The 461,373-nt window shown below is 50.9% G+C and carries 382 protein-coding genes, 7 tRNA genes, 3 rRNA genes, 1 pseudogene and 1 riboswitch (1 of these 394 cut by a window edge); of the genes and pseudogenes, 196 read left to right on the forward strand and 197 right to left on the reverse strand.

All coding sequences use genetic code 11. The features are described from left to right. Together acs and H6585_12320 are read right to left on the reverse strand one after the other, a co-directional pair. A protein-coding gene (gene acs, locus H6585_12315; GenBank protein ID MCB9449115.1) for an acetate--CoA ligase crosses the window boundary here: on the reverse strand, positions 1–951 show its 5' portion. Its footprint begins 963 nt before the window's first position; only the first 951 of its 1,914 coding nucleotides appear in the window; it begins with the start codon at positions 949–951; its stop codon lies beyond the left edge, outside the window. A 45-nt stretch (positions 952–996) separates the two neighbouring features. Next, on the reverse strand, positions 997–1,965 hold the full coding sequence (locus H6585_12320; GenBank protein ID MCB9449116.1) for a deoxyhypusine synthase family protein: 969 nt from the start codon (positions 1,963–1,965) through the stop codon (positions 997–999). Between the two features lie 174 nt (positions 1,966–2,139). Here H6585_12320 and H6585_12325 point away from each other — a divergent pair, with 174 nt between their 5' ends. The 4 genes and pseudogenes from H6585_12325 (at position 2,140) to H6585_12340 (ending at position 8,261) form a co-directional block, all read left to right on the forward strand. After that, positions 2,140–3,597, forward strand: a complete 1,458-nt coding sequence (locus H6585_12325; protein ID MCB9449117.1) for a hypothetical protein — start codon at positions 2,140–2,142, stop codon at positions 3,595–3,597. Positions 3,598–4,322: 725 nt separating this feature from the next. Beyond that, on the forward strand, positions 4,323–4,649 hold the full coding sequence (locus tag H6585_12330) for a SprB repeat-containing protein (GenBank protein ID MCB9449118.1): 327 nt from the start codon (positions 4,323–4,325) through the stop codon (positions 4,647–4,649). 105 nt (positions 4,650–4,754) lie between these two features. Next, positions 4,755–4,850 (forward strand): annotated as a pseudogene (locus tag H6585_12335) (SprB repeat-containing protein). Then, the gene (locus H6585_12340; protein MCB9449119.1) at positions 4,833–8,261 is read left to right on the forward strand and encodes a gliding motility-associated C-terminal domain-containing protein; all 3,429 of its coding nucleotides are present in this window, start codon (positions 4,833–4,835) and stop codon (positions 8,259–8,261) included. The pseudogene H6585_12335 and the gene H6585_12340 overlap by 18 nt, the downstream one beginning before the upstream one ends. Here the strand turns inward: H6585_12340 and H6585_12345 are convergent. Further along, positions 8,248–8,916 (reverse strand): hypothetical protein, encoded by a 669-nt coding sequence (locus tag H6585_12345; protein MCB9449120.1) that lies wholly within the window; start codon positions 8,914–8,916, stop codon positions 8,248–8,250. The two genes, H6585_12340 and H6585_12345, sit on opposite strands and share 14 nt — an antisense overlap. 103 nt (positions 8,917–9,019) lie before the next feature. Here H6585_12345 and H6585_12350 point away from each other — a divergent pair, with 103 nt between their 5' ends. After that, on the forward strand, positions 9,020–10,066 hold the full coding sequence (locus H6585_12350) for a hypothetical protein (GenBank protein MCB9449121.1): 1,047 nt from the start codon (positions 9,020–9,022) through the stop codon (positions 10,064–10,066). On the opposite strand, the gene H6585_12355 is transcribed toward H6585_12350, so the two are convergent. Then, entirely contained in the window at positions 10,067–10,543 is a 477-nt protein-coding gene (locus H6585_12355; GenBank protein ID MCB9449122.1) for a hypothetical protein, read from the reverse strand. It abuts the gene before it with no gap. Between the two features lie 98 nt (positions 10,544–10,641). On the opposite strand from H6585_12355, the gene H6585_12360 reads away from it, so the two are divergent. The 7 genes from H6585_12360 to H6585_12390 all read left to right on the forward strand — a co-directional run bounded on the left by H6585_12360 (position 10,642) and on the right by H6585_12390 (position 18,325). Next, the gene (locus H6585_12360) at positions 10,642–10,968 is read left to right on the forward strand and encodes a hypothetical protein (protein ID MCB9449123.1); all 327 of its coding nucleotides are present in this window, start codon (positions 10,642–10,644) and stop codon (positions 10,966–10,968) included. Between the two features lie 156 nt (positions 10,969–11,124). Continuing rightward, positions 11,125–12,135 carry a T9SS type A sorting domain-containing protein gene (locus tag H6585_12365; protein ID MCB9449124.1) on the forward strand — a complete coding sequence of 337 codons (1,011 nt, stop codon included), beginning with the start codon at positions 11,125–11,127 and terminating at the stop codon, positions 12,133–12,135. Between the two features lie 236 nt (positions 12,136–12,371). Beyond that, positions 12,372–13,121 carry a hypothetical protein gene (locus H6585_12370; GenBank protein MCB9449125.1) on the forward strand — a complete coding sequence of 250 codons (750 nt, stop codon included), beginning with the start codon at positions 12,372–12,374 and terminating at the stop codon, positions 13,119–13,121. A gap of 124 nt (positions 13,122–13,245) precedes the next feature. After that, a complete protein-coding gene (locus H6585_12375; protein ID MCB9449126.1) occupies positions 13,246–13,659 on the forward strand; it encodes an EVE domain-containing protein in 414 nt (137 codons plus the stop codon). 125 nt (positions 13,660–13,784) lie between these two features. After that, positions 13,785–16,922, forward strand: a complete 3,138-nt coding sequence (locus tag H6585_12380) for an ATP-binding cassette domain-containing protein (protein ID MCB9449127.1) — start codon at positions 13,785–13,787, stop codon at positions 16,920–16,922. Between the two features lie 45 nt (positions 16,923–16,967). Next, positions 16,968–17,888: a hypothetical protein gene (locus H6585_12385; protein MCB9449128.1), complete on the forward strand. Its 921-nt coding sequence runs from the start codon at positions 16,968–16,970 to the stop codon at positions 17,886–17,888. Continuing rightward, positions 17,885–18,325, forward strand: coding sequence for a hypothetical protein (locus H6585_12390; protein ID MCB9449129.1), 441 nt, complete (start codon positions 17,885–17,887; stop codon positions 18,323–18,325). The genes H6585_12385 and H6585_12390 overlap by 4 nt, the downstream gene beginning before the upstream one ends. Positions 18,326–18,371: 46 nt before the next feature. Here the strand turns inward: H6585_12390 and H6585_12395 are convergent, their stop codons facing one another. The 7 genes from H6585_12395 to H6585_12425 all read right to left on the reverse strand — a co-directional run bounded on the left by H6585_12395 (position 18,372) and on the right by H6585_12425 (position 28,557). Beyond that, complete coding sequence (locus tag H6585_12395) at positions 18,372–18,989, reverse strand: hypothetical protein (GenBank protein MCB9449130.1); 618 nt, start codon at positions 18,987–18,989, stop codon at positions 18,372–18,374. Between the two features lie 80 nt (positions 18,990–19,069). Beyond that, positions 19,070–22,414, reverse strand: a complete 3,345-nt coding sequence (secA, locus tag H6585_12400) for a preprotein translocase subunit SecA (protein MCB9449131.1) — start codon at positions 22,412–22,414, stop codon at positions 19,070–19,072. A 277-nt stretch (positions 22,415–22,691) separates the two neighbouring features. After that, positions 22,692–22,913, reverse strand: coding sequence for a DUF2795 domain-containing protein (locus H6585_12405; GenBank protein MCB9449132.1), 222 nt, complete (start codon positions 22,911–22,913; stop codon positions 22,692–22,694). 185 nt (positions 22,914–23,098) lie between these two features. Continuing rightward, on the reverse strand, positions 23,099–23,647 hold the full coding sequence (locus tag H6585_12410; GenBank protein ID MCB9449133.1) for a cob(I)yrinic acid a,c-diamide adenosyltransferase: 549 nt from the start codon (positions 23,645–23,647) through the stop codon (positions 23,099–23,101). Beyond that, entirely contained in the window at positions 23,644–24,366 is a 723-nt protein-coding gene (locus H6585_12415) for an ABC transporter ATP-binding protein (GenBank protein MCB9449134.1), read from the reverse strand. Before H6585_12415 ends, H6585_12410 begins: the two co-directional genes overlap by 4 nt. 63 nt (positions 24,367–24,429) lie before the next feature. Further along, the gene (locus tag H6585_12420) at positions 24,430–25,140 is read right to left on the reverse strand and encodes a class I SAM-dependent methyltransferase (GenBank protein ID MCB9449135.1); all 711 of its coding nucleotides are present in this window, start codon (positions 25,138–25,140) and stop codon (positions 24,430–24,432) included. A 105-nt stretch (positions 25,141–25,245) separates the two neighbouring features. Beyond that, entirely contained in the window at positions 25,246–28,557 is a 3,312-nt protein-coding gene (locus H6585_12425) for a hypothetical protein (GenBank protein MCB9449136.1), read from the reverse strand. 77 nt (positions 28,558–28,634) lie between these two features. On the opposite strand from H6585_12425, the gene H6585_12430 reads away from it, so the two are divergent. Together H6585_12430 and hemL are read left to right on the forward strand one after the other, a co-directional pair. Next, positions 28,635–29,291, forward strand: a complete 657-nt coding sequence (locus tag H6585_12430; protein ID MCB9449137.1) for an MBL fold metallo-hydrolase — start codon at positions 28,635–28,637, stop codon at positions 29,289–29,291. Between the two features lie 23 nt (positions 29,292–29,314). Beyond that, on the forward strand, positions 29,315–30,679 hold the full coding sequence (hemL, locus tag H6585_12435) for a glutamate-1-semialdehyde 2,1-aminomutase (GenBank protein ID MCB9449138.1): 1,365 nt from the start codon (positions 29,315–29,317) through the stop codon (positions 30,677–30,679). Here hemL and H6585_12440 read toward each other — a convergent pair. Then, positions 30,658–31,515, reverse strand: coding sequence for a hypothetical protein (locus H6585_12440; GenBank protein ID MCB9449139.1), 858 nt, complete (start codon positions 31,513–31,515; stop codon positions 30,658–30,660). The genes hemL and H6585_12440 overlap by 22 nt on opposite strands. An 8-nt stretch (positions 31,516–31,523) precedes the next feature. Then, on the reverse strand, positions 31,524–32,114 hold the full coding sequence (locus tag H6585_12445; protein MCB9449140.1) for a hypothetical protein: 591 nt from the start codon (positions 32,112–32,114) through the stop codon (positions 31,524–31,526). A gap of 194 nt (positions 32,115–32,308) precedes the next feature. Between H6585_12445 and gcvP the strand changes: the two genes are divergently transcribed. Further along, positions 32,309–35,185: an aminomethyl-transferring glycine dehydrogenase gene (gene gcvP, locus H6585_12450; GenBank protein MCB9449141.1), complete on the forward strand. Its 2,877-nt coding sequence runs from the start codon at positions 32,309–32,311 to the stop codon at positions 35,183–35,185. A 125-nt stretch (positions 35,186–35,310) separates the two neighbouring features. Beyond that, complete coding sequence (locus H6585_12455) at positions 35,311–37,215, forward strand: T9SS type A sorting domain-containing protein (GenBank protein ID MCB9449142.1); 1,905 nt, start codon at positions 35,311–35,313, stop codon at positions 37,213–37,215. A gap of 83 nt (positions 37,216–37,298) precedes the next feature. On the opposite strand, the gene H6585_12460 is transcribed toward H6585_12455, so the two are convergent. Next, a complete protein-coding gene (locus H6585_12460) occupies positions 37,299–38,048 on the reverse strand; it encodes an ATP-binding cassette domain-containing protein (protein ID MCB9449143.1) in 750 nt (249 codons plus the stop codon). Further along, on the reverse strand, positions 38,045–38,785 hold the full coding sequence (locus H6585_12465; protein MCB9449144.1) for an ABC transporter permease: 741 nt from the start codon (positions 38,783–38,785) through the stop codon (positions 38,045–38,047). Before H6585_12465 ends, H6585_12460 begins: the two co-directional genes overlap by 4 nt. A gap of 408 nt (positions 38,786–39,193) precedes the next feature. On the opposite strand from H6585_12465, the gene H6585_12470 reads away from it, so the two are divergent. The 5 genes from H6585_12470 (at position 39,194) to H6585_12490 (ending at position 44,555) form a co-directional block, all read left to right on the forward strand. Next, entirely contained in the window at positions 39,194–39,451 is a 258-nt protein-coding gene (locus tag H6585_12470) for a ferrous iron transport protein A (protein ID MCB9449145.1), read from the forward strand. Next, positions 39,448–41,466, forward strand: coding sequence for a ferrous iron transport protein B (gene feoB, locus H6585_12475; protein ID MCB9449146.1), 2,019 nt, complete (start codon positions 39,448–39,450; stop codon positions 41,464–41,466). Before H6585_12470 ends, feoB begins: the two co-directional genes overlap by 4 nt. 17 nt (positions 41,467–41,483) lie before the next feature. Next, a complete protein-coding gene (locus H6585_12480) occupies positions 41,484–42,101 on the forward strand; it encodes a sprT domain-containing protein (protein ID MCB9449147.1) in 618 nt (205 codons plus the stop codon). Positions 42,102–42,219: 118 nt separating this feature from the next. Next, complete coding sequence (locus H6585_12485; protein ID MCB9449148.1) at positions 42,220–43,464, forward strand: pyridoxal phosphate-dependent aminotransferase; 1,245 nt, start codon at positions 42,220–42,222, stop codon at positions 43,462–43,464. After that, positions 43,464–44,555, forward strand: coding sequence for an NTP transferase domain-containing protein (locus tag H6585_12490; protein ID MCB9449149.1), 1,092 nt, complete (start codon positions 43,464–43,466; stop codon positions 44,553–44,555). The genes H6585_12485 and H6585_12490 overlap by 1 nt, the downstream gene beginning before the upstream one ends. Positions 44,556–44,591: 36 nt before the next feature. Here H6585_12490 and fumC read toward each other — a convergent pair whose 3' ends face one another. The 4 genes from fumC to H6585_12510 form a co-directional block, all read right to left on the reverse strand. Beyond that, the gene (gene fumC / locus H6585_12495; GenBank protein MCB9449150.1) at positions 44,592–45,983 is read right to left on the reverse strand and encodes a class II fumarate hydratase; all 1,392 of its coding nucleotides are present in this window, start codon (positions 45,981–45,983) and stop codon (positions 44,592–44,594) included. Between the two features lie 22 nt (positions 45,984–46,005). Further along, positions 46,006–46,344 (reverse strand): arsenate reductase (glutaredoxin), encoded by a 339-nt coding sequence (arsC, locus tag H6585_12500; GenBank protein MCB9449151.1) that lies wholly within the window; start codon positions 46,342–46,344, stop codon positions 46,006–46,008. Between the two features lie 21 nt (positions 46,345–46,365). Then, a protein-coding gene (gene prfB, locus H6585_12505) for a peptide chain release factor 2 (protein MCB9449152.1) occupies positions 46,366–47,455 on the reverse strand; the annotation gives its coding sequence in 2 pieces (ribosomal slippage) (positions 46,366–47,391 and positions 47,393–47,455; 1,089 coding nt in all). 44 nt (positions 47,456–47,499) lie between these two features. Next, positions 47,500–47,961, reverse strand: coding sequence for a RecX family transcriptional regulator (locus H6585_12510; GenBank protein MCB9449153.1), 462 nt, complete (start codon positions 47,959–47,961; stop codon positions 47,500–47,502). An 838-nt stretch (positions 47,962–48,799) separates the two neighbouring features. Between H6585_12510 and H6585_12515 the strand changes: the two genes are divergently transcribed. The 5 genes from H6585_12515 to H6585_12535 all read left to right on the forward strand — a co-directional run bounded on the left by H6585_12515 (position 48,800) and on the right by H6585_12535 (position 66,086). Next, positions 48,800–53,341 (forward strand): T9SS type A sorting domain-containing protein, encoded by a 4,542-nt coding sequence (locus H6585_12515; GenBank protein MCB9449154.1) that lies wholly within the window; start codon positions 48,800–48,802, stop codon positions 53,339–53,341. Between the two features lie 597 nt (positions 53,342–53,938). Then, positions 53,939–58,507 (forward strand): T9SS type A sorting domain-containing protein, encoded by a 4,569-nt coding sequence (locus H6585_12520; GenBank protein ID MCB9449155.1) that lies wholly within the window; start codon positions 53,939–53,941, stop codon positions 58,505–58,507. Positions 58,508–59,104: 597 nt separating this feature from the next. Next, a complete protein-coding gene (locus tag H6585_12525) occupies positions 59,105–63,673 on the forward strand; it encodes a T9SS type A sorting domain-containing protein (GenBank protein ID MCB9449156.1) in 4,569 nt (1,522 codons plus the stop codon). 159 nt (positions 63,674–63,832) lie between these two features. After that, entirely contained in the window at positions 63,833–65,737 is a 1,905-nt protein-coding gene (locus tag H6585_12530) for a cytochrome C peroxidase (protein MCB9449157.1), read from the forward strand. Further along, positions 65,724–66,086 carry a hypothetical protein gene (locus tag H6585_12535; GenBank protein MCB9449158.1) on the forward strand — a complete coding sequence of 121 codons (363 nt, stop codon included), beginning with the start codon at positions 65,724–65,726 and terminating at the stop codon, positions 66,084–66,086. The genes H6585_12530 and H6585_12535 overlap by 14 nt, the downstream gene beginning before the upstream one ends. Positions 66,087–66,330: 244 nt before the next feature. Here H6585_12535 and H6585_12540 read toward each other — a convergent pair whose 3' ends face one another. Beyond that, positions 66,331–66,636: a GIY-YIG nuclease family protein gene (locus H6585_12540; protein ID MCB9449159.1), complete on the reverse strand. Its 306-nt coding sequence runs from the start codon at positions 66,634–66,636 to the stop codon at positions 66,331–66,333. A gap of 175 nt (positions 66,637–66,811) precedes the next feature. Further along, positions 66,812–66,884: transfer RNA gene (locus H6585_12545), tRNA-Phe, on the reverse strand. Positions 66,885–66,960: 76 nt separating this feature from the next. Between H6585_12545 and H6585_12550 the strand changes: the two genes are divergently transcribed. From H6585_12550 to H6585_12575, 6 genes are all read left to right on the forward strand, one after another. Continuing rightward, positions 66,961–67,692: a type III pantothenate kinase gene (locus H6585_12550; GenBank protein MCB9449160.1), complete on the forward strand. Its 732-nt coding sequence runs from the start codon at positions 66,961–66,963 to the stop codon at positions 67,690–67,692. Further along, on the forward strand, positions 67,673–68,980 hold the full coding sequence (locus H6585_12555; GenBank protein ID MCB9449161.1) for a hypothetical protein: 1,308 nt from the start codon (positions 67,673–67,675) through the stop codon (positions 68,978–68,980). Before H6585_12550 ends, H6585_12555 begins: the two co-directional genes overlap by 20 nt. 1 nt (position 68,981) lies before the next feature. After that, positions 68,982–70,307, forward strand: a complete 1,326-nt coding sequence (locus H6585_12560; protein ID MCB9449162.1) for a hypothetical protein — start codon at positions 68,982–68,984, stop codon at positions 70,305–70,307. An 86-nt stretch (positions 70,308–70,393) separates the two neighbouring features. Further along, complete coding sequence (lptC, locus tag H6585_12565) at positions 70,394–70,897, forward strand: LPS export ABC transporter periplasmic protein LptC (protein ID MCB9449163.1); 504 nt, start codon at positions 70,394–70,396, stop codon at positions 70,895–70,897. Between the two features lie 222 nt (positions 70,898–71,119). Then, on the forward strand, positions 71,120–72,373 hold the full coding sequence (locus H6585_12570) for an HlyC/CorC family transporter (protein MCB9449164.1): 1,254 nt from the start codon (positions 71,120–71,122) through the stop codon (positions 72,371–72,373). A gap of 84 nt (positions 72,374–72,457) precedes the next feature. Beyond that, positions 72,458–74,566, forward strand: a complete 2,109-nt coding sequence (locus tag H6585_12575; GenBank protein MCB9449165.1) for a SurA N-terminal domain-containing protein — start codon at positions 72,458–72,460, stop codon at positions 74,564–74,566. 145 nt (positions 74,567–74,711) lie between these two features. Here H6585_12575 and rodA read toward each other — a convergent pair whose 3' ends face one another. The 6 genes from rodA to purH all read right to left on the reverse strand — a co-directional run bounded on the left by rodA (position 74,712) and on the right by purH (position 81,820). Further along, a complete protein-coding gene (gene rodA / locus H6585_12580) occupies positions 74,712–75,974 on the reverse strand; it encodes a rod shape-determining protein RodA (GenBank protein MCB9449166.1) in 1,263 nt (420 codons plus the stop codon). Further along, complete coding sequence (gene mrdA / locus H6585_12585; protein MCB9449167.1) at positions 75,974–77,782, reverse strand: penicillin-binding protein 2; 1,809 nt, start codon at positions 77,780–77,782, stop codon at positions 75,974–75,976. The genes rodA and mrdA overlap by 1 nt, the downstream gene beginning before the upstream one ends. Then, positions 77,779–78,291 carry a rod shape-determining protein MreD gene (gene mreD / locus H6585_12590; protein ID MCB9449168.1) on the reverse strand — a complete coding sequence of 171 codons (513 nt, stop codon included), beginning with the start codon at positions 78,289–78,291 and terminating at the stop codon, positions 77,779–77,781. The genes mrdA and mreD overlap by 4 nt, the downstream gene beginning before the upstream one ends. Beyond that, positions 78,275–79,117, reverse strand: a complete 843-nt coding sequence (gene mreC, locus H6585_12595) for a rod shape-determining protein MreC (protein MCB9449169.1) — start codon at positions 79,115–79,117, stop codon at positions 78,275–78,277. The genes mreD and mreC overlap by 17 nt, the downstream gene beginning before the upstream one ends. A gap of 27 nt (positions 79,118–79,144) precedes the next feature. Beyond that, entirely contained in the window at positions 79,145–80,167 is a 1,023-nt protein-coding gene (locus tag H6585_12600) for a rod shape-determining protein (GenBank protein MCB9449170.1), read from the reverse strand. Positions 80,168–80,296: 129 nt separating this feature from the next. Then, entirely contained in the window at positions 80,297–81,820 is a 1,524-nt protein-coding gene (gene purH, locus H6585_12605; GenBank protein MCB9449171.1) for a bifunctional phosphoribosylaminoimidazolecarboxamide formyltransferase/IMP cyclohydrolase, read from the reverse strand. Positions 81,821–81,946: 126 nt separating this feature from the next. Between purH and H6585_12610 the strand changes: the two genes are divergently transcribed. Continuing rightward, positions 81,947–83,188 carry an ABC transporter permease gene (locus H6585_12610; GenBank protein MCB9449172.1) on the forward strand — a complete coding sequence of 414 codons (1,242 nt, stop codon included), beginning with the start codon at positions 81,947–81,949 and terminating at the stop codon, positions 83,186–83,188. Positions 83,189–83,258: 70 nt separating this feature from the next. Here the strand turns inward: H6585_12610 and mfd are convergent, their stop codons facing one another. Both mfd and fbp read right to left on the reverse strand, forming a co-directional pair. After that, positions 83,259–86,681 carry a transcription-repair coupling factor gene (gene mfd, locus H6585_12615; protein MCB9449173.1) on the reverse strand — a complete coding sequence of 1,141 codons (3,423 nt, stop codon included), beginning with the start codon at positions 86,679–86,681 and terminating at the stop codon, positions 83,259–83,261. Positions 86,682–86,723: 42 nt separating this feature from the next. After that, positions 86,724–87,758, reverse strand: coding sequence for a class 1 fructose-bisphosphatase (gene fbp, locus H6585_12620; GenBank protein MCB9449174.1), 1,035 nt, complete (start codon positions 87,756–87,758; stop codon positions 86,724–86,726). Positions 87,759–87,852: 94 nt separating this feature from the next. Between fbp and H6585_12625 the strand changes: the two genes are divergently transcribed. The 4 genes from H6585_12625 to H6585_12640 all read left to right on the forward strand — a co-directional run bounded on the left by H6585_12625 (position 87,853) and on the right by H6585_12640 (position 90,613). Beyond that, positions 87,853–88,338 carry a GNAT family N-acetyltransferase gene (locus H6585_12625; GenBank protein MCB9449175.1) on the forward strand — a complete coding sequence of 162 codons (486 nt, stop codon included), beginning with the start codon at positions 87,853–87,855 and terminating at the stop codon, positions 88,336–88,338. Between the two features lie 25 nt (positions 88,339–88,363). Next, positions 88,364–89,644: an aspartate kinase gene (locus H6585_12630; GenBank protein ID MCB9449176.1), complete on the forward strand. Its 1,281-nt coding sequence runs from the start codon at positions 88,364–88,366 to the stop codon at positions 89,642–89,644. A 379-nt stretch (positions 89,645–90,023) separates the two neighbouring features. Continuing rightward, the gene (locus H6585_12635) at positions 90,024–90,308 is read left to right on the forward strand and encodes a type II toxin-antitoxin system RelE/ParE family toxin (GenBank protein ID MCB9449177.1); all 285 of its coding nucleotides are present in this window, start codon (positions 90,024–90,026) and stop codon (positions 90,306–90,308) included. 5 nt (positions 90,309–90,313) lie between these two features. Next, complete coding sequence (locus H6585_12640; protein ID MCB9449178.1) at positions 90,314–90,613, forward strand: HigA family addiction module antidote protein; 300 nt, start codon at positions 90,314–90,316, stop codon at positions 90,611–90,613. A gap of 345 nt (positions 90,614–90,958) precedes the next feature. Here H6585_12640 and H6585_12645 read toward each other — a convergent pair whose 3' ends face one another. The 3 genes from H6585_12645 to rsmA are packed head-to-tail and all read right to left on the reverse strand — an operon-like array spanning position 90,959 to position 94,052. After that, complete coding sequence (locus H6585_12645; protein MCB9449179.1) at positions 90,959–91,894, reverse strand: hydroxyacid dehydrogenase; 936 nt, start codon at positions 91,892–91,894, stop codon at positions 90,959–90,961. A 14-nt stretch (positions 91,895–91,908) separates the two neighbouring features. After that, on the reverse strand, positions 91,909–93,264 hold the full coding sequence (gene mgtE / locus H6585_12650; protein ID MCB9449180.1) for a magnesium transporter: 1,356 nt from the start codon (positions 93,262–93,264) through the stop codon (positions 91,909–91,911). Between the two features lie 20 nt (positions 93,265–93,284). Continuing rightward, entirely contained in the window at positions 93,285–94,052 is a 768-nt protein-coding gene (gene rsmA / locus H6585_12655) for a ribosomal RNA small subunit methyltransferase A (GenBank protein MCB9449181.1), read from the reverse strand. A 116-nt stretch (positions 94,053–94,168) separates the two neighbouring features. On the opposite strand from rsmA, the gene H6585_12660 reads away from it, so the two are divergent. Both H6585_12660 and H6585_12665 read left to right on the forward strand, forming a co-directional pair. Beyond that, the gene (locus H6585_12660) at positions 94,169–95,050 is read left to right on the forward strand and encodes a hypothetical protein (GenBank protein ID MCB9449182.1); all 882 of its coding nucleotides are present in this window, start codon (positions 94,169–94,171) and stop codon (positions 95,048–95,050) included. Positions 95,051–95,074: 24 nt separating this feature from the next. Then, positions 95,075–95,674 (forward strand): YdeI/OmpD-associated family protein, encoded by a 600-nt coding sequence (locus H6585_12665; GenBank protein MCB9449183.1) that lies wholly within the window; start codon positions 95,075–95,077, stop codon positions 95,672–95,674. 1 nt (position 95,675) lies between these two features. On the opposite strand, the gene H6585_12670 is transcribed toward H6585_12665, so the two are convergent. Together H6585_12670 and H6585_12675 are read right to left on the reverse strand one after the other, a co-directional pair. Further along, complete coding sequence (locus tag H6585_12670; protein MCB9449184.1) at positions 95,676–95,975, reverse strand: DUF4286 family protein; 300 nt, start codon at positions 95,973–95,975, stop codon at positions 95,676–95,678. 17 nt (positions 95,976–95,992) lie between these two features. Then, complete coding sequence (locus H6585_12675) at positions 95,993–96,934, reverse strand: HAMP domain-containing histidine kinase (GenBank protein MCB9449185.1); 942 nt, start codon at positions 96,932–96,934, stop codon at positions 95,993–95,995. Between the two features lie 56 nt (positions 96,935–96,990). Here H6585_12675 and msrB point away from each other — a divergent pair, with 56 nt between their 5' ends. Both msrB and H6585_12685 read left to right on the forward strand, forming a co-directional pair. Beyond that, a complete protein-coding gene (gene msrB, locus H6585_12680) occupies positions 96,991–97,386 on the forward strand; it encodes a peptide-methionine (R)-S-oxide reductase MsrB (GenBank protein ID MCB9449186.1) in 396 nt (131 codons plus the stop codon). Positions 97,387–97,447: 61 nt separating this feature from the next. After that, positions 97,448–97,975: a hypothetical protein gene (locus H6585_12685; GenBank protein MCB9449187.1), complete on the forward strand. Its 528-nt coding sequence runs from the start codon at positions 97,448–97,450 to the stop codon at positions 97,973–97,975. Positions 97,976–98,005: 30 nt separating this feature from the next. Here H6585_12685 and gldN (H6585_12690) read toward each other — a convergent pair whose 3' ends face one another. Then, on the reverse strand, positions 98,006–98,872 hold the full coding sequence (gene gldN, locus H6585_12690) for a gliding motility protein GldN (GenBank protein MCB9449188.1): 867 nt from the start codon (positions 98,870–98,872) through the stop codon (positions 98,006–98,008). 171 nt (positions 98,873–99,043) lie between these two features. Here gldN (H6585_12690) and H6585_12695 point away from each other — a divergent pair, with 171 nt between their 5' ends. Beyond that, positions 99,044–99,898 carry a hypothetical protein gene (locus H6585_12695; protein ID MCB9449189.1) on the forward strand — a complete coding sequence of 285 codons (855 nt, stop codon included), beginning with the start codon at positions 99,044–99,046 and terminating at the stop codon, positions 99,896–99,898. A 19-nt stretch (positions 99,899–99,917) separates the two neighbouring features. Further along, a complete protein-coding gene (locus H6585_12700) occupies positions 99,918–100,388 on the forward strand; it encodes a hypothetical protein (protein MCB9449190.1) in 471 nt (156 codons plus the stop codon). Positions 100,389–100,402: 14 nt separating this feature from the next. Here H6585_12700 and H6585_12705 read toward each other — a convergent pair whose 3' ends face one another. The 4 genes from H6585_12705 to H6585_12720 form a co-directional block, all read right to left on the reverse strand. Further along, positions 100,403–100,846: a hypothetical protein gene (locus H6585_12705; protein MCB9449191.1), complete on the reverse strand. Its 444-nt coding sequence runs from the start codon at positions 100,844–100,846 to the stop codon at positions 100,403–100,405. Then, entirely contained in the window at positions 100,843–102,399 is a 1,557-nt protein-coding gene (locus H6585_12710; GenBank protein ID MCB9449192.1) for an Rne/Rng family ribonuclease, read from the reverse strand. Before H6585_12710 ends, H6585_12705 begins: the two co-directional genes overlap by 4 nt. 425 nt (positions 102,400–102,824) lie before the next feature. Beyond that, positions 102,825–103,313, reverse strand: coding sequence for a tetratricopeptide repeat protein (locus H6585_12715; protein ID MCB9449193.1), 489 nt, complete (start codon positions 103,311–103,313; stop codon positions 102,825–102,827). Beyond that, complete coding sequence (locus H6585_12720; protein ID MCB9449194.1) at positions 103,306–103,608, reverse strand: integration host factor subunit beta; 303 nt, start codon at positions 103,606–103,608, stop codon at positions 103,306–103,308. Before H6585_12720 ends, H6585_12715 begins: the two co-directional genes overlap by 8 nt. A 155-nt stretch (positions 103,609–103,763) precedes the next feature. Between H6585_12720 and mutY the strand changes: the two genes are divergently transcribed. The 4 genes from mutY (at position 103,764) to gldD (ending at position 107,268) form a co-directional block, all read left to right on the forward strand. Continuing rightward, positions 103,764–104,786 (forward strand): A/G-specific adenine glycosylase, encoded by a 1,023-nt coding sequence (mutY, locus tag H6585_12725; GenBank protein ID MCB9449195.1) that lies wholly within the window; start codon positions 103,764–103,766, stop codon positions 104,784–104,786. A gap of 84 nt (positions 104,787–104,870) precedes the next feature. Beyond that, entirely contained in the window at positions 104,871–105,302 is a 432-nt protein-coding gene (locus H6585_12730; protein MCB9449196.1) for a single-stranded DNA-binding protein, read from the forward strand. 57 nt (positions 105,303–105,359) lie between these two features. Continuing rightward, positions 105,360–106,691 carry a gliding motility-associated protein GldE gene (gldE, locus tag H6585_12735; protein ID MCB9449197.1) on the forward strand — a complete coding sequence of 444 codons (1,332 nt, stop codon included), beginning with the start codon at positions 105,360–105,362 and terminating at the stop codon, positions 106,689–106,691. Next, on the forward strand, positions 106,672–107,268 hold the full coding sequence (gene gldD / locus H6585_12740) for a gliding motility lipoprotein GldD (protein MCB9449198.1): 597 nt from the start codon (positions 106,672–106,674) through the stop codon (positions 107,266–107,268). Before gldE ends, gldD begins: the two co-directional genes overlap by 20 nt. On the opposite strand, the gene H6585_12745 is transcribed toward gldD, so the two are convergent. Both H6585_12745 and H6585_12750 read right to left on the reverse strand, forming a co-directional pair. Beyond that, positions 107,246–108,277, reverse strand: coding sequence for a COX15/CtaA family protein (locus tag H6585_12745; GenBank protein ID MCB9449199.1), 1,032 nt, complete (start codon positions 108,275–108,277; stop codon positions 107,246–107,248). The two genes, gldD and H6585_12745, sit on opposite strands and share 23 nt — an antisense overlap. A gap of 192 nt (positions 108,278–108,469) precedes the next feature. Next, on the reverse strand, positions 108,470–109,126 hold the full coding sequence (locus H6585_12750; protein ID MCB9449200.1) for a TonB-dependent receptor: 657 nt from the start codon (positions 109,124–109,126) through the stop codon (positions 108,470–108,472). A 233-nt stretch (positions 109,127–109,359) separates the two neighbouring features. Between H6585_12750 and H6585_12755 the strand changes: the two genes are divergently transcribed. From H6585_12755 to H6585_12780, 6 genes are all read left to right on the forward strand, one after another. After that, the gene (locus tag H6585_12755) at positions 109,360–110,238 is read left to right on the forward strand and encodes an EamA family transporter (protein ID MCB9449201.1); all 879 of its coding nucleotides are present in this window, start codon (positions 109,360–109,362) and stop codon (positions 110,236–110,238) included. Between the two features lie 89 nt (positions 110,239–110,327). Further along, positions 110,328–110,843: a 50S ribosomal protein L21 gene (rplU, locus tag H6585_12760; GenBank protein ID MCB9449202.1), complete on the forward strand. Its 516-nt coding sequence runs from the start codon at positions 110,328–110,330 to the stop codon at positions 110,841–110,843. Between the two features lie 20 nt (positions 110,844–110,863). Further along, complete coding sequence (rpmA, locus tag H6585_12765; protein ID MCB9449203.1) at positions 110,864–111,127, forward strand: 50S ribosomal protein L27; 264 nt, start codon at positions 110,864–110,866, stop codon at positions 111,125–111,127. A 78-nt stretch (positions 111,128–111,205) separates the two neighbouring features. After that, positions 111,206–112,474 (forward strand): serine--tRNA ligase, encoded by a 1,269-nt coding sequence (gene serS, locus H6585_12770; GenBank protein MCB9449204.1) that lies wholly within the window; start codon positions 111,206–111,208, stop codon positions 112,472–112,474. A gap of 11 nt (positions 112,475–112,485) precedes the next feature. Then, complete coding sequence (locus tag H6585_12775; protein MCB9449205.1) at positions 112,486–113,055, forward strand: hypothetical protein; 570 nt, start codon at positions 112,486–112,488, stop codon at positions 113,053–113,055. After that, entirely contained in the window at positions 113,045–114,880 is a 1,836-nt protein-coding gene (locus H6585_12780) for a tetratricopeptide repeat protein (protein ID MCB9449206.1), read from the forward strand. Before H6585_12775 ends, H6585_12780 begins: the two co-directional genes overlap by 11 nt. On the opposite strand, the gene H6585_12785 is transcribed toward H6585_12780, so the two are convergent. Together H6585_12785 and H6585_12790 are read right to left on the reverse strand one after the other, a co-directional pair. Then, positions 114,877–115,617 carry an alpha/beta fold hydrolase gene (locus tag H6585_12785; GenBank protein MCB9449207.1) on the reverse strand — a complete coding sequence of 247 codons (741 nt, stop codon included), beginning with the start codon at positions 115,615–115,617 and terminating at the stop codon, positions 114,877–114,879. The two genes, H6585_12780 and H6585_12785, sit on opposite strands and share 4 nt — an antisense overlap. 7 nt (positions 115,618–115,624) lie before the next feature. Then, positions 115,625–116,473: a methylated-DNA--[protein]-cysteine S-methyltransferase gene (locus tag H6585_12790; protein MCB9449208.1), complete on the reverse strand. Its 849-nt coding sequence runs from the start codon at positions 116,471–116,473 to the stop codon at positions 115,625–115,627. A 125-nt stretch (positions 116,474–116,598) separates the two neighbouring features. Here H6585_12790 and H6585_12795 point away from each other — a divergent pair, with 125 nt between their 5' ends. From H6585_12795 to H6585_12840, 10 genes are all read left to right on the forward strand, one after another. Then, positions 116,599–118,164 (forward strand): 2,3-bisphosphoglycerate-independent phosphoglycerate mutase, encoded by a 1,566-nt coding sequence (locus H6585_12795; GenBank protein MCB9449209.1) that lies wholly within the window; start codon positions 116,599–116,601, stop codon positions 118,162–118,164. A gap of 55 nt (positions 118,165–118,219) precedes the next feature. Then, positions 118,220–119,605, forward strand: coding sequence for a dipeptidase (locus H6585_12800; protein MCB9449210.1), 1,386 nt, complete (start codon positions 118,220–118,222; stop codon positions 119,603–119,605). Positions 119,606–120,178: 573 nt separating this feature from the next. Next, entirely contained in the window at positions 120,179–121,066 is an 888-nt protein-coding gene (locus H6585_12805; GenBank protein ID MCB9449211.1) for a hypothetical protein, read from the forward strand. A 1-nt stretch (position 121,067) separates the two neighbouring features. Further along, positions 121,068–121,553 carry a hypothetical protein gene (locus H6585_12810; protein ID MCB9449212.1) on the forward strand — a complete coding sequence of 162 codons (486 nt, stop codon included), beginning with the start codon at positions 121,068–121,070 and terminating at the stop codon, positions 121,551–121,553. A gap of 9 nt (positions 121,554–121,562) precedes the next feature. Then, positions 121,563–122,861, forward strand: a complete 1,299-nt coding sequence (locus tag H6585_12815) for a hypothetical protein (GenBank protein MCB9449213.1) — start codon at positions 121,563–121,565, stop codon at positions 122,859–122,861. Beyond that, positions 122,861–123,823: a hypothetical protein gene (locus H6585_12820; protein ID MCB9449214.1), complete on the forward strand. Its 963-nt coding sequence runs from the start codon at positions 122,861–122,863 to the stop codon at positions 123,821–123,823. The genes H6585_12815 and H6585_12820 overlap by 1 nt, the downstream gene beginning before the upstream one ends. Before the next feature lie 3 nt (positions 123,824–123,826). Continuing rightward, on the forward strand, positions 123,827–124,273 hold the full coding sequence (locus H6585_12825) for a hypothetical protein (GenBank protein MCB9449215.1): 447 nt from the start codon (positions 123,827–123,829) through the stop codon (positions 124,271–124,273). Between the two features lie 72 nt (positions 124,274–124,345). Then, complete coding sequence (locus H6585_12830) at positions 124,346–124,801, forward strand: LEA type 2 family protein (protein MCB9449216.1); 456 nt, start codon at positions 124,346–124,348, stop codon at positions 124,799–124,801. Beyond that, complete coding sequence (locus H6585_12835; GenBank protein MCB9449217.1) at positions 124,798–125,760, forward strand: pyridoxal-phosphate dependent enzyme; 963 nt, start codon at positions 124,798–124,800, stop codon at positions 125,758–125,760. Before H6585_12830 ends, H6585_12835 begins: the two co-directional genes overlap by 4 nt. Positions 125,761–125,982: 222 nt before the next feature. After that, complete coding sequence (locus H6585_12840; protein ID MCB9449218.1) at positions 125,983–127,053, forward strand: hypothetical protein; 1,071 nt, start codon at positions 125,983–125,985, stop codon at positions 127,051–127,053. Between the two features lie 56 nt (positions 127,054–127,109). On the opposite strand, the gene tsaB is transcribed toward H6585_12840, so the two are convergent. The 19 genes from tsaB to H6585_12935 form a co-directional block, all read right to left on the reverse strand. Continuing rightward, positions 127,110–127,832 (reverse strand): tRNA (adenosine(37)-N6)-threonylcarbamoyltransferase complex dimerization subunit type 1 TsaB, encoded by a 723-nt coding sequence (tsaB, locus tag H6585_12845; protein MCB9449219.1) that lies wholly within the window; start codon positions 127,830–127,832, stop codon positions 127,110–127,112. 5 nt (positions 127,833–127,837) lie between these two features. Then, positions 127,838–129,214, reverse strand: a complete 1,377-nt coding sequence (locus H6585_12850) for an efflux RND transporter periplasmic adaptor subunit (protein MCB9449220.1) — start codon at positions 129,212–129,214, stop codon at positions 127,838–127,840. Between the two features lie 27 nt (positions 129,215–129,241). Next, positions 129,242–130,651 carry a TolC family protein gene (locus H6585_12855; protein MCB9449221.1) on the reverse strand — a complete coding sequence of 470 codons (1,410 nt, stop codon included), beginning with the start codon at positions 130,649–130,651 and terminating at the stop codon, positions 129,242–129,244. Between the two features lie 125 nt (positions 130,652–130,776). Next, positions 130,777–133,503, reverse strand: coding sequence for a methionine synthase (gene metH, locus H6585_12860; protein ID MCB9449222.1), 2,727 nt, complete (start codon positions 133,501–133,503; stop codon positions 130,777–130,779). After that, the gene (locus H6585_12865) at positions 133,487–134,512 is read right to left on the reverse strand and encodes a homocysteine S-methyltransferase family protein (protein ID MCB9449223.1); all 1,026 of its coding nucleotides are present in this window, start codon (positions 134,510–134,512) and stop codon (positions 133,487–133,489) included. Before H6585_12865 ends, metH begins: the two co-directional genes overlap by 17 nt. Before the next feature lie 77 nt (positions 134,513–134,589). After that, positions 134,590–134,709, reverse strand: a riboswitch (SAM riboswitch). 142 nt (positions 134,710–134,851) lie between these two features. Next, the gene (locus H6585_12870; GenBank protein MCB9449224.1) at positions 134,852–135,100 is read right to left on the reverse strand and encodes a hypothetical protein; all 249 of its coding nucleotides are present in this window, start codon (positions 135,098–135,100) and stop codon (positions 134,852–134,854) included. A 106-nt stretch (positions 135,101–135,206) separates the two neighbouring features. After that, the gene (locus H6585_12875) at positions 135,207–135,764 is read right to left on the reverse strand and encodes a DUF420 domain-containing protein (GenBank protein MCB9449225.1); all 558 of its coding nucleotides are present in this window, start codon (positions 135,762–135,764) and stop codon (positions 135,207–135,209) included. Continuing rightward, entirely contained in the window at positions 135,761–136,408 is a 648-nt protein-coding gene (locus H6585_12880; GenBank protein ID MCB9449226.1) for an SCO family protein, read from the reverse strand. The genes H6585_12875 and H6585_12880 overlap by 4 nt, the downstream gene beginning before the upstream one ends. Before the next feature lie 105 nt (positions 136,409–136,513). Beyond that, on the reverse strand, positions 136,514–136,882 hold the full coding sequence (locus H6585_12885) for a cytochrome C oxidase subunit IV family protein (GenBank protein MCB9449227.1): 369 nt from the start codon (positions 136,880–136,882) through the stop codon (positions 136,514–136,516). A gap of 27 nt (positions 136,883–136,909) precedes the next feature. Further along, positions 136,910–137,770, reverse strand: coding sequence for a cytochrome c oxidase subunit 3 (locus H6585_12890; GenBank protein MCB9449228.1), 861 nt, complete (start codon positions 137,768–137,770; stop codon positions 136,910–136,912). Between the two features lie 17 nt (positions 137,771–137,787). Further along, positions 137,788–138,363: a cytochrome c oxidase subunit 3 gene (locus H6585_12895; GenBank protein ID MCB9449229.1), complete on the reverse strand. Its 576-nt coding sequence runs from the start codon at positions 138,361–138,363 to the stop codon at positions 137,788–137,790. Next, a complete protein-coding gene (gene cyoE / locus H6585_12900; GenBank protein MCB9449230.1) occupies positions 138,360–139,271 on the reverse strand; it encodes a protoheme IX farnesyltransferase in 912 nt (303 codons plus the stop codon). Before cyoE ends, H6585_12895 begins: the two co-directional genes overlap by 4 nt. A 111-nt stretch (positions 139,272–139,382) precedes the next feature. Further along, positions 139,383–140,885: a hypothetical protein gene (locus tag H6585_12905; protein ID MCB9449231.1), complete on the reverse strand. Its 1,503-nt coding sequence runs from the start codon at positions 140,883–140,885 to the stop codon at positions 139,383–139,385. Between the two features lie 104 nt (positions 140,886–140,989). After that, positions 140,990–142,087 (reverse strand): undecaprenyl/decaprenyl-phosphate alpha-N-acetylglucosaminyl 1-phosphate transferase, encoded by a 1,098-nt coding sequence (locus H6585_12910; protein MCB9449232.1) that lies wholly within the window; start codon positions 142,085–142,087, stop codon positions 140,990–140,992. Positions 142,088–142,177: 90 nt separating this feature from the next. Continuing rightward, the gene (locus H6585_12915; GenBank protein MCB9449233.1) at positions 142,178–143,797 is read right to left on the reverse strand and encodes a hypothetical protein; all 1,620 of its coding nucleotides are present in this window, start codon (positions 143,795–143,797) and stop codon (positions 142,178–142,180) included. A 40-nt stretch (positions 143,798–143,837) separates the two neighbouring features. Then, entirely contained in the window at positions 143,838–144,776 is a 939-nt protein-coding gene (locus H6585_12920) for a GDP-L-fucose synthase (GenBank protein ID MCB9449234.1), read from the reverse strand. Next, positions 144,769–145,857, reverse strand: a complete 1,089-nt coding sequence (gene gmd / locus H6585_12925) for a GDP-mannose 4,6-dehydratase (protein MCB9449235.1) — start codon at positions 145,855–145,857, stop codon at positions 144,769–144,771. The genes H6585_12920 and gmd overlap by 8 nt, the downstream gene beginning before the upstream one ends. A 24-nt stretch (positions 145,858–145,881) precedes the next feature. Next, the gene (gene cysQ, locus H6585_12930) at positions 145,882–146,724 is read right to left on the reverse strand and encodes a 3'(2'),5'-bisphosphate nucleotidase CysQ (GenBank protein ID MCB9449236.1); all 843 of its coding nucleotides are present in this window, start codon (positions 146,722–146,724) and stop codon (positions 145,882–145,884) included. A gap of 8 nt (positions 146,725–146,732) precedes the next feature. Continuing rightward, the gene (locus H6585_12935; GenBank protein ID MCB9449237.1) at positions 146,733–148,502 is read right to left on the reverse strand and encodes an SLC13 family permease; all 1,770 of its coding nucleotides are present in this window, start codon (positions 148,500–148,502) and stop codon (positions 146,733–146,735) included. A 141-nt stretch (positions 148,503–148,643) separates the two neighbouring features. Between H6585_12935 and cysC the strand changes: the two genes are divergently transcribed. From cysC to cysN, 3 genes are read left to right on the forward strand one after another with little or no spacing between them, the layout of a single operon-like run. Next, positions 148,644–149,279 (forward strand): adenylyl-sulfate kinase, encoded by a 636-nt coding sequence (cysC, locus tag H6585_12940; protein MCB9449238.1) that lies wholly within the window; start codon positions 148,644–148,646, stop codon positions 149,277–149,279. 45 nt (positions 149,280–149,324) lie between these two features. Continuing rightward, positions 149,325–150,230, forward strand: a complete 906-nt coding sequence (cysD, locus tag H6585_12945; GenBank protein ID MCB9449239.1) for a sulfate adenylyltransferase subunit CysD — start codon at positions 149,325–149,327, stop codon at positions 150,228–150,230. 50 nt (positions 150,231–150,280) lie between these two features. Further along, complete coding sequence (cysN, locus tag H6585_12950) at positions 150,281–151,558, forward strand: sulfate adenylyltransferase subunit CysN (GenBank protein MCB9449240.1); 1,278 nt, start codon at positions 150,281–150,283, stop codon at positions 151,556–151,558. A gap of 123 nt (positions 151,559–151,681) precedes the next feature. Here cysN and H6585_12955 read toward each other — a convergent pair whose 3' ends face one another. The 6 genes from H6585_12955 to H6585_12980 all read right to left on the reverse strand — a co-directional run bounded on the left by H6585_12955 (position 151,682) and on the right by H6585_12980 (position 163,620). Then, on the reverse strand, positions 151,682–152,401 hold the full coding sequence (locus H6585_12955; GenBank protein MCB9449241.1) for an energy transducer TonB: 720 nt from the start codon (positions 152,399–152,401) through the stop codon (positions 151,682–151,684). A 91-nt stretch (positions 152,402–152,492) separates the two neighbouring features. Further along, the gene (locus H6585_12960) at positions 152,493–152,897 is read right to left on the reverse strand and encodes a VanZ family protein (GenBank protein MCB9449242.1); all 405 of its coding nucleotides are present in this window, start codon (positions 152,895–152,897) and stop codon (positions 152,493–152,495) included. 6 nt (positions 152,898–152,903) lie between these two features. After that, positions 152,904–153,284, reverse strand: a complete 381-nt coding sequence (gene gcvH / locus H6585_12965; GenBank protein MCB9449243.1) for a glycine cleavage system protein GcvH — start codon at positions 153,282–153,284, stop codon at positions 152,904–152,906. A gap of 93 nt (positions 153,285–153,377) precedes the next feature. Continuing rightward, on the reverse strand, positions 153,378–160,574 hold the full coding sequence (gene sprA / locus H6585_12970) for a cell surface protein SprA (protein ID MCB9449244.1): 7,197 nt from the start codon (positions 160,572–160,574) through the stop codon (positions 153,378–153,380). A 185-nt stretch (positions 160,575–160,759) separates the two neighbouring features. Further along, positions 160,760–161,347 carry a Holliday junction branch migration protein RuvA gene (gene ruvA, locus H6585_12975; protein ID MCB9449245.1) on the reverse strand — a complete coding sequence of 196 codons (588 nt, stop codon included), beginning with the start codon at positions 161,345–161,347 and terminating at the stop codon, positions 160,760–160,762. Continuing rightward, positions 161,344–163,620: an NADP-dependent malic enzyme gene (locus H6585_12980; protein ID MCB9449246.1), complete on the reverse strand. Its 2,277-nt coding sequence runs from the start codon at positions 163,618–163,620 to the stop codon at positions 161,344–161,346. Before H6585_12980 ends, ruvA begins: the two co-directional genes overlap by 4 nt. Positions 163,621–163,691: 71 nt before the next feature. Between H6585_12980 and H6585_12985 the strand changes: the two genes are divergently transcribed. Next, positions 163,692–164,375, forward strand: coding sequence for an NAD-dependent deacylase (locus tag H6585_12985; GenBank protein MCB9449247.1), 684 nt, complete (start codon positions 163,692–163,694; stop codon positions 164,373–164,375). Positions 164,376–164,434: 59 nt separating this feature from the next. Next, positions 164,435–165,010 (forward strand): PorT family protein, encoded by a 576-nt coding sequence (locus tag H6585_12990; protein MCB9449248.1) that lies wholly within the window; start codon positions 164,435–164,437, stop codon positions 165,008–165,010. 332 nt (positions 165,011–165,342) lie between these two features. On the opposite strand, the gene hemN is transcribed toward H6585_12990, so the two are convergent. Together hemN and H6585_13000 are read right to left on the reverse strand one after the other, a co-directional pair. Further along, complete coding sequence (gene hemN / locus H6585_12995) at positions 165,343–166,698, reverse strand: oxygen-independent coproporphyrinogen III oxidase (GenBank protein ID MCB9449249.1); 1,356 nt, start codon at positions 166,696–166,698, stop codon at positions 165,343–165,345. 1 nt (position 166,699) lies between these two features. Further along, a complete protein-coding gene (locus tag H6585_13000) occupies positions 166,700–167,146 on the reverse strand; it encodes a 6-carboxytetrahydropterin synthase (GenBank protein MCB9449250.1) in 447 nt (148 codons plus the stop codon). Between the two features lie 224 nt (positions 167,147–167,370). Here H6585_13000 and H6585_13005 point away from each other — a divergent pair, with 224 nt between their 5' ends. The 3 genes from H6585_13005 to H6585_13015 all read left to right on the forward strand — a co-directional run bounded on the left by H6585_13005 (position 167,371) and on the right by H6585_13015 (position 169,311). After that, a complete protein-coding gene (locus tag H6585_13005) occupies positions 167,371–167,718 on the forward strand; it encodes a four helix bundle protein (GenBank protein ID MCB9449251.1) in 348 nt (115 codons plus the stop codon). A 155-nt stretch (positions 167,719–167,873) separates the two neighbouring features. Continuing rightward, positions 167,874–169,115, forward strand: a complete 1,242-nt coding sequence (locus H6585_13010; protein ID MCB9449252.1) for a U32 family peptidase — start codon at positions 167,874–167,876, stop codon at positions 169,113–169,115. Continuing rightward, complete coding sequence (locus H6585_13015) at positions 169,087–169,311, forward strand: ferredoxin (protein ID MCB9449253.1); 225 nt, start codon at positions 169,087–169,089, stop codon at positions 169,309–169,311. The genes H6585_13010 and H6585_13015 overlap by 29 nt, the downstream gene beginning before the upstream one ends. Before the next feature lie 238 nt (positions 169,312–169,549). Here H6585_13015 and H6585_13020 read toward each other — a convergent pair whose 3' ends face one another. From H6585_13020 to H6585_13035, 4 genes are all read right to left on the reverse strand, one after another. Then, complete coding sequence (locus H6585_13020) at positions 169,550–170,440, reverse strand: hypothetical protein (GenBank protein MCB9449254.1); 891 nt, start codon at positions 170,438–170,440, stop codon at positions 169,550–169,552. 71 nt (positions 170,441–170,511) lie between these two features. Next, positions 170,512–171,423, reverse strand: a complete 912-nt coding sequence (locus tag H6585_13025; protein ID MCB9449255.1) for a glycosyltransferase family 2 protein — start codon at positions 171,421–171,423, stop codon at positions 170,512–170,514. 89 nt (positions 171,424–171,512) lie between these two features. Next, a complete protein-coding gene (locus H6585_13030) occupies positions 171,513–172,907 on the reverse strand; it encodes a HAMP domain-containing histidine kinase (protein ID MCB9449256.1) in 1,395 nt (464 codons plus the stop codon). A 4-nt stretch (positions 172,908–172,911) separates the two neighbouring features. Next, positions 172,912–173,586, reverse strand: coding sequence for a response regulator transcription factor (locus H6585_13035; GenBank protein ID MCB9449257.1), 675 nt, complete (start codon positions 173,584–173,586; stop codon positions 172,912–172,914). A gap of 70 nt (positions 173,587–173,656) precedes the next feature. On the opposite strand from H6585_13035, the gene H6585_13040 reads away from it, so the two are divergent. Then, positions 173,657–174,670: a DUF1295 domain-containing protein gene (locus H6585_13040; protein ID MCB9449258.1), complete on the forward strand. Its 1,014-nt coding sequence runs from the start codon at positions 173,657–173,659 to the stop codon at positions 174,668–174,670. A 64-nt stretch (positions 174,671–174,734) separates the two neighbouring features. On the opposite strand, the gene H6585_13045 is transcribed toward H6585_13040, so the two are convergent. The 3 genes from H6585_13045 to H6585_13055 all read right to left on the reverse strand — a co-directional run bounded on the left by H6585_13045 (position 174,735) and on the right by H6585_13055 (position 180,262). Continuing rightward, entirely contained in the window at positions 174,735–178,289 is a 3,555-nt protein-coding gene (locus tag H6585_13045; protein MCB9449259.1) for a S8 family serine peptidase, read from the reverse strand. A 117-nt stretch (positions 178,290–178,406) separates the two neighbouring features. Beyond that, positions 178,407–179,630, reverse strand: coding sequence for a GTPase HflX (hflX, locus tag H6585_13050; GenBank protein ID MCB9449260.1), 1,224 nt, complete (start codon positions 179,628–179,630; stop codon positions 178,407–178,409). Positions 179,631–179,632: 2 nt separating this feature from the next. Further along, on the reverse strand, positions 179,633–180,262 hold the full coding sequence (locus H6585_13055) for a SirB2 family protein (GenBank protein MCB9449261.1): 630 nt from the start codon (positions 180,260–180,262) through the stop codon (positions 179,633–179,635). 112 nt (positions 180,263–180,374) lie between these two features. Between H6585_13055 and H6585_13060 the strand changes: the two genes are divergently transcribed. Continuing rightward, a complete protein-coding gene (locus H6585_13060) occupies positions 180,375–183,362 on the forward strand; it encodes an amidohydrolase family protein (protein ID MCB9449262.1) in 2,988 nt (995 codons plus the stop codon). Between the two features lie 33 nt (positions 183,363–183,395). After that, the gene (locus tag H6585_13065; protein MCB9449263.1) at positions 183,396–184,709 is read left to right on the forward strand and encodes an amidohydrolase family protein; all 1,314 of its coding nucleotides are present in this window, start codon (positions 183,396–183,398) and stop codon (positions 184,707–184,709) included. A 63-nt stretch (positions 184,710–184,772) separates the two neighbouring features. On the opposite strand, the gene trpS is transcribed toward H6585_13065, so the two are convergent. The 3 genes from trpS to kdsB all read right to left on the reverse strand — a co-directional run bounded on the left by trpS (position 184,773) and on the right by kdsB (position 187,664). Next, positions 184,773–185,741, reverse strand: coding sequence for a tryptophan--tRNA ligase (trpS, locus tag H6585_13070; GenBank protein ID MCB9449264.1), 969 nt, complete (start codon positions 185,739–185,741; stop codon positions 184,773–184,775). Between the two features lie 70 nt (positions 185,742–185,811). Beyond that, complete coding sequence (locus H6585_13075; protein MCB9449265.1) at positions 185,812–186,870, reverse strand: SPOR domain-containing protein; 1,059 nt, start codon at positions 186,868–186,870, stop codon at positions 185,812–185,814. Between the two features lie 47 nt (positions 186,871–186,917). Next, positions 186,918–187,664, reverse strand: a complete 747-nt coding sequence (gene kdsB, locus H6585_13080) for a 3-deoxy-manno-octulosonate cytidylyltransferase (GenBank protein ID MCB9449266.1) — start codon at positions 187,662–187,664, stop codon at positions 186,918–186,920. A gap of 90 nt (positions 187,665–187,754) precedes the next feature. Here kdsB and dprA point away from each other — a divergent pair, with 90 nt between their 5' ends. The 4 genes from dprA (at position 187,755) to H6585_13100 (ending at position 192,503) form a co-directional block, all read left to right on the forward strand. After that, on the forward strand, positions 187,755–188,855 hold the full coding sequence (dprA, locus tag H6585_13085; protein MCB9449267.1) for a DNA-protecting protein DprA: 1,101 nt from the start codon (positions 187,755–187,757) through the stop codon (positions 188,853–188,855). A 116-nt stretch (positions 188,856–188,971) separates the two neighbouring features. After that, on the forward strand, positions 188,972–189,505 hold the full coding sequence (locus H6585_13090; GenBank protein MCB9449268.1) for a hypothetical protein: 534 nt from the start codon (positions 188,972–188,974) through the stop codon (positions 189,503–189,505). A gap of 19 nt (positions 189,506–189,524) precedes the next feature. Beyond that, positions 189,525–190,394, forward strand: a complete 870-nt coding sequence (locus tag H6585_13095; GenBank protein ID MCB9449269.1) for a hypothetical protein — start codon at positions 189,525–189,527, stop codon at positions 190,392–190,394. Positions 190,395–190,589: 195 nt separating this feature from the next. Then, complete coding sequence (locus tag H6585_13100) at positions 190,590–192,503, forward strand: putative DNA binding domain-containing protein (GenBank protein MCB9449270.1); 1,914 nt, start codon at positions 190,590–190,592, stop codon at positions 192,501–192,503. Between the two features lie 63 nt (positions 192,504–192,566). Here H6585_13100 and H6585_13105 read toward each other — a convergent pair whose 3' ends face one another. From H6585_13105 to H6585_13130, 6 genes are all read right to left on the reverse strand, one after another. Next, the gene (locus H6585_13105) at positions 192,567–193,574 is read right to left on the reverse strand and encodes a glycosyl hydrolase (GenBank protein ID MCB9449271.1); all 1,008 of its coding nucleotides are present in this window, start codon (positions 193,572–193,574) and stop codon (positions 192,567–192,569) included. A 4-nt stretch (positions 193,575–193,578) separates the two neighbouring features. Next, entirely contained in the window at positions 193,579–194,838 is a 1,260-nt protein-coding gene (odhB, locus tag H6585_13110; GenBank protein MCB9449272.1) for a 2-oxoglutarate dehydrogenase complex dihydrolipoyllysine-residue succinyltransferase, read from the reverse strand. Positions 194,839–194,871: 33 nt separating this feature from the next. Continuing rightward, positions 194,872–197,619 carry a 2-oxoglutarate dehydrogenase E1 component gene (locus H6585_13115; GenBank protein MCB9449273.1) on the reverse strand — a complete coding sequence of 916 codons (2,748 nt, stop codon included), beginning with the start codon at positions 197,617–197,619 and terminating at the stop codon, positions 194,872–194,874. 102 nt (positions 197,620–197,721) lie between these two features. Further along, positions 197,722–198,087, reverse strand: a complete 366-nt coding sequence (locus H6585_13120) for a hypothetical protein (protein MCB9449274.1) — start codon at positions 198,085–198,087, stop codon at positions 197,722–197,724. 4 nt (positions 198,088–198,091) lie between these two features. After that, entirely contained in the window at positions 198,092–199,738 is a 1,647-nt protein-coding gene (locus H6585_13125) for an NAD+ synthase (GenBank protein ID MCB9449275.1), read from the reverse strand. Between the two features lie 59 nt (positions 199,739–199,797). After that, positions 199,798–200,541 (reverse strand): PorT family protein, encoded by a 744-nt coding sequence (locus H6585_13130; GenBank protein MCB9449276.1) that lies wholly within the window; start codon positions 200,539–200,541, stop codon positions 199,798–199,800. Positions 200,542–200,586: 45 nt separating this feature from the next. Between H6585_13130 and H6585_13135 the strand changes: the two genes are divergently transcribed. Further along, positions 200,587–201,633 (forward strand): hypothetical protein, encoded by a 1,047-nt coding sequence (locus H6585_13135; GenBank protein ID MCB9449277.1) that lies wholly within the window; start codon positions 200,587–200,589, stop codon positions 201,631–201,633. Here the strand turns inward: H6585_13135 and H6585_13140 are convergent, their stop codons facing one another. Beyond that, positions 201,634–202,722: a 2Fe-2S iron-sulfur cluster binding domain-containing protein gene (locus H6585_13140; GenBank protein MCB9449278.1), complete on the reverse strand. Its 1,089-nt coding sequence runs from the start codon at positions 202,720–202,722 to the stop codon at positions 201,634–201,636. It abuts the gene before it with no gap. Positions 202,723–203,017: 295 nt separating this feature from the next. Here H6585_13140 and paaA point away from each other — a divergent pair, with 295 nt between their 5' ends. From paaA to pcaF, 9 genes are all read left to right on the forward strand, one after another. Beyond that, positions 203,018–203,956, forward strand: coding sequence for a 1,2-phenylacetyl-CoA epoxidase subunit A (paaA, locus tag H6585_13145; GenBank protein MCB9449279.1), 939 nt, complete (start codon positions 203,018–203,020; stop codon positions 203,954–203,956). A 34-nt stretch (positions 203,957–203,990) separates the two neighbouring features. After that, complete coding sequence (gene paaB / locus H6585_13150; GenBank protein MCB9449280.1) at positions 203,991–204,284, forward strand: 1,2-phenylacetyl-CoA epoxidase subunit B; 294 nt, start codon at positions 203,991–203,993, stop codon at positions 204,282–204,284. A gap of 10 nt (positions 204,285–204,294) precedes the next feature. Further along, positions 204,295–205,056, forward strand: coding sequence for a phenylacetate-CoA oxygenase subunit PaaC (paaC, locus tag H6585_13155; GenBank protein MCB9449281.1), 762 nt, complete (start codon positions 204,295–204,297; stop codon positions 205,054–205,056). Further along, a complete protein-coding gene (gene paaJ, locus H6585_13160) occupies positions 205,050–205,541 on the forward strand; it encodes a phenylacetate-CoA oxygenase subunit PaaJ (protein ID MCB9449282.1) in 492 nt (163 codons plus the stop codon). Before paaC ends, paaJ begins: the two co-directional genes overlap by 7 nt. Positions 205,542–205,703: 162 nt before the next feature. Then, positions 205,704–206,081 (forward strand): four helix bundle protein, encoded by a 378-nt coding sequence (locus H6585_13165; protein MCB9449283.1) that lies wholly within the window; start codon positions 205,704–205,706, stop codon positions 206,079–206,081. 39 nt (positions 206,082–206,120) lie between these two features. Further along, on the forward strand, positions 206,121–206,897 hold the full coding sequence (locus H6585_13170; protein ID MCB9449284.1) for a 2-(1,2-epoxy-1,2-dihydrophenyl)acetyl-CoA isomerase: 777 nt from the start codon (positions 206,121–206,123) through the stop codon (positions 206,895–206,897). Between the two features lie 13 nt (positions 206,898–206,910). Beyond that, a complete protein-coding gene (locus tag H6585_13175) occupies positions 206,911–208,068 on the forward strand; it encodes a 3-hydroxybutyryl-CoA dehydrogenase (protein MCB9449285.1) in 1,158 nt (385 codons plus the stop codon). Next, on the forward strand, positions 208,065–208,487 hold the full coding sequence (gene paaI, locus H6585_13180) for a hydroxyphenylacetyl-CoA thioesterase PaaI (GenBank protein ID MCB9449286.1): 423 nt from the start codon (positions 208,065–208,067) through the stop codon (positions 208,485–208,487). Before H6585_13175 ends, paaI begins: the two co-directional genes overlap by 4 nt. A 19-nt stretch (positions 208,488–208,506) precedes the next feature. Then, on the forward strand, positions 208,507–209,712 hold the full coding sequence (gene pcaF, locus H6585_13185; protein ID MCB9449287.1) for a 3-oxoadipyl-CoA thiolase: 1,206 nt from the start codon (positions 208,507–208,509) through the stop codon (positions 209,710–209,712). On the opposite strand, the gene corA is transcribed toward pcaF, so the two are convergent. Beyond that, a complete protein-coding gene (gene corA / locus H6585_13190; GenBank protein MCB9449288.1) occupies positions 209,713–210,774 on the reverse strand; it encodes a magnesium/cobalt transporter CorA in 1,062 nt (353 codons plus the stop codon). Between the two features lie 71 nt (positions 210,775–210,845). Here corA and H6585_13195 point away from each other — a divergent pair, with 71 nt between their 5' ends. The 4 genes from H6585_13195 to H6585_13210 all read left to right on the forward strand — a co-directional run bounded on the left by H6585_13195 (position 210,846) and on the right by H6585_13210 (position 213,101). Continuing rightward, the gene (locus H6585_13195; protein MCB9449289.1) at positions 210,846–211,424 is read left to right on the forward strand and encodes an RNA polymerase sigma factor; all 579 of its coding nucleotides are present in this window, start codon (positions 210,846–210,848) and stop codon (positions 211,422–211,424) included. Between the two features lie 5 nt (positions 211,425–211,429). Further along, positions 211,430–211,906: a hypothetical protein gene (locus tag H6585_13200; protein MCB9449290.1), complete on the forward strand. Its 477-nt coding sequence runs from the start codon at positions 211,430–211,432 to the stop codon at positions 211,904–211,906. Positions 211,907–211,970: 64 nt separating this feature from the next. Further along, complete coding sequence (locus tag H6585_13205; protein ID MCB9449291.1) at positions 211,971–212,195, forward strand: hypothetical protein; 225 nt, start codon at positions 211,971–211,973, stop codon at positions 212,193–212,195. A gap of 45 nt (positions 212,196–212,240) precedes the next feature. After that, positions 212,241–213,101 carry a DUF1571 domain-containing protein gene (locus tag H6585_13210; GenBank protein ID MCB9449292.1) on the forward strand — a complete coding sequence of 287 codons (861 nt, stop codon included), beginning with the start codon at positions 212,241–212,243 and terminating at the stop codon, positions 213,099–213,101. Between the two features lie 3 nt (positions 213,102–213,104). Here the strand turns inward: H6585_13210 and H6585_13215 are convergent, their stop codons facing one another. Further along, the gene (locus tag H6585_13215) at positions 213,105–213,731 is read right to left on the reverse strand and encodes an SET domain-containing protein (GenBank protein MCB9449293.1); all 627 of its coding nucleotides are present in this window, start codon (positions 213,729–213,731) and stop codon (positions 213,105–213,107) included. A 158-nt stretch (positions 213,732–213,889) separates the two neighbouring features. On the opposite strand from H6585_13215, the gene H6585_13220 reads away from it, so the two are divergent. Next, entirely contained in the window at positions 213,890–215,014 is a 1,125-nt protein-coding gene (locus H6585_13220) for a SpoIIE family protein phosphatase (protein MCB9449294.1), read from the forward strand. A 6-nt stretch (positions 215,015–215,020) separates the two neighbouring features. On the opposite strand, the gene H6585_13225 is transcribed toward H6585_13220, so the two are convergent. The 5 genes from H6585_13225 to H6585_13245 form a co-directional block, all read right to left on the reverse strand. Next, positions 215,021–215,377 carry an Hpt domain-containing protein gene (locus tag H6585_13225; GenBank protein ID MCB9449295.1) on the reverse strand — a complete coding sequence of 119 codons (357 nt, stop codon included), beginning with the start codon at positions 215,375–215,377 and terminating at the stop codon, positions 215,021–215,023. Between the two features lie 102 nt (positions 215,378–215,479). Beyond that, complete coding sequence (locus tag H6585_13230; GenBank protein ID MCB9449296.1) at positions 215,480–217,729, reverse strand: response regulator; 2,250 nt, start codon at positions 217,727–217,729, stop codon at positions 215,480–215,482. Next, positions 217,719–218,282, reverse strand: a complete 564-nt coding sequence (locus tag H6585_13235) for a YfiR family protein (GenBank protein MCB9449297.1) — start codon at positions 218,280–218,282, stop codon at positions 217,719–217,721. Before H6585_13235 ends, H6585_13230 begins: the two co-directional genes overlap by 11 nt. After that, on the reverse strand, positions 218,279–220,696 hold the full coding sequence (locus H6585_13240) for a PD40 domain-containing protein (protein ID MCB9449298.1): 2,418 nt from the start codon (positions 220,694–220,696) through the stop codon (positions 218,279–218,281). The genes H6585_13235 and H6585_13240 overlap by 4 nt, the downstream gene beginning before the upstream one ends. 20 nt (positions 220,697–220,716) lie before the next feature. Further along, positions 220,717–222,060 carry a sigma-54-dependent Fis family transcriptional regulator gene (locus tag H6585_13245; GenBank protein ID MCB9449299.1) on the reverse strand — a complete coding sequence of 448 codons (1,344 nt, stop codon included), beginning with the start codon at positions 222,058–222,060 and terminating at the stop codon, positions 220,717–220,719. Positions 222,061–222,293: 233 nt separating this feature from the next. Here H6585_13245 and H6585_13250 point away from each other — a divergent pair, with 233 nt between their 5' ends. The 4 genes from H6585_13250 (at position 222,294) to H6585_13265 (ending at position 226,625) form a co-directional block, all read left to right on the forward strand. Beyond that, positions 222,294–222,503, forward strand: a complete 210-nt coding sequence (locus H6585_13250; protein ID MCB9449300.1) for a hypothetical protein — start codon at positions 222,294–222,296, stop codon at positions 222,501–222,503. Between the two features lie 168 nt (positions 222,504–222,671). After that, a complete protein-coding gene (locus H6585_13255; GenBank protein ID MCB9449301.1) occupies positions 222,672–223,841 on the forward strand; it encodes a cysteine desulfurase in 1,170 nt (389 codons plus the stop codon). Beyond that, entirely contained in the window at positions 223,822–224,448 is a 627-nt protein-coding gene (locus tag H6585_13260) for a YihA family ribosome biogenesis GTP-binding protein (GenBank protein ID MCB9449302.1), read from the forward strand. The genes H6585_13255 and H6585_13260 overlap by 20 nt, the downstream gene beginning before the upstream one ends. A 185-nt stretch (positions 224,449–224,633) precedes the next feature. Further along, positions 224,634–226,625, forward strand: a complete 1,992-nt coding sequence (locus tag H6585_13265) for a T9SS type A sorting domain-containing protein (protein MCB9449303.1) — start codon at positions 224,634–224,636, stop codon at positions 226,623–226,625. Here the strand turns inward: H6585_13265 and gldC are convergent. The 4 genes from gldC to H6585_13285 all read right to left on the reverse strand — a co-directional run bounded on the left by gldC (position 226,619) and on the right by H6585_13285 (position 234,090). Further along, positions 226,619–226,969 (reverse strand): gliding motility protein GldC, encoded by a 351-nt coding sequence (gldC, locus tag H6585_13270; GenBank protein MCB9449304.1) that lies wholly within the window; start codon positions 226,967–226,969, stop codon positions 226,619–226,621. The two genes, H6585_13265 and gldC, sit on opposite strands and share 7 nt — an antisense overlap. A gap of 66 nt (positions 226,970–227,035) precedes the next feature. Beyond that, a complete protein-coding gene (locus tag H6585_13275) occupies positions 227,036–229,216 on the reverse strand; it encodes an OmpA family protein (protein ID MCB9449305.1) in 2,181 nt (726 codons plus the stop codon). Beyond that, positions 229,213–230,238, reverse strand: a complete 1,026-nt coding sequence (locus tag H6585_13280; GenBank protein MCB9449306.1) for a PorP/SprF family type IX secretion system membrane protein — start codon at positions 230,236–230,238, stop codon at positions 229,213–229,215. The genes H6585_13275 and H6585_13280 overlap by 4 nt, the downstream gene beginning before the upstream one ends. Before the next feature lie 9 nt (positions 230,239–230,247). After that, entirely contained in the window at positions 230,248–234,090 is a 3,843-nt protein-coding gene (locus H6585_13285) for a PKD domain-containing protein (protein MCB9449307.1), read from the reverse strand. Positions 234,091–234,402: 312 nt separating this feature from the next. Between H6585_13285 and H6585_13290 the strand changes: the two genes are divergently transcribed. The 5 genes from H6585_13290 (at position 234,403) to H6585_13310 (ending at position 243,908) form a co-directional block, all read left to right on the forward strand. After that, positions 234,403–238,533 carry a gliding motility-associated C-terminal domain-containing protein gene (locus H6585_13290; GenBank protein ID MCB9449308.1) on the forward strand — a complete coding sequence of 1,377 codons (4,131 nt, stop codon included), beginning with the start codon at positions 234,403–234,405 and terminating at the stop codon, positions 238,531–238,533. A 12-nt stretch (positions 238,534–238,545) separates the two neighbouring features. After that, positions 238,546–239,463: a type IX secretion system membrane protein PorP/SprF gene (locus H6585_13295; GenBank protein ID MCB9449309.1), complete on the forward strand. Its 918-nt coding sequence runs from the start codon at positions 238,546–238,548 to the stop codon at positions 239,461–239,463. A 119-nt stretch (positions 239,464–239,582) separates the two neighbouring features. Beyond that, a complete protein-coding gene (locus H6585_13300) occupies positions 239,583–241,424 on the forward strand; it encodes a 2-oxoacid:acceptor oxidoreductase subunit alpha (GenBank protein ID MCB9449310.1) in 1,842 nt (613 codons plus the stop codon). Between the two features lie 10 nt (positions 241,425–241,434). Then, positions 241,435–242,466, forward strand: coding sequence for a 2-oxoacid:ferredoxin oxidoreductase subunit beta (locus tag H6585_13305; GenBank protein MCB9449311.1), 1,032 nt, complete (start codon positions 241,435–241,437; stop codon positions 242,464–242,466). A 71-nt stretch (positions 242,467–242,537) separates the two neighbouring features. Beyond that, on the forward strand, positions 242,538–243,908 hold the full coding sequence (locus H6585_13310) for an FAD-dependent oxidoreductase (protein ID MCB9449312.1): 1,371 nt from the start codon (positions 242,538–242,540) through the stop codon (positions 243,906–243,908). Positions 243,909–243,911: 3 nt separating this feature from the next. Here the strand turns inward: H6585_13310 and H6585_13315 are convergent, their stop codons facing one another. The 3 genes from H6585_13315 to H6585_13325 form a co-directional block, all read right to left on the reverse strand. Next, on the reverse strand, positions 243,912–244,565 hold the full coding sequence (locus tag H6585_13315; protein ID MCB9449313.1) for a hypothetical protein: 654 nt from the start codon (positions 244,563–244,565) through the stop codon (positions 243,912–243,914). After that, positions 244,565–244,990 carry a nuclear transport factor 2 family protein gene (locus H6585_13320; protein ID MCB9449314.1) on the reverse strand — a complete coding sequence of 142 codons (426 nt, stop codon included), beginning with the start codon at positions 244,988–244,990 and terminating at the stop codon, positions 244,565–244,567. Before H6585_13320 ends, H6585_13315 begins: the two co-directional genes overlap by 1 nt. An 81-nt stretch (positions 244,991–245,071) precedes the next feature. After that, positions 245,072–245,731 carry a hypothetical protein gene (locus tag H6585_13325; GenBank protein ID MCB9449315.1) on the reverse strand — a complete coding sequence of 220 codons (660 nt, stop codon included), beginning with the start codon at positions 245,729–245,731 and terminating at the stop codon, positions 245,072–245,074. A 148-nt stretch (positions 245,732–245,879) separates the two neighbouring features. Here H6585_13325 and H6585_13330 point away from each other — a divergent pair, with 148 nt between their 5' ends. After that, positions 245,880–246,533 carry a hypothetical protein gene (locus H6585_13330; protein ID MCB9449316.1) on the forward strand — a complete coding sequence of 218 codons (654 nt, stop codon included), beginning with the start codon at positions 245,880–245,882 and terminating at the stop codon, positions 246,531–246,533. 59 nt (positions 246,534–246,592) lie between these two features. Here the strand turns inward: H6585_13330 and H6585_13335 are convergent, their stop codons facing one another. From H6585_13335 to H6585_13360, 6 genes are all read right to left on the reverse strand, one after another. Continuing rightward, complete coding sequence (locus tag H6585_13335) at positions 246,593–246,985, reverse strand: type II toxin-antitoxin system VapC family toxin (GenBank protein MCB9449317.1); 393 nt, start codon at positions 246,983–246,985, stop codon at positions 246,593–246,595. A 396-nt stretch (positions 246,986–247,381) separates the two neighbouring features. Then, positions 247,382–247,909 carry an NAD(P)H-dependent oxidoreductase gene (locus H6585_13340; protein ID MCB9449318.1) on the reverse strand — a complete coding sequence of 176 codons (528 nt, stop codon included), beginning with the start codon at positions 247,907–247,909 and terminating at the stop codon, positions 247,382–247,384. A gap of 92 nt (positions 247,910–248,001) precedes the next feature. Beyond that, positions 248,002–250,065 (reverse strand): tungsten formylmethanofuran dehydrogenase, encoded by a 2,064-nt coding sequence (locus H6585_13345; protein ID MCB9449319.1) that lies wholly within the window; start codon positions 250,063–250,065, stop codon positions 248,002–248,004. A gap of 228 nt (positions 250,066–250,293) precedes the next feature. After that, positions 250,294–251,076 (reverse strand): enoyl-CoA hydratase/isomerase family protein, encoded by a 783-nt coding sequence (locus H6585_13350; protein MCB9449320.1) that lies wholly within the window; start codon positions 251,074–251,076, stop codon positions 250,294–250,296. Positions 251,077–251,081: 5 nt separating this feature from the next. After that, complete coding sequence (gene paaZ / locus H6585_13355; protein ID MCB9449321.1) at positions 251,082–253,127, reverse strand: phenylacetic acid degradation bifunctional protein PaaZ; 2,046 nt, start codon at positions 253,125–253,127, stop codon at positions 251,082–251,084. Positions 253,128–253,197: 70 nt separating this feature from the next. Beyond that, positions 253,198–253,701 (reverse strand): hypothetical protein, encoded by a 504-nt coding sequence (locus H6585_13360; protein ID MCB9449322.1) that lies wholly within the window; start codon positions 253,699–253,701, stop codon positions 253,198–253,200. A 143-nt stretch (positions 253,702–253,844) separates the two neighbouring features. Here H6585_13360 and H6585_13365 point away from each other — a divergent pair, with 143 nt between their 5' ends. Next, positions 253,845–254,030, forward strand: a complete 186-nt coding sequence (locus tag H6585_13365; GenBank protein ID MCB9449323.1) for a hypothetical protein — start codon at positions 253,845–253,847, stop codon at positions 254,028–254,030. Positions 254,031–254,049: 19 nt separating this feature from the next. On the opposite strand, the gene H6585_13370 is transcribed toward H6585_13365, so the two are convergent. Beyond that, positions 254,050–254,655, reverse strand: coding sequence for a transferase hexapeptide repeat family protein (locus tag H6585_13370; protein ID MCB9449324.1), 606 nt, complete (start codon positions 254,653–254,655; stop codon positions 254,050–254,052). 119 nt (positions 254,656–254,774) lie between these two features. Between H6585_13370 and H6585_13375 the strand changes: the two genes are divergently transcribed. Continuing rightward, positions 254,775–255,224: a winged helix DNA-binding protein gene (locus H6585_13375; GenBank protein ID MCB9449325.1), complete on the forward strand. Its 450-nt coding sequence runs from the start codon at positions 254,775–254,777 to the stop codon at positions 255,222–255,224. Positions 255,225–255,282: 58 nt separating this feature from the next. Beyond that, entirely contained in the window at positions 255,283–255,897 is a 615-nt protein-coding gene (locus H6585_13380; protein MCB9449326.1) for a YceI family protein, read from the forward strand. A gap of 52 nt (positions 255,898–255,949) precedes the next feature. On the opposite strand, the gene msrA is transcribed toward H6585_13380, so the two are convergent. The 4 genes from msrA to H6585_13400 all read right to left on the reverse strand — a co-directional run bounded on the left by msrA (position 255,950) and on the right by H6585_13400 (position 259,514). Continuing rightward, a complete protein-coding gene (gene msrA, locus H6585_13385) occupies positions 255,950–256,618 on the reverse strand; it encodes a peptide-methionine (S)-S-oxide reductase MsrA (GenBank protein ID MCB9449327.1) in 669 nt (222 codons plus the stop codon). Between the two features lie 62 nt (positions 256,619–256,680). After that, a complete protein-coding gene (locus H6585_13390; protein ID MCB9449328.1) occupies positions 256,681–257,202 on the reverse strand; it encodes a DUF4136 domain-containing protein in 522 nt (173 codons plus the stop codon). A gap of 36 nt (positions 257,203–257,238) precedes the next feature. Then, positions 257,239–257,946, reverse strand: coding sequence for a response regulator transcription factor (locus H6585_13395; GenBank protein MCB9449329.1), 708 nt, complete (start codon positions 257,944–257,946; stop codon positions 257,239–257,241). Then, positions 257,943–259,514, reverse strand: coding sequence for a HAMP domain-containing histidine kinase (locus H6585_13400; GenBank protein MCB9449330.1), 1,572 nt, complete (start codon positions 259,512–259,514; stop codon positions 257,943–257,945). The genes H6585_13395 and H6585_13400 overlap by 4 nt, the downstream gene beginning before the upstream one ends. 170 nt (positions 259,515–259,684) lie before the next feature. Between H6585_13400 and H6585_13405 the strand changes: the two genes are divergently transcribed. Next, the gene (locus tag H6585_13405) at positions 259,685–260,596 is read left to right on the forward strand and encodes a T9SS type A sorting domain-containing protein (protein MCB9449331.1); all 912 of its coding nucleotides are present in this window, start codon (positions 259,685–259,687) and stop codon (positions 260,594–260,596) included. 58 nt (positions 260,597–260,654) lie between these two features. Here H6585_13405 and H6585_13410 read toward each other — a convergent pair whose 3' ends face one another. From H6585_13410 to H6585_13420, 3 genes are read right to left on the reverse strand one after another with little or no spacing between them, the layout of a single operon-like run. Then, the gene (locus H6585_13410; GenBank protein ID MCB9449332.1) at positions 260,655–261,131 is read right to left on the reverse strand and encodes a DinB family protein; all 477 of its coding nucleotides are present in this window, start codon (positions 261,129–261,131) and stop codon (positions 260,655–260,657) included. Positions 261,132–261,137: 6 nt separating this feature from the next. Then, positions 261,138–262,319: a class I SAM-dependent rRNA methyltransferase gene (locus H6585_13415; protein MCB9449333.1), complete on the reverse strand. Its 1,182-nt coding sequence runs from the start codon at positions 262,317–262,319 to the stop codon at positions 261,138–261,140. Positions 262,320–262,376: 57 nt separating this feature from the next. Beyond that, positions 262,377–263,792, reverse strand: coding sequence for a hypothetical protein (locus H6585_13420; GenBank protein ID MCB9449334.1), 1,416 nt, complete (start codon positions 263,790–263,792; stop codon positions 262,377–262,379). Positions 263,793–263,910: 118 nt separating this feature from the next. Between H6585_13420 and H6585_13425 the strand changes: the two genes are divergently transcribed. Then, positions 263,911–265,191, forward strand: a complete 1,281-nt coding sequence (locus H6585_13425) for a tetratricopeptide repeat protein (GenBank protein MCB9449335.1) — start codon at positions 263,911–263,913, stop codon at positions 265,189–265,191. A gap of 212 nt (positions 265,192–265,403) precedes the next feature. On the opposite strand, the gene H6585_13430 is transcribed toward H6585_13425, so the two are convergent. Together H6585_13430 and H6585_13435 are read right to left on the reverse strand one after the other, a co-directional pair. Continuing rightward, positions 265,404–265,476, reverse strand: a tRNA-Gln gene (locus H6585_13430). 147 nt (positions 265,477–265,623) lie between these two features. Beyond that, positions 265,624–265,696, reverse strand: a tRNA-Gln gene (locus H6585_13435). A 264-nt stretch (positions 265,697–265,960) separates the two neighbouring features. Here H6585_13435 and H6585_13440 point away from each other — a divergent pair. Beyond that, on the forward strand, positions 265,961–269,044 hold the full coding sequence (locus H6585_13440) for a DUF2723 domain-containing protein (protein ID MCB9449336.1): 3,084 nt from the start codon (positions 265,961–265,963) through the stop codon (positions 269,042–269,044). 5 nt (positions 269,045–269,049) lie between these two features. Beyond that, a complete protein-coding gene (locus H6585_13445) occupies positions 269,050–269,673 on the forward strand; it encodes a polysaccharide deacetylase family protein (protein ID MCB9449337.1) in 624 nt (207 codons plus the stop codon). Here the strand turns inward: H6585_13445 and H6585_13450 are convergent. From H6585_13450 to H6585_13460, 3 genes are all read right to left on the reverse strand, one after another. Then, a complete protein-coding gene (locus H6585_13450) occupies positions 269,670–270,149 on the reverse strand; it encodes an Lrp/AsnC family transcriptional regulator (GenBank protein ID MCB9449338.1) in 480 nt (159 codons plus the stop codon). The genes H6585_13445 and H6585_13450 overlap by 4 nt on opposite strands. A gap of 95 nt (positions 270,150–270,244) precedes the next feature. Then, the gene (gene hemW / locus H6585_13455; protein ID MCB9449339.1) at positions 270,245–271,372 is read right to left on the reverse strand and encodes a radical SAM family heme chaperone HemW; all 1,128 of its coding nucleotides are present in this window, start codon (positions 271,370–271,372) and stop codon (positions 270,245–270,247) included. 123 nt (positions 271,373–271,495) lie between these two features. Next, the gene (locus H6585_13460; protein MCB9449340.1) at positions 271,496–272,539 is read right to left on the reverse strand and encodes a T9SS type A sorting domain-containing protein; all 1,044 of its coding nucleotides are present in this window, start codon (positions 272,537–272,539) and stop codon (positions 271,496–271,498) included. A 181-nt stretch (positions 272,540–272,720) separates the two neighbouring features. On the opposite strand from H6585_13460, the gene rsmI reads away from it, so the two are divergent. Continuing rightward, positions 272,721–273,395, forward strand: coding sequence for a 16S rRNA (cytidine(1402)-2'-O)-methyltransferase (rsmI, locus tag H6585_13465; protein ID MCB9449341.1), 675 nt, complete (start codon positions 272,721–272,723; stop codon positions 273,393–273,395). A 6-nt stretch (positions 273,396–273,401) separates the two neighbouring features. On the opposite strand, the gene H6585_13470 is transcribed toward rsmI, so the two are convergent. Together H6585_13470 and H6585_13475 are read right to left on the reverse strand one after the other, a co-directional pair. Further along, complete coding sequence (locus H6585_13470) at positions 273,402–274,121, reverse strand: CPBP family intramembrane metalloprotease (protein MCB9449342.1); 720 nt, start codon at positions 274,119–274,121, stop codon at positions 273,402–273,404. A 31-nt stretch (positions 274,122–274,152) separates the two neighbouring features. Next, the gene (locus H6585_13475) at positions 274,153–274,698 is read right to left on the reverse strand and encodes a DUF3575 domain-containing protein (GenBank protein MCB9449343.1); all 546 of its coding nucleotides are present in this window, start codon (positions 274,696–274,698) and stop codon (positions 274,153–274,155) included. A 220-nt stretch (positions 274,699–274,918) separates the two neighbouring features. Between H6585_13475 and H6585_13480 the strand changes: the two genes are divergently transcribed. The 7 genes from H6585_13480 (at position 274,919) to recJ (ending at position 285,376) form a co-directional block, all read left to right on the forward strand. Continuing rightward, the gene (locus H6585_13480; GenBank protein MCB9449344.1) at positions 274,919–275,923 is read left to right on the forward strand and encodes a hypothetical protein; all 1,005 of its coding nucleotides are present in this window, start codon (positions 274,919–274,921) and stop codon (positions 275,921–275,923) included. Between the two features lie 58 nt (positions 275,924–275,981). After that, positions 275,982–277,445, forward strand: a complete 1,464-nt coding sequence (locus H6585_13485) for a M28 family peptidase (GenBank protein ID MCB9449345.1) — start codon at positions 275,982–275,984, stop codon at positions 277,443–277,445. A 294-nt stretch (positions 277,446–277,739) separates the two neighbouring features. Further along, a complete protein-coding gene (locus H6585_13490; GenBank protein ID MCB9449346.1) occupies positions 277,740–278,618 on the forward strand; it encodes a prephenate dehydratase in 879 nt (292 codons plus the stop codon). After that, positions 278,587–279,687 carry a bifunctional 3-deoxy-7-phosphoheptulonate synthase/chorismate mutase type II gene (locus tag H6585_13495; protein ID MCB9449347.1) on the forward strand — a complete coding sequence of 367 codons (1,101 nt, stop codon included), beginning with the start codon at positions 278,587–278,589 and terminating at the stop codon, positions 279,685–279,687. The genes H6585_13490 and H6585_13495 overlap by 32 nt, the downstream gene beginning before the upstream one ends. 266 nt (positions 279,688–279,953) lie before the next feature. Next, on the forward strand, positions 279,954–281,879 hold the full coding sequence (locus H6585_13500; protein ID MCB9449348.1) for a T9SS type A sorting domain-containing protein: 1,926 nt from the start codon (positions 279,954–279,956) through the stop codon (positions 281,877–281,879). 387 nt (positions 281,880–282,266) lie between these two features. Next, positions 282,267–283,544 (forward strand): kynureninase, encoded by a 1,278-nt coding sequence (gene kynU / locus H6585_13505; GenBank protein ID MCB9449349.1) that lies wholly within the window; start codon positions 282,267–282,269, stop codon positions 283,542–283,544. A 95-nt stretch (positions 283,545–283,639) separates the two neighbouring features. Then, on the forward strand, positions 283,640–285,376 hold the full coding sequence (gene recJ / locus H6585_13510; protein ID MCB9449350.1) for a single-stranded-DNA-specific exonuclease RecJ: 1,737 nt from the start codon (positions 283,640–283,642) through the stop codon (positions 285,374–285,376). Here the strand turns inward: recJ and H6585_13515 are convergent. Beyond that, complete coding sequence (locus tag H6585_13515) at positions 285,369–286,121, reverse strand: outer membrane beta-barrel protein (protein MCB9449351.1); 753 nt, start codon at positions 286,119–286,121, stop codon at positions 285,369–285,371. The genes recJ and H6585_13515 overlap by 8 nt on opposite strands. 354 nt (positions 286,122–286,475) lie before the next feature. Between H6585_13515 and arr the strand changes: the two genes are divergently transcribed. Then, positions 286,476–287,219: an NAD(+)--rifampin ADP-ribosyltransferase gene (gene arr / locus H6585_13520; protein MCB9449352.1), complete on the forward strand. Its 744-nt coding sequence runs from the start codon at positions 286,476–286,478 to the stop codon at positions 287,217–287,219. A gap of 13 nt (positions 287,220–287,232) precedes the next feature. Continuing rightward, positions 287,233–287,832, forward strand: coding sequence for a Crp/Fnr family transcriptional regulator (locus H6585_13525; GenBank protein MCB9449353.1), 600 nt, complete (start codon positions 287,233–287,235; stop codon positions 287,830–287,832). On the opposite strand, the gene H6585_13530 is transcribed toward H6585_13525, so the two are convergent. Then, the gene (locus H6585_13530) at positions 287,792–288,490 is read right to left on the reverse strand and encodes a DUF4386 domain-containing protein (protein MCB9449354.1); all 699 of its coding nucleotides are present in this window, start codon (positions 288,488–288,490) and stop codon (positions 287,792–287,794) included. The genes H6585_13525 and H6585_13530 overlap by 41 nt on opposite strands. Before the next feature lie 188 nt (positions 288,491–288,678). Between H6585_13530 and H6585_13535 the strand changes: the two genes are divergently transcribed. Continuing rightward, positions 288,679–289,020, forward strand: a complete 342-nt coding sequence (locus tag H6585_13535; GenBank protein MCB9449355.1) for an alkylphosphonate utilization protein — start codon at positions 288,679–288,681, stop codon at positions 289,018–289,020. 29 nt (positions 289,021–289,049) lie between these two features. Then, positions 289,050–289,844: a class I SAM-dependent methyltransferase gene (locus tag H6585_13540; protein MCB9449356.1), complete on the forward strand. Its 795-nt coding sequence runs from the start codon at positions 289,050–289,052 to the stop codon at positions 289,842–289,844. Positions 289,845–289,930: 86 nt separating this feature from the next. Here H6585_13540 and rrf read toward each other — a convergent pair. The 6 genes from rrf to H6585_13570 form a co-directional block, all read right to left on the reverse strand. Further along, positions 289,931–290,042, reverse strand: a 5S ribosomal RNA gene (gene rrf, locus H6585_13545). A gap of 87 nt (positions 290,043–290,129) precedes the next feature. Continuing rightward, positions 290,130–293,006, reverse strand: a 23S ribosomal RNA gene (locus H6585_13550). 209 nt (positions 293,007–293,215) lie between these two features. Then, positions 293,216–293,289 (reverse strand) — tRNA-Ala (locus tag H6585_13555). A 100-nt stretch (positions 293,290–293,389) separates the two neighbouring features. Then, positions 293,390–293,463 (reverse strand) — tRNA-Ile (locus tag H6585_13560). Between the two features lie 134 nt (positions 293,464–293,597). Further along, positions 293,598–295,128, reverse strand: a 16S ribosomal RNA gene (locus H6585_13565). Together the 16S, 23S and 5S rRNA genes with 2 tRNA genes alongside form the textbook arrangement of a ribosomal RNA operon. A gap of 272 nt (positions 295,129–295,400) precedes the next feature. Continuing rightward, positions 295,401–296,099, reverse strand: coding sequence for an SDR family oxidoreductase (locus tag H6585_13570; GenBank protein ID MCB9449357.1), 699 nt, complete (start codon positions 296,097–296,099; stop codon positions 295,401–295,403). Positions 296,100–296,229: 130 nt separating this feature from the next. Here H6585_13570 and H6585_13575 point away from each other — a divergent pair, with 130 nt between their 5' ends. Beyond that, positions 296,230–296,766, forward strand: a complete 537-nt coding sequence (locus tag H6585_13575) for a hypothetical protein (GenBank protein MCB9449358.1) — start codon at positions 296,230–296,232, stop codon at positions 296,764–296,766. Here the strand turns inward: H6585_13575 and H6585_13580 are convergent. Beyond that, positions 296,763–297,539 carry an alpha/beta hydrolase gene (locus H6585_13580; protein MCB9449359.1) on the reverse strand — a complete coding sequence of 259 codons (777 nt, stop codon included), beginning with the start codon at positions 297,537–297,539 and terminating at the stop codon, positions 296,763–296,765. The genes H6585_13575 and H6585_13580 overlap by 4 nt on opposite strands. A gap of 269 nt (positions 297,540–297,808) precedes the next feature. On the opposite strand from H6585_13580, the gene mraZ reads away from it, so the two are divergent. The 16 genes from mraZ to H6585_13660 all read left to right on the forward strand — a co-directional run bounded on the left by mraZ (position 297,809) and on the right by H6585_13660 (position 316,169). Continuing rightward, entirely contained in the window at positions 297,809–298,282 is a 474-nt protein-coding gene (gene mraZ / locus H6585_13585) for a division/cell wall cluster transcriptional repressor MraZ (protein ID MCB9449360.1), read from the forward strand. Continuing rightward, entirely contained in the window at positions 298,272–299,177 is a 906-nt protein-coding gene (gene rsmH / locus H6585_13590; protein MCB9449361.1) for a 16S rRNA (cytosine(1402)-N(4))-methyltransferase RsmH, read from the forward strand. The genes mraZ and rsmH overlap by 11 nt, the downstream gene beginning before the upstream one ends. After that, the gene (locus tag H6585_13595; protein MCB9449362.1) at positions 299,174–299,530 is read left to right on the forward strand and encodes a hypothetical protein; all 357 of its coding nucleotides are present in this window, start codon (positions 299,174–299,176) and stop codon (positions 299,528–299,530) included. Before rsmH ends, H6585_13595 begins: the two co-directional genes overlap by 4 nt. A 1-nt stretch (position 299,531) precedes the next feature. Beyond that, positions 299,532–301,655 (forward strand): transpeptidase family protein, encoded by a 2,124-nt coding sequence (locus H6585_13600; GenBank protein MCB9449363.1) that lies wholly within the window; start codon positions 299,532–299,534, stop codon positions 301,653–301,655. Then, the gene (locus H6585_13605) at positions 301,652–303,115 is read left to right on the forward strand and encodes a UDP-N-acetylmuramoyl-L-alanyl-D-glutamate--2,6-diaminopimelate ligase (GenBank protein ID MCB9449364.1); all 1,464 of its coding nucleotides are present in this window, start codon (positions 301,652–301,654) and stop codon (positions 303,113–303,115) included. The genes H6585_13600 and H6585_13605 overlap by 4 nt, the downstream gene beginning before the upstream one ends. After that, a complete protein-coding gene (locus H6585_13610; GenBank protein ID MCB9449365.1) occupies positions 303,115–304,416 on the forward strand; it encodes a phospho-N-acetylmuramoyl-pentapeptide-transferase in 1,302 nt (433 codons plus the stop codon). Before H6585_13605 ends, H6585_13610 begins: the two co-directional genes overlap by 1 nt. A 1-nt stretch (position 304,417) precedes the next feature. After that, a complete protein-coding gene (gene murD / locus H6585_13615; protein ID MCB9449366.1) occupies positions 304,418–305,752 on the forward strand; it encodes a UDP-N-acetylmuramoyl-L-alanine--D-glutamate ligase in 1,335 nt (444 codons plus the stop codon). Between the two features lies 1 nt (position 305,753). Continuing rightward, the gene (locus H6585_13620; GenBank protein ID MCB9449367.1) at positions 305,754–306,302 is read left to right on the forward strand and encodes a hypothetical protein; all 549 of its coding nucleotides are present in this window, start codon (positions 305,754–305,756) and stop codon (positions 306,300–306,302) included. Beyond that, positions 306,302–307,492 (forward strand): FtsW/RodA/SpoVE family cell cycle protein, encoded by a 1,191-nt coding sequence (locus H6585_13625; GenBank protein MCB9449368.1) that lies wholly within the window; start codon positions 306,302–306,304, stop codon positions 307,490–307,492. Before H6585_13620 ends, H6585_13625 begins: the two co-directional genes overlap by 1 nt. Next, a complete protein-coding gene (gene murG, locus H6585_13630; protein MCB9449369.1) occupies positions 307,479–308,594 on the forward strand; it encodes an undecaprenyldiphospho-muramoylpentapeptide beta-N-acetylglucosaminyltransferase in 1,116 nt (371 codons plus the stop codon). Before H6585_13625 ends, murG begins: the two co-directional genes overlap by 14 nt. After that, positions 308,594–310,000 (forward strand): UDP-N-acetylmuramate--L-alanine ligase, encoded by a 1,407-nt coding sequence (locus tag H6585_13635; GenBank protein MCB9449370.1) that lies wholly within the window; start codon positions 308,594–308,596, stop codon positions 309,998–310,000. Before murG ends, H6585_13635 begins: the two co-directional genes overlap by 1 nt. Next, complete coding sequence (locus tag H6585_13640) at positions 309,997–310,779, forward strand: hypothetical protein (GenBank protein MCB9449371.1); 783 nt, start codon at positions 309,997–309,999, stop codon at positions 310,777–310,779. The genes H6585_13635 and H6585_13640 overlap by 4 nt, the downstream gene beginning before the upstream one ends. 5 nt (positions 310,780–310,784) lie before the next feature. Further along, complete coding sequence (ftsA, locus tag H6585_13645) at positions 310,785–312,056, forward strand: cell division protein FtsA (GenBank protein ID MCB9449372.1); 1,272 nt, start codon at positions 310,785–310,787, stop codon at positions 312,054–312,056. Between the two features lie 43 nt (positions 312,057–312,099). Then, complete coding sequence (gene ftsZ, locus H6585_13650; protein ID MCB9449373.1) at positions 312,100–313,566, forward strand: cell division protein FtsZ; 1,467 nt, start codon at positions 312,100–312,102, stop codon at positions 313,564–313,566. A gap of 84 nt (positions 313,567–313,650) precedes the next feature. Next, the gene (locus tag H6585_13655; protein MCB9449374.1) at positions 313,651–314,100 is read left to right on the forward strand and encodes a GatB/YqeY domain-containing protein; all 450 of its coding nucleotides are present in this window, start codon (positions 313,651–313,653) and stop codon (positions 314,098–314,100) included. A gap of 122 nt (positions 314,101–314,222) precedes the next feature. Further along, positions 314,223–316,169 carry a 1-deoxy-D-xylulose-5-phosphate synthase gene (locus H6585_13660; GenBank protein ID MCB9449375.1) on the forward strand — a complete coding sequence of 649 codons (1,947 nt, stop codon included), beginning with the start codon at positions 314,223–314,225 and terminating at the stop codon, positions 316,167–316,169. Positions 316,170–316,187: 18 nt separating this feature from the next. On the opposite strand, the gene accC is transcribed toward H6585_13660, so the two are convergent. The 8 genes from accC to H6585_13700 all read right to left on the reverse strand — a co-directional run bounded on the left by accC (position 316,188) and on the right by H6585_13700 (position 323,478). Continuing rightward, positions 316,188–317,600, reverse strand: a complete 1,413-nt coding sequence (gene accC, locus H6585_13665) for an acetyl-CoA carboxylase biotin carboxylase subunit (protein ID MCB9449376.1) — start codon at positions 317,598–317,600, stop codon at positions 316,188–316,190. A gap of 29 nt (positions 317,601–317,629) precedes the next feature. Beyond that, positions 317,630–318,148, reverse strand: a complete 519-nt coding sequence (gene accB / locus H6585_13670; protein MCB9449377.1) for an acetyl-CoA carboxylase biotin carboxyl carrier protein — start codon at positions 318,146–318,148, stop codon at positions 317,630–317,632. Between the two features lie 109 nt (positions 318,149–318,257). Next, entirely contained in the window at positions 318,258–319,262 is a 1,005-nt protein-coding gene (locus tag H6585_13675) for a ketoacyl-ACP synthase III (GenBank protein ID MCB9449378.1), read from the reverse strand. Between the two features lie 6 nt (positions 319,263–319,268). Then, positions 319,269–320,210 (reverse strand): phosphate acyltransferase PlsX, encoded by a 942-nt coding sequence (plsX, locus tag H6585_13680; GenBank protein MCB9449379.1) that lies wholly within the window; start codon positions 320,208–320,210, stop codon positions 319,269–319,271. A gap of 56 nt (positions 320,211–320,266) precedes the next feature. Further along, positions 320,267–320,449, reverse strand: coding sequence for a 50S ribosomal protein L32 (rpmF, locus tag H6585_13685; GenBank protein MCB9449380.1), 183 nt, complete (start codon positions 320,447–320,449; stop codon positions 320,267–320,269). A gap of 69 nt (positions 320,450–320,518) precedes the next feature. Next, the gene (locus tag H6585_13690; GenBank protein ID MCB9449381.1) at positions 320,519–321,052 is read right to left on the reverse strand and encodes a DUF177 domain-containing protein; all 534 of its coding nucleotides are present in this window, start codon (positions 321,050–321,052) and stop codon (positions 320,519–320,521) included. Between the two features lie 57 nt (positions 321,053–321,109). Beyond that, positions 321,110–322,177: a 4-hydroxythreonine-4-phosphate dehydrogenase PdxA gene (pdxA, locus tag H6585_13695; protein MCB9449382.1), complete on the reverse strand. Its 1,068-nt coding sequence runs from the start codon at positions 322,175–322,177 to the stop codon at positions 321,110–321,112. 2 nt (positions 322,178–322,179) lie between these two features. Then, positions 322,180–323,478 (reverse strand): leucyl aminopeptidase, encoded by a 1,299-nt coding sequence (locus H6585_13700; GenBank protein MCB9449383.1) that lies wholly within the window; start codon positions 323,476–323,478, stop codon positions 322,180–322,182. Positions 323,479–323,713: 235 nt separating this feature from the next. Between H6585_13700 and mqnC the strand changes: the two genes are divergently transcribed. From mqnC to H6585_13715, 3 genes are all read left to right on the forward strand, one after another. Further along, entirely contained in the window at positions 323,714–324,841 is a 1,128-nt protein-coding gene (gene mqnC / locus H6585_13705) for a dehypoxanthine futalosine cyclase (protein MCB9449384.1), read from the forward strand. 84 nt (positions 324,842–324,925) lie between these two features. Then, on the forward strand, positions 324,926–327,544 hold the full coding sequence (locus H6585_13710; GenBank protein ID MCB9449385.1) for a gliding motility-associated C-terminal domain-containing protein: 2,619 nt from the start codon (positions 324,926–324,928) through the stop codon (positions 327,542–327,544). A 52-nt stretch (positions 327,545–327,596) separates the two neighbouring features. After that, on the forward strand, positions 327,597–328,193 hold the full coding sequence (locus tag H6585_13715; GenBank protein ID MCB9449386.1) for a riboflavin synthase: 597 nt from the start codon (positions 327,597–327,599) through the stop codon (positions 328,191–328,193). A 6-nt stretch (positions 328,194–328,199) separates the two neighbouring features. Here H6585_13715 and metF read toward each other — a convergent pair whose 3' ends face one another. Further along, entirely contained in the window at positions 328,200–329,153 is a 954-nt protein-coding gene (metF, locus tag H6585_13720; GenBank protein ID MCB9449387.1) for a methylenetetrahydrofolate reductase [NAD(P)H], read from the reverse strand. Between the two features lie 283 nt (positions 329,154–329,436). On the opposite strand from metF, the gene H6585_13725 reads away from it, so the two are divergent. The 9 genes from H6585_13725 to purQ all read left to right on the forward strand — a co-directional run bounded on the left by H6585_13725 (position 329,437) and on the right by purQ (position 342,580). Further along, entirely contained in the window at positions 329,437–332,952 is a 3,516-nt protein-coding gene (locus H6585_13725; GenBank protein ID MCB9449388.1) for a gliding motility-associated C-terminal domain-containing protein, read from the forward strand. A gap of 95 nt (positions 332,953–333,047) precedes the next feature. Then, complete coding sequence (gene lepA / locus H6585_13730; GenBank protein MCB9449389.1) at positions 333,048–334,835, forward strand: elongation factor 4; 1,788 nt, start codon at positions 333,048–333,050, stop codon at positions 334,833–334,835. Between the two features lie 192 nt (positions 334,836–335,027). After that, positions 335,028–335,513 (forward strand): RNA polymerase sigma factor, encoded by a 486-nt coding sequence (locus H6585_13735; GenBank protein MCB9449390.1) that lies wholly within the window; start codon positions 335,028–335,030, stop codon positions 335,511–335,513. Continuing rightward, on the forward strand, positions 335,510–336,670 hold the full coding sequence (locus H6585_13740) for a hypothetical protein (GenBank protein ID MCB9449391.1): 1,161 nt from the start codon (positions 335,510–335,512) through the stop codon (positions 336,668–336,670). Before H6585_13735 ends, H6585_13740 begins: the two co-directional genes overlap by 4 nt. A 51-nt stretch (positions 336,671–336,721) precedes the next feature. Then, entirely contained in the window at positions 336,722–337,546 is an 825-nt protein-coding gene (locus tag H6585_13745; protein MCB9449392.1) for a PorT family protein, read from the forward strand. Positions 337,547–337,719: 173 nt separating this feature from the next. Then, positions 337,720–339,261, forward strand: a complete 1,542-nt coding sequence (locus tag H6585_13750) for an acyl-CoA carboxylase subunit beta (GenBank protein MCB9449393.1) — start codon at positions 337,720–337,722, stop codon at positions 339,259–339,261. Between the two features lie 20 nt (positions 339,262–339,281). Beyond that, positions 339,282–340,583, forward strand: coding sequence for a phosphoribosylamine--glycine ligase (gene purD, locus H6585_13755; protein ID MCB9449394.1), 1,302 nt, complete (start codon positions 339,282–339,284; stop codon positions 340,581–340,583). A 265-nt stretch (positions 340,584–340,848) separates the two neighbouring features. Further along, on the forward strand, positions 340,849–341,805 hold the full coding sequence (locus H6585_13760; GenBank protein MCB9449395.1) for a hypothetical protein: 957 nt from the start codon (positions 340,849–340,851) through the stop codon (positions 341,803–341,805). 82 nt (positions 341,806–341,887) lie between these two features. Then, a complete protein-coding gene (gene purQ / locus H6585_13765; GenBank protein MCB9449396.1) occupies positions 341,888–342,580 on the forward strand; it encodes a phosphoribosylformylglycinamidine synthase subunit PurQ in 693 nt (230 codons plus the stop codon). On the opposite strand, the gene nadD is transcribed toward purQ, so the two are convergent. The 4 genes from nadD to H6585_13785 form a co-directional block, all read right to left on the reverse strand. Next, positions 342,562–343,143, reverse strand: coding sequence for a nicotinate (nicotinamide) nucleotide adenylyltransferase (nadD, locus tag H6585_13770; protein ID MCB9449397.1), 582 nt, complete (start codon positions 343,141–343,143; stop codon positions 342,562–342,564). The genes purQ and nadD overlap by 19 nt on opposite strands. A gap of 4 nt (positions 343,144–343,147) precedes the next feature. Further along, complete coding sequence (gene gmk, locus H6585_13775) at positions 343,148–343,720, reverse strand: guanylate kinase (GenBank protein ID MCB9449398.1); 573 nt, start codon at positions 343,718–343,720, stop codon at positions 343,148–343,150. 2 nt (positions 343,721–343,722) lie between these two features. After that, entirely contained in the window at positions 343,723–344,595 is an 873-nt protein-coding gene (locus H6585_13780; protein ID MCB9449399.1) for a YicC family protein, read from the reverse strand. 66 nt (positions 344,596–344,661) lie between these two features. Continuing rightward, entirely contained in the window at positions 344,662–345,576 is a 915-nt protein-coding gene (locus H6585_13785) for a DMT family transporter (GenBank protein MCB9449400.1), read from the reverse strand. A 178-nt stretch (positions 345,577–345,754) separates the two neighbouring features. Here H6585_13785 and H6585_13790 point away from each other — a divergent pair, with 178 nt between their 5' ends. The 3 genes from H6585_13790 (at position 345,755) to H6585_13800 (ending at position 349,901) form a co-directional block, all read left to right on the forward strand. Next, positions 345,755–346,927, forward strand: coding sequence for a cystathionine gamma-synthase (locus tag H6585_13790; GenBank protein MCB9449401.1), 1,173 nt, complete (start codon positions 345,755–345,757; stop codon positions 346,925–346,927). Beyond that, the gene (locus tag H6585_13795; GenBank protein ID MCB9449402.1) at positions 346,924–347,622 is read left to right on the forward strand and encodes a TrkA family potassium uptake protein; all 699 of its coding nucleotides are present in this window, start codon (positions 346,924–346,926) and stop codon (positions 347,620–347,622) included. The genes H6585_13790 and H6585_13795 overlap by 4 nt, the downstream gene beginning before the upstream one ends. A gap of 170 nt (positions 347,623–347,792) precedes the next feature. After that, a complete protein-coding gene (locus H6585_13800; protein MCB9449403.1) occupies positions 347,793–349,901 on the forward strand; it encodes a choice-of-anchor J domain-containing protein in 2,109 nt (702 codons plus the stop codon). A gap of 63 nt (positions 349,902–349,964) precedes the next feature. Here the strand turns inward: H6585_13800 and H6585_13805 are convergent, their stop codons facing one another. The 7 genes from H6585_13805 to H6585_13835 form a co-directional block, all read right to left on the reverse strand. Beyond that, positions 349,965–350,411 carry a hypothetical protein gene (locus H6585_13805; protein ID MCB9449404.1) on the reverse strand — a complete coding sequence of 149 codons (447 nt, stop codon included), beginning with the start codon at positions 350,409–350,411 and terminating at the stop codon, positions 349,965–349,967. A gap of 27 nt (positions 350,412–350,438) precedes the next feature. After that, positions 350,439–351,392, reverse strand: a complete 954-nt coding sequence (locus H6585_13810) for a hypothetical protein (GenBank protein ID MCB9449405.1) — start codon at positions 351,390–351,392, stop codon at positions 350,439–350,441. Positions 351,393–351,474: 82 nt separating this feature from the next. Beyond that, positions 351,475–354,255, reverse strand: a complete 2,781-nt coding sequence (gene polA, locus H6585_13815; GenBank protein ID MCB9449406.1) for a DNA polymerase I — start codon at positions 354,253–354,255, stop codon at positions 351,475–351,477. 7 nt (positions 354,256–354,262) lie between these two features. Continuing rightward, entirely contained in the window at positions 354,263–355,282 is a 1,020-nt protein-coding gene (locus tag H6585_13820) for a M28 family peptidase (protein ID MCB9449407.1), read from the reverse strand. Then, complete coding sequence (locus H6585_13825; GenBank protein ID MCB9449408.1) at positions 355,264–356,733, reverse strand: cysteine--tRNA ligase; 1,470 nt, start codon at positions 356,731–356,733, stop codon at positions 355,264–355,266. The genes H6585_13820 and H6585_13825 overlap by 19 nt, the downstream gene beginning before the upstream one ends. 124 nt (positions 356,734–356,857) lie before the next feature. Next, the gene (locus H6585_13830; protein ID MCB9449409.1) at positions 356,858–357,745 is read right to left on the reverse strand and encodes a toxin-antitoxin system YwqK family antitoxin; all 888 of its coding nucleotides are present in this window, start codon (positions 357,743–357,745) and stop codon (positions 356,858–356,860) included. Between the two features lie 184 nt (positions 357,746–357,929). Continuing rightward, positions 357,930–358,883 (reverse strand): NAD-dependent epimerase/dehydratase family protein, encoded by a 954-nt coding sequence (locus H6585_13835; protein ID MCB9449410.1) that lies wholly within the window; start codon positions 358,881–358,883, stop codon positions 357,930–357,932. A 102-nt stretch (positions 358,884–358,985) separates the two neighbouring features. Between H6585_13835 and H6585_13840 the strand changes: the two genes are divergently transcribed. Then, on the forward strand, positions 358,986–359,501 hold the full coding sequence (locus H6585_13840; protein MCB9449411.1) for an acyl-CoA thioesterase: 516 nt from the start codon (positions 358,986–358,988) through the stop codon (positions 359,499–359,501). A gap of 5 nt (positions 359,502–359,506) precedes the next feature. Here H6585_13840 and H6585_13845 read toward each other — a convergent pair whose 3' ends face one another. Further along, positions 359,507–360,508, reverse strand: coding sequence for a glycosyltransferase family 9 protein (locus H6585_13845; GenBank protein MCB9449412.1), 1,002 nt, complete (start codon positions 360,506–360,508; stop codon positions 359,507–359,509). Positions 360,509–360,589: 81 nt separating this feature from the next. Then, positions 360,590–360,997: a hypothetical protein gene (locus tag H6585_13850; GenBank protein MCB9449413.1), complete on the reverse strand. Its 408-nt coding sequence runs from the start codon at positions 360,995–360,997 to the stop codon at positions 360,590–360,592. 204 nt (positions 360,998–361,201) lie between these two features. Here H6585_13850 and H6585_13855 point away from each other — a divergent pair, with 204 nt between their 5' ends. From H6585_13855 to H6585_13890, 8 genes are all read left to right on the forward strand, one after another. Beyond that, positions 361,202–361,975, forward strand: coding sequence for a TatD family hydrolase (locus H6585_13855; protein ID MCB9449414.1), 774 nt, complete (start codon positions 361,202–361,204; stop codon positions 361,973–361,975). Then, positions 361,968–362,990, forward strand: coding sequence for an asparaginase (locus H6585_13860; protein ID MCB9449415.1), 1,023 nt, complete (start codon positions 361,968–361,970; stop codon positions 362,988–362,990). The genes H6585_13855 and H6585_13860 overlap by 8 nt, the downstream gene beginning before the upstream one ends. Positions 362,991–362,992: 2 nt before the next feature. Further along, positions 362,993–365,056, forward strand: coding sequence for a tetratricopeptide repeat protein (locus tag H6585_13865; protein ID MCB9449416.1), 2,064 nt, complete (start codon positions 362,993–362,995; stop codon positions 365,054–365,056). 121 nt (positions 365,057–365,177) lie between these two features. Then, positions 365,178–365,264 (forward strand) — tRNA-Ser (locus H6585_13870). 182 nt (positions 365,265–365,446) lie between these two features. Continuing rightward, complete coding sequence (locus H6585_13875; GenBank protein ID MCB9449417.1) at positions 365,447–366,193, forward strand: MotA/TolQ/ExbB proton channel family protein; 747 nt, start codon at positions 365,447–365,449, stop codon at positions 366,191–366,193. Between the two features lie 56 nt (positions 366,194–366,249). After that, on the forward strand, positions 366,250–366,696 hold the full coding sequence (locus H6585_13880) for a hypothetical protein (protein MCB9449418.1): 447 nt from the start codon (positions 366,250–366,252) through the stop codon (positions 366,694–366,696). A 3-nt stretch (positions 366,697–366,699) separates the two neighbouring features. Next, positions 366,700–367,308, forward strand: coding sequence for a biopolymer transporter ExbD (locus tag H6585_13885; protein ID MCB9449419.1), 609 nt, complete (start codon positions 366,700–366,702; stop codon positions 367,306–367,308). A 29-nt stretch (positions 367,309–367,337) separates the two neighbouring features. Then, complete coding sequence (locus H6585_13890) at positions 367,338–367,805, forward strand: biopolymer transporter ExbD (GenBank protein MCB9449420.1); 468 nt, start codon at positions 367,338–367,340, stop codon at positions 367,803–367,805. On the opposite strand, the gene H6585_13895 is transcribed toward H6585_13890, so the two are convergent. Continuing rightward, on the reverse strand, positions 367,802–368,728 hold the full coding sequence (locus H6585_13895) for a CPBP family intramembrane metalloprotease (GenBank protein MCB9449421.1): 927 nt from the start codon (positions 368,726–368,728) through the stop codon (positions 367,802–367,804). The genes H6585_13890 and H6585_13895 overlap by 4 nt on opposite strands. Positions 368,729–368,758: 30 nt before the next feature. On the opposite strand from H6585_13895, the gene dusB reads away from it, so the two are divergent. After that, positions 368,759–369,754, forward strand: a complete 996-nt coding sequence (gene dusB / locus H6585_13900; GenBank protein ID MCB9449422.1) for a tRNA dihydrouridine synthase DusB — start codon at positions 368,759–368,761, stop codon at positions 369,752–369,754. Here the strand turns inward: dusB and H6585_13905 are convergent. Genes H6585_13905 through rbfA form a run of 3 tightly spaced genes read right to left on the reverse strand, consistent with a single transcriptional unit; the run spans position 369,742 to position 372,188 of the window. Next, positions 369,742–370,977, reverse strand: coding sequence for an ABC transporter permease (locus tag H6585_13905; protein ID MCB9449423.1), 1,236 nt, complete (start codon positions 370,975–370,977; stop codon positions 369,742–369,744). The two genes, dusB and H6585_13905, sit on opposite strands and share 13 nt — an antisense overlap. 32 nt (positions 370,978–371,009) lie before the next feature. Beyond that, complete coding sequence (locus tag H6585_13910; GenBank protein ID MCB9449424.1) at positions 371,010–371,816, reverse strand: methyltransferase domain-containing protein; 807 nt, start codon at positions 371,814–371,816, stop codon at positions 371,010–371,012. Positions 371,817–371,834: 18 nt separating this feature from the next. Then, positions 371,835–372,188: a 30S ribosome-binding factor RbfA gene (rbfA, locus tag H6585_13915; GenBank protein ID MCB9449425.1), complete on the reverse strand. Its 354-nt coding sequence runs from the start codon at positions 372,186–372,188 to the stop codon at positions 371,835–371,837. Between the two features lie 131 nt (positions 372,189–372,319). Between rbfA and H6585_13920 the strand changes: the two genes are divergently transcribed. Continuing rightward, on the forward strand, positions 372,320–374,137 hold the full coding sequence (locus tag H6585_13920; GenBank protein MCB9449426.1) for an ABC transporter ATP-binding protein: 1,818 nt from the start codon (positions 372,320–372,322) through the stop codon (positions 374,135–374,137). Here the strand turns inward: H6585_13920 and H6585_13925 are convergent, their stop codons facing one another. Beyond that, entirely contained in the window at positions 374,138–374,737 is a 600-nt protein-coding gene (locus H6585_13925) for a NifU family protein (protein ID MCB9449427.1), read from the reverse strand. Between the two features lie 80 nt (positions 374,738–374,817). On the opposite strand from H6585_13925, the gene nadB reads away from it, so the two are divergent. After that, positions 374,818–376,422, forward strand: a complete 1,605-nt coding sequence (gene nadB / locus H6585_13930) for an L-aspartate oxidase (protein MCB9449428.1) — start codon at positions 374,818–374,820, stop codon at positions 376,420–376,422. 2 nt (positions 376,423–376,424) lie between these two features. Then, positions 376,425–376,937, forward strand: coding sequence for a gamma carbonic anhydrase family protein (locus tag H6585_13935; GenBank protein ID MCB9449429.1), 513 nt, complete (start codon positions 376,425–376,427; stop codon positions 376,935–376,937). A 318-nt stretch (positions 376,938–377,255) separates the two neighbouring features. Here H6585_13935 and H6585_13940 read toward each other — a convergent pair whose 3' ends face one another. The 11 genes from H6585_13940 to miaB form a co-directional block, all read right to left on the reverse strand. Further along, the gene (locus H6585_13940; GenBank protein ID MCB9449430.1) at positions 377,256–377,474 is read right to left on the reverse strand and encodes a hypothetical protein; all 219 of its coding nucleotides are present in this window, start codon (positions 377,472–377,474) and stop codon (positions 377,256–377,258) included. 73 nt (positions 377,475–377,547) lie between these two features. Then, entirely contained in the window at positions 377,548–378,414 is an 867-nt protein-coding gene (locus H6585_13945; GenBank protein ID MCB9449431.1) for a prephenate dehydrogenase, read from the reverse strand. Between the two features lie 6 nt (positions 378,415–378,420). After that, complete coding sequence (locus tag H6585_13950; protein ID MCB9449432.1) at positions 378,421–379,593, reverse strand: aminotransferase class I/II-fold pyridoxal phosphate-dependent enzyme; 1,173 nt, start codon at positions 379,591–379,593, stop codon at positions 378,421–378,423. A 144-nt stretch (positions 379,594–379,737) separates the two neighbouring features. Continuing rightward, positions 379,738–381,369 (reverse strand): chaperonin GroEL, encoded by a 1,632-nt coding sequence (gene groL / locus H6585_13955; GenBank protein MCB9449433.1) that lies wholly within the window; start codon positions 381,367–381,369, stop codon positions 379,738–379,740. 34 nt (positions 381,370–381,403) lie between these two features. Continuing rightward, a complete protein-coding gene (locus tag H6585_13960; GenBank protein MCB9449434.1) occupies positions 381,404–381,682 on the reverse strand; it encodes a co-chaperone GroES in 279 nt (92 codons plus the stop codon). 188 nt (positions 381,683–381,870) lie between these two features. Beyond that, positions 381,871–382,233, reverse strand: a complete 363-nt coding sequence (gene secG / locus H6585_13965; GenBank protein ID MCB9449435.1) for a preprotein translocase subunit SecG — start codon at positions 382,231–382,233, stop codon at positions 381,871–381,873. Position 382,234: 1 nt separating this feature from the next. After that, entirely contained in the window at positions 382,235–383,149 is a 915-nt protein-coding gene (locus H6585_13970; GenBank protein MCB9449436.1) for a hypothetical protein, read from the reverse strand. 24 nt (positions 383,150–383,173) lie between these two features. Beyond that, positions 383,174–383,716 carry an LptE family protein gene (locus H6585_13975; protein MCB9449437.1) on the reverse strand — a complete coding sequence of 181 codons (543 nt, stop codon included), beginning with the start codon at positions 383,714–383,716 and terminating at the stop codon, positions 383,174–383,176. Then, a complete protein-coding gene (locus tag H6585_13980) occupies positions 383,706–384,932 on the reverse strand; it encodes a sigma-54-dependent Fis family transcriptional regulator (protein MCB9449438.1) in 1,227 nt (408 codons plus the stop codon). The genes H6585_13975 and H6585_13980 overlap by 11 nt, the downstream gene beginning before the upstream one ends. Then, entirely contained in the window at positions 384,929–385,819 is an 891-nt protein-coding gene (locus H6585_13985; GenBank protein ID MCB9449439.1) for a phosphatase PAP2 family protein, read from the reverse strand. The genes H6585_13980 and H6585_13985 overlap by 4 nt, the downstream gene beginning before the upstream one ends. A 1-nt stretch (position 385,820) precedes the next feature. Further along, positions 385,821–387,251, reverse strand: coding sequence for a tRNA (N6-isopentenyl adenosine(37)-C2)-methylthiotransferase MiaB (gene miaB / locus H6585_13990; GenBank protein MCB9449440.1), 1,431 nt, complete (start codon positions 387,249–387,251; stop codon positions 385,821–385,823). Positions 387,252–387,452: 201 nt separating this feature from the next. Between miaB and topA the strand changes: the two genes are divergently transcribed. The 10 genes from topA to H6585_14040 all read left to right on the forward strand — a co-directional run bounded on the left by topA (position 387,453) and on the right by H6585_14040 (position 399,814). Beyond that, the gene (gene topA, locus H6585_13995; GenBank protein MCB9449441.1) at positions 387,453–389,828 is read left to right on the forward strand and encodes a type I DNA topoisomerase; all 2,376 of its coding nucleotides are present in this window, start codon (positions 387,453–387,455) and stop codon (positions 389,826–389,828) included. Between the two features lie 21 nt (positions 389,829–389,849). Further along, the gene (locus tag H6585_14000; protein MCB9449442.1) at positions 389,850–391,025 is read left to right on the forward strand and encodes a formimidoylglutamase; all 1,176 of its coding nucleotides are present in this window, start codon (positions 389,850–389,852) and stop codon (positions 391,023–391,025) included. Between the two features lie 199 nt (positions 391,026–391,224). After that, positions 391,225–392,184 (forward strand): type IX secretion system membrane protein PorP/SprF, encoded by a 960-nt coding sequence (locus tag H6585_14005; GenBank protein MCB9449443.1) that lies wholly within the window; start codon positions 391,225–391,227, stop codon positions 392,182–392,184. Between the two features lie 127 nt (positions 392,185–392,311). Further along, the gene (locus tag H6585_14010) at positions 392,312–393,670 is read left to right on the forward strand and encodes an SUMF1/EgtB/PvdO family nonheme iron enzyme (GenBank protein MCB9449444.1); all 1,359 of its coding nucleotides are present in this window, start codon (positions 392,312–392,314) and stop codon (positions 393,668–393,670) included. Between the two features lie 184 nt (positions 393,671–393,854). Then, complete coding sequence (gene gldL / locus H6585_14015) at positions 393,855–394,667, forward strand: gliding motility protein GldL (GenBank protein MCB9449445.1); 813 nt, start codon at positions 393,855–393,857, stop codon at positions 394,665–394,667. A gap of 58 nt (positions 394,668–394,725) precedes the next feature. Next, positions 394,726–396,294, forward strand: coding sequence for a gliding motility protein GldM (gldM, locus tag H6585_14020; protein MCB9449446.1), 1,569 nt, complete (start codon positions 394,726–394,728; stop codon positions 396,292–396,294). Positions 396,295–396,318: 24 nt separating this feature from the next. After that, positions 396,319–397,197: a gliding motility protein GldN gene (gene gldN, locus H6585_14025; GenBank protein MCB9449447.1), complete on the forward strand. Its 879-nt coding sequence runs from the start codon at positions 396,319–396,321 to the stop codon at positions 397,195–397,197. A gap of 66 nt (positions 397,198–397,263) precedes the next feature. Next, the gene (locus H6585_14030; protein MCB9449448.1) at positions 397,264–397,749 is read left to right on the forward strand and encodes a hypothetical protein; all 486 of its coding nucleotides are present in this window, start codon (positions 397,264–397,266) and stop codon (positions 397,747–397,749) included. Between the two features lie 68 nt (positions 397,750–397,817). Beyond that, positions 397,818–398,516, forward strand: a complete 699-nt coding sequence (locus H6585_14035; protein MCB9449449.1) for a glycosyltransferase family 2 protein — start codon at positions 397,818–397,820, stop codon at positions 398,514–398,516. Continuing rightward, the gene (locus H6585_14040) at positions 398,513–399,814 is read left to right on the forward strand and encodes a DUF2029 domain-containing protein (protein ID MCB9449450.1); all 1,302 of its coding nucleotides are present in this window, start codon (positions 398,513–398,515) and stop codon (positions 399,812–399,814) included. The genes H6585_14035 and H6585_14040 overlap by 4 nt, the downstream gene beginning before the upstream one ends. On the opposite strand, the gene H6585_14045 is transcribed toward H6585_14040, so the two are convergent. The 7 genes from H6585_14045 to H6585_14075 all read right to left on the reverse strand — a co-directional run bounded on the left by H6585_14045 (position 399,815) and on the right by H6585_14075 (position 408,332). Next, a complete protein-coding gene (locus H6585_14045; GenBank protein ID MCB9449451.1) occupies positions 399,815–401,821 on the reverse strand; it encodes a S9 family peptidase in 2,007 nt (668 codons plus the stop codon). 66 nt (positions 401,822–401,887) lie between these two features. Next, positions 401,888–402,475 (reverse strand): DNA-3-methyladenine glycosylase I, encoded by a 588-nt coding sequence (locus H6585_14050; GenBank protein ID MCB9449452.1) that lies wholly within the window; start codon positions 402,473–402,475, stop codon positions 401,888–401,890. A gap of 4 nt (positions 402,476–402,479) precedes the next feature. Next, positions 402,480–402,887: a DUF1987 domain-containing protein gene (locus tag H6585_14055; GenBank protein MCB9449453.1), complete on the reverse strand. Its 408-nt coding sequence runs from the start codon at positions 402,885–402,887 to the stop codon at positions 402,480–402,482. Between the two features lie 5 nt (positions 402,888–402,892). After that, positions 402,893–403,459, reverse strand: coding sequence for a hypothetical protein (locus tag H6585_14060; protein MCB9449454.1), 567 nt, complete (start codon positions 403,457–403,459; stop codon positions 402,893–402,895). Positions 403,460–403,469: 10 nt separating this feature from the next. Beyond that, complete coding sequence (locus H6585_14065; GenBank protein ID MCB9449455.1) at positions 403,470–406,751, reverse strand: SpoIIE family protein phosphatase; 3,282 nt, start codon at positions 406,749–406,751, stop codon at positions 403,470–403,472. Continuing rightward, positions 406,748–407,620: a hypothetical protein gene (locus H6585_14070; protein MCB9449456.1), complete on the reverse strand. Its 873-nt coding sequence runs from the start codon at positions 407,618–407,620 to the stop codon at positions 406,748–406,750. The genes H6585_14065 and H6585_14070 overlap by 4 nt, the downstream gene beginning before the upstream one ends. Positions 407,621–407,738: 118 nt before the next feature. Further along, the gene (locus tag H6585_14075) at positions 407,739–408,332 is read right to left on the reverse strand and encodes a TIGR04282 family arsenosugar biosynthesis glycosyltransferase (GenBank protein MCB9449457.1); all 594 of its coding nucleotides are present in this window, start codon (positions 408,330–408,332) and stop codon (positions 407,739–407,741) included. Between the two features lie 85 nt (positions 408,333–408,417). Here H6585_14075 and H6585_14080 point away from each other — a divergent pair, with 85 nt between their 5' ends. Then, positions 408,418–409,098, forward strand: coding sequence for a hypothetical protein (locus H6585_14080; protein ID MCB9449458.1), 681 nt, complete (start codon positions 408,418–408,420; stop codon positions 409,096–409,098). On the opposite strand, the gene H6585_14085 is transcribed toward H6585_14080, so the two are convergent. From H6585_14085 to H6585_14105, 5 genes are all read right to left on the reverse strand, one after another. Continuing rightward, a complete protein-coding gene (locus H6585_14085; protein MCB9449459.1) occupies positions 409,079–410,737 on the reverse strand; it encodes an MBOAT family protein in 1,659 nt (552 codons plus the stop codon). The two genes, H6585_14080 and H6585_14085, sit on opposite strands and share 20 nt — an antisense overlap. After that, the gene (locus H6585_14090; protein MCB9449460.1) at positions 410,730–411,986 is read right to left on the reverse strand and encodes a hypothetical protein; all 1,257 of its coding nucleotides are present in this window, start codon (positions 411,984–411,986) and stop codon (positions 410,730–410,732) included. The genes H6585_14085 and H6585_14090 overlap by 8 nt, the downstream gene beginning before the upstream one ends. Next, positions 411,983–413,458 carry a hypothetical protein gene (locus tag H6585_14095; protein MCB9449461.1) on the reverse strand — a complete coding sequence of 492 codons (1,476 nt, stop codon included), beginning with the start codon at positions 413,456–413,458 and terminating at the stop codon, positions 411,983–411,985. The genes H6585_14090 and H6585_14095 overlap by 4 nt, the downstream gene beginning before the upstream one ends. Beyond that, positions 413,455–415,002, reverse strand: a complete 1,548-nt coding sequence (locus H6585_14100) for a LysM peptidoglycan-binding domain-containing protein (protein ID MCB9449462.1) — start codon at positions 415,000–415,002, stop codon at positions 413,455–413,457. Before H6585_14100 ends, H6585_14095 begins: the two co-directional genes overlap by 4 nt. An 84-nt stretch (positions 415,003–415,086) precedes the next feature. Then, positions 415,087–415,695, reverse strand: a complete 609-nt coding sequence (locus tag H6585_14105; GenBank protein MCB9449463.1) for an SAM-dependent methyltransferase — start codon at positions 415,693–415,695, stop codon at positions 415,087–415,089. 411 nt (positions 415,696–416,106) lie between these two features. Between H6585_14105 and H6585_14110 the strand changes: the two genes are divergently transcribed. After that, on the forward strand, positions 416,107–424,272 hold the full coding sequence (locus H6585_14110) for a gliding motility-associated C-terminal domain-containing protein (GenBank protein ID MCB9449464.1): 8,166 nt from the start codon (positions 416,107–416,109) through the stop codon (positions 424,270–424,272). Here the strand turns inward: H6585_14110 and H6585_14115 are convergent. Together H6585_14115 and H6585_14120 are read right to left on the reverse strand one after the other, a co-directional pair. Continuing rightward, the gene (locus H6585_14115) at positions 424,265–425,029 is read right to left on the reverse strand and encodes an alpha/beta fold hydrolase (protein ID MCB9449465.1); all 765 of its coding nucleotides are present in this window, start codon (positions 425,027–425,029) and stop codon (positions 424,265–424,267) included. The two genes, H6585_14110 and H6585_14115, sit on opposite strands and share 8 nt — an antisense overlap. Next, positions 425,026–425,739: a pyridoxine 5'-phosphate synthase gene (locus H6585_14120; protein MCB9449466.1), complete on the reverse strand. Its 714-nt coding sequence runs from the start codon at positions 425,737–425,739 to the stop codon at positions 425,026–425,028. Before H6585_14120 ends, H6585_14115 begins: the two co-directional genes overlap by 4 nt. A gap of 93 nt (positions 425,740–425,832) precedes the next feature. Between H6585_14120 and H6585_14125 the strand changes: the two genes are divergently transcribed. The 12 genes from H6585_14125 to H6585_14180 all read left to right on the forward strand — a co-directional run bounded on the left by H6585_14125 (position 425,833) and on the right by H6585_14180 (position 440,345). Beyond that, positions 425,833–426,495: a CBS domain-containing protein gene (locus H6585_14125; GenBank protein ID MCB9449467.1), complete on the forward strand. Its 663-nt coding sequence runs from the start codon at positions 425,833–425,835 to the stop codon at positions 426,493–426,495. A 5-nt stretch (positions 426,496–426,500) separates the two neighbouring features. Next, positions 426,501–427,913, forward strand: coding sequence for a hypothetical protein (locus tag H6585_14130; GenBank protein ID MCB9449468.1), 1,413 nt, complete (start codon positions 426,501–426,503; stop codon positions 427,911–427,913). Continuing rightward, complete coding sequence (locus H6585_14135) at positions 427,910–428,803, forward strand: NAD kinase (GenBank protein ID MCB9449469.1); 894 nt, start codon at positions 427,910–427,912, stop codon at positions 428,801–428,803. The genes H6585_14130 and H6585_14135 overlap by 4 nt, the downstream gene beginning before the upstream one ends. 105 nt (positions 428,804–428,908) lie before the next feature. After that, a complete protein-coding gene (locus tag H6585_14140; protein ID MCB9449470.1) occupies positions 428,909–429,805 on the forward strand; it encodes a hypothetical protein in 897 nt (298 codons plus the stop codon). Positions 429,806–429,828: 23 nt separating this feature from the next. Next, positions 429,829–430,674, forward strand: coding sequence for a hypothetical protein (locus tag H6585_14145; protein ID MCB9449471.1), 846 nt, complete (start codon positions 429,829–429,831; stop codon positions 430,672–430,674). A gap of 79 nt (positions 430,675–430,753) precedes the next feature. After that, positions 430,754–431,497: an isoprenyl transferase gene (locus H6585_14150; GenBank protein ID MCB9449472.1), complete on the forward strand. Its 744-nt coding sequence runs from the start codon at positions 430,754–430,756 to the stop codon at positions 431,495–431,497. Continuing rightward, positions 431,498–434,014, forward strand: a complete 2,517-nt coding sequence (gene bamA / locus H6585_14155) for an outer membrane protein assembly factor BamA (GenBank protein MCB9449473.1) — start codon at positions 431,498–431,500, stop codon at positions 434,012–434,014. A gap of 97 nt (positions 434,015–434,111) precedes the next feature. Then, positions 434,112–434,636, forward strand: a complete 525-nt coding sequence (locus tag H6585_14160) for an OmpH family outer membrane protein (GenBank protein ID MCB9449474.1) — start codon at positions 434,112–434,114, stop codon at positions 434,634–434,636. Between the two features lie 88 nt (positions 434,637–434,724). Beyond that, positions 434,725–435,243: an OmpH family outer membrane protein gene (locus H6585_14165; GenBank protein ID MCB9449475.1), complete on the forward strand. Its 519-nt coding sequence runs from the start codon at positions 434,725–434,727 to the stop codon at positions 435,241–435,243. Continuing rightward, positions 435,240–436,073 (forward strand): glutamate racemase, encoded by an 834-nt coding sequence (locus H6585_14170; protein ID MCB9449476.1) that lies wholly within the window; start codon positions 435,240–435,242, stop codon positions 436,071–436,073. The genes H6585_14165 and H6585_14170 overlap by 4 nt, the downstream gene beginning before the upstream one ends. 116 nt (positions 436,074–436,189) lie before the next feature. Then, positions 436,190–439,228 carry a DUF2914 domain-containing protein gene (locus H6585_14175; GenBank protein MCB9449477.1) on the forward strand — a complete coding sequence of 1,013 codons (3,039 nt, stop codon included), beginning with the start codon at positions 436,190–436,192 and terminating at the stop codon, positions 439,226–439,228. A gap of 256 nt (positions 439,229–439,484) precedes the next feature. After that, entirely contained in the window at positions 439,485–440,345 is an 861-nt protein-coding gene (locus tag H6585_14180) for a gliding motility-associated C-terminal domain-containing protein (protein ID MCB9449478.1), read from the forward strand. A gap of 5 nt (positions 440,346–440,350) precedes the next feature. Here H6585_14180 and leuB read toward each other — a convergent pair whose 3' ends face one another. From leuB to H6585_14200, 4 genes are read right to left on the reverse strand one after another with little or no spacing between them, the layout of a single operon-like run. Beyond that, positions 440,351–441,433, reverse strand: coding sequence for a 3-isopropylmalate dehydrogenase (leuB, locus tag H6585_14185; protein ID MCB9449479.1), 1,083 nt, complete (start codon positions 441,431–441,433; stop codon positions 440,351–440,353). Then, complete coding sequence (gene leuD / locus H6585_14190) at positions 441,426–442,019, reverse strand: 3-isopropylmalate dehydratase small subunit (GenBank protein MCB9449480.1); 594 nt, start codon at positions 442,017–442,019, stop codon at positions 441,426–441,428. The genes leuB and leuD overlap by 8 nt, the downstream gene beginning before the upstream one ends. A gap of 13 nt (positions 442,020–442,032) precedes the next feature. Then, positions 442,033–443,436, reverse strand: a complete 1,404-nt coding sequence (gene leuC / locus H6585_14195; GenBank protein MCB9449481.1) for a 3-isopropylmalate dehydratase large subunit — start codon at positions 443,434–443,436, stop codon at positions 442,033–442,035. Between the two features lie 60 nt (positions 443,437–443,496). After that, entirely contained in the window at positions 443,497–444,660 is a 1,164-nt protein-coding gene (locus H6585_14200) for a 2-isopropylmalate synthase (GenBank protein MCB9449482.1), read from the reverse strand. Between the two features lie 195 nt (positions 444,661–444,855). Here H6585_14200 and H6585_14205 point away from each other — a divergent pair, with 195 nt between their 5' ends. Continuing rightward, entirely contained in the window at positions 444,856–446,439 is a 1,584-nt protein-coding gene (locus H6585_14205; GenBank protein MCB9449483.1) for a hypothetical protein, read from the forward strand. Between the two features lie 516 nt (positions 446,440–446,955). Here the strand turns inward: H6585_14205 and argH are convergent. From argH to H6585_14250, 9 genes are all read right to left on the reverse strand, one after another. Next, complete coding sequence (gene argH, locus H6585_14210) at positions 446,956–448,293, reverse strand: argininosuccinate lyase (GenBank protein ID MCB9449484.1); 1,338 nt, start codon at positions 448,291–448,293, stop codon at positions 446,956–446,958. A gap of 31 nt (positions 448,294–448,324) precedes the next feature. Continuing rightward, positions 448,325–449,389 (reverse strand): M20 family metallo-hydrolase, encoded by a 1,065-nt coding sequence (locus H6585_14215; protein ID MCB9449485.1) that lies wholly within the window; start codon positions 449,387–449,389, stop codon positions 448,325–448,327. Positions 449,390–449,416: 27 nt separating this feature from the next. Further along, positions 449,417–450,190 (reverse strand): acetylglutamate kinase, encoded by a 774-nt coding sequence (argB, locus tag H6585_14220; GenBank protein ID MCB9449486.1) that lies wholly within the window; start codon positions 450,188–450,190, stop codon positions 449,417–449,419. Beyond that, positions 450,187–451,137 carry an N-acetylornithine carbamoyltransferase gene (locus H6585_14225; protein MCB9449487.1) on the reverse strand — a complete coding sequence of 317 codons (951 nt, stop codon included), beginning with the start codon at positions 451,135–451,137 and terminating at the stop codon, positions 450,187–450,189. The genes argB and H6585_14225 overlap by 4 nt, the downstream gene beginning before the upstream one ends. A gap of 21 nt (positions 451,138–451,158) precedes the next feature. Then, positions 451,159–452,301, reverse strand: coding sequence for an aminotransferase class III-fold pyridoxal phosphate-dependent enzyme (locus H6585_14230; protein ID MCB9449488.1), 1,143 nt, complete (start codon positions 452,299–452,301; stop codon positions 451,159–451,161). Between the two features lie 10 nt (positions 452,302–452,311). Further along, entirely contained in the window at positions 452,312–453,286 is a 975-nt protein-coding gene (locus tag H6585_14235) for an N-acetyl-gamma-glutamyl-phosphate reductase (GenBank protein MCB9449489.1), read from the reverse strand. Continuing rightward, the gene (gene argG, locus H6585_14240) at positions 453,283–454,488 is read right to left on the reverse strand and encodes an argininosuccinate synthase (GenBank protein MCB9449490.1); all 1,206 of its coding nucleotides are present in this window, start codon (positions 454,486–454,488) and stop codon (positions 453,283–453,285) included. The genes H6585_14235 and argG overlap by 4 nt, the downstream gene beginning before the upstream one ends. After that, complete coding sequence (locus tag H6585_14245) at positions 454,485–455,177, reverse strand: GNAT family N-acetyltransferase (GenBank protein ID MCB9449491.1); 693 nt, start codon at positions 455,175–455,177, stop codon at positions 454,485–454,487. The genes argG and H6585_14245 overlap by 4 nt, the downstream gene beginning before the upstream one ends. Before the next feature lie 320 nt (positions 455,178–455,497). Beyond that, complete coding sequence (locus tag H6585_14250; GenBank protein MCB9449492.1) at positions 455,498–457,255, reverse strand: ABC transporter substrate-binding protein; 1,758 nt, start codon at positions 457,253–457,255, stop codon at positions 455,498–455,500. 330 nt (positions 457,256–457,585) lie between these two features. Here H6585_14250 and H6585_14255 point away from each other — a divergent pair, with 330 nt between their 5' ends. Together H6585_14255 and mce are read left to right on the forward strand one after the other, a co-directional pair. After that, positions 457,586–458,383: a hypothetical protein gene (locus H6585_14255; GenBank protein MCB9449493.1), complete on the forward strand. Its 798-nt coding sequence runs from the start codon at positions 457,586–457,588 to the stop codon at positions 458,381–458,383. 78 nt (positions 458,384–458,461) lie between these two features. After that, the gene (gene mce / locus H6585_14260; protein ID MCB9449494.1) at positions 458,462–458,866 is read left to right on the forward strand and encodes a methylmalonyl-CoA epimerase; all 405 of its coding nucleotides are present in this window, start codon (positions 458,462–458,464) and stop codon (positions 458,864–458,866) included. On the opposite strand, the gene H6585_14265 is transcribed toward mce, so the two are convergent. Further along, complete coding sequence (locus H6585_14265) at positions 458,863–459,522, reverse strand: HAD family phosphatase (GenBank protein ID MCB9449495.1); 660 nt, start codon at positions 459,520–459,522, stop codon at positions 458,863–458,865. The two genes, mce and H6585_14265, sit on opposite strands and share 4 nt — an antisense overlap. Positions 459,523–459,608: 86 nt before the next feature. Between H6585_14265 and H6585_14270 the strand changes: the two genes are divergently transcribed. Beyond that, a tRNA-Ile gene (locus tag H6585_14270) sits at positions 459,609–459,682 on the forward strand. A gap of 302 nt (positions 459,683–459,984) precedes the next feature. Beyond that, complete coding sequence (locus tag H6585_14275) at positions 459,985–461,361, forward strand: T9SS type A sorting domain-containing protein (GenBank protein ID MCB9449496.1); 1,377 nt, start codon at positions 459,985–459,987, stop codon at positions 461,359–461,361. Positions 461,362–461,373 lie beyond the last annotated feature (12 nt).

Consider the following 461,373-nt stretch of genomic DNA (forward strand, 5'->3'; position numbering starts at 1 on the left):
AATGCCTTCGAAGAGCACGGAGGTGGCGCCGGCCAGCAGCGGGCCATACACCATATACGTATGGCCTGTGATCCAGCCTACATCGGCCGTACACCAATATACCTGACCTTCTTCATACTGGAACACATTGCGAAATGAGTATTCCGCATACACCATGTATCCGCCGGTGGTATGCACCACACCTTTGGGTTTGCCGGTTGAACCTGATGTATATAGGATGAAGAGCATGTCTTCGGCATCCATTTCCTCCGGTGGACAATCCGCCGACATACCTTGTAATGCATCATGCAACCATACATCACGTCCGGCTGTCATGGTCACCTCCTCACCTACACGTTTCTGCACGATCACATGTTGGATGGTGGGACAAGAAGCAAGTGCTTCATCACAAATATCCTTAAGGCGGATGGTCTTGTTTCCGCGGTAAGCACCGTCAGCAGTAATGAGGATATTACAGGACGCGTCCTGAATGCGGTCGGCTAGGGATTTTGCAGAAAACCCCGCGAACACAACCGAATGAATGGCTCCAATGCGGGCACATGCTAAGGTAGCGATGGCCAGATCAGGTGTCATGGGCATGTAAAGACAGATCCGGTCTCCTTTTTTTGCACCCATGGATTTCAGCATGTTGGCGAAACGGCATACGCGCTCGAACAACTCACCGTAGGTAATGGTTTCTCCCGAATCTCCGGGGTTATTTTTTTCCCAGTAAAATGCCACCTGATCCTTGCGGGCAGGCAGATGGCGATCAAGGCAATTCTCTGTAATGTTCAGTTTTCCTCCGAGGAACCACTTTACGTCAAATGGATGGAAGCTCCATTCCAACACCTTATCCCATTTTTTGCGCCAGGTAAAGGTTTCCGCAATCCCCGCCCAGTATCCTTCCGGATCCTTTACACTCTTTTCGTACTGTTCTTTGTAAGCATCGAAAGTTTGAATTTTCTGGATCATCGTTCGAATCTTTTTAAGGGCTCCGGAAGAACCGGTCTCCGGGATTTACCAGCCCAGGATTTTTGCAAACATGAGCGGTGCCACAATGGAGGCGTCGGATTCAACAATGTGTTTGGGTGCTTCCACCGACAATTTTCCCCAGGTGATTTTCTCGTTGGGAACAGCTCCGGAATAGGATCCGTAGCTGGTGGTAGAATCGGAAATCTGGCAGAAATAGCTCCACAGCGGAGTGTCTTCCCTCTCCATATCCTGGATAAGCATGGGAACAACGCAGATCGGGAAATCGCCGGCAATACCGCCTCCGATCTGGTAGAAACCTATGCCTTTTCCTTTTGAGTTTTCGGTATACCACTCGGCAAGGAACTCCATATATTCGATCCCTGATCTGACCACCGAAGCGGTCAATTCCTTTTTGAGGCAATAGGAGGCAAAAATGTTCCCCAATGTAGAATCCTCCCAGCCGGGCACGATAATGGGAAGATTTTTCTGTGCTGCGGCAAGCATCCAGCTGTTCTTGGGATCAATCTGGTAGTATTGTTCAAGCACACCACTGGTCAGCATCTGGTAAAAGTACTGGTGCGGGAAGTAGCGTTCGTTCTTGTCCCTCGCGTTAGTCCATACCTGGTGGATATGTTTTTGCAAACGCCGGAAAGCTTCCTCTTCCGGAATGCAGGTATCGGTCACCCGGTTGAAACCATCATCCAACAGCGCTTTTTCGTCTGCCGGTGAAAGGTCCCGGTAGTTGGGCACACGCTTGTAAAAATCATGCGCGACCAGGTTGAAGACATCTTCTTCGAGGTTGGCCCCGGTACAGGAAATGATCTGTACTTTGTCCTGCCTGATCATTTCAGCCAGAGAAATACCCAACTCGGCCGTGCTCATGGCACCGGCCAGTGTGATCATCATCTTACCACCCGCATCCAGGTGAGCGATATAGCCGTCTGTGGCATCCTTCAATGCGGCTGCATTGAAATGCAAAAAATGCTTTTCTATAAAGTCAGTAATGGCACCCATTTGTTCAGAATTTGAAGCTATGATTGAACGCCAAAGGTAACATAAAAATGCTCTCGGGCAGGGTATAAAAAGCTTCAGAAACAGATCACATTCCGACAACATGGCCACGTGAATGATTTGTTTCCTTTGCGACCAAGTTGACGGTCCCGTTTCCTGCGGGATGACCCTGCGCTTATGAAATTATTTTTACGATTGACTCTACTGGCTGGCCTGTGTCTGCCGGAGATCTTGCTTGCTCAAGGTTCTTGCAACAATCCAAACGGAACCTTTTTCACAGATCCAAGCGGGATTCATTCACTGACCAGCGCCTTGGCAGCAGGCAAGTGCTTTGAGATAGATCACACTTCGCCCAGCACGTATTGTTACACCTTCCGGTTTCCCTCCTCAGGGCAGTTGCAACAATTCACCGTATATCATTATAAAGATTGCAACGGCGTTCAATGCACCCATGCCAGTTCCTCATCCACGCCCACCAACGGCTGTTACCATATTAGTTCGGGCAGTTGCGGTATGTCCATGCGGATGTATGATGAAGCATGTAATGACCTGGGCGATGGTTTTAAACTTGGATCAGGCAGTCCGTGTAACATGCAAGCCGATCGCATTTATTCACTGTGCATCACCAACAACATCAGCGGATGTTGCAGCCCGATGTACATTTGCCCCATCCTGGGATGTTCGGGGTCAAAGTCCTGTGGTTGTGCATTGATCAAAGGGGTGGTTTCCACAAAGGCATCTGCGCCCGGCAGCAACGACGGATCCGCTACGGTCAATGTAACGGGCACCCAACATCCCTCATATCTCTGGAGCAACGGGGCAACCACCAAATCCATCGGTGGACTTTCCCCCGGAAACTATTCGGTCTCCGTTACATCATCGGAGACCTCCTGCACAGACATCGAAAATTTCGAAATAACATCATCAGGGTGTGATTTGATTGCGAGCATCACAACTACCAACACCAGCACACCCCTCTCCAATGACGGGTCGGCAACGGTTCAAGTTACCGGTACGCAGAACCCTTCCTACCTATGGAGCAACGGTTCTACTCAAAATCCAGCGACAGGATTGGCGGCCGGCAATTATTCCGTATCCGTTACCGCTTCTGAAAATTCCTGTACGGATACCGAAACGTGCACCACCACATCCGGCTGTGAGCTGATAATGGGTGTTTCTACCGTTAACGCCAGCCATCCCGGGGCCAGTGATGGCACAGCTATGGTACAGGTTTCAGGGACGCAATCCCCGTCATATCAATGGAGTAGCGGTTCTACCCAAAACAATGCAACTGGGTTGGCTGCAGGTACGTATACTGTTTCGGTCACCGCCTCTGAGACGTTCTGTACAGATACGGAAACGTTTGAAATTACAAGTGGAAATGGGACAGGGTGTGACAGCTTATCGGTTGATTTTGCAAAAACCATCATGCCGCCTTGCGATTGTGGAAGCACATATCATTCCATCATTACCGCAAAACCATCAGGAGGTACCGCTCCATACGGTTTCTTGTGGGACAATGGATCTACGGTGTCAACAAGGACACAACTCCCGGGAGGAACCTATCACATAACCATATCGGATGCAAACAACTGCACACAATCCGATACCGTTTCCCTGCCTTTCTCCTTCTAAGCATTCCGGTTTTATATCCACATCTTGATCAACAAGTCCGGATCAAAGACTTACTAACAATTTTCCCATTCAGGGAAACAAAACTCACATCCCTTCACATATGCCATTCTGGCCATGGGAACCAAAATCAATATAGAAATATTTTCTAGTTATAAACAGCATTTATACCTATAAATGCACAAAATACTTTCACTATCAAAACGAAAGAATAAATCGAAACTTAGCTTTAGGATACTAAAATCACTAAATTTGATTGGTATTGCGTCGTGTATCCAGATTTTCGTAACAAAATTCCGGTGGTTATGGTAAGAAATTTACTCGGAATCCTCCTGCTTTCTTGCGTCCTTTTTTCTGGCAACCGTGTTTTTGCACAAGGGTCTTGTGCCAGTCCGGACGGAACCTTTTTTGACATGCCTTCCGGAGGCGTAGGAACTGTCGCTCAAGCGAATTCCAAAGGGCTGTGTTATGTAGTTAGTTCCCCCGGTACTTACTGCTACAAATTTCGATTTCCATCCGGCGGAACAATTTCCGGCACGATGGGCTATCAATTTAATGGCTGCAACGAAGGGAGCTGCGGAGGCATAAGTACCACTTCGAATGTTTCCCTTAGTGGATGCAATGATATAGGTATCCTAAGTTGCAGTGTTACCTCAATGAAGGTATACGATCAAAACTGCACACTAAAAAGCAATTCGTTTTCAGTTGGCACAGGGAGTCCATGCAACATGACGGCTAACCAGATATACACCGTATGCGTATCAACCACCTACCACAACTGTAGCAATCCGGCATATATATGCCCGATCCTGAATTGTTCTGGCGGCACCTGTGGTTGCATCCTCACCTCCGGTACCAGCAAAACCGATGTAAGCTGTAACGGTGGAAGTGATGGTACCGCTACCGTCACTGCCACCGGTGGACTTACCCCCACCTACCTATGGAGCAATTCCAAAACCACGGCCACCATTACCGGCCTTACCGCTGCAACATACACCGTAACCGTAACCTCCAATGGTGGTGCCTGTACAACAACCGAGACCGTCACCTTATGAACACACACAACTCGAACATGAACAAATGGTGGTGCCTGTACAACAACCGAGACCGTCACCGTTGGTGGACCAGCCTCCGCTACCAGTGCCTCCGCATCGGTTGACAACAACGTTTCCTGCAAAGGTGGATCCGACGGACAAGCCACTGCATCCGGCTCCGGTGGAACACCCGGCTATACCTACTTGTGGAGCAATTCCAAAACCACCGCTACCATCACCGGACTGTCTGCTTCCACATATACCGTTACTGTATATGACGCGTTGAGTTGCGCCAGCACCAAAACCATTACAGTAACCGAGCCAGCAGCGGCTCTCACAGCCACACCATCACAAACCAATGTTGCCTGTAAAGACGATGCAACCGGAACGGCAACCGCCACACCCGCCGGTGGTACCTCACCCTACACATATTTGTGGAGTGACGGACAAACCAACCAGACCGCGACCGGACTGACAGATGGCACATACACATGTACCGTAACAGATAGCAAAAGCTGTAATCCTGCATCCGCTGTTTCCATCACCATCACAGAACCCGCTTCTGCTCTGACCGCATCAACCTCGCAAACAAACGTTGATTGTAAAGACAACGCTACAGGCACCGCTACAGCAACACCATCCGGAGGTACTTCGCCCTATTTCTATCTGTGGAGTGACGGACAAACAAACCAAACCGCTACCGGGCTCCAAGATGGTGTATATGCGTGTACCGTAACCGATGCGAACGGTTGTACGCCCGCCTCGCTCACTTCAGTCACCATCACCGAGCCCACCGATTATCTTACAGCATCTACCTCTCAATCCAATGTAGATTGTAAAGACAATGCCACAGGTACTGCCACAGCTACACCCTCCGGTGGCACAGCTCCCTATGCCTACATGTGGGATGACGGACAAACCAACCAAACCGCCACCGGGCTCCAAGACGGTGTGTATCATTGCACCGTAACCGATGCGAACGGTTGCACACCGGCCTCGCTCACTTCGGTTACCATCACAGAACCCACTGATTACCTCACTGCATCTACCTCTCAAACCAATGTGGACTGTAAAGACAATGCCTCAGGTACAGCCACTGCTATACCATCCGGAGGTACAGCACCCTACACGTATTTGTGGAACACCGGACAAACAGACAGCACTGCCACCGGATTGGAGGACGGAGTATATACCTGCACCGTAACCGACGCCAATGGCTGCACACCGGCTTCTGTTACTACTGTCTCCATTACCGAACCGGCACTGTTAACAAGTTCAACCACCACTTCAACCGATGCCAGATGTAACGCGGGAAGTGATGGTGCCGGTTCTGTGATCATAACAGGAGGCACAACTCCCTACACATACATATGGAGTGATGGACAAACAGGATCCACCGCAACCGGATTACCCATTGGCACCTACCATGTGACGGTTCAGGATGCAAACGGATGTATATATACAGATTCCATTGAAATCAACCAGCCTGTTGAACCTCTGAACTTAACCACAAGCGGATCACCGGTAAGTTGTAAGTCCGGCAGCGATGGCACAGCCTCCGTATCAGGTACGGGTGGCACGCCAGGTTATACTTTTGAATGGGGTTCCGGCGAAACCGGCAGCAACATTTCCGGCTTGGTGGCCGGCATTTATTCCGTCACCGGTACGGATGCAAATGGATGCACATCTACCGGAACGGTTGCCATTACCGAACCCACCGCTGAAGTATCTTTTACTTCGGTATGGACCGATGTGAACTGCAAGGGAGGAAGCGACGGCACCGCTACGTTCACTCCTACGGGTGGCACGCCTCCTTATTTCTATGCTTGGGACAACGGCCAAACAGACAGCACCGCGACCGGACTTTCTGCAGGCACGCATGTGATTACCATTACCGATGTGAATGGATGTACCAGTCCGGAAGTCGGCTCCGTATTGATAGGAGAACCGAATGCAGCCCTTGCCGTTAGCGCCCAGGCTACCCAGGTAAATTGTAAAGGCGGGGATGATGGCACAGCTACAGCCGTAGCCAGCGGAGGCACAACTCCCTATTCCTATAATTGGAGCAACGGACAATCAACAGCTGTTGCAACCGGACTTTCTGCAGGAGCCTATCACGTTACCGTAACAGACGCCAACAGTTGCATGGGACCGGGCAGGGTTACGGTAGCAGTGACTGAGCCTGGTGCAGACCTGAGCGCCACTTCAACATATACAAACACACTTTGCTACGGGTCGACAGATGGTACGGCAACCGCTTTGCCTTCAGGTGGAAGTGCACCTTACTTTTATTTATGGAGCAATGGTCAAACCACCGCTACCGCTACAGGATTGGCAGCTGGCACCTACCTGGTGACAGTGACCGATGTCAACGGATGTACCCTTCCGTCGGGTGTGAGCGTGACCGTAGGGGAACCAACCGCCATCACAGCTACCGCCAACAGCACCGACGCATTGTGCGGTACCGGCAGCGGAAACGCCGTTGTATATCCATCGGGTGGAACTCCCGGCTATACCTATCAATGGGATGCAGGTGCCGGAAACCAAACCACAGCCACAGCCACCGGTCTTACCACCGGAAATTTTGTGGTTACCATTACAGATGCAAACGGTTGTACCTACGATACGGCCATTGCGGTGCAGGCAAGTCCGCCGGTTACAGCCACTGCCAACGGATCAACCCTGTTATGTTACGGCGGGGCAGATGGAACAGCTACTGTGAATACCTTGACCGGAATCCCGCCTTATGTTTACTTGTGGAGCAACGGGCAAACGGAACAAACCGCAACAGGCCTCATGGCGGGCACTTATCAGGTGACTCTCACAGACAGTGCAGGGTGTGTAGCAACTACCAGTGCCGCAGTGGACCAACCCCTTGAACTTATTGTAAACACCGTGGGTGATACAACGGTTTGCGACCAAACCCTTTTCTCACTTTCAGCTTCGCCAAGTGGCGGCACACCCGGTTACCAATATCTTTGGAGTGATCAGAATGCCAGCACCACATCTACCGTACAAGTTGTTGCCAACGGGTCCACTGTATTTCACGTGACCGTTACCGATGACAATAACTGTACGGGAACCGGAATGGTAGATGTGACCACCGATGTTCCACCTGCGGCTCTCTTCGGGTATAAGGTTATCCCGACCTGTGACAACATCCTGTTGAAGTTCTCCAACAAAAGCATGGGGGCAAACGATTTTGAATGGTTCCTGAATGATCACCTGTTCAGCACACATCAAAATCCCAACATCGAAGTCGGGTATAACGAAAACATTTCCGTAAAACTTATTGCTTACTTCGGTACATGTTCAGATACAATGGAGATACCCATCGAACTGAAGGATTTCAGGTTCTACAATCATCCGGAAATTCCGAACGTGTTCACACCAAACGGTGACGGCATCAACGATGTGTTCAGTGTTCACCTGGATGGCGATCTCAAAGAGTGCACCCAACTTATGATCATGAACAGATGGGGTGTATTGGTTTATAGTCCGCCTGGCGGCCAGCTGGCGTGGGACGGAAGAACGGCAGCAGGGTTACCGGTAACGGAAGGCACCTATATGTATATCATCCGCCTGAGAGAAACCCAGATTGCCGGCACTGTCATGCTCCTTACGAACCACTAAGCCCCGGAGGAGGCGGAGGAGGATCATCGTCGCGTTTGGGGAAAAACTTGCGATAAATCACCCCTGTAAAGATTTTCAGCTTGACCAGATAGATGGGGGCACTGACCGACTCCTCTATGATGCGGCTGCCGACCAACGCCTGGCGGTACCCGACACCAGATCCGACGCCGAGCCAATCCCATATCTTGTAATGCCCCACAATGGAAAGTTCCAGCAGGGTGATGCCTTGTTGACGGACATTCTCACCTGTGGCCGTATCCCTCAGACCGATGGACCCGAATCCCAGTTGTAAGGGAACGCTACACTCCCAATGCGTGTCGTGCAAAAGCACATATTCAATGTACGGACTGAAATACGCCAGATCGAACCTGGCATATACGGTATCCGGATACGTGATGAACTTCCGGTAAAACGGAGAGGAAAGAAAGTAATACCCCGCGCCCATGCGTACTTTGCTGCCATAATCAAGTCCCGCCTTGATACCAAAAATAGCTGCGTCGGAAGAAAAAAGGAATGAACGGCGTGAATCGAACCCGAACAGAAATTTCGGTTTTTCACGGAGGCTTGATCTGATGCTGTCCAGAAATTGTCCATGGCTGCATATGGGCAAACAGGTAACCAACAGCCATGCCCCAATCACGATCCGCTTTCTCATTGCCGCAAAGATAACCAATAGGTAACTGCTCCCGCTTGGTGATGAATTACTTTTCCACATCCTGTGATCTCGTGACGAAGCACCGTTTTGCTACCTTCGCAGCATGAGTCAGTCGGATCACATATCCAGAAAAAAAGAACACTTCCCCATCCAGGAACCGCTGCGGGACTACCTGGTCAAATACAACCGCGAAGTTTCGATCGATGTAAAGTATTCGGACCTGTTGCGCGCAGAACGCTCCTACCCGCTCACCGACAAGAACGGAAAAGACACATTGTGGGAACGCATGTTCTACCAGCAAAACGTGCACCGCGAACTCAATGAGGGATTGACCCGCATATACGCACATTTGAAAACGGAAGGAGAACTGTCGGTAACCAAACACCTGTTTGTGGACCGGATTGAATATTGCACTTTCGGAAATTCCAATCCATTCCGCATACGGATTGTGAACCAATACAATGACAACTACGACTACTTTTATGTCAAGCGCGCCGATGCCTCACGCATATACGGACTGGAACTCGAACACATCCTGTCGCCGAACCGCATCATCTATTTCACCGATCATGATACGCTGATTGAAGAACACATCATCGGTATTCCGGGAGATCAGTTCATCGCCGATTACCTGTCGCTTCCCCACCTGAACAAGGTGCGTATTGCGAAGGAATTCATCAAATTCAACGAGCGCTGTTTTGTACGTCTCCTGGGAGACATGCGCTCGTACAACTATGTGGTGGATATGATACAGGACTTTGAATCGGAACAGTACAGGATCCGTGCCATCGACTTCGACCAGCAATCTTATGAAGGTCGCATCAACCTGTACAAACCCCAATTCTTCAAGAACAACCTGGCCATGGTTCAACTCTGTATGGAGTTGTTAAATACCGATTCAGCCAAGCAGTATCAATATGAAGAACGCACCCTGATGACCCGACGTTTGGTGGCGTCGCAACGCAGGATTCGTGAACTGCTCGGTTGCCTCAGGGAGGATACGATCTCAACAGATGAAAAAATCAGGGAGCTGAGAAAGGAACTGGCCCTGCTGCATCAGAAGAAAGAATTCGAACAATGCCGCAACATGGGAGACCTGCTTGTACTGCATCTGCAGTGTTGCCTGCATATAGAAAAAGTGTCGATCTGATCAGGGTTTCGATTCCGTATCGGACTCCTTTTTGAGCACTTCCCTGAACACCAGCCGCATGTTCTTTCCGTCAAAGTAAATCACCTTGTACCTCTTAATGAACTTTTTAGTGGGAATAATGAACGTACTGTCGGAAGGCATGATTTCACAAGGATAATACAACACCTTCTGCTCGGTTGCCTGGTGTGTTTTGGGATCTATGTAACGCAGTGTGGTGATCAATTCGTTGCGCTCCGTGTATCTCCAAAGGTCAACAAAGTTTGAGTCGGTTCCACAACTGTCGAAAAGCGCCTGAATGGTTACCGGCTGGATGCGCCGGAGACGGATGGTATCACCCGGATAATAAAACCGCCTGGCTTTTTTATTGTACCAGTATCCGGTCACGGATTCTTTGCTGAAAGTCTGTGCCGTTGCGGATAACGAAGTCATCATCAACACCAGAAAAACGCAGGAAAGTGTATGGAATAATCGGCGCATGCAGGTGCAAAGATGGGATTTTTCATTCAAAAAACTGAAAAGACGCAATGTCGGTAGGGCTTTTAACGTGTGGTCGGTTATTTTCTATATCTTTCAGAATGCAAAAATGGAAAGTTGTTTTGGGTGTTGCGGCTTACCTTTTGCTTGTGGCGACCTTTTTCAAAGTGGCATCATTCACCGCGATAAAGAGGGCCGATCACCAGTTCGGAGACACCATCAACCTGGTTGAGATGCTCCCCTACCTTGTGAGTGTCGTGGGCTATATGGCAGCCCGGGTCTACTATTTCATACTTGTTTCTTCGGTTATCTTCCTTGTGGCCATCGTACTCTCGAGAAGAAAAAAACAGCACGTCGCCGAACAAATATCTGTTTGGTGCCTCGCCCTGAACGTTGTGGTGGTATGCCTGTGCTGGGCTATTGCGTGACCCCTGACACCTAAAATGGTCGTTTTTTTCGCGCTGACAATCAATCATTAAGCTACTTTTTCATACACCTGACACTTCCTAAAAGGCTGTTGATTTGGGGTGCATGATGCATAAAGACTATCGAATTTTGGTGTCATAAACCAAACCATGCGTCTCATGAAACACTTTACCTCCATCTTGTTTTTGATGCTCTGCACCGTTTTCGTTTCGCAGGCACAACTGAATGTACTTTACGTACTCGACACAGATATTGATTCAACCGGGAATGCCAACCTGACTGCTGCGCTTACCAACAGTGGTTGTAACTTCACCACATTTGACGCGGCCACCGACAGCGTGAGTCCGACCTTCTCAACCGATATGAGCGACAAAGACCTGGTGATCTGGTATACGGGCTCCAATGGTGTTGGTCTGCAACTATGGGCGGGCGCGGATACCATCAATACCGAGTTGTACCAATACCTGAACAATGGCGGATCCCTTTGGGTGATCGGAAACGATTTCCTGTATGACCTGTACGATGCACCTCCCGTGTATTTCACCCCTACCGATCAGGCTTCGGTTCTTTTCGGAATCGATAGTTATGACGTGCAATCCTACGGCAGCGATAGCAACACGGGCGTTTCTGAAATGGATGTGGTCAGCGGACAGTCAATCACCGCACAATCTCCACTGACTTTTATCTGGGCCACGCTTTGGTGGGCCGATGGCGTTACCCCAGCCTCCGGTACCCAAGCCGTGTACGAAATGGGGCCCGGATCCTATGCCCTCAGCGGAGCCGTATCCGGTACGTACTACGACAACAGTGTTTACAAAGTACTGGCATACTACTTCAACGCAGGCGTACTCGGCACCCAGACTTCCGTGGATCAAGCTGTGAAAGATGTGATAGATTTCTTCCAAACCACCGGTGTACCGGAGCAGGCTAGTGCACAATCGCTGCTGTTGTTCCCCAACCCGGTGCAGGACGAACTGCATATGTTCTGGTCGGGCCGTCAGGCACCGCAACATATGCGCATCATGGACGCTTCGGGCAGGATCGTGCGGGAACACACCTTGGCACCCCACACGTCAACTGTAAATATGCGCGATCTTGCATCGGGCGTCTACCACGTGCAGGTAACCCTGGAAGACGGGCAAACCGTTGGCAAAACCCTCATTCGATAGGTTTCGACTTAAAGGCATGCGGGGGCGCTAACCTGCTAGGGTAGAGGTGCTCCCGCATGTTCTTTGTAAGTTCCATTTCATTTTTTCAATTTTGATTGAATCCAACTGCTTTTTGGGATACTAAGTTCTAAAACTAAAAAAACGGCCATGAGGTTTGGAAATCTGACCCAGTTGCCCTAATATTGGTATGCTAAAAAATTGGCTAGAGCGTCCAAACTATCACAAAACCAAAACCCATGAAAAAAGCAGCTATTTTTTCGATTGCAGCGGTTCTTGTGCTTGCCTACTCCTGTCGCAAGGAAGATAAACAGGTGGTTCAAGGCATCACCCAACAGGAAGCCGCAGATATTGTTGAAGCTGGAGTATCCGATGAATATGGTGGTGTCAGCATGGAACTGCGTGACCTGACTGCAAACATCGTTTTCCCTACGAACAAGAACGGTTCAGGTGACCTCGCAACAGATGTATTCCATTTGTGCGACACCACAGTAACAGACACCATTCAGAACTCAGGTTCAGGTGGTCAGATCAGCTGGTCATTCTATTTTGACTACAGCAACACATATACATGTGATTCTGCCAGCCACCTGGAATCAATCCACACCGTTACCCATAAGAGTGGTGATTACCAGGGTCCTCACAGATCCTGTGATTACAACGCCAATGCTGACCTGACCATCACCGGTCTGGCTCCGGGTAACCACACCGTAACTTACGACGGTACCCTGCATCGCCAAGGTTCACATTCCTTTACTGATAAGAATGGCAATACCACCAGTGCAAATGCTACACTGGACGTAACATTGAATCAGGTTGTCGTGACCCGTTTCCTGGGCATGACCCAGAGCGGAACCGCCGACTTCACCCTGTCCGGCACCAATGCTCAGGGTACTGCATTCAATTACTCAGGTTCCATTCAGTTCCTGGGTAACCACAAAGCGATCCTGACCATCAACGGAAACACTTACAACATCCGGGTCTGGTAAGCTTCAAACAAACTATGATACCCCCAAAGGGCAGATGTTGCATCTGCCCTTTTTTATTGCCCACTCGATACCGGGATGGAAAAAAGTGCACCTTCGTAAAGTCATTGTCATTAACTTCATGCCCATGAACCACTGGCTTGTTAAATCAGAACCGACCACCTATGCGTGGGAACAATTGCTCAAAGACAAGAAAACATCCTGGGATGGCGTGCGGAACTATGCGGCCCGGCTTCACCTCATGGACATGAAAAAGGGAGACCTCGTGCTCTACTATCACAGCAACCAGGATCGTTCCATCGTAGGTGTAGCGGAGGTAACAAAAACCCATTACCAGGACCCCACGACAGACGATGACCGGTGGGTGGCCGTTGATATCAAGCCCGTTCAATCTTTCAATAAGCCGGTAACCCTGTCCGAGGTCAAGGCGGAACCCAAACTCCAACAAATCGCCCTGGTTCGTATCGGACGACTTTCGGTGATGCCCCTGAAGAAAACAGAGTTCGACTGCCTCCTGAAAATGGGTCAGACAAAACTGTAATCCCCTCTTTTGCCTTTCCTGCAAACGTCTTTTCACAGGCGTTGAACCATTTGCCGCATCACGCGTATGAACAGCATTGTTGGGTGTGCAGTTGCCATGATTACATGTTTCTAACCTGATCCGTAATGAGCGAAGATATACTCCGGTCCCTCATGCAGTTATTTGCCGTGATCGCCAAACAAGACGATGGCATTACGGAACAGGAACGACAATATGTTCGAAGTTTCCTTGAACAGGAACTCCCGCATGACATCGTAGAAACCTATTACAAGCTTTTCGAAAAACTGGCCTCCGAGGAGGAAGAAGACGAAGAAGGCAAACCCAAAAAACGCCGGTTGACCAGTGTTGGTGATTCGGTACGTACCATTGCGATCTGCAAACAGATCAACAACGTTCTCACCCAGAAACAAAAGGTAATCGTATTGGTCAGGTTGTTCGAACTGGTCAGTACCGATCGCATATTTTCCGAACAACGTATGGCCATCATTGACATGGTGGCGGGCGTGTTCAATATCAGCAGGGAAGAATTCAATCTGATCGAATCCTTCGCCATACATGAAGAACCGTCGAAACTGGCCAATCACTCCCTGTTGATCATCGGGTACAACAAAGGCCAGGTTGGCAAGCAGGTGAAGTTCATCAACTATGAACCCCTGAAGAACGCAAGCCTGGTTATCCTGAAAATCCCCAGTATCAACCTGTATTTCCTGCGGTTTTTTGGATCGGAAGACGTTCGGCTGAATGATCAGGCCCTGAAAAACAACCGCATTTACCTGTTTGCCAACGGAAGCACCATACGTTGCGCCTCGAACCGGCCGATCTATTTCAATGATGTTACTTCCCGTTTCCTGGAAGGCTTCACATCCGTGAAACTGTCTTTCAATGTAGAAAACCTCAACTATACATTCCCGAACGGAAAGGTTGGACTGAACAACGTCAATATCTCGGAAGGCCCAGGAAAATTGGTGGCCATCATGGGTTCCAGCGGCGCCGGTAAAACCACCCTGCTGAACGTACTTTCTGGTATCGAGCACCCCGATTCAGGTGAAGTGCGAATCAACGGAATCAACATCCACAACGAACCCAAACGCATCGAAGGTGTCATCGGTATGGTACCCCAAGACAACCTGCTGATTGAAGAACTCACGGTGTTTCAGAACCTGTACTACAATGCCCAATTGTGCTTCCGTGACTTATCCAACAAGGAGATCAAGCGGAAGGTGAACAATGTGCTGGAAAGTCTGGGGTTATCCGCCATCCGTGACCTGCAGGTAGGAAATGAACTGAACAAGGTAATCAGCGGCGGACAACGCAAACGGTTGAATATCGGCCTCGAGCTCATCAGGGAACCCTCGGTGCTTTTTCTGGACGAACCCACATCCGGTCTGTCTTCACTGGACTCCGAACATGTGATGGACCTGCTCCGGGAACTGACCCTGAAGGGAAAACTCATTTTCGTGGTCATTCACCAACCCTCGTCGGAGATTTACAAAATGCTCGACAAGGTTCTGTTCCTCGACAAAGGCGGACACCTGATCTATTACGGCAACCCGGTGGAAGCCGTATCCTACTTCAAATCACAGGACCACCAGATCAAGCGCACCATCGACCTGAGTACCATCCGGCCGGACGAGATCTTTGCCATTGTGGAAGCCAGGGTGGTGAATGAATTCGGTGAACTCACTGACAAAAGAAAAGCCACCCCCGAGGAATGGGTGGAAAGGTTCCAGCACCACCACCACGAACCCACCCTGCCGGACGTGGACGAGAGTCCGCCCAAAGAATTCCACATCCCCAATATGTGGGGACAAATGAAGGTGTTCTTCAAGCGCGACATCCTGGCCAAGCTCAGCAACAAACAATACATATTGATCACCCTGCTGGAAGCCCCGTTGCTGGCTTTCTTCCTATCCTTCATCGTCACCTATATCGATGATCCGAATTCAGACCATTACATCTTCCGAAACAACGAAAACATACCGGCATACATCTTCATGAGTGTGGTGGTGGCACTTTTCGTAGGACTCATTGTGAGCGCTGAAGAACTGTTTAAAGACCGCAAGATCCTGCAACGTGAAAAATTTCTTCACCTGAGCCGGAATGCCTACCTGCTTTCAAAAATGGGATTGTTGCTGATGGTCTCCGCCATCCAGTCACTGTTGTTCGTATGGATCGGAAACAGCATCATCGGTATTCAGGGAATGATGTTTCCATACTGGTTGATGATTTTCTCCCTCGCCTCCCTGGCCAATGTATTGGGATTGAACATCTCTTCCGCACTGAATTCGGCAGTGGCTATTTACATCCTGATTCCATTGCTGATCATCCCGCAAATGATCCTGGGCGGCGCCATGTTCAGCTACGAAAAAATCAACCGCCTGCTGGGAGGTGGTTACCGTGTGCCCTCCATCGCCCAGATCATGCCTGCCAGGTGGGGGTATGAAGGACTTATGGTTCATCAGTTTGTACACAATGCATATGAAGAGGCTTTTTACGAGGTGGAAAAAAAGGAGAGCCTGTACGACTACAAACAAAGTTTTTTTGTGACCGAACTGGAACGGATGCTTCAGGAAGCGGAAAAGGATATACGCACCGGACAAGTGACCGACCGCACCCGCAACAACCTGGTGGTGGTAAAGAAAGAAATCACCCTGGAAGTGGTCTCGAACCCGCAGTTGAAGGTCATTGACCTCCGCGGTCTGGATGCAGACGACTACCAGGTGGAATCGTTCGGCATCGCGCGTGAAACGCTGAACAAGATCAGCGCCGGTTATATGCTGGGGTACAATTCTCAGGTGTTGAGAAAGGAACTGATACTGGGTAAACTCAGCACCAGCAAGGAACAGGCTGAAGCCTTTCGCAACCTGCGCGACAAATACTACAACGATTACCTGGCCGACGTAGTGAAACAGAGGTTCTCCAAGCACAAAATCATTACCGACAACGGCCGGCTGATACCCATCCTTGATCCGATCTACCGGGATGCCAACCCGGATGACGGATGGATATCACTTGACAGCCCGTTCTACACCCCCAGAAAAATTCTTTTCGGCAGATTGACCGATACCCTTTATTTCAATGTAATCATACTTTGGGTGATGTCTTTCCTGCTATATCTCACCCTGTATTTCGACCTGTTCCGGCGCATTCTGAATCGCCTGCAGTCGCTGTTTGCACGGCTATTCCCAGCCAGAAACAAACAGGTGATGGCCCTCCCAATCCAACCAAAGGAATCTGAAGAACCCGAATCGGAAGTCCTTTAGTGTTATCATTTTTATTACTTTTCAGGCTAAGAAACGAACAGGAATATGTATAAATCCCTTTCCTTAGGTGTGTTGTTCACGGGCGTTTTGCTGACTTCATGCATGAATGACGAGAATGACGCACAGATCAAGGCCCTGGACTCCATCATGAGCAACCTTGAGATCGATACGGCCAATGTTTCGGGCGAAGTACTGGATCAGATCGTAAAAACCGTGCCCTCCCCCCTGGTGATGTCATCGTTCCTGGAAGCCACCGGGGCTGAATTCTCACAGGATCTGCTGCACGACAAGGGCATGGCGGACGACTATGCCTCCGCCTTCCAGATGGCTGTGAACCTGGGCGTATACGGAGCGGATCTCGGTTACATCAACGTATATAAAAAGAACCACATCGCGGTGGATTACCTGAACGCGATCAAACGACTGGCAGACGGCTTGAAGGTGGGTCAGTTCTTCGACATCCAGGCCATGCGGCGAATGACCGCCAACCGGAACGATATTGACTCACTCATCAACATCACCACCCAGGGATTTGAAGACATGGATGTGTACCTGAAAGAACGGAACCGCGATGTGATCAGTGCCCTCATCCTGTACGGCGGATGGGTGGAAGGCACCTACATTGCCTGCCAGGTGATCGGCGACATGCCCAATCCACCCAAAGACATGATGGAGCGCATCGGCGAACAGAAACTCGCGCTGAAAAGCCTTTATGACCTGTTGTCGATCTATAAGCAACAACCCTATTTTGCTGCCCTGATCGAGGAGCTGGAAAACCTGCGACAGGCCTATGAAGGGGTTGAACTGATCACCGAGGATGCCGAAGCCACCATGGAAGAGGTAGACGGGGTTCTTACCGTTGTGGATCACAGCCAAAGCAGCGTTCGTATCACCGTGGATCAGTTGCGCGAGATCCGCACACAATTGACCAAAATAAGGAATCACATAACCAGTCAGGTATCATGAGAAAAGCCTCCGTATTCAGTTTCTTGGTCCTGGTCCTGATCTTACAGGCCTTCTCAACCAGTGAGGAAGGCGCCTGTGATGAGAAAAAACTCCATCAGCGATGTGCGTCATTGATGGATGACTATGCCCTTGTTAAGAATTTCAAGATCACCACCACCGAAGTACAGAAAGAATATGCCTACATGTTCAACAAGGGCACCACATACCTGATCACCATTTGTGACGACAATGTGGATAATGAACGGATTGTGGTAGAGCTGTACAGGGCAAAGAAACTCATCGCAAGCAGCTTCAGTCAGCGCACAAAAAAGCACTACAACAAAATGGCTTTCCCATGCACCGCCACGGGTATTTACAACCTGCGCTTTTCATTCACTTACGGTGCAAAAGCCTGCGGCTCCATTTCACTGGGCTTTCAGAACGCCCGAACTCCATAGGAAAACAGACCATGGAGACATGGTCTGCTCTTGAATCAGGAAGAGATCAGTTCAACACGTAGCGAACGCCGATGCCTGCCTGAAGCATCATCATACCCGGATTCTCCCATAACTCAACGAAGGGCGTGATATCCAGGAACAGGTTCAGGGGAAAACCGTCAGGTTGATAATCCACACCGATCACGCCATCCAGTCCGAGGTCTTTTTCAACCGAAGTGGCACTCCATTTCTGCGTCACCGGCTTGTGGGTTGCCAGGTCCTGGTAAGTTACATCGTACCAATATTTGATAGAGAACCACCGGATCTGACCACCTCCGCCGACATACCATTTCAAACCATCCGAGAGGTCATGATACATCAGGTAGTGTAATTGCATGGCACCGCCGTGGTTCACCCGGTAATCTTCCAGGGTATAGTCATCAAAACCACGCCAACGGTTGAAATTCCTTTCATAATAGTTGAACAGGCCGGCAAAAGATGCCATGCCTATATTGAATTCGAAGGCATGGTTTTCTCTTTTTTCGATGACCGAAAATCCCATCGGGTCACCGGCCCGGATACCCACCGCGTACTGGCCATAAGGTTTTCCGTAATGATCTTCCTGCGCAATGGCAGGGCAACACGCCATGATGCATGCTGCAATAGCAAAACAAAGGTTTTTCATAAGGACACACACTTGAGAAACGGCAAGGTAGTGAACCCCGCCAAATCTTCAAAACAAAGCCCTATGACCCCTGGAGGAGATTAGGAGGCCACGCCCTTTCCGTGGCACTGCTTGAATTTCTTTCCGCTGCCGCAGGGACAGGGTTCGTTGCGGCCCACCTTCTTTTCCACACGAACCGGCTCTGCCTTAGGTTGGCTACCGTTATCCATGGGAGGACCTTCCGGCATGCCCGGAGGTGGCATCGATGCAGGTGTGCTGACACTTTCGGGCCGGCTCTCCTGCAGCTGTTCGGGTGCTTTCCGCGGCGGTGCTGCCTGTTGCACCTGGCTCGCCTCCTGAACGGGCAGGTTGCCCTGGAACAGGAAAGCCACCACCTCGCGATTCACCCGGTCTACCATTTCCTTGAACAATTTGAAAGACTCAAACTTGTAAATGAGCAACGGGTCTTTTTGTTCATACACCGCATTCTGCACCGAGGACTTCAGATCATCCATCTCACGCAGATGCTCTTTCCACTCGTTGTCGATCAGTGCCAGCACAGTTCCTTTTTCAAAAGCCCGAACCAATGCTGCACCCTGGCTTTCATAACATTCTTTCAGGTTGGCAACGATCTGAAGGGTTTTGATACCATCGGTGAAAGGCACCACGATGTTCTCGTATGTCTGTGACTGGTTCTCATACACATCCTTGATAACCGGGAATGCGGCGACGCCGATTTGACGTCCTTTCTCGTTGTAGTATTCCCAGGACCGCTGGTAAATTTCATCTCCCAGTTCATCCGGCTTGGATGCAAGGAATTTCTCTTCATCAATGCCGGCATCCACCTGAAGGATCCGCAGCAACTCCAGCTTGAATCCTTCATAATCCGAATAACCCTGGTATTCTTCGGACAGGCTCTCGCACACGTCCTTCACCATATTGGATATGTCTACACTCAGTCGTTCCCCGAAGAGGGCATGGCGCCTGCGCTTATAGATCACTTCACGTTGTGAGTTCATCACGTCATCGTACTCAAGCAAACGTTTGCGGATCCCGAAGTTGTTTTCTTCCACCTTGCGTTGCGCCCTTTCGATGGACTTGGTGATCATCGAATGCTGGATCACTTCCCCTTCTTCCAGGCCCAGCCTGTCCATCATCCTGGAAATACGTTCCGAACCGAACAACCGCATCAGGTTGTCCTCAAGCGAAACGAAGAACTGTGACGATCCCGGGTCTCCCTGGCGACCGGAACGACCACGCAACTGGCGATCGACACGCCTGGAGTCATGCCTTTCTGTTGCCACGATGGCCAGACCACCGGCATCCTTTACACCGGGCCCGAGTTTGATATCGGTACCGCGACCGGCCATGTTGGTGGCAATGGTTACCTGCCCCGCCAAACCGGCCTGTGCCACAATCTCAGCTTCCTTTTGGTGCAACTTGGCGTTCAAGACGCTGTGCTTGATGTTACGGATCTTCAACATCCGGCTCAGCAACTCCGATGTTTCAACCGAGGTGGTACCCACCAGCACGGGTCTTCCGGCATTGGTCAGTTCCACGATCTCTTCGATCACGGCATTGTATTTTTCACGCTTGGTCTTATAGACCTTGTCTTCCATGTCTTTCCGCTGGATCGGACGGTTGGTGGGGATCACCACCACATCCAGTTTGTAGATCTCCCAGAACTCACCTGCTTCGGTTTCTGCCGTACCAGTCATACCGGCCAGCTTGTCATACATCCTGAAATAATTCTGCAAGGTGATGGTCGCATAGGTTTGTGTAGCAGCTTCCACCTTTACATTTTCCTTGGCTTCGATGGCCTGGTGAAGACCGTCGGAGTAGCGGCGACCTTCCATGATGCGACCGGTTTGCTCATCCACGATCTTGATCTTTCCATCCATGATCACATATTCCACATCCTTTTCAAACAGGGTGTAGGCCCTCAGCAGCTGGTTCAGGGTATGGATGCGCTCACTCTTCACCGTGAAATCGCGCATGAGTTCATTCTTCAGCTTGGAGGTTTCGCCGTCGGGCAGGCCTCTTTTCTCGATCTCAGCGATTTCGGATCCCACGTCAGGCATAATATAGAAAGACGGATCCTCTCCCTGGGCTGTAATCAGGTCAATGCCTTTTTCCGTAAGCTCGATGGTATTGTGTCTTTCGTCTATCACGAAATAGAGTTCCTGATCCACCTTGTGCATTTCCTTTCCCTGGTCCTGCATGTAGTAATTCTCGGTCGACACCAACTGCGCCTTGACACCGGGTTCGCTGAGAAATTTGATCAATGCCTTGTTCTTGGGCAACCCGCGATGTGATCGCAACAGGGCCATACCACCTGCTTTGTCGTTTTCCTTTCCTCCTTCCGCCAGGTGCTTTTTGGCATCGGCCAGCAGTGTGGTCACGTAGTTGCGTTGGGCGCTCACGAGTTTTTCCACGCGGGGCTTCAGTTCGTGAAACTCATGTTTGTCGGCGCGCGGAATGGGACCCGAGATGATAAGCGGTGTTCTGGCATCATCGACCAACACGGAATCCACCTCATCCACGATGGCATACACGTGACCGGGTTGAACGAGGTCTTCGGGGTGATGCGCCATGTTGTCACGGAGGTAATCAAAACCGAACTCATTGTTGGTACCGTAGGTCACGTGGGCTTTGTACGCCTTTCTTCTTTCCGGAGAGTTGGGTTTGTATTTGTCGATGCAATCGACCCTGAGGCCATGGAACTCGAACAAAAGCCCCATCCACTCGGCGTCACGTTTGGCAAGGTAGTCATTCACCGTTACCACGTGCACCCCTTTACCTGTAAGCGCATTGAGGTATACCGGCAGGGTAGCCACGAGTGTTTTACCCTCACCTGTTGCCATCTCAGCAATCTTTCCCTGGTGCAGTACGATTCCGCCGATCAGCTGCACGTTGTAATGCAACATGTCCCAGGTGATCTCATTTCCTGCAGCAATCCAGCTGTTCGCATAGATGGCTTTGTCTCCTGAAATCTCTATGCTGGAGCGTGTGGCTGCCAGGTCACGGTCCATTTCCGTGGCGGTGACTTCCACCTTCGGGTTTTCTTTGAACCGCCTGGCCGTATCTTTCATCACAGCGAAAGCTTCGGGCAACAATTCATCCAGGGTGCTGCGGGTTTTTTCCTTGACGGATTTTTCCAGTTGATCAATTTGCTGGTAGATGTCTTCCTTGGAGGATATGTCGAGGTTGTCCTTTGCCTGAAGTTTCCCCCGGAGGTCTTTCAGTTTCTGCTCGTCATCGGCAACCGCCTTTTCAATGCGGGATTGAAATTCAGTGGTCTTCGCACGCAACTGGTCGTTCGAGAGCGACGATAATTTCTGGTATTCGGCGTTGATTTTCTCTACAAGCGGCAGAACCTCTTTCAGGTCGCGATCCGATTTATTACCGAGAATGCCTTTGAGTGCTTTGGTTAAACTTCCTAACATGGTGATAATGCCTGGTATGCTTTCTTCCGAAAAATTTTGTTCTCAAAAATCATCCGCCTGCTTGTCAGACAGGCATTGAACCGCCGAAACACGTTCCGATCATTTGTCGTCTCATCAAGGGCGGTTTCTTAAGAGAGCTGCAAAGTAACACAAAATAGAATCAATATGCCGGGAGACGTTCCCGACATTCCTTGCCCCGGTACCTTTCAAAAACCGGGCACAAAAAAAAAGGCTGTCGTTATGACAGCCTTCATGTATGGCAAGTGTGCCTGAATATCTAATATTCATCTTCATTAAAGAAGAAATCCTCTTTGGAGGGGTAATCCGGCCAAATTTCCTCGATGCTTTCATAGATCTCACCCTCATCTTCAATCTCCTGAAGGTTTTCAATCACCTCAAGCGGGGCTCCGGACCTCATCCCGTAATCGATGAGCTCGTCCTTTGTGGCTGGCCACGGGGCATCTTCCAAATAGGATGCTAGTTCAAGGGTCCAGTACATATTCTCTACTTTTTTTTGATAACAGTAAACGAAAAAACAGTCAAATGGTTTTATCTGCTTACAGACAATGTTTCCAAAGCGGGCAAATGTAAAAAAATATCCAAACCGAAAGACGCGATTGTTAAGTAATTTGTGAAAAGATTTCCAATGGGGTTTTCGACTACAACAGGAATGTGGTCAGGTGTTTACAGTTCAGGCTTCCACGGCATTTCTTCTGCATGAACCAAACGGGCCCAATATCGGCTGAGGACAAAGAGATAATCTGAGAGCCTGTTCAGGTAAACCAGGATGAGGGGATCTACCTGTTCCTGCAAGTTCAGAGCCACCGTTGCACGCTCTGCACGCCGGCAGACACACCTGGCAAGATGACACCAGGAGACAGCAGGATGACCACCCGGTAAAACAAAATGCTTCATCGGTGGCAAATGGCCTTCCATCTCATCAATCTTCCCCTCAAGAAAATTTATATCGTCCTGGGTAACTTTCGGGGTTTTCACATTTTTCTTCGTGGGATCGGTTGCAAGCTGTGACCCGAGGGTGAACAAGCGATCCTGGATGCGCACCAGCTCTTCTTTGCAAGCAGCAGCCACTTCCTGGTCGCGCATCATACCAATGACCGCATTCAGTTCGTCCACCGTCCCGTAAGCCTCGATGCGAATGTGGCTTTTCGGCAGGCGGCTGCCACCAAAAAGTGCGGTGTTGCCCTGATCGCCCCCTTTGGTATAGATCTTCATACGGTGGATTGTCGTTGCAGAACGGTTCTCACATTCTGGTTCATGATGTCTGACTCCACCAATCCGTCACGCAAGCGGATCACCCGATGCGCATGTTCTGCGATGTCTTCTTCGTGGGTGACCACAATCACGGTGTTGCCCTTTGCATGGATCTCTTCGAACAATCCCATGATCTCAATGGAAGTTTTGGTATCGAGGTTTCCGGTGGGTTCATCGGCGAGAATGATGGATGGATTATTCACCAATGCCCTCGCCACCGCCACGCGTTGCCGCTGCCCACCCGACAGTTCATTCGGCTTGTGGTTCGCACGTTCGGTAAGGCCCACATCCGCCAGCACCTTCCAAACCTTCTCTTCACGCTCCTGCTTGGACAGGCCGGCATATACCAGTGGTAAGGCCACATTCTCAAGTGTGGTGTACCTGGGCAGAAGGTTGAATGTCTGAAACACGAACCCGATCTCCCGGTTCCTGATCTCTGCCAGTTGGTTGTCGCTTAACCGGCTCACATCCGTACCATTCAACCTATAGGTTCCGCTGGTAGGCGTGTCCAGGCAACCCAACACATTCATGAGGGTGGACTTCCCTGAACCGGAGGGTCCCATCAGTGCTACATAATCGTTGCGCTTGATGTCGAGCGTGATGGACTGCAACGCCTTCACCAGTTCACTTCCCATCAGGTAGTGTTTGGCAATATCCTGCAACTCGATAACCTTATTCATGGATGTTGTTTTTGAAACCGGGGGGTGAACTCATCAAAAATAGAAACTATATCCATACCGCATCTATGCATATTTAAGAACAAAGTGCTGCTGTGCCTGATCCCGCTTCATGAATACGACGCCCAGATGAAACAAGTCAATGCTTACGGTTACACCCGGATATTTGCAAACCTCTTCCCAGGCTTTCTCCATTTCTGCCGACCAATGAATATCATGGAACAGAAACACCGTTTTTTCGTGGGCATAAGGAAGGCATGCTTTAAAATAAGCCAGCGTAGGTTCATAGCGATGATTGCCATCGATGAACACCATGTCCAGCGTCCTTAGGTTTTTCAATGCGATCGGCAGGCCTGCATCGAACTCACCGGTAACCACCTCCACCACATTATCAAGATTGAGGGCATGCAGATTTTCTCTTGCGATGGCTGCCGTTTGTTTGCACCCTTCCAACGTGATCACCCTTGCTCCCGGATTTCCTTTAGCCAGGTAGGAGGTGCCCATTCCCAATGAAGTACCCAATTCCAGGATGGTGGATGGCGCAAAGTAGTTTGACATTCTGAACAGCAACCTGCCCCAACGGGCCGGCATGGCGCTGTGGGTGAGAATTTGGTGTACGGCCCTTTCGGGGCCCATGCCACCTGTTGAACCTGCACCGAAATCGGTGACTTTGATTTTGCGGTTGTCGTATTTCAAACGGCGTCTTGCTTCCTCGATTTCCCTGAACGCGTAGTATTGCTCATTGTTTGCCAGCACGTTCTCTATGAACTGGAACACAAACGGCGAATGTACTCCGTGCCTTGATTTGGCTATGCTCCGGTAACGTACATAACGCAGGGATGTCCGAAAAGTATCAAGAATGAATGCGGGAGAAACAGTCACTTAGTAATCGAGGCTTAATGAGAGATAAAATACGGGCTTCTTATGTACCTCACCGTCTTCAATGCCCCAAGCCCAATCTGTTCTCAGGAAATAGCCCCATACCTTGGCACGGAGTCCGGCACCAAAGCCCGCCACAATGGGTTCCACCTGGCGGGTCAGCGTTACCGAGATCGGTGCCTGATAATACGATTTGGTGTTAAGTGAGTTATCACTTGAGTATGGCGTGGTACCCGTCCATGCCGTTCCCATATCTCCGAATCCAACGATCTGGAAGTTATACAGAAAATCGGACTTCACCGGACGGGTGGAAAAATAGCGGAACACGGGTATGCGCACCTCGGTGTTGATGGCTGCAAAGCTCACACCGTTCCGGATACCTTGCAGGAACCCTCTCATATTGGTGGCCACTGCCTGGAAGGCATATGGCTGGGTATAATCGATGGGCACCGTATAATCGAATTTGGGGAACAACCAGTTGTCTACGCCGCCCAGGTAATAGATCAGCTTCTGGGTTCCGAGCGAGGTACTGGTGGCAAACCGGTTGGCCCAAATGATCTCCCTGTGAATACGCGTATAGTGGCGGAAATCCGCACCGAGTACGGCAAGATGGTCCTTGGTCGGGTTCAGGCGTGCGATAAAATTACCCCGCACAGAACCCATCACGTCCAGGTTGTTGTAGTATTCTGCAAACAGTTTCCACCTGCTTCCCAGCATCAGGTTCATGCCTTTGCTGCGCGTGTTGTCAAACACAAGTTCTCCTCTCAAGCCAGCACGGTTGGTGCTTTGGTTGTTCACCCTAAGGCTGATCAGGTCACTGGAAAGAAAGGCTGCTCGGTCGTTCCTGTAGATCATGGTCATGCGGGCACTGAGCACTTCATTGAAGGGCCACTTAAGCTTGTAGCTTATTTCATGCATGTGCACTTTTACAGGCCCGATCGATGAACCGGCAAGGAATGCCTGGCGGTGAAAGATCAATTGCTTGTCGAGCCTGTTCTTCAGGTTTTCAAAACTCAGCATGTATTCGTTGCTGTTCAGGTTACCGGCCAGCCTGAACCCACCGGTGATTTTGTAATCCTCCAACACGTCGCTCACACCGAACTTAAAGAGGGCATTGGGACCGGGCATGAAGTAGATCTCACCACCGCCGGTAAATGCCTGGTAATTGGAGTTCAGAAAACTGTTGTCAAGCTGGCTGATCAGCTGATCCACAAAGAAGGTCACATCGTAGTTGCGTTGGATCGGCAATTTGAATTCTTTGGGTTTGGTTGTATCCACGGGTGTTTCGTTGGAAGGTTCCGCGACCTCAGGTTGTTTGTCGGACTTACCTCCCCGTTTCCGGTTGCTGATGAATTCGTAGTTCTCCACATCAAACTCAAATTGCTGATCGATGTCTTCACCGTCGTAGTATTCCTTGGCGGTGTTGCCGCCCGTTAGCATACTATCCATCACTTCCTCTCCGGATTCCACACCGGGGAGATGGGCTCCGGGTTTCCACTCTTTCACCTGAACCGGACTTACGAACATGCGAAACCGTCCGTCTGCAAACATGAGTTCGGCCGCGGTTTTGTTTTTCATTTGTACATCCTGCTCGATGATGTTCCGGGAGTAGTTGGTGATGGGGGTGATCACCACCTTGTCGCGGTAGTGTGCCACGGTATCAATGTGGCTCAAAACGCTGTCGAGCTTGGCCACATACCTGTTGCTGATTCCATTCTCATCGGAAAGAAATGTAAAATGCGCCGAATCCAGTTCCTGGGGGTAATCCTCGTTCACATCCCGGGTGTTGGTGATCCGCTTGAGTACATCGGACCGGGTGGTGAGATCGTAGTAGTAAATGTCTTTCTGCTGGGGCATCAGGTCCATATCGGTTTGTGCCCGCAGTGTGTCATCAGACCGGTTGGATACGAACAGGATGCCCTTGTCTCCACGCACAAAACTCGGATGAAGGTCATCGAAGATATCGTGGGTGAGTTGCTCGTTGGTAAAGGAGGCGATGGTATAAAGGAAGATATCCGACTGTCCGTCCCTGATGCCCGATAGCACCAGTTGCTTGCCATCCTGTGAGTAGGAGAAGTCAGCAATCTTTTCGAAATGCAGAAACTCATTCTCATCCCAGTGCTTTCGTTTACCCTCCATCGAGTGAAAGTCAAGATAGAGGTGGCCTTTCTTCTCACGAATCATGGCGATGATTTTACCCGTCGGGTGCCAATCGAGAATTGGAAATGAATAATCCATTCTGTATTCCTGCCACTTGAAACCCTGTTTGAAAATCTTACTTCGTTTACCGGTCTCCAGATCCTGAACCCACACCTTGTACTTGCCCATCTTATTGGTAACATATGCCACTTTGCTGGCATCCGGACTCAATCTTATGTGAAAGTAGGCACGGTTTTTCTTCATGCCGGTCACCGCCAGTTTATCATCCGGAAGGTGGCGTGTTTTGTCTACATTGGTATACCGGTCTGTATAGTAATTCAGCCATTCGAAGGTGAGGTTCTTCATGGATGTCCCCAGCACAAACAGGAAACCGCTTTCAATGTTCCGGCTGATCTTGGTCATGTACAGAATGTTTGGGATCACCGATTCGCCGTAGATATCGGCGATGTATGCCCATATGGAATGACCGGCATACACGGCGTCTTCACCATCAAGTTTGTTGAACTTCCGGTATCGTCCGGAGATAATACCGTCTTTCACGCGGTTGTCCACTTCCTTGTTCCAACTGGAGGCCATGTAAGACATCAACCCGTTCAGGTACCACTGCGGCAGGTTCAGGAATGCGGAATTCTTCAACATATCCTTAAGGTCGCCACCGTACATCATTTGGTTAACCAGCACCTGTGCCAGTCCGGCCCGGATCTCATTTTCCAGGTGGGCATGATCACCATCAAAATACAAAAGGATCTTGGTACCCACAATCCGGGTAACCCCCCCCGTGTTGTACTGCTCCTCACCCATCAACCCGATGTTGGTCTGACGCAGGTCGGACAATTTGTTGTAGATGACCAGCTGTACCTTTTTCTCCAACTGGTAGTCTAACTTTTTCTCAATCTCAGCCAGGCTTTGATCCGCCGACCGGGAGGCAAATACGGCGATGTTCTTTCCGCCTGTGTAGAAGTAAACGTCAAATTTCTTGAAGCGATAAAACGTCCAGAGCATTTCAATGCTTTGCACCCGGTTTTGCCCGAAACTCATCTGTGACCCGTTGTAATATTGGGCCGATGCAGCCGAGGGCAGCAGGAACAGGATCGCTGCCAGGCCAACGACAAATCTTGTAAAACGTGGGGTTATTTCGGACAATTTAAGGACCATGCTCCTTTGAAATCTAGCAAGTAAAGGTAACCATTTTGGATCAATCTTTTGTACTTTTGAACGGCAAATCCCATGCGATGATTCAAATCCAGTCTTTTACATTCAACCCGTTCCAGGAGAACACGTTCGTGGTATACGACCAGACCCGCGAATGCCTCATCATTGATCCCGGATGCAGCGATGCGTCGGAACGGGATGAATTGACCGATTTCATCGGATCCCATCAGTTGAAACCGGTTCTCCTTGTTAACACCCACGCCCATATTGACCACATCATGGGCAATGCATACATCGCCGGAAAATACGGGATCCCCATTGCGCTTAACGACCTTGATCTTCCCTTATTGCTGCACGCCCGTGAACACGGCCTCGCATTTGGGGTACACGTTGAATCTTCACCAGAACCTACCGTAAAACTGGAGGAAGGCAAGCCCGTTCGTTTCGGGGAATCAAGTCTGGATGTATGGCACACACCCGGTCACAGTCCGGGCAGCGTATGCCTGGTGGATACCAATGGAAAAAATGTAATTGGTGGAGATGTTTTGTTCAGGGGCAGCATCGGACGCACCGACCTGCCAGGTGGCGACCTGGAAACACTGCTGACTTCCATCACTGATAAACTGCTTCCCCTGGGCAACGACTTCACCGTGTATTCGGGTCATGGTCCCGCCACCAGCATCGGTGAAGAAAAGACACACAATCCGTTCCTTCAGCCCACTTTCCTCAATCGTTAGAAATCACATTCAAGAATAATATTATGACCGGCACCAACGCCTCCGACACAGCTTCACCTTCAAATACTGCAGAGATGGACACAAGCGTATCAACCCGCCTTTTTGAAGCGGCATGTGAACTTTTTCCGGGAGGTGTGAATTCGCCGGTTCGTGCTTTCAGGTCGGTGGAAGGCAACCCGGTATTTATTGACAGTGGCAAAGGCAGCAAACTCACAGATGCAGACGGCAACACGTACATCGACTTCTGCTGTTCTTGGGGGCCATTGCTGCACGGACATGCACACCCCGCCGTGCTGGAGGCCGTTACCCGTACCATGGCAAAAGGTACTTCTTTCGGTGCACCCACAGCCCTTGAAAACCAACTGGCCGAGCTGATCATCAGCAACAACAAATACGTGGATAAGCTACGTTTCGTGAGCTCCGGCACAGAAGCAGTCATGTCGGCCATTCGCCTGGCCAGGGGGTATACGGGAAGGGATAAAATTGTGAAGTTCGAAGGATGTTATCACGGACATGCGGATTCATTGCTGGTGAAAGCTGGCAGCGGACTGGTGACACTGGGCACGTCAAGTTCTGCCGGGGTGCCCGCCGGATGTGTAGCAGAAACTCTGGTGCTGCCGCTTGCAAGCAGAGAAGCTCTGGAAGATGTATTCAGGAAGTACCCGGATGAGATCGCGTGTGTGATCATTGAACCGGTTCCGGCCAACAACGGTCTGCTGCTACAGGAACCTTCCTACCTTCAATTCCTTCGAGAAATTACCGAGCAACATGGCACCCTCCTGTTATTCGATGAAGTGATCTCCGGGTTCAGGCTCGGCTTTGAAGGAGCGGCCGGTCATTATAACATCCGACCCGATCTGGTCACTTACGGAAAGGTGATCGGTGGCGGATTTCCAGTGGGTGCATTCGGCGGAAGCAACAAGATGATGGGTTGCATGGCGCCTGAAGGACCGGTATACCAGGCCGGGACCCTCTCCGGTAACCCGGTTGCGATGGCTGCCGGAATCGCCCAACTTACCCTGTGCCTTGACAAAGGCATTTACGAAAACCTGGCCGCCAAAACTTCCAACCTGTGCAACCGGATGCAGCAGCACGCCGATCAAATGGGTTATCCCGTGAAAATTTTCCGCATCGGTTCCATTTTCTGGCTGGCGCTCACTCGCTCGGAAGCCATACGCTCCGCTTCCGAAATCGATCCGGAAACCATGAAAACATTCGGACACATGCATCGGCGATTGCTTGAGAAGGGCGTGTACCTTGGACCTTCCGGATACGAAGTTTGCTTTGTGAGCACCGTTCATACAGATGATGACCTGGCCAGAGCGGGACAGATATTTTGTGACGTTATGGACGAAACCTGGGGAATTCAGCCGGCAAAGAGCCACTGAACCATGGCCACCCAAACGGCCTGGATGATGAGAAGTCCGTCGATGGCTACCAGGTAAAATAACTCCCCGGTTTGCTGAACTCCCCTTGCCACCCAAATGGCTGCCACCACAGCCGTACCTATGAATGTGAGTGACTGGTACGGGTGATAGAAACCCGTTTGAACGCCATGTGTGACCACCAGGGCCGCATGACCCAACAACAATGCGAAAGACACCATCAGGGATCTCTTATGTCCCAGGCGAATGGCCCAGGTAACCAGGCCCTGTCGGGCATCCTCACCGGCATCCCGCATATCAAAAGGGAGGGTAATGGCGGCCACGAACAACCACCGTTCCACGAAAACATACCATACATCGGTGCACGTCATGTTGGTTGAAAACGCCTCATAAGGAAGCAAAACAGTCACCATCACCCAAACGGTAGCGATCAAAGGCAACTTAAGAAAGGGCCAATACCGGATTCCCCTGAACCAACGGGCGGGAGAACGATACAACACCACCATCACCGTACACGCAATCAACATGGGATACACATGAGAAGGGAGGTACCTGAACGCTGCCAGGCAAGCAACAGATAACAGGATGTATGCAAGAAAAAATACCCGGGGCGGAGCACGCCACCAGTTGATTCGCTGCGCCTCATCCGACCCATCCGAATTGTTTCGGGCAGCCAGGAAACGATGAAGGGAATAGGCCAGCCAGGTAGCCACCATCACCAACACAACCAGGAACCATTGATAGGGGGAAAGATGTAATGGGGTGCCCATCGTTAACCACGCCTGACATGCCGCAGCCAATGCGATGATGATGTTTCCGTAGGCCAGTTTTTTCAGCATGCGGATGTTTACGGCCGGTTGTTCAAAATAACCAGACCGGCCAGGTAACCAGCCAGGCTACCGATAGCGGCATTCCTGACTTTCTTTGCACGGGCACGTGTGAGGTAACCCTCCACATACGCCTCGTCATTCATCCATTCAGGGTGAGGGGTTTTTCGGCCTTCCATCCGGGGAGACCTACCACCAATCAGCACTATCACCACACCCGAAGGAATGAGTCCGAAAATCGGACCCAGGTAGGCTGAAGTCACTCCGCTTGCCAATCCAACAATACCCGTCCACCCATTGTGATACGTACCCGCATCCTGCCAACCCCAAATGTAATGTTGCATCTGTTGGATAGAATACTCGTTGTCCTCCAGGGAATCCACCTGGTAGATGAACTCCTCCTTTCCGTTGGCATGGATGACGGAGAACACGCGTTCTTTGGACATGCTATGCACCTTCTCTTTCCCTGGCTTCTTATACATCACCTTAAAATCCTCCACACCTGTTAACACCAGGGACAGGGTATCTCCCCTGACAGTCACAAACCGATCGACGCTCTGGGACACCGCCGGCTGAGCCATGGAAAGAAAGAAACAGGCAAGCAATGCCATGTTTCCTAGATGTTTTAGTTTCCCGATAATGACTGTTTCTTCTCGCATGAGGCCAAAGGTAGAAAAACCTTGCCAGGGAAGGCGGTTAGGGTAAAACCAAAAATTGCCTAACCCGCTTTTTTTCTTGCCTTTTTATGTACATTTACACGTCGTTTTCACATCCTGTTTTTCAAACATTTATAGTAAGTTTCAGTATGAATGAATTTTCCTTCAGCCAGCGTCATATTGGTCTTGATGCGGCAGCAGTTGAAAAGGCCCTGAATACCATCGGTGCCAAGAGTGTAGGTGACCTTATCCAGGAAACCATTCCATCGCGTATCCGGTTGAAGAAAGAGTTGGACCTGGGCGAAGGCATGAAGGAACATGAATACCTCGCACACATCAGGAAGCTGGCTGCCAAGAACAAAGTTTACAAGAGTTATATCGGACTGGGCTATTACGATTGCATCACCCCTTCTCCCATTTTGCGTAACCTGTTTGAAAACCCGGGTTGGTATACCGCCTACACGCCGTACCAGGCTGAAATTTCACAGGGCCGTCTTGAAGCGCTGCTGAACTACCAAACCCTTGTCAGCGACCTGACCGCTCTTCCCCTTACAAACGCCAGTTTGTTGGATGAGGCAACTGCGGCAGCGGAGGCGATGATCATGTTCTTCAACATGCGCACCAAGGAGCAAACAGCAGAAGGCCATAACGTATTCGGTGTGGATGCGGGTTGTTTTCCTCAAACCATTGACCTGCTCAAAACAAGATCCATCCCCCTCGGCATCGCACTGGAGATCCGGCCGGTTGAAGAACTGGCCCAAATCGATAAAGCCTTCGGTGTGATCATTCAATACCCTGACCGTTCAGGTAAAATTTCCGACCACCGTGGATTGGTGCAATCGCTGAAAGAACGTCAGATAAAAACTGCCATCGCAGCCGACCTGATGTCACTGGCCTTATTGACACCTCCCGGAGAATGGGGCGCCGACGTGGCGCTGGGTTCCACCCAACGGTTCGGTGTTCCCATGGGTTACGGTGGTCCGCACGCTGCTTACTTTGCAGCCACCGACGATTTCAAACGCAACATGCCCGGCCGCATCATAGGCGTGTCTCAGGATGCGAAAGGCAACCGTGCCCTGAGAATGGCCCTGCAAACAAGGGAACAACACATCAAACGTGAAAGAGCCACGTCCAATATTTGCACCTCCCAGGTGTTGCTGGCCAACATGGCTTCCATGTATGCCGTGTATCATGGAAAAGAAGGCATCAGCAACATTGCCTCAACCATCCATGACCGTGCAGTGAGCCTGGCTGAGAACCTGGCTGCGATGGGATACCAGCCGACCCATGCAGCTTATTTCGATACCATCGGAGTGAATGCGGCCGAGGGCAAGATCCGCCCCATCGCTGAAAAGGCGGGTATCAATTTCCGGTACGAAGACGGTTCCGTTTTCATCAGCGTGGATGAAGCCACCGAGCTGGCAGATGTTCAAGACATCCTGAAAGTTTTTGCGGAAGCTGCAGGCAAGGGAGCCCCTGCAATCAAAGCCGGTGAAGGTCACACGTCAAAAATCCCCGCAGCGCTTCAACGCACCAGCTCATACCTGGATCATTCGGTATTTAACACTTACCGCACGGAAACCGAATTGATGCGCTACATCAAGAAGCTGGAAAACAAAGACCTTTCGCTGACGCACTCCATGATCCCGCTCGGATCCTGCACCATGAAACTGAATGCCGCTTCGGAACTCATGCCTGTGAGCATGAAGGAATTCAACGGCCTGCATCCGTTCGCACCGCTTAACCAAACCGCAGGTTACGCCGAAATGTTCCAGGGTCTGGAAAACGCATTGTGTGAGATCACCGGATTTGCCGCAGTCTCCCTGCAGCCCAATTCGGGCGCCCAGGGTGAATATGCCGGTCTGATGGTGATCAGAGCCTACCATGAAAGTCGCGGTGACCTGCAACGGAACGTTGCCCTGATTCCTTCATCGGCACACGGTACCAACCCGGCCAGCGCTGTCATGGCAGGCATGAACGTGGTGATCGTAAAATGTGATGAGAAAGGCAACATCGACCTGGATGACCTCCGCACCAAAACCGACAAACATAAAAATGAACTGTCGTGCCTGATGGTTACATACCCTTCCACGCACGGTGTGTTTGAGGAAGGCATCATGGATGTGACCAGCATTATTCATGAAGCAGGCGGACAGGTATATATGGATGGCGCCAATATGAATGCACAGGTCGGACTGACAAACCCGGCTATGATCGGGGCGGACGTATGCCACCTGAACCTGCACAAAACCTTTGCTATTCCTCATGGAGGCGGTGGCCCCGGTATGGGTCCCATCGGCGTGGCTGCCCACCTGGCCCCCTTCCTTCCGTCACACCCGGTGGTGAAGACCGGTGGAGATAAAGGTATCAACGCCATATCCGCAGCACCCTGGGGAAGTGCCAGCATCCACCTGATCTCCTATGCATACATAAAGATGTTGGGAGCAAGCGGATTGAAAGCCTCAACCGAGACGGCCATCCTGAATGCAAACTATATCAAAACACGACTGGAATCGCACTACCCGGTGCTGTACCAGGGCGACAAAGGTCGCGTGGCCCACGAAATGATCCTGGATTGCCGCAATTTCAAACGCACCGCCCAGATCGAAGTGGAAGACATCGCCAAACGCCTGATCGATTACGGATTTCATGCACCCACCGTTTCTTTCCCCGTAGCAGGAACCCTGATGATCGAACCGACCGAAAGCGAATCATTGGAGGAACTGGACCGGTTCTGTGATGCTATGGTTTCGATTCGTGAAGAAATCAGGGCCATCGAACAAGGAAAAGCCGATTCAGTGGACAACGTATTGAAAAATGCGCCACACACGGTGGAGGAAATTGCAGGCGATAATTGGGCGCACTCTTACGCACGCTCACAGGCTGCATTCCCGCTTCCTTACTTAAAAGAAGCCAAGTACTGGCCTACCGTCAAGAGGGTAGATAATGCCCTTGGAGACCGGAACCTGATCTGCACCTGCCCGCCTATGGAAGCCTACGCGGAACCAGCGGATGCGGAGGCCTGAAAAATTTGAAATGGAAAAGTGTTGGGATTTCATTCGTTTTTTGAGAGATTTTTTACCTTTGGCCACAGAGTGCAACCATACTTCAAAAACATTTTAATCCTTAACCCTAACCTAAATACGTAATTATGAAGAAGATCTACTTTTTAGCAGGTGCTGCATTCTTCATGAGCTCCGTTGCTTTTGCTCAGCAAGGCAACATGGTTCAGAAAGACATGAAGCCCGCTGCCCAAAACGACTTGGTCGCCAGCCCGGCCAATGTTCAGGATCCCGGCATTGCGGCCGTTGGAGATACCATCTGGTCTGAGGACTTCAAAGACAGCATCCCCGCAGGATGGACCGTTGTAGACAATACCTCTAACGGTTACGATTGGGTATGGACCACCAACCCCACGATCTCTTGTACCTACACCAGCACTACCTTTGCTGCCAGCACCGCTACCAATGGTCATATGCTGTTGTTCGGTGACAAGTACAACTCAGACGTAGCATGTACTCTATTGACCCAGCCTGTTGTTGACATGGACGCGTTCTTCCAGACCCCGGCCATGGATTACACCGCTTACCCTTCGGTATTCCTGAAATTCCAGCAGTCTTTCCGTTACTGCTGCAACAGCGGCACTACCAAGCTGAGCGTATATGTGTCCAACGACAGCATCACCTGGAAAGAATACAATGTGAAGGGCAAATACCCTTTCATCCAGGGTACCGGTGCCAACGCAGCTTCCAAGAACCCCACCTTGCAAACGGTTAACATTTCCGACGTTGCAGGCGGACAATCAAAAGTTTGGATCCGCTGGCACATGACCGCCGGTAGCCACTACTACTGGCAGGTGGACGACATCGCAGTTGTTGAAGGTAACACTGAGGATGCCGTGCTGATCGAAGAACTGGCCGACTTCAACTACATCGACGGAGGTTTCTACACCATGCTGCCCCGCAAACAGGGTCCTAACACACCCGTTACTTTCCGCAGCGCCGTGTTCAACAACGGTTCTTCTACCCTGAACAACGTTACCCTGAACGTAAAAGTGAAAGATGCCAGCAGCAATGCTGTGTACGACCAGACTTCCGCTGCCAAGACCCTTTCTTCCATGCAGCTGGATACCTTCGCCATCACCACTCCGTTCATGGCTGACACTTCATGCAGTGACATCGGTGACTACACATTTGAATTTACAATTGACCAGACTGAAACAGATCAGGATCCTGCCAACAACACAATCAGCGTTCCCTTTACGGTTACTGATACCGTATTCGGACGTGACTACGGTGTTGCAGGTACCACAGGTGGCCCGGATGCATGGGCGGACTGTACCGCTGATGGCAATGAAATTGCTACCATGTACGAGTTCTCTGCTGATGCAACCGCCACTTCCATTTCTTTCTACAACATGTCCAGCACAGATTCAAGCGGTATCTCCGTTATCCTGAACCTGTACCGTTTGGACATCAATGGCAACATCGGTTCCAGCCCGTATGCTTCTTCTGATCTTCGTGATCTGACAACCGCTGACCTGGGCAAATGGATCACCATGCCATTCACTTCACCGGTTACCGTGGAAGCCGACAGTACATTCCTCGCTTCCGTTGCCGTATTCGGTTACAACAATGGTTACGACATCAACATCGGTACTGACCTGGTTGCCAACCAACCTGATGCGACTTCGCTCACCAACTGTGCGGGCACATGGGGTTGGATCAGCTCTCAACCGATGATCCGTTTGAATGCCAACGATGGCAGCGGTAACTTCTGCGTAGGTGTGAATGAAATTGAAAACGCTCACAACCTGCGTGTGTTCCCGAATCCGAACCAGGGTACCTTCAACCTCGTTGCAGAGAACCTGAAAGGCAAAACCACCACCATCCAGGTAACCAACGTGATCGGTCAGGTGATTTACAGCAAGGAAGTTCGCACCGGCGCTTCATACATGAGCGAAACGGTTGATCTTTCCTCAGCACAGAAAGGCCTGTACTTCGTGAAGTTGATCAACAACAACGCCGAAAGCGTACACAAGGTGATTGTGCAGTAAGCACAGCCTTCTCAAATAACAAGAAAAAGCCCTGCAGGAATGCGGGGCTTTTTTTATGCTCTAGAAATAAGATAAAGGGAGAACTACTTTTCCTTCAATCGCTTCAGAAACTTGGAAGCGTAAACAAAGTGGTTGATCTCCGGGTTGTCAGTCTCAAGAATGGATTCATTGTCGCCTTCCCACCATTTGTTGCCCTGGTGAATGAAAACGATCTTATCGCCAATCTCCATCACCGAATTCATGTCGTGCGTGTTGATGATGGTGGTGATGTTGTATTCCTGCGTGATCTCCTTGATGAGGTTATCAATAACAATGGATGTTTGCGGGTCCAGACCTGAATTGGGTTCATCGCAAAACAGGTATTTGGGCTTCATGGCGATGGCCCTGGCGATGGCCACGCGTTTCTGCATGCCACCGCTGATCTCAGACGGATACAGCTTGTTCACGTTTTCAAGACGCACACGCTGAAGACAGAAGTTCACACGGTCCAGCATTTCCTTTTCGGTCATGCCAGAGAACATGGTCAACGGAAACTTGATATTCTCTTCCACATTCAGCGAATCGAACAACGCACCTCCCTGGAAAAGCATACCAATTTCCCGCCGGAGAACTTTCCGCTCTTCCAGCTTCATGTTCGTGAAATTGCGATCGTCATAGTATATCTCTCCGCCGTCCACTTCCAGCAACCCTACGAGACATTTCATCATTACGGTCTTTCCCGACCCGCTTGCACCGATGATCAGGTTGGTCATGCCCGGCGCAAATGAAACCGATACACCCTTCAACACTTGTTTCTCACCGAAGGATTTGGTGATGTTACGCGCCTCGATCATATCAACAGCAATTGGGTGATCACGTAGTTACTGATGAGAATGGCAACACTGCTATATACAACAGCCCGCGTGCTGGACTGCCCCACTTCGAGGGCGCCTCCACGCGTATGATAACCATGATAGGCGGATATGGATGTGATGAGAAAGGCAAACACAACGGTTTTAATGAATGCATAGGTGACATTGAACGGATCAAAGTCGTACTGTATGCCATATATGAAATCATCTCCTGTTACCACATTCGACATGGAACCAGCCAGGTATCCGCCTGCTATGGCAAAACTCATGCTGATGGCCACCAGAATGGGGTTGATCAGTACGGCAGCCACCACCTTCGGCATCACCAGGTATCCCGCTGAATTCACACCCATTATTTCCAGTGCATCAATCTGCTCGCTCACCCTCATGGTACCAATTTCAGAGGCCACGTTTGAACCCACCTTACCGGCAAGTATGAGTGCTATGATGGTGGGGGAGAGTTCCAGGATCACAGACTCCCGGGTTGCAAAACCAATGGCATAACGGGGAATCCAGGCACTGTCAATTCCTGATGCAGTCTGGATCGTGATGACGGCACCCATGAACAGGGAAATCAGCACCACGATGCCGAGTGAACCCAGACCCAAAGAATCTATTTCCCTGCCGATCTGCTGTCGGTAGATCCGGATTTTTTCTGGGCGCTTGAACACCTGGCCCATAAACATACAGTAATTTCCAAGGTGGTAGAATACCTTCATCGGCAATAACGATCCTTAACGGGTGCTAAAATTAGCAATAATTCCGAACCCTTCCGGGTGTATGACCGAATACACTTTTGTGGTCGGATCCGTTGAATTGGACAATTGCTGCGGATTTTTGTAGTTTTGATTGCATAAGCCCACACCATGAAACAGGTTCATGCACGTATGTTGATTTTGTTGCTGGCAATTGTTCTGCTGGCACCCGGATGCCGGATCTTCCGCGGAAGAAACCACTGTGACACATGTCCGACGTGGAGCAAATCCAGCCAAAAACATCCCGCAAAAGACGCGCGCAAGCTGGTTTCAATGTAGGCTCCTGCCTAATCTCCATGCCACTTTCGTATTAAATACCCCCTTTTAGGTATTGAGAAAAAATCCCGGAAGGCGACCTTTGTATGGTAGCATATGAAGCGCGTGAAAACTTTGTCCCAACTGTTGCCCGGTGAATCAGGAATCATCGAAGCTTTTACAGACAGCCTGCTCTCGGTAAGGCTCAACGAGTTGGGTTGTTTGCCCGGCACGGTCATCCGGATGGGCAAATCCGCACCGCTGGGTGACCCGGTCATGGTAACCGTATCGGGTGCCTGCCTGAGCATGCGCAAATCAGAAGCCTCCACCATTCTTCTCCGCACCCCATCGCAAAAGACGGCTGACGCTCAGTGACAGCACATGCCCGATCTGACGTTATTCGAAAAGTAACCCTCATTGGCAATCCCAATGTGGGCAAAACCAGTTTGTTCAACGCCCTTACCGGCCTGAACCAACGGGTGGGAAATTTTCCAGGGGTAACGGTTGACCGCAAATCGGGTCGCTTTACGATAGATGGAAACGGGAACCAGCACGTCACCATTGAGTTGACCGACCTGCCGGGTACCTTCAGCCTGTTTGCCAATTCACCGGATGAAGCGGTTGCCACGCAAGTCATGCTGGATGACCTTCATCCTGATTACCCAGACCTTGCCCTGGTGATTGCCGATGCCTCCCAGCTTCGACGCAGTTTGCTGGTATGCTCACAGGTGATCGACCTGGGTATTCCCACCGTACTGGCCCTGAACATGCAGGATGTTGCCATCCGCAAGGGGGTAAACGTGGATGCGGAAGTACTGAGTGCCGGCCTTGGTATACCGGTGGTGGCCATCAATGCCCGAACCGGGCAAGGACTGAAACGACTCAAAGAAGTGATTGCATGGACCGATCGTGCCCCTTTACGGCCATTCCTGCAGCAGAACCAGTCTGACTTCAGGTTCATGCTGAATACATCCCAGCAAGCCTTTTCCTCCGGTAAGGGTAGCGCTGTAGCAACTTCTACCTTAAGCCAGCAGGAACTGCTTGAATTCCGCACCCGTCAAAGCCTGGATCGCTACGAAGCCATCGACCGCATCATCGAAAAGGTGCAACGGCAACACGATGCACGCCAACCTTCCCTTACCGAAAAACTGGACCGGATCCTGACGCACCGTGTCTTCGGATATGTGATTTTCCTCGGCTTGTTGCTCCTGATCTTTCAAAGCATCTTCAGCTGGGCCTCCTTGCCCATGGGTTGGATTGAAAGCGGGTTCACCCTCCTCATCGATACCCTGCGCGGGATCCTCCCTCCCAATTTCGTTACCAGCCTGTTGCTGGACGGGTTGCTGCCTGGCCTCAGCGGCATCCTGATCTTCATCCCACAGATCGCCCTGTTGTTTGCTTTCATTACCATCCTGGAAGACTCAGGTTACATGGCGAGGGTCAGTTTCATCATGGACCGCCTGATGCGGTCGTTGGGCCTTGGCGGGCGGTCTGTTATCCCGCTGATCGGTGGCATGGCGTGTGCCATTCCGGCCATCCTGTCAACCCGCACCATCGGTAGCTGGAAAGAACGCATCATTACCATCCTCGTGATTCCTTTCACCACCTGTTCGGCACGACTTCCGGTATATACATTGCTGATCTCCCTGGTGATCCCTTCCAACCGCCACCTGGGCCCGTTCAACATGCAGGGACTTGTATTCATGGGTATGTATGTGCTGGGGTTCGCATCTGCCCTTCTGGTTGCGCTGATCCTTAAATTCCTCATACCTGCCGGTACCCGGGGCGATTCCATCACCGAACTTCCGGAATACCGGCCACCCAGATGGAAAAACGTGTGGCTGACCATGTGGGAAAAAGTACGCATCTTTTCATGGGATGCCGGTAGGGTGATCCTGGGTGTGTCACTTGTTCTGTGGATTCTCTCTTCCAGTGGACCGGGGCACATGCCTTGGGATAAAGACCCGGATGGGGGCCTGAAACTGGAGGCATCCTGGGCCGGGCAAATCGGCAAATCCATTGAACCCGCAATCCGGCCGCTTGGGTTTGACTGGAAGATCGGCATCTCCCTGGTGACGTCGTTTGCCGCCCGCGAAGTATTCGTAGGCACCATGGCCACCCTGTACAGTGTAGACCAGCAAGACGATGAAGCGGTGTCTTTGAGGGAACGCATGCGGGCAGAAATCAACCCTCAAACCGGCAAACCCAGGTATGACCTTGCTGTGGGACTGTCACTTATGGCATTTTATGCCTTCTCACTTCAATGCATGAGCACCCTGGCCGTAGTCTACAGGGAAACAAAAAATTTCAAGTGGCCGCTGTTACAGTTTATTTTTATGGGGATTCTTGCGTATTTTGCAAGCCTGCTAACGTTTCACTTGTTTCAGTAGATTACCCTTACTTAAATATGGCCGCCCAAAGGTCCCGAATCCCTTACGAGCAATTGCGACATCACATCCCGGAAAATGCCTGGTTGTTGTTATGGCCATTGTTACAACGATATCCGCTCTCCATCACCCTTTGGAACCACAGACAATCTAAATTCGGCGACTACAAAGCGCCCCAGCGTGACGGAATCCACCATATTTCATTGAACAAAAGCCAGAACCAGTTCGCGTTCCTGATCACCACCATTCATGAACTGGCCCATATGGAAGTGCAGGAAAGATACGGCCGGTATAAACAACCCCACGGGCGTGAATGGAAACGTGTCTTTCAGCAAATGATGAATCCCTTCCTCGCCGCCGGATGCTTTCCTGAGGAACTGGCCAGGCAACTGGTGCGTCATATGACCAATCCCAAGGCAACCACATCATCCGATCCTTGCTTGATGAAGGTGCTTTCCGATTATGACGAGATCAAAGGAGTGATGCTGGAGGAAGTGCCTGAAAATGCAATCTTCCGCATGGAGAACGGCATGGTATTCCGCAAAGGATCGCGGCTTCGCAGTCGTTTCAACTGTTTCAGGGTTGACAACGAACGGTTGTATTACGTGCCTGCCCTGATCAGGGTGGAGCCCCTCTGACCGCCCTAAAAGGCAGGTGAGCCTTTAAACCCGTCAATTTTATTACCTTTGCTTGCCTATTAAATTCGATAGAATCATGCAAGCAGAAACACCATCCATCCAGCTGAAAGTCTCACACATGGCCGAAAACCTGATCGGTTCCGAGATCATCAAGCTGGCCCAGGAGATCAACGAGAAGATCAGCAAGGGAGAAAAGATATACAACCTGACCATCGGCGACTTCAACCCGAAGGTATTCCCTATTCCCGCAGAATTCAAGCAGGAAATCATCAGGGCTTTCGAGGAAGACGAAACCAACTACCCGGTTCCGAACGGCATGCCTGCGCTTCGCAAGGCCATCAGTCATTTCCTGTCGCGCCGCATGGGGGCATCCTACAACGAGCAGGAAATCCTGGTATCGGGCGGGGCACGACCGTTGATCTATTCCCTGTATCGTGCGGTTGTGGATGAAGGCGACACGGTGGTATATCCGGCTCCCTCATGGAACAACAACCACTACACACAAATGCTGGGTGCCAGGGCCATTTCGGTGGAAACCCGCCCTGAGAACAATTTCATGCCCACGGCAGAAGACCTTGCGGAGCACCTGGGTGAGGCCACGCTGCTTTCCTTGTGTTCGCCGTTGAACCCTACCGGTACGGTGTTCACCAGGCAGGCGCTGCAAGACATCTGCAAACTGGTAGCCGAGGAGAACGACCGGAGACAGAATGAAGGCCGAAAGCCCCTCTACCTGATGTACGACCAGATCTACTGGACCCTCACACATGGGGAAACGCAGCACTTCGACCCTGTTTCCGTACAACCTTCGCTCCGCCCCTACTGCATTTTCATCGACGGCATGTCGAAATCTTTTGCAGCAACGGGTGTCAGGATCGGATGGGCATTCGGTCCTGAGAAGATCATCCAGGATATGAAATCGATCCTTTCGCACGTGGGTGCCTGGTCACCCAAAGCCGAACAGATCGCGGCCGCACGTTACCTGATGAATGACGACGCGATCGATCGATACCTGAATACGTTCAAATCCGAGATCATGGCTCGCCTGGAAGGATTTTACACAGGTTTCATGGATCTTAAAAAAGACGGTTTCCCGGTGGATGCGATTGCACCGCAGGCAGCGATCTATCTGACCATTCAGGTTGATCTTACAGGCAAACAACTGCCGGATGGTACGGTGGTATCGGAAACCAGCCAGACCACCCAATACCTTCTGAATAAAGCGAAGCTGGGCCTTGTCCCCTTCAACTGTTTCGGCTCATCCCAGGATTCTACCTGGTATCGCCTGTCCGTGGGTACATGTACCCTGCAGGACGTGCAGGATGCCATCGCCAGCTTACGGAATGCACTTAGTCAACTGAAATAATGTCCCAGAACCATACCTATTGTGTGATCATGGCTGGCGGTGTCGGAAGCCGCTTCTGGCCAATGAGCAGATCCAATCGTCCGAAACAATTCCTTGATATCCTCGGAACGGGCGAGTCGCTGCTGCAACAAACTTTCAATCGCTTTCTAAAAATCTGCCCCCCGGAGAACATCATGGTGGTTACTCACCAAAGTTACAGAGACATGGTGGCGGCACAGTTACCATCCATTCCCAAAGACAACATTCTCGGGGAACCTTCCAGGCGCAATACGGCACCCTGTATCGCTTATGCAGCGTACAAGATCAAAGCGAAAGATCCGGAAGCACAGATGATCGTGGCACCTTCCGATCACCTGGTGCTGAAAGGAGAAGAATTTACACGCATCATCCGGGAGGCCCTGGCCGCTGTACAAAGCGCGCCGATCCTGGTTACCCTGGGTATCAAACCAAGCCGTCCGGATACCGGATACGGCTATATCCAATTCACCCAGGAGCATCTGAAAGGACATGACCCGGTGAAAAAGGTGAAGACCTTCACCGAAAAACCCAACCTGGACATGGCCCGCTATTTCATGGAGAGCGGCGAGTTCCTGTGGAACTCCGGGATATTCGTGTGGAGCGTGAACAGCATCACCGATGCCCTGAACCATCACCTTCCGGAAATATCCAGTGTGTTCGAAGATGATATGGACAAATTGAATTCGCCCGAGGAAGCAGGGTTCATTACCCGTGCCTATACGGTTTGCAAAAACATCTCAATCGACTACGGTGTGATGGAAAAGGCAGATAATGTATATGTGGTTCCGGCTGACTTCGGCTGGTCTGATCTCGGTACCTGGGGGTCTCTTTACGAGCATATGCCTCAGGATGACAACGCCAATGCCGTAGCTGGGAAAAATGTGATCCTTTACGACAGCAAGAATTGTGTGGTGCACATGCCGTCAGGCAAGCTTGCCGTATTGCAGGGGCTGGACGACTTTATCGTGGTGGAATCGGACAATGTACTGCTGGTTTGCCGGAAATCTGAAGAACAACAGATCAAAGAGTTTGTAAACGAAGTGAAAATAAGCAAGGGCGAGGAATTCGTTTAGATCTCCCCGCCCTTCCTGTTCATTCTTTCTCCCGCTTTACAGCGACCCGATCATCTTGGAAGGATTCACCCATTCGGTGAATTCCTCATCCTTTAACAAACCCAGGTCAAGTGCTGCCTTTCTCAGGGTCGTGTTTTCCTGGTATGCTTTTTTGGCAATTTTCGCTGCATTTTCATAACCGATATGGGTGTTTAACGCGGTCACCAGCATCAACGAGTTTTCCAGGTTTTCCCTGATTCGCGGCTCATTGGCTTCGATGCCTGATACACAGTTGGCATTGAATGAGCGGCAGGCATCACCGATCAGCCTTGCAGCCATCAGGAAGTTATAGATCATGACAGGTTTGAACACGTTAAGCTCAAAATGGCCTTGCATACCTCCTGCCGTCACCGCAGCATCATTGCCTATTACCTGGGCACATACCATGGTCATGGCCTCGCATTGGGTGGGATTCACCTTGCCCGGCATGATGGAAGACCCCGGTTCGTTGGCGGGGAGAATGATCTCACCGATACCACATCTCGGTCCTGAGCCCAGCAAACGGATGTCATTGGCAATTTTCATCAGGCTTACCGCAACCGTTTTCAATGCGCCCGAACCTTCCACGATGGCATCATGCGACGCCAGTGCCTCAAACTTGTTCTCCGCAGTCACAAAGGGAAGGCCGGTAAGCCTGGCTATTTCATCTGCTACCTTAACGGCATAACCTTTTGGTGTGTTAATGCCGGTACCAACGGCTGTACCTCCCAGTGCCAGTTCGGCCAAATGGGGAAGTGCGTTTTTCAGGGCACGAATGCCGTGGTCTATCTGAGAAACATATCCTGAGAACTCCTGGCCGAGGGTCAGCGGGGTGGCATCCATCAAGTGGGTTCGACCGATCTTCACGATATCGCTGAATGCAACGGCTTTTTCCTTCAATGCATCCCGAAGTTCCTCCAGGCCGGGGATGGTATTCTCCACCACCATCCTGTATGCAGCAATGTGCATAGCTGTTGGGAACGTGTCATTGGACGACTGGGATTTGTTCACATCATCATTCGGGTGGATGAAACGATCGCCTTCACCCAGCTGATGCCCCTGAAGCACGTGGGCACGGTTGGACACCACTTCGTTGACGTTCATGTTAGACTGAGTGCCGGAACCGGTTTGCCATACCACCAGCGGAAACTGATCGTCCAGCTTACCCTCCAGGATCTCATCGCAAACCTTGCCAATAAGGTCGCGCTTCTCTGCGGTCAACACACCCAGTGCGTGATTGGTGATAGCAGCGGCCTTTTTCAAATAGGCAAAGGCGTGTATCACCTCGATGGGCATGGTCTGACCACCGATGCGGAAGTTTTCTCTGGACCGCTGGGTTTGGGCACCCCAATATTTGTCGGCTGGTACCTGAACTTCACCCATGGTGTCTTTCTCTGTACGGAATGTCATAATGCGTTGGATTTATATGGTATCAGAATAGTTGCTTCACATTTTCCGGTGGCCTTCCGATCACGGCGCGTTTACCTTCCACCACAATGGGACGTTCAATCAGTATCGGATGATTTGCCAGGACTTTGATCCACTGGGATTCGGTCAGGGTTTTCCCTTTGTAGGAATCCTTGTAGAGATCCTCGCCCTTTCTTACCAGCGATTCGGCAGGCATTTGCAATTTGGTCAACAATTCTTTCAATTCCTTCTCTGACGGAGGAGTTTTCAGGTACTCCACGATTTGCACCGGTTTTCCGGCATCTTCAATAAGTGCCAGGGCTTCCCTGCTCTTCCTGCACCTTGGATTGTGGTATATCTTCATGGTCAGAAATGTCCGGTTGTACTAATCCCGGCCGAATTCCATCAGGTATGCCTTGGTGAATTCGTCGAGGCTTCCATCCATTACACCTTGCACATCTGAGGTTTCCACCCCGGTTCTCAGGTCTTTCACCAACTTGTACGGATGCATCACATAGTTGCGGATCTGAGACCCCCATTCGATCTTCTTCTTTTTACCTTCCTCTTCGGCGAGTTTTTCCTGGCGCTTGCGTATCTCCAGTTCATACAATTGGGATTTCAGCATTTTCAATGCCTTCTCCTTGTTTCTCAGCTGGGATCGTTCTTCCTGACATTCGATGATCAGACCGCTGGGGGCGTGTTTCAACCTAACAGCGGTTTCCACCTTGTTCACGTTCTGCCCGCCGGCACCACCGGATCTGAAGGTATCCCACGTGATATCGGCATCCCTGATTTCAATTTCAATGTTATCATCCACCAGGGGATATGCATACACGGAAGCGAACGATGTGTGACGCTTGTTGGCTGCATCGAAAGGCGACAAACGCACAAGGCGATGCACCCCGTTTTCACCTTTGAGGTAGCCATATGCGAGAGGTCCGTCGAATTCCAGGGAACAGGTCTTGATACCCGCCACGTCACCTTGCAACAGGTTTACTTCTTTGACTTTGTAACCATGTTTTTCTCCCCACATGATGTACATCCGCATGAGCATGGACGCCCAGTCCTGACTTTCGGTTCCACCGGCACCGGCATTGATCTGAAGAATGGCCCCAAGCTGATCTTCTTCCTTGGAAAGCATGTTGCGGAACTCAAGTTCTTCAACAAGCTTCAGGGTTTGATCATATTGGTGGTTGACTTCCTGTTCGGTACTTTCGCCTGCTTCATGGAATTCAAGCAATACATTCAGGTCATCAAACGCAGTTGCTACTTCCCCGTATGCCACGGTCCACTCCCGTACGGCATTCACTTCCTTCATGGTTGCTTCTGCCTTCTTGGGATCATCCCAGAAATTGGGTTGTTGGGTAATGGCCTCTTTTTCCGCCAGTATTTTCAGTCTGCCTTCGATGTCAAAGATGCCTCCTTAACGCATCCAGGCGCCTCTTCAGGTCGTTCTTTTGGTCGTTTGAAATCATAGGGTGCAAAGATAAAAGAATGTGGCAAAGAAATGCCTGAAGTATCAACGTGACCGGTTAAGTTCCGCCCAGACCAATGCAGGTTCAAACCCCTTACCTATAACGTATGCACCGATCTTTTGCCGCATTATGGGTGCGATTGCGTCTTTTCCGCCAAGTATCCTTTTCTTCTTATCGATCAGTGTTTTCATGGTATGGAGGTAGTCATCCTCATCAATCTCGGTCATGGCTTTCCGGATACAGTATTCTGAGATTTTCCGGCCTTTCAATTCACGGATGATGCGTATTCGACCCCATGCCTTCATCCTGAACTTACCCCTGGCAAAGGTTCTGGCAAACCTTTCTTCGTTGACAAAACCGTCTGAGATCAATTGAGCGATCACAAGCTCCACCTGTTGCGAATGCAGACCCAAGGTGTAAAGCTTGTCACGCACTTCCTGCTGACACCTTTCCTGGTATGCACAGTATGCTTTTGCTTTCTCCAGTATTTCAGGGGTGATTGACATGAACGCAAATGTAAGGTACATGTCATTGAAGTGGTAATTGTACATGATTTACCTCCGAATCCCGTTTTTGCCGGTTGTATCCGACATGAATCGCTCAAAATTTTCCCTCCATCAATCCCATATTTTCCAGAATCACCTAACAATTTGATTATCAAAACACAATGTTTCTCAAACAAAAAAATAACATTTTCTCAAGACATATTTTACACCAGCCCCCCGCAAACCCTTTGGTAGAACCAATTGAACAATTTCTTATTTTAGTGGTTCTTGGTTGACAGTTTATCGAAAAGTAGTGTATTACCTATGTTGTTTGAATTTTACTTGGTGCGGTGGGTATGAGCAGGAGAAAGAATTTTAATGTATTGTATTTCAGCTATCTACAAGTCATTCTTAGCAAAAGGTTGCAATCCCACATCTTCTGGAAGATTTTGGTAGTATTGCGGTGCGTTGATTGGCATAAATCACTGTATATCAACACCCTGCAGCATGTTACCCTGGATCGGGCTGAGCAAAAATGCGGATTGGGCAGATGCTTGATCAATGCAAAGTTTTGATAATAAGATAATTGCAAGCCAAAACCAACGGCGGTAATTTTGGCTACGTGATTTTCGACGAATTTTTGTAAATTATTTATAGGTTTTGCGTAGAATAGGATGCAGGGGTTGATTTGTAGAACAAAGCAAATTGAGGATTCAAAAATACCAGTACAAAACGCGTCATATTGCAAATAACCTCCGTGACAATAGCAGTAACAGAACAATTTAACAGACAGGATCGCATTGCCGTTGCCGGTTAACAGGCAGGAACACCTATGACCAACAAGTCACATATCTGTTCTATGTGGAGAGCTACAGGCATACTGACCGTATGCCTCGTGCTGTTTTCTCTCCTGCCTGCACGTGCCACACACGTGGTCGGTGGAGAAATCTATTATGTATGCAATGGCGGCTCCAACTACACCGTCACACTCAACGTTTACCGGGATTGCTACTACGCCGAAGCCCCTTATGATGACCCCGCTGCCATAGGGGTGTTCGACAAGAACAGCAACCTGGTGGGTACCATTTATATCAATTACCCGGGGTCCAGCACCATCTCTCCAACGCTCCCTTCGCCCTGTATCGAAGCCCCTTCAAATGTATGCGTGGAGAAAGCTTCATACACAAAAAACGTCAATCTACCCCCCATTCCCGGCGGCTATACCCTTGCTTACCAACGCTGCTGCCGGAACATCACCGTGGTCAATGTCAATGACCCTACCAATACCGGAGCCACATTTTACACCTTCATTCCCGACAAAGCAAAAGCTACCTGCAATAGCACACCTGTGTTCGATAACGATCCGGCTGTATATCGCTGCGTAGACATTGATGTCAATTACGATCACTCGGCCACCGACGCCGACGGAGACTCCTTGGTCTACTCACTTTGCACACCTAAAACATCGAGCAACGTGAACCCCATGCCGCAACCACCGGATAACCCGCCTTATACAACCATTTCTTGGAAGGCCGGTTATTCCAATACAGACATGATGAACAGTGCTTCTCCGCTGACCATTGATTCCCAAACAGGTTTGATCACAGGAACTCCTGATGCAACAGGTGTTTATGCTGTTGGCGTTTGTGTGAAGGAGTACAGAAACAATATCCTGATCAACTATACCACACGCGATTTCCAGATCAACGTGGTGGATTGTCCAGGTGACGTGGCCACCGACGTTACATCGGCCATGTCTGATTGCAGCACGCTCACCGTGGCTTTCACAAACAATTCTTCAGGGGCCACCAGTTATCTCTGGGATTTCGGTGATCCTTCTTCTACCTCTGACCAGTCCACCAGCACAAACCCGACCTACGCATACCCCGCCATCGGTACTTACAGCGTTAGCCTCATCGCATACTCCGCGCAGGGTGATGCCTGCAACGATACACTCACCGGATATGCCGCAACGGCCGATACCTGTCCGCCCTGTGACCTCACCGTCTCAACCTCCATCACAAATGCAGACTGTAATGCGTCTTGCGGATGTAATGCAGGCATTAGTAAAAGCGGAACTACACTCACCATCTGGAAGTGGACCACCATCAGTGGTACCTGTGCGAAACTGGTATGGACTGTTGCCTGTTCTCAATGTGCAAACGTCTCATTCAATTATGCAGGCGGATGCAGTTTCAGTGGACCAAGCTATTGCAGTGGCTACTTCATCTCTAACGGCAGTCCATTGGCCCTCAGCTGTGATGGTGTTAACATGCTGGGTGGTTCGCCACCATCATCCATGACCCGTGACACGATCTGGGGGGTCACCGCAGGACAGGCTACTGCCAACCCATCCGGCGGCTCATCACCTTACACCTACCTGTGGGCCAATGGCAAGACCACGCAAACGGCTACCGGACTCAACCCCGGTAACTACTATGTGACCGTTACCGACAACAACGGCTGCACCGCCACCACCATCGCTTCGGTCGGACAAGACGGCACCACCTTCTCCCTCAGCATGAGCAAAACCGACGAGACCACCTGTGCCAGTGACGATGGAACCGCAACAGCCACACCCAGTGTAGGAGGTACCTACACCTACCTGTGGACACCTTCCAGCAAAACCACCCAAACCATCACCGGACTGGCGGCAGGCACCTATTATGTGCTCGCAGACAAGAGTGCTACTTCATGTGACGAAGTGGGAAGCATCACCGTGGGTGAACCCAACACCCTGGCACTGACCATGGGAGGCACCGACCTGTCCTGCTATGATGATGGGTCGGGGGAAGTCAGCGTCACCGTATCAGGAGGCAGCGGACCATACGATTACCTTTGGTCGCCAGGCGGACAAACAGAATCTTCCGTATCCGGGCTTGATGCAGGTACCTATACTTTAACAGTTACCGACAACGGCGGCTGCGAAGAGACCGACACACAGGCGATCACCGAACCCGATGAGATCGTTACATCCACTTCAACCACGGCTACTTCCTGCTATGGAGACAGCGACGGTTCTGCTTCGGTCACCGCTTCAGGCGGAGCCGGCGGCTTCACATACCTCTGGTCCAGCGGTGGCACAGGCACCACAGAGAGTGCGCTGGCTGCTGGTACTTACACCGTAACGGTGGAAGATGCCGATGGCTGCCAGGAGACCCCCACTGCTACGGTCAGCCAACCCGCACAACTGCTCGCCGAACTGTTCAACTCTTCCGACATCACATGCGGAGGTTCCTACACCGGAGAGATCACCGCGGTCATCTCAGGTGGTACTTCAGGACAATCAGACGTGGAGATCTATGCCGAAGACTTTACAGGGTATACCGGAGGTACAACAACCGGTTCCGGTGGACCCGACTGGACTTCTACTGCCGGTACTTCCACTTCTTTTGCTACCGGGATCTCAGATGTGCTGCAAATATCCACGGGATGTTACGACAGTGAGTTCGCCGGTAACCAGGATGAGTATTACAGCATCTGGACACCTTCGGGATCAGGCACCGTATATGTGACCAAACTCTGGTACTACCAGCACGACAATACACTGAGTGGCGCCGAGACCATCCAGATGGCCATGTACAACGACGGGGGTGGATACACCAAAATATCCGGTTCTGATGCCACACTCACCGGGACCGGTGCAACAGGTTGGATATCCGGTGATGTGACCACGCCTTTTGCCATCACACTGGGCAGCACCTACTGGATCGCCGTGACTTCTGCAGCGGCTACCTACGATGTGCCCAGGGACGGTGGTTCCAACTGCGGAAGCTATCCCCCTACCGGTACCGGTTCTTACTTTCAAAGCGGTGGTTCTCTGGATGCCAGTGTACCAACCGGTGCTTCCCAATCGACCAGCCACTACATCATTCCGGGTATCACCTACTGCTCCAGCGATGAACTATTCTCCCTGAAAGGTACCAGCAGCGGAACGGAAAGCGTGTGGCAATCTTCTTCCATCGATATCTCCGGATGCACCAACATTGCACTTGACATCGACATCGCCGGGGATGCCGACAACGAGAACGGAGACTATCTCAAAGTTTACTATAAAATCGACGGGGGTAGTGAAAACAACATCATCGATGTCAGCGGAAACGGCCAGGACGGGGTCTCCAATTACAGTTCATTTACAACATACTCCGATGAAGCCATTTCCGGTACCGGATCTACACTGGACATTGTCGTACGCGCAAAAAGCAACGCCACTAACGAGTATTACTACTTCGACAACATCTCGGTTACCTGCGACCAGGCAGGTTATACCTATCTCTGGAGCGACGGACAAACAGATTCCATCGCCGCTGCCCTCGGCGCAGGTGCTTACACCATGACCGTTACCGATGCGAACGCTTGCACCGATACAAGGTCCATGACCATTGCCAGTCCGGGTGTACTCGCCGTCACCACTTCCAGCACCAACGAATGCGACGGGGGTAGCGACGGTACCGGAACAGCTTCCGCTTCAGGTGGCGTGCTGCCTTACACCTATCTCTGGTGCGACGGGCAAACAACCGAAACAGCTACCGGACTTTCCGCCGGTAGTTGCGGAGTTACCGTCACCGACGGAAACGGATGTACCGACAACGGATCGGTAACCATTTCCAATGCCGGGGGGGGATCCTCAAGTGCCGTGGAAGTCGAAGACTTCAACTGCGACTATAGCACCGGCAGCATTGACATCACCGTCAGCGGAGGCAACCCGCCCTATCAGTATACATGGAGTACCGGTGAAACAACCGAAGACCTCAGCACACTCTCGGCAGGCTCCTACAGCCTGGTCATCTGGGATGCCGACAACTGCTCCGAAGCCCAGTCCTTCACCATCAGTTGTATCGTAGGACTGCCTGTGGAGCTGCTCTCCTTTGATGCAGAAGCTGAAAGGGACAAGGTGCTGCTCAACTGGTCAACCGCCAGTGAGATCAACAACGACTACTTCACCGTGGAACGTTCCGCCGATGCCAACCACTTCGACAAGGTCTTCACCACACCCGGGGCAGGCAACAGCCAGCACATGATCTATTACAAAGGGGAAGATCCCGAACCTTACCCGGGCATGAATTATTACAGGTTGAAACAAACCGATTACAACGGCGACTTCACCTACTCCCACATGGTGGGCGTGTACTATGGTAACCCCAACCTCAGCGAGCTGCTGCGCATCTATCCCAATCCCGCCACACAGGTGCTCAAGTACATCGTCAGCTCTCCGGACGGGGGCACCCTATATGTAGACATTGTCGACATCACCGGAAAAAAGGTGATCTCTCAGGAACAGGTCATGGACAAAGGCATCCAACAGTTCCAGGTCGATGTATCCAAGTTGAGCAAAGGTCCCTACCAGTTCCGCTTGGTGATAGGCAACCAGACCTTTTCAGAGAATCTCCTCATACGATAGGTTCAACCGGGAAAGCCTGAAATCATTTTCTTGCAATAGGATCACCTCATCCTGATCTTTCCTTGCCGGCAAAGCTTCCAATCGGATGGAATTGGAACATTTTTGTATTTTCATGGCGATGAATTGTTCATTTGTCGAATAATTGTGTGTATTGCATGCTTGATCAATTTGGTTTGGCGCCGGCTGCAGTTGGCCTTTTAGGCCGCCAATATCTTATTCAGGCATTTCTGTTGAGCACATTTTAAATTACACAATCAACTGATTGCGTGTATTTTGAATCTGCTTGCGAGTGGAATTAAATGGTGGATTACTTTACTTTTTTACAGTTTCTTTGCCATGAACTGCATAGCCGGCCGGCTATGTCAGCAGGAAGAGTATTTTTCAAAAAAATGCATGCATATAATTAATTATCAACTTTTTACATGTTCGTCGAAACAAAATAAATGTATGTAAGTATTTTTTTGTCATTTATTGTAAAGAAATCGCAGCATTTGCGTAGAAGAAAGCGTGCAAATGCCTTTTACTATAGGCAAAAGACCGTAACCGGTATAAAGCAAAGGATAATTTGACCACCTGATAACCCAGGCGGGAACACCTATGATGAAGTACTCACATATCTGTTCTATACGGAAAATTACAGGCATACTGACCGTATGCCTCGTGCTGTTTTCTCTCCTGCCTGCACGTGCCACACACGTGGTCGGTGGGGAGCTTTACTACGTCTGCAACGGCGGTTCCAATTATACCGTCACACTCAATGTGTACCGCGATTGCTACTACGCCGAAGCACCTTATGACGACCCCGCTGCCATCGGCGTGTTCGACAAGAACAACAACCTGGTCGGTACCATCTACATCAATTACCCGGGATCAAGCACCATCGCTCCCACACTCCCTTCACCCTGTATCGAAGAACCTTCCAATGTGTGTGTGGAGAAAGCTTCCTACACAAAAAGCGTCAACCTGCCCCCCATTCCTGGTGGCTATACCCTTGCTTACCAACGATGCTGCCGAAACATCACCGTGGTCAACGTCAATGACCCAACCAACACCGGCGCCACATTCTATACCAACATCCCCGACAAGGCAAAAGCCAGCTGTAACAGCAACCCCGTGTTCGACAACGACCCGGCCGTATATCGCTGCGTAGACATTGATGTCAATTACGATCACTCGGCCACCGACGCCGACGGAGACTCCTTGGTCTACTCACTTTGCACACCTAAAACATCGAGCAACGTGAACCCCATGCCGCAACCACCGGACAACCCCGCTTATTCCAGCATCACATGGAAAGCCGGGTACTCGGTCAACGACATGATGAACAGCACATCTCCGCTGACCATTGATGCGGCTACCGGACTGATCACCGGCACACCTGAGGTTACCGGCGTGTACGTGGTGGGGGTTTGCGTCAAAGAATACCGAAGCGGCATCCTGATCAACACCACCACACGCGACTTCCAGTTCAACATTGTGGAATGCCCGCCGGACGTGGCCACCGCCGTTACATCGGCCATGTCTGATTGCAGCACGTTAACCGTTGCTTTCACCAATTCTACCACCGGGGCTTCCAGTTATCTCTGGGATTTCGGTGATCCTTCTTCTACCTCTGACCAGTCCACCAGCACAAACCCGACCTACGCATACCCCGCCATCGGTACTTACAGCGTTAGCCTCATCGCATACTCCGCGCAGGGTGATGCCTGCAACGATACACTCACCGGTTATGCCGCAACGGCCGATACCTGTCCGCCCTGTGACCTCACCGTCTCAACCTCCATCACAAATGCAGACTGTAATGCGTCTTGCGGATGTAATGCAGGCATTAGTAAAAGCGGAACTACACTCACCATCTGGAAGTGGACCACCATCAGTGGTACCTGTGCGAAACTGGTATGGACTGTTGCCTGTTCTCAATGTGCAAACGTCTCATTCAATTATGCAGGCGGATGCAGTTTCAGTGGACCAAGCTATTGCAGTGGCTACTTCATCTCTAACGGCAGTCCATTGGCCCTCAGCTGTGATGGTGTTAACATGCTGGGTGGTTCGCCACCATCATCCATGACCCGTGACACGATCTGGGGGGTCACCGCAGGACAGGCTACTGCCAACCCATCCGGCGGCTCATCACCTTACACCTACCTGTGGGCCAATGGCAAGACCACGCAAACGGCTACCGGACTCAACCCCGGTAACTACTATGTGACCGTTACCGACAACAACGGCTGCACCGCCACCACCATCGCTTCGGTCGGACAAGACGGCACCACCTTCTCCCTCAGCATGAGCAAAACCGACGAGACCACCTGTGCCAGTGACGATGGAACCGCAACAGCCACACCCAGTGTAGGAGGTACCTACACCTACCTGTGGACACCTTCCAGCAAAACCACCCAAACCATCACCGGACTGGCGGCAGGCACCTATTATGTGCTCGCAGACAAGAGTGCTACTTCATGTGACGAAGTGGGAAGCATCACCGTGGGTGAACCCAACACCCTGGCACTGACCATGGGAGGCACCGACCTGTCCTGCTATGATGATGGGTCGGGGGAAGTCAGCGTCACCGTATCAGGAGGCAGCGGACCATACGATTACCTTTGGTCGCCAGGCGGACAAACAGAATCTTCCGTATCCGGGCTTGATGCAGGTACCTATACTTTAACAGTTACCGACAACGGCGGCTGCGAAGAGACCGACACACAGGCGATCACCGAACCCGATGAGATCGTTACATCCACTTCAACCACGGCTACTTCCTGCTATGGAGACAGCGACGGTTCTGCTTCGGTCACCGCTTCAGGCGGAGCCGGCGGCTTCACATACCTCTGGTCCAGCGGTGGCACAGGCACCACAGAGAGTGCGCTGGCTGCTGGTACTTACACCGTAACGGTGGAAGATGCCGATGGCTGCCAGGAGACCCCCACTGCTACGGTCAGCCAACCCGCACAACTGCTCGCCGAACTGTTCAACTCTTCCGACATCACATGCGGAGGTTCCTACACCGGAGAGATCACCGCGGTCATCTCAGGTGGTACTTCAGGACAATCAGACGTGGAGATCTATGCCGAAGACTTTACAGGGTATACCGGAGGTACAACAACCGGTTCCGGTGGACCCGACTGGACTTCTACTGCCGGTACTTCCACTTCTTTTGCTACCGGGATCTCAGATGTGCTGCAAATATCCACGGGATGTTACGACAGTGAGTTCGCCGGTAACCAGGATGAGTATTACAGCATCTGGACACCTTCGGGATCAGGCACCGTATATGTGACCAAACTCTGGTACTACCAGCACGACAATACACTGAGTGGCGCCGAGACCATCCAGATGGCCATGTACAACGACGGGGGTGGATACACCAAAATATCCGGTTCTGATGCCACACTCACCGGGACCGGTGCAACAGGTTGGATATCCGGTGATGTGACCACGCCTTTTGCCATCACACTGGGCAGCACCTACTGGATCGCCGTGACTTCTGCAGCGGCTACCTACGATGTGCCCAGGGACGGTGGTTCCAACTGCGGAAGCTATCCCCCTACCGGTACCGGTTCTTACTTTCAAAGCGGTGGTTCTCTGGATGCCAGTGTACCAACCGGTGCTTCCCAATCGACCAGCCACTACATCATTCCGGGTATCACCTACTGCTCCAGCGATGAACTATTCTCCCTGAAAGGTACCAGCAGCGGAACGGAAAGCGTGTGGCAATCTTCTTCCATCGATATCTCCGGATGCACCAACATTGCACTTGACATCGACATCGCCGGGGATGCCGACAACGAGAACGGAGACTATCTCAAAGTTTACTATAAAATCGACGGGGGTAGTGAAAACAACATCATCGATGTCAGCGGAAACGGCCAGGACGGGGTCTCCAATTACAGTTCATTTACAACATACTCCGATGAAGCCATTTCCGGTACCGGATCTACACTGGACATTGTCGTACGCGCAAAAAGCAACGCCACTAACGAGTATTACTACTTCGACAACATCTCGGTTACCTGCGACCAGGCAGGTTATACCTATCTCTGGAGCGACGGACAAACAGATTCCATCGCCGCTGCCCTCGGCGCAGGTGCTTACACCATGACCGTTACCGATGCGAACGCTTGCACCGATACAAGGTCCATGACCATTGCCAGTCCGGGTGTACTCGCCGTCACCACTTCCAGCACCAACGAATGCGACGGGGGTAGCGACGGTACCGGAACAGCTTCCGCTTCAGGTGGCGTGCTGCCTTACACCTATCTCTGGTGCGACGGGCAAACAACCGAAACAGCTACCGGACTTTCCGCCGGTAGTTGCGGAGTTACCGTCACCGACGGAAACGGATGTACCGACAACGGATCGGTAACCATTTCCAATGCCGGGGGGGGATCCTCAAGTGCCGTGGAAGTCGAAGACTTCAACTGCGACTATAGCACCGGCAGCATTGACATCACCGTCAGCGGAGGCAACCCGCCCTATCAGTATACATGGAGTACCGGTGAAACAACCGAAGACCTCAGCACACTCTCGGCAGGCTCCTACAGCCTGGTCATCTGGGATGCCGACAACTGCTCCGAAGCCCAGTCCTTCACCATCAGTTGTATCGTAGGACTGCCTGTGGAGCTGCTCTCCTTTGATGCAGAAGCTGAAAGGGACAAGGTGCTGCTCAACTGGTCAACCGCCAGTGAGATCAACAACGACTACTTCACCGTGGAACGTTCCGCCGATGCCAACCACTTCGACAAGGTCTTCACCACACCCGGGGCAGGCAACAGCCAGCACATGATCTATTACAAAGGGGAAGATCCCGAACCTTACCCGGGCATGAATTATTACAGGTTGAAACAAACCGATTACAACGGCGACTTCACCTACTCCCACATGGTGGGCGTGTACTATGGTAACCCCAACCTCAGCGAGCTGCTGCGCATCTATCCCAATCCCGCCACACAGGTGCTCAAGTACATCGTCAGCTCTCCGGACGGGGGCACCCTATATGTAGACATTGTCGACATCACCGGAAAAAAGGTGATCTCTCAGGAACAGGTCATGGACAAAGGCATCCAACAGTTCCAGGTCGATGTATCCAAGTTGAGCAAAGGTCCCTACCAGTTCCGCTTGGTGATAGGCAACCAGACCTTTTCAGAGAATCTCCTCATACGATAGGTTCAACCGGGAAAGCCTGAAATCATTTTCTTGCAATAGGATCACCTCATCCTGATCTTTCCTTGCCGGCAAAGCTTCCAATCGGATGGAATTGGAACATTTTTGTATTTTCATGGCGATGAATTGTTCATTTGTCGAATAATTGTGTGTATTGCATGCTTGATCAATTTGGTTTGGCGCCGGCTGCAGTTGGCCTTTTAGGCCGCCAATATCTTATTCAGGCATTTCTGTTGAGCACATTTTAAATTACACAATCAACTGATTGCGTGTATTTTGAATCTGCTTGCGAGTGGAATTAAATGGTGGATTACTTTACTTTTTTACAGTTTCTTTGCCATGAACTGCATAGCCGGCCGGCTATGTCAGCAGGAAGAGTATTTTTCAAAAAAATGCATGCATATAATTAATTATCAACTTTTTACATGTTCGTCGAAACAAAATAAATGTATGTAAGTATTTTTTTGTCATTTATTGTAAAGAAATCGCAGCATTTGCGTAGAAGAAAGCGTGCAAATGCCTTTTACTATAGGCAAAAGACCGTAACCGGTATAAAGCAAAGGATAATTTGACCACCTGATAACCCAGGCGGGAACACCTATGATGAAGTACTCACATATCTGTTCTATACGGAAAATTACAGGCATACTGACCGTATGCCTCGTGCTGTTTTCTCTCCTGCCTGCACGTGCCACACACGTGGTCGGTGGGGAGCTTTACTACGTCTGCAACGGCGGTTCCAATTATACCGTCACACTCAATGTGTACCGCGATTGCTACTACGCCGAAGCACCTTATGACGACCCCGCTGCCATCGGCGTGTTCGACAAGAACAACAACCTGGTCGGTACCATCTACATCAATTACCCGGGATCAAGCACCATCGCTCCCACACTCCCTTCACCCTGTATCGAAGAACCTTCCAATGTGTGTGTGGAGAAAGCTTCCTACACAAAAAGCGTCAACCTGCCCCCCATTCCTGGTGGCTATACCCTTGCTTACCAACGATGCTGCCGAAACATCACCGTGGTCAACGTCAATGACCCAACCAACACCGGCGCCACATTCTATACCAACATCCCCGACAAGGCAAAAGCCAGCTGTAACAGCAACCCCGTGTTCGACAACGACCCGGCCGTATATCGCTGCGTAGACATTGATGTCAATTACGATCACTCGGCCACCGACGCCGACGGAGACTCCTTGGTCTACTCACTTTGCACACCTAAAACATCGAGCAACGTGAACCCCATGCCGCAACCACCGGACAACCCCGCTTATTCCAGCATCACATGGAAAGCCGGGTACTCGGTCAACGACATGATGAACAGCACATCTCCGCTGACCATTGATGCGGCTACCGGACTGATCACCGGCACACCTGAGGTTACCGGCGTGTACGTGGTGGGGGTTTGCGTCAAAGAATACCGAAGCGGCATCCTGATCAACACCACCACACGCGACTTCCAGTTCAACATTGTGGAATGCCCGCCGGACGTGGCCACCGCCGTTACATCGGCCATGTCTGATTGCAGCACGTTAACCGTTGCTTTCACCAATTCTACCACCGGGGCTTCCAGTTATCTCTGGGATTTCGGTGATCCTTCTTCTACCTCTGACCAGTCCACCAGCACAAACCCGACCTACGCATACCCCGCCATCGGTACTTACAGCGTTAGCCTCATCGCATACTCCGCGCAGGGTGATGCCTGCAACGATACACTCACCGGTTATGCCGCAACGGCCGATACCTGTCCGCCCTGTGACCTCACCGTCTCAACCTCCATCACAAATGCAGACTGTAATGCGTCTTGCGGATGTAATGCAGGCATTAGTAAAAGCGGAACTACACTCACCATCTGGAAGTGGACCACCATCAGTGGTACCTGTGCGAAACTGGTATGGACTGTTGCCTGTTCTCAATGTGCAAACGTCTCATTCAATTATGCAGGCGGATGCAGTTTCAGTGGACCAAGCTATTGCAGTGGCTACTTCATCTCTAACGGCAGTCCATTGGCCCTCAGCTGTGATGGTGTTAACATGCTGGGTGGTTCGCCACCATCATCCATGACCCGTGACACGATCTGGGGGGTCACCGCAGGACAGGCTACTGCCAACCCATCCGGCGGCTCATCACCTTACACCTACCTGTGGGCCAATGGCAAGACCACGCAAACGGCTACCGGACTCAACCCCGGTAACTACTATGTGACCGTTACCGACAACAACGGCTGCACCGCCACCACCATCGCTTCGGTCGGACAAGACGGCACCACCTTCTCCCTCAGCATGAGCAAAACCGACGAGACCACCTGTGCCAGTGACGATGGAACCGCAACAGCCACACCCAGTGTAGGAGGTACCTACACCTACCTGTGGACACCTTCCAGCAAAACCACCCAAACCATCACCGGACTGGCGGCAGGCACCTATTATGTGCTCGCAGACAAGAGTGCTACTTCATGTGACGAAGTGGGAAGCATCACCGTGGGTGAACCCAACACCCTGGCACTGACCATGGGAGGCACCGACCTGTCCTGCTATGATGATGGGTCGGGGGAAGTCAGCGTCACCGTATCAGGAGGCAGCGGACCATACGATTACCTTTGGTCGCCAGGCGGACAAACAGAATCTTCCGTATCCGGGCTTGATGCAGGTACCTATACTTTAACAGTTACCGACAACGGCGGCTGCGAAGAGACCGACACACAGGCGATCACCGAACCCGATGAGATCGTTACATCCACTTCAACCACGGCTACTTCCTGCTATGGAGACAGCGACGGTTCTGCTTCGGTCACCGCTTCAGGCGGAGCCGGCGGCTTCACATACCTCTGGTCCAGCGGTGGCACAGGCACCACAGAGAGTGCGCTGGCTGCTGGTACTTACACCGTAACGGTGGAAGATGCCGATGGCTGCCAGGAGACCCCCACTGCTACGGTCAGCCAACCCGCACAACTGCTCGCCGAACTGTTCAACTCTTCCGACATCACATGCGGAGGTTCCTACACCGGAGAGATCACCGCGGTCATCTCAGGTGGTACTTCAGGACAATCAGACGTGGAGATCTATGCCGAAGACTTTACAGGGTATACCGGAGGTACAACAACCGGTTCCGGTGGACCCGACTGGACTTCTACTGCCGGTACTTCCACTTCTTTTGCTACCGGGATCTCAGATGTGCTGCAAATATCCACGGGATGTTACGACAGTGAGTTCGCCGGTAACCAGGATGAGTATTACAGCATCTGGACACCTTCGGGATCAGGCACCGTATATGTGACCAAACTCTGGTACTACCAGCACGACAATACACTGAGTGGCGCCGAGACCATCCAGATGGCCATGTACAACGACGGGGGTGGATACACCAAAATATCCGGTTCTGATGCCACACTCACCGGGACCGGTGCAACAGGTTGGATATCCGGTGATGTGACCACGCCTTTTGCCATCACACTGGGCAGCACCTACTGGATCGCCGTGACTTCTGCAGCGGCTACCTACGATGTGCCCAGGGACGGTGGTTCCAACTGCGGAAGCTATCCCCCTACCGGTACCGGTTCTTACTTTCAAAGCGGTGGTTCTCTGGATGCCAGTGTACCAACCGGTGCTTCCCAATCGGCCAGCCACTACATCATTCCGGGTATCACCTACTGCTCCAGCGATGAACTATTCTCCCTGAAAGGTACCAGCAGCGGAACGGAAAGCGTGTGGCAATCTTCTTCCATCGATATCTCCGGATGCACCAACATTGCACTTGACATCGACATCGCCGGGGATGCCGACAACGAAGCCGGGGATTATATCAAGGTATACTATGAGATCGACGGGGGCGGGGAAAACAATATCATCGACGTCAGTGGCGCCGGACAGGACGGGGTATCCAACTACAGCACTTTCACAACCTATTCCGATGAAGCCATTGCCGGTACTGGGTCGGCCATGGACATCATCATCCGGGCGGTCAACAACAACACCAATGAATATTACTACTTCGACAACATATCGGTTACCTGCGACCAGGCTGGATATACCTACCTCTGGAGCGACGGACAAACCGATTCCATTGCCGTTGCCTTGGGAGCCGGGGCCTATACCATGACCGTGACCGATGCCAACACTTGCACCGATACACGATCCATGACCATTGCCAGTCCGGGGGTGCTTTCGGTATCCACTTCCAGTACCAACGAATGTGATGGCGGAGGTGATGGTACCGGCACCGCCGAAGTTTCCGGTGGTGTGCTGCCTTACACCTATCTCTGGTGCGACGGGCAAACCACCGAAACAGCTACCGGACTTTCCGCCGGTAGTTGCGGAGTTACCGTCACCGACGGAAACGGATGTACCGACAACGGATCGGTAACCATTTCCAATGCCGGGGGGGGATCCTCAAGTGCCGTGGAAGTCGAAGACTTCAACTGCGACTATAGCACCGGCAGCATTGACATCACCGTCAGCGGAGGCAACCCGCCCTATCAGTATACATGGAGTACCGGTGAAACAACCGAAGACCTCAGCACACTCTCGGCAGGCTCCTACAGCCTGGTCATCTGGGATGCCGACAACTGCTCCGAAGCCCAGTCCTTCACCATCAGTTGTATCGTAGGACTGCCTGTGGAGCTGCTCTCCTTTGATGCCGAACCCGAAAAGGACAAAGTCCTGCTCAACTGGTCCACTGCGAGCGAGATCAACAACGACTACTTCACCGTGGAGCGTTCCGCCGATGCCAACCACTTCGACAAGGTGTTCACAACGCCGGGGGCAGGTAACAGCCAGCACATGATCTTTTACAAAGGGGAAGACCCGGAACCTTACCCGGGCATGAATTATTACAGGTTGAAGCAAACCGATTACAGCGGTGAATCATCATACTCTCACATGGTGGGTGTGTACTACGGCAACCCCAACCTCAGCGAGCTGCTGCGCATCTATCCCAATCCCGCCACACAGGTGCTCAAGTACATCGTCAGCTCTCCGGACGGGGGCACCCTATATGTAGACATTGTCGACATCACCGGCAAGAAGGTGATATCCCAGCAGCAGGTGATGGACAAGGGTATCCAGCAGTTCCAGATCGATGTGTCCAAGTTGAGCAAGGGTTCTTACCAGTTCAGGTTGGTACTGGGCAATCAGACTTACTCCGAGAACCTGCTGATCAAATAGGTTGCATGGTGTTACCCGGGCATTTTCTTTATGTATCCTTAATGTTCTTTTTCTACACAAGTCATCAGGTGTAATGACTTTTGAATCCCATTTAAGTTTGCACATAATTCATCTTTATTGATCACTCCATTTCAAAAGGGATTCAGGCCCTATCCGGTCATCTTTCTGATTGCACTAACGGTATGTATTTCCATCGGGTTCAGTTCACCTGTGTCATCCGGCAAATACACAGAAGGGTATCATATCCGCCTAGGCGCCCTGAAAACAGAAGCAAGTCGATTGGAAGATATGATCCGGGCCGGGGATCCCACCTCGGCAACAGGTGCCGACGCATTGCTCCAACAGATCAACCGAACCCGGGTGGCAATAAAAAGAACCGACTTCTGGCTGCGGTACCTGGATCCCAATCTGTACCGAAACATCAATGCACCGCTTCCTGTCGAATGGGAAACGGAGGTGTTCGAGAAATTTGAAAAACCTTATCGGCGTATAGGTGCCGGATTGACACTGGCGGCAACCTATCTGAAAGAAGGAAATGTAAACCGGGATTCACTTCTTTGGCTGGTGCAGCAAACCCTGGAGGCCATTGACCGCTACCGGAAAGACAGCATTGTTTCCACCTTGCAAAGCCACCACCAGTTCTTCCTGTGCAACCGGTTGTTCCTGCTTAACCTGGCTGCCATCTATACCACCGGCTTCGAGTGTCCGGACACCAGCAGGATCATTCCCGAGTTGCAGATCATGCTGGAAAACGTTGATACCATATATGCGTCCTACCAAATCGATTTCCCATCATATGCGCTTTCGGACGATTATACATCCCTTTATCAAAAAGCGGTTGCATTTGTTTCCAAACAACCACATGAATATTCCCGGTTTGATCACTACACATGGATCCGTGATTATGTGAACCCGTTGTTCGGCATGAACCAGGCCATGATTCGTCAATACAAGGTGAAGTCACGAAGTGTTAACGACTACACACTGAATACCACATCCAATTCGATCTTCAGCAAGCAACTGTTTTATGGCCAGAACCAGAAAGGTATTTTTTCGAGGGTGTCCGATCCGACGCTGATCGAAGAGATCCGCGAGACAGGTAAATTGCTGTTTTTCGATCCGCTTCTTTCCGGCAACAATCAGAGAAGCTGCGCATCCTGCCATAAACCCGACCAGGCATTCACTGATACAACACGGCGTACCGCATCCGATTTTGAAGGCACTGCTTCATTGCCGAGGAATACCCCCTCCCTGCTGAACGTTAAATACAATCACTTGCTGATGGCCGACGGCAAGCACACGACCCTGCAAAAACAGGGTAGAGCCGTTGTTTCCAACCCGGAAGAAATGCATGCGATCCCGGAAGAGGTGGTTAACAAAGTGATGGATTGTAAACAGTACCAGAAAGCTTTTAAAAAATTCCTGGCCTATACACCACAAGAGAAAGTGGTGACATTCGAGCACATCATATCAGCCATCACACTTTACTATGGTCGTTTCAGTGAATACGATGCTCCTTTCGACCAGGCCATGAACGGAAAAACGGCTGCAAGCGATGGCGTACGTGAAGGATTCAACCTGTTCATGAGCAGGGCACAATGTGCCACATGTCATTTCATCCCGCAATTCAACGGAGTGAAACCTCCCTATGTGTCATCGGAATTCGAAGTACTGGGCGTACCTGCCGACACTTCGTATCGATCTTTAAGTTCCGACAGTGGACGTTACGACATACATCCCGTTGATGAAATGCTGTTCGCTTTCCGTACCACCACATTGCGGAACACCGGCAAAACGCCACCATACATGCACAACGGTGTTTTCAATTCACTTGAACAGGTGATTGATTTCTACAATGCCGGTGGCGGCGCCGGGCATCATTTGCAGGTTCCCAACCAAACCCTGCCATCCGACTCATTGCGACTCAGTGTACGGGACAAACAGCTGCTTACTACTTTCATCCTCTCCCTCAATGAAGACATTCCGACAGAAACCATACCCGAACAACTGCCTGTCTCCGGGAACAAAACCCTTAATACCAGAAAAACCAGTGGAACTTATTAAAAGAAGACGGATGCTATGGATGACCAGCCTGCTGGTTATGATGGCCTGTGCACAACAGCAAAAGGTAACCTATGAATTTCCGAAAGAAATGCTGGATGACGTGAAGGTGGCTTATAAAGAGGAGTGTGACAGAGGACAGGTTCTGTACGACCTGAACTGCGGAAAATGCCACACATCTTATAAGGGCAGAAAAAAAATTGTACCCGACTTTGATGACGACCAACTCACCGGGTATACGCTGCGAGAATCCAACATGCGGCATACCGAAAGCCTACCCGACAGCCTCGTAAGCGAGGAGGACCTGATCATCATCATGACGTTTCTGCGGTATAAGACAAGGAATGAGTGAAAACAGCAAGAGCATACTGTAAGAGCATACAGCAACAGCATACGGCATACAATGAGGGCACCGGATACTCGCTTCTATGATTCGGAGGTCTTGCCCGAAGTGTGTATCTGCAGAAAGTGTAAGGGGAATAAAAACAATTTGGAGCAAGGAAGCTTACGGCACCGAACTGTATGCTGTATGCTCTTGCTCCAAACTGTTTTTGTGGACTATCTTCACTTCCATGCCACGATGACCTGGAGATTCACTATTCTTCCATTGTCAGATTTACAATGCAAGGGTTGCCTTTGTAGTTCAATTGAGCAAACGTTGAGGCAAGCATGAGTCGCAATGCTTTTTTCCCTGCGGTTTTCTTAAAATAGGATTCCCGCCTTAGAGCATCCTGCTTAAACAAATAGAATTCACAAAAGATAAGAATCAACGGCCCTCTGTTGGCGGTACTTTTGGTTTTTCCCTGTTGATGGTATTCCAGTCGTTTTACAAGGTTGCTGCTATAACCCACGTAAAGAAGATGGTCCTTCCGACTGAATAAAATGTAGACACAATAAGGCAAGGGCATGACAGAAAAATTGGTGCCCTCTATACAAATGTAACAGAATCAAGAAGAACTGCCCCGCAGCAGAACTCGTGCCTCGTTCGCTTCGGGGCACCATACCCTGAAGTGAAAAAGCCCAGGAGTCATGCAAAAAGCCCGATGAGTGATCATCGGGCTTTTTCTACTTCAGGGGTGGTGCGGGAGGGAGTCGAACCCCCGACACAAGGATTTTCAGTCCTTTGCTCTACCAACTGAGCTACCGCACCGTAAAACCGGTGGCAAATGTAATAAATTTCCATTTACGAATACCGTTCCCACGATTTACCTTTATACTTTTGTCGGATGCGACGTCTTGTCATTGATATGGGGTCCAGCCGCACAAAGGTCGCCGTGTTCAACTCCAATGAACTGGAAAACCAAGCCACGCTGGAGGCTCCCATTGCAGAACAACTGAAAGATTGGCTACCGGATCCGCACACGATTCAGGCATGCGTCCTTTCCTCGGTTGCCTCCGAAGACCCTGCACTCCTATCGTTTCTTTCATCCTTTCCGTTCTTCGTGCAGGTGGAAGCAGGCATGCGCACCCCGCTGAAAATGGCCTATGAAAGCCCGGAAACACTCGGCAACGACAGGTTGGCTGCTGCGATCGGGGCCTGGTTCATCCACCCAGGTAAAGATCTGCTGGTGATTGATGCCGGCACCTGCATCACCATGGACCTGGTTACGCACGATGCCACCTACCACGGTGGGAGTATCAGTCCCGGTCTGATGATGCGGTTCCGTGCCATGCATCAGTTCACGGCGCGGTTGCCGCTGGTTTCGCCCTCCGACGATGCATCTTTGACCGGCAGGAATACTGCGGCTTCCATTCGCTCCGGAGCTCAGAATGGGATCCTTGCGGAAGTGGATGGAATGGTCGCCCGATACCGCCAACAATTTCCACATCTCAAGGTCGTTCTGACCGGGGGCGATGCTTCTTTCTTTGAAAGCAACCTGAAATTTGACATCTTTGTCGCCCCAAACCTGGTTCTGGAAGGACTGAATTATATACTGAATGAACATACGACGCACTGAGATCCTCATCTTGTCTCTGCTGACAGCAGGTTTGGCCCATGCACAAACCCGGAGCAATTCACCTTATTCCCGATACGGACTCGGGGAATTACACCACAACATGATGGGCGAATTCACCGGACTGGGTGAACTCTCTCTCCCCATTCGCCATGCCGCAACACTCAACTTCGACAACCCGGCATCGTTGACCGCTATCAACAGCACCATATTCATGTTCGGGTTTTATAGCGACATTTCCCGTATCGAATCCAATTCCATCACAAACCCACCCGTCAACAACAGTTCCTCTGCGGCCTACATGGCCCTGGGATTGCGTATTACCAAACCGGATCGGGCAATCAAATGGAGTTCGGCACTCGGACTGCTTCCCTACAGCGGGGTTGGATACTCGGTAGAACAAAACGTAAAAATCAACCAGGTTGGGAACGTAAAATACCGGTTTGACGGAAGCGGCGGATTGAACCACCTGGTATTCGCCAATGGATGGCAAAAAGGTCCGGTATCCGTGGGACTTAAAACCGGTTATCTTTTCGGTAAGATAGACCGGGAACGCCAGAACCTGCTACCCGTTGATTCTGCGGCATTCAACAGCGCCGCCAAAAGCCGTTTAACAGTGGGCGACTTCACCCTGCAAGCCGGCGTGCAACTGGAACATAAATTGTCGTTGGGATCCGACTCCGAAGGCAAGAAAAGGGATTCCCTCCAGCTGATACTTGCCGGCACACTGGACCCTCAATCCAACCTCCCGAATACCCGGGAAGACCTGACCGTTACCCTGATTAATCCGGGTGGAATCACCATCGACACCATCAATTATACCTATAAAAAGGGGCCATTGCTCATGCCACTCAGCTGGGGAGTGGGCTTGTCTGCCGGCCAGCAAAATAAAAACAGGAAATGGCTCGTGGGTGTTGACTATCGCTCCCAGTTATGGTCGAATTATACCCTGTTCAACCAGACAGATTCGCTTGGAAACGCCCACAAACTCAGCATCGGCGGCCTGTATCAACCCAGGCCCACGGCCATTGAATGGCGCGCCGGACTGTTCCTTTCACAAACCTATTACTTCCTGAATAGCACACCCATTAAGGAAAATGGCATAGCATTTGGATTAGGCATACCCATCGCTGACATGCGCAGCAATGTGGCCAATTATTTGAATCTTAGCTTCGTCATCGGTCAAAGAGGTACAACCGACAACAACCTGATCCGGGAACCATTTATGAGGTTCACTTTCGGATTTACCTTCCAGACCATGACATGGTTTTTAAAACGCAAATACGATTGATATGAAAGCATGTAAGAACATCTGGCTGGCAATTGTGATGATTTTCTCCAGCCTCCTGGCATCTGCACAGTGCTTCCAGCCGAAAGACAACGGAGAAAAATTCGGAGCGGACAGTGCCAAATGTGTTGAATACCTTTCGCTGTACGGCGAGTATTACAAACAGAAGAACTATGACATGGCCTACAAGCCATGGCAAATGGCCGTAATGAACTGCCCCCGTTCCTCCAAGAACCTTTACATTCACGGGCCTACGTTGATCAAAAACGCCATGCGGAACACCAAAGACCAGGCGCAACTTAAGTTGCTGCTCGACTCTTTGATGTGTCTCTACGATCAACGGATCGAGTTCTTCGGGCAAAAAGGATATGTGACGAACCGCAAGGCAATTGACATGTTCACCATCACCAAGAGCAGTGAAAAAGCATTTCCTATGTTCGTTGAAGGTGTAGGTATGGAAGGCAATGAAACGGAAGCCGCCGCGCTGATCTATTATTTCCAGTCGGCCTGTGACATGCTTGACAAAGACAAAATTACCAAAGAACAGGTGCTTGAGGTCTTCGAACAAGTAACCGGTATCATTGATGCCAACCTGAAAAAGACCCCGAACGATGAAGGTTATCTGAGCGCGCAGGAAAACGTTGAAAAGATCTTTGTTACTTGCGGAGGCATAGCAGATTGTGAATCCATGATCGCCATCTTCAAACCTCAATATGAAGAAAAGAAAGGCAACATCGACTGGCTGAAGAAAGTGGCCAACCTGCTTGACAGGCAGAAATGCACCGATTCACAGTTGTTCTTCGACGTAGCCAAACAGATTCACGCCCTGGAACCCTCTTCATTCTCTGCCAGCCTGATCGCCGGCGTATCCATTGCCAAGGGTGATTGCTCTACGGCCATCAAGTACCTGCAAGATGCCGTTGAACTTGAACAGGATGCCGAGAAAAAATCAAAATACATGCTGGGCATCGCCAAATGTCAAGCCTCGCAGAAAAACTTCGGAGCAGCAAAAAGCAGTGCTCTCAAAGCAGCCTCCATCCGGGGTGGTTGGGGTGAACCTTACATCTCCATTGCCGAATGGTGTGCCCAATCGGCCGGTGAATGCGGCGACAACGAGTGTCTGCAGAAAGCGGCGTTCTGGGTGGCTGTCGACTACCTGAACAAAGCACGCGCAGTGGATGCCTCCTGTGGAAGCGAAGCCGGTAAACTGATCAGCCGCTACAGCCAATACTTTCCCAACAACGAAACCTGCTTCTTCCATGGCCTCAAGGAAGGCGATGAAGTACAGGTGGGTTGCTGGATCAATGAAAAAACCAAGGTCCGCTTTTGAGGACATTCATCCCATTGAATCAAACGGGCTGGCACCATTGGCGTGTCATCCCGTTTCTTTTTTTGTTCTGGGCCTGTGAGAATGACATGGAAAAGGTGAACTTGATCACGCAGGCAGAAGAACAGGCACAGGAGGTGTCAAAAGACATCGACATCCTTTACAGCGATTCCGCAGCCATCAAGGTACACCTGACAGCCCCCGTGATGAACCACTTCGCGGGTGATAACCCCCGCCTGGAATTTCCTGCTGGATTGCATGTGGAGTTTTTTGATTCCATCGGTGAACCCAGCGCCAACCTGTCTTCCAGGTACGCCGTGCGAAATATCAATGAAAAGAAAATGGAAGCCCGCAACGATGTGGTGGTGGTGAACACCAAAGGTGAGAAACTGAATACCGAATACCTGGAATGGGACGAAGAGGAAGGAATGATTCATACCAATGAAAAGGTACGGCTTACCACCGCAACCGAAGTGATCTGGGGGGAAGGACTGGATGCCGACCAATACTTCCGGCACTTCCAGGTTCGCAACATCCAGGGCAGTATTCTGCTGGACGACCTGGATACGGATTCAACCCAAACCACACCATGAACACCATCTACCAGGTGCTATGGATCATTGTGGCCGCCATCAGCCTCGGAACCTCCATACTGGCAGCCTCAAAAGGAGATCTTCGACAAGCATTATATTTTTTTATCTTTACTTTGCTTTCCTGTCTGCTTTTTTGGCGCAGAAGGAAGATGTCTAGAAACGATTAAGATGGAACCGTCGGAGGATACCGAATCGACCCTTACCAAGCCTGTCAGGTAAGTTATGGAAACAGGCCTGGTTATTCTCATTTCCCTTTTCTTTTCGGCTTTTTTCTCAGGCATTGAGATTGCCTATATCACCGCAAACCGCCTGGAACTTGAGCTCAAAAGAAAGAAAGGCATGCTTTCCGCAAAGCTCCTTTCCTACCTGACAAGACACCCGTCTCGCTTCATCGGCGCACTCCTGATCGGAAACAATGTGTCGCTGGTTTTCTATGGTATTTACATGGCAAAACTGCTGGAGCCACCGCTTCGCGACTACCTTGCCACCGACGGTGCGGTGATGGTGGCCCAAACCATTCTCTCCACCTTACTGGTGCTTTTCACCGCTGAATTCCTGCCCAAAGTGCTTTTCCGGATCAACCCCAACGCCATCCTGAGCACCTTCGCCATCCCACTGTGGATCATTTACCACCTCATGTTTGTGCTCGTATGGGTGATCATCGGTATGGCCGAATTCATCCTCAAACACATTTTCGGTATCGCCATCACCGACCAACACCCCGTTTTCGGGAAAACCGACCTCGACCACTACCTCCACCTTGCCACAACCGGCCCCAATACCGGTGAAAATATGGACCCCGAAATCCAGATTTTCAAGAATGCACTGGATTTCACCAATGTGAAAGTGAGGGAATGCATGGTTCCCAGGACAGAAATCGTAGCGCTTCCCATCGATTCGGCACTGGACGAACTCAAACACCAGTTCATCCGTACCGGACTTTCCAAGATCCTGATCTACAAGGATTCCATTGATCACATCATCGGATATACCCACTCCTACGAACTGTTCAAAAGTCCGAAACACATCAAATCAATCCTCCTGCCCATCATCATCGCGCCGGAAACCATGCGCGCCAATGAACTCATGGAAAAATTCATCCGTGAACACAAAAGTGTGGCTGTGGTGGTGGATGAGTTCGGCGGTACCGCCGGCATGGTGACCATGGAAGACATCATGGAAGAGATTTTCGGAGAGATCGAAGATGAGCACGATTCTGAAGAACTGGTGGAAAGAAAAATCGGCGATCACGACTACCTGTTTTCAGCCCGCCATGAGATCGATTACCTCAATGATACGTACCAACTCGGGCTGAAAACCTCCGAGGAATATGAGACCCTTGGTGGCATGATCACCTACTACCACCAAAGCATTCCACGGCTGGGAGAAGAGATCGTGGTGGACCGGCTCCAGTTCACCATCAAGAAAGCCTCCGATTCAAGGATCGACCTGATCCGTCTGAAAGTGTTGGAATAAAAGGTAAGTTAAGCCTTTTACACCACCTTTTAAATCTCAAGAATCCATTGTATATTCGCACCTCATTTTCAATACCTGAATTTCATGGCAGTCATTGGTAGCATTAGAAAAAGAATGGGTGTCCTCCTGATATTCTTCGTAGGAGGCGCTCTGTTGGCCTTTATCCTGGGAGACCTTGCCAGTTCCCGCGTATCCCTGTTCACTTCGGATAATACCACCATCGTGGAGGTGGCGGGTCAGAAGATTTCCTATGATGACTACCTGAACCACGTCAACCAACAGATCAAATCGTATGAGGCCTATACCGGCAAAGCTGCCGAAGGTGAAATGGAATCATACCTGCGCGACCAGGCCTGGGACCGCATGATCCGTGAAACCATCCTTGACCAACAGTTCAGCGAGGCCGGTGTAGCCGTTTCTCCCGAAGAAGTATTCGATATGGTTCAGGGTAAAAACATTCACCCTGAGGTTAAACGCGCCTTCTCAAACCCGCAAACCGGTGAGTTCAATGCCGCCCAGGTGGTGATGCAGATGAAGAGCCAGAAAGACAACGAACAATTCCAGACCTGGTGGAACAGCTTCGAACGCGACATCATCCGTGACCGTTATTACGACAAGTACACCACCCTCATCAAGAAAGGACTGTACACCACCACCGCCGAGGCCCAACGCAGTGCCGAAGAAAATTCAGCCAAGGTAACCATGGTGTATGTACAAAAAGCCTTCAAGAGCATCCCTGACAGTACCATCCAGGTGACTGATGCAGACATCTCCGCATACTACAACGCACATAAGGAAGAGTACCGGCAGAAAGAAGAGGAACGCACCATCGAATACGTTGTGTTCGATGTAAATCCCTCCCACGCTGATACTGCGGAAGTGGAAGAATGGATCGGCCAAATGAAGACCGAACTGGCCGCCAGCGAAGACGACAGCCTTTTCGTGAACCGGAATGCCGATACACCTTTCGATGCCGAGTACCATTCGAAAGGAACAATCGCCGCCAACCTGGATTCCGTATTCTTCAGCGCTGACAAAGGCACAATCGTAGGCCCCTACTTCGAGAACGGCTCCTACAAACTGGCCAAACTGATGGATCGCCGCATGCGCCCTGACAGCGCCCAGCTCCGTACCATCCTGATCCTGGCCAAACAGCCGGGAGATACCCTCGCCGCGCACAACAAGGCCGATAGCCTGGTGCAGGTGCTGAAAGGTGGTGCCGATTTCAAAACCGTTGCCTTCCAGAACTCCGACGATCAAACCAACAAAGCCGACAGCGGCAACATTGGCTGGGTATCCGAATATGACCAGAAGGTGCAGTACTACGGTCAACAATTTGCAGACACCTGCTTCGCAGTGGGTTCAAAAGGCCTGATCGTTCTGAAGATGCCCTTCGGTGCCATCATCGCGGATGTGCAGGCACAAACACCCGCAGTTCCCCAGGTGCAGATCGCATTTGTAGATAGAAGGGTGGTCCCGGGTACCGAAACTTTCAATGACATTTATGCCAAAGCCAACGCATTTGCGGGCACCAGTCGCACACCCGAAGCATTCCAGGCCAATTCGAACACACTTTCCAAACGTGTGGCTGAGAACCTTCATGCAGGCGACCGGAATGTGACCGGCCTCGAATCAGCCCGTGAACTGATCCGCTGGATCTTCAATAACAACGAAGGTGATATCTCCGACGTGATGTCTTTCGGCGATAAATTCGTGGTTGCTTATGTGAAGCAGGTATTCGAAAGAGGGTACATCCCCATTGAAAAGAAGAAACTCGAACTTGAGTTGCTCGCAAAAAAGGAAAAGAAAGCCGAACAACTCATGGCCGACTTCAATAAAGTAACCGGCGGCAATGCCGACATCCAATCGGTGGCCGTGGCCCTGCAGGAAACTGCCAAACCTGTCGACAATTTCTCATTCGGTGCGTCTTTCGTTACCGGCTTGGGTATGGAACCCGCCGTAATAGGAACCGCTTTCGCACTACAGCCCAATCAGCTCTCAAAACCCATCAAGGGCAATTCCGGTGTATATGTGATCACCGTTCAATCCGCTACCCCGGCAGAGGCCCAAACCGACCTCACCGGAACCAAGGCATCCCTGAGCAGCAACCTGCAATCTAGGGTGAATGGTGAAGTACTCGGCGCCCTGATCGATCAGGCCGACGTACACGATCACCGCACGAAGTTTCAGTAATAGAGCATACTGCAACAGCATACTGCATACAGTCTGCAGTAAACCTGCTGAATACCATAAAAAGAGCATACAGGATGACCCGTATGCTTTTTTTCTGCACGTACGCCTCTGTATGCTGTTGCTGTATGCTCTTGCTGTTGCTGTCCTACCCCAGTATCTCCATCCTCACTGAATCCAGCTTAATAAAGATGAACAGCAGGATGGTGAACCCCCATAGCGATGAACCGCCATAACTGAAGAAAGGCATAGGAATACCTATCACCGGTGCCAGACCTATGGTCATGCCGATGTTCACAAGAAAGTGGAAAAACAGGATGGCCGCCACCCCATATCCGTATACACGACTGAACCGCGACCGCTGTCGCTCGGCTATAAAGAGGATCCGCAACAACATGACCAGAAACAAGCTGATGACCACGAAGCTGCCCAGGAAGCCCCACTCCTCGCCCACCGTACAGAAGATGAAGTCGGTGCTTTGCTCCGGAACAAAGTTGTACTTGGTTTGCGTACCTCGTTTGAACCCTTTGCCGGCAAGCCCGCCCGAACCGATGGCAATCTTGCTCTGATTTACGTTGTAGCCCGCACCCTTGGCATCCAGTTCTTTACCCAGCAGCACGTTGATGCGTGTTTTCTGGTGCTGTGCCAGTACATGATCGAATACGTAATCAACGCTGTAAACCACCGCAGATGACATCAGGAAACCGGCAATTACCACCAGGATCTCCAGCTTTGATTTCCGCACCAGCCAAACCAGCAACAGCGTGATACCGGCAAATATGCCAACCAATATGAGCTTATCGATCAGCAAGGCCAGGATAAACAAAACTGCGACACCCACACCCAGGATCAGAAACTTACCGGACAATCCTTCCCGGAAAAGCACCAATACAAACGCTGCATATACCAGCGATGATCCCGCATCACCCTGAAGCAGGATCAATGCAGCAGGCGCCATGATGAGCACCGCCGACCACATTTTGGTCCCCATATGCTCCATCTTGGTCTCAAACCCGGCCAGGTATCTGCCCAATGCCAATGCCGTGGCGAACTTGGCGAATTCAGCAGGTTGCAGGCGGAATGAGCCTATTTCAAACCACGACCTGGAACCCGCCACTTCCCTGCCGAACAACAACACAGCCACCAAAGTGAATAGCGTGAACCCGTATATCACGTAGGAAAATGATTCCCAAAACTTGCTATCGATCAGAAGAATCACCAGGGCAATGACCAGCGCCGTGCCGATCCAGATCAGCTGTTTGCCATAGTTCCTGGACGTATCCAGGATGCTGGCGTGCGTTTCATCATACACGGCTGCGTATATGTTCAGCCATCCCATCAGCACGAGCACGATGTAAATCAGCAACAGCCACCCGTCCAATCCGTTCCATATGCCTTTCTGTCCGCGCATCAGGGTTGGTTTAAAGGTGTTGTTTCCATCATTTTCTTTTCAACATCGGTTCTGGCTACCACTCCCTTGAGATACTTTTCTATCATCAGGCCAGCGATGGGCGCCGCCCAGCTTGAGCCAAAGCCGGCGTTCTCCACATACACCGCAATGGCAATCTTGGGATCGTCCATCGGTGCGAATGCCATGAAGATGGAATGATCCTTTCCATGTGGATTTTGTGCTGTTCCGGTTTTACCGCAAACCGCAATGTCCTTGATCGCTGCACCTCTACCGGTACCGGACTCCACCACTTTTGCCATACCTTCAACGGCGATATCAAAGTATTTGGAGTCGACGGTGGTAAGGTGTTTGGCGTGGTATTCCGGGTTGATATCCTTCTCATCGTCAATTCTTCGCACCACGTGCGGTACATAATAATAACCCCGGTTGGCAATGGTCGCACACATGTTGGCCATCTGCATGGGCGTTACCAGCAATTCCCCCTGCCCGATGGCCAGTGAAATGATGGTGAGCGACTTCCATCCGCCTTTGTGGTGATACTTGTCATAGTACTCCACGGTGGGCACAAAGCCAGGCAAGTCCTGATCAAGATCAGTTCCCAGTCGCGAACCGAGGCCGAAACTGGTCACGTGTTTGCGCCATGCCTGGAAACCCTCCTCGGTTGTTTTGTAAGGATCGATGATGGAGCGGAACACATGGCAGTAATAGGAATTGCAGGATTGCTGAATGGATTGAATGAGGTTGAGCGGACTGGCATGTGCATGACATCCCACGGTGAGTCCACCGAAATGGTAGCCTCGCTGACAGGGATAGGTGGTGGATGTAAAAAGTACACCCTCCTGCATACCCACCAGGGCGTTGATCACCTTGAAAGTAGACCCGGGAGGATACCCGGCCATGGTGGCACGGTTGAACAAAGGTTTCAGGCTGTCGTGGGCGAGCTTGCTGTAATTGGTGGCGCGTTTCTGGCCCACCAGCAGGTTAGGATCATAAGAAGGCGCGGTGACAAGGGCCAGGATTTCTCCCGTGGAAGGTTCGATGGCCACGATGCTGCCCATCTTATTCGCCATGAGTTTCTCCCCGTATGCCTGCAACTGCGCATCCAACGTGGTATATAGGTTTTTGCCGGGAACAGACAACGTATCAAACGCACCGTTCTCAAAACTCCCCACGATGCGGTTGTGAACATCCACCATCATGATGCGCGTGCCACGCTGGCCGCGGAGTTCCCGCTCATAGGTTTTTTCCAGGCCGCTGATGCCGATGTAATCACCGGGTTTGTAGTAGGGGTCCTTTTTGATCCTCGCATCATCCACCTCACCCACATAACCCAGCAGGTGTGCGGCGATAGAATCCGGATAGGTGCGCAGCGTGCGTTGCTGCAGGTAGAAACCGGGGAATTTATATTGCTTTTCGCGGATGATACCGCTGGGCACCGACAGGATGTTCTTTTCAAACACCGATGCCTTGTAATACGAGTAATGTTTCGCCGCTTGCATGCGAAGCCGGAAATCGTCCATGGAAATACCCACCAGTTGACAGAAGTCGGCCGTATCCATTTCCTTCACCTGGCGGGGAATGACCATCAGGTCATACGCAGGTTCATTGAAGGCGAGCAGGTCTCCGTGCCTGTCGTACAGAAGTCCGCGCGCAGGATACACCGTTACATACCTCAGCACGTTGTCATTCGCATACAGCTTGTACTGGTCGTCCAGCACCTGGATGTAAAACAACCTTGCCAGCAGAATCAGGGATGCTACGATGAATATGGCAGCCACAACCAGCATTTTGGTTGACTGCGGTCTCATCGTCTTACGGGGGATTTGGCAAAGATCACCTCAACGGCAATGATCAATCCGCCGGTGAGCAGGGCATTGAACAGTGCCCGAAACAGGATGGAAAAAACACCTGTCCATGTGAACACCTCCAACCACAAAAGGAGGATGTGATGCACGAGCACAAGAATCATCACATACGAAACGAAGCCTTTCAATCCGAGGGTGATGATGCCGGGACGCGTACCTTCGAATTGCTCCCTGCTGTTCTGGTAGCCAAGTACTGCCGGGCGAATAAAGGCCAGCAGCAGGCAAGCCGAGGTGTGCATCCCTGCGGTGTTGCTAAAGATATCCATCACCATCCCGGTGCAAAATGCCAGCAGCAACACCACACTCCTGTTCATGTCCATCGGAAGCACCAGCAGGATGTATAGGTACAGGTATGGCGTGAACCTTCCCAGGAAACCGATGTGGTTGAGCACCAACACCTGCAACAGAATCAACCCGATGAAACGGACGATATGGTTAACGAGTGTCTTCACTGTTGATCACACTTTGCTGCAATTGAAGCTGCTCTTCCTGATGCAGGTTCCGGACGATATAGACGTGCGACAGGTTGCCGAAGTCAACAGCAGACCTGACGGTTACCGTGTAAAAATTATCACCGGGGATTACCTCGTGTTCAAGCACGGTTCCCACCATCAGGCCTTTGGGAAAGATGGCCGAAGCGCCGCTGGTGACCACCGTATCTCCCTTCTGTATTTCTGCGGGCAACGGCACATCCACCATGGTGAATATTTGTGGATCCTCTCCGTTCCACTGCACCACACCTATGTACCCGGTTCGCTTGAACCTGGCGCTGATCTTGGTGTCTTTGTGCAGCATAGACATGGCCGCAGCGTAGTGTCCGGATACACTTTTGACAATGCCCACAATGCCTTTCGAGTTAACCACACCCATGTCTTCTCCGATACCTTCGTCGCTGCCCACCGAAAGGGTCATGAAATTGCTGCGTTGGTTCAGGCTGTTCGACACAACCGTTGCGGGCTGGTATATGTATTGGAAACCGGAAGCCGAGTCGATCACGGTCACCGGTGCCTCTTCATTTATTCCCTTCCCCATTTGTACCAGGGATCTGAGTCTTGCATTTTCTTCCTGCAGCATGCGGATGTCCTCACTCAGATAAAAGTAAGAGGTGATGTTGGTCCAGGTGCCATACACGCCACCGGTCACGCTGTTGGAGGAGTTGATGAAGGCAGCCCGCTGAAATGAATTTTGTTCGATAAGCATCCAGAAAGACACCATCATCAGCGACAGGAAGACAAAGAAAAAATGATTGCGCAGTATGAAGTTGAGCAATGCCCTCATGTTCCTGTTTTCCTTTTATGTCCGGAATTACCGAATCAGGAAGGGGAACTTGTGCACGTTTTTCAAAGCGATGCCGGTTCCCCTGGCCACAGCACGAAGTGGATCTTCGGCAATATGAACCGGTAATTTGGTTTTCATTGAAATCCTTTTGTCAAGTCCGCGCAACAAGGCGCCTCCTCCGGCAAGGTAAATGCCGGTGCGGTAGATGTCGGCTGAAAGTTCAGGCGGTGTCATCTCCAAAGCATTCAGGATCGCCTCCTCGATCTTCGAAATCGACTTGTCCAATGCATGTGCGATCTCCACGTATGAAACGGAGATCTCCTTGGGGATGCCCGTCATCAGGTCACGGCCATGCACCGCGAAATCCGGCGGCGGGTTGTCGATCTCGGTCAGTGCTGCTCCCACTTCTATCTTGATGCGTTCGGCGGAACGTTCCCCGATGAGGATGTTGTGCTGCCTGCGCATGTAATCTTCTATGTCGCTGGTGAAATCATCTCCCGCCACACGGATGGATTTGTCGCAAACGATACCACCCAACGCGATCACCGCAATCTCGCTGGTACCTCCGCCGATATCAATCACCATGTTGCCGTTGGGTTCTTCCACGTCAATCCCCATCCCGATGGCTGCGGCCATGGGTTCGTGGATCAGGTATACTTCCTTGGCATCCGCGTGTTCGGCGGAGTCACGTACGGCACGTTTTTCCACTTCGGTGATGCCCGACGGGATACAGATCACCATTCGCAAAGTGGGCTTGAACAACTTGCTTTTCCTGTTGATCATTTTGATCATTCCGCGGATCATGTGTTCGGCAGCATGGAAGTCTGCGATCACTCCATCTTTCAGCGGACGGATCGTTTTTATGTTCTCGTGGGTTTTACCGTGCATCTGCATGGCCTGCTTGCCAACGGCAATCACGCGGCCGGAGATCCGGTCCATTGCAACGATCGACGGCTCATCTACCACCACCTTGTCCTGACACAGGATGAGGGTATTCGCCGTTCCCAGATCAATCGCAATTTCCTGCGTCAAAAAGTCAAATAATCCCATGGTGGTCTAGCGGACGGATGTTTTAATTTGGTTCGATCTCTTAAAGTTAATGCTTCTTTAACAATCTGTACAGACCTCTGCAAAGTTTTTTGAACAATGCAATGTCAAAACATGCCTCCGAACCTCCGATCAATGTCTGAAATGGCGGAAACCGGTCATCACCATGGCCATGTCATGGGCATCACAATAATCCACCGAATCCTGATCTTTCACCGATCCGCCCGGCTGAATTACCGTACGAATACCCGCACGGTCTGCGATCTCCACACAATCGGGAAAAGGAAAGAATGCATCGGATGCCATCACCGATCCTTTCAGGTCAAATCCGAAATGACCTGCCTTTTTCACCGCCTGATCCAGGGCATCCACCCTTGAGGTTTGCCCCACGCCGCTGGCAAGAAGCTGTTTGTTTTTTACCAGAACGATGGCGTTGGATTTGGTGTGCTTAACGATCCGAACGGCAAAAAGCAGGTCACTGATCTCCTGTGCGGTCGGTTGTCGTTTCGTGACCGTTTTCAGATCCTCTTTCGATTCGGCCTTGGCATCCCTGTCCTGCACCAGCAATCCGTTCAGGATGGTGCGTGAAAGTTTGGACGGTACGTCGAATGTTTTGCTTTTAAGGATGATCCTGTTCTTCTTTTGTGTCAGCAGGGTTAGTACTTCAGGGGTGAAGTCAGGTGCAATCAACACCTCAAAAAACAGCTTGTGCATTTCTTCAGCTGTGGCCACATCCACCGGTCTGTTACAAACGATGATGCCACCGAAGGCGCTCACCGGATCTCCGGCCAGCGCATCTTTCCAGGCATCAGCCAGCGTATCGCGACTGGCAATTCCGCATGCATTGTTGTGCTTCAGCACCGCAATGGTAGGTTCTTCAAACTCCGCAATCAAAGACATAGCCGCGTCGATATCAAGCAGGTTGTTGTAGGATATCTCTTTCCCGTTCAGCTTCTCGAACACGCCTTCCAGGTTGCCATAGAACACACCGGCCTGGTGAGGATTTTCACCGTAACGCAGCACATGGGCCGGACCGGCGCTTTCCTTGTACGACAGCATGGCATCACCGCTGAAGTAGCGATAGATCGCCGAATCGTAATGGGAAGAAACATCAAAGGCCCGCGCCGCCATCCTGCGTCTTTCTTCGAGAAGTGTGAAGCCCTGTCCGTTCTCCAACAGTTTTTCCAGGAATTCATAGTCCTGCACCGAAGGAATGATCAGCACATCCCTGAAATTCTTGGCTGCAGCACGGATCAGCGAAATCCCTCCTATGTCTATCTTTTCAATGATGTCTTGCTCCGAAGCACCTGAAGCCACTGTTTTCTCAAACGGATAGAGATCCACCAGCACCAGGTCGATCTCAGGAATCTCATACTCGGCCAGTTGGGCCACATCCGACGACTCATTGCGCCTGCTCAGGATACCTCCGAATACCTTCGGGTGCAATGTTTTCACACGCCCGCCAAGAATGGAAGGATAACTTGTCAGGTCTTCCACCGGGGTCACCGGCAATCCCAGGTCTTCCAGGTACTTCTGGGTACCACCCGTTGAATATAACCTCACACCGAGTGCATGAAGTTTGCGTACCGGACCTTCGAGGCCATCTTTGTTGAAAACCGAAACCAGGGCCGACTTGATCTTTTTCTTTTCTTCCATGACTATGTTTTGTAGAGGGCATGCAAGTTACGCATCATGCAACCAGCCTGCAACGCGCGCCATGCCGACTTTTAAACAGTGTTTCCACAGCTCCCGGCGAATCTGTAATATTGCAAAAAACACCCGGTGTTATTTTTTCGTCTGATATCCGAAAGTGCCTTGTTCGCCCTACAGGCTTTGTGGGTGAACAAACTGCGTACGTTCCTGTCGCTGCTCGGTGTCACCATCGGCATTCTTTCCATCATCGGCGTACTGACCTTCATTGATTCGCTGGAATCCAACATCCGCGGCAGCATTAACCGGTTGGGACAGAACACCATTTTTGTTGAGAAATGGCCCTGGACCAACTTTGGTCCGGACTACCCCTGGTGGAAATATTTCAACCGCCCCGTAGCTACCCTCAAGGAAAGCAACGAGGTCAGAAAGCGCTGCCAGGCAGCCAGCGCCGTAGCCTTCCAGGCGAGCGGTCAGAAAACCGTCAAGTACAGAAACAGCAGCGTGGAAGGGGTCTCCGTGATCGCCGTATCTCACCCCGCCGAACGGATCGAAGCTTACGAATTCTCAAGCGGCAGGTATTTTACAGAGATCGAATCCGCGGCCGGACGCAACGTGATCATCCTCGGCGGAGCGGTTGCGAAAGGGTTGTTCCCTTTCGGTGATCCGCTGGGGAAAAACATCAAGCTCTTCGGACGCAACCTGAAAGTGGTGGGTGTGCTTAAAACAGAAGGTGAAAATATCTTCGACACCGGAAACGACAACAACGTGGTGATCCCCATCAACTATGCCCGCAACATCACCGACATCAAGTCCGACCAGGTGAATCCACGCATCATGGTACTGGCCAAGCCCGGCGTTTCAAATGCCGCACTGATGAGCGAACTCCAGGGTGTGATGCGATCCATCCGTAAAATCAAACCTGGCGAAGAAGACAATTTTGCATTGAATGAATCCAATATGTTGAGCCAGAACTTCGACGGTTTCTTCACTACCATGTCCACCGTCGGATTCCTGATCGGTTTCTTCTCCATCCTGGTGGGTGGCATCAGCATCGCCAACATCATGTTCGTTTCAGTGAAAGAACGCACCAACATCATTGGCATACAAAAGGCCCTTGGGGCCAAATCCTATTTCATCCTTATCCAGTTCCTGCTGGAAGCCATCACCCTGAGCATCATCGGCGGCTTATTCGGCCTGGGCATGGTGTTTATCGGAACACTTATTTCAGGTGCATTGGGAATGGATGTGAACATGACCGTCGGCAACATCGTACTCGGACTTGTCATGTCAGGAACCATCGGTGTGCTTGCAGGCATTATCCCGGCATGGTCTGCAGCCAGAATGGACCCAGTGGAAGCGATCAGGTCGTAGACAGCAACAGCATACAGCAACAGCATACAGCAAGAGCATACTGTATGCATGACAACCGAAACTTTACATCTTACAAAGATCCGTTATCCGGCGGGAAGATTAGGCCTGAGGATCCTCCTGTTGCTGTATGCTGTTGCTGTATGCTCTTGCTGTATGATGTATGATGCACAATGGTCTCGATCTCACGCAGAAGGGAAAGCGCCTGATCCACACTGTGCACATCGCGAATCACCAGCCGCAACCGGTCTTCAGACTGCTTAAGCGCCATGTTCTGACCTTGCTGTTGAATGTAAGCGAGCAGGCGTGAGAATTGATCGGACTGATAGAAGACCTCCATGTCAGGCGGAGGGAAATGACCGAAGAGCCGCTCGTTCTTGAGAAAAATCTTTTCCAGTCCGACAGCAGCGCCTACCCATTTCAAGCGCATGGTGTCCATCAGGTCAAGCACGGGTGCGGGCAGCGGACCGAACCGGTCTTTCATTTGCGACTCGAACACTTCCAGGCCGGCCTCGTCGGTCACCTGGTTAAGTTCCCTGTAAAGTGCCAGTCGTTCACTGATCTTGTTCACATAGGAATCGGGGATGAGGATCTCCAGGTCCGACTCGATCTGGCAATCTTTCACAAACAACTCCTGTTCTTCATCCTTGAACAGTTCACGGAATTCTTCGTGCTTGAGTTCGCGGATGGCTTCATCCAGCACCTGGTGATAGGCCTCGAAGCCCATCTCCGAAATGAACCCGCTTTGTTCGGCACCAAGCAGATTACCTGCTCCGCGGATGTCCATATCACGCAGTGCGATGTTGAAACCACTCGACAGGTCGGAGAATTCCTCGATGGCCTGCAGGCGCCGGCGTGCATCGTTTGACAGTCCCACCAGCGGCGGTGCCAGGAGGTAACAAAAGGCTTTCTTGTTGGAGCGGCCTACACGTCCCCGCATCTGGTGGAGGTCGCTCAGTCCGTACATATGTGCCTGGTTGATGATGATGGTATTGGCATTGGGGATATCCAGACCGGACTCGATGATGGTGGTGGCCACGAGCACATCGTATTTGCCATCGATGAAATCCACCATGATCTTCTCCAGCTGCTTTCCTTCCATCTGTCCGTGTGCCACGGCCACACGTGCACCGGGAGCAGTTCGTTCCACCATCAGGGCCACTTCCTGGATGTTCTTCACGCGGTTGTGTACAAAGAACACTTGTCCGCCCCGCGACAGCTCATAGTCAACGGCTTCTCCAATGACCGACTCATTGAACGGGTGCAACTGGGTTTGGATCGGGTACCTGTTGGGGGGCGGTGTGTTGATCACGCTCAGGTCTCTGGCGCCCATCAGTGAGAAGTGCAGGGTACGCGGGATGGGGGTAGCCGTGAGCGTAAGTGTATCCACTTCGGCCCGCATGGCTTTCAGTTTTTCCTTGGCCGACACACCGAATTTCTGTTCTTCATCGATGATGAGCAACCCGAGGTCTTTGAACTTCACGTCTTTGCTCAGCAATCGGTGTGTACCGATGATGATATCGATCTTTCCTTCCTCCAGCTTCTTCAGGGTTTCCTTTTGCTGGGCAGACGACCGGAAGCGGTTGATGTAATCCACCGTGCAGGGAAAATCCTTCAGGCGTTCCCGGAATGTTTTCGCGTGCTGCATGGTAAGGATGGTTGTTGGTGCCAGGATGGCCACCTGCTTGCTGTCGGCCACAGCCTTGAATGCGGCACGGATGGCGATCTCGGTTTTACCGAAGCCCACGTCTCCGCAGATCAGCCTGTCCATGGGGGTGGATTGCTCCATGTCCTTTTTTACGTCTGCCGTAGCCTTTTCCTGGTCAGGGGTGTCTTCATAGAGGAAGGAGGCCTCCAGTTCATGTTGCAGGTAAGTATCGGGTGTGAAGGCAAATCCCTGTTTGGCCTTGCGTTTGGCATACAGGGCAATGAGGTCTTTGGCGATGTCCTTGACCTTCTTCTTGGTCTTTTGTTTGAGGTTGGCCCATGCCTTGGATCCGAGCTTGTTCACCTTGGGAGGCACACCATCTTTCCCGGAAAACCGCATGATGCGGTGAAGCGAGTGGATGCTTACGTAGAGGATGTCTTTATCCTGATAAGTCAACCTCACCGCTTCCTGTTTCTTGCCATTCACGTCAATCGTCTCAAGTCCGTCGAAACGCCCCACACCATGATCGATGTGGGTGACATAATCACCCGGTTTGAGGTCGTACAGTTCCTTGAGCGTGAGCGCCTGTCCGCCGGTGAACCCGGTGCGCAGCCTGAACTTGTGGTAGCGGTTGAAGATCTGGTGATCGGTGTACACCGCCAGTTTCAGGTCATCATCCACAAAACCTTCATGCAGTGATTTGGCAAAAGGGGTAAATGACAGATCCCCCTGGACACGGGCACCCAGGTCTTCCAGGATGGCATACAACCTTTCTATCTGCTTGGGGTGATCTGCAAAAATGAAGTTCTGGTATTGCTTGTCGTTGTTGGCAGCCAGGTCAGCCGACAACAATTCGAAGTTTTTATTGAAAGAAGGCTGCGGCCGGGTGTGGAAGGTGATCGTTTCACCATCACCGAAAAGGGGCATGCGGCCGAACTCCACGGTGGCATATTCCAGCATGCCCTGGAGCAGGTCTTCAGGTGCCACCAGCAAACGGTCGGGGGGCGGTTGCTGGGACTTATCTTCCAATGCATCGTAAGCCTTGGCGCAACGGACGCGTTCTTCTTCCACACGGTCACGCACCAGCATGGCATCTTTTACCCATAGAACGGCATCTTGATCCGGAAGGGAAACAACAGGTACTTTTTCATCTTCCTGGTCGTGCAGGTTGGGCAGGATGGACAGATGATCAAGCATGGAAACCGACAATTGCGTGTCGGGTTCAAATGTGCGCAGGGATGCGATCTGATCCCCGATCCATTCGATCCTGAAAGGAAACTCCTGGTGGTAGGTATAGATATCGATGATGCCGCCACGAATGGAAAACTGGCCGGGTTCGTAAACGAAATCCACCGCCTCAAACCCGAAGCCGTACAAACGGGTACGGAGGTCTTCCATATCAGCCTCCATATTCACCGTCAGATCAATGCGCTTTTCACGCATCTTTTTGCCTGACCATACCAATTCGGCCAGGGCTTCCGGGAATGTGACCAGCGCCCAACCGCGTTTCAGGGATTTGCTGAGACGTTCGAGTGCTTCATTTCTGATGATGATGTTGCTGTTGATGCGGGCGCCATAATATTGGCGGTACGATTCGGGCAGAAACAATACGTTTTTCTCACCCAACAAGGTTTGCAGGTCGTTGAAGAAGTAGGCGGCCTCTTCTTTGTCGTTGAGCACAAAGAAATGTGCACCTCCCTTGTCGTGTACCACCTGTGCGGCATAAAACGACAGGGCTGAACCCACAAGCCCTTTCAGTTGTACCCGGGCGCGGGGTGAGCCGGAAAGAACATTTTTCAGTTGTTGTACCTGGGCAGCGCCTGCAAAGCTCTCCTCAAGTTGATCCAATGAAGTTGTTTTCGCTTCCACCCTTCTTCCTACACCGGGCGATTATGCCGGCACTTTCTTGTGCGAAGTCATGAATGATTCGGCCACTTCCACAAGCTGTTCGGAACCGACGAAATATGGAATGCGCTGATGGATGTCCGTGGGTTGGGTTTCGAGTATCCGCTTGAAACCGTCTGTAGCCCTGCCACCTGCCTGCTCGGCGATGAAGGCGAGGGGATTGCACTCGTAAAGCAAACGCAGCTTTCCTTTCGGATCTTTGGATGTGGACGGATACAGGAAGATCCCACCCTTGATCAGGTTGCGGTGGAAATCGGCCACCAGTGATCCGATATAACGGGACGAATACGGCCTGTTGGATTCCTTGTGGTCTTCCTGGCAATATTTGATGAACGACTTCACGCCATCGGGGAAATGCACATAGTTGCCTTCATTGATGGAATAGATCTTGCCGTTTTTGGGGATCTGCAGGTTGGGGTGCGACAGGCAGAACTCACCGATGGAAGGATCAAGTGTAAAACCGTTGACGCCTTTGCCGGTGGTGTATACCATCATGGTGGATGAACCGTAAATGATGTATCCGGCCGCCACCTGTTCGGTGCCCGGTTGAAGGAAATCTTCCAGCGTACCCGGTCCCGACAGGCTTACACGCCTGTAAATGGAAAAGATGGTGCCGATGGATACATTCACATCAATGTTGGACGAGCCGTCGAGGGGATCGAAGGCCACCACGTATTTGGCGTTTTCAGAGATTTTGTTGTCGAACGGGATGAATTCCTCGTTCTCTTCGGATGCCACTGCGCAACATTCACCGCCCGACTGCAACGCCGCAATGAACTGTTCGTTGGCGAAAACATCCAGCTTCTTCACCTCTTCACCCTGCACATTGGTTACGCCCGCCTCGCCGAGGATGTCAACGAGACCCGCCTTGTTCACCTCCCGGTTGACCACTTTCGCCGCAATGGCGATGTCACTGAGGAGACGGGAAAGCTCTCCCCTTGAATATGGAAATTCAGCCTGGCGTTCAATGATGAACTCGCCCAGTGTGGTCACGTGTTTGTCTTTTTTTAAACCAACCATGTTTTGGAAATGCTTTATTTTGTTGCTAATATCGGAATTTATAGGCAATTTCTGAAGTTGTAAGGGGCTGTAAATGCCCTGAAAAGTGTGCAATATGAGTTTCACCCTACGCAAAGCAAACCGCACGGATTGCCGGGAAATGTACCGGCTGGTAAACGAACTGGCGCTATATGAGCGTGCACCGGAAGAGGTAACCGTTACCCTGGAAGAATTCACCGAAGATGGCTTCGGGGCAGACCCGAGATTTGAGGCCATTGTTGCGGAAGACAGCAGCGGCATCATCGGCCTGGCACTGTATTTCAACCGGTACTCCACCTGGAAAGGCAGGTGCATGTACCTGGAAGACCTGATCGTCACCGAGCCGGCCCGCGGACGCGGGATCGGAAAAGCACTGCTGACAGAGGTCATCGGCATTGCCAAGCAGGCAGGGGCACGCCGGTTGGAATGGCAGGTACTCGACTGGAACGAACCCTCCATCGCCTTTTACAAAAGCCTGGGCGCCGAGCTGGACAACACCTGGATCAATTGCCGCATGACCGCCGAAAAACTGGCTTCGTTCCGGATCCCGGCCATGGATTGATGTTGCGCGTTTTATTCCTACACACATGAAAGTATTCAAGTTCGGTGGTGCATCCGTGAAAGATGCCGCATCGGTAAAAAACGTAGCCAGCGTGCTGCGGTTGTTTCCCAAAGATCAGCTGGTGGTGGTGGTATCCGCCATGGGCAAAACCACCAATGCCCTGGAGGTGCTGGTGAAAGCGTGCATGGAGGGCAAACCGCGAAAGATCACCCAATGCATGCAGGAGCTGAAAACGTACCATGCCACCATCATCAACGGTTTGTTCGACAAGCCGCAGGATGCATTGACCGACCTGGAAACGCAGCTCGGAAACATGGAGCGCTTCATGAAAGGCAACCGTTCCGGTCAGTATGACTTTGTATACGACCAGCTTGTGTCCATGGGAGAAGTGATCTCCACCCGCATCATCGCGGCCTACCTCAACAGCATCGGCTTCAACTGCACCTGGCTGGATGCCCGTGAAGTGATCCGCACCGACGGCACGTTCAGGGAAGGAAAAGTGGATTGGAAAACATCCTCGGCACAGGTAAAGAAAGCCATACATGCGGTGATGGACAAGAAAAAGGGCGGCAGGATCGTGCTCACCCAGGGCTTCATCGGAAGCACCCCGCGGAAGCAAACCACCACCCTGGGCAGGGAAGGATCGGATTATACAGCGGCTATCTTCGCCCATATCCTGGATGCCGAGGAAGTGGCCATCTGGAAAGACGTTCCGGGCGTACTCAATGCCGACCCGAAATGGTTTGACGACACCGTATTGCTGCCGCAACTTTCCTACCGCGACGCCATCGAGCTGTCGTACTACGGCGCCACCGTCATCCACCCCAAGACCATCAAGCCGCTGGAGAACAAAAAGATTCCGCTCAAGGTGAAATCTTTTGTGCACCCCAGGGAAAAAGGCACGGTGATCGGGCATGCCGGCTATAAGAAACTGATCCCGTCATTTATCTTCCGCATCAACCAGGCCCTGCTGTCGATCCAGCCGAAGGACTTCTCCTTCATCGCAGAAGAGAACCTGAGCCTGATCTTCGGCCTGTTCTCCAGGCACCGGATCAAGATCAACGTGATGCAGAACAGCGCCATCTCCTTCCTGGTAAGTGTTGACCACGACGATGCCAAAGTGAAGGCCCTGGTGAAGGACTTAAGCAAACATTTCAATGTGGATGCAGTGACCGGCAAACTGGAGTTGATCACCATCCGCTATTACGACCAGAAAACCATCGACCGGGTGTGCGTGAAGAAGGAAGTGCTGCTTGAACAGAAGAGTGCAACTACGGTGCAGCTGGTGGTGAGGGACATTGGCTAATGTGCTAATGTGCTAATGTGCTGATGTGTTGATGTGCTGATTTGAAAATGGCGGGATTGGTAAGAGCAACTGCATACAGCAAGAGCATACAGCAAGAGTATACAGCGGCGTGTAGCATGTATTTTGCCGCGGTCAAAAAAAAGCTCCTGGGTCGGCATTCCCACTATGCGTCGTTTGAAAACAAAAAGGAATGCGGAAGCCAAGAGCGCTTTCGTTTCCCAAAGACGTAATCGACGTCTTTCCTTACCCATGTAAGTTGATACCAGGGTTTGTCCGCAACCATTCCGGTTTGTGGATGATATTGCAACATTCAAACTTAGGTGTTTGATTTTTCGAAACACTTTACTTACTTTTAACGTTACTAACGCAACGCGATAGTATGATTATATCATTTGGTTCTAAGGAAACTGAAAGCATATGGAGGGGACAACCTGTCAAGAACATACCCTTGGAAATCCAGAAAACCGGAAGAAGAAAACTCAGGATGCTGAACAATACACAAAGCATGCAGGACTTAAAAATCCCTCCTTCCAATCGCCTTGAAAAGCTCAAAGGAAATCTGAATGATTTTTATAGCATCCGGGTGAATGATCAATGGCGAATCATATTTCGTTGGAACAAAGCCCAGGCAAGTGAGGTGGAAATTATCGATTATCATTCATAAACACCATGACCCAATTACCCAACATACATCCCGGCGAAATCCTGCTCCAGGAATTTCTTGAACCATTGGGCATCAGCGCATATAAGCTGTCAAAAGACATCGGCATACCACAAACAAGAACATCGGAGATCCTGAAAGGCCGCAGGCGCATCACAGCGGATACGGCCCTTAGGTTGAGCCGCTATTTCGGAACCACCGCAAAGTTCTGGCTCGGTTTGCAGGATGACTTTGACCTGGAAGAGGAGCGCATCTTAAAGGAGCGGGAACTGGACCGGATCAAAAGCTACAAGGAAAATGCTGCCTGACGGAGACATCAAGTAACCTTCCCTCACAAGCATAGTTCCCCGCCTCTCATACATTCCTGCAAATTGGAGTTTTTCTTTTTCCTGTGATGAAAAAGAAACAAAAAATCATGGACGATATATGCCCTGCGCCGGATGTTGACGCGCAAATCTACCCTGCCCAAGCCCATCCGGCACAGCCCCATCGCTCCATGCAGCCCACCATATCGTCCCCAACCGCACACCGTGTAATAGAATTAGCATTTCTACAATAAGAAGCTATCCACACAATTGCGCTACATTTATCTGCATAAGGGACAATTTATGTATGCATCAAGAGGACCTTTCGTTATGCAGGCGCCCTCAGCATCAAACCATCTTCCCCACCTTCTCCACCAACACCATCGCCAGCTTTTCATACGATTCGAACGACCACCCGGCAATGTGCGGGGTAACAATGCTGTCCGGACTTTCCAGCAGGTATTTCAGCGGCGCCGGCATGTCTTCGGGAGCCAGCGATTCAAAGGATGATTTCTCGTATTCCAGTACGTCCAGTCCGGCCGCCCTCACCTTCCCCGATTCCATGGCTGCCACCAGGTCGGCCGTGTTCAGCACCTGTCCACGCGACGTGTTGATCAGGAAGATGTTCTTTTCAAAACGGGCCAGGTAAGCGGCGTTCACCAGGTTCCTGGTTTCATCGGTCAGCGGCACATGCAGGCTCAGCACATCGGCGTCTTTGAAAATGCGCTCCATGGTGGCGGGATGCACATGGCCTTTTTCAATGCCCTGCACATACGGATCGTACACCAACACCTTCACGTCAAACCCTGCCAGTCGCTTCGCAAATGCCGACCCGGTGTTGCCATAACCGATGATGGCCACCGTCTTTCCATCGAGTTCGTACCCGCGGTTGCCTTCCCGTTCCCAGGTGCCGTTGCGCACCTCGTTGTGCGATCGACTGATGTTCTTCATCAGCGACAACAGCATGCCCAACGCATGGTTGGCCACGGCATCCCGGTTGCCTTCCGGCGCCGACAGGCAGCGGATGCCTTTGCTTTCCGCATAGGGCACATCAATGTTCTCCATGCCAGAACCGTAGCGCGCAATGCATTTCAGGCGAACCGCTTGATCTAGAAACTTCGCATCGATCCGGAACTTGCTGCGGATCACCAGTCCGTCGTATGCACCGATCACGGCATGCGCTTCCTCCGGACTGATATCATACCTCAGGTCACATTGGATGCCCAGAGCGGTGAGCCCTTTTTCCATGGCGGGATGAACGCTGTCTGCAAAGAGAAACTTCATGGGAGACGGTTACATTACAAACTATACATCAGGTGCCCGATGGAAAAATACACGAGCATGCCCATCACATCGTTGGTGGTGGTGATAAACGGCCCGGTGGCGAGCGCAGGATCTACCTTGTACTTATGCAGGATCAGCGGCACCAGTGTACCCATGATCGATGCCATGATGATCACCGCGATGAGTGCGATGCCCACGGTGAGGCTGAGGGTGAGATCTTCTGTGAAGAGGTAATTGTATATAAGAAGGATGGCCGAACAGAAAAATCCGTTCACAAGGGCCACGATGAGTTCTTTGGATAATTTCCCGAACAGGCTGATGAATTGCAGCGATTTGTTGGCAAGGCCCTGCACGATGATGGCAGACGACTGCACGCCGGCGTTCCCTCCCATCGCTGCGATCAGCGGAATAAAGAAAGCCAGTTGCGGATTGATCTGGAGCTGGCTTTCGTGGGCGCCGATCACCTTGGCGCTCACGAGTTCTCCCACGAGCCCGATGAGCAACCATGGCAAACGTGCCTGCCAGAGCATCCAGGCCTTGTCCCTCTGGTCTACGTTACCGGAGATACCGGATGCCAGCTGGTAATCTTTCTCAGCTTCTTCCTGCATCACATCCACCACGTCATCGATGGTGATGCGGCCGATGAGCTGTTGCTGGTCATTGACCACGGGCAGTACCACGAGGTCATATTTCTTCATGATGTTGGCCACTTCCTCCGCCTTGGTCTCTGCCGACACGGAAATGATCTCCCTGTTGCAAGCGTCGGCCACTTTGGTGATGGAGGGCCGGATGATCATGTCGCGGAGCGACAACAATCCGAGGAGCCGGTCCTGGTCGTCGACCACATACACGGCGTATACGTCATCCACTTCTTTTGCCTGGCGGCGCATTTCGGCCACGCAGGTTTCGATGTCCCAGCTTTCACGGGCCATCACCAGTTCCTTCGCCATCAGACCACCCGCGGTATCCTCATCGTAACCCATGAGGTGAACGATGTCGCTGGCCTGCTCCACATCCTCCATGTGGGTGAGTACTTCCTGCTTCTTCTCTTCCGGCAGCAGGGCCATGAGGTCAGCCGCATCATCCGACTCGAGGTTGTCGATCACATCCTCCGCGATCTCCCGGGATGTGAACTGGTCGAGGAAATCTTCCTTCTCCGCTTCATCCATCTCAATGATGACCTCTGCGGCAAGTTCTTTCTCCAGCGACTGGTAAAGGAATTTGGCTTCCTGCACGTCGAGTTCTTCGACAATCTCGGCGATATCTGCAGGGTGAAGGGATTCAGTCAGCTCGCGGATGCGGCTTTTGTCGGCCTGACCTATTGCGTCCTCGATCGCAGCAAGAAATTCTTTGGTCAGTTCAAATGCCATGTTGCCGTCCTCCTGAATTATTAAGGATGCTGATTCCGAAGCACCCCGGCAAGTTCATCAAATGCCTCCACCGATAAGGTTTCGGCTCGCTGGTCCAGAAAAGGGATTTCGCCGGACGGGTGCAAAATAACGGTTTTTAAGGCATTCCTCAAAGTCTTTCGGCGCTGGTTAAATGCGGTTTTCACCACTTTCAGAAACCAGTCGGGATCGCTTTGGATGCGTGGTGTTTCAAGTCTTCTCAACCGGATGACAGCCGACTTCACTTTCGGGGGCGGATGAAAAGCATCCGGCAATACGGTCATGATTTCATCCACTTCATAAAAGGCCTGGATCCATACACTCAGGATGCCATATACCTTGCTGCCCGGTTCGGCACGTACGCGATCAGCCACTTCCTTCTGAAACATTCCCACCGTCACAGGAATTCTGTCGCGGTTTTCCACCACGCGAAAAAGGATCTGGGATGATATGTTGTAAGGGAAGTTCCCGATCACGGCGAAACTTCCTGTTCCGAGTTCCGACAGATCCCACCGCAGAAAATCTTCCGACACCAGCTGCAGGGATGGCTCCCGGAAGCGGTCATGCAGGTATTCCACTGCTTCGCGATCGATCTCCACCGCCCAGAAACGCGAACCGTAGCGGGGCAGCAGAATGTCTGTAAGCACACCCTTACCCGGACCGATTTCCAGCACACGGTCAAACGTCTCCCCTTCCAGGGCATCCACAATGCGCATGGCCATGGAGGTATCTTTAAGAAAATGTTGACCGAATTTCTTCTTGGCTCTCATGGGCGAAAAGTAACAAGAAATTCGCTCGCGGAAACCAATCGGCTCATGGCATGATTTGTGTCATGACAGATCCCGTTGTGCTTCTAATATTTGTGTCAACCAAAAACAAATTCACCATGCGTACACTGATGTTTCTTGCGATGTTGCTGTTCCCGGCTTTGTTGGTGCCGGCATACGCACAGGATTATGCCCCGTCCGACACCGTTCCCAAAGAACTATCCGTGGTCATCAAGAATGACGGAACCGAGTTTGTGGGTGTGATCCTGAAACAGGACGCCCGGGAAGTACTCATCCGCACGGAGAAAACCGGGGAGGTCGTCATTCCGAAGCATGAAATCAAAGACATTAAGAAGGTACAACAGGGCAACCTCACCTCCAGCGGGGCGTACATTCCCGAAGAAATATTCGCCACACGATACTTCATCACCACCAACGGCCTGCCACTTAACAAGGACGACAGCTACATCATCTGGAACCTTTACGGGCCCGACTTCCAGTTCAGTCTCGGCAATCATTTCACGGCAGGCATGATGAGCAGTTGGGTAGGTATCCCCATCATCGGAACTTTTAAATATGCCACCACTGTATCTCCCAATGTACACCTGGGAGTTGGAACACTGCTTGGCACCGGATCATGGATCAAGCCCGACTTCCTGGCCGGATTGCCGTTCGGAACTATTACCCTGGGCAACCGCAGATCCAACATCTCCTTTTCTACCGGCTATGCTTTTTACACTTATGAAAAGGAAAGCGACGGAAGGGCCCTTGTTTCCGTGGCCGGCATGGCCAAGGTTAGCCCCAAGGTAAGCCTGGTGCTGGACTCGTTCATCCTGATCGGTCAGAGTGAATTGTTCGGCAACGGCGCCCTGTTCATCCCCGGCGTAAGATGGGCTACCAGCAAAGGTTCGGCATTTCAGCTCGGGTTCGCGGGCCTGGTCGTGGAAGGAGAGCCTCAGGCTATAGCGATTCCCATGATCCAGTGGTTCCGCCAACTATAGGAAGAAACCCTTTCGTAAGTTATCATGAACCCCGACGTAGATCATTACATCGCCAGATCTGCCCCGTTTGCACAGCTTGTTCTGCAACACATCCGCAAGCTGATTCACCAGGCCTGTCCGGAAGTGGAAGAAAAAATGAAATGGAGTTTTCCCCATTTCGATTACAAGGGCATGATGTGCAGCATGGCGGCTTTCAAGCAGCATTGCGCATTCACCTTCTGGAAAGGTGCGCTGCTGGAAGACCCGAACCGGGTGATGGACAAAAAGCGATCGGAAGCGATGGGACAGTTCGGGCGCATCGCTTTAATTGACGACCTGCCTGAAGATGCAATTGTTCTCGGACTGATCCGTGACGCCATGCGGTTGAATGACGAGGGGATCAAGCTGCCACCCAAGCCCAAGAAGCCGGTAAACAAGGTAACGGTTCCAGATATACTTCGTGATGCGCTCGGCAAAAACAAAAAAGCGGGTGCTCAGTTCGAAGCGCTGTCGGCTGCATGCCAACGGGAATACATTCAATGGATCACCGAAGCCAAGCGGGAAGAAACCCGTGAGCGAAGGGTGAAGAGCGCCATCGAATGGATTTCGGAGGGGAAGCACCTCAACTGGAAATACCAAAAGTGAATCAGATCACTTCCAGCAAGGTGCGGAAGGCCACAAACCTGTCTTTGTAACGTATCAGCACTTTTTCCTGCAGCGCCGGCGCATGTTCTTCCCGGTACTTTTCATAGTCATTCATGGTCATGCAGGTGTACTGGATGGCGTATGTCTTGCCTTCCGGGTCATCTGAAAGTACACGCGCCATGCGGCTTTCAATAAAAGCGCCGGTGGCCATCACCTCAGGGATGTGTTCGCTTTTCATCCATTCCAGCCATTCGTCGTGTACCTCGTCGTCGATGTTCACGGTCACATTGTAAATGATCATACGTTCAGGTCTTTTGTTCATTCATGGATTGAGATGGGCAGGTTCACACAGAAACATGCACCACCTTCAGGGTTATCGGTAGCCACCAGGTATCCGCCATGATGTTCCACCAGGTGCCGGGCGATGTACAAACCGAGTCCGGTCCCTTTGGATGTGCGGGTCTCTTCCTGCCCCATCCGATAAAACCTTTCGAATATTTTTTCCTTTTCCGCATCCGGAATTCCCTTTCCGTTGTCGGCGAATTCCACCATCACCCGATCTCCTTTGCGTTTGAGGCGTACCTCCACTTTCCCTCCCGGTGGTGAATATTTCCATGCATTGCTCAGCAGGTTCTCGATCACGGAATGAAGTCCGCCCACATCGCCCGATACATGCACACCTGGTTCAATGGCTTCTACCCATTCAAGGTCGGATGGATGCCTCGAGATCCATGCGGAGAGCGTGTGCCGGAGCAGGTCCGACAGATCAATGGTTTCAATACGCAGGGTTGCATCCTTGTCTTCGATCCTGGCAGCCTGAAGGGTATTCTCCACGAGTTCCGTAAGCCGGTTGGTATCTTCCAGTGCCATGCCTGTCATTTCCTGCATGCGGACTTCATCCAGTTTGCGCGATTGCAGCGTTTCCAATTGCAAACGGATACTGGCCAGGGGGGATTTGAATTCATGGCTGATGGAAAGGATGAAGTTCTTCTCCTTCCGGCTCAGCGCCACCTCATCCCTGAATGATTTCCTGACCCGCCATACCCCCATCAGAAGCAACGCCAGAAACACGCTTCCTTCGCCGATGATCATCCAGAACCGTCGATGTACCTGCTCGCTGGAAAATTCAATTGCTCCCGGTTGATGTTCCGACATGTAGCCTTCCGTTAACAACCATGCCCACCATCCGAACTGCAGCAATACATAGCATACCAGTATGTAAAAGATGGTGAGGGTACGGTGTCGGAACGGACTGCGCATATGCCAAAAATACCATAGTTTTTTTGATCTTTATGGAGAACTTAATTTGCCTGAACATGGAACCACTCACAGAGGAAGACTGGAAGAAAAAACTGACACCCGAAGAATTTGCGATCCTTCGCGGTAAAGGAACCGAACGGCCTTTCACAGGAAAATTCAACGACCATTTCGTGCAGGGCACATACGTGTGTAAAGGATGCGGTGAAGCCTTGTTCGACTCCGGTTCCAAATTCGACAGCCATTGCGGATGGCCTGCTTTCGACAGCGAGATCAGAAAAGATGTTATCACGGAAACGCGTGACACCAGTCATGGCATGATACGCACCGAAATTACGTGCAGCAAATGCGGCGGGCATTTGGGACATGTATTTGACGACGGTCCCACCGATACCGGTATCAGGTATTGTGTGAATTCACTTTCACTTGACTTCGATCCCAAACCTGAAGAATAACCCTGCCGCAACAATTTGGAACAGATTTTGGTTACGTCCTGAGGTAACTTATCTGAAGCGTATGAAATGGATAACAATATGCCTGGGGGCCATGATGCTGGCATCGTGTGCAACCAAGGTACCGTTCACACAACAAACAAGAGACGAATACAAGCTCACCGAGGAAGAGCTCAAATCGTTGCAATTCTACACATCCCATGATATCGTGCTGCAACGTTGGGAGAACCAGGGAAAGGAAAAGGCAACCGAAGACGGAACATTGAAGATCCGCAGCGGACAGTCTGTGGAAGAGGTGGTGATTCGCGCGGGAACACCCGGCGTGGTGGAGAAAGTGGTCGACGGCAACCGCCTTGCCATCAGTTTTGAGGCGGGCGACCACAAGTTCCTGGTGTTCGGAGATACCAAAAAACAGGATGGCCGTTATACCCTGCAGGCCACCGAATGGGTTGACAACCGTGCCAAGGTAAACTACAACGATCAATGGTACATGACCAACACCGGCAGCGGCAGCACCTATTTGGTATTCAAGATCAAAAAGTTGAACCAGTTCAGGCGGAAGCAACAAATAGCAAAAGGCCGGAAGATCTGATCCCCCGGCCTTTTCCATTGCCATTCAGTTTTAATATTCCCATAAATCTTGCTCGAAGTTCATCACATCACTTTTGATGTCCTGGGCCTCCAGCAGTGCATCCATACCGGTTTTGTATTCCTTGATGTACCTGTCGTACACGTTCGACTCCTTCACCACGACACTGCTGAACATCCTTTTGGCAAACAGGTCATCAAAGTTCAGGTTGAACACGTGTGTCTGTCGTAACATCACAGGGTATTGGGCCAGTACGGGTCTGATCTCCGGAAAATAGACCCAGTAAAAATCGCGCAGTCCCATGAATTCTCCCGACTCGGAGTACACTTCGATCACCGGTGCGATGCCAACGATGCGGCATTCCATCACCGACCGCTTCTTATCAAAGAACCAATCTTCTTTTAATTTGAACATAACCACCCGGTCACGATCAAACGGATGCGGGATCACCTGTTCGTATTCTTTGCCCGTCACCGGATCAATGATCAGAACGGTATCGGGTTTTTCCATCCCCAGCTCATCCACCCTGTCGAGGCTGATGGGGTGTGTGAATTCGTCGGTGGATTGCAATCCATCATAGGCCTCATACGCGGTTACTGTGCCTTCCAGCACGGCATCGTGAATGATATCGAACAGGTTGCGGCGTTCTTCCAGTGGCTGGCTGCTCTTTGGATACGCCAGGGGCAGGTTCATCTTTTCTTTGAGATCGATGTAACGCCACAAACGTTTCGACCACATTACATCGGCTTCACTTACATGTGGGTAGGGAACCACCCGTGTGTCATAGGGCCTTTTTCCGGCCATTCCCTCCTTCGGATCCCATATACCCTGGGCGCAAAGCATCAGGGGCATGCCCATCGCAATGACCAGCGCCCTTGCGTTCCTTTTTGCAATCTTCATCTGTTCTCCTTTCTTAGGACCCTCTTTCCCGAAAACGGAAGCCACTATGTAAAAGTGTTCAGTGATAACGACCGGTCAAAAGGAAAGTCACAAACGCACGATTGTCAATTCAGGCAATTTTCGCAAATTGCGGCACCTGAATCAGGACCGTAATCTTATTATCACCGGATCATGAAAAAACAACTTTTCTCTTTTGCACTGCTTTGTGCAGGCTTTGGTACCCTTCTGTTTTCCGCCTGCGGCAGCGGCGATACATCCGAAGAACAGGACGATAACATGGATACATCCATAGTAGAACAAGCGGCCGATGCATCGGAAGCATACAATGTGGTGTTGCCATCGCCCCTGCAGATCGCACGCATCTTTCAGCAGGCAGGCCTCACCTACCAGGCGGATCTGGTGAACAAGATCGAGAACAGCGGGCTGTATGCTACCCAAACCGGGAAGACACTGAATTTCGGCGTATATAGTTCAGACCTAGCCTATCTGGTGCTGAACAACCAGAACCAGGAAGCCCTGGTATACCTGAAATCGCTCAAGGACATGGCAGGAAATATCGGATTGTCGCCCATCTTCAACGATGAAAAACTAGTGAACACATTTGAAAAGAACATGGGCAACCCCGATTCGCTGATCAGTGTGTTGGCCGAGATCCAGGAAAAGCTTGACATGATCCTGCAGGACAACGAACAGGAACACCTGCATGCTGTGATCTTTGCGGGCGCCTGGGTGGAAGGTATGTACATGGGTTCCAAGGTGTCGGTTCAGGGATCACAGGACGGAGTCAACAACAAGCTGATGGAACAGATGAACATCCTGGAAAGCCTCATCACCGGACTGCAGCAGCAACCTGACAAGAACGACGAGATCAATAGCCTGATCGGCCAGCTTCAGGATGTACACAAATTCTATGAAGAACTGAATGCCAGAGCCGGAGAGCAAACGCCTACGCTAACCGCAGAAAAGAAAAAAGAATTGAGTGACCGCATCAGCCTGATCAGGAATGGCATTGTGAAGGTGAACTAAGCAATTTCAAACCAGGACCATGAAACATTGTTTTTATATTTTCCTGTTGTGCATAGGACTGGCAGGAACAGCCTTGGCACAAGGCAAGCAATCTGCAGATGACGCTTGCACGCCCATAGAATCGAGAGCCAAATGCAAAGAAGCACTGGTGCCTTTTGAATACGATGCCGGTAAGATTGTGCGGATCACATTTCGTTCAATGTCCCAGCAGAAAGAATATGAGATCCCCCTTTACATGGGCGAAAAATACCGTCTTGTATTCAACCGCGAAGGACTCCCGCAGAATGTCAGCATCAAGGTATATGACAAGAAGCAAGGATCTTCGAACCGGAAAGTTCTGTACAGTTCGGATGATGCTTCATTTGATGAAAAGCAATTGATCTGGGAGCCGGAGAGCACCGGAAAGATCTTTATTCACTTCGACATTCCCGCCACCAGCGACGTGGAGAAAAAGGGTTGTATTCTTTTCCTATTGGGTTATAAAGGATAACGGTATTGTACCGTTCAGGGCGCCAGCAACCTGAATACCTTGTTGAACTGGTCCTGGCTGATGCTCAACTGTTTTCCGTTGATCCGGTAATACAGCCTGATCATGGTTGATCGCGTTGCAGCCGTTTCCTGCACACAGGCGCTATCGAGTTCCGCTGCATTCCTGGCTATCACGAAGACCTGGTCCCCTTTCCTGAGCGAAGTTACTTCCGTGCGTGGCAGCAGCGTATCGGAAAAAGCCGATACCTGGTAACATTTGTTCTGAACGCAGAGGCAATCAAATGCCAGGTGGTCGATGTCGCGGTCGGATGTCATGCACAACCTGAATTCAACTATGGGTCCGGCCTGGGGAATTCCCGGCACGGTGATTTTCTTTCGCGCCTCAACCCACTGCAGTTTCGGGGTTGAACATGATGCCAACAGGGTTGTAAGATATCCTATCAGCAACAGGCGCCTCATTTCATTTCTATTTCTTCGCCCTGCGGATCAAAGAACCGGTACTCCAGCATCTGGTAAGATGAAGATGGCAGCACCTTCAGTTTGATACCCAGCTTGGAAGCCCACTTCTTCCGGAGAGATGAAAAGAGGCCACGGTTGATAAATGATTCCAGGTATGGATGGGTGTACAAAGTAACCGACTTGATCTTCAGATCGGTGCTGATATATCTCAATTTGCTCTCAACTTCATCGGCCACGAGGATGCTGGGCTGGATCTCACCGGTGCCGTTGCATGACGGGCATTTCTCGTTGGTGACGATGTTCATCTCTGGCCTTACCCGCTGACGCGTGATCTGCATCAGCCCGAAGCGGCTGAGGGGAAGAATCTTGTGCTTGGCGCGGTCCAGCTTCATCTCATCCTTCATGAAATCGTACAGCTTCTTTTTGTTTTCAGCTTTGTACATGTCAATGAAGTCGATCACGATGATGCCACCCATGTCACGCAACCGGAGTTGTCTCGCCACTTCGCGGGCCGCCTCCATGTTCACCTCCAGGGCATTCGTTTCCTGATCTTTGTCGGATTTGTTACGGGAACCGCTGTTGATATCCACCACGTGCAATGCTTCGGTGTGCTCGATGATGAGGTAAGCACCGCTCGGCATGGTAACCGTTTTACCGAACAGCGATTTGATCTGCCGGTGAATGCCGAAATTCTCAAAGAGGGATTTCTTGCCCTGATACAGCTTCACGATCGACTCCTTGTCGGAACCGATGGAACGGAGGTATTTTTTAATATCCTCGAACAGCTCGGGGCTATCGGTATAGATGTTGTTGAACGTGGGGTTCAGCACATCCCGGAGCAAAGCAGAAGTCCGGTCGATTTCACCCAGCACCTTCTTGGGCGCCTGTGCACCGTATATACCTTTTCTGCAGTTCTCCCACTTGGCCATCAGGTCCTTGATGTCGTTGTCAAGGTCAACTACCTTGCGGTTCCTGGCAGCGGTTCGCACGATCACCCCGAAGTTTTCGGGCTTGATGCTCTCGATCAGGCGGAGCAATCGTTCCCTTTCTTTTTCGTCGTTGATCTTCTGCGATACCGACACCTTGTTGTAGAAGGGCACCAGTACCATGTAGCGACCGGCCAGGGATATCTCACTGCTCAGACGAGGGCCTTTGGTTGAAATAGGTTCCTTGGTAATCTGTACCAGTACCCGGTGTTTTTCCGCCAGTACATCCCCGATCTTTCCGTTCTTATCAATGTCCTTTTCAAGCTTGAACCCTTTCAAGTCCCCGTCTTTCCGGGTTTTGTTAAGGTTGGACAGCAAATATTTGGAAAGGGATTTGAATTGCGGACCCAGGTCATGGTAATGGAGGAAAGCATCCTTCTCATATCCAACGTCTACGAATGCCGCATTCAGACCAGGCATGATCTTGGTGACCCTGCCCAGGTACAGGTCACCGGCCACGTAGTTCTTGTTTCGCTTTTCATCATGAAACTCAATGAGCTGTTTATCCTTGAGAAAAGCGATCTTAACTTCCGAGTCCGTGGCCTTTATAATTAGTTCACTGCTCACGTAATGATCATTAGTAATACAGAATACAGGAATACACCTGCTTGCGCTGGCCGATTCAACTTAAATCACCGGATTGGCAAATGCAAAAGGTATCGCCACCTAAAGAATTCCATCAGGCATACGACACCGTTTCATCCAGCGGAGCGGTAAATGTACAAGGAAACTGTACGGCGCTGAGGAGGAGCGGTAGAAACAGTTGAATATGGCAAAGGAACGGTATGCTGCCCGAATCCGTACCGGTATGTATATGACACATCCGGAACGCTTAAGCACATACCGCTGCCTGTTTAAAGCCTTTAGTTATTCTTTTTCTTATGGCGATTCTTACGGAGTCTTTTCTTCCGTTTGTGGGTTGCCATCTTATGTCTTTTTCTCTTTTTTCCGCTTGGCATAACGCTAAGTTTAAAATTGTACAGTAATTTCTTTTACTTCTCCATGGAAGCTATTCTTGTTTCGGCTTCCGCCCGGGATCCACCTTCCGGTGCCCGGTGAAGGTAATCCTGATAAGCTGAACGTGCAGACGCCGTATCCCCTTGCATAAGTTTCGCTTCACCCAGGTAAAACCATGCTTCGGTTTGGGTTGAATCCAGGCCCAGAATTTCCCTGAACCTTTCTTCTGCTTTCTCTGCCTGGCCGGAGACCAGTGAGAAAACGCCCAGTGTATTCAGCGCCCTGATGTTTCCCGGATCTTCCTGTAACACCTCCCTCAGCAAACCGATACCTTTCATCGGTGGCTCCTTGCCTCCCTGAATGATCTGGATCGCCTCTGTGATCTTCTCATCCAGCGTTGCGGGTTCCGGTTGTTTAGCGGAAGAATCCTTCTCTTCCCGGTGCGGAAGCATCCATAGTCCTGTAAACAACACAGCTGCTGTAAGGATAAGGATCCGTTGCCGCTTCCGGTCAGGGTTATTCATCCTGGTCTACCCTGGGCGAATTGTTGCGAACAGCTTCGACAAATGTCTTCGCCGGTTTGAAGGTAGGCACCATATGTGCGGGGATAATGATCGTCGTGTTCTTCGAGATATTCCTTCCCGTTTTTTGGGCCCGCTTCTTCACTACAAAGCTTCCAAATCCGCGCAGATACACATTCTTACCTTGAACCATCGCACTTTTGACCGATTTCATGAAAGCTTCGATAGACGCCTGGACGGCCACCTTCTCGATGCCGGTCTTTTCTGCGATCTCGGTTACAATGTCTGCTTTTGTCATCTTTTCCTAATGAATGATTTTCAATTAGTTAAAATCGAAAAAGGGAGACGAAGATACAGCTTTTGTTGGTAACCAAAAAAATATTTGACTTATTTTCGTCTCTAAGTTGTTCAAAGCAAGAAAGTTTGATCGTGGCTGAATGGCAAAGATTTTTGTTGAATTGGTATGACCAAAATCGCCGGGACCTTCCCTGGAGAAACACCAGAGATCCTTATGCCATATGGATTTCAGAAGTTATCCTTCAGCAAACACGCATTGCCCAGGGCTTGGATTATTACCACAAATTCCTCGCTCGTTTTCCAACCGTTACCGACCTGGCAAACGGGGAAGAATCCGCCGTGCTGAAAACCTGGCAAGGACTTGGTTACTATTCGCGTGCCCGCAACCTGCATAAAGCCGCCAAACAGGTTCGCGACCAGTATTCCGGGCAATTTCCGGATACCCGGGAAGCTTTGCTTTCCCTTGCAGGTGTGGGGCCCTATACCGCAAGTGCCGTTGCATCCATCGCATTCCATCAGCCCCATGCCGTGGTGGACGGGAATGTGATCCGGGTACTGAGTCGCTTTCTCCACATCCAAGATGACATGGCGCTTTCTACCGGCAGAAAAAAAGTGGAGGAAGCAGCCGAACAAGTTCTGGTGCGGGATCAGCCGGGTGACTGGAACCAGGCCCTGATGGAACTGGGTGCTACCGTATGCACACCCACCGGACCCAAGTGCACCGACTGTCCGGTTTCCGCTTTCTGCCGCGCACGCGCCGAAGGTGTCCAGGAACAATTGCCGGTAAAATCCCCGAAAAGAAAACCACGGGACAGGTATATCCATTACCTGGCCATGGATTCTCCGCAAGGATTTGCCCTGCAACGAAGAACCGGCAACGACATCTGGCGGCACCTGTATGAATTTCCTTCCTGGGAAAGCAAGGAACCCCAACGGGATCCCGAAGTCCTCTTCCAAAACCTGTCGGGTTGGATCTCCGGCGAACCGGTGCTGATCCGGCAAAGCGAAGTGAAACATCAGCTCACCCACCAAACCATCCACGCTACCTTTCTGCACGTACGTGTTCCGAAGATCACTGCTACCGGGGATGTTGTTTTCATCACCCCCGACACCCCGATCCGTGTGCCCGTACATCGTCTTATGGAAAAGTATCTGGCAGGGATGGGTTTTATTTTATAATTTTGAGTTTCGGTTTCCGATCCTTTGCCAGGGTACATGATCCTGCCGGTAACCGGATATGAACCTGAAATCCTTTTCCATTCTATGGCCGGAGTCAATAAAGTTATCCTCGTAGGCAATCTGGGTAAAGACCCGGAAGTGAAATACCTTGAGAACGGAACCGCTATCGCCAAGTTTCCACTGGCAACCTCGGAATCTTTCAAAGACCGTTCGGGCAATCGTGTTGAGCAAACCGAATGGCACAACATTGTGCTGTGGAGAGGTCTGGCCGAAGTCGCAGAGAAGTTTCTGAAGAAAGGACATCAGGTGTACATTGAAGGAAGGATCAAAACCCGCTCCTGGGATGATCAGGACGGCAACAAGAAATACATGACCGAGATCGTGGCCGACCAGATGACCATGCTGGGAAAACGCGATGAGATGGCCGACGGAAGCCCGAAGGAGTTCCGCAGCGCCCCGGCACAGGAAGAGTCCTTTGATCCCGGTCCTTCCGCCACCGACGACCTGCCTTTCTAGGGGGCCGGTTCTTGTCTCACCTATATCCTGATTTTGGAAGATCCTAACCCTGAATGTATGTTGCCCAGCCTGCTCATGGCGGGCATCTCCTTCCATCCAATGACAACGGGTGTTTATCTGGCTCTCGCTATTTTGCCCGTTTTGCTGCTTGCCTCCGCACTCATTTCCGGCGCGGAAGTGGCTTTCTTCTCTATTACCACACAAGCAAAACAACAACTGGAGAATAGCCCGGGCAAACGGGGACGTTTGATCCTTTCCTTGCTTGACCGCCCGAAACATCTGCTTGCCACCATCCTGGTTGCCAACAACCTCTTCAATGTGGCCGCCATCATCATGGCTTCCTTTATTACGGCTTCCTGCTTCAGCTTCAATGGCAATGCCCTTTTGGCGTTCCTGGTTGAAGTATTGCTGATCACTTTCCTGCTGGTGATGTTCGGCGAGATCATTCCCAAAGTGTACGCCACCAAGCATGCAATGCCCCTGGCCAATATGATGGCTGTTCCCCTGCTTGTCATCGGTCGCCTTTTCAGTCCGGTTAACTGGCTGTTGATCCATAGCACTTCGTTCATGGACAAGCGTATCAAACGCCAGGGAAAGAATGTATCGGTGGATGACCTGTCGCATGCACTGGAACTGACGGCTGACAGCGAAACCACCGAGGAAGAACAAAAAATGCTTTCGGGCATCGTTAATTTCGGTAACATCGAAGTGCGCCAGATCATGAAATCCCGCGTTGATGTGGTGGCTCTCGACCAGGGAACGGCTTACAACCAGGTACTGCAACTGATTGTAGATGCCGGATACTCCCGGATCCCTGTGTTTAAAGAACACTTTGACCAGATAACGGGCATCCTCTACGTAAAAGATCTGTTGCCCTATCTCGACAAACAACCGGACTTCACATGGCAGGAACTGGTGAGAAAACCTTTCTTTGTTCCGGAAAGCAAAAAGATTGATGACCTGCTGAAAGAATTTCAGAAGTCGCGTGTGCACATGGCCGTTGTGGTAGATGAATATGGTGGCACCCTGGGCATCGTTACGCTGGAAGACATCATCGAAGAAATTGTGGGAGAGATCAGTGACGAATTTGATGAAGAGGAATTGGTATACTCACGACTGGATGACCACACATTCATCTTTGAGGGTAAAATCATGCTGAAGGATTTCTGCCGGGTGACCCAACTGAGCGAAGCCACCTTCGACGGAACCTCCGCCGAAAGCCTCGCAGGTGTGATATTGGAACAGGAAGGAAAAATACCCGAAAAGAATGCCATCATCCGATTCAAGAATCTGAGTTTAAAAATCGAGGCGGTTGACAACCGCAGGATCATCCGGATCAAAGTCACCATCCACCCGCCAGCAGATGAAAATGAGATTGAAGGACCGTAGCATGCACCTGGCATGGGCCATCTTTGCAATGAGCATCCTTGCCGCATGCAGTTCCCCCCCCGTGCCCAAACCACGCGGATATTTCCGGATCGACCTACCCGAACGATCATACAAGACCTATCAATCCGACTGCCCGTTCACCTTCGAGTATCCATCGTACGCCACTGTGATTGTGGATACCATCCGATTCAAGGAACCCTGCTGGCTCAACCTCCATTTCCCCAACTTCAGGGGAGACCTGCACGTCAGCTACAAACAGGTGAACAACAACCTGGAAGGCTACCTGGAAGACTCATACCAGTTTGCCATGAAACACATGAGCATGGCATCGGCCATGAACGACAGCACCGTTTTCGACGCTGACAACAGGGTGTTCGGACTCGTCTACAAAATTGAAGGTGAACACACGGCAAGTCCCTACCAGTTTTACCTGACCGATTCCACCCATCACTTCTTCAGAGGAGCCCTCTACTTCAATGTGAGGCCGAACAACGATTCACTCGCCCCGGTGATCCGGTTCATTGAAAAAGACATGGAACACCTGATTGAAACGTTCAGGTGGAAGCAACAGCAGTAGTGCGCTGTCCGTGCAATACGTAGAGATGCGTGGCAAGCAGCATGAACGCACCCAGTTGGTGCAACACACCCAGCCAAACCGGTACCGATAATAGCAAGGTCATTACCCCCAGCACGAACTGGAATCCGACCACCATCAGCAACAAGTCGAATCGCTTCCGCAGCAAACCTGCATCCGTTTTTCTCGACTTCACCCACAGCCACACCACCACGCCAACCACAGCATAGGCCACATAACGGTGAATGAACTGCACACCCGCCAATCCTTCCAGGAAATTGTGCCACAGAGGTTGCATGGCGGTTACCGCATCCGGCACCCATTGATCGCCCATTTTCGGCCAGGTGTTGAATACCCTGCCCGCTTTGAGGCCGGCAACCAAAGCACCGTAAAATATTTGCACACCTATCAGTGCCAATAACCATATGGAAGCCTTCTTCAACCCGGAAGATTTGTTTGCCCGCTTATCGCCCTGCGACACATCCAGCATAAACCAGAAGGTCACCGAAAAAGCAAGCAAGGCTGTAAGCAAGTGCGCCGCCAAACGATAATGACTCACGTGCGGATCATTTTGCAAACCACTTGCTACCATGAACCACCCAACCGCACCCTGAAAGCCGCCGAGCGCAAACAGCCACAACAGCTTCAATATCCAGTCGCGTGACAACTTCTTCCTGAACACGAAATAGAGAAAGGGGATAAGAAACACCACACCGATCAAACGCCCCAGCAGGCGGTGAATGAATTCCCACCAATAAATGGATTTGAAATCATCCAGGGTGAAATCGAAGTTGCGGATCTTGAACTCAGGGTATTGCTTGTATTCCTCGAAAGCCTGTTGCCAGGCTCCTTCGGATAAGGGAGGGATGACACCCGTCACCGGTTTCCATGTGACCATTGACAAACCCGATCCGGTTAGCCGGGTGATGCCACCCACCACCACCATCAGGAAAATCAGCACACAACCTGATGCCAACCACACGATCACCTGCTTACGTGTACGAGCGTCCATGGGCACGAAGGTAGGAAATGTGTTAATGTGCTAATTTGAAAATATGAAAATTAAAGCGCATTGCGTCATGCATTACATACATACGTCAGGTGGTATGGATTTTAGACCATAGATGGGAGACGATAGATATAAGATGGATGGCGGCTTAAGTGTGCCTTACCTCATTCGTAATTCGTAATTCGTCTCTCGTAATTAATGATTGAAATACCCCTTGGTCGTCACCAGGATCAATCCACCCGACACATCCCCGTACTCAGCCGGGATGCCACCGGTCAGCACCGAGAACTGGTTGATGCACCCCCCTGGAAGGTTTGAACTACCGATGACCTTCACACCATCGATATAGATCTGAGTTGCCTCCTTACGTGCACCTCGGATGTACAGATCTCCGCCCGGTTCGCTTTGATAAACCTGGGGCAACAGGGCTGCATATTGCTTTACATCCGGGGTACGGGTGGGAACCCGCTCGATCACCTTGGGATCAATATGCTCTCCCGCCGTTTCATCCGGCCTGACCATAGAAGGTGTGATTACAATGGGCGCAAATGCCATGTTGCCGATTTCAATGTTTAACATGGTCACAGTACCGGCATTCACCTGTACTCCCTTCATGATCGTTGGCATTTTCCCCACATACCGGGCCTCCACCGTATAAGTGCCGGGGTCCAGCGCCTTGATCCTGTATCTGCCGTTCTCATCGGCCACCGAGGCAGCAACCTGAGCTCCGTTATTCATGACCGTCACCGTGGCAAACGGCAAGGCTTCCCCGGTTTCCTTTTCGTTGACCGTTCCCTTGATCTCTCCCGATGCAACGGCCAAGGCTGCCGTTGAACTGAATGTGAAAACCATGATCAACAACTGTAACAATGTGCGTGCGGCCCTGTGTTGAAGTTGTGTATGTACCATTATTATATTGATGGATTGAGGTTATACCCCAATCTACGGCAGGCCTTAATGGTTTTCAACCCGGAATGAACGAACGGATGCACCCGTCTTCCGAATGGTAGCCATCTCCTGATGAGCGAATAATTCTCCAACGATACAGATGGAATGACGCGCCGCCTCACTACTTTTGCACCGGCATGCAATCCTTTTTTGAGAAGAAAACCAACCAATGGCTCACGCTCGGGCTGTTGGCGCTTACGTGGGGAAGTTCATTTATCCTGATGGAAAAAGGATTGGTGGCCTATTCCGATACGCAGGTGGCCTCGCTACGCCTGGTGTTTGCCGGACTTGTCCTTCTGCCCGTTTCGATCCGAAGGATCCGGCACCTACCGAAGAAAACGCTGATTCCTATTTTCCTGGTCGGACTGGTCGGAAACGGTATTCCCGCTTTTCTTTTCACCAAAGCTGAGACGGTGATCGACAGCTCCACCGCCGGCATCATCAACGCCCTGGCGCCCCTGTTCACCCTGCTGATCGGCATTTCGTTCTTCCACCTGAAGGCCCGGTGGGTGCATGGCCTGGGCATCCTTGTGGGACTGGCCGGCGCCGTTGCCCTGTTATATGACGATATGCACATCGGAGGCAAAGCGGGTTATGCCGGCCTGGCCATCATCGCCACGGTGTGCTATGGCTTTTCCATCAACATTGTAAAAGGATACCTCCACAGCGTACCTGCCACAGAAATCGCTTCCATTGGCTTGCTTTTCGTGGGACTCCCCTCCGGAATCTACCTGTTCAGCACCGATTTCACCCAGCACTTCAGCACACACCCCGACGCATGGACCAGCCTGGGCTATATAATGATCCTGGGCATGGTGGGAACCGCTTTCGCCGTATCCATCTTCAACATGCTCATCAAATCCACCTCCCACCTGTTCGCCGCATCCGTCACCTACCTGATCCCCATCGTGGCGATCTTCTGGGGATTGTTTGACGGTGAATCGATGGACATCCGGAAAATCATCGCCATCCTTACCATCCTGGTCAGTATTTACCTGGTGAACCGCAAGACCTGATCACCCGAATTAATTTCATGGGATTGCTTGGGAGGGAAAAATCTTTTGTTTACATTTGCACCCCTTAATGTAACAAGCTGCAAGGAACTATGTACGCAATTGTCAAGATCGGAGGACACCAATATAAGGTTGAAAAAGACCAGAAGGTGTTTGTAAACAGACTCGCTCAGGAAGCGGGAGATAAGGTTCTTTTGGACCAGGTGCTGCTCATCGACAACAATGGCAAGGTATTGACCGGAGCCCCTGTGATCAAGGGTGCCGGCGTTACTGCCACCATCGTGGAGCATGTAAAAGCGGATAAAGTCCTTGTTTTCAAAAAGAAGAGAAGAAAAGGCTATAAAAAGCTGAACGGTCATCGTCAGGCAGTGAGCCTGATCCAGATCGACAAGATCGAGGAGAAAGACGCCAAGGCCCCCGTCAACACGCCGAAAGCAAAAGCAGAACCCAAGGCAGAAAAGGAAGCCCCCGCTGAAGCAAAAGCAACCAAGGCAACCAGAGAACCCAAGGCAGCTGCCCCGAAGAAAGAAACCACGGCAAAGAAGGCCCCAGCCAAGAAAGCCGCCCCCAAGAAATCAACCGCCAAGAAAACAGATAAAGGCGAATAATACTTTAATTTCCACGAACCATGGCACATAAAAAAGGAGTCGGTAGTTCCAGGAACGGTCGCGAGTCGGAAAGCAAACGACTGGGCATCAAAATTTTTGGTGGCCAACAAGTTGTTGCAGGCAACATCATCGTTCGTCAACGTGGAACCAAGCACAAAGCCGGACTGAATGTCGGCATCGGAAAGGACCACACCCTGTACGCACTTGCAAACGGTGTGGTGCAATTCCAAAAAAAGAAAGATGACAAATCCTACGTTTCGGTTGTTCCAGCAGCGGCCGAATAAGGATGCTTAACCCATAATTGAAATCCCGGACGCATCGTTCGGGATTTTTTTTTCTATTTTTCCCAATACTTATCTCCAATGCTCACGCTTCAACTCTTACGGGACCAACCCGAACAAGTCGTTCAACGCCTGCAGAAAAAACACTTCCAGGCAGGCGAAATCGTAGAGGCCATTCTTCGCATCGACCAGGAAAGAAGAAAAATACAGGCACAGAACGATGCCCTTCTCGCCGAAGCCAATGAACTTGCACGCTCCATCGGCGACCTCTTCAAACAAGGCAAGAAAGACGAAGCCGAATCCCTTCGGCAACGCACCGGTGAACTGAAGGAAGAAACCAAAAAGCTCGGCGAACAGCTCCAGGCCCTCGAAAGCCAGCTGCAGGAGAAGATCACCGAACTGCCCAACCTGCCCCACGATTCCGTACCCGAAGGCAAAACACCGCAAGACAATGTAACCGTACGCGAAGGTGGATCCAAACCTTCCCTGCCCACCGACGCCAAACCGCATTGGGACCTGGCCGAACAATACAACCTGATCGATTTCGCGCTGGGCAACAAGGTAACCGGTGCCGGCTTCCCAGTCTATCTAAACAAAGGCGCACGCCTGCAACGCGCCCTGATCAACTATTTTCTGGATAAGGCCCTGGAGACAGGCTACCGTGAGTGCCAGCCCCCCATCCTCGTGAACACCGATTCTGCTTTTGGCACCGGCCAGTTACCCGACAAGGAAGGACAGATGTATGCCGTTGAACGGGATCAGCTGTATGTGATCCCCACCGCCGAAGTACCCCTGACCAATATCTACCGCGATGTGATTCTCGATGAAGCGCAGTTCCCGGTGAAAATGGTGGGTTATACCCCTTGCTTCCGCCGCGAAGCAGGCTCATACGGAAAAGATGTGCGTGGCCTCAACCGCCTGCACCAGTTCGACAAGGTGGAGATCGTACAGGTACGCAAACCCGAGGAGTCTTACCAGGCACTGGAAGAAATGGTGGCCCACGTGGAATCGCTCCTGGTGGCCCTGCAACTTCCCTACCGCATCCTGCGTCTTTGCGGTGGTGATATGAGCTTTACATCTGCCTTGACCTACGACTTTGAAGTATACGCCGCCGCGCAAGACCGCTGGCTGGAAGTCAGTTCCGTTTCCAACTTCGAGTCCTTCCAGGCCAACCGCCTCAAGCTGCGTTACAAAGAAGATAAAACCAACAAACTGGCACACACCCTAAACGGAAGCGCCCTGGCCCTCCCACGCATCGTGGCGGCGTTGCTTGAGAACAACCAGCAACCCGATGGCATCAGCATTCCCGCACCCCTTGTACCTTACACAGGCTTTGCCAAAATCGATTGAACCCCATTCCAATGACCAGAAACTTCATCCTGCTGTGCTTCGCTCTCATTTCAATCACCCTGGCTTCCTGCGAGCCCGATTATGTGAAGGCGGGAAAGAGGCAGATCGACAGCCTGGATACACAGTACCAGCAGTTGCAAACCTCCATCAAGGAATTCAAATACGAAGAGGCGATGGAGAAACTGGAAACCGTGGAAGAACACCTGGAACACTTCCAGGCATCCAACCAGGACACCCTTTCCAGGGATGAGGCCATGCTGCTTTCCAACTACCATTCCGTGGCCGAACCGCTGGAGAAACTGAAGGAGCGCTATCAGTATTACCAGGATGAACTGCAGACCACCCGCAAACAACTGGATGGCCTCAGGCACGACCTGGAAAACAAAGCCTTCACCGATTCGTTGTTCCAGGTATACCTGTCTGACGAACGCAATGCACTGAACCGGTTGCAACAGGAAGCGTCCCAGGCCGTAGAAATGGCTAAAAAGAAAATGGTTGTGTTCGATTCCCTGCAGCCCAGGATCACACGCCTGGCCAAATCGGTCAACATCGAGGTGGAAAATGAAAAGGATGAGAAATAAGATTGCCGCACTTGGTGCCTGCTGGCTCATGCTGTTGATCGCATGGCCTCACCACCTGTTGGCGCAAAGCAGCACAGACGAACAACTGGCCAATCTGTATTTCCAGGACCGCGACTTCGAAAAAGCCGCCTACTATTTTGAAAAACTCTTCGACGCCAATCCGAGCAATCAATACTACCAACCCCTGCTGACCAGCTACATCGAAACAGGCGAATTCAAAAAGGCCGAAAAGCTGGTGAAGAAAAGAATCAAAACCAATCCGGGAAACCTTGCCTTCCAGGTAGACCTGGGGTATGTTGCAAGAAAGGCCGGCGACGATAACGAAGCCAAAAGCCAATACCAGAAAGCCATCAAGGCGCTGCCGGCCAACCAACAAAGTGTGCTCGACCTGGCCAATGCCTTCCTGGGCAAGAACGAATCCACCTACGCGGAAGAAACTTATCTCCACGGCCGCAAGATGTTCGACGGTATCTACACCTTTAACATGGAACTGGCCGAGATCTATTCCCAGGCAGGGGAATACATGAAGATGTTTGACGAGTACCTGGGCCTGATTGATCAGAACCCTTCCTACCTGCAAACCGTGCAAAACGCACTGCAGTCCAAACTGGCCAACGACATGAACGGCCAACGACGGGCCCTGCTGAAAACCATTCTGCTGAAACGGATCCAGAAGTACCCTGATGCCGTGGTGTATTCGGAACTGCTCATCTGGTACTACATGCAGGAACAGGAATTCGCATCGGCATTGATTCAGGCCAAAGCCCTCGACAAACGTTTGCATGAAACCGGCGAACGCATCATGAACCTGGGCTACATCGCCGAAGAAAACGGCGCCTCCGACGTTGCCGTGGATTGCTACCAGTATGTGATCGACAAAGGCAAAAACAGTTACTACTATGCCGATGCGCGCATCCGATTGCTCGGTACCTTGTATGCCCAGGTCACCGGTTCTTATGCACCCGACCAGGCCAAGATCACCGATCTCAAATCCCGCTATATCAAAACCCTTTCCGAACTCGGTATCGGCAACCAAACCGCCCTACTCGCCTGCAAGCTGGCCCACATCGAGGCATTCTACCTGCACGAAACCGAACCCGCCATACAAAGACTGCAGGACCTGCTGACGGCTCCGGGCATCTCCAAACAAAACCAGGCGCAAGTGAAGCTGGAACTGGCCGACATCTACGTGTATACAGGTGAGCGATGGGAATCAACCCTGCTTTACAGCCAGGTGGAAAAAGACTTCAAGAACGACCCCATCGGCCACGATGCCAAACTCCGTAATGCACGCCTGTCTTACTACATGGGCGATTTCAACTGGGCACGTGCACAGGTGGATGTACTCAAAGCCGCCACCTCCAAACTGATTGCCAACGATGCACTGGACCTTTCGCTGTTGATCACCGACAACCAGGACGGAGATTCACTCGACATCCCCCTGCACATATTCGCACGCGCGGAGTTGCTGACATACCGCAATCTTGATTCCCTGGCACTGCTCACGATGGATTCCATCACCACCAAATATCCCAGTCACGCCCTGGCCGACGAGATCCTGTACCGGAAAGCCCAGATCATGGAAAAGGAAGGAAAATTCGAACAGGCCACGGAATTCTACCAGCAGATCGTTGTTCAGTTCGGAACCGATATCCTGGCAGACAATGCGCTGTTCCGACTGGCCGAACTGTACGAGGAGTATTTCAAGAACCCCGACAAAGCCATGGAACTCTACCAGCAACTCATGGTCCAATACCAGGGTAGCATGTTCACCGTGGAAGCACGCAAACGGTTCCGGGCATTACGCGGTGACAAGCTGAACTAGGCCCTGACCGCCTCTCCGGCAATTTCCAGGAATATATCCACCAGTTCATCCGGCTTGCTGAAGAACGGCGAATGACTCGCCTGCATGTGATACACCTTCCGGCAGGGCGTTTCTGTGTACATCTTCTCCTGGATAAATGGCGTTACCGCCCGGTCGTCGTCGCAAGCAATGTAATACCTGGGTACCCGTCCGAACTTTTCTTCACTGAGGTGCAACGGCGCCAGTCCCGACTCCATCGGTTCGGCACCCAGCAACACCCTGGCCATCTCCGCAATCCCTTCTTCACAATCGTGGTAAAGTCCTTCTCTGTAAATTTCCTGTTGCAGGGTATGCGAACCGGAAGCGTGGTCCATCGTCACATAGGGTTTCAGCCACCCAGTCGTATCCTGCGCCGAATATTCTGATTGCGTTTTTCCATCCGGGATGAGGTACGCCGCCAGGTAGATCAGCTTTTCAATCTTGTCGGGCCGATGCTCCGCCGCTTGTGAAATCACAATGCCGTTCTTGCTGTGTCCCACCAGGATCACTTTTCCTTCCGCACGGTCGATCAGCTCACATACCTTCGCCACCGTGTCTTTGAAGTTCACCTTTTCAATAGGTGTTTTGTCGCGGCCCATGCCGGGAAGATCCATCGCGCATACCTTGTGGCCCTGACGTTCGAGCAGGGGAGTTACCTTGTACCAGTTCCAGGCACAATGCCAGGATCCGTGAATGAGAATGAATGTTTTCTGTTCCATGTGCATGTTATTTGGATGTGTACAAATGGGCGGATTCCCACCCGATCATGGCCGCCTTCCGGTCGGCGCCCCAATGGTATTCACCGAATTCACCCGTTGACCTGATCACGCGATGACAGGGAATGAGATACGCCACCGGGTTGTCTCCGACGGCCGTGCCCACCGCCCTCGATGCACGCGGTTGCCGAATGGATGAAGCTACCTGACCGTACGTGACCAACCCGCCTTCCGGGATGCGCATCAATGCTTCCCACACCTTCACCTGGAATTCGGTGGCCTTCAAATGCAACCGGATTTCGGCCGGATTTCTCTGATCACGGTTGAATATCTGCAGGGCCTTTTCCTGCATGGCATCCGCACTTTGAAGAAAGCGGGCTTTGGGAAACATATGCAGCAGACGTGAAAGCGCTTTCTCTTCATCATCCGAAAAAGCCAGATGACAAACACCCCTGGATGTAGTGGCAATAAGTACCCTACCGAACGGACTGTCGGCAAAGCAGTAAGAAATGGCAAGGTTCTTCCCGCCATCCCTGTATTCGGCCGGTGTCATGCCCTCGATGTGAATGAAGAGGTCATGCAGCCGTCCGGTACCTGAGAGTCCGGTGGCATGCGTCGCCTCCGACAACGTCACCTGCTCATCCTTCAACAACTTCCTGGCATGTTCGATGCTGACGTATTGCAGGAATTTTTTCGGACTCATACCCGCCCACTCGGTGAACATGCGCTGGAAATGGAACGGACTCATGTGCACCTTTTCCGCCACTTCCTCCAAGCCGGGCTGATCGCGGAAATGACGGCGGATGTACCCGATGGCTTCTGCGATGCGATTGAAATCTACATGTTGCTGCTCGTTCATGGCCGAAGTTGTTTTGTGATGATGTAAAAGTAGAAAAGGATGCAACCGGCCGCCACCCGAAACTTGCGATCTTTTGAACCTCTTTCCGGCTCAAGCTTGTATCTTTACAATTATAAACCCACACCATGAGCCACAAAGCCGTTCTGATCATCCTCGATGGATGGGGACTTGGCAACGGAAATCCATCCGACGCCATCGCACATGCACGTACCCCCTTCGTGGACAGCCTCTACCAAAAATACCCGCACGCCCAACTTTCCACATCGGGTGAAGACGTGGGTTTGCCCGCCGGACAAATGGGCAACTCCGAAGTAGGACACCTGAACATCGGTGCCGGCCGCATCGTGTACCAGGACCTGGTGCGCATCAACAAAGCCATCCGGGAAGGTGAACTGGCCTCCAACCCGGTGCTGAAGGAAGCGCTGCAAAAAGCCAAAGACGGCAACAACCGCCTCCACCTCATGGGACTCTGTTCCGACGGAGGTGTGCATTCCCATATCAACCACCTCCTCACGCTTTGCGACCTCGCCGCCAAAGAAGGCATCAATGAAGTGTATGTGCATGCCTTCACCGACGGGCGCGACTGCGACCCCAAAAGCGGACTCGGTTTCCTGAAAACCCTCCAGGCACACCTAGAAAAAACCGGCGGTGTACTGGCACACATCGTAGGCAGATACTATGCCATGGACCGTGACAAGCGCTGGGAACGCGTGAAGGAAGCATACGACCTTATGGTACACGGAACCGGTAAAGCAACCAAAGACATGATCGGCGCCGTGGAAGCTTCCTACAAGGAAGACATCACCGATGAATTCATCCGCCCCATCCAGAAGATCGATGATGCCGGACAACCCGTAGGACTCATCCGGGAGAACGACGTGGTGATCTGTTTCAACTACCGCACCGACCGCTGTCGTGAGATCACCATTGCGCTCACGCAACACGACATTCCCGAACACAGCATGCGCACCCTGCCGCTGTACTATGTGACCATGACGCAGTATGACGCCACCTACAAGGATGTGCACGTCATCTTTCACAAGGACAACCTGGCTAAAACACTGGGAGAAGTATTGGCGGATGCAGGCAAAACCCAGATCCGCATCGCGGAAACGGAAAAGTACCCGCACGTGACCTTCTTCTTTTCAGGCGGAAGGGAAGCCGAATTCAAAGGAGAAAAACGCCTGATGGTAAGCTCTCCCAAGGTGGCCACCTACGACCTGCAACCCGAGATGAGTGCAGCATTGGTAACCTCCACCATTGTTGCCGAACTGAACAAGGGAGAGACCGACTTCGTGTGTCTCAACTTCGCCAACCCCGATATGGTGGGCCATACCGGTGTGTACGATGCCATCGTGAAGGCCGTGGAAACGGTGGACGGGTGCCTGCAGCAGGTGGTGGAAGCAGGACTGAAACATGACTACCGCTTCCTCATCATCGCCGACCACGGCAATGCGGATTATGTGATCAACGCAGATGGAAGTCCGAACACCGCCCACACCACCAATCCGGTGCCCGCCATCCTGATTGATCCGGACCATACCGCGATCCGCAACGGCATCCTGGCCGACGTGGCTCCCACCCTGCTGGCCATGATGGGCGTGGAGCAACCGGTGGAGATGACAGGACATGCATTGATCGGGGAAAAACTTCCGCAACCTTCCGGGTCATTAAAGTTTGCACGTTCATAAGCTGACCACATCTCCGGTTCTTCCTATATTGCCACCCCCCAAACATCCCCGCACCATGGAAACCACATCCCCATCCGGCGTGAAAAACTACATCAACCAAAACAAAGAGCGCTTCATCGAAGAACTGTTCGCCCTGCTGCGATTGAAATCCGTGAGCGCCGACCCGGCCTACAAGGAGGAAGTATTGAAAACCGCCGAGCACGTGAAACTGTCGCTTACCGCCGCCGGTGCCGACCACGCACAGGTGATCCCCACCAAAGGTTACCCGGTGGTGTATGCTGAAAAGATCGTGGACCCTGCATTGCCGACCGTACTGATCTACGGTCACTATGACGTGCAACCCCCCGACCCTGTGGACCTGTGGAATTCGCCCCCGTTCGAGCCCGTGGTGAAAGACGGAAAGATATACGCGCGCGGTTCCGCCGACGACAAAGGTCAGTTCTTCATGCATGTGAAGGCTTTTGAAATGATGCACAAAACCAACAGCCTGCCCTGCAACGTAAAATTCATGATTGAAGGCGAAGAAGAAGTGGGCTCGGAAAACCTGGGCGCCTTCCTCGAAGCAGAAAAAGAAAAACTGAAAGCGGATGTGATCCTGATCTCCGACACATCCATGATCAGCACCGAAACACCCTCTATTACCGTTGGATTGCGCGGACTCAGCTACCTACAGGTGGAAGTGACCGGCCCCAACCGCGACCTACACTCGGGCATCTACGGCGGTGCCGTGGCCAACCCGATCAACGTGCTGTGCGACATGATCCATTCCCTGATTGATGAGAACGGGCACATCACCATCCCCGGTTTCTATGATGATGTGGTGGAACTCTCCGACGCCGAAAGGGCCGAACTGGCCAAAGCGCCCTTCGACCTGGACGCCTACAAAAAACACCTCGACATCAAGGATGTGAAAGGTGAAAAAGGATACTCCACCCCCGAACGCGTTTCCATCCGGCCCACGCTGGATGTAAACGGCATCTGGGGCGGCTACACCGGTGAAGGTGCTAAAACGGTGATCGCCTCCAAGGCGTATGCAAAGATCTCTATGCGACTGGTGCCCAACCAAACGCCCGACAAGATCACCCAACTCTTCAAATCCCACTTCGAAGCCATCGCACCCGACAGCGTGAAGGTGAAGGTAACGCCCTTCCACGGCGGACTCCCTGTGGTGACCCCCACCCACCTCGACGCCTACCAGGCCGCAGCCAAAGCGATGGAAAAAACATTCGGCAAGAAACCCATCCCCCAGCGAAGCGGTGGCAGCATACCCATCGTGGCGCTGTTTGAATCGGTGCTCGGACTGAAATCCATCCTGTTCGGGTTCGGACTGGACTCCGACGCGATCCACTCTCCCAACGAACACTATGGTGTGTTCAATTACCTGAAAGGCATCGAAACCATTCCGTACTTCTTTGAGTATTTCGCGGAAGCGAGGAAGTAGTGGAATGTCAGGCCCCGGGTACACCGGGAGTTTCCGGGCGAGGCATGGGTCACCTTATCCATATTCCTCGTTGATGGTGATACCAATTTTGAACCACATAGGCACATAGATCACAGTAGAAAAACCACATAGTTTATGTGTGCTATGTGCCTATGTGGTTCAAAAATACTTGACGTCTTCATTCCTTCGGTCATCTAGACATCCTTATCCGATATCTTGTCACCAACCGCGACTAACCCCGGGGCACACCCGGGGCACACCAATCCCCGCCCCAATTCAAGTTACGAATGTATTCCATGCCAAATGAGAATACCTCATGTCTAAATTTGCATATGCAAGAATACTCCTTGATTTAATATAACCGCATGCTACCGGTGTGCTGCTCCGATGAAGCAGGCCTTTCCCCTATGCCCTGCAAGCGGCAACGCCAAAAGTCATAAAGCTTATGTTCACGCGATGCTCATTCGTAATTCGTCATTCATTCTGGCATATCATTTGCAATTTGCCCACCATTGCATTTTTTTCTACTTTGCTTATGCGTCTGTTTGTTTACCGGAAGTAATCCCCCCAGCAATGACAAGAATTTCGATTGCCGGATTCATGATTGCAATTACCCTCCTGGCCTCCTGCGCCAAGGATGAGTTGGTCGTGGTTCCCGGCAATGTGCCTCCGCCAGATCCCACCGTCACCGACCTAAGCGATGATGTGCTTCAGGAGAACTACATCAACAAAGTGTACATCAGTGTGCTGGGACGCAAGCCTACATCCATCGAACTGACCACGGGTAAAACCATCCTCAGCCAGCATGACCTTTCGGTGGCCGACCGCAACCAGCTGCTCGATGTGGTGCTGAGTGGAAACGAATACTACTACCGGGTGTATGACCTCGCCCGCATTGAATTGCTGAACGCAGTGGACACATCCGAGATCACGCAGGACATTTTCATCTACAACCTGCTGCTCCAGGATACCGCCACCTACGGGCCCTACTTCGCCCTGATTCATCACGAGATCGACCGCCTGGAAGCGCTGAAGGAAGCACCGTCAGCATTCGCAGCAGGCAACATAGACATCATCGAATTGCACAGGCGGTGCGCCAACAACAAGATCTACGACGACATCAACATGGGCACCGAGAACTTCGTGATTTCCATGTTCCAGAACTTCCTGCTTCGATATCCGACCACCCAGGAACTCGAGCAGGGAAAACAAATGGTGGACGGATTCACTGCCGCGGTGTTCTATGAGACCGGCGACAGCAAAGACGATTTCCTGGATATCTTCTTCCGCTCATCCGACTACTTCGAAGGACAAGTCAGAAACCTCTACCTACGCTATCTATTTCGCGAACCCGACTCGGAGACCATGACGGCCCTGAGCCAGCAGTACAAGAAAGACAAAGATTATAAGGCCTTGCAAAAAGCCATCCTGAATACAGACGAATTCGTAGGACTCAAATAACATGAAAAAGACCGCCCTCCTCCTGGCCTGTACCCTGCTGCTCGCGATCACCGCGTGCAAGAAGGATGTGACACCGGTCTACGAGATCACCGATGTGAACCTGCAACAACCTGGATCTCTGAAAGACCATGTGAAGTCGACCTTGGAGTTCATTTCCATTGCCTATTCCGACCTGTTCGACAAAACCATCACCAACGCCGAACTGGTGAACCTTGCTGTAACCTATTCGGCCTTCGGCGACAAAAAACTGATTGAGGACCTGATCATCCGGAACTTCCTGAACAACGGCGCCCATATCCCTACCAAAACCGAAATGGACGCTGATGTAGATGGGTTCGTTCAAGGCGCTTACCGGAAGCTCTTCAACCGCGATGCCTCCAACTATGAAAAATGGTACCTGAAAGATCTGATCACAGGCGATCCACTGGTGACACCGGAAATGATTTACTACAGCATGATGACCTCCAACGAATACAGGTACTACTAGACAGACGCCATGAAAAGAAGAAGCTTCGTTAAGAAAACCATGGCCGCAACGGCAGGTGCTTTCGTAGCCCCTTACATCCTCCCCTCCGGAAGGTTGTTTGCCGCCACCGGGGCCCGCAAAGTGGATCACGTGGTGTTCTGCATGTTTGCCGGAGGGGTCAGGAACCTGGAATCGGTGCACAAGGCCGATGGCAACCTGATGCCGCACATGTTCTCGGGAACAGAAAGCATCTCCCCGGATATTTATGCAGGGGTAAACCCGATCACGGCCAGTCCGCTTTCCCAACCGCTTCAGAAATACGGTACCCTGTTCAAGGAATTCCGTTACGCCTACGGACCCACCGGTCACTTCAACGGTCATACAACCGCACTTACCGGCGTGTACAGCAGCAACGATATCAACATCCGGGAGAATCCGAAATACCCCACCGTATTCGAATATTACCGCAAACACAACACACCCTCGATGCCCGCCACCAACGCATGGTGGGTATCCGACAGCCTGGGATCGTACCCGCTGCTGAATTACAGCAACTACCCAGGTTACGGGGCTGCCTTCGGTGGCAACCACATCCAGCCCTCATCCTTTATCATGCAAGGTTACAACGCCCTGGCCAACCCGAGAACATTCTCGGCATCGGAACAATCGGTGATTGAAAAGGTGCGGGGCTTCTGCGACAGCAATTTTGCCGCCCAATACCAGGCCAACGATGCAGGTGTGACCAACGACCCCACCGGCGCCTCACAGATTGATACCTTCATCAACCAATCATTCACCGAAGCCGCATCCGGGTTGTACAATGATCCGTGGGGAATCGGCGGACTCAACGGCGACCAGTTCAACATCTTCTTTGCTGAACAGATCATCAAGGAGTTCACCCCCGAACTGCTCGTGGTGAACATGCAGGGGGTGGATGTATGCCACACCGACTTCACAAACTACTGTAAGAACCTGAACCGGGCCAGCTATGCCACGGCACACCTGTGGAAGACCATCCAGTCGACACCGGGCATGCAAGACAACACCGTGATGATCGTAGTACCCGAACACGGCCGGAACCTCGACCCCAATACGATTATGGATCCGTACGGAAGGTTCGCCCTCGACCACACCAATGATGATACTTCACGCGAAATCTTCTGCCTGGTGGTTGGGCCTCCCTCTGTGGTGAAACAAGACCAGGTGATCTCAAGCGTGACCGGGCAAAGCATTGACGTGGTACCCACCATCGCCAATGTGCTTGGATTTGACACCGATATTCCTGCCGGCATGCTGGCAGGCACTCCACTCTCACAAGCATTTGTGTAATGATGGCCCCAAACAAATATCGCCTGTTGGGATTCGTGCTACCGGTAGCGGCATCGGTTGCCATGCTGCTGCACGGTTGTAAAAAAGACGATTTACCTCCCAACCCGTATGACCAGGTTGATTATAACACCGGTGGCAACACAACAGACACCCTCGACCCGAACACCATCACCGGCATACATCGCAACATCCTGCTACCCAAATGCGCAGTGCCGGGATGCCACGACGGTGTGTTCGAACCGGATTTCCGCTCGGTGCAGTCTTCCTTCACCACGCTGGTTTACCACCCGGTGGTGAAGAACAATGCCAACAATGATTTCACCTTCCGCGTGGTGCCGTTCGATACCACGAGGTCGGTGCTGTACGAACGCATCACCAATTGCTGTTTCGTGAACCAAAACGACCGCATGCCACAGGACAACATCGGCGTGCCGCTGCCGCAGACAGACATTGATCACATCGCGGCATGGATCATGAATGGCGCCCGTGACGTGAACGGCGATGTACCCAAATACCCCAACCTGGAACCTACGCTGAAGTCGCCGTTCTTCGTGGCTATTGACGACAAGATCCCGCCCACCGTTCTGTATTCCGATCAGAACAACCGGGTAGACAGCATCATTTACTATCCATTCCTTGTTCCAAGCAATGTAACCATGCAGCTGGTGTTTTACCCGACGGACGATAGCACCGCCATCCCCAACCTGAAAGTAAACCAGGTGAAACTGTCGCTGGATCCGGATGATTTCTCAGGCGGGTGGACCTTCAATGCGAGCTACCTGAAGGTAGGAACCGATGAGGTATACCTGGCTTCAGTGAACACTGCGGCGCTACCTACAGACACCACCATTTTCTTCCGATATTTCATGCAGGATGAGGATCACACACAGGTCACCCAGATCCCGACGGATGATTATGTGTATGAATACAAAACCTATTTTTCATTCCGGGTCAAACCTTAACACATGAAGGCTACAATCAAAACGACCATGTTGCTGGGTACGCTCTGCGCAATGATCGCCTGTAAGAAAGACGATGTAACGATCAGTGAAGTGCCTGAGATCTCGGTTGAGTCCGTAAGTCCGGTTGCCGTGCAAGAGTTTAAGGATTCGATCGTCTTCACTGTCTCCTACAAGGATGGCGACGGTGACCTCGGCGAGAACACAGCGGGGGTTGAAAACCTTTTTATTAAGGATACCCGGAACGATGTGGTATTCGGTTACCGGATACCGCAACTGGCCCCGGACGGATCTACGATCGCCATCCAGGGTCGATTGCGCGTTACATTGAACAGTACCAGCATCACCGATCAGTCCGCCTCCCAACAGGTGGTATATGAAGTGTACGCAGTTGACCGTGCCGGGCACACAAGCAATGTCGCCACTACCTCTGCGGTGACCGTGATGAAATAACAGCCTGTCATGCGGGAACGCCCATCATTCATTGAAATGCGTACATTCGCATCATCACCGGATCTCACCCCAATGAAACGATTGATTGCCTGCCTGTCGATCCTCTTTTTTTTCAGTTCGTGTTTCCATTATGAACCCGTGGTGGTAAAAGGCATGCGGTCAATGAAAATCACCAAAATGAGTGCGGATGGCATCGAAGGAGAAGTACAGATGGTGATCTTCAACCCGAACAAATTCAGCTTCAAGGTTACCGACTACGACCTGGATATTTACCTGGGTGATATACCCGTGGGGAAAGCCAAGCTGCAGGACAAGGTGAAGGTACATGCCAACAAGGAAGACAGTTACACCTTTCACATCAAGGGCACGTTAGGGCCTATGCTGCTGGCGTCATTGCCGTTGTTGTTATCAATGAAATCCCAGAAATCCACCCGCGTGCAGGCCAAAGGATATGTGAAGGTCAGCTCATGGGGTATCTCTAAAAAGATTGATGTTGATTTGGACGACATGATCAAACTGATGCAATGATGAACTTTCCTTCCCCGGCCGACATCCGGGAGGCTGCCGAACGGATCCGCCCCTATGCGCATCGTACCCCGGTCATGACATCCGCACAGCTGAACCGGCTGGCGGGCTGCGAACTTCATTTCAAATGCGAGAACCTGCAACGGATCGGTGCTTTCAAAATCAGGGGCGCCATCAATGCCGTGTTTTCCCTGAGCGACAGCGAAGCCGCCGGTGGTGTGGCTACCCATTCCAGTGGAAACCATGCACAGGCACTTGCCCTGGCTGCCTCCCTGCGAGGCATCAAGGCCACCATCGTGATGCCCGAGAACGCACCTGCGGTAAAGATCGCTGCGGTGAAGGGCTATGGCGGAAACATCATCTTTTGCAAACCCACACATGAAGCCCGGGAACGAACGCTGCAGGAATTCCTGGATGCTTCGGGCGGCGAGCTCATCCATCCTTATAACGACTTCCGGATCATCACCGGCCAGGCCACTGCCGGCATGGAACTGATCGAAGAGATCGGTGCTCCGGATGCGGTGATTGCCCCGGTAGGCGGTGGCGGACTTTTGTCGGGAACATCCCTTTCCACAACATACTTCGCCCCCGATGCCGATACGTATGGTGCCGAACCGGCACTGGCGGATGACGCATACAGAAGCATCCGGGATGGGATCATTCACCCGCCCCTGCCACCTGCCACCATTGCCGACGGTTTGTTGACCGGACTGGGGGAAAAGACCTTTGCCGTGATCAGTCAACACACCCGACGCATCCTCACCGTGGAAGAAGACACCATCCGGAAAGCCATGCAGTTGCTTATGGAACGAATGAAACTGGTGGTTGAACCCAGCGGTGCCGTGGCCCTGGCGGCCGTGCTTCAACATCCCAAAGAATTCTCAGGAAAAAAAGTGGGTGTGATCATTTCCGGTGGCAACCTGGATTTAAGCCAGATCCCTGTCCTCTTGCAAACAAGCTGACATCCCAGGACAATCGCGCCATCACATCGTTATGAAGTCTGAATGGTTTGGCATGATGGTTGGTTTATCTCTCCAACCATGTCACGATTTATCAACAAATTATCGCTTGTACACAGATTTTTGTTAATAACTACGACAAGGAATCCCCATATCCACCAAAATGCTTCCTTATTTTGCAGTATGGATTGGTACAAAGCGAAATTAAAATTGGTTGCGGGCGCTTTGGCAGTTCTCCCCACTGTTCCCGTTGCATCATTCTCCCAAAGCATCACCCAACCCAAAGATGCTGACAAAACGGAGTTCACCGTTGAACAATTCAACGACTTCGATGCAATTTTCATTGGCAAAATTACTGCGGTGGAAGAAGTGGACAAGGGCTTCTACCTGAAGATCTCCTTCCAGCCTTCAAAGGTATTCAAAGGTTCTTCTGCAGGCCCCATCACCGTATATACCCCTTCCCAAAAAACACACGGATGCGGCATCAAGGCCTTGGCAGGTGAATCCTGGCTGGTCCTGGCCGAACCCGAAACGGATACCCCCGATCGTCTGACCACATCTTACTGTGTTGGAAGTTCGAAAAAGCTAACCAACAACCCTGTCATCAAAGAGATTGAATTTCTATCCGAACAGCGTGGAGGCTACTTCGAGTGGAAGTATGCAAACGGCAAAGTCGGAGGCCGCGGAGAAATGGTTGAAGGAAAACCCAACGGAGACTGGGAATACTACTATCCCGATGGGTTTTTGAAGAGCAAGGGTATATACACCAATGGCCTGAAGGAAGGAGAATGGTCTTACTACGGTCCTTCCAAACTGCTCTATAAAATGAACAATGACCTTGATGTACTGAAAAACATCATGGACAGTTTATGGCTTACACCCACCACTGCCAAACACCTTGCCGAATCCGGCAACTATAAACTGGAACCGGTTTATGAAGATACCTCCAAACACCAGGTTAGCAGAAGAGGTGAAGTTAAAAAGGTGGCACACTATAAAGACGGCCGCCCTGACGGAAAAAACATCACCTACTATGACAATGGCCAGATAGAAAAAGAAGAGAATTATATGAATGGCCGCCTGCACGGTACCTACATGACCTATTATTCCAATGGTCAGGTGAGCCGCGAGGGCAACTATTCCCAGGGGATCCCAAAAGGCAAATGGGTCGATTACAACAAAAATGGATCTGTCAGGCACCAGGCTGTGGATGCGATACCCGCATACCGGGCCACAAAAGACGGGATGGTCCCGATAGTCGAAAAAAAGACTAACGGAGCAACCTCTATGAAGTAGAAGGCCGGGGTTGCTCCCCAGGACCTTCAGACTGCAACCCGATTAGGGGACTCTTCTCAAATTAACTTCTTCGCTTTTTTCGCTTCAAACTCTTTCAGGTAGAAAGGCGTGTAATAGGCAGGGTCTTCAAATTCGGCGGCATGCCATTTGCGCAATGCCGTTTCGATCATGTCTTCCGCGATGGGATATACATCCGCCAGCCATTCGGCCTGCAGCCACTGGTCTCCGAAAGCTTCCCGGCATTTCCGCTCACCATCTCCGAAAAACAACACATTTCCCTTTTCACGGAATCCCAGTAGATAATCTTCCTGCACCACTTCTGCACGAACATCCCTGCAACGCATTCCGGATGTATCATACACGGCGGCATATACCTCCATGCGACGGGCATCCAGCATCGCACATAGAAATTGTACATCCGTCAATCGTTGCGGATGGTTCTTTAACACATGTGATACCATTACCTCATGCGTGGGAACCGAAATCAGCGGAATACCCAACGCATAGCAGAGCCCCTTTGCCGTGGCCACACCGATCCGCAATCCGGTATAAGAACCCGGACCGGCACTGACGGCCACCGCGTGCAACCCGGATGGTTCGACCCCAGCATCTTTCAATACTTCCATTACAAAACCGGTAAGCTTTTCTGCATGGGAGAACTGTCTGTCGATGTGGGATTGGGTTGTAACCAGTTCCAAACCGGAGGTCAATGCCACCGAGCATGCCAAACCGGATGTTTCCAGATGGAGGATCCGGGGGGTGTTCGTTTGGTCATTCACCGGGCTTACTTTTCGGAATTGTCGAACAAAGACTCTTTCGAGACCTTTTCAACGAGATCCTGGTCTTTAAGCAGTCGTGAGATCGCATTGTAAGGTGCAGATATCACCTCATCCCCTTCCTGCAATCCTTTGGTAATTTGGATGTAGGTGTTGTCCTGGATGCCTGTTTCCACTTCCCGCATCACCGCCTTGCCGTCTTGCAAAAGAAATACATACGACTTGATGTGCACCGGTTCTTTTGCCTTTTGCTGATCTTCTTTCTCCTTCTCTCCTTCTTCCGGTGTGTCATCCCCGGGCACACGCCGTTTGCTGCGCAGCATGGTGCTGTCACGGGTGGTCACACATTGAATGGGCACTGTAAGTACATTGTTGGCTGACTCCGTGCGGATCTCCACCGTGGCAGACATACCTGGCCTGAAAGGAGAGTAATTGGCCTCTTTGCCTTTTGTGAGTGCCTTATAGGATTCCGGCAGAATCCTGATCTTGACCTGGAAGTTGGTAACCTGGTCCATGCTGAGTCCCTGCGTATTCGCAGAATTGGCAATTTCGGTAACAACACCCTTGAACGTTTTATCCAGGTACGCATCCACCTCAATATCAGTTGTGTCTCCCAGTGTCACCCGTACGATGTCATTTTCATTCACCTCCACATTCACCTCCATCGCATCCAGGTTGGCGATACGCAACATTTCCGTTCCGGCCATCTGGGTGGTTCCCACTACCCTTTCTCCCTGTTCTATGCTCAGGCCGTACACGGTTCCGGAAATAGGTGCGAATATCTCTGTCTTGGCGAGGTTGTCACGGGCTTCCTTCAAAGCAGCTTCTGCACTCCTCACGGTGAACTCTGCTGCATTCACGTTTTCCTCTGCTGCACGCACATCTGCGGAAGCCGATTCAAAAGACGCTACCGATGCGTCGAAGTCGGCCTGGGAAATGGCCTTTTTATCCCACAACACCTTGTTGCGTTTGTGGGTGAGCTCTGTATTGATGAAAGCGGCCTTTACCTGTTCCAGTCGGGCTTTTGAATTGGCAAGGTTCGCACGGCTTGTATTCAGGGATGCCTCCATGCGTTCCACAGCCGACCGGTATACATCCGGCTTGATGACTGCAATGGGATCATCCTTTTTCAGCATCTGACCTTCCCGGACAAACAGGGAAACGATCTCACCCGATACATCCGGACTGATTTTCACTTCCGTTTCAGGCTGGATCTTGCCATTTGCAGAAACCGACTCGATGACCGAACGCATATCAGCCTTTTCCGTCGCTACCTTCAGCCCTTTGTGTTGTCCGATCACTCCGGATTTCCTTCCTACAATTGCAAAAAGGACCAGAACCACCACGGCACCCAGCAGAATGTATAACAGTTTTTTTGATTTCATGACCAGGTCAAACGGTTAGAATGCATATCAGAATGTCAATGGTTTACCGGCATAGTAATCCACGATTTTCAGTTTGAAAAAGTAGTCGTACTTGGCCTGTAGCAGATCGGATCTGGATTTGGCCAACCTGTTCTTTGTTTCGATATAGGTCACCGCATCCACCAATCCCTGTTCGGCTTTCAGATCGGTGTACCTGAATGCTTCCTGCAGGGCGTCTGTGCTCTTCTGTGATGCCCGGAATTTGTTGTATGCAGCCGTGGCATCCGCTACAGCCTGCTGCACATCTTTCCTCAACTGATTTCTGGCCTGCTCTTCATTGATGTGAGCTTTCTCCAGGGTGATTTTCGCATTGCCAACAGCCGTGCGGGTACGCCACCCGTTCAGGATCGGGATGGAGAGATAAAAACCGATGGCCTTACTGAAGTTCTGATCGATCTGGTCAGAGAAAGGGGTGATTTCATAGGTACTGGAATAGCTGGGCACCAATACTTCCTGCCCACCCGATGTATACCCGATGGTATCCACGCCTGTGAGGGTGATATCTTTTAACTGTTGACGGGCATCGGAATAACCCGATCCGTAAGAAGCGCTGACCGACAGGGTGGGGCTTTGCGCACCCCTGGCCATGGCAAGGCTTTTTTCCGCACCCTTCGTCCGGTATTCCGCCGCAGCAATTTCCGGTAAGGTTTGTGCGGCCTTCTCGGACAATACCGTCGGATTTTCCAGGATGGGCGCTACGTTGTCTACATCCAGCTGTGGCTTCTCGATACTGAAGCCGTCGGTTGAAGGCAATTCCAACCATTGCGCCAGGTTCAGGTATGCCATGTCCAGCTGGTTGCGGGCATTCACTTCCGCCAGTTGATCCAGGGCGAGTTGTGCCTCCATATCCAGTTCGTTGCCTTTGGCGAGGGCACCTGCACCCACGAGGTTGCGGGTACGTTCCAGTTGTTTCTCGGAATAGCTGACCTGGTCACTTGCGGTAGACAACAACTCTTGTGCGAACAATACCTGCAGGTAGCCATTGACCACAGCCAACACAATGTCGTTGCGGTTTTTCTCCAGATCTGCCTGGTCCGCCAGGTGGGTGTATTTGGCTTTTTGTACGTTGTTGATGTTTTGAAACCCGCTGAACAGGGTCACCGACGAACTCAATGAGAAACTGTTGGAACGCACCCTGTCGGTGATGAAGCTGTTGGTAAAGGGATCTACCGTACGGCCGAAATTATAGCTTTGGGAAGCATTGCCATTGAGTGTTGGCAGGAGGCTGATCTTGCTTTGCAGCAGGTTGTTCTCTGAAAGGCCGGCATTCAGTTCCCCCTGACGCAACTGAAGGTTGTTTTTCAATGCCTGGTCTATGCATTGCTGGAGTGTCCATGTGGTTTGCGCATGCGATGACAAGGCCGTGAATAGCATAACGGCGAGCAGGCACTTTAGCATCAAAGTGCACCTGTATGTAAAGCGTAAACGGGGGCTCAAGACTTACTATACCTCTGATAAAACCATCCAAAGGTAAAGAAACCAAATTGAATGGTAGAGGCGCAATTGTTAAAAGAAGTTATCGCTTACGGCGTATAGTTGAGGTTGGGCGACAACCAGCGCTCCACATCCGCCACGGGCCAGCCTTTTCGAGCGGCGTAGTCCTCCACCTGGTCTTTGCCGATCTTGCCCAATCCGAAGTACCGGCTTTCCGGATGTGAGAAGTAGCACCCGCTTACCGAGGCCGCAGGGTACATTGCAAAGCTATCGGTCAGTTTCACACCAATCCGGTTTTCGGCATCCAGCAAATTGAATATGGTGGCTTTCTCGGTGTGATCCGGGCATGCAGGATATCCGGCCGCAGGGCGTATGCCCTTGTAGGCTTCTTTGATGAGTTCTTCATTGCTGAGTTGCTCACCGTTAGCATACCCCCAGTATTTCTTCCTCACCTGTTCGTGCATGTATTCCGCGCATGCTTCCGCCAGGCGATCGGCCAACGCTTTGAGCAAGATCGACCTGTAATCATCATGTTCTTTTTCGAATGCCTTCAGGTGCGGCTCAATGTTCAGTCCGGCCGTTACGGCAAAAGCTCCCACATAGTCGGTCTGGTTGTTGCCCTCAGGAGCCACCAGATCCGCCAGGCTTTTGCTGGGTTGGCCGGTTGCCTTTTTCGTTTGCTGCCTCAGGAAATACAGTGTGGCCAATTTCTCCTTACGGGTCTCATCTGTGTACAGCACCACATCATCTCCTTTCGCTGCAGCGGGCCATATGCCGACAACGGCCTTGGCCGTCAGCCATTTCTCGGCAATGATCATATCCAGCATCCCGTTCGCATCATCCAGCAGCTTCCTGGCTTCGTTGCCTACTACGGGATCTTTAAGAATGGCAGGGTATTTTCCGCTCAATTCCCATGTGGCGAAAAACGGGGTCCAGTCGATGTACTTACGAAGCACATCCAGCGGAATATCTTCCAACACTTCCGTTCCGAGAAGTGCGGGTTTCACAGGTTGATGACCCTCAGCAAACAGATCTTCCCGATTCTGTCGTGCCTGGTCCAGCGTGATGATGTCTTTGGCCGTTTCCCTTTTTTTGTACTGCTCCCGCAGTTCATTGTATTCTTCTCTGAAGCGGGCCGCCGCATTTTCCTTTTGTTGGGGATTTGTCAGGTTTTCCACCACGGTTACCGATCGGGAAGCGTCCAGTACGTGTACGACCGGGCCGCTGTAATTCTCGTCAATCTTCACAGCGGTGTGCACCCTTGAAGTGGTGGCGCCTCCTATCAGCAACGGGATGTTGAATCCTTCGCGTTCCATTTCCTTCGCCACATGCACCATCTCGTCCAGGGAAGGTGTAATCAAACCGCTCAGGCCGATCACATCCACATTTTCCCTGCGGGCGGTTTCGAGGATTTTCTCTGCGGGTACCATCACACCCATATCGATGACCTCGTAATTGTTGCAGCCAAGCACAACACCCACGATGTTCTTCCCGATATCATGCACATCGCCCTTGACCGTCGCCATCAACACGCGGCCGTGAGACTTCCTTTGACCGCCTTTTTCCGCTTCGATGAAAGGCAGCAGGTATGCCACCGCTTTCTTCATCACACGGGCGCTCTTGACCACTTGCGGCAAAAACATTTTACCGGCGCCGAAAAGGTCGCCGACCACATTCATGCCGTCCATCAATGGCCCTTCGATCACATCCAGCGGGCGTTTGGTGGATTTCCTTGCCTCTTCCACGTCTTCTTCCACAAACTCCGCCACACCATGTACCAGCGCATGCGCCAGGCGATCGGCCACGGGTTTCTCGCGCCACGACAAATCCTTTTCCTGTTTGCGGGCACCATCATTCTTAACGGTTTCGGCAAATTCCAGCAGGCGTTCGGTTGCATCCTCCCGGCGATCCAGCAGCACATCTTCCACTTTTTCCAGCAAGTCTCTGGGTATATCGTCATACACCATCAGCATGCTCGGGTTCACAATGCCCATGTCCATGCCTTCCCGGATGGCGTGGTAAAGAAAAGCGGAATGCATGGCTTCTCTCACGGTATCGTTGCCGCGGAAAGAAAAAGATACGTTGCTCACCCCTCCGCTGACATGTGCACCGGGCAGGTTTTCCCTGATCCACCGGGTGGCCTGAAAGAAGTCGAGCGCATTGCGGCGATGTTCTTCCATGCCGGTAGCCACCGGAAAAATGTTGGGATCGAAAATGACGTCTTGTGGCGGAAATCCTACTTCATCCACGAGGATGCGGTACGACCGTTCACAGATTTCTACCCTGCGTTCGTATGAGTCGGCCTGCCCTTTTTCATCGAAGGCCATGACAATGACTGCAGCTCCGTAGCGACGGATGATGCGGGCCTGTTGTTTGAACTTATCTTCACCTTCCTTCAGGGAGATAGAGTTTACGATGCCTTTCCCCTGCAAACATTGCAGGCCGGCCTCGATGATTTCCCAGCGGGAGGAATCCAGCATCACGGGCACACGGGCGATGTCGGGTTCCGCAGCCACCAGGTTCAGAAAGCGCACCATGGCTTTCACGCCATCAATCATGCCTTCATCCATGTTGATGTCAATCACCTGGGCACCGCCTTCCACCTGTTCACGTGCTACTTCAAGTGCCGCTTCGTAGTTGTTCTCCTGGATGAGCCGGAGAAATTTCCGGGAACCGGTCACGTTGGTGCGTTCACCCACATTCACAAAGTTGGATTGCGGGGTGATGGTCACGGCCTCCATTCCACTCAGCGTGAGATATGGAATGTTTTGCCATTTGTACTGGTAAGTTCCTTTGTAATCAGGATGCAAGCTCATGTGCAATTTCATTTGACTTTCTTGGGGAATAGGTAGCGGCCAGTTCTGCAAGTGCGTGAATATGACCGGGTGTGGTGCCGCAACAGCCACCGATGATGTTGATCAGTCCCTGATCCAGGAACACTTTCACCTGCTCAGCCATCTGCGCCGGTGTCTGATCATATGCACCGAATTCATTGGGCAGGCCGGCATTCGGATGTGCACTCACTGCGCAGGGTGCCTGGTGACCCAACACCTGGAGGTAGGGATACAGTTGTTTGGCGCCCAGTGCACAATTCAATCCGACACTGAGTGGGCGGGCATGGAGCACCGACGCCAGGAATGCTTCCGTGGTTTGTCCGGAAAGGGTTCTGCCGGATGCGTCGGTGATGGTACCGGAAATCATGACTTCAATGTGGGCATATTCCGGGTGTTCATCTTTGAACTCGGAAATGGCCATCAGGGCCGCTTTGGCATTGAGCGTATCAAAAATTGTTTCCACGAGGAATGCATCCACTCCACCTTTGGCCAGGGCCTCCGCCTGCTGACGATACGCGGTTTTCAGTTCGGCAAACGTCACGGCACGGAAGCCGGGATCATTCACATCGGGAGAGATGGATGCCGTGCGGTTGGTGGGACCGATGGACCCGGCTACGAACCTGGGTTTATGAGGTTCCTTGGCGGTCCATTCATCCGCTGCCTGTCGGGCGATTCTGGCAGATTCCAGGTTGATGTCATCCACCGCTGATTCCAGGTGATAATCGGCCTGCGCGATGGTGGTGGCCGAGAATGTATTGGTTTCAGCGATGTCGGCGCCCGCAGCAAAGTAGGCGTCGTGGATTTCCTTCAACACATCCGGCCTGGTGAGCGCCAACAGGTCGTTGTCACCCTTCAACGGATGGGGATGGTCTTTGAACCGATCACCTCTGTAGTCTTCCTCGGTAAGTTTATATTGCTGGATCATCGTTCCCATGGCACCGTCAAGCACCAGGATGCGTTTTTCCATTTCGTTTCTGAGTTTCGTATGCATGTTGCTTCGCAAAATTTTACGCAAAAAAAAATCTCCACCTTTATCGGAAGAGATCAATAAGCGCCTTGCTTGGGTTTAGCTTATCTATCCCCTCCTGAGGGGCTGGACGGAGCACCTTTTCCCCCTGCAGTTCGCACTACACGGATTGGTTGCCAAGACTTCAACGGGCCAGATCCCTCAGTCTTTCTTGATAAGCAATTGGGTCTTCCTATGCCGAAGACCTTCAAACAACTGACGCAAAGGTATTGCTAATGTTAGAAAATCCAAAGATTTCAACATTTTCACACCTGATGGATGCATTCGGAGGTCCCGGAAAAACAAGAGACTATGTGGGGGGCGTTACTGCTCCTTACGGAATTTCGCCGCCAGTGATTTTCTGAAGAACAGCACACCCAGCAGAGTCAGCATGATGTAGGGTACGGCCATCAGATAGAGAATACCTCCATTCAGGCCATCTACCATGCTCCCGCCAGACGAAGAGTTGCTTTCAACAATGGCCTTGCACATGGCACATTGGGCAACAGCTTCACCAGACCAAAAAATAAGAATCACCAGAGAAAACAGGACGCCAACAGTGATTTTTTTCATGATGTTTTTTTCTCAGGAACAAAGGTATAATTATTTCAATTCCTGGCTTCTTTTTGGAAATATCTTCAGGTAATGGTTTAGGTCCCCATTCACCTCCTTACATGCCTCAGAATGGGTAATACGGAGAGATAAAGATGTACACCAGAACACCTGTTACAGTTACGTAGAACCACAACGGCCATGTCCATCTGGCAAGTTTGCGGTGCTTGGCGTCCTGGCGTTTCAATCCTCTAAAAAATGTCATGAGAATGAAGGGCAGCACACCCCCTGCCAGCACAATATGTGAGGTAAGAATAACCAGGTAAACCGGCCTCAGTGGATTGTCTTCGGGAAATTTGGTTTCCACTCCGAAGGCATGGTAGGTGACATACGAAAGCAGGAACACGGCAGACAGCACGAATGCGGTGATGTTGCACAGTTTGTGTATGCCAACTTTTCCCCGGCGAATGGCGGCCAGTGACAGCACCAGCAGGATGCTGCAGGTGCCGTTCAGTGTGGCATTGAGCAAAGGTAGTCGCGTGGCCCAGTCGGGCAGTGTTTTGGCCGGCGACAGGGTATTGAGGTAGGCCACCAGACCGAATACCACCACGGATAAGGCAAGTATCCCGATCCATATTTTTTTGTCTGCAGAAGTTGTTGCGCCTGTGGGTTGCAATGTGCTCATTCTTGTTCCGGTGATTGGTAAAACTTTTCAAGTACGCGGATCTCATCGATCAACCTGCTGACCTCAACCGAGTCGGTGCCGTCATAAATCCCACGGATGTGCCTTTCTTTGTCGACCAGCACGAAATGATTGTCGTGGATGAACGGATCCTCCGGTGTACTGCCTTCCAGCGCATTCATAAAATACCCTTCCATGGCAAGCTTGTACAGGTCTTTCTTCGGACCGGTCAGGAATTGCCATTTGCCTGGTATGGCCTCATGCAATTCCGCGTACACTTTCAATGCCCCTACCGAATCGTTGGCAGGATCCACGGTATGTGACAACATCCTTACATCTTCATCTTTCGCATAGGCATCCTGCACGCGTTTCATCTGGTGGGTCATCACCGGACAGATGCTGCGACAGGTGGCATAAAAGAAATCGGCGACATAAATATGGCCGAATACATCCTTTCCGGTAACCGTATCACCACGTTCATTGACGAGTTTGAAATCGGGTATGGTATGGTAGATGGTGTCGGCTTCGCCGGTTTCGGGGTTCACTTCCGTGCCCAGCCTGGGTCCGATGTAAGGCAATGGTGCCAGGTGCACGCGGTTATGAAGAAACAGGAAATAGAATACAAAACCACTGAATACGACCAGCATCATGATGATGCGCTTGGTCCAAACGGAAGCGGGTGATGGTTGCATATAAAAAAATGCCGGCCTGATTGAACAAGCCGGCGGTTATGTTAAATGACCCACATAACGTTAGCGGTACAGACTGTCCAGCAGGTGCACGTGGGTAGATTCGGTTAAGCAGATAAAAATGAGATACAGAATGAAGAGGACGTACGGCATGAGGATCACCATGCGAATGCTTTTCCGTTCATCACCCAGGTGCATGAACACCATCACAATGTAACCGGCCTTGACCACGGTAAGGCCGATGAAGATCAGCTTCACGGCTGTCCATGACAACCAGTGCATTTCCGCATAATAAACGCCCAGCAATACTTCAATGACAGTTACCAGCGTCAGGATGGCTGTCACTTTCCAGATCTTTTTCCGGATCTGTACACCCGCTTCTTCACTGTGATGTGCGTCCAGCGAGTATTCTATGATATCGTCTCTTTCCATGTTGGATTCTGAATTAACGGTGATGGCTTACAGCAGGTAATAGAAGGTGAATACGAACACCCATACAAGGTCCACAAAGTGCCAGTACAGACCTGTCTTCTCCACCATTTCATAATGACCACGTTTGTGGTAGGTACCCATGGCCACGCCAATCAGGATGATGATGTTGATGACCACACCGCTGAATACGTGGAAACCGTGGAAACCGGTTACAAAGAAGAAGAAGTCGGCATACTGGGGCAAACCGTATTCGTTCTCGGTCAGGTTGGCCCCATGAATCTCACGTCCGCTGGCAATCAAAGTTTGTGCTTCCGCACCGGTAACTTTGATGCGTTCGCCATCGGCATCACGATAAGGAAGTGTTACTGCGTCTTTGGTTTCGTCGGCCCATTGAACCACTGTTCCGTTGGGAACATATACTTCTCCGAGTTGCACCGGACGTTCGATTTTCAATGCACCATGCTCGCTGCCTTTGATGTAGTTGGCCCACTCCCATACCTGAGACCCCAGGAAGAAGAAACCTCCTACGACGGTCAGTGCCAGCCATAGCGTTACTTTTTTCTTGTCCATGCGGTGACCGGCTTCTACCGCCAACACCATTGTCACGGAACTCACAATCAGGATGAAGGTCATCATCGCCACATACAACAGAGGCAGGTGTGTGTGCCCTGCAAAAGGAAAGTGATAGAATACTTCTTCACTCTTCGGCCATACATCTCCGAAACGATGCCGCATGTAACCCAGGGCTGTTAACAGACCGCCGAAGGTCAATGCATCCGAGATGAGGAAGAACCACATCATCATTTTGCCATAGCTCATGCTGAATGGCGACCGGCCTCCGCCCCATAATACTTTCGGGTCAATTGCTTGTGAAACTTCTCCTGACATAGGTTACTTTTTCGAGGTTAGCGCATGTAAAGTAAAAACAAAAATAAATAAATCCACAAACCATCCAGAAAATGCCAAAAGATGGCTGTCAATTCCAAACCGAGCGTATGCCCGGCGTAATACGATTTTCTGCGTGCTTGCATCCAGGTCACCAGCAATGCACCCAGGCCTCCCACAAGGTGCAACAGGTGCAAACCCATCAGCACATACAGAAAGGATGCAGAGGCGTCATTGCCTGAGAAAAAGACATTGTTCTTTACCAATATCACCCAGGACTCCCATTGCAACCCGGCGAAGGCCAGGCCGAGAATCAGGGTGGCCACCACGTAAGTGACCGTGGCGGAGAAGTTGCTCTTTTTGGCTGCGGACAATGCCCGCGACATGGTAAGGCTGCTCAGGATCAGCGTGGCGGTGGAATACCACAACGTGGAAGGGAAAGCAAATGAGAACCAACCCGGTTTGTCACTCACCACCATCGCACTGGTGAGGCCTGCAAAAATCATCACCATGCTGACAATGGACAACCACAGCAACGCCTTCTTGGGGTGCAGCTTGTATGATTGTTCCTGGTTTTCCATGCTAGTTGCGATCATATTTTATCAAGGATAAGGGCGATCTGCACCACGGGCAGGTAAAGGAATGATCCGAACATCAGTTGCGTTGCAGCCTTGTCCATACCGGTGATATGCAAACGAACCGCCTGCATTACAAACAACACGCCGGTCAGCCCCACTATAACCGCAGATATTTGTCCGGTCACACCGAACATGTAAGGCAACAGGCTGATAGGCAACAGACCGATGGTATACACCATGATCTGAAAGGAGCTTTGCTTGCTTCTGCCGGCCAGTGAAGGCAGCAACATGAAACCTGCTTTGCGGTAATCGTCATCAAGCACCCAGGCGATTGCCCAGAAATGCGGGAACTGCCAGATAAACTGGATACCGAACAACAACCAGGCACCCAGGCCGAGATGACCGGTTGCTGCAATCCAGCCTAATAGCGGTGGAATGGCACCCGGAAACGCACCCACAAACACTGCGAGGGGCGAACGGCTTTTCATGGGGGTATAGGCCAACGTATACAGTGCAAGGGCCACGGCACCCAATGCACCACACAGCGCGCCAATCCATATCCACAAGATACCGACACCGATCAATGCCATCGCAGATGCCAGCATCAGGCCTTCCCACACCATCATCCGGTTTTGTGGCAACGGACGGTTTGAAGTCCGGGTCATGAGGGCATCCGAGCGACGCTCCATCACCTGGTTAAATCCATTGGATGCACCCGTCACCAGGAAACCACCCACCAACAGGAGCACCAGGCGAACCGGGTCAATGTCTTCCGACGCCAACAGGAAACCCGCCGCCGCAGAAAACACCACCGTCAGCGACAGCCTGATCTTCATGAACTGGAGATAGTCCTTCATTCTTTCCGCCCAGGGCCTCGCCACCGTGGGGGAAACAGAACCCAATGCCAGGGTGGTATTATCCTTCATTTGTGCGTGATTGGTGCATTGAAATGCGGCGCAATTTTACCAAATATTTGGGGGATGGACAAACATCTGACGCATATTTGGATCAAGCCGGAAAAGGGAAAGGCAAGAGGGCTAAAAATCCAGATAGCGGGAAGGCCACCATGAAGACAGGCCCACCTGCACAAAAAACATTTGCTCGGATTGCGCCGGCTGGCGGACCGACCGAAAATAAAATCTTCCGAAAATGTTCAGTCCGGAAACCGGATTGAGAACACGTCTGCAGGTACTTTCCACCGCAAACAAGGTGGTTCGGATACCTTGCCCCACATGATTTCCATACGTGTCGGGATAGGGCAAGAAGATGTTCCGCCCGAAATTCGTGCCTGTAGAATCGTCCCCGTACAGGGCAAAGGACACGCCTCCTGCAAACGACCATTGTTTCTTGTCATACCTGACCCGGGTCAGTCCTTCCACAAAATTCGCCCGAAGGGGATGTGCCAACGCTTCGTTGAAATGAGCATAGTTCTGAAGCGGGTGATCGGTGATGTTTTGTTGCGGGGTCACATGTGTGTATGTGTACGGTCTGACATAGTTCCCTTCCAGCCGGATCGACATGTTTTCTTTCCCGAAGACATCGGCCTGTTTCCATCCGGCCTGCACACCTTGTTTGTTGCTTGACCAACCGTTCCAGGCACGAACCTTCACCAGGTAAAATTCATCCAGGCAGAGTTGACCATACAGGTATGATTTCTTTCCGGTGTACACCCGCAGGTTAAGACCCATCAATGCATTGTCCGGCGATCCCAGTGAAAACTCAACAGGCCGGTAGAAGATCACGGGATTGAGGTAGTTGATATCAAATCCCCGGGGCCCGTACATGTCATCATTTTGCCATACAATTGCTTCGAAAACACCCACGTCTACACCCGAACAAAGCCGCCAGTCGAGATAATGTATGGCGGTGAACTTTCCGCGGAACAGGTCCCTATCTCCATTGCTACCCTGTATATCTTCCAACCTTGCGAAAAGGTTTGTATATGTCAGGTGCCACACATGGGTCTCCAGCCTGACAAAAGGGTAAGGACTGGCATTGTACGACAGCAACAGGGAACGGTAGCCATCCCCGATGAAGTGCTTGCCTTTACCTGCTTCCAATCTGAAAATGTCCGAAGGTTGCCAGCTGAACCTGAGGTTGGTGGTGCCAAACCCTATCCATTTCCGGTCCAGGGAATCTGCATAACCCAATCCCGGATAAACCTGAAAAAGCCTTCTGAAATCTTCCAGGTAACCGGGCAGTGCCGCCTCTCCCTTCACTCCTTCCCATTCAATGCCCCAATGTGCACTGCCTGTACGTAAACGAAAACCCGCCACCCATTCCGGACCATGCTCGGCCGGAAGTGGTGCATCCAGTTGAAAAACGGGATCCAGCCTCACCCTGAAGTTCCCCTGGTTCCATGAGAATAAACTTCCCGGTTTCCAGGGCAGTTGTGCTCGCACACCGTTTTCAGACAAGGTATCTCCGGCTTTTTCCAGTTCGGACAGGTTGGACCGAACGGGTTGAAAACTGATCTGTGACCGGTTGGAACGACTGTCCCACAGCGTCTCCCTACCGATTCCCCAGGGGCCCTCCTTCATTATGGATACTGGTTGCCCGAAAGTCAAGTCAACCAACAACAACTGCAGGCCAATGCATATAAGCAGAAAAGAAAAAACAGGAAATGGCAAACGCCGGATACCCATCAGGAAGCCTGGGGTTTGGGAAACTTAACAGAGCGCTTTCTCAGGAGAAGCGGCACAAAAACCAATGCTGCCGCAACAACCGCCAACAGAATCAGCGCCACACTGGGATCCAGGCCAGCCATAAAAATGGCAACAAAGATCAGGCATACGTTCACAATGTAGATAAGCAGCGTGGTCTGACGTTGGGTCAGACCCGTATCAATCAACCTGTGATGGATGTGGTTCTTGTCGGCCGCGAACGGTGAATTTCCGTTGATGGCCCGGTAGATGAAAATCCGCAGGGTGTCAAACAAAGGATACATCAGCACTGCAATCACGAATACAGGTTTCGAGATCATGGCAAAGCTGGTCTGCAATGTACTTGTGTCATATTCAATCAGCTTGATGGCCAGGATGGAAACAATCAGGCCGATGGTCAGTGAACCCGAATCACCCATGAAGATCTTGGCCGGGTAGAAATTGAAGATAAGGAATCCCAGCAGCGCACCTCCCAGTGAAAAAGAAAGTGCGGTCAATACCTGGTCGCCTACAAGGAAAAACCAGATGCCGAATGAGAGGCAAACGATGAAACCTACCCCGGCTGCCAAGCCGTCTACGCCGTCAATCAGATTGAAGGCATTCACAATGACAATGTACGTGAACAATGATAGGATGATGCTTGCCCAGTCCGGCAGTTCGTACACGCCAAATAAGCCATACATACTGGTCAGTCGCACGTTGGCCATCAGCACCAATACCAAACCCACAATGATGTGGGCGATCAGTTTCTTCATAGGTGCGGTTCCGATGATGTCATCCTTGATACCGATGAAGAACAGCAGGATAATGGTGGCTACTATGTACTTCAGGTCGTTGGTGGATTCCAGCAGTTCTTTATAGGTGTCTATTTTTCCGGCAGGGAACCACAACGCAAATGCAAAAAGGGCGGCTGCGAATATGATGATGCCTCCAATGGTGGGGATGCGGCTCTTGTGCAACTTTCGCTCGTCATTGGGTTCATCAACGAGGTTCTTCATTTTAGCCACAGTGATCAGCGGAGGGGTGGCAAACAGTACGACAATAAAGGAGGTTACAAAACTAAAGATGACAGTATCCATCGGACGCTTGATTCTGGAGGCGATGCAAAAGTAGGCAAATTTACTAGGCCGTCTTAATACGAAAATGAACCTGGCAATGTTTCGGCCGGATCAAAAATCATCATAAAAATTATCCAGATCTGTATGCAAACCAAAGATAAACAGAGACGCTGACCGCGTTTCCGTATCGTTTTTCAAATTTCTTGAGAACCATCCCACGAATACATTCAGGTTGGTGGTCGGATTCACCAGGTAAGAAAGTGTCAGCCGGAGGTTGTTCACACGTGTCCGTTCTCCCTGCAACAGGGTGTTCCCGAAAGATAGCAACCCCCGTTGGGCATCGAAGTCAGACTTGAAGATATCATGCCCGTAGTGTTGCGCCGATGTGCTGTCTGCACCATATACCGATGTAACAAACCGGCATTCCACACCCAAGTCGTGCCATCGGTAATTGGCAATTACAAGCTGCTCGCGAAAGTTGGCTCCGAGCGGATGGGCCAGGGGTTCGCCGAAATGGGTGTAACTCTGCTGAGGGGTTTTATGTCCATAAGTATACGGCCTGACCTGGTTCCATTCTCCCTGGAGGTGCAGGTTTCTGACACCCAGCAAATGATAGGCATGAAAGCCCAACTGATACCCTTGTTTGTTTTGAATAAATCCGCTTGTGGAACCACCGCTCTGCAGATCCTTTTTGCGGCTGATATTTAGGTCATCAATCACACCCTGACCGTACAGCACCCAACCTTTGGCAACTTTGTATTTAAGGTTCAGTCCGAGGATCGCGTTATCCGGTGACCCAAGGGAAAACTCCACGGGCCGGAAGAAGATGATCGGATTCAGGTAATTGATGTCGAAACCCCTGTTCCACGTTGAGTCTGATGCTTGCCAAAGGATGCCTTCGAAAAAGCCCAGCTGCAACCGTTGGCATACATTCCAACTCAGGTAATGAAAGCTACTGAATTTCTTCCTGTATCCGCCCTCATAGGAATGGGGTGCAAATGTTCCGTTCTGGTCATCAATATTCTGGAAAGATGCAAACAGGTTGGTGTATTGAATCTTCCATATCTGGGTGGTTATCCTGAGGTAGGGGTAGTTGAAGGCTGCGTCGGATAAAAGCAGCGACCGGTATCCGTCACCTATGAAGTGTTTCCCGTGGCCAAACTGCAGATTGAAGTACTTGCCGGCATCAAGTGAAACATATCCTGAGGCCATGGCATAATCAAAGCCGGTTCCTTTGAAATCTTTCACCGCACCATGTCCGGGAACCACCCCGGCGGATTTTATGTATTCATCCAGGTAGTCGGGTACCCTGGCCTGATTTTCCCGGAAATCAGAATAAAAGGTAACTCGATTGCCAATGCGCCCATGAACTGCAAACCCACGGGTATTGAAATACACCACTGAATCGGTTTCTCTTTGCCTTCCGCCGTGGAAATCCATCAACGGATCTATGGTCAGCTGAAAGTCTGTTGTGTCAACCTTGATCAGGCTTTCATAGCGTATTTTCCGCATGAAACCACCAACGTCACCGGCTTGTTTGGTCCGGTATGAAATGGCATCGGCTGCCACCGAATCTACATTCACAGCCTTATTCAGGAATGTCTGGACGTAGGGATGGAAACCGGTATGGAAATCGGTGGAAGGATCTTGCAGAACAGGTTCCAGCACCAGGTTATTCGACCTGCCGAGGTAATTAAACCGTTGCTGGGCCACCGACATCCCGGTTGCCATGCACGTCAGCACTGCAAGTGCTGTTAATGTATTTACGCATCTACGGAAGCGCGACTTCCCCATTGCTGATCAGTTGGTAAACACTTTTGATACCCTCCTCCAGAGGTATGCGATGTTTCCATCCAAGCTTATGCGCTTTTGACACATCCATCAATTTTCTCGGCGTGCCGTCGGGTTTGGATGTATCGAAAATCAATTCTCCTTTAAAACCAACGATATCCTTGATCATAAGCGCCAGGTCTTTGATCGAGACATCTTCACCGGTGCCAACGTTCACGAATCCGGCTTCATCAAAGCGATCCATCAGGAACAGGCATGCTTCGGCCAGGTCATCCACATGAAGGAATTCACGTTTGGGGGTACCGCTTCCCCACACCGTCACCTGTTTCTTACCATTGATCTTGGCTTCATGAAACTTGCGCAGCAACGCCGGCATCACGTGTGAATTCTGCAGGTCGTAGTTGTCGTTCGGACCATACAGGTTGGTGGGCATGGCACTGATGAAGTGCGAACCGTATTGTTTGCGATACGCGTCACACATCTTCAGTCCTGCAATCTTAGCGATGGCATAGGCCTCGTTGGTGTATTCCAGCGGGCCTGTCAACAACGCGTCTTCGGGAATGGGCTGTGGTGCCATTTTGGGATAGATGCAGGAAGAACCCAGAAACAATAGTTTCTTTACCTGATTGCGGTGGCTTTCGTGTATCACGTTTGCCTCGATCATCAGGTTATCATAAATAAAATCGGCGCTATACGTATCGTTGGCATGGATGCCTCCTACTTTGGCAGCAGCCAGGAAGACGTATTCAATGGACTCCGACGCGAAGAAATCAGCTACCGCCTGTTGGTTGCGAAGATCGACCTCGGAAGACGTTTTCAGTACCAGGTTTTCATACCCTTCGGCTTTCAACTTTCTAACGATGGCCGAGCCCACCATTCCACGATGGCCGGCAACAAATATGCGGCCGTCCTTATTCATAGTAATTCATCACCTTGTGTCCACCGTCCATCAGGTACTTGTCGCGCTTGAACAGCTCCACATCAGCTGTCACCATTTCCTTTACCAGGTCCTGGAACAGGATTTTGGGTGTCCAGCCCAGTTCTGCTTTGGCTTTGCTGGCATCTCCCAACAAAAATTCCACTTCCGTTGGCCGGAAATACCTGGGATCCACGGAAACCAGTTCCTTACCGGTTTTCTTATCTATTCCCTTTTCATCCACACCTTTGCCTTCCCAGGCAATTTCAATGCCGACTTCCCTGAACGCAAGCTCGGTGAACTCACGAACCGAGTGTACTTCACCTGTGGCCAGTACATAGTCTTCGGGTTTATCGGCCTGTAACATCAGGTACATGCCCTCGACGTAGTCGCGTGCATGGCCCCAGTCACGCTGCGAGTCAAGGTTTCCAAGGTACATCTTATCCTGAAGTCCCAGGGAGATCTTGGCCACCGCACGGGTGATCTTGCGGGTCACAAAAGTTTCTCCGCGGATCGGACTTTCGTGGTTAAAGAGGATTCCGTTGCACGCATACATACCATATGCCTCGCGGTAGTTTTTGGTGATCCAGAATGCATACATTTTGGATACCGCATACGGACTGCGAGGGTAAAACGGAGTGGTTTCCTTCTGGGGTGTTTCCTGCACCTTTCCGTAAAGTTCCGAGGTGGATGCCTGGTAGAACCGCACTTTGTTTTCAAGTCCTAGAATACGGATGGCCTCAAGCATACGAAGTGTACCCAACGCGTCGGCGTTGGCCGTGTATTCGGGTGTTTCGAAAGAAACCTTCACGTGCGACTGCGCAGCCAGGTTGTAAATTTCATCAGGTTGTACTTCCTGGATGATACGAATGAGGTTGGTGGAATCGGTCATGTCTCCGTAGTGAAGGAAGAAATCCACCTTCCCGTCATGCGTATCCTTGTAGAGGTGATCCACCCGCTCCGTGTTGAACAATGAACTGCGGCGTTTGATGCCGTGTACTTCGTAACCCTTCTTCAGGAGCAATGCCGCCAGGTATGCCCCGTCTTGTCCTGTAACGCCTGTAATGATCGCTTTTTTTCGCATGTCGATTAAATTTTCCGTGCAAATCTACGAATTAATGACGGTTCCGCTTTCCACCAGAAACCATTCATTTCTCAAGTTCTGTTTGTTGTATGGCATGATGTCTTTCGAGGGCCAGTTCACCACCCTTCCTCCGGAAGCTTCCACAATGGCCTGTCCTGCCGCCGTGTCCCATTCCATCGTAGGAGCAAAACGCGGATAGTATTCGGCACAACCTTCTGCCACCATGCAAAGCTTCAGCGAACTGCCGATTGACAGCACTTCCACTTCGCCATATTTTACTTTCATTTCATCCATGAATGCCTCGGTCTCGGGCGACATGTGGGAGCGGCTACCTACCAATGTCACGGGGCGTGTGCCGCGATCCACAGGCAACCGGATTCCATTTTCCACCAGACCAGTCAACAGATCCGTTGTGATGGATTCCGACATGATCTTTTTCAGCCCTTCCACCTTGAAGCCACCGATGGACCTATTTCCGAAGTACAACACGTCGGTTACCGGCACATAGATAACACCTGCAATGGGTTTCTCGTCATGGATCAGGGCGATGTTTACGGTGAATTCTCCATTTCGTTTTATGAATTCTTTGGTACCATCCAGCGGATCCACCATCCAGAAGTATTCCCACCGATGACGTTCTTCGAAAGGGATGTCACTCCCTTCCTCACTCAGCAAGGGCAAACCGCTGTCTAGCAATTGGGCTTCGATCACCTTGTGGGCACGACTGTCTGCCTCGGTTAGCGGACTCCGGTCGTCTTTCATTTCAACGGCAATGGGCCTTCCATACACATCGAGGATTTCGTCAGAAGCTTTTTCGGCCGCCCTGATGGCCAATTGGGTTAGTTTGTTCAATTCGTTAACGTCCATGTGCTGTATTAAAGTTGGTAGGTCCAGGTGAGCACAGCTGCACAAACAAGTGCATACATGATGGTAAGCGGGGCACCGTACCTGAAAAAATCCTTGAATGAATAACTACCCGGTCCGTATACCATCAGGTTGGTCTGATAGCCTACCGGTGTGATGAAACTGGCCGCCCCGCCGAATGCCACCACCAGAATGAAAGGCGGAATGGCCAGATGCAGTGTTTCCGCCATCTGAACAGATATGGGAAAAATAAGTGCCACCGCGGCTTTCGTGGTGATGAAGGCCGCCAACAGGTTGGTAACGATGAAAATCGAAAGGAGGATCATAAATGGTCCCAACGACCGGGCCATGGTTGCCATGCCACCTGAAACAAAGGCCGCCGTTCCGGAATTGATCATTGCTTTACCGAAAGCGATTCCCAACGCAATGAGCATGATCAACTCAAAGTCGATGCTTTTGCGGATTTCATGAGATGGTACCACGCGGATCATGAGGCCAATGGCAAGTACAATAACCAGCCCGGTGAACATCGTAAGCACATGCAACATGGAAAGCACAATGGCCAGCACCACCCCCGCCAGCACCAACAAAGACTTCCACAGTACCACATTCTCCTTTTCCTGCAGTTGGTTGATGACATAAAATGCCGGAATATTAGCTGTTCGTTTTACAAAGTCTTTACCACCCAGCACCAACAGGGAATCTCCGGCCTGCAGCGCCACCTCGCCGATTTTGCCTGACAATTTTTCACCGTTGCGATGTACGGCCAGGATGGCTGCATCGTATTTTGCGCGGAAGTCGGAATCCTTGACCATCTTACCGATCAGGTTCGAGTTGTGAGAGATCACCACTTCCACGATGTTGGCCTTTCCACCTCCAGGAACCTCACAGGCTTCGGGAAGGGACAGACCAAGCGAAGGTTGCGTGAGTTCTTCGATCGCGTCGGTTGCACCTGTAAAAATCAACTTGTCTCCAACTTCCAGCACTTCATCCGGAGATACCGGGGCCCGTACTTTTTGCTGCCTGACAATCTCAATCAGGAACAACCCTTTCAGGTTACGCAAACCGGCGGCTCCCACACTTTTCCCCACGAGGCGGCTGCCCGACTGCACCACGGCTTCAACAAAATAATCGCGGCTGTGTGCCACGAAGTCCTCTACCGAATCTTTATGATCGGGCAGGATCCTGCCTCCGAAAAAGATCATATACAATACGCCCAGAACCGTGGTCGCAAGGCCGACCGGTGCGAAGTCAAAAATCCCCAATGACGGATAGCCGGCCTCCACGGCCAGTCCGTTCACGATCAGGTTGGTTGATGTGCCGATCAAGGTTATGCACCCCCCAAGGATGGCTGCGAACGACAAAGGCATGAGCAACTTGGAAGGCGATATACCGCTTTTCCTTGACCATGAATCCACAAATGGCATCATCATGGCAACAAGCGGGGTGTTGTTGAAAAAGGCCGACAACGAAGCAACGGTAACGGTAAGTCTTGCCTGGATAACAGGCAGCGACATGGATTTACCCATCATGTGCACCAGGAGTGATTCCACCGCAGACGCCTTGCGAATCATGTCGCTGATGATCAGCAACAGCACAATCACGGCCAGTTGCTCGTTGGCAAAACCGTGCAGGGCCTCTTCCGGTGAAATAATGTTGCATGCCACCAGGGCCACCCCTGCAATAAAAAAGGTGATGGCAGGACGGAACCACTCAAGGTAGAGGCTGAGGAGCAAAAAGCCCACAATGAGCAGCATCAGAATGATCTGAAAATGAGGCATGGCGGATCCTGGTTTCGGGTGCAAAAGTAAGGATTGGGATCGGATTCCCCCCTTATCCATCCCCCAAGGCCGCCGGGCGCAATCTAAAGCACCTGTGTTATCGGCCGTTTCCTATTAATTCTTAACTTTGCACACCTTCACATGAAAACCCACAAGGAAAGACATATTTATCCCATCTTCAACGAGATACTGGGAAGAAATGAAAAGGAAGCTTTTCTGAATCAGAAGGCGGTTGTGATTTGGATGACCGGCCTTTCAGGTTCCGGAAAAAGCACCGTAGCCAAGCACCTGGAAAGACTTTTGTTTTCCAAAGGCTTTTTCACCCAGGTCATCGACGGCGACAATGTGCGTACCGGTATCAATAACAACCTGGGATTCTCCAAAGAGGACCGGAACGAGAACATCCGTCGCGTGGCGGAAGTATCCAAGCTCTTTCTCAACTGCGGCATTATCACCATCAACTGTTTTGTAAGCCCTACCGTGGCATACCGCCAAATGGCGAAGGAGATCATCGGCGATGAGGATTTCCTGGAAGTATATATCAATGCACCGGTTGAGGTTTGTGAACAAAGGGATGTGAAGGGACTTTATAAGAAAGCACGCGCAGGAGAGATCAAGGATTTCACCGGAATCAGCGCGCCGTTCGAGGCCCCGGAACATCCGGACCATGAGATCCGGACCGACCAGACCACGGTTGAAGAAGCCGTGCAGGCATTGTTCGAATACCTGGAACCACATATCAGCTTCCAGGGAAAACCCGGGCCGGATCAAGATTGAAGACCAGCTAATACATTGCATCTAAAACATACCAAACACACCCACATGAAATCATATAACCTCAGCCACCTCAGGGAACTGGAAGCCGAGTCGATCTTTGTGATCAGGGAAGTGGCTGCACAATTTGAGAATCCGGCCCTGCTTTTTTCAGGTGGCAAAGATTCCATTGTGATGGTACACCTGGCCAGGAAGGCGTTCTGGCCGGCAAAACTGCCCTTCCCCCTTGTACATATTGATACAGGCCACAATTTTGATGAAACGCTGGTGTATCGCGATGAACTGGTGAACAAGATCGGTGCCCGCCTGATCGTGGGTTCCGTGCAGCAGTCGATCGATGAAGGAAAAGCAACCGAAGAGAAAGGCCCCAATGCGAGCCGCAATGCCCTGCAAACGGTAACACTGCTGGATACCATCGAACAACACAAATTCGATGCGGCCCTCGGCGGCGCCCGGCGCGATGAAGAAAAAGCCCGTGCCAAGGAACGCTTCTTCTCGCACAGAGATGAATTCGGCCAGTGGGATCCCAAGAACCAACGACCCGAGTTGTGGAACATCTTCAACGGACGCAAACACATCGGTGAACACTTCCGTGTATTCCCGATCAGCAACTGGACGGAAATGGACGTGTGGCAGTACATCCTGCTTGAAAGCATCGCCCTGCCTTCCCTCTACTTCTCCCATACCCGCAAAGTGGTTAAACGTGACGGCATGTGGCTCGCCCATTCCGATTACCTGAACCTCCGTGACAGTGACCAGGTGGAAGAAAAAGTGGTTCGGTTCCGCACCATCGGCGACATGACCTGTACCGGTGCCGTGGAATCACCGGCAGCCACCCTTCAGGATATCATCGAGGAAGTGGCTGCATCCCGTGTGACCGAACGTGGCGGACGTGCAGATGACAAACGCTCCGAAGCCGCCATGGAAGACCGCAAAAAGGCAGGTTACTTTTAATCGAATCAAGCATACGGTTTACTCCATCTATATCAAGTATATTCCCGCACATGAATCAAAAAGTTGACACCGAAGGTTACCTGAACATGGAACTGCTGCGCTTCACCACAGCAGGCAGTGTAGACGACGGCAAAAGTACCCTCATCGGTCGCTTGCTTTACGATAGCAAGTCCATTTTCGAAGACCAGTACGAGGCCATCAAAAACACCAGCGAGAAACGCGGCGATGCTCACATCGACCTCTCCCTGCTCACCGACGGCCTGCGCGCCGAACGTGAACAAGGTATCACCATTGATGTTGCCTACAGGTACTTCGCAACCCCCAAGAGAAAATTCATTATTGCAGATACACCCGGCCACATCCAGTATACCCGCAACATGGTGACCGGTGCCTCTACAGCCAACCTGGCCATCATCCTAGTGGATGCACGCCATGGCGTGGTGGAACAAACCTGCCGCCATGCATTCATCGCTTCGCTGCTGCGTATCCCGCACGTGGTGGTATGCGTGAACAAAATGGACCTGGTGGATTATAAAGAAGAGGCTTTCGATAAGATCCATGACGACTTCGAGGCATTCGCTTCCAAGCTGGATGTAACAGATGTTCGCTTCATCCCCATCAGTGCCCTCAAAGGCGATAACGTGGTAAACCGTTCTGAAAACATGAGCTGGTATGACGGACCTACCCTGCTGTACCTCCTGGAAAACATTCACATCGCCAGCGATAACAACCACATAGATCGCCGTTTCCCGGTGCAGTATGTGGTGCGCCCCCAATCCGATGAATACCATGATTTCCGGGGATATGCCGGTCGCATTGCAGGCGGCGTGTTCAAAATCGGTGATGAAGTAATGGTACTGCCCTCGGGCTTTTCATCCAAGATCAAATCCATCCACCTGATGGACCAGGAACTGGAAGAAGCATTTGCACCTATGTCGGTAACCATGACCCTGGAAGATGACATTGATATCAGCCGTGGCGACATGCTCGTACGTGAAGATAACTCTCCGAATAACAACCAGGATCTGGAACTGATGGTTTGTTGGATGAACGAGAAAAAACTTTCACCACGCAATAAGTACTACCTGAAGCATACCTCACGTGACGTGAGGTGCGTGGTGAAGGAGATCAAGTACCGCGTCGACATCAATACCCTTCATCGCATTGAAGATGTGGAAAGCCTCGGATTGAACGAGATCGGCCGCATCTCCATTCGTACAACTGCCCCGCTGTTTTTCGACGGATACCGGAAGAACCGTACCACCGGCAGCCTGATCCTGATTGATGAAGCCACCAATGAAACGGTGGGTGCGGGGATGATTATTTGAGCATACAGCAACAGCATACAGCAACAGCATACTGCAGGAGCAAGAGTAAAACATCAAGGCATAAGAATAACAAACGCCCCGCTGCAAGTGCAACGGGGCGTTTGTTATTCTTATGTGTATCGATTAGCGAAGCTGGAAGCGTACCGGCAGCGTAAAGCTACAGCGTACGGCTTTACCGCGTTGCTTACCGGGTTTCCACTTGGGCATGGCGTTCACCACGCGGATGGCTTCTTCGTCACAGCCACCTCCGATACCACGTAATACCTTCACACTGGTGATGCTGCCATCTTCCAGCACAACGAAACCTACGTGAACGGTACCGGTGATATTTGCATCCACCGCTTTGGGCGGGTACTTCATGTTCTTCTGCAGGAACAGTTGCATTTTCTGGAAGGCGCACATGTCTTTCTGCTGGTTGCTGCCTTTCTCGTTTTCACAACCCGGGAAACGCGGCATGTCTTCCACGATCACAAACACCTGGGGTTCGGCCGCTTCTTCTTCTGCGGGAGGAGGCGCTTCAATTATCATTTCCTCATCGGCTTCGGAGTTGAACAGATCCTGATCGTTGTTCACTTCCTCATCGTCCTTTACAATTTCCAACTCTTCCGGCGGGGCGGGAGGCGGCGGGGGCGGAGGCGGTGGGGGTTGATCCTGACGGGTAACCGGAATCATATCTTCTTCTTCCATTTCAACGGTCACAGCGCCCAGGTCCATGAGCTTCCGGTCATACATCTTCCACCTGAAAGCAACCAGCGTGATGGCCAGAACGACCACGTAGCTGATGAGCAAAAAGGAAGACCTCTTTCTTTCGAGATCGGCTTCCGGAGATTTTTCTACTGACATGTCTTTTCTTTTTTTATTGAGGCGGCCTTCAATAGGATGCTAAAGTAGCGAATTTTCCACAAAACCTTTATGAAAAATTTGTACGAACCGGCTAGTCTTGCCTGTGGCATTGACCGGGCTGGAGGTTGCCATATACAACCAGATACAGTGCAACACCCAATGTAGCTCCTACCCCGTTGGCCATCATATCAACCCAATCTGCAGATCTGTGGGTGAATACCACCCATTGCAACAACTCGGTACATGCACCATACAGCAGGGTGAAAAGCCAGGCATAGCCTATGGCATGATAACGCAACGTAAAGAACCGGTATTGTTTTTTAAAGCCTACGGTCAAAGAGGCTGCCTGAATAGCAAAGATGGTGGCATGGGTTGCTTTGTCAAATGAAAACAAATCCCACAGGTCACAATCCGGCAACTCATCTCCCGGAATTCCGCACAACAAGAGAATCACCCCTGCCCACAGCAGGGCAAAAGCATTGTGCTTGAAAAACATCGTGGCTTACTCGCCTACCAGCTCGCGGTATTGCTCGGCTGTCAGCAGGCTGTCGAGTTCATCGGCCGATCCAACGGTGATCTTCACCATCCAACCTTCCTTGTAAGGATCTTTGTTCACCAACTCGGGGTTTGCTTCCAAAGACTTGTTCCATTCCAGAACTTCGCCGGTAAGGGGCATGAACAGGTCCGACACGGTCTTCACCGCTTCAACGGTTCCGAACACATCCTCTTTGGCCAGGTTATCACCCACGGAATTGATATCGATAAATACAATGTCTCCCAATTCGCCCTGAGCGAAATCGGTGATACCTATCCACGCTTCATTTCCTTCCACGCGTACCCACTCGTGATCTTTGGTGTATTTCAGATTTTCCGGAATGTTCATTGCTTTAATTTTTTGTCAAAAATACATTTTTTTCAATTGCATCCAACGCCTGAATCAGACCTTGTAAAAAGCTTCGGATTATCATCTGAGGCCCTACTGAGCCAGCGTAAACCTCACACTCACACCGGCACTGGTATTGGCTGTCGGGAAAGATGAACTCAGCACCGGTTTGGTGATCACACGATCAAAGAAGACACGTACGTTGAAGCGCTCGTTGATCACATAATCTCCCGATGTTTTCACCGATATGATGCGATTTCCTCCGGCATCCTGGTTAATCACAATGCCATTTTCATACTTGCGGGTGACCGTATAATTGTTTCGAATAGATAAGTCGACACGCAGGTTCAGGTCGCTCTTCAGTTTCTTCTTTCCAAGTTGAATCGGCAGTTCCAGGTCACGGATGCGGTATCCGCTTCCGATCACGAGTTCATTTCCCCGCTGTTCGGTGAGCTGCAGGTTGGCGAAGTTCATCGACAGGTTACGATCGCGTTTGATCTCCACCCTGGTGATGAGGCTGTTGTTCCAGGTTGCATCCACGTTGATCAGCGGACTGAACTGTTCGGTGAGCGATACCTGGTTGATCTGTCGCTCCGGGATGTAATCGCCTTTGCTATCTTTTGCCGTTCCACCGGGTACATACGCCAGGTTGGATGTGAAAGAACCCACGTTGAAAGAAGACCTGTATCCGTGGCTCAGGCTGAAAGACTTGAACCGTTTCTTGAAGAATTCCTTTTTCATGAGGCCGTCGTACGTCACACGCCAGTTGGGTTTGGGAGCAGCTGTAAAAATATTCAGGAAGCCCTTGCGAACCGATCTTCCGGAATAGGCCGCGATGAAGGCGGGTACGAGTACCTCCTGGGAAGTGCGCCCGTAACCTTCATAGTAACCTTCCGGGTCTTTGGTGGTAATGCCTCTTTCCTGGGCCAGCAGCGCCGACACATCCGCTCCTACTCCCCGGATGAACCGGTCGAACACTTCCGCACTCTTGTCCCTGTTTTTGAAAGCGGTCTTGATTGAAAGGAACGATACGCTCAGGTTACCGGTCTGCACCGGTTGAAAGTTCACATAACGGTTGCTGTCAGGACTCCAGCGAAAATAGCTCTGCTCGTTCTCCGAGTAGTTGCGGGTGGCGGTGAGTTCCACTTTGAGGTCTTTGAACGGTTCGATGCTGCTCCGCAAATTCAGGTTCTGCGTGTAGGTGGTCATAAAGGGATTGTTGAGCAAAGGATCCCTGGTGATCCAACCGTTTTCACTTGCCCTGTAAATGATGTCCTTCTGCCCCATCCCGAACACATAGGGAATACCGGGTGCCAGTTCATCCGAATATTGATTTTGCCCGTCGGAGCGATACTTTTCAATCCCCATGACGTACGGTTTGGGCCTGAAACCGGGAAGTTGTGTGCCACGGCTCTCGGTGTAGTTCACGGAAACGTTCTTCACGCTGATCAGCAGTCTGGCCAGGTAGTTGAACGCCTCGTACTGATCCGTATCTTTTTCCTTCTTGTCTTTTTTGTCCTTATCCGTACCCGTTGAGTCATTCGGGTTTTTGGGTGGCTCCGGTTTTTTAGTCCGGGGATTGGACTTGGGTGGTTCCGGCTGATTCAGTTTTTTCAAAGCCGGGATCTTGTTGTAGAGTGTGGTCAGATTTACCTGCCCGTTCACCTGTTTCTGGTTGGAATTGCTGATGGTATTCCCGAAGCTCTCGGCTGCCAGTGAAGCACTTTGCCAGTCGAAATTGCCGGTATACCTTCCGTTCAGTGTGATCCAGTTCAGCATCGGAATCATGTTCAGCGGCACGGTGTAGTTGGCACTCACCCTTTGCTGGAATGCGGTGGTGCGACCGAGGTGTTTCAGGTTGGTGCGGATGCTGTCCTTCTCCTCTTCGGTATCAATCTTGCCTTCCGGTTCGTCGATGCGCGCCAGGTTGGTGGCGCTGTAGTCGAGCTTCAACGATTTGGTCAGGTCGTATTTGACATCGTAGTACCTGCCCATGGTAAACGCCTTATTATACGTTTCCGGGATTTTGAAATCGGATGCTTTGGTATTCCGCATCAGGTTTTCGGAATACAGCCTGTTGAGGTCGGTGCGTACCGACACGCGGTTCGGCATGGTATACAGGTTGAATTCTCTGAACAACTTCAGGTGTTTCGACTTGAACAAAGGAACATTCTTGAAGGGCTCAATCCGCTTCGGGTTCGTGTTGAAATTGTATACCAGTCCGCCTTTATAAGTCCGCGCGGTCTGGTGTTCGATCTGCACATTCCTGAGATAAGATTCGGTATAGGCATAGTTGGCCGACAGGTTCTCCACATCATAGAAGTGCGATTTGCCACCTCCTGTCTTATCCTTATGCACATTGGTGAAGTTCAGGCTTCGCCGCTTGTTGTAGGATTGCACGGTGGTGCGAATGGAATCACGCTGGTGTTGGGGAATCTCCGGACTATCCAGCACGGGCTTCAGCAAAATGTCGGGGTCAAGCGGGTTGTACTGCGGCCGGCTGAACCCTTCCGAGTGGCCCAGGTACATCGGGATTTTGATCCCGGTTTTCTCCGGGAGAAATTTACCCAGTTCGAGGTTGGAGGAAATGTCGTACGCCTGCACATCTTCCCGTTGCCTTTCACTCACCTTCTTTTCGATGGAGCCGAAACCGACCGTACTCATGTTACCCGACAAAGCCAGGGTTCCGAAATCGGCCAGCTTTGCATTGATTCGTGCATTGGCCGCCCATCCGCCCTTTTCATCGAAATCGGCCAGGCGCAATTCATTTACCCATACTTCGGCACACTTGCTCAATCCGTCATCATCATCTCCTGCACGCGTACCCTGTTTCGGGTTTCTGACGCCGATCATCACCACCCGCACATCGCTCAGGTTCGGATTTCCCCGCACCGTTGCGTAGTTCTTCCCATCCGATTCGGTGTATGGGTTGAGCAGGGTCACATTGGAATTGGTGAGCATCTTGATGTTGCGGTTCTGCTTCACACGATGCAACACGGTCAGATCAAGATCCAGTTCATTGGAAGTGGGCCATACGCTGTAGGGGTCTGTGGTACCGGCGGGGGTAACGGCCAGCGGTATTTCGTATTCGTAGTAGTTGTCGTTGAAATCGGTACCGAGGCGGATGAAAACGGACACGTCGTTATCTCCCAGGGTATTGTTGGGTACGGCTTCCGCATGAGCGAACATTTTCAGCTTCTTGTATGAACGAAGATCAAAACTGCTGTTCTTGAAAGCACCTCTTGCATCTCCGTCTTTCAAATCGCAGACCTTGAACACAAGCGACTGTTCATTGAGCTGGCGAAGGTTGGTGGTGGCGATGTCGAGCTCCCGGTTAATGCCCGGAGGAAGCACATAGTTCACCGGTGTTTTGTTGCTGTTCTCTTCGATGTTGACAGTGGTCAGGTCAAAGTTGGTGTTGTCTTCGGCATCGTCCGGTGTCAATTCACCCAGCCCCTGCAGGTCGGTGAATTTCCGCCATTCACTTCGCACCAGTTCCATGGTGGCGAACCTGCACACCACATCGTCGTCGAAGTCACGCAGGAACATCCTGATGAAACGGATGGAACGGAAATCCGAAATCTCTCCAACGGTAAGTTGCGGCTTTTTCAGTGGTATCCTGAACTGGTACCAGGATACGGTGTCTTTTGTTCCGTTGGGCAGTTCGATGATATAATCCACTTTGTCGGTGATGTTGTTCTGTCCGACCACCAGGTCTTCAGGCCGCAGGCTCACATGGTATTGATAGTAGCTTTCGGTCTTGCTCAGGTTGTTGTCACGGTTCAGGTCTTCCTTGTCAGGAATGGATGTGGCCTGGGTCACAAGACTTCCCTTACTTTCCTGGGAGTTACCGTCGGGGCCATTGTATTTCTTGTACCGGTCGAGGATGCTGTACCTTGCGCTGTCGTAATCATCCCCCATGTAATAATGGTAGTCGTCACCTGAAGGATCCCTCACCGCATTGATGTAGGCAGCACTTGAAGCGCCCAGCGAAGGGTCCTGTGCGATCTTGCTTACATAGGATGTATCGAAGAAAGTACGTTCATCAACGTCCCGTAAACCATCGAAACCTACGTCCTGGTATATACGGGCATCCTGTTCATTGCTGAAGCCATCTACCAGCGACTGCACGATGGGCACACGCCCCCAGGTGGTGGTATCCACGAGGGACACTTCCGCTTTATCGGGAAGTCCGTTTTCAAAGAACTTACGCGAGTCACGCAGTACATCTTCCGAAATATTTCCCAGGTCTACATACAGGTCACCGCCATTGCTATTGGGTTTGTAGATAAAGGGATCCAGCATCCAGAATTCAATGAATTCGATGTTGGCTGATTCGAAATCGTTGGTTTCGATCTTCCGCATGATACCGGCCCAACGGGAAGCGGGATCAACCAGGCTTCCGTCGGCATTCAACCCTTTGGAATACGTACCGGGTTCTACATCATAGTTGTAGGGTCCTCTTTCTTTCGGGTAGTAGGCCAGGTTGAGTACTGCCAGGTTGGTCGGCTGGCCGCTTTGTGATTGGCGATTGGGGAAAATCTCCTGCTGGAACACTTCGCGGGAATAGTGATCCGACTGCGCATTGAGGTCGTTCTTGATATGATCCGGTGTCTGGGAATCCTGTCTGAGAAAAGACGGATCGATGAAATACCAAGCCAATTTGGCCCGGTTGAAACCATAGGCCTTGTCATTGATGAGTTCCCCTTCCGGAAACATGGATGTTTGCCCTTGTGGCGTGCTGGCCAGTGTCCAAGCGCCGAAGGATTTGATGTCGATCGGGGTTTCGCTGCCTTCAAAGTCGTCGATGTACGCGGTTCCGTCTTTACCAATGGCCCTTTGATGCCCGGGAACGAGGTTGGCAAATTCCGCGCTGACCGTGATCGAAGAAACTTCTTTGGTCTCCAGGAACGGCAGTTTATCAACCAGTTTGGTCAGGAATCGTGACTCGGTGCGGTAGTTTCCATCAATCCCCCAGATGGTATTGCTGATAGGTTCATCGCCGATCTGGATCTTTTGCGTGAGGGGTCTTTCGGTGAGGTTGAGGACAGTGGCACCCAGGTTGAAGTCTTTTGATATCCGGTAATCCATGTGGGCACCCATCAGGGTTTTCGACTGGATGTTGAACAGGGAGTTGCTTTCCAATGAAATTTTAATCGGCGTACCGGATGCAAGCAAACCTTCATTGAGGATTTTCACCCGACCGAACATGTAATCGACCGTATAGTCGACATTTTCCTGGAGGATGCGTCCATTGGCCGACACCGTTACCGATCCTTGGGGCACATTGGGCACACCAAGGGAAATCTCCGAACTGGTGGACGACTGATAAGATCCCTTGATGCTGAAGCGGTTCTTGTTTTCCGGAATCTGCAGGGCTGCGGTGCGGGTGGAGTCATACAGCTCCTGGAAGATGTATTTGGAGGCTACATTCGGGTCATTGATTTTGGAGGCCAGGTAGCTGCCGAACGGTTCGAGTACCGGAAAGATGATGCGGCCGTTTTGCGGGCGGATGGTGATGTCATCAATGAAATCGAAATAACCGTCAGGCGTAGGATCGTTGTTGGTATTCAGGTTATCCAGGTTGAGGAGGGTGATGAGTGGTGTACCTTTCACAGTTCCTTCGGGGATGTAGTTGATGGATGATCCCTGGTCCACATCATAATACAAAACGTTCAGCTGGAAGTTATCCCGGTTGACATTGTAGGCATTCATGGCGTAGATGTTCTTCATCATCAGGTCCCATTTGCAATCCTTGGGATTGTTCTGGGTACTCTTCAACATCTTCACCATCAGGTTCTGCGGGTTGTTGATGCCATCGGTGGAGAATTCACCCACCTGATAGAGATCGCTGCCCACAGTGTACTGGTATGCAACCGCAAGTACCTCATCTGGATTCAGCTGCATATTCAATGAAATGAAACCCAGCCGGCGGTCTACGGTGAACTCCGACTCTTTCAGCAACCGGGCGCTTTCCACCTCTTCATAATCCTGGCTCGGCTTCAGACCGGTTGCAATCAGCGCACCCGTGGAACTATTGATATCCCGTATGCCTGCTTCGGCGGTGATTTTCGCCATCAGGTTGTTGGTGGTGTTATCAGGCACGGTCAGCGAACCGGGGGTGATATAGCCGCTGGAATTGTCGCAGATATTGGACACATTCTCACCGAGGTCGGTCAGCGCGATGATGTTGCGCGTATTCTCGGTCGTCGGGCTTTTGTTGGTCACCCATACTTCCACGCGGGTGATGTTGATGCCCGACTGAATTGTGGGCAGATGGGCCAATGCGGGTTCGTACTGGTCCCTGAAATACTGCGAGAGGAAAAAGTGGCGGTTGGCTTCGTAATTGTCGCCTTTGATCTCGAAATCGTTGGTTTGCGCACCTCCCTGCAATTCAATCTCAGACTTCTTGCCCTTTTGTTGCGAAAAGATGGTGGTCACCGTGGCTCTTCCGAATTGCAATTGTGTTTTGATACCGAACAGGCTCTGGCTACCGGTGATAAGCGTTCCTGTCAACGGCAGGCTCACGTTCCCGGCCTCGATCTTTTTAATGATCTCATCCTCGTAACCCGTGTATTCCAGTTTCATCTGATTCTCAAAATCGAACGTGGCTTCGGTGTTGTAATTGGTGGTGAGTTTGAGTTTGTCACCGATGTTACCGATCACGTTCATCTGGATCTTTTCCTGAAAATCGAACGTGCTGATGCGGCGTTGTTTTACGGGCAGGGCCGGGTTATCGGTGCGCGAGATGTTGGCTGCAAAGATCAGTTCCGCCGATCCCTGCGGGCGGATATCCACGGTACTACCTCCGAAAATGCGGTCGAACGCTTCGCCTCCCACATGGATCTGAGGAATCACCGACCGCTGTCTTTCAAAGCTTTCGCTGCTGACCCTTTGCTTCCAGTAGTTCTGTTCGGATTTCTGCGCCATGTACTTCTGGAACTCGTCGAATGTCATATAAGACGGGTTGCGGTAATCGATGTTCCCGATGCGTTCGGTGATGATGTACTGACCGGTTTCCGGGTCGTATTCGATGCGCCGTTGTATATTGGATGGATCGTTCAGGTAAAGGGGGTTGTCATCGGCACCCGTGTAATCCCCGAACCGGTCTTTGGGTTGATAGGGGAGGTCGGTATCTCCGGGCAGCTTCACATCTCCCGTTACCGGTGCGACCGCCGGAGCTGCGAACATGTTCAGCAGGCTGCTACCACCCGGTTTCATGGAGGTAAGCGTGGCCAATCCTATGACAGTGGCCAGCCCAACGGGTGCTATGATCTTTGAGCGTATCAATTCAATTCATTTCCGCGCTTGCGTTTTCGCCTGTTTCGTCTCCGAAAATTCAGATGAAAATAGGAAAAACGTGCTTAGGTGTCACATAGTATATGCAGCCTTCACGTTTCCTTCAACTCTCCCGAAATGGCTGCATTGCACCCAAATGGGGGACACAAAGGAAAGAAATTCCACAAACTCTAATGTTATAGGTTTTTTAAGGCCACTTTGATCACATCCTCCACCCGGCCTTCCTGCCCTGCCTCTTTCAGGCCCTTTTCCACGGCCCGCTCTGCCTGTACGCGATTGATACCGAGCTGTGCAAGCGCCGCCACAGCTTCATCACGTACCGACCCGGCCGCTTCCATACCGGCCACCGGTGCCAGATTCACCGACTTACCGATCTTATCACGCAGGTCAACGATCAGGCGTTCGGCCGACTTGGCACCAATGCCTTTAATGCTTTTCAGCAGTCCCACGTTTCCATCAAGGATGGCTTTTCGTATTTCACCGGGAGTGAGTGACGAACAAATCATCTGGGCGGTTGACGGTCCCACGCCCGACACAGAAATCAGTTGCCGAAACGTTTCCCGCTCTTCTTTGGTGGCAAAACCGTAGAGTATCTGCGCATCTTCCCGTACCACCAGGTGTGTATAGATCAGGATATTTTCATCGGCACCCAATGCCGAATAGGTATGTAGAGAAATGTGCAGCAGGTAACCTACACCGTTGCAATCCACAACCGCCTGGGTTGGGTTTTTCTCCACCAGCCGGCCTCTGAGTTGGGTGATCATTGGGTCTTTTTCTTGTTCTGTGCATCTACCACAGCCAGGGTGATCATGTTCACGATCTCACGAACCGAACTGCCCAGCTGCAATACGTGAACCGACTTGTTCAATCCCAGCAGCACCGGGCCGATGACCTCACTGGCTCCCAGTTCGAGCACAAGTTTATAGGCAATGTTACCGGCAGACAAGTTCGGAAAAATCAGGGTATTGGCACCTTCTTTTCCCAATTCGGTGAATGGAAAGTTCTCACGCAGCATGTCGGGGTTCAGGGCGAAATTGGCCTGCACCTCGCCATCCACGATCAGTCCTGGAAACTTTTCCTTCAACGTGGCTGTGGCCTCCCTTACCTTTCTGCATTCTGACCCGTCTGATGAACCGAAGTTCGAGTAAGACAACATGGCGATGCGTGGTTGTACATTGAATTGTTTAACCGCTCTGGCCGTGAGCACGGCAATATCTACCAGTTCATCCGCGGTTGGGTTGGTATTCACCGTGGTATCGGCGAAGAACAATGGTCCTTTCTTTGTGAACAGGATGTACATGCCAGCCACCCGCTTCACGTCTTTCTGGGTTCCGATGATTTGCAGGGCGGGCCTCACCGTATCCGGGTAGTTGCGGGTGAGACCTGAAATGAGGGCGTCCGCTTCCCCGTTTTCAACCATCATTGCACCAAAGTAATTTCGTTCCCTCATGATGTGCCTGGATTCATAGTCCGTGAATCCCCTGCGCTGCCTTTTGTGGAACAGGAGGTCACCGTATTGCCGGCGACGGTCTTCTTCCTTTTCGCTGCGCGGATCGATGATGGGTGTATCACCCAGATCAAGGTGGTTGTCTTTCATCAGTTTTCGGATCCGCTCTTCATTTCCCAGCAGGATCGGCTTGGCGATGCCTTCGTCTTTGGCCATTTTGGCTGCCTTCAGGATCTTGTAATGATCGGCTTCCGCAAACACCACGCGTTTGGGGTTTTGCCTGGCCTGGGTAGTGATGGCTGCAATCAGCTTGTTGTCAAGGCCCATCCGTTTGATGAGCTGGACATCGTATCCTTCCCAGTCTTCAATAGTATGTTTGGCCACGCCCGTTTCCAGTGCCGCCTTTGCCACAGCAGGCGCCACCCGTGTGATCAGGCGCGGATCCATGGGTTTGGGAATGATATAGTCTTTCCCGAAAACCATGTTACGGGCATTGTACGCCTGGTTCACGATTTCGGGCACAGGCTCCTTGGCCAGGTTAGCGATCGCTTGCACGGCGGCCAGTTTCATCTCTTCGTTGATGGTGGTAGCGCGTACATCGAGTGCACCCCGGAAAATGAATGGAAATCCGAGCACGTTGTTCACCTGGTTGGGGTAATCGGAACGCCCGGTGGCCATCACGATATCTTCCCTGGCAGCCATGGCCTCAGGCCATGAGATCTCCGGATCGGGGTTGGCAAGGGCAAAAACGATGGGGTTGGCCGCCATGGATTTGACCATGTCACCGGTAACAACGTTGCCTTTTGAGAGCCCCAGGAACACATCCGCGTCCTTCATGGCTTCCTCCAGCGTCTCAATTTTGCGGTCAGTGGCAAAGAAACTTTTCTGTTCATCCAGTCCTTCCCTTTCTTTGGTGATCACGCCTTTGCTGTCGACCATCACAATATGATCCAGGGTGGCACCCAATGCCAGATACAACTTGGTGCAGGATACAGCCGATGCGCCGGCACCGTTCACAACAATTTTCACATCCCGGATGTCTTTGCCAACGATCTCCAGTGCATTGATCAACGCAGCGGCGGAGATGATGGCCGTTCCGTGTTGGTCGTCGTGCATGACCGGTATGTCCAGTTCTTCACGCAGGCGTTTCTCAATCTCGAAACACTCGGGCGCCTTGATGTCTTCCAGGTTGATGCCTCCAAACGTAGGCGCAATGGCCTTGACGGTATTGACGAATGCATCCACTTCTGTGTTGTTCACCTCGATGTCGAACACATCAATGTCTGCAAAGATCTTGAACAGTACACCCTTCCCTTCCATCACCGGCTTGGATGCTTCCGGACCTATGTTGCCAAGTCCGAGCACTGCCGTGCCATTGGAGATCACCGCTACCAGGTTGCCCTTGGCGGTATATTTATACACATCTTCAGGCTGTTCATGGATGGCCACACATGGATCGGCCACGCCGGGAGAATATGCCAGCGAAAGGTCACGCTGGGAACTGTAAGGCTTTGTCGGAACTACTTCTACTTTGCCCGGTCTGCCCTGGGCATGGTATTCCAGCGCTTCCTGCTTTTGGTTTTTACCCATAATTGTAATTTTGTTTACTCTACCAGACAAATGTAAAAATTAAACCCAAGTCACTTTCAACCTTTCTGCCCATGAATATAGTAGTTCTGACCGGTGCAGGCATGAGTGCCGAAAGTGGTATTTCAACATTCAGGGATAGCGGTGGATTGTGGGAAAAATATCCCCTTGAAGAAGTGGCCACACCCGAAGCTTTCCGCCGCAACCCGGAACTGGTGCTCGACTTCTACAACCAGCGACGCAAACAAATCATGGAGGTATCACCGAATGTCGCCCATCTCATCCTGGCCGATCTGGAGAAACACCACAACGTTCAAATCATTACACAAAACATAGACGATCTCCATGAACGTGCAGGTTCCACCAGGGTGACCCACCTGCATGGTGAGATCCGCAAAGTGCGAAGCACGACAGATCCCCGACTGGTTTACGACCTGGACGGATGGGAGCTTAAAATGGGTGATACCTGTGAAAAAGGTTCGCAGCTCAGGCCTCATATCGTATGGTTCGGTGAAATGGTGCCGATGATCGAAGTGGCACAACAAATCACCCAACAAGCCGAGATGCTGATCATCATTGGTACATCCATGGCTGTATACCCCGCTGCGGGCCTTGTGCATTATGCCCCGCGACATATACCCAAATTCCTGATCGACCCGAATGAAACCGAGGTCGGATACGTTGACAACCTTTCCCTGATTCGAAAACCAGCCACCATCGGCATTGCCGAACTGGCCCTGCAACTCCAAACCAAGTAATCGAAATGCTACGCTTCAACCGACACCCCGTCTCCACTTTTATTCTAACCCTTCTTCTTATGGCAGGTGTCTCCTCCGGGTACGGACAAAACTTCAAGGCATGCCTGAGGCTGGGTGTAAGTACCAGCCAGGTTTCCGGAGATGACCTGGGTGGGTTCGACAAGATCGGATTCGCCGGCGGCGCCTTTGCCTCTCTCGCCACCTCGGAGAAGTTCAGCTGGGAGATGGGCATTCATTATGTAGAGAAAGGAAGCCGCAAAGCAGCCAACCCTGGCAAAGGGGATTACAGATTCTATCTAATGGCCCTCCAATACATGGAAGTGCCCGTGCTGCTGCGTTACCATAAAGACAATTTCATATTCGGGTTCGGGCCTTCCTTCGGCGCCCTGATCGGAAGCAAGGAAAAAGATCAGTACGGAGATATCCCTTACAACCCGCCCAGACCTTTTAACAAAACCGAACTCAACGCCAACCTGACCATTGCATATAACCTGGGGGAACGATGGGAATTCCAGTGGCGTCTTGATAACTCCATCCTGCCGATCCGCCCCCATGCCGCCGGTGCCGTTTACCGCTGGAACCGCGGACAATACAACAATGTGCTGATGTTCATGCTGGGGTATAATTTAAAATAATGTGCTGATGTGCTGATTTGAAAATGGGCATCCGGCAGGGGAATATCTATCAGACGAGGTTTGGACTTGAGACATTAGACGGAAGGTCGCCTGTGATCCCTGAATGTCAGCTAACGACTATAGACTTACGACTAAAGACTGCATGCGCTGATGTGCCAATTTGAAAATGGACATCGGACGAAGGTATGCATCACTCAAGCCAGGTGCAGATCTACGGCAGGTTGCCATTGACGCGACCAACGGGAGCTATTTACGCGCAGCATATTTACGCGACCAGCGGGAGTCATTGACCGCGCAGCATATTTACCATTTACGTGAGCGAAGCGAACCCGTCAGATGGTACGTGAGAAGATCTGCTCCTTGGGTTTGCTGCGCCACAACCTGGCATCAAAAGCCATACAGGCATTTCGCATAAAGGGTTTTCCTTCCGGCGTGATACGGATTGAATGAGCTCCGGTAACCACCAGTCCGTCCGACATCATTTCATCCAGTTTACCAACACCATCTGACAACAACCCGGCATACGGAGAATCGCTGTCCCAGGAAGTTTCCATGTGACACATCAGGTCGAGGATGTGCCTTCTCACCACGAGGTCTTCTTCATTCAGCACATGACCCCTGAATACCGGTAAGCGTCCGGCCTGCACATCGGCCATGTATTCTTCCACCACCTTCTTGTTCTGCATAAAGGCCGTCCAACTGTCACCGATGGATGATACGCCCAGGCCCACCATCAACCGGGTATATACAGGGGTATACCCCATGAAATTCCGATGCAGGGTTTTGTTCCCGGCGGCCTTGTACAACCCGTCGGTTTTCAGGGCGAAATGGTCCATCCCTATTTCTTCGAACCCGGCATCTTCCAGCATTCCCTTGCCCAGTTCGTACAGTGCACGTTTTTCGCTGTCTGACGGAAGGTCGGCCTCGGTGAACTTGCGTTGACCGGGTTTGATCCAGGGTACATGGGCGTAGCTATAGAAAGCGATGCGGTCCGGCATCAATTCTTTCACTTTCTCAACTGTATCCTGAACACTTGACGTCTTCTGAAACGGAAGGCCATACACCAGATCGAAGTTGATGGATGTGTAGCCCAGTTTCCTGGCCGTTTCGGTCACATCCTTCACTTCTTCAAAAGTCTGATGTCGGTTGATGGTGTCCTGCACCACCGGGTCGAAGTCCTGGATGCCGAGACTTAGCCGGCGGAACCCGAGTTTGTATAGGGCCTCAAGGTGCTCAGGTGTGGTATTCCTCGGATGTGCTTCGAAACCGAACTCATGATCGGAAGTGGGCTCGCAGCGATCCAATATACCGGTGAGCATATGTGTCAGGTTCTCCGGAGAAAAAAAGGTGGGTGTGCCTCCGCCCAGGTGCAGTTCCCTCAGTTTGGGTTTGGCGCCGAAGATCTCCAGGTACATGTCCCATTCTTTCAGGATGGTATCCACATAAGGTCTTTCCACCGCATGGTTCACGGTGATGCGGGTGTTACACCCGCAGAAGGTGCAAAGGCTTTCACAGTAAGGCAGGTGGATGTACAGACTCAGGCCGCTTTCCTCGTTGCTTGCGTCGAACGCACCTTTTACGTGGTGTTTCCACTGTTCCGCATCCAGGTTGTTTTCCCAGTAAGGTACCGTGGGGTAGCTGGTGTACCTCGGACCGGGAACGTTGTATTTGGCAATCAGGTCGGTCATATCAATTGGGGTCTTCCGCCTGCCACTCCGCATAACTGGTGGCGGTTTCGCGCAGGCGCATGCTGGCCAGTTCAACGCCATCAGGGAGTTCGGGTCTCACCCTTCTCACGATCTCCAGCAGGATGTTCTCACAAGTGGGTTGAAAAGATACCGGGATGATGTTTCCGTACAGCGGGTCTTGGGCCATTTTGGCGAACGGGGATTGGTCCCACACCAGCACGGCATGGTCGAATTCATCGGTCACTTTCGATTTCAAAATCCTTTTCAGATCGGCGAAGTCCATCACCATGCCGAACTTCGGGCTTGCAGAATCATCAATGGGTTTGCCCCTCAGCGTCACGGTAAGTTTGTATGAATGTCCGTGAATGTCCTTGCAAGGCCCGTCGTGCCCATACAGGGCATGTGCCATCTCAAAATTGATCTCCTTGGTGATGCGTACTGTTTTCATTGCCATTCTTGGTTCGCCATAATTCGCCGCAAGGTACCGAAAATACGGCAACTGCATACAGCAAGAGCATACAGCATACAGTGAGGCATCCGTGATGTTAAGTGCATTTTATGGGCAATCAACCAACCTTTTGTTCAATCTTACCCGTGTAACTATTCGCTCAACCTTAGTTCATACAGTTATAAATACCAGCGAGATTTGCATGAACCAATCATTGTACAGCTATGTTTGATTTTGAAAAACTTGATGTTTACCACAAATCGAAACAGCATTATAAAGAAGTGGTGTCGTTTCTTTCCAGGACCAGAACGGATCGATTTCTTGCTGATCAACTGAGACGGGCATCACTGAGTATCATGCTGAATATTGCCGAAGGAACCGGGAGGTTAACAAAGAGGGACAAGAATCGCTTTTTCATCATAGCACGGGGATCGGTTTTTGAATGCGCCGCTATTTTTGACCACCTTACGGATCTTCATCCATCCCTTGAGAATAACTGCAAGTTGTTCCGTTTAAAACTAGAGGAGCTTTCGAAAATGCTTTTCAGCATGATGAAAGTAAATAGCGAATAGACTTGCCTTATTAAGGCCCGCAAAATTGTCATGACGGTGCAGAATGCCGGACACTGTATGCTGTTGCTGTATGCTCTTGCTGTATGTAGTATGCTCTCTTTTCCTTAATTTTACGGTCAAAGGACAAGATTTTGCAGAACAGGAACATTGAGATCATGGCCCCTGCCGGGTCGTTCGAATCGTTGGCGGCAGCCCTGAAGGGTGGCGCCAACTCCATCTATTTCGGGGTGGAGCAGTTGAACATGCGCACGCACAGTTCGGCCAACTTCACGCTGGAAGACCTGAAGGAAGTGGCCCAACGCTGCAAGGCCAGCAACGCCAAAGCCTACCTCGCCCTCAACACCATCATTTACGATCATGACATTCCCTTCATGAAGAAAGTGGTGGAAGCTGCAAAGGAAGCAGGCATCAGTGCGGTGATCGCTTCCGACCTGGCCGTGATGCAACATGCCAAGGAAGTCGGATTAACGGTGCACATCAGCACACAGGCCAATGTGACCAACGTGGAGTCGGTTCGCTTCTTCTCCCAATGGGCCGATGTGGTGGTGCTGGCACGTGAACTGACGCTGCAACAGCAGGCGTCCATTGTAAGGGAGATCGAAAGGAAAGACATCAAAGGACCGGGCGGATCGCTCGTGCGGACCGAAGTATTCGTGCATGGCGCCCTGTGCATGGCCGTATCAGGCAAATGTTACCTGAGTCTGCATACCCATAACGCTTCGGCCAACCGTGGAGCCTGTTTCCAGAATTGCCGCAAAAGCTATATTGTAACTGATGCCGATGATGGTTTCGAGTTCCAGATGGAGAACGAGAACATCATGTCGGCGAAAGACCTTTGCACCGTAGACATCCTCGACCAGGTAATCGACACCGGCGTTTCGGTGCTGAAGATCGAAGGCCGCGGACGGTCGGCGGACTACGTGTACACCGCCACCCGCTGTTACCGTGAGGCAGCCGATGCAGTTCTGGATAACACCTACACCCCCGAAAAGGTAGAAGGATGGATGAAGGATCTTGAGACGGTATTCAACCGCGGATTCTGGGAAGGGTACTACCTGGGACGCAAGCTGGGCGAGTGGGCAAAAGATCCGGGATCCAAAGCGACCGAAAAGAAGGTATACATCGGCAAGGGCCGGAAGTTTTTCAAGCAGGCCGGCGCAGCCGAATTCCTGGCGGAAAGCCAGCAACTGAGTGTGGGCGACCGCATCCTGGTCACCGGACCCACAACCGGCGTCGTGTATGATGAAGTGCGTGAACTTCGCGTGGATGAAAAGCAGGTTCAGACGGTGCGCAAAGGCGATGTATTCTCCATGCCGATGAACGAATCCATCCGGGCGTCCGACAAACTCTACAAACTGGTCAGCACCGTTGATCAAGGTCATCCACTACCGGCATAAGTGCATCGGTTGCAATGCCTGTGTGGAAGTGGACAAGCAACGATGGCGCATCTCCCGCACCGATGGCAAGAGCGTACTGATCGGCAGCATCCAGAAAAAAAACATCTACCAGGTCACCACCGGCGATGACGAAGCGGATAAGCTGCGACGTGCGGCGGAAGTGTGCCCGGTGAATATCATCAAGGTAATCGAGTAGGGCATATCCCTTCTGCAAAGGCGGCTTTATTTGGCCGAAGGCCATACCTCAGAAAAAATACCACCAAGGCACAAAGACACAAGGGTCCACCATAACCCGATCCCGGAATGCAGAATGACCATCTTGGCGCCTTGGTGTCCTTGTGGCAAGGAAACGGCATCACTATCCTTTAAGAAAAAAAGCCCTGTAGCGTATCACTACAGGGCTCCCGTCCAATCTCCATCGTCAGGTGGCAGGGTTATCTGAGTTTTACCTGACAGGAGCCTACGATCTGATTACGGTTGTAGTAATCAATTTCGTAAATACCCCCGGTGAGTTTTTGCTTGGGTGCAAACGTCATCACCACACGTTTGGAAGGTTCATTTTCCCGAATCAGCGTCTGGTCGGCGCTGGCCTGTAAGGATCCGTCGGATTCCAGAATTTCAACCGATATCGCATCGTCATTTTCTCCGTACACCGTTCCGTCAGGTGCAGTCAGCCTGAACTTCACCTGGTCAGCCATGCTTACCGGCAGGTCAAAACTGACAGCGATCTTGTGGGTTTTCTTGGCGTTCACGGTTAACCGGTCTTTGGTTTTCTTGGTGGCTTCCACCCTCAGGTTTCCGGAAGCCACGGCTTCATACAACACCAGCTTTTCATTGCTGGCTCTCAGCTTTTCCTCCATCAATGACAGGGTATCGCTCAGTCGCTTGATCTGTGCATCCGATTCCTTCAAGCGGTTATGAAGGTTCACGATTTCTATTTCCAGTTTCCGTTTGGCATCGATGCTTGTATTCAGATCGGTCCTTAATTTGGCTGCATGCTGTTTTTCTCCCGACATGTTGCTTTTCAGCTTCGACTCGTGTTCTTTCATTTTGCTCTGAGCCAGTTCGAGCTCCCGGGCCAGTTCGAGTCGGTTGCGGATGGCGCTGGCCAGGTTGCCTGTCAATTGTTGCATTTCAGTCTGGCGTTCTTTGTCCACCCTCTGGAGGTTGTCCGATTCATTCCTTTCCTTACTGAGCAGGTCGGCAAGTGATTTATTGTTGTCATGCATGTACAGAAGTCCTGCGAACATGGCGAAGATCAACACAGTGGCACCTAGTGCTATCCACTTGATCTTCTTTTCCGAATTTTCGGTGTGTGTATTCATGGTTGTGTTGGTTGTAGATCGAATTTCGTGTGTCGGGATGAAGACGGGATGAAAACCCGATGAAGAAGTGCTTAAGATCCGTTGGATACCCTAAAGTTCTTCTTCACGATACCGGCACCTGCATAGCTGGTCATATAGTACATCAAGGTCACGGGATTCAACACCGAGCGTCTGAAATAGCGACGCGCTTTTTGCATTTCACCGATGAGGTAATGGAAGCGACCGTGCGCGCCATTCAACCTGCGTATACCTTCCGCCACCAGTTCGGGATAGTCGTACTCGTATGCCTCCATGGCCATCATCGACTTGTAGTAATTGTATTTCCGGAATTCATAATTCATGGACAGGTTGTTGAAATGGGTATGCCGGATCATGATGCACTTCCTGACTTCCACACTGGGGTTGTTCCGGAAGACATTCAGGATCCAGTCATAGTCGACCATGCCGAATTGTTCTTCAAAACGAATGTGTTTCAGGGAATGATGGATCATGATGGTTCCGAAGTGCGCCTTCTGGGTATTTCTGCGACGCGCCAGTTTCATCAGGAAAACTTCATTCGGTTGATACACCTTGATGGCAGGAGATGTCTCCCTTGCCTCATATACCCTTCCCAGTTTTTCATCCATTGTTTTGTGCCAGCCGGTTATCACCAGGCCGAAAGGGGCCGCTTTCAATTGCAGCAAAACCCGGTTGTTCACCCATTGATCATCATGGTCTGCAAAGCAGATGTACTCGCCCATGGCGTGGGTGAGGCCGATGTTCCTTCCCTGGTTGGGCCCACCGGAATTCTGCCGGGTGGAAAAGATGCGCACGGGATATTGTTGTAGGATGGATACGGTCTCATCCGTTGAACAGTCATCGACGGCAATCACATCAAGGTCGAACAATTTTCCGGCACCTTCCTGGGCGAAGATGGATTCCAGTGTGCGGCGGATCGTACCCGCCGCGTTGTAGGATGTCAGGATTACGCTTACGGTTTGCATATGCATCGGTATTGGTGAAACGATTGTTACACCAAATAACCACCGGATGCTTAAGACCCGATGAAAGCGGGATTAAAAACGCATTAATGTCAATGGGAGGCCTGAATAACCTCCGTTTTGCACGGAGGAAACCGAACGGTGAACGTACTTCCTTGATCCTGAATCGAAACAACCGACAGCTCTCCTCCGTGCAGTTTAACAATGCGGTCAACAATGGAAAGTCCGATACCATGACCGGGGATACCTGCCGTGTTTTTCCCCCGATGGAACGGTTCGAATATCCGCCGCAGGTCTTCTTTGGGAATACCGATGCCCTGGTCAGAAAAACTCAGCAACAGCTGCGGCCCGGAAGTGGAAACATGTACCCTGACGGTGTGGTTCGAACTGTACTTGCAGCCATTCTCCATGAGGTTCTGAAGGGCTGATTTCAGGAGATTCTCAATTCCGTCTACAGTGAGTTGTTCTTCCGATTCCAGGGTTTCATCCAACGTGATCTCCACCTGGCTTTCGGGCTGACGACGGATGACTTCCGACCTTACCTGCCAAAGCACGTCGTCAATGCGAACGGGCTTGAAATCTCCTTCCCGTTTTTCGGTAGACGCCTGTGCCAGCAGGAGCAGGCGGTTCGAGATCATGTTCAGGCTCTTCATGTCTTCCAGCACGGAAGCCACCGTCTTCTTATATTCTTCCGTACTTCTATCGCGCATCATCAGTACTTCGAGTTGCCCGGTGATTGCGGTCAGCGGGGTACGTAACTCATGGGATGCATTGGCGATGAAGTTCTTCTGCATGTTGAATGCTTCTTCCAGTCGTCCCAGCATCTCGTTGAATGTTTGGGCGAGTTTGGCCACTTCGTCCTGGTGGTTGCCTTCATCCACCCTGAGGTTCAGGCTGGATATGGTGATTCGTTTCACCTGGCCCACTACTTTTGAGATGGGGTTCAATGCACGACCGGCGAATACACGTCCCAGGAACAAAACCAGCACAACACTGGCACCGAATACCAATGCCATCACCATGCGGAGGTTCTTCAGTTTTTTAAGTCCGTATATATCCACCGCGGCAGCCACCACCACAAAATGATCCTCCCGATCGGCATAGGTGTACCCCAGGATTTCATAATCATCCTGAAGAAAAGCCATTTCCCCTACCTTACGGATCTTCTCCAGCAAGGCCGGATTTACCTGTATGATCTTGTCTTCGTCTGTGGAAAAGAGAATGTCATTCCGGTCATCATAAATTGTGATCTTCTCAAGTGGCAGGCTGGAAGGATTGGCGGTTTCGATTTTCCTCAGCAAACCCACATCCACTTCATCCACCTCAATCAACAACTTGGCGGTATTGGAGGATTTGCTTCGCAAGCGATCGTAAAAGTCATCTCTTCTGTAATCAGCGGAAAGGATGTAGATCGCCGCCAGTGACACGAGCAGAACAAGTGCCACCAGGGCCGCGAAGAGGTAGGTGAGTTTCTGGCGTATTTGCACGGAATCAGTCTTGCAGTATGTATCCCATTCCGATCCGGGTCTGGATCAGTTTGTGGTCGAAATTGCGGTCGATCTTTTTTCTCAGCAGGTTCACATATACATCCACCACATTGGTACCCGTATCGAAGGTGATGTCCCAAACCTTTTCGGCGATATCCACCCTGGACACCACACGTCCCCGGTTGCGCATCAGGTACTCAAGCAATGCGAATTCTTTGGCCGTAAGGGAAATGGTCTGGTTGTTTCTGACGGCTATTTTCTTGTCCAGATCCAGCGTGAGGTCTCCTACCACGAGCTGGTTGGACTGCTTCAATTCGGCGGAGGACCGCCTGGTTAACGCACGGATCCTGACCAGCAATTCCTTGAATTCAAAAGGCTTCACCAGGTAATCATCGGCGCCCGCATCAAAGCCCGACACCTTGTCTTCGGTGGTACCCAGGGCGGTCAGCATGAGTACCGGCAATTGGGGCTTCTCCGCCTTCAGCCAGGCACATAGTTCAAGGCCATTCAGGTGGGGGATGATTACATCCAGTACCACCAGGTCGAAAGATTGTGTTTGTGCCATCCTTTTCCCCATCAAACCATCGTACACCACTTCGGTCTGGTAACCGTTCTCCTCCAGGCCCTGCTGCACAAAAGCGGCCAGTTTGGGTTCGTCTTCGATGATCAGGATGCGCATGGAAAAAGGTATGAATGAATCAAAGGTATGAAAAGGACCGATGTGTTGATGTATGCCTACCTTTGTCCACATGTTACAAAACAGGCAACCCTCCGTATGGACGCAATACCTCGCTGAAATGGTCATGGTGTGGGTGCCCGTTGGGATCTATCACAGCCTGCCCTACTACCAATGGTTTCTCAATCCGCGTCTCCAGGCATGCATATGGGTGATGGCATCCGTGTATACGGTATATGCATGGTTCGTGGCGCGTGCAAAAGTGGCTTCCGGTGAGGTAACCAAAGGCATCCTGATGGGACGTTTTCTGTCGCATGTGGCCGGGGTCATCATACGTCGAAAGTCATCCCCTGTTGTACACGAAGAGCGAACCGCCTTCCTTGCATTCCTGGTGAAAGCTTACTACATCCCGGTGATGCTCAATTTCACTTACCGCAACCTGGCAAACCTGAAATACTATGTACTGCATTCGTCCGATGATTTTTCTACCTACCAGGGAATTTCACTGTTCAATCATTGGATGTTTCCGCTGCTGGTATCGCTTTGCTACGTCACCCTCACCCTGGTTTACCTGTTCGGATATGTGGTGGAGATGCCGGCCCTGAACAACCGCGTGAAATCAGTTGACACCACCTTGCTGGGATGGGCCGTGACCCTGGCATGCTACCCACCCTTTTCAAATGAAATTTCGAGGCATGTTCCTTTTGAGATCAACATCAACGCAAGTTTCGGCACCGAAACACTCACAATGATCGTGCGGCTTGTGATGTTGGCGCTGATGGGTATGATGTTCTGGAGTGTGGCTGTGCTCGGGGTCAGATGTTCAAACCTGACCAACCGGGGCATCATCACCACGGGTCCCTACAAGATCATTCGTCATCCGCACTACATGGCCAAAAACCTGATGTGGTGGTTCACCATCCTTCCCGCCATCCCCGGTCGCCCCATCGTTATCCTGTATATGGCGCTGTGGACGGCCATTTACCTGTTAAGGGGCATCACAGAAGAAATGCACCTCAAATCCGATCCGGCTTACCAGGCATACTGCCAGCAGGTCAGATGGAAGTTCATTCCGGGCATCTGGTAATCCCCCAACAAAAAACAGGCGGCCCCGTACGGAACCGCCTGTTCTGAATTCAGGTCTTACCCAATTATTCCTTCACGAACCGGATCATGGCCTCACCACCGTTGAGGGTAATGAAGTACAATCCCCGGGGAAGTGTTGATACATCCAGCGTGGTGTATTGGTTCTGCAGCATCACCTGCTTCACCAGTTTTCCTGCCACATCCGTGATGCGCATGTCAGCGGGCTGTTGTGGTGTTCTGCCCAGTTTCACTTGTACCTGGCCGGTAGCCGGGTTGGGGTAAAGTTCCACTGTGCCTTCCGCCAGTTCACGAACGCCCACCGAAGTGATGGTCACCGTGTCCATGGTGGTATCCGCACCACAACCGTTGTTCACAATCAATTGAACATAATAGGTGCCATTCACGGTGTATGTGTGACCGGGGTTTTCCAGGTAGCTGATGCCGCCGTCGCCGAAATCCCACTGCCATGTATCGGCATTGGTGGAGGTGCTGGTGAAGGATACCGAATCGCCCACTACATCATGACTGATACCTGCGGTAGGCACCGACACGGTAGGCGTAACGGCCAGATCGCTGTTGGAGCTGGTGCCGCATGCATTGGTTGCAGATACGCTCACGTTACCGGAAGCGCTGCCCACCGTGGCCGAGATGCTGCTGATGGTACTGGTACCGGTCCAGTCGCCGGGAAGCGTCCACGAATAGGTTGCACCTGATACGCTCGGTACGTTGTACACTTCGGTGGCACCGGGGCACGGTGTGGTATTGCCTGAAATCGTTCCCGGGGTTGCCGGCGTAGTGATCACAGAGATATAACCGTACCTGGTTTTGGTTTTTGCACCGCTGCCATCGTTGGCATCCAGGGTTACATCGTACACACCCGGGGTGCTATAGGTGATGGTCGGATTTTGTTGGGTCGATGTTCCGGGTGTACCACCGGGGAACGTCCAGTTCCAGATGGTGGGCGCACTGCCGGTGGACTGGTCGGTGAAAGTAACCGAACCGCCTGCGCATACCTGCAGCTTGTCGGCAGTGAAATCAGGTACCAGCGGGTTCTTGAGGTTCTTCCATTTCCACATACCTTTTGCGGAAGCGCTTTCATTGAACCAACCTGACCAACCGGTGATGGAATCCAGGAACTCAACACATGTGTGCGGTTCGGTGTCGATGATGTTCCAGTTGGTTCCGCCGTCGGAGCTGAATGCAGAACCTGAACCGCCGCTGGCCGCGCCTACGGAGAACACCGTGTTGGTGTTTTCGATCCAGCATACATCACCACCATACAAAGTTCCGGTAGTGGTAACAGCCGACCAGGTGGCACCGGCGTCTGTACTTCTCCACACCTTTTTGGAATTGTTGATGATGATACCGTTTGAAGCATCTTTGAAGGATACCCTTCCGCTCTCACTGGTTCCGCCGAAATCTGTCAGCGGGGTTTGGGCCACGGCCCAGGTCATGCCCTTGTCGCTGGAACGGTACAACCGCCCTTTGTTGGTGGTGAACCAAACGCTGTTACCCACCACTTCGATCTGGCCGGTATAACCGTATTCGCCGCTCACCGGGTCGGGGATGTTGGCACCGGACACCTGTGTCCATGTGGTACCTCCGTTGGTGGTGGTGTACAATTCGAAATCACCGTTGATGGGGTCGCCCATGCAGAAACCGGTGTTGGCATCCCAGAAGTGCACGATGTTGGTGAACGAGGATGCGTTGCTGTAGGTCGCGGTGGATTGGCGCGTCCAGGTGGAGCCACCATTGGTGGTTTTCCAGATACCACCGTTGCCACTGCCGGTGTTCGGCGCTGCCGCCACCCATGCCGTGTTGGCATCAATGGCAAACACCATTGCGATGAGCAGTTTGGTATCGCCCAGGCCGAATGTACCCGGGGTCCAGGTAGCACCGCCGTCGGTGGTCTTGGTGAACTCCTGGATATTGGCTGCGTTACCGGAACCGTCGTAGGCAGTTGCCCACACCACGTTCTTATCCACGATGGAGATATTGGTGATACCCCTGTTGGCCGTGGAGAAACCGCTGTTCTGCTGTTCCCAAGCACCGAACGGCTCAAGGCTCACATGAATGTAGGTGGTTTTGGTTTTGGTATTGTTGTTCTGAGAGTTGGTCACTTTCAGCGATACGTTGTAGTCGCCGGGGGCGGTGTATTTGATGGCCGGGGGTGTTTTGCCGTTGTAAGTGGCCGGCGTACCTCCTGTGAATGTCCACTCCCATGTGGTGATGGCGTTGCCGCCTCCCACCGAGTTATCGGTGAAGGTGGTGCTGTCGCCTACATATAGCTGAACCTGGTCTGCAAAGAAATCCGCAATGGGGTCGCCTGTAAGCGTGCTTTGCACACACTGCATGGCCTTGGTGGCATCAATGCGCGGACCGATGCTTTGGTTGATGGTTTTACCGGTTGACTTCAGGCAGCTTTCGATCTCTGCGGGTGTCATGGTCGGATTCACGCTGAGCATCAAACCCACGAGTCCGGCTGCAAACGGAGTAGCCATGGAAGTACCGCCCATGCGACCGTAACCGCTTGAAGTGGTATACACACTGCTGAGCAACCCGCCGTAAGAATGGCCACCCGGAGATGCGATGTCCACCCATGAATCTCCACCCGCGTTGTAGTTGGAGAAGCTGGAGCGACTGTCGTTCACGTCCACGGAACCTACGCAGATCACATTGTCATAAGCACCCGGATAGGACATGGTGGTGGTGGCATCGTTACCAGCCGCCGCCATGAAAACCACTTCGGGGTAAGCGTTGATGAGGTCCTGGAAGGCCTGGCTGAAATCAGGGCCGCCGAAAGACATGCTCACCACGTGCGCACCGTTCTGGCAGGCCCAAAGCACACCGTCATATGTATAGTAGAGCGACTGACCGTCTGCAGCACTGTTGGGTGTGGTCTTCACACCGATCAGTTCAACGGCTGCACCCAATGATGCGATACCGCGGCTGTTGTTGATGTCTGCGGTCGCGAGTCCGGCACAGTGTGTACCGTGTGACCACGATTGGTCCTGGCTGTACTGTTTGGGCGGGGTGGGGTCGTCATCCCCATCAGCCACGTCACGTTTCTTGAAGGTGGTCAGGTCCAGGTGATCCGTGTAAACGGCGTTGTCCACAATCGCCACTTTCACTTCATGACGGCCGGTGCTGATGTCCCAGGCGGTGGACGCACCCACCTGGTCGAGGTACCATTTATCGGTACCGCTGTAATAGGTGTCGTTGGGTGTGTAATCAATTTTGTAGATGGGTGCCTTCTCGGCGTATTCCACGAGGTCACTGTTCTTCAGTGCCGCGATAATCTCGTCGATACGGGTGTAGTCATCGAAATGCACGCGGAACACTTTGCGAAGATCCGCCTTGCCGGTGTAATAGGCAGGTCTTTCGAGTTGAGAGACGGCGAAAGACCGCAGCGCCTTTTGCAGGGCGGGGTATTGGGCCATCGACTCGACCTTGCTGTACACGTTGGGGTCGGGTTGAACTTCACGTGCACCGATGTTCGCATCGGCCACATCTTTCATTTTAAAGACCACGGTTCCGTCCAGAAAGTCCGGGCTGTAGGTCTGGGAGAATGCGCTGACAGCAATGGCCATCGCAGCAAACAGCATCAAGATCTTTTTCATAGCTATTAATTAAGGGTTGAAATGAGCGTGGCCAAGGTATAAAAGTTTGTTTCCTTTTCAAAGAACAGTATGTTATTTGTGCGTTTGCGAAGATTTACACGCGACAAATAGTATCACTTATTCTTCTAAATCGTACAGGAAATCATTGTAGGGGTAGCGGAGCACATGCAGGCGTTTTACCTCTTCGTAAAGCAATTCCCGGAAAGCGTCCATGTTCTCTTTTTCTATCGCAGAGATGAATACCGCCAGACCGGCCTGTTTGCCCATGTAGCTTTTGCGAAGGTCATCCAACGTCATGTGCTCGCGGGTGAGCGGACCGAGGTCATCGGGATCCTTTTCCACATGCCGGTATGCGTCGATCTTGTTAAAGACGATGATCGTGGGTTTGTTCACGGCACCTATCTCCATCAGGGTTTCCTGCACCACCTGCATCTGGTCTTCAAAATGCGGATGGGAAATATCCACCACGTGCAGCAGCAGGTCGGCTTCACGCACTTCGTCCAGGGTAGACTTGAAGGACTCCACCAGGCTGTGTGGCAGTTTACGGATGAACCCGACCGTATCGGACAACAGGAAAGGCAGGTTCTTGATCACCACTTTGCGCACGGTGGTATCCAGTGTGGCGAACAATTTGTTCTCAGCAAACACATCTGATTTGCTGATGAGGTTCATCAGGGTGCTTTTGCCCACGTTGGTATAACCCACGAGCGCCACCCGGATCAACTTACCCCGGTTTTTTCTTTGCGTGGCTTTTTGCTTGTCGATCTCTGCCAGCTTCTTTTTTAACAGGGATATCTTGTCGCGGATCACACGCCGGTCGGTTTCAATTTCACGTTCACCCGGCCCACGCATACCGATCCCCCCCTTTTGCCTTTCAAGGTGCGTCCACATCCTTGTCAGACGCGGAAGCAAATACTGGTATTGGGCAAGCTCCACCTGCGCCCGGGCATGTGCCGTCTGCGCACGTTTCGCGAAGATGTCCAGGATGAGGTTGTTCCGGTCGAGGATTTTGCACTGCAGTTCCTTCTCCAGGTTGCGCAGTTGCGACGGCGACAATTCATCATCGAAGATGGTCATGGTCACCTTGTGTTCCTTCACATAGAACCTGATCTCTTCCAGTTTACCCGAACCGATGAACGTTCTGGGGTCCGGACTCCGAAGCTTCTGCGTAAACGTTTTTACAGGCAGCGCACCGGCGGTCTGTGCCAGGAATGCCAGTTCATCCAGGTATTCCTGCAACAATTCCTCAGGTTGTTCCTGGGTTACCAATCCGATCAGCACCGCCGTTTCCTGGCCGTGCTCTTCCTGCCGCTGCACCTCTTCAGGCTTACGTTCTTTCATACTTAACGCAACGACTCGAGGTACTGGGCCACGGCGGAGATGTCTTCCTTGGAAAGCTGGTTGCCGAAAGGCTGCATCAGTTTGCCACCGTCTGTGATCACTTTTTCGCGCTCTTCCAAAGACAGATGGCTTGCAGACAGGTCCGATGCCTGGTTCATGCCCAGCTTCCCATCTTGTCCGTGACAGGATATACAATAGCCGGTGTAGACTTCTTTGCCGTGCGCCATGGCATCATACCCCGGCGCTGTGGTATCCACTGCTTCCGTTTTGGGGCTGCCGAACAATGCCGGGTTTTTGGTTTCCGAAACGCCGTATGCGTATACCAGCAAGGCCACCGACATCAGCAGCAACGCCTTCCGGTTTTTTTTGATACCGATGATTGCCAACGGAATGGATACCACGACGGCCGTTAACTTCGGATGCATCCAGCCGGGTATGCCTCCCATCTCAATCAGCATCCAGATTCCCGTTACCAGGAAACCCGTAGCAACGATCATTTCCGGTACTTTCACCGCTTTGGAAAGCTTTGCAAGTTTTTCGGGACGTGACACCATGATTGCCGCCTTGGCCAGGTAGATCAGCAGGAAGACCGATACGCAGATCTTATGAATCAATAACAGATTTTCAAACATAGGTAAGGTTTTGAGGTCACCAAAAGTAACGAATCGATGTTAATTTGCGGCGGTATGGTAATAAGCATATATTTGGCGCGTCGCCGATTTTCAACAAGATTTCAATTCATCCATGAGAAAGTATTGCATGCTTTTAGCCGGCATTCTGCTATGTGCAGGATGGGTTCGGGCACAGGAAACATTCCCATATAACGGTATTCCCGATCACGACCACAGGTACTATGCATTTACACATGCACGGCTTGTAACGGATCCCTCGAACATAATTGAGGATGGCACCCTGCTGATCCGGAATGGCAAGGTGGAAAAAACCGGAAAGGATGTGAGCATACCTGCCGGCAGTGTGGTGTACGACCTGAAAGGCAAATCCATCTACCCCTCTTTCATCGATGCCTACAGCACCTACGGAATGCCGGAAGTGAGCCGCGACCGCAGCGGCAGGGGCACCCAATATGAATCGAACAAAACCGGACCCTTTGCCTGGAACCAGGCGCTGCAACCCGAAACCGATGCATCGGCCTTGTTCACCCCCGACGAAAAGGAAGCCGGTAAGCTAAGAGCCCAAGGCTTCGGTGCGCTGAACATTTACAACCCCGACGGCATCTCACGGGGCAATTCTTCGCTGGTGAGCCTGGCCGACAAGAACGACAATGAACTGGTGCTATCCGGTAAAGTTGCTGCCATGCTCTCCTTCAACCGGGGATCATCCAGGCAATCATATCCCACCTCGCTGATGGGATGCATCGCCCTGATCCGCCAGACCTACATGGATGCCACCTGGTATAAACAAAACCCCACCGAATACAACCTTTCGCTGGAAGCATGGAACAACCTGCAAAAGCTGCCCCAGATCTTTGAAGCGGCAAACAAACTGAACGCCTTACGCGCTGACCGTCTCGGCGATGAGTTCGGCCAACAGTACATCATCAAAGGAAACGGCGACGAATACCAACGCATCGATGAGATCAAGAAAACCGGCGCCACCTTCATCATCCCGGTAAAATTTCCGGAAGCATATGATGTGAGCGATCCGTACGACGCCATGATGGTGGACCTCGAAGAACTCGAACATTGGGAAAAAGCCCCAACCAATGCAGCCCGCCTGGCCAAAGCCGGCGTGCCCTTTGCACTCACCGCATCCGACCTGAAAGATCCGAAAGACTTTCTTCCCAACCTGCGCAAAGCCATGATGTTCGGACTCACCGAGCAACAGGCGCTGTCGGCCCTCACCACCACCCCGGCAAAGATTCTCCGTGCAGACCAACTGGTGGGCAGTCTGACACCCGGTAAACTGGCCAACTTCATCATCACCTCCGGCCCGGTCTTCGATGAGGAAACCACCCTTTACGAAAACTGGACCCTGGGACAACGTCACGTGATCGAAGACATGAACCGACCCGACATACGCGGCACTTATGAACTCTCATTCGGAGACAGGAAAAACGAACTGAAGATCTCCGGCCAGCCGGCCAAACCCGAAGGCAAACTCATGGTCTCCGATTCCGCTTCCACCAAGGCCGCCGTGAAATTCGACGGGACCCGGATCACGATTTCTTTCCAGGCAGATACATCATCAAAAGACCAGGTGCGACTGTCGGGTGTGATTGGTGACAGCGTTGTATTCAAAGGGCGCGGACAAACCGAGAACGGCATGTGGGTCTCCTGGCAGGCCATACGTACCAAACCCTACGAAAACAAAGACCACAAACATCATGATGATGAGCCCGACGAGGCGGCACTCGCACCTTATGTAGTTGCCTTCGGTCGCACCGCCATGCCCACCCAGGAAACCGTGCTCATTCGCCATGCCACCATCTGGACCAATACAGATAAAGGCATGCTGCTGAATGCCGATATCCTCATCCAGAACGGAAAGGTGGTCAAAGTAGGCATACTCGGAGACATGCCGGGCATTCACACCATCGATGGTTCCGGCATGCATATTACACCCGGTATCATCGACGAGCATTCACACATCGCCGGAAACGGAGGCATCAATGAAGCCGGACAAGCCATCAGCGCCGAGGTGCGCGTGGGTGACATCCTCAACCCGGAAGACATCAACATCTACCGGCAACTTGCCGGTGGGGTAACCGCCGTTCAGGTGCTGCACGGTTCCGCCAACCCCATCGGGGGCCAGTCGGCACTGATCAAACTGCGTTGGGGCGCATCCGCCGAAGACATGAAGATCAAGGGAAGTGACGGGTTTATCAAATTCGCTTTGGGTGAGAACGTGAAATGGTCGAACCGCTCACCCGATTACAACGACCGCTATCCGCAAACCCGCATGGGCGTGGAACAGATCTATTACAAGGCTTTCACCGAAGCACGTGAATACGACAACGCCTGGAAGAAATACCAGGCAGCTAAAAAAGGACCCGCACCCCGGCGCGACCTCGAGTTGGAAACCCTGGCCGAAATCCTCAACAAGAAACGCTTCATCACCTGTCACTCCTACGTTCAATCGGAAATCAACATGCTGATGCACGTGGCCGATTCAATGGGCTTCCGGGTGAACACCTTCACCCACATCCTGGAAGGCTACAAAGTGGCCGACAAGATGAAGGCACACGGTGTGGGTGGTTCTACCTTCTCCGACTGGTGGGCTTATAAAATGGAAGTAAGAGATGCCATCCCGTATAACGGTCCGCTCATGCACAACGAAGGTGTAACCGTGGCGTACAATTCCGATGATGCGGAAATGGCCCGACGCCTGAACCAGGAAGCAGCCAAAGCTGTGATGTACGGCGGCCTTTCTGAAGTGGAAGCGCTGAAGTTCGTCACACTCAATCCGGCCAAACTGCTGCACCTCGACAAACGCATGGGCAGCCTGCAGCCGGGCATGGATGCAGACGTGGTACTCTGGACCGGCCACCCCCTCTCCATCTATTCAAAAGTTGAAAAAACCTTTGTGGATGGCAGGTGCCTGTTCGACCGCAAGGAAGATGCACAGATGCAGGAAATGATTGCCAAAGAACGCGAACGGCTCATCCAGAAAATGATGGCTGAAGGCGGCAAGGGTGGCCACAAGCCCGCTATGAAAGGCAAACGATTGTATCATTGCGACACCCTCGAAGACGAACCCTACTGGATGGATTGATCCCATTCTCAGAACATGCTATTTCTTATCAACATGAACAGACAATATATTTTACTTGCCACTGCCGCTTTGATCGGAATGAACGTTCCGGTGGAAGCACAAACACCGGCATCCCCGCAAACCACATCCATCCTGATCATGGACGCAACGGTTCACGTGGGCAACGGACAATTCATCCGGGAAGGTGCGGTTGGCTTCGACAAGGGCAAAATCACATTTGTAGGCAGGGCCTCCGAAGCCGATACCACCGCGTTCGGTGAAGTCATCCACGCCAAAGACAAACACCTGTACCCGGGACTGATCCTACCGGACAATACACTCGGACTGACAGAGATCGACGCCATCAGGCCCACCCTTGATTTCAATGAAACCGGTAGCATGAACCCGAACGTTCGTGCCCTGGTTGCATTCAACACCGATTCAAAGATCATCCCTACCCTGCGCGCCAATGGAGTGCTGCTATCCCAGGCCACACCACAGGGCGGACTGATATCCGGAACCTCCGCCATCATGCAACTGGATGGCTGGAACTGGGAAGATGCGGTACTGGAACCAGAAGACGGTATTCACATGCACTGGCCCGTGACCCGTTACCGGGGCAACCCATGGCGTGGAGAAGAAGGCATCCAGGAAAACAAAAACAAACCCGATGTACTGGAAGAGCTAGGCCTTTTCTTTGACCGGGCCAACGCTTACGCAAAAGACAAACAACCTGAATCAACCAACATGAAGCTTCACGCCATGCAGGGCTTGTTTGATGGAAGCAAGAACCTGTACATCCATGTGAACGATGCACGGGAGATCATGGAATCCGTGAAGTTCGCCCAATCCAAAAACGTAAAGAAGATCGTGGTGGTAGGCGCCGCGGATGCCTGGATGGTAACCGACTTCCTGAAAGAAAACCACATCCCGGTGATCCTGCGCAGGGCACATGAGTTGCCCTACCGTGCTGATGAGGCGGTGGACCAACCTTACAAAACTGCTGCCGCACTCTTCCGTGCACAAATTCCCTATTGCCTGGATTATGCCGGTGACATGGAAGCCATGGGCGCCCGCAACCTGCCGTTCGTGGCAGGTACCACCGTGGCCTATGGTGTACCCAAAGAGGAAGCCCTGGCATCCATCACATTGCATGCAGCAGAGATCTTGGGTATTTCCGACCGCGTGGGCAGTCTGGAAGTTGGCAAAGACGCCACCCTGTTCCTGTCAACCGGAGATGTGATGGAGATGATGAAGAACCACCTGGAAGTGGCCTACATCGCAGGGAAGAAACTCGACCTGGATACCCATCAGAAACAATTGTACCGGGAATACGCGAAGAAGTACGGGCAGGAGATCAAGGAGTAGCGGATCTGATGATCGGGATGGGTTCCACCCAATTCCTAATCCCTAATTCCTAATCCCTAATTATCAATACCCCACTTTCTCCCTCACCCGCTTAATCACCTTGCCGGCGATCAGCTTGGCCCGCAATGCACCTTTGGACAACTCATTCTCGATGAGGGCCGGTGTGGCCATCAGCTCTTCGTAAGCGTTGCGCTCTTTTTCAAAACGTTTGCAGATCACCTGGAACAGGGCGTCTTTGGCATGGCCGTAACCGAAATTGCCCGCCAGGTATTTGGCACGCAGGTCTTCTATTTCCGCTTCCATTGCAAGCAGTTCATACAACCTGAAAACGTTGCATGTGTCGGGATCTTTGGGCTCTTCCAATGATTTCGCATCAGTGACGATGGTCATCACCTGCTTGCGAAGGGCCTTGTCGTTTTGAAAGATGTCGATGTAGTTGTTGTAGGATTTGCTCATCTTCTGGCCATCGGTGCCGGGCACCACCATCACCTTCTCATTGATGAGCGCTTCCGGCAGCACCAAGGTTTCTCCGTAGGCATGGTTGAAGCTGCCGGCAATGTCCCGGGTGATCTCAAGGTGCTGCTTCTGGTCTTTGCCCACCGGAACAAATTCCGAATCATACAAGAGGATGTCGGCTGCCATGAGTACCGGATAATCAAACAGACCCACATTGACTTCATTCAGGCGGCTCGACTTATCCTTGAACGAATGCGCATTGGCCAGCATCGGGTAAGGTGTAAAGCAGTTCAGGTACCAGGTGAGTTCGCACACTTCGGTGACATCACTCTGACGAAACAGGATGCTGTCGTTGGTATCCAAACCGAAAGCCAGCCATGCGGCGGCTACAGCGAGGGTATTTTCCTTCAGCACCTTCGGGTCTCTCACGGTGGTCAGGGAATGCAGGTCGGCGATAAAATAGATCGCATCGTTCTCATCCCGGTGCGACAATTCGATCGCGGGCAGGATGGCACCCAGGATATTTCCCAAATGGGGTTTTCCTGTGCTCTGGATGCCGGTTAAAATTCTTGACATGGTATTCAATCAATGGCAGTCGGCTGCGCCTACCTGCCGGTTGTTACAGATGAAGCAATCGTGAATTTATCTAAAGAGAGAGCAGCCATGCGGATTGATGTTCGGCGCGTAACGCCTCCAACCGGGCTTCCGCCGCCTCGCGCGTGGTGAACCCTTCCAGGCTTACCCTGTAGAGACCGCGTTCGTTCTGACCTGCAATACTTGCATCATAACCCTGTTTCCGCAATTCTTTCAGTTTCTTCTCGGCATTCCGCTTGCTGCGGAAACATCCTCCGATAAGATGGAAACGGTTCTCCTTGGGAGGCGCTTGGATGGGCTGGGATTCCACGGGCGCCGGCTGTGCAGGCGGTGCATCTTCTTTCTTCTCATCGCTGACCGCTTCTGCCTGATGATCTTCAACGGGAGCGGTGGTCACATCACTTTCCGGGGATGAAGTTTGCGGCACAACCGAATCTTCCTGCGGTACGGTCATCTCCAGCGAAGAAAAATCGGTACCAGGTTGGGGTGAACCGAATTGAGAAATGGTCCAGGCCAGAAAGGCGCCCATCACAATGAAGACGGGAACAACCGCCGCAACTTTCCAATCGCTGATGCGTCGGATCCTGCGTACCGTGATTTCCTTCTTTTCCGGTTGGGGGGTGATGCTCCGTTCAATGATGTTCACCGCTTTGGTTTCCTGAACAGATGTGATAACGGGTTGGGGGATCTCCCTGGCTCGTGCCACCGCCACCACAGGTGTGAGTCCGAATGACGACTTCGCAAAATGCACTTCACCCGAAGGTTCAAAAAGAATCTTGCCGGCAGCGTTCATGTAAAACCGCCCTACCTCATCCACACGGATCCGTTCTCCTTTTTGCAATCGTTCCTTCCAGGAAGTCAATACATCCGCCACCAAACGCTTCGCTTCGTTATAGGAAACGCCTTCCCCTTGTCTCACGGCATCTGTCAACAATCCATCGTTGTTGCGCAACACCGGGTTGAAAGACAATTGTTTTCCGGGGGGAAGTAACCGCCGTTGGTGCACCAGCAAGCGAGCACTCGATTCATTCGCCACCAGCCCGCCGAAATCCGGCAGGATCACACAATCATGTGCCCAAAGCAGTTGCTTGATATATGGTTCGATCGACATGTACAGTATGGATACGCCGGCCTAAAAATACATAAAACCACAGGATGTCAGTGGCCCGGAGCCTGTAATTTTTTTACATCTTCCGGTCTGTCCACCGCTGCACTCTCATACGCGGTGATACCCACCCGGATACGGAATCCGTTCTGCAACCACCGAAGCTGTTCCAATGACTCCGCTTTTTCAAGTGACGATACAGGCAAGGCGGCGATGGCTTTCAGTGCATCATACCTGAAAGCGTAAACACCCAGGTGCTTTAGGAAAGTATGCTCACCGAGCCATTCCGCCGTAGGAAAACCCTTTACATACGGGATGGCCTGACGGCTGAAATAGAGGGCCCATCCTGCGTGGTCGGTCACCACCTTCACCCGGTTGGGGTCATGAAGGGTTTCGGCATCCTCTACCTTTTTGGCCAGCGTGGCGATGCGCACCTGTTCATCCCCGAAAAGATCACACAGTTCCCTGATCTGTTCAGGATATAAATAGGGTTCATCTCCCTGTATGTTGATGAGTACATCATGATCACCGGGTGCGGGATCCATGTGATTGGATGCTTCCCTGCAACGGTCCGTACCACTTGGATGATCGGGTGATGTCATCACCACCTTCCCACCGAAGGACGCCACGTGTTCACGGATGCGGTCGTCATCGGTGGCCACCACCAGGTTGTCCAAACCCGCTTTCGAAGCCTGCTCCCATACCCTCCGGATCATGGTCTTCCCATGGATCATGGCCAATGGCTTTCCCGGGAATCGGGTGGAAGCATAACGGGCCGGAATGATACCTATGAATTTCATACGGGAAAATGTGATGTTCGAACTTACGTTTGGCGAGGCCGGGCCCTTCAATCGTTTACTTTTGGCCGCAACAAATGTAACGGATTCAGGGTGGATGCACAATGGATACATCGCCTCGCGCTCTTGTTCATACCGGGCGTCGGGGTTCAGTCGGCCAAGATCCTGCTGGCATACGCCGGCGGTGAAGACGCGATTTTTCATATCAGTAAAAAAGAACTCCTGAAAATGCCCGGGCTCTCCACCGCAGCTGCCCGTTCGGTATGGCAACACAAAGATGAGGCCCTGGATCGCGCGGCTCGGGAATGGAAGTTCATCCGGACCAAAGAAATCCGTCCGGTATTCTTTACCGATGCAGATTTCCCTTCCCGACTCAGGCATACCCCTGACGGACCCATCCTATTGTTTGTTGAGGGGAATGCAGAACTGAATCCTTCCAAAGCACTCGCAGTGGTGGGAAGCAGAAAGGCCAATGCATACGGGCTTTCTCTTTGCGAGCAGATCATCACCGATTTGGCGGCACATGATGTATGCATCGTGAGCGGACTGGCATACGGCATGGACATCATGGCTCACCGCACCGCCCTCGCCACCGGTCTGCCCACCCTCGGGGTGTTGGGTCACGGACTGGATAGGATGTACCCCGGACAACATGCACAGATAGCCGAAAAAATGAAAACCAACGGTGCCCTCATCACCGAGTTTGCCAGCGGCACCCAACCCGATCGGGAAAATTTCCCGAGACGCAACCGCATCGTTGCCGGCATGGTGGATGCCCTGCTCGTTGTACAAACCGCCACTTCGGGAGGTTCACTTATCACCGCGTCGCTGGCCATGGATTACAACCGGGATGTGTTCGCCGTGCCAGGCCATGTGCATGACCCCTACTCGGCTGGCTGTCATGCGCTGATCAAATCCAACAAAGCCGCATTGGTGGAATCGGCGGAAGACATTATTCATGCCATGAACTGGCAACCGAAGAAACCCGCATCCATCCAAACCGAATGCTTCCCGGTTTGCACGGATGATGAACAAGCACTGCTTGACATCCTTCGGTCGCACGGTGAACTTCCGATCGACGAACTGGGTGCCGGGTTGAAATGGACACCCGCCCGCACCTCATCGGTTTTACTTCAACTGGAGTTCAGGGGACTGGTCAAGGCCCTGCCGGGTAAAAGGTACCGCCCGGGATAAGTTTATACACATCAGGCCGTTCATGTTCCATGGAGGCGCTCCCGGAAATGTGCTTCATTTCTTTTTACATTTCCGGCATAATCTTTGTCAACACTGCCATTCAATACTTCTGCCGGATGAAGCGAACGTTATTTTTTCACCTGTTACTGATCTCCACCTTTGTGTTTTTGGCCGGAACTTCCGCCAACGCCCAACGCATTCGTCCATGGGGACTGGGACCCGAAGTGATCTACAACTACTCCATCAAGGAGATCGGTCTGGGTGGCCGGGCACATCTTTACATGGGACGGTACATCTTCTTTTCTCCGGAAATCACTTTCTTCCCGGGCTTCAACAAATACAAGGAAATGTATGTCGGTGCCGGTGTACATTACAACACCACACCCGACTACAAGTGGGGATTCTACGGCATGATGCACCTGGGCTGGAACCGTTGGTTCAACTATGATGAGTTCATCACCGAAAAAGCCAAACCACACAACCTGGCCGTGGAACCGGGTATTGGTATGGTGCTCAACCGGGGCTGCCTGCGACCCTTCGGTGAGGCGCGGTACAACTGGAAATGGCACGAGGGTTCACTCCGCATCGGTGTGATCTTTCTCTTCAAATACTGCCAGGCACATGAGTTCTGTCCGCCTGCAGCACACTAACCTGACAACCTGCAAACGCATGAAAAACAAATACGGAATCTGGATCCTGCTGATCGCTACACTCTTCGTTGCATGCAAGAGCGTACGCAAAGAACAAGGCGATTCGTTCGAATCCATGGACGAATTCTTCGACGCACACAAACAGGAAGAACAAACATTCGTGCTCGACAGCGGTGGCACAGGTCCGATTGTAGGAAAAATGGGCAGCTTGTTATACGGTGACTCTTCCATTTTCATGGATGCCAACAGCAACGATGTATCCTACCCCATCACCCTGAAACTGATCGAACTTTACACCCGCGGCGATATCATCCTGTACCGCACGCCCACCATCAGCGACAACGGTACGGTGCTCAGGTCCGGAGGCGAGATCAAACTCACAGCCTTCAAAGACAGTCAGCCCTTGCAAATCAAACCGGGGAAATATTTCAGGGTGGATATGCCCTGCTCCGCACCCGAAACAGGCATGACGATGTTTTACAGCAGCCAGGATCCGGCCGAGAACTGGACCTATTCCGCCGATCCCGCCCTTGACGTGGTGGGCTTTTATCAGACCCGGCCGACGAAATTGGGCTGGATCAACTGCGACAAACTCTACAGCGGCGGAACCAACACCACCATCACCTTCACGGTGGATGGAAGCGGCACCGAAAACATCAACGTTTTCATTGCCTTTAAGAATTTTCTTTCCGTGCTGAAAGTGTCCGGCCTGGTATCAACCAATGTACCTGAGGGGGAAGACATCACCGTGATTGCCATGGCAAAAGACAAGGGTGGAAATTACCGCCTGCATCAATCCAACGAAACCATTGCAGCCGGTATGACCGTTGCCCTGGATATGCAGGAAGTGACGGAGCAACAATTGGTGGATTTCCTGGGGGGATTGTAGCGATTTGAGAACTGTTCAAACTGTTTTAAGTTCACAAATACAGCAATGCATATTGAATGTGATGCTGATGTGTACATTTCTTGCCTGATAGGTAAGGATTGAAAAAGATACTTCTGGTTAAACACTCCTTTATGGTACATTTTAGCATTTTTAGTGCATTATGTATCTATCAAACGGATGCAAAAATATTTTTAAATGAATGCAAAAGACTTATTTGACCAACTAAATGCAACGGATGAAGTAACGGAAATAGAAGCTAAGCCAAGCAGAGCTATTACGTCGTCTGTTATGGAAACTGTATGTGCTTTTGCAAATGAACCAGGGCTTGGAGGAGGGTATATTTTGATTGGTGCAAGGAAGGATCCATCTAGCCTATTTCCCCAATATATCATTGACCCCATTCTGGATCCTGACAAGATTCAATCGGATTTTGCAACTCAATGTGCTAGTTCATTCAATATACCAATAAGGTCAGAGATTAGAATTGAAAAAGTGAATGATAAAACCGTTGCGGTAATAAAAGTCCCTGAGCTTCCTAAAGAACAAAAACCTTTGTATTTCAAATCCAAAGGGCTTCCTGAAGGCGCATACAGGCGTATAGGCCCAACAGACCATCGATGTACAGAGGATGATTTGCCTATTTTTTATTCCGATCAAAAAACCTTTGATCAATCACCTCTAGATTATACAAGCATCGCTGATATTGATGAAGTTGCTTTAAAACGTTATCGAGACCTTCGCACAAATATTAATCCAGCTGCTGAAGAACTGACTTATAGTGATTCTGAATTACTTCAGTCACTTGGTGGGATAGCTATTGATGGGTCTCAACGCATCACAGTGTCAGGAATGTTGCTGTTTGGAAAACTAACAAGTTTGCGGAGAGTATTTCCTATGATGCGAGTGGATTATATAAGGATTCCTGGTAATGAATGGATTGCAAATCCTGATGAAAGATTTACAACTGTTGATATGAGAGGGCCCCTGCTAACCCTTGTTTTTCGGATTGTGGATGCAATCTATTCAGATCTTCCAAAGGGATTCCGACTAGAGGATAAAGATATTCAAGCTGACACGATTGGTATGCCGGTAAAGGCGCTGAGAGAGGCTGTAACAAATGCTCTAATGCACCGCTCGTACCGTGTCAATTCTCCTATTCAAGTAATCCGTTACGATAACAGGCTTGAAATTGTTAACCCAGGATTCTCCTTGAAATCTGAAGAACAATTAGGTTCACCTGGATCTGAAACGCGCAACCCATATATTGCTGCTGTTTTTCATGAAACAAACCTTGCAGAAACAAAAGGTTCTGGAATTAAGGCAATGAGAAAGTTGTTATCTGGTGCCCATCTTGCGCCACCAACTTTTGAATCTGACAGAGTTCATAACAAATTTACTGCTCGTCTTCTATTGCATCATTTTCTTTCCAAATCTGATTTAGATTGGTTAGCTAATTATGGTGACGTTGACCTTAATGATAAGCAAAAACAGGCATTAATATTTGTTAGGGAGGTTGGAGCAATTGACAATAACACATACCGGCAGTTGTCAGATATAGATACTCTCAAGGCAAGCACAGAACTACGCTATCTCAGGGATAACAATTTGTTAAAACAATTAGGAAAAGGCAGGGGAACATACTATGTAGCAGGTGATAGGCTGGATATAGAATCCAGTGGTTCCGGTTCGGCATCTGTTGAAATAGCTGCTCCAGGAAGTATGGATATGAATGCTGAATCTAGTAACACAGAAGATAGCACGGTAAACACAGAAGGTTTAACAGCTGATAATCATTCAAATAGGACAAACACAGAAGCTAATACTATTAACACAGAGGGTGAAACATTGTGGAATGAACTCACACCAACATTACAAACTCAATTGAATTCGCTAAAGAAAAGAGAAAATAATGCAGAAAAGATTAAGAATATCATCGTTGAACTATGCAGTCTAAGAGAGTATAGATTATCTGAGTTAGCTCTACTAATAGGTAAAGATGAAAATTGGATAAGCAGAACATACATTAAACCACTAATCCAAGACGGTAGACTTTCTTATACCATTCAAGAAATGATTAGTCATCCCAAACAGGCTTACAAAGCAAAATAATTAAGGACTTCCAGAACCAAATAGCGTTAACAACAAGGAAATACCTTATTTGTGAAACCCAGCCTAATCCTTGATGAACCTGGCCATCTTGCCTCCACGTCCTACGGCCCATCCACCGTCGTCGGTCAGGGTACAAGCGTAGTAACCATCGGTACCCAACGAATCCCAGATAACGCCACCGTCGGTTGAATAATCCGAACCTGTTCTTCCTACTGCCACCAGCATGCCGTTGTGGTATGCCACGCAGGAACGATACCCGCGAGGTGGCCGCTTACCTTCCCGCCAACCTTGTCCGCCATCATCGGTGATGGCGCAGACGCCTTTGGTGTTGGTGGAGTCGGTATAGCTTCCCCCTACCACAACTCCTTCCATGTCATTCCGGAAGGCCATGGAAAAAATGCCGGCCGCCTCTCCGCTTTGCATATGGGGAATCTCAAAAACCTTCCATTCGTTCTGATCTGCGGACCACCTGAACACGCGTGCATGTTCACCTCCTCCGGTTCCGATGTACACGGTGTTCTTCATCGCCACAATACCTGTTCCGCTGGCCGCGAAACCGGCCTCGCCCTTCAGTGGTTTGGGAATAGTGGTTGCGTCCATGGCCTTCCAGGTTTGTCCACCATCCGTGGTGCGGAGCACAAACATGTAATGATTCATGGGATCTCCGAATGCATAGCCGGTATCGGAACCATTGAATGCCATGCCATCCAGAAATACAGATGGGTCGGTGTTTTCGTATACTTTCTCCCAGGATGCACCCCCGTTCTCCGTCAGGAAAATCATACCCGGACTGCCGGCGGTCATCACCAGGGCGCGGTTGGCATCGAATGCCTGGATATCCCGAAGGTCAAGGCCTTTGGCTGCAGCAATGGTATCTACCCGCCACGTTCTGCCGTCATCCGCACTCTGGATCCAGGTGGCGTTGGTACCGCTTGCCCAGATCACACCGGGAGCCGGGGTTGAAAGTCCGCGGAGACTGGCATCGGTCACAGGTGACACGGGAAGCCATGCAGGTTGTGCAAGACCGGTAAGGGTCGATAGGAAAAGGCCGATGAGGAAAAAGATCCTCATGCCATTACAAGTTCAGCAAAAGCTCATCGGCATCTTTGCCACCGGTGAGCATGCGGATGGGATCTTCCAGCATTTGTTTCACATTCACCAGGAACCCAACGGAGTCTTTGCCGTCGATGATGCGGTGGTCATAGGAAAGTGCCACATACATGATCGGGCGGATTTCCACCTGGCCGTTCACAGCCACGGGGCGCTCCACAATGTTGTGCATACCCAGGATGCCGCTCTGGGGCGGGTTGATGATGGGTGTAGACAACATTGAACCGAACACGCCACCGTTGGTGATGGTGAAGGTACCGCCGGTCATTTCGTCGATGGTGATCTTTCCGTCGCGCGCCTTAACGGCCAGGATGCCGATGTTGCGCTCAATGTCAGCCAGCGACATTTGTTCGGCATTGCGCAGCACGGGAACCATGAGTCCCTTGGGTGTACTCACGGCGATACCCACATCCGCATAGCGGTGGTGAACGATTTCTTCGCCATCGATCATGGCGTTCACGTTCGGATAATTTTTCAATGCCTCGGTCACCGCTTTGGTGAAGAACGACATAAAGCCGAGTTTCACACCGTGCGTTTTCTCGAAGGCATCTTTGTATTTTTTGCGCAAGCTCATGAGGCGACTCATGTCTACTTCATTGAAGGTAGTGAGCATGGCCGTTTCGTTCTTCACGGCTACCAGTCGCTGTGAAAGCTTTCTACGCAGGCTCGACAGTTTCTGACGTTCGATCTCTCTACCTCCCCAACCGGGTGCGGCTGCACCGGTGCCATTTGCCAGGGCGCTGAGCACATCTCCCTTGGTCACCCTGCCGTTCTTTCCTGTGCCTTGCACGGACCCTGAAGACATGCCGTTTTCATCCATCATCTTCTTGGCGGCCACAGACGGAAGACCGGTGGCGTAGTTGGAAGATGATTGTACCGGAGCTGCTTCGGACTTGGCGGGTTCTGCTGTTTTGGCTGCAGCAGCGGTTTCTTGTTTCGCCTCCTCTTTCTTAGGTTCAGCTTTTGCTTTCTGGCCCTCCGGTGCTTTGGCTGAAGTATCAATGGTGCAAACCTTGTCGCCGACTTTCACGGTACTGCCTGCTTCCACCAGGATCTTAACCTTTCCGGCTGCTTCTGCATTCAACTCGAGGGTGGCTTTATCGGAATCGATCTCGGCCAGCACCTGGTCTTTTTCCACATAGTCGCCGTCCGCCACCAGCCAATTGGCAATTTCAACTTCGGTGATGGATTCACCGGGACTGGGGATGGTCATTTCAAGGGCCATAACTTGAGGGGTTTTATAACATGCTGACGTGGATTATTCCACGCCCATTTCTAATCCTTTTTTGTGCTTGGCAAACACCTGGTCTATGATGGCCTGGTGTCGTTTCTCAAACTTCTTGTAAGATCCGGTTGCGGGCGCTCCGCTGGCCGGCTGGCTGATGCACTGGATCGGCTTTTTGAACATGCGGATCATGAACGGCCATGCGCCCATGTTCTCCGGTTCTTCCTGCGCCCATACATAGGAAGTGGCCTTCTTGTATTTCTCCATCAGCGCATTCACCTGTTTCTCAGGGTAAGGATACATCTGTTCGATGCGAATGATCGCCACATCCTTTACACCCAGTTTTTCTTTTTGTTCGGAAAGATCATAATAGAACTTGCCTTGGCAGAACACCAGCTTCTTCACCACATCTTCGTCGGTTTTCGCGTCATCGATCACCTCCTGGAAACCGCCCTTTGCCAGTTCATCCATGGTGGAAACACAGCTCGGGTAACGCAACAGTTTTTTCGGGGTAAAGATGACCAGCGGTTTTCTGAACTCACGGTGCAACTGACGTCGCAATGCGTGGAAGAAATTGGCAGGTGTGGTACAGTTCACCACCTGCATGTTGTTTTCCGCGCACAGCGACAGGAAACGTTCAAGGCGTGCGCTGGAGTGTTCGGCACCCATGCCTTCATATCCGTGCGGCAGGTAAAGCACCAGTCCGTTGTGCTTCTTCCACTTGTCTTCCGCACTGCTCAGGAACTGGTCGATAATGATCTGTGCACCATTGAAGAAGTCGCCGAACTGAGCTTCCCACACGGTGAGCACATTGGGTGATGCGAGTGCATATCCGTATTCAAATCCCAGCACACCGTATTCCGAGAGCAGGGAATTGTAAATCATGAAGCGGGCCTGCTTGGGGTCGAGGTTGGCCAGAGGCACATATTGTTCTTCCGAATCTTCCACCCTCACCACAGCGTGGCGGTGGGAGAAAGTTCCGCGTTCCACATCCTGTCCGCTGATACGCACCGGATATCCTTCCATGAGCAAACTGCCGTATGCCAGCAGTTCGCACATGCCCCAATCGAGCTTGTTGTTATCGATCATTTCCCTGCGATCGGCCATGATGCGCTCGATCTTCTTGAAGAACTTCGTGTTCTTGGGCAGGTGGTTGATCTTATCTGCGATTTTTTTCAGTTGTGTCTTCTTGACTGCAGTCACCGGTGACTGATCAAAATCCTCCGGACTTGCCGGACGGATACCCTTCCAGTCGCCTTCGAGGAAACTCAGGCGGTTGCCGCTGGAGGAATGCTTGACTTCATTGAGTTTTTCTTCGAGGGTCGCCTTGAATTCATCCTGCATCTTTTCAGCGATCCGGGTGTCCTCGATCGCTTTGGACGACATCAGTTTATCGATGTAGATCTTCCGGGGATCCGGGTGATTGGCGATGGCTTTGTACAGCAAAGGTTGGGTAAACCTGGGTTCGTCGCCTTCGTTGTGGCCGTGTTTGCGGTAGCAAAGCAGGTCGATGAACACATCTCCGTGAAAGGTCTGGCGGTATTCCATGGCCAGGTTGATGGTGTATACCAGTGACTCCACATCATCACCGTTCACGTGGAAAACCGGACACAGGGTCACCTTACCCACGTCGGTGCAGTAGGTACTGGAGCGTGCATCAATGTAGTTGGTGGTGAATCCCACCTGGTTGTTGATGACGATGTGGATGGTTCCACCCGTTCGGTAGCCGCTGAGTTGCGCCATCTGCACCACTTCATATACGATGCCCTGACCTGCGATGGATGCATCTCCGTGAATGAGGATGGGGGCAATGCGGTTCTCATCGTTGCCGAAACGCCTGTCGAGCTTGGCACGTGCAATACCCTGCACCACCGGGTCAACCGCCTCGAGGTGGCTGGGGTTCGGAGACAGGGTCAGGTGAATTTTTTTACCACTGCGGGAGACCACGTCACCGGAGTAACCCATGTGGTACTTCACGTCGCCGTCAAAGAGGCTGTCGTCATCGAATTCTTTTCCTTCAAACTCGTTGAAGATCTCGCTGTAGGTTTTACCCATTACGTTGGCGAGTACGTTCAGGCGACCGCGGTGGGCCATGCCGATTACATAGTATTCGATGCCCAGTTCGGCGCCTTTCTCGATCACCGAATCCAGGGCGGGGATCAGGGTCTCGGCGCCTTCCAGTGAAAACCTCTTCTGTCCTACATACTTGGTGTGAAGGAAGTTTTCGAAGACCACCGCTTCGTTGAGTTTCTTGAGGATGTGGGTTTTTTCTTCGGCCGAAAGGTTGGGGGTATTCCGCACCGATTCCATCTTTTCCCTCAGCCAGGTGGCCACTTCGGGTTTGCGGATGTAGGCAAACTCCACACCGATGGACTGGCAATAGGTTTGTTTGAGGTGCGCAATGATGTCATTCAGCGTGGCGGGCCCGATGCCGATCTCGCTGCCTGCCTGGAAAACCGTATCCAGATCGGATGCTTCCAATCCGAAGTTCTCGATATCAAGGGTAGGCGAATACTTCCGTCGTTCGCGCACCGGATTGGTTTTGGTGAACAGGTGCCCGCGCTGACGGTAGCCGTTGATCAGGTTGATCACACGGAATTCCTTGTCCATGATTTCCGGGACGGCTTGTCCCGTGCCTTCGAAAGACGCTTTGGAGAATTCGAATCCCTCAAAGAATTTCCTCCATCCGAAATCAACCGATTCAGGGTCTTTTCGGTACTGCTGATACAGGGCATCCAGTGCCGCTGCATCCGCATTTCCCAGGTAGGTGCTTTTATCCATCTAAACCTCGCATTTGCCGATCGTGAATCTTACAAAGTTAAGAGTATTCCGATTAGATAATAATACGGAACCCCATAGACCAGCCAGACATATGAAAATTCGTTATTTTTTGAAATGATGCCTGAACCATACTTTCTGCAATTCTCTTCCTAATATAAGTTGCGTAATGAGCGCTTCGGTGGATTGTTCCGGGAACATCGCCATGGCACGGTGCAGACGCTGTTCGGGTACATCCACCCTGTAAAGAAATGCAAACAGGCTGTTGCGGTCGGATCGCAACCACTTCGCGATCACTTCTTCCACACGCTGCTTGTTGGCTTTATACCCGTTTTGCAGATCAAGGTCGATATGAATATCCTCCCCGAACAAACCCAGGTCCTTTTCAAGCTGCAACATCACTTCCCGGAACCATTCCGGTTTTGACAGGGTTTGTACGACTTCCAGGCCGAAGGGGTTATCAAAGTCCATGATTTCAGGAAAGATATTTGCCTTCGATGGGCATCCGCCTGCCCATTCCGAATGCCTTGGGAGACACCCTTAAAACCGGTGGTGACTGAAAACGTTTGTATTCATTGGTATTGACCAGCGACAAGGTGCGTCTGACAATACTTTCATCAAAACCCATGGCCAGGATCTCACGCGGGCCTTTTCTCAGTTCGATGTATTGATGGAGTATTTTGTCCAGCACATCGTATTCCGGCAGGCTGTCGCTGTCTTTCTGGCCGGGCCGCAATTCCGCCGATGGCGCCTTGGTGAGGATGTTGGCAGGAATCCGCTCACCGTCACGGTTCAGGTAACGGGCAAGTTCGTACACATCTGTTTTATAGAGGTCGCCGATCACCGAAAGTCCGCCACACATATCTCCGTACAGTGTGCCGTATCCCACGGCGGCTTCACTTTTGTTGGATGTATTGAGCAGCACCATCCCGAATTTATTGGCCAATGCCATCAGCACAAGTGCGCGCAACCGCGCCTGGATGTTTTCTTCCGCAACGTTGAACGGCAAGTCGCCGAATACCGGCTGCATGGTTTGCAAGGCTGTTTCGTACAGGGATGATATGGAGATATGATGCTGGTGGCAACCCAGGTTATGTACCAGCACTTCCGAATCGGTAACAGAATGTTCCGAGCTGAAAGGAGACGGCATCATGACCGCTGTTACGTTCTCTTTGCCCAATGCATCAACGGCGAGCACCAGGGTAACCGCAGAATCAATGCCTCCGGATAATCCAAGCACAGCTTTCGACAAACCCAGCTTGGTAAAATAATCCCTTATTCCGAGCACAAGTGCGTGATGGATCTGCGCCATGCGCGAGCCGTGATCGGTTCTCCCGCTTCCGCTGGCCTTTCCGCACACGACATCATTGACATCAAATACCCGGAGGTCTTCCTCGAAATAGGCCATTTCCTCCACCACATCCCCCTTGGGGTCAATCACCAGAGATCCCCCGTCGAAAATAAGTTCGGTTTGCGCACCCACCAGGTTCACATAAAACAGAGGCAGACCGTACCGGGTCGCATTGGTACGCATGACCTCCCTTCTGTCCGCCGCGTGGTTGTATGAAAACGGGGAGGCGGAAATATTAATCATCACATCCGGTCTCTGCACCTGAAGTTCCTTCATCGGAGAAATGGTGTACAGCGGATCCGACTCATCCACGTCCCACAAGTCTTCACAAATGGTCAGCGCAATGCGGTGCCCTTTGAACTCCACCACATCGAAACGGCGGTTCGGTTCGAAATACCTGTATTCATCAAACACATCATAGTTCGGCAGCAGGCTTTTGTGACGAATGGCGTTCACCTTTCCATCGGCAAGCAGGTAGGCCGAGTTGTGCAGGTTCTTACCCAGCGGATCGGGGTTGATGGACGGCCCGCCGATGATGGCGGCGATGTCGGTACACCCGGCCGCAATCTCATCCATGGTTTGGCGGCACTGAGTGATGAAGTCCTCGAATTCCAAAAAGTCCCTGGGAGGATATCCGCAAATGGCCAGTTCCGGAAAAACGACCAGATCGGCTTGCTGCCGGCGCCCGGCCTGCAGGGCATTTTGTATGGCCCGGCGGTTGGCTTCAAAATCACCAACGCGACAATTGATCTGTGCTAAAGCGATGCGCATAAAAAAACCCGCTTGTATGGAAGCGGGTTCAAAGGTAAGAAAGATTGTGTGCCGGGATATCAGAAAAGGACGCCCACGGTAAGGGCAACATAATTGGATACGGCCTTAGTTTCCAGGGCCGATCCATCTTTCTGTTTCAGCGATTTGCTTTCCTTCCCGAAGGTATTGCTGAAACCGTTGTTGTAGTTTACACCAAGCAACAGGGATGTGGATCCGGAAAAATTATACTCAACGCCGATACCCAGGTTCATGGCCACCCGCATGAGGTTGATGTCTTTGATCACATCCACATCTTCCTTCTTGACCGTTTGGGTGGAAGCATAGGTCGTGCCTTCATCTATAGCGCGTGACTTTATATTCAGTCCGAGGTTAAACCCGAATTGTCCGAAATAGGTCATATATCCGATCTCGTTCGTTTTCATTTTCAGCAGCACAGGCAGGTCTACGTACTGAAGGTCGAACTTTCTTTTGTTCAACTGAAAATACGCCTTGGTAGGATCTCCCGCATCCGACAGGTAATAGATGGAATCGGTGTAATTGATCTTGCCACCGGCATACGCCACATCCAAGCCCGTGACGAAGCTGTAGTTTTTTGCTACGCGGAACTCCGTGATCAATCCGTAAGAGAATTTTACCGTGGCACCACCGGACTCGAACAACTTCGAATCAGGTTTCAGCCAGGCCATGGAAGGCGCACCTTTCAAACCGAAACGGAACTTGGCACCTTCATCATCCTGGGCATGCACACATGTAGAGGCGCCTACAAGAATCAACAATAAATAAAGGGGACGCAGGTTTTTCATATGGCGTGTGTTTGTCTAATTTAGTAGCCGTTTAATTTGATTGACTTGGCAAAAGTACCAAATAATTTTTCCAGCACCCTACGCTTGTTGCGTACCTTCTCTCCGGCAGGCGTATACCTCTTGATGCTGCTTTTGGTTTCATGTACGCCAGATCGGTTTCATGTTAACGTGGATAACATCGATGTACATGTAAACATAGACAGGTTTGACAAAGACCTGTTTGATACCCTATCAGACAGCGTCCAGGGAAGAATCTCCTACCTGTCGCACAAATACGGAAGCTTTTTTGACATGTTCAGTTTCCGGATCATTGCACCTGCCCGTGGCATTGCAGATCCAGGCTTCTCTTACAACCTTTCTTCGTTCACCACTCATCCCGATATGCGGGAAGCCTACAACCAATGTCAAAAGGTCTTTCCCGACTTATCCTGGCTGGAGAATGAGATGAGCCTGGCTTTCCGTCATTACAAATATTATTTCCCGGAAAAGAATGTGCCCCGTGTGATCGCTTTCATGTCTGGCTTTAATTACTCAGTAGCGGTAGACAGTGATTTCGTGGCAATCGGGTTGGAACGCTACCTCGGTCCGGATTGTGTTTTCTATCCTTCCCTGCAGTACCCGAAGTACATGACCGCCCATATGGACAAGCCCTACATCACACCGGACTGCATGCGTGCCTGGGCTTTGAGTGAATGGCCCCAACAGGGCAAGAAGAATTTCCTGGGGGAGATCATCTACAATGGCAAGCTGCTGTACTTCTTGCGCTCCATGATGCCGGACCTGCCCGATGCCATTTTGTTCCGCTACACCCCCGAAAAACTGGAATGGTGCAACGATCATGAAGCCTATGTCTGGGCTGAACTCATTGATGAGAAACTGCTATTTATTACCGAGGAGAAAAAAATTGTGGAATGGACTTCGGAGGCACCGTTCGTGCAAGGATTCACCCGAGAAGCACCAGATCGTGTCGGCAACTGGGTAGGATACCAGATCGTGAGCGCATACATGGAACGTGAAAACGTGTCACTTGATCAACTGATGGGTGAACAGGATGCGCAAATGATTCTGGAAAAATCGCACTACAAGCCGTGATCAGATCACGTCGTACGTAATCACAACCTTTTCCGTAGCAGGATGCGACTGGCAGGTCAACACATAGCCTTCCGCTACCTCCCCATCCGATAAAGCGAAGTTCTTTTCCATGGTTACCTTGCCCTCCAATACCTGTGCCTTACAGGTACAGCATACGGCACCCTTACACGAAAACGGGGCATCCACACCTGCATCCGATGCGGCGTCCAGGATGGACATTCCGTTGGATGACAATTGAAATGAAAACGGCTCGTCATCCATGATCACGGTTACCTCCGATTCTATCACATCACCGGAAGGCTGAGATTCTCCTGCACTTTCAGCACGTTTGAGGTCTTCCAACACGGCAGTAAAATACTCGATGTGCACCTTATCGTCAGAAACTCCTTCGGCGGCCAGAGCGGTTTTAATATGGTCCATCATCGGTCCCGGGCCACAAATGAAATACGCTTCGTTGCCCGAAGGCCTAACCAGATCGTTGAGTATCTGCGTAGCTTTCTCTACGGACATCATTCCCTGCAACAAGGATGGTGTGCCCGCCGGTGCCTCGTCGTAGACAAAATGAATGTGCAACCGGTCTGCATGCTCGGCAGCCATTTGTTTCAACGCTTCAGCAAAGATCACTGACGCCTCATCCCGGTTGGCATATACCAATGTAATCCGGCTCCGGGGTTCCTTTGCCAGAGCCGACTTCAATATTGAAAACATGGGCGTGATTCCGCTTCCTCCTGCAAACAACACAAAATGACGCTCACGATCGGCTTGCATGGGGGTGTGAAAATTGCCCATCGGGGTCATCACCTCCACCACATCACCCACCTTCACCGATTCATTCAGATAACCGGATACCCTTCCTCCCTGCACCCGTTTGGCCGCAATGCGCCATTCATTTTCCGTATCCGGACTGGAACAAAGAGAATATGACCGGCGCAATTCCTCACCCTTGAAATTGAACTTCAAGGTCAGGTACTGGCCCGGCAAATAAGCATAGGCATCCTTCAGATCCTCCGGTACATCAAATGCCACGGAGACACAATCCGGTGTTTCTCTTCTCACGTCACGAACCTTCAGGGTATGAAATTTGGCCATAGCAGTATTAAAAATTGATGTGGTTATGGGCGATAAAAATAACTTTTACGATGCACATTGAATCCTTTCGGAATCCCTGATGAAAATCATGGGACGGATTCTTATTTAACACATAATTTGCAAATGACAAATATACAAAACATTATGCGCAATAATAGCACATAGCAAAGAATTATATATGTCTCTTTGAGTTAATAGTAAAATTATATACCTTTGAGACAGGATCAAAAATGCATCGGAATCCTTAGCTTAGGAGGGTTCGTATCTAAGGTGAATCTGACTTCATATATATACCATGGAAGAGAATAAAAGACTTGAAGCCTTCCAGGCAAAGATAGACCAGGAAGAAAAAATTGAACCCAAGGACTGGATGCCGGATGAGTACCGCAGGAACCTGATCCGACAGATCTCCCAACACGCGCACTCCGAGATCATCGGCATGCTGCCGGAGGGCAACTGGCTCTCAAGGGCTCCGAGCCTCCGCAGCAAAGTGGTGTTGCTGGCCAAGATCCAGGACGAGGGCGGTCATGGTTTGTACCTGTACAGTGCCACCGAAACCCTGGGCATCACCCGGGAGGAAATGATCGAACAGCTTCACACGGGCAAAGCCAAATATTCGAGCATCTTCAATTATCCTTCGCTGACATGGGCCGATATCGGCGCCATCGGCTGGCTGGTGGACGGTGCCGCCATCGTGAACCAGGTGTCTCTGCAACGTACGTCATACGGACCTTATGCACGGGCGATGGTTCGCATCTGCAAGGAGGAAAGTTTTCATCAACGACAAGGCTACGAGATCATGGCCAAAATGGCCCAGGGTACTGCCGAGCAAAAAGCCATGGCACAAGATGCGCTGAACCGTTGGTGGTGGCCTTCGCTGATGATGTTCGGACCCCACGATGCTGAATCCGCCCACAGCCAGCAATCCATCCAATGGAAAATCAAACGGGAGTCCAATGACGAATTGCGCCAGAAGTTCATCGACAAAACCGTGCAGCAGGCGGAAGTGGTCGGCCTCTCCATTCCCGATCCCAACCTGAAATGGAACGAAGCCCGGGGGCATTATGATTTCGGGGAGATCAACTGGGATGAATTCTGGAACGTGGTAAAAGGCAATGGCCCCTGCAACAAGGAAAGATTGGCCTCACACCAAAAAGCACATGACGACGGCGCGTGGGTGAGAGAAGCCGCCACCGCATACGCCGATAAAAAGAAAAAGAAGGCGGCCGCGTAATCCGGCGGTCCGAACCACATCAACTGAAATTACCATGAGTACACAAGACAACCAATGGCCTCTGTGGGAGGTCTTCATCCAAAGCAAGACCGGGCTTCCCTACAAACATGCCGGAAGCGTACATGCACCCGACGGGGAAATGGCGCTGCAGAATGCCAGGGATACCTATACCCGACGCATGGAAGGCTCCAGCATCTGGGTGGTCCCATCCAGCGCAATCGTGGCTTCCACACCGGAAGATGTAGGATCCTTTTTCGACCCTGCCAACGACAAGGTGTACCGTCATCCGACATTTTACGTCATGCCCGAGGGCGCACAGCACATTTAATCCGATCGCCATGGATACACAACAAGCTTTGTTCACTTACTGTCTGCGTCTCGCCGACAATTCCCTGGTACTCGGCAACCGACTGAGTGAATGGTGTGGTCATGCACCCATTCTCGAAGAAGACCTGGCCCTGGCCAACATCGCATTGGATAAGATCGGTCAGGCAAGAACCCTGTTCCAATATGCCGGAGAAGTGGAAGGCAAAGGCCGATCTGAAGACGACCTGGCCTACCGGAGAAGTGAACGCGAATTCTTCAACACCCTGCTGGCAGAATTACCCAAAGGCGACTTTGCTTTCACCATCGTGAGGCAATTGCTGAACGATACGTTCGACCAGTTGCTGTACCGCGCCTTGTCAAACAGCAAAGACGAAACCCTGAAAGCATTTGCCGTGAAATCCCTGAAGGAGGTTGATTACCATGTACGCCACATCAACCAATGGATGCTGCGCCTCGGCGATGGAACAGAAGAAAGTCACCGGCGCGTTCAACAGGCATTGGATGACCTATGGCCCTATTCCGGCGAGCTGTTTGAAATGGATGAAGTGGATCGGATCATGATTTCCGAAGGCATCGGTGTTGACCTGAATGAACTTCGCGCTCCCTGGAACAAAGCCATTCAGGACATACTCACCGAAGCCACCCTGACCCAACCTGAAGACGGATGGATGCATACCGGCGGGAAACGGGAAGGAAGGCATTCCGAACACCTCGGCTTTATGCTGGCGGAAATGCAGTTCTTACCCAGGGCCTATCCTGACGCCAAGTGGTAAACCCAACCCCGGAATTGATCTGGCAAGTACTATCGGAATTGCCCGACCCCGAGATCCCGGTCATCAGCATCGTGGAGCTCGGTATGGTGCGCGATGTTCAGGTGAATGAAAACGATGTGGTGGTCACCATCACCCCCACCTATTCCGGATGCCCGGCTACCCAGATGATTCGGGACGATATTGAAAGTAAACTCAAGGAAATGGGTGTACAAAGCCCCATCATCCGGACCGTGATTTCTCCCGCCTGGACCACCGACTGGATCACAGATGAAGCAAGAAAAAAACTGATGGATTATGGGATCAGTCCCCCACCGTATGCCACCGAAGACAAGGGAGCGCTCCTCGGCAAACCGAAACACGTGATATGCCCGCATTGCAAATCCGAACATACCCATCTCAAAAGCCAGTTCGGATCAACTCCGTGCAAAGCTTTGTATGTTTGTGATGATTGCCGGGAACCGTTCGATTACTTTAAGTGTATTTAATGATTGTTGGTTATTAGTTGGTAGTTATTGGTTATTGGTAACCGGGAAACATCCAAGTTGAAAAATGAATTTATAAGTATAGTCGATTATAAACAATTAAAAACCGGCTCACACTGGGAGACTACATTAACATTGCAGATTCAGAAACAAACTTCACCTGCTATGGAAAAAGTTTCCTCATACACAGATTTAGAGGTATGGAAAATCAGCCGATCGCTGGTAAGCGACATTTATGAACTTACAACTGGCTTCCCCTCGTCAGAAATGTTTGGCATAACCAATCAAATGCGCAGGTGTGTGGTTTCAATACCCTCTAATATTGCTGAAGGATGCGGCAGACAACAGCCCAAAGATTGCATGCGTTTTTTTTCCATTGCCCGTGGTTCTCTTTATGAACTTGAAACACAATTGTACTTATCATTGGATTTAAAGTTTATTTCATCGCAATCCCTGGTATCAACCATGAATAAAGTTATCACTTGCAAACGATTGTTAAACGGGTTCATCAACTATTACCACCGATTAGCCAATAACCAATAACTACCAACTAATAACCAGTATCCAAAACCACAAACTCAAGTGTACCAACATATCCTCTTCGAAACCCGAAACAACGTCGCCCACCTCACCCTCAACCGCCCTGACGCACTCAATAGTTTTCACACAGGCATGGCAAAGGAGGTGCAGGCCGCACTTGACATATGCGCATCCGATCAGGGCATCCGTGCCGTTTGCCTCACCGGAGCCGGACGTGGATTCTGTGCCGGACAGGATCTTGCAGAAGCCATCGAACCCGGAACCGATCTCGCCGGCATTGTTCGCAACACATACAACCCCATCATCCTGAAAATCCGCCGACTCGAAAAACCAGTGGTATGCGCTGTGAATGGTGTGGCTGCCGGCGCCGGTGCCAACATCGCTTTTGCATGCGACATCACCCTTGCCGCCGAAAGCGCTCCCTTCATCCAATCTTTCGCCAACATCGGACTCATACCAGATAGTGCCGGCACCTATTTTTTACCGCGCCTGGTGGGTTTGCAGAAAGCCACTGCCATGGCCATGCTGGCGGAAAAGATCAAAGCGGGGGAAGCGGCAGACCTGGGGCTCATTTACAAAGCCGTGCCGGACGATCTGCTGATCAACGAAGCCACTGCCCTTGCCGAAAAACTTGCTGGCATGCCCACACGCGGATTGGGGCTCACGAAACGAGCATTCCTGGCCGGCTTTAACAACACACTCGAACAACAACTGGAACTCGAAGAGCAACTGCAGGCGGAAGCCGGAACAACCGCCGATCACAAAGAAGGTGTACAAGCCTTCCTCGAAAAAAGAAAACCTGCATTCAAAGGTGCATAACATGAATACAAAAATCCCCGTCGGCGTTATCGGTGCCGGCACCATGGGAAGCGGCATCGCCCAGGTAGCTGCCACATACGGGCATCCAACCATCCTGTACGACACCCAACCCGAAGCCTTGAAAAAGGCCAGGGAAAGTCTGGATAAAATCCTGCAACGTCTCGCAGAAAAAGGAAAGATCAGCAGCGATGAGGCCGCTGCCATCTCCGGCCGCATCACCTATGCCAGCGACCTGTCGGCATTCCGGTCCTGCGGCATGGTGATCGAAGCCATCGTGGAAAAGCTGGAAGTAAAGCAAACCGTGTTCGCCGAACTGGAACAACATACCGGAGAGCGCTGTATCCTCGCCACCAATACATCCTCCCTTTCCATCACCTCCATCGCCGGCGGATGCACACACCCCGAGCGGGTGATCGGTGTGCATTTTTTCAACCCGGCCCCGCTGATGCCCCTGGTTGAAATCATTCCTGCCCTGCAGACCGGAACTGATGTGGTCACTTTCACACGCCAACTGATCGAAGGATGGAAAAAAACCACGGTGCTTGCAAAAGACACACCGGGCTTTATCGTGAACCGCATCGCACGCCCTTTTTATGGAGAGTCGATCCGGATCTACGAAGAAGGTCTGGCCGATTTCGTCACCATCGACCATGCCCTGAAAGAAGTGGGTGGCTTCCGGATGGGGCCGTTCGAACTGATGGACCTGATCGGCAATGATGTGAACTTCGCCGTGACCGAAACCGTGTTCCGCGAATTTTTCTTCGACCCGCGTTACCGGCCATCCTTCACACAAAAGCGACTCGTGGAAGCTCGGCGGTTCGGAAGAAAATCCGGACATGGGTACTACGATTACCGTGAAGGCGCATCCATGCCCCAACCGGCACAAGACCCTGAACTTGCCAAAACCATCTTTTACCGCGTCGTGGCCATGCTGATCAATGAAGCGACGGATGCGCTCTTCCTGAACATCGCCAGCGCTGAAGACATCGACCTGGCCATGACCCGGGGCGTGAACTATCCGAAGGGATTGCTTCGCTGGGCGGATGAACTCGGAGCAGAGAACGTGCTGAATGTGCTTGAAGATCTCTTCAATATGTATGGTGAGGATCGCTACAGGCCCAGTCCGCTCCTCCGGGTCATGGCGCAACAACAAAAAAACTTTTTCGAATGACACAGCAATCGCAAGGAAGTGCCATTGTAAACAGGATGATGAAAGACGATGCCTTCAGCCGATGGCTGGGCATTGAAGTAATTGAATCAGGTCCGGGCTTGTCCGTATTGCGCATGAAAGTGCGAGCAGAAATGATGAACGGCTTTGGTGTGGGGCACGGCGGGATCACCTTTTCACTGGCCGACAGTGCACTTGCATTTGCATCCAACGCACACGGGCGCCTCAGCCTGGCGCTGGAAGTATCCATTTCATTTCCCACACCGGTGCACGAAGGAGACACACTGACCGCCCACGCGGAAGAACTCAGCCTGACCAACCGCACCGGACTTTACCTGATTACCGTTACCAACCAACACGAGGAAAAAGTGGCGGTATTCAAGGGAACCGTGTATCGCACCAGCAAAGAATGGGAGGTTTGACCGCTCCAAATCAACACATATGAAAGAAGCATTTATCATTGACGCTGTTCGCACCCCGATCGGAAATTTCGGAGGCAGCCTTGCACCGGTTCGTGCCGATGACCTGGCCGCCCACGTGATCCGAGAACTGATGAAACGTCATCCCGACCTTCAGGCAAACGCCATCGACGATGTGATCATGGGATGTGCCAACCAGGCCGGCGAAGACAACCGCAATGTAGCGCGCATGGCCTTGTTGCTTGGCGGACTTCCTTATACCGTGCCCGGCGAAACGGTGAACCGATTGTGTGCATCCGGCATGTCGGCAGTGATACATGCCAACCGTGCCATCAAAGCGGGAGACGGAGATGTGTTCATTGCCGGTGGCGTGGAACACATGACGCGCGGCCCCTGGGTGATTTCCAAGGTATCCAAACCGTGGGGGCGTGACGCGGAAATGCATGACTCAAGCTTCGGATGGCGCTTCGTGAACCCTAAGATGAAAGAAATGTATGGCACCGATGGCATGGGTGAAACCGCCGAAAACCTGTTGGACCTGAAAGCGATTTCCAGGGAAGATCAGGATCGTTTCGCCTACAGGTCGCATCAAAAGGCCCATGCCGCTCGCACATCCGGAAGGCTGGCAAAAGAGATCGCACCGGTGCCGATTCCGCAACGAAAAGGAGATCCGGTGATGTTCGCAGAAGATGAATTCATCAAACCCGAAACTACACCGGAAGTACTTGCACAATTGCGCCCGGCATTCCGGAAAGACGGAAGCGTGACCGCAGGCAATGCCTCCGGTTTGAATGACGGCGCCGCAGCCATGCTGGTTGCGTCGGATGAAGGTGTGAAGCGGTACGGCCTGAAACCGGTTGCGCGCATCGTGGCATCCGGTGTGGCGGGCGTTGAACCACGAATCATGGGCATCGGTCCGGTGAACGCTTCTGCCATCGCCTTGAAACGGGCCAGCCTTACCCTGGCTGACATGGACATCCTGGAACTGAATGAAGCTTTCGCCGCACAAGTGTTATCCTGCACCAGAACCTGGGACATTGACGACGAAGATGACAGGTTGAACCCGAACGGTGGGGCCATCGCAATGGGCCATCCGCTGGGCATGTCGGGCACCCGCATCCTGCAAACCGCTGCACTTCAGCTGCAGGAAACAGGCAAACGCTATGCGCTGGTGACCATGTGCATCGGGGTTGGACAAGGCTACGCAACGATCATTGAGCGCTGCTGATCACATCCACTTCTTGCGTCGGAAATACCAGAGCATGCCAAGGGTAATAGCGATCATGGCCGCCCATGCGACGTAGTACCCGTATCGCAGATGAAGTTCCGGCATGTTGTCGAAGTTCATCCCGTAGATCCCTGCTATGAAGGTAAGAGGTATGAAGATAGACGCCATGATGGTAAGCACCTTCATGATGTTGTTCATCCGGTTGCTTTGCATGGCGTGATAAAGGTCCTGCAGGGATGACAACATTTCCCGGTTGCCTTCCAGTTGATCGATGATTTGAATGGTATGGTCGTACAGATCCCGGAAATACTTCAGGGTGGATTTATCAAGGATGTCATCCCCGCACCGTTCGATGTAACCAACGGCTTCGCGCAGGGGGAAGATGGCCTTCCGCAATTCGATAAACTGGGCTTTCAATCGCTGAATCTCCAACAGTGAATCTGAATCGTCAGCGGTATCCTTCACCAGTTGATCTTCCAGGATTTCCATGCGAAGTGCAATCCTTTCCAGGATTACGAAGTACCTGTCCACCACCGCATCCAGCAGCAGGTATGCCAGGTAGTCGGCTTTGTACTCACGCACCCTTCCCTTTTTGTTGCGGATCCGGTCACGAACGGGTTCGAAAATATCTCCTGGCTTTTCCTGGAATGAAACCAGGTAATTCTTCCCCAGCACAATGCTCACCTGCTCGGCATCGATTTCGTCCTGCTCGTTCATATCGATCATCTTCAGGGTGAAGAAGAGATAACTCTCATACTCCTCGGCCTTGGGTCTGTGATCAATGTTCAACACATCTTCAAGCACCAGCGGGTGGATATCGAATTTTTTTCCCAGGGCTTCGATTCTTTCCACATCGTGGATGCCATCCATGTTCACCCACAGCACACCGCTGGGCGGGACGGAAGGAATTTCACTCAGATCCCCGGTACGGTTCTCACTCAATTGGTCGGGGTCAAACGAAATCCAATGAAGATGCCCTTTGATGTTGGTGTGGGTACCCGTATAGATGAGTGCACCGGGAGGGAGCCCGGGCGCTTTTTTCTGTCTGCGCCTTTTTGACATAATTGATCGGGTGTTGCGAACGAATATAGGAGAAATGTCTTAGTTTTGAATTAGGAAATCATCGCAAGGGCATGAAACCACATCCCGCTCTCACAGATGAAGCCCTGATCAACGGCATCATACAGGGAGAGAACAAGGATCTTTTCAGTGAAATCTATCGTCGTTACCGGGAGAAGGTATCTGACAAGTGCTTTGGAATGACACATAATCGTTCCATAGCCGAAGATCTTACGCAGGATATTTTTGTAAAGACCATGGAAAAGCTGACAGGTTTCCGGAACCAGTCGCAATTTTCCACCTGGCTATACGCCATCACCTATAACCATTGCATTGAGTATTTACGTAAAACCAAACGCATCCGGTTTGACGACTGGGAGTCGGCGCTGGATATACCCGATGAGGTGGAAGACGTGGATGTAAAGATGGTGCTTGAACTGGCCGAAGAAAGACTCACGTTGCTGCTGGAAATGTTGAAACCGGAAGACAAAGCGATCATTGTGATGAAGTTCCATGAGAACATGTCCGTGAAGAGCATCCAGGAAATCCTGCACCTGGCTACTGATAGTGCGGCAAAGATGAAGATCAACCGCGCAAAGAAAAGGCTGGTGGCCCTGTACCAAAAGTTTTATCCTGCACTGAAGGAATCCTGACCCGTATGAGACCCGCTTTACACATCCACCTCCTGAACAAACGCGCCCTGATCGTTGCCGGTCTGCTCGTGGCAATGCACAGTGTAAGTGCTCAGGAATCCATCCCCACGGAAGTTCGCCAGGAGGTATTGCACATGTATCCCGCCATGGAAATCGTGGACGCCTTCGAAGAAGGACAGGACCTGGGTGTGGTGCTGCTGGGCGACGGCCAGCAATACAAGATTGCCTACTTCAATGCAGCGGGGAAGTGGGAATTCACTCGATGGAGCATCGAACGCGACGAAGTGCCGCTGCTGATCCTGGGTGTGCTCGATTCCATCATGCCCGAATTCCGGATCGAATCCATCAACCGGGAACAGGGATCCGAAGTGGTACGCTATGTATTCAATATGTCCGATGGAGCGAAGAACGAATTGGTGGTGCTCTCTTCGGAGGGTGATTTGATTAAGAAGGTGGCTTTGGCAGATCTGGACGAAGAGTAGCGAAAATATTAACATTTCAAATCAAGGATGATTATATTTAGATGTAAACTTTGACTGAGAGGTCATGAACGCAAAAGACAAGAAAAGCAAACCCCAGGATGGGGCAGCCCGGAAAAAAGGCCTGAAAGGTCAGACGCCGGGCAGAAAAGGAGGGTTCCCTAAAAAGTCAAAAGCAGCGGACCCTTTCATGGATGATGAAGATGATGATGATGCGCTTTCACTGGACGTTGACTTCGGGGAAGACAATTTTCTGGAACCCGACGACAGTGATGATGATGACTCCTGGTAGCCTTTCCCCGCCATCGGATCCGGTGGCTCCTAACTTTTTTTTCTCATGAGTTTGCTGCCGGTTGCCCGACGCATGTTGGCGCTTACTTGCCTGGCAATGCTTGCCTTCGTATGGCCTTCATCACAAGCCTCTGAACCTACCGCGCTGTCTGTGATGGAAAGCATGTTCGCCAGGATGGATAGCCTACGGACACTGCAGTTCTACCTTGTCAACTGGGAAAGGATCGAAGGCAAACTCATGTCGGGTGAGCAGCGGGTATGGCTTCAGACCCGTCCTTTCCAGTGCTACATTTACATGATTGCCCCCCAAAGAGGTGCGGAACTGTTATACGCAGGACCCAAAACGGGAGGAGAAGCGATTTACAATCCCAAAGGATTTCCATACATGAAGATCAACCTGGATCCCATGGGTGAAACCATTCGCAAGAACAACCACCACACCATCTTCGAACTCGGATTCCAATACCTGTCGGACATCTTACGTGACCTGAACAACCGTAACATGCTGAATGTGGAACTGGAAGGTGTTCGTGAAGTGGCAGGCAGGAATTGCACGGTGATCAAGGCCACCGTTCCGTCTTTCAAAACCGAGAATCATACGGTTGAAAAATGGGAAACGCTCGTTAGCATCGCACGCAAAAAAAATCTCAGTGAATACATGCTGATGGAAATGAACCCAGATACCGATGACTATGAGGACGTAGAAGCCGGTCAGGTGATAAGGATCCCCTCCGCCTACGCACAATCGTTTGAATTGGCTATAGACAATGAAACACGTGTACCTGTCGAGATATCCGTTTTCGACGCTAAAGGCTTATTCGAAAAATACCTCTACAAAAACGTTCGCATCAATCCCTTCATCCCACCGGCGACTTTTTCCGAGACCAACCTGGGAAGGATCAAATAATACCTATCTGGATACGTGGTGGTGCACACCGTTCTGGGAAGGCAGGCCATGAAATACCATGTTCTCCACCTTCTTGTAACCCGTACCTTTGGCTGCAAAATCCTGTGCCTGCCTGAGTACTTCCGGGGACAACAAGAACATCAGCGGCTGCTCCACCTGCGAAAAGTTTTTCATCGCTTTGCGGATGCGCTGGTTCCAGGTCTTACCCATCACGAGGTAGTCATTCGGATCGATGGTTTTCCGGCAGGCCGGGTCCCCACAATCACATGCCATGGGTTCTTCGATGTTCAGCAGTCCATACTCGCAGGTCAGCTCCTCACCGGGTTGAATGTCCCGAACCGCAATATCAAAGCCCCATGCAGTGCTCATGGTTGACGGATTGCAATGGTGATTCACGTATTTGGCATGATCGGCGCTCAGCACCCTCCTGCCCTTTTCATCACGAAAACTGTAGCGCTCAACGTAAGCTGCATGCCTGGGATCCATGACAATCGGATTGGTGGGTTCAAGCACTATGTCAAGCGGATCCAAAGCAAATACGATGGTACCTGCCGGGATCAAACGGGTGGCCAATACGCCAACTCCAATGTTCTCGCTGATCTGCTTGATTTCGGTATGAGGGTGGATCATGTGTGTTTTTTGGGTTATGTTTTTATTTAGACGGGATAAAGAAAAAAGGTCACAATAGTCCGGCCCTTTTGAAAAAGAAAACCTAATTTAGCGCAGAGCATGCTCACTGTAACATGGGAGAATTCCACGAAAAAATTTTGATCGTTGAAGATAACCGCATGAATATTGCGGCAATCAAAGCGAGCTTGAAGGGCCTGAATGAGGATTACATTTTGCTGGAGGCGGAAACTGCGTCCGAAGGCATTCGCCTGGCTCGACGGGAAAAACCGGCCCTGATTCTTCTGGACATCCGACTGCCCGACATGGACGGCTTCGAACTTGCAAAAACATTGAAAGCCGCCAAGCAAACCAAGTACATTCCTATTATCTATATCTCCGGGCTGGACGATATGGATTCCAAACTAACCGCCTTCACCACCGGAGGCGTGGATTACATCACCAAGCCTTTCCATCGCCAGGAAGTCATGGCCCGGGTCAATACCCAACTCAAGATCCATCGCCTGCAGAACAACCTGGCTACCCGGAACAGGGAGATCCAGGAAAGCATCGGCTATGCAAAGCAGATCCAGGAAGCACTGATGCCTTCAGAGTCCCAACTCAAAGAGGACCTCGGGCAATACTTCATCTTTTTTCAACCCAAAGACATTCTTTCGGGTGACATGTATTGGGCGCGGGAATACCATGGTGATGTGTTGATCGCCTGCATCGACTGTACCGGCCACGGCATTCCCGGTGCACTGATCTCACTCGTAGGTCACAACCTGTTGAACCAGGCCACCGGCCTTGAAAAAAACCTCAGTCCGGCAGAAATCCTCCAGGAAGTGGATCGCAAATTGATCGAAACCCTGAACCAAAGTGGTGTGGAAGGCAAGAACCAGGATGGAATGGACATCGCCCTGTGCCGCATCTCCAAGAAAAAATCCAAGCTGGTGTTCGCAGGCGCCTATCGACCCATGTATCTTGTACGTAATGGCGTATGTGATGAATGGAAAGGTGATAAACAGCCCGTAGGTGGCACACAGGTGAAGAAGAAGGTATTCACCAACCAGGAAATCAGCCTGAAGAAAGGAGACATGGTATACCTCCTTACAGACGGATTTACCGATCAGTTCGGCAGCGAAGAAGACAAGAAATTCTCCGGAAAACGCTTGCGGAAACTACTCGCTGAGATTGGCGATAAATCTGTAAAAGAGCAGAAAAAAATCCTGCAACAAACATTTCAGGATTGGGCTTCCGGACATGAACAGGTGGATGATGTCCTGCTCATCGGTCTGTCCTTCTGATATCGATCAGCTCTTTAATTTTTCAGCCTCGCCTTTCAGTTCACCAATGGCTTCCATGCATACCTTTTTCATGGTATCCACCAGTTGTGGGATCTCCTCAAGGTCATTGCGATCTCCCGCATTGCGTTCGATTTTACGCACAACTTCCTTCAGGTTATCAATGCCCATGTAGTCGATATTGGGCTTGATCGTGTGGGCAATGTCCCTTACTTCCTGCCAGTTCTGGCTCTGCATGTTTTGTTCCAGGCTGGATAAATAACCGGGGATTTTATCATTGAACAATTCGATCATTTCGATCACAAACGTTGAGTCCCCACCGGAAAGGTCGTTGAGGTATGACAGGTTGATAACAGACATATCCATCTTCTTTTGTGTTTGGAGGTTCCACTTTCAGAATTGATGTCAAGCCTAGTAAATATAGGTAATTTCCCCGTATTTTCAAAACCCGCCAGATCGTCTTTTGCGTCAACGAAGCAATTCAACCAATTTGCGCCTGAGTAGCTTTTCGTCAAATGGTTTCGAAATATAATCATCCATTCCCGCTTTCAGGCATTTTTCTCTTTCCTCGGGTGCGGCATGTGCAGTGATGGCCATAATAGGAAGGCTGTTCCATTTCCGCTCTTTATGTGAACGAATGGCGGCAGTAGCTTGGTAGCCGTCCATTTCCGGCATTTGAATATCCATCAGCACAGCATCATATTGGTCATCGTCAAGTGCATCCACGCCAAGCCTGCCGTTGTCGGCAAGGGTCACATCCATGCCCCACTTTGTCAGCACTTTTTTCGCCAGCATCTGGTTGATCTTGTTGTCTTCCACCACAAGTACTTTCTTGCCTGCCAGCACCTGCATTTCTTCTTCATCACCCACACCGGGGGTTCGATTGCTGCTGCTGGAGGCCACTGCATTGACCCAGATGTTGAACATGAATGTGCTGCCGATGCCTTCCTTGCTCTCAACATGGATGTCTCCCCCGAAAAGCTGCACCAGTTCCTTCGATATGGATAAACCCAGACCTGTTCCGCCATACTTGCGGGTGGTGTCGCTGGTGGCCTGCTCAAAACTGGAGAAGATAGACTCCAGTTTACTTTGCGGAATCCCGATACCGGTATCGATCACTTGAAATGCCAGACAATACAGGTTATCCCTTTGGTCTTTGACATGGACAGCCAGTGACACGCCGCCTTTCTCAGTGAACTTGATGGCATTGCCGACAAGGTTCATCAAAACCTGGTTGAGCCGTACCCTGTCACTCAAAATCTGGAGAGGGACCTGTTCGGAACACTCTACGGTGAAATCAAGTCCTTTCTCCCTCGCCAGCACCAGCATGGTCTTCTCAATGGTATTCAGGAGGTCATCCAACCTGAAGGGGGCTTTCTCAAGCACAACCTTACCCGCTTCGATCTTGGAGAAATCCAATACATCGTTGATGATTGTCAGCAGGTTTTCCGCCGACACGTTGATGGCCTGCACATATTCTTTCTGTTCCTGATTCAGTGGCGTGTCGCCCAGCAGACGGGACATGCCCATTACACCGTTCATCGGCGTACGGATCTCATGGCTCATGTTGGCCAGGAATGTTGATTTCGCCTGGGTGGCACTTTCGGCCTGTTCCTTGGCCACCTTGAGGGCTTCCTCTGCTTTCACGCGTTCGGTGATGTCGCGTGCCACTGCCTGGAATTCCACCACTTTTTTGTTTTCAATGGTGGCTTCCACGTTCTGGCCAATCCAAACATCCCTTCCATCTTTGGTACGGATCTGAAATTCGAAGTAGGTGGTCGTGGTGAGGGACAACAATTGTTTCTTGTAGAATGCTCCTACCCGTTCCCTCCAATCGTCGTGGATCAGGTCCAGGTAATTCATTCTCAATAATTCTTTATCTGTATACCCTGTAATGCGTTTTGCGATGGGGTTGAGATAGGTGAAATAACCATTGAAGTCGGCCCGGTAGATCATGTCGTGCGCATTTTCCACGATCGTCCTGTACCGTTCTTCACTTTCCAGCAACGCTTCGTTACCTCTTTGAACCGCCGTCATCATTTCATTAAAGCCTTCCACCAGAATACCTATTTCATCTTCTCCGTCCCTTTCAATGCGAATGGAATAATCCTTTTCCTTGGAAATTTTCCTGGCCACATTCGCCAGCCGCAAGATGGGGTGAGAGATCACACTCTGCAGCCGGAGCGATACAAAATACACCACCACAAGTGAAACGGACAGAATTCCAAGGATGATAAAGAGGGAGCGGCGCAACAGGGCATGCAGTTGCCCCAGGTCTGACTGCAGGTACACGGTTGATACCCATTCATCGGATTCATGGATGGGGATAAACACTTCCAAAGCATCATCGGTAAAACGGTGCCCCAGGTCTTCCGATTCAGGAAGGTGATCGGGTTCATCAAATCCCGGTTTCACATATTTGCTGAAAACCTTTCCCGACCTGTCGTAAATAATGGCCAGGCGTATGTTTTCGTCAGCAGCGAGTGTTTTGAGCGATTGGTTACTGATCAGTGAATCGTCAAATAATACCGGTGAAGTATTGTTCTCTCCGATCACCTGCCCCATGATCATGATCTCACGCACCATTTCTTCCTTGGCACGGCTGTATTCAAACGACAGGTAGGCCGCACAGGAAAGGATCAAACTCAAACCACTGACCACCATACTGATCAGCAAAAGCTTATTCCGGATCGATATGTTGCGGAAATTAAGAGCCATAAGGTTTGATGATCTTAGCCAGCATCAATAGTTTGGAACTGATGCGGATCTTTTTCTGATCCGCCGTGACCTTGTTGATTTGGAAGCCATATTTGGATTGCCTGTTGGAGAAATTAATGATGCCCCCCAGCTGACAGAACTCTTCGATTTCATCACCAACCGTCAGCACCGGTTTGTTTTTCACCATGTCCAGGATTTCCCTTATCCTCAGCCGTTCCGATCCTGAGACAAAGAGGATGTGACACTCCCCTACATCCCGCCATTGCTGGTAGCGTTTTACCTGCCATGTTCTGCCATTGGTGGTGCGCCCTTTAACAATGTTGTCAAGCACCTCTCCGAAAGGGTCATCACCCACCACAGCTATAATAATGGGAGATTCCGGGGTTTCAAAAGCCTTCTCAGGCCAATCCACAAATTTTCCGAAGTTAAAGAGGAAGGCGGCTTTGACCTCATATTCAGAATAGGTCTGCGCCTGCAAACGCTGGAAGAAAAGCATTCCAAAAAGACTCATCAGCAAGATGATCCGCATCCGGTATGTGGTGGTACGTATCATTGCCTGTCCATGGGTTTTGTGGCAACCAGCGATATCACCGTTTTCCGGTTGGCTTCCCTGGCTTTGCCACTGGATTTGATCTCACCGTGCCAGGCCACCATGATCCGTTCCTTGGGTATTCCCAGATTAACAAGGAATTGCTGAACCGTTACCGATCTTTGGCGCGACAGTTCCTGGTTGGCTTCAGGTGTACCCACGTCATCCGTGTAGCCTTCCACCCGAATCAGGAAATCGGGATGGCTGACCACAACCTTCACCAGTTTCTTGAGATCTTCCCTGTAATGATTGGATATCGTTGCCTGACCGGTTTCATAAAACACCGTGATCCGCGTGAGCCCGTCGTAGCGAACTTCCTCCACGTACCGTTCCGGATCATCGGCATCGAAAGGTGTGGTATAGATGGTATCCTCACCTATCACATATGGAATCAGCTTGTCGCCATACAGGTACTTGCTGTCAACGGGATCTCTCGATACAATTTCATCCACATGCTGCAATGCGATGCTGTCCGTGGTCTCGAAGATCTGGTCGATGGTAGCCAGCAAGGGTGAATAGCGCATGTCCTGCACATTCACGATGCTGCCGGAATCCTGCACCAATTGATCAACAGCCTCGTCCAGGCTGGAAAGCCCGGTGGAATCAATCTGATTGATGAGTTTCTCCAAAAGATCCAGCAAAGGGTCATAGTCTTTGCTGTTATAGGTACTGTACTGCACGTCCATCGTGGAGGTATCGGGCAGATGCGTGCGAACATCATAAAAAGTATTGCGAATGGAGAGTTGCTCCCCGATGATCGTATCCTGCCGGTTCGGATCATCGGTGGATTTGATATCACTCAGGTGGATCTCCTGGTAAAGCTCATAAAAGTATTTCTGTTGCGGAACATAGATGTTGATCAGGTGAGGGGTATAGCCTTCGGCCTCCACCACCATGTCGTAGTTTTTCCCTGGCGGGAAGATCATCAGGTACTTTCCAGTTTTGGGATTCGGGTTGTACACGTAGTGTAGTTTCCTGTTGGTTTCACGATCAATCACGTTGATTTTCGCCGCCACCGGTTTGGCCGGATCGCCGGCGGTAATAACACCCCTGATCAGGGTGAGGGGGATTGATTCGGAAGGCATCCTCATGGAATAAAGGTCCAGGTCGCCGAATCCGCTGCGCCGGTTGGAAGCGAAGTATCCGTTGCGGCCATTGGCAGAAACCACAAAGTAAACATCATCGCCTGTGGAATTGATCGGGTAGCCCAGGTTCACCGGAACCGACCATTCGGTGTGCATTTTCTTGGCTTTGAAAACATCGTACCCACCCATTCCCCGATGGCCTTTTGAAGAGAAATACAAAGTCTTTTGATCTGGATGGATGAAGGGAGCATCCTCGTCTTCGGGTGTATTCACCATCGGGCCCAGGTTGATGGGTTTCGACCACTTGTCGTCTCCCAAACGCTCCACCTTGTAAATGTCTTTGCCACCATAACCACCAGGCCTGTTGCTGGAGAAATAGATGGTGTTCTCATCGGGTGTGATGCTGGCACTTCCTTCCCAAAAATTGGAACTGATGTGGTTGATCTTTTCCGGTGCAGACCAGGTGGAATCCGCCTGTGCCACGCAGAGGTATATATTGCCGGCACGCCTGCTGCCTTTGTAGATCATCAGTTTCTGACCATCGGCGTACATACCCACGGATCCGAAATTGCCTTTTTCATTCCCATCAAACTGAAGCAGGGAAGGAACCGACCAGGTGGAGTCTTTTCGATATGAAATGTAGATCCTTTCGTCTTGTTGTTCCTTGGAAAACTTGTCCATGATGGACTGTCTTTCTGTGGCTGTAAAGATCAGGATACGCTCATCTGCGGAGATCACCGGACTGTGTTCCGCCCAGGGAGAATTAACCACCAAGCCCAGGTTCTTCACCTCAACAGCCACCGAATCAGCGATCAGATCTATGGCTGCTTCAGTTGTGTTGATGTGTTTCCAGATGAATTCCTTCTTGCCCTTGTCCGCATCTTCGGGAAGTCCGCTCATGTATGACTGGTAACATTCCATGGCCTTGGAAAACTTCTGCTGGTAGTGATACAGTTCACCCAGGTACACCCACGCTTCGGCCGGCACATTGTCGCCGATATGTTTCACCGCTTTCTCCAGGTAAGGGATGGCTTTTTCTTTTTCAAGCTCCGACTTGTTATAACATAGACCTATCTGGTAACAGAAGAGCGGATCGTTCTTGATGGTTTTGTCCTGAATACGCTTGAAGAGCGGGAGCGCTTCCGCATACTCACCTTTGTCAAAGGCAACCCTGGCATCTTTCAGCAGCTTTTCGTCCTGACCGTTTTGGGCAAAGACAGGAGCACACAGTAACATGCATCCATATGCCACTGCCATCAGGCGTAAAAGAAACAACTTGGGATTCGGGGTCATGCAGAGGGTGGGATGGGGCTTTAGTGCTGGGATGATTTTTCAGCCTGTAACATACGATACAGGGTTGATTTACCAATGTCCAGTTTTTTGGCTACAAGCAATACATTTTGATCATAGCGTTCAAGGTAATGCTTTATGATCATTTCCGTGTATTGCTTAAGCGTCATATTATCTTCCAATAATGATTTCGGAGAACGCATGGCATCCAGGTTCAGGTCCGATGCTTCCAGTACATCTCCATTGCTCATGACCGCAGCCAATTCAACGGAAGCCTTTAATTCACGGATGTTACCCGGGAACCCGTATGCCATTAGTTTTTGTTGTGCTTCCGGAGAAATGGTCATTTTCTTCAGGTTGTTTTCCTTGCAAAAGGTATCCAGGTAATGGCGCGCGATCAATATGATATCATTTCCCCTATCCCGCAAAGGAGGTAACTGAACGGGTAAGCCCAGAAGCCGGTAAAACAAATCTTCCCGGAAGCGCCCTGCCTTCACCTCTTCGAGCAGGTTCCGGTGGGTGGCCACCAGCACACGTACATCCACTTTCACTACTTCATTGCCACCTATGCGTGTGATCTCTTTTTCCTGGAGTACCCTCAACAACTTCGCCTGCATGTTCAGGTCCATCTCTCCGATCTCATCCAGGAAGATGGTACCCTGATGGGCTTCTTCAAATTTACCGATCCGCCTGGTATGTGCACCTGTAAAGGAGCCTTTCTCATGGCCGAACAATTCGCTTTCCATCAGATCCGCGGGGATTGCGGTCACATTCACCGCAACAAACGGTTTCTTTTTGCGGGAAGAATTATAGTGGATGGCTTTTGCAACCAATTCCTTTCCCGTTCCGGTTTCGCCGGTGATGGAAACCGTGATGTTGGTTTCCGCAGCTTTCTTAATCAATTGATGGATTTTGTGAATGGCGTCGCTGTCGCCAATGATGTTCTTATCCGCCACATATTTCTTCTCCACCTCTTCCTGAAGGTGATGTACCTGTTCCAATAATTCCTGCTTTTGGGAAATGTTGGATAACGTGATCCACAAACGATCCTTGGTGGAATCATCTTTCACCACATAATCAAACGCCCCGCTTCTCAGCAGTGAAACAGCGGTTGAAATATCTTCCTGGGCGGATACGATCACCACATCCGTTTCCGGGCTGGTAGAACGAATACGTTCAAGGATCTGTGCACCTGTGGTACCGGGCAGGTTATAATCAAGCGTGACCACCTCAGGTTTTTTCGGAAGTGCCTTATATAAGGAAGGCGCGTCATGAAAGATCGTTACCTCATGATCGGGATTCAGCAGAATCAAATGCTGAAGGAACCGTGCGTAGACGGGATCGTCTTCTACAATGAAAATTCTCATAACCAAAAATGAAATGGTTCGGGAGTAGCCCTTGCCCTTTGTCCATTTCTACGCAAAAAGGGCATCCGGGTTTCCCATACCGGTAAAATGCGTCCCAATTTGGGAAATATTTTCAACCGTGCCAAAATTTTTACCATTGATTTTCAGATAGTTACAACCTTTTTCGGGGCTTGGCATCATTCTTCGCTATGGGTATGGCACACAGCGATAACAACCTAAAAAAATATACGATCATGAGCCACAAACAAATCATACTGAAAGTCCTGATGCGCTACCAGAACCTGCTTCATGAAAGCACCATCCAAAAGACACTTGTAGATGTTTTAAAGGATAAAGGACTCAGAGAATCTTTCGCAGAAGACCTCTGCCACGAGATCAGCATCAACATGGAATCTGAACAAAGGCAAGTTGTTTCGACGGTAAACAGAATCTGCCTGAACTAGAAAACGTTCTCCCAGTGCCCGGCTACAGCTAGTCCCAATGACCTTCCTTAACCATGCCCAAGCTCGCCGGGCACTTACCTCTTACTTTGCTCCAGTTCTCCCGGGCCCATCCTCACGGATGGGCCTCTCCTTTTATGGTCCTTGGCGAGTTTGTGTACTTTTGCACACATGGCCGGAGTCAATCCGATATACCTCGACTACAACGCAACCACACCGGTGGCACCGGAAGTACTGGATGCCATGCTTCCGTTTTTCACCGATACATTCGGGAATGCCGCCAGCAGAACCCATCGTTGGGGATGGGTGGCTGAGAAAGCGGTTGAAGAAGCCCGCACACAAGTTGCCACCATGCTGAACTGCGAACCGCAGGAAATCATCTTTACATCGGGCGCCACCGAATCACTCAACCTCGCCATCCAGGGGGTTGTTCGTGCCTATGCATCCAAAGGTAACCACCTGGTGGTTCTGACCACCGAACATGCTGCCGTACTGGACACATGCAGGTTCCTTGAATCCACCGGTTTTGAAATCACCTGGTTGCCTGTGAACAGAAACGGACAGGCGGACCTGCAACTATTGGAGGAATCCATCCGCCCGGATACCGTACTCGTTTGTGCCATGCATGCCAACAATGAAACCGGTGTGATATCAGATATTTCTTCAATTGCCCGCATTGTTCACGAAAAAGGTAGTTTGCTGTGTTCGGATACCACCCAGTCTGTGGGAAAGATTCCTTTGGATGTGAAGGCAAACGGTATGGACCTGGCTACAATCTCCGCACATAAAATATATGGGCCAAAAGGGATCGGTGCCCTCTACATCGGTAGGAAAAACCCCAGGGTAACACTCAAACCACTGTTACACGGAGGAGGCCATGAACGCGGTTTGCGATCCGGAACATTGAATGTACCTGGTATCATCGGATTGGGGAAAGCATGCCAGCTTGCGACGGACTTTATGCAAACAAATGGAACCCGGCTGAGGATGATGCGCGACCGATTGGAAAATGAACTGCTCTCCCTCGGAATTGTTTCCATCAACGGAAAACGTGCCGACAGACTGCCGCAGGTATCCAACTTTGCGGTGGAAGGTCTCCAGGCTGATCGGTTGATCAAGGCGCTGCCTCATATCGGCATGGCTACCGGTTCGGCATGTACATCCGCTTCACCCAAACCTTCACATGTGCTAACAGCCATGGGAATGAATGAAAGGGAGGCCCGATCGTCAGTAAGGATCAGCCTGGGAAATCCCACCACCGAAGCCGAACTTGAAATTGTTATCCGCGATCTGAAATCCACCCTTCTGAAACTCACCAACCATGAAAACCCGATCGGATAATAAAGAAGTGATCAGGGAGGTGGCTTTTGTGAAAAGCAGCAGCCACGTAAATCAGTGTCCGGACACACATCAACCTGAATTTGCTTTCATCGGAAGATCCAACGTTGGGAAATCATCATTGATCAATATGATCTGCGGGAGAAAGAACCTGGCCAAAACCTCAGGGAAACCGGGAAAGACCAAACTGATCAATCACTTTCTCATCAACAACGAATGGTTCCTGGTAGACCTTCCTGGATACGGGTATGCCAGCGTAAGCAAAAAAGAACGTAACGCCTGGCCGGTTATGATCAACAAATACCTGGGCGAACGCGAAAACCTTTGCAACCTTTTCGTGCTGATTGATTCACGCATATCTCCGCAAGCCATCGACCTTGAATTCATTCATTCGGTGGGAGAAGCCGGTATTCCCATGTCGTTGGTATTTACCAAGGCGGATAAACTCAAACCGGCAGAACTCAAGCGCAATGTGCACACCTTCCTGCAAACGATGAAGCAGACCTGGGAACAGCTACCACCGCATTTCATCACCTCTTCCCAAAACGGGACAGGCCGGAATGAACTGCTCACGTATGTAGACAGCGTGGTGCAGGATATGGCCGGATAACCCCCCGGCCATTTGATATGTAACCCGGTATTTCTACATTTACAACATCAAGTTGTGTATCTCTGTATTCCTGACCCATGAAAAGATTCTTACCCCAGGTTCTGGCGTTGTGCCTATTAATTATGCATCCGGTTGTCGCGCAAGAGTATTATCCATGTGGGACATGGGAGGCCGTGCGAAAATCATTGACTGAACATCCCGAGTTGGCGCAAATGCAGGAACAATTGGAAGCCTTCACAGCCGATTGGGTGAAAGCACATCCTCCTTCATCCAAGCGCTCCAACGGCACACCCCTGTACATCATTCCGGTGGTGATTCACATCATTCACAACTACGGCACCGAGAACTTTCCCGACGCACAGGTGTATGATGCCATCCGGATCATCAACGAAGATTTCCAGAAAAGGAATTACGACACAACCTCGGTCAGTCCCAGCTTTAAGAACCTGATCGCCGATGTTCAGGTAGCGTTCAGGCTGGCGCAGATTGATCCGAACGGAAACTGTACCAACGGCATTACACGCACCGCATCGGTCATCACCTACAATGCCGACAATGACGTTGCCATCAAATCGCTGGTGGTATGGAACACGAGCATGTACCTCAACGTTTGGGTGGTTAACAACATACCGGGTGCCGGCGGATATGCCTACTATCCCGGCACTACCCAACCGTCCAGGGAAGGAATCGTGATCCGGAATACGCAGTTCGGAAGCATTCTCACCAGCCTCAGCGGAAACCTGTCTGCGCGATCCCTCACACATGAAGTCGGTCACTATTTCAACCTCCGGCACACATGGGGAGATTCGAATACACCGGGCGAGGCCGGTAACTGTAACACCGATGACCTGGTAGACGACACACCGAATACCATGGGTGCGAACTTAACCTGCGATCTCAATGAGGTTACATGCGGCAGTCTCGACAATGTGAACAATTACATGGATTATTCAGGATGCGGCAGAATGTACACGGAAGGACAAAAAACCAGGATGGATGCGGCCCTCAACAGCACCGTTGGCTCCAGAAGCAATTTGTGGAGCAATACCAACCTGATTGCCACCGGTACAAACGACGGGTATGTGGGTTCTGTTTGCGCACCCATAGCTGATTTCCGGCCTACGGTTCGTTTCCTTTGCGCGGGTGACTCCATTTCATTCAGCCACACGTCATGGAATGCCACAGCCGATAGCATCACCACCGAATGGACATTTCAGGGGGGCACCCCCGGCAGCAGCCAGCTTGAAAATCCTTTTGTGCTTTACAACACACCCGGCGTATACGATGTCAAAGTGAAGGTATCCACATCAGGTGGGGCAGACAGCATCCTGTCAACAGGCATTGTGCATGTGATGGAGGATACCGCCCAGATGAAAGCGCCGGCGGCCCAGGACTTCCAATCGATTTCTTTTCCCGACGCGAACTGGTTCAACCTGAGCGAAAGTGTTTCTGCCAATGAATGGACACTGACAACGGCTGCATCCGTCAGCGGAGACAAGAGTATTCGCATCGACAACTACAACAAGGGAAGCGAAGCCGAAGAGTCGTCATTTGTGACGCCTACTTTCGATATCAGCGGCCTGACATTACCCAACCTGACATTCCAGCTGGCTTATGCCCAACGCACATCTTCCGATGGAGACAAATTGCAGGTATATGCCAGCACAGATTGTGGCAAAACCTGGAAGCTGCGGTACACGAAATCCGGTTCGCTCCTGAACACGGCCTCCGGAGTCAAAGCGAGTAGCTTCGTTCCCAATGCCAGCGAGTGGCGGGAGGAAACCATCAGCCTGAACTATGCGGTAGGTGCCTCCAGCATCCGTTTCAAATTCGCCTTCACCAGCAACCTGGGTAACAACATCTATATCGACGATATCAACGTAGATGGAGTCAACGGCATCAATGATGCATTCGAACGTTCACTGGGATTGCAACTCTACCCGAATCCTACAGGAGATGCTTCCTATCTTTCATTCAAACTGGAAGGTAACCGGGAAGTAGAGATATGGACCACGGACCTTACCGGAAAGCGGGTTGCATTGAATATGCCATCAACAAATATGGCCTCCGGTATACATGGAATGTGGCTTGCCAATGAAGGCACCGGCGGTGTGTACCTGATCCACGTAAGGGTAGACCACCGTGTGGTTGTGCGGAAATGGATGAAGATTTATTGAGCATCCTCCGGCTTCGAGAAACCGCTCTTGTCAGCAAAGTGTGCGCAATAATCGCGCAGGTCTTCTGCCAGATTTCTCTCACCCGTCGCTTTTTCCAGGGTATCGGCAAGTGAAAGCAAGGTCTGGAACATGAACACCTTCATGTCATCCACCAACATATCTTTCGTCCACAGATCTATTCTCATGGCATTGCCATCCTGAGGGTCCCACATGGACATGATCATGGCTTTGGCGCTTTGCTCGTTCTCCATATCGGCATCCGTTGCTTGCCAGCTAATGGTATCCGGCACCTGGTTTTCATCCAGTCCAACTTTAACAGTGATCTGTGACTCTTTCTTCTTCATGGCGCAAATGTAAAAAGAAACGGCCGGGCAGATGCCGGCCGTTCGGATTTCTTCGCGGGAAATGTTTTAGTATTTGGTTTCTCCGATCACCTTTTGTTGCTGATCCGTTACCTTGAATGCCGTGCGGCGGTTTTTCTGGTGTTCCTCCTCAGTGGTGGCATTCTGAATCAGCAGTCTGGTTTCACCATAGCCATGTGGTTTCAGACGTTCTTTGGGTATTCCTTTATCGATAAGATAGTGCACCACCGAATTCGCACGACCCTGAGACAACTTCAGGTTGTATGAATCACTTCCACGGGCATCGGTGTGAGAACCAATTTCCACGGTGATGTCATCATTCAACTGAAGGAAGTCAAACAGGTCATCCAGTACTTTTTTCGACGCCGGGCGAAGGGTGGTATCATTGTAATCATATTCGATACCTGGAATTTCGATGTCATCCGGCGGGATGGGTTCCAGGTAGAAGTCATGGGTGAATTCCGTTGACTTTGTAATGTTCTCGGTAGAAAGGGAAAAGGCATCTGCAAAGAATTTTACCTTCTGTGCTTTCGAGAAATATTGAATGTCTTCAATCAGCGTGGTGTTGTACTGACCCTCTTCATTGGTGATGATGAAAATGGGCTGAATGCCTTCCTTCACATCGGTGATCTGCACCAGGGTATTGGGCATCTTCTCCTGCGTATTGCGGTTGAAAACCGTTCCTTTCATGGTGATGAGGAGTGGTTCGGCCTGCACCTGGTAGATCTTGTAACAAAACAGGTCTTTGTTGTCTTTACAGCTTTCACAACTGTCGCGGTCGGAAGTCATGAAGCCGGTGCGGCCTTCCATGCGATCCACCACAAAGAACAGATCATCCTTGCCGGAATTGAAAGGACGACCCATGTTGATGGGACGCAACCACGTGCTATCCTGCCCATATGACCTGAACACATCCAATCCTCCCAGGCCGGTATGACCATCAGAACTGAAGTACAGCGTATTGTTGATATGATGCAGGTACGGGGTTACCTCGTTTTCGCTGGTGTTGATCACCGACCCCAGGTTCTTGGCTTCGCCGGCATTGCCGAATTCATCAATCGGTGATACCCAGATATCCATTTTCCCGTATCCTCCCGGGCGATCGCTGGCAAAGAACAGGCGGTCTTCTTCAGGTGACAGGGCAGGATATTTGGAGGAATATCCCTGTTGGTTGATGTTTTCGTTCAACTTCATTGGCAGCAACCACTTTCCGTTCAGGAAGCGGCTGAGATAGATGGCACATTCCCCTTTGCCATCGCATCTGGTGAAGTAAAAGTGTGAGCGGTCAATGGAAATCACGCCGGCACCTTCATTGCCTTCGGTGTTCACCGGTCGACGCATGTTCTTGGGTGTTTGCCAATTTCCGCCTTCCTGATCGGTCAGATAAAGATCACTGGTGATGGTCGGGTCATCGTTTTTCTCATCGAGCACCACGTTGTCTTTGCGTCCACTGGCAAAAATGATCACGCCTTCATCGTTATAAAAATTGGCACCGAAACTGGATGTACCGCCGTTGATCACCGTATCCATGAGGTTTACTTCAGCCTTGGGCCTAGGTTTCTGATGCGATTCTGCAAATGCCACATTGAACAACTTCTTCTGGGCCAGTTGCACGATGGTGTTATCGGTTCCGTCGTAGGTTTCTATGAACTTCTCCAGCTGAGCCTGGGATTCGGGATACTTCTCGTTGTTCATTAACACCATGGCATAATTGTACCGTGCGAACGGATGCCGTTTGGATTCGTTCTGCACAGCCTTTGCATACCACTGTTCGGCTTTTTTATACTGATAAGAAAGTCGGAAACAATCTGCAATCTGGTGAACCACATATTGATATTTGCCATAAACGAGGTTGCCGCCTTCGGCGTCGATAGGCTGATCACCGGTTGTCGGGTTGGCTGCATCGGGTTGAGGTGGCACGGTGTCACCCTGCTGTCGCATGAGGCTATCGAGCTGGGTACTGTCGGGTGCTTCGGTGGCTGCAGCCGGTTTGTTTTCTTCCTTATCGGGTTTGATGTACGCCACAACTTCGTATGGATACACGGTACTTTCTTCATCCAGTGTACCCTCGTCCAGCACTTTCAGGTAGAACTTGGCAGCGGAGGCATAATCACCTTTCTTATAAGCTTCATCGCCGTAATAAAGCCATTCACGCTTGCTTTGTGCCTGGCTTTGCAGTGCACTGAAACAAAACAGTGTGGCAAACAGATATAGCAGGGAAATTCTCACAGTCGCGGGCAATTGGGTGCGGGATCAGGTCTTTTCTTCTCCTGGATCCAGGTTAATGAAATCTCGAAACCACCCCTTCCGGTTGTTGCTGCTTTCAGGGGGGAAGTATTAATGTCATAGCTTACCCGCACGATGTAATCATCGTACTTCATACCAAGTTCCATGATCGCAGCATCGTCTTTTCTCCAGGTAGGCGCCACGATCAGGTAAGCATTTTGTTCCGACAGGTAGTAATGCATGACCAGGGTCGTGGTCAGTTCATTGTCGTTGGTCTGGTTCTGCATCCAGGCCTTCGGCGTGAGTTGCACTTTCTCGCTTAGGTTGAGTTTCACACCACCATGGACCACATGCCGCATGGGAAGGAAATTGGAACCGTTGAAGAATGTTTCTTTGGGTTGGTTCAGGTGAAAACCTGCATAACCTATGAACGGATTGATCCGCTTGCTTTCCCCACTGATGAAGTACACCACACCCACACTCACATCCATCATGTTGATGGAAGAAGAACCCAGGTTTTCTCCCATGGATACCGTAGGGTCAAACCCACCTTCATTGCCGGTAATCCGGTACTGTTCATCAAAGGTAAGCTTTGAAATGTCAAAACTCTTTTGGATAAATCCCAGCTGTGCACCTACGGAAAGGCGTCCGCCCGCACGTTTGGTTCCGGTGATCAGGTCATATGCTCCGGATACGTTAAAGCGGAACTCATTGAAATTACCTGCTCCGGCCCGCTGGTTCATGATTTGGGCTCCCAGTGAGAATCCATCCTTCATTTGTCTGTCACCTGATAACAGGGTGGTGACATAGGGATTGTCTGCAATGGCCTTCCACTGTGTACGGTAATGCCCGTGGATGCGCATTCTTCCATTGAATTTACCCGTAAGGGCGGGATTCAGATACATGGGAGGTGCATCGTATTGTGACAAGTGAATATCCTGAGCATTTACAGACAAGGATGCCGTCACAAACAGAGACACCAATACCGTTCCGGCTAAAAGCCTGATGTGATTAAATTGACGCATGGTAAGTCTTTAACGCAACAAGGTCAGATCTCCTTTCAACTCGTACCGCTGACCATCTTCCGATACAACTTCGGCGATATATACGTAAACGCCCATAGGTTGTTCGATTCCATCCCTTGTTCCATCCCATCCATTCTCCTTACCCTGCATGGTTGTAAGGAAAATCAGCTCTCCCCAGTTGTTGTAGATCCGCAGTTCGTGGGACTTAAACGGTCCCCCGCGGATGTAAAACTTGTCATTCACACCATTGTTGTTCGGCGTAAATGCATTGGGAATTGCCGGAGGCATGAAGACCTCGAGAGTTTTGATGATGGTATCTTTACAACCATTCGCATCTGTTACGATGAGGGTAACGCTGTATACGCCTATCTCATCATAGTTATAAGAGGGGTTTTGAACGCTGGATGTGCCGGTAGAATCACCGAAATCCCAGAACCAGGATACAATCCCGCCCGTTGAGAGATCAGTGAACTGAATGGATTCACTTCCTTTCAGCAATGTTTTATCTGTCTGGAAATCCGCATGCGGAGGAGCCAGTACGGTCACACTGCTTGTTACAGTGTCTTTGCAACCCACATTGGTGGTCACAATCAACTCAACCGGATAGCCGCCGTTGGTCGGATACACATGAATCGGATCACGCAATGAAGACGTATCCCCGTCGCCGAACTGCCAGTACCAGGCAACCACCGAATCACCTCCCATGACAAGGGTCGTATCGATGAATGTGACGGGTTCACCCAAACAACCGGGACTTACAATGAAGTCGCCCTGCGGCAGCGGGTGGATGTATATGTCTTTGGAAATGGTGTCCTTACATCCCTTGGAATCCGTGGTGATCAGGATCACGTTATAGGTCGACTGCACCTCATACGTGTGCGTCGGGTTCTGTTGGGTGCTTGTATAACTGTCACCAAAATTCCAACTCCAGTCGGTGATGTTGCCAAGTCCGTTGGTAGAGAGATCCGTAAAGAATGATGTATCCTTTTCGCACGCTTCATTGGAAGTGAAATCCGCTGTCGGTCCCTGAATCAGCACAATGTGTGCTGTATCCATAACTGACCTACAGTATCCGTTATCCGACGAATGGAAGATCAGTTCCACAAATCCCAAACCATCATCTGCCGCACTTGGGCAGTAGAACGGATTGTTCACAGTGTTGTTCGGAACGAAACTGCCGGTGCCAGCTGTGGTCCAGTAACCACTGCCCGTGGTTGTATTCACGGCCAGCGGGATGCATACACCCTCGCACGATGAATCGGCGGAGGTGATGTTCACCACCGGTTTATCCAATAATTCCAAGTATACGGAATCGGAAACCGACAAACATCCGTCGTTATGCGTGGTCATTACATACAACCATACACTGTTTCCGTTGAGGTCATTCGTGCCGGGAATGTATTTAACGAATACAGCAGAATCGTTCGGATCAAATGTTCCGTCTCCACTGGTCAACCACTGCACGCCTCCTGCTACTGAAAATGTTGCGAAGAAATCAATGCCCGACGTGTCCTTACATGCGACCATGCTATCCGGACCAGCATCTACGGTGGGTGCCGGAGTGAAATTGATCCGGATGGAATCCGTGTCTGCCGGACAGTAAATTGTAGATGGAGCAATCAGGATCACATCTGCAAAACCATTGGTGATCTCCGTTGATGTAGGTGAGTACACCGGGTTCATTATTGTGTTGCTGGGAGAGAACAAGCCTGATCCATTCCAGAAACCGCCCGTTGTGTTGATAACGGTACCTGTCAGTTGAACATCGGCATTGTTGCTGCAGGATGAAGTATCCGCTCCGGCATATGCATCGGGTCCGCTGACCAGCGTGATGTACATGGAATCCGTTACAGCTTTACAAAGGCCGTTGTTATCGCTGGTAAATACAAGCGTTACAAATCCGTTGGCATTGTCGCCGGGGCCGGGCCAGTAATCAGGGTTGTTCACACCGGCGTTTGGTTTGAACACACCATCACCCAAGGTAGACCAAAGCCCACTTCCCGTTGAAATGTTCACACTCACCGGAAATTCGATGCCGGCACACGTTGTATCGGATCCGATGATTTCCACTACAGGTATATTGATATACCGCACACGCATGCTGTCCACAGCCGGATTACAATCTCCGTTACCGGTGGTGGTCAGGTAGAACATGATGCTGTCCAACGCCAGGTCTGCCGAATCTGGAATATAGCATACAGTCAGGGAATCCGGGTCAGGATTGAAGGTGCCGCTTCCGGTGGTGGTCCAGTGCCCGCCTGTGGCAACGCCGACAAGCCCGGAAAGACAAATCATGGAAGTATCTTTACAAACTGCCATCGTATCATCACCCGCATCAGCGATCGGGCTTGGCGTAAAGGTGATATGAACCGTATCCGTATCTGCCGGACACAGGCCATTCCCCGTTGAAATCAAGAACACATCGGTGGACCCATTGCTGATTTCCGCCGGTGTGGGTGTGTATGTGGTGGGCAAACTGGTGGATGTATTGAAAGTTCCTGCCCCGCTCCACATTCCGCCGGTGGCAAACATGATGGTGCCATTCAGCCAGGTATCCGCATTGTTTGAACAGGCGTTGGTATCCGCACCGTTTGCTATGGGGTAAGGCTGGGCATAAATCACCTTTGTAACCGTATCCTGACAACCGAATCCCGATGTGGCTATCAGTGAAACCGTATAGCTTCCGCTATCGGCGTAGAGGTGATACGGATTCTGGATGTTGTCCGTACCTCCATCTCCGAAATCCCAATCCCACATCACGATGGAATCGTTGGGAGATGTGGTTGAATTGTCATTGAACTGAATGGGAACACCCACACATGCTGAATCCACGGTTGATGTGAAATCTGCAGAAACAGTTCCGAAATTGATGGTTTCATAGGCAGTATCCGCACAAGCTGTTCCGGGTTGAATGATCAGTCGGGCTGTGTATGGACCCAGGCCGGGATAGGTGTAAGCCGGCGGGTTCCGAACAGATGAAACATCTGTGGTGGATGTCGGGTCTCCGAAATCCCATTGATATCCCTGTGCAAATGTATCGCTGAGGTTGATGAGGGTAACGGGTTGAGAAGAACATGGGTCAACCGGGCCGATATCGGCTTTCGCCAGCGGTGGACAATCGACTACATTGAACTGAAAATCGCGAACGATGTAACCGAGCCTGACCCCGTTGCGGTATTCGGTACATTTTACACCAACCACGTATTGACCTGCATCGGGCGGGATGCCATCCAGAAATCCGTTGGCATCAATGGTTAATCCACCTCCACCCATCGGGTTGCTGGCATTATAGCCGCCGCTCCACGTAACCGAATTGAAGGACGCAGTTGTGCCGGAAATGGTCGGATAGTTTTGCGGACAATCAGGACCAGCCACCTGTTGCGGTGTATTGGCACATCCAAGGTAAGGTGAGTAAAAACTGTACACCAGAGAGTCTCCATCCTTGTCACTGGCAAGGTGCGGAAACTGGATGGGTTCATTCCGGCAGACAAAGATCGGGGGGAAATTCACGAACTGCGGACTGCTATTGGTCAGGATCGACGCATTGTTCGGTATGTATGTGTAAAAGGTTTCCCCCGCCTGATCGGGATTATTAATGTTATTAATCGAAGCGTTCCGGCAACAACGCTGGTAAAAAATATGATACCCACCCGTTCTCGGTGGCAGGTTGTTCACCACTTTGGTGTAAATCCCTTCCTCCACGCAGAGATTGGGTTTGGTCACGCAGGTATCCACAAACGGATCCAGCACCGTAGCTGATACAAACGGGATGCTGATGTTCATTACATCGCCCCCGGAAGAATTGAGCACCTCCACAATGGCCGGGTCATCAAAGGCCGCCTGACCTGCCAAACAATCGCGATACAATTTCAGGGTAATGCGGTAAGATGATCCCCCCAAATGCTCATATGTCAACGATCCGCCAACAATGTGAGTCGCAAATACCCCCGCAGGGATAATCAAGATTAACAATCCCAGAATTAATTTTCGCATAACCTTTTTGGTACGTCCGCTGTAAATATTGATGCAAATTAGAAAAAAACCAAATATAAAGATAGTGATTTTTACTTCGGTTTCATTACTTTTGGTAAATTGTAGGTACCGTGTTTACTATACTTTCTCGTATTACAAAACTTACTAATTAACACTTCTTTGCTGAAAACCATGAGCCTATTCAGACTCCTCCTTACGTTAGTTTTGTCAATTGTGTTCGGTTCTGTTGCCATTTCGCAAACCGAATTGAAGTGGGCCACACGCTATGCCGGCTCAGGAGCTGCGGTGGATCGCGCCGCAGACATGGTCATTGATGCCAGCGGCAATGTGTACGTAACAGGTACGGCCACGGGTTCGGGTTCGCCTAGCAGCTTGGACTACCTGACGGTCAAGTACAACAATGCGGGTGTACAACAATGGGCCAAGTACTACAACGGCAGTGGGAATGGTCTTGACGAAGCCAGATCGATTGCAGTGGATGCCAGCGGCAATGTCTATGTGACCGGAATGAGTTATGGCTCAGGCACAGATTATGACATCGTAACCATTAAGTACAACAGCGCCGGCACCCAGCAATGGTCGGCCCGCTACAACACAATCTCTGCCAATTTGAAGGATGAAGGGTACGATGTGAAAGTGGATGGAAGCGGAAATGTTTACGTAACAGGCGCAGCCGTTCCATTTGCCCAAACAGAGACCGATGTTGTCACCATCAAATACAACAGTTCAGGAACACAGCAATGGGCCACCACCTACGATGGCAATGGCAACGGAACCGGGGATGACGGCGGTTATGCGCTCGCCCTGGATGCAAGCGGTAATGTGTATGTAACCGGATTCAGTTACTGGAACGGTGCACAAGACTACAATGTGGTTACCCTCAAGTACAACAGTTCCGGTGCTCAGCAGTGGGCCTCGCAATACAACGGACCGGGCAGCGCCTACGACGCCGGTTTCGCCATCACCCTGGATGGAAGCAACAATGTGTACGTGGCGGCTCAGGCCCTGAAAGACGGTGTGATCAATTTCGATATCACCACCATCAAATACAACAATGCAGGCACCCAACAATGGGTGAAGCAGTTCGGCGGTGATGCTTCCGACATTGACAAACCCAATGACATCAAGGTGGATGCCAGCAACAACGTCTACGTAGTAGGAAAAGCGATCGGTACAGGTACCGGGGAAGATTACGCCACACTGAAGTACACCTCCGCAGGTACCCTGAGCTGGAGCTCCATCTACAATGGCAGCGGCAACGGTTACGATGAAGCAAAGATGTTACAGATCGATCCGAATGACGGAACCGTATATGTGACAGGTTACAGCAACAACGGTGCTTCTTCTGCAGATTATGTTACCTTGAAATATGATAATACCGACGGTAAGCAGCTCTGGAAAGTGGCCTATAACGGCCCTGACAATCTCTCCGACCAAGCTGTGGCACTTGCTGTGGACAATACCTACAACGTGTACGTTTCCGGATATAGTTTCGGCACCAACACGACCACCAAAGAAGATTACGCCACGCTGAAATATTGCCAGTACAGCAGCAACATTTCAGGAAACGATACCATTTGTGCCGGTGACACCACCCAACTGAGTGCTTCCGGAGGAACAACCTATAGCTGGAGTCCGAGCACCGGGCTGAGCGACCCAAACATCGCCAACCCCAAAGCGTTCCCCAGCGTGACCACCACCTATGTGCTCACCGCTTCCAACAGCTACAATTGCACGGACATCGATTCCGTAACCATTTACGTAAACCCACTGCCCCAACCTACCATTACAGCCAGTGGCGACAGCAGCCTTTGCCAGGGTGAGCAACTCACACTAAGCACACAAAGCTTCGCATCTTACCTGTGGAGTTCCGGGAACACCACGTCATCCATTATCTCTGATACCACAGGGACCTTTACTGTGACCGTGGTTGATACCAACGGATGCACCAATACTTCCGCATCCTACAGCATGATCGTTCATCCGCTGCCGACGGTAAGCGCAGGTACCGATACCTCCCTCTGTATCGGCGATACCATTCAGTTGAATGCATCGGGGGCCACGAATTACGCATGGACACCTTCCACGGGTTTGAGCAGCACCACCATTGCAAACCCGTTGGCACATCCTGTCAGCACCATCAAGTATTATCTGACCGGCACCGATTCGGTTACCACATGTTTAAGCAAAGACACGATTATGGTAACCGTAAATGCACTGCCGGTGATCACCGCCAGCAACGACACCAGCATTTGTCCGGGTGATACCGCCCAGTTACACGCCACCGGCGGTACCCAATACCTGTGGACACCTTCAGGAACCTTAGATGACAACACCAGCTCCGATCCCAAGGCCGGGCCTGCGGCAACAACCACGTACTACCTGACCGTTACCGACAACAACCAGTGTTCGCGTACAGAGAACGTGAAAGTAACCGTGTATCAAAAACCGGCACCGGTGATTTCACCCGCAGGTCCCATCGACAAATGCGAAGGAGAAAGCGTAACCCTTACATGCAACACATTCCCCAATTATCTTTGGAGCAACGGATCCACGTCCAAATCCATTACAACCGACAGCTCCGGCACATACAATGTAACCGTTACCGATAGCAAAACCTGCTCGAATACTTCCTCGAACGTGGTTGTAACCATCCACCCCTTACCGGTTGTGGATGCAGGCATGAACGATACCATTTGCAAAGGTGACAGCATTCAACTGAATGCCACCGGTGCCGACAGTTACTCCTGGTCGCCCGGCACAGGACTGAGCAGCACCAAAATCAGCAACCCGAAAACCAGCCCGCCCAGCACCATCACCTACACGGTCACCGGTTCCGTTATGTTCGGTAGCCTGACATGCAAGAATACCGATCAGGTTTCGGTGAAAGTGAATAACCTGCCGACTGTTGCAACAAGCAATGACACGGCGGTCTGCCTGGGAGAATCCGCCAACCTGAATGCTTCGGGTGGAGTCAATTTCTCCTGGTCGCCAACCGGTTCCCTTGACAATCCCAATATCAGCAACCCGGTTGCCACACCCACCGCTACCACCACCTACACGGTGACAGTGCAAGACACAAATTCATGTGCGAATACCGGAACCGTAAAAGTGACCATTTACCCGCTGCCGACCCTTAATGTGGGTTCGGATATCGACTTTTGTGAGGGTGATTCCGCTAAGCTGACCGTAACCAACGGTGCATCATATCTATGGAGTACTGGTGCAACCACGCAATCCATTACGGTAAAAACAACCGGCACATACAGTGTAACGGTTACCGATAACCACAGCTGCAGCAACTCCGCTTCGGTGAATGTTACCGTACACCCGAACCCGGTGGCCGATGCCGGTACGGACCAGAAAATCTGCCGTGGAACCAGCACACAACTCACTGCCACGGGAGGAGATCAGTACCTGTGGTATCCTTCCGATGTGTTGGATAATGCCAATATTGCCAGCCCAACAGCAACACCCACGAAAGCAATCACCCTTTTTATCGTTACCGTCACAAACTCAACAACCGGATGCAGCAGCACCGATACCGTGAGCATCACAGCCAATACCCTTACGGGTGCAGATGCCGGACCGAATAAAAGCATTTGCCCGGGAGACAGTACACAGCTGAATGCATCAGGTGGAGACGTGTATTCCTGGACACCGGTTGCCGGATTGGATGATCCCAACGCCTCAAACCCAAAGGCATCACCTGCAAGCACCACCTGGTACTATGTATTGGTAACCAACAGCACCACGGCAGGATGTAAAACCGATTCAGCAAAGATCACCGTGTATCCCACGCCATCCATAGATGCCGGTTCTACTACAACGGTTATCAAGGGAGACAGCACCCAACTGCAACTGATGGGTGATCTGACTGGAGCCACCATTCTCTGGACACCCTCCACATGGTTGAGTGCAGTGGACATTGCAGACCCCTGGTCGAAACCAACCGAAACCATTACCTACCATGTTAGCGTAATAAGTGCAAATGGATGTCCGGCATCTGACAGCGTGACCATCGAGATCACGATTCCGAAACTTGTGCCGGAGGGAATTTCACCCAACCAGGATGGCAAGAATGACACATGGAAACTTGATTTCGTACAAACCCTTTACCCCAATGCAATTGTCGAAGTATACGACAGATGGGGACTCCGTGTCTTCTATTCCAAAGGATACCCCAAAGAATGGGACGGCACTTATGAAGAAAAACCCCTGCCGAGCGGCACATATTACTATATCATCAATCTTGGAGATGGTTCAGAACCCATGACCGGACCGCTCACCATCATTAGATAGAGACAGCAAAGTATGAAGGCACTTAGATATTTGATACCGGCGGTGGTGGCATTTGGTTTGGCCGTCCCGGCTACAGCACAGCAATTGGGAAGCTACACCCAATACATGCTCAATCCTTACTCCATCAACCCAGGCGCAGCCGGATCCAAAGATTATTACCAACTCAGGCTGCATTACCGCAATCAATGGGTGGGTATCACCGACTCCCCGAAAACATATTCATTAAGCTATTTCGGGAGAAAGCCAAAAAATGAAAGGACCGGCCTGGGTGTAACCGTGTTCAGCGATAAAACAGGCCCCAGCAGCCGAACCGGATTTCAAGGCACGTATACCCACCACCTCAAACTGGGTGAGAACCTGAAGCTCGGACTCGGACTCGGACTTGGCATGGTGAACTACAGCATCAACACCGGCGATATCTACGTGAAGGACAAGGACGACCTGGTCTTTACCAACGGCAAACTCACAACCACTCAACCCGACGGGTCTTTCGGTGCATACATGTACAGCCAGAAATTCTACCTGGGCTTTTCCGTACAACAACTGCTGGCAAGTAAACTCAACTGGGCCTATACCAACAGCAAAATGGCGGGTCACCAATTCATCATGGCCGGTTATAAGTTCAAGGTGAAGGATAAAATGATTATCGAGCCCTCCGTACTTGTGCGTCACGTGAAGCCGGTACCCATGCAGTTGGATATGGGCATCACCTTCGACTACATGGACCGTGTGAAGTTCGGCGCCCAATACAGAACCAAAGATGCGGTTGCCATTATCGTCGGATACAACCTGAAACGCAAATTGTATTTCGGGTATTCATACGACATGATCAACTCGGCACTGAAGTCGTATACCTCAGGCACCCATGAGATCATGCTCAGCTATCGGCTGGTTAAGATTGAAGAGGAAGAGTCGCAAATGACCTATTAGCGAAACAACCTGTTTCAGTTCTATTTTTTCCCGTAACTTTGCGCTCCTGCAGCGTTTTCTGCAGGGACAACCAAACAGCCTAGTACGTGCGTGATCCGCACACCTTATTTCTATAATACATGAGCAAGAGCCCTGCCACCGAACTTGAAAGGGTTGTCATTCGCTTCGCGGGTGATTCAGGCGATGGAATGCAACTCACCGGTTCCCAGTTTTCATTCACCTCTGCGCTGATCGGGAACGACCTGGCCACATTCCCCGACTTTCCAGCGGAAATCCGCGCTCCACAGGGAACCGTGGAAGGCGTATCCGGCTTTCAGGTACAGATCGGTAAGGTGGATGTACTCACCCCGGGAGATGAAGCGGATGTACTCGTAGCCATGAACCCGGCTGCCCTGAAATCAAACCTCAAATGGGTGCGCAAAGGCGGTAACATCATCGTGGATGTAGATGCCTTTGAAACACGCAACATCGAGAAAGCCGGTTTTAAGGAAAACCCCCTCACCGGTACCCTCCTCAGTGAATATCACGTGATTGAAGCCCCCATCACCACCCTCACCAAAAGCGCCCTGGAAGGAGCCGGTCTCGACAACAAGAGCGTGGTAAGATGTAAGAACATGTTTGCCCTGGGCATCATGTACTGGCTGTTCAGCCGGTCCATGGACCAGACCATCCACTTCCTGGAAACCAAGTTCAAAAAGAAACCCGAACTCGCCGAAGCCAACGTGAAAGTGCTTCGCGCAGGTTACTATTATGCCGAAACGGTGGAAGCACTCGCCTCCACCTTCGATGTACCCTCAGCTGAAATCGAACCCGGCATCTACCGGCACATTTCCGGAAATACCGCTACGGCTTGGGGACTGATGGCCGCTGCCGAGAAAATGAACCGGCAGTTGTTCCTCGGTTCTTACCCTATCACACCCGCTTCGGATATCCTCCATGAATTGGCCAAGCACAAACAACTGAACGTGCTGACCGTGCAGGCCGAAGACGAAATCGCCGCCGTATGTTCGGCCATCGGAGCCACTTATGCAGGCAGCATCGGCGTAACCACCTCCGCAGGCCCGGGCATCGCCCTGAAAGGCGAAGCCATCGGTCTGGCAGGTATCACCGAACTGCCCCTGGTAGTTGTGGATGTACAACGCGGTGGCCCTTCTACCGGACTTCCGACCAAAACCGAACAAGCCGACCTGAACATGGCCCTTTACGGCCGCAACAGCGACAACCCCATCATTATCGTGGCTCCGTGCACACCATCCGATTGCTTCACTATGGGATATGAAGCCGTTCGCCTGGCACACGAGCATGCCACACCCGCCATGATCCTGTCCGACGGCTACCTCGCCAACGGATCCGAACCCTGGAAGTTCCCTGCCATGAAAGACCTGGCAGACATCACTCCCATGGTGGCAAAAGACAACGGAGGCGAATACCTACCCTACCTGCGTGACCCCGAAAAGCTGGCCCGGTACCTGGCATTCCCCGGTACACCCGGCATGGAACACCGCATCGGCGGACTCGAAAAACAAGACGTGACCGGTCATGTATCATACGATCCGGAAAACCACGAGAAAATGGTGAAGCTGCGTTGCGAGAAGGTAGCACGCGTAGCCAATTACATTCCGTTGCAGGAAGTGAGCGGCGCCGACAAGGGCGATGTGCTGGTGGTCGGATGGGGTGGAACATACGGCTCCCTCCAAACCGCCGTGGAAAGATTGCAGGCCGCAGGCAAGTCGGTCAGTCATACCCATTTCAGATACATCAACCCGCTTCCACGCAATACCAAAGAGATACTGGGTGCTTTCAAATCCATCCTGGTATGCGAACTCAACATGGGGCAATTCGCCAATTACCTGCGCACCCTTTTCCCGGAACTTCCGGTGAGAAGCTATACCAAAATCCAGGGCCTCCCCTTCACCGTTTCCGAAGTACAGGGAGCCATCGAACAAGAGTTATCACGCTAAGCATACATCCATGCCAGACCCGATCGTAGATACCCCCGTAACCCTCACCAAGAAGGATTTTGCCAGTGACCAGTTGGTAAGATGGTGCCCCGGTTGCGGCGACTATGCCATCCTATCAGCGGTGCAGGCCGCCCTGCCCGAACTGGGACAGAAAAAGGAAGATCTCGTTTTCGTTTCAGGTATCGGTTGCTCTTCGCGATTCCCATACTACATGAGCACATATGGGTTTCACAGCATCCACGGCCGTGCACCCGCCATCGCCATGGGCGTGAAACTCGCCAATCCGGAACTCTCCGTTTGGGAGATCACCGGCGACGGTGATGCCATGGCCATCGGCGGCAACCATTTCATCCATGCCCTGCGCCGCAACATCGACATCAACATCCTGCTCTTTAACAACGAAATTTACGGTCTCACAAAAGGACAGTATAGTCCGACCTCACAAACCGGGCTCGTCACCAAATCAACCCCGTACGGCGCGGTGGAAACGCCTTTTCTTGTTGGTGAATTGGCCCTCGGCGCCAAAGCGAGCTTCTTTGCCCGCACCATTGACACCAACCCCAAGCTGATGACGAAGATCTTCGTGGAGTCGGCCAGGTTCAAGGGCACTTCGCTCATTGAGATCCTGCAAAACTGCGTGATCTTCAACGACAAGGTGCATGGCCTCATCACCAACCGCGAAACAGCCGACGACATGCAGCTGCACCTGGAACATGGACAACCCATGATCTTCGGAAAAGACAAGAACAAAGGCATCCGCCTGAACGGACTGAAACTTGAAGTGGTGACCATCGGCGAGAACGGCATCACGGAAAATGATATCCTTGTACACGACGCGAAAGAAGCCGATCCCACCCTGCACCTGATGCTCGTTCGCATGGCGCCCCCGGTATTCCCGATGGCGCTGGGCATCATACGCGCGGTGGAAACCACCACTTTCGGAGAACGCCTGCAAATACAGAAAGAAGAAGCCGTGAAGAAAGCGAAGATCCGCAACATGGATGAGCTCCTCAACAGCGGCGAGACCTGGGAGATTAAGTAACACACAACGTTACTTTTTTGCATGCCCGCGGTGTTTCCGGACACCGCCGAATTTTTTCTTTACTTGCAGTCATGGACAACCCCACCCATCAACCCCTTCACTGCGTAGCCATCGTAGGTGGTGCCGTATCCGGCGCAGAAGCAGCTCATCAACTTTCACAACGCGGTATTGAGGTGGTGGTGTTTGACCAGGCCACACTGCCCTACGGTAAAATCGAAGACGGACTTCCGAAGTGGCATGTGAAGTTGCGCGACAAGGAAGAGGCGGCCATCAACGAAAAGATCGGCCACCCCCTGGTGCGCTTCGTGCCCAACACAAGGCTCGGACAAGACATCGGCTTCACAGACCTGGTACAAAACTGGGGCTTCAGCGCCGTGCTGCTTGCCAACGGCGCCTGGAAAGACCGCCCCCTCCAGATCCCCGGCATCGAACGTTTCGACGGTACCGGTCTCTACTACCAGAACGCACTCAGCCATTGGTTCAACCACTACCATGAGCCGGGCTACAACGGCAAAACGTTTGAGATCCGCGACAACGCCGTGATCATCGGTGGCGGACTCGCCAGCATCGATATGGCCAAGCTGGTGATGATGGAACTGGTACAGAAAGCCCTTGCCGAACGTTCCATCAAAACCGATACACTGGAACTGGAACGCGGCATCGACAAGGTGCTGGAAAAACATGACCTGAAGTTCGAAGACCTCGGCCTGAAAGGTTGCACCCTCTTCTACAGGAGGCGCAAAATAGACATGCCGCTCACACCCTCTCCTACCGATACCCCGGAACAACTGGAGAAAGCGCAGTCGGTAAGGGTGAAGGTCCTGGAAAATGCACGCAGCAAGTTTTTCTTTCATTTCAGGGAATGTTGTGTTCCGGTTGGATTAACGGAAGACAACGGACACCTCACCGGCATCGTCTTCCGCGAAACAAAACCAGACGGCGACCGCGTGGTGGAGTTAGAAGGATCCGATTTTACTTTCCCTACCTCACTCGTGATCTCTTCCATCGGCAGCATCCCCGAGCCGATTCCGGGTGTGCCCATGGACGGACAAACCTATCGCATCGCCGACCCGCAGTGCTGCCGCATCGACGGCTTTGAGCACGTGTTCGCTCTGGGTAATGCGGTCACAGGTCGCGGCAACATCAAGGAATCTTTCCAGCATGGGCGCCAGATCAGCCTGCGCGTGATGGACGATTTCCTCGCAGGGTCATCCGACGACTACGAAGATGTGTTCCGCATCAAATCCAACCAGGCCAACATCGGTGTGGACCACCTGATCTCTTTTCTGGATACATCCACCGCCATCTCCCCGGAAGCCTACCAGGCACTTTCCGAAAAGGTGAAAGTCCGCCAGCAAAGTGTAGGCTATCACGGCAACTACAACCAATGGGTGGAAGAACACCTGCCTGTACGTTTGGAAAAACTGACGGGGCACGAATAGATCTCAGCCGGTCAGGTGGCTTTCAGCCCATCCCTTTAACACGTCCGCATCCACTTTGTGCGCCCCCGAAAACCGGTGCAGGCGATAGGGAATCTCATGGGTTTCAAAGAAACGCTGTTGTTGTTCAATGGCACTTTCCGGAAAGAAGGGATCCTCATCACCCACGAAAAAATGCGGCCGCAGGCGATCCAGCAGCTCCCTGCTTTCCTCCATGGGCAGGTCCGGTGGAAACACACCGGCCCATAACAGCAGATGGTCGATAGGGCTGGATTGGTTAGCCAGCCAGCGGCAAACCGTTGACGCTCCCTGCGAGAAGCCCAGCGCCACCACTTGTGTATCCGGCTGCACCTGCGCCATCACATGTGCGTAGATGCTGTTCAACAGATGTACATAGTTGGCAATGTCGGTGAGGCGATCTTCACGCGTCATCCAGGAAGCCACCACATTTCCGTCGAACCCCTTGCGGTAAAACCGGTGCAGTCCCTCAGGCGCCACAATCAAGCGATGCGGTGCCTGCAAGGGTTCGAACCAGGCAAGAAAATCCGGGGCCAGCTGTGCATATCCGTGCAGCACGAACCACGCTTCGCGTGCCGCCGCGGGATCACCCAGGGTGAAGTACCGGGCGGAGATCTCTACCGGGATGTGTTGTTGTTGCATCAGCTGGTGTGATCAAGCACGCACACCCATTGTCCGTTGATCTTTTTCCAGATCAATACGAATGCACCGCCGGGTGTGTCTTTTTCGCGTTGCAGTTTCCACAGGCCCAGTACCATTGCCTGATCGGTACCGGCGGGTTCAACCGAGAGGATGGTGAAGGCGAGCTGACCCATGGCGGCCTTGTCGGGATAGTGTTCCTTGTACCTTTTCAGGGTGGGTGCATATCCGTACCGGATGCCTTCCTTGCCGAGAAAGCGCAGGCTGTCGGATTCCCAATAGCCGTTCATGAAGCTGTCCATATCACCCCGGTTCCATGCGGCTTGCTGGCGACCCATGATGGCGCGGATGGAATCCGCATCAGCCTTGGGAACGGTTTGGGCGAAAATGGAAGAAGAGATGAACAGCAGGAATAAAATGCGAAACATGATGTTGGAATTGGTGAGGAATAAAGATACCCAAGTTTGTGGTTTGTGGTTTGTGGTTAGGTCAGCGCTCAAATTGGCAGGTCATTTCAACTTCAGAAATTCTCTCCCCTCAACAAACAAATCGGAATTGAGCAGGGTTTTTAGTTCCCTTCGCGTGGGTTTGACACGATACGAGACCACCTCCTGATCTTCATCCCGGATCTCTTCCACCGGCATCATGGTTTTCAGCTTTTCCATTTCTTCCTCACCTCCGGTCACCGAACGCAGTGACAGTTTTCCGTGCTTGTCAAACTCCAGTAATTGCACGCCCCAATCATTGCCATCGGTTCTTTTATTCAGGAAATATCTTCTCCTGAAGTACCTCAACCTTTGGTCGTCTGAAGAAACCTCAAAGAGCGTATCGGAAAAATCGACGTGAACAATGACAGAGTCTTGTTCAAAGTGTACGGGATAACCACGCTCGCTCCCATTTTTGTAAATCATTCCATCCTTTACTTGCACGCCTTTCATTGTATCCAATTCCAATCGGGATAGTTTGGAAATCAAGTGCCACGATTGCACCACATGCGTTTCATCTATGGTGAGTAGTGAACTGTCGCCCGGACAGAGATAGTTTCCCTGAAATCGTTTTTTGAATCTGAACATATCCTTCACTCCGGCCGGCTGGGGTTCCTCGAAATTGAGTACCGGCTCGCACGCGGAAAGAATCAACAAAAGAGGTATCAGATATTTCAGGTGCATAAGGAAGTGTTTGTCGTTTCTGGTTTGTGGTGGGCGGCTGTTATTTTGGGCTGGCCAGGTGTGAATTGGAAATCAGCGACACAGGCGTATATAAAAGATTCGTAAATTTAGTTCACGTGATCAAAGGTAGTATCTAACTCAATGCCCAATGAAGTACATGATGTTTATTCGAGTTGGCAAGAATAGTCATATTGATGCCCTTCAGCGTAAAGGAGAAATTTATTGCAATACAACTAAGTTCTTTAGGAATCTGGAAGAAAAAGAAACGGTACAAGGTGATACTAACGAAAACAGATCGATTATAAAGCAAGTTAGTAATGTTGAGATCCTAATAGATGGAAAACCAATTGCCAAAGCCCATTCTGCGCAATTGTATGCTGATCACCCCAACAGCGATGGAAACATTTACTGTTTGTATGGAGTAAATTCCAATCAAGCGGACACCGCGATGACAGGGCGCCAAAAGATTTCTATTGATCCAAGAGTGATGAATTTTGGCACAAGTGCGTTGTTAATATACAACCCACAAGAATTTAAATTTCGGATAGAAAGCACTCTTAATAGTTTATCCAAGGAATTTCATTTTTCATCCGTGAAATACTATGACCCAAAATCCTATGAGGGTGGGCTGGGGCCTTTCTGCAAATCAGAGGACTATAAATACCAACAGGAAGTGCGATTGTGGATTCCAAGTGATATGGATCAACCATTCAAATTTTCAATTGGTGATATTTCTGACATTAGCTATAAGTTTCCGATAGCTGACCTAGATAAAATAGGGGTTGAACATATATCGATTTGAATCGCACGCCTTATACCAACCCGCTATTCTTATTGCAAATCCATTCATGATTACCCCAACTATCTTCCGACAATCTGCAATCCATGAATATATGCAAAGTGGCGCACGTTCAATGTTGCCAGTTTGAGTCCGTGCAAAAGGGTGGTGGCGCCGATAAACAAGTCCGGTATATCCAACTGTCTGCGATCCTGCTTCAATTGCGTAAACACCTTAACAGCAGTTTTACTGGTCGCATGATCGAAAGGCAGTACGGATATTGTTTTGAAAAATCTTTCCCAATACACCTGCTGTTCGTCAGAACTACCCACATATATCTCATATGCTGTAACAGCAGATACGGCAAACTGGTGGTACGTTCCGGTCAACTCATATAAAAGCGACCTGGCTTTGTTCTTCTTTCGATAGAAGTCGATCAGAACCGATGTATCCAGGCAGATTACTTCCGACGCCATCGGGCAAACCTTTTCCTGCTTTCAAGAAAAGTCCTGTGCTGATCATCGGTCATGACAGGTGCTTCTAACAACATTTGCCTGAAGTCCGCTATCCCGATTACAGGTATTTCCAGCTCTGCTTTCAACCTTGCACGTTGACTGGCCGGCAATTGTCTGATCAATTTGATTATCCGACGGTATTTTATTTCCGCTTTCATAAGCAACAACAATTTACGAAAAAAATGCTTGTGTGCTCTGCAGAGAGCGAGACAAAGGTCCGGATAGATTGTGGAATGCCAGGCGAATGTGCGGTTGTTTCTTTCACAAGTAAGACACATCATTCTTTTATCCTGAAAACGGCACGGATTACAAATCCCCGCCAACATACTTACGCCTGACCCAACCGCAAACCACAAACTACAAGCCCTCAATCATCCTTACCAACATCCTCAGTTCCGCTTCGGTTTTTGCATCTATCATCTCCCCCTCTTCCCCTACCTTTCCTTTCACACCTTTGATTAGCAGACATGTTTCTTCATGCACGATCGCCTGAACGGTTTGCATGATCAGCTTCAGTTCTTCGTGTGCTTTTTCTCCGCTGGCCGAAGCCGTGATGATGCCCACCGGCTTATCCGAGAAAACGGTTGTGGACACGCACCATTCGATGGCGTTCTTAAGCCGCGCCGGAATGCTGAACACATATTCGGGTGTGCAGATGATGACAGCATCCGCCTGCAGGATCTTTTCCCGGAAGTCCACCACCGCTGCAGGAACATTGGTATCGGTACGCTCGGTTTCGAAGTGCGGCAAAACCGACAGATCCTCGATGATGGACAGCTTGAACTTCCCTTCACCCAACCCTGCGATGTACTTCAGAATGGACAGGTTGGATGAATGCCGGCTGGCACTGCCATTAATGGCAAGGATGTTTTTGATTGAAGACATCCGGTAAAGATAGCAGCGTAGGACTAAAAAGGCACGGATGACAAATCCGCGCCAGCAGGTGCAACTCCTAATTTCTAATTCCTAACTTCTAATTAATAGTCAAGCAACTCCCCCATCGCTGCTGCCACCTTACTGGCGGATGGCAGCATCGTGGCTTCCAGGATGGAATTAAGGGGAATGGCAGGAAGGTTTTCTGAACCCACGATTCTCACCGGTGCATCGAGGTTACGGAAGCAATCCTGCTGGATCTGTCCGGCCAGCGCCTGCGCGAATGTATTGTTCACCGCTTCTTCGGTGATCACCATGCAGCGACCGTGTTTGCGGATGGCGGCATACACCGTGTCTTTGTCCCACGGATTAAGTGTGCGCAGGTCGATGATCTCCACACGACCTGGATACGCTTTGGCCGCGGCTTTCGCCCAGTACACGCCCATGCCGTAGCACACCACCACCATGCTTTCACCGGCGAGGATGGATTCGGGGGATGCTTCCCGCACGATGCGCGCCTTGCCGAAAGGAATGATATAGTCTTCGTCGGGTTCAACGGTTTTGGCGTCTTCGGTGCCTTTGATCTTGGACCAGTACAGTCCTTTGTGCTCGAAGATCACCACCGGGTTGGGGTCATAGAATGCTGCTTTCATCAGACCCTTGAGGTCGGCACCGGTCGACGGGTATGCTACCTTCACCCCCTTGATGTTGAGCACTACACTTTCTACGCTTGAGGAGTGGTACGGACCACCGCTGCCGTATGCACCGATGGGCACGCGCAGCACCATGCTCACCGGCCACTTGCCGTCGGAGAGGTAATAGCTGCGGCTCACCTCTGTGAACAGCTGGTTCAGTCCGGGCCAGATGTAATCGGCGAACTGCACTTCCACGATGGGTTTGAGTCCGACCGCCGACATGCCTACCGTGCTGCCGATGATGAAAGCTTCCTGGATGGGTGTATTGAACACGCGGTTCTTACCGAATTTGCCGGCCAGCGTTGCGGCTTCGCGGAACACACCGCCGAGCCGTTTGCCCACATCCTGGCCATACAACAAACACTCTTTGTGTTTTTCCATCAGCTCACGAATGGCAAACAGTGCGCTGTCTACCATCACCGTCTTTTCTTTACCCTTCGGAGAGCGTTCGCCTTTCTCTTCGGTTACGGGGGTGGGTGCAAACACATGTTTGAAGAGATCTTCAGGATGCGGGTCTTCGGCATTGGATGCCTGGTCATAATCGGCCTGCACCTGGTTTTGCACCTTGAGGGCGATGGCGTCGAGGGTGTCTTCCGAAATGCCGGCATCCATGAGTTGCTGACGAAAACGGGGATACGGGTCGCGTTCTTTGTGATCCGGCAGGTCGTCGCGGTACCACTCCATGCGCACGCCGGATGTGTGGTGGTTGAGCAGCGGCACCTTGGCATGCACGAGAAACGGGCGGCGTTCTTTGCGGATGAGCGAGATCACTTCCTGCAGAGTTTGGTAGGATGTGAAGAAGTCGGCCCCGTCTATTTTGCGACTTTCAATACCATGAAATCCGCGGATGTATTCTGAGGCATCCTGGGCGCGGGTTTCTTCAGCGCTGGCGGAGATGTCCCACTCATTGTCCTGCACAAGATAGAGGATGGGAAACTGGTGAAGGGCAGCCATCTGGAAGGCTTCCGCCACTTCTCCTTCGGTGATGGAAGCATCTCCGAAAGAACACAGCACCACCGGGTTTTCACCACCGAAGTCTTTTGCTATGCCTTCCTTCTCCTTATACTGGATACCCATGGCCACACCGGTGGTAGGGATCGCCTGCATACCGGTAGCTGAGGACTGGTGTGGGATCTTGGGTTTATCGGGATCGTTCAGACTGGGGTGACTGTAATACGTGCGACCACCTGAGAACGGGTCGTCGCGTTTGGCCAGCAGTTGCAACATCAATTCATACGGCTTCATGCCGATGGCCAGCAACATGGCATCATCGCGGTAGTAGGCGGAAAGATAGTCCTGGGGTTTCAGCAGAAGGCCTGCCGCAATCTGAATGGCCTCATGTCCCTTGGCTGTGGCATGCACATACTTGGATGTGACAGCGGCATTCTTCTCATACAGGGCCGCCATCGCCCTGGCCGTAGCCATGTGTTCCCAGGCCTGCAAAAGCACATGCTCAGAAGGACCCTGGGGCATTTTGCCACCAGCGCCTTTGGATCCCTTCTGACCATGTGAGGTCTCACTCATTGATGTTGCAGTTCGAACAACCAAAACACACTTGCTTTACGTTGTTACAAATATACTGTATTTTACGCTATATTCAGTATAATGTTGCTTGATTTAATTAAATCAAGAATATAATACTGAATTTTGATGTGTAAGGGATATAATTATAGCATCCATCCATGCGCAGATGCAAAACCCTTATCGGGCGCCTTCCTTGAACTGGCGAATGGCGTTTGAGGTAAAATCGGAGAGGACGAGCTGACCGCTCATGGCGGCACGTTCTTCCAGGAGCTGGTCCCAATGGTCGGTGCCGGTCCACATGGCTTTTTTGAGGAGGGCCATGGCTTCCGGACTGCTGGTGGACAGCCGGCCGGCCAAGGTTTGAACGGCGGCGTCGAGTTCGATGAAGTTGGCGAAGATATCTATGTAAAGACCTTTCTCCTTTGCCCAGACAGCATCCCGCCATTGGGTGGCATTGATAGCCAGATCGGAAAAGGCAGACAAACCCATCTTGCGTTCAACGGCCGGCCCTACCACGAATGGTCCGATGCCGATGGCAAGTTCGCTCAGCTTCACGGAAGCGGAATCCATCGCCAGGCAGTAATCAACCGCCGAAGCCATGCCTACGCCGCCGCCCACGGCCTTGCCCTGCACCCTTCCGATGAGGAACTTGGGACATTTGCGTGCGGCATTGATCACGCGGGCAAACCCCATAAAGAAGGCTTTGCCGGTGTCGAAATCCTCAATCGACAACAGTTCATCAAAGGAAGCACCCGCGCAGAACGCTTTGTCTCCCTTGCTTTGGAGAATGATCACACGGGCTTCGTCATTGCCGCCCAGTTCTGTGATGGTATCGGCCAGTTGTTTCAGCACATGTCCCGGAAGGGAATTGCTTTTGGGGTGATGAAAGGTTACGGTAGCAATGCCCTTGTTAATGGCAACTTCCACGCCGCCTTCTTGCATAATGGTTGATTCCGACATCCGGTTCAGTTTTGATCCTTTTTCTTTACCATGGTGAGGATGGTGGCCAGTGCCACGGTTTCTCCCGTCTGGTCATACACATCCACCAAAAACTTCACGATGCCTTTGGCCACATCGTTCTCATCCTTCTTCTCCTGCTCGGTTTTTTCCTTCACGGTGAGGCGCACAAAAATGGTAGCGCCTGCATATACCGGTTTCAAAAACCTGCATTCGTCAATGCCGTAGTTCAACAGCACCGGGCCTTTCTTACCATCCACAAACAATCCCGCCGCCGCAGACAGGATAAAGTAACCGTGCGCCACACGCTCTTCGAAAATGGTTCCGTCAAGGGAAGTGGCATCGGTGTGGGCATAGAAATGATCCCAGCTCACGTTGGAAAAATTCACAATGTCGGCTTCGGTCACGGTGCGGCCCTGGGTGAACACTGTTTCGCCGATCTCCAGTTCTTCAAAATGTTTGCGGAACACGTGCACATCCTTCTCGGTTTGTTTGCCACCGGGTTGGTACACATGTGTCACTTCTGTCAAGGTAGTGGGAGAACCCTGGATCGCGGTTCGCTGCAGGTAGTGCATGACACCGCGCTTTCCGCCCATTTCTTCACCGCCGCCGGCACGTCCCGGGCCACCATGTACCAGCATGGGCATGGGAGATCCGTGGCCGGTGCTTTCCTTCGCACTGTCACGGTTCAGTACCAGGATGCGGCCATGGTAGGCTGCCGCACCCAATACAAAAGTGCGTGCGTGCTGGTCATTGGCCGTTACGATGGAACAGCAAAGAGAGCCTTTGCCGAGTTTGGACAGCTCGATGGCGTCATCGAGGTTTTCATAGGGGATGATGGTGCTGACCGGACCGAATGCCTCCACGAAATGCGGCTGCGTGTGCGTATGCGGATCTTCATTCAGCAGCAGGATCGGCGACATGAAGGCTCCCTTGCCGGCATCGGCACCGGTGACTTCCACCGCGTCGGGATTTCCGTAGACGATCTTCGCCCCCTTTTGCAGTTCGGCAAGTTTCTCTTTCACCTCCAGCAACTGGGCTTTTCCGGCGAGTGCGCCCATCCTCACACCTTCTACCTTCGGATCGCCGATCACGGTTTTGGCCAGGCGCTGACCCAGGGCAACCTGAACATCTTCAATAAGATTTTTTGGAACAAGCACCCGTCGGATGGCGGTACACTTTTGACCGCACTTGATGGTCATTTCCTTGTGTACCTCTTTGATGAAGAGATCGAACTCCTCATCGCCCGGTTTCACATCGGGCCCGAGCACCGAGGCATTCAGGCTGTCAGCTTCCATGTTGAAGGGCACTGATTCGGCGAGGATGCGGGGGTGGGATTTCAGCATCAGACCTGTGGTAGCGGAACCGGTGAACGTGACCACATCCTGAGAGATCACGTGATCAAGCAGATCACCGGCCGAACCACAGATGAGTTGAAGGGCGCCGGCGGGCAGGATCCCGCTGGCATGGATCTCTTGCACCACCGCCTCGGTCAGAAAAGAAGTTACCGTGGCGGGTTTTACAATGGCAGGCACGCCTGCGAGCAGGTTCACAGCAATCTTTTCGAGCATGCCCCACACCGGGAAATTAAATGCGTTGATATGAATCGCCACGCCTTCCTTGGGCACCATGATGTGATGCCCGATGAAAGAACCTCCTTTGGAAAGGGCGATGGGATCCCCATCCACATAATAGCTTTCATCGGGGAACTGACGGCGCAGGCTTGAGTATGCAAACAGGTTGCCGATGCCACCTTCAATATCAATCCAGCTGTCGGCCTTCGTGGCGCCGGTGCGGTAGCTGATCGCATAGAACTGATCCTTTTTGCCGTGCAAATGCATGGCCAGTGCCTTCAGCATCCGTCCACGTTCGTGGAAGGTCATTTTCCTCAACACGGGCCCACCGGTTTCGCGGGCATAGCTGGTCATTGCCGCAAAGTCGAGTCCTTTGGATGTGGCACTGGCAAACGCCTCTCCGGTGATGGCATCCACCAATTCAACCCCATTTCCCTCACCTTCCATCCATTGGCCTAATGCGAAGTTTTTAAGTTTCATATTCTGCTATTTTTAATTTTATCAGAATTAAATATTGACAAATATAGCATTTGTAAAATCATTGATCAACTCATTCTGGGAGTTGTTCCAGGAAAGTGAGGTATGTCTGGGTTCGTTGCCTTGCCATGAAATCGAAGGTAAGGTTGGCCGTTGACAGAATGATGAGACCCAGGCCTATGCCTGCCAGCCACGCGCGTTTGTGTCTTTGAAGAAAGAATAAACCCATGCCGGCCAGGAGCAGGAAGGCGTATGTGATGAGGTTCTTATTGACGGCACTGCTTTCCTCCTTGATCTTCGGCAATTCATCCTTTCTGAAACCGGTTGGATCGGTAGAGTAAAATTCAACTGCTTCACCCTTGATCTTGTCAGCGCCTTCGTGCTGATCTTTTCCGGTAATGAGTGCAGGCACCCCCAGAACGATCAGGGCTACCAGCATCCCCAGGAAGAATTTATTCCGGAGCTGGTACATGACAAACATGATGGGTATGATAACGGAAAGGGCACCCACCGCAACGCGGATCACACCGAATGTTTTCTGGGCGGTATAAAAATCAACAATAGGGTCTTGCATCATTGGAGATCGGTTTGGAGGAGGGTAAAGATAGAAAGTAAGGCATCCATTCGAAAGACTGACAAAACTCATGATCGGTGTTGACCGGCATCATGTTGCACTGCTGCTTGCTTTGCGTACTTGCAGGTATCAAAAAACATCATGCTATGACACCAAGAGAAGAAAAGAAGATGCAAGGCGGTGCGGTTACCGTGCTGATCTCAGGAGCCGCCGTTGTATATGCAGTGGCTTTTTCATTTGCCAATGATTTCGGTCGCACCATCCTGGCGGTGGCCTTGGCTGCAACGGTGGTATCGCTGGCCGGTATTTTCTACGGATTGAAGAAAGCGTAAGGAACGAAGTGCGGGAACATCAGGGTTGCTTCCGATGCTTGGTCCATGATTGGTAGTAGGCCTGCTGGGCAGCTTTGAATTTAGGCACATAGTCAAGGGGGTCGCAGGGAATCATGGTTTCATGACATGTTTGCGGAAGTCCTCGATAAAGTTTTGTGCCCTCGTCTTTCCACTTCATCATTTCCTCCGACAGTTCTTTGATCATGCGTGCCGGGTTGCCGGCATATAAAGATCTGGCTTCAACAAGGGTTCCTTCTTTTACAAAGGAAAGGGCACCGATGATGGCGTGTTCGCCAATCACCACCTGGTCCATGATCACAGCATTCATTCCGATCAAAACATGACAGCCAACCGTGGCACCGTGCACAATGGCACCATGCCCGATATGCGCACCTTCCATTAGGTGCACCTTTTCACCGGGGAACATGTGAAGTGTGCAACTTTCCTGCACGTTACACCCATCTTCAACAATAATCTCGCCCCAATCGCCGCGAAGGGCAGCACCGGGTCCGATATACACATCCTTTCCAATGGTCACATTGCCGATGACCGAGGCATTCGGGTGTACATATGCGCTGGGATGTACGGAAGGACGAAAACCGTTGAACTCAAAAAAATTCGCCATAACACCGATATTTTGAACGAACTTACAAAAAGACCGGCAATGGTGAACCAGGAATTCTGACCCCACCTATTGACAAATTACATGTATATACATATATTTGCATTGTCAACCTTGTTATAATGAAACTCGAGGACGAAATCAAACAAAAATCATTTACCGATCAGATGGAAAAGCTGACCGTTAATTTGATCTATACAGGCAATTATGTGATGGCGGCCACCAACCGGTTTCTGAAGGTGTATGACATCAGCGGGCAACAATACAACGTACTTCGGATCCTGCGCGGCCAATACCCGAACCCCGCCTCCATCAACCTGCTTACCGAACGCATGCTTGATAAGAGTTCGAATGCTTCCCGGCTTGTGGAAAAACTGAAGATCAAAAAACTCGTGAAGCGCACCGAATGCCCTGAGGATCGCAGGCAGGTGAATGTTGAGATCACCGCCAAGGGATTGGACCTGCTGAAGAAAATTGATGAAGATAAAGCCAATGACCAACCACGTTGGAAAACCCTGACAAAAACCGAAGCAAAAACTTTGAACGATCTGCTCGACAAATTCAGGGGCTGATATTTTTTTACCTGATTATATGTATATACACCTATTTATTTAAACCCAAACAACTACCATGAAAACCAGCATGCATACCCTTGTTCTTGCACTCAGCACATTCCTATCCGTTTCACCGGCACTGGCAGGCAACGACCCCACCGGACTGAAAGTGGATGCCACCAAATCACAAGCCACATGGACCGGAAAAAAAGTAACCGGCAGTCACTACGGCAAAGTATCTTTCACCGAAGGCGAAGTACACATCCAAAACAACAAGATCGTTGACGCCCGCGTGGTGGTTGACATGACCAGCATCACCGTGGAGGACCTGACCGACGCAGATTACAATGCCAAGCTCACCGGCCATTTGAAGTCGGCTGATTTCTTCGACGTGGAGAACTACAAGCAAGCAACCGTTTCCGTGAAGAAGGTAACCGACATCAAGGAAGATGCCGACGGAAACAATGTAATGATCGAAGGTGACCTGACCATCAAAGGGCAAACACACCCTGTCAGCTTCCCGGCAAAAGTGTCTGTTACATCCGGCAAGGTTGTGGCCCGGGGCGACTTCAAATTCGACCGCACCCAATACGGCATCCGTTACGGTTCGGGTAGTTTCTTTGACAACCTGGGCGACAAAACCATTGACGACATGGTGGAGATTTCCTTCGTACTGATCGCAGGAAAATAACACCTCCCTTTCCAACAAAAAAAGACCTGCTGTTCGGCAGGTCTTTTTTTGTTTATGGTTGCTCGGCTTCCGGCTTGAGCCTGTCGTGGAACACCTTTTTGAATTTTTCCACCTTGGGCCTGATCACCGCCCGGCAGTATGCCTGCTCGGGATTCAGTTCAAAATAGTTCTGGTGATAGTCTTCCGCCGGATAGTATGTGGTAAGCGGTGAGATTTCCGTCACGATCGGGGCATTAAATGCACCGGATGCATCCAACGCTTTCTTGTATTTCTCCGCCGTAGCCTTTTGTTCGTCGTTGTGGTAGAAGATCACCGACCGGTACTGTGTACCTTCGTCTCCACCCTGTCGGTTCAACGTGGTCGGGTCGTGGGTTTGCCAGAAAACCTCCAGCAGCTCATCATAGGAAACCTTGTTCGGATCGTACACAATCCTGCATACCTCGGCGTGTCCGGTGTGCCCGGCACATACTTCCTTGTAGCTTGGGTTCTTTACATGTCCGCCGGCATAGCCTGACTCCACTTTCTCCACACCGTCAAGGTCTGAGAAAACGGCTTCCACGCACCAGAAACATCCGGCGCCGAAGGTTGCTGAATCCATGCCTTCGTGCATGGGCTCCTGTTTTGCGGTTGGTGGTGATTGCTCCATTTTCTTCGCGTTTTGGGAGCACGAATGTGAGGAGAAAACGGCAATCAAGCAAATCACCTGAAGAAATCGTTGCATGGTCTTTTCGTATTGGCTTATGCAACAAAAGTAAGGTACGTTATTCACGCATCCTTCACGCCTTATTCACGAAAGTGTCTCAAAATTTCCCCGACTGCTTCATCAATGATTTTTTCCACGGCCACCTTTCTTTTCACCATCGCGGCGCTGGCAGATCCCTGCCACACCACCTGGTTTTTGGCCAGGTCGGTGAACCGGATGGAAAGTGTGCCTTCCTCGAAGTTCATTTCCTTGATCTCACATTGTTCCCAATACCGGTTCTCTTCATTGGGCGTACAGGAGGATGTCCATTGCACTTTGTCCGTCACCTGGATGTCGAAATTCACGAAAAGTTCTGATGAACCGTTCTGCTCCTTCATGCCTTTAGCCATCAGCTCCTGCCGGATCCTGTCTGCAATGAGTTTCCGGTTGGATTCATTGTCATACACCGGGTTCTCATCACCCAGCACCAGAAGGTCGTCCGGACAGATCTCAAAGGTGGTGTATTGTTTCATGTCTACACCGGGGTCTGACTCATACGTGATCTCCGGACTGCAGGCGGCAAGGAATAACATCAATCCCAACAGGGAACCGAACTTTTTCATAGCGGATATTTTTCCCAAAGATGGGAATTCCCTTCATCAAGTTCCATGAGGATTGTCAGCAACAAGCCTGAACCCGTCGCCATGAACATTGACAATACTCACTTTTTCATCCGGCTTGAGGTATTTGCGCAGTTTGGCGATGTATACATCCATGCTCCGGGCAGAGAAATAACTGTCGTCTTTCCAAATGGTGTTCAGGGCTTCCTCCCTCGTGAGTACCTCATTCAGGTTCGCACACAGCAGGGCCAGCAACTGGGTTTCCTTGGGAGAAAGCTGTCGTGATTCTCCCCTCACATCAAGCATGCGGCTCGATGCATGGAAACGGCAATCCCCGAATGCATAAGTGGCATCCTCCTTTCCCTTGTCACGGCCTTTGCGCATCAGAATGGCCTGCAGTTTATGCAGCAGCACCTCCGCATCGAACGGTTTCACCAGGTAATCATCACCACCTGACTGGTAACCCCTGATCATGTCTTCTTTCCTGGATCGTGCGGTGAGAAACAAAATGGGCACATCGGTTCCGGTTTTTCGGATGTCTCCGGCCAGCGCAAAGCCATCCTGCTCAGGCATCATCACGTCCAGGATGCACAGGTCGAACCGATCGTTCAGGAAAGCGGTATGACCTTCCTTCCCATTCTTGCACCAGCGCACGGAGTAGTCGTGCAGCTCCAGGTAGTTTTTCAGCACCATGCCGAAATTCTCCTCGTCTTCCACAAGCAGGATATGTGCTGCCATTTTACTCATGCCTGACAAGGGAGTTGAATGAAAAACGAACTCCCGTTGCCTTCCTCACTTTCCACCCACACCTTTCCACCGTGGCGCTCCACCATGTTTCTAACGAAGTTCAACCCGATCCCGAACCCCTTTACCGATTGTGCATCCCCTTTCCCGATCCTGTAAAACTTGCCGAAAATCTTTTCCTGCTCAACAACCGGAATGCCCTTGCCGTGGTCGCGTATGCATACTTCCGCGTATTTATCAACGCAACGGAGGACAACTTCAACCTTGGGGTGATCGCCACCATACTTAATGCCATTGTCGAGCAGGTTCAGGAACACGTGTTCCAGCATATCGGCATCTCCCTTTACAATTACATCGGACAGTGGGGCTTTTATCGCCAGGGTTCCCCCGGCATTTTCTGCCTGAAATTTAATTTGATGAATCGCCTTTTCGAGGATCTGATTCAGGTTCACGGGATCCTGCTGCAAGATCACATCGGTGCGCTCGGCCAACGATGACTGAAGCACATTTTCCACCTGCCTGTTCATGCGTTGGTTTTCCTTCCGGATCATCTCCGCATATTGCTTTACTTTTTCCGGATCATCCAGCACCCGCGGGTGGCCAAGTGCATCCGTTGCCAAGCCTATGGTGGCGATAGGTGTTTTCAGTTCATGGGTCATGGCGTTTATGAAGTCGGCCTTCATTTCGCCCAGTTTCTTCTGGCGGATCCAGTCCCTGAGTGTAGAGATGTATGTAAAAGTGAGGATGAGTGTGAACAAAGCCGATAAAGCTGCCATGCCCATCACCGAACCCAGGTGGAACTTGTCTTCGCCGGGAAAAATCACCAGGAGTGAACCCGGTTTTTCTATCACATCATCTTTGAACAAGGGTATTTCGTGCAACCCTTTCGCACCTGAATCAGGGAAAGCTGCGCTGTGCACCGGGCGTTCGGTTCCCTTTGGCCCCGGCACTTCCACGGCAAACTCAAAAGGCAAAGCAACGCCGCGATTCTGCAGGCATTTCACAAGTAGTTCCGACACGTTCTGATTGTTCAACCGGCCTGCAACCGGGTCGTCACGGTGTGCATATTCCCTGGCCAGTTTCTTCACCACCCTTTCGATCGTCTCATCTTCGCCCACCCCGGAAGAGATCCTTTCTTCGATGACCGTTGCGGAATCGCCGTGGGCCATTACGGAATGGCGAATGGTGAGATGCCCCGGAACCATGTCGGTATCCAGCTCAACCCGCACATCCATTTGCTCCGAATCTTCGCCGGCACCTACGGCATGCACAATCGTTCTTTCGTCCTTGGTCACCCACTTACCCGGTGATGTACTCATCACCACGTGGCTGTTGCGAATCACGGTATCCGAATCGTTCGGCCAATTGGATGTAATGAACAGCGCCGCTTCCCGCGTCTGCAGCTGATCCACCACGTCGGCCAGGGCCCGGTTGACCTGAAAATCGAACGAATGCCTCCTGTCTTCATAGGCCCTTCGCATCCACAACACCTGGATCACCGTGGTGCCTATCAGGGCCACCGTCATCCACACTGCACGTGTGCGTACCGACATGTTCCATCTGCGCATCATGGCTTCACTTGCTTATGTCTTGGGCATTTCATGGTTACGATGTAAATTTACGGCTGTGGCTGTTGCGGTCCCAGCACTTTAACTTTTCCTTAACGTTTTTTACGCTTTCATTAACCGGTAAGCGTCGGATCACCCGCTAGTTTTGCCTTATCAACCAAAACGAAAAAGACATGAAAAAGATCAGCACCCTGGCAACCGTTATCCTGGCCTGTTGTGCATATACGGGATATGCACAGTCACAGGATGAATCTTCCACAACGAAAAAGATCCGGATCGTGAAGGAGATCAACGAAAATGGCAAAATCACCCAACTGGATACCACCATTGAGGTTTCCGGTAATGATGCCGAGATACGTGAAGCATTGAAGGGCATCGACGAACAATCGCTGCCGGAGGGCGCACACAAGGAAGTACGCGTTCGCAAGTTTGTGGATGAGAACGGACAGGAACGTGTGGAGAAAGAAGTGACTGTTCGCGTGGGTACCGCAGAAGACGGTACCGAAGACATTCATAGCGAAAACATGGATGACATGAAACACATGATGGTGATTGAGACCGATGGCAACGGGGATGAACCCGCCATGATCAAGTGCATCATCAATGGCAAGGAAGTAACCCCTGAAGACGGCCATGCCGTTTGGATCTCAGACGGAAAAGGCGAACCGGGTCAACGCATGGAAGTAACCGTGAACGACGATGTGTTCGTCAATGAAGACGGAAAAGAAGTACACAAGCGCATCGTGATGATCACACGCCTATCCGGCGACGAAGCAAAAGAACTGCAGGAAAAAGGCGCGCTCGACAAACAGCAGGGCACATCCGAGTTGGCATCCACCGAACTCAAATTCTTCCCGAACCCGAGCGACGGAAAATTCCACCTGGCGTTCGAATTGCCGAACACAGGCGCCACCGATGTGCGCATCGTTGACATCCAGGGAAAGGAAGTGTTTCATGACAACATCGCCAACTTCTCGGGCAGGTACGACAAAGACATCGACATTTCTTCCAATGGACAAGGGATTTATTTCCTTCAGGTAAAACAGGGCACACAGTCGCTCACGCGGAAGATCGTCATGGAATAACAACCATCCACATAAAAAAAACCGGCTATCCGCATCACAGCCGGTTTTTTTGTGCCGTTCAGTTCCGGGATTGAAGGATCTTCTTCAGCAACATCACCTGGCCATAGTGATAGTAGGTATGTTGCAGATGACCATGCAGGGTCACATATATGGATGAGAAACCTTTGAGTATCGGTGCATCGAGCTGTTCATCCTGTAACCGGTTGATCCTGTCGAGCAGGGATTGCATGCTTTGTTTCACCTTGGCCCTGGTCTCGTCCCAATTCATCCGGAGGGTTTCTTCATAGGACGGCCAGTCTTCGGATTCCGACAATACATGGTCGGCCCCATCCAGGCGACTGATGACCACCTTCTCTGTGGCCAACACGTGCAACACGATGCGGTGGATGGTTTGCAGGGTGAAAGGCATCACTGCGTTGGCCATGCCGGCATCCACATCATCCAGGATGTCATGCAAAGTGGTGCCTGGCCAGCACGGACCATCATAAAACCGATTTACCTGATCGATGATTCTGTTGATTTCTTTTTGTTCCATGGAGATCTATTCAACATAAAGAACCAACCCCTTCAGGTAGAAGCCCTCCGGGTGGTAGATGCTTACGGGGTGGTCGGCGGGTTGACTCAGTCGATGGAGGATGCGCACAAAACGCCGGCTCTCCTGGGCCGCCTGAAAGATCACCTGCTGAAATGCCTCCTGGCTGACGGCCTGTGAGCACGAGAACGTGAACAGGATACCCCCGGGCTTTATCGCACGTATGGCCATGGCATTGATGTGCCGGTATCCACGCAATCCTTTTTCCAGCACCGACAACCGCTTGGCGAATGCAGGTGGATCCAGCACCATGAGGTCGTACTTACCGGAAGGTTTTTTCAGAAATTCCGTCACATCGGAAGTGATGGCCGTATGGATGTCGGAAGCTCCGTTCAAGGCCATGTTCTCTTTGGTCCACTGGATGGCCTTTGCCGAACTGTCTACCGAATCCACATGCGATGCGCCTGCTTTTGCCGCATACACCGAAAAGCCACCGGAATAGCAATAGGCATTCAGCACTGTTCTTCCTTTGGCGTACTGCGCGAGCAATGCGCGGTTGTCACGCTGATCCAGAAAAAACCCGGTCTTTTGTCCCTCTGTCCAGTGCACATGAAAGCGGTTTCCGTTTTCAAAGATCTCACCCGATTGGGCCTCACCGTGGATGTATTCAACGCTGAGATTTTCTGAACCGGGCAAGGTCTCGGCACTTTTGTCCACCACTTCCTTCAACCACCCCTGGCCCACTTCCAGGATCGCATCCGCAATCTCTTTTCTGGCATTCCAGATACCCAGGTGGTGCGCCTGCATCACGGCCACATGACCATACACATCCACCACCAGGCCTGGCAAGCTGTCTCCTTCGCCATGTACCCAACGAAACGCATTGGTCCGGTCCGACGGAAAGCCCAATGATTTGCGCAGTTGCAAGGCTTTTGACAGCTGCCTTTTCCAGAATTCGGGGTTGATGTCTTCCTGTTCAAAACTGATCAGGCGGACAGCTATGGATGATGTACCGTAGTAACCGCGTCCGACGAAGTCTCCTTCGAAGGCATATACATCCACCAGGTCGCCGCTTTGGATCTTGTCGGAAACCCGCCCGAGTGCGCCTGAAAATATCCAGGGATGAAAGTTGCGAACGGCACGATCTTTCCCTTTTTTCAACTGGATGCGATGAATGGCTGGATCGGTCATGCGAGGAAGTTTTTTCAAAGGTACTATTTCGATCAAGGCATCAACAACTGCCTCCTGTCATTCCTGTTCCGGTGCGCTTATTTTCTCGAGCAGGGTCTGATAATCGGGTTGATTGGCCAGCACCTGCAAGTCAGGATCTGATTGGAGGCGGGCCAGGTCGTTAAAGCCAAGTTGCACGGCTTCGTTTAACTTCGATATGGCTGCTTCGGGGTGATGTTCGCGCACCTCAACAACAGCAAGCAGGTAAGCATGTTCGGGATTGGGAGGATCGATGACGGCGTACTGATCCAGGAACTGCCTTGCCACCTGCAGGTTTCCGTTCCTGAGCATGGAATTGGAATACGTGTACGCACTGATGCTGGCCCATGCAAGCAAGCGCTGATGCATGGCCTCCTGTTCGGGGTCAGCATCTTTCTTCTTCAATCGCTGGATCTCGTTTTTCCACCATTGTATGTCTTCGCCCTGAAAGGCCAGCATGTATTGCTCCCTGATTTTGTTTTCTTCCGATTTAATGCTGTTTTGCCTGTTCTGTGCTTTGATGTATCCCGGATCGGATTGCAGGGTCTTGAGTCGTTTCCTGTCACCGGTGATGTCCATCAACCCTTCCAGCAATCGGATGCGTTGCAACAAAGCTTCACCCGCAGCAAGGTACAGATGGTGCTGCTGCAGGCTGTCGACCCGCCGGATGCTGCTTTCGGCATATGCATCCACCCATTCTTTATGTGCATCCTCAGGTATGCGACCGGATTTCATGGCGGTGAATTTCAGGAACAGAAACCCGTGTTCCATATGCGTGGCAGATGGCCATTCATGTTTGCCATCGAACACTTCGAGGTGATGGGGTATCGGTGTTTGAAGCAACAATGAATCGAGTGCCTGCAATTCGTATAGGTTGAAATCACCATTGCCAACCAATGCATAGTAACAGAAGTTATTGACCGGCGGCTGATGGGATGGTGGCAAACCGGCACCACAAGCGATGGCGCCGGAGACACCCGGCTGGTACATAGCGGCCATGCCTGCAATCCTGGCTCCTCCGGAAAAACCACCGGTGTAAAGCTGATGATGATCATACGTCAGCAGGTGGTTCACGTCTTCCACCAGACTGTTGATGGTGCGTCGGGATTCTTCGATCGACTGCCCATTCTGTGACGTGTTGCTTCCGGCCAGAATGAACCCGTACTTTTCCGCGAGTTCATGGTATGCCTCAACCGGGCCTTTGCCATCCCCGTGGGGGTCGAAAAGCAGCAGCACGGCAAGCGACGAATCACCCGGATATGCCGAAGGTAAGTACAGTGAAAAATCCCGTCTTACATCACGCAATTCAGATATGTGGGGAATCACTTCACCCGTCTTCAGCGGCACTTCCTGCTGAACGGGCTTCACCTCCGGAACCGGCGCAGGCTCCGGTGTTTGTCCACATGACACCAGAACAACGCCCACCAGCAGGTATATGAAAAATCGAATGTGCATGCCGCAAGTTACACATTCCCCATTTGTACAAAAGATGGCTCCGCTCACTCATTGCAGCAAACAGTTATGACACAAATTGCATATCTTCATAAGCATCATTTGCTCAGTCATACATACCATGCATATCCATTTCCGAGGCCTTACAGTGGCCACCGTACTTTTTTTCCTTTACTCCGGAGTGGCCCTATCCCAAACCACCCAGCTCGACAAGAAAATGCAGGCTGTGCATGACCTGGTGGAGAAAGACAAGCTGGATGATGCCAGCAAGGAATTGGAGCAACTGCTGGATGAAAACCCCACATACGGAGCAGGATGGGACTACCTGGTTAAGATTCGCACGGAGCAATATAAAAACTCGCAAGTATCCGAAAAGGTACTTGGCAACATCAGCGTCTCAACCACCACCAAAGACAAAGACGGGAATGACGTACCTATGGACAATGACTCCATTGCACAAAACCTGAAAGCGTTTCTCAGCACATTCAAACCGTCCATAAAGGCATACAACAAATATGTGTATACGTTGCGGCTCGCTACCCTGCACGCCAGGGACGCCTACTACTCATCCATGTACCTGCGCTCCATTTTTGTCGACCAGGCAGTAGACACCGCCGTGTCAAAAGAGGCACTCGGGTATTTCCAGGATGCCGAAGAAGCATTTTCGAAAAAGGATTTTACAACTGCCATCAAACTCTATCAACGCTCAATTGAAGCCCAACCGGATTTTTACAAGGCGCGACTGTACATCGGCGACAGCTACTACGCCATGCAGAACTATGTGGAAGCAAGCAAGTATTTCAAGGAAGCGATTGCCACACAACCCAACCAACTCGAACCCCGCAAATTTCTGGTGGATGCCTATTCGCATGAAAGTTTATACGCCGATGCCACCAGGGAAGCCATCGAGGCATTGCTGGTGTACCCCGACTGTGACCTGATGTTAAAATTGGATGACGCCGCCTACCTGGATAACAAGAAAGTTGCCATACAATGGACACCCCGTACGATCTTCCCCAACACCAACAAAGAACCGGCAGAAACAGACATCAATTCCTACATACCTGATTCCACAAAGATGATCCCGAAAGAACCATGGACATTTTACCGCGAAGCAGGAGACAAGATCAAACCTTTTTGCAACGACAAGGGCATCGTAATAGAAAGCAATTCCCTTACCGACACGAAATACATGGAGATATACAGCTGGGAATATATGCTGGCTCATAGCCAGGACGCATCGCTGCAGGAAGCACATAAGATGCAAAACGCCGGCTTCCTTGATTGCTACGTCATGGTCACCTGCTTCCATTTCGACTTCTACGACCAGTACAAAGATTTCGCATCAAAAAACAAGGAGCGGATCAGGGAGTATTTCAACCGCTTCATTCAACCCAGGTAGGTTGAATGAACATTACTGCCGGAAGGCAAACTTCTCGCCCTACAGGCGATCCATCAACAGGCATTCTAATTGCGGGGAAGTTCTACGATAATTTTGTTGACCCACTAGGGCTTCCCGTCTACGCGTTGCTGCGACGGGATAAACTTCTCGCCCTACAGGCGCCCATCCATCAACAGGCATTCTAACTGCGGGGAAGTTCTACGGTAATTTTGTTGACCCACTAGGGCTCGAACCTAGACTCTTCTGATCCAGAATCAGACGTGTTGCCAGTTACACCATGGGTCAATTTAGTCGTTAGTCGTAAGTCTTGAGTCGTTAGTACTCATACCAACCACTAACCATTTACATCTTTCAATGAACCTTTAATCTATGCGGCAAAATTACAATACTGCAGCACACAAAAAAAGCCCCCAAATGAGGGAGCTTCCTTTGTTGGCCCACTAGGGCTCGAACCTAGACTCTTCTGAACCAAAATCAGACGTGTTGCCAGTTACACCATGGGCCAATTTAGTCGTTAGTCGTAAGTCTTGAGTCGTTAGTACTCAGACCGACTGCTAACCGCTTAATCTTTTCAATGAACACCACCGGGCTTTTGACAGCGCACGGGGCCGCAAAAATAAAAAAAATCCCATTCCCAAGGTATAAAACAAGCTTAGCTGCCATTTTTTGTTAAACGATGTGAAGTGTTTCTAAAATCAAAGCCTTGAGCAGCGCGGGATTGAAATTATTTCCTAAATTCGCCACTCATCACGAAAAACCCTGACATGCAATGTCATACGCAAGGTTAAACAACATCATCGGTTGGGTGGTATTCGCCATCGCCAGTACCGTTTTCATATCCACCATTGAGCCCACAGCCAGCTTTTGGGACTGCGGTGAATACATTGCAACCTCCTACAAACTGGAAGTAGGTCACCCTCCGGGCGCACCGCTTTTCATGATGCTGGGCCGGTTGTTTTCGCTGCTTGCATCCGACACTGCACATGTAGCCGCGATGATCAATACCATGTCGGCATTGTGTTCCGGGTTAACCATCCTTTTCCTGTTCTGGTCCATCACCATGCTCGGCCGAAAGATCATTGAACGCAAGGGTGAGGAACTTACAAACGGTAACACCTGGGCCATCATGGGCGCCGGTATCGTGGGTGCGCTTGCTTACACATTCACCGATTCCTTCTGGTTTTCCGCCGTGGAAGGTGAGGTATATGCCATGTCATCCTTCTTCACAGCTTTGGTATTTTGGGCCATCCTTAAATGGGAGCGTGTGGCAGACGAAAGTCAGGCCGATCGCTGGATCGTGCTGATTTTTTACCTGATGGGTTTGTCAATCGGTGTTCACCTCCTGAACCTGCTCGCACTCCCAGCGATGACATTCGTGTATTATTTCAAAAAATACGAACCCTCCAGGAAAGGCCTCATTTACACCTCCCTCATCTCAATCGTTCTGCTGGGAGGTATTCAGAACGTCATGATTCCAGGCATCGTCAAACTGGCTTCCAAGTTTGAACTGTTCTTTGTAAACACCATCAATCTTCCGTTCAACAGCGGGATTATCATTTACGGATTGGCACTTACCGCCGGTATCTTCTTTGGCATCCGTTACACCATCCGCGAAAAGAAACCCTTGTGGAACACGGTGCTCCTGAGTTTCATGTCGGTCCTGATCGGGTATTCCTCTTTTATCATGATCGTGGTGCGCTCCAATGCCAATCCACCCATGGATGAGAACAACCCGGAAAACATGATCAGCCTGCTGGCCTATCTGAACCGTGAACAATACGGCGACTGGCCACTGGCTTATGGTCCTTACTACGATGCCAAAGTAACTTCTTACGATGACGGCAACCCGGTGTATGTGCAAGACAAAGAAACCGGCAAGTATGTAGTTTCCGACGACCGGAAAGGCACCATTCCCGTTTACGACCCGGAAAGATGTACGGTATTCCCACGCATGCACAGTGTACAGCCCAGCCACATCAGGGCCTACAAGAAGTGGGGAGGCATTACAGGCGACAGAAAACCGAATTTCGGTGACAACCTGACTTTTTTCGTCAAGTACCAGATCGGACACATGTACCTTCGGTATTTCCTGTGGAATTTCGCGGGTCGCCAGAACGATGTACAGGGACATGGAGGGATTACAAACGGAAACTGGATCTCCGGAATCAAACCACTGGACGCGATGTTCCTCGGGAACCAATCGGAACTGCCTGACCTGGCCCTGCACGACAAATCCCGAAATACGTTTTACCTGTTGCCCCTGATCCTCGGCATCATAGGCCTGATCTTCCACTTTAAACAGCACAAGGAAGACGCCCTGACCGTTACCCTGCTTTTTCTCTTCACAGGGTTTGCCATCATCATTTACCTCAACCAAACGCCATTCCAGCCACGTGAACGCGACTATGCCTATGCCGCTTCCTTCTACGCTTTTGCCATATGGATAGGCCTGGGCGTGATGGCCATTCACGACAAGCTTAAGAATTTGATGTCTCCCAGTGTGGCCGCCGTGCTCACCACCACGGTATGCACACTTGCTGTTCCTGTGGTCATGGGTAAAGAAGGCTACGATGACCACGATCGTTCCGGCACATATACGGCAAGAGATTTTGCCGCCAACTACCTGAATTCATGTGCCAAGAACGCCATCCTGTTCACCAACGGCGACAACGACACCTTCCCCCTGTGGTATGCCCAGGAGGTGGAAGGCATCCGCACAGACGTTCGGGTGGTTAACCTAAGCCTGCTGAATACCGACTGGTACATTGATCAGATGAGGCGGAAAGCTTACGATTCCGACCCCGTTCCATTTTCCCTGAAACCCAAGGAATACATCCAGGGCACCCGTGATTATGTGCCATTCTACGACCAGAAACTTCCGGGCTTTGTGGAAGCCAGGAAGCTGATGGATTTCGTAAAGAGCGACAACCCGCAAACCAAACTGGGCGCACAAGGTGGTAAAATGCTCGACTACCTGCCTACCAATAGGGTGCTGATTCCGGTTGACAAGCAAAAAGTAATTAGCAATGGAACTGTTCCACCGGAACTCGCAGATCAGGTGGTGAACGGCATCGAGTGGACCATCAACGAACCCGGTGGCAAACCCAAACGGTACCTGCTGAAAAATCACCTGATGGTGCTTGACCTGCTCGCACACAACAACTGGGAACGTCCGGTTTATTTTGCGGTGACCGTGGGGAATGACAACTATCTCGGGCTTGAAGACTACTTCCAGTTGGAAGGCCTGGCCTACCACCTCGTACCCATCAAAAACAACCAACGTGGACCTCAGGTTGGACGCGTTGAAGCAAACATCATGTATGATAACATGATGAACAAATTTGCCTGGGGTGGCATGGATTCAGGTAAAGACATCTACCTGAACGACCAGAACCGCCGCATGGTGATGAATTTCCGGAACAACTTCGCACGCCTTGCCATTGCGCTGATTCAGCAAGGAAAGAACGACGAAGCTGAAAAGGCCCTGGACCATGCCGTGGAAGTAATGCCTAACAGCCTGGCTCCTTATAACTACTTCATTACACCGATAGCAGAAGCATACTACCAGCTGGGTAAAGCGGATAAGGCCAATGCCATCCTCAATGTATTGCTGGATAACACCCTGGACGAGATGGATTATTTCGCATCCCTGAAACGCGACGACATCCAGTCGGTCAGCAACGACATCAGCACAGATATCAACGTATTGAGGGGCATTGATTACCAGGCACAAACCTACAAGCAGGACAGCCTTTCAGCCAGGGTACGGCAAGCCGTGGCACGATACGAGCAGGCTTTCAACGGAAAACAACCCGTTCCCGATAACGCGGCCTACGACGACCAGGAAGAATAATAAAGTTGTTCTACGTTGTAAAGACCCCCGCATTCATCCGGCAGGCATTTCCGGATGCCTGGTGGCGCCTGGAATACCCTGCGGATCATGTATACCTGACCTTTGACGATGGTCCTACCCAGGAAGTAACCCCATGGGTTCTGGATGCCCTTGATGCGGCGGATGCCAAAGCAACCTTCTTCCTTCAGGGATCCCAGGTAGAAAAACACCCTGGCATAGCCCTGGAAATCCTGAACCGCGGCCATGCCGTCGGGCATCATGGCTATGCCCACCTCAATGCCTGGAAAACCAAAACGGATGTATTTCTGACAGATATCGGGAAAGGTGCTTCACTCACCCCCAGTCCACTATTCCGCCCACCCTACGGAAAACTCACGCCCGACTTGTACAGATCACTGAAACATCAATACCAGGTGGTACTGTGGGATGTGATGCCCGGAGATTTCGACAAGGGGAAGTCAGCGGTTAAATGCCTGAAAGATGCACTGCGACACACTCAAAGCGGTTCCATCGTAGTGTTGCACGACAACGCTAAATCATTCCCCAAGTTGAAGGAAATGCTTCCGGATTACCTGGCTGGTTTAAAGGAAAAAGGTTTCCGATTAGCGGCACTGCCACAACCGGCTTAGTACTTCAAAGGAAGCGTACGGCTGAGTTTGGTTTCCGAAAGGATCACCGTGGTTTGCATGGAACCGATTTCTTCCATGCTGCTCAGTTTTTCGGAAATCAGTTCTTCAAAGGCACTGATGTCCGGCACAATCACCTTCAGCACATAATCCGCATTACCAGTTACCTGGTAACACTCCATGACCTCCGGAATCTGGTGAATCTGCTTTTTGAAGTTGACGATCGCATTGTTAACCTGGCGGGTCAGTGAGACCTGGATGAAAGCCTGGATCTGCAAACCCACTTTGGAATCGTCTACGACGGCATGGTAACTTTGGATGATGCCCGCATTTTCCAATTTCTTTACCCGCTCAAGGGTGGGTGCGGGAGAGAGTCCTATCTCCTGCGAAAGACTCAGGTTGGTGATCCGGCCATTCTCCTGAAGGATGCGGAGAATTTTCAGATCGGTCTTGTCCAATTTATCGGGAGAAGATGCCATTTATCAGAATTTTATTTTGGTGCGCCTCTTGAATTTCAGGCAAAAGTAAAACAATAACCTGAATTTCCCATATCATTGGCTTCCCGCTCCTGGTTTCAATTCACCCAAAACAATTGTGATGCGATCCGGTCTGCAAAACACTTCCCTGCAAGGGTTAAGGAAACATGGCCCTGCACGTTGGCATAGTACTCGGGATTGATATTTTTTAATTCTTCCTGGAAGAACTCAGAATACATGGAGCCAAATTTATTTTTGATTTCATCCACTTCACAACCCCAAACCGTGCGAAGACCGGTCATCACATACTCGTTGTACCGATCGCTTTCCGAAAGTATTTCCTCGGTGGACGGCCGTTGTCCGTCCCGGATGGATTTGATATAAGATGCATTGTTGGATACATTCCAGCTGCGGACACCGTTTATGAACGAATGCGCCGACGGGCCTATACCCAGGTACTCCATTCCCTGCCAATATCCCGTATTGTGCCTGGCCATCTTTCCCGACCGGGCGAAATTGGAAATCTCATAGGCCTCGTAGCCTGCCGACTCCATTCGGTTCATCAACAACATATATTGCCTGATTGCCTTCTCCTCGTCCGGGAGTTGCATGGCGCCCGTATGCACACGATGATGGAACACCGTCTTGGGTTCGATGGTAAGCGAATAAGCCGACAGGTGCGGCAGATCCAGGCCTATGAACTGCTCGATGTTGGCTTCCCAGGCCACATCATCCAGGCCGGGTATCCCATAGATCAGGTCCATGTTCACATCTGCGAAGCCGGCATCTCTTGCCATTTCCAAAGATGCCAGTGCGGACGCGGTGCTGTGCGACCGGTTCATCATACGTAGGTCTTCATCCCGGAAGGACTGCACCCCCATGCTTAGCCGGTTGATGCCCGCTTGTCGCCACGTTTTCAGCGAATCCGGCGTCACATCCTCGGGATTCACTTCAAGGGTGATCTCGGCATCCGGTGAGACCTGCCAATGGTAACGCACGGAATTCATAACAGATGCCAGTTCCCCGGAAGCAAGTATGGATGGCGTGCCTCCCCCGAGGTAAACGGTTTGCATCGTCTTTTCCTTCAGTTCTTCAGAACGCATGGCCATTTCACCCTGCAGGGCATGAATCATTTCACTCCTGTACTTCTGCTGGGTTGAGAAATGAAAGTCGCAGTAATAGCATGCCTGCCGGCAAAACGGAATATGAATATAGATACCTGCCATACCGAAACGATTGTGAAAAGCTTACGCGCTTTGCAAAAGTAGTGATATGGCGGTGAACACCATGAAAAAGACCCTCCCCATGAGAATTTGTCCACAGGGAGGGTCCGGTCAAGTACACCTCGCTTAATCGAATACGATCGTTCCGTTCAATGTCAACCCTTCTTTGAAAATGGTATATAAATAAATGCCTTGGGGTATACCTTGCCTGTCTATTGTGATCCGGTTACCGGAAAAGGCAACGGATCGGATGCGATGTCCGGCTACGTCCGTCATGTTGAGAATTACCTGTTGTCCGCCGGCACCTGCCAATTCAAAAGTCACCTGTGTTGTGGCAGGGTTGGGGAAGGCGTGAACACGAACACCTTTGGACATGTTATAGGCATCCAGTCCGGTTGTTTGCCTTGCAAACCTGAAAATAGTGCCTTCCGGCGGTGTCCCAAGAAGGTATGGTATAAGCGGGTTCTGATTGATCATCGGGGCTTCCGTATTGCCGGTTAACAGGTATGCATTCGTCATGTTCTCGTCTGTAAGACCAACCAGGGGACCGGTTTCTCCATCGTAATCCACCCCGACATCGCTAATCAGATGTCCGCCATAGTGGAATTCGATATCATTTGACCCTTCGTAAAGCCACATCTGAAAACTGATCGAGTCATTGACACTTCTAAGGGCATCCCACTCATTCCAGAATCCTGCATTCTTCGTTTCCAACTTAAAGATCCTGCTTCCAGGATTGCCTTCAAGCGCGTACGAGATGGGTGATTTGCTTTGACCCTCTGCAACACCACGATCCACCAGGTCCACCTCCAACGGCACGATCAGATAGTCTGCATGATAACCGGTATCAACATAGGTGGAGATCAATCCACCTAATCCGAGTCCAAAATACACGGTGTCTATATCCGCATCGTACAATTTGAAAGTAAACCCGATAGGAACCTTGTATTCAGGATCATCCCATACCTCTCCCTGGTTCACATTTGTTGCTCCGGTAAGCGGAACATATGATGATGTGCTGTATGAGAACAGGTAGTCGTTACCGGCTACGTCCATTTGTTCCGAATGGTTGTTCATCCGCCATCCCTCCGACTTTACGTTCTGTGCTTCTTCATCGGTGATGAACACGATGACCAATAGCAGTGTCAGGTAGATCTTGTTAGCTTTCATTGTTTTTGGGATTGGGTTAGTCGTTCTTTTGTTTCCACATCAAAACTATGGGCCTCCCAAACCGGGTTGAAACGACATTTTGCAGCCTGTTCCCGTGTATTTGCAAATCCTGCAACAATCCGCATCAACCCATCTTCCTCTGGGAAAAAAAACGGACCTTCGCAAAATGCATCGGCATCCCATGCAAGGAAAACTGTTCATCATACCCACACCTATCGGCAATCTCGAAGACATGACCCTTCGGGCCATCCGCATACTCAAGGAAGTGGACCTGATTCTGGCAGAAGACACCCGCACCAGTGGCGTGTTGCTCAAGCATTTTGAGATCGGCACCCGGATGTCGCCTTTCCACCAGCACAATGAACATCGTGTATTGGAGCAAGTCATCGGCCAATTGCAACAGGGAGGAAAACTGGCCCTGATCAGTGATGCCGGAACACCAGGTATTTCAGATCCGGGCTTTTTGTTGGTGCGCGCATGCGTTCAGGCCGGCATAGACGTGGAAACACTGCCCGGTCCGTCTGCGGTGATACCGGCCCTGGTCAACTCCGGACTACCGGCCGATCGCTTTGTCTTTGAAGGATTCCTGCCTGTTAAGAAAGGAAGACAGACGCGACTGGAATGCCTGCGTGAGGAAGTTCGTACCATCGTCCTGTATGAATCACCCCATCGCCTGGTCAAAACACTGGAGCAACTTTCAGAAGTATTGGGCGGCGACCGCCAGGCATCCGTAGCCAGGGAATTATCCAAGCTTCACGAAGAACATGTGCGGGGCACACTGAACGAATTGATCGCTCATTTCACCGAAAAAGGTGCCAGGGGAGAGATCGTGTTGGTGGTTGCGGGCGCGAAGTGATGCCGCTCATCGGTTCTTCCCGAACCTTACCCGCATATCCGGTTGTGCAGCAAGCGCAAACCATTCGTTGGTCAACGCCAGCGCAGCATGGGCTGTAAAGGCCACCCAGACATGCCCGACAGTTAGCGTAACCCAACACAACACCACCCCGAAAGGCAGGGCACCAAGGGCTTCTTTCCAACCTTTGGGCACGTGCACCAGCACATAAAAACCGATGTTGATCACCATGGCAGGAAACATACCCAGGGTGCGGTCACATTCAAAAAGCAGCAATCCGCGAAAAAGCGTCTCATAAGCCAGCAGGTATCCCAGCCAACCGAACGCACTGGTAAACACCAACCACGCTGACCACTGTTTTACACGCATCTGTGGATAGTTGGCAAGGTTGGCCGGCTTCCTGGCCATTCCAGCGTTCATTGGAATGATTACCCCCAACAACCCCAGCATCCACCACAAGGATGTCCTGTTCCATACCGGAACCAGGCCGAACTCAGCCGGGTCCCGGGAAAGGTACCCCAGCACAAAAGCCACCGGCAATGCACCCAGCAAAACCATCCCGGTGATGTGTTGAAACTGCACCCACATCACAGAAGCTTTTTCTACATTGAATTTGCCACTGAGCAGCAACCGAATGGCTTTGGAATTCGACAACCGGTAGTACAACGCATAGGATACGATGAAAACGATGATCATCGTCATCGGTTGTCTGAATTCGATACCTGTCATATGCAAAGGTTCATTCGGCCTTATCTATTTATCAAAATGGCACTCCGATGGTCATCCCCATGGACAACGCCAAAGGGAACTCACGCCCCAACGCCATATGGCTGTACCAATACCCGGATTCAGATATGGCATAACCAAAGCCCATGTAATAGTCGATGGTGAATGCATGAGCTACAACATGCTGCTTGCCGAAATTAATCAAAAATGCAAGGGCATACTGGCGACGGGCCGCACCCGTGTCAAAAAAACCGGTCTTCCCATACACCATGCTGATGTTTGCTTCGGGTTTGATGTATGCGCCATCCATCAAATCCTCACGGTTCTTCTCCAAATAGAATTTAGTACCCACTTTCAGGTATACCCCGGATGTATTATTTGTAAAAGCCGGGGTACCTATGCCAATCAAACCGAGCCTTCCCTCAAACCCTACATTGCTGCTAAGAACATGCTCATGCCCAAAACTCAGGCTACCGAATAACGGCGACAGGAAACTGGTCTTGATGGCGTTCCTTTGCTCCTGGCCCCACCCCATTGTAAAGGTGAAGGCACATACAATCAGACACATTTGCTTTTTCATGGCTTTTCGTATTGGTACGGTATGCTAAAAGTAGATGTGAGCGCACAGGGATTGAAAAGAGATGTCGCGTCTATTTCTTTGACATTTGCATTTTTTGCAACATAGGTGTACGTACCATGATCATCGCATCGAAATGATGCATTTTTTGCAACACACACACCTTCATTCTGTATCTTCATGGCGTCGGGTACACGATGTGAAGATGTAAACCGTGATTCATATGGAAGCTGCACATCCTCTTCAACAAACACTGATCAACAGCATCAAGGAGACACTGCCCCCGGGACAATCTCTTGTGGATGTATTCACCGACCTGCTTGGGATCAGCAGCGACAGTGCCTATCGGAGAATACGGTGTGAAAAGGCATTCTCCATTGATGAACTCAGCCTGGTTTGCCGCCATTTCCAATTGTCGTTCGATACCTTAACCGGTATACAATCAGGCGGGGTTTTGTTTCACAATGTTTCGCTGGATGAGCACCGGATGGATATCCGGATGTACCTGCAAAACATCATCACAGATCTTGAAAAAATCAGGAGCCAGGATGACGGCAGGGTGATTTATGTGAGCAAAGACCTTCCGCTGATGCAGCTCTTTCACATTCCGGAAGTAGCGGCTTTCAAGACTTTTTTCTGGATGAAAACCATCGCGGGGTTCGCTTCACTGGAACACGCAAAGTTCCGATTGGATGAAACGGATGATGAACTCGCCAAAATCGGGAACCGCATCCTTGAACTCGCCACCAAGATCCCCACCATTGAAATATGGAGCGAGGAAACGATCGTGAGCATTGTGGGCCAAATCCGCTATTACTGGCAGATGGGACTGTTCGCCGATCCTTCCGATGCCGGCTTCCTTTGCCGAAAACTGATCGTGCTGCTCGAACACGTGGCATCCGAAGCAGAACACGGTTTCCAATATCCGTGCGGTGGAAATGCAGGAGGGGTGGAAGGAGACTACAAATTGTACATCAACGACCTTGTTTTACCTGACAACACCATCTATGTTCATGCCGGAAAGCGTGAGTTTGTATACCTGAGCCACAACGTGATGAACTACCTCTGTACCACCAACCCAGGCTTTTGCTCCCGCACCAAGTACATGCTCGACAACATGCTGAAACGTTCATCACAGGTAAGCCAGGTGGGAGAACGTGAACGAAGTATGTTTTTCAGGAAGATGATTTCACGGGTGGAAGACCTGATTCACATGGTGGAGAAATAAGTCGCAATGAACCCGGCTAATTTGTTACCTTAGTCCCGCCCCTATTTACCTTGTCTTTATGAAAAAAATCCTCGTGCTCGGCTTGCCGGCCGTGCTGTTATTCGGTTGCCAATCCGACAAACCCAAGCCATCACTGGCGGAAGTATTCCAAAATATCAATGCAGATGAAGCCTCCCATGCGCAAGGCTACGAGGCGCTGAAAGAAGCCACCTCCGTCATCGGCCACCGGCTGACCGGCAGCGAGAACGGCAGCCACGCTGAAACTTTCGCGTTCGACTTCCTGAAAAAAAACGGCTTTGAAGATGTGGCATTCATGCCGTTTGAAGTGGAAGCCTGGGCCCGCAAAGACATAAACCTCCACATCCAAACCTCCGACTCTACCTGGCAGCCGGAAGTGGTTTCACTGGCTCACTCACCTGTTCATTCGGATGTGGAAGCACCCCTGATTTTCCTGGGCAGCGGCCTGAGAAAAGATTTTGAAAATCATGCTGCCGAAGTGAAGGGGAAAATCGTTCTGGCCAACATCGGCCTTGAACCTGCCGACTCGTCGGCAAAGAACCTTCACCGTTCGGAAAAAACCGCACTGGCCATTGAATACGGTGCAGCCGGCATCATCCTTTACAACCGTGTACCCGGGCATATCCTGCTCACCGGCACGGCCTCGGTTACCGGTTCCCTCAACCCAATACCGGCAGTGAACATCGCATGGGAAGACGGACAGAAGCTGAAGGAATTGTTCGACAAAGGCATCCTCTCATCGGCACACATCCGCATGAATAACACCAGCCAGATGATCAAGGCCCGCAACGTGATTGCCACCGTGAAAGGATCGGAAAAACCCGATGAGGTGGTGCTGATCGGTGGCCACCTGGATTCCTGGGATCTCGCTACAGGTGCCATCGATAATGGCATCGGTTCATTCACCGTGCTCGACATCGCACGCCTGTTCAAATCCGCCAACCTCCATCCGGCCCGTACCGTCAAATTCGTGATGTTCATGGGCGAAGAGCAGGGGTTATTGGGCTCCAACGCACTCATTGCACAAATGAAGAAAGACGGCACCCTCGATCAGGTCAAATGCATGGTGAACCTGGACATGGCGGGCAACCCCAAAGGATTCACCTGGGGGGGACGAGAAGAGATGAAGGCATTTGTGGACAGCATCGGAGCCATCATCACAGGGGTGGATTCCTCCTTTGCCGATGAAAACAAGGATGGCCTGGGACTCCACAGCGACCATGCCCCGTTCATGATGGAAGGCATCCCGACATTGGGCGTTGTGAACAACATGGATCCGGAAATCTACAAATACTACCATTCCAACAAAGACGATTTCAACCTGGTCACTAAAAGCGATATGGACAACGGCGCCCGGTTCACCGCCATGTTGCTGTATGCCCTGGCCGATGCGAAAACCCTTCCGGCAAAGAGGCTGACATCCGATGAAACACGCGATTTTCTGATCGCACAGGGGCTGAAAGAGGAAATGATTGTGGCCAAAACCTGGCGTTGGTCGGAATGATTCACCGCCATTTATTCGGAAGGATGCACGTGAACTTTGACAGGAAGATGCCGGACGTGTATCAGGACAAATTATATTCGGAATTGCATTTCCAAATCGTTAAGAATTGATACTTTATTTGGAATTAAAAAAAATGCTTTGTTCCTTTGTACCGTGATTAAAGCGCAATGAAAGCAAACAACACCTTTTACTTCTATTTTTATTTTGGTTCCCAACGGGGGATCTGAAAGTTGTTGTTGTGAAAAACAGAAACCTACAGGCCCCGAAAAAATCGGGGCCTTTTTTTTTAATTATATGCGTAAACTCAAAATCGGAATCCAGGGCATAGAAGCCTCATTCCACGACCTGGTGGCCCACCAGTATTTCGGAGAGAACATCGAAACCATTCCCTGCGCATCTTTCGGCCTGCTGTGCGAAAAGCTGGCGACCGGCGATGTGGACTACAGTGTGATGGCCATCGAAAACTCCCTCTCGGGCAGCTTGCTGACCAACTACCGCCTGCTTCAGGACCATCACCTGAAGATCATCGGTGAAGTGTACCTGCCCATCCAGCAAAACCTGCTGGTGTTGCCGGGGGTGAAAATGGAAGACATCGAAGAGGTGTTATCTCACCCCATCGCCCTGCGCCAGTGTACCGAGTACCTGGCCCAGCATCCCAACTGGAAACTGCTCGAGCGCAATGATACGGCTGAATGTGCCAAAGTCATCGCCGAACAGGGCAACCGCAAGGCGGCCGCCATCGCCGGTGCGTATGCAGCCGAACGATACGGACTGCAAGTGCTCGAACGCAGCATCGAATCCAACAAGAAGAATTACACCCGCTTCATGATCCTGTCGACCATGGCCGACAACCACCCCGACCATAACAAGGCCACCATCAGCCTGCGCCTCGGTCACCAGGTGGGCAGCCTCGCCAGCATCCTCGACGTTTTCCGGGATCACCACATCAACCTCACCAAAATCCAGTCCGTACCCGTGATCGGTCATCCGAACGAATACACCTTCCATGTGGATGTGGAGTGGAGCGACTACAGCAATTACGAAGCCGCCATGCACCTGGTGCTGAAACATGCCAGTCACCTTTCCGTGCTCGGCGAATACAAAAAAGGAAATCTTGAACAACTTTTAAATACAACCACTGATGAAGCCAGATTTGAACATTCAACCTATTGAGAACTGGTTGCCGGTTAGCGGCAAACCCGTCATCATCGCAGGCCCCTGCAGCGCAGAGTCTGCCGACCAGGTCCTCACCACCGCCAGGGGCATCGCCCGCCTCGAAAAAGTGAAGGTATTCCGCGCCGGCATCTGGAAACCCCGCACCCGCCCCAACTCATTCGAAGGTGTGGGTGAAGAAGGACTGAAATGGATGAAAGCAGTGAAGGAAGAAACCGGCATGCTCCTCACCACCGAAGTGGCCAACGCCGAACACGTGGAACTCTGCCTGAAATACGGCATCGACATCCTCTGGATCGGCGCCCGCACCACCGTGAACCCATTCTCGGTGCAGGAGATCGCCAACGCCCTGAAAGGTGTGGACATCCCCGTGATGGTGAAGAACCCCATCAACCCCGACCTGCAATTATGGCTGGGCGCACTGGAACGTGTACAGGGAGCCGGTATCACCAAACTGGCTGCTATTCACCGCGGCTTCTCCCCGTTCGAAAAAACGCCGTTCCGAAACATCCCCAAGTGGGAGCTGGCCATTGAAATGCGCCGCATGCTGCCCAACCTGCCGATGATCTGCGACCCGAGCCACATCGCCGGCAGCCGCGAACTGCTTCCGTACGTGTGCCAGAAAGCGATGGACCTGGACATGACCGGACTGATGATTGAAACGCACATCCAGCCGAAAGTGGCCAAGAGCGATGCCGAACAACAGGTGACGCCCGAAGACCTCGGCAAGCTGTTGTCATCCATCACCGTGCGCCGCTCCTCTGCCGAGAACCTGGAGTTCAAGAGCAAGCTGGATCAGCTCCGCGCCGAGATCGACAAACTCGACGACGACCTGTTGCAGGTGCTCTCCACCCGCATGAAGGTGGCCGAGAAGATCGGCGAATACAAACGTGACAATGAAGTGACGATCCTGCAGCTGAACCGGTGGGAAGAGATCATGAACAAACGCCTGGAGATCGGTCAGGCCCTGGGCCTCAGCACCGACTTCACCAAGCAGCTGTACCAGATGATCCACAAGGAATCCATCCGCAAGCAGGAAGAGATCATGAATTCGGCGGTGAAGGTGTAGAGCCTCGAATCAGAAATAAAAAACACCTGTCTATATGACAGGTGTTTTTTATTTCTGGCCCGCATGTTATTTGCGAAAATTTATCAAAGTCATTCGCTTATACATTTATTGCTGATGAATATTAATTCGTCAGCCTTGTCTGTATTCAAAGAGTACATTTGTTTCGTGGTATTGACATTCAAGCTATCGTCGACGCGCATCACAATGAAGTGTTTTGGATGCTTACTACACCAGAAACAAATAGTACCAAACCAAAACAGACCATTATGAGAAAAGTTAAATCATTTCTGATCGTTCTAATGACAACCGGAACGATTGTAGCAAATGCTGCCAGCATTTCAGGACCCGCGTGTGTTAGTGAATTTGATCTCAACATCAATTACACTTGCAATGGAGCCAGCGGGTTGGGGTACACAGCCAACTACTTTGAGTGGCACGCTCCTTCCAATGGCTATTTCGGCTCAAAAACCACCCCTTCCCAGACGACAACCACAACAACCAATAAAGTTGACGTAAAATTCGGGCAATATGGTTCTGGAACGCTCATCTGTTACTATTCTTACAAAGAAGTTGTAAAAGGCCAGGTGAATATCATACCCCTAGGTTCGGTGAGTTATAGCATTGCAACCAAACTGGCATTCAAACTTGATTCATGGAGCGGGAATCCGAGTCCACCTAACCCCGGAACATACACGTATTCCATTCAGGCTGTCCCCGGAGCAACTTCTTATACATGGCATCTTCCAAGTGGTTGGACCGGATCCAGCACGACCAATTCCATTAATGCTACTGCAGGTCTGAATGCCAATTCCGGATTTATTCTCATAACCGCTAATGGTGTTTCAATGTGTGATAACACTGCCAACTACTATGTTACAGTAGATGAAAATTGCTGGGCAAGCAGCAACCTTTTCGGACCTGCCATCAAAAAGATGAATGGCTTTGATGTGAACAATGGATGGGGTGACGCGAGATTGGAACGCCGGGTAGCAGATGTTAACGCAGACGGAAAAGCGGATATCATCGGGTTTGGTTATGACGGTGTATACGTTTCCAAATCCAATGGTAGCACCTTTGGATCCACTGCCAAATGGGTAACAGGCTTTGATGTAAACAATGGATGGGGTGATGAACGTTTGCTGAGATTGGTAGCCGACGTAAACGGTGATAGAAAGGCCGATATCGTTGGCTTCGGATACGATGGCGTATACGTGTCACTCTCCAGCGGATCATCTTTCGGTCCGGCATCCAAATGGTTGTCTGGATTCGATGTGAACAACGGATGGGGTGACAGCCGACTGCCCAGGTTCATTGTTGATGTGAACGGTGATAAAAAAGGCGATATCGTCGGGTTTGCATACGATGGCGTATATGTGTCGCTATCCAATGGATCATCTTTCGGTCCGGCATCCAAATGGTTGTCTGGTTTCGACGTGAACAACGGATGGGGTGATTCCAGGCTTACCCGAAGAATGGCAGATGTAAATGCGGACGGCAAAGCTGATATTATCGGCTTCGGATACGACGGCGTATACGTTTCACTTTCCAAAGGCTCCTACTTCGGTCCGGCATACAAATGGAGGTCCGGTTTTGATGTAAACAACGGGTGGGGCGCTCCTGAAAAACCAAGATTTGTGGCCGATGTGGACGGGTGTAAAAAAGCCTCCATCGTTGCTTTCTACTATTGTGGCGTTCATGTTTCCAGATCCACAGGCTCCAGTTTCAACGGTGATGAACTGGCCATCAAAGGCTTTGGTACCGACCAAGGATGGGGGGACTCCCGTCTGTTAAGGGAATTGGGAGACTTTAATGGTGATGGCGAAGCTGACATCTTTGGATTCGGATACGATGGCGTATACGTGTCCATCACACAAAGTCCGATTGGTTGCGCACAGGTACCGGGTCGCGCGGTCAGTGCAATTGGAAAAACATCCGGTGAATCATTTGAATCTGATAAGAACCAAGTGCAGGTATATCCCAACCCAACGAACGGAATAACTATCCTTCGCGGCGATATTCTGGCCGGTTCTTCCCTAGAAGTAATCGATGCAACCGGCAAAGTGGTTTATCTCATAGATGTGGCTGAACAAAACGAAACCAGTGTTGACCTATCTGCTCTTCCAAAAGGTCTATACTTTCTTCGTATTCAAAACAAGGACGCTGTGATTCAGAAGAAAATCATGTTGCTTTAACTGGTTTGTAAGAACTTGTCATTAGAAGCCGGGCCTCCGATCGGAGGCCCGGCTTCTTAATTGTTGTGTGGCCCAATCTCGTTATCACATCACTCAATCTGATATCCTCATTGAGTTGCTTATGCCTTTTACCTATATCGCTAAGCTTGAAGTATAGCGGGAAGAAATCATGAACACGGCGGTGAAGGTGTAGAGACGCCTCCGTTGAACATCGCCATTGCCTGGTGACAGTTACGAGCGTGGCAGGATACGGTTTGGTTCCTGCCACGCTTTTTGTTTGCCGTTTCCGCTATATTTGTCCATCCCCTTCTCCCACCAACGAAGGGACGTGTAGTGCCGATTTGACAACAAACCTCCTCCTTTGCCTAAAGAAAAATCCATTCATACATGCACCTGACCGAAACCTACCAACCCACGAAAGACTTCGCCGCCGAAATGGACGCGACCGATCCGCTGCGTGCTTTCCGCGACCAATTTTACATTCCTACCAAAAACGGAACACACATCGCCTACTTCTGCGGGAATTCACTCGGCCTGCAACCCAAAACCGCCGAAGCCCACATCCATGAAGTGCTGAACAGCTGGAAGACACTCGCGGTCGACGGGCACTTCCGCGGCGACAACCCCTGGATGACCTACCACGAACAAATGGCCGCACCCCTCGCCCGCATCGTGGGCGCCCAACCTTCCGAGGTGACCGTGATGAACACGCTCACCGTGAACCTGCACCTGCTGATGGTATCTTTCTACCGCCCCACAAAACAGCGTTACAAGATCATGATCGAGGAAGGCGCCTTCCCCTCCGACCAGTATGCGGTGAAGTCGCAACTGCGCTTTCACGGATTCGATGACAAGGAAGGACTGATCGAACTGAAACGAACTGCGGGTGACATCCTCAAAACCGAAGACATCCTCCAATGCATCGACGACCACAAAGACGAGATCGCACTCATCCTGCTGGGCGGCATCAACTATTACACCGGACAGGTGTTCGACATGGAGGCCATCACCCGCAAAGGCCACGAGGCGGGCTGTGTGGTGGGGCTCGATCTGGCCCACGCCGCCGGCAATGTGCCCCTCAACCTGCATGCATGGGATGTGGACTTCGCCGCATGGTGTACCTACAAGTACCTGAACTCCGGACCGGGCGGCATCAGCGCATGCTACGTGCATGAACGCTACAGCAAACGCACCGACATCCCCCGCTTCGAAGGCTGGTGGGGGCATGAAAAGGCCACCCGTTTCCTGATGGGTCCCGACTTCGTTCCTGAGGCTGGCGCCGACGGCTGGCAAACGGGCAACCTGCCCATCATGCTGCTGGCCAGTCTGAAGGCCTCCCTGGAGATTTTCGACCGAGCCACGCTGCCGGCACTTCGCGAAAAATCCCTCCGGCTTACCGGCTACCTAGAGTACCTGCTGGAACAGATCCCGGATGAACGGGTGCAGGTGATCACCCCGAAAGACCCCGCGCAACGCGGCTGCCAGTTGTCGATCCGCGTGAAAGGCCCGGGCAAGAAGTTGTTTTATGCGCTGGAAGAAAAGGGCATCCTGGGCGACTGGCGCGAACCTGACGTGATCCGCATCTCGCCGGTGCCGTTGTACAACAGCTTCGGGGATGTGTTCTATTTCACGGAAACGCTGAAGGAAGTGCTGACCTTGATGTGAGACCGCTTCCGGGAAAATCATTGCTGCATCTTACGCATGTGATTTCCTTCATCACATTCGCCTGCACACCGCTTTGTTTTTGGTAATTTAGGCAGATGGAAATGCGATGGGTATTCAAAGAAGCCGCCGATCAAGGCACTCAACAACGATTGTCGCAGGAGCTGAACATCAGTCCGCTCTTGTCCGGCCTGCTCGTCCAGCGCGGCATCACCACCTTTGAAGATGCCAGGGAATTTTTCCGCCCTTCCCTCGAACACCTGCACGATCCGTTTCTCATGGCCGGTATGCAAGCCGCAACGAACCGGCTGGTGCAGGCCATTGAGAAGGAAGAAAAGATTTTGATCTACGGCGATTATGATGTGGACGGCACCACATCGGTGGCGCTGGTGTACAGTTTCCTGAAAGATTTCCACCCGCATATCGACTACTACATCCCCGACCGGTACACCGAAGGATACGGCATCTCCGAACAAGGGGTGCGTTGGGCGGCGGAGCACAACTTCAACCTTATCATCGCACTCGATTGCGGCATCAAGGCGATTGAAAAAGTAAAGCTCGCCACATCACTCGGCGTCGACTTCATCATCTGCGACCACCACCGTCCGGGCGACACATGGCCCGACGCCGTGGCCGTGCTGGATCCGAAACGCCCCGACTGCAACTACCCCTACAAGGAACTGTCGGGATGCGGGGTCGGACTCAAACTGATGCAGGCCCTAAGCAGCCAGCTAGACATACCCGCAGCCAGGTGGGAGTCGCTGCTGGACCTGGCTGCCATCTCTATCTGTGCAGACATTGTACCCGTGACCGGAGAAAACCGCGTGCTGTGCCATTTCGGACTGAAACTCCTCAACGCATCCACACGCCCCGGCATACGCGCCCTGCTGGAACTGAACCAACTCAACAAAACCATCACCGTGAATGAGGTGGTGTTCGTGATCGCACCACGCATCAATGCCGCCGGACGGATGGAAAGCGGACGTAAGGCGGTGGAACTCCTGATCACGGAAGACATTCAGGCCGCCATGGAACCGGGCACGCGTATCCACACACACAACACCGAACGTGTGCAGGTGGACAGGGCGATGACCCGCGAAGCGCTGGACATGATCAGCAGGGAAGCCAACCTGATCCAACGAAAAACCACCGTGCTGTTCAACCCCGAATGGCACAAAGGCGTGATCGGCATCGTGGCTTCGCGACTGATCGAAACGTATTACAGGCCCACCATCCTGCTGACTGAATCCAATGGCAAGGCTACCGGATCAGCGCGGTCTGTGAAAGGCTTTGATGTGTATGAGGCCATCGAGGCATGCAGCGATCTGCTGGAGCAATTCGGCGGACATATGTATGCGGCAGGGCTCACCCTGAAACTGGAAAACGTGGAAGCGTTCACCGCCCGGTTCGAGGAAGTGGTCAGCAGCCGCATAGACCTAACTTTGCTGATACCACAGATCGAGGTGGATGCCGAGATCGACTTCCCTGACATCACACCCAAGATGTATGGGATCCTGGAACAGTTCGCACCGTTCGGTCCGGGCAACATGGCACCGGTGTTCGTCACACGGAACGTGCTGGATCGCGGCTATGCCAAACGTGTGGGCAAGGAACAAACCCACCTGAAGTGCGACCTGCATCAGGCGCTGCACCCCACCGTTCGCTTCCCCGCCATCGGCTTCGGCCAGGGGGATGCGATCGACTGGCTCCGTCAGGGCGTGCCGGTGGATGTGTGCTACACGGTGGATGAGAACGAATGGAACGGAAAGACGAGCTTGCAGCTGGTGCTGAAGGATGTGAAGGTTTCCGGTACTAGAAAAAGCATTGCTACCTGAGTATAAAGTAACATGTCATATTCAATACCACCTGTATTTGGTGTTCAACAATAGGTCGGTTCAGAATATCCTCAAATCCATAGCTGAAGGTTGGCTCAACACCCAGATGCAAACGATCATTCAATTGGTATATCCAATTGAGACTTGCCAAAGCGGACATCCCAAAATCACTGGCATATCCTAATTTATTCCCGCGATTCTTTTCGGTAGGTTTCTGCTGGAATTGTATTTGGGATTTACTAGCGACAAGTTTCTGCAATTGAGGAACAAGACCTGCACTGGCTGTTATTCGGACCTCATCCCCTCCTAACCTATAAGTGATCTTCACCGGTAAGCTGAAACAATGAAATATATCTATAAGTTTTACTGCAGTTGCACCTTCTGAAATAAGGGGCGTAAGACCAAAAGATGAAAACCTGAATACGGTCGAATCCACTGGTGACATATACAAGCAGCGTGAATTGCGTGAATAATAAACTCCAACGTCCAAGCCGAACCGGGAGTTAACATTGTGTATGTTCAGGCCGGTTGTATATCCGATCCTTGGCCGGCTTTGAAGGTTGTTACTGAGCGAATATGATAAATAATATGAGTTGGGCGCCAAGGTCACTCCCATAAGCCATTTGGGTACTCTCACATTTTTAGCGTTGTTGTCTTGGGCAAATGCCTGAACGAATAACGATAGGAATAGCATTAAAAATACCGGTTTTATGAACCTATTAAGGGTGAACCACCGGTTAGACATGACTTTAGGTATCAAATGATTTTGATCTTTCACCTGGAATTACGCATTTCATTTCATCCCTAAGATAAACGGATCAATTATAAATGCAAAAGATCAAACAAAAAAGGTAAGAGGCCAGGATAGTTGCCTCAAATGACTTGAGAAAGAGAATACATTCCCGACTCCATTATGGGAAATTAATACATCATATGATCACTGAACAAACCGAAGCATAGATGCTGAGGAAAGCAACATTGTTCAGGTTCTAATAAAATCACTCACAACTGAACTGCCAGCCCGGAAATCCTTAGCTTTATTGGGCGGTTTCTCTCAAGAGCTATCCAACAAATGATTTGCATGTAACCTCATACCCCCATGGAATTCAACCCCTCCAACCCCATTGTTCAACGTTGCCTACAGGGCATGGCCATGGAAGAAAACGGTAAACCGGATGAAGCTGGTCAACTGTTCGGTCAGGCCTGGGAGGAAGCCACCAATGACTTTGAAAAATTCCTTGCCGCCCATTTCGTGGCCCGGCACCAGAAAAACATGTCCGACCAATTGAAGTGGCTGGAAACCGCCCTGGAGCTCGCACTGAAAATAAACGACCCGGGTGTGATGGCAGCACTTCCTTCTCTATATGCAAACGTTGCCAGATGTTATGAAGACCTCGGCGACGCGGAGTACGCGAAAAAGAACAAGGAACTGGCCCTACGGCATCAACACCATCCGTCCGACAAAGGTCCGTTTTACCACGGCACCCGAGCCGATCTGCAGGTGGGTGATTTGCTGACACCGGGTGGCCGCTCCAACTACAAACCCGACATCATCATGAACCATATCTATTTCTCCGCCCTGGTGAACGGGGCCGGACTGGCAGCTGCACTGGCCCAGGGAGACGGACGTGAACGCGTGTATGTGGTTGAACCGACAGGGGAATTTGAAAACGACCCGAACGTGACCGACAAAAAATTTCCGGGCAATCCCACCCGCTCCTATCGCACCGATACACCGTTGAAAATCGTTGGGGAGGTAACGGACTGGGTGAAACAAACGCCCGAACAAATACAGCAGTGGCGCGACAAACTCGCAAAGAACAAAGGAGAAATCATCAATTGATTTTGGAGAGGAGATGGACAAAGACCGGCCGGCAAAACAACAATTGATCAGCTTTCTCTCCAGCTTCCCAAGCCTTGAACGTGCGGAGGTCCTTCAACTGGCGGATATGATCCCCGTGATCGCACCTAGCAAAGGAACCATCTTGATCAAAGCAGGAGAAGTTCCGGGCGAATGTTACTATGTATTGAAGGGCCTTGTGCGTCAATACCAATTCATCGATGGCACGGAACGTACGACGGAGTTTTATACCGAGGCCAACGGCACCGTTTCTTCTACCCATTACACGGAGCAAACACCTTCCGGGTTCTACCTGGAATGCATGGAAGATTGTTTGCTGATCGCAGGTACCATGGAGTTACAGGAGGCGCATTTTGAACAGTTTCCAGCCTTACTGGACATCACCAAACAGATGCTTGAAAGCGATCTGAACAAGGCCAAGGACCAGTTTTCCAAATTCATTCTTTCCTCGCCCAGGGAACGATACCTGCATTTCATGGAAACACGCCCGGACCTCCTGAACCGCGTTCCGTTGCATCAGATCGCCAGCTACCTGGGCATGACGCCCGAATCGCTCAGCAGGATCCGGAAACGCATTGTTTCTTCGGGAAACTGACTTCCCTGCCGCCCCTTACCAGCAACCAAACCGCCAGTCCGAGTTCTCCCAATATCATTGGCAAAACAAAAACAGCCTCCACGCGGGAACGGATGGATTCGTAGTCGGCTATAAACAAATCCGCCATGTTGCTCACAACATATCCGATGCCCGCAACAAACAGGAGCATGCCAATGATCTGCAGGATGGTTTTCTTCTCACACACCAATCCTGCCAGCAACAGGAGATGCACACCGAAAACAATCAACCCGAACTGCCAGATGGATTGAAAGCTTTGTATAAGATCATAGGTTGTGTCTGCATCACCTGATGGCAATGCCACAGCCCGGATCAGCTGTACGATACCCATCATGAGAATGAGCGAGTATATCAACCTGAAAAGCCCCATGGCTTTCGACTTGCCCTCATCTTTTACCGCATACAGTTCGTAAAGCCCCCAGCTGACAAACAGGTCGCACATCAGAATAACCACCCAACCCAAAATACCGAAGAAGAGCGGCATCTTCAACCGGGGCAAGTGTTGGGCAAACTGGTCCGGAGTCATCTCAAAAACCGGCGCGAAGACCATTCCCATCGACATCGCAGCTGCAACGGCCATCACGACCAGGGCGATTCCCGTTAGCCGGGATAATTGCTTTTGGTTCATTGTACTTTTCATCTTTATCGTTTTTCTTCCGGCAAAGCTATGGGTGGAAGCTGGCGGATCTCCTTGATGAAAGTCAAGAAATGGGCGCATGTGATAAAAGTCACATAACCTCATTACTTCTCCTTCCTGCCAAAAGCGTACATTCGAAAGAATACCACGAAGTTCTGTTCTGAATAAAACCAAAACCAAACACATCCACCATGTCAGATGAAATGAAAACCTGTCCCCAGTGCAAATCACCTTATGGCTATGCATCCGGGGACGCAATGTATACCTGTCCGGAATGCAGCAACGAATGGAATCCGGATGAAGCACAGAACGGCGATGTAACCAAAGTACTTGATGCCAACGGCAACGAACTGCAGAATGGCGACAGCGTGATCATCATCAAAAACCTGCCGGTTAAAGGCGCACCCAAACCCATCAAGGCCGGCACGAAAGTGAAAAACATCCGGCTCACCGACGGCGACCACAACATCGATTGCAAGGTGGATGGCTTCGGCTCGATGGCGTTGAAATCGGAGTTTGTGCGGAAAGCATAGTTGAGGTTCTTGTAAAACAAACTTTACCCATGAACCAAGCCACCGACAACTGGAGCAGCAGCAACCCCTATGAATATTTCATGGGAAGATGGAGCCGCCGCATGGCACCCGTTTTTCTGGACTGGCTGAAGCCCTCTCCCGACTTGAATTGGCTGGACCTGGGTTGCGGAACCGGTGCGTTGAGCGAAACCATCCTTGCGCATGGCCGACCGGCCCGTTTGATCTGCACGGATCCATCGCAGGATTTTCTTCAGCAAACACAAGAAAGGCTGGCTGGTAAAGCAGATTTTGCCGTGGGCAATGCCGGTGCTATTCCTGTGGATAGTAACACAGTGGATGTGCTGGTGTCCGGACTCGCGCTGAACTTTTTTCCTGACCTGCCCGCAGCACTTGCTGAAATGAAACGGGTAGTGAAACCGGGAGGCACCATTGCCGCCTATGTGTGGGACTATGCCGGCCGGATGGATTTTCTTCGAATCTTCTGGGACATCGCCTGTGAACTTCACCCGGAAGCATGCCACCTGGATGAAGGCATCCGTTTCCCCATCTGCCACGCTGATCGGTTGGAAGGCGCTTTCCGGGAAGCAGGGTTGACTGAAATAAGTACGGCTCATCTCGACGTGAATACCGTATTTGAAAATTTTGAGGATTACTGGAATCCCTTTTTAAGCAAACAGGGGCCTGCACCCGGTTTCGTCGCTACGTTATCAGATCACCAAAAAGAGGCGTTGAGAGAAGCGCTTTACACCAAGCTGCATTCGCGTAAGGATGCTCGCATCTCGTTGCTTGCCCGGGCGATTGCGGTGAAAGGAATAAACAATTAAATCCCACCTATAAAGAAAGCCCTGGTAGCGTAGTCTAACTAAAGGGCAAAAAAAAAGCCCCTCGTTTACACAAGGGGCTTTTAGAAAACTGGCGACGACATACTCTCCCAGGAGTTACCCCAGTACCATCTGCGCAAGTGAGCTTAACTTCTCTGTTCGGAATGGTAAGAGGTGAGCCTCACTGCAATAGCCGCCAAAACTTGTTATCCGCCAGCAGGCGAAAATAAGTTTGACATCCAAGCGAAAGAGAAAACGAATTTAATGTTAACCACAGGAATTGGGTCTAATCAGAAAGCTACGGGTCATTAGTACTGCTCAGCTTTGACATTACTGCCTTTACACCTGCAGCCTATCAACGTCATCGTCTATGACGGCCCTTAAAAGAAACCTCATCTTGAGGCGAGCTTCGCGCTTAGATGCTTTCAGCGCTTATCTCTTCCACACATGGCTACCCTGCGGTGCAGCTGGCGCCACAACAGGTATACCAGAGGTATGTCCGCCTCGGTCCTCTCGTACTAGAGGCAGGCCCTCTCAAGTTTCTAACGCCCACAACAGATAGGGACCGAACTGTCTCACGACGTTCTGAACCCAGCTCGCGTGCCACTTTAATGGGCGAACAGCCCAACCCTTGGGACCTTCTCCAGCCCCAGGATGTGACGAGCCGACATCGAGGTGCCAAACCCCCCCGTCGATGTGAGCTCTTGGGGGAGATCAGCCTGTTATCCCCGGAGTACCTTTTATCCTTTGAGCGATGGCCCTTCCATGCGGAACCACCGGATCACTATGTCCTACTTTCGTATCTGCTCGACTTGTCGGTCTCACAGTTAAGCACCCTTTTGCCATTGCACTCTACGCACGGTTACCAAGCGTGCTGAGGGTACCTTTGAAAGCCTCCGTTACTCTTTTGGAGGCGACCACCCCAGTCAAACTACCCACCAAACACTGTCTCCCGTTTTGCGGGATTAGGCTCCAAACAAGCGAAGGGTGGTATTTCAAGGACGACTCCACCATGCCTAGCGGCATAGCTTCAAAGTCTCCCACCTATCCTACACATCACTTGTCCAAAGTCAATGTTAAGCTATAGTAAAGGTTCACGGGGTCTTTCCGTCCCGTTGCGGGTAATCGGCATCTTCACCGATACTTCAATTTCACCGAGCTCGTGGCCGAGACAGTGCCCAGATCGTTACACCATTCGTGCAGGTCGGAACTTACCCGACAAGGAATTTCGCTACCTTAGGACCGTTATAGTTACGGCCGCCGTTTACCGGGGCTTCAGTCAAGCGCTTCTCCGAAGATGACGCCCTTCCTTAACCTTCCGGCACCGGGCAGGTGTCAGACCCTATACATCGTCTTTCGACTTAGCAGAGTCCTGTGTTTTTGCTAAACAGTCGCCTGGGCCTGGTCACTGCGCCCCGCCGTTAAGCGGGGGCCCTTTCTCCCGAAGTTACAGGGCTAATTTGCCTAGTTCCTTAGCCACGGATCACTCGAGCACCTTAGGATTCTCTCCTCGACTACCTGTGTCGGTTTGCGGTACGGGTAGCCAGTGTCTGAAGCTTAGAGGTTTTTCTTGGAAGTATGATTAGGACCATTATCCGCTTGTCCGAAGACTCGCGGTACTATCACCTTTCAGCAAGACGTGCGGATTTGCCTACACATCCTATACCTACGGGTTTCAACGCACTATTCCGTCAGTGCGCAGGTCTTTCACGACTCCGTCACCCCATCGCAACACTGGCTAGTTCAGGAATATTAACCTGATGTCCATCGACTACGCCGTTCGGCTTTGCCTTAGGACCCGACTAACCCTGATCCGATTAACGTTGATCAGGAAACCTTAGTCTTACGGTGGGCGGGTTTCTCGCCCGCCTTATCGTTACTTATGCCTACATTTTCTTTTCCAGACGCTCCAGCAGACCTTACGATCCACCTTCGACGCAGACTGGAATGCTCCCCTACCGATTTTTCAATCCCATAGCTTCGGTAGCATGCTTAATGCCCGAGTATTATCCACGCCAGATCGCTCGACTAGTGAGCTGTTACGCACTCTTTAAATGAATGGCTGCTTCCAAGCCAACATCCTAGCTGTCAATGCAATCCGACCACGTTAGATCAACTTAGCATACATTTGGGGACCTTAGCTGATGGTCTGGGTTCTTTCCCTCTCGGCACAGGACCTTAGCACCCTATGCCTCACTCCCGAGTATATGTCATAGCATTCGGAGTTTGTCAGGGGTTGGTAGGCGGTGAAGCCCCCTAGCCCTATCAGTAGCTCTACCTCTATGACACTCAACCTCGAGGCTGTACCTAAATACATTTCGGGGAGTACGAGCTATTTCTCAGTTTGATTGGCCTTTCACCCCTACCCACAACTCATCCAAAAACTTTTCAACGTTTACTGGTTCGGTCCTCCACCCCGTGTTATCGGGGCTTCAACCTGGTCATGGGTAGATCACAAAGTTTCGCGTCTGCCTCTACTAACTATTCGCCCTATTCAGACTCGCTTTCGCTTCGGCTCCATCCGTCTACGGACTTAACCTTGCTAGTAAAGAGCAACTCGTAGGCTCATTATGCAAAAGGCACGCAGTCATCCCTTACGGGACTCCTACCGCTTGTAAGCGCACGGTTTCAGGTTCTATTTCACTCCCTTGTTCAGGGTGCTTTTCACCTTTCCTTCACAGTACTGGTTCGCTATCGGTCTCTCAGGAGTATTTAGCCTTACCGGATGGTTCCGGCTGCTTCAGACAGGATTTCACATGTCCCGCCCTACTCAGGATACTGCTAAGTATTGCATTGATTTCGTGTACGGGACTATCACCCGCTATGGTTCAACTTTCCAGAAGTATTCCACTATCAATACAAAGTCTATGTTGCAGTCCTACAACCCCCCGCCAGCCGTAACTGGACAGGGTTTGGGCTCTTCCCCTTTCGCTCGCCGCTACTCAGGGAATCACGTTTGTTTTCTCTTCCTCCGGGTACTTAGATGTTTCAGTTCTCCGGGTTAGCACCTTTCGGTGGTACCACTCCATGGTACCGGGTTGCCCCATTCGGAAATCTACGGATCGACGGTTGCTTGCACCTTCCCGTAGCTTATCGCAGCTTAGCCACGTCCTTCATCGCCTCTGAGAGCCAAGGCATCCACCATACGCTCTTAATTACTTTCTTGATTATATCAATTTAGATGCCTGTGTTTTAACAGAAAAACTCGTATTCTCTTTCAAGATGTCAAAGAACTTTACTCAGAACAAATTGCGAACAATGTGTCTGAAAAAGTGAATATTAATGGATTCGAACCATTTCATCACAAAAATGACGTCCCCCGGCGGGATATATTCCTAATGTCAGAAGAACGAAACTATTTTTACTTCAAAATGTGGAGGATATCGGATTCGAACCGATGACCCCCTGCTTGCAAAGCAGGTGCTCTAGCCAGCTGAGCTAATCCCCCGGTGTTGCACTTCTGCGTAAATGCGCAATTGCGCATGGGAAATCGACTCAGTCATTCGGCCATCATCGGCACGCCTTGCCGTTGACTTTAACGCGCGCAGTAGTCCCGCGCGGATTTGAACCGCGGACCTCTACATTATCAGTGTAGCGCTCTAACCAACTGAGCTACGGGACTATTAATCTTCGCTCAATTGCGCGAGAGTGATCCCACTGAAGAAGCAATGTTTCGTTAAATGAAGTTTTGGCAGTAGAGCAGGTTCCGTCACAATTTGTGAACGAATCACAGTTGTGACCGGTAAAAGGCCTCTCTAGAAAGGAGGTGTTCCAGCCGCACCTTCCGGTACGGCTACCTTGTTACGACTTAGCCCCAGTCACCAGTTTTACCCTAGGCCGCTCCTTGCGGTTACGGACTTCAGGTACCCCCGGCTTCCATGGCTTGACGGGCGGTGTGTACAAGGCCCGGGAACGTATTCACCGCGCCGTTGCTGATGCGCGATTACTAGCGATTCCAGCTTCATGAAGTCGAATTGCAGACTTCAATCCGAACTGAGACCGATTTTAGAGATTAGCATCCTGTCACCAGGTAGCTGCCCATTGTATCGGCCATTGTAGCACGTGTGTAGCCCTGGACGTAAGGGCCGTGCTGACTTGACGTCATCCCCGCCTTCCTCACGGCTTGCGCCGGCAGTTTCCTTAGAGTCCCCAGCATTACCTGTTGGCAACTAAGGATAGGGGTTGCGCTCGTTATGGGACTTAACCCGACACCTCACGGCACGAGCTGACGACAGCCATGCAGCACCTTGCACCTTGTTCCGAAGAAAAGTCTCGTTTCCGAGACGGTCAAAGTGCATTCAAGCCCAGGTAAGGTTCCTCGCGTATCATCGAATTAAACCACATGCTCCACCGCTTGTGCGGGCCCCCGTCAATTCCTTTGAGTTTCAACCTTGCGATCGTACTCCCCAGGTGGATCACTTATCGCTTTCGCTTGGTCGCTGACAATGTATCGCCAACAACTAGTGATCATCGTTTACAGCGTGGACTACCAGGGTATCTAATCCTGTTTGCTCCCCACGCTTTCGTGCCTGAGCGTCAGTTACAGTTTGGTAAGCTGCCTTCGCAATCGGTGTTCTGTGTCATATCTAAGCATATCACCGCTACATGACACATTCCGCCTACCTCATCTGTACTCAAGAACAACAGTATCAATGGCAGTTCTGCAGTTGAGCTGCAGGATTTCACCACTGACTTATTATTCCGCCTACGCACCCTTTAAACCCAATGAATCCGGATAACGCTTGGATCCTCCGTATTACCGCGGCTGCTGGCACGGAGTTAGCCGATCCTTATTCATACGGTACCGTCAGTTTCGCACACGTGCAAAAGTTTCTTCCCGTATAAAAGCAGTTTACAACGAACTAGCGCTGTCATCCTGCACGCGGCATGGCTGGGTCAGAGTTGCCTCCATTGCCCAATATTCCTTACTGCTGCCTCCCGTAGGAGTCTGGTCCGTGTCTCAGTACCAGTGTGGGGGATCATCCTCTCAGACCCCCTAGACATCGTAGCCTTGGTGAGCCGTTACCTCACCAACTAGCTAATGTCACGCATGCCCATCTCTAACCGCCGGAGCTTTAAAATCAGAACCATGCGATTCCGAAGTACTATGGGGTATTAATCCCGATTTCTCGGAGCTATTCCCCAGTTAGAGGTAGGTTGCATACGCGTTACTCACCCGTGCGCCGGTCGTCGACTCCCTATTGCTAGGGATCGTTACCCCTCGACTTGCATGTATTAAGCCTGCCGCTAGCGTTCATCCTGAGCCAGGATCAAACTCTCCATAGTAATATAATCGTCTCCGATTATTACGGAAAAATGTCCTGGCCAAATTACCGAACGAGGTTTGTTTAAAACAATTACTCGTGGATACCTGTTCTACTAGCCTTAAAACTTCAATTCTTCAAAGAACTTTTCTATCGCTCATCGTGGTCGAACCACGCTTTTGGCTTTCTTTTCACCCTCAGATCATTTCCAAAGGGGATGCAAAGGTAACCACGTTTTTCATTCTTGCAAACATTCCTGTGTTTTTTTTGTAAATTTTTTTCGCGGGCATCTTTTTTAAGGCGTTGACGAAGACACCGGAAGTACCTTCCCATTATAGTATTTCCAGGCCTCCAGAGCAAATTGTGCAATGTATACCGCCATGTCTTTCGGTTGAAGGTCGGCCTTGTATCCCGGGAAAGCCTGAGCCAGCATTTCTGTCTGAACCGCTCCAAGCGCAAGTGCATTTACACGCACACCGGAATCTTTCCATTCCTCCGCCAGACATTCTGTAAGTATTGAAACCGCGCCCTTGGATGCACTGTATACTGACAGTCCAGGAAACTTGGCACTACCCTGCACCCCGCCCATGCTGCTTATATTAACCACATGCTTGATATGGCCACGCTCCAAATGGGTTTTGAGTGCCGCACTCAACAGCAATGCACCTCCGGCATTAATCCTGAATGACCTGTCGATCTCTTCTGCTGACAAAGCTGTAGCGCTGCCCTTAATCAAATAGCCTGCATTGTTGACCAACACATCCAACGCTTCAGTCTCTTTTCCTATCCGGGCAACTGCATCCTTAATGGATCCGGCATCTTCCAAGTCCAAACAAATCGGAACAATCCGTTCACCCTTGATCTCATTTAGGCCTGAAGGGTTGCGTGTGAGGGCAAACACCCGGTGTCCATGTGAAGCAAACAACTCCACAAGTACTTTGCCAATGCCGCGGCTGGCCCCGGTTACGGCTATGTTCCTTGAAATTCTGTCCATGTTGTTCTCTTGATTCAAAATATGATGCTGTGGGTAAAAGCCCTATTCAAAGATATGAATTCACTTCAGCCGCTTGCAGAAGCGTTTCCTTACCTTCACCTTTGCAATACGAACCCTATACCCAACCCGAATGAAGCAAATCGTTGTCCTTTTGGTATGGATCATTGCCGGTGTAAGCGCAATGGCGCAGAATCCATCAGCCGCACCAACAGGACCATCGAGTCCGTTCCAATCCGGCGGTGGATTTTCACTTGGAGGAAATATCGGATTGCAATTCGGTGACATTACTGCTATCGATCTTTCGCCCACTGTCGCTTACAACATTACCGAAAGGTGGCAGATTGGCACAGGTGTTACGTACCAATACATCCGGGACAAACAGCTGGCCATCTCCCTGAACATGTATGGAGGACGACTGTTCACCAGGTACTACATTCTGGAAAACATCTTTGCCCAATCCGAATATGAATTGTTGGGCGTCAGCCTGAAGGATGATTCAGGCAACCATGAGAACTACACGTTGGAAGCGCTGTACCTGGGCGGAGGCATCAGACAACAACTAGGCGGAAACAGCAACCTGATCATTACAGGGTTGTGGAATGTGCTTGACGGCCGTTATGCGCGGGAGAATCCGGTCATCCGCGTAGGGTTCGAATTTGGGCTCTAACCCCCGATCTTCCCGCCAAAGAGTCGTGTCAGCCAATCGTCCAGGATCGCATTGAATTGCTCCGGCTGCTCCATCATAGGCGCATGACAGCATTGATCTATCCAATGAAGCTCCGAATGCGGTAGCAAACGATGAAAGTCCTCAGCTACTTCAGGAGGAGTGATGTGGTCGTTTTTTCCCCATATCAAACAAACAGGCACTTCTATCTTATGCACCTCCTTTGACATGTTGTGCCGGATGGCGGACTTTGCCAATGAGAGTATGCGAACCAGTTTGCCACGGTCGTTTACGATGGAAAAACACTCGTCAACCAGTTCTTTGGTTGCATGCTTCGGATCGTAAAACGTGACGGCTACCTTTTCCTTGATGTACTCATAGTCCTCACGCCTTGGAAATGTGTCGCCCATGGCCTTCTCATACAAACCGCTGCTACCCGTAAGCACCATCGAATGCAGGCGATCACCGAAGGTTACCGCATAAATGAGTGCCACGTGACCTCCCAGCGAATTACCCAGCAAGGTCACCTGGTCGTAATTGCGAAACTTGATGAACCGGTGAATGTATTTCGCCAGGTTCTTGACATTGGTTTCCAGAACAGGTAAAGTATAGATCGGCATCAGCGGGATCACAACCCGGTATCGGTCCGCAAAATGGCCGATCACATCCTGAAAGTTACTGAGCGCACCGAACAATCCGTGCAAAAGCATGATCGTGTGCCCCTGGCCCACTTCCACGTATTTGAATTCGCCTTCTTCTTGAATTTTGTATTCCATAGGTTGCAAATGAATGCGCTAAAAATAAGACAAACAAATTTACCAGACAGCTAAAGCGCAATTTTCAACCACACCCCTGGAAACATCAGCCCTTCTCACCAATTCTCCCACTTACTACCACCATTCCCTCAAAAACCGTTTTCCACTTCCAATCATAACCAACCGCAACAATTTGAAATCCCACCCGTTAAAAGTTTTCAACAAAGTGGTAAATTGTGGTAAATTGTGGTAACTGATTGTCTATATTTACACTCAAAAAACTATTCTGAATGTCAGAATTCATAGGGGAATATGTGTGCAGGCTGGACGCCAAAGGCAGGTTTATGTTGCCTGTCGGCCTCCGCAAGCAGATGTCTCCCGAAGCCCGGGACAGCTTCGTGCTGAATCGTGGTTTCGAGCAGCATCTGACGCTGTACCCTATGGACGAATGGCAAAAGATCACGGCTCAACTGAAGAAACTAAATCTCTTTGTAGCCAAGAACAGAAAGTTTTACAGGCAGTTCCACAATGGTGCCACGGTACTCGCCCTGGATACAACAGGTCGGCTTCTGCTACCGAAGCCATTGATGAATTTCGCCGGGATAGGAAAAGACGTGACCCTGTTTGCCTACGCCAACAGGATCGAAGTTTGGGCCAACGATGTGTATGAAAATGTCATGAAGGACACGGAAGACTTTGCATCGCTGGCCGAAGAGGTGATGGGTTCGCTGCCGCAGCAGGGCGAGGAGGGAAATGTATCATGAACCTGTACTCCTCGAAGCATGCATTCGGGGACTGAACATTGAACAACCAGGGGTTTATGTGGACGCCACCTTCGGAGGCGGGGGACACAGCAAATCCATCCTTGAAAGAATAACACGCGACAGCAGGCTGCTGGCATTTGATCAGGATCCGGATGCCGCTGCCAACACAACAGACGATGAAAGGTTCACTTTGGTAAACCAAAATTTCCGGTATTTGAAAAGGTACCTCAAGCTGCATAAAGCCATTCCGGCAATCGGCATCCTCGCCGATCTGGGTGTTTCCTCTCACCAGTTCGACACCCCCGGAAGAGGTTTCTCCCTCCGTTTCGACGGCCCCCTTGACATGAGAATGGATCCAATGCTCCCCCGATCCGCTGGTGACATCATTCGCGAATACAGTTCTGAAGCACTTGCAAATATGCTCCGCCTGTATGGTGAATTACCACAGGCAAATGCCCTAGCCCGCACCATCAGCATCGTACGACAAAACACCACCATCAACACCACCTTCCAACTGCGTGATGCCATCAGTAAGCACCTGCCACGAGGGAAGGAAAACAGCATGCTGGCCAGGGTCTTTCAAGCCATCCGCATTGAAGTCAACGATGAATTAAGTGCATTGCGGGAATTCCTTGAGCAATGCACCGAAGTGATTGCGGAAGGCGGCCGCCTCGTGGTCATCTCCTACCATTCCCTGGAAGATCGGTTGGTGAAAAACTTCATGCGCAGCGGCAACTGGGAAGGTGAAATCAAAACAGACTTGAAAGGGAATGTTCTGGCACCCTTCAAACCGGTCATCCGAAAAGCCATACAGCCAGATGAGCAGGAAATACTGACGAACCCCCGGGCACGCAGCGCCAAACTCCGGATCGCGGAAAGAACCTCATGGGCATGAACGAAAAGAAAAAGAAAAGAAACAACCCGCTCAAAACCCTGGTGAGAACCATCCTGATGGTAATCACAGGAAAAGTATTGTCGGAAAAGGGCAACGAAAAAATGGTGCCCTACATCCTCTTCCTGACTTTTCTGGGCATCCTTTACATCGCCAACATCCATTTCGCGGAACGTACCGTGCGCGAAATGAACCATGTGAACCAGGAATTAAAAGAACTCCAAAGCGAATACATCACAACACGCTCTGAACTCATGTACAGGAGCAAGCAATCACACGTAGCCGAAGTACTCGAACCCTTGGGCATCAAAGAATCAAGGATACCGCCCAAAAAGATCGTGACAGGGAAAAAATAAGATGGCGAAAGCGAAGAACAATACCCTCTGGAGGATTTACCTGGTGTACTTTTGCATCAGCCTCTTCGCCATTCTCATTTTCGCCCAGGTTGTCCGCATCCAAACCACCGAACGCAGCCACTGGTTGCAACTGGCGGAAGAACAAACGATGCGATATGTAGATATTGATGCGGCTCGCGGCAATATTTTCGCACAGGATGGCAGCCTCCTAGCCACCTCCATCCCCATCTATGAAATGCGCATGGACCCCAGCAGGGACGTTATTCCCGACTCGGTGTTCAATACCCGCATTGATTCACTGGGTCTTTGTTTATCAAGACTTTTTAAGGACAAATCCCCAAAGCAATACGTAGCCCACATCCGAAATGGACGCAAGCACGGCAACCGGTACCTCCTCATCCAACGGAATGTGCGGTATACCGAACTGAAAACAGCCAAAGAATTTCCCATTTTCCGACTGGGCCGGTTCAAGGGCGGACTCATTTTCACTCAAAAGAACCGGCGGATTAAACCCTTCCAATTACTCGCATCACGCACGATAGGATACGATCGCGAAGGCATCCAGTCGGTGGGCCTGGAAGCCGCATACCGCGATTACCTCAAAGGGGTAGGTGGAAAAAGACTGATGCAACGAATCAGTGGCAATCTCATGATGCCGGTGAATGACAAGAATTTCATTGAACCGCAGGATGGGTACGACATCGTGACCACCCTGGATGTGAACCTGCAGGACGTGGCCGAACATGCGCTCCTCTATCAACTTGAAAAACACAACGCCCACCACGGCTCTGTGGTGCTGATGGAAGTCAAAACCGGCCGTATCAAAGCCATCGCTAACCTCACAAGACGTACCGACGACACCTATGATGAAGTCTACAACTATGCCATAGGAGAGAGCACCGAACCGGGTTCTACTTTTAAACTGGCATCACTCATGGCCGGCTATGAAGATGGATTGATTTCACCTGAGGACAGCGTGGATACAAAGAAGGGAAAGACCAGGTTCTACGACCGCATCATGAATGATGCCCACGAAGGTGGATTTGGCAAGATCACAGCTCAGCGTGCCTTTGAAGTATCTTCCAATGTTGGTGTTTCCCTGCTGATCAACAACGCGTACGGACAGCATCCGGAAAAGTTTGTGGAACGGTTACATACCATGGGATTGGGCACCAAGCTAGGACTTGACATTCCGGGTGAGGGGAAACCTTACCTCAAGGAACGCAAAGACCCGTCGTGGTCCGGTATCACATTGCCCTGGATGTCCATCGGCTACGAAACCACCATGACACCCCTTCAGATACTGACCTTCTATAATGCGGTGGCCAACAACGGCAAAATGGTGAAACCACAATTCGTGGAGGAAGTGAAGGAGCGCGGCAAAACCATCAGAAAATTCAAGACGGAAGTCCTGAACCCATCCATCTGCTCAGCCAAAACCATTGCCAATGCCAGGAAAATGATGGAAGGCGTGGTTGACAGCGGTACCGCCATCAACCTGCGGAATTCCATCTACCCGATCGCCGGTAAAACAGGAACCGCCCAGATCGCCAACGCCAAGTACGGTTATAAGGGATCCGGCTTGAGCTACCAGGCTTCCTTCGTGGGTTATTTCCCGGCAGACGATCCCGCCTACTCCTGTATCGTGGTGGTGAACGCACCCTCCAACAACGTTTACTACGGCAACCTCGTCGCCGGCCCCATCTTTAAGGAAATTGCCGATAAAGTATATGCCGGCAGCCTCAACATGCACGAAGCCATCAACCTGGCTGATGCAGCCCATGCACCCCTGCCCAGAACAAAAGTGGGTTTGCAGAAAGAAACCACAACCGTACTGAACGCCCTCCAAATTCCTGTCAAAAATGAGAGCGATACTTCCGAATGGGTGATCATCGACCGAAGTGACAGCACCTTCACCATACAGAACAAGCGCATCGGAAACGAATTGAAAAACGGCTTTGTTCCCAACCTGTCGGGTATGGGTGCAAGCGATGCCCTCTACATACTTGAGAATTACGGACTCCTGGTGGAACTGAACGGCGCCGGCCGCGTGATCGCGCAAAGCATTCCTCCCGGAACCCGGTTCAAGTGGGGTCAAACCATACAACTCGACCTGGCGACATGATGGTGTTGAAAGAAATACTGTACAAGGCAGGCATCCGCGACGTGCTCGGCTCCACCGATGTGGTGATCACTTCGATGACCTTTGATTCACGTCATGCGGAAACATACGGCCTGTTCGTGGCGATCAGGGGAGAGAAGTCGGACGGCCATGATTACATCGCACAGGCGATCGAGAACGGTGCCGCAGCCATCGTGTGCGAAACCTTCCCGGATGAGATCCGCAAGGAGATCACCTATGTGCAGGTGAACGACAGTCAGCAGGCCCTGGGGCAGATGGCTTCCAATTTTTATGGGAATCCCTCTCAAAAAATCAAGCTGGTGGGTGTCACCGGAACGAACGGAAAAACAACCATTGCCACCCTTCTATACAAACTGTTCAACAACCTGGGACACCCATCCGGCTTGCTTTCTACCATCAGCTATCGCATCGGGCATGAAGAGATTCCCGCCACCCACACCACCCCGGATGCCATCCGGATCAACGAAATGCTGGCACGCATGGTGGAGAAGCATTGCACCCATTGCTTCATGGAGGTGAGTTCCCATGCCGTTCAGCAGGGACGCACGTCGGGCCTGACATTCACCGGCGGAATCTTCACCAACCTGACCCACGATCACCTCGACTACCACGGTTCGTTCGATGCCTACCTGAAGGCCAAAAAGAAGTTCTTCGATCAGCTACCGCAGGATGCTTTTGCGCTGGTGAACAAAGATGACGTGCACGGTGAGATCATGATCCAGAACTGCAAGGCACTGAGAAAAACATATGCATGCCACCACCTGGCAGATTTCAAGTGCAAGATCCTCGACAACCAGTTCTCCGGACTTCACCTCCTGCTGGATGACACCGAAATCTGGACCAAACTCATCGGAAGCTTCAACGCCTCCAATATGCTGGCGATTTACGGAGCTGCGCTGTTGCTTGGAGAAGATCGCATGGATGTGCTCACCGCCATCAGCAACCTCAACCCGGTTGAAGGACGCTTCCAGTACATACGGGCCGGAAATGTCACAGGCATCGTTGACTACGCACATACACCCGATGCGCTGGAAAATGTACTGGCAACCGTCGCCGATATCCGTACTGGAAATGAACAGGTGATCACCATCATCGGGTGCGGAGGTGACCGCGACAAAGCCAAACGACCCCTCATGGCCGCGATCGCTTGCAACCACAGCGACAAGGTGATCCTCACCTCAGATAATCCGAGAAGTGAAGACCCGCACACCATCATCAAGGATATGGAAGCCGGAGTACCCGGCGAACACGTGAGAAAATGCCTCACGATACCCGACAGGAGGGAGGCCATCAAAACCGCATGCGCACTGGCACGACCCGGAGACATCATCCTCCTGGCCGGAAAAGGCCACGAAAAATATCAGGAGATCAACGGTGTGCGACACCCGTTCGATGACCTGGAAGTACTGAAGATTCAATTTGACCTAACACTGAACCGGTAATGCTGTACTACCTGTTCTCATACCTGGATGCCCATTTCGATCTGCCCGGAGCAGGTGTGTTCCAATACATCTCCTTCCGCGCCGCCATGGCTGCCATCGTTTCACTGGTGGTATCCATGTTGTTCGGAAAGCGCATCATCCGGTTGCTGCACAGCAAACAGGTGGGTGAACCCATCCGCAAGCTCGGACTGGAAGGACAGGAAGAAAAGGAAGGCACACCCACCATGGGCGGACTCGTGATCATTTCCGCCATCCTCATACCCACCCTGCTTTTCGCCAAGGTGCTCAATGTGTACATCATCCTCATGATCGTAACCACCATCTGGTTGGGTGCCATCGGGTTCATCGATGACTATATCAAGGTATTCAAACGGGACAAGAAAGGCCTGGCCGGAAAGTTCAAGGTGCTCGGTCAGATCACCCTCGGCCTGATCGTAGGCTCGGTACTCTACTTCCACAAGGATGTGACGATCCGCGACAAACAAAACATGTACTACTATGACACCGGCGCCAGGAGTGAATTGATTCATAAAATCCCTGCAGATGCAAGCATGCCCATCAACGGCATTGATTCGCTGATCACCCGCGATGGCACAGATTTTAAGATCAGCCACGACGGACATTCAACCAAAACCACGATTCCGTTCTTTAAAAACAATGAACTCGAATACGCCCATCTCCTGCGGTTCCTGGGAGACGGTTATGAGAAATGGGCCTGGCTGATCTTCATCCCCATCGTGATCCTCATCGTGACTTCCGTGTCCAACGGGGCCAACATCACCGACGGACTGGACGGACTCGCCACCGGAACCGCCGCCATCATCGGCGCTACTTTGGCCGTGTTCGCCTACGTATCAGGTAACACCATTTTTGCCGATTACCTCAACATCATGTACATCCCCAATTCGGGTGAACTGGTGATCTTCATCAGCGCATTCGTGGGTGCATGTATCGGCTTCCTCTGGTACAACTCATTCCCCGCACAAGTGTTCATGGGCGACACGGGAAGCCTTGCCATCGGCGGCATCATCGCCGTATTCGCCATCGCCGTACGCAAAGAACTGCTCATCCCCATCCTCTGCGGAATTTTCCTCATGGAAAACCTGTCGGTGGTGATGCAGGTGTCCTACTTCAAATACACGAAAAAGAAATACGGTGAAGGCCGGCGCATTTTCAAAATGTCACCCCTCCACCACCATTACCAGAAACTAGGCTACCACGAATCAAAGATCGCCACCCGGTTCTGGATCATAGGTATCATGCTGGCCATCGTGACCATCGTGACATTGAAACTGAGATGATTTGACACAGATCGCAATCATAGGAGCCGGAGAAAGCGGAACAGGTGCAGCCATGCTAGCAAGCAAGCAGGGCCTGACAGCTTTTGTTTCCGACAAAGGCAAGATTGCAGATCATCACAAGGAAACGCTGCAACAGCTGGGAGTTGATTGGGAAGAAGGAATGCATTCCGAAGACCGCCTGATGCAGGCACAGGAATGGGTGGTAAGCCCGGGCATCCCGCTGCATGCGCCACTGCTTGAGAAAGCCAGGCGGGCCAATATCAACCTCATCTCCGAGGTGGAATTCGCCTGGCGGTATTGCAAGGGGAAAGTGATCGGTATCACGGGTAGCAACGGAAAAACCACCACCACACTGCTCACCTATCACATCCTTAAAAAAGCTGGCCTGGACGTTTGTGTAGGGGGAAATGTAGGAAAGAGCTTCGCAGGTCTTGTGGCTTCAGGTGATCATGCCTGGTATGTGATCGAACTGAGCAGTTTTCAGCTGGATGGGATCCAATCCTTCCGTCCGCACATCGCCATCCTGCTGAACATCACCCCCGATCACCTCGACCGCTACGAATACGACTTCAACCAATACGTGGCATCGAAGTTCCGCATCGGGATGAACCAGACCGAAGCCGACCATTTCATTTTCTGCCAGGATGACCCGGCCGTCACAGGCTACATGGAACAGCATCCGCAGCAGGCACATCAACACCCGTTCAGTTTGAACCACCAGCCCCAAAACGGGGCATACGCTACCCGTGACCAATTATTCATTCACCTTTCCCAAACCCCCTTCGCAATTATGATCCATCAACTCGCGCTGCAAGGAAAACACAACCTGTACAATTCTATGGCCGCTGCCATCGCTGCCCGTATCCTCGACATCAGGAACGATCTGATTCGCGAGAGCCTGACGGACTTCCAAAACATCGAACACAGGCTTGAACTGGTCGGAAGTGTACATGGCATCCGGTTCATCAATGATTCCAAAGCCACCAATGTGAATTCCGTATGGTACGCCCTGGAGAGCATGGAGAAACCCGTGATCTGGATCGCCGGCGGGATCGACAAGGGCAACGATTATTCCATGCTTGATGACCTTGTGAAGGAAAAAGTAAAGGCACTGATCTGCCTGGGTACCGATAACACCAAATTGCGCAATGCCTATGAAGGAAAGATCACCGATATACAGGAGGCCCACTCCGCCGAAGAAGCGGTGAAGATGGCCTACCGCCTGGGCCGGAAAGGAGATACCGTGCTGCTGTCGCCCGCATGTTCAAGTTTTGATCTGTTCGAGAACTACGAAGACCGCGGAAGACAATTCAAACAAGCCGTTAGATCCCTCTGATATGAGCAAATTCTTCAACCAATACGAATCCGGCAAGGAACCTGGACAACTCAAGGTTCAGTCCGCCAACCCTGCGCTGGTGAAAACCTCACATGCGCCCAAGTATGTGGAGCACCGTATGGAATTTGTGGCCCGCATCAAGGGTGTGGATTACATCAACCATTCCTGCGCCACAGGCCTGGAAGAGGTGTGGAGTTCCCTCGCCACGGCAAAAAAACCGGTGGTATGGATATCAGGCACCCTCGACCAGCAGGCCGATTACATGATGCTGGATGAAGTGGTGAAGGATAAAGTAACGGCCATCGTACACATCGGTGCGCAAAAGAATTTCAGGTTGATGCAGGCTTTCGGACGCTACATCAAAAACATCGTGGATGCCGGCAACATGGAAGAAGCCGTGCACTACGCCTTTTCCTTATCTAAACCGGAAGACATGGTGATCTTCTCGCCCGGATGCACCAGCTACGGCACCTATGCCAATTTCAGCGAACGCGGAAGGGAGTTTAAAAAAACCGTGATTGAAGTGTATAAAAGCCTGCTGAGAGAATGATGCACGCGCTGACACGGCTGATGAAAGGCGACCGGGTGATCTGGGCGGTGGTATTCCTATTGTCCCTGTTCTCCCTGCTGGCCGTTTACAGCTCAACCGGTACGCTGGCCTTCAAATACCAGGAAGGCAACACCGAGTATTACCTCATCAAACACCTGCTGCTGCTGATCGCCGGTTTCGGAATCATCATCCTGTTTCATACCATCCGCTACACCTATTATTCACGCCTGTCACAGATCGCGATCTTCATTTCCATTCCCCTGCTGCTGATCACCCTGCTCATGGGAACCAACCTTAACAGCGCCGATCGATGGCTCACGCTTCCGGGAGTAAACCTCACTTTCCAAACGTCTGACCTGGCCAAGCTCGCGCTCATCATTTATGTAGCCCGCCTGCTGTCAAAAAAACAACATATCATCTCCAATTTCAAGGAGGCATTCATCCCCATCATGCTTCCCATCTGCAGCGTGTGTGCGCTCATCCTGCCGGCAGATTTCTCTACGGCAGCCATCCTGTTCGTGACATGCATGCTGCTGATGTTCCTGGGTGGAATGAGCATCAAATACCTGTTGGGAGTGGGAGGTGCCGGAATCCTGCTTGGCGGTATCCTGTTGGTGGTGCTCTTCACCGTACCGGAATCATCCCTGCCCGGACGCTCACTCACCTGGAAACGCAGGCTTCAGGAATTCGGCATCGGAGCCGGACGTGAAGGACAACTGGCCACGAATCACGCAGAGAATAGCTACCAGGTGCAGCAATCAAAAATTGCCATCGCCGCCGGAGGGTTCCTTCCGAAAGGACCCGGTACCAGCCGCCAGCGAAACTTTCTGCCACACCCCTATTCGGATTTCATCTATGCCATCATTATTGAGGAATACGGATCCATCATCGGTGGCGGAGGCATCCTGCTGCTCTACCTGATCCTGCTCTACCGTGTGATCCTGCTGGCACTCAAAAACCCAGGATCTTTCGGAAGCGTGCTGGCCATGGGATGTGGCCTGCTGCTCATCTTCCAGGCCATGATCAACATGGCCGTAGCTGTTAACATCATGCCCGTGACCGGGCAAACCCTCCCGCTGGTTTCCATGGGAGGCACATCGATCCTGTTCACCTCGGCTGCCCTGGGCATCATCCTCAGTGTAAGCCGTGAAGTCGCACCCGAAAAAGTCCAGGCCCATGTCGCTGCGTAAGGTGATCATCAGCGGAGGCGGAACGGGCGGACACATCTTCCCGGCCATCGCCATTGCCAATGCGCTCAAACAAATGATCGAAGGCATCGACATCCTGTTCGTGGGAGCCATCGGTAAAATGGAAATGGAAAAGGTGCCTGCGGCAGGATATAAAATAGAAGGACTCCACATCAGCGGCCTCCAACGCAAACTCACCCTCCGCAACCTGGCGTTCCCGTTCAAGGTGATGCGCAGCCTGCTGGCGGCCGGCAGAATCCTGAAACGCTTCCAACCCGACGTGGTAGTGGGTGTAGGCGGTTATGCCAGCGGACCGTTGCTGTACATGGCCACCAATAAACACATCCCGGCACTCATCCAGGAACAGAACTCGTATGCCGGCATCACCAACCGCCTGCTGGCCAAAAAAGTGGATCGCATCTGTGTGGCATACGACCGGATGGACCGCTATTTCCCGAAAGAAAAACTCCTGCTGACCGGAAACCCGGTTCGCCAGGATATCACCGACCTCACATCCAAAAGGGAACAAGCCATCGCCCACTTCGGCTTTCATCCGCAACAAAAGATACTCCTGGTAATCGGGGGCAGTCTGGGTTCGGCCACGATCAACAAAAGCATACTGGCCGCCCTGCCGGCATTGACCGAAGCCGGTATTCAGGTGTTGTGGCAAACCGGTGCCTACTATCACGACTCCATGCTTGAAAAAGCCAAGCCCTTCCTCCAAAAAGGTGTGTCGGTGAATGCCTTCGTGAAAGAAATGGACCTCGCCTATGCCTGTGCCGACCTCGTGGTTTCCCGTGCCGGCGCCAGCTCCATTTCGGAGTTGTGCCTGGCCGCCAAACCCACCATCCTGATCCCTTCGCCCAACGTGGCAGAAGACCACCAGACCCGCAATGCCATGAGCCTGGTGGATAAACAGGCGACCGTGCTGGTGAAAGACAGTGAAGCACCTGTAAAACTGGGTGGAGAGATCCTGTCGCTGATGAAGGACGATGATCATCGTCAACAGCTGGCTCGGGCCATTGGCAACATGGCGGAACGCGATTCTGCAAAAAGGATCGCGGATGAAGTCATACGCATTTACGAAAGCCGGAAACGCTCATGATGCCATTCCAACATATCACCCATGTGTACCTGGTCGGGATCGGAGGGATCGGCATGAGCGGCCTGGCGCGCTATTTCAAACAACTGGGCAAACAGGTGGCAGGCTACGACAAAACCGCCACCCCGCTTACACGCAAACTACAGGCGGAAGGCATGGATATTTCTTTCTCCGACAAGGTGAAGGACATACCCGCCGGTTTCCGCGGGTCCGACAACATCGATCATGTACTGGTGATCTACACCCCGGCCATCCCTTCGGCTCATGAAGGGCTTCAATTCTTCAGGAGTGAAGGCTACGATATGCACAAGCGGGCGGCTGTGCTGGGCATGATCACCTCCCACCACAATACACTGGCTGTGGCGGGCACCCACGGAAAAACCACCACGTCATCCATCCTGGCGCATCTACTGCAGCAGGCAGGACTGCAGCCCACCGCTTTCATCGGAGGCATCATGCGCAACTACCAATCGAATGTGCTGCTTTCGAAAGACCCGACATGGATGGTGGTGGAAGCCGATGAATACGACCGTTCTTTCCTGCAACTGAATCCTTATATATCTGTCATCACCAGTCTGGATGCGGACCACCTTGACATATACGGTACAGCCTCAGACATGCGCCTCACCTACCAGGCATTCGCCGAACGCCTGTCGGAAAACGGCCGCCTATGGGTGAACCACCAGGCCTCCACCCGGGAGCTGGTACATCCGAACAAAGTCACTTATGGCCTCAGTCCCGATGCGGATTACCATGCCGGTAACGTGCACATCGAGCAGGGACATTATGTCTTTGACATCATTGGCCCCGATATGCACATCCCGTCGGTTACGTTCCACCTGCCCGGGCATCACAATGTGGAAAATGCCATAGCTGCCGCATGTGTGGCCTATTCGATCGGCATTGAAGAAGACATCATCCGGGATGGACTTGCCACCTACCAGGGTGTGAAAAGACGATTCGAATATGTGGTGAAGTCGCAACCGATGGTCTACATCGACGACTATGCCCATCACCCTTCCGAACTCAACGCATGCATACGGGCGGCAAGGGATTTCTACCCCGAACGTAAGATCACCGGCATCTTTCAGCCGCACCTGTTTTCGCGCACGCGCGACTTCATGGAAGGCTTTGCAGAAAGTTTGTCGGCCCTCGACTGCCTGATCCTGCTTGATATCTACCCTGCCCGGGAACTGCCCATCGACGGCATCACATCTTCGGCGCTCCTGGAAAAAGTACACATCAGCAACAAGATGCTTTGCACCAAGGAAGCCGCCGTGGAAAAAGCCATCGACAGCGGATCGGATCTCATCCTGACGCTGGGAGCCGGAGATATTGATGAACTGGTGGACAGACTCAGGGATGCCATCTGCGAAAAATTCTGCCTGGAAAAGGAGGACGCCGCATGAGAAAAGCACTGAACATATTCGCCGTATTGCTGGTGATCGCTTCGCTTGCCGGCATGATGGGGTTTGCATCACGCCAGCGTCATCAGGTAGTGTGCAAAGACATACAGGTGAAACTGACGAATAGCGACAAGTGGCATTTCCTTGAAGAAGATGCCATCAAAGAAATGCTGAAAGACATGGGCGCACCGGTATTGCAACAACCGGTGAACGAGATACCCCTGGCCATGCTGGAGAACAAACTCAGAAACAATCCATACGTCAAGCGTGCGGATCTGTATATCACGCTCGACGGTCACCTGGAAGCCAAGGTCACCCAAAGAGAACCGATCGCCCGCATCATGGCAGGCCCGGGAAGAAGTTATTACCTGGATCGCGATGGTGTATTCATGCCTCCTTCGCCACATTATGCCGCCCACGTACCGGTGATCAACGGATACCTCCGGATTCCCTACCTGGCAGGATCTTCTGTCATGGAACACGCTGTTCCCACGTCAGACAGCATTGTACTGCGCGACCTCTACAGACTGGTGCAGTTCATCCACGGTGATGCATTCTGGCAGGCCCAGATCGAACAGATTTACGTGAACGAACGCAAAGACATCGAACTGATCCCGCGGGTGGGCGACCACCGCATCATTCTGGGTTCCGTCGACCAGATGGAAGACAAGTTTTCGAAACTTCGAATCTTTTACACGGAAGGTCTGAACCATACGGACTGGAACCTGTATTCGACCATAAATCTCAAGTATAAAAACCAAATCATCTGCACTAAACGGTAAGCGCTATGGAATCATCGGAAATCGTCGTTGGCCTCGACATCGGCACCACAAAGATCTGTGCCATCGTAGGCCGGAAAAATGAATACGGAAAAATAGAAATCATCGGTATGGGTAAAACCGAATCGGTGGGTGTGATGCGCGGCGTCGTATCCAACATCGAGAAGACGGTTCAATCCATCTCCGAGGCGATCCAGGAAGCCGGCAATGCTTCCGGTGTGGACATCCGCATTGTGAACGTAGGCATTGCGGGCCAACACATCAAAAGCCTCCAGCACCGTGGCATCCGCACGCGTTCCAGCCTGGACGAGGAAATCAACCAGGGTGATATCGATGCGCTGATCGATGACATGTATAAGCTGGTGATGCTCCCCGGCGAAGAGATCATTCATGTGATCCCGCAGGAGTATATTGTAGATGCAGAACAAGGGATCAAAGATCCCATCGGTATGTCGGGCATCAGACTCGAAGCCAATTTCCATATCATTACCGGACAAATCGCAGCGGCCAAGAACATTCACAAATGTGTACACAAGTGCGGACTCGAAGTATCCGAACTGGTGCTTGAACCCCTTGCTTCCTCAGAAGCCGTGCTGAGTGAAGAAGAAAAAGAAGCAGGTGTGGCCTTGGTCGATATCGGTGGCGGTACCACTGACATCGCCATCTTCCAGGACGGGATCATCCGTCATACAGCGGTGATTCCGTTCGGGGGTAATGTGGTGACGGATGATATCAAGGAAGGATGCGGCATCATCCGCAACCATGCCGAAGCCCTGAAGGTGAAATTCGGCTCCGCACTCGCCAGCGAGAACCAGGAGAATGAGATCGTATCCATTCCGGGTCTGCGGGGTCGCGAACCGAAAGAGATCTCCGTAAAGAACCTGGCGCACATCATCCAGGCCCGCATGGAAGAGATCATCGAGAACATTTATTACGAAATCAGGAATTCGGGACTGGAAAACAAGCTGATCGCCGGCATCGTGGTTACTGGCGGCGGATCACAGCTGCGCCACATCGCCCAGCTCTTCCAATACGTCACCGGCATGGATACACGCATCGGCTATCCGAACGAACACCTTGCCTCGGGCTACCTGGATGAAGTGAAAAGTCCGGCCTATGCCACCGGCATCGGTTTGGTGATCAAAGGGCTCGAATATTCAGAAAAACAAAAGAGCAAGGGTTCTCCCGTCAAATCCCATTCAAAGAAAACCAAGGGGAACTTCTTCGATACCATCTTCAGCAAAAGCAAACAATGGCTGGATGAAGACATCAATGAGTAATCAATCAAGTAATCAATAGGAGGCTGCTATGGATAAACCAATGATCAATTTCGACTTGCCCAAAGACCAATCATCCATCATCAAGGTGGTTGGCGTGGGCGGCGGCGGAAGCAACGCCGTTAATCACATGTACCGCCAGGGAATCACCGGGGTGGATTTTATCATTTGCAACACGGATGCGCAGGCACTGGACATCAGTCCGGTCCCAACCAAGATCCAGCTGGGTGCCAACCTGACCGAGGGCAGGGGCGCCGGATCAATTCCGGAGGTAGGAAAAAATGCCGCCCTGGAAAACATCAATGAAATCATGGACTACCTCGCCACCAATACCAAGATGGTGTTCATCACCGCCGGCCTGGGAGGTGGAACAGGTACCGGAGCTGCACCCATCATTGCAGCTGCCGCCAAGGAAAGAGGTATCCTGACGGTGGGTATCGTGACCATCCCCTTCACCTTTGAAGGCCGGAAACGTCGCCTGCAAGCAGAAGAAGGCCTCAATGCCTTGCGCAGCAACGTGGACACCCTACTGGTGATCAGCAACGACAGGCTGCGTGAGATGTACGGTAACCTCTCTCTGGCCAACGCTTTCGCCGAAGCGGATAACATCCTCACCACCGCAGCCAAGGGCATCGCGGAGATTATCACGGTGACAGGCTATATCAATGTGGACTTCGAAGACGTACGCACCGTTATGACCGACAGCGGCGCCGCCATCATGGGCTCGGCCACCTGCGAAGGTGAAAACCGTGCCATCAAGGCCATTGAATCGGCCATGGCATCACCCCTGCTGAACGACAACAACATCAAAGGTGCCAAGTACATCCTGCTCAACATCACCTCAGGCCAGGATGAGGTATTGATGGATGAAATCACAGAGATCACGGATTATATCCAGGATGAAGCCGGCTCCTCCGCCGACATCATCTGGGGTACGGGCCACGACGAAAGCCTGGGCAACCGCATCTCCGTAACACTCATCGCCACCGGCTTCCAAACCAACCCGGACACGGGTCTTACCACGGATCACCAGGTACAGAAAGTGGTGCGTAGCCTGGTGGATGATGAACCGAAGGAAGCACCGAAAGCGCCCTCTACCTCTGAACCGGAGATCTACCAGAAACCGGCAAACACACAACCGGCAAAGTCAGACGAACAAGTGAGCATCGAGTTTGACCTGCGGGTGAAACAGGACAAACAGCCAAATCCATCCACTGAAAAAAACCCGGACGTATACAACCCGCTGCCACTCGAAAACCAGGAGAAAAAAGCCCAGGAACGCATCCACAAACTGAAAGAGCTCAGCTTCAAACTGCGCACACCCTCGGGTTTGAGCGACCTGGAAAACGAACCGGCATATAAAAGAAGAAATGTGACCCTCGACCAGGTGCCACATTCATCTGAGTCGCAAGTTTCAAGGTATACGCTTTCCGAGCCGGACGATGAGTCAGGCGACGAAGGGCAAAGCAAGCTGAAGCCCAACAATCCGTTCCTGCACGATAACGTAGATTAAGTTACATGCAGGTCTTGATCCGGCTGGAAGAAAGTTGCTAACTTCATGCCTGACTCTGTCATGAACCATCAAACAACTTTCAACATGTCACTCACAGAAGACATCGACCGGGACATCAAGGCCGCCATGCTGGCCAGGGAACAGGATAAACTCACGGCGCTCAGGGCAGTTAAAGCTGCTCTGCTGCTGGCCAGAACCGAAAAAGGTTCAGGTCATGAACTGCAAGCCGATGATGAAGCCCGTATCCTGCAGAAACTGATCAAACAACGTCAGGAATCGGCAGACATATATGTACAGCAAAATCGCGGTGATCTCGCGGAAAAAGAAAAGTTCGAGGCAAACGTCATAGCAGCCTATTTGCCCGAGCAACTCAGTGAAGAAGAGATCTCCGCAAAGGTGCAGGAAATCATCACCAAAACCGGAGCGAATGGCATGAAAGATATGGGCAAGGTGATGGGGATGGCTTCCCGGGAACTGGCGGGAAAAGCAGATAATAAGATTGTAGCAGCCGTTGTGAAGCAGCTCCTTTCTTAATAAAACACAAAAATCCGGATGCGGTTAAAACAAATCCGGACATTGCCTGTTAAAGCATTTGGCAACGGAAGGGGGAGAGGTGGCCTCAAATCCTTATCTTTGCCGGTTAGAAGCACATTTGAATGGAATTTACGCCCGGTCCACTTCTGTCTAAAATCCGCGTCCCGGAAGATCTGCGCAAGCTGCCCGTCAAAGATTTGCCGCAGCTCAGCGATGAGCTAAGGCAACTGATCATTGATGTTGTTTCCGTCAAGGGAGGCCATTTCGGTGCCTCGCTAGGCGTGGTGGAAATGACCGTTGCGCTTCATTACGCCTTCAATACACCGTATGACCAGCTTGTATGGGACGTAGGCCACCAGGCTTACGGACATAAGATCCTGACCGGAAGACGCGACATCTTCCATACCAACAGACAATACAAAGGCCTCAGCGGTTTTCCCAAACGTTCCGAAAGCGAATACGATACCTTCGGGGTGGGACACTCTTCCACCTCCATTTCTGCCGCACTCGGAATGGCAGTAGCCGCACGCGAGCTGGGTGAGAAAGACCGCCAGCACATCGCAGTGATCGGCGACGGGGCCATGACCGCCGGCCTGGCTTTCGAAGGAATGAACCATGCCGGGGTAGAAAACACCAACCTGCTGGTGGTACTGAACGACAACTGCATGTCGATCGACCCCAACGTAGGTGCATTGAAAGAGTACCTGACGGACATTACCACTTCTCATGCCTACAACAAAATGAAGGATGACCTCTGGCACCTTCTGGGCATGGTCAGCAAGTTCGGTCCCAATGCACAGGCGATCGCTTCCAAGGTGGAAAACGCCGTCAAATCAGCCCTGCTCAAACAAAGCAACTACTTCGAGTCATTGCGGTTCCGTTATTTCGGCCCCATTGACGGACACGATGTAAAACACATGGTGAAGGTGATGAAGGACCTGCGTGACATTCCGGGTCCGAAGATCCTGCACTGCATCACCATGAAGGGCAAAGGATACCAACCCGCAGAGCAGGGTGATCAAACCCAGTGGCATTCGCCCGGGCTCTTTGACAAAACCACAGGTAAAATCCTGGTGAGTACAAGCAACGAACCCAGGCCACCCAAGTACCAGGACGTATTTGGGCATACGCTTGTAGAACTGGCGGAAAAGAACAACAAAATTGTGGGGATCACCCCTGCCATGCCATCGGGATCTTCCATGAACATCATGATGAAGGCCATGCCTGACAGGGCCTTCGACGTGGGAATTGCCGAGCAACATGCGGTAACCTTCTCTGCCGGAATGGCCACCAGAGGACTTGTGCCGTACTGCAATATTTACTCCAGCTTCATGCAACGGGCATACGACCAGGTGATCCATGACGTGGCCATCCAAAACCTGCATGTGGTATTCTGCCTGGACCGGGGAGGAATCGCTGGTGCCGACGGCCCCACCCATCACGGTGCTTACGACCTGGCCTACATGCGTTGCATCCCCAACATGGTGGTGAGCGCCCCCATGAATGAAGAAGAATTGAGGAATCTCATGTACACGGCCCAGTTGCCTTCATCACATGGCCCCTTCAGCATACGATACCCCAGGGGCAATGGTGTGATGATCGATTGGAAACGTCCTTTCCAGAAAATCACCATCGGCAAGGGAAGAAAGTTGAGGGACGGGGCAGACATTGCCATCCTGACCATCGGCACGGTGGGCAATCTCGCAACGGCCGCCTGCGAAGCACTGGACAAGAAAGGCATCCGTGCAGCGCACTACGACATGCGGTTCGTGAAGCCGCTGGATGCGAAACTGCTGACAGAAGTGTTCCGCAAGTTCGACAAGGTGATCACCGTGGAAGACGGTTGCCTGATGGGGGGCATGGGAAGTGCAGTACTCGAATTCATGGCCGACAAGTGTTTCTCCGCACAGGTGCGCCGGCTGGGCATTCCCGATGCCGTGATCGAACACGGCGAGCAATCGCAGCTATATAAAGAGTGCGGGTTTTCCACGGATGACATCATCCATGCCACCGAAGAAATGGTATTGGGTAAGAAAGGTGTGATGTCGGTGGTGGGCGCTTCGAGTTAAGCAGGGCGCCTCACCGGATCAGGCGCTAGCCTTGCTGCCGGCCTTCTCAGCCTTGCCGCTCTTCTTCTCCTCTTCCTGATTGTCTTCCCCCTCTTTTCCCATCGGGAAATCTTCCAGGAAATGCGTCGTATACTGCCCCTGAAGCCACTTCGGGTTTTTCATCAGTTTCCTGTGAAAAGGGATGGTGGTTTTCACTCCTTCGATCACGAACTCCTCCAATGCGCGTGACATCTTCTGGATCGCTTCTTCCCGCGTTTGTGCCACGGTGATCAGTTTGGCGATCATGGAATCGTAGTTGGAAGGAATGGTATAACCGGCATACACATGTGTATCTATGCGTACGCCATGCCCACCCGGTGCATGGTAGGTGGTGATGGTACCGGGAGAAGGCCGGAATCCGTTGTATGGGTCCTCCGCGTTGATGCGGCACTCGATGGCGTGCATCTCGGGGAAATAGTTTTTGCCGGTGATCTTGATACCCGCATGCACTTTGATTTGTTCCTTGATCAGGTCGTAGTTGATCACCTCTTCGGTGATGGGATGCTCCACCTGGATGCGGGTATTCATTTCCATGAAGTAGAAATTCCTGTTCTTATCCACCAGGAACTCGATGGTACCCACACCTTCGTATTTGATGGCCTTGGCTGCCTTTACAGCGGCCAGTCCCATTTTCTCACGCAGGCGCTTGGTCATGAAGGGGCTGGGTGTTTCTTCCACCAGCTTCTGGTGACGGCGCTGGATGGAGCAGTCCCTTTCGCTGAGGTGACATGCCTTTCCGAACTGGTCTCCCACGATCTGAATCTCGATGTGGTGGGGTTCCTCGATGAACTTCTCGATGTACATGCCATCGTTGCCGAATGCGGCAGCGGCTTCTTTCTTGGCCTGTTCCCACAGGTTGTCGAGTTCGGAAGCTTTGCGGATGACACGCATGCCCTTTCCTCCGCCGCCGGCAGTGGCTTTGATGATCACCGGATAGCCGATGGATTTGGCGACGGTTTTGGCATCCTCCAGGGTGTCTACCAGTCCGTCGGACCCAGGAATACAGGGTACGCCGGCTTTTTTCATGGTAGCCTTGGCAGTGGCCTTATCACCCATTTTCTCGATCATTTCGGGCTTCGGTCCCAGGAACTTGATGTTGTGTTCCTGGCAGATGCGCGCGAACTTGGCATTCTCAGAGAGAAAACCATAACCGGGATGTATGGCATCGGAGTTGGTGATTTCCGCAGCAGCAATGATGCGCGGAATATCCAGATAAGATTGGTTGCTCGGAGCGGGGCCGATGCATACCGCCTCGTCTGCGAAACGAACATGCAGGCTTTCCGCATCTGCTTTGGAATATACGGCTACCGTTTGGATGCCCATTTCCCTGCATGTGCGGATGACGCGCAAAGCAATCTCGCCTCTGTTTGCGATCAGAATTTTCTTAAACACGGACTGGTATTTGGTTCAACCTAAGGACCTCAGAACGGCTCCACCAAAAAGAGGGGCTGTTCATATTCCACGGGGCTTGCATCATCCACCAACACTTTCACGATCTTGCCCGATACTTCGGATTCGATCTCATTGAACAGTTTCATGGCTTCAATGATGCACAATACGTCACCCTTCTTAATTTCGTCCCCTACGTTCACGAACGAAGGTTTGTCAGGCGACGGTGAGCGGTAGAAGGTGCCAATCATCGGCGATTTCACTTCCACCAGGTTACTTGCTGTTTCTTTTTCCTTGGCAGGAGCCGGCTTTTCAGCGGCCGGAGGTGCTGCTTCGCTGGCAGCAACCACAGGCTGTTGCATCTGAACCTGTTGCGGTATGGTGGCAACGGGTACGGCGGTTTGGATCACCTGCTGATATTCCTGGGGATTGTTTCTTCCTTTGGGCGTGGTCTTGATGTTGATCTTCACATCTTTTGTTTCCAGATCCACTTCACTTACCCCGGATTTGGCGACAAATTTGATCAGCTCCTGGATTTCATTCAGTTTCATACAAAATCTTGATTTAGCGGCTTACTCTGATTGCCAAATGCTTTTTTTCACCTACAAACACTGCCCGAAAGGCGGTTTAAAGGTATATATTTTTTCCAACTAGCAAAGCCTAGTTGTTCGTTCCGTCAAGTGCCCATTTGATGTAAACGGCACCCCATGTGAACCCGCCTCCGAAGGCAGCCAGCACGATGTTATCTCCCTTATGAAGTTGTTTCTCCCATTCCCAGAGGCACAAGGGGATGGTGCCATTGGTAGTGTTCCCGTAGCGTTGGATGTTGATCATGACCTTATCGTCACTCAGACCCATTCGCCGGGCGGTTGCATCGATGATGCGTAAGTTGGCCTGGTGCGGCACGAGCCAGGCTACATCGTCAGACGTCAGGTGGTTACGGTCCATGATCTGTGCGGCAGCATCTGCCATATGCATCACCGCCGCCTTGAACACAGGTTGACCTTCCTGGTAAACGAAGTGTTGTCTGTCATCAATGGTCTGATGACTGGCAGGCTTAACCGATCCTCCCGCCTTCATATGCAGGTGGTGGCGACCGGAACCGTCTGATTGCAGCACTGCATCCAATACGCCGTAACCTTCGGTATTGGGTTCCAGGAGCACCGCACCCGCACCATCTCCGAAAATCACACAGGTGGTACGGTCTGAGTAATCGATGATGGAAGACATCTTATCGGCGCCCACGATCACTACTTTCTTATAGAGTCCGCTTTCCACATACATGGAACCGGTGGTTAATCCGTAAATAAAACCCGAACAGGCCGCCATGAGGTCGAAGTTGAAGGCATTGCGGATGCCCGCCTTGTCGGCAATGACATTTGCAGTAGCCGGAAACATCATATCGGGTGTGGCGGTGCAGCAGATCAGCAGGTCCACTTCTTCCGGTTTGGTGCCGGTTTTTTCAAGCAATCCTTTCACGGCTTCGGCACCCATATCTGAGGTTCCTTTGCCCTCTTCCTTCAGAATCCGTCGTTCCTTGATGCCGGTGCGGCTGATGATCCATTCGTCGGTTGTATCCACCATGGATTCCAGTTCGGCATTGGTCAACACGTAATCGGGGACCCAGGCATGAATACCGGTAATGGCTGCGGTAACTTTGCTCATGGTGTTTTATTGAAATGCTTGCATGATCTTCTCAGGCAACCTGGCGGCCGCAATTTCACCGGTCAGGAGCATCATATTCTTTATGGCTTCTGGCGATGAGATGCCATGGCCGATCATCACGGTTGAATTGATCCCCAGGATGGGTGTACCCCCGTATTCCTCGTAGTTGAAACGGCTGAAGTAGTCGTCTACCAGGCCACGTCGGCGCATGATGGAATAAAAGGCTTCCGCTTCTTTCAGCACCACGTTGCCGGTAAATCCGTCGCATACGATCACATCAGCCTTGTCTTCAAACAAATCCCGGCCCTCCACATTCCCGATGAAGTTGAAGTCGGCGCTGTCTTTCATCAACACGTGGGCCGACAAACTGAGCAGGTTGCCCTTTTCCTCTTCCTCACCAATGTTCAACAGACCTACCCGGGGGGTGTTAATGTTCAGCACGTGCTGTGCATAAAGGGATCCCAGGATGGCAAACTGGTAAAGAACATCGGGTTTGCAATCGGCATTGGTACCTACATCCAGGATGATTCCCACGCCACCGCTCTCTTTCGGTAAAACCGATGTGATGCAAGGGCGGATCACCCCCGGCACGGCTTTGACCGAATGCATGGCACCTACCAGCATGGCGCCCGTATTGCCCGCACCTGCAAAGCCGGAAATAATCCCTTCTTTCAACAGATGAAAGCCAACGGAAATACTGGAATTCGGTTTGGTTCTGAATGCTTTGGTGGGATGGTCGTGCATGCTGATCACCTCCTGAGCATGCACGATCTCAAGGCGGTCGTTTCCGGCCTCCCCGAGTTGTTGAAGTTCCTCACGGATGACTTTTTCGTCACCTATCAGAACAAGAGATTGCCCTTCAGGCAACAGTTCGGTCGCCAGCACCGCACCCTTAACGGTACTTTGGGGTGCGAAATCGCCCCCCATGATATCAATTCCAAGCTTCATTCAAATGTGAATGTCCGGTAAGCTCTTGGATACTCAATGTGTGGAAACGGGGCGTACTATACCTCTTCCTTCTCTACTGCAGGCTTTCCCCTGTAGTGCCCGCATTCGGGGCAAACATGGTGTCTCATCACCGCAGTACCGCAATTTGAGCAGCTTGCGAGGGTCGGAACCGCAGCCTTGTGATGCGTACGACGCTTGTCTCTGCGTGTTTTGGAGGTTTTTCGTTTTGGATGTGGCATGGTTTCTTGTTTTTGAAATCTGCTGTCTTTTTATCAAAATCAGGCGGCACTTAACGTGCCTCTCTGTTCTTACTTCAATTGTTTCAATGCGGCCCATCGCTCATCAACGGGCTTTTCCGTTTCCTGAATGGCCAGTGAATCCAGCACTTTCAGCACTTCCGGATCGCAAAGGTTCTGACCGTTTTCTCCCACCGGATGTTCCCGCTTGATCGGCAGCAACAGGGCTGCAAACTCATACAGGTAGCCGGACACATCCAGTTCACTTTCATCCCTGTGGATGGTGACCAGTTCATCACTCAATTCCTCGGCTTCATCCGCCAGCTTCACGATGAGCTTCCGGCTGCCATCCATCTCCTGCTTGTACAGGTCTGCACACCGATCGCATGTCAATTCAACCCATCCCTTGAAATCGAACCTAAGGGTCATCATGGTCTCCAGGCGATCCAATGTCAGCGTCACATGCATATCCGCATCGGAAATATCGGTCGATTGCCTGTCCCCGAAAAAGGGTCCCTTCAAATCAAATTGATAGGTATAGGTACCCGGCTTGAGGCCCGCAAACGGAATCTGATATTCTTTCTCCTTTTTCAAGCGGCTATTCATGTAAAAGCTGGCAAAGCTATAAAAAACCGGGGGAATATGAAAGAACAGATTTTCTTCCTAATCTTTCTCTGCCCGTGATAACTGCTTTTGAGCACGAAGGGCGCCCGAGCGCAGGGCCTCGTTTTGTTGCCTGGATCTGAATATATCGCAAGCAAGATACACTGCGTGACGGAACGATGTTTCATCGGCCTGGTTCTTTCCGGCGATGTCGAATCCGGTGCCATGATCCGGAGACGTGCGCACGAAGGGAAGTCCGGCCGTATAGTTCACACCTTCATCGAAGGCCATGGATTTAAAGGGGATCAGACCCTGGTCATGGTACATGCTTAACACGGCGTCGAAATTCCGCCATTGAACCGTTCCGAAAAAACCATCTGCGGGGTAGGGGCCAATGGCCACCACACCTGCATCATTGGCTTTCCGGATGGCGGGGGCAATGATCTCTGACTCTTCCTTACCCAGTTGCCCGCCTTCTCCTGCATGGGGATTCAGGGCCATCACGGCAATCCGGGGTTTACGGATGGAAAAATCCACCATGAGCGATTGATTGAGGGCCATGATTTTGTTGTAAACCCTTTCAACCCCAATGGCCTGCGACACCTCCGATAACGGAAGGTGTTCGGTTACAAGCCCCATCTTGCAAATGGGTGAAACCATCAGCATCAGGTGGTTTTTAGCACCCGACCGCTCGGCCAGGTACCCGGTGTGGCCCGTAAAGCCGGGTTTGAGTTCAGCAATGCTTTGTTTGTGGATGGGTGCTGTAACGATGGCATCCAGCTTTCCATCCATCACGTCTTTCAATGCGGCATCAATGGAAGCAAGCGCATATTTGCCACTTTCGGCGGTGGCACTGCCAGGTTCAATCTTCATGTCTTCTTCCAAACAGTTGATCAGGTTCGGACGCTTGGTATTGGCATCCCCTGCATCGTTGATGACCTGAAAGTTGAGTTCATTCGCGTCCAGCAGCTTGCGATAGTAATTTGCCAGTTTCACCGAACCATACACCACCGGAATGCAGGTTTGCAGCATGCGCGCATCCATGAAGGTCTTCATGATCACTTCCATCCCGATGCCATTGACATCTCCAACCGTAATACCAATCCTTACCGGATCCTTTGCTTCCATGGCTATGACAGATTTTTTAGAAATTCGATGATCAGGCGTGTTCCCGCACCGGTACCACCTGCAGGCAGGTATTCGAAAGGTTGATCAAAGAAGGTCATTCCGCTGATGTCAACATGGATCCAGGGGTATGCGGTGAACCTTTCCAGAAATTTACCTGCTGTAGTGGCACCCGCCAATGGGCTTCCCAGGTTTTTTACATCGGCAATGGTCGACTTCAGTTCCTCTTCATATTCTTCCCAAAGCGGAAATTCTACCAGTCTTTCATGTACCGATTCGCCGGCATCCTTCAGCTTCTGCATATGTACCCCATAATCCTTTCCCATGGCCACCATGCCGAAATGACCGATGGCCCGGATCGCAGCACCCGTGAGGGTGGCCAGGTCAATAACCAGTGCAGGTTTGAATTGTTTGGCGTAAGCGAGTGCATCACCCAACAACATGCGGCCTTCCGCATCCGTGTTTAATACTTCCACCGTGGAACCATCGAACATCCGCACCACATCTCCGGGTACGTATGCCCGTTGCCCGGGTCGGTTGTCTGTTGCCGGGATAAGGCCCACGATGTGCAATGGCAACTTCAAGCGCGACGCGGCCAGAATGGAGGACAGCACACATGCGCCACCCGCCATGTCGCACTTCATGCGGTCCATGGCTTCGGGAGTGGGCTTCAGGCTCAATCCGCCGGTATCGAATACCACACCTTTGCCCACCAACACAATGGGCGCTTTTTTTCCGGCGGACGGGTGTTTGTATTCTATAATGGAGAACGTGGGTGGCTCCAGGCTGCCCTGATTAACAGCAAGCAACCCGCCCATTTTCAACGCTTCGATCTTTTTTCTGGTGAGGACATTCACCTCGCATCCGGCATCTTTCGCTTCCCGGGCAATGATCTTGGAGAAACGCGTAGCATTCAGATAACTCTGGGGTTCATTCACCAGGTCACGGGTCAGGCCAACTGCATCTGTGATTACTTTGAGTTCGTTCAGCATCCCGGCGGTAAATCGCTTGTCGGCGATCCTCACCTGCTTTAACCTCTGCTGCTTAGTGGATCTGTACTTTTTAAAACTGTAACCGGCAAGCACCAACCCTTCAGCAAATGCATACAACGATGCGGTATCTGCGCACATGGAAACTATTGAAACCGCATCAACTCCTTGGGCGTTAAGTTGTGCATGCACCCGTGCACCCGCTCTTCTTGATTGTTCAGCTGGGTACTTTTCTTTCTTTCCTGACGGGATCCAGACCAGAAAAAAACGATGGGCGGCAGTGAATACCGGAACCAGGCTTTTTTCAGGACCCATTTGTTTCTGATAGTGCTGCAGGACGCGCAGTTCGGCTTCAGTCAACCCCTTCCAACCGAGCTTGCTTGTTTCATTCAACAGGATGATCACATCATCATGACCTGAAGGCGAAACAACCCGATCAATTGTCACACTCATGGCTATGTAGTAATTTTAAGGCGACTAAGGTATGAATTATAAGCTTCCGGTCAGGCAGCATACACGCGTTTGACCAGGGAAGTGAAACGAAAAGAACATGGATAAAATCCCACAACTGCTCAACAAAGCACTGAACCTTGAGTTCCTTACCGCCGAAGAAGGTCAACACCTTTTTGAGCATGCCAGCACACCGGAACTGATGCACACCGGACATATGATCCGCCGCAAGAAAGTTCCCGGTAACAACGTGACCTGGATCATCGACCGGAATGTGAACACCACCAACGTATGCGTGGCCAACTGCAAATTCTGCAATTTCTATCGCATACCCGGACACCCGGAATCCTACATCACCGACATTGACACATATAAACGCAAGATCGAAGAAACCTTCCGGTACGGCGGCGAACAATTGTTGCTCCAGGGGGGGCATCATCCGGAACTGGGTCTTGCCTATTACACCGATCTGTTCCGGACCCTAAAATCGTTGTATCCCAACCTGAAACTGCACGCACTCGGACCGCCGGAAGTAGCGCATATCTGCAAACTTGAGAACAAGTCCCACAAAGAAGTACTGGAAGCCCTGATCGAATCCGGGCTTGATTCTCTGCCGGGTGCCGGTGCTGAGATCCTGACCGATCGCGTGCGCAGGCTCGTATCCAATGGCAAATGCAGTGCAAAGGAATGGCTGGATATCATGAGGGAAGCTCACCGTCAGCACCTCACCACTTCGGCCACCATGATGTTCGCCCACGAAGAAACCATTGAAGAACGTTTTGAGCACCTGATCCTGCTCAGGGAAGTACAGGCAGAGAAACCGGCAGACGCCAAAGGTTTCCTTGCCTTCATCCCCTGGACGTTTCAGGATGACGGCACCCTTCTTAAAAAGGTGAGGGGTGTGATCAATTCCTCATCGGCTGAAGAGTACCTGCGCATGGTCGCCATCTGCCGCATCATGTTGCCCAACATTACCAACATACAGGCATCGTGGCTCACAGCAGGTAAGCAAACGGCGCAGCTGGCGCTCTATGCCGGCGCCAATGACTTCGGTTCGATCATGATCGAGGAAAACGTGGTTTCGGCGGCAGGCGCACCCCACCGGTTCACCGCACAGGGCATTCAGCAAGCGATCCTTGAAGCCGGATTCGAACCCAGGCTGCGGAACCAACAATATGAATTCAGGGAGATACCCGAAACCATGGAAGAACAAGTGATCACATATTAAAGGAAGGAGCGCCCGAACACACAACAATTTTTTTGTGTACTTTTATGTTGATGTGATGTTCCCCTCCCATGATTTTCTCTTGATATGAAACGATTTCTACCCATTATTTTCGCACTTCTTGCCAGTGCCCTGCCAGCCATGGCAACGCACAACCGCGCGGGTGAAATCACATACCGGCAAATTTCCAAGAACCCTCCCACCTTCGAATTCACCATCCTCACCTATACCAAAAGTTCCAGCCAGGCCGACAGGAAAGAACTGGAACTTAATTACGGGGACGGAAAAGTTGATACCGTACCGCGTATCAAGATCGTACCCTTGCCTGACGATATGCAACGAAACGAATACGTGGCCAGGCATACTTTCAATGGAGGCGGTGTGTACATCATTTCGGTAACCGACCCGAACCGAAACGCCAGCATTGTTAACATCCCCAATTCAATCGATGTGGTTTTTTACATCGAAACGATGATGACCATCAGCCCCTTCCTCGGCTATAACAACAGTCCGGTGCTGCTGAACCCACCGGTAGACAATGCGGCCCTGAACCAGATATTTATTCATAACCCCAATGCTTGGGATGTGGACGGAGACAGCCTGGCTTATCACCTCATCACCTGCAAACAGGAAGGTGGCCTGAACATTCCCGGTTATACATTACCAAGCCAACATCCTCCCGGGCCTGCCAACCAGGTTTCCCTGGACGAGATCACGGGCGACTTTGTATGGGACAGCCCGAAACTGAAAGGTGAGTACAACGTGGCCATCCTGATCGAAGAATGGAGAAAAGGGGTTCGGATCGGGTATGTGCTCAGGGACATGCAGATTGATGTCTACGACCAGAACAACAACGCACCCGATATCCAGGCCATTCCCGACTATTGTGTGATGGCCGGTGATTCCATCCGCTTTAAAGTTACCGCTACCGACCCGGATATCGGACAACATGTGACGCTTTCCGGCACCGGCGGTCCACTGGAAGTCTCGTCGGATCCCGCCGACTTTCCCCAACCCTTTACCGGTGTGGGAACCGTTTCCTCCACCTTTACATGGGCCACGAACTGCGACCACATCCGCAAGGAGTTTTATGAAATGGTATTCAAAGCGGAAGATGATTTCGGCAAACAGCACCTGGTGGACATGGAATCTGTACTGATCAGGATCATCGGGCCACCCGCGCAGAACCTCACCGCGGTTCCATTCGGGAACACCATGGTGCTTGACTGGAACCCGCCCAGGTGTGGCAATGCCACGGGTTACAAGATCTATCGCCGGATAGGTTGCGCGAATTTCGTGCCCGATACCTGCAAGCCCGGCATTGATCCTTCTTCCGGGTTTGTTCTCATAGGTAGCGTGGATGCGAGCACCTTCACCTTCACGGATGACAATGGCGGTCTGGGACTGTCACATGGAAAAACTTACAGCTATGTGGTGGTAGCCATGTACCCGAATGAAACCAACGGTCTTGCGTCCTCGCAGGTTTGCATGCAGCTGAAGAAAGATGTTCCCATCATCACCCATGTTGATGTAAGGAAAACGGACCCTTCAAACGGCGAGGTGTACCTGCAATGGTCGATGCCCACCGAATTGGATACGATCAAATTCCCCGGTCCTTATACCTATCGTATTTACGGCAATAGCGGATTTTATGAAAACAACCCGGCACTGATCGGGATCGAGAATGCATTGACAGATACTTTTTCGGTACACCTGGGTGTAAATACGGTGGATGACGCCAACACGTACAGGATTGATCTGTACAACGGACCCAGCGGCAGCGAGACCTATCTCGGAAGCACGCAGGCAGCATCATCCATATTCCTTACCCTTGACGGTTCCGACAATGCACTTCAACTGACGTGGCAGGAAAATGTACCCTGGACCAACAAGAAATATGTCGTACACAAATGGGACGGAAGTCAGTTCGTAGCGATTGACACCGTCACCACCCAGTCCTACAAGCAAACCGGACTGACCAACGGGCAGGACTATTGTTACAAGATCGAGGGAATCGGCACATATGGTACGGTCGGAATTGCAGACCCGCTGAATAACTTCTCCCAGGAGGTTTGTGCAGCACCCATTGATACGGTGCCCCCTTGCAGTCCGAAACTGACGGTGCACAGCAACTGCGACAATGCCGAGAACCTGTTGAACTGGTCCTATCCTGCCAAATGCGACAAAGAGGTGATCGCTTATAAAATTTACTATGCCACCGGAGAGGACGGACCTTTCAGCCTGCTGGATACATATCCGGTAAACGGTCCGGTTGATTCCGAGTACGTACACGCCAACCTGCCCACCATGTCGGGTTGTTATGCGGTAACCGCCCTTGATTCTTCCATGAACGAAAGTGAAATGGTACCGGTTTGCGTAGACACAAGCTGCACGGAGTATGTGCTCCCGAACGTATTCACTCCCAACGGAGATACATACAACGATCAGTACCGGCCCTTCCCGTATCGCTTTGTTGACAAGGTTCACATGCAGGTCTTCAACCGTTGGGGCACACGTATCTTTGAAACGAGTGATCCTGATATCAAGTGGAACGGCAAGATCCAGGGCAGTGGCAACCCCTGCTCGGAAGGCGTGTATTACTATGTGTGCGAAGTATACCGTAAATCACTCCAGGGGCCTCAGCTGGTAACTGTCTTAACAGGATACATCCAGTTGATCGGCGCGCCCAAACCTTCCACCAAATAACTTCCTGTCACCTATCAGGCATCGCCTCACCTGAAACATGTACCTTTGTTGCATGTTCACAGGCATCATCAAGTCCATTGGCAAGGTTGTGTCCCTGCAAAAGAAACAGGGAAATCTGGAAATCGGTGTGGAAAGTGATTTCACGGAAGAATTGCATGTAGACCAAAGCATCGCCCACAACGGGGTGTGTCTGACGGTAACCCGGATTGAAGCCCCCGTTTACTATGTTGAGGCCATTGCGGAAACACGCGCAAAAACGAACCTTGGATATCTTTCGCCCGGCTCACGCATCAACCTTGAGAGGTGCCTGATGGCCGGGGACCGTTTGGACGGACACTTTGTACAGGGTCATGTGGATACAACAGCCATGGTGGAAAACATCCGGGATGACGACGGTAGCTGGGTTTTTCAGTTCGCATGCAAAAAGGATCCGGCCGGTTTGCTTGTCCCCAAAGGATCCGTCACGGTGAACGGTATCAGCCTCACACTGGTAGAAGTGACTGACCGCTCCTTCTCAGTGGCCATCATCCCATATACCTTTGAGCATACCAACCTCTCCGATCTGAAGCAGGGAGATGAGGTGAACATTGAGTTCGATGTGTTGGGCAAATACGTACGCCAGATGCTGCAGGCGTCCGGAAGGATTTGAGATGAATCAGAAAACTTCAGCTGCAATCGCGCGCACACTTTCCGATTTACCCATGGTATAATAGTGAATGCAAGGCACGCCGCCTTTGATCAACTCCTTTGATTGCTGGATGCCCCACTCAATACCCACCCGACTGACTTCGGCATCGGTTGAGCATTTTTCCAGTTCATTGGCAAGCTCCACCGGGATGTCGATGTGAAATGTCTTCGGCAGAAATTGGATATGCTTGAGGGTAGTGATGGGTTTCAAGCCGGGAATGATAGGTGCGGTGATTCCCGCATTGCGGCACATGTCCACGAAATTGAAATATTTCTTCGTGTCGAAGAACATCTGGGTTACGATGTAATCCGCACCCGCTTCAATCTTTTCCTTCAGGTACTTCAGATCCGTCTGGAGATTCAATGCCTCGAAATGCTTTTCCGGGTAACCGGCAACGCCGATACAAAACGCCGAGGAAGTGGCATCCTGAATTTCATCATCCAAATACTTGCCGGTATTCAGGTCTACAATATGGCGCACGAGGTCTACCGCATGCGCATGTCCGTTTTCCTCCGGAATGAAAGTGCTTTCGGTTTTGATTGGATCTCCGCGTAACGCCAGCACATTATCTATACCCAGGAATTGCAGATCAATCAGGGCATTCTCTGTTTCCTCCTTGGAAAAACCGCCGCAAATCAGGTGAGGAACCGCATCCACATGATACTTGTTCATGATGGCTGCACATATGCCAACTGTACCGGGTCGTTTGCGGATGGAAACTTTCTCGAGAAAACCCCGCTCACGCTTCTTGTACACATACTCTTCCCTGTGGTATGTCACATTGATGAACCTGGGCCCGAACTCTATCAGCGGATCAATGCCCTCGAACAGAGATCCTATGCTTTTGCCCTTCAGGGGCGGTAATATTTCAAAGGAAAAAAGGGTTGATTTCGCTTCTTTCAGGTGGTCGATTACTTTCATAGGCGGACAAAGATAACAACTATGAATCAATCAGTTGATCACCCCTCATAGCCCTGTTTTAAACCCGGGCATCAACCGTGCAAATAAATTGCAATCCGGAAGCAATGTTATTGAATGCTAAATTGCTGGATATCTTATTTTTAAATAACAATAGAATTATGCGACTTTTCTATTTGAAACATTTTTTCTTACTTAGCAACCCCTTACAGGGAACCTGGCCATTGCCAATTGATAACACGGTTGGGTTGAGTCGTTGTGTTCACATGCTATCCTGAATGTTGCTATGAAAAGACTGCTATTCGCGGTGCTGATTTTGTTCGCAAGCCCCCATCTTTCGCTGGCCACCCATATCATTGGCGGAGAACTGAATTACCGCTGCCTGGGAGGCAATCTTTACGAGATTCATTTGCGGGTATACCGTGACTGCTACTATGGCGATCCCGATTTCGATGATCCGGCAGCCGTAGGTGTTTTTAGCGCCAACAACAATTTGATCACCACTGTATACATTCCCTTTGATACCAAGCAAAAACTCGACCCTACATTCAACCAGGCCAACCCTTGTGTGAAGATCCCGGCGAATGTATGCGTGGAAGCAACGGAGTATGTCACTACCGTTACCCTTCCGGCCATTGCAGGCGGTTATCAACTGACCTACCAGCGTTGTTGCCGCAACCAAACCGTTGTGAACCTGCAAAACCCGAACAACGTGGGCGCCACCTACTACGCGGTGATCCCGCCCAAAAGCATGGCCACCTGCAATTCCAACCCGGTTTTCAAAGCATGGCCGCCGATTTTTGTTTGCCGGAATATGGACATCAATTTCGACCATTCGGCCACCGATGCCGACGGCGACTCCATCGCTTATCATCTCTGCAAGCCTTTTGACGGCGCTTCCTTCAGCATTCCCAAGCCAACCGTTCCGAGTGCTCCCCCGTATTCTTATATCCCCTGGATAAATCCATATACCACCAACGACCCCCTGGGTGGCGTACCCCTGAACATTGACCCCAAGACTGGCTGGCTGACCGGATCACCCAATAAGGTAGGCCAATTCGTAGTGGGGGTCTGTGCCGATGAATACCGCAACGGAACCCTTATCAGCACCACCAAACGTGATTTCCAGTTCAATGTATTGGACTGCGAACCGGACGTAACCGCCGGCGCATTGGGTTTAACCACCAACTGTGTGAACCATACAGTGCAGTTCTGGAATACTTCCACAGGCGCTACAAACTATTTCTGGAATTTCGGAGACCCCACCACATTGGCGGATACCTCTTTATTGGTTAATCCCACCTATAACTATCCCAATTCCGGCCCGTTTACCGTCACCCTGATCGCGTATTCTCCGAATGGCGACGCATGCAATGACACCATTACCAACCTGGTTACCGTGGTGGATTCCTGCAGACCGTGCTCCATGACGCTTAATGCAGTTAAAACCGATGCAAGCTGCCGCGCAACCGCAGGATGCAATCCGGGACCTCCGGTGGTAACTGTTTGCGGAGGATTTCCCACTGACACATTGTGGGCTCAGGAACAAATTGTTGTGGTTAACGGAGCCTGCGCACGGGTCAAATCCTATACCCTGTACAGCAGTTGTTTATCGGGAAATTCTTCGAGTAGTGTGAATGGCGTTTGTACCTGCAAATGTGATGGACAGACATTGCCCAACTCAACATACACCAAGACAGATACCACGTGGATAGGCGGTACGCTAGGGACGGCCAACGTTACCCCGAGCGGAGGACAAGCACCCTATTCCTATCAGTGGTCAAATGGAAAAACAACCAATAGCATATCCGGTCTGGATGCAGGAACCTATTGCGTATCGGTTGTAGATGCCACCGGTTTATGCGCAGATGAGATTTGCTTACATGTAGCAGGCGGTGGCAACATGACCCTGAACCTGACCAGCACACCCATCTCCAATTGCGGACTCAAAGACGGTTCTGTCACCACCAGTCCGAGCGGTGGTACCGCCCCCTACACATACCTCTGGTCGCCTGGCGGACAAACCACCGCCTCTATCTCCAACTTAGGCCCCGGCACCTATACTGTGGTGGTTACGGATAAAGATAGTTGTTCAACGGTAGACCAGATCACGTTGGTGAGTCCGAGTGTTGTAACACCCAACCTCACCAGTTCTTCTGCGAACTGCGCGAATGGGAACGATGGAAGCATTACCGTCACCAACTCTGGCGGAACAGGACCCTATACCTACGCGTGGAGCCCAGGTGGATACACCACCCAAAATCCCACAGGTCTCACTTCCGGATACTACAAGGTAACTGTTACCGACGCCAATGGATGCCAGGGCATAGCCGGCATCAGCGTTACAGAACCAACACCCATTACGGCTACCACATCGATGACCGATGCCACCTGCTTTGGTGATGCAAGCGGCACAGCAACGGTGACCGCATCCGGTGGCACCGCTCCTTATACCTATGCATGGATTACTTCTCCGGTACAAACGCTGAATACAGCTACCGGCCTGACTGCAGGTACCTATACAGTCATTATTACGGATAGCAAAGGCTGTAAGGATACCACTTCCGTGACCGTTGGCGAACCTTTCCCTGTGACACCCGAAGCCACCAACACCACACAATCCGGTTGTGTGGGATCTGTGCTGGGTAGCGCATCCGTGCAGATATCCGGTGGTAGTGCACCTTTCCAGTACCTCTGGTGCAATGGACAAACAACCGCTTCCGTAACCGGTCTTACTGTCGGAGTTTGCGGCATCACGGTGACCGATGCCAATGGGTGTCAGGGCATGACAGATGTAGATATCATCTATCCTCCGAAAGTCACTGCTTCCACCATCGCTCAAGACCTGCTTTGCCATGGCGGAGGACTGGGTGCCATTACTGTAAATATTTCCGGCGGACGTCCCGGCTATACATACACTTGGAGTCCGGGTGGCTACACCACACAAAACATCATCGGTATCGTGCCCGGCACGTACTATGTGACGGTGACCGATGCAGACGGTTGCTCGGACACTACTTCGGCTACAGTTAGCCAACCCACGGCGCTCCAGCCCACGATTTCCAATACCGGAACCTCATGCACCGGTGCGTCCGACGGAACTGCAACGGTGTCGGTTACCGGTGGTACTCCCGGCTATCTCTATCAATGGGATACCAGTACAGGCAACCAAACCACCGCAGCGGCAACAGGTCTCAGTGCAGGCATATATACCGTACGTATCACCGACAGCAACGGATGCGACACCGTTCTTGCCACCACCGTTCTTGACGGCAGCGCACCTCCGAACGCCAAGTTCAAGTACACGCCCCAGCTGCAATGTGACGGCGTGACCTACGCCCTCACCAACACCAGCACCAACGCTACCAACTACCATTGGATCCTGGAAGATGGCTCAACCACCAACCTCTCCAACACACATGTTACATTGCCGTATGGAGACAAGGATTATGTAATCACCCTGATCGCCTCCAACGGCAGCTTGTGTTCCGATACCGAAGTGGTGACCCTCAACCCGGGCCCCCTCAACCTGAACATCACGCCACCGAACGTATTTACACCCAACCACGACGGAACCAATGACTGTTTCTATATTCCGCTTGTGGCCGGACTGGATAACTGCGGCGAGTTACTGGTATTCAACCGTTGGGGTGTTCGTATCTACGACAACCAATTCGGGATTTGCTGGGACGGTAAAACCGATACCGGCAACGATGCCCCGGAAGGTACCTATTACTGGATTTTCAAAATGGGTGACCAGATTGATATGAACGGATGGGTGGCCCTTGTGAGAAACCCCTGATAAAAATCCCTGAAGAGCATCCCACCCATGGATGCTCTTCTTTTTCCTTTTCCCTACCTGATTTTCATAGCGAAAATTGGCGTATTTTTGCCGCCATGAAACAGTTTCGCAACTTTTGCATCATCGCCCATATCGACCACGGGAAGAGCACGCTGGCAGACCGGTTATTGGAGTATACCAACACTGTTTCTAAAAAAGATTTGCAAGCCCAGGTCCTCGACAACATGGACCTCGAACGGGAAAGAGGCATCACCATCAAGAGCCACGCCATCCAGATGAACTACGAACTGGACGGTGAGAAATACGTGCTCAACCTCATCGATACCCCGGGTCACGTGGACTTTTCCTACGAAGTATCGCGCTCCATCGCAGCCTGCGAAGGTGCATTGCTGGTGGTGGATGCCGCACAGGGCATTCAGGCACAAACCATATCCAACCTCTACCTGGCACTGGAACACGACCTGGAGATCATTCCCGTACTAAACAAGATCGACCTGCCCGGTGCAAATCCCGAAGCGGTAAGTGACCAGATCATTGACCTGCTGGGTTGTAAAGAGGAAGAGATTCTCCACGCCAGTGGCAAAACCGGCGTAGGTGTGCATGACATCCTGAAGGCGATCGTACATCGCATCCCTCACCCCAAAGGAGACCCGGAAGCACCCCTTCAGGCGCTTATCTTCGACTCGGTATTCAATTCCTACCGCGGTATCATCGCTTACTTCCGGATTTACAACGGAAAGATCAACAAGAACGACCAGGTTAAATTCGTGAACACGGGTAAACGTTACCTGGCCGACGAGATCGGGGTGCTGCGCCTGGGCATGGAAAGCCGCCAAAACATCTCCGCAGGCGATGTGGGCTATATCATTTCAGGTATCAAGGATGCACGCGAAGTAAAGGTGGGAGATACCATCACACAGGTAGAACGCCCGTGCAAGGAAGCCATCAAGGGGTTTGAGGATGTAAAACCAATGGTATTCGCAGGTATCTATCCGGTCGACAGTGAGGATTATGAAGAGTTGCGTGCATCCATCGAAAAACTCCAGCTGAACGATGCTTCCCTGACATTCGAACCGGAATCTTCCGCCGCGCTGGGCTTCGGTTTTCGTTGCGGATTCCTCGGCCTCCTGCACATGGAGATCATCCAGGAACGCCTCGAACGCGAATTCAACATGTCGGTGATCACCACCGTTCCCAACGTATCTTATTTTGCCTATACCAAGAAGGGAGAAAAGCTGCTGCTCAACAACCCTTCCGATCTGCCCGATCCCACTGTGCTCGACTACATCGAAGAACCTTACATTTCTGCGCAGGTGATCACCATGGCCGAATACACCGGCGCCATCATGAGCCTGTGCATCGACAAACGCGGCGTGCTCAAGAACCAGGTGTACATCACTACCGACCGCGTGGAACTCAGCTTTGACATGCCGTTGAGTGAAATTATTTTCGACTTCTACGACAAGCTAAAAAGCATCTCCAAGGGATATGCATCGTTCGATTACCAACCCCTGGAATACCGCCAGTCCAAACTGGTACGCCTCGATATCCGCCTCAACAGCGAACCCGTGGATGCCTTATCCGCACTCATTCATACCGATCATGCTTATTCTTTTGGAAGACGGATGTGTGAAAAACTGAAGGAACTGCTTCCCCGACAACAGTTCGAGATTGCCATCCAGGCTTCCATCGGCGCCAAGATCATCGCACGTGAAACGGTCAGGGCGTTGAGAAAAGACGTGACCGCCAAATGTTACGGCGGTGATATCTCCCGGAAACGGAAACTGCTTGAAAAACAAAAGAAGGGGAAAAAACGCATGCGCCAGGTGGGCAATGTGGAAGTGCCCCAGCAGGCCTTCCTTGCCGTGCTGAAACTGGATTGATCGACATTTTTTCGACACCAGTAAAGTTGCCACGAAGACACAAAGGCGCAAAGAGAAAAACAGACATACATTCCGTGTACCTTTGTGTCTTGGTGCCTTTGTGGCATATATCTACATGCCTGAAATTGATTTTTTAAAACCGGCTGTAACATTCAACGGAGGGTAGCCGTCCCACGTTCACAAGCATCAATAATGACCACCAGGGAATACAACCAGTGCGTGGACATGCACGCCGACGGACTTTACCGCTTCATCCTGAAAAACATCAAGGATGAAGAGAAAGCACGTGATGTGGTGCAGGATACCTTTGAAAAGCTCTGGATCAAGGTGGCCGATGTTCCGTTTGAAAAATGCAAATCATACCTATTCACGGCAGGTTACCATACCATGATCGACAAGATCCGCAGGGAGAAAAAGATCGGAAGTATGGAGGAAGCCAAGCCCATGACCCTCGCCACCCAACAGAAAAACTTCGAACTGAAGAAGATCCTGGACGATGCCCTAGCCACCCTGCCGGAAGCACAGCGTTCGGTGATCCTGCTGCGCGACTATGAAGGTTATTCCTATGATGAAATCGGGCAGATCATGCAGCTGACGGAAAGCCAGGTGAAGGTGTATATTTTCCGCGGACGTCAGACACTCAAAAAAATACTCGGAAGCGTGGAGGCCGTTTTATGAACATGATCAATGAACATAATGTAGAAGCCTACCTGCTGGATTATGCAGAAGGTCGCCTCTCCGCGGAGCAGGTGGCAGAGTTGCTGCTGTTCCTGGAAAACCATCCCGAACTCGATCTCTCCCTGGATGAAGACCTGACAAATGCCCTGCCGCTCATCTCCGATGAACGGGCAATGCCAGGAAAGGAAGACCTGAAGAAGCCTGATTACGGACAAGGAATTTACCCGGGCAACCTGGATGATCACCTGGTCGCCAGTCTGGAAGGATTGCTGTCGCCCGATGAAGAAAACACTTTACAGGCCTATCTGGAAGCGCATCCGGAAAACAAGAAAGACAGGAAGCTGTTTGCGCTGACCCGCATGCAACCGGATGCAAGCATTGTTTTTGCGAACAAACCGAGCCTGAAAAAGGAGCGCAGGATCATCCCCGCATTCCTTCCCTATGCCGCTGCTGCAGCGGTACTGATGGTCGCCATGTTGTTTGTGCCGTGGCAAACCGAAGCTCCCCAGGTGGCAACCCTGCCAGCACCCGCGTTGCAGGAAAACGCCTTTCCGGATCAAGCCCAAGCTCAACATACCGATCCCCAACCGTCGCCTCAAACACCTTCGGTTTCAACACCGGCACCTGCTTCTCCTGCCCCTACCGTGGTACATGCATCAACGGTAACCGCGCATGTACACCCTGATCATCCGACCCCTGCAGAAAAAGAAATCCACCCGGCGCCGGAAAGCACCCCGAAAAATGATGCTGATCAACCCGGTCAGGTGGATCAACGGATTGAGCCGGTGCAAATGAAAAAAGAAACACCATTGGTAGCCGCCATCCCGGAGAGTACTCCCGAATTCACGGACAAGACCCCGATTCAGCAACCAACGGTTACCGCAGTTGCCCAGGCCCCGGCAACGGATACACCCACCTTGCTGGATGCACTCGCCATCAAAGCCAAGGAAAAAGCACTGAACCGCAAACACGAATCCGACCCCTCGATTAGTGGTGCCGACGTAACCGAAGCCGTTGCACGCGGAGCCGGCAAACTGCTCGGGAAGAAAGTGGAGGTAGACAGAACCGTAGGCAACAACGGACAACTGGCGGCCTTCAATGTGAAGATCGGCAAGTTCGGTTTCTCCCGCACAAAAAATACCAATCCCAGCCTGTAACATTTCGGGGGTACCCAACCGTCCCATGTACAGAATCTAATCTGAACAGCCATGAAGAAAGTATGTATTTTACTGATGATGATCCTGCCCTGGATGAACAGCAACGCACAGGAATCCGAAAAGACCTCAGATACCACCACGTTCAAATTGGGCACCATGAAAATCCTGATGGTGGATCAAAGCGCCCCGGATGCATCCAACGACACCATCAATGGTGACAATGATAATGACAATGACGGGAAGGAAGAAAAACTGGCCCACTGGGACGGCATTGACCTGGGTGTAAACGGATTCATGAATGCCAACCACAAGACCGGCATGACCGGTAACCTGGCCCCGTATGAACTTGACTACGCCCGTTCGCAGGTTTGGAACGTGAACCTGTTCGAAACGAAAATCAAGATCGTGAAGGAATATGTAGGAATCGTGACCGGACTGGGATTGAGCTTTCACGGCTATGCCTTTAAGAAGAACATGAACCTGGTGGTGAATGCCGACTCCACCTTTTCCGTTCCCGATACAACCATCGATTACAACAAGAACAAACTGAAGGTCACCTACGTGCAACTGCCGGTATTGCTGGAATTCAACACAAGCGACGACCCGAAACGCACCTTCCATATCGCCGGAGGCGTGCTGGGCGGATACAAGATCGGTGCCCGCCTGAAACAGAAATATGAGGTAGACGGTGACAAGCATGTGGAAAGAGTGGCCGGTCACTACAACCTGAACCCATTCCAACTGAGTGCCACGGTAAGGGTAGGATACGGCAAGTTCACCGTGTTCGCCGACTATGCCCTGACCCCGTTGTTTGAAAAAAATAAAGGTCCTGAACTGTATGCATTCTCAGCCGGCGTCACCCTGGTCGGCTTCTAAGGCAATTCCCCTCCAACATGCCACCCCGCACCTGAATACGTGCGGGGTTTTTTGTTACCTTTATCTCCCGTCCGGCGCCCGACCTGCCGGCCGTTTAGCTGCTACACATGAAACCAACCGATACAAAAGATATTGTGAAAAAAAAGGCTGGAGCCCAATCGTCTGACAAGCACATGAAGGACCCTTTCAAAATTCTGGAAGACAAAAAGGCCGAAGCCATGCTGGGCGGTGGTCAACAACGCATCGACAGCCAACACAACAAAGGAAAGCTTACGGCGCGTGAACGCATCCATTTTCTGATGGATGAAGGCTCGTTCGAAGAGATCGGCATGCTGGTAACCCATCGCTCCAACCAATTCGGACTTGAAAAAGAAGTGTACCCCGGCGACGGCGTGGTAACCGGTTACGGAACCATCCACGGCCGACTCGTATATGTATTCTCACAGGACTTCACCGTGTTCGGAGGTTCCCTGTCGGAAGCCCATGCGGAAAAGATATGCCGCATCATGGACCTGGCCATGAAAAACGGCGCCCCCGTGATCGGATTGAATGACTCCGGCGGTGCCCGTATCCAGGAAGGTGTGGTGTCTCTCGGAGGATACGCTGACATCTTCTACCGAAATACCCTTGCATCCGGTGTAATCCCTCAGATCTCCGCCATCATGGGGCCATGCGCCGGCGGTGCCGTATATTCACCCGCCATCACCGATTTCATCCTGATGGTGGAAAAAACATCGTACATGTTCGTGACCGGTCCGAACGTAGTGAAAACCGTGACTCACGAAGAGGTGTCTTCCGAAGAACTGGGCGGTGCCTCCACGCACATGTCCAAATCAGGAGTAACCCACTTCTCATGCGCCAATGAGGTGGCCTGCATCAACCACATCAAACAACTGCTTTCATACATTCCCCAGAACTGTGAAGAAGAATCTCCCGCCTACCCTTACGATTCAAGCGATGAAAAACGCCCGAAACTGAACAGCATCATTCCTGCCAACGCCCAACAACCCTACGACATCAAAGAGGTGATCCTGGGCGTGGTGGATGCCGACAGCTTCCTGGAAGTACATGGTGGATACGCGGAAAACATTGTGGTGGGCTTTGCACGAATGGCGGGCAAGTCCATCGGTATCGTGGCCAACCAGCCCGCATTCCTGGCGGGGGTGCTCGACATCAACGCATCAAAGAAAGCCGCACGCTTCGTTCGCTTCTGCGATTCATTCAACATTCCATTGCTTGTTTTTGAAGACGTGCCCGGATTCCTTCCCGGCACCGACCAGGAATGGAACGCCATCATCTCAAACGGCGCCAAACTGCTGTATGCATTCTGTGAAGCTACCGTTCCACGCATCACGGTGATCACCCGCAAAGCTTACGGCGGTGCTTATGATGTGATGAATTCCAAACACATCGGTGCCGATATGAACTTCGCCTGGCCGACAGCTGAGATCGCCGTGATGGGTGCCAAAGGTGCCGCCGAGATCATCTTCCGCAAAGAGATCGCGAATGCCGACGACCCGGAAAAGAAATGGCAGGAAAAAGAACAGGAATACACAGAGATGTTCGCACATCCGTACCGTGCAGCTGCCAGGGGGTATATTGATGAGGTCATCAAACCGGAAGACACAAGAGAGAAGCTGATCAAAGCTTTTGATATGTTAAAAAACAAGGCCGATGTGCTGCCCAGAAAAAAACATGGCAACATCCCGCTTTGATTTACTTTTTTGATTAAAACATGCGCATACTACTGATCGGATCGGGCGGACGCGAACACGCCATCGCCTGGAAACTACATCAAAGCCCGCAACTCGAAAAGTTGTACATCGCACCCGGTAACCCGGGCACCGAACAACTCGGCACCAACCTGCAACTGAACCCGCTCGACTTTGAAGCTGTAGCCGGAGCCGTGCGTGAACATGAAATCGGCATGGTAGTAGTTGGTCCCGAAGAACCCCTGGTCAGGGGCATCAGAGACCATTTCGCCAACCACCCCGATCTGAAAGACATCCTGTTCATCGGGCCCGCACAGGCAGGCGCCATGCTGGAAGGCAGCAAGGATTTTGCGAAAGACTTCATGCAACGCCATGGAATACCCACCGCGGCCTATGCATCTTTTGATAAATCACAATTGGAAGACGCCACAGCCTACCTGGATCAGGTACAGCCGCCATATGTCATCAAAGCAGATGGTCTGGCCGCCGGAAAAGGCGTGCTGATTTGCGAAGAAAAAGCCTCGGCACAGCAGGCATTGCAAGACATGATGGTGGACAGCAAATTCGGAACAGCAGGCGACAAAGTGGTGATCGAAGCGTTTCTGGAAGGCATCGAGCTCTCTGTTTTTGTGCTTACCGATGGTACCTCTTATCGAATCCTTCCATCCGCGAAAGATTACAAACGCATTGGGGAAGGTGACACCGGGTTAAATACCGGTGGCATGGGTGCCGTCTCTCCGGTACCCTTCGCGACTGTGGCTTTCCTGAACAAGGTGGAAGAACGGGTTGTGATTCCCACCATCCGTGGCCTCCAGCTGGACAAGATCCCCTATACCGGATTTATTTTCATCGGCCTGATGAACGTCAATGGTGATCCCTTTGTGATCGAATACAACGTGCGAATGGGTGACCCGGAAACCGAGGTGGTAATGCCACGGCTGGAGTGTGATCTGGTAGAACTGCTTACCGCATGCGCCCGTGGTGAACTCGCCGGCGCCAACTTACAGATCAGCAACGATACCGTGGTGACTGTGGTGATGGTATCCGGCGGTTACCCCGAAGCGTACGAGAAAAACATTCCGGTACGCGGCATTGATAAACCGAGTGAAAGCCTCATTTTTCAAGCCGGAACCGGCCGTGATGAAGGGGGAAGGATCGTGACCAAAGGCGGACGGGTGCTTGCGGTCACATCGCGCGGAACAAACATTACACAGGCACTGACCCGCTCGTACCGCACGATCGGACAAATCGCCTTTGACAAAATGTATTTCAGGAAAGATATCGGTTTCGACCTGGTGGAAGCAACCGAAAAGGCAGGGAACTAAAAATCAGGGCTGAGCTTACTTGGATTCGCTCTTCTCAAATTTGGCCATTTGACCAACCCAATAAAAAAAGAACCCGAAACCAACCACAATCAGCGCGACGTTGGGCAGGTTACCCAAACCCTCCAGAATCGGGAAAGTCGAACTGTACAAGTTTCCAAGTGCGTGAAAGAAATCATTCATGGTCCTACGATTTGATGGTAAAAGTAAACAATTCTTTTTGCAAACCACGATAAAGTTTGGGAAAGCCTCCTAGCCACCTGACGTCATGATCCAACTGTTCAAAAACCGTGGGCCGGTTGTGCTGCTGCTGATTCCCATTCTATGCCTGGTCTTCTATGTGCCTGGAATTTTTGCCGGATCCGTCGACCAAAAAAACGGAACCACACTTTTCCTCCTGCTGAAAGAATTGTCTTTCGGCTTCCCGTTGCTGTCGCTCCTGATTGCCTGTACACTGATTTGTCTCAGCGCCTACCTGTTGAACCGGGTGGTATCCGACAATGAGTTTGACGCCCGGAACACCTACCTGCCCGGACTGCTGGTGGTGGTGTTCTCATCGGCCCTGGCTCCCATCCTGCACCTGAATGAAGCCCTGCCGGCCAATGTATTGATGGTATTGATGTTCGGCAAGATACTGGCCATGCACCGGAAAGGACCCATCCATGAGATGGTGCTTGACACGGGCCTGTTACTTGGTACCGCCTCGTTGTTCTCACCTTATTACCTGATGTTCTTCCCGGTGATCTGGTTCGGATTGAACTTTTTCCGGCCGTTTAACTGGCGCGAATGGCTCATCCCTTTAATCGGCGCAGGCCTGCCATGGTTGTTCATCGCCTGTTTTTTTTATGTAACCAACCGACCGTTCGGCGAATTGTTGCAGCCGAAATACACACATCTGTCCGTCCTGAACCTCGGGCGTTCCTGGATCTTATGGCTGGTTGGGACCGGACTCACCCTGTGGGCTGTTGCCACCACCGTGCTGCAGTTCAACCAACGAACACTCCGGAGCAAACAAAGCATCCGGTTGTTGCTGACCCTGACCGGCTTTTGTGCACTTGCCCTCATCATCTTCAGACAACCTCAACTCGTAAATGCCCTTGCCATTCCCCTGGCATTGCTGGTCGCCAATTTTCTCTGCCTTGTGAAAAGGATCTACGCCGACCTTGCCATGGCTGCCCTGCTGGCAGCGCTGGTACAGAACGAACTTATTTCGCTCCTCGGCTAGGCCGAGCCTCATTGTTTCGTAACTTTGCCGGCGAACAATGCCCGCTTCACGGGTGTTGGCAAGTACACAAAATACCAGAACTATGAAAGCAGGTGTGGTAACGTTTCCGGGATCCAATTGCGACCAGGATCTTCTCTATGTGACACGCGAGAAGGTGGGCATGGAAACCGTATCCTTATGGCACAAGGATCATGACCTGCAGGGTTGTGATGTCATTTTTCTTCCGGGTGGATTTTCCTACGGCGATTACCTGCGCTCAGGTTCACTCGCCCGCTTCTCTCCCATCATGGAACAAGTGATTGCGTTTGCAGGAAAGGGTGGTCTCGTGTTCGGAATATGTAACGGATTCCAGATCCTTTGCGAATCCGGACTGTTGCCCGGTGCCCTTTTGCACAACAACCAACAAAAGTTCGTTTGCGAGAATGTGTACATCACACCCGTCACCCAAAATTCAGCGGTCACCAGCCGTACAAAACCGGGACAGGCCCTGAAAATCCCGATTGCCCACGGCGAAGGACGCTACCATGCAGATGAAACCACACTGAAACAACTGCACGACAACGACCAGATCCTGTTCCGTTACTGCGATGCGAACGGACAAATCAAACCCGAATCAAATCCGAACGGATCCATTGAGCACATCGCCGGTGTATGCAACAAAGGCAGGAATGTTTTCGGAATGATGCCCCACCCCGAACGGGCTGCCGATACGGAGTTGGGTAACACCGACGGACTGCTGATTCTCGAGTCCCTTCTTCAGGCGGTACCCGCGTAATAACCTTTGTTCCGGATCCAGGATTCAAGTCCGGGAGGCAAATCACTCCCCACTGACTTTCCTGTGTGCAAAGCTTCACGGATGCGCGTGGAAGACACGTCTGTTTCCACACCCTCGCATACATGAGCACCGGGCGGCAGATCACGCTGAACAATTGCATAACCGGGCCTGTGATAGATCCACACAGCAGCTAGTTGCAACAGGGTTTCATAGTCTTTCCACCGATGCAGGGCCGGCAGGTTGTCACTGCCTATAATCAGCACAAACGAACGATCGGGGTGATCTGCGTGAAGTCTGCGCAGTGTATCCACGGTATAGGAAGGTTTGGGCATGTCAAGTTCCACTTCGCATATCCTGAGTCCGGGTTCGTTGTCGAGCACACGGTGCAAGATGGCGAGCCGGTCTTCCACCGGCAGCAGACCCTGGTCCTGTTTGAACGGATTCTGCGGAGACACCACAAACCAGATTTCACCGATGTCTTCGCTGTTGAGGATTTGCCTGGCTATGTGGAGGTGCCCGGCGTGAACGGGATTGAATGAACCGAAAAGAAGCCCCGTCTTCATCAGACTAGGCGGGTATGTTCAAAAAGGAACGTACCACACTTTCCGCTTCCTCCAGGGCCTTTTGCAGGTCATCGTTGATAATGATGTGGTCAAACCTGGGGGCGTATTCCATTTCCATGCGGGCCCTGGCGAGGCGCTGTTTCAGGGTTTCTTCGGTTTCCGTACCTCTTCCGCGTAATCGCTTTTCCAGCGCATCCAGCGACGGGGGACTTACGAAAACCGCCAGTGAAGAGTCGGGAAAGGCTTGCTTGATATTGAGAGCGCCCACCACATCCACGTCGAAGATCACATTCCGCCCCGCAGAAAGCATGTTTTCCACTTCGGTGTGCAGGGTGCCGTAAAACAATCCCGGGTATACCTCTTCCCATTCCAGGAAGGCCCCTTCGTCCACCTTCCTTTTGAAAGTGTCCTGGTTCATGAAATGATAATCCACGCCATCGGTTTCGTGCGCACGCATAGGGCGGCTGGTGGCGGAGACGGAGAAAGACAAACCCAGGTTCTGCTTCAGCAGGTGTTTTACCAGTGTGGTTTTACCGGCACCCGAAGGAGAAGAGAATATGATGAGTTTGCCATCCATGCTTAAAGGATATTGGCCACCTGCTCTTTTACTCTTTCCAACTCCTCTTTCATCTGCACCACAATTTTCTGTATATCGGCGTTGTTGGCCTTTGAACCGATGGTGTTGATTTCGCGGCCGATCTCCTGGGATATGAAGTTCAGTTTCTTTCCACTCGATTCGCGACCCTGAAGGGTTTCGATGAAGTAATCGCAGTGGATCTTCAGGCGGGTCTTTTCCTCGGTGATGTCCATCTTTTCGAGGTAATAGATCAGCTCCTGTTCGAAGCGGTTCATGTCTACGGACTCGCCACCCTCCATTTGCTTGAGTTGAGTTTTGATGCGATCCTTGACCGTTGTGATCCGCACCTTTTCCGGTCCTTCGATGTTGTTCAGCAGGCGTTTGATGCTCAGTATCCGTTTGATGAAGTCCTCTTCAATCACTTTACCTTCCCTCAACCGGAAATCGTCGAGCATGGCAATGACCTTCTTCAGGGCATTGAGAATCTGGAACCACTCGTTCTCATCGGTCTCGCTTTTCTCATTTTGGATCACATCCGGCAAACGCATCACCATGGACATGATATCGTTCTGGGAAGCCCCCAGTTCAGCGGTCAGATCCACCATGTCATTGTAGTAGGCGGCGATGACGTCCCGGTTGAGGACCTGATTTTTTATGTTGGATGCACTCTCCACAAAGATGTTGAGTTCAACCTTTCCTCTCTGCAACCACCTGGCCAACTCGGTGCGTATTTCCGGTTCCTTGTCGCGCAACATGGCCGGCAACCGTACACCCAGATCAAGCTGACGACTGTTCAGCGATTTGATCTCAATATGTACCGACCTGTTTTGTAGGTCACACACGGCCTTTCCGAAGCCTGTCATTGATTTGATCATACTCTTATTTTTTGCTAAAATAACAAATAGGTGAGGTCTGGCAATCGCCTTTCACAACCGGTTGGTTCAGGCAGCATTTGCAGATTTAACCGAAGCAGGGCGGCTCACCAGAAAAACACCGGTGAATATCAGCACAGCTGCAATGATCTTGTCTGTTGTCAGGCTATCCCTTCCCAATGACAACGCAATCACCGACGCAAAAAACGGCTGAAGGTAAATGTAAAAACTAACCAGTGATGGACTGGCCGTTTTCAGCGCGACAATGTTCAGCAAATACGCGAGAAAAGTGGTGCCGATGCACACGTACGCCACCCCCACCCACTGGCGGGTTTCCATCGCATCCCACTTTGCATGCATGAATTGTTCGTGCCCGAACGGTAACACAAACAGGGAGCCGAAGAAAAAGATCCAGCTGATGACCACGAACGGACTGTGTTTGCGCATCATGGGCTTCACCAGGATAAGGTAGATGCTGTATGAAGTGGCATTCAGGAATACCATGAGATCACCCTTCAGTGTATCAGATCCGAAGGAAAGGTCTTTCCCATAGAGAATCAGGAATGCCGCACCGGAACATCCCAGCAGGATCCCGACAATCTTGCGCATGGTCAGCACCTCCTTCAATACCAGCACACCCATGAGTACCACCATGATGGGACTAGAGATCATGATGATGGATGCATTGATCTCATGTGTAAGCGCCAGTCCGGAAAAAAACAGCGATTGGTTGAATGCAACCCCGAACATCCCACAAAGGGCCAGCAAGCCATATTCCCTGGCAGTGAAGGCAGCACGTTTATGCCTGAGGCTAACCAACACGAACAACACCAGGGCAACGGATGCCCGTGTAACCACGAACCCGAGCGGTTCAATGAAGTTCGGCATCAAACCCTTGGCCACCGTATAGTTGCCACCATAAATCAGGTTGGCGCCCAACAGCGCAAGGTGCGCACCTCTTTCTTCTTTTCTCAAAACAGCCATATCCACACCCGCCGGATGGATCCGGTACCTCGGATTTTAATAAGGAAAAACCACAATTGGGACGGGGCAAATATCTGTATTTAATTAATACCTTTGTTTGATCTTCCTCGTCCTTTCCCCACCAACCAGGCCTGGCCGGCAACGAAGGAAGGGAGAGGTTCATTAATAGTGTGGTATTATGAAATTCGAAACCAAGGCGATCCACGCCGGACAAGATCCTGATCCGGCAACAGGGGCGATCATGACCCCGGTTTATCAAACCTCTACATATGTTCAGGAAAGACCGGGAATGCACAAAGGATATGAGTATTCCAGAACTTCCAACCCCACGCGCAAGGCACTGGAAGATAACCTGGCTGCACTGGAAAACGGTAAGCACGGACTTTGCTTTGCCAGCGGACTGGCAGCCATTGATGCGGTACTGAAACTGTTGAAACCAGGCGATGAAGTGATTTCCACCAACGACCTGTACGGAGGCACCTACCGTATCTACACCAAGATTTTCTCCACTTACGGCATCTCATTTAAGTTCATCGGCATGCGCAATGCCGAAGACCTGGAGTCGCATATCACACCTCAAACCCGGCTGGTTTGGGCGGAAACACCCACCAACCCGCTGATGAACATCATCGACATCCGTAAGGTGGTGGAGATTTCCAAAAAGCACGGTTGCCTGGTAGCTGTTGATAATACATTCGCTACGCCATACCTGCAAAGTCCTCTTGACTTGGGTGCCGATATCAGCATGCATTCGGTGACCAAGTACCTCGGCGGACATTCCGACCTGGTGATGGGCGCACTTATTTGCAACGACGATGCATTGAAAGACCGCCTGCATTTCATCCAGAACAGCACGGGTGGAGTGCCGGGACCGCAAGATTGTTTCCTGGCCCTTCGCGGCATCAAAACCCTGCACGTGCGGATGGACCGCCATTGCGAGAACGGAGAAAAAATCGCCAGGTACCTGAAAGCACATTCCCAGGTAGATAAAGTTTATTGGCCCGGGTTTCCCGATCATGACAACCATGAAGTAGCTAAAAAACAAATGCGCGGTTTCGGTGGCATGATCTCATTCACATTGAAGGGCAATCAGATGGACCAGGCACTGGATCTGATCTCCAATACCAAATGGTTCTCCCTGGCAGAATCCCTGGGCGGCGTGGAATCCCTGATCGGACACCCCGCCTCCATGACACACGCCGCTATCCCCAAAGAGGAAAGGGAGAAAAACGGGCTCGCGGATACGTTGATACGCCTGAGCGTGGGCATTGAAAATGCAGACGACCTGATTGCAGATCTTGAACAAGCCATTGCCAAAGCAACCACACAGCAGGAATTCATTGCACGATGAAAGCAAACAAATTCGCCGTGATCGGATTGGGGCAGTTCGGAACTGCCATCGCCAAAACCCTTGCCAACAGGGGCGCCGAAGTAATTGCCATCGACAACAACGAAAACCACATTGAGAACATCCAGGACGATGTGGCCTATGCCGTGGCCCTGGACGCCACCGACAAGAAGGCACTGAAAGCCCAGAATATCCAGGACGTGGATGCTGTGGTGGTAGCCATCGGTGAAGATTTCGAGGCCTTGTTGCTAACCACGGTTCTGCTGCAGGAACTCAAAGTGAAAAGGGTGATCGCCCGCGCCAATGACCCGCACCAGCGGATGATTCTTGAAAAGATCGGTGTCAACGAAGTGCTTTCACCGGAAGACGAAGTAGGTCTGGTGGTGGCGGAACGACTGCTGAATCCCAACGTGGTTTCCTTCCTTCAGCTTCCCGACGATTACGAAATCGTGGAGATCCGAACACCAAAGGGCATCGCCAACCGCACACTGGATGATGTGGACCTTCGCAACAAATACAACCTGAACCTCATCACACTCAAACGCGAGTTCGAAGTGACCAAAGACGATGAGGTGATCAAGGAACAACACGTGATCGGCGTGCCCAAACCCGAAACCGTCTTGTACGAAACCGACACCATCATTGTGTTCGGAAGGGCCAAACAAATCGAACGATTCATCGAAATCAACCAGCAATAACCGGCCGAAACACTGGTTTTTTTTGCTATTTTTGGGTGTGGGCATTGTCTTTGCCCCGCAGTGTGTGTATTTTTAGGAATCGAATTCCATATTTTTTTTGTTAGTTCGTGTGTCCGATGGGTGGCCTCATCGCCCAAAACTCTTTTCGTGTATTGCATAAATTCACCGTCATGAAACAACTTTTGACTTTTGTTGCTTTGCTTTTGATCCCGGGTTCTTTCACGTATTTACATGCACAGGAAAACCCATCACCGGAACCTTGTTTGACCCACGTGATGCAAAAAGAAGAGGAAGCCAAAGATCCATCGATTGCCATAAAGCGCGCCGAGCTGGAACGCTTCACACAAGCCTTTGTGGAACAACGAAAGCAAGCAGCCACAGGCAAAACCTCCGGCGCCGTTAAGATCATACCGGTCGTGGTACACGTGATTCATGAAGGTGGTGCGGAAAACATATCGGATGCACAAATCCAGGACGGCATACGGGTGCTCAACGAAGACTTCCGTCGCCTGAACAACGATACCAACAAAACACAAAGCGTGTGGAAATCCATCGCTGCCGATAGCGAGATCGAATTCCGACTCGCCCAGAAAGACCCCAATGGAAATTGCACCAACGGCATTACGCGAACCTATTCAGAACTAACCAATGAGGCCCGGAACAATGTGAAAGGCCTGATCGTCTGGCCGGCCAACAAATACCTGAACGTATGGCTGGTCAAAACCATCGAGAATACCAGCGGAACCAGTGGATTCATTATCGGGTTTGCCCAATTCCCCGGTGGAAACTCATCTACAGATGGTGTGGTGGTTCGGAACGACTACTGGGGTGTGATGGGCACAGCCAGCCAAACCTACCGTGGCCGTACCGCCACCCATGAAGTAGGACACTGGCTGAACCTTCGGCACATTTGGGGCGATGCAACATGTGGCAACGACCAGGTATCCGACACGCCGACCCAGGAAGCATCCAACAGCGGATGCCCATCATTTCCGCATGTAACATGCAGCAACGGACCGAACGGCGACATGTATCAGAATTATATGGATTACAGCAACGGCAATTGCGAGAACCTGTTCACCGAAGGTCAGAAAGCGAGGATGCTGGCCACGCTCAACTCTTCCACATCCGGCCGGAACAACCTGTGGAGTTCATCCAACCTGGCCGCCACGGGTACCGACGGTACACCCGCTACCCTGTGTACGCCCCATGCCGAATTCGAGAGCAGCACCATTTACCTGTGCGAGGGCGATTCCGTTCAGTTCTTTGACAAGTCATGGAACGGCAAACCCAGTTCATGGAACTGGACATTTTCAGGAGGTACCCCAGCCAGTTCAACTGACTCCACGCCGTATGTGACATATAATACCGCCGGCACTTACAACGTATCTCTCACCGCTTCCAACAGCACCGGCTCCGATGTGGAACTCAAGACCAACTACATTGTGGTTAGTCCGGCAACGGCTGTGGAGAAAGTAATGCCGTTCACAGAAGGTTTTGAAGATGCAACCTACGTCAGCAACAACTGGGTAATTGAGAACCCGGATGCAAGCATTGGCTGGGAACGTACGTCTGCCACCTCCTACTCAGGCTCGGCATGCCTGCGCTTACGCAACGACCTGAACGCTACCAACCACAAAGACCGGATCATTAGTCCGACATACGACATCGATTCCATCCTGTCTCCCAAGCTCACCTACAAAGTTGCATTCGCGCAGAACACTTCATCTGACAATGACAAACTGAAAGTGTACGTATCTACCAACTGCGGAAAATCTTGGGCCTTGCGAAGTCAGAAATCAGGCACACAGTTGGCCACTGTGTCGGCGCAATCCTTTGAATTCACACCTTCCGGCACATCCGACTGGCGTGAAGAAACCGTCAGCCTCGGCCCCTATGCAGGAGCTGATAAGATAAGGGTGATGTTCGAATTCACCGGTGATGGTGGAAACAACATCTACTTGGACGACCTTAACCTGTCCGGAACCGGCTACATCGGCATAGGTGAACAGGATGCGGATGCCATTGGAATGCGGTTGTACCCGAATCCGTTTTCGGATGAAGCCACCCTCCAATTTCATCTGACCCACCGTTCAGCTGTTGATATCAATGTGTATGATGTCACGGGAAGGGCGCTCTATACCTTGCAACCGTCTGCACTCCTTTCGGCAGGAACACATACATATGCCCTTTCGGCCAAACTGTTTCCCAAAGGCATCTACTTCATACATGTGAATACGGGAGATCATGTAGCCACCACGCGCATGGTCATCCAGTAGTTGGCAGGCATAAAAAAAACCGGAGTCCGATGGGCTCCGGTTTTTTTTATGCAGTAGTTCCGGTTATTCCTTGAATCCGACCAGGATGGAAACGCATCCTGTGGGCACCATTGATACGGCCTTCCCGCTTTCAGATCGCTTGGGTACATTGATCTCCACAATGATCTGCTGGGTTGATTTCACATTGAAGTCCCAGGAGTTGGCCATGTCGTGTTGTGTGTTGTCAAAGATAAGGTTGCGGTTGGCGTCCATCAGACGGAATTCCACATCACCTATCACTTCCTGTGCACAGACGGCCACACGATAATTCTGTCCGGCGTAGAAGGTGAGCAGCAGTTCTGCCGTTTCTCCCTCAGCCAGGATGGCGCTGTTAAGCTGACCGTTGTGTGTATAGGGTGAAAGGATGGGATTACATACTTTCTTGGTGAACGCTTTGCATTGTGCAAAGCCGGATGCCGGCATAAGCAAGGCAATTGCCAAACACAGATTCAGGAACCATTTTGCTTTCATAACCAAATTTTTCTAGCTGTACGGAAATCAGTTAACTTGAATGATGCCATTCCGGATGGATGCGATTTTTTCCGATACCATTTTAAGTGTGGCATTATCCATGGGAGGTGTACCCCCTCCGTTGATCGTGGTCACTCCGGCATTGTTGTCGGTTTCCGTTGTAACTGCTGAAACTTCGCCGGAGGCATTTTTCTTGAATGTATTATCCAGATCCACAAGTTGAAGCAATATTTCGTTCACCTTTTCATCTTCCTTGTTGGCCTCCAGTAAACCGATGAGGTTCTGCAGTGAACTGTGTTGGTCGGAGATCCGGCTTTTGATCTGCTCATTGTTGCCGGCCTGGTTGGCCAGTTGTGAAGAAACATACAGGCCTTCAATCCAACCACCGGCAATCACCAGGCAAGACATGTTGTAACGTTCACTTTCTTTCAGGTAGCTATCGGATGTCCAATAGGCATCGCTGATGATCTCCATGACTGAATCGCGGTTGTCTTTGTTACGCTCCAGACGATCTACGGTTTGATCATCAAAGGCACCCGAAATTCCCAGCATCTCAGAAAGCTTCCTGACACAGCTGAGATACAGGAGTGATTCCTGGGCCTGATCAAACATGCTGGTATAACTCAGGTCTGCACCATAGATGCCCAGGTTAAGTGCCTGTTGATAAGAGGTGGCATATTTGTCCCTGTTGTCGATCGGGTTCAACAAATCCGCATTGTATACCGCACCCGCATTTTTAATGAGCACGGCCATTTCCAGCGGAGAAGGAATCGCGTAAAAAATCTTGCGGGTGTTCTCATCCATCTTCTGCTTGCTCTCATCCACTGCGGCATCCGGCGTATCCATGTTGTCATCCATGGTATCATTGCCGTTACCGGTACAAGCTGCCAACATGGTGAAGAGCAACATAAACAGGGAGATGTTTATGCTCTTTCTGCTGTAGATTTTCGTCGTGGTTTTTCTCAACATATTGATTTTCATATTCAATGCGGTTTGTCTAAACAAACGTACATAATTTTTTAGTCATGCAAACAGAGTCAAAGGCTTTCGGCACGTCCCTCCGTCAATGGGCTTCCAACCAGTTGCGACCTTCGCCCATTTCAACCACCACCGGTATGTTCATCGGCAGTGCATTTTGCATCCTACTACGAACAATTTCTCTCAAGGATTCAATTTCCTCCAAATTGGCATCAAAAATCAATTCATCATGAACCTGCAGGATCATTTTACTCCGAAGGTTCTTCTGTTGGAGATCATGATGGATGGCGATCATGGCCACCTTGATCATATCCGCAGCAGAACCCTGAACAGGTGCATTGATCGCATTTCGTTCCGCGAACCCCCTGACCACGGCATTGCCTGAAAGGATGTCTTTCAGGTAGCGTCGCCTTCCCAGCATCGTTTGTACGTATCCGTTTTTTCTTGCAAACTCGATGGTATCATCCATGTAGCTCTTGATGCGCGGATATTTGGCAAAGTACTGTTCGATGATGGCAGCCGCTTCCTTGCGCGGTATGTTCAGCCGCTGGGCCAACCCAAAAGCTGATATACCATAAATGATACCAAAGTTGACCATCTTCGCCTTCCTTCTCATTTCAGAGGTCACCTCTTCCTGTGTTACTTCGAACACCCTGGCTGCCGTTGCCGCGTGAATATCCCGGCCTTCCCTGAAAGCCTCGGTCATGGCTTCATCTCCGCTGAGTTCGGCGAAAATCCGAAGCTCAATTTGGGAATAGTCAGCTGACAGCAGGCAGAAATTCTCATCACGTGCCACAAACGCTTTCCTGATTTCCCTGCCGCGTTCCGTCCTAATCGGTATGTTCTGAAGGTTGGGATTATCTGAGCTGAGCCTGCCGGTTGCTGCCACCACCTGGTTAAAAGAAGTATGAATCCTGCCTGTCCTGGGATGAATCATGGAAGGGAGCGGATCCACATATGTGTTCTTCAGTTTTTGCAGTTCGCGGTAGGTGAGGATCTGCTCTACGACCGGGTTTTCCGATGCGAGCTTGGCCAGCACTTCTTCATTGGTGGAGTATTGGCCGCTTTTGGTTTTCTTCGGTTTGGGGGTGATGCCCATCCTATCGAACAACACTTCTCCTACCTGTTTGGGTGAAGATATGTTAAAAGATCCGCCGGCGGTTTCATATATCTTGTCCTGCATGTTCAGGATGTCCTCTTTCAATTCCTTCCCCAGGTTCACCAGAACTTCGGGATCCACGCGGATGCCTTCCGATTCCATGGATGCCAATACAGGTACAAGCGGCGTTTCCACTTCCCAGAAGAGTTTCTCGGTGCCTTCGTCTTTCAGCATGGGTTCGAACTTGCCGCGCAACTGAAGGGTGATGTCTGCGTCTTCGCATGCGTAATCAGATACCAATGCCGGTTCCACATCCTGCATATTTTTTTGATGCTTACCCTTTTCTCCGATCAGCGTGGTGATGGAAATGGGCCTGTACTGCAGGTAGGTCTCCGAGAGGAAATCCATGTTATGTCGTTGATCCGGCTGAATCAGGTAGTGGGCGATCATGGTATCGAACAGGGGCCCTCGTACGGTAATGCCATATCCCCTGAGGATGGAAATGTCATACTTGAGGTTCTGCCCGGTTTTGCCGATTGCGTTGTTTTCAAGCACCTCTTTGAATACATTCACCCGTTGTTCTGCAGCTGCTCTGTCTGCCTGAACCGGCACATAATATGCCTCTCCCGGTTTCCATGAAAACGACATCCCTACCAGTTGTGCGGTCAATGTATCCAGGCCTGTGGTTTCGGTATCGAAACAGAAAGTTGGCAGCACAGATAATTCCTTTGCGAGATTGGATATCGCCTCTTCGCTTTCCACCAAGGTATACCTGTGCGATTCGGTATCAATGGTTTTCAGCTGCACCAGTGCCGCGGGTTCGGGTTCTCCTTCCGCATCGAAAAGTCCGGGTTGATGGGACTGGGACTCCGGTGCTTTACCGGCCGTCACCTGCAATTCTTTTCCGAACACCCGTTTGGCCAGGTTTCGGAACTCAAGTTCGGCAAACACCTGGGTGAGCTGTTCTTCATCAGGAGCCTCCAGTTGTAAATCTTCCGGATCAAATGGAACAGGAACATCGGTGATGATGGTGGCGAGTTTTTTTGACATCAATGCCTGATCTGCGTGTGTCTCCACCCGTTCCTTGAGTTTGCCTTTCAACTCACCCGCATGGCTGATGAGGTTCTCGATGCTGTCGTATTTACCGATCAGGTCTTTTGCGGTTTTCTCGCCCACTCCGGGAATACCGGGAATATTGTCCACCTGATCTCCCCACAAACCCAGGATGTCAATTACCTGAAGAGGTTCTTTCACGCCGAAGTTCTTCAACACTTCCGGTATCCCCCATATCTCCGCACCATTGCCGAAGCGAGCCGGTTTATAGATATGTATTTTGTCGGTTACCAGCTGTGCGAAATCCTTATCGGGTGTAACCATATACACATCGAAGCCTTCCTTTTCTGCCCTGCGTGCCAGGGTACCGATGATGTCATCCGCTTCGTAGCCGTCTGCTTTCAGTACCGGAATGCGAAATCCTTCCGCGATCTTTTCGATCCAGGGAAGCGCATTGCCGATGTCTTCGGGCATGGCCTCCCGGTTGGCCTTATAGGCGGTAAAATCCTCATGCCTTGTGGTAGGTGCGGCCGTATCAAAAGCAATGGCGATGTGGGTGGGTTTTTCTTTCTGAAGAAGGTCCAGCAATGTGGTGGTAAACCCGAATGAAGCGGAGGTGTTCATGCCCCTTGAATTCACCCTGGGGTTCTTACTAAAAGCAAAGTAGGCCCTGTAGATCAGGGCCATCGCGTCCAACAGGAAAAGTTTTTTCATGTGTGTATTATTGTTCCCGGTAGATCACTTCCAGGAGGGTTTGTCCGACCGATCTCAAGGTGGCCTTATCTATGCCGCTCAAGTCATCTGCATGTGTGTGCCAGTTAGGGCCGAAATAGTGACCGGTTTGCGGATCGTATTCGATGATGTCAATGGTGGGAATTCCGCCCCACTCGTTCAAAAATGTATGGTCGTCTGTTACGGCGGGTGCGTTCTGGAAAAGGAAGCGATCGGAAAACCCGGCTTTCGATGCGGTCTGCCATACTTTGTTCACCACTGATTCGGCGTAGTACATGGATACGCCTTCACGGGCAAAACGTGCATCCTTTCCGCCAACCAGGTTCACCACAATGCCATACCGATGGGATGCGCCGATGGGATACTTGTTTCTGGACCAGTACTGCGCACCGAGGCAATAGAATTCGGAGGCCTGTTCAGGATTCTCCGGATCCGTTTGTCCCTGATCCTGTAAATCCAGGAAAAGGAGATCCACGCCTACGGGTGGCATCTGCGTTTGCATGGCTCGGGCCAGCTCGAGTAATATCGCCGTTCCGCTTCCGCCGTCATTGGCACCCGGAATGGGCTGATCCCGGAGTGTGCTGTCTCTTTCTTCATCGGCCCATGCGCGGGTATCCCAGTGAGCAACGATAAGAATCCGTTGGTGAAGATCCGGAGCAACAGATGCGATGATGTTGGTCAGTGGAAGTGAATCGCCCTTGAAGCCCGGCATTTTTGCACGCTGCACCTCCACATCACAGCCCAACCTGGCCAGTGTGGTTTCCAGGAAGTGCGCGCAAGAATCATGTGATGTTGAATTCGGGACACGGGGGCCGAAAGCTACCTGCCGTGCCACCCAGTCATACGCCGAATCTGCATTGAAGACAGGAACGGTTACCTGGTTCCATGCCGCATCCGCTTCTGCTTTCTGATCCTTATCCGATTCCTTCTGCCCGCCACATCCGCATGCAATGACCAATGAGGTCAACATGCAACCCGTGAGGAATGGCTTCAGGATTCCTGGCTCCATGTTGAACCTTCTTTGCTGTCTTTGATGATGATGTGCAAGTCAGACAACCGGTCGCGAATCCGGTCGGAAGTAGCGAAGTCTTTTTCATCCCTTGCACTTTTCCTCAGGTCGAGAATGAGGTGCATCAGGCCATCGACGACTTGCTGGTTGGCACCACTGCCTTCGGGAACCAATCCGAGTACATCAAAGGCGGCCTCATGCATGAGTGCCTTCAGCGCGTCCTTATCTTCGGCCGAGATCTTCATTTTTCCATCTGCGGTTGAGTTGATGATCCTGACTGCCTCGAACAAAACCGAAATAGCCACAGGGCTGTTGAAGTCATCATGCAACGCAGCAAAACATTTATCCCTGAGGTCTTTTACATCAACTTCGGATGCATCCGACACAGGCAGATCAGGGATCTTCCGGATCGCTTCCATCAATTTTCGCAAACCTTTTTCCGCAGCCTGCAGGGCTTCATTGGAAAAGTCCAGTGTACTGCGGTAATGTGCCTGGAGGATAAAGAACCGGATGGTCATCGGGGCATAGGGCTGTTCCAGCATGGGATGTTCTCCTGTGAAGAAGGCTTCCATGGTGATGAAGTTCCCGAGGGATTTTCCCATTTTCTGTCCACCGATGGTGATCAGGTTGTTGTGCAGCCAGTACTTGGCCGGAGTAACGCCGTAGCAAGCGGTTGACTGTGCAATCTCATTCTCATGGTGGGGGTAGAGCAGGTCCATACCGCCACCGTGTATATCGAAATGTTCTCCAAGATATTTGGCGCTCATTGAGGAGCACTCTAGGTGCCATCCGGGGAAACCGTCACTCCAGGGTGAAGGCCATCGCATGATGTGTTCGGGTTTGGCTTTGATCCACAGGGCGAAATCTCCCGGGAATTTTTTTTCCTGCTGACCCTGGAGATCACGTGTATTGGCAAGCAGGTCTTCCAGCACCCGGCCGGAGAGTCCGCCATAGTTACCCGACGCCGCATATTTGCGCACATCGAAGTAGACGGATCCGTTCACTTCGTAAGCCAACCCTTTTTTCAGGATGGTCTGTACCATTTCGATCTGTTCAATGATATGACCGGATGCATGCGGCTCAATGCTGGGTGGCAGCGTGTTCATTGCCGCCATGATCTGATGGTACCGGTTGGTATAGTATTGAACAACTTCCATCGGTTCCACCTGTTCGGTGCGTGCTTTCTTCCCTATCTTGTCTTCACCTTCATCCGCATCATTCTCGAGGTGCCCTACATCCGTGATGTTCCGCACATAACGAACCTTGTAGCCTGCATGACGCAACACGCGGAAGACCAAATCAAATGCAACGGCCGAACGTGCGTGTCCGAGGTGGGCATCTCCGTACACAGTGGGGCCGCACACGTACATGCCTACGTGCGGAGGTGTGAGTGGTTCAAAAACTTCGCGGCTTCTGCTGATCGTGTTGTAAACAAATAATTCCCCTGACATGGTAAGCAAATTAAAATACAGAGATGATGGTAAAAGCCAGCCGGAATAAAACCGCCAACACTTTCACATCCAAAGGAAACAAGAAAATTCGGGATTCGAAAAAATAAACGCAGCCGGAATCAGGCTATTCAACAATTTCTTCCTGGATCAGGATGCCGTTCTTGAAAACAGCGATTCGCTCCAGTTTGTGGCGTTTTCCGTACTGATAGATCTTACCGTTGATGAGGCGTCCACCTTCAAAATAACCTTCCTTCCAGATCTGTTTGCGTTTGTTGTAGAGCTTGTGATTTCCGGTACCGGTAAACACGCCCAGGTCATCTCCTTTTACAACCAACGGAATTTCATTCAGGTGTTCGCTGGATTTATCGATGGCAACCTCCTCCTCTTTCTTTTCCGGTACTTTCTTCTCAAACACCTTTGTTTTATCGGGGTTGATCTTGCCACCCGAATAATCTTTGATCGATTTGAGGGTGCCATCCGCATAGTATTCTCTTTGTTCGCCGTCTTCCTTGCCACCGTTCCAATTGCCTTCGATCATGACCTTACCGTTGGGGTGGTAATACACCTGTTTTCCCTGGCGGCGTCCGTTTTCATAATTCCATTCGTAAGCCAGGTTGCCGTTTTCGTGGTAGTACTTGTAGGCACCGTCCCATTTCTGATTTTTCCAGAATCCTTCTTCGGAAATTTTACCTGTTTTGTAGTAGAATTTGGCGTACCCCAGTGGCTTGTCGTCCACGTAGGTGATCTCATTCTTCAGGTTTCCCTCACAATAGTATTGTTTCCAGATGCCCTCTTTCAGGTTGTCTTTGTATTCACCTTCTTCTACTTTGGTTTCATCTGCACATTTCCATTCCGGATGATCTTTGCCATAGAAAACCCAATGTCCCTGTTTCAGGTTGCCGGCATCAGTCATGTTCACGGTGTCCCCGACAGCCGCATTCTGAGCCGCGGAGGTACCGAAAATGCTAGATGTGAAAAATCCCAACAGAACGATAAAGAATCCCCTTTTCATGTTTCTTGACTTCTGGATCAAGTTCGGACTTTAGCAAGTTGCGTTTTTTTTATGTCGAAACGCCACCAAACGGTATACGGAGGTTACGGTGCGAAGTTATTTACTTTAGATCAAATACATGACCTACCCGACAAATATGCTAAAATTTGCAATAGGTGCTTTCCCGAGGGGGTGAATTAACAATTTATTTCTGATGGGCAGCCAGCACCATCGGGAGATGGGTAAGCATGTCATCCACCATTTCGTTCAGTCCATACCCGGGGGTCCAGTTCCAATCATTCCTCGCGACAGTGTCATCAATGGAGGCAGGCCATCCGTCAGCGATGGCCTGGCGATGATCCGGTGCATAGGTGCAAACAAACTCGGGGATTCGCTTTTGAATGCCTGCCGCCAGTTCACCCGGGGTAAAGCTCATGGCCGTTACATTGTAGGAAGACCAGATGGAAATTTTATCGGCCGGCGCATCCATCAGGGAAAGGGTGGCATGCACCGCATCCGGCATGTACATCATGGGAAGCATGCTGCCTTCTTTCAAAAAAGACGCATAGGAATGACTCTTTAAAGCGCCGTGAAAAATGTGAACGGCATAATCCGTTGTACCACCACCCGGCATCGTTTTGTACCCGATCAATCCCGGGTATCGTATGCCCCGCACATCTACCCCGAACTTGTTGTGGTAGTATTCACACCATCTTTCTCCGGCCAGTTTACCAACACCGTATATGGTGTTCGGTTCGGTAATGGCATGCTGGGGCACCTGTTGTTTGGGTGTGGTTGGACCGAACACGGCAATGGAACTGGGCCAGAAGACCTTTTTGATCCGCCCTTCCTTTGCCAGGTCAAGTACGTTGAACAATCCTTCCATGTTCAACCGCCATGCAAAAGCCGGATTTTTTTCCGCTACAGCCGATAGCAAAGCCGCCAACAAATAGATCTGGGTGATCCCGTGTTTCTGAACAACTTCCAGCAAACGATCTTTATCCAATACATCCAGATGTTCAAACAACATCTCCTGCCCGGTCCCGGGATCCTTGATATCTGAACACACCACCCGGTCTTCACCGAACCTGGCCCTCAAACCTTCCGCCAACTCTTCACCCAGTTGTCCGGAAGAACCTATAATCAAAACTTTTTCCATGTTACACGACACTTTGAGGGCAAATGTAGAATTTTAGGCATAAGGTGTAAATACGAATTCCGTTATCTTTACGAAGTTCAAAATACCCAGACTTCCTAAGACATGAAGCCAAAGACACCGAAAGATTCTCTTGCCATCCTCACGGAGATCGTGCTTCCGAATGAAACCAACGCCCTTGATAACCTGATGGGCGGACAGTTGCTTCACTGGATGGATATTGCCGCCGCCATTGCTGCCCACCGTCACAGCGGAAGGGTTGTGGTTACCGCGTCCGTTAACCATGTATCGTTTACCAATCCTATCCGGAAAGGAGAGATCGTTACACTGGAAGCGAAAGTTTCGCGCGCATTCACATCTTCCATGGAAGTGTTCATTGATGTGTGGGTAGAAGGTCAGCGCGGAGAAAAGGAAAAGACCAACGAAGCCATATATACTTTTGTCGCAGTCGATCAACGGGGAAACCCGATCGAGGTACCACCCATCGAGCCTGAAACGGAACTGGAAAAAACACGCTTCGCTGGTGCACTGAGAAGGCGTCAGCTGAGCCTGATTCTGGGAGGTAAGATGAAACCTGATGATGCCACGGAACTGAAGGCGCTTTTTACCAATACTGATTAATGAAGCTACCGGGAGCGGGACTCCCAGGTGTCGCGTACAAAGTCAACAACCGGCTCAAATTGCTGGTCGTTCATGCAACGGAAGTGCTTCTTCGGGCAGCTGTCAAAACCGATCTTGCTGCAGGGCCGGCATGACAGGTCTGCTACTTCGGCTGACATCCAGCGTGCGGTGGTTTTCGATCCATAATAAGGATACATGCCAAATGCCGGCACCGTGTTGCCCCAGAAAACGACCATGTCTTTCTGAAAAGCAGCACCGACGTGCATCATTCCGGTATCATGGGTGATCAACACCTTCGCATGTTTGACCAGGGTTGCTGACTCGGTTAATGACAGGGTTCCGCAGGTATCGTGCACATGAGGGCCAAGCACTTTCACCATGCGTGCGCCCCTTTCTTTTTCCGCTGTACCTCCCATCAATACGATCGGGTAGGGCAACATCCGGCAAAGCTCCACCAGTCGTTCTTCAGGTAAACATTTGGTGGCATGCTGTGCTCCGATAACCAAACCGATGTATCCGCTTTGCATGGATGGGGGTAATCGCTGAAGCACGTCGTCTGCCTTCGGTTCAAGGTATACATCCAGTCCCTTTCCATCCTTCTTCACGCCGAGCCGGGACGTTGTCATGAGGTAGCGATCCACAACATGCATATCAGGCATGAGGTTTTTCTTGAAATTAACCAGGATCCATTTCCTGACATTCATTTTAGGGAAGGTATAACTCCTGCGTTTGAGTGCCTTCTTCAACCTGGCGGAACGCAGGCTGTGCTGCAGGTCGATGACCACATCGTAATGCTGGGCAACCAATAACACCAGGATCTCGGTGATGGATTCGTCAAAAAGGAAGAAGCGATCCACATGCGGATTGTGAACCAACAGTTCTGAAAACTTCCGTTTGCATGCGAAGTGAATTTCAGCACCGGGTACCTGTTCCTTGACCGCACGCAGCACCGGTGTGGTGAGCACCACATCTCCGATGGAGCTGAAACGTATGACCAGTATTTTCATGAAATGACGGCTTGCAAGGTACAAAACAAAAAGCCCCGCGTACAGGGTACACAGGGCATGATTATAAATGGCGGACCCGGATTACTCGGCTTTCAGGTGTGTCTGTGATCCGTTGTCGTCCTTCAGCCACAACTCCTTACTTGTCAGCCTGAGGATCTCACTTGCATCGGTGGTGCTTGTTGAACCAAGGGTGGTAATTAGCTCCAGCTTTGATTTGTCATCCGACAGTTGCCAGGTAAGCGCACTTGAAGAAGTACCACCATTCACAGAAACCTGACCGTCGTCCTTCAGTTCATATTTGTTCGGGCTGGAAGGTGTGGTCTCATTTCCGTTGGCATCAATGAACGACTCTTCTGTCCATACCCGCTGCAACCGGGCTTTTTTCGACTTGAAGCTGATCATGGGACCCTCTTCGTATTTCTTACAACCGGTCAATGCGGCACCGGCTACAAGCAGGATCATCAAAGCAAATTTAATAGCGGTTTTCATATGTAGAGAAATTGGTTACGGTTACAGACACCTTCGATTCCTATCCTCTGAGATTCCAAATGCGGGCAAAACAGAGGCATTCCAAAAAATTTATTTGACGCGAAGGCAATTTACAAAAAGAACATGCACGCAATGTGCGACCTTAATTTCAAACTTTATGCCAACGATTTTTCTGATGGCGAAATGAAAAGGCTATTTTTGCGCATGCGCCTGGTAGATACGCATAGCCATTTATACTTGCCTGAATTTTCCGAAGACCGCGGTGACATGCTGAATCGCGCCTTTGAAGCCGGGGTTGAACGCATCTACTTACCCGACATCCACCAGGCCACTTCAGCCGACCTCCGAAAACTTGCCACCGATTGGCCGGAACGTTGCTTTGCAATGACCGGATTGCATCCCTGTTATGTAAAACCGGAAACCTACAGGGAAGAACTGGCCCATGTAGAATTCAGTGCCGCAAGTGGTGGGTTCTGCGCCATTGGTGAAATCGGTATTGACCTGTACTGGGATACATCCACCCGTACCATCCAGGAAGAAGCATTTTTGCACCAGGTTCAACTTGCACAAAACCTGCATCTCCCGGTTGCAATCCATTCGAGGGAAGCAACCGATGTGATCCTGGATTTGCTGGAAGCCCATGCTGACAAACCCGTTTCGGGCATCCTGCACTGTTTCACCGGATCCATAGAACAGGCACATCGTGCGATTCGTTTGGGCCTTCACCTGGGTATCGGTGGGGTCCTTACCTATAAGAACAGCGGGCTTGATCAGGTGGTCTCACATATCCGGCCCGAACACATCGTTCTGGAAACCGATGCACCCTACCTGGCACCGGTACCTTTCAGAGGCAAACGGAACGAAAGCGCATACATCATTCAGATTGCCAACAAGCTTGCGGAAGTATGGGGAAAATCGCCGGAAGAGGTTGGGGAAATCACCACGCAAAACGCTTTGAGAGTCTTTCAACATGAGTAAAAAGAAATCCATTCTTCTGATTTACACCGGCGGTACCATTGGCATGGTTCAGGATACACAGAGCGGGAGCCTCCGGCCGTTCGACTTTACACACCTGACCCAGCAAATACCTGAGCTGACCCGGTTCGATCTTGCCTTTTCAAGTCACTCGTTCGCACAACCGATGGACTCATCCAACATGACCCCGGAGGTATGGATCAAACTTGCGCAGATCATTGAAGAGCAATACGACCGCCACGACGGATTTGTGATCCTGCATGGTTCAGATACCATGGCCTACACCGCATCTGCCCTAAGCTTCCTGTTGGAGAACCTTGCCAAGCCGGTGATCCTGACCGGCAGTCAGCTGCCCATCGGCATCATCCGCACCGATGCAAGGGAGAACCTGATCACCGCCATTGAGATTGCTTCCTCGGAAACCCCTTTGGTGCCTGAGGTGTGCATCTATTTTGAATACCACCTGTATAGGGGAAACCGGACCAGCAAGATCAACGCGGAAGAGTTTGCCGCCTTTCATTCGTTCAACCATCCGCCGTTGGCCAGCGCCGGTGTTCACCTGAAATTCCATGAGGGCCAAATTGCAAAATGGAACGGGAAACCACTGCAGGTTCATCGCGCACTGGATCCCTCTGTAGCCATCCTGAAAATATTCCCGGGAATCCAGCCCCAGGTGGTGGATGCGATGCTTTCAATCCCGGGATTGAAAGGATTGATCTTAGAAACATACGGCGCCGGAAACGCACCTACGGATGCATGGTTGAGTGAAAAACTTGAGGCCGCCAACAAGCGTGGACTGGTGCTACTGAACATCACCCAATGCCTGGGTGGATCTGTGGAACAAGGCAGGTATGAAACCAGTGTTCAACTTGAGAAAGCAGGTGTGATCAGCGGCAAAGACATGACCACGGAAGCAGCCATTGCCAAGTTGATGTTTCTGCTCGCACAACAGCACGATACAGTTGAAATAAAACGGTTGCTTACCGTACCGTTGTGCGGTGAAATGCACGGGGAATAACCATGACAAAGGACCGGTCCAAATCACCCGATACAGCTTCACCTCCTCCGGTGGTGCTGACATTCTGGAAAACACGACCGGCATGGATTCTGTTTGCCATCTCCGTATTGGTTTACATTCAAACGGTTTCTTTCGACTATGCGCTTGACGATAAGCTGTACATTACACACAACCAGTTTACGCAACAAGGCGTGGACGGGATCAAAGACCTTGTCTCAAACGACCTCCTGGTAGGCTTCTTCGGAAAAGACAAAAAACTTTTGTCCGGTGGCAGGTACCGCCCCATTCCATTGATCACTTTTGCCGTTGAGGTTCAACTGTTCGGCAATGACCCTTCCGTCAGTCATGCCCTTAACCTTATATTATACGGACTCACCTGTTTGCTGCTATACGGTTTGTTGCTGCGGCTTCTTCCATCCCGGCCCGGACAACACCCGATGCTCTCACTGCCTTTCATCGCTACGCTGCTTTTCTGTTTACACCCCCTGCACACCGAGGTGATTGCCAACATCAAAAGCCGGGACGAGATGATGAGCCTTTTCGGTGCCCTGGGAAGCCTTTGGTTTGTACTTGAATACCTGGAGAAGCGCAACGGTTTGTCCATGGCTTGGGCCTTCCTGTGCTTTTTCGGCGCGTTGCTTTCCAAAGAATCCACGGTGACCTTCCTGGCCGCCATCCCTTTCACCCTGATATTTTTCAGAAGCAAGGTGTTGCAGAAGGACGCATCTGACGCAGCATCCCAACAGTTCTCTTTGAAGGAAATCATTCTGGCCATGCTGCCGATTTTTGTTGCATTCGGTTGTTACATGGTCATGCGGATGAGTTTGCTGGATGACAATACCGGCGAGGTCACGGAATTGCTGAACAACCCTTTTGTAGAAAGCAGTACTTCCGACAAATATGCGACCATCTTTTACACGATGGGGTTGTATATCAAACTGCTCTTCTTCCCACACCCGCTCACCAATGATTATTTCCCCCGGCACATCCCCATCATCGGCTGGGGAGATCCGCGGGCTTTTTTATCGTTGATTCTTTATGCGTGGATGATATGGCTTGCTGTTAAAGGATTTTTCAAGAGGTCGCTCATCTCCTGGTGCATCTTCTTTTTTCTTATTTCCTTCTCTTTGTTTTCCAACCTTGTTTTCCCGATCGGTTCTTTCATGAATGAGCGTTTCATGTACGTACCTTCCATTGGGTTTTGTGTGGCATTCGGCGATTTGCTGATCCGTGGAGTGAACAGGTGGAAGTCTTCAAAACAGGCTGTCGAACGAACCCTGGCGTATGCAGTAATCCTGATGTCGTTTGCATTCACCATCAAGACGGTTCACAGGAGCAGGGCATGGAAGAACGACTTCACCCTTGCGATGACGGATGTGGCCATTTCGCCCAACAGCACCAAGGCCAACATGTCAGCCGGTGCAGCACTCATTGAAAAAGCCAATGCCCTTCCAGAGGGAGACATGCAAAGGAAAGCCCTGGCCAACCAGGCCATTCCGTACCTGACAAAGGCACTTGACATCTATTCCAACTACAAACAACCTATGTTGCTGTTGGGCAGCGCTTATTTTTTGCTGGACAACTATGAGGGCGCTTACCAGGGATATAGCCGGGCTCTTCAGATGGATCCGAATTTCGGAGATGCAAAGCGCAACCTGGAATTCATCGCTGATCGGGCAGCATCACAAAAAATTTACAACATCGCAGAAAAGTGCTACCTGACGCTGATCGCCAACGATCCGAATGCGGTTCATATCTATGCAAAACTGGGACAGCTGTACGGCCGGGATATGGGTAACATCCCAAAAGCAAAAGAATACCTTGAGAAAGCAACCCAGCTGGATCCGGCTAATACGGATGTGCTGCAAAAACTCGGAATTGTATATTCTTTAACAGGCGATAATAACAAGGCGCTGGCCACGTTTCTCAAAGCATACGAGCTCAATCCCAAAAACGCCAATGTGCTGATGAACATCGGCATCACCTACCGCAACATGGGTGACACGGAACAAGGGGATTCGTATCTTCAACGTGCATTTGCACTCGACCCCTCCCTCAGAAAATGATCTTGCATGCAGGCTTGATTAGCCTGTTCACCGCATCAATGCAAGACCCGTTATGTTGGAATGATATTTTTTGTAATTTGGTCGCCCTGTTTAGCTCACCTGTGCATCAGGCGATGCTCGGGGAGAGGTGGCCGAGTGGTTTATGGCGCACGCCTGGAAAGCGTGTTTCCCGGAAACGGGATCGGGGGTTCGAATCCCCCTCTCTCCGCAGGATTTAAAGACAGTCGCATCACTGTCCGGACCAATAGTTTAAGGGAAGTATCCGGTGGCCGCATCCAGTGGCTTCCCAAATTGATAACCGTATTTGTTAGCTTAAGTTTCAAAAATTCCTCTATTTTTGGCTCGCCAAAATGCATTTAATCACATCAGAATAACTAACCCTTGTTACCCATGAAAAAGTTGTTTGCTCTTGTTTCAACCTTTGGCTTCCTGATGACAGGCCTCCAATCTGTGGCGATGGCCGAAGAAGCTGCAACTGCTGCAGAACCTGCTGCTGCTCCTGCACAGTCTTTTCATCAGATCATCCTTGAAAAGTTCGTTGATGGCGGTCCCGCATTCATGGGCATCGTTCTTCTCTGTCTGATCATCGGGCTGGCCCTGTGTATCGAGCGTATCATTTACCTCAACATGGCCACTTCCAATAACAAGAAACTCCTGAGTGATATTGACGGCGCATTGCAGTCAGGTGGTGTTGAAGCTGCCATGGAAGTTTGCCGCACCACCCGTGGTCCGGTTGCCAGCATCTTCTACTCAGGTTTGGATAAAGTAAACGAAGGCATCGACACCGTTGAAAAGTCAATCGTGGCTTACGGTGCGGTTCAAATGGGTCTTCTCGAGAAAGGTCTTTCCTGGATTTCACTGTTCATCTCACTGGCTCCGATGCTCGGGTTCATGGGTACGGTAATCGGTATGATCGACGCGTTCGATACCATCCAGGCTTCAGGTGACATTCAGCCCAGCCAGGTGGCCGGCGGTATCAAGATCGCTCTGTTGACCACCGTATTCGGTCTGATCGTAGCCATGATCCTCCAGGTATTCTACAACTATCTGTTGGCCAAGATCGACTCGCTGGTGAACTCCATGGACGAGTCATCCATCAACCTGGTTGATCTCCTGATCCGCTACGGCGTAAAATAATTGAACCGGATAACCTGGTAGTGCCGGCATCCCCGGCATTGCGCAAATGAAACGCTATGAATAGCAAGAATCTCAAATTACTGATCATCATTCCGCTGGTTATTTCGGTGCTGGCTGCCATCTTCACGATCATCATGTTCTACAAGGGTGATGAAACGGTTGCGTCAGATGCAGGTGCTCAAGCGGTAACCATTGTGCCCCTGTTCTACCTCACCTACTTTGTGCTGGGAATTGCAACCCTGGCCGCATTGGTATTCTTTGTGGTGCAGATCATCAAAGGAACGGTGGACATGAAGAAGTTGGGTATCGGACTCGGATCTTTCATATTGGTGATCGTCATTTCCTATGTGATGGCATCGGATACGGTTCCGGTCAAATTTGCAGAAACCATCAGCAGTTCAACCACCAAGTGGGTGGGTGCGGGACTCATCATGTTCTACCTGCTTTTGGCATTGTCGGTACTCGGCATCATTTACTCGGAAGTTTCTCGTTTGTTTAAATAAGCTATGGCAAGAAGAGCATTACAAGAGATCAACGCGGGTTCGATGGCGGATATCGCCTTCCTTCTGCTGATCTTCTTTCTGGTGACCACGCAGATGAATGCAGACCAGGGTCTGCTCAGAAAACTTCCACCCAAGGCCGAAGAACAACCGGATGATCCCCAGATCAAGGTTAAGGAAAGAAACATCTTCGTTGTTCTTGTCAATGCCAACGACCAGCTGCTGGTGGAGGGACAACCCATGGTTGTTTCAAACCTCAGGGAAAAAACCAAGGAGTTCATTACCCCTCATCCGACCGATGAAACTTTTCCTGAAACACAAGATACCATCCTGAAAGTTCCTGGATTGGGCGAGAAAAGAGTAACGCTTACCAAGCAAGTCGTGTCTCTTCAAAACGACAACGCCACGAGCTATGACATGTACATCCAGGTGCAGAATGAGTTGATTGCCGCTTACAACGAGTTGCGCAACGACCTGGCGATGGAATGGTATGGAAAGCCGTTCAGCAAGCTTACCGAAGCACAGGCTGATCCGATTCAGACCGTTTACCCGCAACGTATTTCAGAAGCCGAACCCAAGGAAACAGGGGCCGAGGCAGCACCAGCAGCCGAATAATTCAATACTTGATTTAAGAACCCAGCGATATGTCTCGTTTCAGAAAAAAGAAAAAGAAAGAAGCAACAGCCATCTCCACCGCTTCACTGCCCGATATCGTATTTATGCTGTTGTTCTTTTTCATGATTGCAACCGTGATCCGCGATACCTCCGTGATGGTGGAACAAAAAATGCCCCAGGCCACGGAAATTGAAAAGCTGCAAAAGAAATCGCTTGTCAGTTGTATTTATATCGGCCGACCGAATAGCGAATACCAGAAGGTGTACGGAACCGAACCCCGCATTCAGCTGAACGACCAATTCGGTGATGTAGCGGACATTCCTGAGTTTATCGCCAAAGAGCGTGAATCTAAAATCGAGGCACAAATCCCACAGATGACCACTTCTCTGAAAGTGGATCAGAAAACCAAAATGGGTATTGTGACCAAAGTGAAGCAGCAGCTACGTGAGGTGAATGCCTTGAAAATCAATTACGCTGCCGTAGAACGCAGAAACTAAGCCACAATTTCTTTTCGCCGGCCGGCCAACCACCGGACCAGGAAAAACGAGATAACCAATGACGCCACGGCGGGTAACCAGCCTGTGGCCAGGTTGTCGTCTTCAATCCAACTTTCCGGAATCACCTCCCTGGCTGCCAGGAAATACAGGCTCACCCCAAGGGCATTGTTCACCATGTGCGCGGCTACTGACGCCCGCAATGAGCCGGTCCACCAGAACATGTATCCCAGCATGGCACCCAACACCAACCGGGGCAAGAATCCATAAAACTGAAAGTGCAGGAAGCTGAATACAAAGGCAGTAACCCAGATGGCCGCATGTGGATTCTTTGTCATCTTTCCCATCAACGGCTGAACAAGTCCTCTGAAAATCATCTCCTCACCCAGAGCTGGCACCAATGCTAGCAACAACAAATTGATCAGAAAGATCTTGGCGGAGCCATTGAACAAAATGGCATGTGTCAGTCCGGATGCTGCATCTTCCGCAGCCCTTATCGTGGCTTCCAGACCCGCGAGGCTGTCGGGCAGCTTGAGTCCTGCATTCCAGGTTCCCAGCAAACCCACCAGCGGCTGTGCCGCCGCCATCAGCAAAACCGACATTGCAATCCACCTACCGGAGACCCGCTGCCTGAGTTTCATCATACCCAGGGGGTCACGGGTGGCGAGATAGCCGAACATCATGGCTGGCACCAGGAACAAACCCAGATGCTGAAACAGCAGGATCAGGCGATTGGCTTCCAACACGTTCGGAGCCGAAAAATCACTGAGGATATTGATGTCCTGAAAAATGTTGATGTCATATAATCCTACCAATGTCAATCCGCCCAGTCCTATGAAAATCACAGTAAAACTGAGACAAAGCACACACAGGATCAACAACTGGAGGAAGGGACTGATGTCCCTGAAATACTGTTTTCCGGTCATCCGATAGGCATTTAGTACCTTTGCAGGAAGATGCCAAAGATAGGTAATATCGATTTAGGTGAGTTCCCGCTGTTGCTTGCCCCCATGGAGGATGTGAGTGATCCACCCTTTCGTGCGCTTTGCAAACAGCATGGGGCTGATCTCATGTATACCGAGTTCATCTCATCGGAAGGCCTGATCCGCGATGCGGCCAAAAGCGTAATGAAGCTGGACATTTTTGATGAGGAGCGACCCATCGGCATCCAGATCTTCGGAGGCGATATTGAGTCCATGAAGAAAGCAACGGAACTGGCTGAAAAGGCGGGACCTGACCTGATTGACATCAACTATGGCTGCCCGGTGAAGAAGGTGATCTGCAAAGGTGCCGGGGCAGGTATTCTCAAAGACATTCCCAAGATGGTGGAAATGACCCGTGAGATCGTGAAAAGCACCCACCTGCCTGTTACAGTGAAAACCCGCCTCGGGTGGGATGAAAGCAGCAAGTCCATTGAAGAAACCGCAGAACGTTTGCAGGATGTAGGCATCCAGGCACTGAGTATTCACGGCCGCACCCGCGTGCAGATGTACAAAGGCGAAGCCGACTGGACCCTGATCGGGAAGGTCAAAGACAACCCCCGCATCCGCATACCGATCTTCGGCAACGGCGACGTAGACTCACCCGAGAAAGCCAAACTGATGCGTGACCAATACGGCGTAGACGGCATCATGATCGGCCGGGCCAGCATCGGGTATCCTTGGATATTCAACGAGATCAAACATTTCATGAAGACCGGCAGCCATCTTCCTGCGCCGGGACTTGACGACCGCGTAGAAGCCGCCCGCGAACACCTGAGACGTTCCCTGGCCTGGAAAGGCGATCGCGTAGGTGTGGTTGAGATGCGCCGGCATTATGCCAATTACTTCCGGGGATTGGATCATTTCAAACCCTATCGCTTGCGACTTGTGACAACGGAAGACCCTGGCGAACTGGAAGCGATCCTGGATGAGATCCGGAACCATTACGCAACACTTTCTCAGGCGGTCTGACGCCACTGCAAGGTTTTTCGACTGATCCTACGGGCCGGTATTGCGGCTGCAATGATGCCTATCAGGGTAACCGTTACAAATACCGAAAGCATATCCCTGAAATGTATTTCCACGGGGTAGGCTTCCACAACAAACGTTCCGCTGCCTTCCAGGCTAACAATTCCGTACCGGTACTGCAGCCAGCAAATGGCAAAACCCAACACCACACCTAGTGAACAACCCAACAAGGAGATCATCACACCTTCGGTCATAAACACACGACGAATCATGCGGCCATCGGCACCCATGCTCCAAAGGGTACGTATGTCTTTCTTTTTCTCCACAATCAGCATGGTCAAAGCACCGATGACATTGAACGATCCGATGATCAGTGTGAATGTGAGGATAAGAAAGATGGCCCACTTCTCCGACTTCATGATCTTGTACAACACTTCATGTTGCTCATACCGGTTCTGAATACGGTACGCGGGGCCCAGCAATTTCTCCAACCGGTGCTGTACCTCGAACACATCAGCATCTTTGTCTATCGCAACTTCCACAGCATTTAAGCGCGTGCCATACTGTGTAAGTTCGCGAGCAAGGTTCAGCGGGATGATGACGTATTTCGAATCAAAATCCTGTTGAATGGAAAACACCCCGGAAGGCAATACCTCCCGGATGTTGAATGCATTCTCCGGGGTAATCATCACCCCCTTCTTTGTTTTCTTCGGCACATACAGGTCAATCGGGCGAAACACATTGCCCAGATTCACAGCCAATGCAGACGCCACGCCATAGCCCAGCACAGCCATTTGCCTTCCCTGGTAGGTCAGGGCCGGGCTTCCGTCACGCATCATTTCTTCCAGCCGGGTGATATGAAAATAGGATGAATCCACACCTTTCAAGGTTGCTATGTACGACTTGTCGCCGTACTTCAGCAAGGCATTTTCTTCGATGACCCGGGTATAATGAACCACGCCCTTTTCATGGGCGAGCTTTTCGGCAGGAAATGTTTCGAAATCGAACGATTTGGCCGCTGATGCCGTGATTTTCAGATCAGGGTCGAAGGAGTTGAACAGATCCACGATCAGGCTTTCAAACCCGTTGAACACCGACAACACGATAAAAAGCGCGGCGGTGAGGATCGTCATCACCACCACCGAAATGGCTGAGATGTAATTGATCGCGTTGTGCGACTTGCGGGAAAACAGATACCTGCGGGCTATGAAATAAGGTACATTCACAATATTGGTTTAAGACATACCGTGACCGTTCGTCATTTGTATGCCTTGACAATCAAACCGGCACCCGACCTATGAGGCACACGGGTATCGAGCAGGTTCAGTACAAAACAAAACGGGTACACCACCAGATAGTAAAAGGGTAAGATAACGAAAAATGCCTTTGTAAGGTTGAGTAGGAAGATCGGGATGGTAACTGAAAACAACCCCGACAACATACCCAGCTTTCCGTACGAGTACCTGGCCCTTACCCTGGAAAAACCCGCATTCCGGAGTTTCTCCTGGATGTGGTCGATGTCGTATCCGTCGCGCACATTGGCCTCATCGGTGAGCCGCTGGCTTTTTCTCACCCACTTCATTTCGGTCTTATCTGACAGGGTTGAAACAAGCAGCATACCACCTTCCTTGAGGGATGCATGGATGTTACGAAGCACCCTGTCGTCATCTTCCACCTGAACCAGTATGTCGGCAGCAAGCACAAGATCAAAAGCGTCTTTCTCGCAGAACTCCCTCAAATCACCAATCCGGAACAGCACCTGATCTTTTCCGATTTTCCTGAAGAAGATGTTCCCGTCTGAGATGATGAATTCCTTGTTGTCGATGGCCAGGATGTTCCAGTCTTTATGTAGCCTGGACATGAAGTATGTGTACTGTCCGAAACCGGCACCGGCATCCAGCATGTGCACTTTCTCCGGTGCCTTTTTCGCCCATCTCCTCAGTTCAAAACGCACGTACCAGGCACGCAACAGCACAAGGTCCAGCAAATGATAAAACACCCGTCTGAGGAATGTGCTGCGACTGAAAAATGCACCTAAATCGTTTTTGATCGGATCGTGCCGCATGGTGGGTCTGGCTGCTGATCAGGATGGGTCGAGGCCCGACAGTAGGTTGTCAATCCGTTCGGCATAATCCAGGCTGTCGTCAAGGTAGAAAACAAGATCGGGAATGTGGCGTACCTGGTGGCGGATCTTGGTGCCCAGCATCCTGCGATATTCATGCGCCGCTTCATTGATGCCTTTTACAACAAGGGCCTTGTCAGCCACATTGAACACGCTGAGGTATACCTTGGCGAGACCCAGATCCGGTGTCATGCGCACCATGGTAACGGTGATCATGCCGGCTGCCCCTACCCATTTGCGACCTTCCTGCAGGAAAATCAGGCCCAGTTCCTTTTGCAGCAGGCGTGCTACCTTGTTTTGCCTAGTGGAGTCCATTCCTGCAAAGTTAGAAAAGGTGCAGACATACGTGCAACCCATCGCTATATCCGCTTCCGGTACCGGCGAACATGCTATATTTGTGGATTGCCCGTTGACAGAATCGACAATCGGGCAATCCATTCCACCGGATGAAAAAATTAAGCGTCTTTCTACACATGGCCTTCGCCTTCCGCAAAGAGGCATGGCTGAACATCGTGTTCAATTTCCTTTCGGTCATCTTTTCGGTCTTTTCCATCACCATGATCTATCCCTTCCTGGGCCTGCTTTTCGGCACCATGCAGATCGTGAATGAAAAACCGGCGGCGGATTTTTCCTCTTCCTATTTCCTGGAATTGCTGAACTATTATCTGTCCAACGTCATCAAATCAACCAACGACAAAAGTGCTGCGTTGCTGTTGATATGCGTGCTGGTGGTGGTGGCATTCTTTCTCAAAAACATCTGTCGCTACCTGGCCATGTTCTACCTGGCTACGATTCGTGCAGGGGTGGTAGGCAACCTGAGGAAGGGTTTGTATGAAAAAATCCTGTCACTGCCCCTTTCATTCTATACCGAAAAACGCAAGGGCGACCTGCTGTCACGCGCATCGGTAGACGTTCAGGAAATCGAATGGTCCATCATCAGTTCGCTGGAAGTATTGATGAAAGATCCTCTGAACATCATTTTCATCCTTGCAGGTTTGCTGATTTTCAGTCCGACCCTCACCGGCATCGTCTTCGTCGTGGTTCCAGTGGCGGGTATTTTCATCGGATATATTGGCCGAAGCCTGAAACGCACATCCGCCAAAACCCAGGGGCAACTGGGCATGCTAATCTCCACATTCGAAGAAACCCTGTCGGGCATCCGCATCATCAAGGCGTTCTCCGCCGAAGACAAGATGATGGCCCTCTTTCTCAAACAAAACAACCGTCACTTCCAGCTGATGCAGCGCATGTACCGCAAGCGTGACCTTGCTTCACCTCTGAGTGAATTCCTTGGAGTAACCTCCATGGCCTTCGTGATCTTCGTGGGTGGCAAAATGGTGCTCAGCAAATCCATCATGCCCGACCAACTGATCACCTTTGCCGTGCTGTTCTCGCAGATGATCTCGCCGGCAAAAGCTTTCACCAATGCATTGTACAACATCCAAAGGGGAAGGGCTTCCCTGGAACGCATCCGCTCAGTAATGGATGAAGACCAGCGGATCTTCGAAGCTGAACAACCGAAGGAAGTAACGGCATTTGAGAAAGAAATTCGCTTTGATCATGTGTCATTCGCATACGGTACCGAAGAGGTTTTAAAAGGCATCAACCTGACCATTCCCAAGGGCAGCACCGTTGCATTGGTCGGACAGTCAGGTGCGGGCAAATCCACCATGGCTGATATGTTACCCAGGTTTTACGATCCGCAGCAAGGTGACGTACGAATCGACGACATCCCCATCCGTGAACTGCGCCTTGCTGATCTGCGCGGTATGATGGGCATCGTTACGCAGGAGTCCATTCTCTTCAACGATACCGTGTTCAACAACATCACGCTGGGTGTGAAATCAGCCACAAAAGAGCAGGTGGAGGAAGCTGCCCGGGTGGCCAACGCCCATGAGTTCATCATGCAGATGGAACAGGGGTATGATACTTATATAGGTGAAAGAGGTGGTAAACTATCCGGCGGCCAGCGGCAACGACTGAGCATCGCCAGGGCCGTACTGAAGAACCCGCCGATCCTGATCCTCGACGAGGCTACATCCGCATTGGATACGGAATCGGAAAAGCTGGTTCAGGATGCATTGTTCAAACTCATGCAGAACCGCACCTCTCTGGTGATTGCCCACCGGCTTTCCACCATTCAGCATGCCGACCTGATCGTAGTGATGCAGGAAGGAAACATCATTGAAAAAGGAAAACACGAAGAATTGCTGGCCCTGAACGGAGCTTACAAACGCTTGTTCGAGCTGCAGCATTTTGCGTAATCAGGCACTTACGGCTTCCACTGCCTGCACTTCCGGAATCATCCGTTTCATCAGCCCTTCAATGCCAGCTTTCAGGGTAATGGTGGATGACGGACATCCGCTGCAAGCCCCTTTCAACAACACCTTTACCACTCCCTGGTTATAGGAATGAAAACTGATGGCACCACCGTCCTGCTCCACGGCCGGACGGATGTACTCCTCCAGGATGTTTACGATCTGTTGCTCGATGTCGGTACGGGGAACGGCATCATCTGTAGCCATATTCAATGGAGATGTATGCTCTGTGGCCACAACCTCGGTTTCGGTAAGCACCGGTTCGCCGGTATTCAGGTAATCCCTGATGAACTCGCGCAATTCCATGGCCACCTCGCTCCAATCCACCGACTCGCTCTTGGTCACGCTGATGAAGTTGGCCGCAATAAACACACCCCTTACGAACGGGAACGTGAACAGGCGAGTCGCAAGAGGTGATGACTTCGTTGCCTCCTCAGGGTTCTTGAAATCCACCGCATCTCCTTTCACAAGCATTTTGTTGGCGACAAATTTCATGGCCCCGGGATTCGGGGTGGATTCTGCATATATGGTGATCACCTGCTGCATGGTTCAAATATTTACGCGAAAGACTACCTTTGTTAGACAAGGCTAAAGGTACGCATCACGCGGGTAAAAGCCCATAACGAATGAAGAAAGAAACCGATTTTCTGGTCATCGGGTCAGGTATCGCCGGACTCAGTTTCGCGCTGAAAGCCGCTGCACACGGAACCGTTTGCATGGTTACCAAGGCAGAACCCGAAGAGTCCAATACCAAATATGCTCAAGGCGGGATCGCCGCCGTGATCTACGCCCCGGACACATACGAAAAACACATCGCCGATACCCTGGAGTGCGGAGCCGGCCTTTGCAACGAAGAGGTTGTGCGCATGGTGGTGAGTGAAGCCCCCGAACGCATTCGGGAACTGGTGTCGTGGGGGGTGAATTTTGACAAGACACCCACAGGTGAGTTCGACCTGGCCATGGAAGGCGCGCACAGCGAGAAAAGGGTGCTGCATCATAAAGATGCGACGGGGTATGAGATTGAAACGTCATTGTTGCGGCAAGCACAGGCACACAAGAACATCACCATCCTGGATCATCATTTTGTGGTGGACATCATCACCCAACACCACCTCGGGAAAGAAGTCACCCGCCGCAACAAAGACACCCGGTGTTTCGGCGCCTATGTGCTGGATGTGGAATCCGGCAAAGTGGATACCTTCCTTTCAAAAATCACTTTAATGGCATCCGGTGGGGCCGGGCACGTATACAACACCACCACCAACCCCACGGTGGCTACCGGTGACGGTATCGCCATGGTGTATCGGGCCAAAGGTCAGATCGACAACATGGAGTTCATGCAGTTTCACCCCACTTCGTTGTTCAACCCCGGTGATCATCCGTCTTTCCTGATCTCCGAAGCGGTACGGGGCATGGGCGGCATCCTGAAGAACTGTTCGGGCGATGCCTTCATGAAAAAGTATGATGAACGCGGATCCCTCGCACCACGTGACATCGTAGCCCGCGCCATCGACAATGAAATGAAAACCAGCGGTGATGACTTCGTGTGGCTGGATTGCACCCGCATCGACCCGGTCACTTTCAGGGACCACTTTCCCACCATATACGACAAGTGCATGTCCATCGGCATCCAACCCGAAAAGGACCTGATCCCAGTTGTGCCTGCCGCCCACTACTTGTGTGGTGGCATCCGGGTGGATATGAACGCCAGGAGTTCCATTCAGAACCTGTATGCTGTGGGTGAATGTTCATCCACCGGCCTCCACGGCGCCAACCGGCTTGCATCCAACTCACTGCTGGAAGCCGTGGTGTATGCACACAGGGCTTATGAAGACAGCATCCGTATGCTGACGGAGGTAACATTCGAGCGGACCATTCCCGAATGGGATACCAGTGGCACGGAGGCTGCCGAGGAAATGATCCTGATCACCCAATCGCATCGCGAACTGCGCAGCATCATGAGCAGTTATGTGGGCATCGTGCGGTCCGACCTACGCCTACAGCGCGCACTCGACCGCCTTGAGATCCTTTACAGGGAAACCGAAGCATTGTACGAGAAGACAACTGTTTCCCGGGACCTGTGCGAACTGCGCAACCTGATCAACATCGCTTACCTCATCATCAAAATGGCAATGAACCGGCGACACAGCATTGGCCTCCACTACACGCTGGATGATCCGGATGCCGTGAATCCCCTGCAACGGAATTTTTCCACCCAATTAACCCCCTGAAGATGGCACTGATCAAACCTGTAGAAGGAAAAGAACCTCAATTCGGAAACAACTGCTACCTCGCCGACAATGCCACCATCGTAGGCGATGTGGTGATGGGCGATGATTGCAGCGTGTGGTTCAACGCCGTGGTTCGAGGGGATGTGCACTGGATCCGTATCGGCAACAAAGTGAACATACAGGACCATGCGGTGATCCATTGTACCTACCAGAAAGCGCCGGTCACCATCGGTAACAATGTATCCATCGGACACCGGGCCCTGGTACACGGTTGTACCATTGAAGACAATGTGCTCATCGGCATGGGTGCCATCGTGATGGACGGCGTTGTGGTGGAGTCTCATTCGATCATCGCAGCTGGCGCTGTGGTACTGGAAGGTACACGCGTGGAAAGCGGAAGTGTGTATGCAGGCGTACCGGCGAAAAAGGTGAAGGAGGTGAGCAAAGAATTGTTCGAAGGTCAGATCCAGCGCATCTCCAACAACTATGTGATGTACGCGGACTGGTTCCGGTGAAACGACCCGGGACAGTTCTGCTGCAAAGGCTAAAGCTTCAAGCTGGAAGGATCTGAACGGTTGTCAAACAACGTAATCACTTCGATCCTGTTTTTCTTTATCCTGTAATATAAGCTGGTTTGCTTGCTGACGACGCACCGGTATACTCCACTCTTTTCCCCGACACAGGACAACTCTTGGGCATCCTTGAAATTCGATCAAGATGTTCATCCAATCTGTGTACAAAAGTATGCTTGACCTGAACGGACCATTCCTTTTCCAGGTGATTCAAAAGATGTTCCAATCGAATGCTTGCCCTCCTGGAAAAAACGATGTCCTTCATTTTTTTCGGTGCCGGGCGATAATGTCTTTGTATGAATGAACGGCACCTTTGTCCAGTTCTGCAATGCCTGCATCGATCTCATCCTTCTCTTCCTGAGTGAGTTCATCCCAGAAATCAGACTTATCCCGGATGTTTTCAATCTTCTTAAGGACCTTTTCGTCCTGAACCCTGAGAAGCCATTCGATCAGTGTCAGTTTCTTAGCCTGTATGTTCATCGGTAATAGCTTTTTGTAAAGTTAACGGTTTTGACAAAAGCTATGTTTCAGGATGGACGCCGTGCTAACACCATCAAAGTTCCGAGGATTCTCGTGGTTTATCCAGCACTTTGCGGATGGCATTCGCCTCCTGCATCATGCGGCGAAGCTTGTCGATATGGCCGGCGCTGATCTCGTCCCGGAACTGTTGTACGATGGCGATGTAAGCATCCAGCACTTCGAGGATGTACTTGTCATTCTCCATATACACCTGCGCCCACATCTCCGGTGAACTCTTCGCCAGACGTACGGTGGAGCTGAAACCTCCACTTGCCAGGTTGAAGATCGCCTTTTCGTTTTCCTCCTTTTCCAGTACAGCCAGCGCCAGGGCAAAAGAACTGATGTGTGAAATGTGTGACACGTAAGCCGCGTGCATGTCGTGTGCATCGGCATTCATGTACAGCAACCGCATGCCCAGCACGGTGTACATGTCTTCCACCCGTTGAACCGCTTCGGGCGCCGAAGCTTCCTTGTCGCAAATGATGCCCACCTTGCCACGGAACAAGTCGGGAATAGCTGCCCTCGGACCCGAATGCTCGGTACCTGCCATCGGATGTGACGACACATATTGTTTCCGGTTCGGGTGACCTGCGATCACGCGGGCAATGGAAGCCTTGGTGGAACCCATGTCGGTGACCACCTGGTGGGGTTTGATCTTGTCGAGTATTTTCGGAAGTACTTCCTTGATGGCAATTACGGGAATGGACAGCACCACGAGGTCGGCATGTTGCAACGCCTGATCCAGCGTGGCCACTTCGTCTATCAGGCCCAACTCAAGGGCGGTTGCGGCGTTCGCCACACTGCTATCCACACCCGTTACCTTGCTGGCAAAGCCGGCCGCTTTGAGGTCCATTGCAAGGGACCCTCCGATCAAACCCAAACCTACGACTGCAATCTGCATGATGTATTACGTTGTTACGTATGACGTTTGAACCCTTTTCAGGGCTTCGTCATAGACAGCTTCCGGACTGCAAAGTGAGATGCGCACGTGTCTCTTTCCATTGTTACCGAAGATCATTCCGGGTGTGATGAAGATGTGTTTTTCGGCCAGGAGGCGTTCCACCATGGCTTCTGCTGTAGCTTCTCCTTCAGGTATGGACGCCCAAACGAACATACCGGTTTGCTTTTCCCGGTAAGTACATCCAAGGGCATCGAAGAGTTCCCATACTTTTTTTCTTCTCTCCTCATAAATGCGGTTGCGCTCTGCATGCCAGTCGGCACCCAAATGCAGGGCGGTAACCGCCGCATCCTGGATGGGCCTGAACATGCCTGAATCCATGTTGCTCTTCACCCTCAGTACGGTTTGAATATGATCCGCCGCTCCCGCCAGCATACCTACACGCCAACCGGCCATGTTGTGCGACTTGCTGAGGGAGTTGAGTTCAATGGCCACTTCCTTCGCGTCCTCATACTGCATGATGCTTGAGGGTTCACCCTCGTTCAACACCAGGCTGTACGGGTTGTCGTTCACCACCAGGATGTTTCTGTGTTTTGCCCATGCGAGCACGGCTTCCATGGCCAGGTCATTGGCAGGTGTACCGGTAGGCATGTGCGGATAATTCAGCCAAAGGATTTTGGTCTTTGCATGCGCCAGCTTATCCAGCTCCTCCACCTGGGGTTGGTAATCATGTTCTTCCGTCAGGTTGTAGGTACGGATGTGCGCCTGCGCCAGTTTGGAAACGGCGGCATAGGTAGGATATCCCGGATCCGGTATCAACACTTCATCTCCCGGGTTCACAAAGGCAAGGGTGATGTGCATGATGCCCTCTTTGGATCCCAGCAACGGGAGGATTTCTTTTACAGGATCAAGCAAAACACCATATGTGTTCCGGTACCAATCGGCAAGGGCCGAGCGTAACTCGGGTGTTCCGTTGTATGGTTGATAGGCATGATGTGCGGGGTCTTCCGCTGAACGGATCAGGGTTTGAATGACATCTTCGGCCGGGGCCAGGTCGGGGCTTCCGATGCCCAGGTTAAGCACCTTATGTCCTTGGGCCCTCATGTCGGCGATCTGCCGGAGCTTGGTGGAGAAGTAGTATTCCTGAACTTCTTCCAGTCGGTTTGCGGGTGAAATGATCATGATGGTTTGAGTACTCTGCCGCGAAGGTAGGCATTCGCGGGATTTTGAGTGCAATGACCGGCCGTCAATGAGGCCTTGGTGGGATGCGTCATAAAAAAACCCCGGCGAACGGCCGGGGTTTGGAATTGCTTTGCAAGGGAATGATTACATCATGCCGCCCATGCCGCCACCCATCGGAGGCATAGCAGGGGCATTTTCATCAGGCTTGTCTGCGAGCACACATTCGGTGGTCAGCAACATACCGGCGATGGAAGCTGCATTTTCCAAGGCTACGCGAGACACCTTGGTGGGATCGATGATACCGGCTTCGAACATGTTCTGGTACTCATCGGTACGTGCGTTGAAACCGTAGTCATCTTTACCCGCAGCAACTTGCTGCACGATCACCGAACCTTCAGCACCTGCATTGGCTGCGATCTGGCGCAAGGGTTCTTCCAGTGCACGTTTCACGATGTTGACACCGGTTTGCTCATCCGGATTTGCACCTTTCACTTTATCCAGCGCTGAGATGGCGCGGATGAAAGATACACCGCCGCCGGGGATGATGCCTTCTTCAACAGCTGCACGGGTAGCGTGCAACGCATCGTCTACGCGGTCTTTCTTTTCTTTCATTTCCACTTCAGTGGCCGCACCCACGTAGAGCACTGCTACACCGCCGGACAATTTGGCCAGACGCTCCTGCAGTTTTTCCCTGTCGTAATCTGATGTGGTGCTTTCCACCTGGGCCTTGATCTGGTTCACGCGTGCCTTGATGTCTTCGCTTTTGCCAGCGCCGTCAACAATGGTGGTGTTGTCTTTGTCGATGGTCACCTTATCAGCCTGACCGAGGTAAGACAGATCGGCGTTTTCCAGCTTGAAACCTCTCTCTTCAGAGATCACGGTACCACCGGTCAGAATGGCGATGTCTTCCAACATGGCTTTGCGGCGGTCACCGAACCCGGGAGCTTTCACCGCAGCAATCTTCAGGCTGCCACGGATCTTGTTCACCACGAGGGTAGCAAGTGCTTCACCGTCGATGTCTTCTGCAATGATCAGCAGGGGTTTGCCGGTTTGAACGGTTTTTTCAAGGATGGGAAGGAGGTCCTTCATCACCGATACCTTCTTGTCGTAGATCAGGATGTAAGGGTTGTCGAGAACCGCTTCCATCTTCTCCGCATCGGTCACGAAGTAAGGAGAGATGTAGCCGCGATCGAACTGCATACCTTCCACCACTTCAACCGTGGTTTCGGTTCCTTTTGCTTCTTCAACGGTGATTACACCCTCTTTCTTTACTTTACCCATTGCATCAGCAATCAGCTTGCCGATGGTGGAATCGTTGTTGGCGGAAATGGTGGCCACCTGTTCGATCTTGTCGCTGTCGTGGCCTACGGATTTGGAGAGTTTGCGAAGAGATTCCACAGTGGCTTCAACCGCCTTGTCGATTCCTCTTTTCAGGTCCATTGGGTTGGCACCGGCAGCTACGTTCTTCAAGCCTGCTGTAACAATGGCCTGGGCGAGCACGGTGGCGGTGGTGGTTCCGTCTCCGGCTACATCACCGGTTTTGGAGGCCACTTCCTTCACCATTTGGGCACCCATGTTTTCGATGGGGTCTTCCAGTTCAATTTCTTTGGCTACGGTTACGCCATCCTTGGTGATGGACGGTGCGCCAAACTTTTTATCAATGATCACATTGCGACCTTTGGGTCCGAGGGTTACCTTGACCGCATTGGCCAGGGCATCTACTCCACGCTTCAGCGCGTCACGAGCCTCGAGGTCAAAAATGATTTCCTTTGCCATGATGATGTATGGATTTTAAGGTTGGTGAAACAAATTAAAGGACGGCGAAGATATCAGACTCACGCATAATGAGGTAGTCCTGTCCGTCAATGCTGATTTCGGTTCCAGCGTACTTGCCATACAGAACGCTGTCGCCTTCCTTCACGGTCAAAGGCTCGTCTTTTTTACCACCACCTACGGCTACAATGGTTCCCCGTTGTGGTTTTTCCTTTGCCGTGTCAGGGATGATGATCCCACCTGCGGTGGTTTCTTCTGCAGGAGAGGCCTGCACGATCACCCGATCTGCGAGGGGCTTAATTTTGAGCTTTCCCATAATTCAAATTATTCTTAAGGTTTGACATATTTAGATGTTGAGGCAGCCTCCACCTTTCATATTCCGTGCCATGTGTCTGACAAGGGTTTGGCACCGGCAGATTGCTGACAAATTTGCCTGGCACTGTTCCATTGCCTGACAGATTTTCGGAAGACTCCCGGTCAGGCTGTCACACCCATGCTGGGTAACTAGTTCTGTGGTTGCGCTTCTCCACCCTGTTCTTGCGCCGGCTGATCATCAAGGATGGGCAGTGCGGTGGGTTGTGAAAGATTGGTGCTGTTATCCACCTGATCCTGAATAACGGATTTGGGGGCATTGTCTTCAGATGTACCGCGGGTCATGCTGCTGAGAAGGCTGAGTCCGAGCAGGGCGATCACCAGTGTCCACGTGGCTTTTTCCAGGAAATCAGCGGTTTTTCTAACACCCACGATTTGGTTGCTTGCAGCAAAGGATGAGGCCAAACCGCCACCCTTTGAATTCTGCACCAGTACGATGAGGATCAACAGTACACAAACGATCAGTATAACGACGGTGATGATATTGAATAACATATCAGGTGGCTTTTTTGTCCTTTAATTCTTGAATAAGGCCTGCAAAGTAACGGGATTTTTCGGGATTTTTCAAAGCCAGCTTCTCATATATAACAATAGCTTTATCCAGGTATCCCTGGTCGGCATAAATTCTTGCCAGGGTCTCTGTCAGAAACTCATCGTGTTCTGCCGCGCTTTGTCTGGCCATATTCTCCGGTGAAAAGAACTCAACTTTGGGCCTGCTGATCCGTGGTTCATTGCGGATGAAATCATCCACCAATTCATGTTGGGATCTGGAAGCAGGTTCCGGTGGCAGAACTTCCGACGGTGTTTGTTCCACAGGTGGTTCGGGAAGCATCGGTTCCGGATCAGTCGGTTGATGCGGCTGTGATTCTTTCAACCAATCCGAGAAGCTTTTCCGTGCGGGAGGCTTTGGTTTCTTCGATTCAGCGGGTTGTTTTTTCTCCGGCTTCCGGACAGGTGTTTCCGCTGGTGGCGATTTCTCCACCTGTACTTCCGGTTTTTGGGGTATGATCTGTTCCGGTGGGGATGATAATTCGGTGGTGGGCTTCTCCTCTTTATCCGGCGAAATCGGTGGGAGCACAGGTGTCAGTTCCGGTTTTCGCTGCTGGCCCTTAACCTCGGGCTTTCTGTTTACCGGTTCTTCTTCCTTCACCGGTTTCTCCTTCTCTTCGGTCGGTTCGGGTCCCGTTTCGGTCAAGGTGTTCCCCGTCATGTACTGATGGAGGATGGACCGATCACCACAATACGCTGCAGCCACCCGAAGGGCATGATCAAACCGGTGGTCACTCCGCTGCTGAAGGGCAAGGGCCCAGAACATGCGGGCTGTTGTAAAATACGGGTAGGTTGCAAGAGCCTCTTCCATAGCAGCAAGTGGCGCGTCTTCCGGAAACGATTTGCGCTTCACGGCTTTCATCCATATATTCTTATTAACAGTCACCTACCAGTTGATCATGATCCGGTCAAAAATATCCTGCGTCAATTGCTGGTTCACCTCATCCATGAGGTTTTCTTCCTGCGCTGTGAAATCCACATCATTGGCGTAATCCACATACCTGGAGAAGGTGGTTTCAAAGTCTTTGTTCTTCTCTTTTGTATTGGTATACTTCACCTTTACCCGGATGGTCAACCGGTTGGCAGCAGCTACCTGGTCACCCTGAACGGCCACCGGATTGATTTCATAACCCACGATCTCACCTTCAATGCTGATGTCTCCGGGCACCAACACCAGTTTCAGGTTGGATTGTCTGGTGAAAACATCTTTGAGTGCCTCTGTGAATTTCTGGCTCAGCAGCGGCTGCACAAGTGGTGCATTGTTCGGGAAATTGGCGATGTAAACGGTTTTGACCTCCGGCGGCATGTACACACCGTTCAGGCTATATATTCCACATCCGGAAACCGATAGGATCATCCAGGTGACCCAGGTGAAAAGCCATGTACGTCTTACGGGCTTACTGAATATGTCTGCGGTTTTACATGCCATATTCTTTGATCTTGCGGTAGAGGGTCCTTTCGGAAATTCCCAGTTCCTCAGCTGCTTTCTTCCTTCTGCCTTTGTGTTTTTCCAGGGCCTTTTTGATCAGTTCCACCTCTTTGTCGACCAGTGACAGCGACTCTTCCGTCACGTCTTCATGTTCATCAATGTGGGTGACTTCATCCTCGGTTTGAACCGGTGCCGGATGCAAAGATGCTGAAGGCACATGTGCTTCATCAGCATACAACCTTCGGATGATCTGCGATTTTTCAGCGGTCATTTCCTGGCCTTGCGTACCACCATGCATCAGATCGGCCACCAGTTTTTTCAGATCGGTCATGTCCCGTTTCATGTCGAACAGGACTTTATACAGCAATTCCCGCTCCGAAAAACTTTGCTGACTTTCCTCGCCTCCATCTACCAGCACAGGCAGCTGGCTTCCCTGGTCGGCGGGCAGGTAGCCATTCAAGCGGTTGGCATCAATCTCCCGGCTTTGTTCAATGATAGACATTTGTTCAGCGATGTTGCGCAATTGACGTACGTTGCCAGGCCACCGGTAATTCTCCAACAGCACAACTGCATCATCCGAAAGACGAATCGGTGGCATTTTGTATTTATCCGCAAAATCAGCCGTGAATTTTCTGAAGAGGAGATAAATATCTTCTTTCCGATCTCTCAGTGAAGGCACCCGAATGGGTACGGTATTCAAACGATAGTACAGATCCTCCCTGAACTTCCCGGTGGCTACCGCCTGGGTAAGGTTCACATTGGTTGCAGCCACCACGCGAACATCGGTTTTGATAACCTTGGACGATCCTACCCGCAAGAATTCGCCCGACTCCAGAACCCGCAACAACCTGACCTGGGTAGACAACGGTAATTCAGCTACTTCATCCAGAAAAATGGTGCCTCCGTTGGCCACCTCGAAATAGCCTTTTCTCGCATCATGTGCACCGGTGAATGAACCTTTCTCATGCCCGAACAATTCCGAATCGATGGTTCCTTCGGGAATAGCACCGCAGTTAACCGCAATCAGAGTACCGTGTTTGCGTTTGCTCAGATGGTGGATAATCTGAGGAAATACTTCTTTCCCTGTTCCGCTCTCACCCGTGATCAAAACCGTCATATCGGTTGGCGCCACCTGGATCGCGATTTCAATGGCACGATCCAGAAGCGGCGAATTGCCGATCACACCGAATCTTTGTTTTACCTCCTGTATTTTCATGGCATTCCAATATTAATGTTGTTCCGGCCGGAATCGAACACCCCCTGCGCAAAAAGTGTCAGCCCACACCTGCCACCTGAAATGCGGGGTACGAACCCCACAGTTTTCGATCTATTCTCGTGGTTTTGCAGGTGCAATACCGGAACCAATATGCCGGTAAGCATTCCCACAAATGCGCCGGCTGCAAGGTCCGTCGGATAATGACGACCGGATGCGTACCTCAAACAAGTAGTGGTGAGTGCTGCCGATCCCATCACCACAGGCACCAACCAGGTGCGCTTTTTGCCTTGCCGCGACAGCATCGCTATGGTGGTGAGAAACGAAGCGGTCATCCAGGCACCGGATGCATGCCCGGAAGGGAAAGAACGCATTCCATCCGTACCTGCCTGCTCAATCTTTTCCGTATCGGTCAAAAGATGTCCCAACAAAAACGGTCGTGGGCGTGACACCATTTCCTTAAGCCAGTCCTTCACACCCGCCTGAATCAGCCAGGCTTCAGCGTACATCAGCCCTAGCGTTTGGGCTTGCTGCCATCGGTTATTGGAGACTTCATCCTGCCGTTTCCATAACCACGGATACAAGCCTACGATCCCGGCCATCATGTAAGGCACGACGGTACTTGCGTGGTCGGCATGAACAGACCAGCGGTTCTTGGCATATCGATCCGGCCAGGGTAACTTCATTTGACTGTCAAGTGATTCAAGGTCAGCATACGTCAGGACCGGATCCCGTGAAACAACGGCCGCGCTCCCGTATAATACGATGCCGGTGGACATCAGACTGAAGTCCCGAACGGGCTTAACCACAAAAGTTTTGGGTTGTTGCTGACCCTGGCCTATTCCCGGAAGGAATAGCATACATAACCAGAAGGCCAGCAATCGTTGCATATCATTCAATCGTATCTCCGAGCAAAGTGGCTGCAGTGCATTCCGCAACTTTCACCTGAACATAATCACCCGGATTATATTGTTTGCGGGGGAACACCACCACTTTGTTCTGACTATTTCTTCCGAAGACATGTTCTTCGGAGCGCTTGGAAGTACCTTCCACCAATACCTCAAATGTTTTTCCCACGTCCTGTCGGTTGCTTTCGAGCGAGAGATGCTGCTGAATGGCAATCACTTCTTCGAGCCTCTTGGTTTTGACAGCATCCGGGATGTCATCTTCAAACTGGCGTTCGGCCATCGTACCGGGTCTTTCGGAATATTTGAACATGTAGGCAAAGTCGAACTTCGCCATCTCCATCAGGGAAAGGGTTTCCTTGTGTTCTTCTTCGGTTTCCGAACAAAATCCGGTGATGATGTCGGTGGATATGCCACAGTCAGGAATGTATTTTCTGATGGCTGCAATCCGGTCAAGGTACCATTCGCGTGAATAGCCCCGGTTCATCTTTTCCAGGATACGGCTGTTGCCGGATTGTGCAGGAAAATGGATGTAGTTGCAAATATTGTTGTGGGAAGCCATCACCCGCAGTACTTCTTCGGTAATGTCTTTCGGATGGCTGGTTGAGAAGCGGACGCGAAGTTCGGGGGCTACTTCGGCCACCATCTTCAGCAAACCAGCAAACCGAATGGTGTCAGGATGGTTCAGATCCGCATCTTTTTTCAGTCCGCCGCCGGACCATACATAAGAGTCCACGTTCTGGCCCAGCAATGTGACTTCACGAAAGCCGCGGTTGAAAAGGTCGCGGGCTTCGTTTACGATGGTTTGCGGGTCCCGGCTGCGTTCACGTCCACGGGTAAAGGGTACCACACAGAAAGAACACATGTTATCGCATCCCCGCATGATGGAGATGAATGCGGTGATTCCGTTGGTTCCTAATCGTACCGGTACGATGTCATCGTAGGTTTCTTCCTTGGATAAGATCACGTTCACCGCTTTCCTGCCTGCCTCCACCTCCTGAATAAGTGCAGGAAGCGAACGGTATGCATCCGGTCCGGCAACCAGGTCCACAAGTTTTTCCTCTTCCAGCAATTTGGATTTCAATCTTTCGGCCATGCAACCCAACACACCGATAACCAGTTCAGGATTTTTCTTTTTTGCAGATTTAAATTCCTGGAGCCGGTTTCGAACACGCTGTTCGGCATTATCGCGAATGGCGCAGGTATTAATCAGCACCACATCTGCTGCCTGTTGATCGGCTGTGGTAACAAATCCCTGTTCGGTCAGAATGGAGGCAACGATTTCGCTGTCGGAGAAATTCATCTGACATCCATATGATTCCACATATAGTTTTTTCCGGTCTCCGGGATCTGCCTCAAGGGGAAGTACGAGGGCTTCTCCTTGTCTTTCTTCTGCAAGCAATGTTTTGTCTTCCATTTGATTGTTCCCGCTTCTGGGCGCGCAAAGTTAGACAATTTCATGCGGGTGTCAAAATGTCATATTTCTATGAAATCCTGGGTTGAATACACCACCGGATTTGCTTTTTCGGTTTTGTTTTTTCTTTCTTTGTTGCCTTGATTGAATCAATACACGCCCGATCGTGAGCCCGGTCAGGGCGGAAAATTCCCTCTGAAGTATATGGCGAAAAATCTTGTTATTGTTGAGTCTCCGGCCAAGGCCAAAACCATTGAAGGTTTCTTGGGAGCCGATTATATCGTTAAATCGAGCTTCGGACATGTGCGGGACCTTCCGATGAAGGGATTACATGTGGATATTGAAAACGGCTACCTGCCGACATATGAAGTCTCTGCCGACAAGAAAGACGTGATCAAAGAACTCACGCAATTGGCCACCAAGGCTGATGTGGTGTGGCTGGCAACGGATGAAGACCGTGAAGGAGAGGCCATATCGTGGCACCTTTTCGAAGCACTGGGACTGGAGCAAGCCAAGGTGAAACGGATCGTGTTTCATGAAATTACCAAACCGGCCATCATGAAGGCCATTGCCTCACCCCGCGGGATCGATCTGAACCTGGTGGAGGCCCAGCAGGCAAGACGTGTGCTTGATCGCTTGGTAGGATTTGAACTTTCTCCCATCTTGTGGAAGAAGATTAAACCGTCGCTTTCTGCAGGACGCGTTCAGTCCGTAGCCGTACGATTGATCGTGGAACGTGAAAGGGAAATCAAACAGTTCAAAGGAAGTCCGTTCTTCAAGGCAAAAGCGATATTTGAACTGGAGAGAGACGGAGAAAAGGTGGGGTTGCATGCTGAATTACCCCAGAAACTGGAAGTATTACAAGACGCACAAAAGTTTCTGGAAGAGTGTCGTCAGGCGGTTTTCAGCATTTCCAACCTGGAAACAAAACCAGCCAGCAAATCTCCATCCGCACCATTCACCACCAGCACACTCCAGCAGGAGGCCAGTCGCAAGCTTGGGTTTTCGGTAGCACAAACCATGATGGTGGCCCAGCGCCTCTACGAATCGGGGAAGATCACCTACATGCGTACCGACTCGGTCAATCTTTCGGAAACAGCCATCAGCTCTGCTGCCGTTGAGATTGGTCGCTTGTACGGAACTGAATATATTGAGAGTCGCCAATACACCACCAAATCAAAAGGTGCACAGGAAGCTCACGAGGCCATTCGTCCGACCTATTTGCAAAAGAAAGAAGTGGAAGGCGACCGGAATGAACAACGGCTGTATGACCTGATCTGGAAACGCACAATCGCCAGCCAGATGAGCAATGCAAAACTGGAAAGGACCACTGCTACCATTGATATATCCACCTCGGAACATCACCTGGTTGCCAAAGGAGAAGTTATCAAATTTGATGGTTTTCTTAAAGTATACCATGAAGGTACCGACCAGGAAGATGAAGAAGAACAATCGGGTATGTTGCCTCCCTTGTCAGTGGGACAGGTTTTGCAATTGGACCAACTGACGGCTACGCAGCGATTTCCCTTGCATCCACCAAGGTATACTGAAGCCAGCCTGGTTAAGAAAATGGAAGAACTGGGCATCGGAAGACCTTCTACGTATGCCCCCACCATTTCCACCATCCAGAAAAGGGAATATGTAGTGAAAGAGAGTCGGGAAGGCGAAGAAAGAAAATACACGGTTCTCACCCTCACGAACGGAGAAATCACACAGGCTGAGAAAACCGAGATGGCAGGTTCCGAAAAAGCCAAAATGTTTCCGACGGATATTGGGATGGTGGTGAATGACTTCCTTCTGGAGCATTTCGGAGATATTCTCGATTACCACTTCACAGCCAAGATTGAAAAACAGTTTGACGAGATCGCGGAAGGCCAGAAGCAGTGGGATCGGATGATTGATGAGTTTTATGGGCCCTTTCATACGGACGTATCAAAAACCATAGAACATTCGGAAAAAGCTACCGGTGAGAGAATCCTTGGCAAGGATCCGGTTTCGGGCAAACAGGTATCTGTACGTATCGGTCGTTATGGCCCCATGGTACAGATCGGTACCGCCGATGAGGAAGAGAAGCCGAAATTCGCCAGTCTTAGAAAGGAACAGCGCCTTGAGGATATCACCCTGGAGGATGCACTTGAACTATTTAAATTACCCAGAACGGTGGGATCCTTTGAAGGGCATGAGATCGTAGCCAATGTGGGGCGCTTCGGACCCTATGTCCGACATGATGGAAAATTTGTATCCCTGAAAGAAGATGATCCGCTATCCATCACCGGCGAAAGAGCCATCGAAGTGATTCTTGAAAAAAGAAAAGCAGATAAGGAACGAGTCATCAAAACCTTTGACCAGGATGCTGAAGTACAAATCCTGAAAGGACGATGGGGTCCTTACCTGGTGCAGGGAAAAAACAACTTCAAAATTCCCAAAGAAAAAGTACCAGAAGAGTTGACCTTCGAGGAATGCATGGAAATTATTGCAAATGCTCCGGTGAAGAAAACCGCCAAGAAAGCGGCTCCTCAAAAGGCAGCTCCCAAGAAATCTGCTTCCAAAAAAGCAGCTTCCAAAGGAAAAAAGAAGTAACCATATTGCTATAACTAAAAGATGGATATCAGCGGTTTTTTCAAACCAGTGAACCCTGCTTTTGCAGGCAATACCGAATCTTACCACCCGCGTCAGTTCGCTAACTGGATACATACGCATCGTGACAATCATTTCCCCGATCTGGAGAAGGTGCAAGTCGCCATCATGGGTGTGCGTGAAGAAAGAAAAGCCATCAACAATGAGGGATGCTCGAACGCACCTGATACCATCAGAAAACAACTTTATCAGACTTTTGCCGACTTCGGCTCGATAAAAGGCGTGGATCTGGGCGATGTGGAAGCCGGCCACACCATAGATGACACCTACTTTGCATTAAGCGCGACAATAGCAGAACTAGTGGGAAAGAAGGTCATTCCAATTATCATTGGAGGAAGTCATGACCTGGCTTTTGCCAATTATATGGCCTATGAGAAACTCGAGCAAACCCTGAACATTGTCACCATTGACAGCACCCTAAACCTGGGACTTGCCAAAGACGATGAACTGAATGCAGGGTCTTTTTTGGGCAAAATTATCATGCGCAAGCCCAATTTTCTTTTTAACTACAGTTCGATCGCATATCAAACATACCTTACGGATCCTGAAGCGGTTCACTTGATGCGTAACCTGCACTTTGATTGTCACCGCCTCGGAGAAGTACAAAGTGCGATTTCTGAAATGGAGCCCGCAATCAGGAATGCGGATCTGTTTTCATTCGACATGGCTGCCATTCGCATGTCCGACGCACCAGGCACGGGCCAGGCGTCCCCAAATGGATTATTTGGACAAGAGGCTTGTAAATTGATGCGCTATGCGGGGTTAAGTGAAAAGATCAGTTCTGTTGGTATTTACGAATGCAACCCACTATTGGACAGGAATGAGCAAACGGCCGGACTCGCGGCCCAAATGATCTGGTATTTCATCGAAGGCGTATCAGGGCGTAAATATGATTTTCCTTTCACCGATAGTTCACATTACATCACGTATCGGGTGAATATCAGTGACCATCCTCAAGAACTGGTATTTTACAAAAGCAAGAAGAGTGACCGATGGTGGATGAATGTTCCCTTTCTATCCGATCATGGTAGCAAATACGAACGCCATCATATGGTTCCGTGCTCTTACAGGGATTATGAGCAAGCATGCCAGGATGATCTTCCCGATCGCTGGTGGCAGGCTTATCAAAAATTAAACTAAGCTGATAAAATCCTTACCAGCAATAACCTTGTCGACGTAACTTACGTACAAAATTCTGACAATAGGGTGCAACCCGGGTCGTTTTTTATAAACAGCCTGTTAACAAATATTTGCAATTACAATTTTTTCTTTGTTTCTTTAGCGCCCAAAGTGTCTGATAATTAAAGGGTAGAATAACTCAATTTTCAGTACCTTATTTATGATGAAAAAGACGATTCTTGCCGTAGGTATGGCCTTTGTTGGTGTAGCAGGGTATGCTCAGCAGGATGCGCAATTTAGCCAGAACATGTTCAACAGGTTGGCGGTTAACCCCGGTTACGCCGGGAGTCAAGGTGCATTATGCGGAACACTTCTTTACCGAACCCAATGGGTTGGTTTTGATGGCGCACCTAAAACCACACTTCTAAGTGTTGATATGCCGGTTAAGGTTATTCACGGCGGAGTTGGACTCACCGTTTTCAGTGATGAACTTGGTGCGGAAAAGAACTTCAGCGCCAAACTTGATTACGCATACCGTAAACCAATAGGCATTGGTACCATTGGTGTTGGCATTGAACTGGGCCTTTTCTCGAAGTCTCTTAGGGGCTTGGCCGAAAATGGTGTTAAAAATGGCTTGGTGCCCATTACCAAAGGTGACCCATCAATTCCAACCCAGACTGAAGGAGACATGACTGTTGATGTGGGTTTTGGTATTTATTACCATACTTCTGACAACAACTTGTATTTCGGTGTCTCAACTACACATGTCCCGGAAACTGATGTTAAATATACCCAACAGAATCAGCTGATAGATTTATCTCTCGCACGTCACTATTATGTAATTGCTGGTTATAATTATCAGCTGCCTAATCCTTCACTGGTGTTAAAGCCGTCTGTATTTATCAAGTCTGATGCTGCGACAACTGCACTTGACATTAACACTTTACTTGAATGGAATAGCACGATCTGGGCTGGCGCTTCATTCCGCCCTGGAGATGCAGCAGTCGCTTTGGTGGGGTTTCACCCTATACAGGATCTTAAAATCGGATATGCCTATGATTTCACATTATCCGAAATTAAAGGGTACAGCAGCGGTTCTCATGAAGTGATGATTAACTACTGCAAAAAGATTACATCGGAAGGCCCAACGCAGCGTTACAGAAACGTGCGCTTCCTGTAAGAAATAAGTAATTTGTAACCTGATATAAACTTGAACCGTTAAAGGGCATCCATGCCCGAAGTTGCTTCACAGGTTCACAAGACTCGGGAGAAGAGGTCACTTATTAGTGATAAAAAAGGAGGTCATTATGAAAAGGTTGCTTCATCATGCGCCCTGGATAGTGCTGGCATTTTTGGCCGGAGGCTGCGGTGGCTACTATGACAACGGAGAGTTGACGGGCGTTCTTGGCCGCCCCAAATGGTATATGGACGATCCATACGGAACCATTTATATTCCTATGGGAAGTTATAACATGGGGCCCAGTGATCAGGAAGTTCCGTACGCTCAAACCGCACACAGCAAAACTGTTTCCGTGCAAGCTTACTACATGGATGACACGGAAATCTCGAACAACGAGTACCGCCAATTTGTTTATTGGGTTCGCGATTCCATTGCGGGTAAGATCCTGGGTGAGGACGATCCGGACACCTATTTGAAAACCGTTGATGAATGGGAAATGGATCTTGATCCTCCTACGCTGAACTGGAGAGCGCTCAGAACCATTCCGTGGGACGATAAGGATATCCGGCAAAATGGTACGTTGGATGAACTATTCTATCCTGAAAACGAACGTTTCTATCGTCGTCGTGAGATTGATACCCGTAAACTTAACTTTGAGTATTGGGTGATCGACTACCGCAATGCTGCCCGTAAAGTGAACAGATACGAGTTCACCGATGAAAACAACTCCAACTGGAAATACGGAAATGGCATCAAAGATAGATCCGACTTCATCACCCGTGATGTGATCAACGTATATCCGGACACCCTTTCATGGGTGCATGATTTCACCTACTCTTTCAATGAACCCCTTACGGTCATGTACTTCTGGCACGTGGCGTATGACGATTACCCTGTGGTAGGCATCAACTGGCATCAGGCGAAAGCATTCTGCGTGTGGCGTACCCACTTGTTCAATAACTACAGAGCGTACAGGCTTGGTGTACCTTTGGTGAATGATTTCAGGTTGCCTACTGAAGCCGAATGGGAATATGGTTCCCGCGGTGGGCTTGACCTTTCGCCATTCCCATGGGGTGGTCCCTATATCCGCAATTCACGAGGTTGTTTCCTTGGCAACTTCAAGCCCATGCGTGGTAACTATATTGACGACGGTGGATTTCATACCGTTAAGGTTACTTCATACTGGCCAAACGAATATGGCCTCTGGTGTATGGCCGGAAACGTATCCGAGTGGTGCGAGGACGCATTCGATGAGTCCGCTTATAACTTTGCCCATGACCTGAACCCGTATTTCTTCTACAATGCCAAGGAGACTGATCCGCCGGCTTTGAAGCGAAAAGTTGTACGCGGAGGTTCATGGACCGGTGTAGGGTACTACATGCAAACAGGAACCAGGGATTACGAATATCAGGATTCCTCGAAGTGCTATGTAGGTTTCCGCTGTGTAATGACGTTCCTTGGCCGTGCCAAAGAGGATTTCCAATAATTCCTGAATTATAGGTAAAGATCTTGTAGGTATATTTATTGATCGGGTAATCGCAATTGTTAATCTAATTATCCTTTTATCCGGTTCAAAAAATAATATCTTGCAAATTGCATGAGGCAGCACAGCTCCTTATAAGAACAATGAAAGTCAGAGTCCATTTATTAACTAATTAAACCCATTACCTATGGCAAGTTTTGCTGAAATAACCCAGTCCAAAGCCTGGAAAAACTTTATGGCCAAGCTGTATGGCTTGGGCGCGGCGGTAGTAATCGTAGGAGCTATGTTTAAGATTATGCACTGGCCTGGTGCTGGGGTCATGCTGGTAACAGGTCTTTCAACAGAGGCCGTTATCTTCTTCTTTTCTGCATTTGAACCTCCACACGAAGACCCGGACTGGTCTCTGGTATATCCCGAACTTGCTGGCATGCACGGTGAAGGCGGCGAAGAACAGCATGCTGCCATTGAAGAAAAAGGTAGCTTGACCGAGCAACTGGACACCATGATGGAAGAGGCCAAGATAGAACCCGAAATGATAGAACGCTTAGGTGCTGGACTCCGATCTTTTGGTGATGCTGCTACCAAAATTTCCGACATCACTGATGCAACAGCTGCAACAAATGAATACGTTCAAAATGTGCGCACTGCCGCCTCGAATGTGAACGAGCTTTCTGACAGCTACTCCAGGGCTTCCCAATCTCTTACCTCTCTGGCAGGTTCTGCTGCAGATAGTGCCAATTATGCGGAAGGTCTTCAAAAGGTTTCTGTTAGCCTGACTGAATTGAATGATGTTTATCAACGTCAAATCCAAGAAACCAGCAGCCAATTGGATGCATCCAACAAGTACAAGGAAAGCATCTCCGAGTTGATGGCAAGTCTCAGTGATTCTCTTGACGATACCAAACAATTCAAGGAAGAAGTTTCGAAACTCACTCAAAACCTCAGCACGCTTAACACCATCTACGGTAACATGCTGACAGCAATGAGTGTTAATCGCTAATATCCCAATCAGTTGAACTGATCCTTTTTCATAACCCCAAAAAGGAGAACCAAATACCATGGCAGAAAAAAAACTAAGTCCACGGCAGAAGATGATTGGGATGATGTACTTGGTACTCACCGCACTTCTAGCCCTTAACGTTTCCAAGGAAATCCTGAATGCGTTCGTACTTGTACAAGCTGGTCTCGATCGTACTACGGAAAACTTCGATAAGAAAAACCAAAGCACTTATGCCCAGTTTGACAAGGCGGCTGCAGAGTTCGAAAAGGCCAAGCCCTGGCAACAAAAAGCGCAAGAGGTAAAGAAACGTTCCGATGATCTGATCAAATTGATAGAAGATCTTAAAGTGAAAATCGTTCAGACTGCTGATGGACCAGAAGGCAAAGTGGAGGATATTGAATCCAAGGATAACCAAGATATTGCTCCACAGATTATGATGGTAGACGGTAAAGGTGACGAATTGCGTGAGGAAATGAAGAAATATCGTGAATTCCTCGTGTCACATATCAAACCCAGTGATGAACAGCTTCGCAAGTCCATTGAAAGCAATCTGAGTACCGAAGATCCTGAGCCTTCAGAGGAAGATCACAGTATCGAAACATGGGTAACTCAGTATTTCCAGGGGCTGCCCCTGATCGCTTCCATTACGATGATGTCTAAAATGGAAAATGATATCCGGAACTGTGAAGCTGATATTATCAATTACCTGTTGACGGAAATTGATGCCGGTTCATTTAAGTTTAACAAACTTGAAGGTATGGTTATCTCTCCTTCCAGCTACGTTGTACAAGGTGATACCTTCCGTGCCCAAGTATTTGTGGCAGCTTTCGACTCCACACAGGATCCGAACATCCTCGTGCAATACGCCGGCAAAGACAGTTCCAAACTTGCTGAGCCTGTGAAACTCAATGTAAAGAATGGTAAAGGTGTTTACAAAGTTCCGGCAAATGCTGAAGGCTTTTACAAATGGGGAGGTGTCATCAACATCAAGAAACCCGACGGAAGTGAAATGCCCTTCCGCTTCACCCATGAGTACCAGGTTGCCAAACCTTCGTTGGTTGTATCCGCAGATAAAATGAACGTTTTCTATATCGGCGTGGACAACCCCGTCTCGATATCTGTACCCGGGATGGCACCGGATGCCCTCACCGCCTCCATCAGCCAGGGTAGCATTTCCAAAAAAGGAAATTCCTATGTGGTGCGGGTTAAGACAAATGGCAAGGCATCGATCAATGTTACCGCCAACATCAACGGTGAGAAAAAACCTATGGGTAAAGCGGAATTCCGCGTGAAACGTGTACCGGATCCGGTAGCCAAAATCGGTGGAAAAACAGGGGATGATAACATCAGTAAAAGTGTTCTTTCCGTCCAGCCAGGTCTGGCCGCGGATATGGAGAACTTTGACTTTGACCTGAAGTTCATGGTAACAGGGTTTGAAATGGTAATCACCGGTAAAGGTCTTGATCCCATTCCGAAAAAATCAGACAGCTACGCGCTTACCCCGGAAATGAAAAAGATGCTGCGTGGTGTCGTGAAAGGAAATAAAGTGTATTTCCAAAATATCAGGGCAAAAGGTCCTGACGGAACAACAAGAAAACTTTCCCCCATTGCGTTGGAAATTCTGTAAAGTCGCATTAAAAAGGGAGGTCCTATGAAGAACTGGAAAAAATATACGTTGGGTATCAGCCTTGCAGGCCTGTTCGTAATTCCATTACAGGTAAGCCAGGTACAGGCACAAAACGTGTTGGATGGTGCCTATATCAAAGAACACCTTCCGGATAGAAGGGTAACTCCTTATGCACACCTGCGCGAAGCGGATGTCATGTGGTTCAAGAGAACCTGGCGCTACATCGATCTGAAGGAAAAACTAAACCTTCCTTTTGCATATCCGAAAAGCAGCCAGAAAATCCGTGACAGAAGAAATCTGTTCGATGTGATTCATGATGCGGTACTGGAAGGAGCCATCACGGCATACAATGCATACAACGGTATCCTGCCGGATGATGAATTCACTATTCCTTACACCCTTGAAGAAGTTCAAACAATCGGGGCTGATCCTCCGGATACAATTGGTTTTGAGGATCCGCTAACCGGTGAATGGACTGAGCAGATCGTTACCCACGAACTCAATCGTGATGCCGTGGTGAAGATCAAAATCAAGGAAGATTGGTTCTTTGATAACCAAAGGTCTGTATTGGAAGCCCGAATCCTCGGTATTGCCCCGGTCATGGAACAATTCTCCGAAACCGGTGAATACATTGGTGACCTTGATTTGTACTGGGTTTATTTCCCTGAACTGCGAACCATCATCTCCAATGAAGAAGTTTTCAATCGTTGGAATGACGCAGAAAGGCGCACATATGACGACATCTTTCACAAAAGAATGTTCAGTAGTTACATCATTAAGGAATCCAATGTGTACAATCGCCGTATAAAGGACTATAAAACAGGATTGGATGCCCTCTTGGAAGCGGAAAGAGTCAAATACGATATCTTCTTCCGAATGGAACATGACTTGTGGGAATTTTAATATTTCCCGTCAACGAATGAAAAAGCCTCCGATCCATATATCGGAGGCTTTTTTATTTTCCGCATTATGAAGAAACTCTACCTGCTGCTTTTCTGCCTGCTTCCTCTCTCCATGCAAGCACAAGATTACCGCACCGCATTCGGTGTACGTTTGGGCTTTTCCAAAGGATTGACCATCAAACATGTGGTACAAGATCACCAGGCCATAGAAGGCATTCTCAGTACACGGTGGAAAGGATACCATCTTATCGGGTTATACGAATGGCATAAAGACATGATCAATGACCTTCGCTCAGGAAACCTGTGCTGGTTTTATGGCATTGGGGCCCATGTAGGTTACTACCCGACCGTTCAATATTACTACAATCCCAATGGGGTATATTATACCACCTCCGTCACACCTGTAGGTATCGACGGGATTATCGGTCTTGAATACATGTTCACCCGGTTCCCTCTTGTGGTTTCCCTGGATGCCAAGCCCTATTTCGAATTTATATACCCCGGCCCGGATTTCATTGATGTTGCCTTATCCGCAAGGTTCTACATTGAATGATCCTACTTTTCTTCATCCATGCATGCTGAAAGACGTTATTTTTATGCCCCCTTTCAGTATGCTTCATCATGAATTCATCGGCCCGATACGTAGTAATCATTCCCGCACTGAATGAAGAAGCATCCATCGGTAGCGTTATCCAACATATTCCACAGCAACTGATCACTGAAATAGTTGTCGTTGATAACGGCAGCACCGACCAGACTCCCACCATTGCTCAGTCACTGGGAGCAACAGTACTGTATGAACCGAACAAAGGATATGGGGCTGCATGTCTGAAAGGGCTTGAATACCTTCGTGCATCCCACCCTCTTCCGGAAGCCGTGCTCTTCCTTGATGGCGATTTTTCCGACCATCCTGAACAATGTGCCGATCTGATCTCAGCCTTGGAAGATACACCGGCAGACATGGTGGTCGGATCACGAACACTTGGTAAGAGGACCAAAGGCAGTCTTACTCCTCAACAAATTTTCGGAAATGCGCTTGCAACCTTTCTCATCCGGCTCATCCACGGACACCGGTATACAGACCTTGGCCCTTTCCGGATCATTCGCTACATCGCACTGGAGAGGCTGAAAATGGCAGACAGGAACTATGGATGGACGGTAGAGATGCAAATCAAAGCAATTCAACACAAACTCCGAATCACCGAAATCCCTGTACGCTACCGCAACCGCATTGGGAAATCAAAAGTAAGCGGTACCCTTAAAGGTTCAATCCTGGCTGGATACAAGATCATTCTGACCATACTGAAGTACAGCCGATGAAGAGATACTTCAAACCGTCGGCGCTCATCCTGATTTCCTCCATTGCATATATCTGGTTGGCATATGGAATGGAAAGCCGTACACAGTTCCCTGCATTCCTGGCTTGCATAGGGATCTGCTTTCTTTGCTACCGGCTGCTGCTGAATCACATATCCGGCCTCTCCTTTCGCCAAATATTTGTGGCGGGCTTGTTTCTGCGGCTGATCTTCATTGCAGCAACGCCCCTTCTTTCGGACGACTATTTCAGGTACCTGTGGGATGGACACCTGGTGACACAGGGCATCAACCCGTATAACCAAACACCAACCCAGGTCATCGTGAACCAGGGAGAAATCGCCAGCCAATGGCTGAATGGTATGAACTCTAGCAGCTACTATTCCATCTACCCACCGTTGGTTCAATTTGCATTTGCTTTTTCCTCACTGGGTATACCGGGAGGAACCCAGGGGTGCCTGATTCTACTACACCTGCTGGTGATTGGCGCCGAAGCCCTCACCATGGCGTTGCTCGCTTTCAACCTCCGGGAGGCGGAACTTCCTGTTTCCAAGATCGCATGGTATGCCTTTAACCCACTAGTTATCGTAGAACTTGCCGGCAACGTGCACACCGAAGCGTTCCTGATTCCTTTCCTCCTTGCCACGCTGTTGTTTCTGAAGAAAAGTAAAATACGCTTGGGTGCTGTTTTTTTCGGACTGGCCATTGCGGTTAAACTATGGCCCCTGATTCTCTTACCCTTCATGTGGTTCCACCTGGGCGCAAGAAAGGGCTCCGGATTCACATTCATTTCCATTGTCATCAGCCTGCTGTCGTTTGCACCCATGGTCAACCCCGAATTGCTTTTCAAAATGAGCCACAGCGTTGATCTATACTTCCGTCATTTCGAGTTCAACGCCTCCGTCTACTATATGATTAGGGAAGTGACAATGGCCCGGCTGGGGCATCATGTGATTCACTGGTTGGGGCCTCTCATGGCTGTGGCCTGTTTGTTGGCGGTGGTCACCTTTGGATGGTCTCAACGCGCATTCAAAGGAACATCACATGTTTGGATGAACACCTTGATGATTTACCTGATGCTGGCACTTGTGGTGCATCCATGGTACATTACACCGATGGTGGCATTGTCTGTATTCACAGGAACACGCACCCCCCTTGTATGGTCGGGAGTGGTGATTTTGAGCTACCATACATATGCAAGCATCCCTTACCGTGAAAACCTGTGGGTTACCGCCGGTTCGTATGCCATCGTGCTGGCCTTCTTCCTATGGGAAAGACGCGCGCTCCGAGCCTTACCTACCTGATTATTTCAGGTATTTATCGAGCCAATCGAAAAACACCCGATGCCACAACACACCGTTTTGTGGCTGCAACACCCAGTGGCCTTCATCCGGATAATACAGGAAACGGCTGGGTATACCGCGAAGCTGTGCAGCATTGAATGCATTCATTCCCTGTGTCACAGGAACACGGAAGTCGCGCTGGCCATGAATCACAAGGATGGGTGTATCCCAATTGCCCACGAATTTATGGGGTGAGAACGCTTCGTAGCTTTTTGGCTGTGGGGTTTTCCAATACGGTCCGCCCAGGTCGTAGTTGGCAAACCAGTATTCCTCGGTGCTACCGTACCAGCTCTCCATGTTGAAAAGGCCACAATGCGAAATGAACACCTTGAAGCGCTTTTCATGTTTGCCTGCCAGGTAGTAAGTAGAATATCCGCCGTAACTGGCACCCACGGCACCCAACTTGTCTTTGTTCACAAAGGGTTCCTTGGATAATTCATCAATGGCTGTGAGATAATCTTGTATGCTCTGGCCACCCCAGTCCTGGCTGATGTCATCGTTCCATTTCTGGCCGAAAGTCGGCAAACCGCGGCGGTTGGGAGCCACAATGATGTAACCGTTGGCCGCCATCAGCTGGAAATTCCAGCGGTAGGAAAAGAACTGACTGACGGCACTCTGAGGCCCTCCCTGGCAATAAAGCAACGTGGGATACTTTTTGGTTTTGTCAAAATCCGGGGGATAAATGACCCAGACAAGCATGTTCTTCCCGTCGGTTGTTTTCACCCATCTTTCCTCCACCTGACCCATTTTGATGGTCTTCAACAGGTCGTCATTGATATGGGATATCTGCTCCTGCGAGCCATCCTTCATATTGACCTGATAGATCTCACTGGGCATAGACATGGATTGTCTCACGCCGATTAACTGTGAGCCTGCAAGTACCAGGCTTTTGTAATCGTGCGTACCTTTTGTGATCTGCCTGATCTTCTTGCTGGCTGCATCCACTACATACACCTGGTACGTGGCATTGATGCCGCTGATGAAATACAATTCCTTGGATGTTGGTGACCACACCAGTGAACCTGAACTTTGATCGAACCCTACCGTCCATTCTTCTTTGGTACCTTTCTGCAGATCATAGACAAAGATCCGGTTGCGGTCAGCCTCGAAGCCTGCCCGGGCCATGCTCAGCCAGGCGATCTTCTTTCCATCCGGTGAATACACCGGATTGGTATCATATCCTTCCATCCCGCTGCTGATGTTCACGGTTTTCTTTTGCAGGATGTCATACAGGTAGATGTCGGTGTTGGTGCTGATGGCATATTCCTTACCCACGGCTTTCTTGCAGGAATAAACGAGCCAGTTGCCATCCGGACTTAAATCATATTCGCCCGCATCATAGGGTTCGCCGTCCATGATATCAACCGGGGTTCCGGACACAGCGCCATTGCTGTAATCGGTAACAAAGATGTGGGTGGAATTATAATCATCCCAGGCATCCCAGTGCCTGTACATCAGGTCATCGATGATACGGGCGTCTGCCAGCGGAAGATCGGGATAGATATCCTGTGTGGTGCGGCCTGATTTCACATCGGCCAGGTAGGCCAAACGTTTACCTGAAGCTGCATATTCGTAACCGCCGATCCCTCCATCAAAAGAAGTTACCTGCTTACGGTCCGATCCATCGGCTTTGCATTCCCAAAGTTGAACAGCCTGCCCGTCACTCATCATGAATCCGATCTTTTGTCCGTCGGGTCTCCATTGTCCGCCAAATTCATTTCCGGGGTCTGAAGTGATCTTTTTGGTGGTTTTTGTTTTGAGATCCAACAGGTACAGATCTTTGTTTCCCTTGTTTTCTTTCAGGTTGTAAAGGGCCGCATCATATACCAGGCCGGACCCATTGGGTGAAGCCTGAACCGAACCGAGCCGGCTCATTTTCCACAACAGCTCGGGAGTCAGGGTTTGCTGGGCATTGGAAACAACGGTTGCACAAAGCAACGCCATTGAGAGGGGGTATGCTTTCTTCATGATAAATTGGATTTGCGGATTAGACGCCAGGAGGCGAATTTACAACAATCAGGGAAAGAATGGAACCTAACCCGCCAACTCCGCGAAACGAAAACAATCGCTGCGGTGATCGTTCACCATACCCACTGCCTGCATGAAGGCATAACATATGGTGCTGCCTACGAATGCAAACCCTTCTTTTTTCAAACCTTTGCTCATGGCGTCGGAAGCGGGAGATGTAGCGGGAACGGGTTTGCCGGGTAAGAGCGGGCTGTTCCGGGCTTGTTGATCTGCAAATGACCAGAGGTAGTCACCGAATGAACCCCTTTCCCGAAGGAGGCGAAGGTATGCCTGTGCATTTTTGATTGTCGACTCAATCTTCAGCCGATTGCGCACGATGCCTTCATCCTGCATGAGTTTTCCTACACGTGCAGGCGTGTACTTTGCGATCCGGTGCGGATCGAATTCGTCGAATGCTTTTCTGAAATGATCACGTTTGCGAAGGATGGTGATCCAACTCAATCCTGCCTGAAAGCCTTCCAGGATCAGGAACTCAAACAATTTCCGGTCGTCGTGAACGGGGACACCCCATTCCAGGTCGTGGTAAGCGATGTAGAGGGGGTCGGTGCCACACCAGGAACACCTTGTTTTTTTATCTTGTTGGGAGGAGGGCAAGCGATCAAAGCGCTTTGAATTGAAATGGGACCGATATCAGCCTGGCATATTCTTCTCCGGCTTCTTTCATGTCCTCATCTACCTGGTCATATTCCCACTTGATTTCAATCTTGAAGCCATCATTTTTAATGGCATCCAGTTTGGTCAGCATATCCAGGATGTATTTTGCCGATGTGGAGTTGAAATATTCAAATGAAAAAGTGAAGGCATATGTTTTTGCAGCCGCATCCGGGTTGTTGTCTTTCAACCAGTACATGTATGATTTGTACTGATCCAGCCATTCAAGGATCGGCTCGTAAAACTTGCGTACGTCTTCAGGACGTGATTCGCCCTTGATCTCAAATATGCCCTGACCCGGGTCCAAAACAACGGACGGTGAACTTTCCGTTGCGGTTAAATGAAGTGGTTCCATATCAATCAGGATTCAGAGTTAGGTGTAATTGTCACTTGCAAAATATAAAATACCGACTGTTTATCGTAGTCGTGGAATTCGTATTTCAGCGGTTGTCCGGAACGCATGGCGATGTCGATCAGTCCCAGGCCGGCCCCACCACGTTCGGATACATGGCCGTTGGTTATGATTTCGCGGTACTTCTCTTTCAATTGTGCTTTATCCATTGCATTGACTTCCGCCAGTTGCGTTTTCAGGATGGCGGCGTCTTCCGCGCTGATCAGGTTTCCTATCCTCACCAGGTAACCGTCTTCCGTTTGTCCCATCAGGATAATGCCTTCCGGTGCGCCGATCAGCGGATCATCAATCATGATGTTGTTCGCATGTTTCAGGATATTCTCCATGCATTCCACCAGCACATTGTACAGCCGCTTCACCAGCAATGGGTCCTTCTTCCCACGCTCAAACTCACGCTTGGCATGTTTCAGCATCATGTTAATCACCTGATGCGAAAATTCACCCTGGTAAGCCGAGATGATTTTTTCCTGCACCATGTTCTGATGCAGGTCAAAAATGATTTCCGGATCGATCATGCGTCGGACTTTATTGTTTCGTTCCTATTCGAATGCCGAATACGAGCATATCGTCGATTTGTTCCACATTCCTTTTCCAATCTGACATGGTATCCTCCAATACTTTGCTCTGTTCGGCCATCGGTAAATGTGCGTGGTCCAGCAAAAGCTGCTTGAACGGCGGATAGTAAAACTTCTTCTTCTGTTCACCTCCCTTTTGGTCGGCAAACCCGTCTGAAAACAAGTACAATTGGTCACCGGCCATCAATTTCTCCGTTTGATTGTTGAATCGGGCATCTGCAGACACCGTGCGTTTTCCGATGGGGATCCGGTCGCCTTTCATCTCCTTAAGCTGACCATTTCTGATCAAATATAGGGGATTATATGAGCCGGCAAAGGTGAGTTCCATTTTCTTCAGATCAATGGCGCACAATGCGATATCCATTCCATCCTTGACTTCCGCATGGTCTCTCTCCTGCTTTAACGACCTGGCTACTTCCTTGCTGAGTGAATGCAGGATATCGGCCGGCTGGGTCTGATGAAATTCATGCACGATCTTATCAATCAGGTTGTGGCCGATGAGTGACATGAAAGCACCGGGAACACCATGTCCGGTGCAGTCGACCACGGCCACCAGGATTTTATCGCCCACCTGGTCAACCCAATAAAAGTCGCCGCTGACGATGTCTTTGGGTTTGAAGAAAACAAATGTATCCGGGAGTTTTGAGCGGATGCTGTCCAAAGAAGGCAGAATGGCGGTTTGAATCCTTCTGGCGTAGTTGATGCTGTCTGTAATCTGCTGGTTCTTATGGCTGATTTCCGAACTTTGTTTTTCAACTTTCTCTTTCTCCTGCCTCAATTCGGTCGTACGTTCTGTTACCTGTCTTTCCAGGATGGCCTTTTGTGCCTTCAGGCGACGTTCCCTGACCTTTACGAATCCGAAGATCAGCAAGGCCAGCAACACCACGCACAATGCCAGGAACCACCACGTCATCCAGAAGGGTGCTTCCACGCTGAACGTGTAGCTAACAGGTGTTTCATTCCAAACACCATCGCGGTTTGCTGCCTTTACCTTCAGGGTATAGCGCCCCGGGTTCAAACCTGAGTATGTGATGTAGTCGGCTGCCTGCGCCGGTAACCAGTCTTTATCAAATCCTTCCAGCATCACCTGATAAGTAACCTGGTCAGGGTTGGCCAGACTGACACCGGTAAAGGTGAAGGTCAGGTGGTTGCTTTCATAAGGAAACAGGCTGTCAGCCGGGAAAGTTGCATCTTTCTGGAAGATCTTAAGTCCATCGATGGAGGTTACCGGAGGCACTTTGTTGGCCTTGTCGCTGCCCGGGTCAAGTTTTACCGCACCACGGATGGTGCCGAACCAGATGTTACCCGACCGGTCTTTTGATACGGCATTCAGGTTGGTTTCGATGTTGATGTAGCCCTGGCGTTTACCGTAACGGACAAACGTTCCTGTTTCGGGCATGTATTTCTCAATGCCGTGGTTGTGCCCGATCCACAGGTTTCCCTGCCCGTCGGCCATGAGGAAAGTAGGCGAATCCGATCCGAGACCTTCACTTGTGGTGATCTGCTTGAAGGTGGTTCCATCGAAACTATAAATCCCGCCACCGTAGGAGATCATCCAAATATTCCCCTGCTTGTCTTCTGTAAAACCCAGGATGAATTTTTGGTTCAGGCCTTCGGTTTCCCCGTATTGCTTGAACGAACTCCCGTCGTAACGTGTGAGGTATCCACCCAGAATACCCATCCATAGGTTGCCTGAACTGTCTTTGAACAGCCCGTATACCTTGTCTCCCCCAAGTCCGTCGTCACTTGTATAGCGTATGGCTTGCCCTGATGTTGGGTCCAACGACAGCGCCCCTGCTGATGTGGCGAACCAAATATGTCCGTTCCGGTCATCGCGGATGGAAAATACCGGGGCAACACCCCATGCATCCAGTTGTTTGATGCGTTCTATTTTTTCATCTGCCGGATTCATCCGGTACACGCCCCCATGGTCGGTGCCGATCCAGATAAACCCCTGCTTGTCTTCAAACACCGAAAGCACCACCGGGTCTTCCAACCCGTTGGCCACACCGTAGGTGGTCACCTGCGGACTGTAATACAACGCCTTGCCCGAAGGTGTACGCGGGAAAGACATTTTGGTGATTCCTTCGTTGCTACCCATCCAAACGTTACCCCGGGTATCGTTCAGTACCGACCAGATCATGTTGTTGGGCAGGTTGTCGTTGTGGTTGTAGAGCTGCAGCAATTCACCTTTGTACAGGTTCAATCCGATATCCGATCCCATCCACACGTTGGATTCGCGATCGACCAGGAACACATTTGCCTGGTAGTACTTCATCTCCACCTTGTTGCCGAAGGGATGAACTTCTCCCTTGATAAAACCAGAAGAACCGGGCTCAGAAACCGGGATGAATTGCAATACACCCGCATCTTCGGTGGCCACCCACACCTTGTCATCCTTATCGGCAAAGAGCACCCTGATGTCCGGAAAGCGACCGCCCTCTTTTGTTAATTGTTCAGTCAGGAATCCGCTTTCGGATGGGGATGAAGATGGTATAGGTATCCTTAGATCGGCACGCCACAGTCCCATGTCTTTACCGGAAAACCAAAGTTCATGACCGGCATACAGCACCATGGTTTGAATGGTTCCATGAGGAAACCCGTTTTCTTCGGATAGGCACTGTTTGACTTTTCCGGAAGCTGCATCCACACAACATAGGCCTTTGCCCGTACCCACCCACAACCGCTGATTCTGGTCCATCACCAACGAGGCCACCTGGTTGCTTTGCAGGCCGTCAAGGGATATCACCTCTCCGCTTGCACCGCTGATTTTGAACAGTCCGGTATTCTCCGCCCCCACCCAAATGTTTCCGTTGCCATCGCTGACCATGGCCGTGATGGGTTTGTATTTGCTGTATTTTTCGAACTGAAGATCCTGGAATTCCCCGCTTTTCCTATCGTAAAAAGTAATACCTCCACCCCAGTGTCCCAACCACAGGTTGTCGTTCTCATCGAGACATGATGCGGTGATCCAATCTTCTGCGAGGCCATCTTTGCGGGTGAAGTTTTCGAACTTTTTTCCGTTGTAACGCGAAAGACCCCCGACAGTGCCTATCCACAGGTTTCCGTCCTTATCTTGTTCCAGTGCCCGTACCTGGGATTGGATCAATCCGTCTTCCACACTGAAGGATTTGAAATTGGCTGACTGTGCAGTGGCGTAATGCGGCACCAATCCTGCCATCCAGGCGAACAGGATCAATATCCGTGCGAGGTATCTACGCATAAGGATCATGGCTTTTTTGTTTGCTTTTCCTGTTTCTGCAATTCTGCAATCTGTTCGCGCAACTTTTGCTGTGTTCTTGATTTCGCTGCGCGATCTTCCGCCACTTTCTGTTCTGTGAGTTCATTCATCTTCTCCACTTCCGCCCGTTTGGAAACATATTCTTCCCGGGCCCCTCCCACCTTGATCTCCACCGCCTCTATTTCCAGCTTTGCTTTGGTATCCTGTTCCGTTTCAGCTGCCATGGCCCTTTCGGCTCGATAGTCGGCCGCCTGCTTGTTTTCATCCATCTGCTTCTTCACCTCGATCTCTTCCGGATTTTCAGCAGGCTCCTGTTTTTCTTCTTTTTTCGTTTCATTTTTCTTCGGTTCCGTTTGAAGCGGTTTTTGGGTTACCGGTTCTTCTTTCTTCGGCTTTTCCGGCAAGGGAAGGTACCTGACCGAATTCGTATAGGGCTTGATCATGGTAAAGTTTTCCTTGGTGGACATATAGCCAACCTGTATCTCCGCAGGGGCGGAAAGCTTTGCTTCAAACCCTTCCTTTTCAGGGAACATATCGATGCTGGTCTTATAGATCAGCGTATATTTCTTCATGGACGACGGGATCTTCGAATTGATCCGGATGGTGGTGGTGATCACGTCTTTGCCGGTCAGCGTAATTACATATTGGCCGTCGTAAGGGATCTCGAAAGAGAACTCACCTGAACCGGATGTTGTTTCTGTTTTGATGACTTTCCCGCCAAGCGACAGTTCCGCTTTGATGCCTGTAGCCGGCTTTCCGTCCACATCAATGTGGCCCGTAAAGTCCAGGAAAGTGGTTGCATGCGCCCGAACGCCCAGGCCCACCAGCAAGCACAACAATAGAATAGATGTCAATCGCATTCCTAACATTTTCATACCCGGCCCCTGGCCGTCAAAGGCCTTATATACGGGCAAGCAAAGAAATGGTTTACGTATGCTCCTATCAGACAGGCAGAAACCTTTTGTTCCATCCGGTGATTCACCAACCGAAAGCTTTCAGGTCGGAGACCTTGTCTATATCGGTCAGCACTTCAAGGGTGTGGACACGACAACCGCGCGCCTTCAATACCCTGCATGTTGTTTCAAAGAGTTCAGGCCGGCTCCAGGGCATGTCTTGAAATACAAAAGGAAAAGATGTACGGCATCCGATCAGGTAATAACCCCCATCGGCAGCAGGTCCCAGCACACAATCGGTATCCTGCAAGTGACGGAAGGCTTCCTGCAGAATACGCGGACTGACCTCCGGACAATCGCTGCCGATCAGCACCACCGGGCCACCGTTTTCCCGGAACGCTTGTTCCATGGCATGTTGCATGCGTGCACCCAAGTCACCTTCCGTCTGCAGACATTGTTCAAAACCGGATGCTGACCACAGGTCCGGTTCCTTCGGAATACAATCGGAATACCACACGCTTTTCCTGCATGGAACATCCATCCCCACAACCGCACCATGGGTGATAGACAACAAACGCTGATACACTTCCAATGCGCGCACGTCTCCGATGTCTGCAGCCAAACGTGTTTTAACTTTTCCCAGACGGGGATTGCGAATGAATACGATCAGGTGTTGCATGGTGCCCCGACGAAATTAACCGTTTCATGTCAGAAAGCACACAACTTGTTACCTTTGATAACCTAACCTGATAAGGATACCGAACATGAAAAAGTGGATGCTGTTTATTGGATCAGTCATGATCCTGGCGTGCAATTCCCAACCAGAACAACCTGCGGACGAACCCATGGAAGATACCACCATGGTCATGGAAGATGCCACGGAAACCCAGGCGGCCAAACCCACATCACCTGCAGCACGCTATAAGTGGGAATTGGACAGCATGGTTCAGAACCACAGCATATTTGTTCAAACTTTTGTAAAGAAGAAAAACGACCCCAAACTGGGAGAGGTGTACGAAACAGATGACTGGCCGGACGAATCCCTGATTGAAGCTGTATACCAGCTCAGTTTCAGGCCCAACGGCAGCACCCAGTTCTTTTCGGAAAAGCCCTACGGACTTGAGAACAGAAGGGTGCAATACACCCACTATTTCGATGATGCAAACCGCACCATTGCCTTCGAGAAGTATGTGATTTACGACGCCTCCTCCTGCAGCTCGTCAACCGTGATTGAAACGGAAGTGAATTATTTCGACGATTTCTTCAACCTGACTTCCAACACCTACACGCTCACGGATGACGAAGAGCGGCCCATTGCAAGTGCCGATTGTATCACCGGTGGCGTTCAACCACGAACCGTTTATAATTCCTACGAAAAACTTGCCAAGGCGAAAGGCACCAAGGTTTTTCTGAAAACAACCGAAGCTAAAACTGAAAGTAAATAAACGGTTGTTTGTCGGCCGATACCGACTGGTAGATCAGAAACGCTGTGACAACGGTGATGAGGCCCTGCACCCAAACGGGGCTTGCAACAAAACGGTTGATCCATTTGTCTTTGAATGCACCCGGCAGCCAGTGCAGCACAAATCCCAATGACATCACCAGGAACACCTGGTAATAGCCCGCCAGGATTTGCGGAACGAGCGACAGCTGAAAATCATGGCTGATTTTGTTGAGGATGCGCGTGGTGGTTTCCATAGACCCGGCACGAAACCAGATCCGCGTGAACGTGATGAAATTAAACGTGAGGAAGATGCGCCATGCCCGAACGCCCCAGTGGCTTTTACCTTCCCACGGACTGATCTTCTTCCAGAACTTGTAAACGATCAGCCCCACGCCATTCAACCCGCCCCAGATCACAAACTGCCAGCTGGCACCGTGCCATAACCCACCTAGTAACATGGTCACCAGCAGGTTGATGTTGTGACTGATCGCCCGCTGGATACCTGGGAAGACCATTACCAGCACGATCACCACAATGGCGGCGAATACCAGTCCCACACCCAATTTGATAGACCCTGAAAGCAACACCAATGCCAGACAAATGATCACCACCATGATGTAGGTGAAGTACGATCCGCCCCGATTGCCTCCCATGGGTATGTAGAGATAATCCTTGAGCCAGTTCGAAAGTGACATGTGCCAGCGCTTCCAGAAGGAGGCAACACTGGTGGCCTTATAAGGCGAATTGAAGTTGGTGGGGAGCGTGAAACCCATGAGTGCCGCCACCCCGATGGCCACATCCGTATATCCGGCAAAGTCACAATATACCTGCAAGGAATAGCCATACAACGACATAAGGCTCTCAAAACCGGTGTACATGCCCGGATTGGCAAATACACGGTCGATGAAATTGGTGGCGATATAGTCGCCGATAAACATTTTTTTTGTCAGCCCTTTGAGAATCATGAACAAGGCAAAACCGAACTCCTGCCGGCTGAGTTTGTAAGGCTGATACAATTGGGGTATGAACTCCGCCGCACGCACGATCGGACCTGCCACCAACTGTGGAAAGAAAGAGACATAAAAACCAAAATCCAGGATGCTTCTCACCGGTTCGGTATCCCGCCGGTATACGTCGATGGCATAACTGATGGTCTGGAAAGTGAAGAAGGAGATACCCACCGGTAACAAGATGCGCCCCACTTCATACTGGCCGCCGAAAAACACGTTGGCCCAATCTGCAAAATAGTTGTGTACGGCGAAGTGCGTACCCAACACCGCATTGACATTCTCTACCACAAATTGCGCATACTTGAAGTAGCCCAGCACAGACAGATTGATGGTGACACTCAGGGCCAGCAGCCATTTGCGCACAACCTCCCGGTCGGACCTGTGGATGGCAAGGCCTATGTAGTAATCCGAAAAGGTGGAGAAAAGCAGTATGTAGAGAAAGAGTCCGCTTGTTTTGTAGTAGAAGAACAGACTCACAACAAACAGGTAAGCATTGCGAATGGCAAGCCTGCGGTGCAACATCACGAAGCCGGTCATCACCACCAGGAAGAAACCCCAGAAGAACCCTGTGGTAAAATTCAGCGGCTTAAGCGGGTCGTATGTGAGCAGGTTCAGCAGCCACTCAATCATGTGCCCCCTCCTCCTTCCCCAAATGTGCTTCGTATGCCTTCATGATCGCACTGTACATCAGATCGCCGACGTACACGTAACCGGTACGTGTGAAATGGATCTTATCATGCTGCGCCAGGCCGTATTTCTCCCATTGACGAATGGAATCCAATCCACCCATTACCGAAAACAGATCCCATACACCCGCCTGGTACCTGCGGGCCATACGTTCCATTGCATCTTTCACCAGCAGGCCGTTGCGGTTGACATTCCTGCGTCGCTTGTAGCTGTCGTTATTGGTTGTGAACAGGATGGCTGCGTTGGGAGCGGCTTCCCGCACCATGGTGATCAGGCTGTCATAATTCTGTTCATATCTCGCCGGTGAGAAATCGGATTCGTAGGCATCATTGATGCCAATGGAAAACACCACCAGATCAGGTTTCAGCATGGCCAGTTCTTTGCTGAACAAACCACACCTCAGGTAAGAAGGAACGCTGGCGCCATTCACGCCAATGGCATGGTAGATGAAGCCGGGGTCATTTGTTTCCAGGGTGATCCCGAATAGTGTGAAATGATTTTGTAACGTATCCAGCCTGGCGAGTTTCAGGTCAAGGGTATCGAGAAACCGTGAAAAAGTGAATTCCACATAGCCCGCTGTTGTATCGGTCCGCTGAATATAGGTGGCAGTGGTGTCCGATGGAATGATCCCATAGCTGGCCGAATCCAGGGAGCAGAATACTTTCACCCTGAAAAAATCATAGGATGGGTATTCCGTTTCACCTACGAGCTGCACGGGAATGATCCTGACCGTGGCATTCAGATCATTGGTCTCCACCTCGATCCCCGTCATTCCCAATTGGCAGTCCCTCGAACGTTGCACATTCCGGCACGCCGACCAGCTTCCGGTATACTTGCTCTTGTAGTTCCAGGGATTGTTCGTTTTGGCTACTGAAAACGGGAACACCAGTCCGCGCCCCCCATTGCATCCCGGTACCGACTCCTGGAGCCGTTCCCGCAGACGCCCCGACCAGATGTCAGCTTGAATATGCGACCCCCCAATGTGCACGATATTGACCTGCCCTTTTCCGTAGAAATACAGCGAATCCATTTTTCGGAACAATGCCTCATACGGGTGATTTCCGAATGTTTCAAGGGTATTGATATCATATTGCACGAAAGGATATCGCTTGAAATCATGCGGATATTCCTGTGCGAACAGGAATCCACCCGCCAGACATATCATCCCGATCAACCAACAGATCTTTTTCATGGATTGTTTGCTTCGTAATGTTCGTACTCCTTCACGAGCGCACTGTAAAACAATTCTGCCACCTTACGGGCACCCTGTGGTGAGAAGTGGATATAATCCGTTGCAGCCAGTGGCGGATCAGTATTCACCCACAACGGCATCGAGTTTTTGCCGCCCATCACCTCGAACAGGTCCCAGTAGCAGGCGCCCGACTCGAAAGCGGCACGCTTCAGTTCATCGCGAACCTTTTCCAGGTTCGGATAGGTCACGTATTTGTCTTTCTCCTTTATGGACATGTCCGAAGGTCCGATCACGATGATGCTGATACCCGGACGCATCGTTCTCAACCGCTTGATCTGATAGGCAAAGCTCTTTCCGTAATTCATTGCGTCCTTCTCATCGTCCATGTACGGCATCACATTGCCACCGAATTGAAGGATGAGGAGTTCCGGATCAAGGTCATCGAACAGGTCCTGCAGCAGGTCCTGGTCTAGTTTGGTGAATACCGTACCTGCGCTGCCACGCATGGGAATGTTGTCTACCGACAATCCGGTTTTGCTGTCTGCCGAGAGCGCATAGATGTCCGGACTGTCCGGACCGGAAAACTTCAGGGTGAAGTCTACCGGCGTTTCATTGAAGTCCCACCGTTTCTCCCTGAGCCCGGTAGATGGAGCCAGTGTATCGGTACGCATCAATTGATCTCCCAGGTAGGCACTCACCATAACAGGCGCCCGGTTGTGGCTATAGTACATTTTCACATAATCATACTTCTTGCAGTTCTCATATGCACTACGTGAGCGGGTAAGGGTGAGCCATGCCTCCTGTGGCTCCTCAGGTAATGCCGCTGTGTCAGGAAGGATCGGGGTGAAACGCGAAAAGCTCATCATCACGCCATAGCGATTGTGTTTTACGGTGGTATCGCGAATACCGAACAGGGTGTACCGCTTGAAATTCTCTGAGGCGGTTTGGAGAATGGCGATGCTGGGAATGGGTTGTACGGCGGGTATCAATCCGGGGCCGTATCCCCCGAACCTCCGTTGCAGATGGTAGCGTATGTAGCCCGTGATGCGATCCCCCTCCACCTGTGAATCGCCGTAGTGGAGAATGCGGATGCGATCCTTTCCGGATTTCAGCGCATCCAGTTTTCTGAAGAAAGGATACAACAGGTCTCGCTGCCCTTCCGGGAATTGAATGCGCATCAAAGCTTTACGGATGGAGTCTTGTTTGGCCTTCTTCAAACTCAGCTTGCGCTTGATCTCCGTACTGTCTACCATTTCATCAGATGCGGTATCCAGCTTCATGTTCAGGATGAGGGACATGTCGGGTTTGTCCTCCTCTTCTTCCTGGTATCCGATAAACTCCTTCAGGGTAGGGAACTGAAGCTTGAAATTGCCCGTCACCCGGATCCCTTTTTCGGGAAAAACGGCCATGATGCCCATTAAAACCGCCAGAACCGATGCCATGAATATGAGTGTACGCAACGGTTTGATCATGGCTGGTAGATCCGTATTTTCTGACCAGGCCGGATGTGGCTGTCAATCCCATTCCACTTCATGAGGTTTTCTTCAGTAACACCCGGATACTTTTTGGCGATTCCCCAAAGGGAATCTCCCCGCTTAACCTCATAAACAATGTATTTGCCCTTCGGTGGAGCGGCCTTGTTGGTTTCCTGTACAGGCGGAGCACTTTTCGTTTCCTTGACAACCGTCGGTTCTGCTTTGCCCACGCGTGCCTGCTTCTGTGCAAATGAAAGATCGTCTACATCCTTGTACTTCAACTCCTGGTCTTTGCGCACATATACCAGCAAATCCTCACCTACCTGGATCCGGTCATCCGACATTGAATTCCAGTTTCTGAGTTCAGAAACCTTTACATCATACCAGGATGCGATATAACCGAGGTTGTCTCCGGACTTGACCCGATAATACAATTCCACCACATCTCCGGAAGGTACCGAAGGGCTGCCCGTATCAGCCGGATCCACGTCCGTCTGGATGGCGTACATGCTATCGGGATGAACCATCAATGAGTCGTGGAAATGTGCCACTGAATCCCGCAATGCTTCGAATCGCTTCTTGTAGGGAGAGGGCAGAATCAGGATAGAGCCAGCCGGGACCCAGCTTTTCTTGTAAGGGCGGTTGAGTTGTTGCAAACGACCTTCCGGCAGGTTCAGTACGGTTGATACCTGATGGAAAAACATATCCTCCTGAACAGATACGGTATCCAGCACTGTGGGGTAGTCGATGACCGGATGTTTTGCCTTTTGCTTTTCAGACCATGCCTGCAACGTACGCAATGCCATGTAGGACCCCCATGCTGCCTGCCCGCGCGGAGACAGGCTGGGAAACGCATGGTACAGATCTGTGACTGATCCGGAGCGGTTGTGCACATGTCCGATGTGGGCCGGACTGGTCATGAAGGCTGCCAGCACCCATTCTTCCTGATTATAAAGCGTGGTGAGGTGCTTCAGATATTTGACAGCCGCACGGGTAGACAGATAAGGGTCTAAACGCTGATCCACATAATCGTTGACCTGAAGCCCGTAGCGCAGGGCAACCGGGTAACTCAGTTGCCACAAGCCGGTACGTCCCTCTTCCGTGTCTTTGCATGCATTCATGGCAGAAAGGGCAGCAGGCAGCATTTCCCAGTATGACGGTAACCCGGCTTGTTCCAGTTCCTGCCGGATCATGGGTAGGTAGTGAGCCATATAACCCAACATGTATTCGGTCTCCTTCCGATAGGTTTGCATATAGGCAGAAACCGTAAGTTGGGTCAGGGAATGCCATTCAGACTGTATACCGGCCTCTTCCAGAAGCTCATCCATGTTGCGCATGGCTTTTGCGAACGATTTGGGTTCCTGGTAACCATCGGTCAGAAGGGTACGCTGGATGTCCCAGGTAGCCATCAACCCGTTCAGGTCAGGCACGGTGAATGTATTGAAGTATTGAAGAGAATCTTCTGCTGCAACCACGCGCAATGAAACGGCAAGTAGCAGGAAAATCGACCGGGTGCGGAAAATATGGATACGGGAAAGCATTGTGTCAAAGATGCAAAGAGCGTGCTTTGTATTCACGTACAAACGCTGCTTTTTTTAACATTGCACTGTTACAAGCCGATCCGTTCAGGCAATTTTTCCCGGCGTGGGGTTGTCCTTTTTTATCGCTTCAAAAAACAATTCATTTCCCATTCGTGGCGCAATGGATTTATCGGATATCGCCATGTGGGTGACGTCAAAATAGGGCGACAACACCTTCATGTACTCCTCACTTGAGCCACCAAAAGGCGGACCTTCCACAGCAAACGGCGAGGCGAAAAGCAATCCCGCAAGCCGCCCTCGGGTCGTCAATAAAGAAGCCATCTTGGCCGCATAGCGATGACGAAGGGAGGGATCCAGGGCACAAAAAAAAGTTTGCTCGAGAATGACATCATAAACTCCCTCATGTAAGAAAAAGTCTTCTTCGATTAAATGCGTGACAGGAAAATCAGGAAAGTTTTTTCGCACGTTTTCCATGGCGAGAGGAGAAATATCCAGCAGGAATACGTGTGGGAACCCATCGCGACGCAATGCATCTCCCTCATAAGCATTCCCGCACCCCGGGATTAATATGCGGGCGGTTTTGTCCGGCAGATGAAGGGCATAATCCATCAATGCGGGAGATGGCGTTCCGATGTCCCATCCGGTTTCTCCCTTGCGGTATCTTTCGTTCCAATAATTGCGATCCAATTTCATGTCATTGGAGTTCTGGGGGTTCGGTTGCAAAAGCTCAAGAAATGCGGATATGAAATTAGAAAATGTGATTGTTTTTTTTAGTTCGACCTGTAATTTTTCAGGGATGCTGCATTATGCCATCAGAAGGCAGCCCTTGAGAGGAATCGCAATGCAGTTCTGCAATCGTTCCAAAGGCATGGTTCAACGGTCTGCGTGGTTGAAGGGATATGATCCGGGCATGGACTGATTTTCATCAACCTTTTTATGCGATTCACACCCCCATCTCACGGGATAGCCAGGGAGGTAAGAAAGCGAGAATTTTTTATCCTGAAAGCGATCTAAAATCTGCAATTTTGCGTCGCATTTTTGACGCGCATTTTTTAGTAACGAATCAGGGATTCCCGCGTATAATTAAGCATGGAGAACAGGGCTATGAGAAGGAACGTATGGCTGAAGTGTGTCTTGTTGTTTCTGGGTTTGGGACTTGGCTTCAGGGCATCCGCCACCCATATCGTGGGAGGTGAACTGAACTATGATTGTTTGGGCAACGATCAATACAAGATCAGTCTGACGGTATACCGGGATTGCTACAACGGTGTACCCGACTTCGATAATCCCGCTGCTGTGGGCATCTTCAACGCCAACAACAACCTGGTACAAACACTATGGATCCCCTTCGTATCAAAAACATTGCTGACCCCCGAAGCACCCGACCCGTGCGTGGTGGTACCCGGCAATGTTTGCTATGAACGCACCACGTATACCGCAACGGTAACACTTCCCCCGATCCCGGGAGGATACCAACTCTCTTACCAGCGCTGTTGCCGAAACCAAACCATCGTGAACCTGGTGAACCCGAGCAATGTGGGTGCCACCTATACCGCTAACATACCCGATATTTCAAAAGGGGTCTGCAATGCCAACCCCATCATCAATGAATGGCCACCGGTATTTATCTGCCGGGGGTTTGATCTGGTATATGACCATTCCGCCACAGATCCGGATGGTGATTCGCTGGTTTATGAATTATGTAATCCGTTTACTTCAGGTTCCAACCCCGCCGAGCCGCAACCACCGAACAACCCACCGTATACGTCCGTTCCGTGGAAAGCACCGTACGGCCTGAGCAACCTCATGGGTGGCACACCGGTTACCATTGATCCGGTGACCGGTTTGCTTACCGGAACACCCAACACGGTAGGACAATTCGTTGTAGGCGTTTGTGTCAAAGAATACCGCAATGGCGTGTACCTCGGCGAAACCAAGCGCGATTTTCAGTTCAACGTGCTGCAATGCGAGCGGGACGTGGTGGCCGGAGCCGTGGGCAGCACAGTGAACTGTCTCACCACAACGGTTGATTTCACCAACCTGAGTTCAGGGGCATGTGATTATCACTGGGATTTCGGAGACCCCACCGCTACCAACGATACGTCCAATGTTTCCAACCCTTCTTATACCTATCCGTACCACGGAACTTTCACGGTAACACTCATCGCCAAATCATGCAACAACCCCAACTGTAACGACACGGTTGTTGACCTTGTAGTGAGCCCGGATACATGCCTCCCTTGTGACATGACACTAACCATGGCAAAAAGTGATGCCAACTGCGGAGGAACACTTACCGAGTGCGGCACCGGTTCCATGGTAACATCCGATGGGGTGAACAAAACATTCCTGGAATGGGTGGTAATCAACGGAAAACAAGCAAAAATCACATGTACCGTTCCCTGTGCGGACTGCAACGCACTTACCATTTACGACGGATGTGCCAACGGAAGCTCATCTTCCGGCGGATGCGGAGGCACCTCAACCAATGGTTGGTGCGATTCAGGCTGCGCAACGTGTGTGAGTTGCACCGATCTGCGAACCGTTTGTGACGGTGATACGGTACTGGGAGCAAAGATTCCTGCCAACAACACCATGCCGGGTACAATGGTATGCGACACCGCATACGTGGGCGGTCCGGGTATCGCATCCGTAACACCGAACGGTGGCCAAGCCCCTTACACCTATCTGTGGAATACCGGTCAAACCACTTCCACGATCACCGGACTGGATCCGGGTTCCTATACCGTGACCGTGCTTGACAACGCCAACTGCATTGCCGTTTCCAGCGTAACCGTTCAAGGAAATTCCCCGATCACCATCACCCTGAACTCAACTGACCCGTCGTGGTGCAACAATACCGACGGATCGGTTGGAGTGACCGCAACCGGCGGTAGCGGTTCTTACACGTATTCGTGGAGCCCGGGTGGAATGACCACCGCCACCGTTACCGGTCTAACCGCAGGCACCTATTTTGTGCTGGTGGATGACGGAGGCGGATGCCCGGAAGCCGGCGAAGTGACACTTGTTGAACCCAACCCCCTGGTACTCACTACCACACCGGATGCCGTTGTTTGTTCCGATGACTGCGATGGAAATATCAGTGTTAGCATTGCGGGAGGAACCGGGCCCTATACATATACCTGGTATCCTACCAACGGCTCTACCTCCAACAGCATGTCGGGCCTGTGCAAAGGTTCTTATGCGGTCACCGTTTCGGATAACAGCGGATGTGACCTGGTTGAAGTTGTTACTGTTTCCGGGCCGACCCCTCTCACACTGACCGTTTTAGGAACCGATATATCCTGCACCGGTAGCACGGATGGCACCACAACCGTATCCGCATCAGGAGGAACACCGGGCTACACATACAGTTGGTCGTCGGGAAGTTCGAATGCCACAGCAACCGGGCTGACCGCAGGTACCTACACGGTAACTGTAACGGACAACAACGGATGCACCGAAACAGCATCCGTCACCATCAACACACCCAATCCCTTGACCGTTGAACTTGATGACCTGAGTTCAACTGCATGTGACGGCACTTTTACCGGTACGATAGAGGCAAAAGTAAGCGGTGGAACCATTGATACCACCGGTCCTCCCACCGTTTACTACACAGAAGACTTTTCAGGGTATACCAATGGTACCAAAACAGGAAGCGGAACACCTGCGAAATGGACGGTGGGAGGTAGCTCCTCCATTGATTGGTGGGAAGTACGAAACGGGCATTTCGAAGGACGCGATATGAATGGTGAGGTTACCTGGACCAGCAAATGCATCGATATTTCCAGCTGTGTGAATGTAACCATGTCCATTGATGTTGCCGGTACGTCCGACTTGGATGTGGACGATTACTTCCACGTGTACTATACGGTGGACGGAGGTGCGGAACAACCCCTGTTTCTGCTCAATGATGACACCGCACAAACGGTGTATCCTACTTTTCAGACTTTTTCATCCAACCTCCCGGACGGGGGATGCGTGAGGATCATTGTACGCGCCATCGCAAACGGTAACCTTGAACAATATTTCTTCGACAATGTCACCGTTTCCTGTGAACCCATTGTTGAACCATTCTCATACCTGTGGTGTGATGGACAAACAACCGCCATCGCAACCGGACTTTCACCCGGAACGTGCGGTGTGACCGTAACCGATAACAACGGTTGTTCCGATACCGATGCGTTAACCATCAGTTCCAACGATGCATTCACCGTAACCCTGAGTTCTACAGATGCATGCGGCGGCGTAGCCAATGGTACGGCAACTGTAACTCCTTCCGGTGGGGTTCCCATCTATACCTACTTGTGGTGCGGTGGACAAACCACCCAGGCCATCAACAACCTCGGAGGTGGAAACTGTTCGGTAACCGTAACCGATGGAAATGGTTGTACTGAAGTATTGACAGCCAGTATCAATGCGTCTCCTCCCATCAATGTCAGCACTGCCATCGATTGCAGATTTGCCAACATAGATGTGACGGCTACCGGTGGAACCCCTCCGTTTACCTACGTCTGGAATGACGGGGCCACCACGGAAGACAGAACCAACCTGACCGATGGCATATACACCGTGTATGTGTGGGACCAGAACAATTGTTATGAAGTAATCACCGATACGGTCACCGTTTGCGTATGTGACATCAGCCTGACAGGCACACCAACGGATGTTTCCTGTAACGGCGGAAGCAACGGCAGTCTGAATGTCACCACCACCGGCGGTACATCACCCTATACGTATATCTGGAGCAACGGCAAAACCACCGAAGACATCACCGGCCTGACCGCAGGTTCCTATACGCTGACTGTAACTGACGTGAACCTTTGTGATGAAACCATTACGCTCACCGTTGGAGAACCCACGGACATCAGTCTGACTGCAACCGGTACCGCTGCACTATGCTACGGGGGCGCCACAGGCAGCATCGATCTCACTCCTTCAGGAGGCACACCCGGTTACACGTATGTATGGAGCAACGGCAGAACCACACAAGACATCACCGGATTGACCGCAGGTACCTATACGGTTACAGTGACCGATAACAACGGTTGTACCGATGTTATTTCACGAACCATCGGACAAGCCACCGACATCAGCCTTTCACTCACGCCAACGAATACTTCTTGTTTCAGCGGCACCAACGGGTCGCTGACACTCACCCGCTCCGGCGGTACACCCGGCTATACCTATGTATGGAGCAATGGCAGAACCACGCAAAACCTGACCGGTGTTGCAGCCGGAACCTATACGGTCACCGTTACAGACAGCCATGGTTGCAGCAAGAGCATCAACGGCACCATCAACCAACCTACCGATTTCACCACATCCACAACAGCGGTTAACAATGTGTGTTCGGGTGACGCGGCGGGTAGCATAGACCTCACCGTGTCAGGCGCAACTCCGTCTTATACCTATGTGTGGAGCAACGGCAGAACCACCCAGGATATCTCAGGGTTAACCGCTGGTACTTATACCGTAACCATTACAGATAACAACAGTTGTACGGAAATTGTCACCGAAACAATCACCGAGCCTACCGTCTTGTCACTGACTGCCACACCCTACAATGTGCTGTGTTTCGGAGGTTCAACCGGTAGCGTCAACCTTACGGTATCGGGAGGTACACCCGGTTACACCTACACCTGGAGCAATGGCCGCACCACCGAAGACATTTCGGGACTGCCCATTGGTACTTACACAGTAACCGTGACCGACAACAACGGTTGCTCCGATGTGACCTCTGCTTACGTTTCACAACCCACTGCACTCACCGCAAGTGGAACCCCAACGTCTTCTTCCTGCGGGAACAATGACGGTTCCATTGATCTGACAGTGAACGGTGGCACATCTCCCTATACCTATCTCTGGAACAACGGGCAAACCACCCAGGATCTGGGCAGTGTCGGATCCGGAACCTATCAGGTAACCGTTACAGACAACAACGGTTGTAAACGCACCGCTTCCGTGAACGTGGATGACGTTGGCGGACCTGCCCCATTGATCTATACGGTAACAGACGTGACCTGCAACGGATTGTCGGACGGCACGATCGACTTGTCGGTGCTGGGCGGCACACCTCCCTATACCTATCTTTGGAACGATGGAGTTACCACAGAGGATCGCTCCGGTCTGAGCATCGGCACGTACGGGGTGACTGTGCATGACGACCTGGGGTGCCAGGCGGTGACCACCATTGATATCAACCAACCCGATCCTCTGACCGAAAGCAATGTGGGCACCAACCTGATGTGCTTTGGTGACAACAGCGGCAAGGTTGATCTGACGGTTGGCGGCGGAACACCCAACTATACCTACCTGTGGAGCAACGGCGCTACAATTGAAGATGCCACCGGCCTTGCTGCTGGCACCTACACGGTAACCGTCACCGATGCCAACGGATGCCAAATCACCTCCACCGGCACCCTGGGAGAACCCACACAACTGTCGGATGTGATCAGCAGCACCACTGTTACCTGCGCAGGTCCGGACGGTACAGCATCTGTTTCCGTTAGCGGTGGTACACCCAACTACACCTATGCATGGTCCGGTGGAGAAACAACAGCCTCCATTTCCGGGTTGCCAATCGGAAGTGTTTCCGTGACCATTACCGATGCGCACGGATGTACCCTGGCGGACACCGTTGCCGTGGTGAACGGTTGTATGCCCACCGTTAGCATGAACAACGATACAATCTGTATAGGATCCTGCACCACCATCGAAGCATATCCGGATTTCGGAATTCCACCCTATTCGTTCGCGTGGGACAATGGCATAACGAGCACCACATCAGGTCCGATCAGCGTTTGTCCGACCACCACAACCACGTACTCCGTTACTTTGACGGATAACGACGGTAACCAAACCACTGCCAGCGGCACCGTGCTCGTGAACCCGCTCCCGGTACTGACAATAGGTGGTACCCAAGCCACGTGTAACATGTGCAACGGTACAGCTACCGTAAGTGCTTCAGGCACGTCACCGTTCGACTATCTATGGTCTAACGGAGGCACCACCCCGACCATCACCGGGTTGTGTGACGGACCATACAGCGTTACGGTAACCGATGCCAACGGTTGCCTGGATACTGCCAGCGTAGCTATTCAGCAATCGGGATCACCGTCATCGGTGCTGTTTACAACTCCTCTCACATGCGCCGGTGATAACACCGGTCTGATCGACCAGACCGTAACAGGCGGCACACCTGGCTATACATTTATCTGGAGCAATGGAGAAACGACAGAAGACCTGACGGGTGTTACCGCCGGAACTTATGTGGTTACCGTTACCGACCAACTCGGTTGCTCGGATACCGCCCAAATTACACTTACTGAGCCCACACAACTGATTGCCTCGGTCATCAATGATACCGTAGCCTGTTACGGAGACAGTTCGGGTATACTTACAATCCTGGCATCAGGAGGCACACCCAGCTATACCTACGAATGGTCAACCGGGGCCACCGGAATACAAATCACAGGCCTGACTGCCGGTGGATTCGGAGTGACCGTGACCGACGCCAACGGTTGCGTGGTCAGCACTTCAGCACAGGTGGTGCAACCGGGTCTGTTGACCCTGGGTGTTACAGAAACGCCTGTCTCTTGTAATAGCGGAAGTGATGGTGCAATTGACCTTACCGTTCTGGGAGGTAACGCACCATTCATGTATGACTGGTCTGACGGATCACATGCGGAAGACCCCACATCCCTGACCGCCGGTAGCTACACGGTGACCGTGACCGACAGCAAAGGATGTTCGGATTCCATCTCCGCCACCATCACAGAACCCGCGGCTTTGTCCCTGACCATTCGGTCAATTCCGGCTACCTGTCATGGTGGTGCCAATGGCAGCGCGGTGGTAACGGCCAGCGGAGGTACACCTGCTTATCAATACCTGTGGAACTCTATTCCAGCCCAAACCAACCTGGCAGCCACCGGACTTACAGCAGGCACTTATATGGTGACAGTGACCGATGCCAACGGTTGTTCCGATTCGATTTCCGTAGGGGTATCCGAACCTGACTCCATCGTTATATCTGTAATCAGGGAACCCGAAACCTGCGAGCGTACCAATGGATCATTTACCGCATTCGTATCCGGCGGCTCACCTGATTACCGTTACCTGTGGAGCAACGGGCAAACCGATAGCCTGATCACCGGACTCGGCGCAGGTGTTTATGAATTGACCGTAACCGACGCCAATGGTTGTACCGGCGTATATGCCGACAGCCTGATCGATATCCCCGGTCCTACCGTAGACTTCACAGCAAACAATGCCTGTGAAGGGGATTCTTCCTATTTCCTCTATACCGGAACCGGTTCCATTACTGATTGTCTGTGGGATTTCGGCGATGGAACCAACGCCCGGATTTGTGGAGATGTGGTACACCTGTATACCGATACAGGCACCTTCACCATCCTGCTGACGGTAACCGATCAGTACGGTTGCACGGCCACGGCAACACGCACCCTGGAAGTATTCCCTGTTCCTGACGTAATCGCTACCGCAGATACTACGCAGGGTTGTGTGCCGGTAACCGTTTCTTTCAATCAACAGTCCACCAACGATTCAACATACTATTGGGATTTCGGTGATGGAACCACATCCGACCTTCCGAACCCGATCCACACCTATTACTCATCGGGCACCTATACGGTTAACCTATGGGTGATGTCTCCGATGGGTTGCAGCAGCGACACCAGTATGTCATCCACACTAACGGTGAATGTTTGGGACAGGCCCACTGCATACTTCACAGTGGATCCGCCCGAACAATCCATCCTGAACCCGGTGTTCAATTTCACCGACAAGTCGATAGACCCGAATGCATGGTACTGGTTCTTCGGAGATGGTGATGAATCACACATACAGAACCCGTTGCACACTTATGATGATACCGGGTGGTATGACGTAACACTCATCCTCACCAACATGTATGGCTGTACCGATACACTGGTAAAACCGGTGCATATCAGGGGTGAGTATACATTCTATAACCCGAATGCATTCTCCCCGAATAAAGACGGCAAGAACGAACTGTTTTTCCCGAAAATGATCGGTGTGTGCGAATGTGAAATGTACATCTTCGACCGTTGGGGCAATGAGATCTACATCACGAATGACTGTACCGATAACAGCAACGGATGGCCAGGCACAGCCAACGGAGGAACGGAGATTGTTCAGGAAGACGTGTACGTATGGATGGTGATCACGCGGGATTGCTTCGGCAAACCCCACAGTTACATCGGACACGTAACGGTGGTCAAGTAAGAAGGAACTCCTTCAGCAAGCTCAGTACGACTTCCGGCTGATCTGCATGTACCCAATGTCCGGCATTTTCCACAGTCGTTATCCTTGCCTGCGGGAAATGATGGAGGATGTCCGCCTCGTCAGTGTCTGATATGTAGTCTGACCGACGACCGCGAATGAACAAAACGGGACCCTGATAAAAGGTGTCTTCATCCAGTGCACGACCCACTTCTTCAATGTGGTGCTCAATGGCATCCAGGTTCATCCGCCAGGCCAGTTTCATTTGTTCATCCCTATACAGGTTTTTCAGCAAGAACTGGCGCACGCCGAACTCAGGGATTTTCTTTGCCATGATGGCATCCGCTTCGTTTCTGGATTGAAGGGTATTCACCGGCACCGAGCGAAGGGCTTCAATGATGGGGCCATGATGTACCGGATATGCTTTCGGTGCAATGTCAACCACCACCAGGTGGTTGATGCGTAACGGTTCGGTCACCGCCAGTTGCATGGCCACTTTTCCACCGAGGGAATGCCCGACCACAGACGCCTGGGAGATGCCTTTGTCATTCATGAATTCGATTACGTCCGCCGTCATGCAATCGTAATCGAAGGCCGCATCATGAGGTGAGCGTCCATGGTTGCGCAGGTCTAACAGAACCACGTGAAAATCGGCCGCCATTGTTTTCGCAATGGTTTGCCAGTTGTCTGAAAAACCAAACAGACCGTGCAGGATGATCACCGTCGGACCTTCGCCGAAAGTATAATGCATGAGTTTCATCGGAGGGCCTCCAGGTACGACTGTATGGTTTTCTCCAAGCCCATGTAAAGGGCATCGGAGATAAGCGCATGCCCGATAGACACTTCCAGCAGGTTGGGTATGTGTTGATGAAAATAGCGGAGGTTATGCAGGTTCAGGTCGTGCCCCGCGTTGATGCCAAGGCCGGCATCGGCAGCTGCCTGTGCTGCCAAGCGGAAGGGTGCGATGGCGGCGGCAGGATCATTTGCGTAGCCGGATGCATACGATTCGGTATACAGCTCGATGCGATCGGTGCCGGTTTTGGCCGCCCATTCCATTTGTTCAGGTGCAGCATTCATGAAAATGGAAACCCGCATGCCACCTGCTTGCAATCTCGACACAACATCTTTCAATAACTCCTGGTTGGAACGGGCGTCCCAGCCATTGTTGGAGGTTAGTACATCGGGGGGATCCGGAACCAGTGTCACCTGTTCGGGTTTCACCGATTCCACCAATTCCATGAATAATTCGGAAGGATACCCTTCGATATTGAATTCAGTTTTCACCACCGGGCGCAGATCGTGTACGTCAGCATAGCGGATATGACGTTCATCCGGCCTGGGATGCACCGTGATACCCTGTGCCCCGAACCGCTGGCAATCAACGGCTATCTGAACCACATCCGGAACATTGCCTCCCCTGGCATTTCTCAGGGTGGCTACCTTGTTGATATTGACACTCAGCTTTGTCATATGTTGCTTATCGGAATTGTACTTTAAACCCTTTACTAACCGGCCCAAAGCTAAAAAAATTAGTAAGTTTGGCGTATCAAAGTTCACCCACCCATGCTTGCACGCGACCTGATCACAGACGAAATACCACCGCTCAAAACTTCAGATAACGGAATCAAGGCGCTGAACTGGATGGACGAACTCAAAGTGCACCATCTTCCCATTGTGAACCACCATGACTTCCTCGGGTTGATCTCAGAGGCTGATATTCTTGACCTGAATGCGCCCGACAGTCCGCTTGGCAATCACTCACTCACCCTGGTGCGACCTTATGTTTTGGAAGACGTACACTTCTATGAGGTCATCAAAGTGATGGCAGAACAGAACCTGAGCCTGCTTCCTGTATTGGATGATCAGAGCCGGTACCTGGGCAACATCACCCTCAACCACCTGGTGCAAAAGATGGCATCCATTGCTTCCATACGTGAACCCGGGGGTATTGTGGTGCTGGACCTGAATACCAACGACTACTCCTTGTCGGAGATCGCACATATTGTGGAAGGCAACGACACCAAGATCCTCAGTTCATATATCACTTCACCATCGGATTCCACCAAACTTGAACTGACCCTGAAACTCAACAGAACAGATATTACCCGTGTTCTGGCGTCATTGGAAAGACATGATTATACCATCAAGGCATCCTATCACGAAAGCGAAATGGGTGATACACTGAAAGACCGGTATGATCAATTGATGAATTATCTAAACATCTGAAGCACGTGCTGTCATTGAAGACCTTGCGTCTTGCAGGCTTTCTTATGGTTTCGTGTTTGGTGGCTATCGCCGGGTACGGTCAGAACACCGACACATCCGTGAGGATCCGGTCCATTTTATTGGAAGGAAACAAAGTGACACGACCGCAGATTATTTTGCGGGAACTGACATTCGCTGAAGGAGACACCATGGATTCAGACCAATGGTCCAGGTTGAAAGAAAGCAGTCGCAACAACCTGTTGAACACTTCCCTATTCAATTATGTGACCATCGACTCGATTCCATTGGATGCCCATCAATGGGATGTACGTATTCACATGGAAGAAAGGTGGTACACCTGGCCCATGCCGATCTTCGAACTAGCCGATCGCAACTTTAACGTATGGTGGAAAACCAAAGACCTATCCAGGACTTACTATGGGCTGTACCTGGTTCGCTACAACTTCCGGGGGCGCAAAGAAACCGTCACATTTCGGGTTAGACTAGGCTACAGCGAGCAATACCGTCTTGCATACAGCATACCGTACATCAACAAAAAACAAACATCCGGTCTGCAATTCTCTTTTGCTTTTTCACGCAACCGCGAAGTCACCTACAACAGTGAAGCGGGTATTCCGCTTTTTTACAAAGATGAAGGGCTGTATCCCAGGCAAAACCTGTCGGCTGACCTGGCATATACACACCGGAAGAATATCTATACCACGCATTCATTCCTTGTAAAATACAGCAACATCCAGATCTCCGATACCCTTATGCAGCTGAATCCCGAATACCTGGGTGAGGAAAGAAAACACCTGGAATACATGTCGTTGTCTTACAATTTCCGGCATGATCACCGCGACTTCAAGCCTTATCCACTGAAAGGATACTTCATCGATCTGGAACTGGTCAAAATGGGGCTGGGGGTTTTCGCCGATCAATCCGTGGATCATTCGTATGCAGTAACCACCATAAAAGGATTCAAACAACTATCTAACAGATGGTTTGCTGCAGGAAGTTTCAGCGCCAAACTTTCGGATGCCTCCCGGCAACCATTTGTTATACAACGCGGGCTTGGGTATGGAAACCTGTATGTACGCGCGTATGAATTGAAGGTGGCCGACGGACAAAACTTCTGGCTGACCAGGGGCAATCTTAAATTTGCATTGATCCAGCCCTTCATCAAAACCTTTTCATTCATACCCGCACCCAAATTCAACAAGGTCTCCCTGGCCCTTTACGCCAACGTATTTTGCGATGCAGGATATGTTAGGGATCCCCGGGGATACTACGATGGGCCTCTGACCAATACACTGATGACAGGATACGGTGCGGGCCTGGATCTGGTGACTTATTACGACAAAGTTCTTCGCATTGAATATGCCTTTGACAGGTTCGGCGAAAACGGTATCTTTCTTCACTTTACAGCCCCTATATGAAAGCTGTTATTCAACACATAGCCCTGTATGGACTTCATATCGGAAATGATGCCATCCCTCATGTTGCCCGCTTGCTTGCCATCCTTCGTGAGAAAAAAATCAACCTGGTTTTTTATAAGCCATTCAAGGAAGAATTGTTGAAACAAGGGCTTGATGTTGCAGAATCAAGCGAATTCTCAACCCATGAAAACCTGAAAGGAAATGCCGACCTCCTGTGCAGTCTGGGCGGGGATGGTACCATGCTGGAAACAATCAGCCTGATCCGTGACTCGGGTATTCCCGTTCTGGGTATCAATACCGGCAGACTTGGCTTTCTTTCAAGTATTGCCAAGGAGGAAGTGGACTGGGCCATGCAGGAATTGTTTGCCGGCCACTATTTCCTGGCCAACAGAAGTTTGCTTCAAATGAATGACCCGGAACACCTGTTCGGGGACCTGAACTTCGCCATGAACGAATTCACGGTTCACAAGAAAGACACTTCATCCATGATCGCCATTCACACATGGGTAGATGGCGAATTTCTGAATACGTATTGGGCTGATGGGCTGATCATCGCTACTCCCACAGGATCAACCGGATATTCGATGAGTTGCGGAGGACCAATCATCCACCCCACAACCGGCAACTTTGTGATCACCCCGATTGCTCCGCACAACCTAACCATGCGACCCATTATCGTTCCTGATTCCTCTGTCATCAAGTTGGTTGTCGAAGGTCGCCACGATTCCTTCCTTGCAACCCTTGACTCCCGATCGGTGACCATGAACACGGGGATTGAAATGACGGTCAAACGGGAAACCTTCAGCATTCAGTTCGTGCGCTTGAAAGGACAAAGTTTTCTCTCCACATTGAGGAATAAACTCATGTGGGGGATGGATAAGCGTAACTGATTTGCACTCCGATACGTACGATGTTTTTCATCAGGCCCTTTCACGCCTGGAAAGACAAAAAAAGGCGTATATTTGCTGACTTCTGTCCATTCAATTGCCAATACCATGAACAAAAGATTTGCCGTCCTCCTGTTGCTTTTGTTTCCAATACTTGTAAATGCTCAAAGGTGGAAGCGTTACCGGTATGAAGGCGTTGTAGGTGTGGGTGTAAGTAATTTTCTGGGTGAGCTTGGAGGTGCAAATCAGGTTGGGACAGATTACTTCCGGGATCTCGAACTTTCAACCACCCGTCCGGCCATTATGGTAGGAGTCCGATACAAATTAAATCTTTTTACCGCCTTACGCACCACATTCACCTATGCCGGGGTAGCAGGCAACGATAACCTGACCACCGAGCCCGTTCGCTCCAACCGCAACCTGCATTTCAAATCACCTATTTACGAGTTCTCCAGTCAATTCGAATTCTCATGGATGAAAGACCGTGCCGGACACCGGTACCGCCTGAAAGGCGTTCGCGGCCAAACCCACATTGAGATTTATACCTATGGCTTTGTCGGATTGGGTGTTTTTCACTACAACCCAAAGGCGAAATGGGATGTGGATGGTGCATGGCACAGCCTTCAGCCTCTTCACACCGAAGGGCAGGACATTAGCTCCACCCGTGTACCCTATTCAAGATTTTCAGTGGCCGTGCCCATCGGAATGGGAGGTCGGTATGCCCTGGGCCGCAATGCCAGTGTTGGGCTTGAATTCGGGATCCGTAAAACATTTACCGACTATATTGACGACGTAAGTACGACCTACTATAACAACGACGCGATTCGAAGTGCCGGCGGTGACGTTGCCGGTGATCTTGCGGATCCGTCAAAAGGGAAAGAACCCAACTGGACGGCCGCAGGGCAACAACGGGGCGATCCCACAGATAAAGACGCTTACATGTTCGCGATTCTATCGTTCAATTACAAACTACGTACAACCAGAGGCAATTTGCCCAAATTCTAGTCGTTATTGCTGAGCCAAACGACATGAAAACCAACCGTTTCACAGCCATCATTCTGCTTGCGTGGACTTCTATGTTCACCACACCCTCGAATGCCCAGATGATGGTCTCCAAGAAATCTTCAGAACTTGGTATATTCCTTGGTGGCTCTTATTACCTGGGAGATCTGAACCCCGGAAGTCATTTCAGACAAACCAACCTGGCGTTGGGCATTTTGTACCGGCGTAACTTCAATCCCAGGTTTGCATTCAGATTCAATGGACTATATGGTGGACTCAAAGGAGATGATGCGTTGTCTTCCGATGAGTCACAAAAAGAACGGAACTTATCCTTCAAATCTGCGGCACTGGAGGTTTCCGGAATTTTTGAATTCAACTTCTTCCCCTACCAGATCGGTGATCAAAACACCTTCATTACCCCATATATTTTCGCCGGATTGGGTGCACTCAAATTCAACCCGAAGGCAGAATTGAACGGTGATTGGTACCAACTGCAACCCTTAGGTACAGAAGGACAGGAAACCATTACCTATTCAGATAGAAAACGTTACAACTTGTTACAGATCGCATTTCCATTCGGAGCGGGTGTGAAACTGAATCTAACCCAACGCATAGGGATAGCAATGGAATGGGGCATGCGTAAGACGTTCACCGATTACCTGGATGATGTAAGTACGACCTATGCGGATCCAACGATATTGAGCGCCGAAAATGGAGAAGTGTCCGCAACGCTCGCAGATAGAAGCCTTACCCCAGAGGCCAATACCGGCAGGCAACGGGGCAATTCCAAAAACAAGGACTGGTACAATTTCACTGGTATTATGATTAACTTTAAACTCGGAGGCAAAGAAACCTGCCCCGCTTACCAGTGATTTCTTCATTCCATACCTTTGCCGCTCTCCCTTTTATTGATTTGCAGGGATTTGTTGATAGCACCACAGCTTTGTTGATATGAATTTTTTGGAGAAAATAAAGGAAGGTCATTTACCCGAACACATAGCCATTATTATGGATGGTAATGGCAGATGGGCCAAGAGCCAGGGGAAAAATAGAATTTTCGGCCATAAGAATGGTGTACTTGCCGTCAGGGATACAGTAGAAGGTGCAGCGGAAGCAGGTATCAAATATCTCACCCTTTATGCATTCTCTACCGAGAACTGGAACCGACCCAAGTTGGAAATCAACGCCTTGATGCAACTGCTGGTGCAAACCATACACAAAGAGACCAAAACCCTGCTGGACAACCAGATCCGGTTGCAAGCCATCGGAGATATCGAGAACCTCCCTTCAAGTTGCAGAAGAGAATTGCAGGAAGCCATCCGGAAAACGGAAGGAGGCACACGCATGACCCTGATCCTTGCGTTGAGCTACAGTTCCAAATGGGAGCTTGCAGAAGCTGCAAAAAAGTTAGCTTTGCAGGTTGAAAAAGGTGAACTGGATCCGAGAGATATCACACCACAAAGTTTAAGCGAGAACCTATGTACCTCCGGCATTCCTGATCCTGAATTGCTGATACGCACCAGCGGAGAACGCCGAATCAGTAACTTTTTACTATGGCAAATCGCTTATGCAGAGTTGTATTTTACAGACATCATGTGGCCTGAATTCAGACGTGAAAACTTGTTTGAAGCCATCCTTGACTTTCAAAGCAGGGAACGGCGTTTCGGCCTCACCAGTGAACAAATTACCCCTTAAATGAAACGCCTGAAAGTAATTGCCCTCATACTCCTGTGCTCCATACCCCTGCTGATCCACGCACAGCAACCCCTGCACAACATCGATATTGACTATGCCCACCCCAAGGAATACCAGATCGCCGGCATTCGTATCATGGGGGCACACAACCTAGATCCACGCCTGCTGCTGTCCGTGGCAGGAATCAGTGAAGGAGACCGAATTAAGGTTCCCGGTGATGAGTTGAACCGGGCCGTCAAAAATCTTTGGAAACAAGGTCTTTATTCCGATATCCAGATTGTTGCAACAAGAACAATGGAAGATAAAATCTGGTTTGATATCGTGGTCAAAGAGCGTCCGCGATTGTCACATTTCTCCTTTGAAGGTGTCACCCGATCGCAAGCCAATGACCTGCGGGATAAACTTCATATCACCCGCGGTGAGACAGTTACTGAGAATCTCCTGATCAACTCCCGAAATACCATCCGGAAATTTTTTGTCAAAAAGGGGTATTTCTTCGTGGATGTGGACGTGCGGCAAGAGAAAGACCCCAAAGAAGCCAATGGCGAAGGACTTGTATTCGTTGTCTCCAAACACCGGAAAATCAAGGTGAACTCTATTGACATCAATGGTAATGAAGCGCTTTCAGACAAAAAAGTGCTGCGCAGCATGAAGGAGATCAAGGAAAAGAATGTTCTCCACGTATTCAAAGTATCCAAATACAACGAGTCCGATTTTCAGGCCGACAAGAAAAACATCGTCAATGCTTACCTGGAACAGGGTTACCGGGATGCCAGAATTGTTTCGGATACAATGTTCAGGCATGACGACAAAACGGTGGATATCCGTATCCAGGTCAGCGAAGGACACCGGTACTACTTCGGAAATATAACCTGGCTGGGCAATACCAAATACAGCAACAAAGTATTGAACAACATCCTTAACATCCGGAAAGGTGACATATATGATGATGCTAAGCTTGAAAAGCAACTGTATATGAATCCAACCGGCCAGGACATCAGTTCGCTTTACCTGGACAACGGTTACCTTTTCTTTCAAGTGACACCGGTCGAAAAAAATGTCGAGAATGATTCCATCGACATGGAATTCCAGATCTATGAAGGCAAGCAAGCCACAATCAATGAAGTAAGTATAGCTGGTAACACAAAGACCAATGACCAGGTGATTATGCGAGAAATCCGCACCAAACCGGGTCAACTGTTCAGCCGGTCCGACATCATCAGGTCCCAAAGGGAACTTGCCCAACTCGGATATTTTGACCCCGAAGGATTTGATGTCATTACTGAACCACACCCGGAGAACGGCACGGTAGACATTAAATACGTGGTGGAAGAAAGGCCCTCTGACCAGGTTGAGTTGTCAGGCGGTTGGGGTGGCGGTATCGTGGTAGGAACACTCGGTTTGGTTTTCAGTAATTTCTCCGCCAAGAGCCTCTTTAAGAAAGGCGCCTGGAGACCCCTGCCTTCCGGTGACGGCCAGCGGCTTACCTTACGGGCCACCTCCAACGGACCAGGCTTCCAATCCTACAACATGTCGTTTACCGAACCGTGGCTTGGCGGAAGAAAGCCCAACTCGCTAAACATTAGCATTTTCCACACCATTCGCTCCAATGGGGTTAAAGATGATACCTACAAGCAATCGCTTAAACTAACAGGAGGTTCTGCAGGATTGGGCTGGCGCCTGAAATGGCCTGACGACTATTTCACTTTTTACGTGCAGGCTGCCTACCAGGTATATAACCTGAACAATTACAATTCCGGAGGCTTTATCTTCACAAACGGACGTTCGAATAACCTGAGTGCAACCTTTACCCTGTCCAGAAACGATGTCGATGACCCTATCTTCCCCACGAGGGGTTCGAAATTTACCTATTCGCTGCAATGGACACCCCCCTTCTCAAGCTTCAACGACATAGACTATGTGCATGCAGAACCGGCCGAGAAATACAAATGGATCGAATACCACAAACACACCTTCCATGCTTCATGGTTCGCACCGGTAGACGGAAAAATCAAATCCAAACTGGTCCTGGTGAACAAAGTAGGCTTCGGGTTCCTGGGATACTGGAATTCCGATATTGGAACATCCCCCTTTGAACGTTTCTATATGGGCGGTGATGGACTGTCTGGATTTGAACTGGATGGGCGTGAGCTGATCTCTCTCCGTGGCTATGAAAACAACACGGTAACACCCGGATACCCGAATGAAACGGGCGCAAGCATTGCCGCCAAGTATACCTGTGAACTCAGGTATGCCATCTCAAAAAACCCCAACGCAACCATCTTTACACTGGCATTTCTTGAAGCAGGAAACTCGTGGGAGACCGGTCGCAATTTCGATCCATTCAAACTGAAAAGATCCGCTGGCGTTGGCATACGGTTGTTCCTTCCGATGTTTGGCTTACTTGGAATTGATTATGGCATACCCATGGATGATATTGACGGGCGACCGGGTGTGAAAGATCCTCAATTCCACTTCACAATCGGTCAGTTCTTTAATGCATGGAACAGCGACTAGACCAAGGCCTTGCATACCGGTTTGGAACGATGATTGCACTTACGACAGCGAAAGCCGCATATTCATAACATAAATATTCCTTACGGAGGATCACATCATGAAAAAGTTCATTTTAGCCACTTTTGCTTTGGTTGCCCTTTCAACCGGTAGTTATGCCCAGAAGTTTTGCTTTGTTGACAGCAAGTACATTCTTGAGAACATTCCGGAATATAAAGCGGCTCAGGACCAATTGGATCAAGTATCGGTGGAATGGCAGAAAGAAATTGAAGAGAAGTTTTCTGCCATCGATCGCATGTATAAAGATTACCAAAAGGAAGAAATTCTGCTGACAGAAGAAATGAAAAAGAAAAGGCAGGATGAGATCATTGCAAAAGAAAAAGAAGCCAAAGAATTGCAAAAGAAAAGGTTCGGGTTTGAAGGCGATCTGTTCAAGAAACGACAAGAACTTGTCAAGCCCATTCAAGACAAGGTATTTAATGCATGCAAGGAAATCGCCATTGAAAGCAGTTATGCCTTTATCTTGGATAAATCCAGCGATCTTATCATGCTATACGCAAGTGAGAAGTTTGATAAAAGTGATGATGTTCTCAAAAAACTGGGTTATAAACCCGGAGTGAAATAAGTCACCAGTATGAAAAGTTGATCTTGATTGGCCCTCATCCGTGAAATAATAAATATATTAGCCCGATTTTTTGACAGCCCCCAATACCATGAAGAAATTACAGATTTTATTCGTTGCCTTATTGTTCACTGCAATAGGCACCCAGGTCCAGGCACAGGATAAAGCACAGAAGATTGGACACATCAACTCCCAGGAACTGTTGTCCATGATGCCTGAAGCAAAACAAGCCGAAGATCAACTCACCAAGCACGCTAAGGAGCTTGAAGATCAGTTGAATACCATGCAAACGGAATACCAGGCCAAGGTGGATAAATTCCGCCAGCCGGATCCATTTCAAACCGATGCCATCCGGAAAACAAAAGAAGCTGAAATCATGGATCTTGGTAAACGGATCCAGGAATTCGAGATGAGCGCGCAACAGTCTTACAACGAAATGTCGGCAAAAGTACAGCAACCACTGCTGGAGAAAGTTCAGAAAGCCATAGCAGATGTTGCCAAAGAAAATGGCTTCACCTACATTCTGGATACCAGTGCCGGCAATGTATTGTACTTTGACGGAGGAATTGACGTGTTGCCAATGGTGAAGAAAAAGCTTTCCATTAACTGATCAAAAAAACTGCCTCTCAACCTGATAAGGAGTCACCGATTGGTGTATTTGACTCCGGCATTGGTGGCCTGACTGTGGCACGGGCCATCGTTAGATCTTTGCCCAACGAACATCTTGTTTATTTTGGTGACACTGCCCATCTTCCTTATGGCGACAAGTCACCTCAGGCCATCAGACACTACGCCGAAGGCATTACCCACTTTTTGCTTGAACGGAAATGTAAAGCCATTGTCATAGCATGTAATACGGCTTCTGCACATGCTTTTCAAACCGTCAAGAAAATGGTGAACCCGAACATCCCGGTGCTGAATGTAATCGATCCGGTCATAAACCACACTGCACGCGAGTTTCCAGGGAAAAAGATTGGCATCATTGCTACCAAAGGAACCGTTTCATCCGGGGTATATCAGAAACGACTGGAAAATAAAGACAAGCAAATTCACGCCTACACACTTGCAACACCCCTGCTGGTACCCGTTATTGAAGAGGACTTTATGCCCCGTGAAGTTCGCCTGGCCATTCTACAGGCCTATCTCAAGCAGCCCGGACTCCAGAACCTTGATGCGCTTATCCTCGGGTGTACCCATTATCCACTCATGCTGAAAGAGATCAAGGAAACGCTGCCGGGAAATACCGTTGTAATAGATTCTGCCACGGTCACAGCAAAAGCCCTGGAGAAATTGTTGGTGAGCAAAGAGCTACTGCGAACCGCAGCAAGAAAACCCCGGCGTGACTTTTTCATCTCGGATTATACCCCCGCCTTTGAAAAGATAGCCCGTAAGTTCTTTGGTGATGAGATTCATCTCCATAAGGCCAAAATCTGGGAATAAGCTTGTTCGAAACCTTTCATTGAAACACGGATTTGTAACTCTTTGATGATGGTTACGTAACTATGCTCATGTTTTGCTTAAAACATAAGGGATTCCTTTGCCTTATTTTCACCACTTTGTTTATTGGCTCGACGGCCATAGCACAAGACTCAAATAATGGTGATAAACTTGACAAAGGACTTGAAAGGAAAGCTGACAATCTATTCCTTTCGGAAAACTATGCAGCTGCAGCACCGCTGCTACGAGAGTTGCTTGAGTCCAAGCCAAATGATGGCTACCTCCAACTTTCCCTTGGCATTTGTTACCTGAAAATTCCGCAGGATAAGACCAACGGTGTTAGCCGCAAGAAAGCACTGGAGTTGCTCAAATCAGCTGTTGACAAAGTGGAATTCATTGATGCCACCTATTTCCTTGCCGTCGCATATCACTTGAACTACCAGTTTGAAGATGCAATTAAATATTACAAACTGTATTCAAAGAAACTTGCGGGGCATGAACCGGAATTGGCATACCCTTATTTGAGACAAGCGGAAATACAGGCAGCGTTGCGAAAAGAAATTGAACATGCCGAACATGGTATTGAATTGATGAAAGATACGGTTGATGTTGTGTACACCAACATGGGACCTCAAATCAACAGCCCGTATGAAGAATATGCCCCTGCCGTTTCTGCAGATGACGAGGTACTGATCTTTACTTCCCGTCGTCCTTCAGGTGAAAAACACGAACACCTGGAAGACGATGGCATGTATGATGAAGACATCTACATCACATTCAAACAGGAGGGTGCCTGGCAACCAGCACATCCGCTTCTGGGCAACGTGAACACCAAAAAACATGATGCCAGCATCGGCCTCTCTGCAGATGCACAGAAGTTGTTTGTTTATCACAAGGGAGATATTTACGTATCTGACCTCGACGGAAGATACTGGACCAAACCTGAGAGCTTTGGAAGTGCTGTCAACTCTCCATGGCAGGAAACCCATATTTCCATGAATGCAGCACGGAACTTAATCGTGTTTTCAAGTGATCGGCCGGGTGGTCAAGGAGGGAAAGATCTGTATTCAGCACGTTTACAGCCGGATGGGTCATGGGGTGAAGTCACCAACCTGGGGCCTACTATAAATACCAAAGATGATGAAGACGCGCCCTTCATCCACCCGGATGACCACATGCTGTACTTCAGTTCAACCGGCCACAACAGCATGGGCGGTTATGACATCTTCTACACAGAAATGGACGATAAAACCGACAAATGGTCTGAACCCAAGAACCTCGGATACCCCATTAATACCCCGGAAGATGATATATTCTTTGCAGTGTCTTCAAACGGACGCAGCGGATACCTCTCTACGGTTCGGGAAGATGGATATGGCAAAAAGGATATTTACCATGCATCTCTTACCTCACATGGTGAAGTGCCTTTGACCGTTGTGAGGGGAATCATTCGCGGAAGCCACGGGGTACCTATGCAGGCCGAGTTCATGGTAAGAGATGGGGAAACAGGTGATATGATCGGGGTTTACAAATCCAACGCGGTTACAGGTAAATACCTGCTCGTATTCCCTCCCGGACGCAAATATGACATCCTGGTGTCTGCGGAAAATTACCTGCCCCACTTTGAAAAAGTGACCATACCTCCTCAAGAACGTTTTTATGACCTGTTTCAGGAAGTACAGCTGACGCCTGCCATGGCCATGGCTGAATCAGGAGACACGCTTGCAGGTCAGCAAATCATCTTTAGAAATGCCTTTTTCGATATAGACAGCGCCGTTTCACTGGTTGACACCGCACTGGCGGGCAAACAAGTGAAAGAAGTAGTTTACTCCACTTTCGTTGGCTGGCTGGATGATCCCAAAAAGAAAGCCGCCATTGCAGCGAAAACACAAAACTTGCCGGAGATGCAAACAATGATCTCCAGTTACAAACCATCCAAACAAATTCACCTGGCAACACCGGAAAATCCGGGTGTACTTCAACAGGAAACCTTCGGATACCAGACGGTATGGGCCACGTCCCTACAATCTCCTTCCAAAGTGGATGAATCAAAGGAAAACCTGGCTTTGGTCACAGAGCAACCTTACTACCCAAGCAAAGAAGAGTTGGATACCGCAAAGGAAAACTTTGATGCCATTTTTGCCATCCGGGATGTGGAAGAGCAACTGGACGAATTGACCGAGGATGAAACCTGGTTGGCAAATCCTGCGATTGCCAAGGCGGATGAAGACCATACCGAACAAACCGGTGACCTGGTTGCCTCCGAAGAGAAACTGGCTGACATCGTAGCAGCCAAAGAAATAGAAGAGATCAAGGAGACAAAAAAAGTCGAAAACAAAGCTAAAAACGAAGAGGTTGCTGTTTCCACGGAACCTTCTCACACCACAACCTCCGTAGGAAAGAAATCTACTGCACACACCCTTCTGGCCAAAATCCTGTTTGACTTCAACCAAGCCAGCCTGAGACAGGAAAGCAAGCAGAACCTGGATGAGGTCGCTGACCTGCTGAAGAAAAGGCCTGATATCGAAATCGAGATCGACGGATTTACCTGCAGCAAGGGTTCGGATGCGTACAATGAAATTCTTTCCGAACAACGAACTGAATCGGTAAAATCCTATTTCACTTCCAAAGGGATTGACGCGGAGAGGGTTCACTTAAATGCAATGGGAGAAGATGATCCGATTGCGCGCAATGACAATGAATCAAATATGGCCTTAAACCGCCGTGCTGAAATCAAGGCATTGACCGCAATAACCGATTGGACGGTTGCCGTGGATGAGCATCATGGCAAATATGCACCGGATGAAGAAAATGGTGAATCATCCACCCAAACTAGCTCAAATGGCCTGATTGCCGCTGCCATTTGCACCGGCGTTACAAACCGTGAACCGGAAGGTTCATCCAACAGCTTCTCGGCAGCACAGGGCAGGCTTTTCTGCTATAGCCAGGTGGGAGCAACTTCCAGTGGCACCATTCACCATAAATGGTATCTGGAAGACAAGGAAATGGCTGATATCGAACTGCACGTGGGCGGATATGGATGGCGCACCTGGAGCTCCAAACACATCACCGGAGCCATGAAAGGGAACTGGAAGGTTGAGATCACCGACACGCAAGGTGCGGTCATCGAAACACTTCGCTTCACGGTGAATGAATAGCTCCCGGCGTAATTCTGTCTGATACACAACAGAACCCGATTTCCTTCGTATATCATTTGTGCATAAGTCCGTTTGCAAAATATTCTTCGCAATCCAGGCATGTTTTGGGGTATCAACCATGCTTGTCAACGCACAACCCAATACCTACTGGCAATTTCAGGTATTCAGGGGCTCCTTGATATCCCCTCCCTGCACACTACCTTACCAGGCAGACAAATGTCCGGGATGGGTTAATATAGGCCCACATTCGGTTCCTATGGACGCATCGTTGGGTATATGTGGTGGCGAATCCGAAGGCTTCGACAAACGTACTTTCTCCTGGATAACCCAACAGGGCACCGATCCGAATACAGATGGAAAGCTTAACCAGCTTCCCGAAAGTTTAACAGACGCCATCCGTATAGGAAACCAGGAAGCCGGATATGGGGCTGCATGCGCCACCCAGACCATCCATATTGACAGCGGACATAACCTGCTGAAGATCATGTATGCGTTGGTACTTGAGAACCCGGAGGGACATCCGGAAAACAAACAAACCCAATTCACCATTCAACTGCTCGGACTGCACAACGAACCTTTGCCATATCCCGTCATCACCGTTCATGGTAATGACCTGATGAACCAGGGTCTCGTTCGCTCCAAACAACCTGTTTGCGGGCATGCCTGTTTCAGCAATTGGTTGGTAAAAACCATCGATGTCAGCCCGTTATCTGGGAAAGACATAAAAATTCAATTCTGTGTAGCCGATTGCGGGATGGGCAACCACTATGCATATGCCTATGTAGCTACACAGCTGGACCAAAGCATACCGGATGAAACGGCAGACCCTCCTGTGTCGCTGCTGTTCATTCCCAATGCTTTTACACCCAACGGGGATGGAAATAACGAGCGTTTTGGTCCTGAAGGAAAGAGCATCATAGAATTTGAGATGTATATCTTTAACCGTTGGGGACAACTCATATTCGAATCGCACGCCCTGGATTCCAAATGGGATGGAAGAATAGGTACATCAGGTGCCCTGGCTGATCCAGGTGCCTACCTTTGGATCATCCGGGCCACGGGTGAAGACGGCAAGCTTTACAAGCTTACCGGAGAAGTAACCCTCCTGGCAAACTAGCGGAACTACGCCGGACTGTTAACCGAAGTAAGGATCGTTTCGGCTATGAAATCTCCCAGCACCTGCGTGGATACAGCGCCTTCAGGTGCCAGATCAGGTGTGAATTTGCCGGCTTTCATGGACTGTTCTATGGCATCCCGGATGGCTTTGGCTTCCGCTTTCATATCAAAAGCATCTTCCAGCAACATGGCTGCCGACGCAATGGTGGCTATGGGATTGGCAATGCCCTTGCCTTTGGCCTGCGGGAAAGAACCGTGAATGGGTTCGAAAAGTGACGTTTTCAAGCCTATGGATGCGGAAGGCAGCAAACCCAGTGATCCGGTGATAACGGAAGCCTCATCTGTGAGGATATCCCCGAACATATTTTCCGTGACAATCACATCAAAACGGGTCGGGTTCACTATCAGATCCATGGCTGCGCTGTCTACGAACTGATGACTCAGCTCCACATCGGGGTATTCACTGGCCAACTCCTGCATGGTCTCTCTCCATAACCTGGAGGTTTCAAGCACATTGGCCTTGTCCACCGAGCAAAGTTTCTTTCTTCTTTTTCCGGCCATTTCAAATGCCAACCGACCGATACGAATGACCTCCTCTTTCGAATACACACAGGTGTCAAAAGCCACCTGGTCATTGTCTCTTCTGCCCCTCGGTTCCCCAAAATATATTCCACCTGTCAGTTCCCGAACAACGACGAAATCAGCACCGGCGATGCGATCGTTCTTCAACGGTGATTTATCCAACAGCGAATCGAAGGTAGTCACCGGTCGGATGTTGGCATACAGGCCCAATCCCTTCCTCAATGCCAACAGGCCTTGCTCAGGTCTCACTTTGGCCTTGGGGTCGTTGTCGTATTTGGGATCTCCAATTGCACCGAAAAGCACCGCATCTGCCTCCTGGCAAACACGCAACGTTTCCGTGGGCAACGCTTCTCCGGTGGCATCAATGGCAGCTGCACCTATCAGGGCCGGAACATAAGTAAACTGATGACCGAAAGCATGAGCCACCGCATCCAGGGCCTTTTGTGCCTGTTGAACCACCTCGGGGCCTATTCCATCCCCTTCCAATACCGCAATGTTCTTATGCATGGATACGCTTTTTTTCAAATTGTTGGATTTCATTCTGGAGACTTAGCAAGAAGTCGATATCGTCAAAACCGTTGATCAGGCAATGCTTTTTGTATGGATTGATCTCGAATGCTTCCTTTTCACCGGTAGACAAGATGGAAATGATTTGCTCTTCCACATTCACCCCCACCTGCGTTTCGGGGTCGTCACTCACCGCCTGAAATAATTTTCCGAGAAAGTCTGGCGAAACCTGCACCGGCAGTACACCATTATTCAGGGCATTGTTTCGAAAAATATCCGCGAAAAAACTGGATACCACCACCCTGAAACCATAATCTGCCAAGGCCCAGGCGGCATGCTCGCGACTTGAGCCACATCCGAAATTACGGCCGGCGATCAATATTTCCCCTTTGAAATCCGGGTTGTTCAGTACAAAATCAGGTTTGGGATTGTTCTGGCTATCGAACCGCCAGTCACGGAAAAGATTTTCACCGAATCCCTCGCGGGTTGTAGCCTTCAGGAACCGGGCGGGTATGATTTGATCTGTATCAATGTCTTCCACCTGTAGAGGAACACATGTGGAGGTCAGTATATCTAATTTCTTCATAATGCTTGGTATATCATGAAAGCAACGTCCGAACGTCGGTGATCTTCCCGGTGATGGCAGTGGCCGCAGCGGTCAGCGGACTTGCCAGCAATGTTCTTGCACCCGGCCCCTGGCGACCTTCAAAATTCCGGTTGGAGGTGGATACACAATACTCCCCGGCCGGTATTTTATCCTCATTCATTCCCAGGCATGCACTGCATCCGGGTTCACGCAATGCAAAACCGGCCTCTTCAAGGACCTTATCCAGCCCCTCTGCCCTGGCCTGTTTCTCAACCTGCTTGGATCCCGGAACGATCCAGGCGGTTACGTTTTCTGCTTTCTTCTTTCCTTTAACAACCGACGCAAATGCGCGCAGGTCTTCTATCCTGGCATTGGTACAGCTGCCCAGGAATACATAATTTACCTGTTTGCCCAGCAAGGGCTCTCCGGCAGCCAGGCCCATGTATTGCAAGGACTTGTTATACGAAGCTGCACTGCTCTTTTGCGCTTCTGATACGTCGGGAATGTTTCCGGTGATACCGGTTCCCATACCCGGATTGGTTCCGAAAGTGATCATCGGTTCTATGTCGGCTGCATCAAAGGTGTATACCTGATCAAACACAGCCCCTTCATCGGTCTTCAGGGAACGCCACGCTTCCACGGCCTGGTTGTATGCTTCACCCTTGGGTGCAAATTCCCGGCCTTTGACATAGTTGAATGTGATGTCGTCCGGAGCAATCAAACCACCCCTTGCACCCATTTCAATGCTCATGTTGCAGATGGTCATGCGGGCTTCCATGCCAAGGGATGATATGGCACTGCCACAGTATTCCACGAAATGCCCTGTGCCGCCGCTGGCAGAAATCCTGGATATGATATACAGAATCAGGTCTTTGGCTGTAACACCCTTTCCAAGCGTACCATTCACCTCAATCTTCATGGTTTTCGGCTTGGTTTGCAGGATACATTGCGTGGCAAATACCTGTTCCACTTCACTGGTTCCGATGCCGAATGCGATGCTGCCGAATGCCCCGTGTGTGGATGTGTGGCTGTCGCCACATACCATGGTCATTCCGGGAAGGGTAAGCCCCAATTCGGGTCCGATCACATGAACGATGCCCTGGTAGGGGTGTCCGAGTCCGTAAAGCTCTACACCAAACTCCCCGCAATTCTTTGTGAGGGTCTCCACTTGTTGGCGTGAAAGTGCATCACGAATGGGTAAATGCTGGTTCAGGGTGGGTACGTTGTGGTCGGCAGTGGCAACGGTCTGTTTTGGTCTGAAAACCCCGATGCCTCTCTTCTTCAGTCCTTCAAAAGCTTGCGGACTCGTCACTTCATGGATGTAGTGCCGGTCGATGTACAGCACCTGAGGTCCTCCTTCAACGGAGTGCACAACATGGCTGTCCCAGATTTTATCGAATAAGGTCTTGGCGTTCACTTGATCAGAATTTTCGTCAAAGTAAATGTTTTTGTCGGGTCGGAACCAACGGTGCTTGCACTAGGCGCTTGCCGTGGTAAGTTCCTGCTCGAGCAGGGTTTTGAGTGAGTCATCCCTCACCACCTTCAGCTCGTCGGCCAAACGCAGGAAAGCTTCATACACCTTATCAAGCTGCTCCTTTTCCATCTGATAGCCCAGGCTCTTCGCCCTGAACTGGAGGGCGGCACGACCGCTGCGAGCTGTCAGCACAATGGATGATTGCGCCACACCCACATCCGCAGGATCGATGATCTCGTAGTTTTCCCTGTTCTTGATCACACCGTCCTGGTGAATACCGGACGAATGCGCAAAAGCATTGGCGCCTACAATGGCCTTGTTGGGCTGCACGGGCATTCGCATGAGGTTTGAAACGAGTTGGCTGGTTTCAAAAATCTTGGTGGTGTTGATGGATGTATCCAGGCCAAGGCTTTTGTGGCTTCTCAGGATCATCACCACCTCTTCGAGGGAGGTATTTCCGGCGCGTTCACCGCAACCGTTGATGGTACATTCCACCTGGCGTGCACCGTTTTGCACACCTGCGATGGAGTTAGAAGTAGCGAGGCCAAGATCGTTGTGACAGTGAGTGGAAATGGTGGCGAGATGAATGTTGGGAACATTCTCTCTCAGGTAACGGATCTTGGCCCCGTATATCTCAGGCAGGCAATAGCCCGTGGTATCCGGAATGTTCACCACAGTTGCACCTGCTTTAATGACTGCTTCAATGACTTTTGCAAGGAATTCGTTGTCGGTACGACCGGCATCCTCCGCGTAAAACTCCACATCCTCAACAAACTTCTTGGCGTAGGCTACGGCTGCCACGCCACGCTCGATACACTGCTCCCTGGTAATACGAAGCTTGGTGGCAATGTGTAGATCGGAAGTGCCTATGCCCGTATGAATACGTGGCTTTTTGGCATATTTCAAAGCCTCTACGGCACAATCAATGTCTTTCTCGATGGCCCGGGTCAGCGCGCAAATGGTTGGATTGGAAACGGCTTTGGAAATTTCAACGACGGAGGTAAAATCACCCGGACTTGAGATCGGAAATCCGGCCTCAATCACATCCACACCCAGTTCCTCAAGTGCCTTGGCAACCGTAATCTTTTCTTTTGTATTCAGTTGGCATCCGGGAACTTGTTCTCCATCCCTTAATGTGGTATCGAATATTTGAACTTTTTCACTCATGGTAGTTAAACACTGATTTCAGATTCAATTTCAATTGAAAGCATCGTGGTAATGGGCGGGAGTTCAAAGGTAGGAACACCCATAGCGAGGTTGAATACAAAAAAAACGGCTGTTTACGACAGTCAATTGACGCCAATCATCACGTTTTAATCAATATTCTCTATTATATTTGACGCATACCCGAATATTTTTACGATGGCCAATACAAAATCCGATGCTTTGTTTCAGCTGATTCGCTCCATGAGCAAAAGTGAAAAACGGCATTTCAAACTGTTCGCCTCTGCTTATGGTGATACAGAGAATATGAAGTTTGTGAGGTTGTTTGACCTCATTGACAAGCAAAGGGAGTTTGATGAAGAAAAGATTCTGCGGAAGGAACCCAGGTTAAAACCCGAACAGTTTTCTAACCTGAAAGCGCATTTGTACGGACAGATCATGCAAAGCCTGCGACAGCTACATGCGAACAAGGACATTGACATGACCATACGCGGACTGATCGACAATGCCCAGATTCTCTACAACAAATGCCTGTACATCCAGTGTGAAAAAATGTTGAGAAAAGCCAAGAAAATGGCCATCCAAAGTGAAAACCTATCCCTCTTGCTGGATATTCTCAAATGGGAAAAGAACATCCTTACACAAACCATTAAAACCGGCAGCCATAGACGGGTGAATAAAATTATTGCCGAAACCGACAAAACCAATGCACAGATCAGCCACATCAATGCATTTTCAAATCTGATCGCTAAGCTGAATGCCTTTTACCAGAACATGGGTTTCATCAAGAACCAGAAGGATTTTGACAAAGTGCACAAGTATTTTTTTCAGTACCTGCCTGAAACCAGTGAAGAAGAACTCGGTTTTGACGAGAAAATGTATTTCTACAATGCTTATGTCGGTTACTACTTTTTCATTCAGGATTTTGATCAGGCACTCGCATACGCCAACAAATGGGTGGGCCTGTTCGATGCCCAACCGGACATGATGCCCGCCAGGCTGGAAATGTATATCAAAGGCGTCAACAGCTTGTTGATCGCACAATGGAGGTTACTCAGCTACGAACATTTTGTGGAAACCCAGGAACGATTGAACCTTTTGGCCAACCAAAAAGGAACTTACCTGACAGATAACATCCGGTTGATCTTGTTCAAATATTCTTATACCCACGAGATCAATCGACGATTCATGCTGGGTGATTTCGCAGGTGGGGTTGAGATGATTGAAAACATGGGAACCGATATCGATGCATTCATCGAAAAAATGGACAACCATTACCGCATCATCTTTTACTATAAGATCTCATGCCTGTATTTTGGAAACAGTCAATTCCATGACGCCATCCGATGGCTGAACAAAATCATCAACCTGAAGGATGTGGACCTACGGGAAGACATTCACAGCTTCGCCCGCATCATGAACCTGATCAGTCACTACGAGATCGGAAATACAGACCTCATAGAGTATTACATCAAATCGTTGTACCACTTCCTCCTGAAAAAAGAAGACCTCCACCAGTACCAGAAAAGCATCCTGCTCTTCCTGAAAGCCCTTACCCGTTATCCCGATGCATCGCAATTGCTGTCAGAATTCGGCAAACTCAGGGAGAGATTGGTGCCTCTGACCAAAACCACTTATGAAAAGCGGGCTTTTATTTATTTCGATATGATCTCCTGGCTGGATAGCAAACTGGATGAGACCGGACGAACCGTTCAGGAAATCATCCGTGAAAAAGCGGCCAGGCGGATCGGCGCACAGTACCCGCCGGAACTTAAACCTTAATAGCCATAAATGAGGAAGCCCCCTGATGGGCAGGGGGCTTAGACTCACTTCACGACTGGTTTGCAGTTGACGCTTAAAAAAGGATGGTTTTCTTAAGTTGCTTCACCCGCATAATGCAAGGAGTCACTTTCGTTACACATCATTTTCTACTTTTTTTCTAAAATTCTTTTAATCGACTGAATATCAGCAACAATAATTTTTGTTTTCTCCGGGTCGGAGCTTAAAATTCCATTCAAAAAATACACTTGAAACAAGAACTGCCTTAAATGATCAAGGCCCTCCGTTGGGGGCGGAGGGCCTTTGCTCACTTCAAAGTTGGTTACAATTTGCAGTTGACGCTTAAGGGAAGGACTTTTTTGTAACACTCTTTGAACGCATAATGCAAAGGTGTGAATTGGTTACACATCATCCGAAAAAAAAATGTGGAAACCTTCAAAAAAGAATCACAAACACCTGATTATCAAATCGAAAATAATGAAATATTTTTTCGATCGATAACATTCCGTTCAGGTAGCGTCAAGAATTCAGGAGCGCCGCAACAGCAGCGTCCATGACTTTAAAGTCGAAAGCTTTTAAAGTTGTGTTGAGATGGGACGTTATTTGTTCCGTACCCAGGTTGCCGATGCTTCCCAGGTGCTGATGGGAGACATTCCGGTCGGTTTGGAAGGTACCGGCTTCGATGCTGGCACCAACCCGCTTGTAGGCATCCCGGAAGGGAACACCTTCCAATACCAGGCGATTGACTTCTTCCACACTGAACAGGTACCGGTATTTGTCATCGGCCAGGATGTCTTTTTTCACCTCAATATGTTCCAGCATGAATCCGGCCATGTGCAGGCATTCGGACAGGTGATGAATGGCGGGGAACAGGTTTTCCTTCATCAGCTGGAGTTCACGGTGATATCCACTGGGAAGATTTCCGGTGATCATATCTATTTCGGTGGGAAGCGCACGCAACTGGTTGCAACGCCCGCGCATGATCTCCCACACATCCGGGTTCTTTTTGTGAGGCATGATGCTGGAGCCTGTGGTTAGTTCCTTCGGAAAAGAAACAAAGCCGAAGTTCTGGTTCATGAACAAACACATGTCCATGGCCATACGCGCCAGTGTGGAGGCGATTGCGGCCATGGCCACTGCCGTTACTTTCTCGGCCTTGCCGCGGCCCATCTGTGCATAAACCACGTTCACATTCAATCCGTCAAAGCCCAGCAACCGGGTGGTCATTTCCCGATCAAGCGGGAAAGAAGAACCATATCCTGCCGCAGAACCGAGCGGATTGCGGTTCACAATGCGCCATGCCGCCTGTAGCACAGACAGGTCATCGGCCAGGCTTTCCGCATATGCGCCGAACCATAATCCGAAAGATGAAGGCATGGCGATTTGCATATGGGTATAGCCCGGCATCAATATGTGCTTGTGCTTTTCGCTCAATTGCAGCAGCTGTTGCACCAGCGTACCTGTGTCTTCAGCCATGTGCCGGATATGATCCCGCAGGAACAGCTTCAAGTCTACAAGTACCTGGTCGTTCCGGGAACGACCGCTGTGGATCTTCTTACCCACTTCGCCAAGGCGTTCCGTAAGCATGGCTTCCACCTGTGAGTGTACATCTTCCACATCATCGGTGATTCTGAATGTTCCCTGTTCGATCTCCCGGTAGATGGAAATCAATTCTTTGCGCAACAATTGACTTTCTTCCTTCTGCAGCAACCCCACTTCCGCCAACATGGTAGTGTGGGCAATGGAACCCAGCACATCAAAAGGCGCCAACTCCATGTCCAGTTCACGGTCGGCACCAACGGTGAATGATTCTACCTTTTGATCAACAGAGAAACCCTTGTCCCAAATTTTTGCCATGGCGGTTTGAATGTGTTTTTTCGATACCGGTTTACAAAACCAATTGATCGAGCATTGCAATGTATAAGCGGATACCTTCTTCGATCTCGGATAACTTCACGTACTCGTCGGCGGTATGGGACCGGGCAGAATCGCCGGGACCGCATTTCAGCGACGGTACATCTATAATAGCCTGATCAGAGGTGGTGGGTGAGCCATATGTATCTCTTCCCAGCTTGATGCCGGCCTGAACGATCGGATGTTCTTTCGGAATGAACGATGAATTGAGGCGGACCGAACGTGGATACACAACACTCTTTACGTTTTCCTTGATCACATCCAGAATTTCCTGGTTCTTGTATTGCTCGGTGATGCGAATGTCTACGGTAAACTCACACCTGTCGGGTACCACATTGTGCTGTGAACCTGCATGAATCACCGTTGTGGTCATTTTGATCGGACCCAGCATATCCGACACCTTGGGGAACTTGTAATCTTTGAACCATGCAATGTCATTCATGGCGATGTAAATGGCGTTTTCACCCTCTTCCCTTGCGGCGTGGCCAGACTTACCGTGCGCTACACAATCCAGCACCATCAGGCCTTTTTCCGCAATGGCCAGGTGCATCTGCGTGGGTTCACCGATGATAGCGAATTCGACATTGCTCAATTCAGGAAATACACATTCCAGTCCGTTGTGGCCGGATACTTCCTCTTCTGCAGTGGCTGCCACCACCAGGTTGTACCGGAGGTTATCCATATCGTAGTAATGTCGGAAGGCTGCGATCAGTGACACCAGGCATCCGCCCGCATCGTTGCTACCGAGCCCGAATAACTTGCCGTCTTTGACCACCGGGGTGAACGGATCCATCGAATAGCCGGAGTTGGGTTTCACCGTATCATGGTGAGAATTCAGCAGGATGGTGGGTTTGGATGGGTCGAAGTTGAGGTTGAAAGACCAGACATTGTTCAGCTTCCGGTGGATGCGCATTCCGTTTCCCTCAAAAAATTCTGCGAGGTATTGAGCGGTATTTTCTTCCTTTCTGCTGAGTGATTCAATGGAGATCAATCCCTTCAACAGTTCAACTGCGTCTTTCACTAATGTCGTCTGATCCATACTTTTTCTTTTTGGCGATGACCCGCGTTATGGCACCAGCCGCGTACCGGTTTGTTTGTTTCCGATTTCTTCGGCCTGACAAATTACCACTTCTTTCACTCCCTTCTGAATGGCGGCAAATGCATTGTCGAGCTTGGGCAACATGCCACCGGCAATCACACCTTCGGCCTTCAGTTGTGGAAATTCCGCCGCCGATATTTCCGGGATCACCGAGGCTTCGTCATTCACATCTTTCAATACCCCCTTTTTCTCAAAGCCGAATAACAGGGTCACATCAAAATGATCTGCCATCGCTATGGCCACCGAAGAAGCGATGGTATCCGCATTGGTGTTTAACATCTGCCCATTGCCATCATGGCTCAGGGGCGCGAGCACGGGCACAAGACCCGCTTCTATCAATGTTTTTAGAAGGGATGCATTGACCGATTCCAAGTCACCTACATACCCATAATCTATGTCTTTCACCGGACGCTTTACAGCCCTGATGACATTCCCATCGGCACCGGTCATCCCGATGGCGTTGCACGCCAGGGATTGAAGCCGGGCCACGATATCTTTGTTCACCAATCCGCCATATACCTGCACCACTACCTCCAGCATGGCCTTATCGGTGATGCGTCTTCCGTCTACCATTTTTACAGGTATTCCCAGTTGCTCTGCCGTACGGGTGGCGATCTTACCCCCTCCGTGCACGAGCATCTTCGGTCCTTTGATGCCCGTAAACCGTACCAGGAAATCCTGCAACTTGCCCGTGTCATCAATCACATGGCCACCGATTTTTACCACATGCAACGATTTCATCCTATCGCCTCCAGCATATGTTTCAACACCGCCTGCGCAGCGAACACGCGGTTCCCGGCCTGGCGAATCACAACCGATGACGGTCCGTCCAGCACGGCTTCCGATACAATCATGTTCCGACGCACCGGCAGGCAATGCATGAACTTTGCATCATGGGTGAGCGCCATCTTCTGCGGCGTGATGGTCCACGAAGGGTCCTGCGACAGGATCTTTCCGTATTGTGTGTATGACGACCAGTTCTTGGCATAAATGAAATCGGCACCTTCAAACGCTTCGTCCTGAGAATAGGTCACACGGGCGTTACCCACATATTCGGCAGCCAGTTCGTATCCTTCCGGGTGGGTGATGACCAGGTCTACATCTGCGCGGTTCATCCATTGTGCGAATGAATTGGGGACCGCCTGCAGCAAAGCTTTCGGGTGTGGCGCCCATGTAAGCACCACTTTGGGACGTGGTTTGTTCTTTAATTCCTCGATGGTAACCAGGTCAGCCAGGGATTGCAGGGGATGAAGCGTAGCTGACTCCAGGCTGATGACCGGTCGACCGCAGAATTCCGTGAAACGTGAAATGAAACGTTCTTCATAATCTTCTTCCCGGTTTTCCAGTTTACCGAACGAGCGCACACCGATCACATCGCAGTATTGTCCGATCACTGCGGCGGCTTCACGGATGTGTTCGGCCGTTTGACCGTTCATCACGATACCGTCGGCAGTTTCCAGTGCCCATCCGTCCTGACCCATGTTCATCACCATCACCTGCATGCCCAGATTCATGGCGGCCTTCTGGGTACTCAACCTGGTTCTCAGGCTCGGGTTCAGGAAGATCAATCCCAACGTTTTGTTGGTTCCCAAACCGGAAAGGGCATGCGGTGAAGCTTTGATCCGGAGTGCATCTTTGACAAGCGCCGGGATATCGGCTACATCATTGGCACTGAGAAATTGTTTCATTGTTCGGGGTTGGTTTCATTTTCAGGAAACAAAAGCCTTGGACAGTACTTCCTTGATGGCGGTAATGAACAGATCGGCCTCGGCCTTTTGCAGGTTCAGTGCCGGCAGGATGCGAATGGTGTTCTTGTTGGATGATGAACCGGTGAAGATTCCATGCTCAAACAACAGGCTTTTTCTCACGTCGGCACAGGGGATGTCCAGTTCAAGGCCTATCATGAGGCCGCGTCCCAGTATATTCTTGATACCGCTGACATCACCCAACGCTTCCGTTATGTAGGCGCCCATTTCGGTTGCATGCTTCAGGAGGTTCTCTTCTTTGATCACATCCAACACCGCAATGCCCGCTGCACAGGCCAGGTGGTTGCCTCCGAAGGTGGTTCCAAGCATGCCATGTTTGGCTTCAATATGAGGGCCTACCAGCACACCGGCAATGGGAAATCCGTTGCCCATGCCTTTGGCCATGGTAATCATGTCGGGTTTCACATCGCTGTACTGGAAGGCGAAAAATTTGCCGCTGCGACCGTAACCGCTTTGCACCTCGTCCAGGATCATTTGTGTACCTGTTTCATCGCACAAGGCACGGATCTTTCTCAGGAAGTTGGCCGTGGGTGCTTTCACTCCGCCTACACCTTGTATGCCTTCCACGATCACCGCCGCTACGTCTCTCTTTTCAAGCGCCTGTTTCAGTGCATGGTCATCATTCAGGGGTAGGATGGTAACCTGGTGATCTGCATTGACCGGCGCCACGATGGAAGGGTTATCGGTTGCAGCAACCGCCAGGGACGTGCGTCCATGAAAACCTTTGCTGAAGGCGATCACCTTTTTGCGGCCGTTGTGAAAGGATGCCAGCTTCAAGGCATTCTCATTGGCTTCCGCACCGGAATTACAGAGAAACAACGCATAGCTGTTGCACCCAGACAGCACTCCCAGCTTATCAGCCAGTTCGCCTTGCAGGTGGTTTTGAACGGAGTTGGAATAAAACCCGATCCTGTTCAGTTGGGATGCAATCTTCTCCACATAATGCGGATGGGTGTGGCCGATGGAGATCACAGCATGTCCGCCGTACAGATCCAGGTACTTCTTGCCCTTGTCGTCCCACACCCAGGAGCCTTCGCCCTTTACCAGGTTGATGTCGAACAGGGGATAAACGTCGAATAGTTTCATTGGAATAAAATTAAAATCCGATGGGTTTGAGATACAATCCTTCTTTTTCTTCCAGGCCCATGATCAGGTTCATGTTCTGGACCGCCTGACCGGAAGCTCCCTTTACAAGGTTATCAATCATGGAGATAATGAGCAACTGATCTTCATGTTTTTCCAGGTACACGATGCATTTGTTCGTGTTCACCACCTGCTTCAAATCCGGGTTAACGGTGACCTGGTGAACGAATGGATGGGTTTCGTAATAACGGTTGTACATCTCACGCGCTTCCTCCAGTGACAACGGGCAGGACGTATATGAAGATGCGATGATACCCCGGGTGAAGTCGCCGCGGTACGGGATGAAGTGCATGGAGGCGTCGCGACCGGTATCCAGTTGTTGCAGGCTCTGATTGATTTCACCAAGGTGCTGATGGGTAAAAGCCTTATACACCGACATGTTGTTGTTCCGCCAGCTGAAATGCGAGGTGGCCGTAAGTTTCTGGCCTGCTCCCGTGGAACCGGTGATCGCCGTTACATGAACATCGTTCTTCAACTTCCCGGCAGCAGCCAGAGGCAGCAACCCCAGTTGGATGCAGGTAGCGAAACAACCGGGATTGGCAATATGCACTGCCTGTTGAATGACTGAGCGGTTCAGTTCCGGAAGACCATACACAAAACCATTGTTTCCCTTTTCCTTCAAACGGAAATCCTGACTGAGGTCAATGATGCGTATATGATCCGGCAAGGCATTTTCTTTCAAAAAGACCGAAGCCTCACCATGGCCCACACAAAGGAAAAGTACGTCAATGTCCTTCTGCAGGGTATCGGTGAAATGCAGTTCGGTTTCTCCAACGAGGTCGCCATGCGCTTTGTACACCGGATCTCCCGCATGGCTCTTGCTGTGAACAAACACAATTTCTGCGTGGGGATGCCCCAACAGGATGCGTAACATTTCTCCGCCGGTATAACCCGCCCCTCCGACAATGCCAATGCGAACCCGGCTCATGATACGGACTCGGTTTGCCCATTTACATGGCTGTAGATCATGCCTTGGATGGAAGCGACTTTGGCAAAGCCTTTCACATCTTCTCCCGACCAGCCGTTGTTCATTTCACCGTAGGAGGCAAAGCTGTTGGCCATCAGGTCGTGGGACGATTGGATACCAATGATGTGGAAGTGATACGGAGCCAGATGAACTTTCACTGTGCCGCTCACGTGCTGTTGCGAATCTTGCAGGAAGGCTTCGATGTTGCGCATGGCGGGTTCCAGGAAATGTCCTTCGTGCAGCAGGTTTCCGTACCACGGCGACAGGGTGTCTTTCAGTTGGAGCTGCCACTTGGTTAATACATGTTTCTCCAGTGCATGATGGGCTTTGATGACGATCATCGGGGCTGCGGCTTCAAATCCCACGCGGCCTTTGATGCCGATGATGGTATCTCCCACGTGGATATCGCGACCTACACCGTACGGAGCAGCGATTTGCTGGATGGCCTGAATGGCCTCAACCGGATGGGTGTATGTTTTCCCGTTCACTCCTTTGGGCTCACCTTTTTCGAAGGTGATCTCAAGTGTTTCTGTTCCACTTTTGGTCACCTGGGTTGGGAACGCTTCTTCAGGCAGGTACTGATCGGATGTCAGGGTTTCTTTGCCACCCACGGATGTGCCCCAGATACCTTTGTTAATGGAGTAGCGCGACTTTTCCCAGTTGCGTTGCACACCATGTTTCTTCAGGTATTCTATCTCCTCTTCGCGTGACAGTTTATGATCGCGGATCGGGGTGATGATCTGGGCCTGCGGGCATATGATACCAAACACCATATCAAAACGAACCTGGTCATTTCCGGCGCCGGTACTTCCGTGAGCGATGTATTTGGCATTCACTTTGGCCGCATAATCAGCAATGGCCATCGCCTGAAATGCTCTTTCGGCACTTACCGAGAGTGGATATGTGTTGTTCTTCAGCACGTTTCCGAAGATCAAGTAGCGCACGCACCGATCATAGAAGTCGTGCGTGGCATCGATGGCAGTGTGGCGTGTTACGCCCAGTTCGTATGCCTTCTTTTCGATATCGGCGAGTTCTTCCTTTCCAAAACCACCGGTGTTCACCAGTACGGAATGCACCTCCAGTCCGAGATCCTTTGACAGATGCATGGCGCAATAGGTGGTATCCAGGCCTCCGCTAAAGGCCAAAACAGCAATTTCTTTCATGATGCAATGGTTTTGGGTTGACGAATTTTAGGCACTTTGGTGCCGGCGAATTTACGCATTAAGACGTGTTGTTTGAGGCGCAACCAGCGCTGGTACACTTTCATGTTTTTACCGGAGGCCTGTTTGGACTGTTCTTCCTTGGCAGCAGGTTGTGCCATATGCTGGGGATCGTACAACATTCCGGTACACAAACAGTGCTTGCGCTCGGTTCTGGTAAGAATATCGTAGTTGACGCAGCTCTGGCATCCTTTCCAGAAATCTTCATCGGTGGTGAGTTCTGAAAAAGTCACCGGTTTATATCCCAGGTCAGAGTTGATTTTCATCACGGCCAGGCTGGTGGTCAATCCGAACAACTTGGCATCCGGGTATTTCTTCCGGGACAATTCGAAAGCTTTCTGCTTGATTTTTTTGGCCAGGCCGAACTTGCGTAGATCAGGACGGACGATCAAGCCGGAGTTGGCTACATACTGACCGTGTCCCCAGGTTTCTATGTAACAGAACCCTGCGAACTCATGTTGATCGGTCAGTGCGATGATGGCCTTCCCCTCTTCCATCTTTTTGATGATATAATCCGGCGATCTCTTGGCGATGCCTGTGCCTCGAACCCGCGCACTCTCTTCCATTTCCTTGCAAATGGCCTCGGCGTATTTGCTATGTTGGTTTCCTGCAACCAGTATGGTGAATTCCATTTCTCGTATGATGATCTGTCGGCGCTCCTTTCACGTTTTTGGAGATACCGGCATTGGGTGGATACATTTTCTTCCGTCGCCACGGCGAAGGAATTTTGATCGATCGGAAAATTTTGCGGAAACTGGTACCGCATAGGTACCAAATGTAGTTTATACCCCGAAGGGGGGCCTGATCCTCCTGATAGGAGTATATGCAAACACGTTGCAAACTGCGGCTCCCGCCGCAGTTTCTTTAGCAGGATATGTGAATGCGTGTTGCACTTGGAAAGCAAAATTATAAAAAAATCTACTATCCAAAGGATTTGGGAGAAATTTAATATCTATTTCTTTTCTCTTTTTTCCGGTGCTTTGAAATAGATCTGGGAGCAATCCATCATGCGCAGCGGATTGATGACAAAACCATGTACATTGGATTGAAGCAGGATGTAGATCTCTTCGTACCACAGCGGGATCACCGGAGCATCAGCCAGCATCAGCTTTTCTGCTTCTGCAAACAGGCGATAGCTTTCTGCTCGATCAACGGTTTGCACAGCCTTTTCAAACAGCACATCGAAGTCGGGATTCTTATAACGACTGGTATTCGGGAATGAAGGTTCGGCTGCATTCTCCGGTACATTCTTCCCATAAAACAAATTCAGGAATGCGTCGGGGCCCGGATAGTCGGCCAGCCAGCCAGAGCGGAAAATGTCGGCACGGGCATACATCTCGTCTTCCATCTTTTTCGGGAAAGGAACCACTTCCAGATCAAGCTGGATGTGCAATTCCTTTTCCAATTGCTTGGCGATCTCAAAAGCTACTTTCGCATGGCGGGCGCCACCGGTATTCAGCTCAAGTTTGAGTTTCGGAGCGCCTTTCCCGTCGGGGTAGCCTGCTTCTGCCAGCAACGCCCGGGCTTTGTCGGGATCATAGGTATAACCGGAAAATTGTTTGATATCATAGCCATCAATATTCGGTGGGCATATGCCATATATCGCAGGCCCGGATGCTTGTCCGACCAGCACATTGTCCACAATCTCATCCTTATTGATGGCATAGTTGAATGCCTGGCGAACCTTCAGTTTGGCAAGGAACGGGTTCTGCAGGTTGAAGACATAGAATTGGGTCATCAACTCAGGGAAGTTACCCAGGATGAATTTTGGCGGATTGCCCTGAAAAGCTTCGATATCTTTCTCCACGATCTCCTTCATGCTTTTACCGGGAAGTTCATAGGCCATGTCAAGATGGTGTTCCATGAATTCGCTGAGTTCAGCCTCTTTTGTGGTCATGAAAGATATGGAGAGGCTATCCAGGTAAGGCAACTGGTTGCCCATGGTGTCTTTCCGGTAATAATTCGGATTGCGGGTGAGTACGATGGATTTTGGATACTCGGTCTCTTTGGCAAATTTAAACGGACCTGCTCCGATCTTGGAATTGGTGCCATAAGCCTTCACCGCTTCTTCGGGTATTACGAAACCTGCAGGCAAGGAAAGCAGGTACAAAAAACCGGGGAGTGGTTTCACCAGGCTGATCTCAACGGTGTGATCATCCATGACGTTTACACCTTCCAAATGTTGTTGTGGTTTACCCTTCCGTGATGCCTGGTAGTAAGTATCTGCGCCCACAAGGATGTCTTTGCACAATTGGTTGAAGCCCACATTGTGTTCGGTATACGTGCACAGGTTTTCGAATGAATACAGCACATCCGAAGCCACCACTTTTCTTCCCTTTCCACCGGGAAAACAATTGTCGTCCTGGAACATGGCTTCATCCCGCAAATGGAATGTATACCGGGTACGGCTGCTATCTACATCCCACGACAATGCCAGTCCGGGTTCAACCTTCATCGTTCGGTAATCGATCCTGACAAGACCTTCATGCATTTGGCGTACAACGGAAATTGCCGCCACGGTTGATACCTCTACAGGGTTCAGGCTTTCGCATTGCTCGGTGAAGTTCCAACGGAAATTGCCACCGTAAACCACCCCTCCGTTACCTTCCCTGGCTGCCTCAGCTGCATGGTTGTCTTCCCTTGACTGACATGCCAGCATGCCACAGCAAACCAACAATGCATACGCACACCGTATAGTGTATTTAAACATGGTCTTCGTGTTTTCTTAGATAGCTGATGTTACTTGGGACATTGGTCCCGCGTCGGTCACAAAACTAGCGATTCCTTTCGGAAAACAATGCATTTGCGGCATCGGTTGTACATTCACACAAAATGATCCTGTTGATGCAGCGTTTCTTAGGAATCTGCGTTCCTTACAGACCCCACTCAGACAGGCCAAACCGGCGTTGAACTGTGGGAAAGAATATTTTGAATTCTTGAAATAAGGTTATAATATTGCGTTGCAAAAGTAAAGGGGAATCCTATATTTGCATCCGTCAAAAAGAAACTTATTTTAGGAGGAACTGATTCTAAGAAGCCAATGAAAAGGTCGATTATAGGCATTATCATCCTGACTCTGTTTTCGCTGCCATCCATGGCCGGCGTTATTGTTTTAACGGGCAGCTATCAGGGAAAAAACCTCTACGTTCAAAATCCATTTGCCGGATCAGGAATTGGCTTCTGCACGTTTGAAGTCACCGTGAACGGCGAAATTGCTACCGACGAATTGAATGCCAATGCCTTCGAAATCGACTTCTCCAATTACCAGCTTGAGTTGGGTGCACCGGTTGAAGTAAAGATCAAACACAAAGACGATTGCAAGCCGAAAGTGCTGAACCCCGAAGTGCTTAAGCCCAGAAGCACCTTTGAAATCATTTCCATTAAGGTTGAATCCAATGGAGATGACGGCATTCTGAAATGGCAGACACGCAACGAGTCCGGTTCACTTACCTATGTGGTGGAGCAATTCAAGTGGAACAAATGGGTACGCGTAGGTGAGGTAGAGGGAAAAGGTTCAGCCACCCCCAATGATTATTCTTTTGACGTAACCACACACTCCGGTGTGAACAAGTTCCGTGTAAAGCAAACCGACTTTAGTGGTCGTCCCCGTTACTCCACTCCGGCCAACTTCAATTCGAAGAAACCCGAGATCACCTTTACCCCTGTGAAGGTAAAAGACATGATTGACTTTTCGGGTGAAACGATGTACGAGATCTACGATAGCTACGGGAACATTGTCAAGAAAGGCAAAGGCAATAAGGTCGAAGTGACCAACCTTGAAAAAGGGATTTATTACCTGAGCTACGACAACAAGACCGAGCAGTTCATGAAAAAATAAGGCGGTGTTCAACCCCGCAATGATATACCCAACAGGTCTGCAAAAACAGACCTGTTTTTTTATGCCCGCGTACCTATGATGAAAAAAGTGGAACACCTGGGATTTGCCGTATCCGACATTCGTGCAGCAGAACAAACCTTTGCCCGTTTGTTGGGTCAACAGGCTTACAAATTCGAATCGGTGGAACGGGAAGGTGTAACCACCGCCTTTTTCCAGGTAGGAGAAACCAAAATCGAACTGCTGGAGTCCACCCGATCCGACAGTGCGATCTCAAAGTTCATTGCAAAAAAAGGAGAAGGCATGCATCACATCGCGTTTGATGTGGAAGACATTGAAGCCGAAATGACGCGTTTGCGGGCCGAAGGATTTGAGCTCCTGCACGACCACCCGCTGGATGGGGCCGACAACAAACGCATCTGCTTCATCCACCCACGCAGCACGCACGGTGTGCTGGTGGAACTCTGCGAAGAAAAGAAGGACTAACCGGCCGCGGACCATACCCATCCGCCGAACACGTCGGTGATGGTGTTGCCGTCCGTCAGGTGAAAGGCATGCAAGCCGGCCCTGGCCGCACCTTCCACATGTTGTATGGAGTCATCAATGAACAGCGTTTCTTCTCTTTTCAATCCCTGTTCATCCACGATGTGATCAAACACTTCCCTATCCGGTTTCCGCATTCCGATCAGGTTGGAATAGTATTCCTTCTCGAAGATATGCGCGAGGTTGTCGTATCCCGTTATCTCCCTAAAAATCATGCGGCATCCTTCCAGATGAATCTCATTGGTGTTGCTCAGAAGAAACAATCGGTATTGCTTTGCCAAATCCGCAAGCAAGGATAGTCTGGCCACCGGCAGATCCAGCAACATGGCATTCCAGGCCGTTTCAACGGAAGCATTGCTCCACTGCCCCTGCCCCATTTCCCGGATGCGATGTGCAAAACCTTCTCGGGTGATCTTGCCTTTCTCAAGGTTGTCGAATAAATCGCTTTGACGTGCTTTGGAGTAGATGGTATCAAAATCGTGCAGACCCAGTTTTTTGAACGCTGCGGAGGTAAGGTTATAATCAATATTGAGGATCACGCCTCCCAGGTCGAAAATGAGGTTCCGGATCTGTTTCTGCTCGGGCAATGGGTGGTTCATGGGAGCAAAGATGAAAAATACCGGAATGCCTTGTGCACCTTGCGTTGGAATATTTCCACCGTTTATGTAACATTGCGGTCCTTTTCGGGCCCATAGCTCAGATGGTTAGAGCGGCAGACTCATAATCTGAAGGTCGCAGGTTCAATCCCTGCTGGGCCCACAAAAACAGTGTGAGTGTGGAGTTTGAGTTTTGATATCAGACTCCACACACTGTTTTTACCTCAAGACTCACACTGGAACTCCCGCTCCATTTTAACTTTTCGATTAGCACGCTCCCACAGAATAGCAACAGGCCAAACCTATATCACAGACGTTGAAAGCCCGCTTTCATAAAACTGTGAATGAAAAGAAACACCACCCGGCGGCATACCTGTAGTTTTAAGCATTTATCTTTTTTCGTGGTTATATTTGGCTATGGCAGCACTTTCAAAACGGACCTTACAATCCAAGTACGGGGAAAACATGAAAAGATCTCTCGTCATTTGGCCAGTCCTGCTTATTACCTTCATCGTACATGGACAAACGAGCTTTATCAAAACATACGGCACCGCCAACGATGATCAGGGTTATGCGGTAACAAAAACCCTTGATGGAGGATACCTTATCGGAACACCCTATGATGACGGCCATTGGGGATTGATTAAAACCAATGATGTGGGTGATACAACGTGGACCAGAACTTATCCCTTTCTAAAAACTTCTCTTTATTATCAATTCAACAGTTCCGTGAGCCAGTTATCCGATGGAAATTATGTTTTGATCGGCGGATTGGCTGATTCAAATTCCTTCGTTCTAAAAGTGAATGGGGCCGGGGATACCCTCTGGGTGAAGAAGAGCGGCCATAACCAGTATCCTGTGGTTTACAGAAAACTGGTCGAAGACACATACGGAAACTTGATTGTTATCGGTTCTCAGCCAATCATCAATTCCGTTTGTTGTTCTCCACTGATGCAAAAGCTGGATCATTCGGGAAATCTGATCAGTGACTGGTCCAATAAGATCTCCTGCCCTTATTCAACCGGTTGCAGGTTAAATGATATATTCATAGACCATAATGGAAACTATCTGGTCACCGGCGAGACCCCTTACTCAAATACACCCGTGCCACGGTTAACAAAAATAAGCCCTTCCGGCACGGTGGTGTGGAATCAATATTATCCCGTGAATTCCGCTTCATCCCAAAGTATCACCGAAGCACCGGATAGCGGATTCCTTCTTGTGGCAACTGATGTTCTGTATGACAGCCTCATCCTATGCAAAACAGATAAGAATGGAAATTTTGAATGGGTCAAGCGATACGGAGAATACGCTAAAACGTGGTATTCCCCGGCAATCCGGAAAACGACCAGCGGTTACCTCGTAGCCGGCTACCATGACGATGTATTTCTGATGAAGCTGGATTTGAATTACAATGTTTTATGGATGAGGTCTTACGGCGGCTCTTCGAATGAGGAATTCAGGCAAATGGTAACCACAACAGACGGCGGCTGTGCACTGATAGGAAGTACCAAGAGTTACGGGAATGGGGAGAATGATGTTTATTTTATTAAAACAGACTCTTTGGGTATCGCGGTGGGGACTATGGATATCAGCAACGAACATCATCAACTCTCCATTTACCCCAATCCATTCTCAGCTACAACCACCCTGGAAACTGACCTTGTTCTTTCCGGTTTTGGTGTTTACGATATATCAGGCAGATTGGTCAAACGGGAATTAAATACAAGCAGCGGACAAAGGATCATCATTGATCGTGGAAGCCTGCCAATGGGGATATATGTTCTGGAAGTATATGTGAAAAATGGAACGGTTATGAGAACAAAGCTGATAATCAATTGACCAAATGCCTTC

The sequence above is a fragment of the Flavobacteriales bacterium genome (genome assembly GCA_020635855.1).
GTDB lineage: Bacteria > Bacteroidota > Bacteroidia > JACJYZ01 > JACJYZ01 > JACJYZ01.

Coding starts and splice junctions, on each gene's coding strand:
- H6585_14065 (MCB9449455.1), bottom strand. CDS start 406,751: ATGATCCTTATGCGTAGATACCTCGCACGGATATTGATCCTGTTCGCC.
- H6585_12575 (MCB9449165.1), top strand. CDS start 72,458: ATGGCAGTCATTGGTAGCATTAGAAAAAGAATGGGTGTCCTCCTGATA.
- H6585_12795 (MCB9449209.1), top strand. CDS start 116,599: ATGAGCCACAAAGCCGTTCTGATCATCCTCGATGGATGGGGACTTGGC.
- H6585_13095 (MCB9449269.1), top strand. CDS start 189,525: ATGAAAAACAAATACGGAATCTGGATCCTGCTGATCGCTACACTCTTC.
- H6585_13250 (MCB9449300.1), top strand. CDS start 222,294: ATGAGCCACAAACAAATCATACTGAAAGTCCTGATGCGCTACCAGAAC.
- H6585_12990 (MCB9449248.1), top strand. CDS start 164,435: ATGGCAGGTGTCTCCTCCGGGTACGGACAAAACTTCAAGGCATGCCTG.
- purH (MCB9449171.1), bottom strand. CDS start 81,820: ATGGAAGAAAAGAAAAAGATCAAGTCGGCCCTGGTTTCGGTTTTCAAC.
- cysN (MCB9449240.1), top strand. CDS start 150,281: ATGAATCAAAAAGTTGACACCGAAGGTTACCTGAACATGGAACTGCTG.
- H6585_12875 (MCB9449225.1), bottom strand. CDS start 135,764: ATGAGCACATTGCAACCCACAGGCGCAACAACTTCTGCAGACAAAAAA.
- H6585_12515 (MCB9449154.1), top strand. CDS start 48,800: ATGTGGAGAGCTACAGGCATACTGACCGTATGCCTCGTGCTGTTTTCT.
- H6585_13800 (MCB9449403.1), top strand. CDS start 347,793: ATGAAACAACTTTTGACTTTTGTTGCTTTGCTTTTGATCCCGGGTTCT.
- H6585_13440 (MCB9449336.1), top strand. CDS start 265,961: ATGTCATACGCAAGGTTAAACAACATCATCGGTTGGGTGGTATTCGCC.
- H6585_12445 (MCB9449140.1), bottom strand. CDS start 32,114: ATGGCATTGCTTGCCTGTTTCTTTCTTTCCATGGCTCAGCCGGCGGTG.
- groL (MCB9449433.1), bottom strand. CDS start 381,369: ATGGCAAAGGAAATCATTTTTGACCTCGAGGCTCGTGACGCGCTGAAG.
- arr (MCB9449352.1), top strand. CDS start 286,476: ATGGAATTCAACCCCTCCAACCCCATTGTTCAACGTTGCCTACAGGGC.
- H6585_12365 (MCB9449124.1), top strand. CDS start 11,125: ATGAAACACTTTACCTCCATCTTGTTTTTGATGCTCTGCACCGTTTTC.
- H6585_12375 (MCB9449126.1), top strand. CDS start 13,246: ATGAACCACTGGCTTGTTAAATCAGAACCGACCACCTATGCGTGGGAA.
- H6585_14150 (MCB9449472.1), top strand. CDS start 430,754: ATGAATTTTTTGGAGAAAATAAAGGAAGGTCATTTACCCGAACACATA.
- H6585_13950 (MCB9449432.1), bottom strand. CDS start 379,593: ATGATCATTTCACCCGCAAACCGACTGGAAGAAGTTCAGGAATACTAC.
- H6585_14250 (MCB9449492.1), bottom strand. CDS start 457,255: ATGTTTAAATACACTATACGGTGTGCGTATGCATTGTTGGTTTGCTGT.
- H6585_12850 (MCB9449220.1), bottom strand. CDS start 129,214: ATGAAATCAAAAAAACTGTTATACATTCTGCTGGGTGCCGTGGTGGTT.
- rpmF (MCB9449380.1), bottom strand. CDS start 320,449: ATGCCACATCCAAAACGAAAAACCTCCAAAACACGCAGAGACAAGCGT.
- H6585_14075 (MCB9449457.1), bottom strand. CDS start 408,332: ATGCAACACCTGATCGTATTCATTCGCAATCCCCGTCTGGGAAAAGTT.
- H6585_13140 (MCB9449278.1), bottom strand. CDS start 202,722: ATGGCCAAATTTCATACCCTGAAGGTTCGTGACGTGAGAAGAGAAACA.
- H6585_12720 (MCB9449194.1), bottom strand. CDS start 103,608: ATGACAAAAGCAGACATTGTAACCGAGATCGCAGAAAAGACCGGCATC.
- gldN (MCB9449447.1), top strand. CDS start 396,319: ATGAAGAACTGGAAAAAATATACGTTGGGTATCAGCCTTGCAGGCCTG.
- polA (MCB9449406.1), bottom strand. CDS start 354,255: ATGAAAAAACTTTTCCTGTTGGACGCGATGGCCCTGATCTACAGGGCC.
- H6585_13690 (MCB9449381.1), bottom strand. CDS start 321,052: ATGAATAGCCGCTTGAAAAAGGAGAAAGAATATCAGATTCCGTTTGCG.
- H6585_12805 (MCB9449211.1), top strand. CDS start 120,179: ATGACAAGAATTTCGATTGCCGGATTCATGATTGCAATTACCCTCCTG.
- H6585_13130 (MCB9449276.1), bottom strand. CDS start 200,541: ATGAAAAACCTGCGTCCCCTTTATTTATTGTTGATTCTTGTAGGCGCC.
- H6585_13475 (MCB9449343.1), bottom strand. CDS start 274,698: ATGAAAAAGCAAATGTGTCTGATTGTATGTGCCTTCACCTTTACAATG.
- H6585_13635 (MCB9449370.1), top strand. CDS start 308,594: ATGCCATTCCAACATATCACCCATGTGTACCTGGTCGGGATCGGAGGG.
- dusB (MCB9449422.1), top strand. CDS start 368,759: ATGCCAAAGATAGGTAATATCGATTTAGGTGAGTTCCCGCTGTTGCTT.
- H6585_13735 (MCB9449390.1), top strand. CDS start 335,028: ATGACCACCAGGGAATACAACCAGTGCGTGGACATGCACGCCGACGGA.
- H6585_13540 (MCB9449356.1), top strand. CDS start 289,050: ATGAACCAAGCCACCGACAACTGGAGCAGCAGCAACCCCTATGAATAT.
- H6585_14010 (MCB9449444.1), top strand. CDS start 392,312: ATGAAAAGGTTGCTTCATCATGCGCCCTGGATAGTGCTGGCATTTTTG.
- secA (MCB9449131.1), bottom strand. CDS start 22,414: ATGTTAGGAAGTTTAACCAAAGCACTCAAAGGCATTCTCGGTAATAAA.
- H6585_14165 (MCB9449475.1), top strand. CDS start 434,725: ATGAAGAAATTACAGATTTTATTCGTTGCCTTATTGTTCACTGCAATA.
- mraZ (MCB9449360.1), top strand. CDS start 297,809: ATGTCAGAATTCATAGGGGAATATGTGTGCAGGCTGGACGCCAAAGGC.
- mrdA (MCB9449167.1), bottom strand. CDS start 77,782: ATGAGACCGCAGTCAACCAAAATGCTGGTTGTGGCTGCCATATTCATC.
- H6585_13340 (MCB9449318.1), bottom strand. CDS start 247,909: ATGTCTTCAATCAAAAACATCCTTGCCATTAATGGCAGTGCCAGCCGG.
- H6585_12325 (MCB9449117.1), top strand. CDS start 2,140: ATGAAATTATTTTTACGATTGACTCTACTGGCTGGCCTGTGTCTGCCG.
- H6585_13795 (MCB9449402.1), top strand. CDS start 346,924: ATGAAAGCAAACAAATTCGCCGTGATCGGATTGGGGCAGTTCGGAACT.
- H6585_13675 (MCB9449378.1), bottom strand. CDS start 319,262: ATGAGCAAAGTTACCGCAGCCATTACCGGTATTCATGCCTGGGTCCCC.
- H6585_13395 (MCB9449329.1), bottom strand. CDS start 257,946: ATGAGTAAAATGGCAGCACATATCCTGCTTGTGGAAGACGAGGAGAAT.
- H6585_13960 (MCB9449434.1), bottom strand. CDS start 381,682: ATGGGAAAGCTCAAAATTAAGCCCCTCGCAGATCGGGTGATCGTGCAG.
- H6585_13220 (MCB9449294.1), top strand. CDS start 213,890: ATGAATATTGCGGCAATCAAAGCGAGCTTGAAGGGCCTGAATGAGGAT.
- H6585_14235 (MCB9449489.1), bottom strand. CDS start 453,286: ATGAGCCGGGTTCGCATTGGCATTGTCGGAGGGGCGGGTTATACCGGC.
- H6585_14255 (MCB9449493.1), top strand. CDS start 457,586: ATGAAAAGGTCGATTATAGGCATTATCATCCTGACTCTGTTTTCGCTG.
- gldM (MCB9449446.1), top strand. CDS start 394,726: ATGGCAGAAAAAAAACTAAGTCCACGGCAGAAGATGATTGGGATGATG.
- H6585_12360 (MCB9449123.1), top strand. CDS start 10,642: ATGCAAAAATGGAAAGTTGTTTTGGGTGTTGCGGCTTACCTTTTGCTT.
- H6585_12380 (MCB9449127.1), top strand. CDS start 13,785: ATGAGCGAAGATATACTCCGGTCCCTCATGCAGTTATTTGCCGTGATC.
- H6585_14005 (MCB9449443.1), top strand. CDS start 391,225: ATGATGAAAAAGACGATTCTTGCCGTAGGTATGGCCTTTGTTGGTGTA.
- H6585_13055 (MCB9449261.1), bottom strand. CDS start 180,262: ATGTTTGAAAATCTGTTATTGATTCATAAGATCTGCGTATCGGTCTTC.
- H6585_13485 (MCB9449345.1), top strand. CDS start 275,982: ATGAAAAAAATCCTCGTGCTCGGCTTGCCGGCCGTGCTGTTATTCGGT.
- H6585_14135 (MCB9449469.1), top strand. CDS start 427,910: ATGAAAGCTGTTATTCAACACATAGCCCTGTATGGACTTCATATCGGA.
- H6585_13320 (MCB9449314.1), bottom strand. CDS start 244,990: ATGTTTCGCATTTTATTCCTGCTGTTCATCTCTTCTTCCATTTTCGCC.
- H6585_13740 (MCB9449391.1), top strand. CDS start 335,510: ATGAACATGATCAATGAACATAATGTAGAAGCCTACCTGCTGGATTAT.
- H6585_12660 (MCB9449182.1), top strand. CDS start 94,169: ATGCGTACACTGATGTTTCTTGCGATGTTGCTGTTCCCGGCTTTGTTG.
- H6585_13865 (MCB9449416.1), top strand. CDS start 362,993: ATGACAAAGGACCGGTCCAAATCACCCGATACAGCTTCACCTCCTCCG.
- H6585_13725 (MCB9449388.1), top strand. CDS start 329,437: ATGAAAAGACTGCTATTCGCGGTGCTGATTTTGTTCGCAAGCCCCCAT.
- H6585_12385 (MCB9449128.1), top strand. CDS start 16,968: ATGTATAAATCCCTTTCCTTAGGTGTGTTGTTCACGGGCGTTTTGCTG.
- pdxA (MCB9449382.1), bottom strand. CDS start 322,177: ATGGAAGCAAAGGATCCGGTAAGGATTGGTATTACGGTTGGAGATGTC.
- H6585_12440 (MCB9449139.1), bottom strand. CDS start 31,515: ATGCTGAAAAAACTGGCCTACGGAAACATCATCATCGCATTGGCTGCG.
- arsC (MCB9449151.1), bottom strand. CDS start 46,344: ATGAAGATATACCACAATCCAAGGTGCAGGAAGAGCAGGGAAGCCCTG.
- H6585_13660 (MCB9449375.1), top strand. CDS start 314,223: ATGGAATTTACGCCCGGTCCACTTCTGTCTAAAATCCGCGTCCCGGAA.
- H6585_13575 (MCB9449358.1), top strand. CDS start 296,230: ATGAAGCAAATCGTTGTCCTTTTGGTATGGATCATTGCCGGTGTAAGC.
- H6585_13480 (MCB9449344.1), top strand. CDS start 274,919: ATGGAAGCTGCACATCCTCTTCAACAAACACTGATCAACAGCATCAAG.
- H6585_12510 (MCB9449153.1), bottom strand. CDS start 47,961: ATGTCAATCACCCCTGAAATACTGGAGAAAGCAAAAGCATACTGTGCA.
- H6585_12600 (MCB9449170.1), bottom strand. CDS start 80,167: ATGGGATTATTTGACTTTTTGACGCAGGAAATTGCGATTGATCTGGGA.
- H6585_12665 (MCB9449183.1), top strand. CDS start 95,075: ATGAACCCCGACGTAGATCATTACATCGCCAGATCTGCCCCGTTTGCA.
- H6585_14100 (MCB9449462.1), bottom strand. CDS start 415,002: ATGCTTTCCCGTATCCATATTTTCCGCACCCGGTCGATTTTCCTGCTA.
- H6585_14045 (MCB9449451.1), bottom strand. CDS start 401,821: ATGAAGAAAGCATACCCCCTCTCAATGGCGTTGCTTTGTGCAACCGTT.
- H6585_13760 (MCB9449395.1), top strand. CDS start 340,849: ATGATCCAACTGTTCAAAAACCGTGGGCCGGTTGTGCTGCTGCTGATT.
- paaI (MCB9449286.1), top strand. CDS start 208,065: ATGACACAGCAATCGCAAGGAAGTGCCATTGTAAACAGGATGATGAAA.
- H6585_13495 (MCB9449347.1), top strand. CDS start 278,587: ATGAAGCCAGATTTGAACATTCAACCTATTGAGAACTGGTTGCCGGTT.
- H6585_13980 (MCB9449438.1), bottom strand. CDS start 384,932: ATGAAAATACAGGAGGTAAAACAAAGATTCGGTGTGATCGGCAATTCG.
- mqnC (MCB9449384.1), top strand. CDS start 323,714: ATGGATAAAATCCCACAACTGCTCAACAAAGCACTGAACCTTGAGTTC.
- H6585_13225 (MCB9449295.1), bottom strand. CDS start 215,377: ATGGATATGTCTGTTATCAACCTGTCATACCTCAACGACCTTTCCGGT.
- ruvA (MCB9449245.1), bottom strand. CDS start 161,347: ATGATCACCCAACTCAGAGGCCGGCTGGTGGAGAAAAACCCAACCCAG.
- cysQ (MCB9449236.1), bottom strand. CDS start 146,724: ATGGACGTTAACGAATTGAACAAACTAACCCAATTGGCCATCAGGGCG.
- ftsA (MCB9449372.1), top strand. CDS start 310,785: ATGGAATCATCGGAAATCGTCGTTGGCCTCGACATCGGCACCACAAAG.
- H6585_12320 (MCB9449116.1), bottom strand. CDS start 1,965: ATGGGTGCCATTACTGACTTTATAGAAAAGCATTTTTTGCATTTCAAT.
- H6585_12820 (MCB9449214.1), top strand. CDS start 122,861: ATGATGGCCCCAAACAAATATCGCCTGTTGGGATTCGTGCTACCGGTA.
- plsX (MCB9449379.1), bottom strand. CDS start 320,210: ATGAAGCTTGGAATTGATATCATGGGGGGCGATTTCGCACCCCAAAGT.
- H6585_12355 (MCB9449122.1), bottom strand. CDS start 10,543: ATGCGCCGATTATTCCATACACTTTCCTGCGTTTTTCTGGTGTTGATG.
- H6585_12395 (MCB9449130.1), bottom strand. CDS start 18,989: ATGAAAAACCTTTGTTTTGCTATTGCAGCATGCATCATGGCGTGTTGC.
- recJ (MCB9449350.1), top strand. CDS start 283,640: ATGGAAATGCGATGGGTATTCAAAGAAGCCGCCGATCAAGGCACTCAA.
- H6585_13410 (MCB9449332.1), bottom strand. CDS start 261,131: ATGGAACAAAAAGAAATCAACAGAATCATCGATCAGGTAAATCGGTTT.
- H6585_13625 (MCB9449368.1), top strand. CDS start 306,302: ATGCACGCGCTGACACGGCTGATGAAAGGCGACCGGGTGATCTGGGCG.
- H6585_13425 (MCB9449335.1), top strand. CDS start 263,911: ATGCATATCCATTTCCGAGGCCTTACAGTGGCCACCGTACTTTTTTTC.
- cyoE (MCB9449230.1), bottom strand. CDS start 139,271: ATGAAGGATAATACCACCCTGGCATTGGGTTCTGTTTCCCCCACGGTG.
- H6585_13715 (MCB9449386.1), top strand. CDS start 327,597: ATGTTCACAGGCATCATCAAGTCCATTGGCAAGGTTGTGTCCCTGCAA.
- H6585_12480 (MCB9449147.1), top strand. CDS start 41,484: ATGGCCGCCCAAAGGTCCCGAATCCCTTACGAGCAATTGCGACATCAC.
- H6585_13845 (MCB9449412.1), bottom strand. CDS start 360,508: ATGAAAATACTGGTCATACGTTTCAGCTCCATCGGAGATGTGGTGCTC.
- H6585_13390 (MCB9449328.1), bottom strand. CDS start 257,202: ATGAAAAAGTTCGGTTCCCTGTTGGGATTGATGTTATTCCTTGCCGCC.
- hflX (MCB9449260.1), bottom strand. CDS start 179,630: ATGAAAGAACGTAAGCCTGAAGAGGTGCAGCGGCAGGAAGAGCACGGC.
- metF (MCB9449387.1), bottom strand. CDS start 329,153: ATGAAAGTAATCGACCACCTGAAAGAAGCGAAATCAACCCTTTTTTCC.
- mreC (MCB9449169.1), bottom strand. CDS start 79,117: ATGAGGGCATTGCTCAACTTCATACTGCGCAATCATTTTTTCTTTGTC.
- gldE (MCB9449197.1), top strand. CDS start 105,360: ATGTTGCCCAGCCTGCTCATGGCGGGCATCTCCTTCCATCCAATGACA.
- H6585_13855 (MCB9449414.1), top strand. CDS start 361,202: ATGCGCCTGGTAGATACGCATAGCCATTTATACTTGCCTGAATTTTCC.
- H6585_12390 (MCB9449129.1), top strand. CDS start 17,885: ATGAGAAAAGCCTCCGTATTCAGTTTCTTGGTCCTGGTCCTGATCTTA.
- H6585_14080 (MCB9449458.1), top strand. CDS start 408,418: ATGAAAAAGTGGATGCTGTTTATTGGATCAGTCATGATCCTGGCGTGC.
- paaZ (MCB9449321.1), bottom strand. CDS start 253,127: ATGAAACTTAAAAACTTCGCATTAGGCCAATGGATGGAAGGTGAGGGA.
- H6585_14040 (MCB9449450.1), top strand. CDS start 398,513: ATGAAGAGATACTTCAAACCGTCGGCGCTCATCCTGATTTCCTCCATT.
- H6585_14030 (MCB9449448.1), top strand. CDS start 397,264: ATGAAGAAACTCTACCTGCTGCTTTTCTGCCTGCTTCCTCTCTCCATG.
- H6585_14180 (MCB9449478.1), top strand. CDS start 439,485: ATGGACGCATCGTTGGGTATATGTGGTGGCGAATCCGAAGGCTTCGAC.
- rplU (MCB9449202.1), top strand. CDS start 110,328: ATGTACGCAATTGTCAAGATCGGAGGACACCAATATAAGGTTGAAAAA.
- H6585_12705 (MCB9449191.1), bottom strand. CDS start 100,846: ATGAGGCGCCTGTTGCTGATAGGATATCTTACAACCCTGTTGGCATCA.
- H6585_13810 (MCB9449405.1), bottom strand. CDS start 351,392: ATGAAAATCAATATGTTGAGAAAAACCACGACGAAAATCTACAGCAGA.
- H6585_13205 (MCB9449291.1), top strand. CDS start 211,971: ATGAACGCAAAAGACAAGAAAAGCAAACCCCAGGATGGGGCAGCCCGG.
- H6585_12570 (MCB9449164.1), top strand. CDS start 71,120: ATGGAAACAGGCCTGGTTATTCTCATTTCCCTTTTCTTTTCGGCTTTT.
- H6585_12675 (MCB9449185.1), bottom strand. CDS start 96,934: ATGCGCAGTCCGTTCCGACACCGTACCCTCACCATCTTTTACATACTG.
- H6585_13100 (MCB9449270.1), top strand. CDS start 190,590: ATGAATGCAAAAGACTTATTTGACCAACTAAATGCAACGGATGAAGTA.
- H6585_14055 (MCB9449453.1), bottom strand. CDS start 402,887: ATGGAACCACTTCATTTAACCGCAACGGAAAGTTCACCGTCCGTTGTT.
- H6585_12695 (MCB9449189.1), top strand. CDS start 99,044: ATGAAAAAACAACTTTTCTCTTTTGCACTGCTTTGTGCAGGCTTTGGT.
- H6585_14070 (MCB9449456.1), bottom strand. CDS start 407,620: ATGCGATTGACATCTATTCTATTGTTGTGCTTGCTGGTGGGCCTGGGC.
- H6585_13215 (MCB9449293.1), bottom strand. CDS start 213,731: ATGATCCACCCTCATACCGAAATCAAGCAGATCAGCGAGAACATTGGA.
- lptC (MCB9449163.1), top strand. CDS start 70,394: ATGGAAAAGGTGAACTTGATCACGCAGGCAGAAGAACAGGCACAGGAG.
- H6585_12455 (MCB9449142.1), top strand. CDS start 35,311: ATGAAGAAGATCTACTTTTTAGCAGGTGCTGCATTCTTCATGAGCTCC.
- H6585_12865 (MCB9449223.1), bottom strand. CDS start 134,512: ATGCATACGAAACTCAGAAACGAAATGGAAAAACGCATCCTGGTGCTT.
- corA (MCB9449288.1), bottom strand. CDS start 210,774: ATGTCAAAAAGGCGCAGACAGAAAAAAGCGCCCGGGCTCCCTCCCGGT.
- H6585_13535 (MCB9449355.1), top strand. CDS start 288,679: ATGTCAGATGAAATGAAAACCTGTCCCCAGTGCAAATCACCTTATGGC.
- H6585_12835 (MCB9449217.1), top strand. CDS start 124,798: ATGATGAACTTTCCTTCCCCGGCCGACATCCGGGAGGCTGCCGAACGG.
- H6585_12350 (MCB9449121.1), top strand. CDS start 9,020: ATGAGTCAGTCGGATCACATATCCAGAAAAAAAGAACACTTCCCCATC.
- topA (MCB9449441.1), top strand. CDS start 387,453: ATGGCGAAAAATCTTGTTATTGTTGAGTCTCCGGCCAAGGCCAAAACC.
- mgtE (MCB9449180.1), bottom strand. CDS start 93,264: ATGGCATTTGAACTGACCAAAGAATTTCTTGCTGCGATCGAGGACGCA.
- H6585_13040 (MCB9449258.1), top strand. CDS start 173,657: ATGTTACAAAACAGGCAACCCTCCGTATGGACGCAATACCTCGCTGAA.
- H6585_13255 (MCB9449301.1), top strand. CDS start 222,672: ATGGCCGGAGTCAATCCGATATACCTCGACTACAACGCAACCACACCG.
- H6585_12685 (MCB9449187.1), top strand. CDS start 97,448: ATGAAATGGATAACAATATGCCTGGGGGCCATGATGCTGGCATCGTGT.
- purQ (MCB9449396.1), top strand. CDS start 341,888: ATGAAAGCAGGTGTGGTAACGTTTCCGGGATCCAATTGCGACCAGGAT.
- rodA (MCB9449166.1), bottom strand. CDS start 75,974: ATGCGCGGACAGAAAGGCATATGGAACGGATTGGACGGGTGGCTGTTG.
- odhB (MCB9449272.1), bottom strand. CDS start 194,838: ATGGCCCTTGAAATGACCATCCCCAGTCCCGGTGAATCCATCACCGAA.
- H6585_13315 (MCB9449313.1), bottom strand. CDS start 244,565: ATGCAACAACAACACATCCCGGTAGAGATCTCCGCCCGGTACTTCACC.
- H6585_13910 (MCB9449424.1), bottom strand. CDS start 371,816: ATGCGGCACGATCCGATCAAAAACGATTTAGGTGCATTTTTCAGTCGC.
- H6585_13000 (MCB9449250.1), bottom strand. CDS start 167,146: ATGAAAACAGTACGCATCACCAAGGAGATCAATTTTGAGATGGCACAT.
- rsmI (MCB9449341.1), top strand. CDS start 272,721: ATGCAAGGAAAACTGTTCATCATACCCACACCTATCGGCAATCTCGAA.
- H6585_13515 (MCB9449351.1), bottom strand. CDS start 286,121: ATGTCTAACCGGTGGTTCACCCTTAATAGGTTCATAAAACCGGTATTT.
- H6585_13060 (MCB9449262.1), top strand. CDS start 180,375: ATGAGAAAGTATTGCATGCTTTTAGCCGGCATTCTGCTATGTGCAGGA.
- rsmH (MCB9449361.1), top strand. CDS start 298,272: ATGTATCATGAACCTGTACTCCTCGAAGCATGCATTCGGGGACTGAAC.
- H6585_12955 (MCB9449241.1), bottom strand. CDS start 152,401: ATGTCAGTAGAAAAATCTCCGGAAGCCGATCTCGAAAGAAAGAGGTCT.
- H6585_13295 (MCB9449309.1), top strand. CDS start 238,546: ATGAAGGCACTTAGATATTTGATACCGGCGGTGGTGGCATTTGGTTTG.
- hemL (MCB9449138.1), top strand. CDS start 29,315: ATGACCGGCACCAACGCCTCCGACACAGCTTCACCTTCAAATACTGCA.
- H6585_13065 (MCB9449263.1), top strand. CDS start 183,396: ATGAACAGACAATATATTTTACTTGCCACTGCCGCTTTGATCGGAATG.
- H6585_13025 (MCB9449255.1), bottom strand. CDS start 171,423: ATGCAAACCGTAAGCGTAATCCTGACATCCTACAACGCGGCGGGTACG.
- H6585_13010 (MCB9449252.1), top strand. CDS start 167,874: ATGGCCCCTGCCGGGTCGTTCGAATCGTTGGCGGCAGCCCTGAAGGGT.
- H6585_14145 (MCB9449471.1), top strand. CDS start 429,829: ATGAAAACCAACCGTTTCACAGCCATCATTCTGCTTGCGTGGACTTCT.
- H6585_12905 (MCB9449231.1), bottom strand. CDS start 140,885: ATGAAGGAGGGCCCCTGGGGAATCGGTAGGGAGACGCTGTGGGACAGT.
- bamA (MCB9449473.1), top strand. CDS start 431,498: ATGAAACGCCTGAAAGTAATTGCCCTCATACTCCTGTGCTCCATACCC.
- H6585_14230 (MCB9449488.1), bottom strand. CDS start 452,301: ATGAAACTATTCGACGTTTATCCCCTGTTCGACATCAACCTGGTAAAG.
- H6585_13235 (MCB9449297.1), bottom strand. CDS start 218,282: ATGATACGTACCACCACATACCGGATGCGGATCATCTTGCTGATGAGT.
- H6585_13945 (MCB9449431.1), bottom strand. CDS start 378,414: ATGCAGATTGCAGTCGTAGGTTTGGGTTTGATCGGAGGGTCCCTTGCA.
- H6585_14215 (MCB9449485.1), bottom strand. CDS start 449,389: ATGGATCAGACGACATTAGTGAAAGACGCAGTTGAACTGTTGAAGGGA.
- H6585_12855 (MCB9449221.1), bottom strand. CDS start 130,651: ATGCTAAAGTGCCTGCTCGCCGTTATGCTATTCACGGCCTTGTCATCG.
- gldL (MCB9449445.1), top strand. CDS start 393,855: ATGGCAAGTTTTGCTGAAATAACCCAGTCCAAAGCCTGGAAAAACTTT.
- argB (MCB9449486.1), bottom strand. CDS start 450,190: ATGAAATCGTTGCATGTGGTAAAAATCGGTGGCCATGTGATTGATGAC.
- rpmA (MCB9449203.1), top strand. CDS start 110,864: ATGGCACATAAAAAAGGAGTCGGTAGTTCCAGGAACGGTCGCGAGTCG.
- H6585_13230 (MCB9449296.1), bottom strand. CDS start 217,729: ATGGCTCTTAATTTCCGCAACATATCGATCCGGAATAAGCTTTTGCTG.
- H6585_14275 (MCB9449496.1), top strand. CDS start 459,985: ATGAAAAGATCTCTCGTCATTTGGCCAGTCCTGCTTATTACCTTCATC.
- H6585_13375 (MCB9449325.1), top strand. CDS start 254,775: ATGAAACTCGAGGACGAAATCAAACAAAAATCATTTACCGATCAGATG.
- nadB (MCB9449428.1), top strand. CDS start 374,818: ATGAAGAAAGAAACCGATTTTCTGGTCATCGGGTCAGGTATCGCCGGA.
- H6585_13790 (MCB9449401.1), top strand. CDS start 345,755: ATGAAATTCGAAACCAAGGCGATCCACGCCGGACAAGATCCTGATCCG.
- hemW (MCB9449339.1), bottom strand. CDS start 271,372: ATGGCAGGTATCTATATTCATATTCCGTTTTGCCGGCAGGCATGCTAT.
- H6585_13835 (MCB9449410.1), bottom strand. CDS start 358,883: ATGGAAAAAGTTTTGATTATAGGTTCTTCCGGACAACTGGGTGAAGAG.
- trpS (MCB9449264.1), bottom strand. CDS start 185,741: ATGTCAAGAATTTTAACCGGCATCCAGAGCACAGGAAAACCCCATTTG.
- H6585_13380 (MCB9449326.1), top strand. CDS start 255,283: ATGAAAACCAGCATGCATACCCTTGTTCTTGCACTCAGCACATTCCTA.
- H6585_13975 (MCB9449437.1), bottom strand. CDS start 383,716: ATGGCATGTAAAACCGCAGACATATTCAGTAAGCCCGTAAGACGTACA.
- H6585_13940 (MCB9449430.1), bottom strand. CDS start 377,474: ATGAACATACAGGCTAAGAAACTGACACTGATCGAATGGCTTCTCAGG.
- H6585_13500 (MCB9449348.1), top strand. CDS start 279,954: ATGAGAAAAGTTAAATCATTTCTGATCGTTCTAATGACAACCGGAACG.
- H6585_13700 (MCB9449383.1), bottom strand. CDS start 323,478: ATGGGTCCTGAAAAAAGCCTGGTTCCGGTATTCACTGCCGCCCATCGT.
- H6585_13075 (MCB9449265.1), bottom strand. CDS start 186,870: ATGTCGATCGAACCATATATCAAGCAACTGCTTTGGGCACATGATTGT.
- H6585_13240 (MCB9449298.1), bottom strand. CDS start 220,696: ATGACCCCGAATCCCAAGTTGTTTCTTTTACGCCTGATGGCAGTGGCA.
- H6585_13880 (MCB9449418.1), top strand. CDS start 366,250: ATGAATAGCAAGAATCTCAAATTACTGATCATCATTCCGCTGGTTATT.
- H6585_13365 (MCB9449323.1), top strand. CDS start 253,845: ATGACACCAAGAGAAGAAAAGAAGATGCAAGGCGGTGCGGTTACCGTG.
- H6585_13105 (MCB9449271.1), bottom strand. CDS start 193,574: ATGAGGATCTTTTTCCTCATCGGCCTTTTCCTATCGACCCTTACCGGT.
- nadD (MCB9449397.1), bottom strand. CDS start 343,143: ATGAAGACGGGGCTTCTTTTCGGTTCATTCAATCCCGTTCACGCCGGG.
- H6585_13405 (MCB9449331.1), top strand. CDS start 259,685: ATGAAAAAGATCAGCACCCTGGCAACCGTTATCCTGGCCTGTTGTGCA.
- H6585_12920 (MCB9449234.1), bottom strand. CDS start 144,776: ATGAATAAGGACGGCCGCATATTTGTTGCCGGCCATCGTGGAATGGTG.
- H6585_12730 (MCB9449196.1), top strand. CDS start 104,871: ATGGCCGGAGTCAATAAAGTTATCCTCGTAGGCAATCTGGGTAAAGAC.
- H6585_12890 (MCB9449228.1), bottom strand. CDS start 137,770: ATGTCAGGAGAAGTTTCACAAGCAATTGACCCGAAAGTATTATGGGGC.
- H6585_13840 (MCB9449411.1), top strand. CDS start 358,986: ATGAAGCCAAAGACACCGAAAGATTCTCTTGCCATCCTCACGGAGATC.
- gmd (MCB9449235.1), bottom strand. CDS start 145,857: ATGCGAAAAAAAGCGATCATTACAGGCGTTACAGGACAAGACGGGGCA.
- kdsB (MCB9449266.1), bottom strand. CDS start 187,664: ATGAAATTCATAGGTATCATTCCGGCCCGTTATGCTTCCACCCGATTC.
- gldC (MCB9449304.1), bottom strand. CDS start 226,969: ATGAAGAAGAAAGAGTCACAGATCACTGTTAAAGTTGGACTGGATGAA.
- H6585_12520 (MCB9449155.1), top strand. CDS start 53,939: ATGATGAAGTACTCACATATCTGTTCTATACGGAAAATTACAGGCATA.
- gldD (MCB9449198.1), top strand. CDS start 106,672: ATGAGATTGAAGGACCGTAGCATGCACCTGGCATGGGCCATCTTTGCA.
- H6585_13620 (MCB9449367.1), top strand. CDS start 305,754: ATGAGCAAATTCTTCAACCAATACGAATCCGGCAAGGAACCTGGACAA.
- H6585_13210 (MCB9449292.1), top strand. CDS start 212,241: ATGAGTTTGCTGCCGGTTGCCCGACGCATGTTGGCGCTTACTTGCCTG.
- H6585_12560 (MCB9449162.1), top strand. CDS start 68,982: ATGAAAGCATGTAAGAACATCTGGCTGGCAATTGTGATGATTTTCTCC.
- H6585_13400 (MCB9449330.1), bottom strand. CDS start 259,514: ATGATGCGCAGATGGAACATGTCGGTACGCACACGTGCAGTGTGGATG.
- paaC (MCB9449281.1), top strand. CDS start 204,295: ATGGATACACAACAAGCTTTGTTCACTTACTGTCTGCGTCTCGCCGAC.
- metH (MCB9449222.1), bottom strand. CDS start 133,503: ATGAGCTTGCATCCTGATTACAAAGGAACTTACCAGTACAAATGGCAA.
- msrB (MCB9449186.1), top strand. CDS start 96,991: ATGGAACCACTCACAGAGGAAGACTGGAAGAAAAAACTGACACCCGAA.
- H6585_12885 (MCB9449227.1), bottom strand. CDS start 136,882: ATGGAAAGAGACGATATCATAGAATACTCGCTGGACGCACATCACAGT.
- H6585_12815 (MCB9449213.1), top strand. CDS start 121,563: ATGAAAAGAAGAAGCTTCGTTAAGAAAACCATGGCCGCAACGGCAGGT.
- H6585_12870 (MCB9449224.1), bottom strand. CDS start 135,100: ATGAAAAAAATCACTGTTGGCGTCCTGTTTTCTCTGGTGATTCTTATT.
- H6585_12830 (MCB9449216.1), top strand. CDS start 124,346: ATGAAACGATTGATTGCCTGCCTGTCGATCCTCTTTTTTTTCAGTTCG.
- cysD (MCB9449239.1), top strand. CDS start 149,325: ATGAAATCATATAACCTCAGCCACCTCAGGGAACTGGAAGCCGAGTCG.
- H6585_13830 (MCB9449409.1), bottom strand. CDS start 357,745: ATGAAAAGGGGATTCTTTATCGTTCTGTTGGGATTTTTCACATCTAGC.
- H6585_12750 (MCB9449200.1), bottom strand. CDS start 109,126: ATGGTTTTCACATTCAGTTCAACGGCAGCCTTGGCCGTTGCATCGGGA.
- H6585_13245 (MCB9449299.1), bottom strand. CDS start 222,060: ATGAGAATTTTCATTGTAGAAGACGATCCCGTCTACGCACGGTTCCTT.
- gmk (MCB9449398.1), bottom strand. CDS start 343,720: ATGGATGGCAAACTCATCATATTCTCTTCTCCTTCGGGTGCCGGTAAA.
- H6585_14205 (MCB9449483.1), top strand. CDS start 444,856: ATGGCCAATACAAAATCCGATGCTTTGTTTCAGCTGATTCGCTCCATG.
- paaB (MCB9449280.1), top strand. CDS start 203,991: ATGAGTACACAAGACAACCAATGGCCTCTGTGGGAGGTCTTCATCCAA.
- H6585_12370 (MCB9449125.1), top strand. CDS start 12,372: ATGAAAAAAGCAGCTATTTTTTCGATTGCAGCGGTTCTTGTGCTTGCC.
- paaA (MCB9449279.1), top strand. CDS start 203,018: ATGGAAGAGAATAAAAGACTTGAAGCCTTCCAGGCAAAGATAGACCAG.
- leuB (MCB9449479.1), bottom strand. CDS start 441,433: ATGCATAAGAACATTGCGGTATTGGAAGGGGATGGAATAGGCCCCGAG.
- kynU (MCB9449349.1), top strand. CDS start 282,267: ATGCACCTGACCGAAACCTACCAACCCACGAAAGACTTCGCCGCCGAA.
- H6585_13970 (MCB9449436.1), bottom strand. CDS start 383,149: ATGAAAGCCGTGAAGCGCAAATCGTTTCCGGAAGACGCGCCACTTGCT.
- H6585_13935 (MCB9449429.1), top strand. CDS start 376,425: ATGGCACTGATCAAACCTGTAGAAGGAAAAGAACCTCAATTCGGAAAC.
- H6585_12485 (MCB9449148.1), top strand. CDS start 42,220: ATGGCCGAAAACCTGATCGGTTCCGAGATCATCAAGCTGGCCCAGGAG.
- H6585_12465 (MCB9449144.1), bottom strand. CDS start 38,785: ATGAAGGTATTCTACCACCTTGGAAATTACTGTATGTTTATGGGCCAG.
- H6585_13290 (MCB9449308.1), top strand. CDS start 234,403: ATGAGCCTATTCAGACTCCTCCTTACGTTAGTTTTGTCAATTGTGTTC.
- lepA (MCB9449389.1), top strand. CDS start 333,048: ATGAAACAGTTTCGCAACTTTTGCATCATCGCCCATATCGACCACGGG.
- H6585_12755 (MCB9449201.1), top strand. CDS start 109,360: ATGCAATCCTTTTTTGAGAAGAAAACCAACCAATGGCTCACGCTCGGG.
- H6585_13450 (MCB9449338.1), bottom strand. CDS start 270,149: ATGGCATCTTCTCCCGATAAATTGGACAAGACCGATCTGAAAATTCTC.
- gldN (MCB9449188.1), bottom strand. CDS start 98,872: ATGAAGATTGCAAAAAGGAACGCAAGGGCGCTGGTCATTGCGATGGGC.
- H6585_13820 (MCB9449407.1), bottom strand. CDS start 355,282: ATGGAGCCAGGAATCCTGAAGCCATTCCTCACGGGTTGCATGTTGACC.
- H6585_13090 (MCB9449268.1), top strand. CDS start 188,972: ATGAAGCGAACGTTATTTTTTCACCTGTTACTGATCTCCACCTTTGTG.
- H6585_12790 (MCB9449208.1), bottom strand. CDS start 116,473: ATGAACGAGCAGCAACATGTAGATTTCAATCGCATCGCAGAAGCCATC.
- H6585_14095 (MCB9449461.1), bottom strand. CDS start 413,458: ATGATCAAACCGTTGCGTACACTCATATTCATGGCATCGGTTCTGGCG.
- H6585_13920 (MCB9449426.1), top strand. CDS start 372,320: ATGAAAAAATTAAGCGTCTTTCTACACATGGCCTTCGCCTTCCGCAAA.
- H6585_12700 (MCB9449190.1), top strand. CDS start 99,918: ATGAAACATTGTTTTTATATTTTCCTGTTGTGCATAGGACTGGCAGGA.
- secG (MCB9449435.1), bottom strand. CDS start 382,233: ATGTTATTCAATATCATCACCGTCGTTATACTGATCGTTTGTGTACTG.
- accB (MCB9449377.1), bottom strand. CDS start 318,148: ATGAAACTGAATGAAATCCAGGAGCTGATCAAATTTGTCGCCAAATCC.
- H6585_13525 (MCB9449353.1), top strand. CDS start 287,233: ATGGACAAAGACCGGCCGGCAAAACAACAATTGATCAGCTTTCTCTCC.
- serS (MCB9449204.1), top strand. CDS start 111,206: ATGCTCACGCTTCAACTCTTACGGGACCAACCCGAACAAGTCGTTCAA.
- H6585_13785 (MCB9449400.1), bottom strand. CDS start 345,576: ATGGCTGTTTTGAGAAAAGAAGAAAGAGGTGCGCACCTTGCGCTGTTG.
- H6585_13860 (MCB9449415.1), top strand. CDS start 361,968: ATGAGTAAAAAGAAATCCATTCTTCTGATTTACACCGGCGGTACCATT.
- H6585_12910 (MCB9449232.1), bottom strand. CDS start 142,087: ATGGATACTGTCATCTTTAGTTTTGTAACCTCCTTTATTGTCGTACTG.
- H6585_13370 (MCB9449324.1), bottom strand. CDS start 254,655: ATGGCGAATTTTTTTGAGTTCAACGGTTTTCGTCCTTCCGTACATCCC.
- H6585_13005 (MCB9449251.1), top strand. CDS start 167,371: ATGTTTGATTTTGAAAAACTTGATGTTTACCACAAATCGAAACAGCAT.
- gcvP (MCB9449141.1), top strand. CDS start 32,309: ATGAATGAATTTTCCTTCAGCCAGCGTCATATTGGTCTTGATGCGGCA.
- H6585_13595 (MCB9449362.1), top strand. CDS start 299,174: ATGAACGAAAAGAAAAAGAAAAGAAACAACCCGCTCAAAACCCTGGTG.
- H6585_12935 (MCB9449237.1), bottom strand. CDS start 148,502: ATGCCTCATTTTCAGATCATTCTGATGCTGCTCATTGTGGGCTTTTTG.
- leuD (MCB9449480.1), bottom strand. CDS start 442,019: ATGAAGAAATTAGATATACTGACCTCCACATGTGTTCCTCTACAGGTG.
- H6585_13750 (MCB9449393.1), top strand. CDS start 337,720: ATGAAGGACCCTTTCAAAATTCTGGAAGACAAAAAGGCCGAAGCCATG.
- H6585_13335 (MCB9449317.1), bottom strand. CDS start 246,985: ATGGCGTCGGAAGTAATCTGCCTGGATACATCGGTTCTGATCGACTTC.
- H6585_13780 (MCB9449399.1), bottom strand. CDS start 344,595: ATGATCAAATCAATGACAGGCTTCGGAAAGGCCGTGTGTGACCTACAA.
- H6585_12470 (MCB9449145.1), top strand. CDS start 39,194: ATGAAGCGCGTGAAAACTTTGTCCCAACTGTTGCCCGGTGAATCAGGA.
- H6585_12550 (MCB9449160.1), top strand. CDS start 66,961: ATGCGACGTCTTGTCATTGATATGGGGTCCAGCCGCACAAAGGTCGCC.
- H6585_12490 (MCB9449149.1), top strand. CDS start 43,464: ATGTCCCAGAACCATACCTATTGTGTGATCATGGCTGGCGGTGTCGGA.
- H6585_14120 (MCB9449466.1), bottom strand. CDS start 425,739: ATGACAAAGCTGAGTGTCAATATCAACAAGGTAGCCACCCTGAGAAAT.
- fumC (MCB9449150.1), bottom strand. CDS start 45,983: ATGACATTCCGTACAGAGAAAGACACCATGGGTGAAGTTCAGGTACCA.
- H6585_12640 (MCB9449178.1), top strand. CDS start 90,314: ATGACCCAATTACCCAACATACATCCCGGCGAAATCCTGCTCCAGGAA.
- purD (MCB9449394.1), top strand. CDS start 339,282: ATGCGCATACTACTGATCGGATCGGGCGGACGCGAACACGCCATCGCC.
- H6585_12775 (MCB9449205.1), top strand. CDS start 112,486: ATGACCAGAAACTTCATCCTGCTGTGCTTCGCTCTCATTTCAATCACC.
- H6585_14265 (MCB9449495.1), bottom strand. CDS start 459,522: ATGAACCACCCATTGCCCGAGCAGAAACAGATCCGGAACCTCATTTTC.
- H6585_13600 (MCB9449363.1), top strand. CDS start 299,532: ATGGCGAAAGCGAAGAACAATACCCTCTGGAGGATTTACCTGGTGTAC.
- H6585_12415 (MCB9449134.1), bottom strand. CDS start 24,366: ATGAATAAGGTTATCGAGTTGCAGGATATTGCCAAACACTACCTGATG.
- H6585_14115 (MCB9449465.1), bottom strand. CDS start 425,029: ATGAAACTCATGCATTATACTTTCGGCGAAGGTCCGACGGTGATCATC.
- H6585_12880 (MCB9449226.1), bottom strand. CDS start 136,408: ATGCTGGTCGTATTCAGTGGTTTTGTATTCTATTTCCTGTTTCTTCAT.
- H6585_12625 (MCB9449175.1), top strand. CDS start 87,853: ATGAGTTTCACCCTACGCAAAGCAAACCGCACGGATTGCCGGGAAATG.
- H6585_14245 (MCB9449491.1), bottom strand. CDS start 455,177: ATGGAATTCACCATACTGGTTGCAGGAAACCAACATAGCAAATACGCC.
- H6585_14110 (MCB9449464.1), top strand. CDS start 416,107: ATGAGAAGGAACGTATGGCTGAAGTGTGTCTTGTTGTTTCTGGGTTTG.
- H6585_13655 (MCB9449374.1), top strand. CDS start 313,651: ATGTCACTCACAGAAGACATCGACCGGGACATCAAGGCCGCCATGCTG.
- miaB (MCB9449440.1), bottom strand. CDS start 387,251: ATGGAAGACAAAACATTGCTTGCAGAAGAAAGACAAGGAGAAGCCCTC.
- H6585_14125 (MCB9449467.1), top strand. CDS start 425,833: ATGCTTGCACGCGACCTGATCACAGACGAAATACCACCGCTCAAAACT.
- msrA (MCB9449327.1), bottom strand. CDS start 256,618: ATGCAACGATTTCTTCAGGTGATTTGCTTGATTGCCGTTTTCTCCTCA.
- H6585_13570 (MCB9449357.1), bottom strand. CDS start 296,099: ATGGACAGAATTTCAAGGAACATAGCCGTAACCGGGGCCAGCCGCGGC.
- H6585_12345 (MCB9449120.1), bottom strand. CDS start 8,916: ATGAGAAAGCGGATCGTGATTGGGGCATGGCTGTTGGTTACCTGTTTG.
- H6585_12525 (MCB9449156.1), top strand. CDS start 59,105: ATGATGAAGTACTCACATATCTGTTCTATACGGAAAATTACAGGCATA.
- H6585_13300 (MCB9449310.1), top strand. CDS start 239,583: ATGAGCAAGAGCCCTGCCACCGAACTTGAAAGGGTTGTCATTCGCTTC.
- H6585_12810 (MCB9449212.1), top strand. CDS start 121,068: ATGAAAAAGACCGCCCTCCTCCTGGCCTGTACCCTGCTGCTCGCGATC.
- murG (MCB9449369.1), top strand. CDS start 307,479: ATGTCGCTGCGTAAGGTGATCATCAGCGGAGGCGGAACGGGCGGACAC.
- H6585_13165 (MCB9449283.1), top strand. CDS start 205,704: ATGGAAAAAGTTTCCTCATACACAGATTTAGAGGTATGGAAAATCAGC.
- fbp (MCB9449174.1), bottom strand. CDS start 87,758: ATGGTTGGTTTAAAAAAAGACAAACACGTGACCACACTGGGCGAGTTC.
- H6585_14060 (MCB9449454.1), bottom strand. CDS start 403,459: ATGATCGATCCGGAAATCATTTTTGACCTGCATCAGAACATGGTGCAG.
- H6585_13470 (MCB9449342.1), bottom strand. CDS start 274,121: ATGACAGGTATCGAATTCAGACAACCGATGACGATGATCATCGTTTTC.
- H6585_14160 (MCB9449474.1), top strand. CDS start 434,112: ATGAAAAAGTTCATTTTAGCCACTTTTGCTTTGGTTGCCCTTTCAACC.
- H6585_12985 (MCB9449247.1), top strand. CDS start 163,692: ATGAATATAGTAGTTCTGACCGGTGCAGGCATGAGTGCCGAAAGTGGT.
- H6585_13125 (MCB9449275.1), bottom strand. CDS start 199,738: ATGCGCATCGCTTTAGCACAGATCAATTGTCGCGTTGGTGATTTTGAA.
- argH (MCB9449484.1), bottom strand. CDS start 448,293: ATGGCAAAAATTTGGGACAAGGGTTTCTCTGTTGATCAAAAGGTAGAA.
- H6585_12980 (MCB9449246.1), bottom strand. CDS start 163,620: ATGGGTAAAAACCAAAAGCAGGAAGCGCTGGAATACCATGCCCAGGGC.
- H6585_12715 (MCB9449193.1), bottom strand. CDS start 103,313: ATGAATAACCCTGACCGGAAGCGGCAACGGATCCTTATCCTTACAGCA.
- rsmA (MCB9449181.1), bottom strand. CDS start 94,052: ATGAGAGCCAAGAAGAAATTCGGTCAACATTTTCTTAAAGATACCTCC.
- H6585_12670 (MCB9449184.1), bottom strand. CDS start 95,975: ATGATCATTTACAATGTGACCGTGAACATCGACGACGAGGTACACGAC.
- H6585_12960 (MCB9449242.1), bottom strand. CDS start 152,897: ATGTTTTTCAAGCACAATGCTTTTGCCCTGCTGTGGGCAGGGGTGATT.
- H6585_12460 (MCB9449143.1), bottom strand. CDS start 38,048: ATGATCGAGGCGCGTAACATCACCAAATCCTTCGGTGAGAAACAAGTG.
- gcvH (MCB9449243.1), bottom strand. CDS start 153,284: ATGAACATTCCGGAAAATCTGAAATACACCAAAGATCACGAGTGGGTA.
- H6585_13310 (MCB9449312.1), top strand. CDS start 242,538: ATGGACAACCCCACCCATCAACCCCTTCACTGCGTAGCCATCGTAGGT.
- rbfA (MCB9449425.1), bottom strand. CDS start 372,188: ATGGACTCCACTAGGCAAAACAAGGTAGCACGCCTGCTGCAAAAGGAA.
- pcaF (MCB9449287.1), top strand. CDS start 208,507: ATGAAAGAAGCATTTATCATTGACGCTGTTCGCACCCCGATCGGAAAT.
- H6585_12745 (MCB9449199.1), bottom strand. CDS start 108,277: ATGGACGCTCGTACACGTAAGCAGGTGATCGTGTGGTTGGCATCAGGT.
- H6585_13200 (MCB9449290.1), top strand. CDS start 211,430: ATGAGACCCGCTTTACACATCCACCTCCTGAACAAACGCGCCCTGATC.
- H6585_14035 (MCB9449449.1), top strand. CDS start 397,818: ATGAATTCATCGGCCCGATACGTAGTAATCATTCCCGCACTGAATGAA.
- hemN (MCB9449249.1), bottom strand. CDS start 166,698: ATGACCGACCTGATTGCCAAATACAACGTTCCCGGTCCGAGGTACACC.
- H6585_13925 (MCB9449427.1), bottom strand. CDS start 374,737: ATGCAGCAGGTGATCACCATATATGCAGAATCCACCCCGAATCCCGGG.
- H6585_12800 (MCB9449210.1), top strand. CDS start 118,220: ATGGAAACCACATCCCCATCCGGCGTGAAAAACTACATCAACCAAAAC.
- H6585_14200 (MCB9449482.1), bottom strand. CDS start 444,660: ATGAGTGAAAAAGTTCAAATATTCGATACCACATTAAGGGATGGAGAA.
- H6585_12915 (MCB9449233.1), bottom strand. CDS start 143,797: ATGGCAACCGGGATGTCGGTGGCCCAGCAACGGTTTAATTACCTCGGC.
- H6585_13350 (MCB9449320.1), bottom strand. CDS start 251,076: ATGTCGGAATCAACCATTATGCAAGAAGGCGGCGTGGAAGTTGCCATT.
- H6585_12780 (MCB9449206.1), top strand. CDS start 113,045: ATGAGAAATAAGATTGCCGCACTTGGTGCCTGCTGGCTCATGCTGTTG.
- H6585_13460 (MCB9449340.1), bottom strand. CDS start 272,539: ATGAAAGCTAACAAGATCTACCTGACACTGCTATTGGTCATCGTGTTC.
- mce (MCB9449494.1), top strand. CDS start 458,462: ATGAAAAAAGTGGAACACCTGGGATTTGCCGTATCCGACATTCGTGCA.
- H6585_13120 (MCB9449274.1), bottom strand. CDS start 198,087: ATGGACTTTGATAACCCCTTCGGCCTGGAAGTCGTACAAACCCTGTCA.
- H6585_13305 (MCB9449311.1), top strand. CDS start 241,435: ATGCCAGACCCGATCGTAGATACCCCCGTAACCCTCACCAAGAAGGAT.
- H6585_12430 (MCB9449137.1), top strand. CDS start 28,635: ATGATTCAAATCCAGTCTTTTACATTCAACCCGTTCCAGGAGAACACG.
- H6585_13280 (MCB9449306.1), bottom strand. CDS start 230,238: ATGCGTCAATTTAATCACATCAGGCTTTTAGCCGGAACGGTATTGGTG.
- H6585_12895 (MCB9449229.1), bottom strand. CDS start 138,363: ATGATCGCAACTAGCATGGAAAACCAGGAACAATCATACAAGCTGCAC.
- H6585_13330 (MCB9449316.1), top strand. CDS start 245,880: ATGAAGTACATGATGTTTATTCGAGTTGGCAAGAATAGTCATATTGAT.
- H6585_13490 (MCB9449346.1), top strand. CDS start 277,740: ATGCGTAAACTCAAAATCGGAATCCAGGGCATAGAAGCCTCATTCCAC.
- H6585_12825 (MCB9449215.1), top strand. CDS start 123,827: ATGAAGGCTACAATCAAAACGACCATGTTGCTGGGTACGCTCTGCGCA.
- H6585_13885 (MCB9449419.1), top strand. CDS start 366,700: ATGGCAAGAAGAGCATTACAAGAGATCAACGCGGGTTCGATGGCGGAT.
- cysC (MCB9449238.1), top strand. CDS start 148,644: ATGAAAACCCACAAGGAAAGACATATTTATCCCATCTTCAACGAGATA.
- H6585_12785 (MCB9449207.1), bottom strand. CDS start 115,617: ATGGAACAGAAAACATTCATTCTCATTCACGGATCCTGGCATTGTGCC.
- H6585_13195 (MCB9449289.1), top strand. CDS start 210,846: ATGAAACCACATCCCGCTCTCACAGATGAAGCCCTGATCAACGGCATC.
- H6585_13805 (MCB9449404.1), bottom strand. CDS start 350,411: ATGAAAGCAAAATGGTTCCTGAATCTGTGTTTGGCAATTGCCTTGCTT.
- H6585_13530 (MCB9449354.1), bottom strand. CDS start 288,490: ATGAAAAGTACAATGAACCAAAAGCAATTATCCCGGCTAACGGGAATC.
- H6585_13580 (MCB9449359.1), bottom strand. CDS start 297,539: ATGGAATACAAAATTCAAGAAGAAGGCGAATTCAAATACGTGGAAGTG.
- H6585_12645 (MCB9449179.1), bottom strand. CDS start 91,894: ATGAAGTTTCTCTTTGCAGACAGCGTTCATCCCGCCATGGAAAAAGGG.
- H6585_13045 (MCB9449259.1), bottom strand. CDS start 178,289: ATGAAAAAGATCTTGATGCTGTTTGCTGCGATGGCCATTGCTGTCAGC.
- H6585_12410 (MCB9449133.1), bottom strand. CDS start 23,647: ATGAAGATCTATACCAAAGGGGGCGATCAGGGCAACACCGCACTTTTT.
- H6585_13345 (MCB9449319.1), bottom strand. CDS start 250,065: ATGCCCCAGGGTCCTTCTGAGCATGTGCTTTTGCAGGCCTGGGAACAC.
- argG (MCB9449490.1), bottom strand. CDS start 454,488: ATGAAAGAAATTGCTGTTTTGGCCTTTAGCGGAGGCCTGGATACCACC.
- H6585_12635 (MCB9449177.1), top strand. CDS start 90,024: ATGATTATATCATTTGGTTCTAAGGAAACTGAAAGCATATGGAGGGGA.
- H6585_13325 (MCB9449315.1), bottom strand. CDS start 245,731: ATGCACCTGAAATATCTGATACCTCTTTTGTTGATTCTTTCCGCGTGC.
- H6585_14140 (MCB9449470.1), top strand. CDS start 428,909: ATGAACAAAAGATTTGCCGTCCTCCTGTTGCTTTTGTTTCCAATACTT.
- H6585_13890 (MCB9449420.1), top strand. CDS start 367,338: ATGTCTCGTTTCAGAAAAAAGAAAAAGAAAGAAGCAACAGCCATCTCC.
- H6585_13420 (MCB9449334.1), bottom strand. CDS start 263,792: ATGCACATTCGATTTTTCATATACCTGCTGGTGGGCGTTGTTCTGGTG.
- H6585_14085 (MCB9449459.1), bottom strand. CDS start 410,737: ATGATTGAGTGGCTGCTGAACCTGCTCACATACGACCCGCTTAAGCCG.
- H6585_13610 (MCB9449365.1), top strand. CDS start 303,115: ATGCTGTACTACCTGTTCTCATACCTGGATGCCCATTTCGATCTGCCC.
- H6585_13020 (MCB9449254.1), bottom strand. CDS start 170,440: ATGAATACACACACCGAAAATTCGGAAAAGAAGATCAAGTGGATAGCA.
- H6585_13825 (MCB9449408.1), bottom strand. CDS start 356,733: ATGTCAGGGGAATTATTTGTTTACAACACGATCAGCAGAAGCCGCGAA.
- H6585_13605 (MCB9449364.1), top strand. CDS start 301,652: ATGATGGTGTTGAAAGAAATACTGTACAAGGCAGGCATCCGCGACGTG.
- H6585_12405 (MCB9449132.1), bottom strand. CDS start 22,913: ATGTACTGGACCCTTGAACTAGCATCCTATTTGGAAGATGCCCCGTGG.
- H6585_13035 (MCB9449257.1), bottom strand. CDS start 173,586: ATGCGCATCCTGATCATCGAAGACGAACCCAAACTGGCCGCTTTTGTG.
- H6585_12630 (MCB9449176.1), top strand. CDS start 88,364: ATGAAAGTATTCAAGTTCGGTGGTGCATCCGTGAAAGATGCCGCATCG.
- H6585_14000 (MCB9449442.1), top strand. CDS start 389,850: ATGGATATCAGCGGTTTTTTCAAACCAGTGAACCCTGCTTTTGCAGGC.
- H6585_13895 (MCB9449421.1), bottom strand. CDS start 368,728: ATGACCGGAAAACAGTATTTCAGGGACATCAGTCCCTTCCTCCAGTTG.
- H6585_13360 (MCB9449322.1), bottom strand. CDS start 253,701: ATGATGCAAGACCCTATTGTTGATTTTTATACCGCCCAGAAAACATTC.
- H6585_14225 (MCB9449487.1), bottom strand. CDS start 451,137: ATGAAACAATTTCTCAGTGCCAATGATGTAGCCGATATCCCGGCGCTT.
- H6585_13985 (MCB9449439.1), bottom strand. CDS start 385,819: ATGCAACGATTGCTGGCCTTCTGGTTATGTATGCTATTCCTTCCGGGA.
- H6585_13115 (MCB9449273.1), bottom strand. CDS start 197,619: ATGGATAAAAGCACCTACCTGGGAAATGCGGATGCAGCGGCACTGGAT.
- H6585_12425 (MCB9449136.1), bottom strand. CDS start 28,557: ATGGTCCTTAAATTGTCCGAAATAACCCCACGTTTTACAAGATTTGTC.
- H6585_13875 (MCB9449417.1), top strand. CDS start 365,447: ATGAAAAAGTTGTTTGCTCTTGTTTCAACCTTTGGCTTCCTGATGACA.
- H6585_13850 (MCB9449413.1), bottom strand. CDS start 360,997: ATGAAAACCGCTATTAAATTTGCTTTGATGATCCTGCTTGTAGCCGGT.
- H6585_14105 (MCB9449463.1), bottom strand. CDS start 415,695: ATGAAATTGGATCGCAATTATTGGAACGAAAGATACCGCAAGGGAGAA.
- H6585_13415 (MCB9449333.1), bottom strand. CDS start 262,319: ATGACCGATCCAGCCATTCATCGCATCCAGTTGAAAAAAGGGAAAGAT.
- H6585_12330 (MCB9449118.1), top strand. CDS start 4,323: ATGACGGCTAACCAGATATACACCGTATGCGTATCAACCACCTACCAC.
- H6585_13640 (MCB9449371.1), top strand. CDS start 309,997: ATGAGAAAAGCACTGAACATATTCGCCGTATTGCTGGTGATCGCTTCG.
- H6585_13710 (MCB9449385.1), top strand. CDS start 324,926: ATGAAACGATTTCTACCCATTATTTTCGCACTTCTTGCCAGTGCCCTG.
- H6585_14090 (MCB9449460.1), bottom strand. CDS start 411,986: ATGAAAAAGATCTGTTGGTTGATCGGGATGATATGTCTGGCGGGTGGA.
- H6585_13745 (MCB9449392.1), top strand. CDS start 336,722: ATGAAGAAAGTATGTATTTTACTGATGATGATCCTGCCCTGGATGAAC.
- H6585_13260 (MCB9449302.1), top strand. CDS start 223,822: ATGAAAACCCGATCGGATAATAAAGAAGTGATCAGGGAGGTGGCTTTT.
- H6585_12555 (MCB9449161.1), top strand. CDS start 67,673: ATGAACATACGACGCACTGAGATCCTCATCTTGTCTCTGCTGACAGCA.